Source organism: Pseudomonas sp. Y39-6 (assembly GCF_023651955.1).
GTDB lineage: Bacteria > Pseudomonadota > Gammaproteobacteria > Pseudomonadales > Pseudomonadaceae > Aquipseudomonas > Aquipseudomonas veronii.
The window spans coordinates 2157706-2613917 of sequence record NZ_CP069594.1; the positions used below are offsets into that span (position 1 = coordinate 2157706).

Below are 456212 nucleotides of genomic sequence, written 5' to 3' on the forward strand. Positions count from 1 at the left end.
TCAGGATCGGAATGTCCGACTCGGCGCGTAGCCAGCGGCACAGTGACAGGCCGTCTTCGCCCGGCAGCATCAGGTCGAGCACCACCACATCAAAGGTTTCGGCTTGCATCGCCACGCGCATCGCGGTGCCGTCGGTGACGCCGGTGGCGAGAATATTGAAGCGCGCCAGGTAGTCGATCAGCAGTTCGCGGATCGGCACATCGTCGTCGACAATCAGCGCGCGGGTGTTCCAGCGCTTTTCATCGGCGCTCACCGCGTTTTTTTGCTCGTCGTTCAGCGGGACGGAAGTATGCATAGTGCGATCATCTGCCTGGTGGTAGCGGTCAGCATAGGCGCCCAGCCCCATGGCTGGTAGTGCTGGTCGGTGGGTCGTGCGGGCGAGGCTAGCGGTAGGGCGTGTTGAGGGCATGTCGTGAATGTATCTGCTTTGATACAAATGGCCGAAAGGTCCGCCTGAGTGCGCTTGGTCAGTATTTACCGATCATCGGATCCCGCAACGGCGTCGCTTGCGCTACAATCCGCGCCGATTTCGACTTGCCTGAGAGCCCATTCCAATGTCCGTCTGCCAGACTCCTATCATCGTCGCCCTGGATTACCCCACCCGTGACGCCGCACTGAAGCTGGCTGACCAGTTGGACCCGAAGCTGTGTCGGGTCAAGGTCGGCAAGGAACTGTTCACCAGTTGCGCCGCGGACATCGTCGGCACGCTGCGTGACAAAGGTTTCGAGGTGTTCCTCGACCTGAAATTCCACGACATCCCCAACACCACCGCGATGGCGGTCAAGGCTGCCGCCGAAATGGGCGTGTGGATGGTCAATGTACACTGCTCCGGCGGCCTGCGCATGATGGCCGCCTGCCGTGAAGTGTTGGAACAGCGCAGCGGCCCTAAACCCTTGCTGATCGGTGTGACCGTGCTGACCAGCATGGAGCGCGAAGACCTGGCCGCGATCGGCCTGGATATCGAACCTCAGGAGCAAGTGCTGCGCCTGGCGGCCCTGGCGCAAAAAGCCGGCCTCGATGGCCTGGTCTGTTCGGCGCTGGAAGCCCGGGCGCTCAAGACCGCCCACCCGTCGCTGCAATTGGTCACCCCGGGGATTCGCCCGGCGGGCAGCGCCCAGGATGACCAGCGCCGTATCCTCACGCCGCGTCAGGCCCTGGACGCCGGCTCGGACTACCTGGTGATCGGCCGCCCGATCAGCCAGGCGGCGGACCCGGCCAAGGCATTGGCGGCAGTGGTCGCCGAGATCGCCTGATCGATCACCGATCAACCATGTGGGAAGGGGGCAAGCCCCCTCCCACATTGACATCTGCTGTGTATCAGCTGACTTTGAGTACCAGCTTGCCGAAGTTCTCCCCGTTGAACAGCTTCATCAGCGTCTCCGGGAACGTCTCCAGTCCTTCCACAATGTCTTCCTTGCTCTTGAGCTTGCCCTGCGCCATCCAGCCGGCCATTTCCTGCCCGGCGGCGGCAAAGTTCGCCGCGTGATCCATCACCACGAAGCCTTCCATGCGTGCGCGATTGACCAGCAATGACAGGTAGTTGGCCGGGCCTTTTACCGCGTCCTTGTTGTTGTACTGGCTGATTGCACCGCAGATCACTACGCGGGCTTTCAACGCCAGGCGGCTGAGCACGGCGTCGAGAATGTCGCCGCCGACGTTATCGAAATACACATCCACGCCCTTGGGGCACTCGCGCTTGAGCGCGGCGGGCAGATCTTCGTGTTTGTAATCGATGGCGGCGTCGAAGCCCAGTTCATCCACCAGGAACTTGCACTTGTCGGCGCCACCGGCAATGCCCACCACGCGGCAGCCTTTGATCTTGGCGATCTGCCCGGCAATGCTGCCCACCGCCCCGGCCGCGCCGGAGATCACCACGGTTTCGCCGGCCTTGGGTGCGCCAGTCTCGAGCAGGGCGAAGTAGGCGGTCATGCCGGTCATGCCCAGCGCCGACAGGTAGCGCGGCAGGGGCGCAAGCGTGGGGTCGACCTTGTAGAAACCACGCGGCTCGCCGAGGAAGTAATCCTGCACCCCCAGGGCGCCGTTCACGTAGTCCCCGACGGCGAATTTAGGGGTGTTCGAGGCGATTACCTTGCCTACGCCCAGCGCCCGCATCACTTCGCCGATGCCGACGGGCGGAATGTAGGATTTGCCCTCATTCATCCAGCCGCGCATGGCCGGGTCGAGGGACAGGTATTCGTTGCGCACCAGCACCTGCCCATCCTGTGGCGTGCCCACCGGCACTTCCTGGTAGGTGAAGGTCTCCCGCGTGGCCGCGCCGACCGGGCGTTTGGCGAGCAGGAACTGGCGGTTGGTCTGGGCAGTCATGGCAAGGACTCTTGAGAAATGAAGCCTGATTGATAGACCCATAATGGCCTGCGAGCAAGGTCGGCCGAGGGCTGCGAATGCTTGGCGATAGGCTTCGATGATAGTCAGCCGGGCGGTCTTATCATTGTGATTCATGCAGCGCTAACCGGCCTTCTGATAGTGCTGACGCGCCCGTGTCGGGCTTGGCTAGACTCGGCCCACGGCTATTTCTCCCATAGGACATCCCCCATGAGCATGACGTTTTCCGGCCAGGTTGCCCTGGTCACCGGCGCCGCCGCCGGTATTGGCCGCGCCACCGCGCTGGCGTTTGCCGCCGAAGGTTTGAAGGTAGTGGTTGCCGACCTCGACGTAGCGGGCGGCGAAGGCACTGTCGCGCTGATCCGCGAGGCCGGTGGCGAGGCGCAGTTCGTGCGCTGCAACGTCACCCTGGAAGCCGATGTGCAGCAATTGATGGCGCAGACCGTCGCCGCGTATGGCCGCCTGGACTACGCCTTTAACAACGCCGGGATCGAGATCGAGAAAGGCAAGTTGGCGGACGGCACCCTCGATGAGTTCGACGCGATCATGGGCGTCAACGTCAAGGGCGTGTGGTTGTGCATGAAGTACCAATTGCCGTTGCTGCTGGCCCAGGGCGCTGGTGCGATCGTCAACACCGCGTCGGTGGCGGGGCTGGGCGCCGCGCCGAAGATGAGCATCTATGCCGCGTCCAAGCACGCGGTGATCGGCCTGACCAAATCGGCGGCCATCGAGTACGCGAAAAAGAACATCCGCGTCAACGCGGTATGCCCGGCCGTGATCGACACCGACATGTTCCGCCGTGCCTATGAAGCTGACCCGCGCAAAGCCGAATTCGCCGCGGCCATGCACCCGGTCGGGCGCATCGGCAAGGTCGAGGAAATTGCCAGTGCGGTGTTGTACCTGTGCAGTGACGGTGCGGCGTTCACCACCGGCCACGCCCTGGCGGTGGACGGCGGCGCCACCGCGATCTAGGACTCCAAGCCGCACCTCATTCGAAAAAGTTTGAGGTGCTGTGGGGCATTTCCATAGCTGGCAAAACGCCGTGATCCAATGTGTATCAGGAGGTAAATAAGTCAATAAAATCAATACTTTAGTTACTGTTGGCGACCGGTTGGAGCGGGCTTCTGTGCTTAACTGTTTTGGGTTGAATAACAGATAGTTAAGTGAGTGGCTCATGGATTTAGGGATCGATCGACAAGCCCTTGTACCGGTGGTGCAGCAAATCGTCAGCGCGGTGGCGGAATGGATTCGCAAGAGCGGGGTCAGCCCCGGTACACGCTTGCCGTCCATCCGCCAACTGGCCCTCGACAACCTGCTCAGCCAGTCCAGCGTGATCGAGGCATTCGAGCGCATGGAGGCCCAGGGCCTGCTGACCTCGAAGCAGGGCTCCGGGTTTGTGGTGGCGCAGCCGCCGGTGGCTCAGGAACGCCACTGGTATGAAGGCGCGGAGCGAGAGTGGGGCGCTTTCACCGACAGCCCGTTGGGCGAGTTGAAACTCGGCTGCGGTTGGCTGCCGGACGCCTGGCGCGAAAGCGATGACATCAGCTACGCGATCCGCGAAGTCAGCCGCATCGATACCGGCGGCCTATTCAACTACAGCACGCCACTGGGGCTGCCGGCGCTGCGCGAGCAACTGCTCAAGCGCCTGACCCAGATTCACGTGGCCACCAGCCTCGACCGCATTCTCACCACCCATGGCGCCAGCCATGCCCAGGACCTGCTGATCCGCACCTTGCTCAAGGCCGGCGACACGGTGGTCGTGGAAACCCCCGGTTATGGCAACCTCTTTCGTCAGTTGGCCTTCCACGGCGTCACGCTGCTGGAAGTGCCGCGTACCCAGGGCGGCCCGGACGTCCCGGCGCTGGAAGCCCTGCTGCGTCGCCATCGTCCCAAGTGCCTGTTTATCAACAGCCTGTATCACAACCCCACCGGCACCAGCCTGTGCCGCAAGGTGGCCGAGCGTTTGCTGGCGCTGGCGCACAGCGAAGACTTTCTGATCATCGAAGAAGATGTCTACGCCGACCTGCAACACGCCAGTTGCACGCGGCTCTCGGCGTTGCCCCATGATGACCGGGTGATCTATGTCTCGAGTTTTTCCAAGACCCTCAGCAGTGCCCTGCGCGTCGGCTACCTCAGCGCCAGTTCGCCGATCATTGCGCAATTGGTACACCTCAAGACACTCACCGGCATCGGCACCTCGCGTTTTGCCGAAGCGGTGATGGCCACGTTGCTGGCCAACGGCACCTATCGCAAATGGGTGCAGCGCCTGCGCAAACGCCTGAACGCGCAAATGGCCGCGACCTTGCAGGTGCTGGAGGATGAGGAATGGCAGGTGTTCGCCGTGCCCGCCGGCGGCATGTTTGTCTGGGCGCGGCCTCGCATGGCCGACCGTTCACGCTTGCAGGCGTGTGCGCGGCAACTCGGCGTGTTGATGTCGCCGGGGGCGCTGTTCAGCCCCACGGGTGAACACAGCGAGTGGCAGCGCATCAATGTGGCCTATGCTGCTGATCAGCGGGCCCTGGCGTTGTTCCGCGCCACGGGGCCTGCCAGATCGACCTCGACCATTCTGAAAACGACGAGTGTGTAGCTTTTTGCCATTATTGTGGCGCCAACGACTTGTGTTCAGGGCCTTGGGGTTGCGAATCTCGCTGCTGGGAAACCGGACTTGATGGCATCCGCCATTGCAAGAGGATTCAAGTGCAATGATTTCGGCCGTGCAACGACGTTTCGCCAACCTCGGTATGGCGAAAAAACTGGGTTTGGGCTTCAGCCTGGTGCTGCTGTTGACTGCGTTGGTCGCAGCGATTGGCGTGTGGTCCCTGCAAACCGTTGGCCTGCGTTTCGAGGGCCTCAAGAGCATGTCTTCGCTCAACAGCGGGCTGCTCAAGGTGCGTTTGATCGAGCAGGACTACGCGCTGCACGCCGACCCCAAGTCCGTCGACGCCCTGCATGAGCAAGTCGACGCCTTGGCCGCCCTGGCCGCCAGCCTCAAGGCCGAGTCTGCGACCAACGTGCCGCTGATGACCGAGGTCGAACAGGCCCTGGCGGCTTACCGCAAAGCGTTCGATGAGTTCGTCGAACTGACCCAGACCAAGGACCTGGCACTGGAAATGGCCAGTTGGTCGGTGTCCAGCGTGGCCAATAACCTCGATGTGTTGCAGGCCGGCCTGGCCGACGATGGCGCCTATGGCCTCAAGGAAAGCCAGGGCAAGGAGGGCGCCGAGTTTATCGAGCAGGCGGGGCAGGTCAGCCAGGTTTCGCGGTTGATGCTGCAAGCCATGAACGAGGCCCATGTGCGCCTCGATCAGAGCCGCAAAGGGCAGGAAGACAACGCCGAACAAGGCAAGATCGAACAGGCCGAGCAGGCGCTGGCCCAGGTCGAATTACTGAAGACCTCGGTCAAGGACGCCGGTTACCAGACGGTGCTCAATGAGGTCGGCGGGCATATCGCTGCGTTCAATGAAAAGCTCGGCGAATACACCGGCCTGCTGGCCCAGGAAAAAGTGGTCTACAAACAATTGCATGATCGCGCCGACCAAGTGGTCGGCCGCGTCGACCAGGCGTATGCCGCCGAAGATCAGTCGATGCAGGCGCAGTTGAAGAAAAGCGCGCTGCTGATCATCGGCTCTTCGGCCCTGGCGCTGTTGATGGGCTTGATTGCGGCCTGGGTGATTACCCGGTTGATCGTCGCGCCGCTGCGCCGGGTGATCGCGGTGGCCCAGCAGATCGCAGCCGGCGATTTGAGTGGGCGCATGGACGTCAGCCGCCGCGATGAAATCGGCCAGTTGATGCAGGCGATGCAACAGATGGGCAGCGGCTTGAGCGATATGGTCAGCAGGCTGCAAGCGGGCATCGAGCAATTGGCCAGTTCGGCGCATTCGCTGTCCAGCGTCACCGAGCAGACCAACATCGAGGTCAGCAGCCAGAAGGAAGAAACCGAGCAGGTCGCCACGGCGATGAACCAGATGACCGCCACGGTCCACGATGTGGCGCGCAACGCCGAAGAGGCCGCACAGGCTGCGCAGACCGCCGATGACAAAGTCGACAGCGGCCAGCAGGTGGTGCGCCAGAGTTTGCAGCGCATCGAACAGCTGGCCACGTCCAGCACCAGCGCGAGCGCCAGCATCGACAGCCTCAGCAGCGAAATCCAGAACATCGGCAGCGTGTTGAGCGTGATCAAAAGCGTGGCCGAACAGACCAACCTGCTGGCGCTCAACGCAGCCATCGAGGCCGCGCGCGCCGGTGAGCAAGGCCGTGGTTTTGCGGTGGTGGCCGATGAGGTGCGGGCGCTGGCCAAGCGCACCCAGCAATCGACCGAGGAGATCGAGCGCCTGGTCGGCACCTTGCGCAGCGCCGCGCAAGCGTCGGTGCAGCAGATCCAGCAGAGCGGCGAGTTGGTGAAGCTGGCCGTCAGCGATGCGCTGGAAACCGAAAGCGCGCTGGGCAGCATTGCGGTCGCGGTGTCATTGATCCAACAAATGAATCAGCAGATTGCGGCGGCGGCCGAGCAACAGAGCTCGGTGGCCGAAGAGATCAACCGCAGCGTCACCAGCATTCGCGCGAGTGCCGATCAATCGGCGTTGAGCATGCAGGGCAATGCCGCGTCGAGTATTGCGCTGGCGCGGTTGGGCGCGGAACTCAAGGGCATGGTGGGGCACTTCCGCCTTTGATCGCCGCCGCCGGGCCGCGATCAAAGGGCCGGGGCGCGATCAGGCGTGGTTGGCGAGGAAGGTCAGCAGCGCTTCATTGACGAAGTCCGGGTTCTCGCGGCTGGAGATATGCCCGGCGTCGGGAATCAGGCTCAGGCCGCAGCCGATCAGGCTGGCCATCTGCTCGGACTCGGCGGGTGGGCGAGGCGTGTCCTGTTCGCCGCACAGCACCAGGGTGGTGTCGGCGTCCAGGCGTGACAACTGCTCCAGCACATCTGCGCGGCTGAAGATCAGCCGGCCCAGGGGCACGACGCTGTCCAGCAGGCGCGCCGTGGGGTAGCCCTGCAAGACTTTGCGGAAATCCTGGTACAGCGCCGATGCGCGGTCGATACCCGGGCGGAAAAAGATCGGCGCGACCACATCCAGCAGCGGCTCGGGGATGGCGCCGGCGTCTTCGATCATCTTGAACAGCGAAAAGTAGTGCTGGCGCGTGGCCTCGGGTTCGGCGCCGAGGTAGGTGTCCATCAGCACCAGGCTGTTGACCCGCTCGGGTGCCAGCAGGGCCAGGCGTGCGCCCCACATGCCGCCGACCGACAAACCCACCAGATTGACCTGGGCAATCTGCAACTGGTCGAGCAGTGCCAGGGCCTGGCGCGCCAGGTCGTCCAGGGAGCGCGTGTGCGCCGGCAGCGGCCCGGACTCGCCGTGGCCCCACAGTTCGGGGACGATCACGCGGTATTGCTGCGACAGCGCTTCGATCTGCGGTGCCCACATGTCGCGGTCCCACAGGTAACTCGAACCCAGCAGGACGACCGGGCCGCGGCCCTGGTCAACATAGTGCAGCGGTTGTCCATCAATCACGGCGACAGGCATAGCGGGCCTCTAACTTCACGGAGTGAGGGGGACTTTTGTACGCGAGTCGGCGGCGAGGGGATAGATGCTAAATGATGGCATGTGGCGAGGAGCGCTCGCCACATGGGGTGAGGGAGGTCAGTCGTAGATGACTTTTTTCTTCCATTCGGCATCGGTGTCGGCGACTTTCAGGCCTTCGGTCAGTTCGTTGACTTCATCTTCCGCCGGTTTGCTGTTGGTCAGCACTGTGGAGTTGGCGCGCGCCAATTGACTCTCCAGCAATTGCAGTTGCTCTCTGTAGATCGCCGGCTCAGGCTGTTTGCGCAGGTACTGCACGCCGCGCTCGAAGGCCAGGCGCGCCTGGCCCGGCTGGTTCTGTTGCAGGGCATGCTGGCCGAGGTTGTTGAAGAACTCGATGTGCAGCAGGACCAGGATGTGGCGAATCTCCCTGATCCAGTGCTTGGCTTCATTGGCCGGCAGGAAACCGTCCTGGGCGGCGCGGGTGACCTGACCGTGCAGGGCTTCGAGCAGGAAGCGCACGTCCTTGGCCTTGGCTTCGGTCTGGATCGGGCCGGGCGGGTTGTTGACCGGGATCGATTCGCCCTGGGCCACCAGCGCATTCAGTTCGGCGATCCGCGCCTTGAGCGGTGCGCTGGACTTGTTGAGGTGCAACAAGCGCTGGTTGACGTTGAGTTCCAGGCGGGTCAGCAGCAGCTTGAGTGCCGGAGTCATCAACTGGCCGGGGAAGGTCTCGGTGATTTCACCACAGCGACGCAGCCGGTCATTAAGCTCGATCACGGTGCGTTGCTTTTCCAGTTTGTTGTTTTCCACCACATGGTTCATATAGCCAATGGCGATCAGTATTGCGATCCCGGCTATTACCAGCAGGGTGATCATGAGTGGTGTCACCGGTGCGACCTCTTTATAGGGTTTGCTGTTGAGTGTAGTGACTGAGACATCTGCCGGATAGGACTGTTCGACCAGTTGCCCAGGTAGTTTCTTCTATATACGTAAGCATTCCCTGCGTAGATGCACAATGCCATCAGTTGCTGAGCGAACTATAGCGTCTTGTCGGGCGCCAGAATATAGGCGTCAAGGCGCGGACGCGCAGAATGCCCGCACGGGTCTGGAAAGGGGGGCGAAGTCATTGATTTAAATAAATTTATCCTGGGGGGTTGACGACCTTTCAATCCATCCATAGAATGCGCGCCACTTGCAGCGTAAAGCACACAGCGAAACGCGGCAGGGAGTGAATGTTGTACGTGTGTCCCCTTCGTCTAGTGGCCTAGGACACCGCCCTTTCACGGCGGTAACAGGGGTTCGAGTCCCCTAGGGGACGCCAATGCGGGAATAGCTCAGTTGGTAGAGCACGACCTTGCCAAGGTCGGGGTCGCGAGTTCGAGTCTCGTTTCCCGCTCCATTTTTAAGCAGTGTTGCCTTCGGGCGGCATTGAGTGAAACCAGGACCAAGTCTTCGGACGAGGCCTCTGGGCACTGAAATACACACCATGTGTTTCAGTAGCGTGTCCCCTTCGTCTAGTGGCCTAGGACACCGCCCTTTCACGGCGGTAACAGGGGTTCGAGTCCCCTAGGGGACGCCATTTGCGGGAATAGCTCAGTTGGTAGAGCACGACCTTGCCAAGGTCGGGGTCGCGAGTTCGAGTCTCGTTTCCCGCTCCAATTTTTGATTCGCAGTGTCCATGGGCCTGGGAGTCAGCGAAAAAAAGACGCTTCGGCGTCTTTTTTCGTTTCTGCGATAAATCAAATATTGCATCTGCTGAGGGTGGCTTGAGCGCTTCGGGCTATCCGGCACACCTCAACCGCACCTGCACAAAAAACAATGCCCTCCATAGAGGAGGGCATCGGTTTGAGGTTGGCTGCATCAGTCCCGTCAGCTAGCGTCCATGCCGTTCAATCGGACACGAGCGTGTGCGCGCAGCGTTCGGGCTTGATGGAAACGGCCTAGAGCTTTTTCGCCATGTCACGCAGCATGAACTTCTGGATCTTGCCTGTCGACGTCTTCGGCAGCTGTGTGAACACCACCGTGCGTGGCACCTTGAAGCCCGCCAGGTGTTCGCGACAGAAGCTGATGATGTCGGCTTCGCGGACGTTCTGGTGGTCGGCCTTGAGGGTGACGAAGGCGCACGGCGTTTCACCCCATTTTTCATCGGGGCGGGCGACGACCGCGGCTTCGAGGATTGCCGGGTGGCGGTACAGCACACCTTCGAGTTCGATGGTGGAGATGTTCTCGCCGCCGGAGATGATGATGTCCTTGAGCCGGTCGCGGATTTCGACATAGCCGTCAGGATGGGTCACCGCCAGGTCGCCGGTGTGGAACCAGCCGCCTTCGAACGCTTCGGCGGTTGCCGTCGGGTTCTTCAGATAGCCTTTCATCACCGTGTTGCCCCGCATGAAAATCTCACCGATGGTGTGGCCATCATGGGGGGTGGGTTCGAGGGTTTTCGGGTCGGCGACCATCACGCCTTCCAGGGTCGGGTAGCGCACGCCCTGGCGCGCCTTGATCTGGGCGCGTTCTTCCAGGGGCAGCTCATCCCATTCCGAGTGCCAGGCGCACAGGGTCACTGGGCCGTACACTTCGGTCAGGCCGTAGACGTGGATCACCTTGATGCCCATTTCTTCCACGGCGCCGATGACCTTGGCGGGTGGCGCCGCGCCGGCGACCATCGCGTTCACCGGGTGGTCGATGGCAGCCTTGGCCGAGTCGGGCATGTTCACCAGGGCGTTGAGCACGATTGGCGCGCCACACAAGTGGGTGACCTGATGCTCGCGGATCAGGTTGAGGATTCTCTGTGGGTCGACGCGGCGCAGAAACACATGGACCCCGGCCAAGGCCGTGATGATCCACGGGTAGCACCAGCCGTTGCAGTGGAACATCGGCAGCGTCCACAGGTACACCGGGTGGTTGCCGATCGCCCAGATCATTTGGTTGCCCAGGGAGTTCAGGTAGGCCCCGCGGTGGTGGTAGACCACACCCTTGGGGTTGCCGGTCGTGCCCGAGGTGTAGTTCAGCGAGATGGCTTGCCATTCGTCTGCAGGCCACTGCCAGGCGAAATCCGGATCGCCTTCGGCGAGAAACGCCTCGTAGTCCAGGTCGCTGACCGGCTGGCCTTCGCCGTATTCCGGGTCGTCGACGTCGATGACCAGCGGCGGATGGTCAAGCATGCCGATGGCCGCGTGCACCACATCGTGGAACTCACGGTCGGCGATCAGTACCTTGGCTTCGCCATGCGCGAGCATAAAGGCGATGGCCTCGGCATCCAGGCGCACGTTGAGGGCATTGAGTACCGCGCCAATCATCGGCACGCCAAAATGCGCTTCGAGCATGGCCGGGATGTTGGGCAGCATGACGGCCACGGTGTCGTTTTTGCCGATCCCGCGACCGGCCAGGGCCGAGGCCAGGCGCCGGCAACGGCTGTAGGTTTGCGCCCAGGTGGCGCGTATCGATCCGTGGATCACGGCAGGGTAATCGGGATAAACGCTGGCAGTGCGTTCAATGAAGCTTAAAGGCGAAAGAGCAATGTGATTAACGCTGGTCGGCTCGAGGCCTTGGTCGAAAATGGACATGGTGCGGATACCCGGTGGCTGATTATTAGCTCTATTGTTCGAGACGCTGGTAACGGCAGTTAAGCTGACGGTGCCGGCCTTGAGGCTTTATCGTTGGCACGCCGGTCCCTGCGGGAAAAGCTCAATGACTTCTCCGGCGGCTTTTATATACTGTCCGCGCAGATATATGGAAGTACTACCTGTGTTGTATAGTATATGTACTATATCTTGATGAAACGCTTCCGCTGACCTCGACGTTCCCCTCCCTGTATAGGTTCCATGATGATCGGCAACTCCGTGCGCTTGACAGGCGGTTCGCCGCTGCTCAGGCATGACCCGCAGCCGAGTCTGCTGCTCGATGCCCAGGCTCGGCCGCTGGAGTTCAACGCCGCGCTGCTGGCGTTGCTTGAGCAGTTGTCCCTGGTCGATTGTATGAACCTGTTGCCGATCAATTGCTTGCCGCTGGTGCAGGCGTGCCTGGGGCAGCAGCGGGCGATCGAAAACGTCGAGGCACAGTTCGCCGAGCGCATTCTGGTGTGGACGTTCATTCCCGACCCGGGTGAAAACCGCGTGCTGGCGCGCTGCCGGGAAGCCAGCGCGCAGATTGTCGCCGAGCGCGAATCCACCAAGGCGCGGCGCCTGTATCGGCTGATCATCGAAAACACCACCGACCTGATTTCCCGGCACACCCCGGATGGCGCTTTTCTCGACGCTTCACCGGCTTCCTGGGCCTTGCTGGGCTATTGGCCGGGGGAATTGCGCGGGACTCGGGCACAGCGCCTGTTCCATCGGCAGGGCTTGGCGGGGTTGGTGCGGCGCGCCCGGGAGGGCCTGGAGCAGGACGGTTATTACACCATGACCTATCGCATCCGCCATCGCCAGGGCCATTACCTGTGGTTCGAAACCGCCTGCCGGGCGATCCGCGAGACCTACACCGGCGCGGTGGTGGAGGTGGTCAGCGTGTCCCGCGACATCACTGCCAGGGTCCAGGCCGAGGAAACCACCCTGACCGAACGCGAGCTGCGCGAGGCCCAGCAACGCCATCATCAGGACGAACTGGCGCACACCGCGCGCGTGGTGACCCTGGGTGAACTGGCATCGGGTATCGCCCATGAAATGAATCAGCCGCTGGCGGCGGTGGTCAATTACGCCAACGCCAGCCAGCGTTATCTGGCCGCGATGGGCAGCGATTCGCCGGCGGCCGAACGGGTGGCTCAAGGCCTGGAACGGATCTCGGTGCATGCCAATCACGCCGCGCAAGTGATCAAGCGCTTGCGTGCGTTTCTGCGCAAGGGGCGCCGCCGCATGGAGGCGCTGAACCCCGGCGAGGTCGCCCGCGAAGCGGTGCGCCTGTGTGCCTGGGAGGCCAGCGATTGTCAGGTGACGATCGAGGATCGCCTGCCGGATAATCTGCCGCTGATTTACGCCGACCGGGTGTTGCTGGAACAGGTGCTGCTGAACCTGCTGCGCAATGCCATCGAGGCGAATCGCGAAGCCCATCCCGGCCAGCCCTCGCTCATCGTCATGAGTGCCTTGGCGCAGCGTGACGGGTGGGTGCAGATCGACGTGAGCGATCAGGGCCCCGGTGTCTCGCCGGCGCAGTTGGAACAGATATTCACGCCGTTCTATACCAGCAAGGCCAATGGCCTGGGCCTGGGCTTGTCCATGAGCCGCAGCATTATCGAAGGCTTCGGTGGCGAGTTGCAGGCCGAACCGATGCCGGTCGGGCTGCAAATGTGCTGCCGCTTGCCCACGCTCGCGCAGAGCGGCGCTCCACAATAAGAAGAGGAATCAAGCGATGGTGAGCGTGACGGAACAGGTGGTGTATGTGGTGGATGACGACCAGGGGATGCTCGACTCGACCGTCTGGTTGCTGGAGTCGGTGGGCCTCAAGGCGCTGCCGTTTACCAGTGGCCGCGAGTTTCTCGACGCCTGCGACAGCCGCCTCAACGCCTGTGTGCTGCTGGATGTACGCATGCCGGGCATGGGCGGCCTGAATGTTCAGGAGCACATGCGCAGCCGTGATTTGCACCTGCCGGTGATTTTCGTCAGCGGCCACGCCGATGTGCCGATTGTGGTCCGCGCGTTCAAGGCCGGGGCGCATGACTTTATCGAGAAGCCCTACAACGAACAGTTACTGCTGGACAGTGTCCTGCAGGCCCTGAACAAGGCCGATCATCGCCAGAGCCTCGGTGAAGGACCGGCGCGGGTACAGGCGCGGCTGCAGCAACTCACGCCACGCGAGCGCGATGTATTGCTGCCGTTGGTGCAGGGTTATACCAACCGCGAAATCGCCGAGCAGTTGGGCGTCAGCGTCAAGACCATCGATCTGTATCGCGCGCGGGTCATGAAGCGCATGGCGGCCAGCCATTTGCCGGAGCTGGTGGGGATGGCGATTGCCGCCGGCCTGGTGGACCCCCTGCAATTGCGCTGATAGGCCTCAGGCCACGGCAATCTGCAGGCTCGGCCGGTCGCTGGCCCTTGTTGCCAGCACGCGCTCGATGGCGCCGGTCAGCAGGTTTTCCAGTAACTCGGTGCGTTCGGCATCATCCAGCGCCTGCCCGGCCAGCCAGCTCGGCGCATTGTTCAGCAGCGTGGCGATCGCGTGGCCGGCCGCTTGCAGGGCGTGGACACTCAGCCGCCGCGGTCGCCCGAGCATTTGCAGCAGTCGGCGCTCGTATTGTTCGCGCAACTGCCGGACCCGTAGCTGCTGGTCTTCCGTGAGGCAGCCGCAATCACGCTCCACCAGGCGGAAGTGCCATGGCATCTCTCGATGCAAATTCAGGTGGGCGTGGATCAGCCGTTGCAGGTTGTCCTGGCGTGAGCGCGGCCGTTGCTCGACGCGCCCCAGGGTGGTCAGCAGTTCTTCGTAGAACTCTTCGATCCAATCCAGCAGCAGGTGCTGCTTGCTGGGGTAGTGGTGGTACAGCGAGCCTGGGGTCAACCCCAGGCTGCTGGCCAGCTCGCGCATGCCGACTTGACCGAAGCCTTTACTGGCGAGCAACTCCAGGGCCTTGTTGCGGTGTTCGCACAAGCGCGAGCGATACTCAGCCATAGGTATGGAAGCCGCGCCCGGTCTTGCGCCCCAGGTAACCGGCGGCCACCATTTCCTTGAGCAGCGGCGCGCTGCGGTATTTGCTGTCCTGGAAGCCCTCGTAGAACGCTTCGAGGATCGCCAGCAAGGTGTCCAGGCCGATCAGGTCGGCCAGGGCCAGCGGGCCGATCGGCTGGTTGCAGCCCAGGCACATGCCGGCGTCGATGTCTTCGGCGCTGGCCAGGCCTTCCTGGAACACCAGGATCGCTTCGTTGATCATCGGCACCAGAATCCGGTTGACCACGAAACCCGGGCGGTTGCCGGCGGTGATCGCAGTCTTGCCCAGGTGCTGCGCCAGCTCGATGGCCTGAGCGTGGGTCGTGTCGCTGGTCTGCAGGCCACGGATCACTTCGATCAGGCCCATCACCGGCACCGGGTTGAAAAAATGCAGGCCGATAAAGCGCTCCGGGGCGTTAACGCCGGCCGCCAGTTCGGTGATGGACAGCGAAGACGTATTGGAGGCAATCACGCATTGCTCATCGACATGAGCGGCGATCTGTTGCAGCACGCGCCGCTTCAGTTCGAGGTTTTCCGTGGCGGCCTCGATGACCCATTGGGCATTCGCCAGGCTGGCGTAGTCGGTGCTGGTGCGGATCTTGCCCAGCGCCGTATGCTTCTGGGGTTCGCTGAGGATGCCCTTGCTGACTTGGCGATCGAGGTTCTTGCCCACGGTGGCCAGGGCTTTTTCCAGGGCGCCGGCGGAGATGTCCAGCAAGGTCACGTTGATGCCGGCCACGGCGCAGATCTGGGCGATGCCGTTACCCATGGTGCCCGCGCCGATCACGCCGATATTCTGCAGATTCATCGTCAGTCTCTCTTCAATTGTGCGCTGCCGTCGCACGGCAGACATGCCTTGCAATACGGTCCATTGGGCGAGAGTCTAGGGCCCGACAATGTGGCGGCCTATGCCGAAACCTGTCAGTTGTATTGGCGTTTCTTACCATGTGTCCGCTACAGGAACTCAGAATGATGCCCACCCGGGAAAAGGATTCGGTTGCCGTCTACTTCGTGCAGGTCATGATCCATGCACTGCGCGATCAGCCCGAGCGGCTCGCCGCGGTGCTGTGCGAAGCGGGCATCGCGCCAGCGTTGCTGACCCAGCCCGAGGCCCGGGTGCCGGCCAGCGCGTTTGCGGCGTTATGGCTGATTCAGATCCGTGAGTTGAACGACGAGTTCTTCCGCCTGGACTCCCACGGCATGCCGCCGGGCAGTTTCGCCCTGATCTGCCGTGGCCTGATCCAGGAGCCGAACCTGGGCAAGGCGCTCACCCAGTGCCTGGCCAGTTTCGCCCTGTTCCTGCGCGACTTTCGCGGCAGCCTCAGCGTGCATGGCAAGCGCGCGGTACTCAGCCTGGAAGTTGGCGGCGGCGATGAGGACACCCGGCGTTACGGTGAGGAAACCTTCCTGGTACTGATGATCAGCCTGCTGTGCTGGCTGGGCGGACGCCGCGTGCCCATCGATCGCGCCGACTTTCGCCATGTGCGTGCGCCGCTCAGCGACGATCAATTGCTGTGGGGCTACAACCTGACGTTTGGCGCGGCCCGCACCGAAATCGAGTTCGCCAGCAGCTACCTGCGTCTGGCCGTGGTGCAGGACCTGGCGTCGCTCAAGGTGTTTCTGCGCAGCGCGCCGCAATGGCTGGTGATCCGCTTTCGCAACCAGGACGGCATGGCGACCCAGGTCTACCAACGCCTGCGTGGCAGCCACTACAGCCAGTGGCCGGCGCTGGAGGATCTGGCCGTGGATTTGCACATGAGCCCCAGCACCTTGCGCCGCCGATTGGAGCGCGAAGGTTGCTCGTTTCAGGAGATCAAGGACGAAGTGCGCCGCAGCCTGGCGCTGGAACTGCTCTGCCAGACGCGCGCCAGCATCGGTGAAATCGCCGCGCAATGCGGTTTTCAGGAACCCAGCGCATTCCATCGCGCGTTCAAGAAGTGGACCGGCGAAAGCCCGGGGCGTTACCGCGAGCGGGTCCAGGGCAAAGTGTCGCGGCCTGCGCGCCTGGACGCCTGAGTCATTTTCGGTTGAGCGCCGCGTCGCGGTAAGTCCTGGGTAACTCGCCGGTCCATTGGCGAAAGGCCCGGGTGAACGCCGAAGGGTCCGAGAACCCCAGCTGTTGCGAGGTCTGGTTGATCGACATCGACGTCTGGCTCAAGTAGTGAATGGCCATGTCGCGGCGTACCCCGTCCTTGAGTTTCTGGAACTTGCTGCCTTCGGCCAGCAGCTTGCGCCGCAGCGTTCTTTCCGTCAGGTGCAGCTCACTGGCGGTGCTCTGGATGGTGGCCTTGGCGAGATCGCTGACGTTCTCCAGGTGGTCCAGCACCCGTCGCGTGTAAACCGGGTAATAGGCGGGGCGGGTGAACCAGTCCACCGGTGCGCGCTGCAGGTGGTAGGCCAGGGTTTCCGCGGTTTGTACCAGCGGCGCGGTGAGCATCCGGGCGTCGAACACCAGGCAGGTCTCGGGTTGGTCAAAATGCGTGGGGCACGGAAACATCAAGCGGTATTCCGCTGAATGGGCAGGCTCGGGATGGTCGAACGTCACCCGCTTGAGCGTGATCCGCTGGCCGATCAGCCAACTGGGGAAACGATGCCAGAGCAAGAGTAAAAAACCCCTCAACAGGTAACCGGGGTCCAGGCTCGGGTCGCTCAAGGCCATGGAAAACATGGCCTCATCACCGACGACTTTCAGCTCCAGGTGCAGGGAGTCGTTCATCACGTTGTAGAAATGGCTGAGCTTGTAATACACCGAATGCAGGTTGTGCGAGTGGATCACTTGCTTGGCCATTATCGCGAAGCAGCCCTTCGGGCAGCGCTGTGAACCCGCGCCGAAAAACTCATCATCACTCAAGCGCCACACGGCCTGCATCAAGCGACTGAACTGGTCGGGGGTGATGCGCAGGTGCAGGTTGTCCAGGCGCTTGCGGCTGATGCCGGCTTCCTTGAGCAATACCTCTTCGTCCAGCGCGAGGCGGCGCGCAGCCGTCATCAGGATGTGGGCGAAGTACATGGAGATGGAATAACGCTCGATGCCCATCGTTCAGGAGTCCGGCAGCAGGGGAGGTTAGTTTAGCCAAAAGTGACTGTCCGTTTATGTCTGTTTTTCGACTGATTTGGTAATTGCCACGCGGGGCTGGATCGGAGGAAGCTGAATAGAGCTTTGCGCTGCTGGCTCCGTCCCTGCTTGCTACCGACCCGGGTGTTTAAGGTAATGGCCGTTTTGGTCAATTACCCGGCATGGGGTCGCGGGCGAAGGGTGTAGCGGCCTGTCTAACGAGTGAATGAGGAAAGTAACAATGAGTGGTTATGCCCATCCGTACCGCGACACCGAATTCGTGCTGGAGGAACTGGTCGGATTTGAACAGTTGTGCGCGAGCGCCCAGCTTCAGGATGTCAACAGCGAGTTGGTCAGCGCCATCTTGAGCGAGGCAGGCCGCTTGGGCTCCGGCGTGCTGGCGCCGCTCAACCGGGTCGGTGATACCCAAGGTACGCACCTGGGGGAACATGGTGTGCAAGAGGCACCGGGTTTTGCCGAGGCATATCGGCAATTCCAGGAAGGCGGCTGGCCCTCGTTGACCGCTGCGGAGCAACACGGCGGGCAGAACCTGCCGAACGTGATCGGCACGGCCGTCAATGAGATCTGGCACTCAGCCAATATGGCGTTCGCCTTGTGCCCCATGTTGACCCAAGGCGCCATCGAAGCCATCGCCCATCACGGCTCGGCCGAACTGCAAGGCGCCTACCTGGAAAAACTGGTGAGCGGCGAGTGGACCGGGACGATGAACCTGACCGAGCCGGATGCCGGCTCCGATCTGGCGGCCATCAAGAGCCGCGCCGTGCCCCAGGGCGACCACTATCTGATCACCGGGCAGAAGATTTTCATCACCTGGGGCGATCACCAGATGACCGACAACGTCGTGCATTTGGTCCTGGCACGTTTGCCGGATGCGCCGGCGGGCGTCAAAGGCATTTCGCTGTTCGTGGTGCCCAAGTTCCTGCTCGATGCCCAGGGCCAGCCGGGTGTGCGCAACCGCGTGCAGTGCATCTCCCTGGAACACAAACTGGGCATTCATGGCAGCCCGACCTGCGTGATGAATTTCGGCGATCCCGAAGGGGCCGTCGGTTATCTGCTTGGCGAGCCGCACATGGGCCTGGCCTGCATGTTCACCATGATGAACCACGCCCGCCAGAGTGTCGGCCTGCAGGGGCTGTCGATTGCCGAACGCGCTTACCAGCAGGCCCGTCAATACGCCAAGGACCGTCTGCAGGGCACGCGCAAGGATGGCAGCCGTTTCTCGATCATCCACTTTCCCGATGTGCGCCGGATGCTGTTGCAGATGAAAGCGTCCATCGAAGCGATGCGCGCGTTGTCGCTGGTGGCCGCCGCCGAAGTCGACCGTGCCGCGCATGCGCCCACGCCGGAACTGGCGCGCCATCACCAGGGGCGGGTCGATGTGTTCACCCCGATCGTCAAAGGCTGGCTGACCGAACTGGCCCAGGAGGTCACCTCCCTCGGCGTGCAAATCCACGGCGGCATGGGCTTCATCGAAGAGACCGGCGCGGCGCAGCATTATCGCGATGCGCGCATCCTGACCATTTATGAAGGCACCACCGGCATTCAGGCGCTCGACCTGGTGGGGCGCAAGACCCTGTTGAACCAAGGCGCGTTACTGAACAGCCTGCTCGAGGAAATGGATGAAACCGTCGAGCAACTGCGTCACATCGATGCCCTCGACTATCAGGCCGTGGCACTGGCCGCCGCGCTCGGCGCCGGGCGCGAGGCCTTGTCGCGGTTACTCGACAACGCCAAGCACGACGCGGATTGGGCCGGCAGTGTCAGCGTCAACTTTCTGATGCTCTTCGGCTACCTGTCGGGCGGCTGGCTCATGGCGCGTTCTGCTGTGCAGGCGCATGCGCAGTTGGAAGCCGGCACGGGCGATGCGGCCTTCCTCAAGGCCAAGGGCGTCAGCGCACGCTTCTACGCGGAGCAATTGTTGCCGCGGGTACACGCATTGTTGGCGGCGGTCAGCGCTGGGAGCGCGAGCATCATGGCGTTGGATGAAGAACAGTTCTGACAGCGCGTTGATTTTTGTGCCTAACTTTTTTGAGGTTCACCCCATGCATCACCAGCGCATCCGCCTGGATTCCTTGCACGAAAAAATCATGAGCGCGGCGCAGGCCGCCGCGTTCATTCAAGACGGCATGACCGTGGGCATGAGTGGTTTCGGTGGCGCAGGGGACGCCAAGGCCGTGCCGCTGGCGCTCATCGAACGAGCGCGGCAGGATCCGCTCAAGATCAACCTGATCACCGGCGCGAGCCTCGGTCGTGGCCTGGACGGGCAGATGGCCGAGGCCGGGCTGCTGGCGCGGCGCATGCCGTTTCAAGGCGACCCGGTGCTGCGCAAGGCGATCAACGAAGGCCGTGTGGTGTTTATCGACCAGCACCTGAGCGAAGTGGTCGAACAACTGCGTGACGGCAGCCTGCCCAATCCGGATATTGCGGTGATTGAAGCGGTGGCGATCACTGAGCAGGGCCATATCGTGCCGACGTCTTCGGTCGGCAATTCGGCCAGTTTCGCCCAGACGGCACGGCAGGTCATCGTTGAGCTGAACCTGGCCAGCAGCCCCTATTTCGAAGGGATGCATGATATTTTCCTGCCCCACGGGCGCCCTGGCCGCGGGCCGATTCCGGTCATCCGCGCGGATGATCGCATCGGCACCCAGGCCATCGAAATTGACCCTGCCAAGATCGTCGCCATCGTGCTCTGCGACACGCCGGAATCTGCGATTCCGATGCTGCCGCCCGATCATGAGACCCAGGCGATTGCCGACCATCTGGTGGCTTTTTTCGAGCAGGAAGTGGAGCACAAACGCTTGGGCAGAAGCCTGGCGCCGTTGCAGGTCGGCGTCGGCTCCATTGCCAACGCCGTCATGTGCGGGCTGATCGATGCGCCGTTCACCGACCTGGTGCAGTACTCGGAGGTGTTGCAGGATTCGACCTTCGAATTGCTCGACGCGGGCAAGCTGAAGTTTGCCTCCGGCTGTTCGATTACCTTGTCCGGCCCCTGCGGCCAGCGGGTGTTCGGCAACCTGGGAAAATACGCCGACCGCCTGGTGTTGCGGCCCCAGGAAATTTCCAATAACCCGGAAGTGATTCGACGCTTAGGCGTGATTGCCATCAACACCGCGCTGGAGTTCGACCTGTACGGAAACGTCAATTCCACCCACGTCTGTGGCACGCAGATCATGAATGGCATCGGCGGTTCGGGAGATTTCGCCCGCAACGCGCTGCTGTCGATTTTCGTGACCAAGTCGATCGCCAAGGACGGTGCGATTTCCCGCGTGGTGCCGATGGTCAGCCATGTCGACCACACCGAGCATGACGTCGATATCCTGGTGACTGAGCAAGGGCTGGCCGACCTGCGCGGCCTGGCGCCGAAAGAACGGGCCGAGTTGATCATCAACCACTGCGTGCATCCGGATTATCGCGAGGCGTTGCGCAGCTACTTCAAGGCCGCGTGCGCCAAAGGTGGGCATACGCCGCATGTGTTGAGCAAGGCCTTGAGCTGGCACATCAATCTGCAGGAAACCGGTTCGATGCAGGCGGCCGCCGTCGGCGTCTAGGGTGTCTGCGCCAACTGAAACAAGCCCGCCGTTGCGGCGGGCTCCCGCCGCATTCAGAGCTGCGGTAACTGACCGACCCGCGCCATCATTTCGGTGACGATTTGCAGGTCGAGGAGGAACTGCTCGACCGTCTTGAACTCATTGTCGGTGTGCCCGGTGTACTTCTCTTCCGGGCGTGCCAGGCCGAACTGCACGCCGTTGGGCAGTTCATGCACGGAGGTGGCGCCGGCCGAGGTGCCGAACGCGTGTTTCATGCCCAGGTTTTCCGTGGCCACCGCCAACAAGGCCTTGACCCACTCACCTTCCGGGTTGCGGTACATCGGTTCGGCGATCGAGTAGGTGAAGTTCACGTTGACCTTGGTTTTCTTGTCCCAGGCGCTGAGCTTGTCGGCAATTTGCGCTTTGAGTTTCTCCGGCGACTGACCCTTGGGCACGCGCAGGTTCACCGCCAGCTTGAAGCTCTTGTCGTCGAGGTCGACGAACGTCAGCGAGGTGGTCAGTGGGCCCATGAAGTCATCGGCGAAGCCCACGCCCAATTTGCCGCCCAGGTAATCCAGGCCCCAATTGTCGGCGGCATAACGCGCCGCGTCGGTGATGTGGTTGTGCTTGAGGGCGATCTTGCCATCGACGCTGTGGATCAGCTCCAGCATGCGCGCAACCGGGTTCACCCCGGATTCCGGTTCGGACGAATGCGCCGAGACCCCGGTGACCGTCAACTGCACCTGTTTGCCGACCACCTTGGCGCTCACCTGGAAGTCACCGCCATTGCGCTCGGCGTATTGCGTACCGGCCTCTTGCAGGCTGGCCGCCAACTCGGCGGGTTTGTCGCTGAGCAACGTGGCGACCGACGCCGAGGGAATCTGGTTGGTGGCCTTGCCGCCGGTCATGGCGATGATCTCTGCGCCTTTGCCTTCGCCTTTGCGGCGTGGGAAGGTGGCCATGATCGTGCCGTAACCTTTTTCGGCAATGACCACCGGGTAGCCGCCATCCAGCGCCAGGTTGTACGGCGGCGTCGGGTTGCGTTCGAAGTAATAGGGGATCGCGTCGCCGGAGGTTTCCTCGGTGGTGTCCACCAGCAGCTTGAACGTGCGCGCCAGCGGCAGCTTTTCTTCCTTGATCACCTTCATGGCGTACATCGCCACCACGATGCCATTTTTGTCGTCTTCAGTCCCGCGGCCGTACATGCGGTCGCCAATCAGCGTGACCTTGAACGGATCGAGCCGGGTGCCGTCTTTCAACACCCAATTTTCCGGCGTCACCGGCACCACATCCGCATGCGCGTGGATGCCCACCACTTCATCGCCGTTGCCTTCCAGGGAGATTTCGTACACGCGGTTATCGATGTTACGGAAGTTCAGGTTGAAGGCTTTCGCCAGGCCCTGCAGCTTGTCGGCGATCTTGAGGAATTGCGGGTTTTTGTACTGCGGCACGCCGTCGACGTTGAACGTCGGAATTTCCACCAGCTCGCGCAGGGTCTCGGTGGCGGCCTTGGCGTATTTCAGCCGCGCATAAATGCCCAGCAGGCGATTGATTTCGTTCTGTTGCTCGGCGCTCAGGGGGTTGTGCTCGAGAAAGGCGCTGATCGCCGGCCCCGTATCGCTGGTTTTGCCCAACTCGCCCTGGGCCAGGGTGCCGAGGAAACCGTTGAAGTCAGTGACCGAGGTTTGGCTGAAGTCCTTCAGAATCGCCGTGCTCTGCTGTGGGGTGATGTTGGCGAAAGCCGGGCTGACGAAGGTCGAGAGGCTCGCGGCGAACACGCTGGCGGCAGCCAATTGCTTGAGTGGAAAGTACATGGCGGGACGCATTCCTTTGCTGGTAGTGAGTGGGGGATTTCTGATCATTAAGTCAGAAATATTTCCACACACTACCACCACAGGGACTGAGAATGGCAGACCTTGGCGTAGGAAATTTCTCAGTCAAACGCCCCCGCGTCGAAGGGTACATCCCTGTGCGCGCGGGCGTTGAATCGTGTTCAGGTCAAGGTTGGCCAGGGTGCGGCGCAGGGTAATCGGCCGTTACGTCCAGTGCTTTGGCGTAGGGCCCATCCCACAACTGCTCATGCAATTGGCCTATACGCTTGGCCATCGCTTCGCTGTGCATGACCACCTCCAGGTTGCGCGAATTATCCAGATAACCGCCCAGCCAATTGCTGGTGCCGACCCAGGCTACTTGCCCGTCGATCTCCAGGGTCTTGCTGTGGATCACCCGTGCGTAGGGGATAAACCCTTGCTTGGCCTGGGGCAGGGTGACGATCTTGATCTGCACGTTGGGCAGCACCGCGAGGCTTTTCAAATAGGGCAGTTCCAGCGCATCGGTGTTCCAGTTGGACACCATCAGCTTGATCGACACCCCGCGTGCGGCGGCGGCACGCACCGCGTTGTCGATCACCGCATAGTAGGGCCGGGTTTTATCCGGGCCGTAGGACAGCGGCGCGTAGTCCAGCAGTTGCACGCGCACTTCGTGCTTGGCTTCGCCGAGCAGGCGCGGCAGTTCGAGTTGGGAGTCGCCCACCCCGGGCGGGTTGTAGCGTTGCGGGCTGGCCACCAGGTAATTGCCGCTGCGCGCAGGCGCCTGGCCGGCCATCGGCAGCGGTACCGGGCTGTGTGCGCTCAGCGCCGCCTGGGCTTGCCAGTCCTGATCGAAAATCGCCTGGACCTGGCCGACCACCGTGGCGTCGGTGATGCGCAGCCCGGTTTCGTGGATATGTTCCAGGGACCGCCAGTCGAAATTCTGGCTGCCGACAAACGCCTGCTGCCCATCCACCACCATGTATTTGGCGTGGATGATGCCGCCACTCAGTTGCGCGTAGGGCAGCACGCGCAAGGTCAGGTTGGGAATCGCGCGCAGGCGTTCCAGGGTGGAGGCTTCTGATAGGCGAATGCCTTTTTCCTCCAGCAGGAAGCGAATTTTCACGCCGCGTTTACCGGCGGCCTCCAGGCGCTCGATCACCCGCTCCAGTACCGAGCCTGGATGGTCGGCGGCATAAAACTGGCCGATGTCGATCGTGCTTTTGGCGCCATCGAACAGCTCGATCCATACCGGGCCCGGCTGGCGTAGATCGGCGCTCGCCAGGTCGGTATCCAGCGGCACGGTGTGTACCAGTTCAAACCCCGGAATTGAAAAGTCCGCCTGGGCCAGCGGACTGAGCAGCAAGCCGGCGAGACCGGCGATACGGCATTTCATCGATAGGGACATAGGCATCTCGTCAGGGAAAAAGACAGGGCGGGCGCCTCACGCGCCCGCCCTGACAGTCATGCCGTGCGGCTGTGCAACGAGGTCGGCACCAGGTGCGGCACTTCGCCTTGCACGCGGGCCCCGGTGGCAGCGCGGATCAGCAGGATCTTCAACTGATCGTTGATGCGTTCCAGGCTGTCCTGGAAGAAGTTGTGGAACACCACGCAGAACAGCGCGATGGCGATCCCCAGGCCCGTCGCGAACAACGCGGTGCCGATACCGCCGGAAATCTGCCCAGGGTCGGACACCCCCGCGCTGGCCAACGCCTTGAAGGTGTCGATGATGCCGAGGATGGTGCCGAGCAAGCCCAGCAACGGCGCGGCGGTGGTGATGGTTTCGATGATCCACAGGCTGCGGGCCAGTGGGGCGCGGGTGGTCAGGTACTGGGTTTCGATCACATCATCCAGGTCCTTGCGCGAACCCTGCGAGGCTTTCTGTGCCAGCACCGGCATCACCATGTTCAGCGGCAGGCTGTCGCGGCGGCTCAGGCTTTCCGGCAGGTCACGTTCGCTGTGTACGTGGGCGCCCAGCACCTCGGTCAAGGCACGGGCCTGGCGGCGCACATAGGCGAAGTAAATACCGCGCTCGATGGTGATAAAGATGGCGATGGCCATCGCGGCGTACATCACATAGAAGGTGATGTCGTGGAGCAGGTTCATGTTCATGTTCGATTACCTCGCCGTTAGAAATTGGCTTCCAGGGACACCGTCACGGTGCGTTCCAGGCCAACGATGTAGGCCGGGTCGCCGTCGCGGAAACCGCTGTAGCTGGCCGCGTTGGTCTTGGTGGTGTACACGCCGTCCAGGTACTTCTTGTCGAACAGGTTGTCGACGTTCAGGCGCAGGGTTGCGTCCTTCACCACTTTCTTGTCCACCGGCAGGTAGATACCGGCGCCGGCATTGAACACAGTGCGGCCGGAGATGGCTTCGTCGTTGGTCAGGTCACCGTAGAGCTTGCTGGTGTATTTGCCGCCGAAGGTGCCGTAGAAGCGTCCGTCGTCATACCCGATGTTGGCGGCCAGCATGTTTTTCGGCACGTTGGCGAACTGCTTGCCGCTGGTGGGCAACAGGATGGCTTTGCCCGCGTTGTACACGGTCAAGTCGTCCTGTTGCTCGGCCTTGGTATAGGTGTAGGAGGTGTAGTAGTTGAAGTGGTGGGGCAGCAGGCCGCTCCATTCCAGCTCCAGGCCGCTGTTGTTGACCGATCCGGCGTTGATGTCGGCGAAGTCGCCGTTGACGTCCTTGGACGAAACCTGGCGATCCTTGAACTGCATGTAGAACAAGGTGGCGGCCACGGTCATGTCGTCGCCGGTGAAGCGCCAGCCCAGCTCATGGTTCCAGCTGGTTTCCGGCTTGGAGTTGATCGAGTCCACGCCCTTGTCGTACAGCACGTAGTTCTGTGGGATACGCATGTTGCGCGACAGGCTGTAGAACAACTGGTCGCGTTCGTCGAGCTGGTACTTGAGGCCGGCGTTCGGCAGCAGCTTGTTGTAGGTCTGGTGACGTTTTTCCGGCTGCTCGGTGAGGCTGCCGTTGTTGGTGCCGTCGCGCTTGACGTTCATGTAGGCCAGGCCGGCCACCAGGGTCCAGTCCGGGTTGATGTACCAGGTGTCCTGGGCCCAGACTTTCTGCGCCGGCGTGACGGTGAAACGATCGCGGCCTTGCACGGTGTTGCCGTTCGCATCGACCACGGAAGTGCCGTCCGGCCAGGTATCGGTAGGCTTGCCGTTGCTCTTGAGCGCGATGAACGGTTGGGTCTGGCTTTGGCGCGCGCGCTCGTACCAGTAGCCGAATTGCAGGCTGTGATCGCCCAGGTCCCAGTTCAGTTTGGTGGTAATGCCGGGGCGCCAGGTCTGGGTGCGGGAGGGGCGGTAGTACACGCCGGTGGTCGAGGAACCGTCGGCATTGTATTGCGCGGCGGTGGGCAAGTTGCCCAGGTCGAAGACGCCGCCTGCGTTTGAGCCGCGGTTCAGCGCGTAGCTCGACGAGTTGACGCCGCTGCCGTTACCCCAGAAGTAATACGGGATCACCGACAGGGCCAGGTTGTCGGCCAGTTTGAACTGGGTATTGAGCACGCCGGTAAAGGTCTGGAACGGGTTCTGCGCGAGGGCGTAGTAGCTGTTGAGCTTGCCGTTGCTGCCGACCGTCGGTGTGGCGGGGTAGGGGTCGAACTTGCGGCCGTTCTGCTGGAACTGCGATTTGGTCAGTTGGCTGTAGCTGTTGTTGTCCTGCTCGTGGTACTTGAGGATCAGGTTGGCGGTGTTGCCGTTGCCGGCGTCGAAGAAGCTGTTCCACTCGACCTTGTCCGCACGCACGGCGCCCGAGCCGCGCCACATCTGCCCTTCGGTATGGGACGCCGACAGCCAGTTGCTCAGGCCGTTGACCTCGCCGGTGTTGAGCCGGGCAAAGGTCTTGCGGGTGGCGTTGCTGCCGATGGTCTGTTTGACGAAGGCCCCGGTTTCCTTGGTGGGGCGAATGGTCACGATACCGATGTTGCCGCCGCTGGAACCGATGTGCGGGCCGTCGGCCTCCGACGAGCCTTGGGTGACGAAAATCTGGTCGATGTTTTCCGGGTCGCCCAACAGGTTGGAGTACAGCGCGTAGTTGCCGGAGTCGTTGATCGGCATGCCGTCCACCGACATCCCCACCTGGTCGGAGTTAAGCCCGCGCATGGTGAAGCGAAAACCCGACAGGCCGGTGGCATCTTCGCTGGAGATGTTCAGGCCCGGGGTGTACTTGAGCTTGTCGATGGCGTTGCCGGTGGCGGTTTGTTTATCCAGCGCTTCCTTGGTTATCGTGGAGCGCCCCTTGATGCTTTCTTCCTGCACCATGTAACCGCCACCGGCAGTGGCCTTGCCCTGTACGCCGATGGTGCCGACGTCGCTGTCGCCGGTGTCGGCCATGACCATGCCATGCCCCATGCTCGCGGCAACGAGTGCCAGATGAATCCGTGTGAACCTCATCAGTGTCGTCCTAGTGTCGGGTGCTTATTGCACGCTGTAGTTGAAGGTGGCGGTGAAGCGCTGCTCGTTGCGCCCCCCGAAGGCTTGCTCGGGGAACGGCTTGACCTGCTTGATACGCCGCAGGCTGTTGGCGGCGGCCCGGTTGAGCAACATGCTCGAGGCCGGGGTCTGCACGCCGGAGTCGAGTACCCGACCCTGGCGGTCCACCAGCAGCCAGACCACCACGTCGCCACTTGGGCGTTCGAGGGAGGCCTGGCGTCCGGTGGGGTATTGCTTGTAAGTGTCCAGCTCGTTACGCAAACCCTTGAGGTAACCGCCCTCCAGGGCCTGACCGTCGACCTTGGGCGGTGCGGGCGTGGCCGGAGTCGGCGCAGCCTGGGCGACCGCCGCGGGCGCGGGTTTGGCCGCCACCGGGGGCGGTGTCGGCGTGGGTTTGGCGACCACGGGCTTGGGCACCGGCTTGGGCTTGGGTTCAGGTTTCGGCAACGGCTTGGGCGGTGGCGGGGGCGGTGGTGGAGGGGCCGGCTCGGCCTCTTCATCCTCGATCACCGGCGGTGGCGGTGCTTGCTCCACCACGGGTGGCGGCACCACCTCGGGCTCCGGCTCGACCAATGCCAACTCGACCGCCGACTCGTCGTACACCGGTTCGACCTTCAACGTCTGGGACTGGATACCCAGTGCAATCAGCACCAGGGCGATCAGGGCCGGGACACTGCCCAGCAGCCGACGCGCACGAAACAGGACATACATGATCAGGACTTACGCGTGGCGATGGACACGGAGGTAAAGCCACCCAGACGCAGGGTGTCCATCACCTCCACCAGGCGCGAAACCTCCACGCCCTTGTCGCTGTTGACGATGATCGTCGACTTGGTATCCGGCTTTTCAGCCGCCTTCAGCGCCGGTACCAGAGCGTCGACCGTGAGGTCCTTGCCATCCAGTTGCAACTGGCCTTCCAGGCCCAGGGTGAGGATGAATTTGTTCTGCGGCTTGAGCTGCTGCGAACTGCTGGCGCTGGGCAGTTGAGTCTTCATGCCGAGTGCCGGAATCACGTTCAGACTCACGAGTACGAAAAACACCAGGAGGAACATCATCACGTCGATCATCGGGATCAGTTCGATGTGTGCCTTGCGTTTTTTCGGTTCGTCCCAGGTTCTCATTCCGCTACCCCGTTATTGAATTAGGGGCGACACGCTAACAACGAAAAATGACCGAACGGTTAACTTTAATTTACGTTTTGACGTGTCTAGGACGTGTCTTACAGATCGGTTTCCGGTCAATTTCACGACGTAATGAAACTGAAACGCCGGGGGTACATTCTCGAAAAATTTACACCGAGAGCCGTCTTGTATGAGTCAGTCATTGCCGCATTTGTTGACTTCGCGTTTGCTGTTGCGGGCGCTGGAAAGCGACCAGGCCGCGGTACTTTCCAGCCTCGCCAACGGGCCGAAGATTGCTGACAACACGGCCAACATTCCATCGCCCTATACCCTGGAAACGGCCCGGACGTTTATTGACGGGATGCAAGACAAATACCGCGCCGGCAACCTGTTGAGCCTGGGCATGCACCTGCGCGAAACCGGCGAATTGATCGGCATCGTCAGTCTGCGTCTCAATGCGCGTCACCACTACGGGCACCTGGGCGGATGGGTGGCGGCGCACTGTCGCAACCAGGGCTATGCCGCCGAGGCAGCGCGTGCGGTGATGGACTTCGGGTTCGCCGAACTGGGCCTGTACCGAGTGGGCAGCCAATGCTTTGCCCGCAACAAGGAGTCGGCGCGGGTCATGGAGAAAATCGGCCTGCTGTACGAAGGCTGTATGCGCGCCGCGTTTCTCAAGAATGGGGTGTATGAGGACTTGCTCGGGTTTGCGACCGTGCGCAATGACTGGGAGCGCCGGGCGTGAGTCGCGCGGTTGACCATGATCGGCGCCGGGTACTGGCCGGGCTGGCGCTGGCCACCACCTTTTCGATCCTCAGCCCGTTTGCCCGCAGTGCGGGGATCGATTATCCGTTCACGTTGGGCGTGGCCTCGGGTGATCCGTTGCCGGATGGTTTCGTGATCTGGACGCGCCTGGCGCCGTTGTTCAATGCGGCGGACGGTCGCGGCGGGTTGGCGCGTGCGGTGCCGGTGCGTTGGCGGGTCGCCAGCGATGCGGGGATGACGCGCATTGTGAGGCAGGGTGAGGTGATGGCGAGTGAGCGCTTTGCCCACTCCGTGCATGTGGAGGTCGCGGGGCTGGAAGCCGGCAGGCCGTATTGGTATCAGTTCGAAGGGCTGGGGGCGCAGAGTGCGGTCGGGCAGTCGCGTACCGCGCCGGCTTTGCATGCCCTGGCGACGGCGCGCTTGGGGTTCGTGTCGTGCTCCCACTGGGAACGCGGATACTTCAGTGCCTATCGTCACCTGGCGGCGGAGCAGCCGGACCTGGTGTTTTTCCTCGGTGACTATATCTACGACAATTCCTACGCGGCCGATTCGGGAAAAGTCATTCGTTCCCACCGCAGCGGCAACGCGCTGACCCTGAGCGACTATCGCAACCGCTATGCGCTGTACAAGACCGATCCGGATCTCCAGGCCTTGCACGCGGCGGCGCCCAGCGTGGCGACCTGGGACGATCACGAGGTGCAGAACGACTATGCCAACCGCTGGTCCCAGGACCCGAAGGTTGCCGTGGCGCAGTTTCTCAAGCAGCGGGCGGCGGCGTATCAGGCCTATTACGAGCATATGCCGCTGCGCGTGAGCAGCCTGCCCAACGGGCCGGATATGCGCGTTTATCGGCGCCTGGACTACGGCCGCCTGGCACGTTTCCATGTGCTCGACGGTCGACAGTATCGCTCCGAGCAACCGTGCATTCAGGCCAACGGCAGCCATCAGGGCCACATCGCCGCCAACACCTGCAGCGACTTGCGCGACCCCGCTCGCACCATGCTCGGTTGGCAGCAGGAGGCCTGGCTGGACCAGGGGTTTGCCCAGTCGAAAGCGCAATGGAACGTGATCGCCCAGGACTTGCTGGTGGCGCCGCTGCTGCAGCGCGACCTGACCCAGCACACGCTGGGCCATTGGACCGATGGTTGGGATGGCTACATGGCGAACCGTTCACGGATGCTCGCGTCCATCGCGCGCCACCAGCTCAACAACCCGGTGTTCTGGGGCGGCGATATACATTCATTCTGGGCCACCGATTTGCATGCCGATGCCAACAACCCGGACTCGCCCGTGCTCGCCACCGAGTTCGTCGGCACCTCGGTGACCTCCGATGGGCCGCCTTACGACGCCTTCACCCAGATGCTGCCGCAGAATCCCCATGTGAAGTTTTTCGACAGCCGCCAGCGCGGGTATGTATCGGTGACGCTAGATGCCCAGCGCATGCTCACGGACTTTCGTGTGATTACCGATCCGCGTGACCCGGCCGCCACGGTGTCGACGCTCAAGTCGTTCGTGGTGGAACCGGGGCGGGCCGGGGCGATCGCGGTTTAATCCAGGCTGTAGCGTACCGACAGCGTGCCCTTTTTCTCCGCCACGGCCAGGATCGTCACCTGGCCCAATTCGCCCAACGCCTGCACATGCGTGCCACCACAGGCATACGCGGGCAACTCGCCGAAGCCGACTTCGCGGATGCCGTCTTCCAGGCGCATCTGACGCGGGTAGTCGGCGGCGATCCAGTGGTCGAGCTGTTGTTGAAGCGTGTCGGCCTCCATGGCTTGTGCGCTTTCGCCGCGGATAAAGGTGATCTTGCCTTCGCCCGGCCAGTGGTGGGCCTTGATCGGCATCCAGCCCAACGCCTCGCCGGCGTTGCCGATCAGGTGTCCGGCGGAATGCAGGCGGGTGTGCAAGGCACGGCGTGGTGCATCGACCCGTGCGTTGATCGGGCCCGGTTCTACGGGCTGGTCGAGGTAATGCACCACGCGCTCCGCCTCCTGGGTCACCCGCAGCACCCGGCTGTCGCCCAGCCAGCCGGTGTCGAATGGCTGGCCGCCGCCCTGGGGGTGGAAAATCGTCGACTGCAGCGTGACCGCAAACTGCTCTTCGTGGGCGGTGCAGCTCAGCACTTCAAGCTCGGCGGTCAGGTGGTCGTGGGTGAAAAACAGGCGCTCGGTCATCGTCTACATCCGCATCAAGGTTCTGCGGGCAGTATAAATAGTGCGCAGATGGGTGATAATCCGTTCAATTATCAATGGACTTGTGCGTCATGAGCATCAATCTTCCTTTGCCGCTGCTGGGTGAAATGGCGATTTTCGTCAAAGTGGTGGAAGCCGGCAGTTTTTCTGCGGCAGCGCGACAACTGAGCGTGTCGCCTTCGGCGGTGAGCCGCAGCATCTCGCGTCTCGAACAGGCGTTGGCCACGCGCCTGCTGCAACGCACCACGCGCAAACTGCGTTTGAGCGAGGGCGGCGAAGAGGTGTTCAAGCGTTGCCAGGAGATGGTCAACGCGGCGCGCTCGGTGATGGAAATCAGCGGCCAGTTCACCCACGAGGCCGAGGGCCTGGTGCGGGTCAGCGTGCCCAAGGCGGTGGGGCGGTTCGTGGTGCATCCGTATATGCCGGAATTTCTGCGGCGCTATCCCAAGGTCGATGTGCAACTGATCCTCGAGGACCGGCAGGTGGACCTGATCGATGACAACGTCGACCTGAGTATCCGTATCACCGACAGCCCGCCGCCGGGCCTGGTGGGGCGGCAATTACTGCCCATAGAACACGTGTTGTGCGCGACGCCGCAGTACCTCGCCGAGCATGGCACGCCGAGTCATCCCCATGATCTGCTGGCGCACAGTTGCATCTACCTGGGCGAAACCCCGGGGGACTCGCGCTGGAAGTTTCGCCGGGCGGGCAAGGCGGTCACGGTGGGCGTGCGGGGGCGGTATGCGGCGAACCACACCGGCGTGCGCCTGGATGCGGTGTTGCAGCATGTGGGGATTGGCAGCTTGCCGTATTTCACGGCGCGGCATGCGTTGGATGAGGGGCGCCTGGTGCAGGTGTTGCCTGAGTGGGATTTTATTGCGTCCTACCATGGCGAGGCCTGGCTGCTGCACTCGCCGACGCGGTACCTGCCGCCGAAGGTGCGGGTGTTCATTGATTACCTGGTGGCGTGTATGGCCACCGAGCCGACGCTGCGCCGACGGTAGTGTGGGAGGGGGCTTGCCCCCGATAGCGGTGGATCAGTCATGCATGTATTGGCTGACACACCGCCATCGGGGGCAAGCCCCCTCCCACATTGAATGATCAGTGCTTGCTCTGGTCCTGCGGCATCGCCAGCAGCTGTTTTTCCTGGTTCCAGTCGAACGGTTCGTCGTTCTGTTCGGCTTCAAAGCGACGCTCTTCCAGGGCCTGGTACAGGTCCAGTTCTTCATCGGGCATGAAGTGCAGGCAATCGCCGCCGAAGAACCACAGCAGGTCGCGTGGCACCAGATGGGCGATTTGCGGGTAACGCAGGATGACCTGGCTCATCATGTCCTGGCCCAGGTACTGGCTCTCGGTAGTGTGGGAGGGGGCTTGCCCCCGATAGCGGTGGATCAGTCATGCATGTATTGGCTGACACACCGCCATCGGGGGTAAGTCCCCTCCCACATTGAATGATCAGTGCTTGCTCTGGTCCTGCGGCATCGCCAGCAGCTGTTTTTCCTGGTTCCAGTCGAACGGTTCGTCGTTCTGTTCGGCTTCAAAGCGACGCTCTTCCAGGGCCTGGTACAGGTCCAGTTCTTCATCGGGCATGAAGTGCAGGCAATCACCGCCGAAGAACCACAGCAGGTCGCGTGGCACCAGATGGGCGATTTGCGGGTAACGCAGGATGACCTGGCTCATCATGTCCTGGCCCAGGTACTGGCTCTCGATCGGATCGATCGGCAGCAGGGCGCGCAGTTCATCGAAACGCTCCAGGAACAGCAGGTGGCTTTCCTCGGGCACCTGTTCGGCTTCGCCGACGGCAACCAGGATGCTGCGCAGGTGGTCGAGCAAGACGAGATGATCGGCAACGACGTTGGACACGAGATAAGTCCTCAAAGCAAAAACGGGCGCGAGAGTATATAGCTCAAGCGCCCGTAATTATATGGCCTGGGGGATCAGCGGACTTTACCCGCGGCCTGGGCCAGTTCTTCCTTGCTGAAATCATCCACGTCGATCACCTTGCGCCGTGCCGCTTCGGCTTCACGCAGGGTTTGCGCCTCGGCCGGTTGCAGCACCCCGGCGTGCAGTGCGGCGTCGATGGCCGGTTCGCCGGCAGCCGGTTTGACCTGGCCGCTTTTGAGGGCCGCATGCAGTTTTTTCTGCAGCGGATGGCTGGCGGCGAGCAGGTCGCAGGCATGTTGCAGGGCGCCCACCGGGTCTTGCGCCGATTGCGGGCGGTAGCAGCCAGCCAGCAGTTCTTCGAGGGTCGGATCGCCCTTGGCGCGACCGATCACCGCGGCCACTTCGGCATCCAGCGCATCGGACGGGCCGGTATGGCGACGGCCGAACGGGAACACGATGACCCGCAGCAGGCAACCGAGCAGCTTGTTCGGGAAGTTGCTCAGCAGTTCATCCAGCGCGCGTTCGGCTTCGCCCAGGCTTTCTTCCATGGCCCAGGTGAACAGCGGTTCCAGGTGGTCCGGCGAATCCAGGTCGTGATAACGCTTGAGCGCCGCCGAAGCCAGGTACATATGGCTCAGCACATCGCCCAGGCGTGCCGACAGGCGTTCGCGGCGTTTCAACTCGCCGCCCAGCAGCATCATGCTCAGGTCGGCGAGCAGGGCGAACGCCGCAGCTTGGCGGTTCAGCGCGCGGAAGTAAGCCTGGCTCAAGCGGTTGCCGGGGGCTTTTTCGAAGTGGCCGAGACCCAGGTTGAGCACCAGGGTGCTGGCGGCGTTGCTCACGGCAAAGCCGATGTGCTGCATCAGCAGGCTATCGAATTCCTTGAGCGCCTGGTCGTGGTCTTCGCGGCCGGCCAGGGCCATTTCCTTGAGTACGAAGGGGTGGCAACGGATCGCGCCCTGGCCAAAGATCATCAGGTTGCGCGACAGGATATTTGCGCCTTCCACCGTGATGAAGATCGGCGCGCCTTGCCAACTGCGGCCCAGGTAGTTGTTCGGGCCCATGATGATGCCCTTGCCGCCGTGGACATCCATGGCGTGGCTGATGCATTCGCGGCCGCGCTCGGTCAGGTGGTACTTGAGGATCGCCGACAGCACCGAAGGTTTTTCACCGAGGTCCACCGCGTTGGCGGTGAGCATGCGCGCGCTGTCCATCAGCCAGGCGTTGCCGCCGATGCGGGCGAGGGCTTCCTGGATACCTTCGAAGGCCGCCAGCGGCACGTTGAACTGCTCGCGTACCTGGGCGTATTGGCCGGTCACCAGGCTGGTGAACTTGGCTGCGCCGGTGCCGACCGCCGGCAGGGAAATCGAGCGGCCCACCGACAGGCAGTTCATCAGCATCATCCAGCCTTTGCCGAGCATGTCCTGGCCACCGATCAGGTAGTCCAGGGGGATGAACACGTCCTTGCCGGAGTTGGGCCCGTTCATGAACGCGGCGCCCAGCGGCAGGTGACGACGGCCGATGTCAACGCCCGGCGTATCGGTGGGAATCAACGCGAGGCTGATGCCCAGGTCTTCTTCTTCGCCCAGCAAGTGGTCCGGGTCATGTGCCTTGAACGCCAGGCCGAGCAGGGTCGCGACCGGGCCCAGGGTGATGTAGCGTTTTTCCCAGTTCAGGCGCAGGCCGAGGGTTTCCTCGCCTTGCCATTGACCTTTGCAGATCACCCCGGTGTCGGGCATGGCGCCGGCGTCGGAGCCGGCCAGCGGGCCGGTCAGGGCGAAGCAGGGAATATCGTCGCCACGGGCCAGGCGCGGCAGGTAGTGGTTGCGTTGTTCATCGGTGCCGTAATGCAGCAGCAGCTCGGCCGGGCCGAGGGAGTTGGGGACCATCACGGTGGACGCCAGGTCGCCGCTGCGGGTCGCGAGTTTCATTGCCACCTGGGAGTGGGCATAGGCGGAGAAGCCTTTGCCGCCGTACTCCTTGGGAATGATCAGGGCGAAGAAACCATGGGTCTTGATGTGTTCCCAGGCGGCGGGCGGCAGGTCCATGGCCTGGCCGATTTGCCAGTCGCTGACCATCGCGCACAGTTCTTCGGTCGGCCCATCGATGAACGCCTGCTCTTCTTCGGTCAGGCGTGCCTTGGGGTAGGCCAGCAACGTGTTCCAGTCGGGGCGGCCGCTGAACAGCTCGCCGTCCCACCAGACGGTGCCGGCGTCGATGGCATCGCGCTCGGTCTCGGACATTGGCGGCAAGACCTTCTGAAACCAACTGAACAGCGGCTTGGTGAAGTATTCGCGGCGCAGGTCGGGCAGCAGCAGCGGCGCGGCCACGATGGCAATCAACACCCAGCAGATCAGCAGCAGCCAACCCGGTGCGTGGCTCCAGGCGCCCATCGCCAGCAGGTATACGGCGACCACGCCGAGGGCGGGCAGGGGCGCGGTGCGGCGGTGTGCCAGGTAGGCAATGCCGACCACCAGAACCAGTATCCACAACAACATATTCAATCCTCCGTGAAACCAGGGGCGAAACCACCGTTGAGCTTAGTCGGCATCCGAGAAAGCGCGGTGATCAGGGTGTGGCGAGTTGTACTGGAAGCACCTTGGGATCACCGATCACCAGGCGCCGACATTTGGCCGAATCGTCGTTATCGCTGTGGCGGACCTGTCGTTAGACTCCAGGCTTCCCCCGGAGATCAAACCCATGGAAACGTACCTGAATCCCAGCCGCTTCATCGATAGTGACCACCCTGCGGTGGTGGAGTTCGCCGAAAAACATCGCGGTTCCAGCGCGGATTCAGGTGACCAGGCAGTCAGTCTTTATTACGCCGTGCGTGAGGCGGTGCGCTACAACCCCTATACCTTCAGCCGCGACCCCAACACCCTGAACGCCAGCTTCGCCCTGGCTGCCGGCCAGAGCTACTGCGTGCCCAAGGCCACCTTGCTCGCCGCCTGCGCACGGCACTGCGGGATTGCGGCGCGCATCGGCCTGGCGGATGTGCGCAATCACCTGTCGACGCCACGCCTGATCGCGCTGCTCAAAAGCGATGTATTCGCCATGCACGGTTATACCGAGCTGTACCTGAACGGGCGCTGGGTCAAAGCCACGCCGGCGTTCAACCAGCAATTGTGCGAGCTGTTCGATGTGCCGCCGCTGGCGTTCGATGGGATCAACGACAGTGTGTTCCACGCCTTCAATCGCCAGGGCAAGCGCTCGATGGAGTACGTGGTGGACCATGGGCAATTTGCGGATGTGCCCGAAGATTTCTTCTTTGCCCACCTGGAGAAATGTTACCCGCACCTGTTTGGCGAGCAGATGCCGAGCGTGCTGGGTGACATGCAGGACGATTTAAGCCGCCCGTGAACCGGCGTATGCTGCTGCGTTCATCAAGCCATGTTCATCAACAATAAGGCGCGGTCATGCTGAAGATCTGGGGGCGTAAAAATTCATCGAACGTCAGGAAAGTCCTGTGGTGCGCCGAGGAACTCGGCCTGGACTATGAGGCCATCGATGCGGGCGGGGCGTTTGGCGTGGTGGACACGCCGCAATACCGCGCATTGAACCCGAACGGCCGGGTGCCGATGATCGAAGACGGCGACTTCGTGCTGTGGGAATCCAACACCATCGTGCGTTACCTCTGCGCCAAGCAGGCGTCGAACTGGTACCCGAGCGACGTGAAGGCGCGGGCCAGTGCCGAAAAATGGATGGACTGGACCACCTCGACCCTCGCCGAGCCGTTCAAGGCGGTGTTCTGGGGCGTGGTACGCACCCCGGCGGAAAAACAGAACTGGGACAGCATCAACGCCGGGCGCCAGGCCTGCATCGATGCACTCGGCACCGTGGAGAAGGCGCTCGCCGAACAGCCCTACCTGTCGGGCGACGCCATCGGCATGGGCGATATCCCCTTGGGCTGCTTTGTTTACGCCTGGTTTGAAATGCCCATCGAACGCCCGGCCATGCCCCACCTGGAGGCTTGGTACCAACGCCTGCAACAGCGCCCGGCGTACCGCAAAGCGGTGATGACCGCGTTGACCTGATACTGACTATTAATACAGGTGACTGTACTTGTGCGGCGCGGGCAAGCACCATGTTTGTCATGCGCCGCCGTTGAACGATGCACGGTGTGCCCTCATCTATTGTCCCTATTCCCTTCTTTGGTGCGTATTCCGCTATGAGTTCCGCTCTGTCCATCCGGCAGCTAACCAAAACCTACGGCAACGGTTTCCAGGCCCTGAGTGGTATCGATCTGGACGTTGCCGAAGGTGATTTCTTCGCCTTGCTCGGCCCCAATGGCGCCGGCAAATCCACCACCATTGGCATTCTCTCGACCCTGGTCAACAAGACCAGCGGCACGGTGAATATCTTCGGCCATGACCTGGACAAATCCCCGGCGGCGCTCAAGCGTTGCATCGGCGTGGTGCCCCAGGAATTCAACTTCAACCAGTTCGAAAAGACCTTCGACATCGTCGTGACCCAGGCCGGCTACTACGGCATCCCGTCGAAAGTCGCCAAGGAACGCGCCGAGCAGTACCTGACCCAACTGGGCCTGTGGGACAAGCGCGACGTGCCTTCGCGTTCGCTCTCCGGCGGCATGAAGCGACGCTTGATGATCGCCCGCGCGCTGGTCCACGAACCGCGCCTGCTGATCCTCGATGAGCCCACCGCGGGGGTGGACATTGAACTGCGTCGCTCGATGTGGACCTTCCTCACCGAGCTGAACCAGAAAGGCATCACCATCATCCTCACCACCCATTACCTGGAAGAGGCTGAGCAACTGTGCCGCAACATCGGCATCATCGACCACGGCACCATTGTCGAGAACACCAGCATGCGCAACCTGCTGGGCCAGTTGCATGTGGAAACCTTCCTGCTCGACCTGAAGACCGAACGGTCGGCGCCGCCGCAATTGCTCGGCTACCCATGCCGCCTGGTGGACAGCCGCACCCTGGAAGTCCAGGTGGATAAAGCCATGGGCATCACCGCGCTGTTCGGCCAATTGGCGACCCAGCACATCGAAGTGCTGAGCCTGCGTAACAAAACCAATCGCCTTGAGGAGTTGTTCGTGTCCCTGGTGGAAAAAAACCTGGCGAAGGTGGCGGTATGAATTCTGAACTGCAACCCAACCTCATCGCCCTGCAAACCATCGTCTACCGCGAAGTGAAACGCTTTACCCGGATCTGGCCGCAGACCCTGCTGCCGCCGGCGATCACCATGGTCCTGTACTTCGTGATCTTCGGTAACCTGATCGGCCGGCAGATCGGCGGCATGGGCGGTTTCACCTACATGGAGTACATCGTGCCGGGCCTGATCATGATGTCGGTGATCACCAACTCCTACGGCAACGTGGTGTCGAGTTTCTTCGGCAGCAAGTTCCAGCGCTCCATCGAAGAACTGATGGTTTCGCCGGTGTCGCCGCACACCATTCTGATCGGCTACACCTTGGGCGGCGTGCTGCGTGGCTTGATGGTCGGCGTGATCGTGACCTTGTTGTCGTTGTTCTTCACCCAACTGCAAGTGCATCACCTCGGCATCACCCTGGTGGTGGTGGTGCTGACGGCGACGATCTTCTCGCTGCTGGGCTTCATCAACGCGGTGTTTGCCCGCAACTTCGATGACATTTCGATCATCCCGACCTTCGTGCTGACGCCGCTGACCTACCTGGGCGGGGTGTTCTACTCCATTACCTTGCTGCCGCCGTTCTGGCAGACCGTGTCGCTGGCCAACCCGGTGCTGCACATGGTCAACGCCTTCCGCTACGGCATCCTGGGCGTGTCGGATATCCGGATCAGCGTGGCGATCACCTTCATGGTCGTGGCCACGGCGGTGTTGTACATCGGTTGCGCGCGGTTGCTGGTGAGCGGGCGCGGGATGCGGACGTAACGCCGGATTACACGCCGTAAAAAATGTGGGAGCGGGCCCCGTTCCCACATTGGTTTCTGAATAACGTTTTTACCCTTGCAGCGCCAACTCGATCAGCGCGTGCAGCTCATCCACCGCCAGTGGCGCGGGGGAGAACAGAATGCGAAACACCGTCGGCGCCGCCAGCAGGTTGATCAGGCGGTCCGCGCTCGGCGGTGGCGGCGTGGCGTTCGGGTAGCGCTCGACGATCGTTTGAAGCTGCCCGCTCAGGATGCTCACGCAATACCCTGGCGTCTGGCTGGATTGCACATCGCGCATCATGTTGCGCCCCGGCTCCGAACTCATCTCATCCAGGTATTGCTCGGCCCACGCCCGCAGGTCGCCGCGCAGGCTGCCGGTGTTGGCCGGCTCGCTGTCCGGGCGCATGCGCGCCAGGGCCACATCGGCGAGCAACACCGAGAGGTCGCCCCAGCGGCGGTAGATGGTCGACGGCGTGACGCCCGCGCGCGCCGCGATCATCGGTACGGTGACGCTGGACCGCTCATGGGTTTCCAGCAGTTCGCGCACCGCCGAATGGACGGATTCTTGTACCCGGGCACTACGGCCCCCCGGGCGGAGGCCTTCTTTTATCGCCATGCCTGTGACCTTAACACAAAGAATTTGCTTTAAGCGGCGAGCAGTAGCACACTCGACAAAAGCAAAATATTAGCTTTAGCGGAGCGTGCCCATGTCCAGCCTCACTTCTCATCGTTCCAGCCTGGTGTTCCTGGCGATCACCTTGCTGACGTTCCTGGCGGCCTCCAGCGCGCCGACGCCGTTGTATCACCTGTACCAGGAGGGCCTGCATTTTTCCTCGGGCATGCTCACACTGATCTTCGGGGTCTACGCCTTGAGCTTGCTGGCCGCGCTGTTGACCGTGGGCTCGCTGTCGGATCACCTGGGGCGCAAGCCGGTGATTTTTGCCGCACTGGCCCTGAATATGCTGGCGATGCTGCTGTTTATCAATGAGAGCAGCGTGGCCTGGCTGATCGCCGCACGGACGCTGCAGGGTTTCGCCACCGGCATGGCCACCGCGGTATTGGGCGCGGCCCTGCTCGACACCGACCGCCAACAGGGGCCGCTGGTCAATAGCGTCGCGCCCTTGCTGGGCATGGCTTGTGGCGCGATGGGCAGCAGCCTGCTGGTGGAATTCGCGCCGCTGCCCACCCAGTTGATCTACTGGACACTGCTCGCGCTGATGCTCGGGCAGGCCATGTATGTGTGGCGTTTACCGGAAACCGTCAGCCGCATCCCCGGCGCGCTGGCGTCATTGCGCCCGACCCTGCACGTGCCGCCGCAAGCGCGCCGGGCGTTGTGGCTGTCGTTGCCGGTGGACGTGGCGGTGTGGGCCATGGGCGGCTTCTATTTGTCCCTGGCGCCGTCGCTGGTACGGGCGGCGACCGGCTCGACCTCCAACCTGATCGGTGGCGGCCTGGTCGCGGTGTTGACCTTGAGCGGCGCGCTGATGATTTTCAGCCTGCGCAATCGCCCGGCCCACAAGGTCCTGCGGTTGGGCGCCAGCCTGCTGGCCGTTGGCGTGGCACTGATCCTCGCGGCGGTCCACAGCGCCAGCCTGCCGCTGTTTTTCATCGCCACGTTGATCGCCGGCAGTGGTTTTGGCGCGGGCTTTCTCGGGGCCTTGCGCAGTGTGGTGCCGCTGGCCTTGCCCCATGAGCGGGCGGGGTTGATGTCGGCGTTTTACGTGCTGAGCTACCTGGCGTTCTGCCTGCCGTCTTTGCTGGCGGGCAATCTGATCCGCAGTTTTGGCCTCATCGCCACCACGGACGGCTATGGTGTCGTGCTGATCATGCTGACCCTCGGCGCCCTGGCCGGGTTGCTGCGCCAGGATGCATTGCGGGTCGGGTGCAAGGGCAGCGTCTGACGCTATATTGGTAAAATAGATAACAGTTAGAGATATTACCCGTTATATAGATATGCGCTCAGGTTCTACCATGGCCCCAACCTCCTACGAGGAAGAGGATTGCCATCATGACCTGCTCGACCACCCTGAACTACAAACCCTTCAGCCACCTGGCCCGTCCTCGGGAAGTGATCCGCCAGTTCACCCCGAACTGGTTCGCCGCCACCATGGGCACCGGGGTGTTGGCGCTGGCGCTGGCGCAACTGCCGGTCAATCTGCCCGGCATGTACGCCATCGCCGAAGGGTTGTGGCTGTTCACCATCGGCCTGTTCATCCTGTTCAGCGCCTTGTATGCGGCGCGCTGGGTGATGTTTTTCGACGAAGCGCGACGGATCTTCGGGCACTCCACGGTATCGATGTTCTTCGGCACCATTCCCATGGGCCTGGCTACGCTGCTCAACGGTTTGCTGCTGTTCGGCCTGCCGCGCTGGGGTGCTGGCGTGGTGCCGCTGGCCGAAGCGCTGTGGTGGCTGGACGTGGCGATGGCAGTGGCCTGCGGTGTGCTGATTCCGTTCATGATGTTCACGCGCCAGGAACACAGCATCGACCAGATGACCGCCGTCTGGCTGTTGCCGGTGGTCGCCGCTGAAGTCGCCGCTGCCAGCGGTGGCTTGTTGGCGACGCACCTGGCGGATGCCCACGGGCAACTGGTGATGCTGGTGACCAGCTACGTGCTGTGGGCATTTTCCCTGCCGGTGGCGTTCAGCATTCTGACCATCCTGATGCTGCGCATGGCCCTGCATAAGCTGCCCCACGCCAACATGGCCGCGTCGAGCTGGCTGGCACTTGGCCCGATCGGCACCGGCGCCCTCGGTATGCTGCTGCTGGGCGGCGATGCACCGGCGATCTTCGCCGCCAATGGCTTGCCCACTGTCGGTGAAATCGCCTACGGTCTGGGCCTGATCGCCGGGATTACCCTGTGGGGCTTCGGTTTGTGGTGGATGCTGATCGCGGTGCTGATCACCCTGCGTTACCTGCGCGCCGGTATCCCGTTCAACCTGGGCTGGTGGGGCTTCACCTTTCCGTTGGGGGTCTACGCCCTGGCCACGTTGAAGCTGGCGAATGTGTTGCACCTGGGGTTCTTCAGCGTAGTGGGCGGCATGCTGGTGCTGGCGTTGGCGCTGATGTGGCTGGTCGTCGCCAAGCGCACCGTGCAGGGGGCCTATAAAGGTGAGCTTTTTGTTTCGCCGTGTATTGCAGGATTAGGGAATAAGTAAGCGGGATTAGGTAAAGTCGTGGCCTGAAAAAAAACCAGGCCACGCAGGAACACGGACGATGAGCCACCCCTCACAATTCACCTTGCTGCGCACACGGCGCTTTCTGCCGTTCTTCATTACCCAGTTACTGGGTGCCTTCAACGACAACATCTTCAAGCAATCGCTGATCCTGGCGATTCTCTACAAGTTGAGCATCGACGGTGACCGCGCCATCTGGGTCAACCTGTGCGCTTTGTTGTTTATCCTGCCGTTCTTCCTGTTCTCGGCGCTGGCCGGGCAGTTTGGCGAGAAATTCAACAAGGACGCGTTGATCCGCGCGATCAAGGTCGGCGAGATCGTGATCATGGCCGTCGGCGCCACCGGCTTTTTGTTCAATCATCTGGAACTGATGCTGCTGGCGTTGTTTGCCATGGGTACCCATTCCGCGCTGTTCGGCCCGGTGAAGTACTCGATCATGCCTCAGGCCCTGCGCGAGGATGAGCTGGTGGGTGGCAACGGCCTGGTGGAAATGGGCACGTTCCTGGCGATCCTCGCTGGCACCATCGGCGCCGGGATCATGATGTCGTCCGCCCATTACGCGCCGGTGGTGGCGGTGGCGATTGTCGGCGTAGCGCTGCTGGGTTACCTGGCCAGCCGCGGCATTCCGCGGGCGGCGGCGTCTTCGCCGCAACTGCGGCTGGACTGGAACATCTTCAGCCAGTCCTGGGCCACCTTGCGCCTGGGCCTGGGGCAGACCCCGGCGGTGTCGCGCTCGATCGTCGGCAACTCGTGGTTCTGGTTTGTCGGCGCGATCTACCTGACGCAGATCCCGGCCTACGCCAAGGAATGGTTGTACGGCGACGAAACCGTGGTGACCCTGATCCTCACGGTGTTCTCGGTGGGCATCGCGCTGGGCTCGATGCTCTGCGAAAAACTCTCCGGGCGTAAAGTGGAAATCGGCCTGGTGCCGTTTGGCTCCTTCGGCCTGACGGTGTTCGGTCTGCTGCTGTGGTGGCATTCCGGCGGCATGCCGCAGAACGTGCAGGCTAACGACTGGCTGGCGGTGCTCGGGTACGGCCAGGCCTGGTGGGTGTTGTTCGATATCCTCGGCCTGGGTGTGTTCGGCGGCTTCTATATCGTGCCGTTGTACGCACTGATCCAGTCGCGCACCGCCGAGAACGAACGGGCGCGGGTGATCGCCGCCAACAACATCCTCAACGCGCTGTTCATGGTGGTCTCGGCGATTGTGTCGATCCTGCTGCTGAGCGTGGCCAAGCTGTCGATTCCCGAGCTGTTCCTGGTGGTGTCGCTGCTCAACGTGGCGGTCAACGCCTACATCTTCAAGATCGTCCCCGAGTTCACCATGCGTTTCATGATCTGGCTGCTCAGCCATTCCATGTACCGCGTCGAGCATCGCAACCTGGAACTGATCCCGGACGAAGGCGCGGCCTTGCTGGTGTGCAACCACGTCTCGTTCGTCGATGCGCTGTTGATTGGTGGCGCGGTGCGTCGGCCGATTCGCTTTGTCATGTACTACAAGATCTACCGCTTGCCGGTGCTCAACTTCATCTTTCGCACCGCCGGGACGATTCCGATTGCCGGGCGTAATGAAGACATCCAGATCTACGAAAAAGCCTTCACACGAATTGCGCAGTACCTGAAGGACGGCGAGTTGGTGTGCATCTTCCCGGAAGGCAAGTTGACCAGTGATGGCGAGATGAACGAGTTCCGCGGTGGTGTGACGCGCATTCTGGAAGAGACGCCGGTGCCGGTGATTCCATTGGCGTTGCAGGGCTTGTGGGGGAGTTTTTTCAGCCGCGACCCTAACAAGGGCTTCTTTCATCGCATTTGGTCGCGCGTGACACTGGTGGTCGGCCAGCCGGTAACGGCGCAGGTAGCGACACCGTCGCACTTGCAGGGTTTGGTCGGGGAACTGCGGGGGGCGGTGAAGTAGCGAGCCGGGTTTACTCGGCATGCGTGCTGCTGGCGAGCGGTGTGGCGCCAGGATGTTCCGGCGTGACGCGGCTCCTTCATGCCCAGTCCGGTAATTTTTCACTCTATTGGAGGAACGTTTTCGGTCAGCACGCCACAGAGTTATCGTCTTCCTCTGCGTATGACGGGAGCTAACGATGGACTCAACTTCTACTTCTGCTTCTGCTGCTTCACCGCAGCCGCAGCTGGCTTACTCCGGCGAAGATCAAAAAGCCAACTCGGCCTATCGCGCGGCGAGTGATCCCGTCAGACAGGCCGCCCATGCGGCTCCGATCACTGCCAATGTGCCGTTTATGTACAACAATACTCATGGGCCATCCAGGGTGGAGATTGGTTCAGTCGAGGCTGGCCCGGTGACTTATGGCAGTGACTCCGATCTCCAGCGGCGTGCAAGGCAATCTGATGCTGCGCCGGCCGATTCATACTTCCAGAGCGCGCCCAGTCGTGAACAGGTTCGCGCCAAGGCCGAGGGCCGGCAAGGCAGTATTGATTTTGGCAGCCCTTCATCACCGTCTGCGCCGACCAAGGTCGACCCGGGTCGGGGATACCATGATGGCAATGTCAGCATTACTCGCGAACGTGGCACCTCGTCTCGTGCACAACGGAACCATGAGACCCTTCGCATCAAAACCGGCAATGGTGATGATTCTATCCATATCGAAGAAAGCCGGGACGGTGGGCTCCTCGCGCAGATCAATGGGAAGTCCTACGACATTCAACATCATGAAAATCCCGCAATCAAACAGGGCGTTGTGGTCGAAACCGGCGGGGGGAATGATGGCGTCAGCATCGGTTACGGGGGGAGTCGGGAAACGTTTATCTATGCCGGCGCGGGTAACGATACGGTTTACGCCGGGTCGGGCAAGACGAATGTGTTCGGCGGGGAGGGTTCTGACGTGATTAACCTGGGCAGCGGTGAAAGCTACGCCGAAGGTAATGATGGAAATGACTTTATCACCGGGGGCAGTGGCAATGCTGTGATTTACGGTGGCAAAGGCAGCGATGAATTGCGTGCAGGCGGAGGGCCAGATACCAAAACCAACTACGTGGATGGCGGGGAGGATAACGATCTGATTTATGGCGGAAGGGGGCACAACATTCTGCATGGCGGACCGGGCGATGACCATATCGTCGGGGGAGACAGCAATACTATTTATACCGGGAGGGGGCGGGATACTGTCCAGACAACCAATGAAAATGATCGTGTCTTCGGACGGCGAGGGGTCGACGATCTGAGCCAGCTCCGTTCCCAGTCAGGCTTTCGGGAAGTCGCCCCCCTTGACGTCGGTCATCGAGGGATCAAAGTCGAAGGAAGCCCGGAGTTCCGCCAGCGTGTAAATGATGACCTTGAGTTTCTCAGAGGCTCGCCGGTGGGGCAGAGGGTGCTTGCAAAAATCGATTCGCTTGAAGCACCTGTCAAGATCCGACAAGGGGCCGATGGTAGTTTCTATGACTACAGTGATCCAGGTCTCGGAGTTACGCGCAGCGATGAAGGCCGCCGTGCTGATTATGGCGACGGTTTTGTCAAAGACGGCGTTGCGGGCATACCTGCAACAGATCCGGTCCTGACGTATCAACCTAACTTCATTGTTCCGGGGGACCAACGGCCTCCGATCATTGTTCTGCAACATGAGCTCGCCCATGCGATCAATTTTGGTGAAGGCTCTGCGCTGACAGGTACGACTTTTTCAGGCACCAAAATGGTGGGCTACGACTCAAATGGCCGACCCCGGTTTATGCCGGTGTACGAGGATAATTTTGAGCGCCAGGCGGTCGGACTCTTCACCAGCCACGCCCCCTATAAATTCGACCCGAATCTGCCGGCCTCCACCTACAACGTCTGGCCCTTCACCGAAAACGCGCTGCTCTACGAGTTTGGTTTGCCATTACGCCAGCGCTATACGTAACCATGCGTCGATCGTTGCTGCGGGGGGAATTATGTAGGTGGGGGGCGAGACTGCGTGCCGGCAGAGGCTACGCGCTGATCTTGAGCCCCACCAACCCGGCGATGATCAACGCCACACTGGCCAGCCGGAACAGCGCCATGGATTCCCCGAACAGGATAATCCCGGCGATCACCGTGCCCACTGCACCCACGCCGGTCCAGATGGCGTAGGCGGTGCCCAGCGGCAATTCCTTCATGGCCAGCCCCAGCAGGCCGAGGCTGATGGCCATGGCGGCAATCGTCAGGGCGGTGGGCAGCGGCTTGCTAAAGCCGTCGGTGTATTTCAAGCCGACGGCCCAGCCGACTTCGAACAGCCCGGCGAAAACCAGAATGATCCAGGACATGATGACCTCCCTCTATAAAAGCGGGGTCGTCCCCTGATGTGTACGCGATAGCGTCGCGGGGTCGTCCCCGCGGCGTTCGGTAGAGTGCCGAAGATTGATCAAACGATCAAGTTTTCGCAGTGGCTTCCAGGGTGCGGCGGTCTTCCTTTTCGCTCATGCGGCGGAAGTACGTCGACAGCAGCGCCCCGGAAATATTGTGCCAGACACTGAACAGCGCACTCGGCACCGCGGCCAGCGGCGAAAAATGCGCGCTGGCCAGCGCGGCACCCAGCCCGGAGTTCTGCATGCCCACTTCCAACGCCAGCGACTTGCGTTGCGCCAACGGCAGCTTGAACAGGCGGCCGGTGAAATAGCCCAGCACGTAACCGAAGCTGTTGTGCAGCATCACCACGGCCATGATCAGCAGGCCCGACTCGGCGATCTTGGCCTGGCTGGCGGCCACCACGGCGGCGACGATGATCACGATGCTCACCACCGACACCAGCGGCAGCACCTCCACCGCATGGCGGACCCGCTCGCCGAGCACACGTTGCGCCACCACGCCAAGCACGATCGGCAACAGCACCACTTGCAGGATCGACCAGAACAATTCCATGAACGACACCGGCAGCCAGGCCGAAGCCAGCAGCCAGATCAGCGCCGGGGTCAGCAGTGGCGCGAGGAGGGTGGTGACGGCGGCGATCGCCACCGACAACGCCAGGTCGCCACGGGCCAGCCAGGTCATCACGTTGGACGAGGTGCCGCTTGGGCAGCAGCCGACGAGGATCACGCCGACGGCGATTTCGGGCGGCAGGTTGAAGGCCCGGCACAGCAACCAGGCCACGCCCGGCATGATCACAAAGTGCGCGACCACGCCCAGGGCCACGCGCCACGGATGGCGGGCGACTTCGGCGAAGTCTTCGAGTTTGAGGGTCAGCCCCATGCCGAACATCACCAGGCCCAGCAGCGGGACGATGGCGCTTTTCAAGCCGATGAACCAGCCGGGTTCGACGAAGGCCAGCACAGCAAAGATCAACACCCAGTAGGCGAAGGTATTGCCGACGAAGCGACTCAAGGCGGCGAGTGCGCGCATGGGGAAGTCCTTATTATTAGGTGTACGGAAAAACCATTGTAGGAGCGAGCTTGCTCGCGAAAATCGTCAACGATGACGCGGGCATTTTGAATGCACGCGGCGCGCTCAGGTTTTTCGCGAGCAAGCTCGCTCCTACAGTAAGGCGATAGTGCGCTTAGATACCCTGTGGGGTTTCTTCGCCGCCCAGTGCTTCGATCAGCGCCGGCAGGAATTCGCCGAAGGTCAGCATCATCAGGGTAAAGCTGGCGTCCAGTTGGCCCAGGGCTTCGTCGCCACCGTCCTGTTCGGCCTGGTCCTGCAGCAGGTCTTCGAACTTCAGGCGCTTGACGGTCATCTTGTCGTCGAGCATGAAGGACAGCTTGTCCTGCCAGGCCAGCGACAGTTGGGTCACCACTTTGCCGGTGCTCAGGTGCAGCTGGATTTCTTCGCTGGTCAGGTCCTGGCGCTTGCAGCGCACGATGCCGCCGTCTTCGTGGGTGTCGCGCAGTTCGCATTCGTCGAGGACGAAGAAGTCATCGGCCGGTTTCTGGGTGGTGACCCAGTCGGTCATGACCGCGGTTGGCGCGGTTTTCACGGTGAGTGGGCGCACCGGCAGGGTGCCGATCACTTCACGCAGGGTCGACAGCAGGTCTTCGGCGCGTTTCGGGCTGGCCGAGTTGACCAGGATCAGGCCCTGTTTCGGCGCGATCGCGGCGAAGGTCGACGAACGACGGATAAACGCGCGCGGCAGGAAGGCCTGGATGATTTCATCCTTGATCTGGTCCCGTTCCTTTTTATAGACCTTGCGCATTTGCTCGGCTTCGATCTCTTCGACCTTCTCTTTCACGGCGTCACGCACCACGCTACCCGGCAGGATGCGTTCTTCCTTGCGCGCAGCGATCAGCAGGAAGTCACCGCTGACGTGGACCAGGGGAGCGTCTTCACCTTTACCGAAAGGCGCGACGAAACCGTAAGTGGTCAACTCCTGGCTTGCACAAGGGCGCGCCAGTTTGGTGGCCATTGCAGTTTCCAACGCCTCGGCATCAACAGGCAGATCTTGGGTCAGGCGATAGATAAGCAGGTTCTTGAACCACATGGGGTGAGTCTCTCCTTTATACAAAGGGGGGCATTATTGTCTTGATAGCGGCTGAGGCCAACCCTGCCTAAGCCATTGGAAGGGCTGAAAAAAAAGATTTAAGAAAGTGCTTGCCAGACCTTGGGTCGCTCCGTAGAATGCGCGCCACACCGAAACGAAGGGTGATTAGCTCAGCTGGGAGAGCATCTGCCTTACAAGCAGAGGGTCGGCGGTTCGATCCCGTCATCACCCACCATTCGCTTTATGTGTTACGCGCAGCGGTAGTTCAGTCGGTTAGAATACCGGCCTGTCACGCCGGGGGTCGCGGGTTCGAGTCCCGTCCGCTGCGCCATATTCGGTTACCTGGAACGCTGAACGCCAGGTCACCACAGAAAGCCCGCTCATTGAGCGGGCTTTTTTTTGCCTGGGATTCGGCGCCCTGGCGACGCCGCCCAACCTGCGTTCGCTGTGTGGTGAGATCGATCGGCGGTACACTTTCGCGGGCAATCTTCCGAACCAGCTTACTTCTCGCGCTTTTTCTCGCGCGGCAGGGGACACCTCGAAGGCGGCAACATACGGTGAATATCGATACCCGCATCAAATTCCGCCATCTGGTGTGCTTTCTCGAAGTGGCGCGCCAGGGCAGTCTGGCGCGCGCCTCGGAAAAATTGGCGATCAGCCAGCCGGCGCTGTCCAAGACCCTCAAAGAACTCGAAACCCTGCTGACCGCCACTTTATTCGTGCGCAGCAAAAGTGGCGCGGCGTTGACTGAAGCCGGAGTGGCTTTTTTGCGTTATGCCGGGCCGAGCGTACAAGCGCTGCGAGAAGGGGTGAATAGCCTGCGTGCCGGCGAGCACGAACCCTTCACCGCCAGGCTCGGCGTGCTGTCCACCGTGGAAAGTTTGCTGGTGCCCGAGGTCGTCTGTCGTTTGCATGCCCGACATCCCGCGTTGGTCGTGAGCGTGGTGACCGGGCCGAGCGCGTACCTGTTGTCGCAATTGCGTGTAGGGGAGTTGGACCTGGTGGTCGGACGCATGACCGATAGTCCGCAGATCCTGGGGCTGATGTTCGAGCATCTGTACAGCGAATCCATGACCCTGGTGGTGCGTAACGGCCATCCGCTATTGGCTGACCCGCAGGCGCATGAACATATCGAAAATTATCCGCTGGTGTTGCCGCTGGCGGGGACGACGATCCGCAAATACGCCGACAGCCTGTTTGTGCAGCACGGCATCAGCCCGCCGCGCCAGCGTCTGGAAACCCTGTCGTTGATCTTGAGTCGGCGTTATGTGCAGGGCAGTCAGGCGATCTGGGTCGCGCCTTTTGATGCGGTCAGGCAGGACCTGAATCGAGGTGATCTGTTTGAGTTGGAACTGGGTATTCGTGAACCCGGTGGTTCTGTGGGGCTGTGCAGCAATCCCGCGCTGACGATGTCCATGGCGGCTCAATGGTGCGTGGAGGTGTTGCGCGAGGTGGGCGAGGAATATCGCGAAGGCTGCTATCCATAACCATCTGGATATGGATAGGGTCGGTTTTTTCAGTGTTGGAGGGCGCCTGATCAGGCGAGACTGGGGCGGTGATTGCCGGTTACCCAGCGTTCACCCCTGATTTTCATCCATAACAAAAAGGAAACCGACATGTCTGATGCGGACAATAGCCGTTTCGTCATTCGTGATCGTAATTGGCACCCCAAAGCCCTGACGCCTGACTACAAAACCTCGATCCTGCGTTCCCCGCGTCAAGCCTTGGTGAGCATCCCCCTATCCCGCTCGGAAACCAGCGGCCCGGACTTTTCCCACCTGAAGATGGGGCAGCACGATAACGATCTGCTGCTGAACTTCAACCACGGGGGCTTGCCCATCGGTGAGCGCATCATCGTCGCCGGTCGGGTCTGTGACCAGTATGGCAAGCCGATTCCCCATACCCTGGTGGAGATGTGGCAAGCCAATGCCGGTGGTCGCTATCGACACAAGAAAGACAGCTATCTGGCCCCCATCGACCCTAACTTCGGCGGCGTCGGCCGTGCCTTGACCGACCGCGACGGCAACTACAGTTTCCGCACGGTCAAGCCCGGCCCGTATCCGTGGCGCAATGGTCCCAATGACTGGCGTCCGGCGCATATTCACTTCTCCATCAGTGGCCCGTCGATTGCCACGCGATTGATCACCCAGCTGTATTTCGAAGGTGACCCGCTCATCCCGATGTGCCCGATCGTCAAGTCGATCGCCAATCCGGATGCGGTGCAGAGCCTGATCGCAAGGCTTGATATGAGCATGGCCAATCCCATGGATTGCCTGGCTTATCGCTTTGATATCGTTCTGCGCGGTCAGCGCAAGACCCACTTCGAAAACCGTTGAGGAGGCACGCCCATGCCCGTTGAACTTCTGCCTGAAACCCCGTCGCAAACCGCCGGTCCTTACGTGCATATCGGCCTGGCGCTGGAGGCGGCAGGCAACCCGCCCCGCGAGCAGGAAATCTGGAACGAAATGGCCAAGCCTGGTGCGCCGGGGGAGCACATCCTGTTACTGGGCCATGTCTATGACGGCAACGGTCACCTGATCCGCGATGCGTTCCTGGAATGTTGGCAGGCTGACCACGAAGGCGTTTACGACAGCGACTACAACCTGGAAAAGCCCTTCAACGGTTTTGGCCGCACGGCGACCACGGATACTGGCGAGTGGCAGATCCATACCGTCAAGCCGGGCACCGTGAAGAACGCTGCGGGTGTGCCGATGGCGCCGCACGTCAATGTTTCGCTGTTCGCGCGGGGCATCAATATTCACTTGCAGACCCGGGTGTACTTCGACGACGAAGCCCAGGCCAATGCGATCGATCCGGTGCTGAATCTGATCGAGCAGCCTCAACGTCGGGAGACGCTGGTCGCCAAGCGTTGCACGGTTGATGGCAAGTTGGCTTATCGTTTCGATATCCGCATACAGGGCGAAGAAGAAACAGTGTTCTTCGACTTCTGACGGAGGGGGGGGCACGGCAAGCCCGCTCATTGAGCGGGTTTTTTGCGGTCTGGGCTTTGGAAAACCCGGTGCGGGGTGACCTGTTAACGAGCCATCGGGTAAACGCAATAGCGCCGCGTTTGGCCCAGAAGAAGCCCGTTTTTACCGGGGCGCGCCGCTCATTGAAAAATATTTAAAATAAATTGCATTTAAATCAACACATTGCGGATTTTTCGTATATGATGCGGCCCACACCGAAAGTGAAGGGTGATTAGCTCAGCTGGGAGAGCATCTGCCTTACAAGCAGAGGGTCGGCGGTTCGATCCCGTCATCACCCACCATTCGCTTCAAGTGTTACGCGCAGCGGTAGTTCAGTCGGTTAGAATACCGGCCTGTCACGCCGGGGGTCGCGGGTTCGAGTCCCGTCCGCTGCGCCATATTCGGTAACCTGGAACGCTGAACGCCAGGTCACCACAGAAAGCCCGCTCATCGAGCGGGCTTTTTTTGTGCCTGCCATTCAGCTCGGCGCTCCCTGTGCGGCCTCGGCGTGGAGGGGCGCGATGGGGCGTCGACCGAGGAAAATCAACACCGCCGCCGCCGTCAGCAGGGTGAAGCCCGCCAGCAGTTGCAACAAGTTGTTGAAGCCGGCGATATAGGCCGTGCGCAACACCGCCACGGGCAGGCTCGCACTGGCGTGCTGCACATTGCCCATGACCAGGCTCTGCGCAATGACGGAAACGTCCAGCGCCGTGTGCTGCGGCAGATGACGCGCAACCAGGGCGCTCAACACCGCCAGGGTAACCGCCAGCGCCACGCCCTCACTGGCCACGCGTGTGGTATTGAAAATCCCCGCCGCCATGCCCGCACGTTCTTTGGGAACCACGCTGATCGCCAGCCCGTCCATCAAGCCCCATGGCAACCCGGTGCCGATGCCGATGATCAGCATCGCGACCACTGTCTGCCACGGCTGGCCGACCTGAACCAGGCTCAGCGCATACAAGCCCGCCGCCGCGATCAGCAGGCCAATGGCGCACAGCACGCCCGCCGACAGCCAGCGCGTGAGCGTCGCCGCGAGCATCGGCACCCCCAGCATGGGCGCCGACAGTGCGAGCATCATCAAGCCTGCCTCGGACGCGCCGTGGCCTTCGACGCCGATAAAGCGCAGCGGCAGCAACACGATCAGGACGATGTAGCAGTAACAGGTGCCGATCGGCAGCAGTTGCACGCCAAGGAAGCGCGCAAAGCGAAACAGCTGCAGGTCGAGCATCGGGTGGCGGACGCGATGTTCAACGAGGATAAACACCAGCAGCAACACGGCGGCCGCCGCCAGCAGGTACCGCGTGCTCGCCGCGCCCCAACCCTGCTCCGGCGCGAGGATGACCGCTGTGGTCAAGCTCACCAGCATGGCCGAAAACGTCAGCACGCCGGCCGTGTCCAGGCGCAGTGCCCGGGGATCGCGGCTTTCCCGCAGGGTCGGCGCGGCGAGCATGAGCGAGAGGCCTGCCAGCACGGCCGTGCCGAGGAAAATCGCGCGCCAGCCCCACTGTTCGATCAGCAGCCCCGACAACAGCGGGCCAAACGCCAGCCCCGCGCCGAAGGTGGTGCCCAGCAGGCTGAAGGCGCGCGTGCGCGCATGCCCGTCAAATTCCTGGGCCAGCGCCGCACAACCGCTGGCCAGCGCGATGGCCGCCGCGACGCCCTGCAGTGCGCGCAAGGCATCCAGCCAGAGCATGCCCGGTGCCACCGTCAGCCACAGGGAGGCGCCAGTAAACAGTGCCATGCCCCATAAAAACAGGCGCTTGCGCCCATAGCGGTCGGCGAGGGTGCCGGCGGCCATCAACAAGCTGCCGAAGCTGAGCATGAACGCGTTGGTGATCCACGCCAGTTGCGTGGGGTGGGCGGCGAATGTCTGGCCGATAAATGGCGTGGCGACAGCGCCGCCGGTAAAGCTCATGGGCAACACCAACGCCGCCAGGCAAATCGCGGCCAGGATGGCATGGCGGCCCGGGGCGGGCAGGGTCTCGGTGGTGGTGTGCATGGGGGGGCATTCCGGCTGTTTTATGAAGACAAAGACTCTAGACAGGATGCAATCATCGATAAATAGCCTTACATTCCACTCATAACGGACTGAATGGATGTAATGGCGTGACGGATAATCTCAGCGGCGTGATCGCCTTCGTCAAAACGGCAGAAGCCCTCAGCTTCGTGGGGGCAGCGCGGGCACTGGGGGTTTCCGCCTCGGCGGTGGGCAAGAATGTCGCCAAACTCGAAGCCTCGCTGAATGTGCGCCTGCTGCACCGCAGCACGCGCAAAGTCGGCCTGACCGCCGAAGGTCACTTGTTCTACGAGCGCTGTCGGAAAATTCTCGACGACCTGCACGACGCCCGCGCCATGCTTTCCCATGCCATACAAGCGCCCCGTGGCAAATTGCGCGTCAGCCTGCCGACCATCGGCTACCGCTTTCTCTTTCCGCATATGCTCGCGTTCAGGCAGACCTACCCGGAGATCGAGCTGGAACTGGATTTCAACGACCACCTGGTGGATGTGATCGAGGAGGGCTTCGACGTGGTGATCCGCAGCGGCGGCCTGGCCGATTCGAGCTTGATGGCCCGCAAGCTGGGGCCGTTCAGGTTTGTGCTGTGTGCATCGCCCGCGTATCTGCGCGAGCACGGGCGGCCGGCAACCCTCGCCGATCTTGAGCGCCACCCATGCCTGCGTTATCGGTTTGCCACCACCGGCAAGATCATGGACTGGACGTTGTCCGCCAACCCCGCGATCACGGCGTTGCGCCTGCCCACGGCGCTGACGTTGAACAATATGGAAGCCATGCTCAGCGCCGCCGTCGACGGCCACGGCATTGCCTACGTGCCGGACTTTCTCGCCCGCGAAGCGCTCGCCCAAGGGCAGTTGGACACCGTGTTGGAGGGCCACTGCGAGGACGAGGGCCAGTTCTGGGCGTTGTGGCCGTCCAGTCGCCATCTCTCGCCGAAAATCCGCGTGTTCGTGGACTTCGCCGCCGCGCGCCTGTTCACAACCCGACCAACCGGTAGCCCACCTGCAACTCGGTAATGAAGTACTGCGGCTGCGCCGGGTCGGCCTCGAGTTTTTGCCGCAAATGCGCCATGTGTACACGTAGGTAGTGGGCGCGGTCGACGTAGTCCAGGCCCCACACGTCCAGCAGCAGTTGCCGGTGAGTCAGCACCCGGCTCTGGCCGCGAATCATTGCGCAGAGCAAGCGGTACTCGATGGGCGTCAGGTGGACCGGCTGGCCCGAGCGCGACACTTCATGGGTGGCCAGGTCGACCTCGATCTCGCCGAACGCCACCTTGCTGGTCGCCACCACGCTGCCGGTCTGCCCATGCCGGCGCAGTTGGGCGCGGATGCGTGCGAGCAGTTCGGGCACGCCGAACGGCTTGGTCAGGTAGTCATCGGCGCCGGCGTCCAGGGCGGCGACTTTTTCTTCTTCGCGGTCACGCGCCGACAGCACCAGGATCGGCACCGCCAGCCAGCCGCGCAGTTCGCTGATCAGTTGTTTGCCATCGCCGTCCGGCAGGCCGAGGTCGACGATCACCAGGTCCGGCTGACGGCTGGCGGCATGGATCAGCGCGCGTTTGACGCTGTCGGCCTCGAACACCTGAAAACCTTCATCTTGCAGGGCAATGCCGACAAAGCGGCGGATGTTGGCCTCGTCTTCAACAATCAGAATGCGTGCAGTGCTCATAAGGGTTCCATGACGGGCGGGGTGCCCGCCGGTAGCGTGATGATGAAATGCATGCCGCACGCGCGGCCGGGGTTGGCGTCGATGCGCCCGCCGTGGGCCTCGACGATGCGTTTGGCCAGCGCCAGGCCCAGGCCGATGCCGGCGACGGACGATTCCTGCTGGCCGCGGGTGAAGGGTTCGAACAGATTCGCCGGCGCATGGCCGGGGCCGGTGTCGCTGACCTCCAGCACAATGCCCTCGCCGACCTGGCTCGCGGCCACGCGGATAGCGGTGCCCGGCGGGGTGTACTTGGCGGCGTTGTCCAGCAGGTTGACCAGCACCCGCTCGATCAGCAGCGCGTCGACTTCAACCAGCGGCAAGTGCGCGTCGAGCGTGGTGTGGACAGGGTGCCGCGCCAACGGTTCGCGCAATTGGCGCAGGGCGCTGCCGACGATTTCTTCCAGCGAGTGCCATTGGCGGTTCAGGCGCACGCCGCGTTCTTGCATGCGTGCCATGTCCAGCAGGTTTTCGATCAGGCGCTGCATGGACGTGGCTTGTTCGTGGATGCCGTGCAGCAGATCGGTCAGCGGCCCCGGCGGGGCGTGGGGCAGGGCGGTGTCGGCGGCGCCGATCAGCGTGGTCAAGGGCGTGCGCAGGTCGTGGGAAATCGCCGCGAGCAGGGTGTTGCGCATTTTCTCGCCTTCCATCTGCACCAGGGTGCTTTGCGCCACCTCGACGAAATGCACGCGCTCCAGGGCAATCGCCAGCTGGCTCATGCAGGCTTCGAGCAGGCGGCGTTCCTGTGGGTCGTTCAGGCGCTCGCTCTGCGCCAGTTCCAGCACCAGCACGCCGCGCGCGCGCATCGGCGCTTTGAGCGGCAAGTAGCAGCCCTTGGCCGCCGACAGGGTGTCGGTGCCGTGGCCGGCGGGGTGGCCGTGGTCGTAAGCCCATTGGGCGATGCTGTCGTCGATCGGCAGCCCGCCCGCGCTGACGCTGTGTACGCCATCGGCGGCATCCGGCAGGGCCAGGCCGACCCGGGCTTCGAAGACGCCGCTGAAGGTGCGCAGCGCGACTTCGCTGATGTGCTCCACGGTCAGCGCGGCCGACAGGTCGCGGGCCAGGCGCGCCAGGGAGGTTGCGCGGCGTTCGCGCGCGGCAGCGGTGCGCGCTTCGTGGCGCAGGCGCGCGGTGAGTTGGCCGGTGATCAGGGCGATGCCGAGCATCAACGCAAAGGTGAAGAAATATTGGGTGTCGTTGACGGTGAATGAATAGCGCGGCTGTACGAAAAAGAAGTCGAAACACAGCACCGCGAGCATCGCGGCCCACACGCCGGGGCCGCGTCCATAGCGCAGCGCCACCAACACGACGGTGAGCAAAAACAGCATGACCACGTTGGCCAGGTCGAACACCTGCAAGAGCAGGGCGGCGCCGGCGCTGGCGGCGAAACAGGCGAGGCTGGCCCAGAGGTAGGCCAGTCGAGTGCCGGGCAGCGCCGCGGGTTTTTCGTGCACGACGGGCTTGCCCGGTAGCAGGCCGTGGGCAATCACGATCTGATCGATTTGCGGGTGATGGCGGCTGATCCGGTCGCTGACCGACTGATGCCAGAACCGCCACCGGCGGCGCGGATGATGGCCGAGCACCAGGCGATTGGCATTGTGCTCGCGGGCGCAGGCGACCAGGGCTTCGGCGACGTCCATGCCCGGCAGTGTGGCCGTGTCGGCGCCGAATTCGCCGGCCAGGGCCAGGGTCTTCATCGCGCTCAGGTAGCGCTGGGCGCCGCGTCCCTGGGCCGACGCGACGTGGACCACAATCCAGTCCGCTTCCAGCTTCTGCGCCAGGCGCGCCGCTTCACGCACCAGGCGTTCATCGCCAGCGTCACCGGCCACGCCGACCAGCAGCCGTTCGCGGGCCGGCCACAGGGCCTTGATCGACTGTTCGCGGCGGTACACGCGCATTTGCGTGTCGACCCGGTCGGCCGTGCGCCGCAGTGCCAGTTCGCGCAGCGCCAGCAGGTTGCCCTTGCGGAAAAAATGTTGCGACGCACGCGACGCCGCCGGGCCCAGGTACACTTTGCCGTCCTTGAGGCGTTGCAACAGATCGTCCGGCGGCAGGTCGATCACCACCACGTCGTGGGCGTTATCGAACACATGGTCGGGCACGGTTTCGCGCACGCGGATGCCGATGATCCCGCTGACCAGGTCATTCAGGCTTTCCAGGTGCTGCACGTTGAGGGTGGTCCAGACATCGATGCCGGCGCTGAGCAGCTCTTCCACGTCTTGCCAGCGTTTGGGGTGGCGCGAGCCGGGCACGTTGCTATGGGCCAGTTCATCCACCAACACCACGGCGGGATGGCGGCGCAGGGCGGCGTCGAGGTCGAATTCGCTGAGCGCGAACTCGCCATGCTGCAGCGCGGCGCGGGGCAGTTGTTCCAGGCCATGGAGCCACTCGGCGGTTTCCGCGCGGCCATGGGTTTCCACCACCCCGGCCAGTACGTCGCGGCCCAGGGCGACTTCGCGTTGCGCCGCGGCGAGCATGGCGCAGGTCTTGCCCACCCCGGCGTTGGAGCCGAAGTAGATACGCAATTTGCCGCGCAAGGCGGCCTGTTCTTCTTGTTGTACCCGCGCCAGCAGGGCGTCGGGGTCGGGGCGTGCATCGTTTAAGGCGGGCATATTCTTCCTCTAGTTGTCTGTAGGAGCGAGCTTGCTCGCGAAAAACCTGAGGGTGCCGTTGGGTGTCAGGTTTCCCGCGTTATCGTTAACGCCCTTCGCGAGCAAGCTCGCTCCTACAGTGGATGGGGCGCTATACGAGGCCCAACCCCGTCAGCAGCAGGTCGATCAGCTTGATCCCGGCAAACGGCACCAGCACCCCGCCCAGGCCGTAGATCAGCAGGTTGCGGTTGAGCAACGCCGCCGCGCCGATCGAGCGGTAGGTCACACCGCGCAGGGCCAGGGGAATCAGCGCGACAATGATCAGCGCGTTGAAAATCACCGCGCTGAGAATCGCCGAGTTGGGGCTGGCCAGGTGCATCACATTCAATGCGCCGAGCTGTGGATAGGTCGCGACAAATGCCGCCGGGATGATTGCAAAGTACTTCGCCACGTCATTCGCCACGCTGAAGGTGGTGAGGGCGCCGCGGGTCATCAGCATCTGTTTGCCGACCTCGACCACTTCGATCAGCTTGGTCGGGTTGCTGTCGAGGTCGACCATGTTGCCGGCCTCTTTGGCGGCTTGGGTGCCGCTGTTCATCGCCACCGCCACGTCGGCCTGGGCCAGCGCCGGCGCATCGTTGGTGCCGTCGCCGGTCATCGCCACGAGCTTGCCCTGGGCCTGGTAGTCGCGGATCAATTGCAGCTTGTCTTCCGGGCGGGCTTCGGCGAGGAAGTCATCCACGCCGGCCTCCACCGCAATGGCGGCAGCGGTCAGGCGGTTGTCGCCGGTGATCATCACGGTCTTGATGCCCATGCGCCGCAACTCGGCGAAGCGTTCCTTGATGCCGCCCTTGACCACGTCCTTGAGTTCGACCACGCCCAGCGCCTTGGCACCGTCGCTGACCACCAGCGGCGTGCTGCCACGCCGCGCGACTTCATCGACCTTGGCCTGCAAGCTTGTCGGAAAACTGCCGCCCAACGCCTCGATATGGCTGCGAATCGCGTCCGCCGCACCTTTGCGAATCGCCCGGCCTTCGGGCAGGTCGACCCCGCTCATGCGGGTTTGCGCGGTGAAGTGGACAAAGCTGGCGCCCAACTGGTGAATGTCCCGCGCGCGAATGTCGAACTTCTGTTTGGCCAGTACCACGATGCTGCGGCCTTCCGGGGTTTCATCGGCCAGGGACGCCAGTTGCGCGGCGTCCGCCAACTCGGCCTCTTTTATCCCCGGCGCCGGCAAAAAGCTGCTGGCCTGACGGTTGCCCAGGGTGATGGTGCCGGTTTTGTCCAGCAGCAACACGTCGATGTCGCCCGCCGCTTCGACCGCCCGCCCGGAAGTGGCGATGACATTGGCCGACATCATCCGGCTCATGCCCGCCACGCCGATGGCCGAGAGCAGGCCGCCGATGGTGGTGGGGATCAGGCACACCAGCAAGGCCACCAGCACCGTGGCGCTGACCACGCTGCCGCTGCCGCTCATGACCACGGCGAAGATCGAGTAAGGGCTCAGCGTGGCGATCACCAGCAGAAACAACAGGGTCAGGCCCACCAGCAGGATGGTCAGCGCCACTTCGTTCGGGGTCTTCTGGCGCTTGGCCGATTCGACCATCGAGATCATGCGGTCCAGAAACGACTCGCCGGGGTTGACGCTGATACGCACCACCAGCCAGTCCGACAGCACACGGGTGCCGCCGGTGACCGAGGAAAAGTCGCCGCCGGCCTCGCGAATCACCGGTGCCGATTCGCCAGTGATCGCGCTTTCGTCCACCGACGCCACGCCTTCAATCACGATGCCGTCCAGCGGCACCAGGTCGCCGGCTTCGATCAGCACCACCTGATCTTTGCGCAGCAGCGTCGCTTCCGTTGGCAGCCACGCCGCGCCGTGCTTGGGCTGTTGCAGCAACTTGGCCAGGGTCTGGCGTTTCATGCCGCGCAGGCTCGCGGCCTGGGCGCGGCTGCGTCCTTCGGCCAGGGCCTCGGCGAAGTTGGCGAACAGCACGGTGAACCACAGCCACAAGGTGATGCTGAGGATAAAGCCGCTGGGCGCTTCACCCTGGCCGCCCAGGGACTGGAACCACAGCAAGGTGGTGAGGATGCTGCCCAGGTAGACCACGAACATCACCGGGTTTTTCCATTGCGCCTGGGGCTGCAGTTTCTTCAGCGCATCCCCACACGCGGTGAGGACGATGGCGCGATCAAACAGAGGTAAACGAGCATTCTTCATGAGGGAAATCTCTTACTCACTGGCCGCAATAGGGGGCTGACGCGATGGCAGGCGGGCGTCCAGCGCAAGGTTGAGTTGCAGCACATTGACCCGTGGTTCGCCGAGCAGGCCGAGGGTGCGCGCGCTGGTGTATTGGTTGACCAGTTGCAGCAGCTCGGCTTCGGGGATCTGCCGCAGGCGCGCCACCCGTGGCAGTTGCAGCCGCGCATTGGCCAGCGAGATATGCGGGTCGAGGCCTGAAGCGGAAGCGGTGACTGCGTCCACCGGAACCAGGGCATCGGCGGCCAGGCCGTTGTCCTGGCGATAGGCGTGGGCGCGTGCGGCCACCTGGTCCACCAGCTTCTGGCTGGTCGGCCCCAGGTTGCTGGCGCCGCTGGAGCCGGCGTTGTATGGCTGCGACACGCTTTTGCTCGGGTCTTGCGGGTCGGCGCCGAGGGTCATGCTCGGGCGCCCGTGAAAGTACTCCGGCCGGGTGAAGTGCTGGCCGATCAGGGCCGAGCCCATGACCAGGCCGTCGCGTTCAATCAGCGAGCCGCGGGCCTGGAACGGGAACACCAGTTGGGCGGTCACGGTGGTGAGCGCCGGGTAGGCGAACCCCGTCAACAGCATGAAAAACACCGCCGAAACCAGCACCGGGCGCAACAGCCCTTTGAATATCGATTGAGTCGTCATCCACGTGTCCTCAGTTGTACGTCTGGCCGGACAGCAACTGCAGTTGCTCCACCAGCGGGCCGAGCGCGAGCGCCGGCAAAAAGGTCAGGCCACCGACCACCAGCACCACGAACACCACCAGCAACATGAACAGCGGGGTCGCGGTGGGAATGGTGCCGGCACCGGCAGGCACGGTTTTCTTCATTGCCAGGGAACCCGCCACGGCGAGCATCGGCAGCATGGTGAAGAAGCGCCCGATCAACATCGCCAGGCCGATGGTGGTGTTGAAAAACGGCGTGTTCGCGTTCAAGCCGGCGAAGGCCGAGCCGTTGTTGGCGGTGCCGGAGGTATAGGCGTAGAGCACCTCGCTGAAACCGTGGGGGCCGAGGTTGTTCAGGCTGGCCAGGGTGTCGGGCCACAGGGCGGCGAGGGCGGTGAAACCGAGGATGCTGATGGGGTGCGCGAGCACCGAGAGCATCACCAGTTTCATCTCCCGCGCCTCGATTTTCTTGCCGAGGAACTCGGGGCTGCGGCCGATCATCATGCCCACCAGAAACACCGTCAGCAGGGCGTACTGGATCAGGTTGATAAAGCCCACGCCGTCGCCGCCGAACACGCAGTTGAGCATCATCTGCGCCAAGGGCACGAAACCGCCCATGGGGGTCAGCGAGTCGTGCATGGTGTTGACCGAGCCGGTGGTCGCGGCGGTGGTGGTGGCGATGAACAGGCTGCTGTCGGCGATGCCGAAGCGCAGTTCCTTGCCTTCCATGTTGCCGCCGCTTTGTTCCAGCGACAGGCTCTGGTTGGCGCCGGCCTGGGTCAGCAGCGGGTTGCCGTTTTGCTCGGCGCCGTAGACCAGGGCGAGGAAGCCGATGAACATCACCAGGAAGGTGCCGAAAAACACCCAGCCCTGACGACGCTGCACCAGCATGCTGCCAAAGGTGTAGGTCAATGCCGACGGGATCAGCAACATGCTGAGGATGTGTAGGATGTTGGTCAGCGGCGTCGGGTTTTCGAACGGGTGCGCCGCGTTCATGCTGAAGAAACCGCCGCCGTTGGTGCCGATGTGCTTGATCGATTCAAAGCTGGCCACCGCGCCGACAATCAACTGCTGCTGCGCGCCTTCCAGCGTGGTGACCAGCGCCTGGGAAGCGAAGGTCTGCGGCATGCCCTGCCAGACATACACCAGCGCCATGCCCAGGCACAGCGGCAGCATTACGCGGTAGAGCGTGCGGGTGAAGTCGACCCAGAAGTTGCCGAGGTCGCCCGAGCTGGAGCGGCTCAAGCCGCGAATGAAACCGGCCGCCGCGACCACGCCGGAGGTGGCGCCGACGCACATCAGAAAGGTGATGACCGCCATCTGGCTGAAGTTCGACAGGCTCGTCTCGCCCGAGTACGCCTGCCAGTTGGTGTTGGTAATAAAGGACACCGTGGTGTTGAACGCCAGGTCCGGCGTTTGCGCGGCCAGCCCCAGCGGGTTGATCGGCATCACCGCCTGCAGGCGCAGGACCAGATAGCCCAGCAGCATCATCGCCGCGTTCGACAGCAACAGCGCCGAACCGTAGCGGGCCCAGCCCATGTTTTCCTGCGGGTCGATGCCCAGCAGGCGATAGGTACAACGTTCCGGCCAGGCATGGTAAGTCCCGGTGAACACCCGGGTCAGCCATTTGCCCATCAGTACCGCGAGTCCCGTCATCAACCCCAGGACCAGCGCAAATTCCAGCAGCGTGCTTAACATGTCGTGGCTCCGTTCAAATCTTGCCCATGGCGACAATGGCCATGGCAGTCGCAACAAAAAACACCAGGGAGAGGCCAATAAACATCAGGTCGTACATGGCGAACTCCCTAGAATTTTTCTGCGCGAATAAGTGCGTAGCCCAAGTAAGCGAACAGCCCCACGGCGCATAAGCCGCTGGCGATATAAATGAACGTGAGTGTGAGCACGGTGTAACTCCCCTGAATGAATAAGCCGCAATGGCGGACGCGGGGAGGTTAATCGCTGGGGTATCAAGCCCAGGCACTGATTAGCGGCGGCGGTATTAAGACGGTATAGAGACGAAGTTATGCGAGGCGAACGAAAAAAAGGGATAGCCCGCCGCCCGGGTATCCCTTGAAAAACTGGGGTTCTGCTGATGTTGACGCGCTGTTTATTTGGCTTTCTTTTTCTTCTCGCTGCGCGTGGCGAGGTGCTCGAAGCAAAACGCGGCGGTGCCGAAGAGTGCAATCATTGAGAGGACGACCATGCCTAAAGTTGAACTTTCCACGATGACTTCCTACGGATGTTTGGGGGTAGGAAGTGACGGTAGAACGTTCGCGCTTAGTGACTCAATAGAGGCGACGTAATCGTTATGGCGAATTGGCAATCTATACGCATTCTTTACGAAAAGCAGAACGACACAACATCTGCTTATTGTAATGAGATCTAAATGTGGGAGGCAGCAAGCCCCCTCCCACACAGCCCCAACCTTACAAATTGCGGCTATGCCGATAGTCGCTGACGGCTTCGTACACCGCTTTACGCAACCGGTTGATCCCGCCGATGGGGCGATGCGCCTCCAGCCCGAACCACGGGTTGAACGACTGGTTGTCGCACGCCAGGTTCAGCGCCGGCGTGTCGAAATCCTGGGCGGGGATCGTCACCTTGGCCACGGTTTCATAGGGCGCATCGCTTTCCTTCCATTCGATGCTGGTGTCTTCGATCGGCATGAACTTCTGCGGGTTCTGCCGCTGGATCTGCAACACGAAACACGCCGGCACGCGGTCGGTGGACAGTTGCTGGTTCAGCGCACTGCGCAGGAAGTTCGGCAGGTCCTGGTTCTGTTTGGGCGGCACGTAATCCGGGCAGCTTTGCGGGTCGGGTGCGACGCGGAACTTGGCGTTGGCCGCGCCGAACTTGTAGGGCGAGACGGAAAAGTACGTGGTCTGGGTCGGGCTGGCTGGCGCGGGGGCCAGGGTCGCCAGGGCGATGAACAGGTGGCGCACCTGCCAACTGCGCGGGTCGAGCTTGGGAAAAAATGCCAGGACCTTCTTGCCGTCTGCTTGGGCCCCGATGTTCTGCGCGTATTCGGCCACGTCGCTGACAAAGAAGTTCGGGTGGCTGAACATCACGAAGTCCTGCTCGGCCCGCGCTTGCTGGTCGGCGAGCAGCTGTTTGCCCGGCACGTCGAGCAGCTTGATGGCCATGCCGCGTGCATCGCGGATGCTGTCGAATTGCGGGTAGGCGTTGCCGTTGGACAGTCGCATCATGGCGTGCCAGGTCTTGCCCGGTTCGGCGAACACACCTTGGCGTAACGCCGGGTCGAGGTCGGCCAGCACACTGACTTCGGCCTTCACGCAACCGTGGGCCTTGGCGTGGGCGTCGCGCAGGTAGCGCGTGCCTTCGCGGTGTTGGTCAACGATACGCACTGCCGTCTGGATAATGCCTTGGGTCATTGCCGCTTCACCGGACGGGATCTGCTCATCCGGCGACACCGGACCGCTGTACTGCCAGGCGTACCAGGCGGTGGCGGCCAGCCAGCCGAGCAGGCCAAGGGCCAGCAGCCATGCCAGGGTTTTGCCGAGCACGGTGCCGAGGCGCAGCCACAGGCGCGCGAGCATGGACGGTTGCTGGTTGTGCGAGTGGATAATCATGGCAGTTGTTGCTCCAGCGGGCCGCCGAGGACTTTGAGGTATTCGAGCAGCGCCCAGCGTTCCTGGGGCAGCAGGCCGCGGCCGATGACCCCGTTGCCACGCTGGCCGGCACGGAATTCATGGCCGCTGTTGTGGTTGCCGGTGATGCGCGTATCGAACAGGAAGGCATTTTTGAACGCGTCGGTCTGAAAGCCCAGGTGGCGCGGGTCGTAGTCGAAGGTGCCTTTATAGAAGGTGGTGGCGCGCTCGTCCTGGGGCGAGAGCAACTGGTAGATCGTCGGCACCGAGCCGTTGTGCAAGAACGGTGGGGTGGCCCACACGCCGGCCAGCGGCCGCGCTTTGTAGGCGCGCAATTCGCGCACGCCGATGGGCAGGCCGTAACCGTCCAGGCGTGGGCGCTCGGCCGGGGTAACGCCGGCGGCGCGGTAGGCGTGGTCCTCAACGAAGGCGGTGACGTAGGCCAGGCCCTTGGCCACGGAGATTTTTTTCAGGTCCAGCGGTTCGGTGGGCGTGGGGTGCAACTCGACATTCAGTTTGGCCAGCTCCGCCGGGTCCCATTTCAAGGTGCTGAGGTCATAGCGCTGGTCGGCAATGTTGTTGGCGGCGCCAGGGTCGGTGCCGATGGCGTCCACCGGGAGCATCTTCAGTTGCTGTACCGGGCGGCCATTTTGCTGGGTGACGGCCGGCACATGGCAGCCGGCGCAGTTTTCGGCGAACAGTGCGCGGCCCTGGGCGGCGAGGGGCTTGTCGATGGCGCCGAACAGGTCTTCCGGCCAGGTCGGCGGCTTGAGGCGCTGCAGGGTTTCTTCGATCAGGTTCAGGTCGCGCACCCGCACGCTCGACGGGTAGCGCGCGTCGCCCTGAAGCGGTTGGCCGGCGTTGTCGAAGAAGCCCAGGGTGGCTCCCACGCCGAGGGCTTCGCCGATATTGCGCGCCATCGGTTGTTGCGCTGAACCGTTCCACTGCACCCAGTCGAACGTCCAGATATCCCACAGCTGCGGGTAGTCCACAGGCGCGTTGGCAACGCGGTAATTGTCCGGCGAAATCGCGTCGCCGAAGCTGGCGTTGGCGATGCGGCCGAAGGCATCGGTGCGCCCCGGGCCTTCTTCGGTGGGGTAGAGGCCGCGATGGGTGTCGTTCCAGGCGACTTTGAGGAACTGGTTCAGCGACTGTTTGAAGTCCTGGCGCAGCAGTTGTTCATTGTGAGTGTCGTAATCGTGGCCGAGCACCTTGCGGGCGAAGCGCTCGAATTTCCAGGGGTTGTAATACGTCGCGGCAAGGCTGGCCACCAGGGCCTGGCCGAAACTGCCGCCGCGCAAGGTCGGCACGCTGGACGGCAGCACGTGCTGGGCCGAACCGCCGTCGATGCGCAGGGCCTGGCCGTTGAAATGCAGTTCGCCGGTGTGGCAGGCGGCGCAGGTGATGTCCAGGTATTCGGTATTGTTGCCGGCATTCTTGTGCCGAGCGAAGCCGACCGGCAGGTTGCCGGGGTTTTGTGTGCTGGGCACTTGCTTGGGGTCGACCAGGAAGCCGAAGCGTGCCAGGTACTCCGGGGCGGCGAAGCGCTGTTCGGAAAACGGCAGTTCCAGCGCGGTGAACCAGTCGTAATGCAGGCCTTTTACCTGGGTGCCCTGGGGCGTGAAGTAATAGGTCTGGCGGTCGGCGGCACTCCATTGGTCCTGGTAGCGTACCTGTTCCACGGGCACGTAGTCCGGCAGCCTGGGGTTGACGGTGTAATAGAGCACCACCGCCAGGATCAGGCCCAGCAGGGCGAGAATCAGCAATAAAACACGGGAAAAAATGCGCAAGATAACTATCCTTGTCGAGTGATTGCGTTGTTATGCCACTACGCCACAGGTGCGGCAAGTGGCCATGGTCCTGCTGACAGGCAGTCCCGCGATCCGTCGCGGGCGCCCATCATGAATGAAAATGCGTTTAAACACGTGAACTTATCAGAAGTTTCCTGCTCAGATGCCGGTAGCCATTGGTCGTGGCCGCCTGATAAGCTCGCGACTTTATTCGATTGCCCTTTTGGCGCATGAACAAGGAAATAGCATGAAACAGCATCGGTTGGCGGCGGCGGTGGCCCTGGTTAGCCTGGTACTTGCGGGTTGTGATTCGCAGACCAGCGTAGAGCTGAAAACCCCGGCGCAGAAAGCTTCCTACGGTATCGGCCTGAACATGGGCAAAAGCCTTGCCCAAGAAGGCATGGATGACCTGGATTCCAAAGCGGTAGCCCAGGGCATTGAAGATGCCGTCGGCAAGAAAGAGCAGAAGCTGAAAGACGACGAACTGGTTGAAGCGTTTGCCGCACTGCAAAAGCGTGCTGAAGAACGCATGGCCAAAATGAGCGAAGAGTCGGCAGCCGCCGGCAAGAAATTCCTCGAAGACAACGCCAAGAAAGACGGTGTAGTCACCACGGCTTCCGGCCTGCAGTACAAGATCACCAAGAAAGCCGACGGCCCTCAGCCTAAGCCGACCGACGTAGTGACTGTTCACTACACCGGCAAGCTCACCAACGGCACCACCTTTGACAGCTCCGTGGATCGCGGCAGCCCGATTGACCTGCCGGTCAGCGGTGTGATTCCGGGTTGGGTCGAAGGCCTGCAACTGATGCACGTCGGCGAGAAGGTCGAGTTGTACATCCCGTCCGACCTGGCTTACGGTGCCCAGAGCCCGAGCCCGGCGATTCCGGCCAACTCCGTGCTGGTATTCGACCTGGAACTGCTGGGTATCAAGGACCCGGCCAAGGCTGAAGCTCCTGACGCACCAGCCGCCAAGAAGTAATCGGCGCCTGAACACCCAACGCCCCGTCTCGACGGGGCGTTGTTGTTTCTGCCGCACGCTTGCACACTCAAGCCTGTGCAAACCCAAACGAACGTCCGCAAGGTGCGGCAGTCTGATCAAGACTCGAGTGCAGGTAGCCGGACGCAAGCGCCAAGTCAATGAATTCTTGGGTTTTTTTGATGTGCGCAAAAAACGCCCGATCTGACTGAAGGCCTTGTAAACCGTGGCTCTCAGCGGTGAAAACCGGCTCTGTTCACAAGGTTATCCACAATTTGTGTGGATAACCTTCTCTGTCCCATGGAACTGGAGTGCCGAATGAAACCACCCTTCAATTTCGCCCGTTTTCTGCCCATGGCCGCGCGCTTGCTGGGGCGTGGGCGTTTGCCGACGCTGTTGTTCGCCGTGGCGGCCAAGGGCGCAAGCCAGGGCAACCGCCTCGGTAAGCTCAAGGATGACCTCAAGTTGCTCCAGGCCCTGTGCCTGGCCTACTGGCGGGGCGAGTACCGCGCGATCAGCCCGAAGGCGCTGGTGTCGGTCGTCGCAGGACTGATGTATTTCCTCAGTCCGATCGATGCGATACCGGACTTTATTCCCATGTTCGGCATGCTCGACGACATCGCCGTGCTGGCCTGGGTCATGAAGAGCCTGAGCGCCGAACTGAGCGCCTTTCGCGCCTGGCGTGAGGCGCAGCGTCCGGAAAAGCTCGCCGTGGTTGAGCGCCTGCCTGCGACGCCCGCGCTGCTGGCCCAGGAAAACCGGCAAAAAACCCCATGATACGGCGATCCCCCTGCGACCTTTGTGGCTGTTAGGATTACACTCCTTAGGAAAGCGCTTAAGGAAAGTGCTTACTTAGTAAGTGTTGTTATCCTACGGGGCTGTCATGGATATTCAGATAATTTCACGGGATGGCGAACCCGAATATGCGGTGTTGCCATGGGATCAGTACCAGGCGCTGCTAAAAGCCGCCGGTCAGCAGCAACCCGCACCAGCACCTTCTTCTACTGCCCACGCCGCGCCAGCCCAGGACCTGCACCCGCTTGCAGACCTGCGCGGCTTGCGCGAAGCCAAGGGCCTGGCTATTGAAGCCCTGGCCCGTACCGTGGGGATCAGCCCCTCGTACCTCGGATTGATCGAAAGTGGTGAACGCCAGCCGGATGCCGCGATCCGCCGCAGTCTGGCCTGGGAATTGGGCGTGGCAGGTTGGAGGGATGAATCTTGAGCCTACGTATCAGCCGTCAACACTGGGATGGGTTACTCCACGAACTGGACCAGGCGCGCCGCCAGCGCCACTTGCTGACTTACCGTGCGCTGCTGGAGCGCCTGCAATTTCCCACGCCGGCGATGCAGACCCTCACCGCCGCCCTGGAACATCTGGCGGCGCTGGATGCCAAGGCCGAGCAGCCGTTGCGCAGTTCCCTGGTGATCAGCCAGGGTGCCAGCCGCCTGCCGCGTACCGGTTTTTTTGAATGCGTGGAGCGCCTGGGGCGTTTTTGCGGGCCTTCCGATGGCGTGGCCGCCGCGTCCTGGCACGCTTCGGAGGTGGTGCGCGTGTTCGAATACGAGTACCCGGAATCCGCCGAGGCTTAAACCGGCAGGGGCAGCATGTCCAGGCTGTCGATCACGTGGATGCTGTAACCGGCGATGTCCTTGGCATGGTGTTTGGCCTGGGACGCCAGCTCCGCCAACTGGCTGGCATCGAGTTGTCCACAGGCCTGTGGATACAAATGCACCACGCCGATGGACAGCGACAACAGAGCATATTCCTGGCGCACACCCTGGCGGTTCAAGGCCACAAAGCAGCCGGCGTCCAGATGTTCGGCGCGATAGAAGCGTCGGCATTGGGTGTGGAAATCGTCCAGCAGTTGATTGAGCCGTTTGCGCCAATCCTGCGGCCCGAGCACCAGCAAAAAGTCATCGCCGCCGATATGCCCGACAAAGTCGCGGCTGGGGTCGACCCGGTCATTCAGGCATTGCGCCAGGCACAGCAGCACTTCATCGCCACGCCCGTAGCCATAGATGTCATTGAACGGCTTGAAGCTGTCGATATCCACGTAGCAAATCACCGACTCGCGTTGCTGCTGCAACAGTCGTGTCAGGCACTGCTGGATCGGCACGTTGCCCGGTAGCAGGGTCAACGGGTTGGCGTAGCGCGCCTGCTGGATCTTCAGCTCGGTGATCAGCTTGAGCACATCGATCACCCGGCCCAGGCCGAGGTAGTCGCCGTTCAGCGTGATGATGAAGTCTTCCTCGATGCGTTGGCGGGCGCGGCTGGTCAGCAGCCGGCTGACCTGTTGCAGGGACTGGCTCAACTCCACAGCGAGAAAATCATCGCTCATCAGGCGGCTGATCGGCTTGCGCGCGAACAGGTCGGTGGCGAAGGGTTTGAGCAGGGCGTCGGACAACGAATGGCGATGCACAATCCCGACCGGCCGGTCGCGCCCATCCAGCACCGCCAGGGAGTTGAGGTTGGCCTGGCGGCGGAAGGACTCCAGCACCTGGGCGGTGGCGGTGTCCTGATTCACTGCCGGCTGCTCGTTGAGCAGGGCGCTGAGGTCACTGCCTTCTTCGCTGAGGGCAATGTTGGCGTTATCGGGTTTGGGTAGCATCAGGCGCGCTTCCTGCGGCGGGTGTTCTTGGGGACGACAGAGCAAATAACCCTGGACCAGGTCGACCCCCATCTCGGTCAGCACCGCCAGCTCTTCCGGCAGCTCGATGCCTTCGGCAATCACCTGGGCGCGCGACGCCCGGGCGATCTGCAGGATAGAACCGACAAATTCGCGCTTGAGCGCGTCCTGGTGGATGCCGTCGATAAAGTGCCGATCGATCTTCACGTAATCCGGACGCAGTTCCGACCACAAGCGCAGGCTGGAATACCCTGCGCCCAAGTCGTCGAGTGCGATGGCGAAACCCATGTCGCGGTAGTGATGCAGGGCGGTTTGCAGCAGGTCGAAATCGTCGGTGGGCGACTGCTCGGTGAGTTCGATCACCACTTGGCTGGGGGGGATGCCGAAGTCCCGCAGCAGTTGCAGGGTGCGGCCCGGTTGGTGCGCGGTTTCCATCAGGGATTCCGGCGAGATATTGAGAAACAGCTTGCCCGGCAACTTCTGCTCGCTGAAGCGTCGGCATGCGCTTTCGCGGCAGGCTATTTCCAGTTCGCTGAGGCGCCCGGCATGGCCGGCCACGGCAAACAGGGCGACCGGGGAGTGCAGCGGGCTGTTGGACGGGCCACGGCTGAGGGCTTCGTAGCCGAGGATACGCCGCTCGGACAGACAGATGATCGGTTGGAACAGGCTGTGCAAACTGCCTTGAGCCAGGATAGAGCCCAATGCATTCAGCTGTTCGGTCATGGTCATGGCGATCTCGATCGAAAAAAAAGGACCGCAGGCGGTGAGCCGACGGTCCTTTATTTCACGACAGAATGATGTCTATATGATGACACTCTGCGGAGCGATCACATTAAATAGCCATCATTTACTGCTTGGCCACCTGTTTGGTCACTTTCAGGTAGTCCAGCAGAATCCGGCCTGTCTCGGCCAGGTAGGCGTCGTCTTCCGGCTTGGTTTTATCCGCCTCGGCTGGCAGCGCGTCTTCATCTTCTTTCTTCAGTTCCTTGAGTGGGTCTTCGCCCTTGGCCTTGCGGCGGACGTTTTCCAGCACCAGTTGCTGATTCTCGATGTCGGCGTGCTGCTTGCGACGATCCACTTCATTGAGGCTGACGGATTTTTCTTCCATCAGCTTCTTGGCCAGGGCCAGCTTGTCGCGGATGAACACGAACTCGGCATCCTTGGCGGAGCGGGTGTCGTGGTCAGCCTTCAACTGCGCCAGGAATGGCTTGAACGGGTCCGACGCGGGCTTGATCGCAGGACGGATGGTGTCCCACGGCATGGCCTCGGGCAGGGCGCTCTCGCCGATTTCCTTGGTGTCGATGATCGACGGGAAGTCGATGTCCGGCAGCACGCCCTGATGCTGGGTGCTCTGCCCGGAAACCCGGTAGAACTTGGCCAGGGTCAGTTTCAGCTCGCCATGGTTCAGCGGCTGGATGGTCTGCACGGTGCCTTTGCCGAAGGTCTGGCCGCCGATGATCAAGGCGCGGTGATAGTCCTGCATGGCGCCGGCGAAAATCTCCGAGGCCGAGGCCGACAGGCGGTTGACCAGCAACGCCATCGGGCCTTTGTAGAAGGCGCCCGGGTTCTCGTCTTCGAGCACGTCGACACGGCCGTCAGCGTTGCGCACCAACACGGTCGGACCCTTGTCGATAAACAGGCTGGTCAGCTCGGTGGCTTCCTGCAGGGAGCCGCCGCCGTTGTTGCGCAGGTCGATGACCACGCCGTCGACTTTTTCTTTCTGCAGCTCGGTCAGGATCTTCTTAACGTCGCGCGTGGTGCTCTTGTAGTCCGGATCGCCGGCCCGGAAGGCCTTGAAGTCCAGGTAGAAGGCCGGGATTTCAATTACGCCCAGCTTGTAGTCCTTGCCATCCTGCTTGAGGTTGAGGACTTTTTTCTGCACGGCCTGGTCTTCGAGCTTCACCGCTTCACGGGTGATGGACACGATCTTGCTGGTCTGGTCGTTCGGCGCATTGGTGTGCGGAATCACTTCCAGGCGCACCACGCTGCCTTTCGGCCCACGGATCAGCTTGACCACTTCGTCCAGGCGCCAGCCGACCACATCGACCATCTCTTTGTCGGCCTGGGCCACGCCGATGATCTTGTCGGCAGGGGCGACCTGCTTGGTCTTGTCTGCCGGACCGGCCGGTACCAGACGCACGATTTTCACCTGGTCATTGTCGCTTTGCAGGACGGCACCGATGCCTTCCAGCGACAGACTCATGTTGATATCGAAATTTTCCGCGTTATCCGGCGACAGATAATTGGTGTGCGGATCGTAGGACATCGCGAAGGTGTTGATGTAGGCCTGGAAGATATCTTCGGCACGGGTCTGGTCCAGACGTGCCAGCTGATTCTTGTAGCGCTTGGTCAACAGCTCTTGAATGGCCTTTGGCTCTTTGCCGGCGATCTTCAGGCGCAGCACTTCGTCCTTGACGCGTTTGCGCCACAGGTCATCCAGGGCGGCGGTGCTGGTCAGCCAAGGGGCGTCCTTGCGATCCACCAGAAGGCTTTCCTTCTCGGTGAAGTCGAACTTGTCGATGCCTTTGTCCAATTCACCCAGGGCGAAGTCCAGACGCGCTTTGACGCGGTCCAGGTAACGCTTGTAGATGGTGAACCCGGGCTGCAGGTCGCCGCTCTTGAGGAAGTCGTCGAACTGGGTCTTCCACTTGTCGAACTCAGCGATGTCGCTGGCCAGGAAGTAGCTGCGCGACGGGTCCAGCAGCTTGAGGTAGCTGTCATAGATGATCACCGAGCGAGCGTCGTCCAGCGGCGGCTTGCTGTAGTGATGACGCTTGAGCAACTCGACGACGTTAAGGCTGGCAATCACCTCATCGCGATCAGGCTGAAGATTGTCCCAGCTGTTGGCTGCGAACGTATTGGTCGACATCGACGACAAGCCGAGACCAATGAAAAGAGCTAGGGCGGTGCTTGGGAACAAATGCTTCATGCTGATTCGACGCGGGGGCAATTGATAACGCATATTAGGCCGTCTTTGAAGTCGCCGGTTCCATTTGGGCCGGTCGCATAATGCAAAAAGCCCGGCGATACAGCTACGGGCTCAGTCCAGACTCACTATGGAGGCACTGTGAAAGCATTGCAAGGCGTTGAAGGTCATGTGGAGTGGTTGGAAGAGCCAAGTCCTACATGCGATGTAGGTCAGGTTCGCATTCGGGTGGCGGCTGCGGGCCTCAATCGTGCCGATTTATTGCAGCGTGCGGGGCTGTATCCGCCGCCGCCGGGCGTCAGCAAGGTGTTGGGCCTGGAGTGTTCCGGGGTGATCAGCGAGGTCGGCGCGGGTTCGTCCTGGCAGGTCGGCGACCGCGTCTGCGCGCTGCTGGCCGGCGGCGGCATGGCCGAGGAAGTGGTGGTGGACGCCCGTCACGTGCTGCCGGTGCCGGAAGGCCTGTCGTTGATCGAAGCGGCGGCATTGCCCGAGGTGTATAGCACCGCGTGGTTGAACCTGTTCCAACTGGCGGGCGTCAAGCCCGGCGAGAAGGTGTTGCTGCATGCCGGCGCCAGTGGCGTGGGTTCGGCGGCGATCCAGTTGTGCAAGGCATTCGGCAGCCCGTGCTGGGTCAGTGTCGGCTCGGCGGATCGGTTGGCCTACTGTGAAGCCCTCGGCGCCCAGGGCGGCGTGGTCCGCACGGACGGTATCGAAGGGCTGCGGGATTTCGGGCCGTTCGACGTCATCCTCGACCCGGTCGGCGCCAGCTACGCGGCGCTGGACCTCAAGTTGCTGGCCCTGGACGGTCGTTGGGTGCTGATCGGCCTGATGGGCGGGCGCGAGGCGCAACTGGACCTGGCGCAGGTGCTGGGCAAGCGAGTGCAACTGCTGGGCTCGACCCTGCGCAGCCGTGACGATCAGTTCAAGGCCGACCTGTTCAGTGACCTGAGCCAGCATGTCTGGCCGTTGTTTGCCGAAGGCCGCTTGAGCCCGCAACTGGCCAAGACCTTCCCGATCAACGATGCCGAGGCGGCGTTTGCTGAGCTGGCGACCAACCAGATTTCCGGCAAGTTGGTGTTGGTGATCGACGACAGCCTGACCTGATCCCGAATTGGAATGTGGTCAATGTGGGAGGGGGCTTGCCCCCGATGACGGTGTGTCAGTGAAGAATATTTCATCTGATACACCGCCATCGGGGGCAAGCCCCCTCCCACATTTGGATCTTGGTCGAATCAGGCCCAGCGGTGGACCGGCCAGCCGGCTTTTTCGGCGTGCTCGCGCAATACCGGGTCGGGGTTCACCACCTGCGGGTTATCCACCTTCAGCAGCAGCGGCAGATCATTGCGCGAATCCGAATAGAAGTACGCGCCTTCCAGGGTTTCTCCTTCCTGCTCCAGCCATTCGAGCAAACGGGTGATCTTGCCTTCGCGGTAGGTCAGGACGCCGACGGTACGGCCGCTGTACACGCCGTGGCTGACATCCAGCTCGATCCCCAACACTTCGTCGATGCCGATACGCGCCGCAATCGGCGTGACCAGGTGGGTGCCCGACGCGGAAATCACCAGCACCCGGTCGCCGTTCGCGCGGTGGCGGGCGATGGTGCGGGTGGCGTCGCTGTAGATCAGCGGTTCGATCACGTCCTCGACCCAGGGCTCCACCAGGTGCTCGATCTCCTCCGGCGTGCGGCCGATCATCGGCTCCAGGCTGAAGTCCATGAACTCTTCCATGGCCAGCTTGCCCTGGCTGTAGGCGTCCATCAGTTCGTTGTTCTTGCGCATGAACGACTCGGGGTCGACCCACGCCAGGCGGCCCATCTGCTCGCTCCACAGGGTGGCGCAGTCGCCGTGGATCAGGGTGTCGTCCAAATCAAAAATTACCAATGCCATCCGTCACACTCTCTTAAAAAATCACTGCTGCTCAGGCTACTTCACACAGTGCGCTCGGGTCGATGGAAAGTGCCAGGCGCTGGCCGTCGGGGTGCAGATCGTCCGCCGAGCGGTTGAGCACGTCCACCACCAATTCCACGCCGCGCGCTTCGATACGGTAGCGAATCACGTTGCCCAGCAGGCTGTGGCTGCGCACCAGGGCGTCGAGTTCGCCGCTGCGGCTCAGTTCGATGGCTTCCGGGCGAATCGCGATGCGCCCGCTGATCGGCCGTTGCAGCAGTTGGCTGGCCTTGTCCGCGTCGAGCAGGTTGTAGTTGCCGATGAACCCGGCGGCAAACACATCCACCGGCGCGGTGTAGAGGGTTTCGGCATCGCCGCTTTGCACGATCTTGCCCTGGTTCATCAGGAAGATCCGATCGGACATGGTCAGCGCTTCTTCCTGGTCATGGGTCACGAAAATCGTGGTCAGGCCTAACTCGCGCTGGATCTGGCGGATCTGCTCGCGCAGGTGCTTGCGGATGCGCGCATCCAGCGCCGACAGCGGTTCATCCAGCAGCAACAGGCGTGGGCGGGTCACCAGGGAGCGGGCGAGGGCCACGCGCTGGCACTGGCCGCCGGACATCTGGTGCGGGTAGCGCCCGGCCAGCTCCTTGAGCTCCACCAGTTGCAGCACGTCCTGCACGCGTTTGTGGCTGTCGTCGGCGTTGACCTTTTGCATGCGCAGGCCGAAGGCGACGTTTTGTTCCACGGTCATGTTGGGGAACAGCGCATAGCTCTGGAACACCATGCCGATCTGCCGTTTCTGCGGGCTCAAGGGCACGATGTCGTGGCCGTCGAGGAGGATCTGGCCACTGTCGACCGAGGTCAGGCCGGCGATGCAGCGCAGCAAGGTGGACTTGCCGCAGCCGGACGGGCCGAGCAGGGTGACGAATTCGCCCTTGGCGATCTCGCAGTTGATGTCACTGAACACCGGGGTGCCGGCGTAGCCTTTTTGCAGGTGTTGGACGCTGACGAAGCTCATTGGCTTTTGTCCTTGTTCAAGATGTTGGCGGCCCAGGTCAGCACCAGCACAAAGAAGAAATAGGAAATGACCACGGCACTGGTGAAGTGGCCGCTGCTGTTGCGCATGTTGTTCAGGTACACCTGCAGGGTTTCGTAGCGCGTGCCGACGAGGATATTGGCGAACACGAACTCACCGAACAGGAACGAAAACGACAGCAGCAACGCCACCATCAGGCCCTTGCGCAGGTTGGGCAGCACCACCAGGATCGCTGCCTGCCAGGTGCTGGCGCCGAGCAGTTGCGCGGCGTCCATCAGGTCGCGCAGGTTGATGGCTTGCAGGTTGTTGGTGATCGCGCGGTACATGAACGGCAGCGCCACGGTGAAGTAGCAGCCGATCAGAATCCACGGCGTCCCCACCATCGCCAGCGGCCCGGAGCCATAGAGTTGCAGCAGGCCCACCGACGACACCACCGGCGGCACCGCGAACGGCAGCAGGATCAGGATGTTCATCAGCGCGTCGAGCCTGGGGAAGTGGTAATGCACCACGAACAGCAGCGGCAGGATCAGCACCACCGACAAAATCAACGCGCCCACGCACACCAGCAGGGACTGGCCGAAAGCCATCAGAAAGCGCGGGTCGCTCCACAGTTGCACGTACCACTTCACGGTAAAGCCGGCCGGCAAGATCGTCGCCGACCAGCTGCTGGCAATGGAGTAGACAAAGGTGCCGATCAGCGGCAGCACCAGGATCGCGAACAACAGGTACACCACCACCCGGTGGTAGAGAGAGGCCGGGCCGGCTTCAGCGCGAGACATGGTAGCTCCTCTTGAGCAGCAATTGATGGACCACGGTGACCACGGTCATCAGCGCCACCAGCACCACGGCCAGGGCGCTGGCCATGTTCGGGTCCAGGGAGATGTCGCCGGACACCATCGCCGCGATCCGGATCGGCAATACGTTGAAATTGCCGGTGGTCAGCGCGTAGACCGTGGCGTAGGCGCCGAGGGCGTTGGCCAGCAGGATCACGAAGGTGCCGAGCAGCGCGGGGGTCAGCACCGGCAGGCCGATGTGGCGCCAGAACTGCCAGCCGTTGGCACCCAGCAGGGCGGCGGACTCGCGCCAGTCTTCGCGCAACGCATCGAAGGCCGGGTAGAGCAGCAGCACGCCCAGCGGGATCTGGAAGTAGGTGTAGAGAATGATCAGGCCGGTCTTGGAGTACAGGTTGAAGTCCTGAATGATCCCGGCCTGCTTGAGCATGATGGTGATGCTGCCGTTGAAACCGAGCAGGATGATGAAGGCAAAGGCCAGGGGCACGCCGGCGAAGTTGCTGGTCATGTTGGCGAAGGCGGTGACGAAGTTGCGCAGCGGCGAGTCCACGCGGCGCAACGAGTAGCTGCCGAGCACCGAAATGATGATGCCGAACACGCTGGAGTAGAAGCTGATCTCCAGGCTGTACTGGATCGCCTGCAGGTAGAACTTCGAACTGAAGATTTTGCTGAAGTTGGCCAGGCCCCAGCCGAACTCTTCCGATTGCAGGCTGTTGATCATCACCCACGCCAGCGGGGCAATTTCAAACACGATGAAGAACAGCGCGAAAGGCATCAGGCACAGGATTGCCAGCCATTTGCTGCGGGTCATGGCACTCACTTCAACAGCTCCCGGCAGACAGGTTTGTCGTGGGGCACGCCCAGCAACGTGCAGACGGTGCCGCACAGCTCGGTTTGCCTGGGCGTGGCGTCGGGATCGAAGGTGAAGGCCGAGCCGATCACGAACAGCGGCACTTCGCGTTCTTCCGGCAGCAGGCCGTTGTGGGAGCGGTCGTTGTTCATGCCGTGGTCGGCGGTCACCAGCACCTGATAGCCGGCGTCGAGCCAGCCTTGCAGGTAGTCGGCCAGGAGGATGTCGGCCGAGCGTGCGCTGTTGCGGTATTGCGCGCTGTCGAGGCCGTGCTTGTGGCCGGCGTCGTCGATGTTCATCGGGTGGACGACCAGCAGGTTCGGCGCGTGTCTGCAGCGCAGGCTTTCGGCGTCGGCGAACAGGTGCGAATCCGGGTAGTGGTCCTGCCAGTAGAAGTGCCCGTGCTGGATCGCCAGGGTCTTGTCGTCGGTATGCCGGTCACGGGCGGCGATAAAGGGCGTGCGGTTATACAACTCGCTGACCCAGTGATAGGCCGCCGCCGCGGTGGTGAGACCAGCGTCGCGGGCGTAATGGAACAGGCTGCGCTGGTTGGACAGGCGCGACACATGGTTGTGGGTGATGCCGCTGTCGATCGGCGGCACGCCGGTGAAGATGCATTCGTAGAGCGGCCGGGAGAGTGACGGCAGTTCACATTCGAGTTTGTAGAGGGCTGCGCGTCCTGCGCCGACGTAGGCTTGCAGATGCCCCATGGCATGACGGGCAACCTCGAAGTTCAGGCCGTCGAGCACCACAAGGATGACGTTGTGCTTCATAGGGGGAGACGCTCCGCAACAGATGGGTTTGGATCGGGTTTGCGGTTGGGACCGGAACAAATGTGGGAGCAGGCAAGCCTGCTCCCACACTGACCGCATCTACAGCTCAGGCATTACTGCATATTGATGATGACTTCTTCCTGCCACTTCTGCGGCAGTGCCTTGGAGCTCTTCTCCCAGGCGTCGGCATCCTTGATCGGGGTGACGTGCTTGTATTGCTCGTTCGGCAGCAGCTTGTCCTGCACTTCCTTCGGCAACGTCAGGTGTTCGGCGCGAATCGGCCGCGCATTGCCCTTGGCCAGGTTGATCTGGCCGGCGTCGCTGAAGATGTATTCGCGGGCCAGTTTGGCGGCGTTCGGGTGCTTGGCGTATTTATTGATGATGGTGGTGTAGCCGGAAATCACCGAACCGTCCGATGGGATCAGCACCACGTAGTCATCCGGGTTGGCCATCTTGGCTCTGTAGCTCAAACCGTTGAAATCCCAGACTACGCCGACTTCCACTTCGCCCTTTTCCATGGTGGCGATGGTCGGGTTGGCGAGGGACAGGCGACCTTGCTTGGCGATGTCGGCGAACATCAGCAGGGCCGGCTGCAGGTTTTTCTCGTCGCCCTTGTTGGCGATGGCGGCGGCCAGCACACCGTTGGCGGCTTGGGCGGCGGTGCTCACGTCACCGATGGAGACCTTGTATTTGCCGCTCTTCAAGTCAGCCCAGCTGGTTGGTACGTCCGAGCCGTGCAGCAGCTTTTTGTTGACGATAAAGGCGATGGTGCCGGTGTAGGCCAGCGCCCAGTTGCCGTCTTTATCTTTCGCCCAATCCGGGACCTGGGCCCAGGTGCTTGGTTTGTAAGGCTGGACCACGCCCTGTTTCACCGCGATCGGGCCGAAGGCCGCGCCGACGTCGCCGATATCGGCACTGGCGTTGTCTTTCTCGGCGGCGAACTTGGCGATTTCCTGGGCCGAGCTCATGTCGGTGTCGATGTGCTTGAGGCCGTAGGTCTTGGCCAGGTCATCCCAGGTGCCTTTCCAGTTGGCCCAGTCATCGGGCATGCCGACGCTGTTGACGGCGCCTTCCGCTTTTGCGGCGGCTTCGAGCGTTTTTAGATCGGTATCAGCGGCCATGGCGGCGGTGCACATGGCAATGGTCGAGCCTAACAGTGATGCCAGGAAAAGCTGTTTCATCCGAAGCTCCTTTGGGCGTTTTCAACGCGGCGTTTTATATGAACGTTAGCGGTGGTGTTGGTCTAGGTCAGCAATACCTGAGCCAATCTAGGCGGGATGGATGACAGTTTCATGTCGATGTCGTTTTTGAAGCGCCGATGTCGCTCGGCGCAGGTTTAGCGTAGACCATGCCCAAGCGCCCGCAGGCCTTGGACTTGGCCGACGGATTGCAAGGTTTGTCACGAGGCTCGACCGGGGTTGTCATCTGTCGGTCATCTGCAATGCCTAGGCTGGCATGCAGTGATACAAGCCCATTTATTGAGCGGTTTATGCACCTGAACGGTGCTGGTCTAGTCCAGATAGGTAACGTTGATGCGTGATGAGGCAATCAAGGCGGTGACATCCATCGGCCTGGCGCTGCAAGAGCAGATCGACCATGGCCTTTTGCCGCCAGCCAGCAAACTGCCCGCCGAGCGCAAGCTCAGCGAGTTGTTTGGTACCACCCGGATTACGGTGCGGGAAGCCTTGTTACAACTGGAGGCCCAAGGCCAGATCTATCGCGAGGAGCGCCGTGGCTGGTTTGTCTCGCCGCCGCGCCTGGCCTACAACCTGATGCAGCGCAGCCACTTTCACGCAATGGTCAACGATCAGGGCCGCGTGGCGTCGACCGAGGTGATCAGCGCGCGGCTGCAACCGGCATCGGCGGCGGTGTGTGCGTGGCTGCAATTGCCGGCGCTGTCCAGCGTGATCCAGATCTGCCGCCGGCGCAGGATCGATGAGCGCCTGGTGTTGTATGTGGAGCACTACCTGAACCCGCAGTATTTCCCCGGGATTCTGGCCTGCGACCTGAACCAGTCGATGACCGAGCTGTACGCGCGCAAGTACGATTTGCACTACGGGCGGGTACGCTTCGAGATTGTGCCGACCTCACTGCCGGTGGAAGCCGCCGCCGCGTTGCGCGTGTCGGTGGGCAGCCCGGGCTTGCGTATCGCCCGGGTCAACTATGACCAGCATCAGCGTTTGATCGACTGCGACCTGGAGTTCTGGCGGCATGATGCCATCCACGTGGGCGTGGATGTCATGGGCTCAGCGTCTTGATCAGTTGATCCACATTGCTTTCCAACGCCGTCACCGGGTCGGCGCCGTCGACGTTCAAGACCAGCAGTTGCGCGCCGCCGGCCGTCACCGCGGTTTGCACCGCCGCGCTTGGCGGGCGATGGTGCAGCACCACGGCCACCTCGTGGTCCTTCAGGCGGCTGCTCAGTTGCTGTAAGGCCTCGGGCGTCCAGTCGGCATCTGGGCGTGCGTCGGTGTCGAGCACTTCCAGGTTCAAGCTGCCGAGCAGATACGCAAAGTGATCACTCAGGCTGACCACGCTCAGGTTATCCGCCTGGGCCAGCCGTGCTTCGCTGTCGGCGGTGAGCTTGAGCAGGCGCAGCTTGAGGGCGGCCAGGTTCGCGTCGATTTGCGCCTTCGCGCCCGGTGCCAGGCGGCTCAGGTCGGCGGCCATCACATCGGCCATGCGCCCCATATTGTTGCTCGATTGCCACGGCTGGCTGTTCAAGCCATCGCTGACACCCGGTTGCACCGCGATCCCCGGCAGGCCACCGTCCACCGGGCGCGCGGCGTCCACTTCGACGATGCGGATATTGCTGCGTCGCGCCACCGGGTACAGCGGGTCATCGGCCCACAGCGAACGCAAGCCGATGACGGCATCGGCATCCATCGCCAACGTGCTCAAGGCCGGCGCGCCACGGCCGGTGAAGTAGGACACCTGCCGCGAACCGGGCAGGTTGGCCGGCGCGGCGCGTTCGAGCTGTACGTCGCTGCCTTTAAGCAGCAGCTCCGCCAGGCCATAGGTAATGGGCAACGAGGCGAGGACCTTCACAGGTTTTTTCGCTTTGGTCAGCGCGGCGTGGCCCAGGCCTTGGTTGACTTTGAAACTCTTCGGATCAAAACCGTCGACGGCCAGCGCCGACGCGCTGGTCAGGCAAGCGATGGCCAAGGCCAGTGAGCGAAAGACAGGGTGCATTATCCAAGATTCCCTTTGAGGCTGGGCACGGTGCCGCGCGCGATGGCGGCGAGGGCGAAGGCGATACCGGCGACCAGGATGATCGCGGCGCCGGAGGGGATGGGCAGGTCGAAGATGATCGGCAGCAGGATGCCGCACAACGTGCTGACGGTGGCAATCGCCACGGAGACCCAGAAGAAGCCTTTGAGCGACTGGCTCAGCAAGCGTGCCGCCGCCGCCGGAATCACCAGCAGCGCGCCCACCAAGATCGCCCCGATGACCTTGACCGCTGCGACGGTGATCAATGTCACCAGGATCACGAACAGGTAATCCAGGGTCTTCACCGCCACCCCGCGTACCGCCGCCAATTGCGGGTTGAAGCTGGCGAGCATGATGCGGTTGTACAGCGGCAGGGCGAGGGCCATCACCAGCGAACCGACAATCGCCAGCACCAGCAGGTCGTTGCCATTGACCGTCAACACCGAGCCGAACAGCACGTTTTCCAGGATGTGAACGTTGATCTTGCCCGCCAGTATCAACAGCAGGCTTGCGCCCAACGCCAGGGACACCGAGAGGAACACGCCGATCAAGGTATCCGGCGCCAGGCCGGTGCGGTTGCGCAGGTAATTGAGCAGGATGCCGAACAGCAGGCAGTAGCCGAACAGCGCGCCATAGGGCCCGGTGTAGGGTTCGCCGAGCAGAATGCCCACGGCCACGCCGGTCAGCGCGGCATGGCCGACCGCTTCGGAGAAAAACGCAAAGCGTTTGACCACCACCAGCGTCCCCAGGCCGCCCAGCACCGGGCCGATCAGCAGGCCGGCGAGCAGGGCGTTGACCACAAAACCATAGGCCAGCGCCTCCGGCAGGTAACCGGAAGAGGCCCAGCCCTGGACCATCAGGCGAAACGCTTCATAACTCATGGCGCCAGGCTCCGAGGATGGGTGGAGAACAGGGTCAGCAGGCGATCCGGGGTCAGTGCCGCTTTGGGTGTGGCGTCGAACAGCACGCGGCGGTTCAGGCCGGTGACGCGGTCGGCGAGGCGGCCCACGGCGTCCAGGTCGTGCTCGATCCACAGCACGGAGATCCCGGCGCGGCGCCAGTCATCAAGCAGACGTTCGAACACCTGGATACCGGCTTCATCGAGGGCCGACATCGGCTCATCCAACACCAGCAATTGCGGGGCCGGGATCAGCCCCTGGGCGAGCAGCACGCGCTGACGTTCACCGCCCGACAACGCGCCCATGCGCCGTTTGCGTTTGTCCTGCAGGCCGACCCGCTCCAGGGCCTCGCCGATGGCGCCGGCGTAATGCCTGGACAGCCCGAGAAACGCCGGGCGCCGCTGACACATCGCCGCCATGAAGTCATCCACGGTCATCGGCAGGCCGCGGTCGAACTCCAACGCCTGGGGCACATAACCAATGGTGCCGGGCGTGTCCGGCCACGTCAGGCGCAGTTGCCCCTGGTGCGGCGTTTGCCCCAGCAGCGTTTTGATCAGCGAGCTTTTCCCGCCGCCGTTCGGGCCCACCAGTGCATGGATGCTGCCTGGCTGCACCTGGAAGCTCACGTCATCGAGGATCACGGTGCGGCCCAGGGTCAGCGACACCTTGTCGAAGTCGATCGTCGGGCCGACGCTGACCATGCTCAAGCGTTGCGCCGCCGTCATGCCCCCGACTCCTGAATCGCCCGCACCACCGTGTTGAGGTTGCCGGTCATTTCCACTTCGTACTTTTCAGCGCTGTATTCGCCGTAGGAGATATGCGACAGCGGGTACAGCCGGACCCCGGATTCACGCTGGATGGTCTCGACGTAGGTGGACGGGAAATCCATCTCCGAGAAGATCACTTTCACATCCAGGGCGCGCAATTCATCGATGGTTTTCTTCAACTGGCTCGGGCTGGGTTCGATGCCGTGGGCCGGCTCGACCACGGCGGTGACTTCCAGGCCGAACTCGCGCAGCAGGTAGTCGTAGGCTGCGTGGACCGTGGCCACGCGCAGGTCCGGGTTGGGCGCGCGGGTCAGCTTGGCCAGGGCCTCGGCGCGCATCTGCCGCAGGCGCTTGCCGTAGGCGCGGGCGTTCTGGGTGTAGGTCTTGGCGTTGTCCGGGTCGAGCTTGCCCAGTTCGCGGGCGATGTTGTTGACCTGGGCAATCGAGGCACTGATCGACAGGAAGGTGTGCGGGTTGACCACCTTGCCGGCGCCGCGCGCGGCGTTGCCGGTGGCGGCCAGCAGCGGCACGTTGGCGTTGGCTTCGATCACCGGGATGTCCGGCCGCTCGCTGGTGGCGATCATGCGGTCGGCGAAATCGTCGTGGCCGACCCCGTTGAGCACGATCACATCCAGGGTGCCGATGCGCTTGATGTCGTCGGCGCGCGGTTCGTAGGCATGTGGGTTGAAACCGGCCGGAATCAGCGGCACCACCTCGGCCTTGTCGCCGACGATGTTGGCGACGTAGCTGTAGTAAGGATGCAGGGTGATGCCGATCCGCAGGCGCTTGGCTGCCTCGGCGTTGGCCAGCGGAGCGAGCAGCAGGCTGATCAGGCTGACCAGCAGCAGGCGTACAAGGGGCGATGAAATAGACATGGGCACTCGGTCTTCTCGGTCAGTGACGGTGCTGGCGGGTCACGCCGGCGTCGAATTGCGCGACCACTTGCTGCCAGCCGGCCGCGATCAGCGCCTGGTCGGTGAGGTCGGCGGGGGCGGCCAGGTCTGGGCGGCGGTTGAGCCAGATGTCCGGCTCGGCGCCCGTTACCCGCATCAGCAGCGAGCCGCTGGTGGCCGGCGCCTGGCTCACGCCGAGGTAGGCCGACGGCGCCAGCAACTGCCAGCGATGATCGCCACGGCTGACCGAGCTGGCGTCCTGGGCAAAGGGCGCAAAGCCTTCTTCGGCCAGTTGCGCGGGCGTCGGCAGGGCGCTGTGTGCCTGCTGCAGCCAGTGGATTTCATCCAGGGTCACGCGCAGGTCGGCGTAGATGCCTTGCTCGGCGGCGCTGAGGTCGCGGCGCGCGTCCAACTGGTGGCTGGGCACGGCAACCACGGCCTGGGTTTCACCGTGCAGGGCCACCACCGTACCGGCCACCGCCAGGATGATCAGGCACAGCAGCAGGACATAGAGGGTTTCGTGCCCGGCCCCGGCTGGGCGTACCACCTGTGTCGTACTCATTGGGACGGGATATCCGCTTGGTCGATTTCAACGACGTGACCGGGGCCGGCATCGAACAGCACGTAGAACTCGGCTGAGGGCTTCTTGAAGGTCAGGGTCGAGTCCGCGCCGAGCTTGCCGGGCACGAGGATGGTTTCGTCGTAGCCGATCACATCCAGGGTCACGCCGGGGGCGCCGCTGCCGTCGGAAAAACCGCCGGTGCATTGGATCTGTTCGCCGGGGATTTCCTTGCATTCGCACATCGGGTTGTGGGCCACGGCTGTGGGACAGAAACCGGCGCACAGCAACAACGTGGCGCAGGCGCGGCTCAGGCGTATCAATGTCATGGTTTGACTCCTTGCTTGTTCAGCCAGGCAATGGTGGCAGGCGAGGCCTGGCTCAGCGCAATGGAACCCTGGTGCATCGTGCCGTCCCAGCCTTCCATGGTGACCCACAGTTCGGCGTCGGCCGGCGTGCGCTCGGGCACCGGCAGCAGCGCGCCCATGCGGTACGGCGTGCCGAAGAAGATCACCCCGGCGGCGCGCAGGCTGCGCGGTTTGCCGATACGCAGGTAGGTTGCCTTGACCTGCTCGGCGCAGTTGGCGCACAGGGCGGCATTGAAAAATTTCATCGGGCCGGCCGGGTCCGGGCGCGGGCCTTCGTTGCGGAACTCGGCGAGGGTCAGGCTCCAGGGCCCGACCTGCACCTCGCCGGCCACCCGCTCGCCGATGCCGCTGTCACCGCGAAACAGCGCGGCGTCGGCAAAGTACTTGGGCATGAAGCCCAGGGGCACCAGCAACAGCAGGACGTTAAGGTGGAACCGCCATTTCAGCCACACGGCGCGCAGTGGCGAAGGCGTTGCGGCAGCGACCTTGCTCATTGGTTGCCCTCCGTCATTTCAGCCTGCAGGGCCGCGACCGCTGCCGCCTGGCGCGGCGCCTTGTGGCTGCGCTTGAGGGCATGGAGGGTGGCCAGGGCCGTGCGTTTGGTCCAGATCAGCAGGCCGCTCAACACCATCATGCTCAACACCAGGCCGAAGAATGCCCAGATCAGCTTGATCCACAGCCCGCCAAAGTCGCCGGTGTGCAGCGGGCGCATGGACTCGGTGACGAACTCCAGCGTCGAGCGGTTGGACAGCAGGTGCGAAACCGCCACTTCGCCGGTGTAGGGGTTGATCTGCGCGGTCTGGAACATCAACGGGTACCAGCCCCGCCCGCCGATCTGCAGATGGCTGTAGGCATTGAGTGGCAGGAACACGAAGCTGGTCTCCAGCCCCGGAATCCGTTGGCTGGCGATTTCGATCGCGTCGTCCAGGGCAATCATCGGCGCCGGCACGCCGGGGGCGGACGTCGGCACGTTCTCCCGGGCGATCACCGGCACGATGGGCTCGCTGGAGATGGAAATCTGGTTATCCCCCAGGATCGCCTGAATCAGGAACCAGGTGCCGGTGATGGAAATGACCGCGATAAACCAGATCGACCAGATACCGCTCAGGCGATGGAAGTCGCCCCAGAAGATCCGCGCGCCATGGCGGATGCGCAGGGTCGGGCGCAAAAAGCCCTTCCAGAAACGCTTGTACACCACCAGCCCGGTGATCAACGACGCCAGCAACGGCAGGCCGAGCGCGGAGACCAGGTACCAGCCCCAACTGAACCCATTGGTGAATGGCACCAGCCACCAGCCGTGCAGGGCGCGGGTGAATTGTTTGAAGTCGAACGCCGGGCTGATACCCTGGATCGCCCCGGTGTAAGGGTTGACATAGACCTCCACCGAGCGCCCGTCGGGGTAGCTGAGGGTGACACTCAGGGCGAAGTGCGACTCGTCCGGGCGGATGATGGATTGCACGATCACCAGGGGCTCTGCGCGTTTGATGGCGTTGATCACCTGATCATAGCTCAGCGGTTCGGCGTCGTCCGACGGCTTGCTGGCGCGGATTTCCGGGTTGGCCAGCCAGACGATTTCCTGGCTGACCACCGCCAGGGTGCCGGTGACGCAGACGATCAGTACAAAAAACCAGATGGGTAATGCCAGCCAGCTGTGTACGAGAAACCAGAGTTTTGAGCGCGACTTCTTCGACATGTGAATGGGAGTCTTGATCGGAGGGGGGCAATGAGGGCCCGGAAAAGGCCAGTCGTAGCTTTTGCTGACGCGACAGGCTGTATCTAAGTTAAGACGGATGAGAATGAGAAATCCCTAACCCAGATATGAAAGCAAATGTTTCAGGTTCACATTCGGGGCGCTGAGGCCTCGGTGCTGGGCAGCCCCCGTCTCAAGCCGACCCTCGATCAAACAGTGGCAGCGGGCCTGCCCGCGATGGCGCTCGGTCAGGCACCGCCTGACACCCCGCCATCGCGAGCAAGCCCGGTCCCAGGCTCAGCCTTGCTTGAACAGCGCTTCGGCGCGCTGGCGGATTTGTGCTTCGTTCAGATTCTCCTTGCGGGAGGCGAGGAACCACACATGACCGAACGGATCTCTCAGCGTGGCGGAGCGGTCGCCGTAGAACTGGTCCTTGGGTTCGGAAATGGACAGGCCGCCGGCTGCGACCGCTTGTCGATACTGCGCGTCGACATCGTCCACATATAAATGCAGGCCGACGCTGGTGTGGCCATCGCGCGGGCTGCCGAAGGCCATTTCACCGCAGGGCGAGGCGAGCATGATCGCCGAGTCTCCGATACGCAGTTCAGCGTGGCCGACCTTGCCGTCGGGCATGTCCAGGCGCATGACTTGCGTGGCGTTGAAGGCTTTTTTGTAGAACTCGATGGCTTCGGCGGCTTTTTCGACGCCCAGGTAGGGCGTGATGCTGTGATAGCCCTCGGGGATTGGTTTTACGCTCATATCATTCTCCCTGAATTGTGTTTATGAAGGGACGGCCCTTTCACTATAGGCCACGCCAGCCGTGGCTTGCGGGCAACCGACGAGGTGTTGCCCAGGCAACAGTGAACAGGCAGATCGTTCCGCCATCAGTGCTGCGGCGGGCGCCAGCCGCAGCGACATCACGGGGTTCAGGGCGCGGCGCTGTCCCTGGGGTTTAAGGTGAACATTTCCCACAGGGAGCGGTTTTTCAACTGGGCTCCAACAACTGAGCCCCCGGCCCACGCTCACCGAGCAGGTCGCCCTGATTGCGCAACGGGCAGGCTTCCAGCGACAGACATCCACAGCCAATACAGCCATTGAGCTTGTCGCGCAGGAGCATCAGCTTGTTGATGCGCTCGTCCAGGTCTGCCCGCCACGATGCCGACAAACGCTGCCAATCTTTAGCCGTCGGCGTGCGTCCATCCGGCAGGGCCTGCAACGCTTCACCAATCGTCGCCAGCGGAATCCCCAGGCGCTGGGCGATCTTGATCACCACCACCCGGCGCAGTACATCGCGCGGGTAGCGCCGCTGGTTGCCGGCATTGCGATTGCTTTTGATCAGCCCCTTGGTTTCGTAGAAATGCAGGGCCGTGACCGCCACGCCGCTGCGGGCCGACAGTTGGCCAACAGTAAGCTCCTTGGTAACCATGAAAAACTCCGGATTAACCCTTGACCTTGACTTAACTAGAGGTTTTACCCTGCGTGGTATCGAATCACAAGATTCTGCCTACAGAGAAAGGGGAGTGTTCATGCAGGTATCAGAGAAGAATCGCAGTTTCACTCAATTGATCGAGTTTCAGGTCGAGCCCCAGCAACAGCTCGCCCTGGTCGCGGCATTGTCCATCCAGAGCGAGCGCCTGGCCCAAGGGCACGGCGGCTTTCTCAATGCGAGTGTGCAGGTCAGCGATGACGGGCGGCGGGTACTCAATTACCTGCAATGGCGCTCACGCGAGGACGGCGAGGCGGCCTTCCAGTGCGTTGAGCACGGCGAAGAAGATTTCTGGACACTGATACGCGCCCACCAGGCCACGGCCGTGACCTTCGGTTCGTTCCAGGTGCTGCACAGTTTCGAGCGCAGCCATGACAATGCGTTGCACTGCCGTTTAAATGGATAGGTGCAGCATGCGCTCACCCTGAACGTTTTCCCCCGGGCGGCGCTTGTTCACCGCCAGTTCGCCGATCTTGATCAGGCGCGTGCGTGTGACGTTGCGGCTCAGGCCCAGCAGGTTGGCGGTGTGGACCTGGTTGTAGTGGCTGAAGCGGTAGGCGGCACGCAGCAACGCGTCCTCGACTTTTTCATGCAGGGCACCGGCCTGTTCCTCGAACAGCTTTTGAAAGGCCCGTTCAAGCAAGGCTTCGGCACTGTTGTCGGTGCCGTGCGGGCTGTCGTCCTGACGCTCGATGCGCAGGTTCGACAGGCGTAGATCGTCGCGTTCGATCACGCCATTGCGGCAGATTAGCAAGGTGTGGTGAATCACGTTTTCCAGCTCGCGGATATTGCCTGGCCAGCTGTAGTTTTTCAGCTTGTGTTCGGCCTCGCGGCTGATGGTGACCGGGCCGTAGCCCAGGCGCTGGCTGTAGGCTTCGATGAAGTGTCGGGTCAGCGGCAGGATATCGCCGGGACGCTCGCGCAACGGGCTGAGTTCCAGGCTGACCACGTCGAGACGGTAGTAGAGGTCTTCACGGAAGTGCCCGGCGTTGATGGCTTTTTCCAGCTGCACGTTGGTCGCCGCAAGCACGCGCACATCGATGGGAATGCTCTTGCGCGAGCCCAGGCGCACTACCTCCCGCTCTTGCAGTACGCGCAATAATTTGACCTGGATCGCCATCGGCAAATCACCGATCTCATCGAGGAACAAGGTGCCGCCGTCGGCCTCTTCGAACCAGCCGGCCTTGGCGCTGAGGGCGCCGGTGAAGGCGCCTTTTTCATGGCCGAACAGCTCGGCTTCCACCAGCGATTCGGAAAACGCCCCGCAGTTCACCGCCACGAAGGGCCGGTTGCGTCGTGCGCTGAGGTTATGAATGTGGCGCGCCACCAGCTCTTTACCGGTCCCGGTTTCGCCGATGATCAACACGCTGGCTTCGCTGGGCGCCACTTGCTGGATATGGTCGAGCAGTGCCTGGGATTTCGGGTCTTCGAAGACCTGGGCCGTGGCGCGGATCGAGGTGGCGAGGGCGGGCGAGGGCGGTAAGGTTAAAAGCTGCATGGGCACCTCTTTATGAATAGAACGTAGGAGTCGGCAGGGACTGGTTCAACGCCCAGTCCCCCAGTTCGTGGAGTTTGTAGTCCACCGGGTCGTGCAGGCTTTGCGTGCGCAGGTTGCGCCAGTGCCGGTCCAGGCGCAGTGACGCATGGGTGGAGCGCGCGCCGGTGACTTCAAACAGGCGGCTGCACAACTCCAGGCCCTGGCGGCTGGCGGCGACCTTGGCGGTGGCGATGGCGATGGCCAGTTGGCCGCGTGCGTTTTCGCTGAGGTTCGGCCCCTGGGCCCAGGCTTGATCGAGCAGCGCGGCGGCGCGTTCCACCAGCAGGCGCACACCTTGCAGGGCCACCCAGAATTCGCCGTAGTGGTGCAGCACGTAAGGGTCTTGGCGCACATCCTCGGCGGTGGATTTATGCCACGCACGGGTTTCGGTGAGGGTGTAGTTGCGCGCTTCATCAAAGGCACCTTCGGCTATGCCGAGGAACATGTGCGTGAAGGTCAACTGCGCGATCAGTGGGCGCAGGCAGGCGAACGGTGTGCTCAGAGGGCCCGGGTCGAGCAGCAATTCCGACTCCTCGACGCGCACCCGTTCGAAACTGGCGCTGCCGCTGTCGGTCTGGCGCTGGCCGATATTGTTCCAGTCGTTGTGCAAGGTGATGCCGCTGCGCCCGCTGGGGATGGCGGCGATCAGCAACTTGCCGCCGGCGCTCTCATCCACCGCCGAGGCGATCAGCATTTCCGAGTCGCTGGCGCCGGAGCAGAAGCTCTTCTTGCCGGAGAACTCACGCCAACCGCCGAAATCCTTGACCTGCGTGCGCGTGTCCAGCGGGTTGAGGGCGTTGCCCCAGAACCAGTTTTTGCGTGCGGTCTGTTCGAACCACGGCTGCCATTGGTCCGGCCGCGAAAACAGGCGCACCGTAGCGAGCATCAGGTGGTGAAAACCGAAGACATGAGCGATGGAGCTGTCGACCTTGGCGAATTCACGCACGATGGCCAGGGTGTCGCTCCAGCGCGCACCAAGGCCGCCGTATTGAGTGGGAATGCTCAGGGCCAGCAGACCGCTTTGGCGCAGGGCATCCCGTTCGGTTTTTGGCGTGCCGCCGCGCTCGTCGCGTTCGACGGCGGTGAGGGCGAATTCGGCGGCGAGCTGTCTGGCGGTCTGCAAAGGTGAGGGCAGGACGCTGTGGGGGTTGGCTGTCACGCGGTGTTCCTCATAGGGCTCTAATGCCGTGTGCTGTCTATTGGGCAATGCAGATCAACGGTGCGATCTCAGCATTCTCAGGCCTTGGCCGGCAGCACATCATTGGCAATCATCTCGCCAAACGGTCCGGTGAGATTGGTGACACCGCGCCCGGCCAGGCTGGCGTAGGGTTCCGGCAATAGCGGGAACACCAACTCGGCGAAGCGATAGGCTTCTTCGAGGTGCGGGTAGCCGGAAAAGATGAAACTCTCGATGCCCAAATCCGCGTATTCCTTGATCCGCTCGGCCACTTGCCGCGGGTTGCCTACCAGCGCCGTGCCGGCACCGCCACGGACCAGGCCGACACCGGCCCACAGGTTGGGGGCGATTTCCAGGTTGTCGCGGCGCCCGTCGTGCAAGGCGGCCATGCGGCGCTGGCCTTCGGAATCAAAGCGCGAGAAGGATTTTTGCGCGGCGGCGATGGTCTCGTCGCTGATGTGTTCGATCAGTTTGTCGGCGGCTTTCCAGGCGTCTTCTTCGGTCTCGCGCACGATCACATGCAGGCGGATGCCGAACTTCACGGTCCGCCCGTGGCGCGCGGCCCGTTCACGTACATCCGCGAGCTTTTCGGCGACGGCGGCGGGTGGTTCGCCCCAGGTCAGGTACACGTCCACCTGTTCGGCGGCGAGGTCGTGGGCGGCGTCGGAGGAACCGCCGAAGTACAGCGGCGGGTAAGGCTTCTGCACCGGTGGGTAAAGTGCCTTGGCATTCTGCACACGCAGGTGTTTGCCTTCGAAGTCCACCGATTCGCCCTGCAATACGCGGCGCCAGATCTTGAGGAATTCGTCGGAGACTTCATAGCGTTCGCGGTGGTCGAGGAAGCTGCCGTCGCCGCGGTTTTCGTCGGGGTCGCCGCCGGTCACGACGTTGATCAGCAGGCGGCCGTTGGACAGGCGATCCAGGGTCGCCGCCATGCGCGCCGACACTGTGGGCGAGATGATGCCAGGGCGAATTGCCACCAGGTAGCGCAAGCGTTCTGTCAGCGGCACCAGCGCCGAGGCGATTACCCAGGAGTCTTCGCACGAACGCCCGGTAGGAATCAACACGCCGTAGTAGCCAAGGCTGTCAGCGGCCTGGGCGACTTGCTTCAGATAATTGAGGGTGACCGGACGGGCACCTTGGGTGGTGCCCAGGTAATGACCGTCGCCATGAGTGGGCAGAAACCAGAAAACATCCATGACGAATCCTTAAGCGATTTTCAACAGTGAGGGGGCGTGCGCGGCGAACAAAGGGGCTGCGCGTTCTGCCGCAAGGCGAATACGGCCTTTCAAGGCTTCGTTGGTGATTTGGTAATCGGTGAAATCGGCTTCGGTGGCATATACGCCGATCGGCAAGGTCAGGGCCTGGAAGAAGCTGAACAGCGGGCGCAACTGGTGATCGAGTACCAGCGCGTGACGTTCGCTGCCGCCGGTGGCGGCCAGCAGCACAGGGGTGTCGATCAGCGAGTTGAGGCCAACCAGGTCGAACAGATGCTTGAGCAGGCCTGGATAAGAACCGCGATAGACCGGTGCGGCGACGATCAGCAAGTCGGCCTGTTCGATGGCCAACAGTTGGGATTCGACCTCGGCCGGCAACTCATCGCGCGACAGTGCGCCGCCCAGTGGCCGGGCGATATCACCGAGTTCGATCAGGGTCGTCTGGATCGGCAACAACGTTGCCAGTTCGGCCAGCACGGCCTGGGTCAACACCAGGGTACGGGACGGGCGCCAGGTTCCGCCGGAGAGGGCAACGACATTCAGGGGACGGGTCATGAACAGTTCCTTTTTCAACAGTGGCATAGCAGGGGAAGTGAGCCGGTCTGAGCAAGAGCTGTACCAACGGCTGCAGGCCTTGATCCGCCTGGGCTGCGGGCTCACTGCTGAAAAACGTTGCTGTTGTCTGCCTGGTGTTTTGTTGAATGGCTGTTGCCTGCGCAACAGTTGCCTGGCGAACAGTGTCGAATTCGCGTGGAGCCATTTATAGAGGGTTATGTTTATTCCGTAAATGAACGTATTTCCATATTTATAGATCTTAAAGGAATATAAGGGTGGCGCTGATGAGGGTGTGGCGACGGGTGATAGCGACTATCACGGATGGTGATTTTTCACTGTCCAGGGTCGGGAGTAGCCTGTGTTCATTGACTTGAGACCTTCTTCGCAGAGCCGTCGCCATGAACCGATTTTTTGCTGTTTCCTTATTACTCGTCACTTCTGTCGTTGCCGGTTGTGCGACCCATCCTTCTCCTGAATTGCGCCCTTACACGGCGCAAGAAACCCGGGAACTGGCGCTGGAGGCGTTGAGCCGTCGCGGCTTGTCGTTTGACGAATATCAACGCCAGCGGGCTGCCCTGACCGGTCAGGCACAACAACCTTTCAGTTTTGCTCACCAGGGCGAAATGAACGCCGAACGTAATGTGACCCTGCATGGCCGCCCCAGTTGAGCCGGTGCTCAGTGGCAAAAAGCCCGAGGTTTCTCAAGAAGCCTCGGGCTTTTTGTTTGCCATGGCGCTATGTCAGCCTGTTAAGCTGAATTTCAGGAGCGTTCCTACGCACATTTACGTCAAGTGGTCCTTTTTTAATGGCATTCGATCGGGTAAACCTGACGACCTCTGTTCCGGTCGATGCCCCTGAGACGTTGCTCTCGGGAACCTGCTCTGCGAGTCCCTAAGGTTATGAATAAACGTCCGTTGTATTTCGACTACGCCGCCACCACCCCGGTGGACGAGCGGGTCATCCAGGTGATGGTCGAGTGTCTGGGCTTGCACGCCAATTTCGGTAACCCTGCGTCCAGTTCCCACGCCTTCGGCCAAGCGGCCCGGCAAACGGTTGAACAGGCGCGTCGCCAGGTGGCCGAGTTGGTCGGTGCCGAGCCGGAGCAGATCGTCTGGACGTCCGGCGCGACGGAGTCCAACAACCTCGCGATCAAGGGGGTGACTCAAGCGCGGGGCTTGGCGGGTGGGCATATCATCACCAGCCAGATCGAGCACAAGGCTACGCTGGACACCGCGCGGCAGATGCAGGAGGCCGGAGTGGCGGTGACCTACCTGGCGCCGGACGCCGATGGGTTGATCAGTGCCGAGGCGGTGAGTGAAGCACTGCGTGAGGACACCTTCCTGGTATCGCTGATGTTGGTGAACAACGAGTTGGGCACCCTCAACGACATCCTCGCCATTGGCGCGCGGGTGCGTGAACACGGCGCGTTGTTGCATGTGGACGCGGCACAGGGTGCGGGCAAGGTGGCGATCGACCTCGCGCAATGGCCGGTGGATTTGATGTCGTTTTCCGCGCACAAGGTGTATGGCCCCAAGGGGATCGGCGCGCTGTATGTCGGGCCGCGGGCGCAGCGGAAGGTGTTGGCGCAGATTCACGGCGGTGGCCACGAGGGCGGCTTGCGCTCCGGTACACTGGCAACCCACCAGATTGCGGGCATGGGCGCGGCGTTCGCCTTGGCGGCGCAGGCGTTCAGTGAAGAGCAGGCGGCGATCGTGGCCTTGCGCCAGCGTTTGCTCGATCAACTGGCGTCGGTCGCCGGTGTGCGTCTCAATGGCAGCGCCACCCAGCGCATTCCCCACACCCTCAGCCTCACCTTCGGTGAAGGCGAGTTCAACGCCGCGGCCTTGAGTGCGGGCATTGCTTTTTCCGCCACCTCGGCCTGCAATTCGGCGAGCAATGCGCCCTCCCATGTGCTGCTGGCGCTGGGGCATGATGCCCGCAGCGCCGGTCGAACCATTCGCTTGAGCCTGGGGCGGTTCACCACCGAGCAGGATATCGACCAGGCCGTGCAGTTGATCAAGGCCGCCCTTGCCAGTGCGCCGGCGTTCTGGGCGGTCTGATTCTTCATTCGTAATCCATAACAATTATTCGTGGTTAGCAGGAGACACAATGAGTACGCAGCCTTTGACCCATGGAACGGTTCCCCAGCGCCTGGCGCATACCCGTGAATTGATGCGCCGCGAAGGCATTCATGCCTTGCTGGTGCCGTCCGCTGACCCGCACCTGTCCGAATACTTGCCGGGCTACTGGCAGGGGCGTCAATGGTTGTCGGGCTTCCACGGCTCGGTGGGGACGCTGATCGTCACCGCGGATTTCGCCGGTGTCTGGGCCGACAGCCGCTACTGGGAACAAGCGACCAAGGAACTCAAGGGCAGCGGTATCGAGTTGGTGAAGCTGCAGCCGGGGCAACCTGGCCCGCTGGAGTGGCTGGCCGAACAGACGCCGCAGGGCGCCGTGGTGGCGGTCGACGGTGCGGTAATGGCCGTGGCGTCGGCGCGTACCTTGGGCGGTAAACTGGCGGAGCGCGGTGCTCGCCTGCGTACCGATATCGACCTGTTGAATGAAGTCTGGAGCGACCGCCCGGCGTTGCCGAATCAGCCGATCTATCAGCACCTGCCACCGCAGGCCACCGTCAGCCGTGGCGAAAAACTCGCTGCACTGCGCGCCAGCTTGAAAGAAAAGGGCGCCGACTGGCACTTCATCGCCACCCTGGATGACATCGCCTGGTTGTTTAACCTGCGCGGTGCCGATGTATCGTTCAACCCGGTGTTTGTGTCCTTCGCCCTGATCAATGCGCAACAGGCCACGCTGTTTGTGGCGCTGAGCAAAGTCGATGCCGCGCTGCGGGCGGTGCTTGAGCAGGATGGCGTGACCTTGCGCGATTACAGCGAAGTCGCCGATGCCCTGCGCGCGGTGCCATCGGGCGCGAGTGTGCAGGTTGATCCGGCACGCGTGACCGCCGGTTTGCTGGAACACCTGGACGCCAGCGTCAAGCTGGTGGAAGGGCTGAACCCGACGACGCTTGCCAAATCCCGCAAGAGCCTGGCCGACGCGGAACATATCCGCCTGGCCATGGAGCAGGATGGCGCGGCCTTGTGCGAATTCTTCGCCTGGCTGGAGAGTGCGCTGGGCCGTGAACGCATCACTGAACTGACCATCGACGAACACCTGACTGCCGCACGTACCCGCCGTCCCGGTTATGTGTCGCTGAGTTTCAACACCATCGCTGCGTTCAATGCCAATGGCGCGATGCCGCATTACCACGCCACCGAAGAAGAGCATGCGCTGATCGAAGGCGATGGCCTGCTGCTGATCGACTCGGGTGGCCAGTACTTGGGCGGTACTACCGATATCACGCGGATGGTGCCTATCGGAGCGCCGAGTGATGAACAGAAGCGTGATTGCACCCGCGTGCTCAAGGGGGTGATCGCCCTGTCCCGTGCTCATTTTCCCAAGGGCATTATGTCGCCACTGCTCGATGCCATCGCGCGCGCGCCGATCTGGGCCGAAGGTGTGGACTACGGCCATGGCACGGGGCACGGTGTAGGTTATTTCCTCAATGTGCATGAAGGTCCGCAGGTCATCGCCTACCAGGCCGCTACTGCGCCGCAAACCGCGATGCAGCCGGGCATGATCACCTCCATTGAACCGGGTACTTACCGTCCGGGGCGTTGGGGCGTGCGTATCGAGAACCTGGTGTTGAATCGCGAAGCGGGCAAGACCGAGTTCGGTGAGTTCCTCGAGTTCGAAACCCTGACCTTGTGCCCGATCGACACCCGTTGTCTGGAGCCGTCGTTGCTGACGGCGGAGGAGCGCCAGTGGCTCAATGCGTACCATGCCGAGGTGTGTCAGCGTTTGAGCCCATTGCTCAGTGGCGCTGCGCTGGAGTGGTTGCAGGTACGCACCGCGGCTATTTGATCGGTCGCTGCTCGGCAAGTGCCGCTTGCGATTTACGCGCAGGCGGCCGGTCGCAGCGTCGCGAAGGGCTGCGCGGGGTCGAGGCGTTCGGTGGGCGCTGCGGAGCAGTCGGAAGTGGACTGCTCGGGCCGCTATTTACAGATGACGATCATGCTCCGGCTGGTGTAACCAGCAGGGTTGAGGCCGAAGGGGTAGTCCCCAGGCTCCTCGGAGTTGTCACCGGACTTGGCGATAACCCGGTAGCCCTTGGCGCCGCATGAGTTGACTGCACTGATGTAGCACTGGTCCCAGGAGGAGGACAGCCCGGAACAGTTGATATGCAACCCTTTTTTGCCCCGTTTCACTTCTGTCTTGGTGGTCGCGGCACAGCCAGCAATGGCCACGACCATTAACAGTATCAAAATTCGCTTCATTCCCATCCTTAATAGCCGCTTCGAAAAAATTGCCTGAAGCTGGCTTTACTCGCTCTCGATTGTAGCGTTCGCGCTGTCCTTGTCGAAACTCTCCATGAATGACATTTGTTTGCGGCCTAAACATGGCCCAAATGAGCGGCAAATACCAGAGTTACCGTCAAAGATGATTAATCGGCTGGTACTAGAGGTTTGGCCTCGTTTCGCATGGTCAGCGTGGCGCCAACGGAGGCCAGGATAATGCAGGAGATGGCCAGCCACTGTGCGAGCGACAAATGCTCCTGCAGGAAGAACAGGCCCGAGAGCGCGCCGAATGCGGGCTCAATGCTCATCAAGGTGCCGAAAGTACGGGCGGGCAGGCGAGTCAGCGCGACCATCTCCAGGGTGTAGGGGAGCGCCGTGGACAGGATGGCGACGCCGATGGCAACTGGAATCAGCGCAGGCGTCAGCAATGCCGCGCCCGCATGAACGATGCCGATCGGTGCGACGAACAAGGCGGCGATCATGACGCCGAGGGCAGCAGTTTGCACGCCGTTGTCATTCCCTGCCTTTTGGCCGAACAGAATGTAGAGCGCCCAGCAAACACCTGCGCCTAGTGCATAAGCCGCACCGACCAGGTCGATCCCCGTGCTGGCTTCTCCCGTGGGGATCAACAGCAGAAGACCGACAACCGCGAGGGCGATCCACAGAAAGTCCACCGCGCGGCGCGATGCATAGAGGGCGACGGCGAGCGGCCCGGTGAACTCCAGGGCTACCGCAATACCAAGAGGGACTGTGCGCAGCGACATATAGAAGAGGAAGTTCATGCCGCCTAACGCCATTCCGTAAACAATCACGGTGCGCAGGGATTTGGCCGTCAGCGTGGCCCGCCATGGGCGCAATATCAGCAACATGATGATGCTGGCGAAAATCAGGCGCAGCGTGGTGGTGCCTTGAGCGCCGACGATAGGGAACATGGTCTTGGCCAGCGAAGCGCCGGACTGGATGGAAGCCATGGCGATCAACAGCAGGCCGACAGGAAACAGTGCCGAGGCCAGGCTGCGAGGGGAGGTGGTCATTGGGGTGTTCGTCCGAGGTCATATTTGAGTAGCAAAGAGCCCTATGATGCTTAAGTGTGTGTCGCTGAGCAATATATTGCTCAATTATCGGTTTTCTACCTTCTATATAGAGTGGATTTGGAGGTTTTCCGCTGTTTGATAGAAAAACCAAATTAAAGGTTGACGGCAAATCCTGGACGTCTATAATTCGCCCCACTTCCGGCGCAGTCGAAACTGAAAACTCCTTGGTAAACAAAGAGTTACGCAAGATCCGACAGCGACCTGCTTCAGTTCATCGAAGCCTGGAAGGAGTTGGTAGAGCAGGGTTGTTTGGCTCTATTAACGTTTCGATCTTCTCGGTCGAAAGCGGAGAAAAAGAGGTGTTGACAGCAGCGTGTAACGCTGTAGAATTCGCCTCCCGCTAACGAGAGATCGGAAGCGCAAGTGGTTGAAGTTACAAAGGAAACTTTGAAAACTTCTGAAAATAATCACTTGACAGCAAATGAGGCTGCTGTAGAATGCGCGCCTCGGTTGAGACGAAAGATCTTAACCAACCGCTCTTTAACAACTGAATCAAGCAATTCGTGTGGGTGCTTGTGGAGTCAGACTGATAGTCAACAAGATTATCAGCATCACAAGTTACTCCGCGAGAAATCAAAGATGTAACCAACGATTGCTGAGCCAAGTTTAGGGTTTCTTAAAAACCCAAAGATGTTTGAACTGAAGAGTTTGATCATGGCTCAGATTGAACGCTGGCGGCAGGCCTAACACATGCAAGTCGAGCGGTAGAGAGAAGCTTGCTTCTCTTGAGAGCGGCGGACGGGTGAGTAATGCCTAGGAATCTGCCTGGTAGTGGGGGATAACGTTCGGAAACGGACGCTAATACCGCATACGTCCTACGGGAGAAAGCAGGGGACCTTCGGGCCTTGCGCTATCAGATGAGCCTAGGTCGGATTAGCTAGTTGGTGAGGTAATGGCTCACCAAGGCGACGATCCGTAACTGGTCTGAGAGGATGATCAGTCACACTGGAACTGAGACACGGTCCAGACTCCTACGGGAGGCAGCAGTGGGGAATATTGGACAATGGGCGAAAGCCTGATCCAGCCATGCCGCGTGTGTGAAGAAGGTCTTCGGATTGTAAAGCACTTTAAGTTGGGAGGAAGGGCAGTTACCTAATACGTGATTGTTTTGACGTTACCGACAGAATAAGCACCGGCTAACTCTGTGCCAGCAGCCGCGGTAATACAGAGGGTGCAAGCGTTAATCGGAATTACTGGGCGTAAAGCGCGCGTAGGTGGTTAGTTAAGTTGGATGTGAAATCCCCGGGCTCAACCTGGGAACTGCATTCAAAACTGACTGACTAGAGTATGGTAGAGGGTGGTGGAATTTCCTGTGTAGCGGTGAAATGCGTAGATATAGGAAGGAACACCAGTGGCGAAGGCGACCACCTGGACTGATACTGACACTGAGGTGCGAAAGCGTGGGGAGCAAACAGGATTAGATACCCTGGTAGTCCACGCCGTAAACGATGTCAACTAGCCGTTGGGAGCCTTGAGCTCTTAGTGGCGCAGCTAACGCATTAAGTTGACCGCCTGGGGAGTACGGCCGCAAGGTTAAAACTCAAATGAATTGACGGGGGCCCGCACAAGCGGTGGAGCATGTGGTTTAATTCGAAGCAACGCGAAGAACCTTACCAGGCCTTGACATCCAATGAACTTTCTAGAGATAGATTGGTGCCTTCGGGAACATTGAGACAGGTGCTGCATGGCTGTCGTCAGCTCGTGTCGTGAGATGTTGGGTTAAGTCCCGTAACGAGCGCAACCCTTGTCCTTAGTTACCAGCACGTAATGGTGGGCACTCTAAGGAGACTGCCGGTGACAAACCGGAGGAAGGTGGGGATGACGTCAAGTCATCATGGCCCTTACGGCCTGGGCTACACACGTGCTACAATGGTCGGTACAGAGGGTTGCCAAGCCGCGAGGTGGAGCTAATCCCAGAAAACCGATCGTAGTCCGGATCGCAGTCTGCAACTCGACTGCGTGAAGTCGGAATCGCTAGTAATCGCGAATCAGAATGTCGCGGTGAATACGTTCCCGGGCCTTGTACACACCGCCCGTCACACCATGGGAGTGGGTTGCACCAGAAGTAGCTAGTCTAACCTTCGGGGGGACGGTTACCACGGTGTGATTCATGACTGGGGTGAAGTCGTAACAAGGTAGCCGTAGGGGAACCTGCGGCTGGATCACCTCCTTAATCGACGACATCAGCTGCTCCATAAGTTCCCACACGAATTGCTTGATTCATTGAAGAAGACGATAAGAAGCAGCCCGAAATTGGGTCTGTAGCTCAGTTGGTTAGAGCGCACCCCTGATAAGGGTGAGGTCGGCAGTTCGAATCTGCCCAGACCCACCAATTTTGTGTGGGAACCTGTAGAAATACGGGGCCATAGCTCAGCTGGGAGAGCGCCTGCCTTGCACGCAGGAGGTCAACGGTTCGATCCCGTTTGGCTCCACCACTACTGCTTCTGAAGTTTGAAAGCTTAGAAATGAGCATTCCATCGTGATGATGGTGAATGTTGATTTCTAGTCTTTGATTAGATCGTTCTTTAAAAATTTGGGTATGTGATAGAAAGATAGACTGAACGTTACTTTCACTGGTAACGGATCAGGCTAAGGTAAAATTTGTGAGTTCTCTTAATTGAGAAATTCGAATTTTCGGCGAATGTCGTCTTCACAGTATAACCAGATTGCTTGGGGTTATATGGTCAAGTGAAGAAGCGCATACGGTGGATGCCTTGGCAGTCAGAGGCGATGAAAGACGTGGTAGCCTGCGAAAAGCTTCGGGGAGTCGGCAAACAGACTTTGATCCGGAGATCTCTGAATGGGGGAACCCAGCCATCATAAGATGGTTACCTTACACTGAATACATAGGTGTAAGGGGCGAACCAGGGGAACTGAAACATCTAAGTACCCTGAGGAAAAGAAATCAACCGAGATTCCCTTAGTAGTGGCGAGCGAACGGGGACTAGCCCTTAAGTGGCTTTGAGATTAGCGGAACGCTCTGGAAAGTGCGGCCATAGTGGGTGATAGCCCTGTACGCGAAAATCTCTTAGTCATGAAATCGAGTAGGACGGAGCACGAGAAACTTTGTCTGAATATGGGGGGACCATCCTCCAAGGCTAAATACTACTGACTGACCGATAGTGAACTAGTACCGTGAGGGAAAGGCGAAAAGAACCCCGGAGAGGGGAGTGAAATAGATCCTGAAACCGTATGCGTACAAGCAGTGGGAGCCTACTTTGTTAGGTGACTGCGTACCTTTTGTATAATGGGTCAGCGACTTATTTTCAGTGGCGAGCTTAACCGAATAGGGGAGGCGTAGCGAAAGCGAGTCTTAATAGGGCGTCTAGTCGCTGGGAATAGACCCGAAACCGGGCGATCTATCCATGGGCAGGTTGAAGGTTGGGTAACACTAACTGGAGGACCGAACCGACTACCGTTGAAAAGTTAGCGGATGACCTGTGGATCGGAGTGAAAGGCTAATCAAGCTCGGAGATAGCTGGTTCTCCTCGAAAGCTATTTAGGTAGCGCCTCATGTATCACTGTAGGGGGTAGAGCACTGTTTCGGCTAGGGGGTCATCCCGACTTACCAAACCGATGCAAACTCCGAATACCTACAAGTGCCGAGCATGGGAGACACACGGCGGGTGCTAACGTCCGTCGTGAAAAGGGAAACAACCCAGACCGTCAGCTAAGGTCCCAAAGTTATGGTTAAGTGGGAAACGATGTGGGAAGGCTTAGACAGCTAGGAGGTTGGCTTAGAAGCAGCCACCCTTTAAAGAAAGCGTAATAGCTCACTAGTCGAGTCGGCCTGCGCGGAAGATGTAACGGGGCTCAAACCATACACCGAAGCTACGGGTATCACGTAAGTGATGCGGTAGAGGAGCGTTCTGTAAGCCTGTGAAGGTGAGTTGAGAAGCTTGCTGGAGGTATCAGAAGTGCGAATGCTGACATGAGTAACGATAATGGGTGTGAAAAACACCCACGCCGAAAGACCAAGGTTTCCTGCGCAACGTTAATCGACGCAGGGTTAGTCGGTCCCTAAGGCGAGGCTGAAAAGCGTAGTCGATGGAAAACAGGTTAATATTCCTGTACTTCTGGTTATTGCGATGGAGGGACGGAGAAGGCTAGGCCAGCTTGGCGTTGGTTGTCCAAGTTTAAGGTGGTAGGCTGGAATCTTAGGTAAATCCGGGATTCTAAGGCCGAGAGCTGATGACGAGTCATCTTTTAGATGACGAAGTGGTTGATGCCATGCTTCCAAGAAAAGCTTCTAAGCTTCAGGTAACCAGGAACCGTACCCCAAACCGACACAGGTGGTTGGGTAGAGAATACCAAGGCGCTTGAGAGAACTCGGGTGAAGGAACTAGGCAAAATGGCACCGTAACTTCGGGAGAAGGTGCGCCGGTGAGGGTGAAGGACTTGCTCCGTAAGCTCATGCCGGTCGAAGATACCAGGCCGCTGCGACTGTTTATTAAAAACACAGCACTCTGCAAACACGAAAGTGGACGTATAGGGTGTGACGCCTGCCCGGTGCCGGAAGGTTAATTGATGGGGTTAGCTAACGCGAAGCTCTTGATCGAAGCCCCGGTAAACGGCGGCCGTAACTATAACGGTCCTAAGGTAGCGAAATTCCTTGTCGGGTAAGTTCCGACCTGCACGAATGGCGTAACGATGGCGGCGCTGTCTCCACCCGAGACTCAGTGAAATTGAAATCGCTGTGAAGATGCAGTGTATCCGCGGCTAGACGGAAAGACCCCGTGAACCTTTACTATAGCTTTGCACTGGACTTTGAATTTGCTTGTGTAGGATAGGTGGGAGGCTTTGAAGCGTGGACGCCAGTTCGCGTGGAGCCAACCTTGAAATACCACCCTGGCAACTTTGAGGTTCTAACTCAGGTCCGTTATCCGGATCGAGGACAGTGTATGGTGGGTAGTTTGACTGGGGCGGTCTCCTCCTAAAGAGTAACGGAGGAGTACGAAGGTGCGCTCAGACCGGTCGGAAATCGGTCGTAGAGTATAAAGGCAAAAGCGCGCTTGACTGCGAGACAGACACGTCGAGCAGGTACGAAAGTAGGTCTTAGTGATCCGGTGGTTCTGTATGGAAGGGCCATCGCTCAACGGATAAAAGGTACTCCGGGGATAACAGGCTGATACCGCCCAAGAGTTCATATCGACGGCGGTGTTTGGCACCTCGATGTCGGCTCATCACATCCTGGGGCTGAAGCCGGTCCCAAGGGTATGGCTGTTCGCCATTTAAAGTGGTACGCGAGCTGGGTTTAGAACGTCGTGAGACAGTTCGGTCCCTATCTGCCGTGGACGTTTGAGATTTGAGAGGGGCTGCTCCTAGTACGAGAGGACCGGAGTGGACGAACCTCTGGTGTTCCGGTTGTCACGCCAGTGGCATTGCCGGGTAGCTATGTTCGGAATAGATAACCGCTGAAAGCATCTAAGCGGGAAACTAGCCTCAAGATGAGATCTCACTGGGACCTTGAGTCCCCTGAAGGGCCGTCGAAGACTACGACGTTGATAGGTTGGGTGTGTAAGCGCTGTGAGGCGTTGAGCTAACCAATACTAATTGCCCGTGAGGCTTGACCATATAACACCCAAGCAATTTGCGAACTCGAAAGAGACCAGATTGCGGTGTGTGAAGACGAAACGAACCGAAAGTTCGACTCTTACAAAACACCGAAAACTATCACATACCCAATTTGCTGAAGCGAGGCCAACAGGCCACGACTCAGTACCCGAATTTCTTGACGACCATAGAGCATTGGAACCACCTGATCCCATCCCGAACTCAGCAGTGAAACGATGCATCGCCGATGGTAGTGTGGGGTTTCCCCATGTGAGAGTAGGTCATCGTCAAGATTAAATTCCAGAACCCCTGTTTGCTCACGCAGACAGGGGTTTTGTTTTGGGCGATCGGAAAGGGCGCCTCATTGCGGTGGTCTTCACTGCTTCCTTGGCAGTGTCTACTAAAGGCTTTTGTATCGCTCTCCTCAAGCTGCAAGATCGTACAAGAGCGCTCGACCCTTCCTTCGATAGTCTGACAACTCTCACCTACCAGAGGATCTGTCATGACTCAGCAGCACCCAGCACAACCTGTCAATCTCGCGCAAAAGGCTTCGCTCATCAGTGAACAGTGGAGCCCGAGAGTCGTCGCCGAGATGAACGACTACCAGTTCAAGGTTGTACGCATCGAAGGCGAGTTCATCTGGCACTCACATCCAGAAACCGACGAGGCGTTTTTCGTGCTTGAAGGGACACTGCGCATCGACCTTCCGGACGGTCCCGTGTATGTGGCACCGGGTGAGCTGTATGTCGTTCCTCGCGGAATAGAGCATCGGACGGCCGCCGAAGGCGAAGCCAAATTGATGATGATCGAACCACGCGGCATCTTGAACACCGGCCATGAAGGAGGAGACCGCACCGCCATGAACGACCTGTGGATCTGAAATCCCCCTGCTGTTCGAGGCCACCGTTGCCATCTGGTAGCAGTAGCCTCATCCCCTGATGCTCGGTGCCGTCTGACTCAACGGCACCACACGGCTCTTCCCAGGTACCGTTGGGGAAATCGATGCAAAGTGTTTCTGCATTTTTGTTATGGTGCAGCACATTTTCACAAGGATTGAGCTTTTATCCGCAGGACGCGGCGTCGACCTTTTTCAACGAGATGCTGTAGAAATGCCTCAACCAATCCCGATCAAAGACCACGAAAACGAAAACCGCCTGGTCAACAAGCGCCTGCTCGCCTGCGCCTTGTTGGTGATCGGCATCACCTGCGCCCTGGTGGGCCGCCTGTATTTCCTGCAGGTCGTGCAATTCGAGTATCACTCGACGATTTCTGAAAACAACCGTGTCCACGTACTGCCCATCACACCGACTCGCGGCTTGATCTATGACCGCAATGGCGTCGTGCTGGCCGACAACCGTCCAAGCTACAACCTGACCATCACCCGCGAGCGCACCACCGACCTCAAGGGCGAACTGGACGCGATCGTCAGCCTGCTGCACCTGCCGGCAGAAGACCGTGCCGTATTCGACAAGGCGCTGAAGCAGGCGCGGCATCCTTTTGTTCCGGTTACGTTGTTTTATGAGCTGACCGAAGAACAGATCGCCGAACTCGCCGTCAACGAATTCCGCCTGCCCGGTGTAGACGTCGAACCGCAATTCGTCCGCCACTACCCCCTGGGCGCGCATTTCGCTCACTCCATCGGTTACGTTGGCCGCATCAACGAAAAAGAATCCAAGGCCCTCGACTCGGTGGAGTACCGCGGCACGCAGTCCATCGGCAAGACCGGCATCGAGCGCTTCTACGAGTCAGAACTGCATGGCCATGTCGGTTATGAAGAAGTCGAGACCAATGCGCAGGGGCGCGTACTGCGTGTGCTCAAGCATACCGATCCGATCCCCGGCAAAAACATCGTGCTGAGCCTCGATGTCAAACTCCAGGAAGCGGCGGAAGAAGCGCTGGGCGATCGTCGTGGCTCCGTGGTAGCCCTCGACCCGCAAACTGGCGAAGTACTGGCGATGGTCAGCAAACCCAGCTTCGACCCCAACCTGTTCGTCACGGGCATCAGCTTCAAGGAATACGCCGCCTTGCATGATTCCATCGACCGGCCGCTGTTCAACCGCGTCCTGCGCGGTCTCTATGCGCCGGGTTCGACGATCAAGCCGGAAGTGGCCATCGCGGGTCTCGACAGCGGGGTAGTGACGGCCCAGACCCGCGTGTTCGACCCCGGTTACTACCAATTGCCTGACTTTGACCACAAATACCGCAACTGGAACCACAGCGGCGACGGTTGGGTGGATATGGACGCCGCCATCATGCGCTCCAACGACACCTATTTTTACGACTTGGCCCACAAGCTCGGCATCGACCGCCTGCACGACTACCTGGCCGAGTTCGGCCTCGGCCAGAAAGTCTCCCTGGACATGTTCGAAGAGTCGGCCGGCCTGATGCCGTCCCAGGCCTGGAAGCGCGCAACCCGGCGTCAGCCCTGGTTCCCGGGCGAAACGGTGATCCTTGGCATCGGCCAGGGTTATATGCAAGTCACGCCGCTGCAACTGGCCCAGGCCACTGCGTTGATTGCCAACAAAGGCGTGTGGAATCGGCCGCACCTGGCCAAGACCATCAACGGCGTGGCGCCGGTGGACGAGCACCCGATGCCCAACGTGGTCCTCAAGAACCCGCGTGACTGGGAGCAGGTCAACCACGGGATGCAACTGGTGATGCACGACCCGCGCGGGATCGCCCGGGCGGCCGCGCAAGGCGCGCAATACCGCATCGCCGGCAAGAGTGGTACCGCGCAGGTGGTGGCGATCAAACAGGGCGAGCGCTACAACCGCGACAAAACCCAGGAGCGCCACCGTGACAACGCGCTGTTTGTCGGGTTTGCGCCAGCGGAGCACCCCCAGATCGTGATTTCGGTGATGATCGAAAACGGCGAGGCCGGTGGCCGCGTCGCAGGCCCGGTGGTGCGCCAGATCATGGACGCCTGGCTGCTCGACCACGAAGGCCACTTGAAGCCGCAATATGCGACGCCGAGCAAAGCCCCCGGCGACCCCCACGTCTGACTCATACCTGCCATTCGTCCCACTGCTGCACGCCCTCATGCGCCAGCCACGGCACATCGTGGGCCGTCCAGATATGCGCGGTGGGCCTGATGCCCGGATCATCGTCCAGCGTCGCCACCCGCACAATCACATGGGGCTGATGCCCGCGCTCGGCCATCAGGTGTGAGCCACAGCGCGAGCAGAAGCGCCTGAATTTGCCTGGCGAGGATTCGAAGGCCGCCAACAGTTCTTCGCCCTGGGTCCAGCGAAAGTGCTCACGCATTACGCCGGCGGTGCTCACAAACGCTGCCGCATGCACCTTGCGACAGCTGTCGCAGTGGCAGTGGCTGATGGGCATGTCCAGGCTGTCCACCTGGTAGCGCACGGCTTTACAGAAGCAACTTCCATTCAACGGGTCAGTCATAACCTAAGGGCCTGGACAACAATGGGGGCATCATCATCGCGCAGAACCCAAGGTTGCGCATTAGTCGATGTCGCCTACTGTCAATGGAGGAGGTGACGTATGCACGTATCAGATCGTATAGAACGGAAAGTCCTACTGAACGCTCCACGCAAAAAAGTGTGGGAGGCACTCACCGATGCCGAGCAATTCGGCCGCTGGTTTGGCATCGCCCTCAAGGGCAAGACCTTTGTCGCCGGGGAAACGATCGAAGCGCCGATCACTTACCCAGGTTACGAACACGTGATCTGGAAAGCCAAGATCGAACGCATCCTGCCGCAGACGCGGTTTTCTTTCTCGTGGCACCCCTTCGCCGTCGAAAAGGGCTTCGACTACGACAAGGAAACACCGACGCTGGTGGAGTTCACCGTTGAAGACCGCGCCCCGGGCATTCTGCTGCGGGTCGTTGAATCCGGCTTCGACGCAGTGCCCGAAGCCCGCCGCCTGAAAGCCTTCAAAATGAATTCCCGCGGCTGGGACGAGCAAATGCGCAATATCGAAGGCTACCTGAGCCACTTCCACCAAGGCATCGCCTGAGGCGATTGCGCTCTGTGCGCGTTAACGTGCTGCGTTTGGCCGGATGCCGGGTAGAATCACGCCCTGAACGTGATTCCTGAGGTGCGGCACGGTGGATTTACAGCAGGGTTTTGTCCTGACCCGGCATTGGCGTGACACCCCGGCGGGGACGCAGGTCAGCTTCTGGCTGGCCACCGACCAGGGGCCGCGGCTTATTCGCCTCCCCGTGCAAAGCTCGGTGATATTCATCCCCGAAGCCCATCGCAAGCCGCTGGATTGGCTGCTCAAAGACGAGCGCGATATCGAATTGCGCCCGCTGGAGCTGTGCGATTTCCATCACCGCAAGGTATTAGGCCTCTACACCCGCCAGCATCGGCAACTGATGGACCTGGAAAAGCGCCTGCGCGCCGCCGGTGTCGATGTCTACGAAGGTGACGTGCGCCCGCCCGAGCGCTACATGATGGAGCGTTTCATCACCGCCCCCGTGTGGTTCGACGGCACGCCCGACGCCAGCGGCGCGCTGCTCGAAGCGCAGATGAAACCCGCCCCCGACTACCGTCCGCAGCTCAAACTGGTGTCCCTGGACATCGAGACCACCGCTCAGGGCGATCTGTATTCCATCGCCCTCGAAGGCTGCGGCGAGCGCCAGGTGTATATGCTCGGCCCGCCGAACAAGAGCGACGCGGTGGACTTCAAGCTCGACTACTGCGACACCCGCGGCCAATTGCTCGAACGCCTCAACCAATGGCTGGCCACCCATGACCCCGATGCGATCATCGGCTGGAATGTGGTGCAGTTCGACCTGCGCGTGCTCCACGAACATGCCCAGCGCCTCAACGTGCCGCTCCTGCTCGGCCGCGGCGAAGAGCCCATGACCTGGCGCGAACACGGCAGCCGCAATCATTACTTCGCGGCCGCGGCGGGGCGGTTGATCATCGACGGTATCGAAGCGCTGCGCTCGGCCACCTGGAGTTTTGAATCCTTCAGCCTGGAAAACGTCGCGCAAACCCTGCTCGGCGAAGGCAAGGACATCTCCACGCCGTACCAGCGCATGGACGAGATCAACCGCATGTTCGCCGAGGACAAGCCGGCCCTGGCGCGTTACAACCTCAAGGACTGCGAACTGGTCACGCGGATTTTCGCCAAGACCGAGCTGCTCAAGTTCCTGCTCGAACGCGCCAGCGTCACTGGCTTGCCAGCCGACCGCAACGGTGGCTCCGTGGCCGCATTTACCCACCTGTACATGCCGCTGATGCACCGCCAGGGCTTCGTCGCGCCGAACCTGGGCGACAAACCGCCCCAGGCCAGCCCCGGCGGGTTTGTCATGGATTCACGCCCCGGCCTCTACGAATCGGTGTTGGTGCTGGACTACAAAAGCCTCTACCCGTCGATCATCCGCAGCTTCCTGATCGACCCTGTAGGCCTGGTCGAAGGCCTCAAGCACCCCGATGACAGTGCGTCGGTGGAAGGCTTTCGCGGCGCACGGTTTTCCCGCACCCGGCACTGCCTGCCCGCCATCGTCGCGCGCATCTCCGAAGGCCGCGAAGAGGCCAAGCGCGAACACAACGCACCGTTGTCCCAAGCGCTGAAAATCATCATGAACGCCTTCTACGGCGTGCTCGGCTCCAGCGGTTGCCGCTTCTTCGATACGCGCCTGGCGTCCTCGATCACCCTGCGCGGCCATCAGATCATGCGCCAGACCCGCGAACTGGTCGAAGCCCAGGGGTATGAAGTGATCTACGGCGACACCGACTCGACCTTCGTCTGGCTCGGCAGCGCGCATTCCCAGGAGGACGCCCGCCGCATCGGCCAGGCGCTGGTGCAGCACGTCAACGATTGGTGGCGCGCGCATTTGCACAACGCATTCGGCCTGCACAGCGCGCTGGAGTTGCAATACGAAACCCACTTCACGCGCTTCCTCATGCCGACCATTCGCGGCGCCGAGGAGGGCAGCAAGAAGCGGTACGCCGGGTTGGTGGTGCGCGGCGATGGCAGCGAAGAGATGGTCTACAAGGGCCTGGAAACCGTGCGCAGCGACTGGTCGCCCCTGGCCCGGCAATTCCAGCAGGAACTCTACCAGCGCATCTTCCACCGCCAGCCCCATCAGGATTACGTGCGCGACTACGTGCGGCGCACCTTGAGCGGCGAATTCGACGAGTTGCTGATCTACCGCAAGCGCCTGCGCCGCCGGTTGGACGACTACGAGCGCAACGTCCCGCCCCACGTGCGCGCCGCGCGCCTGGCCGACGACTACAACGACCGCATGAACCGCCCGCGTCAGTACCAGCGCGGCGGATGGATCAGCTACGTGATCACCGTCAACGGCCCGGAGCCGCTGGAAGTGCGCCAGGCCCCGATCGACTACGACCACTACGTCACGCGGCAATTGCAGCCGGTGGCCGATGCGATTCTGCCGTTTGTGAATGACGACTTCGGCACCCTGGTCGGCGGGCAAATGGGCCTGTTCTGAAGTACTTGCCTCGCGTGGCTAAGCGGCTACGCTGTTGGCGTGCTCGGCAACTGCTACATGACATTCAGGAGGAACCCCCATGTACACGCTCTACGGCACCGACGACTCCGGCTCATGCATGATTGAAATTGCCCTGCCGCGTTGCGCGGTGCCGTGGCATCGGGTGGACGCCAGTTCCTGGCAGGACGGCGAAGGCAGTGCAGCGCTCGCACGGATCAACCCGCTCAAACAGATCCCCACGTTGGTGACGCCCGACGGCCAGGTGCTGACGGAAAGCGCGGCGATCCTGATCCACCTGGGCCTGGAATTCCCGGCCGCCAACCTACTCGCCGGCAACCGCGGCCAGATCCTCCGCGGCCTGGTGTACATCGCCGCCAATTGCTACTCGGCGATCGGCATCATCGACTACCCGCAACGCTGGCTGGGCAACGCCGATGAGGCGGCGCAAGCGCAATTGATCAGCGGCACGCGCGACTACCTGCACCAGGCCTGGAGGGTGTTCGCCGATCAGTTTGCCGACCAATTGTTCGCCCCCGACCAACAGCCGAATGCCCTGGGCATCATGGCGGCGGCGGTGTCGCGCTGGGATGCGGCGCGAGAGGCGTTGCAAGACTCGCGGCCGGCGTTCGCCCAGACCCTGGCCCGGGTGGACGCCGACCCGCTCGTCGCGCCGGTGTTCGCTCGGCATTGGCCGCAGCAATGACAGTGCCGCGCCCTATCGCCTGGCACGTCACGCGCTGGTGCGACGACCCCTATAGCCAAGGTGCCTACAGCGCAATGTTGCCGGGAGGCGATGTCAGCCTGCGGCGCCTGCTCTCGACGCCGATTGATAATCGTCTGTTCCTCGCTGGGGAAGCCTTCAACCACGATCATTGCGCCATGACCCACAGCGCTTGGGACAGTGGCATCCGCGCGGCGAATGCGGTGGCCGGCACCCGCGCCCGCAGGGTCATCGTTATCGGTGCCGGGTTTGCCGGCCTGAGTGCCGCACGTGCGTTGCAGGCGCAGGGTTTGGAGGTGCGCGTACTCGAGGCGCGCAACCGCATCGGCGGGCGCGTGAACAGTGTGGCCCTGGGTGACCATACGGTGGATGCGGGGGCCGCCTGGTTGCAGCACTATGCCCTCAACCCGTTGGCCCGACGAGCCGAGCAGTTGGGCCTGGAGCGACGGCCTACCGATTTCTCGCAACCATTGGCTGCCGCGTGGGATGGCCCCGTACCGGACATCAATGGCGCGTATGAACGCTTGAAACAGGCCATTGATCGTCATCAACCCTTGGCGCAGGGCATCGATCAATACCTTGCAACCCTCAATGCCCCCGAACGCCGCGCTGCCCGCTATGCCATCGACGCTAACCTGATCCTCGAAGCCGGGTTGCCCCTGGACCAGTTGTCGACGCATACGCTCGACGAGGAGGGCGTTGGCCACGGCGACCAGTTTCTGCCTCAAGGCTATCGGCAATTACTGGAAGACGCCGCCAGCGGCCTGAATATCCACCTCAATCACCCCGTGCAGCACGTTGCCTGGGACGAGCACGGCGTGTGGGTCGATGGCCTCAATGCAGATGCCTGCATCTGTACGGTGCCGATACCGGTACTCAAACACCTGCACTTTACGCCAGGCTTGCCGACGGCTTACCGAGAGGCCCTGGCGTTTTTCACCATGGGCCGCCTGGAAAAGGTCGTGCTGCAATTCGACCAGCGCTGGTGGCCGGTTTCCCGCGATGGTTATCTGCGTTGGTACGATCGCCCTGCCAATTGGGGGGAGTGGCTGGATTTGACCGATGCCGTGGGTGCGCCGCTGATTGTCGGGTTGATCGCCGGTGATGCGGTGGACCGGCACTATCGAGGCAAGCCTGACGAGCAGATCGCACTGCAAGCCTGCGAAAAACTTGCGGCCTGGGCCTGCGCAATCAAAGGAAACAATGACTGCTAGCACTCGTCCCCCCTTGCGTAGCCGGCGTCCTGACCTACGCTTTCTCAAGGCGGTGTAGGAATCATCCTTGAATTTGGCTGTCGCAGACATGAAACTCAAGAACCCTGCATGGAATTCAAAGGAGGTACGCATGCTCATCCGGTCGCTGACCCTGGCTACCTTGATGGCTTTTACGGGGCCGTTGTTGGCTGCTGATGATATCAACCCGCTCAAGCAGGATTTGGGCAAGGCCCGGCCGCTGGTGGTGGTGGAGCTTGATTCCGGCAATGACACATTGGCCAAGCTCAAGAAACAGCTGGACGAGCCTGCCACCAAGCAGTCCTTTGAAGAGCGCGGCATGGTGTTGTACACCGTGAAGTTCGGCAGCATCGGTGCCGAAGGGGAGAAGTTCGCCAAGGACCCCAAGGACAACAAGAAGCTTGCCCCACCTGAAACCAACGCGCTGATCCGCGCCCTCAAATTAGGCGCCGGCAGCGGCACCAAAGTGATTCTGGTCGGCAAGGACGGCGAGAAGAAAGTCGAGAAGACCGTGCCGCCGGATACCCTCAACTTAAGCGAGTTTTTCAGCGCCATCGACCAGATGCCGATGGCCGAGAAAGAAGCGGCTGCCGTTGCGGAACCCGAACCTGTCGCCCCCGCGCCAGGCAAGAACGCCAAGCCCGCCAAACCGGCGAAGCCCGGCAGCAAACCGGCCCCTCAGCCATTGGATGACTGAGGCTTATCCTTCGGCGGGCGCGCGCCCATAGATATCGTCGAAGCGCACAATGTCGTCTTCGCCCAGGTACTCGCCGCTCTGCACCTCGATCATCACCAGCTCGATGCTGCCGGGGTTGGTCAGGCGGTGTTTGTGCCCGGCCGGAATGTAGGTGGACTCGTTGGCGTTGATCAGCAATTCCCGCTCGCCATTGGTGATCTGCGCGGTACCGCTGACCACCACCCAGTGTTCGCTGCGGTGGTGATGCATCTGCAGCGACAGTGACGCCAGCGGCTTGACCACAATGCGCTTGATCTTGAAGCGCGCACTTTCCTCCAGCACCGTGTAGGTGCCCCATGGCCGCGTCACCGTGCGGTGCAGGTTGTACGCCGGATGGTTCTGGCGCTTGAGCTCGGCCACGATGTGGCGCACATCCTGGCTGCGGTGGGCATCGGCGATCAGCAGGGCGTCGGCGGTGTCGACGATGATCAGGTCGCGCACGCCCACCACGCCCAATACCCGCCTGGGCGAGTCGATGTAGCAGTTGTGGACGTCATGCAGAATCGCTTCGCCATTGACCTGATTGCCCTGGGCATCGCTGGGGGTGAGCTGGCGCAGGGTTTCCCAGGAGCCGATATCGCTCCAGCCGATATCGCAGGGCACCACGGCCACCTGCGTGGACTTCTCCATCAGCGCCACGTCGATGGACAGGTCCGGCGCGCCGCCGAAGCCATCGGCATCCAGTTCGCGCTGGCGCGAGGTCGTATTCTGCAGGCTCTGGCTGTGCGCCAGCGCGGCCTTGGCGGCCGCCAGCACCTGCGGGGCGTGGGTGGTCAGCTCGTTCACCAGGGTGCTGGCCTTGAAGCAGAATATGCCGGCGTTCCACAGGTGCTGGCCGCCGTCGAGGTAGCCTTGCGCGGTGGCCAGGTCGGGTTTTTCGACAAAGCGTTTGACCCGGTTTCCCGCACTCAACGCGGCGCCTTGTTCGATGTAGCCGAAGCCGGTTTCCGGGCGATCAGGCTCAATACCGAAGGTCACCAGGTAGCCGGCTGCGGCCAGCTCGCGGGCCTGGCTCACGGCCGCGGCGAACGCGCTTTCATTGAGGATCAAGTGGTCGGCGGGCATCACCAGCAACGGTGCGTCGTCGCCGAAGTGCTCCAGCACATGCAGCGCCGCCACCGCTATCGCCGCTGCCGTGTTGCGGCCGAAGGGCTCCAGCAACAAGTCCAGGGGCAGGCGGGCTGTGTTCACCAGGCGATAGTCATCCAGCGTGCGAAACAGCAGGTCACGGTTGGTGACCGTCAGCACGTTTTCCACCCCGGGCAGGCGGCTGGCGCGCAGGAAGGTTTTCTGCAGCAGGCTCTGGCCATCGCGCATACGCATGAACGGCTTGGGCATGTTTTGCCGGGAAACTGGCCACAGTCGGGTACCCGAACCGCCGGAAATGATGCAGGGAATTAATCCGTCGTGGGTATTCATCAATAAACTTCTTGGGGGGGGGAAAGGGCAGCCCGCGCTTCGGAATCGAGCTTCGTCGCAATCGCGCTGCCCCGTATCATCGGCGACCCGCCGCGCAGCGGCAACTGCGACGCGTATCAACCCAGGCGCGCTGCCGCCCGCGCAGTGATTTCTGCGCGGACCTTGCGTGACTCTGCCGTGCGTTTGTTGGCCTCTTCCAGCACGGCCTTCGGCGCGGTATCCGGCCGGCCGGCATTGAACGGTGGCGCCGGGGCGTATTCGATCTGCAACTGCACCAATTGCGCTGTTGCTTCGTCGTACAGCTCAGCGGCCAGGGTCAGGGCGAAGTCGATCCCCGCAGTGATCCCGCCGCCGGTGAGCAGGTTGCCGTCACGCACCACGCGCGCCTGAACCGGAATGGCGCCGAGCGGGGCGAGCAGGTCGTGGTAGGCCCAATGGGTGGTGGCCTTGCGCCCGCGCAGCAAACCGGCCGCACCGAGCACCAGCGAACCGGTGCATACCGAGGTGATATAGCGCGCGGTGAGCGCCTGGACCCTGAGGAAGTCGAGGGTCTGCGGGTCTTCCATCAACGGGCCGACGCCGCTGCCGCCAGGGACGCAGAGCACATCCAGGTGTGGGCAATCGGCGTAGGTCATGGTCGGCGTGAACACCAGCCCGGTGCTGGAGGTGACCGGCGAAAGGTCTTTCCACACCAGGTGCAACTTCACATCCGGTAGTGAGCCCAAGACGTCATAGGGGCCGGTGAGGTCCAGTTGCTGGATGCCGGGGAACAACAGAAAGCCGATCTGCAAGGTCATGAATGAAGCTCCGATAAGGGGTGGACGGTTTCACTCTAGAGGCCTAGGCTTTGGCGAATACGCCATTGAACCCACGAATCACGCCAAACATGCCGCGCATCATTCATGTACTCGCTTTTGATAATGCCCAAGTGCTCGACGTGACCGGGCCCTTGCAGGTGTTCGCCTCGGCCAACGACCTTGCGCGCCAGCGCGGTGCGCCGTTGCCCTACGCGGTTTCGGTGATCGCCGCCCAGGCGGCGCCGGTGATGACCTCCGCCGGCCTGGCGCTGGTGGCCGAGCCGTTGCCCGCCGTCGACACGCCTTGCGACACCCTGCTCATCGCCGGCGGCTGGGGTGTCTACGGCGCCGCCGAAGACCTGGCGCTGGTGGACTGGGTGCGCGAAAAAGCCCGGCACACCCGGCGCATGGCCTCGGTGTGTACCGGGGCTTTTCTGCTGGCGGCCAGTGGCTTGCTCGACGGCTGTCGCGTGGCGACGCACTGGACACGCTGTGAAGAGCTGGCGCGCAAGTTCCCGGCGCTGACGGTGGAGGCCAACCCGATTTTCATCCAGCAGGGCACCGTGTGGACCTCGGCCGGTGTGACTGCCGGGATCGACTTGTGCCTGGCCTTGGTGGAACAAGACCTGGGCCGCGCCGTGGCCCTGGAAGTCGCGCGGCACCTGGTGGTTTTCCTCAAACGCCCCGGTGGCCAATCGCAGTTCAGCGTGACCTTGTCATTGCAAAAAGGCGACAGCCGCTTTGCCGAGTTGCACGCGTGGATCGCGGAGCACCTGACCCTCGACCTGACCCTCGCCACCCTGGCCGCCCAGGCCGGCATGAGCGAGCGCAGCTTCGTGCGTCACTACCGCGCCGAAACCGGCCAGACCCCCGCGCGCGCGGTCGAACTGATCCGCGTCGAAACCGCCCGCCGGCAATTGGCGGACAGCAGCACATCGATCAAACGCATCGCCGTGCAGTGCGGGTTCGGTTGTGAAGAGACCTTGCGGCGCAGCTTCCTGCGGGTCTTGTCAGTCACGCCGCAGGCTTATCGCGAGCGCTTTTCGCCAGCGGCCTAGGCGAGCAATTCCAGGAGTGCCTCAAGGGTCGCTTGCGGCGCTTCCTGAGGGATATTGTGGCCGACGCCGGGCAACACCTGCCGCCGATAGAAGCCGCTGAAGTGCTGCGCGTCGTCATCCTCCAGCGGCGGCGGGCCCACGCCATCATCGGCGCCGCACAGCGAAATCGTCGGCACCGTGATCGGCGGTTGCAGCGCCAGCGCCTGTTCGATGGGCGCCAGTGCGGGATCGCCCGGTGCATACATGAAGCGGTGACGGTAGGAATGAATCACCACGTCGACAAAGTCCGGGTTATCGAACGATGGCGCGCTCTGGCCATAGAGGCTGGGGCCTGCCGCCCAGGAGGGCGACCACAGTGACCACAGCAATTGGCAAAACGCCCGGCGATTGGCGGTCAACCCATCCACGCCACGCTGGGTGTGGAAATAGTACTGGTACCACAACCGATGCTCCGTCTCTGGCGGCCTGGGCTCGAGCGACTTGGCAATGTCCTGGATGTTGTAGCCGTCCCCGCTCACCAACCCGCGCACGCGCTCCGGCCACAGTGCCGCGACAATACAGGCGGCACGCCCACCCCAGTCGTAGCCCGCCAGGGTGGCCCGCGGGATACACAGCGCATCCATGAACTCCAGCAGGTCCTTGGCCAACGCGGCCTGTTGCCCGGAGCGCATCACCTGCGCGTTGATAAACCGCGTCGGGCCATAACCACGCAGGTACGGCACCCACACCCGACAACCGCGCTCGGCCAGGGCCGGGGCGATATCGTCATAGCTGCGAGGGTCGTAGGGGAAACCGTGCAGCAGGATCACCGGTTCACCGTCGACGGGGCCGTGGGCTTCATACGCCACATCGAGCATCGAGGTGCGTACATAAAACAGCGCAGGGGCGATGGGCATGATGGGCTCCTATCGGTTGGGCGATGACTGCCGATGACACTACCGCCGATCCATTAACGCCACAAGGCTGAGAGCGTCGAGGGCCAAGAGTGTCCGGCGTTCAGGTTGCCCGACCCACCGTCATCGCGGCCTCGCTGACCCTCGACGAGTAGCGTTCAAGGCTGCCACACCGTCTTCGCGCCGCTCAACTTGCGGTCCAGAAACGTTGCCGCGCTGATCAGTGCCAAATGGCTCAACGCCTGCGGCGTATTGCCCAGGTGGCGCGCCTGGTTGTCGAACTCTTCGGCGTACAACCCCAGCGGGTTGGCGTAGCGCAGCAACTGCTCAAACTCCAGATGCGCCTTTTCGACCTGCCCGGCGCGGGCCAGGCATTCGACGTACCAGAACGAGCAGGCGGCAAACGCGCCTTCGGTGCCTGACAGGCCGTCGATCCGGCTGTCGTCGTTGCGATAGCGATAGACCATACCGTCGCGCACCAGGCTTTTCTGGATCGCTGCCAGCGTCGAGAGCCAGCGCGGGTCGGTGGCGGCGACGAAGCGCACCAGCGGCATGAGCAGCATCGAGCCGTCCAGCGCGGTGCTGCCGGTATGCTGCACAAAGTGCCCGCGTTCTTCGTTCCAGAAATTGCCCCAGATATCCGCGTAGATCGCCTGGCGCGTCTGGTCCCAGCGCGCGAACGGCGCCGGCAGCGAGCGTTTGGACGCCAGGCGGATCGCACGGTCCAGCGCCACCCAGCACATCAGCCGCGAGTGCAGGAAGTGGTGCTGCTCGCCACGCATTTCCCAGATACCCACGTCTTTGCGGTTCCAGATATCACAGACCTGATCCGCGAGTTCGACCGTGTGTTTCCAGCCGTCGTGGGAAATGGCTTCGCCGTATTTGTTGACCAGATAAATCGCGTCCATCAACTCGCCGTAGATGTCCAGTTGGACCTGGTCGAACGCCTCATTGCCGATACGCACCGGCGTCGCGCCGCCATGCCCGCGCAAGTGCGTCAGCTGAGTTTCGGGCAGTTGCTGGCGGCCATCGATGCCATACAGGATGTTGATCTTGACGGGCTGGTCGCTGCAGTCGCTGACCCGCCCTCTGAGCCAACGCATGTAGTGGTTGGCTTCGTCGACAAACCCCAGGCGCATGAACGCGTAGACCGTGAACGAGGCGTCACGGATCCAGGTGTAACGGTAGTCCCAGTTGCGCTCGCCGCCGGGCGATTCGGGCAGGCCGAAGGTGGCGGCGGCGATGATTGCGCCATGTTTGCGCGAGGTCAAAAGCTTCAAGGCCAGGGCCGAGCGGTTGACCATTTCGCGCCAGCGCCCGCGGTAGTTCGATTGCGCAATCCAGCCGCGCCAGAACGCCACGGTGTGCGTCAACGCCAGGTCGGTGCAGCTGCTGTCGACGCGCGGGTCGTCCTGCCCGCCGAGGACGAATTCGGCGCCTTCCTCCTGGGCCAGGACGAAGCTGGCCACTGCGGCGTTGTCTTCGACCTGCAGTGCGTGGCTGCTCGACAAGCGCAGAGCGGGCTGGCCGTGGGCGGCGAAACACACCGTGCCGTTGTCGAGGCTGGCGTGGGTGGGCGCGCGCGCATAGTCATGACGCACGGCGCAGCGCAGGTGGATCGTCACCTGGCCGCTGACCGCACGCACGCGGCGAATCAACAGGGGCAGGTCGTCCTCCTCACCGATGGTCAACAGGTCAGTGATTTCCACCACGGCGTCATCGCTGAGCCAGCGGGTCTGCAGCACGTTGGTGTCGGGCAGGTAGATCTGTTCGCGGCGGGCGTTGGGCAGGTCTGGCGTGAGCTGGAAAATGCCGGCGTCGGGCGTGTCGAGCAGCGCGCAGAAGATCGACGGGCTGTCGAATTCCGGCCAGCAGAAAAAGTCGACGCTGCCCTTGTCGTTCACCAGGGCGGCGCTGCGCATGTCGCCGATGATGCCGTGGGCGTCGATGGCGCTCTGTGGCTCGTGCTTGAAATCAACCATTGCCGCCGCCGGTCACCAGGGCTACTTGTTGCTGCCGCGAGAGATGCATCCGTTACCCACCGTTGAGTTGCGTTCAGTTAGCTGACTGGCGGGGCAGGGCACAAGTTCACCGAAAAACACCACAACTTGGCTGGCGCTCGCGGTAAATGACACACCGCTCGCCAGCAGAACCCATTCACTTCTCCCATTGCTCAAGCAGAATCGAAACAAATTTCTCCGCCGCTGGGGATAACGAGGCTCCACGACGGTAAACCAGTCCCAATGAACGGTTCACAATGGGCTCTATCAACGGGATGCTGACCAACGTCGGATGATCCACGGCAGGCATCGCCAGGCTCGGCACGGCCGAGACGCCGAGGCCGGCTTCCACCAGGCCCAGCGACGTCGAAAGGTGTTGCACCTCATAGAACCACTGCGGGCGCCAGCTCAAGCCCGATAACGCATGATCGAGCAACATCCGGTTGCCGCTCAGGCGTCCGACGCCGATCAAGCGGTAGTTGCTGAGTTCAGACCAGGTCACCGCGCTACGTTCCGCCAGTTCATGATCGCGTCGACATGCCAATACAAAAGGCTCGTCGACCAATGGCACAAATTCTATGTCGGGGTGCTGGCCGCTCATCATGTTGATGCCGAAGTCGGCTTCTCCGCGCAGCACGGCCTCCAGGCCTTCGTTGGCGCTGAGATCGAGCAGGCGGATACGGATTTGCGGATAGCGCTCGTTATAGAGGCGGATGACCGAAGGCAGGAAGTAGAAAGCTGCGGTCGGGATGCAGGCAAGGGTGACCCGTCCGCTCTGTCGCTCTGCCAGCTCTCGGATGTTGAGTATCGAGTCGTCGAAGTCGTCCAGTAGGCGGCGTGCCTTGGGTAGAAAGTCCCGACCAACGCTCGTGAGACTCACCCTTCTGGTGGTGCGATCGAGAAGGGCTGTTCCCAAGCCTTCCTCCAGTTTTTTCATCCTCCGGCTCAGCGCCGGCTGGGACAGGTGCAATGCATCGGCAGCCTCGTGGAAGCTCCCGAGTTCGGCGATTTTAACGAACGATCGTATGTCATTTAGCTCATATTGCATTTTTTATAACTCGATGGAGGAGGGCGGCGGCGTTCAATCATCCTAGGTTTGTCATTCGTTAAACGCAATAATCAGGCTGATATTTGCATTGGAAACATTTTTTAAAGCCTGCGACTCTTGCCTCAAGAGCATTAATCAACCCGATTGATCAATAAGAGTCAGTGGTCATGCAACGAATTCCTTGTGTGCTTATGCGCGGCGGTACGTCCAAGGGGCCAGTATTTCTCGCCTGGGACCTGCCTGATGCGATCGAACAGCGTGATGAGCTGCTGCTCAACCTGATGGGCTCCGGCCATGAGCTGGAAATTGACGGCATTGGCGGTGGGAGCCCGCAAACCAGCAAGGTCGCCATCGTCAGCCCATCGCTGCACCCGGACGCGGATGTCGACTATTTGTTCGTGCAGGTCATGGTTTCCCAGCGTCGAGTCGATACCGCGCCCAATTGCGGCAATATGCTTTGCGCCGTTGGCCCGTTTGCGGTCGAGCAGGGGCTGGTCAAGGCGTCTAAAGGCCTGACGCGTGTGCGTATTCGCAACCTCAACACGGGGACGTTTGTGAACGCAGACGTACACACTCCCGAGGGGACCGTCAGCTACGAAGGCGACACCGCCATTGATGGCGTGCCGGGGACTGCCGCTCCCGTGCAACTGACCTTCCTGGATGCCGCGGGCAGCAAAACCGGTAAGCTGTTCCCGACGGGGCAGACTCAGGACCTGATCGACGGTGTCCCGATGACCTGCATCGACATGGCGATGCCGATGATGATCATCGAGGCTGGCCAATTGGGTAAACGTGGGGACGAAAGCCCTGCTGAACTGGATGCCGACAAAGCCTTCCTGGGGCGCCTGGAGTCTCTGCGGCTGCAAGCCGGCCTGGCCATGGGGTTGGGCGACGTCAGTGATAAAGTGATCCCCAAGCCCGTACTGGTGTCGCCGGCCAAGGCGGGCGGCACCTTTCAGGTGCGCTATTTCATGCCGCACAACTGCCACCGGGCACTGGCGATTACCGGCTCTATCGGCTTGGCCACTGCTTGTGTCAGTGAAGGCAGCGTGATTGCTCAATTGCTTGGCGGGGTGAGTGAGCCGCGCTTGAAACACGTTCGAATTGAACATCCCAGTGGCGCAATAGACGTTGTACTGTCCTACACCGGTGCTCAGGGTGAGACAATTCGCGCTTCGGTAGTGCGAACATCGCGCAGGCTGTTCTCCGGTTATGTCTACGCCGCGGCTTCCCAACGACTTGCCGGATAACGTCCTTTAGTCATTGTCGTTTCTGCATCAGCACAATTCTAAAAATGGGTGATGCCATGAAGTTTGTAAAATCGCTCTACGTCCAGATTCTCTTCGCCGTGCTGTTGGGCGTGCTGGTCGGGCATTTCTGGTCAGAACAGGCCATAGCCTTGAAGCCGCTGGGTGATGCCTTCATCAAGCTGATCAAGATGATGATCGCTCCCGTGGTGTTCTGCACCATCGTCACCGGTATCGCCGGCATGAGCGACAAGCGCTCCCTCGGGCGTTTGTTGAGCAAGACCCTGTTGCTGTTCCTGGGCCTGACCGTGATCAGTCTGATCATCGGCCTGGTGGCGGTCTATCTGTTCAAGCCCGGTGTGGGCATGAACATCGACCCTACCCAATTGAGCACCAAGGGGCTGTCGCACTACACCGATTCTGCGGCGAAGCTGGGCGTGGTCGAGTTTTTCATGCACATCATCCCCGACACGTTCATCGGTGCTTTCAATAAAGGTGAGGTGCTGCCGGTTCTATTCATTGCGGTGCTGTGCGGGTTTGCGCTTTCGGCCATTGGCGAGCGCGGCAAGCCGCTACTGGATGTACTGGAGTCCGCTTCGCACATGGTCTTCAAGATCTTCTCCTACCTGATGCGCTTTGCGCCGATCGGTGCCTTTGGGGCCTTGGCGTTCACGGTCGGGCAGTACGGCATTACCTCGTTGGGCTCGTTGGCCAAGCTGATCATGACGCTGTACATCGCCTGCGCATTCTTCGTGTTTGTGGTGCTGGGGAGTATTTGCCGCGCGCATGGCTTCAGTCTGTGGAAGTTGCTGCGCTACTTGCGCGAAGAATTCCTGGTGGTCCTCGGCACGTCGTCCACCGAGCCGGTAATGCCGCGGATGTTGGAAAAACTCCAGGCCCTGGGTTGCAACAAAGGCGTGGTCGGGCTGGTGCTGCCCACGGGTTACTCGTTCAACCTCGACGGTACGGCGATCTACCTCTCGCTGGCGGCGGTGTTCATTGCCCAGGCCTGCAACATCGACCTGAGCCTGACCCAGACCGTGACCATGCTGGCAATCATGCTGCTGTCCTCGAAAGGCGCCGCCGGTGTCACCGGCTCCGGTTTTGTCGCACTGGCGTCAACGTTGACGGTCATTCACGACATTCCCTTGGCCGGCCTTGCCCTGCTGATCGGTATCGACCGCTTCATGTCGGAAGCCCGGGCCTTGACCAGCCTGGCCAGTAATGCGGTGGCGACCGTGGTGATGTCCCTCTCGGAAAATGCCTGCGATCGCGAAGTACTGATGCGGACGCTGGACGGCAAACCTTCCCCCATTGCCATCTCGGCCCAGGCCCAGAACCCGGACTGGGATGGTGTGACGGTCACGGACCGCGTCTGACCGGTCGCGGCTGCGCCCAGACACCTTAAACACCTCAAATAAACACTCCCCGCCAGGCACAACTGGCGGGCGCGGACTCGTGCGCCTGTGCGTCGGCCCCGTTACTTATAAGAACAAGAGAACTGACTTATGCTCGCATTGCTTGGCTTGGCCATGGTGGTGGTTTTCACCTTCCTGATAATGACTAAACGGCTGTCGCCGATTGTCGCCCTGACGCTGGTTCCGATAGTGTTTGCCGTGATTGGCGGCTTCGGCGGCACTACAGGCAAGATGATGCTCGACGGCTTGAAAATGGTCGCACCGTCGGCCGCGCTCCTGCTGTTTGCGATCCTGTTTTTCGGCTTGATGATCGACGCCGGCCTGTTTGACCCGCTGATTCGCAAGATCCTCAAGCGCGTCAACGGCGACCCGATGAAAATCGCTGTCGGCACCGCGTTGCTTTCGCTGGTGGTGGCATTGGACGGTGACGGCACCACCACCTACATGATCACCTGCGCAGCCATGCTTCCGCTGTATAAGCGCATCGGCATGAACCCGATGATTCTGGCGACCATTTCCATGCTTTCGCTGAGCATCATGAGCGGCATGACCCCCTGGGGAGGGCCCGCGACCCGCGCGATTGCGGCACTGGGCCTGGATGCCGGGGCCTACTTCGTACCCTTGCTGCCGACCATGATCGGCGGCGCGATGTGGGTGGTGTTCACCGCGTTCCTGCTGGGCCGCGCCGAGCGCAAGCGCATCGGTAACATTCAACTGGAGAGCGGCGGCGGTAACTGCTACATCAACGCAATACTCGAGGACACGCCGCACAAGCGCCCGAAACTGGCCTACGTCAACCTGCTGCTGGTCATCGCGGTGATGGTCGCGCTGGTGATGGGGATCATGCATTCCGCGATCCTGTTCCTGATCGGGTTCGTCCTGGCGCTGATGATCAACTATCCGCAACTGGACATTCAGAAGGAACGCATCCTTGCCCATTCGGGCAACGCCATGACGGTCGTATTGTTGGTGTTTGCCGCGGGCATCTTTGCCGGGATTTTCTCTGGCACGAAGATGGTCGATTCTCTCGCGCAGACACTGGTTGACTGGATTCCGCCGTCCTGGGGGCACCTGTTCCCGCTGGTCGTGGCCGTTACCAGCATGCCGCTGACGTTCGTCCTGTCCAACGATGCCTACTACTTCGGCGTGGTGCCTATCCTGGCCAACGCCGCCGCGGCCTACGGCATTGATCCGCTGGAGATCGCCCGCGCATCGATTCTGGGGCAACCGGTGCATCTGATGAGCCCGTTGGTCGCCTCGACCCTGTTGTTGGTCGGGATGGTCGATCGCGACATCGGCGATTTCCAGAAAGCCACCGTCAAGTGGGCCGTGCTCACCTCATTGGTCATCACGGTGCTGGCTTTGTTGACCGGGGCGATCAGTCTCTTCACCTGATTCAACCCAACCTCCTGTTTTTCACCGACGCGCCTCACCCGCGAGGCGCGCGATTTCCTGCACGCCAAATAACAACAATGAGTAGTTTGCTATGAACACTGTACATACCCAACGGGTGCTGTTTTCACTGCTTGGTTTGTTGCCGCTGGCCAGTGCCAGCGCCGAAGGATTTATCGATGACAGCAAGCTCAAGCTGCAATTGCGCAATGTCTATTTCAATGAAAACTTTCGCGACGAGCATGGCTTGAGTGCCCGATCGGCCAGGACCGCCAAGAGCGAACGCACCGAATGGGCCCAGGGATTCCTGCTGGATTACCAGTCGGGATTCACCCCAGGCACCGTTGGGTTTGGGGTGGATGCCCTGGGCCTGCTCGGGGTCAAGCTCGACTCTGGACGTGGCCGCAGCGGTACAGGCTTGTTGCCGGTTCACGCTGACGGGCGTGCGGCCGACGAGTTCGCCAGCCTGGGCATGACCGCCAAGGCCCGACTGGCCAAGACCACGCTCAAATACGGGACCTTGCTGCCCAAGACACCGGTACTGATCTACAACGATGCGCGTCTGATGCCGCAAACCTACCAAGGCGCACAGATCAACAGCCTCGACATCGAGAACCTCAGCCTCACCGGGGGCCACCTCGATCGATTCAAGCTGCGTGACTCCACCGACAGCATGCCGATTGTGCCCGACGGCTATAGCGGCGCTGAATCCGGGGACTTCAGTTATGCCGGCGGAGAATACAAGCTGGGGAAAAACATTCGCCTGAGTTACTTCTACGGCGAACTGGAGAACTTCTACCGGCAGCATTTTGCCGGCATCCAGCACGATCTACCCTTGGGCGGCGGCGTGCTGAGCAGTGATTTGCGCTACTTCAACAGTGTCGATAGCGGCTCTGCCTACGGCGGCAAGATCGATAACAACATGCTCAGTGGGCAACTGTCCTACGCCATTGCCGGGCATACCTTCGGTGGCGGGTATCAGACCCTCAGCGGGGATGCCGGGTTGCCATACATCAGTGGCGCGACCGTCTATTCGTTCAGTAACGCCGGTATCGGTAAGTTCATCGAAGAAGACGAGAAGACCTGGATGCTCAACTACGGCTTCAACTTCGCCGCCCTGGGTGTCCCTGGCCTGACCTTTTCCACGCGTTACCTGAGCGGTAACGACGGTAAGTCCAACACCACGGTCAAGGAATGGGAACGCGATGCCGAACTGGCCTACGTGGTGCAGCAAGGCACCTTCAAAGGCCTGGGAGTGAAGCTGCGCAATTACGTCTACCGCTCGGATTTCTCCCGTGGTCGTGACAGTAATCGGATCTACTTCACCTACGACATCGCGCTCTGGTGATCCACTGCTCGCGGCCACGCGACATTCGCGGGCCGCTTTTGCATCGGCGGCTTCATAGGATCGGGGTGAAGGAATCAAATAATGTCGTTCAAAACCAAAATACTGTTGCTGACCTTATTGCCGGTGCTGTTGTTTGCGCTGGTTTTAGGGTTGAGCGCGCGCAGCACGTTGCAGGCCCAGGCCGAGCAGGAGGTCGCACAGACCCGCGAGCGGCTGCTCGAGGAAAGCCGCACCCGACTCAAGGATTACGCGAGCATCGCTCAGACGTCCATCACCGAACTGTATGAGCGGGCGGCTGCCGGGGACCTTTCCGGGCGAGCCTTGGCAATCAGCCGACTGTCCAGCGTGAAGTATGGCGATGACGGGTATTTCATCGGCTATGACAGTCAGGTCGTGCGCCTGTTTCGCGGTGACAGCAGCGAAGGCGTCGGCACCAACATGAGTGATCGCAAAGACATCAACGGGAAGTACCTGAACCGCGAGATGGTCGAAGCGGCCAAAAACCAAACGCACTTCGTTACCTATTCGGGTGGGGTCGTCAACACCGATAAGGTGGTGCCCAAGCTCGCTTACAGTTTCTATTTGCCCAAGTGGGACATGGTTGTCGTCACCGCGGTCAATCTGGACAGCATTGAAACCCAGGTCGCCAACGTGCGGGCCGATGTCGAGCTGCGCATACACCACTTGATGCTCAGCATTGCGCTTATCGCTGCCGCGCTGATCGGCATCATCGGGGCACTCGCGCTTCTGCTGGTCAAGCGCAGCTTACGGCCCTTGACCTTGATCCGCACTCACCTCGATGAAATCGCCGCGGGCGAGGGGGATCTGACGCGGCGGCTGCCGCTTGTGAGTCGCGACGAACTGGGGCAACTGGCCGGTTCGTTCAATGCCTTTATCGAAAAGATTCACAGCCTGGTCAGCCAGATCGTCGCGATGAGCGAACAGTTGACCGGGTCTGTCAGCCATGTGGCCGAGCAGAGCCGGCAGATTGACCGGGCCATGGAGCGGCAGCGCCTGGAAACCGACCAAGTGGCTGCGGCGATAAACCAGATGTCATCGGCGGCGCAGGAAGTCTCGGCCAGCGCGCACAATGCGGCAAACGCAGCGGTCGAGACCGACAGGCAGTCCCGTCACGCCAGGCAGATCGTCAACGGCAGTATTGCGCGCATTCAGGCACTGACGGTCGAGCTGGATGAGAGTGGCCTGTCGATGCAGAATCTGCAAAACGACGTGACGTCTATCGTCACCGTGCTGGACGTCATTCGCTCGATTGCCGAACAGACCAACCTTTTAGCCCTCAATGCAGCCATCGAAGCCGCGCGTGCCGGTGCGGCCGGGCGCGGGTTTGCCGTGGTTGCCGATGAAGTGAGGGCGTTAGCCAGTCGCACTCAGCGCAGTACCCAGGAAATCCAAGCGATGGTCGAGCGTCTGGAGAGCGCTACCGGCGGGGTGGTCACGGCCATGCACCAATCCACCGAAGCCGCCCAGGGCGCTAACGCCGAGGCCGACCAGGCGGGTGAGTTTCTGGGCAACACGGTCGAGCTGATCGCCACGATCAATGCAATGAACGCGCAAATCGCAAGTGCCGCGGAGGAGCAAACCGCGGTGGCTGAAGAGATCAACCGCGGAGTGCATCAGATCGCACGCGCCATCGACGCGGTTGCCAACCAGACGCAACAGGGCGTCCAGACCGTCGATGAGTTGTATGCGATCGGCAGCCGCCTGCAAGGCTTGCTGGGGCAATTCAGAATCTGAGGCCTCCCTGCAGGGGACGATAGGGTGGCCTGCATCGACATCATGCGTGATCACTTTCTCACGCAATAATGAAAATCATGAAAAAAGGCCCTTCTCTTAAGAAAAATCACGCTTGTGTGAATTTCTATAAATTCATTTTTATCAAATACTTATATTACTTTGTAATGATATTTAATTGCTTAGCCAAAAAATTGGCTTGTAGCATGTTGTAAAAGTTTCATGTTTGACAAATTGACGCCAATACATTGTCAGAATAGCATTCCCGGAAATGATGGCTCTTAGCCATCCTTCATTGGGGTGTTTATGTACGGCTCAAAACTCAGGATGAGTGCCTTTGGGGTGCTGGCGTTGGCGGGGGTTGCTGCCTCATTCATGGCTGAAGCTGCATCCAATCCCGGCGACACCGACCTGATTCGCGACCGTCAGGACCGCCTCCTCGAAGAACAACGCCAGCGCCTCGACCAACTCAAGGAATTACCCGGCAAAACCCCATCACCGGTGGCGCCTGAAGCCCCGGTTGACAGTCGTTGTTTCCTAATCAAGACCATCGAACTCACGGGGGCAGACGCGCTTTCCGCTAGCGAACGCGAACGCCTGCTGGCACCCTATATTGGCCAATGCCTGGGCGTAGCGCAGCTCAATGCTCTGCTTAAAGTCATCACCGAGCGCTACATCGAAAAAGGCCTGGTCACCAGCCGTGCCTATTTGCCGCAACAGGATCTGTCCAGCGGCATCTTGAAGGTCCAAGTGGTGGAAGGCCGGCTCGAAGGCTTGAAGGGCGCCGATGGCAGTGGCTTTTCCGAGCGCCAGTTGGCCCAGGTGTTTCCGGGCAGGTCGGGGGAGTTGCTCAACCTGCGGGAAATCGAGCAGATGGTTGATCAGCTCAACCGCCTGCCATCGAACCAGGCGCAGATGGAACTGGCGCCGGGCAAGGAAGTTGGCGGCAGCGAAGTATTGGTCAAGAACACCCCGCAAAAGCCCTGGCGTGCCGGTTTGTCCTACGGCAACGACGGCCAGCGCAGCACCGGTCGCCAACAGGCGGGTACGAGCTTGGACTGGGACAACCCGCTGGGGCTGTCCGATCAACTCTCCCTGCGCGCCGGGCACGATGTGGTCAGTGATACCAGTAAGAATTCGCGTAACGCGATGCTCAATTACAACCTGCCGTTCGGTTGGTGGAACCTCACCTACAGCTACAACGAAAGTGAATACCGCTCCCTGGCCCAAGCCAACGGTTTCAGCTTCAAGCAAAGCGGCGACAGCCAGAACCACCAACTACGTCTTGAGCGTGTGATCTATCGCGATGCCGTGAGCAAAACCTCGCTGAGCAGTGGCGTGTCGTACCTCAGCACCCACAACTACATCGAAGACAGCAAGCTGGCGCTGAGCAGCAACCGCATCAGCGAAGCCCAGTTCGGCATCAACCATGGCCGGCGCATCGGCGGGGGTTTTCTCAACGTCGACCTGGGCATGCAAGACGGTATCGGCGCCTTCGATGCCCAAAGCAATCGTGACGTCAAAGCCGGCCAGCCCGACGCGCGCTACCGCAAATACACCGCCACCCTCAGCTATTTGCAGCCGTTCAAGCTGGGCGATGAGTCATTCAGTTTCAGCAGCCTGATGACCGGGCAACACAGTGAAGACGTGCTGTTCAGCCCACAACGCACCAGCCTTGGCGGTCTGTCGTCGATTCGCGGCTACCAGGACCAGTCCCTCACCGGTGACAGCGGTGGTTACTGGCGCAACGACCTGCGCTGGACACGCCCGGTGACCTGGAACTGGATGCACACCGTGTTTGCCGAGTACGGCAGCAGCATTGGCTATGACCAGGGCGTGATCAGCCACGGGCGGTACAACCCTGACCAGCACGGGCGCATGACCAGTGACGCGCTGGAGTTGTTTGCCCGCGGCCCCAACGTGGCCGCCACCGTGACCTTTGCGCACTCCCTGGAACGACCCGACGCGATCACCGAGCGTGAGGCGCCGATCTATTTCCGTCTGGATTTCTTCCTCTAACTTTTTCGCCTTTGTGCATCGAGACTTGACATGGACGTCCGCCAATTCGCCTTTCTTGCGCGCCAACCTTCTGCGGCCCTGAAAAACCGCACGTCGTTTCTGGGGCTGCCCAAGCGCGGGTTGGCGCTCATCCTGGTTAACGCCATGTTCTGGCAACCGTTGCTGGCACAGGCGGATGGCATCGTCGTCAATGCCCCCGGCACCACACTGGCGCAAGCGGGCAACGGCGTCCCCATCGTCAACATCGCGGCGCCGAATGCGGCGGGCTTGTCCCATAACCAGTTCCATGACTACAACGTCGGCGCGCAGGGCCTGATCCTCAACAACGCCACGGATCGCACCCAAAGTACGCAACTGGGCGGGATCATTGTCGGCAACCCCAATTTCACCGGGCAGGCCGCCAGCACCATCCTCAACGAAGTCAACGGCGGCAGCCCCAGCCAGTTGCGCGGCTACACCGAAGTGGCGGGGCAGGCGGCCCATGTGATTGTCGCCAACCCTTACGGTGTGAGCTGCAATGGCTGCGGCTTTATCAACACGCCGCAGGTGACGCTGACCACCGGCCAGGCCGTGATTGAAAACGGCAAGGTCAGCCGCTACCAGGTGGACCAGGGCAGTGTGTCGGTTGACGGCGACGGATTGAACGCGAGCAACGTGGGCCAGTTCGAAATCATCACCCGCGCCGCGCACATCAATGCGCAGATTCAGGCGCAAAAGCTGACCGTTGTTGCCGGTCGCAATGACGTGGACGCCAGCACCTTGAATGCCGCCGCACGGGCTGCGGACGGCAGTGCTGCACCGGCACTGGCTATCGATTCGTCGGCGCTGGGCGGGATGTACGCCGGCACGATCAGGCTGGTGGGCACTGAGGCGGGCGTGGGGGTAAAACTTGCCGGCAACATGGTGGCCGGTGGTGATATCCGGATCGACGCCAACGGGCACCTGAACCTGGGGCAAACCTCTGCCGGCAATGCATTGAATGTGACCGCCCAAAGCCTGGAAACCCAAGGCGCGGTATATGCCGGTACGGATCTGGCGATCAAGGCCCAGGGCGACCTGAGCAACACCAACAACCTGGCAGCCCGTGACAGCATCACGCTGGACAGCGGCGCTCGCCTGAGCAACAGCGGCATTATTGAAGCGGGCGTCAATGCCGACAACAGCCGCAATGCCAACGGCGATGTGCGCCTGACCGCGCAAACCCTCGACAACACCGGTAACACCATCATCGCCAGCCGTGACCTGACGGTGAATGCGGCTGCGCTGGTCAATCAGCACGGCACCCTCAGCGCCGGGCGTCAGGCGCAGGTCAGTGCCGATCAAGTCGATAACACGAATCAGGGTCGGATAATCAGCGCCGGCAGCCTGGGGCTGACGGCCAGCCAGTTGCTCAACAACACTGGTGGGCTGTTGAGCGGCACCGGCAATCTCAACGGCACGGTGGGCCAACTGCTCAACAACGCAGGCGAGCTGTCGAGTGTTGGCCAGGTCAGCTTGCAGGTTGCGTCTCTGGATAACGTTGCCGGCCTGGTGTCGGCCGGGCAGGCGTTGAGCCTCAACGCCAGCGGCGCGCTGAATAATCAGGGCGGGCGGATAGCGGCGGGGCAGGCGGTGCAACTCACCGCAGGCGCACTGGACAACAGCCAAAAGGGCGCGCTTACCAGCCAAGGCACGCTTGACCTTGCAAGCGGCCCGGTCAACAACAGTGCCGGCGGCCAAATCTCCAGTACCCAGGGGCTGCACGCAAACCTGGGTAGCCTTGACCAGCATGACGGCGGCCGTTTCTACAGCACCGCCGACATGAGCCTGAACCTCAACAGCGGCCTGCTGGACAACCGCAACGGGCTGCTCAACGCAAGCGGCCAGTTGACCCTCAAGGGTCTCAACACCGTTAACAACCATCAGGGCGAAATTTCCAGTGCACACGGCTTTTCGCTCGCCGCCAATAGCCTGGATAACGGCGCGGGCAAGCTGCTCAGCGATCAGGCCCTGACAGTGCAGATCGCTCAAGTGCTGAACAACGGTGCCGGGGTGATTTCTGCCAACGGTTTACAGGTCGCCGTCGGCAGCCTGGACAATACCGCCGGCCGGGTAGCCAGCCAGTCCGATGTGAGCCTTGACCTCAATCGTGGCCAACTCACCAACCTGGGCGGCGTGATCAACGCGCCGGGGCAGTTGCTGCTCAGTCATTTGAACGGCGTCGATAATCGCAACGGCGAGATCTCCAGTACCACCAGTTTCAGCCTGCTGGCCGACAACCTCGACAACAGCAACGGCAAACTCCTTAGCGCACAGGCGTTGACAGTGCACATTGCCCAGGCCCTGGAAAACGCCAAGGGGCTGGTGTCCGCACAGGCGCTGGAGGTGCATGGCGCCAGCCTCGGCAACGTCGGCGGCACCCTCAGTGCCACGGGCGGCTTGGCCGTGCAGGTCGACGGTGGGCTGGATAACCGCAACGGGCAGATCCTCGCGCACACGGCTTCGGTCACTGTGGGCGCCTTGGATAACCGTCAGGGCCAGGTGCAGGGTGACGCAAACCTGAGCCTTGTCGGCGCTGGAGCCATCGATAATCGCCAGGGCACCCTGGCGACCGGCCAGGCGTTCGACTTGAGCGCGGCGAGCCTGGATAACACCAATGGCAGCCTGACCAGCAACGGCCAACTGACGGCACAGATCGCCGGGCAACTGCTCAACCAGACTGGCCTGTTCGCCGCTACCGGCGACCTGCAACTGAGCGCCGCCAGCCTGGACAACCGGAGCCTGGGCCGCATCATCGGCAAGGCCAACAGCCGCCTTGCCGTCGGCCAGTTGGACAACCGCGGCGGCGAAGTCTCCAGCGTTAACGACCTGAGCGTGACCGGTACCGGCGTCGACAACAGCCAGGGCGGTCACCTGCTGGCCGGCGGCGCGCTGCAACTGACGCTTGATCGCCTCGATAACCAGCTCAAGGGCATCCTCAGCGGGCAGCACACCGTCAGCATCAACGCGGGCAGCCTGGACAACAGTGGCCAGGGCAGCGTGTATGCCAAAGACGACCTGTCATTGCTGCTGCGCAATCAGTTCAATAACGGGCAGGGCGTGGTACGCAGCGACAGCCGCTTCAGCGCGCAAATGGGCAACCTGATCAACGATGGCGGGCGCATCAGCAGTGCCGGGCCATGGGCGCTCACCAGCCAGAGTGCGGTCAGCAACAAGGGCGGCGAACTGCTCAGCGCCGCCGGTTTGATGCTGACCAGCGCCAGTCTGGATAACAGTGTTGCCGGTCACCTTATCGGGGACGGCGCGGTGCGCGTCGTCACCGGTGCGTTGAACAACCAGGGCGGGCAGCTGACCAGCGCCGATCGCCTCGACCTCAGCGCCGCACAGGTGGACAACAGCGGCGCCGGCCGCATCGCCAGCACTCAGGCGCTGAACGCCAGCGTTACCGGCCTGGACCAACACGCTGGCGGCCAGTTGTACAGCACCGCCAGCCTGACTCTGGACCTGAACCACGGGCTATTGAACAACGCCGGTGGCCTGATCCACGCCCCGGGCGCGTTGCTGCTGAACCATCTCGACAATGTGGATAACAGCGGCGGCGAAATCTCCAGCGCGCAGGCCTTTACCTTCGCCGCGCAGAACCTCGACAACAGCGCCGGCAAGCTGATCAGCGACCAGGCGCTGACCCTCACGGTCGCGCAGCTGCTGACCAACCTCAACGGTGAAATTTCGGCGGCTGGGCTCAAGGCGCAAGCGGGCACACTGGATAACACTCACGGCTTGCTGAGCAGTTCAACGGACCTGGGATTGACCGTGGCCGGCAACCTTGTCAACGACAACGGCGAGGTATCGAGCGCCGGTGCCAGCGTGGTCAATGCCGCGACGCTGAGCAATAAGCGCGGGCAAATGCTGGGCGATAACAGCCTTGACCTGAACGTCAGCGGGGCACTGGGTAACAATGGCGGCACTCTCGGCGCCGGCCAACGCTTGCAGGTCAAATCCGCCAGCCTCGACAACAGCCAGTCCGGCAGCCTTGTCAGCGACGGCAGCTTGAGTGCGACCGTTGACGGCCTGCTCGACAACCATGCGCAAGGCAGCGTGCAGGCCAAGGGCGCGGTGGACATCCAGTCCGCCAGCCTGGACAACCGCACCGGGGCGATTCGCACCAACGGGAATCTGAACCTGCACACGGGCCAGGTGGACAACCGCCAGGGCGTGATCAACAGCAAGCAGGCACTGGGCTTCGTGGGTCAGTCGCTGAATAACAGTAACGGCTTGACCAGCGCCACCGGCCCGGTGCAGTTGGCGTTCGATACCGTCAGCAACGACAAGGGACGTATCGCCAGCCAGGGCGATCTCGACGCAACTCTGGGAGCGCTGACTCAACAGGGTGGTGAGCTGGTGGCCCAGGGCAACCTGACGCTGAATGCCAACACCCTCGACAACCGCAACGGTGGGCTGGTTGCGGCTACAAAAGCGCTGAAACTCAGTATCGACAGCGTCGACAACCGCGTGGGGGAAATTTCCAGTCAGCAAAGTGTCTCGCTGAGCGGCCAATACCTGGATAACAGCGGCGGCAAGTTGCTCGCTGCAACTGCACTGGAACTGGCCGTTGCCCAGGTGATCAACCAGGCCAAAGGGCTGGTGTTCGCTCAAGACGCGCACCTGGTGGGCACGCGCCTGGACAACACCCAAGGCAGCGTGGCGGCCCAGCACTCGCTGGCCATTCAACTGGCTCCGGCCATGTTGCCGGGCGCCAGCCTGATCAACGCCGGCGGCACCCTCAGCAGCGAAGGCGGCCTGACGCTGCTCGGCCAACGCCTCGACAACACCGGCGGCAAGGTGTCCAGCGCCGGCCTGCTGAGCGTGACCAGCGCTGGCGACCTGTTGAACCTGGGCGGCACCTTCGACTCGGCGCAAGGCCTGGCACTTTCCAGTGCCAGCCTCGACAACAGCCAGCAAGGCCTGATCAAAAGTGACGGTGCCTCCCGCATCACCACCGGCCAGTTCAACAACGCCACGGGCGGGCAGCTCACCAGCACCGGCAAGCTCGACCTCACCGCGGCCCAGGTCAACAACGGCGGGCGTATCGCCAGCGCCGATGTGTTGAGCGCGAACGTCACCGGGCTGACCCAACAGAACGGCCAATTGTTCAGCAACACCCAACTGAACCTGAACCTCAACGGCGGCGACTTGAGCAACAGCGGCTTGATCAATGCGCCAATCCTGCTGCTGAGCAATCTGGGCAACCTCAGTAACCAGGGCGGCGAAATCTCCAGCCAGAATGCGTTTTCGCTGGCTGCGCGCAGCCTGGACAACAGCAACGGCAAACTCATCAGCAATCAGGCCCTGACCCTCACTGCGGACCAGCAACTGGGTAACGTCAACGGCCATATCAGCGCCGTGGGTTTCACTGCGCGCAGCACGCAGCTGGATAACACCGACGGCATCATCAGCAGCCATGATGGCGTGGACATCAGTGCCCGTGACCTGCTCACCAACCTGCGCGGCAGTCTGGTCGGTGACGGCTCGCTGCTGCTGACCACCGCCAGCCTGGACAACCGCGCGGGGCAGGTCGCAGGCAAGGCTGACACAACGCTCAATGCCGGCGTGATCAACAACCAGAAAGGCCAGGTGATCAGCACCGATACCTTGCACCTGCGCGGTGCCAGCCTGGATAACCGCACCGGCCTGGTCGGCGCGACCAACGCGTTGAAACTGGATGTGGGCAGTGTCGACAACCGCGCGGGCGAGTTAAACGGCAGCGCCGATGTCAGCGTCAACGGTCAACAGCTGGACAACAGCGATGGCGGCAAGCTGTTCGCCGCCAACGCCCTGAGCCTTGTCGTCGACCAGTTGCTGAACCGTACCCTCGGCCAGCTCAACGGCCAACGTGTGACCCTCACCGGCTCAACGCTGGACAACAGCGGCGGCAAGGTTTTCAGCCAGCAACCGCTGGTGCTGAACCTCACCGGTGATGTGAACAACACCCAAGGCCTGTTGAGCAGCGAAAGCCAACTGACCCTCAATGCTGCCAACCTCATCAATGCCCAGGGCAGCGTTTCCAGCGCGCAAGACCTCACGCTGGGCCTCAGCGGCCAGGTCAACAACCTTGGCGGCGAACTGGTGACCGACGGCGCCCTGAACCTGCACAGTGCCGGGCTGGGTAACGGGCAAGGCAACATCAGCGGCAAAGGCGCGGTGGCGCTGGTCACGGGTGACCTGACAAACCAGAGCGGCAGCATCAGCAGCGGCGACACCCTGAACCTCACCGCAGGCCAACTGAGCAACGGCGGCAGCATTGGCAGTCACAACGCGCTGACCGCCAGCGTGACCGGCCTGGACCAGCAAGGCGGCAAGCTGTTCAGCAACGGCGCCTTGACGCTCGATGTCAACAACGGCCTGTTGAGCAATACCGACGGCTTGATCAATTCGGCAGGCCTGCTGCAACTGAACCACCTCACAGACGTCACTAACCACAACGGTGAAATCTCCAGCGGCCAGGCGTTCACACTTGTCGCGCAGAACCTCGACAACAGCAACGGTAAGCTGCTGAGTAACCAATGGCTGACCCTGCGCGTCAACCAGACCCTGAGCAACATCAAGGGCCTGATCGGCGCTGCCAGCCTCGACGCCCACGCCGCCTCGGTGGACAACAGCAACGGCACCCTGAACAGTCGGGGTGACCTGCAACTGACCAGTGATGGCCTGCTGAACAACACTGGCCTTGGCTTGATCCACAGCCAGGGCAACCTGAACCTCACGGCTGGCAGCCTGAATACTGGCAGCGGCGGTGAAGTGTCAGCGCTGGGCACTCTGGACCTGAGCACCAGCGCGTTGACCTCGGCGAACGGCAGGGTGACAGGTGAGCAACGCGTCACGCTGGACCTGAACAATGGTGACCTGGATAACCACGGCGGCCTGATCCTCGGCAAAGGCCCGCTGGCTATCAACCACCTGCGTGACCTCAACAACCAAGGGGGTGAAGTCTCCAGCCGGCAGAACCTGGTACTGGCCGCGCGTGCGCTGGACAACAGCGCCGGCAAGCTGATCAGCAGCCAGGCATTGACCCTGGGCGCCGCCAACCTGATCAATGCCAACGGCCTGGTGTCGGGCTGGCAGAGCCTCGGTTTTGCTGGCGGCAGCCTCGATAACCGCAACAACGGCACGTTTTCCAGCCGCAGCGGTGCGATGGCGGTGAACCTCACGGGGGCGCTGCTCAACAGTGGCGCCGGGGCGCTGGTCAGCCAGGGCCGCCTGGATATCAGTGCGGCCAGCCTCGACAACAGCGGCGGCGGGATTCTGTCCAGCGCCGCGGGGCAGGGCCTGACAGTCAGCGGCCTGCTCAACAACAGCGGCGGCGGTTTGATCGACAGTGGCGCGACCCTGGACGTGCAGGCGGCGACCCTGAGCAACGACGCCGGTGCGCTCAACGCGCAGCAAGCGCTGGCGGTCAATGCCAATGACCTGGGCAATGCGGCTGGCACCTTGGCCAGCAACGGCGCGATGACCCTGAACCTGCTGGGCAACCTCACCAACACCAACGGCAAACTGGCCAGCGCAGGCCCGTTGCTGTTGCAGCGCGCCGCCCAGGTCAACAATCAGGGTGGGCAGATTGTCAGCCAGAACCTGCTGAGCCTGTTTGCCGGTGCGATCGACAACAGCCAGCACGGCACCCTCGCAGGCACCGGCAGCGTGGCGATCAACGCCAGTGGCGCAGTGCAAAACAATGCCGACGGTTTGATCTACAGCCAGGGCGCCGACGTGCAATTGCGGGCCGCCGGGCTCGCCAACAGCCGCGGCGTGGTGCAGGGCCAGAACGGCCTGACCCTGAACATCAGCGGCGACGTGGATAACCAGAGCGGCAAACTGATTGCCCAAACCGGTGACCTGACGCTCAACGCCAACAACCTCGACAACCGTGGCGGCACATTCGCCAGCCTCAACGGTGCGTTGCAGGCCCAAATAGTGGGTGTGCTGCGCAACGGCTATGACCTGAACAACAACCGCCAGGGCGGCACGGTGCAGGGGCAGCGCCTCAACCTGCAGGCGGCGATGTTTGATAACTACGGCGGGCGCGTTTCCGCCCAGGGCGGCGATGCGCTCGTCACCACCGGCAATTTCGACAACCGCAACGGCGGGCTCTACGCGACGGGCCTGGTGAGCGTCAGCGGCAACGACTTTGATAACAGTGGCGATAACGACGGCCAGATCGCCGGCCAACAGATCGACCTGAGCCTGCGCGGCGCGCTGAATAACCGCCTGGGCGTCGTCGAAAGCCAATCCACCCTCAAGGTCAGCGCCGCCAGCCTCGACAACGGCAACGGCCGCTTGCGCGCCCTGGGTAATGCGGGCACCACCGAGTTCGCCATCGGCGGCCTGCTGGATAACACCAACGGTGTGCTCGAAACCGCCAACAGCAACCTGATACTGGGGGCCGGCAGCCTGCAGAACGTCGGCGGTAGCGTGCTGCACGTCGGCAATGGCAACTTCACGATCGCGCCGAGCAACCTCAACAGCGTGGGTGGCAGCCTGGTGACGCGTGGTGGCCTGACCATCGCCCAGGACACCTGGACCAACAGCAGCGTGATCCAGGCCGGGCGCCTGACGGTCAACGTCAATACCCTCAACCAGACCGCCGACGGCCAATTACTGGCAAGCAGTGCGTTGACCGGTACCGGTGAAAACTGGTCCACCAATGGCTTGATCGCCAGTGATGGCAGTCTCGACTTGCACCTGGGCGGCACGCTCAACGGCGCAGGGCGCATCACCAGTCAGGGCGACCTCAGTCTGAGCGCCGCGCAATTGAACCTGAGCAACACCGCCAGCGTGGCCGGCGGCGGCCTGACCAGCGCCAACATCACGGGCACCCTGAACAACGCCGGGCGGCTGACGTCCGCCAACGACCTGATCATCAATGCCGGCGCGATAAACAACACGGCAACCCTTGGCAGTGCTCAGAAGCTCACCGCCACCTCCGGCGCACTGCTCAATGACCATGGTCTGATTTTCAGCGGTGGCGACATGAGCCTGCGCGTCGACACGCTGACCAACAGCTACGCCGACGTCTACAGCCTGGGCAACCTGAGCATCGACCGCGACGGGCAGGGCGGCCTTGCCACGCAGATACTCAACAGTTCATCGAGCCTGCAAAGCGACGGCAATATGAGCCTTGCCGCCAGCACGATCCAGAACGTGCGTGCGGTGCTGACCACCAGCGCAGGCGGCATCTACACCGCCTCCATCACTGAATTCCCGTGCATCGAAGGTCCGAACTACGCGGGTGATTGCAGCGGCAAACAGAACCACTTGTGGCAAATCGATCAACGCGAAAAACTCGAAGTGACGGCCTCCAGCGCCGCCTCGAGCATCACCGCCGGGCAAAACCTCAGTATTGCCGGCGGCGATGTGGTCAATGCCAGTAGCACCATTGGCGCGGGTGGCAACCTCGGCGTTGTTGCCAACAACCTGACTAATAGTGGCGTTGAAACCGGCGAAACCGACACCTGGCGCCTGTTCGTGTCCGAGCGTACCCGGCATCCCGAGATGTGGTACGACGCGGCCGCCGCGTTCAATAACCGTTACTCCGTCGGCGGCGCTGCCTACAACGCCAGTGACCTGAGCGGCCTGGCCGGTGCCATGGCCGGGTTTATCGGTATCACCGAGGCTGAGCGCACGGTATTGCGTCGAGTCACCCAGATCAGTGCCGGTGACCAGACCTACGCGGGTGTGATTCAGGCGGGTGGCGCGGTTAACGTCAAGGCCCAGGCCAATATCGACAACAGCGTGGTACGCCCAGGCTTTACCTATGTAGGCGCAGGCGCCAAGACCGGCACCGGTGCGGCGGGTGCCAGCGGTGCGGGCACCTTCTCCACGCGCATTACCGTCAACGGGCAACTGCCGCCCGACCTGGCCCAACGGCAGATCAACCCCCTGACCTTGCCGGGCTTCAGCCTGCCCACCGGGCAAAACGGCCTGTTCCGCCTGAGCGGGCAGGGCAGCAGTGCCCCGGCGCAGGGTAACAATGCGCCGGGCTGGTCGGTGAGTGGCGCCAGTCTGCAACTTGACCAACATCAGATCACCACGCCCACTCATCAGGGCCGGGTGATACAGATAAATGCCCCGACTCAGGACGCCGCCGGCAGCCCTCAACTGAACTTGGCTACCCGCCAGGCCAGCGGCATCGGCGCCAGCAGCAGCGGTGTGGGGACCATTGGCGATGGCGGCGGCGCCAGCATCCAAACCCCTGGCCGCAGCAGCGCCGCCGATGCCAGCCAAGTAGTCGCAATCGGCACACAGAACGCCGGCGGTGGCGCGGCATCGTCTGCGGTCGTTGCATCCCACCCGAACCTGGACCTGCCGGCGCAAGCCACTGACCACGGCAGCACCGTGGTCGTGAACGCTCCGTCGATTCCCGGTGTGACCCCAGTGGCCCCGGCCGCAACCACCGGCGACAAACCGTCCCCGGTGGCCAGCCAGAGCATTGCCCGTGTGCAGGGCCTGCCGGGCACGCAGCCCGTGTCGCAGCCGCAGAAATACCTGATCGAAACCAACCCGGTGCTCACCGACCTCAAGCAGTTCATGAGCTCGGACTATCTACTCTCCGGCCTCGGCTACAACCCTGACGACAGCGCCAAGCGCCTCGGCGACGGCCTCTATGAGCAACGTCTGGTCGAACAAGCCGTGGTGGCCCGCACCGGCCAACGCTTCATCGACGGCCAGAACACCGACTCGGGCATGCTCAAGTACCTGATGGACAACGCCATCAGGAGCAAACAGCAACTCGGCCTGAGCGTGGGTGTGAGCCTCACCTCAGCCCAAGTCGCGGCGCTGACCCACGACATCGTCTGGCTTGAAGAAGAGCAAGTAAACGGCGAAAACGTCCTGGTACCCGTGGTGTACCTGGCCCAGGCGAATAACCGCCTGGCCCCGGACGGCGCGTTGATCGCCGGTAACGACGTCAACCTGATCGCCGGCCAGAACCTGGACAACGTCGGCACCTTGCGGGCTAGCAATAACCTGTCGGCCCAGGCCGGCAACGACCTGACCAACAGCGGCCTGATCCAGGCCGGTAACCGCCTCAATCTGCTGGCCGGTAACACCATCGTCAACACCGCCGGCGGCATCATCGCCGGTCGCGACGTGAACCTGACCGTCACCCAAGGCGACATCCTCAACGAGCGCAGCGTCACCAGCCACGACAGCAGCAGCGGCTACCGCACCGAGCACACCGACTCCGTGGACAGTGCAGCGCGCATCGAAGCTGCGAACAACCTGAGCCTGCAAGCCGGCCGCGACGTAAACAGCGTGGGCGGCGTGATGAGCAGCGGCGCCGACACCACGCTCAACGCCGGGCGCGACGTCAACCTGATCTCTGCCGAAGGGACCAACAGCAATACGGTGAGCGGGCTGTTCAAGAACAGCAGCGTGACCCAGTACGGCAGCCGCGTGGATGCCGGCGGTGATTTAAAGGTACAGGCGGGCCGGGACATCAGCGCGGTGGCGAGTGAGATCGATGCCAAGCGTGATGTGACGATGTCGGCGGTGGGCGATTTGTCACTGTCGTCGGCAGCAGACGAGTCCCATGCCTCGTTTACGTCGAAGAAGGTCAAGAGCAAAGAGGACCATGTGAGCCAGGTCTCCACCACGGTTAAAGCCGGTGGTGACGTGGCGCTGAGCGCCGGACAGGACCTGGCGTTGACGGCGAGCCGGGTGACGGCGGGGGATGAGGCGTATTTGTATGCGGGGAACACACTGGACCTGAATGCCGCACAGGACAGCGATTATTCTCTGTATGACATGAAGAAAAAGGGCTCCTTTGGCAGCCTGAAGAGCCGGCATGATGAGGTTACCGACGTCAAATACGTCGGCAGCGAAATCCAAACCGGTGGCGCCTTGGCTCTGGTCAGTGGGGGCGACCAGGTCTATCAGGGCGCCAAACTTCATAGTGGCGGTGACCTGTCATTGGGCAGTGGTGGCAACATCACCTTTGAGGCGGTTAAAGACCTGCACGACGAGAGCCATACCAAAAGCGACAACAACGCGTTCTGGGTCTCGGCCAAAGGTAAAGGCACCACCGACGAGACCTTGCGCCAGAGTGAGCTGACCGCGCAGGGGCAGATGACCATAAAGGCCGTCAACGGCCTGCATATTGACCTCAAGCAGATCGACCAAAACACAGTTTCGCAATCCATTGATGCGATGGTCCAGGCCGATCCGAGTCTGGCCTGGTTAAAAGACGCTGAAAAACGCGGGGACGTGGACTGGCGACAGGTCAAGGAAATCCACGAATCCTTCAAGTACAACACCTCGGGTCTCGGACCCGCATCGAAGGTGATTATCGCGATTCTCATGTCAGCGGTTCTTGGTCCGGCGGGGCTAGGGCTGGGTGGCATAGAGGGGGCGGCAGAGATCAGCTTGGCCACGACGGCTGTGACCAGCCTCATCGATGAGAAAGGCAATCTGGGCAGTGCACTGAAGGACACCTTCAGTTCGGGCAGTTTGAAAAACGCGGCAGTCGCGGGCCTTACCGCCGGGGTATTGAATTATGCCGACAGCAACTGGTTCGGAAATGCAGGGGGTTCCTCCGTCCCTAGCGCCGGACCGCTTCAAAACGCCAATTACTCAAGTGACATGCTCAGTTGGAGTAACGCTGAGCAAGCCTTGCTGCGCAGTGGCGCGCATGCCTTGATCAACAGCGGGATTTCCACTGCAATCAACGGTGGAAGTTTTGGCAAAAATCTGGGTGGCGCGGCCCTGGGCGAGGCCATAAATCTTGGCGCGGCAGCCGGTAATAAAGCCATCGGCGATGTAACGAATGACATCGCGAGCAAACTGGTCATGCACGCGTTGCTTGGTGGTTTGCTATCAAAAGCAGCAGGTCAAGACTTTGCCAGTGGTGTCGTCGCAGGAGGGGTGGCCGAAGGCGTGACGCCGCTGGTCAATGCTGCGTTGTCCAACTACGTCAGCAAGATTTTTGACGCGAATAACCTGAGCGTCCAGGGCAGCCAGGCCAAAATTACCACGGCGCAATTGATCGGTTTGATTTCGGGGGCCATGGCTGGCGGTGATCCTAATATTGGCAGCCTGATCGGTGGAGCGTCGGAGAAGTACAACAGTCAAGGGCACCCACCTATTGATCCTACAGCACTGTTTGGCGATGACGACTCGCCCCAGCAAAATGAATTGACGCCGCTGGCTAAGGCTCAGGCGCAATTGTCGCTGGCAATCTTGAGTGTGATAGCGCCGGAGTTTTTTGCGGAAGGCATGCTTGCCAAGATTGGCGCAATGTTCAGTAAGGCAGAGGAGGGCGTCGGTGCTGGGGCCACGGCTTCCGGTGGTGGAGTGGTTGGTGATATCGTTGATGCGGGGGCAGGTGCGGGTAAGACCGCATTGGAAGAGGTAGGTGAAAGTGCCGGTGCAAAAGAATCCGCGCCTTCGAAAACGGCGGTTCAAGAACTTGAGGTCGACGCCTATAAAAACCTTAAGGCAAGAGAGGTTGTTGGAGATGGTCTAGAACACGACCATATCCCTTCATTTGCTGCGTTGCGCACAGCAAAGGAAGCAGAGTTGGGCCGCCCCCTTACTGAGTTGGAGACCAAGACTCTCTACCAAAACTCTACTGCTGTAGAGGTTCCACGAGATGTACATATTGCAGGTCCGACGTATGGCGGGAAAAATACTCCTGCTCAGATTCAGCAAGATGCTGCGGATCTGTGCGGTGCAGTTTGTCGTGACACAGAAGCTTTGCGGGCAAATCTGAACAGTAGAGGTTATGATTCGAAGTTAGTAGATGAAACTGTTCAAAAAATAGTGGAAAGAAATCGCAATGCGGGGGTTATTAAATAATGAACACTTGGTCGGATTTTGTTCGGGCTCTTGGTCAAGATGAAAGCGGGGGAATAGTCACCGACTTATGTCGAAGAGTCGGAGAGTTGCCAGCCGTTTCGGAAACCCCGGATAACTATAATGACCCGGAAGGTAAGACAAGATTCTATAAGTTTATTAAATCTGGCATAGAGATTGGGTTTCGTTCGGGAAAATTAAATCACATTCATTTTTTTGTGCAGCCTCACGAAGGTTATTCGGCATATAAGGAAGATGTGCGTGGTCGTATAGCTCAAGCATGGCGTGTTGAAGATGTTATTGCAGAGCTAGGCTCGCCTAGCAAAGAGGCGCCAGGTAGAGTCGATATGTTAATCGGCTATGTACAGCAGTGGCTGAAGTATGAGTTTAAGACGTACGCTCTACGCATGGAATTTTCGGAAGATGGAAGCTTGTGGAAAGCGACGCTAATATCAAATTGATCGCTTTAAGCGTAGCAATGGATTAGATGTTTGTGTGATTTTTAGATGGTGCAAAAGAGGCAGGTGCGGCTGGGAAGGTAGTAGACGATATTCCGGCAACATCTCCACTTGCTCGGGATGGTTTGCGCGAAGACTTAGCGGCACAAGCCGGTATTCCTCGAGATATTGCTGGAAATCCTTCCAGTGTTTGGGGGAAATCAATAGATGATATTAAACAGTCGCTCACCATGGATGGCGCAACACTTACACCTAAAGTGAGAGCCAGTTCATCTGGTAATGCCCAGGTCTATACGGTCGAAGGTAGCACTACAGGGATTAAAGAAATTCAGTATAGTCCATCTACTATTGGGGATGATGTTTTGTCAACTCACAAAGGTGAGTACTACAAGCTTACTTATGCTGATGGGAGCAAAGTTAAGGTTGTTGATCCTGTGGCTTACAGACCGACTTTTAGTAGCGGGAGCCCTATTTATGATGCTAATACAAAGTATTTAAACCCTCAGGGGCAGAAAGTGGTATTTAACTCCTCCACCAACACGTGGGTGCCAGAATGACGTCATCTAACGATTTTTCAATATCTTGGGTGGCACCAATCGTGCCATCCGTCTCTCTTGCAGGTATACCGCTGGATGTGAGCGCGGAAGTGCTGGAACGTGTGCTGCTTAAGTATTTGGTTGATGCGTCCAGTCTATTGTACAAGTTTGAAAATTCGCCGGACCTTCTATTGAGAACGCATGGTCTGGATGAGCTTGGAAATGGAGGCTACTCTTTTTCGCTATTTAATGATGCAATTATTAATGGTCTGCTAAAAGGAACTCCAGCTCTATCAATAATGGTTAGAGCGGGAAAGGTTTATGCTGTTAAGGTTTACGATTTTAGCTTTTCTGGGGAGTTTGCACGGGAGTTTGTTTATAAGGGGTTTTTGCCGGCTGGTATTGGCTTGGGTAGTTTGGTTTCGGATCTATTGCCATTTACATCTTTAGAGTTTGATAGTGCTGAAGAGTGGTTCTATACCGATCAAAGCTATGGTGGACTTGAAGTTACCGGCTGGGGGGTTCCTCTAGAAGATCATCCTGATCAAGTTGTTACTGCTTTATGTGTGATATCAGGAGCGATTGCTTAAGTCTAAGGGATCCCTCAGGGTCTGACCCCTATTTCCCCTGGGTAAAACGGCGCTGAAGGACGGTGCCGAGCTTGGTGAGCAGATCGCAGAGCTGGATGCGAAGACGGCGAAGAACTGGAGTACCGACGGCGGTCAAGGTGATTGGGAGGCGACGCAGCTTCCAGATCGGCCGGTAATTCCGAAGCGTGATCCGATCGTTTCGGGTATCCCTGCCATTGGTGAGCTATCTGGTGTCGAGCCAACCGCAGGAGGTTTTGTCAGTTCAGCCAAACTGAATGCGGGAGGGTATGCTATTACCGATCTCACTCCAGCAGAAAAAGCGCTGGCGCAGCAGGTTACAGATGGGCTCGACAAGTCAGGTGCTCTGACCGAAGAACTGGTGGAATCCGTATCACAACGGCAAGGTCTTAAATCTTTAGAGGGTGGCAAGTACGGAAGTAATAACGGATTTGATCATGTGTATATGAGTGCTGATGGTAAATCGGTAATTGTCTTGGATTCGAAACAAATAACTGGGGGGGGTTCGTTTTCTCGTGATGCTAACGAAGTTGTTCAAATGTCTGACTCGTGGGTAGAGAAGGTGCTCGGACGTCTGGATAAAAGCTCCGAGGCTTATAAAGCGGTAGACAAGGCGCGTGAAAATGGTAGTTTAATAAAGGGTGTAGCGGGTGTTGATCGCAGTTCAGGTCAACTAATAATTGCTAAGTTGAAGTGAGAGTGATCAAGTGATTTCTTGGAGTCGATACGGCAAGCTCGAAATTAACGCGACATCTAGAATTGAACACGTAAAAAGCCACCTAGATGGCGGATTTAACTTGGCTGGCTACATTGTCAATATAAATACTGGGCAAGGTGATCCTGTCGCTTGTTTGGATCGCTTGTCTTCTCATGCGTATGCTCAAGCTATAGATGAGTGGTTTGGCAATTCATCATTGGAAAAAATGAAAGCTTGGTTTTTTATAGCAGACAGTCTTCGCCAGTATCGGTATTCACTGAAAACCGACAAAATGAACTTCATGTTGAAGACATTTGATTTTTTGGCTAGCTTGGTTTCTGATAATGAATCCCTGATTAGTTGGTTCTGTAATAACGACGACATCGTTGATACTAAAAGAATTCAGGCCACTACTACCGCAGATTTTGTAGCCTATCAAATTAGATTGGCTGTTAAAGGAGACTTTACTCAGTTGCGCGACCGTTGTGCCAGGATGATTGCGCACCCACCTTCAGGACCGAAGAAGAGATTTATGCTGGACAATGAGTTCTTCATTGCGCTGGCAGAGGGCGATAAATCAAAAATGGAATCTGTTTTGCGCGAGCTGACAACACCAGTCTCAATAAAGAGAAGGTTTGATAGTGAGAACGGTTATTCTGAAGGTCTGATTTCAACTTTTGGTGTCATCTACGCAAAAATTGCCTGGAGACATGGTTATGAAGTCGTCGTCGATACACCATACATCCCATCAGAGTGGTTACCTGTGAAACCCCTAGCTCATTATGATGCTCATTATGAGTTTTTAAAGAGAGAAGTTTGATGGGATATGAATGGATAAAAGGGGACAGAGTCTGAGGAATCCCCACAAACCTACTCCAGTCTCTGAGATTGCCGGCGCACTTCATCGCGCAGCAATAGCTCCATATCCGCCAATTTCGAGCAGGACAATCCGGTGGTGGAGCATCTCAAGTATTCGAGGCCGAGACGCCAGAGTGAGAGCACCAGTTTATGCCTGATGCTGTTGCTCTGGAAGTGACGTGACCGACCTGTCGTTCGAGCAGAGGTTATCCATACATGGAGACCTCAATAAAAATAGGTGCTCACGTGACGAATGTCCTACGACACGGCGCCAGGTCCTATGTGCGCAAGCCGATGGCCATGAAACGCTGATGGTAGAAACGAAAAAATGCGCCCTTCGCGTATATGGGTAAAGCAGATCCGGTCACCACTTCGCCTTTTCAGGCTTCGGCCCGCCTTGCGCGAGCACCCTTTCGGGCCAGGGGACGTTCAAATCTCAACCGGTTAGTCGTCCCCTTTTTTCATTAAAGGCTAAACAATGATTATGCGTTTAGAAATGGTTGAAAAAAGCCTTGTGGAAAAGCTGAAAGTGGCTAGTAAAGAGCAGCGGAGAAGTGCGGTTAAAGTTGCTTGTGAACTTGCTTTTCAGACAAGCTCAGTAGGCGTGCCTGTTGTTGCAGAGTCCCTTGCGCAACTACGATTTGGTAATAAGCTTACGACTGAGCAACTCTCTGAGCTAGATGCTTTGGCTGAAAAGTTAGATGAGCAATATTTTGATTTGCAAGACAGTCTGGATGAGGGGCAGGAATTAGGTATGGAGGCCCTTCAGCTGTTTAGTCAAGCGCGGGCTGTATCGGCGCTGTCCTTAGCTGGTGGAGAAGATTCGCTTATGGCAACGACCGAAGCAATATACGAGGCATCATCAGCCGTTGATGATGGAAGTTGTATTTTTAAAGCCGTACTTTCAATCTTGTCAGAGTCTTAAACGGGAGATTTTTTGCTTCAGCTGATACCCGGCGCATGCTTGCGCCGGCACTTTCAGTGATTGTTGAGCCCTATATGCCCCCTTGTTGTACCCATGGAGAAGAGGACAGATTTATTTATAGTGAACTGATCGCACGCGCCATCGACGCGGTTGCCAACCAGACGCAGCAGGGCGTCCAGACCGTCGACGAGTTGTATGCGATCGGCAGTCGCCCGCAAGGCTTGCTGGGGCAATTCAAAATCTGAGGCTGCCCTGCAGGGATACCGCGCTTATCAGGCGTTGACCGTCACCGCGTTTTGCTTGCGATACAAGATCGTCGTCGCCGTGAACCCGCACAACGCCGCAAACATCAGCCAGTAGGCCGGTGATGCCTTATCGCCGGTTACTTGCACCAAAAGGGTGGATACGGCGGGTGTAAAGCCGCCAAACACTGCAGTCGCCAAGCTGAACGCCAGGGAGAACCCGACGACCCTGACGTTCTGTGGCATCACCTCAGTCAGCGCGGCAACCATTGCGCCGTTGTAAATGCCAAAGAAGAACGAGAAGTACAGCAGCACGCTGAGGAGTCGTTCGAAGCTGGCCGCGGCGGCCAGCCAATGCATGGCGGGGTAAGCGGTGCATAGGCACAACAAAGAGATCGCCAGCAATAACGGGCGCCGGCCGATACGGTCGGAGAGTGTGCCGCCGATGGGCAACCAAATGAAGTTGCTCAGGCCGACGAAGAGCGTGACCACCAGGCTGTCGGTGGTGCTCAGGTTCAGTACGGAACGGCCGAAAGTCGGGGTGTAGACGGTGATCAGGTAGAACGTGGTGGTGGTCATCGACGCCAACAGACCGCCAGCCAGTACCGTGCGCCAGTTGTCGCGCATTGAGCGGAACACTTCATTGGCCGTTGGGTGATGCTTGCGTGCTTTGAACGCCTCGGTTTCCTGCAACGAACGGCGAATGATGAAGATGAACGGGATGATCACGCAGCCGATAAAGAACGGGATGCGCCAGCCCCAGGCAGCTACCTCGGCGGCTGCCATGGACGCGTTGATCGTGTAACCCAGCGCTGCCGCAAGAATGATCGCCACTTGTTGGCTGGCCGATTGCCAACTGGTGTAGAACCCGCAGCGGCCCGGCGTGGCGATTTCAGCCAGGTACACCGAAACGCCCCCCATCTCCGCCCCGGCGGAGAAGCCCTGCAACAGTCGTCCCATCAACACCAATACCGGTGCTGCCACTCCGATGCTGGCGTAGCCGGGCACGAGTGCAATCAATACCGTCCCGGCCGCCATGATCGACAGCGTTACGATCAGGCCCTTGCGCCGTCCCACCTTGTCGATGTACGCCCCCAGCACGATAGCGCCCAGCGGACGCATCAGGAACCCGGAGCCGAATACGGCGAAGGTCATCATCAGCGAAGCGAAGTCGCTGGTGGTAGGAAAGAACGTCTGGGAGATGTAGGTCGCGTAGAACCCGAACAGAAAGAAGTCGAACTGTTCGAGAAAGTTGCCGCTGGTGACCCGCAGGATGGCGCCCAGTTTCGAACCCTTGGACGGGGTGTTTTGTGTTGTTGTTTTCATTATGGCTACCGTGGTGATCAATCTTGTTTTTGGAATGACGGTCTTGACGATCAGTCGCTTGCGGCGTTGATGGGGTTGGGTTGACGTTTTTCGATGGAGTATTTGAGCAGCGCGGCGCTGCGGAAGATGCCGTGGGCGAATTTGCTGTAGGGCATGGTCAGGAAAAAAGCCATGACCAGGCCGAGATGGATCGCCAGCAACAGGCCCAGGGCCATGCTTTCGCGAAACGCCAGGAGTGCCAGGCCGCTGGCGCTGACGAGAAACAGCAGCGCGATGAAGCCGCGATCCATGGGTTTCTGCTGTTCATCGCCGTGTTCGGCGTTGCGCCGCAGGTTCAACCACAAGAGCCCCGCCGGGCCGACCAGCAACCCGAACCCGCCGACGATGCCGAGCATCACCGGCACGCTCAAGACGGGGTAGGGCGCCGACCAGCCCAGCAGGAAATGGTAGAGCGTGGCCACGCCGGTGGCGGCGAAGCACAGCATGAAGCCGTAGAAGGTGAAGTGATGGAAGCGCCGCCGCCACAAGGTGAATCGATCATCGGCGTTATTGCAGCCCTCGCCGTGGCCACCATCCAGGTACTTGAGCGTGGCCACATTGGCGCTCGCTTCCAGGGCCGCCGATGTTGTTTGCTCGCGGGAGGCCTCGACCGGCGAGACATTGCGCCAAAAGCGCCGCACGCCGATCGCCAACGCAAGCACCGCGAAACCAAACACTGCGCCGAACATCAGGGCCAGGGTGTTATGCGGGAAGATCCCGTAGAAATTCCCCCCGGGCATTGCCGTGAACAGATTGCCCATCATCATCAACGTCAGGCAGAGGAACAGCGCCAGCCCCGCGCCGGATGCCAGCGCCAGGGTCAGCCCGTTGCGCCGGTATAACGTGCCCATCGCCTGCGGCCAGGCGTACTCGGCATACGTGTCGAGGCGGACTTTGGCCATGGCCTTGGGCACATTGATCGCAAATTCATGCGGTGCGGCGTACTGGCAGGCATGCAGGCACGCGCCGCAGTTATGGCAAAGGTTCGCCAGGTAATGGATGTCCGCCTGAGAAAATTCCAGGCGTCGGGTCATGGCCGGGAATACCGCGCAGAAGCCCTCGCAATAACGGCAGGCATTGCAGACCGTCATTTGTCGCTGGACTTCGCTTTCATCAAGGTTGAGGACGGGAATCAGCGTGCCCGGCGCCTTGGGATCAAACAGCTGCATGTTGCGGCTCCTGGGATGAACGGGTGATGAAACCGGCCGCGGCGGCGGCTTGCACGCCGGCAATGCGACCGAATGCGGTGCCGATGGCCATGCCGATGCCGGCGGTGTAGCCCTTGCCCAATACGTTGCCAGCCATCATTTCTCCGGCGACGAACAGGTTCGGGCTCGCCTGGCCATTGAAGCGAACGGCGGCGGTAGCGTCGGTGGCGAGGCCTAAATAGGTGAAGGTCACGCCCGGCTTGAGCGGGTAGGCGCAGAAGGGGGGCTTGACCAATGGGCGGGCCCAATGGGTTTTGGCGGGCGTCAAACCTTCGGTGCGGCAATCGTCCAGGGCGGTGTGGTCGAACGTACCGACGCGGCAGGCCGCGTTGTAGGCCTGGATGGTGCTGACAAATGGCGCCACCGGGAGCTTCAGCTGGCGCGCCAGGTCTTCCAGTGAGTTGGCTTTGGTGCCCGGAAACACCGGCGGCATGAACCGACCGATGGCCTGTTGGTCGATGATCGAATAGGCCTGTTGACCGGGCTGCCCCGCGACCAGGCGCCCCCAGATCGCATAGCGCTTGGGCCAGAAATCCTCGCCCTCGTCATAGAAGCGCTCGCCGTCGCGATTGACCACCACGCCCAGCGATACACAATCGATACGCGTGCAGATGCCGCCGTCATACAACGGTGCGCGGGCGTCGATGGCCACCATGTGCGCCTGGGTCGGGTCGCCGATAAAATCGGCGCCCAGTTGCTGCATGCGCCGCAGCAGTACGCCGGTATTGAAGCGCGTGCCGCGAATCAGAAAGTTATCCGAAGGCCACTCGCCACGCTCGTTTTGCCCCCACGCTTCACGCAGCCATTCGCGGTTGGATTCGAACCCGCCCGCCGCCAGCACGCACGTCCTGGCCTGGATCCGTTCGGCGGGCAGACGTTGCCCTTCGGCATCGCGCGCGCTCAGGTGGGCCGCGACAAATGTTCCCCCGTTCAATTCGATGTCGGTCACTTGCGCGTTGTAGCGGATGTTCACGCCCAACCGCTCGGCGCTGCGGTAATACGCATTCACCAACGCCTTACCGCCGCCCATGAAAAACGCGTTGGTGCGCGCGACATGCAGCGCGCCGGACAACGACGGCTGAAAATGCACGCCATGGGCGCGCATCCAGTCACGGCAGTTCGATGAGGCGCGGATGACCAGACGAGCGAGCTTCTCGTTGGTCATCCCGCCGGTGACTTTCAGCAGATCCTGCCAATACTCCTCTTCGGGGTAGGCCTCGACCAATACATCCTGGGGCGCGTCGTGCATGCAGCGCAGGTTGCGGGTGTGTTGCGAGTTGCCGCCGCGCCAGGCTTTGGGCGCGCCTTCAAGCAACATCACGCTGGCGCCGGCCTCTCGGGCCATTAACGCCGCGCACAAGGCGGCATTGCCGCCGCCAATGACTAATACGTCGATCATCATCACTCCTCGATCGCGAGGAGGCGTGAACGAAGGGCTCCTCGCGAGTGGCGAGACCTTAGGGCAGCGAGCGTTGGGTCGAAAGGCGCGTTAGTGGTTGGGGTGTTTAGTTTTCGTAAAGGCTTTGCGGGTTGCCGCTGGCCCTGAAGCGCGGGCGAGGGCGGCTGGAGATCAGGGCGTGATGTCTTCGATCCACGAGGCGCCCGGCCATTGATGATCGATCACCAACTGCCGCGCCACATCGGTGATGACCAGCCGCGCCGCGAGTGCCGCGGGCGCCAGCTCATCATCCGGCAGTGTCGCCAACAGGTTTCGCCGGCCGACATGAGCATCGGCGATTTCCACCACCGAAAGCCCCGACTCGCCTTTAAGCGCCACCGCCGCGCCGGGCTGGATGGTGGCGGCGTGGCCGGCGCGTACAGCGTTCATCAACACGGCCAGGCCATCCACCTCCATGATGATGTTGGGCGTCAACCCCGACCGCTCGAACGCCGCCATCAGCGTTGAGCGCAAACCGTGTTGCGCACTCGGCATCACCAGTGGCAGTTGCCCCAGGTCCGCCATTTGCACAGAGCTTCCTTGCGGGGCATCCGGCAAGTGTGGCGAGCAGATGACAAACAGTTTCTCGTCAAGCAGCGGCGTCACGCTCCAGCGCTTGCCCCCTTCAAGTTGAAACAAAATGGCCAGATCGATCTGGCGGGCATTGAGTTGCGTGGCCAGATGCCCGGACAGCATCTCGATCAGGTGCAACTGAATATCCGGATACCGCGCGCGCATCGCATTGATCAAGGGCAGGGCAAGCACCGTGGCCGTGGTGGGCGGCAAGCCCACGGTGACATACCCGCTCATCCGCCCACGGTGTGCCGCCAGGATCGCATTCTCGGCTTGCCTCAAGCACAACTGCGCATGGTGCAGGAACGCCATGCCGGCCGGGGTCGGTGTGACGCCGGTGGTCGTGCGGTTCAGCAGGCGGGTCGAGAGTTCGCTTTCGAGTTTGGCGATCTGCTGGCTCAGCGCCGACACGCCCACGTCCAGCTCAAGGGCTGCGCGGCCCAGGCTGCCGTGTTCGACAATGTTGACGAAATAGCGCAGTTGTCTTAATTCCAAGCGTTACTGCTCCACTTCAAATGAGTACCTGCCTGTGTAACGGTGGGTCGGGGAACGTCAGCCACCACGCACCGAGCGGGCGAGGCGGCGCGTGGTCAGCCTGAGAGGTAACGCGTCGGCCGTCAACTTCCAGCGTTGGGTTCGCTGCTGGCCGGCGTTGTTGGCGTGCGCCAATTCATAACATGCGGCGCAGCACGTCGCTACGAGGGTCTTTGTCGTAGAAGCGGTGCTTGAGCGCACCGGCGATGTGCAACAGGATCAGCCCGAGCAAGGTATACGCAAGTACCTTGTGCAGCCACTGGAAGACGACGAACCAGTCGTCATTTTTCGCCAGCAGCTCCGGCAGGTTGATCCCGAAAAAGAACACCCCGTCGCTCATCGTGTAGGTGCTCGACATCGAGTAACCCATCAGCGGCACGATCACGAGCAGCGCATACATCACGCGTTGCGCCAGTCTCGACACAAACCGCTCATGCTTCGCCAGCGTTCCCGGCGGCTGTGGCAGCCTGGGGCTGTGCAACCGCAGGGCGATCTGAACCAGCACCACCAGGAACGTCAGCACCCCGAAGGACTTGTGCCAGGGGTAATAGAGCTCGAACTTGCTTGCCACTTCGTCAGGCATGCCGGTCATATGCCAGCCGGCCCAGAGCAGGCCGGCGACGAGTGCGGCGCGCAGCCAATGCAACATGCGCAGGGACGTCGGATACCGATCGGTGCTCTGTTCGTCAGTCGGGTTCATCGTGGTCTCTCCATGGGTATCAAAGGCCTCAGCGGCGGCGGGGCGGTCAGGCCCGGTTTTTTTCAGGTGGGCAGCAGCACGGTGATGACCTTCTCCTCGGTGTAGGCCATCGCGCCGCCGAAACCGCCCTCGCGTCCGATGCCACTGGTCTTGACACCGCCCCAGGGCAGGTTGGCATCCAGCGGGCTCCAGCAGTTGACACCCACGGCGCCGACCTTCACCGCCGCGGCCACGCGATGCGCGCGCGCCAGGTCGGTGGTCCACACCGTGGCGGCCAGGCCGTAGGTGGAATCGTTGGCCAGTGCGACAGCCTCGTCTTCGCTGTCGAACGTGATCACGGTGCCGACGGGGCCGAAGATTTCGTCGCGGGCGATCGCCATCTCGTTGTTGGCGTTGGCGAAGATCGTCGGCCGGACAAACCAGCCGCGCTCAGGCGTCGAAACGCCACCGGCCAGCAGAGACGCGCCTTGTTCGATGCCCAGTTGGATGTAGCGGTTGACGCGATCGAATTGCGCTTTCTTGGCCACCGGGCCCATCTGTACGCCGGGTTCCCGAGGGTCGCCGACCTTGACCGCTCGCGCCGCCTCGGCCAGCGCTGCGGCGAAACGCTCGGCAATGCCGCGCTGCACCAAAATGCGCGAGCCGGCGGCACAGACCTGGCCCTGGTTGGCGAACAACCCGAGGGCACAACCGCGCAGCGCGTCGTCAAAGGGTGCGTCGTCGAAGACGATCTGCGGGCTCTTGCCGCCCAGCTCCAATGCCACGTGCTTGAACAACACGCCCGCGGTGCGCTGGATCTCGCGTCCCGCCTCGGGGCTGCCGGTGAAGCTGATCTTGGCGACGTGCGGGTGTTCGCACAACGCACGGCCCACCTCGGCGCCGTAGCCGGTGACCACGTTGATCACGCCATCGGGGAAACCCGCTTCCTGAGCCAGCGCGGCCAGGTGCAGGGCGGACTGCGGCGTTTCTTCCGAAGGCTTGATGACCACGGTGCAGCCGGCGGCGAGCAACGCCGCGAGTTTCCAGACGGTGATCATCAGCGGCGAGTTCCAGGGCACGATCGCACCGACTACGCCCACCGGCTCGCGGACCGTGTACGAGAGCGTCTTGGTGCCGAAGTAGCCGCCAGTGGGAATGGTGCGCCCCTCCAACTGGTTGGCCCAGCCGGCGGCGGCACGCAGGTTGGCGACCGCGTTGGGGACGTCCAGCCGGCGCGGTTCGAGCGGCGAACGGCCGATGGCGTCGGCGTCCAGGTCGGCCAGCACGTCGGTGTCACGCTCTACCAGGTCTGCCAGTTTCACCAGCAGCCGCCCACGCTGGGCGCCATCGAGCTGGCGCCAGGCGCCATGTTCGAGTTGGCGCTGCGCGGCGGCTACGGCGCGATCCACGTCTTCGGCCGTGCCGCGTGCGCAACTGCCGTACACCTGTTCTGTCACGGGGTTGACCAGGGCAATGCGCCGGCCGTCGGAGGCTTCGACGCCAGTGCCGGCGATGAAGTGATTCAAATGTTCAGTCATGTTTGAGGCCTAAGTGATGGAGGACCGGTGTGAACCGCTCAAGCCTTGAAGGAGGCCAGTGCCTCGCGGGGCATCCGCGCAGTGCAAGGATTCAGGTATGCCGATCATCCCTATGGCGCGCCGCTTGCCGTTAGCCCGAATTGGCACTTGAGACGGCTGCCGTGAGCGCGCCGCCCCGCGAATTGAGGCGTGCACAAAGGAATGTGCAGGTTTTGCGCTATGTGCGAATATCGCCGGGAAGAATGCTCAAAAAAAAAGAATATTGGCAGAGGCTTTCGGCACCATGAAAAACCCGCTCATCAGCCACTTTCAAGACATCCATGTGCATGCGGCCACCATCGAGGAATGGAGCCAGGACTACAGTCAATTAACCGCGGGTTCGGCTGAGAGTTCGCTCATGCAACTGTCGACTGCCGGTTGCCATGTGTTTCGCGAGCAGATCAACCAGCGCGTCGTGCAACACGGCGCGGCGCCGCGAGGCAAGATGTGTTTTGCGGTGCCGATCACCGTGCCGGGTTCGGTTCGGATGCAGGGGCGGGAGGTGGACGACAGCAGCCTGTTCTTCCTTCACGGTGGCGAGGAGTTCATGTTCCATATGCCGATGGGCATGGAGTTGTTGTCCATCACGTTCGAGCGTGAATTGTTCGAGCAGGCACTGGCGCAAACGGCGTCGGCGAAGGAGGTCGGCCAGTTGCTGCGTCAGCCGGTGATCAGGGTGTCCACGCAGCGCGTTGCCGGCGCTCGTCGGCGCTTGCTGGCGATGTTCTCCCAGGCCCTGATGCACGAAGCGCTCGACAGCACGCGAGACCGCGAGCGGGAGCAGGCGTTGGAACAGGCCATGCTTGGCGAGCTGCTGCAACTCTTGACCGACCCGGCCTGTGACAAGCAGCAACGCAGCCCAAGTTCCACGGGCAGTTTCATCGTCGAGAAATGCCACCGTCTGGCGACGGCGCAGTTGAACAGCGTGCCCAGCGTGAACGACTTGTGCCAGCGCCTGCAAGTCAGTCGGCGCACCGTGCAGAACAGCTTTCGCGCGGTCGCCGAGACCACGCCCCTGAACTACCTGCGCTCCGTGAGGCTCAACGGTGTGCGCCGGACCTTGATGTCCACCCGCGCGTCGGAGCTCTCGATCGGCGATATCGCTGCCCAATGGGGCTTCTATCACCTCAGCCATTTCGCCGCGGAGTACCACGCGCTGTTCGCCGAGTTGCCGTCGCACACCGCACGTGCCGCCATCGCCGTCTGCGCGCGGGCCTGACGATCCAGTTGTTACGGTGCTGCCGATCTGCTCACGGATAGTGCATGGACTGTCCTCTTTAGTAGCACATCGTCTGGACGGGATCGGATGGGCGACTGCGAAGTATCCGACGACTACATCTAAATCAATCACTTAAGTCGACAGGCCAGAACCTGGCACGCCTCGTGCATTTTTGAATTTATGGATAATTGGATACAAAAATGCAAAGGTACCGCCGAATGCAATTTGCCCCCGCTTACGTTGACCGTCAGCCCCTGACTGCCGAGGAAGAGGCCTACAACTTCCTGCTCAATGCCATTTGCGGCGGCCGCTACCGCAAGGGCGACCGCCTGATTGCCGAAGACATCGCCAGTGAAATCGGTATGAGCCGCATGCCGGTGCGTGAAGCGTTCCGCCGCCTGGATGCCCAGGGCCTGGTGACCTTGCGCCCCAACCGCGGCGCCATCGTCGGCGGCCTGGATATCGATGAGCTGCACGAAGTCTTCGAGATGCGCAGCGCCCTCGAAGGCCTGGCGGTGCGTGTTGCGGTCGGTCGTATCGGCGAGCGCCAACTGGCGGCCCTGGAGCGCTTGCTGGACGAAATGGACGACTACCGCGACGAAAGCGCCGTGTGGGTCAGCCGGCACCGCGCGTTCCATGAATACCTGTGCAGCCTCAGCGGCCGGCCGCGGCTGATGAAGCAGATTTCGGCGTTGTACTCACTGGTCGAGGCGCCCATGCGCTTGTGGTTGCAACACGGTGAGAAACCCCTCAGCGCGCGCCAGGAACACGCGGTGATCCTCGACGCCATCCGTGCCGGTGACGCGGCGCGCGCCGAAGCCGTGGTGCGCGAGCACATCGAAGGCACCGTGCCGGCGCTGATTCAATTCCTGCAATCGGAACAATAGAAGCGGGCCCAAGCCCGCCTGTGTGTTGACGTTGAGTCCTGCCCCCGTTATTCAACGAACTGGAGTGTCTGGTCATGCATAAACGCCGCGCCTTGCTGGTGGCTCTCTCTCTCGGCCTCTGTACCCCATGGGCCTTCGCTGCGCCCCAGGTGCCGGAGCGTCTGCAGAAAGTCGATAAGCTCATCTACTGCTCGGGGATGGATTCACCGCCCCTGGTGTCCTTCGACGAAACCCAGAAACCGCGCGGGCTCACCGTCGACCTCGGCGTGGAAATCGCCAAGCGCCTGGGCGACAAACAGGTGCAATGGCGGGTGATTCCGTTCTCCGGGCTGGTGCCGGCGTTGCTCGCCCAGCAGTGCGACATGATTGTCGATCAACTGTTCGACAAGCCCGAACGGCGACAGGTGATCGACATCGTCAACTACATGTATTCCAGCCAGTCGGTGGTGGTGCCCAAGGGCAACCCCAAGGGCATCAAGACCCTGGATGACCTGTCCGCGCACAAAGTGGCAGTGCTCAACGGTTCCACCATCAAGACCCTGTTGGACACCCACAACGACAGCCTGACCAAGGCCGGCAAGCCACCGATGAAGCTGGTGGTCTACAACACCGACACCGACGCGTTCCAGGCCCTGCGCATCAGCCAGGTCGACGCCTACGGCACCACCGTGGAAACCTCCGGTTACTACGCGGCCATGGCCCCGGACCTGTTCCAGGAAGGCGTGCCGGCGTTCAGTCGCATCCTCACTGGCCTGGGCATGCGCAAGGACGACCCGCAACTGACCGCCGCCGTGCAGCAGATCATCAGCGACATGCGCAGCGATGGCAGCTACGTGCGGTTGCTGGACAAATGGCATGTCAGCAGCGACACACTCGACTGAGGCAAACCTGCGATGAATTTCAATTGGGATGTGTTCTGGCAGTACCTGCTACAGCCCAGCGGGGTGTACCTCACCGGGCTCTGGTTGACCTGCCTGATCAGCGTGCTGGCGATGCTGCTCGGCTGCGTACTGGGGCTGGCGGCGGCGCTGTTGCGCTTGTCGAAGAACCCGCTGTTGCACCTGCCGGTGCGCTTTTATGTGTGGTTGATGCGCGGTACGCCGTTGCTGGTGCAGATCGTGTTTCTGTACACCGCATTGGCGGCGGGCGGGATTTTCCGCTTCGAGGACATCGAGCTGTTCGGCCTGATCGTGCCCGGCAATATCCAGGCGGCCATCATCGCCCTGGGCCTCAACGAAGGCGCGTACATGGCCGAGATCATCCGTGCCGGTATCGGCGCGGTGGACAAGGGCCAATACGAAGCCGGGCGTTCCCTGGGCATGGGCTTCGCCAAGCTAATGCGGCGCATCGTGCTGCCCCAGGCCTTCCGGGTGATCGTGCCGCCGCTGGGCAATGAGTTCAACGTGATGCTCAAGAACACCACCCTGGTCAGCGTGATCGGTGTGCAGGAGCTGCTGCTCAGTACGCAGATGATCACCTCGGCGACCTTCCGCGTATTTGAGCTGTACCTGGTGGTCGCCCTCTACTTCTTGACGCTGACGACACTGTGGGGCTTTTTCCAACGCTGGCTGGAGACGCGCTTCAGCCAGTCCGACCGGCCCACCGCGCCGCCGACGGCGTCCAGCCGCCTGTTCGGGCGCAGCACCCTGAAACTGCTGAGGGGACGTTAACCATGGCGCACCAAAGTGAAGAACTGATCATCGAAGCGCTGGATATCCACAAGTCGTTCGGTACATTGCCGATTCTCAAGGGCATCTCGCTGCAAGTACGCCGTGGCGAAGTGGTGGTGCTGATCGGCGCCTCCGGCTCCGGCAAGACCACCTTTATCCGCTGCATCAACCTGCTGGAAGACATCCAGGGCGGGCGCATCCGCGTCAACGGTCGCGCCATGGGTTATCGCGAGCGCAGCGACGGCAGCCTGGTGCGCGATTCAGAGCGCAACATCGCCCGTCAGCGCCGCGACATCGGCATGGTGTTCCAGCGTTTCAACCTGTTCCCGCACATGACCGCGTTGGAAAACATCATCGAAGCGCCGATCCAGGTGCTCGGCACGCCGCGTGCGCAAGCGCTGGAACAGGCCCGTGGCCTGCTGGCGCGGGTCGGCCTGGCGGACAAGGCCAGCCATTACCCGTCGATGCTCTCCGGCGGCCAGCAGCAACGGGTGGCGATCGCCCGCGCGCTGGCGATGAAGCCCCAGGCGATGCTGTTCGACGAACCCACCAGCGCCCTCGACCCGGAAACCGTCGGCGAAGTGCTGCAGGTGATGAAGGAACTGGCCGAGGAGGGCATGACCATGGTGGTGGTCACCCATGAGATGGGCTTCGCCCGTGAAGTGGCCGACCGCGTGGTGGTGCTCGACCAGGGCGAACTGATCGAGCAGGGCCCGCCGGAACAGATCTTCAGCCACCCCAGCCATCCGCGTACCCGAGCCTTTCTCAGCCGCGTGTTATGACTTTTTTTGAAGAGCCTTTGCCATGTTGAAATTTTCTGCTCACGAGTACCCTTATCCGTCGCAACGCCAAAGCGTCTTCGCCCGTCGCGGCATGGTCGCGGCGTCCCAACCGCTGGCCGCCCAGGCCGGGATCGAGATCATGCAAAAGGGCGGTAATGCCATCGATGCCGCCATCGCCACGGCGGCGGCGCTCACCGTGGTGGAACCCACCGGCTGCGGCCTGGGCGGCGATGCCTTTGCCCTGGTGTGGTGCAAGGGCCAGTTGCACGGCCTGAACGGCAACGGCCACGCGCCGGCCGCCTTGAACATCGAGGCGGTCAAGGCGGCGGGCCATGAGCGGATGCCGCTGTACGGCTGGACACCGGTCACCGTGCCCGGTTGTCCATCGGCCTGGGCGGAGCTGTCGCAACGCTTCGGCAAGTTGCCCTTTGCCGAACTGCTGCAACCGGCGATCAGCCTGGCGCGCGACGGTTTCCCCGTGTCGCCGGTGGTCGCCCATCAATGGCAGATCGCCCTGAATGAATTCAGCCCCCATCGCGACGCGGTGCTGGACGCCTGGTTCGACACGTTCCTGATCGACGGGCGCGCACCACAGGCCGGGCAGATCTTCCGCAACCCGGCCCAGGCCCACACGCTGGAAGAACTCGCCGCGACCCGCTGCGAAAGCCTCTATCGCGGCGCCTTGGCCGAGCGCCTTGACGCGCACTCCCGCGCCAGCGGCGGTTACCTGCGCGCCAGCGACCTCAAGGATTACCGCGCGCAGTGGGTGGCGCCGATCCATATCAATTATCGCGGCGTGGACGTCTGGGAAATTCCGCCGAGCGGGCAGGGGCTGGTAGCGTTGATGACGCTGAAGATCCTTGAAGGCTTCAGCTTCGATCACCGCGACAGCCAACAGACCTGGCACCGTCAGTTGGAAGCGATGAAGCTCGCCTACAGCGACGGCCTGCACTACATCACCGACCCCCAGCATATGCGTGTGGCGGTGGCCGATCTGCTGAGCGACGCCTACAGCACGCGCCGCCGCAGCCAGATCGGTGAACAGGCGCAGCCGCCCGCGCCCGGCGACCCCCACGCCAGCGGCACGGTATACCTGGCCACGGCGGACGCCGAAGGCAATATGGTTTCGTTCATCCAGAGTAACTACCACGGCTTCGGCTCCGGCGTGGTGCTGCCCGACAGCGGCATCGCCCTGCAGAATCGCGGGCAGGAATTCAGCCTCGATCCGGCCCACGCCAACAGCCTGGCCGCGGGCAAGAAAACCTTCCACACCATCATCCCGGGCTTTCTCACCAAGGACGGCCAGGCTCTCGGACCGTTCGGCGTGATGGGCGGCTACATGCAGCCCCAGGGCCATGTGCAGATGGTGATGAACCTGGTGGACTTCGGCCTCAACCCCCAGGCGGCCCTGGACGCACCGCGCTGGCAATGGCTGGGCGACATGAAGGTCGGCATCGAACACGGCGCTTCGCGGGACTTGGTCAATGCATTGGCGCGGCGCGGGCATAAGGTGCAGACCGACAGCGACCTGACCGACTACGGGCGTGGGCAGATCATTCTGCGCGACCCGGTCAGCGGCGTGCTGTGCGGGGGGACCGAGCCGCGGACGGATTCGCATATCGCCGTGTGGTGAGCCGCTGATCGAGCCCAAGGGCGCGGTTTCACTGCGCCTGCCGGCTCAGCTTGACCAGCAGTGCGGCCATCAACAGCAGTATCGCCATCGTCACCAGCACGACCACGAAGCCTGCATCAAACGCCGAACGGGCGAACGCCGTCAGCATGGCGGCGCCCTCGGGTGACAAGGTCTCTGCGACTTTCAGCGCGTCGTCGAGGCTCTCGAATGTCATGGGGTTTCGGCTCAGCCATGACGGGATCATCAAGCCTGTCGAGTACGCGTAGATCGCTGACAAGAGGCTGCCTGCCAGTGTCACGCCCACCGCACCGCCCAGTTCGAACGAGACTTCCTCAAGGGAGGCGGCCATGCCGGCCTTGTCGGCGGGTACGCTGAGCATGATAGTGCTCGACGCCGCAGTCAGTGCCGCCCCCATGGTCAGGCCCAGCAGCGCCAGGCTGACGATTTGCAGCGGCACTGCGGCGTTGTACAGCGACACATAGGCCAGCATCGCGGCGGCTGACAGCAGCAATGTCCAGAACAGCATGCGTTGGTTGCCCAGGCGCGGCAGGTAGTAGCCGGCAAGCGGGCCGGCGACGAAGGAACCCAGTGGCAGCGGCAGGATGAACAGCGCCGCGTCCAGCGGCGACAGGCCCAGCACCAGCTGCAGGCGCTGGCTGAACACCAGTTCCATGCCAATCAAGGCTGCGGCGGACACGAGCGCTGCAATCACGGCATTTCTGAATCCGGGCGTGCTGAACAACGACAGATCGAGCATCGGTTGCGTCGCTCGGCGTTGGCGCCGAATGAACAGTGTGAGGCAGAGCGCACCGAGCACGACCGCCACCAGCATGGCGTCGAAGGAGGGCACCCGTTTGCCGAGTTCCTTGACGGCATACGCCATGCTGATCAACCCGATCATCACCTGCAGCGAACCCAGCCAATCCCAACGTCGTTCGGGGTTTCCCGGGTGGTCGGGGATCAACAGCACGCCGACGAGCAACGCCAGCAGCACAATCGGCACGTTGATCAGAAACACCGAGCCCCACCAGAAATGCTCCAGCAACAGGCCACCCACCACCGGCCCGAACGCCGCGCCCCCCGAGGCCACCGAGGCCCAGATCCCGAACGCCATGGCCTGTTCGCGCTCGTCGGTGAACGTCAACCGGACCAGGGCCAATGTGGCGGGCATCATCATCGCTGCGCCGACCGCCAGGAACCCCCGCGCGCCGATCAATACGCTGGCCGAAGGCGAGAAGGCTGCGATCAGCGAGCACAGCCCAAATACACTCAACCCCCCGATAAATAGCCGTTTATGCCCCAGGCGGTCGCCGAGCGTGCCCATGCCCAGCAACAGCCCGGCGGCGATCAGCGCATAGATATTGATGATCCACAGTTTCTGCGACGCCGTCGCACCGAGCTCGCGCGTCAGTGTCGGCAACGCGGTGTACAGCACGGTCATGTCAATCACGATGAGCAGCAATGCGCTGGAAATAATGGCCAGGATCAACCAGCGTCGCGAAGCGGTCATGGGCAGGGCTCGATGGGTAAGGTGTCGAAGGCCGGCCACTGTAGCTCAGTTGCGCTGCATTGCCCCTCACACACGGAAATGGCCCACCAGGTTCTGCTGATGGTTGGCCATTTCATGCAGTGAGTCACTGGCCCTGGAGGCCTCGTTCATGCGCGTGGTGAGTGTTTCGCTGATGCCACGGATGTCACTGACACGCTGGCTGATATCGTCCACGACGGTGCTTTGTTCCAGGGCGGCGCTGGCGATCTGTTGGTTCATCTGCTCGATCACGTCCACGGCCTGGGAGATGTTCTGCAGCGCCGCACGCGTCTGTTGCACCTGGATCACGCTGCTGCCGGCTTGTTCGCGACTCAGTTGAGTGCTGTGTACCACCTCCTGGCTCAGCTGTTGCAACCTCTCGATCACGTTGCGCACCTGCTCGACCGAACTCTGGGTGTTGCTGGCCAGGTGCCTGACTTCATCGGCCACCACCGCAAAACCGCGCCCTTGTTCGCCCGCTCTGGCCGCTTCGATGGCCGCGTTCAAGGCCAGCAGGTTGGTCTGTTGAGCGAGGGTGCAGATCACGTCCAGCACCTGGCTGATCTGGCTGCTGCTGTCGGCGAGGGCGTGTACCTGCTTGAGTGTGGCGTCCAGGCGCTGGTCGAGGTGTTCGATGTTGTGTACGGCGCTGGCGAAGACGGCCTGACCGGAGCGGCTCGCGCTTTCCGCGGCGCTCGCGGCGTCGGCGGCAGAGTGCGAGTGGCGCGCCACTTCCTGGGCACTGGCGCTCATTTCATGCAGCGCAGTCGCCGCCAGTTCCACTTCACGGTACTGGCGCTGCATGCCTGCGCTGACCTCCCGGGCAATGCCCGAGGACGTGTCGGCACTGGTGCGCGTGTCCCACGAGGCGGATTGGATGTCGCGGATGATCGGCTGCAATTTGTCCAGGAAACGGTTGAAACCGTTGCTCAGTGCGCCCAGCTCATCGTGGCGAGCCACCGGCAGGCGTTGGGTGAGATCACCGTCGCCATCGACAATCGCATCGAGCAGGCTGGCCACCTTCAGCAGCGGGCGCGTCACGCCGTAGGCCGCCAGCCAGATCAGCAGCATGCCCAGGCAACTGGCGAGCAAACCGAGGCCCAGGTTGAGCCAATTGGCCTGGCGGCGTTGGGCATCCAGTTCGCTCTGCATCTGCCGAACGGGGGCCTGCGCCACGGCTTGCGGCACCTTCAACTGCAACGTCCACGGTGGGCTGCCCGCCACGGTCTGGACGGACTGACTGATGTCGATGCTGGCGCCCGAGACCTCGCCACTGCGCCCGGCCACCTGGCCCGAGTTTGCGACTATGCTGACTGCGCTGGCGCCCTGGTACAGATCCTGGCGCAGGTTGGCCGCGAGTTTCTGCAGGGTGTCGAGGCCGATGTCCATGCCGACCACGCCGATCGTCGTGCCGTTGGCGATCAGTGGAATCGAAATGCTGCTCATCAGGACTTTGCGGCCCTCCACCTCGCTTTCATAGGGCGCCACCACACAGGTGCGGCCCTGGGCCTGCGGGCAGACGTACCAGGCGTTTTCCGGCTCACTGCCCGCCGGCGCATGGTTGGCGGTGATTTGCGGCTCGGTGAGTACTTCCTGGACCAACTGCCCCGGTTGGCTCTGCGACCAATACAGCGCGAACCGGCCTGTTTCGTTGCCTGCCAACGCACGTTGCGCGGTGAACTGCGCGTCGGCACCTGCCAGCGCATCGGGCAGCAACACCACGTACAGGCCGAGCACTTTGTCGCGCTTGAGCAGTGTCTGGCGAGTAATGTTCACCAGTGTCTCGCGCAGTTGTGTCGCCGAGAGGTGGCCATTGAGGGTTTGTTCGCGCAGTTGCAGGACCTGTTGCGCGAAGCCTTCGCCATACAGCGCCGTCTCATTGAAAAACCGCGCAACCTGCTGACCGTGGGCAACCGCCTGGGCCTGCAAGTGCTCCGTGGCCGCTTGCGCCAGCAACTGAGTGCTGCGTGCCTTGAGCAGTTCTGCACTTTGTTGATTCTGGTACAGCGAGGCGCCGGTCAATGCGGCGACAACGGCCAGCAGGCACAGCCCGCTCAGGAGTGTGATGCGCCATTGAATAGTCAGGTGAGCAAAAGGCATGGCTGGGAGTTCCTGCGCGTGAGGGCTCTATGGGCTGTAATAGCCTGGTGGGCGCCGTCGTTTCTTATTGTTGCTAGCCGACATCCGGGCATAGCACGGCGACCCTAGAGTGCAGGGATGAACATCCGGAGGGTTATCCCAAATCGGCGGGGAACGGTGCTGGACGCTGAACTGTTTTGGGGCGGTGCAGGCGATGCTACCGATTTGGGATAGCGAGGGGTTTGTAGGGGGGCATAGGATCGAATACAGCGTGCAAGCCAAAAAATAAAAGCGCTACCCGGTGCCGATAGAGCCTTGATCGGAGCCACCCCACAGCGACTGCCTCATACAATAAGGTCAATAACATGAGTGTATCTATTCAGGTCAACAGCTCCACGGAGTTGAAGCGAGGCGCCCTGGGTGTCGGCTTCATCATCTTTTTCGTGGTTTCGGCGGCGAGTCCGCTCAGTGTCATCGCCGGCGGTTTTCCGATTGGCATCATGCTGGGTAACGGTGCCGGCACCCCGGCGTTGCTGCTTCTCGCCTTGCTGGTGCTATTGGCGTTCTCGGTGGGTTACACCACCATGTCCCGGCACCTCACCAACGCTGGCGGTTTCTATGCCTTCACCTCGCGTGGCCTGGGCGGTTTGGCCGGGGGCTCGGCGGCGGTGTTGGCGATGTTTGCCTATAACATTCTCCAGATCGCCCTGTATGGCATGTTCGGCGGCGTGGTCAGCGGCACCATGGAGAGCGTGGTTGGCCTGGTGTTGCCGTGGTGGTCGTATTCGCTGATGGCGATGGCCAGTATTGCGGTCCTCGGTTATCGCAAGATTGATCTGTCGGCCCGGGTATTGTCGGTCGTGGTGATCGCCGAGTACCTGGCGATCCTCACCCTCGACTTCGCCATTCTCAAGAGCGGTGGCGACAGCGGCGTCAATCTCGACGCATTCAGCAGCCAGCATGTGTTCAGCGGTACGCCGTCGATCGGCCTGCTGTTCTGCTTCGCCGCCTTCATCGGCTTCGAGGCCACGACGATCTACGGCGAGGAAGCGAAAAACCCGCAGCGCACCATTCCGATTGCCACCTACTGTTCGGTGCTGTTGATCGGTGGGTTCTATGCGCTGTCGGTCTGGGCGATGGTGGTGGGCGTGGGCGCGGACAAGATCGTGCCGATGCTGCAGGCATTACAGGACCCCACGACCTTTATCTACGGCATGTCCGATCACTTCGTCGGGCCTTACCTGACCCAGATCATCCGCGTGCTGTTCATGGTCAGTATCTACGCCGGGTTGTTGGCATTCCATAACGCCGCCGCGCGCTACTTCTACGCGATCGGCCGCGACGGCCTGCTGCACAGTCTGCTGGGCACCACGCACCGCGTGCATCAGAGCCCGCATATGGGCTCGGCCTTGCAGAGCCTGATCGCGGCAGTGGTGGTGCTGATCTTCGCCGCCTTGGATGCGGACCCGATCCTGCAACTGTTCGCCTGGTTCTCCAACCTCGCCACCCTGTGCGTGATTTTGTTGATGGCGATGACCTCGGTCGCGGTGTGTGTGTATTTTCACCGGCATCCGGAGCTCAACGTCAGCGTTTTGCGCGGGCGCATTCTGCCGGGGATCTCCTGCCTGGCATTACTGATGGTGCTGGTACTGGCGGTGGCGCATTTCGATGTGCTCACGGGCGCCAGCAAGCTGTTGTCGTACAGCCTGTGCGCCGTCATCCCCCTGGCCCTGCTCGGCGGCATCTTTCTCGCCGCGCGCTTGCGCAAGGTATCGCCCCAGCGGTTCCTGGCGTTGGGCAGCCACAAGCTCTAAGGCATCAACCCGGTACAACTCTACTGCGAACTGTGCGCTTGTCGGTGTCCGACAAGGCGTGCCTGCGTTAAAGGAAAATTGCACATGCACCATTACACGATGCTGATCAACGGGGTTCAGGTTGCCGGTGAAAACGGGCAGTTTGACGTGATCAACCCAGCCACCGGCACCGCATTCGCACAGTGCCCGGCCGGTTCCCTGGCGCAACTGGACCAGGCGGTGGCGGCTGCCCAGGCGGCCTTCAAGACGTGGCGGCACAGCACTCACGCGCTGCGTTGCGAGCGCCTGCTGGCGATTGCCGAGGCGATCGAACAGGATGCCGACGCCCTGGCCCGGTTGATCGTTCTCGAACAGGGCAAACCGCTGGAGCTGGCGTTGTCCGAAGTCATGGGCGCCGCCGCGTGGACCCGCTATGCCGCCGCGCAACAGATCCCCGTGGAACTGGTGGAAGAAACCCCCACCCAGCGTGTCGAGTTGCACCGCAAGCCGCTGGGCGTGGTGGCTTCCATCACACCGTGGAACTGGCCGGTGATGATTGCCGTGTGGCACATCATGCCGGCGTTGCGTGCCGGCAATTGCGTGATCAGCAAACCCTCGAGCCTGACGCCATTGAGCACCTTGCGCCTGGTGGACATCATCGCTCGGCATCTGCCCCACGGGGTGATCAATTGCGTGACCGGTGAGCAAGGTTTCGGCAGCGCGATCACCTCCCACCCCGGTATCCAGAAGATCGTCTTCACCGGCTCGACCGCCACCGGGCAAAGCGTGATGCGCGGCGCTGCCGGCAACCTCAAGCGATTGACCCTCGAACTGGGCGGCAACGATGCCGCCATCGTACTGCCGGGCACGCCGGTGGAAGAGGTCGCCGAAGCGATTTTCCAGGCAGCGTTCCTCAACATGGGCCAGACCTGTGCGGCCCTCAAGCGTTTGTACGTTCATGAGTCCCAGTACTCGGCGTTTGCCGATGCATTGACGCGCATCGCCGCACGCCAGGTCGTCGGTGACGGCCTGGCGCCGGGGGTCACGTTTGGTCCGGTGCAGAACCTGGAGCAACTGCAACTGGTCGAGGCACTGGTCGCCGATGCGCGCGAACACGGCGCGCGGGTTCTGTGCGGCGGCGCACGCCTGGAGCGTCCGGGGTTCTTTTATCCACCCACGCTGGTCGCCGATGTCACGGACGGCCAGCGGCTGGTCGACGAGGAGCAGTTTGGCCCGGTGTTGCCGTTGATCGCCTATCAGGATGTGGAAGACGTGCTGCGTCGCGCGAATGCGGGCGACATGGGCTTGGGCGGCTCGGTCTGGGGGCCGGACGTCGAACAGGCGACGGCCTTGGCCAGCCGTCTGGAAAGCGGCGTGGCATGGGTCAACTGCCATGCCCGCATCCAGCCGAACACGCCGTTCGGCGGCAGCAAGATGTCCGGGTTCGGTGTCGAGTTCGGCCTTGAAGGGCTGCTGGAATTCACCGGGCAACAGCTGTTGTTTGTCCACAACCGTGACGCTGAGTAAGGGCCTGAGCCATGTACGAAAAATACAAAACTGCGCAGAAGAAATTCTGGCATCCGATGAGTTCCAGCGCCCCGGCGCAGCGTGCCAAGACCTTGATCATTGCCCGTGGCGACGGCAACTACATCACCGACATCGACGGCCAGCGCATGCTCGACGGCGTGGGCGGCCTGTGGAACGTCAACATCGGGCACAACCGTGCGTCGGTCAAGGCCGCGATTGCCGCGCAACTCGACGAACTGGCGTATTACCAGACCTTCGACGGCATTGCCCATCCGCGGGTGTTCGACCTGGCCGAGCGGCTGACGTCGATGTTCGCCCAGGAGCAGATGACGCGTGTGCTGTTCAGTTCCGGTGGCTCCGATGCGGTGGAGACCGCACTGAAAATGGCCCGCCAGTACTGGATCGCCAGCGGCGAGCCGGGGCGCACGCGCTTTTTGTCCCTGCGCAACGGTTATCACGGCGTACACATGGGCGGCACGTCAGTGGGCGGCAATGGGGTTTATCACTACAACCACGGGCCGTTGTTGGCCGGATGCCATTTGCTCGACACCCCATGGTTGTATCGCAACCCTTGGGACTGCCGGGACCCGCAAGCGCTGACCGCACACTGCATTCGCCAGCTTGAAGATCAGATCGCCTTGCTGGGCGCGCAGACCATCGCCGCGTTGATCGCGGAACCGGTGCAAGGCGCCGGTGGCGTGATCGTGCCGCCGGACGACTACTGGAAGCGCCTGCGTGAGGTGTGCGACCGCCACGGCATTCTGTTGATCGCCGACGAAGTGGTCACCGGTTTCGGTCGCTCGGGCTGCATGCTCGGCAGCCGCGGCTGGGGTGTCGCGCCGGACATGCTGTGCCTGGCCAAAGGCATCACCGCCGGTTATATCCCGCTGGGCGCAACGATGTTCAATCAGCGCATCGTCGACGCGATTGAGCACGGCGAAGGCTTCAGCAACGTGATCATGCACGGCTACACCTACAGCGGGCATCCGACCGCCTGCGCGGCCGCCCTGGCGGTGCTGGATATCGTCGAAGCCGAGGACCTGCCGGGCAACGCCGCCAAGGTCGGCGGGCAATTGCTCGAACAGCTGCAAGCACTGACCGAGCGTTACGCCGTGGTCGGTGAAGTGCGCGGCAAGGGCCTGATGATTGCCCTCGACCTGGTGGCGGACAAAACCACCCGCGAACCGCTGAACCCGGCGGCCGGGCAGCCTTTGCGGATCGCTGACGCGGCACGCCGCGCCGGGGTGCTGGTGCGGCCGATCGGCAACAAAATCGTTCTTTCGCCACCGCTGACCCTCACGGGCGGGGAGGCCGAATTGATCGTCGCGGCGCTGGACACCGCGCTCGCCGCTTGCGGCTAGCCCTTGCGAGCCTGGCGCAGCGCGGCTGCGCCAGTGTTATGCGAATACCTAAGACAGCCTTTGAAGGTGCACCTCAAGGAGTTTCAACCATGCGGTATCCATCCCCTCCCTTTCGCCGCGGCACCCTGGCTGCCACATTGGCGCTTTGCGCCGTCGGCCAGGCCCATGCCTATGAGGTTTACAGCGACGAGAGCCGGCATCTCAACGCCGATATGACCGCCGTATTCGGTCAGTTCAACAGTCGCAAAAACTATGACGGCGCCCCGGGCGGTTCGACCTGGCGCGAAGGCTTCATCAAATACGGCTTGAGCGGCGACCAGGCCCTGGCAGGCAAAGGCACGGCCTATGGCGCGTTCGCGCTGGTCAGTTCCGCGACCTGGGGCGACGGTGATCCGGCCGGCAATACCCTCGGCACCGAACACACCACGAAAATTGAAGACGCTTACCTCGGTTGGCGTTCCGGCGACCTGTTTCCGGCACTGGGCAAGGACGGTGTGGATATTTCCGGTGGGCGCCAGGTGGTCAAGATCGGTCGTGGTTTCCTGATCAACGACGACGGGCCGAACCTGGGCAAGGGCCCGGCGGATGGCGCGCTGAACCGTGGTGGGGCCTTTTACCTGGCGGCGCGGCATGCCTTCGATCAAACCGCGGTCCTGCGCCTGGGCGGGCAGGAGGGCGTGCATGGCAGCGTGTTGTGGCTCAAGTCCGACAACCGCGCCCAGGCGGAAACCGAACTGGCCGCCGGCACCCTGGATTACACCGCCAAGCCCGGCACTCTGGGGTTGACCTGGGTGCATGGCATCGATGTGAACGAGCGCTGGGCCAGCGATTTTCAGCGCCAGCGCAAGGGTATGAACGTCTACAGCGTGCGCGGCGAAGGCGATGCCGGGCTGCCGAACGTCAGCCTGGCATTCGAGTATGCCTGGCAGGACAAAGACGACGGGCCTGAAAAAGCCTGGTACGGCGAAGCCGGCTACACCTTTGCCGACATCGCCTGGGCGCCGAAGCTGACCTATCGCTATACCCGTTATTCGCAGAAGTGGGATTCGCTGTTTACCGGGCTCAGCACGGGTTACGGCACCTGGTTCCAGGGCGAGGTGGCCTCCAACTATGCCGGCCCGTTCAACAGCAACACCGGTATCCATCACGTCGGTCTCAAGGCAACGCCATTGGAGAACCTGACGGTCGGCGCGCTGTACTTTGACTTCGACACGTTGCGCAAAAACAATGCGCTGAACCTCGATGCGCGGGAGCTGGACGTCTACGTCGAGTGGGCCGTCAACCCGCACCTGATCGTCACGCCGCTGATCGGCCTCTACAAGCCGAAGCAGGACTCCACCAGCGGCGGCAACCAGACGGTCGGCAATGGCACCAACCTGTACAGCCAATTCACGGTCGCGGTGCCGTTCTGAGGTTGACGGCCGTCGCGTTCCTGACCCTCAGGACGCGGGGGCGCTCGGTGGGTTGCGCATGTTTTCGGCAATTCGCCGTGTGGTGTCCATCACCATTTCGATCACGGTTTCCTGACGCAGCAGCTTGAAGCTCTGGCTGCTGCCGACGGCGGACAGACTGCCGACCACCTCGTCCATATCCGGCCGGATGATGGGCGCGGCGATGCCGGTCAGGCCCAGGTTGAGTTCGTCGTGGGTCAGGCAGTAGCCGTCCTTGCGGATCTTTTTCGCGGCCTTGGAGAAGCTGGCCCAGTCGTATGGGCTGTCCGGGTCGTTGGCCATGTGTTCTTCGAACAGGCGTTGCAAGCGTCGACCTTTCTGAAAGGCGATCAGCACCTTGGATTGCGCGCCGCGAAAAAACGGCAGCGGGTGTCCGCGGCCAAAGGAGAAGTGGTAGGTGTCGCTGGGTTCGGCGATGTAGGTGTTGATGATGCGCCCGTCATAAAAAACGCTGGCGAACACGGCCAGGCCGGTCTGGGCGGACAGTTCGTGCATCAGCTCGCGCCCGGCGAGGAGGATGGGGTCGTACTGGCGCATCATCCAGTCCAGTTCGATCACGCGCGGCCCCAGGCCGTAGCTGCCGGCATCCACGCGGGTCAGCAGGCCGGCGTCACACAGGTCCTTGACGTAGCGATACACGGTGGCGCGCGACAGGCCCATGCGCTCGGCGATGGTGTCCGGATCGATCTTCAACGTCTGCGGACCGAACAGGTCCAGGACACTCAACAACTTGCTCAGACTGCTCATTTCGTTCCTAGAAAAGGGGATGGCACGCGGGTGAGCACTATAGGCACGCCCGCCCGCGCTGAAAAGACGGCCGGCCCGATGGGGGGCCGTCACGCCACACTATCGCAGTTAAGCGAAAAAGCAATCGTCGCAGCACTTTTCATAACCGATTAATTGGCATTTATCTCATAAGTAGAGACAAATGGTAAAAAACAGCTTGTTTGATGTGGTTTTATGTGTGATAAATCTCATCAAAGAAGATGCTCAAGCGAGAGGGCTGATAATGAATGGTGCGCAACTGATAGTGAATGCGGCAGCGGCAAGCGGTATCGAGTACTGCTTCGCCAACCCGGGAACCACGGAGATCCCGCTGGTGGCGGCCATGGCCAGCGCGCCCGCCCTCAAGCCGGTGTTGTCGTTGTTCGAAGGCGTCTGTACCGGAGCGGCGGACGGTTACGGCCGCGTCGCCGGCAAGCCCGCGATGACGCTGACTCACCTGGGCCCGGGGTTTGCCAATGGCATCGCCAACCTGCACAACGCGCGGCGCGCCAACACGCCTATCGTCAATGTGATCGGTGACCACGCCTCATGGCACGTCAACTACGACCCGCCCCTGGCCAGCGATATCCAGGCCCTGGCCGGCACCGTGTCCGGCTGGGTTCGCACATCGCGCACCGCCTCGGCGATCGGTGAGGACCTGCAGGAAGCCGTGCGTGCCGCCTGGCAAGCCAAGGGCCAGATCGCCAGTCTGATCCTGCCGATGGACCTGCAAGCCGCCGCGGTGACGCACAACGGTGTGTTCACGCGGATGCAGGCGCCGATCCGCCGCTTTGCCGGCGACCGTATCGAAGCGGTCGCGCAGGCCTTGCGTGATGGTCAGCGGCTGGTCTTCATCGTCGGTGATCAAGGCTTGTCGGTTGCCGGCCTGGAAGCGGCAGGGCGTCTGGCGCAATTGCCCGGTGTGCGGCTGTTCGCCGAAACCTTTCCCCGGCTCAGCTACCGGGGCGGCGGTCTGCCGGACCTGGACCGCCTGCCGTACTTCCCGGAAGTGGCCATCGAGATCCTCGAGCAGTACGACAAGGTGGTCTGTGCCGGTGTCCCGGAACCCATCAGTTACTTCGGCTACGAAGGTATTCCGTCGCGGCTGGCCGAACGTGAGCGCTTGCTGTCGCTGGCCGACGTCGGCGACGACGTGGCCGGGGCGTTGACCGCGCTGGCCGACGCGCTGAATGCACCGGCTTATGTGCCGACCCCGCGGGGGATCGAGCTGCCGCCAGGCGAGGCCGCGTTGACGCCGCAGTCGGTCGGCCAAGTGTTGGCCGCAGCGCTGCCGGACGACTGCATTGTCTCGGTCGAAGGGGGCACTTGCGGCTATCCGTTTTTCACCGCCTCCGCCAGTGCGGCGCGGCACCGTGTGTTGACCAACACCGGCGGCGCGATTGGCCAGGGCATTCCGGTCGGGTTCGGCGCCGCGCTGGCGGAGCCCGGTACCCGGGTGTTTTGCCTGCAATCGGACGGCAGCGCGCAGTACACCATTCAAACCCTGTGGAGCATCGCCCGCGAGCAATTGCCGGTGGTGATCCTGATCGCCGCCAACCACCGCTACGCGATCCTGCAGAACGAACTGCGCCGTTTCGGCATGACCGAACTCGACCCGCAAGCCCTCAGCCTGACCGTGCTGGACCGTCCACGGATCGACTGGAAAGCCCTGGCCACCGGCTACGGCGTGCCGGCCCGTACCGTACACACCAATGCCGAACTGCAACGGGCGCTGGCCAATGCCGCCGCCGATGCGGGCCCTTGCCTGATCGAAATGGCACTGTGAAGGAGTCGATGATGAATCAGCTTGACGTGTTACCCGCCGTCCAGGCGTTCCTGTCTCAACCCGGCCGTCTGTTCATCGGCGGTACCTGGCAGGACGCGGCCAGCGGTCGCCGGTTTGCCGTGGAGAACCCCGCCACGGAAGAAACACTCACGGAAGTCGCGCGCAGCGACGAACGCGATGTGGATGCCGCCGTAGCCGCCGCCCGCGCCGCATTCACGGGGGCTTGGGCGCAGCAGTCACCGGCCCAGCGCGGCGTGTTGCTGTTTCGCCTGGCGGACTTGCTCGACCAGCACCGCGAAGAGCTGGCGCAACTGATCACCCTGGAAAACGGCAAGCCGATTACCAACGCACGCGCCGAGGCGGCCAGCGCGGCCAGCATCCTTCGTTACTTCGCCGGTTGGCCGACCAAGATCGAAGGCAGCACGCTGCCGGTATCGCCGGCCAGCGGCGCACCGATGCTCAACTACACGTTGCGCGAGCCGGTGGGCGTCTGCGCCTTGATCGTGCCGTGGAACTTCCCGTTGAACATGTGCGTGTGGAAGCTCGGCCCGGCGCTGGCCACCGGCTGTGTGGCGGTGCTCAAGCCCGCCGAGCAGACGCCGCTGGTGGCGATCCGGCTGGTGCAGTTGATCGAGGCGGCGGGCTTCCCGCCGGGTGTGGTCAACCTGATCACCGGCTTGGGCGCCGAGACCGGCGCACCGCTGGCGCAGCATCCTGACGTGGACAAGATCGCCTTCACCGGTTCGACCCAGGTCGGGCGGCTGATCGCCCAGGCGGCCACCGGCAACATGAAGAAGGTCTCGCTGGAGCTGGGCGGCAAATCACCGAACATCATCTTGCCCGACGCCGACATCGTGCGCGCCGCCAAGGGCGCCGCCGATGGGATTTTCTACAACCAGGGCCAGGTGTGTACGGCGGCATCGCGCCTGTACGTACACGCCAGCGTGCTGGATCAGGTGCTTGAAGAACTGCAGCGCCACGCTGCCGCCCATGTCCTCGGCAACGGCCTGGACCCGGCCAACAGCATGGGCCCGCTGGTGTCCGCGCGGCAGCTGGATACGGTCAAGGGCTACCTGCAGCGCGGCCAGGAGGAGGGCGCCGAACTGATTTGCGGCGGCGGCCGCCCCGAGCACCTGGAACGCGGGCACTTCATCCAGCCGAGCGTGTTCCTCGATCGTGCCGAGCGTGCCTGCGTGGCCCGCGAAGAGATCTTCGGCCCGGTGCTCACCGTCATGAGCTGGACCGACGTCGATGACCTGGTGTTGCGCGCCAACGACTCGCCCTATGGCCTGGCCGCCGGCCTGTGGACCCGCGACTTGCGCTCGGCGCACCGCCTGGCGGCGCAGCTCCAGGCCGGTTCGGTGTGGATCAACTGTTGGAACGTGGTCGATGCGGCTTCGCCGTTCGGCGGCTACAAGCAATCCGGCTGGGGCCGGGAAATGGGCAAGAACGTTATCGACGCCTACACCGAGACCAAAAGTGTGTTTGTCGATCTCGGCTGAACAGAATAATCACAAGAGGAACTGCTATGGATCTGGAATTGAAAGGCCGCGTGGCAATCGTCACCGGAGGTGGCATGGGCATCGGCAAGGAAGTTGCGCGCTTTCTGTCCGAAGAAGGCTGCAAGGTGGTGATCTGTGCGCGGCGCATGGCGTTTCTCCAACTGGCCGCCGAAGAGATCAGCGCGCAGACCGGCAACGAAGTACTGCCGCTGTTCTGCGACACCAACGATATGTCGGCCGTGTCGGAAATGGTCGCCGCCGCGCACAAGCACTTCGGCCGCATCGACATCCTGGTCAACGGTGCCGCGGCGCCGTCGGGCGTGGTGCGCAATGACATCGAGCATGCCGGCGACGACGAGTTGCTGTCGGACCTCAACACCAAAGTGATCGGCTACTTCCGCTGTGCCAAGGCCGTGACCCCGCACATGAAGGCGGGCGGTTTCGGTCGCATCATCAACATCGGCGGCCTCACCGGGCGCAGCAGCAAAGTCCTCTCGGGGATGCGCAACCTGGCGATCGCGCACATGACCAAAACCCTCTCCGACCAGTTGGGCGCGTTCGGCATCACGGTCAACCTGATCCACCCGGGCGTGGTCGACACCCCGCACATCCGCGAGCTGTACGAGCGCGAAGGGATCAAGCAGGGCAAGACCCCGGAGCAGGTCGAGCAGGGCTACATCGACGCAACGCCGATTCGCCGCACGCTGGCGCCCATTGAAATGGGCTGGCTGATCGGCTTCCTGGCGTCCCCCAAGGCTGGCGCGGTGACCGGTGAATCCATCGGCATCGACGGCGGCCTGACCCGTGGCATCTTCATCTGAGGAGTAACTGCGATGAGTAACGGAACCCTATTAGTCGCCACCGTCGGCCAGGCCGTGATCCGTAGCGCCGACGATGGCCGCAGTTGGCATCGTCTCGGCCTCGGGCAGGATCTGGAGTTCGATGCGATCACCCGTTCGCTGAGCTTTCACCCCGGCACGCCGGACGTGATTTATGCCGGCACCGACATTGGTTTGTGCGTCAGCCACGACACCGGCGGCCATTGGCAGCAGGTCGACACGCCGTTCAACGGGCAGACCGTGTGGAAGGTGGCGGTCGACCCGCAGGATGCTCTGCGGATATTCGTCGGCACCGGTGCGCCTTCGCGCGCCGAGCTGTGGCGCACCCTGGACGGCGGCCTGAGCTGGGATCGCGCGCCGGTGGAAATCCCGGAGTTCTGTGATGGCGTCAGTCGTCCACGGTTGCTGGCCTTCGCCTACGACCCCACCGACCGCAACCAGGTGTGGTTCGGCCTCGAGGAGGGCGGGTTGTTCCATTCGCGTAACGGCGGCGAAAGCTGGATGCGCGTCGATGATCGGCTGCTGTGGGACTTCAACTCGGACATCCACAACATCCTGGTCCTGCCCAATCACGGTGAGAAAGTCATCGTGGTGGTTTGCGTCAATGCGGTTTACCGCAGCCTCGATGAAGGGCTGACCTGGACCGGCATCGTCGCCCGCGAAGCGTTTGGCCTGTACTACGCGCGCGCCATGAGTGCGCCATTGGGCACGCAGGATACGCTGTACCTGAGCATCTCCGACGGCACGCCGGGCACCACCAGCAAGATCCTGGTCTCCCATGATGCCGCGCTCAGTTGGCAGGTGTTGCCGCTGCCGCAACAGCCCAATTCCTGTGTGTGGGCTATTGCCTTCAACCCGGCGAACCCTCGGCAAATCGTCGCGGGCACCAAGTACGGCCATTTGTTCACCTCCGAGAACGGCGGTGACGGCTGGCAGAAGCAGTGGCGCGAATTCAGTGAGATCGCTGACGTGCTGTGGACCCCCGCCGTGGCGCAGATCAAGGCGGGGCATCAATCCATCGTCAAGAAAAACTGAGGTAGTGCGTGATGAAAGTCGAAGTCCTTCGTACTCACTTATCGCTATGGGTGAGTGATCCAGATGTGTCAGCACTTTGGTACGCCGACATCCTGGGTATGCACGAAAGTGCCCGTGGCGAGAGCTGGGTGATGATGGCGTTTGGCACCAAGCACCACGACATTGCGTTGATTCGTGCCGAACCCGGCGCCCATCAGGGCGGGTTGGGGTTGCAGCACTACGGATTGGAAATCGCCGGCGACATGACCACCCTGCGCCAGCTCTACGGCATGTTGCTGAGCAAAGGCGTCGAGGTGGTGAAAATCACCGATCACGAAATCGGCCATGGCGTGTATTTCCACGATCCGGATTGTAATCGCATGGAATTCTTTCTCGAGACCGAGCACGACGACGCACTTGGCAAGGCCCGCTTCAAGGCCGCCGGCGCGCCGAGCCGGAACTTTAAACTCGACCCACTTTGAATAGAGGCAGCTCTGATGAAAACCGCGAATTTCGCCAGCTATCACATCCGTAAATGGTACAGCTTCATTGAAGAAACCCTGGCCAACGAAACCGGCCAGTTGGCCGATGGCGAACCTGTGTACAAATACGCCATCGCTGCAGTGATTGCCAACCCCTATGCCGGCCGCTTCAGCCAGACGCTGGATGCATTGGTGGACGACTCGCCGTTGCTGGGCGAAGAGTTCGGCCGGCGCATCAACGCACTGGCCGGCGAGCACGAGATTGTCAGCTACGGCAAGGCTATCCTGGTGGGCACCGAGGGCGAGTACGAGCACGGCAACGCGTTCCTGACCAACCCTGCCGCCGATCCGATCCGTGTCGCGCTGGGCGGTGGCAAATCCTGGGTGCCGTCCACCGGCAAACGTGGCGGTCCGGGTTCGACCATTGACGTGCCATTGGCTCACAAGGATGCGCTGTATGTGCGCTCCCATTACGACAGCATGTCGCTGATGTTCGGTGACGGTCCTTCGCCGGACGAGATCGTTGTGATCTGGGCCTTCGCCACGCGCGGACGCCTGCATGCACGGCTCGGCGGTTTGCAGGCGGCGGATGTGCAAGGTCTCGACGGGCTGCACTGAGCCCGGGCGCAAGGCCTTGCGTGGCATCCGATCAAAACCACAACAAGAAAGCGGTGACTAGCGATGAAGCAGGACAAAACCCAGGTGGTCATTGTCGGCGGCGGCCCGAACGGGATCACCGCCGCACACTATATGGGGATGTACGGTATCGACTGCGTCGTCCTTGAACTGGCCGACGGCATCCTGCCTTATCCCCGCGCAGTTGGCATGGATGATGAAGCGCTGCGCGTGCTGCAGGGGATCGGCATTGCCGAGCTGGCCGCACGTGACATGATCTGCGATGTACCGCTGCGCTATTACAACGCGCGTGGCGTGTGTTTCGCCGAGGTCAAGCCGAGCGTCGCGCAGTACGGTTGGCCGATGCGGAACATCTTCATGCAGCAATTGCTCGAAGGCACCCTGCGCGAACATCTCGTGCAGCACGCCAGCGTCCAATTGCGCCAGGGCCATGAACTGCTCGAACTGGAGCAGGACGAGCAGGGCGTGACCTTGCAGGTGCGCGATGCCCACGGCGAGCTCTACCAATTGCAGGCCGACTATGTGATTGGCGCCGACGGCGGGCGTTCCACCGTGCGCAAACAGTTGGGCGTCGAACTGCTCGGGCTCACGCATCCGCGCAAATGGGTGGTGGTCGATACGGCCAACGACACCCTGGATGCGCCGTACACCGCCCTGCATGCCGATCCGCAACGGCCCTTCGTGTGCATCTACCTGCCTTATCAGCAGCGGCGCTGGGAGTTCATGCTGCTGGAGGGCGAAGACGAAGCGAAGATGTGCGACGAGGCGACGATTCGTGAACTGATCCGCGGCCATATCGGCGCGGCCGTGGATCAGTTGAACGTCATCCGAATCCGCGCTTACACCCACCACTCCCGTGTTGCGGCGCGGTTTGTCCAGGGGCGGGTCGCGCTGGTCGGCGATGCGGCGCATATTTCGCCGCCCTGGGCCGGGCAGGGGCTCAATTCCGGCTTGCGCGACGTGGCCAACGTGGCCTGGAAACTGGCGGCGATCATTCAGGGCCGCGCGGCGCCGTCGATCCTCGCCAGCTACGACCAGGAACGCCGCGGCCACGCCACCGAGCTGGTGGCGCTGGCCGACAACATGGGCGCCGTGCTGGGGTTGACCAACCCGCTGATGGCTGGCGTGCGCGACTGGCTGTTCCAGGCGGTCAACAGTGTCGACAACCTGCGCTCGCACCTCTTGGAATTCAAGTTCAAACCCAAGGCCACCATCACCCAAGGCCTGGTCTATCACGAGCGTGCCGAGCTGCGCGAAGACGATCTGGTCGGGCAACTGTTCGTGCAGCCTTATATCGAAGATGCCCAGGGCCAACGTCGGCGCCTCGACGACATGCTGGGCAACTCGTATGCCGTGCTGGGTTACCGCACCAATCCCCGGGCGCCACTGAGCGAGGACATGGCCGCGTATTGGGCGCGTTGGAACACGTGCTTTATCCAGGTCAACCGTTCGCGCAGCGGCGTGGGGCGCAACCAACCGCTGACGGCGATGGACGCGATCAGTGTGGAGGACGTGGATAACCGGCTGGGCGAGTGGTTCTCCAAGGTGCGTGACTGCATCGTCGTGGTGCGTCCGGACCGCTTTGTCGCGGCCATTACCACCCCAGAGCGGCTGGACGGTGTATTGCGCAAGCTGGCGGAGCAACTGTCATGAGCACGCCCGACGATGTACTCGGCCAACTGCGCCAAGCGAGGCTCAGCGCTCATGCCATTGCACCTTTGGCACCGCAGGCGCTGGACCGGCAGCAAGGCTACGCGCTGTTGCGCCAGACCCTGGAGCGATGCGTGGCCGCCGGGGAGAAACCGAGCGGCTGGAAGGTCGCTTTCGCCGGCCGAGCCGCGCAAGCACGCTTTGCTCTCGACGAACCGGTGTACGGCGGCCTCACGGATGCGATGCAGGTTGAGCCGGGGAGTGCGGTGCCGTTGGCGCGGCTGATCCAGCCCAAGCTGGAGGTCGAACTGGCGTTCGTCTTCGGGCACGCGCTGGCGCCGGGGGACTACCGCGACCAGGACATTCTGACGGCCATCGCCGAGGTGGCGCCCGCGTTCGAAATCGCCGACTGCCGGTGGCAAGGCTGGCGTTTCGGGCTTGGCGCCTTCCTCGCCGATAACGCGGCGGCGGGGCTTTACTGTGTGGGGCCGAGGTCGCCGTTCGAGCCGCAACAGCATGCCTGCGTGCCCTATCGTCTGGAGCACGAAGGGGGTCACCTGGGCAGCGGCGATACGCAGGCTCGGGAAGACAACCCGCTGTTCAATCTGTGCTGGTTGGTGCGCCGGCTCCTGGCGGACGGTCACCGTATCGAGGCTGGGCAGGTGGTGCTGTCGGGCGCGTTGCTGGCACCGATCGATATACAGCCGGGAACCTATCGTCTGCAGATGCTTGGCACGGAACTGGCTTTGGTTTTCCAGGCGGACACTGTGCCCGTGTGAATGCCAGCTGCCGTCAGGGATGACTGAGCCCCCTTCAGGCCAATGACCAGACACAGGCCGCCGAGGAACGACGAATATGCTCGCTGAAGTCCGAACCTTCAATGATCCTCAACAGCACGCCGGCTCGATCCAGGGCTGGCAGCAGATCTACGACCAACTGGGCCGTGGCTGTCTCACCAGTGAACTGCGCCAGTTGTCCTGCGATCGCTTCCAGATTTTCCAGGAGGTGCTGGACAAGCGAGTGGTGCAGCATGGTTCCTCGCCCAAAGGCCGGTTGTGCGCCGCCATGTCATTGGGCAGCTCGCCGGTGGTGCAAGGGCAGCAAGTGGACGCGCAGAGCGTGGTGCTGCTGCGCGATTCGGAGGAGTTCGTATTGCATGCTCCGGAAGGCACGCATTTTTTCGCGATCAACGTTGACGCGGTACGCTTTGCCAAACTGGCGGCTTTCGAATTATCCGGCGAGCAGCTTAAACGCCTGACCACTGTGTCTCAGCTGCGTGTGGATGAGGCGTTACTGCTGCGTATACACCAGCGTATTCACCCGTTGTTTCGTCACCTTTTGGAACATACCGACGCGATCAGCGCCGTTTCGGAAAAGATCCTGGAAGATGAGCTGCTCGGCACCTTCCTGGACCTGTTCACCCATGCCAGCGACGAGGTGCGTTGCCGGCGCGGCAATTTCGCCGTCAGTGCCTACCTGGTCCGGCGTTGCCAGGAGTTGATCGTTGCCAGCGGCGATACTCCATTGAGCATCCTCGATCTGTGCGAGCAATTGCGCGTCAGCCGCAGGACCCTGCAGAACAGTTTTCAGGCGGTGACCGGCCTGCGCCCGGTCGAGTACCTGCGCAATCTGCGCCTCAACGCGGTCCGGCGGCGGTTGATCGCGACCGCGGCCAGCGAGAAAAACGTCGGTGAGGTCGCCGTGGCCATGGGCTTTTTTCACCTGAGTCACTTCGCGGCGCATTACCGCGAATTGTTTGGCGAGTCGCCCTCGGAAACGCGCAGGGCCGAGCGCTGATGCGCGATCAGTCCGCCGCTTCGCCAAGCCCGGGGTTCACGCGCTTGCCGATGTCCTTGAGCCGCGCCAGTTGGTCGATCATCGAGGGGGCTTCATCCAGGCAACTGACGAAAGTCCACAGGTAAGTCATCACCGCATAGATATGCCCGGCTTTTACGGCCGGCGACAATGCCAGTTGCGTGATGGCAACCACAAACAGCAGCGCCGCCAGGATGCCAATGAACAGGAAGGCGATGGCCTCACGGTCCGACAAGCGGATGCGCAGTCGCGACAGCAGGTGATAATGACGGTGCAGGGTATGCGCGCCGACGGCTTCCACCATGCCGATTTCCTTTTCCAGGCGATTGTTCAAGCGCTCATGCAAGCGCTGGTTACGCCGGGCGAAGCCGGGCATCACGGTGACGCACAGCAGCAGCGCGAGCAGGCATGCCACGCCAACCCATGGCTCGATCACCAGCAACATGCCGGCCGCGCCAATGATCGAGACCAGCGCGGTGGCGATGATCGGCACGTGCTTCTCGAAAAAGTCGACAAAGTCCCGCGCCAGCACCACCCGCGCCGCCGCCTTGGACGTGCTCTGGCGTTCCAGGCGCTGATTGAGGATCACCGGCACCGCAAGATCGGCGTAGATGCGCGTAAAGGTGCGCGTATCCAGCGCGCGCCGCGCCGCCCCCACCACCCAGAACCCCAGCACCACGCCGGCATAGAGCAATGCGCTGGCGGCATCGCCACGGATGATTGAGTCCACGGCAAACCCGGCAAACAGCGGGTAGGCGAGCAGCAGTGCATTTTCCAGCGCCACCAGCGACAAGGTCGCGAACAGCTTGCCGGGGTAGGCCCTGGCAATGGCCTTGAGGGTCTGGCTGGCGGATTGCTGACCGAGCTTTTTGCTTTCTTCGAGCACAATCCTAGGGGTTACGGACGGCATGGGCCACCTGTCGAGCGCATCATGGGAGGATAGATACCGCGGGCGACGCCGAGCAGATAGCGCGCCTCCTCGGTCATCAATAACAAATTGATCTGCACTTCTTCGATAACGATTTCCAGGGCGATCAATATGCAAATGGCCGGCGCTGTAATCAGCCAGTGACAATAAGACTGTGTGATCAACGACGCGCACACACCAATCAACCACAACGCCAATACGCAATGCGGCGCGTACTTCTGCAGGGGAATCCAGAAGCGCTGCAACTTTCGCAGTTTGAGTGTGTAGAGCGTCAGTGACGCTTCCAGCTGTTTGGAGTCAACAAGGGGGCGAGCGGAATGCAGAGTCGGCATAACAATTGTCCGCGTAAAACATTGAACGTCATTTGCCAGGTGTTGCTTCATTGTCCCGGCGCCCGTGGCCTGGAAGGGTTTGATTGAACCAGGCAAGATTGATTGCTGTGACTTCGACCCATTCGCCCTGAGTTGGCATCCTTTCGCAGCTCTTGAACGCGATACAACGTCCTTGTGAGTTCAATAAGGCAAAGTGGCGATATTTCGTGGCTCTATTAACTATAAAAATAGAGAGGCGCATGCCATCACCTTTGTCGGTTTGAATATTCAAGCGGGTTTGGCGTTATATGCAGTTACACCTCAGTAGACTCCGTGTAGGTATCCAGGCTTTGCGTTGTTGTTGGCCAACTGAGTTCAAACACGGTGCCGCCATTAATCGATGTCCGACAGCTCACCGTGCCGCCATGGGCGATGGCAATCGCGCGCACCACGGCCAGGCCCAGCCCGCTGCCTCCCTGGGCACGGGAGCGAGAACTTTCGCCGCGCTGGAACGCATCGAAAATATGCGTCGCGAACGCATCGTCCACCCCCGGCCCCTCATCCGTGACTCTCAGGAAGTTGCGCGAGCGTTGGCTGCCGAGTTGCACCCAGACGTTGCCCGGCGTCGCATGCCGGCGGATGTTGTCCAGCAGCGCCAGCAACGCCTGGCGAATCCGCGCGCGGTCACAGCGTATCGGGCCTTTGAGCAGGTCCAGGTGCAGCACGAAGCCGGCGCTGCGCAGGCTCGATTCGAACAACCGTGCTTCGGCTTCCAGGTCGGCGGCCAGGTCGGCGTAGTCGGGTTCGAGCTTGAGGTAGCCGCTGTCTCCCAGGCCGACCACGCGCAGGTCTTCAACCAGGCGCGTCAACCCTTCCACTTGCGTCAGCAGGCTGTAGAACTGCGCGGTGTCCGGTTCGAACACACCTTCGGCCAGCCCCTGCAGGCGGCCGCGCAAGATGGTCAGCGGCGTGCGCAACTCATGGGCGATCGCTGCGTTCCAGAACGCCTGTTCTTCGGCCATGCGTTTCAATCGGTTGGCCATGCTGTTGAAGTCATCCACTAATAAGGCGGCTTCGCCCAAGGATTGATCCGGCGCCACTGCGCGGGCATCCAGGTCGCCATCGGCCAGCCTGCGCAGGCTGGCCGCCACCGAGTTCAAGGGCATCAGAATGCGCCGGGACAACTTGATCGCCGCTGCGACGCCGACGCCCAGGCTGACGCAGGTGATCAGGCTCATCCAGGCCCACTCCATGCCGCTGGGCAGCCACTCATCCATTTCCGCGTCGCTCAGCGGAGCAAACGACCACAGCAACCCATAAAAGACATAGGTCCCGACAATCGCCAGGGTTATCACACACAGGACCACGGCCGACATCGACAGGATAATCTGCCGACTCAAGCTGTTGGCGCCTTTCATGGCAGGCTCCCGAACCGGTAGCCGACCCCGCGGATGCTGGCCGGTACGCCTTGCAGTCCGAGGTCCTCGATTTTCCTGCGCAATTTGCTGATATGGCTGTCGACCGTGCGCTCCAGGCTGTCGCTCTCGGGCGAGCAGAGGGCCAGCAACTCGGCGCGGCTGAACACGCGCCGGGGCGCCTTTGCCAATTGCGCGAGTAACTTGAATTCGGTCACGGTCAGGTTCAATGGGTGTTTCTGCCCATCGATGCTGACGCTCACGTCATGGTTGTCGATGTCGATTTCGAAGGCGTCCACGCGCAGCACGCTGCGCCCCGTCAAATAGCCATTGTCGATGCAGCGGCGCAGCACCGCCTGGGTTCTGGCGACGACCTCGGCCGGGTTGAACGGCTTGACGATGTAATCGTCGGCGCCAATACGCAGCCCCATGAGTTTGTCCACGTCCTGGTCCTGTGCGGTCAGCATGATGACCGGCGTGTTGCCGCGGTGACGAACCTCCGCCAATACCATCCAGCCATCCAGTTTCGGCATCAGTACATCGAGCAGCACCAGGTCGGGCTTGAGCGTTTGATGCAGTTCGAGTGCGCGACGGCCATCCTGCGCATGCGCGGTTTGAAAGCCGGCGCGTTTGAGATAGGCCGTGAGGATGTCGGCGATTTCCGGTTCGTCTTCGGCGATCAGGATCAGTGCCTGATTAGCGGTTGATGCAACGAGTGATTCGGTCATGTTCTGCTCGGTCGATGTGCCCTGTGCTACCGGGCCATGCTGCAACGGCGCGCGGTTTTCTGGCAACGGGTTGGATGATGCACGGCAAGCATGCACTTTCAGCGTAGGTTTTATGGAGAAATGATGGAGACGCAGGTTTATTTTTCGTCGCGCGGAGGAGGGGGGTGAACGCTGCCTGATGCGGCGCGTTCAGGCGAAGCTGATGCGGTCGCTGTAGGCGTTCTGCACAATCTTGCGCTGGTAGTCACAGGGCGTCGTACTGACCAGCTTCTTGAAGTCGCGCAGGAAGTGTGACTGATCGGAGAAGCCCAGGTCCAGCGCCAGTTCCGAGAAGGATACATCGTGCTGGGTGTTCAATGTTTCCAGGGCCGCCTGGCAGCGAATGATGCGACAAAAGATCTTCGGCGACATGCCGGTGTCCTGGCTGAACTGGCGATGGATGGTGCGGCTGGTGTAGCCGCTGAGGTCTTCAAGCTGCTGAATGCGCAGGTCACCGCGATGCACCAGGGCCTGTTGAATCACCATCGCCGTCAGTTTCGAGGTCCTGCCCATCAGGCGCGGGGCCAGGTAGTCATTGAACAGCCTCATCTGCTCTTCCAGCCGTGGGGTTTGCACGATGTTCTCGAACATGCGCTGGGCAAACCCCGAGACCTTGAGCAGATCCAGCTCCTGTTCGGTCAGGTCCGCGGCCAGCACATTGATGAAGCCTGGAATGACCCCCGGTGAAAAGCGCACGCCAAAGTAGTGATGATGCTGGTGCAGCTCGACGCGCTGCGCCTCCAGCGGTGTGCCGCAGATCCGCACGGTGGGACGTGTGGCATCGCAGTCGAAAACGATGTCCACGCAGCCATCCGGCACCGCCAGCACGTCGGTCGATTGGGCGACATCGAAGGCATAGAAATGCGAGATCGCCGGGTGTTCGGAAGGCATCACCGAATACCGCGATGAGTTGAGTACGAACCAGGGCTGTTCGTAGGCGGTTGGGTGCCGCGGCCTCGGCGCACACAGGTTGACCATGACGGAACCTTCGATTGGCAATATGCGCGAATATTCAGGCATTTATCGCGCCAACTCAGGTGCCCGCGGCAAGCGCCGATGTCCGAAATTTACAATACCGCCGATAAGCCCAGCCCGATACTCGGACTCGACAGCGTGGGAGCCGCGCCTACCGCAGCGATATCACCTTCAGCCCGAGAATAATTATGTCCACGACTACAAAAATAGACTTCATCTACCTGTCCGAGCAGGACATGATCCGCGCTGGCGTCACCGACATGCTTGCCTGTGTCGACACCATGGAAGAGATGTTCGGCCTGCTGTATATCGGCGACTACCGCATGGCGGGCCCGAACAACGATTCCCACGGCGCGATGGTAATTTTCCCCAAGGAATCACCATTCCCGAACATGCCCAAACCCACCGCTGACCGACGCATGATGGCGATGCCGGCCTACCTGGGCGGCAACTTCTGCACCGCCGGCGTGAAGTGGTACGGCTCCAACATCGCCAACCGCGACAAAGGCCTGCCGCGCTCGATCCTGATGTTCACGCTCAACGACCCCGACACGGGCGCACCGCTGGCGCACATGTCGGCCAACCTGCTGTCGGCGTATCGCACCGGCGCGATTCCCGGCGTGGGCGCGCGCCACCTGGCCCGCAAGGATGCCAAAGTCGTCGGCCTGCTGGGCCCGGGGGTGATGGGCAAGACCACGCTGGCCGCTTTCATCGCGGTGTGCCCGCAGATCGATACCTTGAAGATCAAGGGACGCGGCGAGAAAAGCCTCAACGATTTTATTGCCTGGGTAAAGCAAACCTACCCACAGGTGACCACGATAAAAGTCGTCGACACCCTCGAAGATGTGGTCCGCGACGCCGACCTTGTTACTTATTGTAGCTCCGGTGAGGTCGGCGACCCCTCGAACTACCCAATCGTTAAGCGTGAGTGGGTCAAACCGGGCGCCTTCATGGCGATGCCGGCGTCCTGCTCCTTGGATGAAGGCATGGAGAGCTCCGAGGTGCGCAAGGTGCTGGATAACACCGGCCTCTATGAAGCCTGGTTCGAAGAGTTGCCCAAGCCCGCGCACCACTGTGTGCCGGTGATCGGTGTGCGGTTCATGGACATGATCGCCGAAGGCAAGATGCAGCGCGACGAGCTCGAAGACATCGGCAAGATCGTTGCCGGCGATGCCCAGGGCCGCCGGAACGACGAAGAGATCATCATCATGTCGGTGGGCGGCATGCCCGTGGAAGACGTGGCCTGGGGCACGGTGGTGTATCGCAATGCCATCGCAAAAGGCATCGGCGTGAAACTGAATCTGTGGGAAACCCCCGCGTTGCGCTAAGCCACCCTTATCCATCTGAAGAGGCAACGACATGACCAAAATCATCAAGCTCAAGACCGGTTCCCCGTTTGAAGACCAAGCCAGCTATTCACGCCTGGTGGTGGTGGACAACTGGATCTATGTCTCCAATACCGCAGGCCGCAACCCTCAAACCAAGTTGATCCCCGAGGACATCCTCGAACAGACGCATCAGGTATTCGCCAACATCGAAACGGCCCTCGCCGCCGTCGACGCCAGCCTGGCCGATGTGGTGTGCTCGCGGGTGTTCATCCAGGACCCCAAGGACGTTCCGGCGGTCATGGGTCTGATCGGCGAGAAGTTTCGCGGTGTCGATCCGGCCAGTACCGTGACCTGCCCGCCGTTGGGCTCGACGGTCTACAAGGTGGAACTGGAAGTGACGGCCTATCGCAACGCCTCCAAGGCGCAGGTCGAAGTCATCCGCCTGTCGCAATGACCGCTACGCGGCCGTGCGCTTGCGCGGCCGACCTCAATCGCTCACAGAGTCTTGATCATGGCCCCGACTATAGCGCCCGTGAACACGTCAACCACGTTCCCCTTCGCGACGTCCGTCGTCATCATTGGCGGCGGGATTATCGGCTTGACGGCTGCGCTGACATTGGCCGAACGCAATATCGCGGTGGTGGTGCTGGAAAAAGGCCGTATCGCCGGCGAACAGTCCTCACGCAACCTCGGCTGGGTACGCAAGACCAGCCGGCACGCCGCCGATATCCCCTTGGCCCTCGCCGCAGATCGCTTGTGGGCGCAGATGCCTGAGCGGGTCGGCGCCGACGTCGGGTATCGGCAAGAGGGCATCATGTTCCTGGGCCGCAACGAGGCGCAGATGGCGATGCATGAAAGCTGGCTGAAATCGGTCGAACATCTGTCCCTCGACTCGCGGTTGCTGAGCCCGCGCGAGATCGCGCAACGGGTGCCGGGCGGCGTGGCTGACTGGGCCGGCGGTATCTTTACGCCATCCGATGCGCGGGCCGAGCCGACCCTGGCCAGCAGTGCGATCGCCAAGGCGGCCATGGCCAAGGGCGTGGTGATCATCGAGCAGTGTGCGGTGCGTACACTGCAGATGTCCGCCGGGAAGGTCAGTGGGGTGGTCACTGAAAAGGGTGAGATTCGCTGCGATCAGGTATTGCTGGCCGGGGGGATGTGGTCGCGGCGCTTTTTGGGCAACCTCGGCGTGGCGTTGCCGACCTTGGCCTTGACCTGTTCGGTGCTGCGCACACATCCGATGGACGGGCCTACGGAAATCGCCGTGGGCGCACCGGACTTTTCCTTTCGCAAGCATAAGGACGGCGGTTTCATCATTACCCAACGCGGCAAATTGGACGCCTACCTGACCCTCGATCACCTGTTGCTCGCCAAGCAATACATGCCGCAGTTTCGCGCGCAGCGCAGCGTGTTGAACGTGTCGCTGGGCAAGTATTTCTTTAACGACCTGGCGCTGGCCCGGCGTTGGTCGGCCGACAGTGTCAGCCCGTTCGAACGGGTACGGGTGCAGGACCCGGCCGCCAACCCGCGGCTCAACAACGATGCGATGAACAACCTCAAGGCCGCCTGGCCGGTATTCGAGCAGGCGCGGATCGCCCAGGCCTGGGCGGGCACCATCGACGTGACGCCGGACTCGAACCCGGTGATTGGGCCGGTCGCGCAAATTCCCGGGTTGACCGTCGCCACCGGTTTCTCGGGGCACGGTTTCGGTACCTCGCCGGCGGCCGGCCATCTGGCGGCGGATATCGTCAGCGGGGATACCCCGATCATCGATCCGAGCCCGTATCGTTTCGATCGTTTCTAAGCCGGCCCAAGCCCAGCCTTTATGGAGCACAACGATGTCGCCTGCCAGCTGTTTTTTTACTAATCGCACAGGCTTGCGCCTGCATTTTCTGCAATGGGGCGAGCCGAGCGGCGTGCCTCTGGTTCTGCTGCACGGCTTGCGGGCCTATGCGCAGACCTGGGAGTCGCTGGTGCAGGCGTTGGGCTCCGGTTACTGCGTTTACGCCCTGGACCAGCGCGGTCGCGGGTTGAGCGATTGGGCCACGCCGAGCAGCTACCACACGCAATCTTATGTGGAGGATGTGGAGGACTTCGTCGCCCACCTCGGTTTGCAACGCTTCGTGTTGCTGGGGCATTCGCTGGGTGGCGCCAATGCCCTTGAATATGCACGGCAAAACCCAGGGCGTTTGCACGGGCTGATCATCGAAGACATCGGTCCCGGCTCTTCGAGCCAGGGCGACGGCGCGGCGCGTATTCGCCGTGAAATGAGCCAGACGCCGTTGCACTTCGACAGCTGGGCGAGCGCCCGCGCTTTCTGGCAGGCGTCGCGCCCGGGTTTGTCAGAGCAGGGCCTCGCTTCCAGGCTGGCGCATTCGATGAAAGCGCACGAAGGGCTGATCAGCTGGCGGCACGATCAGCAAGGCATCGCCGAGGCGCGCCTGAGCATCGAGCCGACCGACCTGTGGCCGGCGGTGCGGGCCTTGGACTGCCCGACGCTGTTCATTCGTGGCGGGCGTTCGGACTTCCTGCCCACCGCGACGCTGCAGGCGATGCGTGACAGCAATCGGCAGGTGCAGACGGTGGAAGTCGCGCACGCCAGTCACTATGTCCACGACGATCAGGGCGAGACGTTCAACCGGCTGGTCGCTGACTTTCTCGCCAGCCTCACGACTCCCAGCCCATGAAGGCAAGCGCGCGCCGGCACTGACGTTTACGCCGCATCGAGACTGGCGCGGATCTTGTCCGCCAGCGCCAGCAACGGCGCGGCATACTGCGCGACCACCGCTTCGATCGGCTGCGGGGTCGACACGCTGATATTCAAAATGTGGTCCTGATAATTGCGTATGCCGAGTGGAGTCGAAATAGCCACCACCTCGGCCTGCCAGGACGCCGCGCAATACCCGCGAAGGCGGATGCTTTCATCGGCCTCGGCGATCTCGGCCGCCAACCCCTCCCATCTGGCGTCGCAGCGCCTGGCCTTGAACAGCGCCAGCAGCGCTTGCTGTTTCTGCGTTGGAATCGTCGCCAGGTAAGCGCGTCCCAGCGAGGTGAACTCCATGGGTACCCGTTGCCCGGTTTGTACGGTGCGTGGCGTGTTCTTGCGACTCAGGCGGATCGACTCCAGGTAAATCATTTCATCGCGGTCGGCGGCGGCCAACCCGACATTCACCCGGAGTGCATGAGCCGCCTCGCGCATCAGTGGCGCAGCGCGCTGAATCAGTGAACTGCTGTTGTACATGGCGTTGCCCAAGCAAAGCGTGGCGGGCGCGAGGCGATAGGCGCTGCGCTGGCCGTCGTACACCAGCATCCCGCTGTGAATCAGCGTCTGGGTCAAGCGACTGATGGTCGACTTGGACAAACCCGTGCGCTCGCTGATATCGCCATTCCCCAGGTACTCGGTGCCCGCGCGAAAGGCCCGCAGAATCTCGAGGCCCCGCTCAAGCGAGCGGTTGAGGGGCGCCTTGCCCGCACCGGGTCTGTCCAGGCCGTCATCCTCTCTCATCGTGTTCCACCCAGTGGAATTGGCGGATTGTTAATCATGGGGAGCTCCATAGACTCGGATCAGCGCAAGGCCTTTCAGTTTGGGCCGCTGCCATGCCAACAACAAGAGAGAGATTCCCCATGACGATGTTGCAAAGTGTTACTTCGCCGATCCACATGACCGTTGATGACGACGGTATCGCCGTGCTCACGCTCAACCGCCCCGAGGCGCGTAATGCGATCAGCGACGAGATGCGCAGCCAGATGATCGAGCTGCTGGAGGAGGTCGCCGCGAACCGCGCGATTCGCGCACTCATCATCACCGGCACCGGCAAGGGTTTCTGCGCCGGAGGCGACATCAAAGGCATGGAAAAGCGCATGAGTGCGCCGGCGGGCGAGGTGGCCTACAACGGTTGGAAGCGCCAGCAGCGCGTGCATCATGCGGTGTCCCTGTTGCTCAACCTGCCCAAGCCGACGCTCGCCGCGGTCAACGGCGCCGCCACGGGCCTGGGGTGCGACCTGGCGTTGAGCTGCGATTTCGTGGTGTCCTCGCGGCAAGCCAGTTATGCGATGAGCTACATCGCACGGGGCCTGATTCCCGACGGCGGTGGCTTGTATCTGCTGCCGCGTCGCGTCGGGCTGCCCAAGGCCAAGGAGCTGATCTATACCGGGCGCACCGTGCAGCCTGAAGAAGGTTTGGCGATCGGCCTGGTGGACCGGCTGGTGGAGCATGACGACCTGCTTGTGGAGGCCCGGCGCTGGGCCCTTGAGTTATCCGCCGGCTCGGCCACTGCGCTGGCCTTGAGCAAATCCATCCTGAACAACAGCTTCGAACTCACCCAGGCCCAGGTATTGGCGATGGGCAGCCAGGCCCAGGGCATCTGCTACACCTCCGCCGAGCACCAGGCATCGGTCGCCGCTTTTCTGGCGGCCAAGGCGAAGAGGGGGTGAGCATGGACAGCATTTCCCGCCTGATGAACCCGCGCAGTGTCGCCGTGATCGGCGCCTCCGGGGACGCGCAAAAAACCTCCGGCAGGCCCATCGCGTTCTTGCGTAAACATGGCTTCGCCGGCCGCTTGTACCCGGTCAATCCACGCTACGCCGAGATCGATGGGTTGACGTGCTATCCCAACATCGCCGCATTGCCGGAAGTGCCGGACGCCGCCATCATCCTGCTCGGCCCCGAACGCGCCAACCAGGCCGTGGCCGAATTGGCGGCCATGGGCACGCCGGCGGCCATCGTGCTTGCCGGTGGTTATGGCGAAGCCGGCGAGGAGGGCATCGCGCGCCAGCAAGCCTTGCAAGCCGCGCGAGGCAACATGCGCGTGCTGGGGCCGAACACCATCGGCCTGATCAACCTCACTCAAGGCATCACCCTGTCCGCCAGCGGCGCACTTGATCAGGAGGCGTTGCGGGCCGGCAATATCGCGGTGATTTCGCAAAGTGGCGGGATTCTCGGCTCTATCCTGTCCCGTGGCGCAGCTGCCGGCATCGGCTTTTCAAAGCTGGTGGCAACCAGCAACGAGGTCGATCTGGACGTCGCCGATTTCGTCGATTACCTGGTGGATGACGCGGCAACCGACGTTATCGCCCTGTATCTGGAAGGGCTTCGCGACACGGCCAAGTTCAGCCGTGCCGCGCTCAAGGCGCGCGCTGCCGGCAAACCCATCGTCGTCTTCAAGGTCGGACGTTCCGAGGCCGGTGCCCGCTCGGCGGCGTCCCACACCGGCGCCCTGGCCGGTGCCGACGCGCTCTACGATGTCTACTTCAAACAATTGGGCATTGTTCGCGCCCAGACCTTTGCCGACTTGCTCGACCTGCCTTTCGCACTGGCCAGCCGGCGCACGATGGCGGGCAATCGTGTGGCGATTCTGACCTCCACAGGCGGCGCCGGCACGCTGATCGCAGATGCCCTGGGCGCCAGCGGGTTCGACACCCCACCGCCGGGCGACGCCACCGCCGCGCGTTTGCGCGATCTCGACATCGGCGACCAGGCCGTGCTGGATCGCAACCCCATCGACCTGACGCTGGCCGGCCTGCAGCCGCATATCATGCAGCAGGCCATGTGCATCCTGCTGGAAAGCACGGACTACGACGCGGTCATCAGCGTGGTGGGGTCGTCCGGCGTCGCCCGCCCGACATTGATGGCGGATGCAATCCGCGACAGTCAGCGCGACAGCTGCAAGCCGGTCCTCGCCTATGTCAGTCCTTATGCACCGCAAGCCTTGCTGCGCATCAACAGCAACCAAGGCATCGCCTTTACCGCGCCTGAGGCGTGTGCCAGTGCGTTGCTGGCCTTGAAAGGCCACAGCGCTGTCGAGCCGTGCGCGGCGCCGACGCAAGCGCGCAATCAAGCCATGACCGCGACGGAAGTTGAGCAATTGCCGAGCGGCACCCTGGATGAACGGCACAGCAAGGCGCTGTTCAGCCGCTTTGGCGTGCCGGTCACCCGCGAACGGGCGGTTGAGCATACGAGCCAGGCAATAGACGCCGCTCGTGCGCTCGGCCCCAAGGTTGTGCTGAAGGTGCTCTCCGAGCGCATTCCCCACAAAACCGAAGTGGGCGGCGTCGCGCTCGGTCTTACCGAACACACCATTGGCCAGGCGCTGGAACACATGCGCGGCGTGGTTGCGGACAAGGTGGGTTTTGTCCCCGAGCGCTTTCTGGTTCAGGAGATGGTCAGCGGCGGCCACGAGCTGATCCTGGGCTTCCATCGAGACCCGCAACTGGGGCCTGCGTTGCTACTGGGGATGGGCGGTGTCAGCGCCGAACTGCTGCGGGACACCAGCATGAGGCTGCTGCCGATCAGCCGCAACGACGCGCAGGCAATGCTCAGAGAACTGAAAACCTTTGCCCTGCTCGACGGCTATCGCGGCGCCCCCAAGGCGGATATCGGTGCGCTTGTCGACTGCATCATGGCCTTCGCCGATATGGCAACGACCTTGGGCACCAAGCTCCACGAAGCCGAAATCAACCCCTTGCGCGTGTTCGCGCAAGGGCAGGGTGTCAGGGCGGTGGATGGCCTGGCACTGCTGGCGTGAGGCAGCACCTGTTCCACTCTGTGGAATAGGTGGATTGACCCTCACAGCCCCGGTTTCATAATCAAGACAGCTTCATCAACGACTCATAAAAACAAGTAGGTCGCTATGAACGTACTCAACTGCACATCGAACCAACGGCTCCCTCTGGGCAACCTGCATTTTCAGAGAAGGAGCCCATCATGCCTGTCGCATTAAAAGCCATCACCACGCCAGCTGGCGCGGAACGGGATGAGCGCGCGTCGGCGCTGATCCAATTTATCGGTGTTTCCAAATCCTTCACGGTCAAGGGCGTGGCCAAACAGGCATCCCACAGCATCAACCTGTCGATCGAGAAGGGTGAAGTGGTCACCGTGGTCGGGCCATCGGGGTGTGGTAAATCCACACTGCTGAACATGGTCGCGGGGCTGTTCGCGCCCACCGAAGGGCAGGTGGTCTACAACGGCAAAGCCGTATGCGGGGTCAATGGCCGTACCGGCTACATGACCCAGAGCGACCACTTGCTGCCCTGGCGCGATGTGGTCGGCAACATTGCCGTGCCCCTGGAAATCCAAGGCATGCCCAAGGTGCAACGGCGCGAGCGAATTCAGGAACTGATCAAACTGGTCGGTCTTGAAGGCTTCGAAAAATCCTACCCCAGCCAACTGTCCGGCGGCATGCGCAAACGTGCGGCGCTGGCCCGCCTGCTCGCCTATGACCCGGAAACGCTGCTGATGGACGAGCCTTTCGCGGCATTGGATGCGCAACTGCGCATGCGTATGCAGACCGAGCTGATTCGGCTCAGCCGGCGCTTGAACAAGACCGTGATCTTCGTGACTCACGACTTGGATGAAGCCGTCGCCCTGGGGGATCGCTGCCTGATCTTCGCCGGCCGGCCCGGCACCATTGTCAAGGACGTGCCGATCCCGCTGGGCGAGGAGCGCAACATTCTCCAACTGCGCAAGGACCCCAGGTACCACCAGCTTTGCGGCGACTTGTGGGACTTCATGACCCCGTCTTTGAACGATGCAGCGGAGGGTAACCGAGCATGAATATATTCCTTGGACGTCTGGCGATCTTCATCACACTGTTCGCCACGTGGGAGCTGTCATCGGGGCCGTTGATCGATCCCTTTTTCGTCAGTTCTCCCAGTGAAATCGCCGGCAAGTTCTACGAGCTGGTGATCAGCGGAAGGCTGTTTTCCCATGGTGGGATCACGGTGGTGGAAACCCTTGCCGGCTTCGTGCTCGGGGCGACGGTCGGGATCGGGGTGGGCTTGCTGTTGGGCCGTAACGAATTGCTGGCCAAGCTGCTCGATCCGATCCTCGTGTCGATCTATAGCTTGCCGAAAGTGGCCCTGGCCCCGCTGTTCATCATGTGGTTCGGCATCGGGATCGAGATGAAGATCATCCTGACCGCCACCATCGTGTTCTTCCTTGTCTTCCTCAACACCTACAGCGGCGTGCGAGCGGTCGACCGCGAGCAGCTGGAGATCCTGCGCTTGATGGGCGCACGCGAGCATCACTTGATCACCAAGGTGGTGTTCCCTTCGGCCATCCAATGGGTATTCACCGGGCTCAAGCTCTCGGTGCCTTACGCGCTGATCGGGGCCATCGTCGGCGAAATCATGGCGTCCAATCGCGGGCTCGGCTATCTGCTGCAAGATGCCGCGGGGCAGTTGGACACCGCTGGGGTGTTCGCCGCGTTGGTCGCCATCATCGCTCTGGCGCTGCTGCTGCAAGCGATCGTGCGTATGGTCGAGACACGCCTGATGCCATGGAAAAAAGATCTGGGTGATCGTGAAGCTTCGGTTTGACCTGTTCATAACTCACAAGAAAATACAGGTGTACGCATGTCTATTAAAAAACTGATCGCAAAGGCGGGCCTTGTCGCTTCGTTGCTGGCTGGCGCCACTGGCGCTTATGCGCAGGATATAAAAGTTGCCCTGGGCACCGATGGGTTCGTGCATATGCCGCTGTTCGTGGCGGTGGATGGCGGCTATTTCAAGAAGCAGGGGATGAATGTCGAACTCGTCAAGTTCAAGGGCGGCGGTGCCGCGACCTCGGGCCTGGCCAGTCGAACCGTCGAGTTCTGTTCCTGTGCGATCCAGAACTCGATCAACGCGAAATTGAAGGGCGCCGACTTGACCCTGCTGGGCCGGCTGGTGGGGCAGTACGCAAGCAACGTGGTGATCAGCCAGAAGAAAGCCGACCAACTGGGCCTGACCGCGCAAACGCCGATGGAGCAGCGGCTGAAAGCGATGAAGGGCTTGAAGATTGCGGTCAGCGGCGCGGGCGGCAGTGCTGATTTCCTGGTGCGGTTTCTCGGTGAAAAAGGCGGCCTTTCGGCAGAAAAGGACTTCACGTTGTTATACCTGAACAGTGCCAGCGCCATTCTGACGGCATTCGCCCAGGAACGTATCGACGGGTTCGCACTGTCCTCTCCGACCTCGGACAGCGCCATTATCGAACACAAAGGTTTCACCCTGTTGGATATGGCCGAAGGGCAGGTCAAGGAGCTTGATGGTTATCCCTCCATCGCCTTGAGTGCGCGCAAGCAATGGGCCGATGAAAACCCGCAGACGGTGAAGACATTCCTGGACGCGCTGGCGCAAGCGACGACGCTGATCAACGAGCACCCTGAGCAGGCCATGAAACTGGTGCGCGCGCGCTTTGAAGGCACGCCGGATAACGTGTACGCGGCGGCCTGGGCCTCCAACAAACACTCATTTCCTCAAACGCCTTATCTGAGCGAGGAAGACGTCGCCCGGGCGATTGCGTTTCTCGGCAAAGTCCAAGGTCAATCGATTCCCGGCAAGGCCGGCGACTACATGACCGCGATGCACTGACACCCCCTCTCACCTGATGGATGTAGCGGCCCACCGATCTCGAACGAGCGCGGTGTGGCTGCGTACCGCCCGGATTTTCTCATGAATAATAAAAAAACAAGCATATCGTGGGGCGTGATGGTTGCCGTCGGGCCCTGCCTGGCCACCGCCCAGGCAGCCGACTTCTTTGCCGACTCCAAGGTCGACCTGGAAATGCGCAACTTCTACATGAACCGCGATTTTCGCGACGGCAGCGGCCCATCAAAACGCGATGAATGGGCGCAGGGCTTCATTCTGCGCGCACAGTCGGGTTACACGCCCGGCGTCGTCGGGTTTGGCCTGGATGCGATCGCCATGGTGGGCCTGAAACTCGATTCGAGTCCGGATCGAACCGGCACGGGGTTACTGCCGGTTCGCGATGACGGCAGCGCCCCGGGCGAGTATTCCAAGGCCGGGTTGACCGCGAAAATGCGCGTGTCCAAAACCGAACTGAAGGTCGGCACCTTGATGCCCAAGCTGCCGACGCTGCAAGCGAACTTCGGACGCTTGCTCCCGCAAACGTTTCGCGGAGGCATGATCGAGTCCCGGGAGTGGAATGGCCTGGAGCTGATCGGGGGGCACCTTGATCAGGTCACCGATCGCGATGTCACCGGTGCGCGAGGGTTGTCGATCAATAACAAGAATCGCCGCTTTTCCGGCGCGCTTGACGGCGGCAACTTCGAGTTGGCGGGTGCCGCTTACCGCTGGAAGCATTTCCAGCTGACCTATCAGCTCGGACGACTGGAGGATGTCTATCAGCAGCACTATCTCGGTTTCAACAGTACCCACGACGTCGGTGAGGGTAAGTTCAAGGCGGATCTGCGCCTGTTTGTCAGCGACGATCAGGGGCAAGCGCGCGCCGGGCAGGTGGACAATCGTGCGTTCAGCGGGCTGGCTACCTATGAATGGCGGGGCAACGCATTCAGCCTGGGGTATCAAGCCATGCACGGGGATTCGGCGTTTCCCTACGTCGACGGTACCGACCCTTACCTGGTCAACTTCGTGCAGGTGGGCGACTTTGCCGAGAAGGGCGAACGCTCATGGCAAGTGCGTTATGCGCGCGATCTGGCGTCGTGGGGCTTGCCGGGGATGACCTTCATGACCCGTTACATCAAGGGCTCCGACGCAGAGCTGCGCACGACCGACTCCGGCCGCGAGCGTGAGCTGGATGTCGAACTGCAGTATCGGGTGCAGAGCGGGCCGCTCAAGGCCTTGGACATACGCCTGCGCAACGCGGTGTACCGCTCGGACTTCTCCCGTAATGCCAACGACACGCGGGTGATCCTCAGCTATCCCATTTCCTTCCTGTGACCCTTCCGCCTGGTGACGAAGGATCGTTACCAGGCGACGGTCGCATCACTCAGGTAACGCTCATGGAATCCTTGGTCAGTTTGAATTCAGCTGATGGCATTGGTGTCATCGTCATCCATAACCCGCCGGTGAACGCGTTGTCCCAAGGCGTCCGGCAACAACTGTCGGACGCCTTGGCACAGGCTCAGGCCGACCCCACGGTGCGCGCCATCGTCCTCGCCTGCCAGGGCACGACGTTTGTGGCCGGAGCCGATCTCAAGGAGTTCGACCAGCCGTTGATGGCGCCGCACCTTCCGGACGTTCTGAACACCATTGAAAACAGCCCCAAACCGGTGATTGCTGCGCTTCACGGCTCCGTGCTCGGCGGGGGGCTGGAGCTGGCGTTGGCGTGTCATCTGCGGGTCGCGGATGCGTCTGCGGTGCTTGGTCTGCCCGAGGTCAGCCTGGGCTTGATCCCCGGTGCCGGCGGCACGCAGCGCTTGATTCGCCTGTGTGGCGCGTTGATCGCCGTCGACCTGGTCATTGCCGGGCAGCGTCTGACGGCGGCGCAGGCACACGCAGCCGGGCTGATCGATCACTGCGTGGCGACCGACGTCCACGTCGCAGCGATTGAGTACGCACGGCGCTTCAGTGTGGCCCAACCCTTCTGGCGGCGAACGCGAGATCGGCTGATTGCCGAACATGACGCCGCTGAATTCGAGGCGAAAGTCGCCGGCGTCATGAAAAAAATGCGCGGGCAACAAGCGCCCCTGGCTGCCCTCGAGGCGATCAAGGCCGCCCTGACCGTGCCGTTTGACGAAGGCATGGCCGTGGAGCGCAGGCTGTTTATCGAGCGCCGACAATCGGCCCAGGCCAAGGCGTTACGGCATCTGTTTTTCACTGAGCGCGCCTTGGCCAGCCGCACGCGTCAGCTCGCTGCCAATGGCCACGCGCCCTCGATTCAAAAGGTCGCGGTGATTGGCTCAGGCACCATGGGCGCCGGGATTGCCATCTGCATCGCCAATGCAGGCCTCGTTGTAAGCCTGATCGACGTGCAGGATGCCGCGTTGCAACGCGGTGTGAAAAACATCGACGACTATTACCGGGACGCGCTGCTCAAAGGGCGGCTCGATGCCCAGGCTGCGCAACACTGCCGGGCCTTGATTCGGCCGTCGACCTCAATGGACGCGGTGGCGGACGCCGACCTGGTCATCGAAGCGGTGTTTGAAGACCTGCAGGTAAAACGTGCGGTGTTTCAACAACTGGACAGGTTGTGTCAGCCGCACGCCATTCTGGCGACCAACACGTCCTACTTGGACATCGAAGCCATCGCCGATGGCGTCAGCCGTCCACAGCAGGTCCTGGGCATGCATTTCTTCAGCCCCGCGCCGGTGATGAAACTGCTGGAGGTGGTGCGTACCACCCAGACCGACCGGGCAGTGCTGGCGGCGGTGCTGGCTTTGGCGCAGCGGCTCGGCAAGGTTGCGGTAACGGTCGGGGTGTGTGACGGTTTTGTGGGCAATCGGCTGTTGGCGGCGCGGGAGCGGGAAGCTATGTTCCTGTTGGAGGAGGGCGCGCCCCCCGAGGATGTCGACCGTGTGATGCGTGCCTTCGGCTTCCCCATCGGCCCCTTTGAACTGCGTGATCTGGCCGGCGTGGATGTTGCCTGGCGCAACCGCCAGGGGCGCCTTTCTCGGTTGAACGAGCGTGAGCGGCGCTGCGATTGGGTCGATAAACTGTACGCCGCCGACCGTCTTGGCCAAAAAGCCGGTGTTGGGTTTTATCGATACGCGCCAGGCAGCCGCCAGGCCGTGCCGGACCCCTGGTTGACCGAGGTGTTGGACCAGCACCGGCAGCAATGGCACATCACGCCGCGGAACATCACCGATCAGGAAATCGAAGAGCGCTGTTTGTTTGCAATGATCAACGAGGCCGCCTGGCTGATCGACAACGATATCGTGGCGCACCCTGGCGATATCGATCTGGTGTGGATTCATGGATATGGCTTTCCGCGCTACAAGGGCGGGTTGACTTACCATGCCGACCAGAGGGGGCTGGGCTATGTGGCAAAAGCGCTGACGCGCTATAACCCTGAAGCTGGAAAGGCACTCTTGGCGTTCATGACGCGCCGCAAAACCTTCCACGCTCATTGACGATCGGCCCCGGCGGGTTGTTGAGCCCGCCGGGGCATTGCGTCAGGCTTCTTTGATCACATGCCTCAGAATCAACGTCAGGACCGTCGCGACACACAGCATCGCGGCCATTGCGATAAGGCCGGCGTTGAATGAGTGGGTGAGGTCTTTGAGCCAGCCGACCGCGTAAGGACCGACCAACCCCCCGAGGCTACCCACGGCGTTGATGAACGCAATGCCACCGGCCGCGGCTTGCTTGCTCAGAAACGTCGCGGGGATGCTGTAGAAGCACGTGCGGACCGAACTCAACCCGATCAACGCCACCGTGAGGCCAATCAGTGCCGGAATCAGGTCGCTGTAGACCACCGAGAAAATAAACCCGGCCGCTCCGGTGGCGCAGGTAATGGCCAGGTGGAGCACATACCGCCTTTTGCGCGCGAGCACCTTCGCCCACACGAGCATCGCGACACTGGCAATCAGATACGGTATCGCCGACACCCAGCCGATCTGAGTCGTCGTCAGCGCATGGCTTTTGAGGATTTGCGGCAACCATACGCCAATGCCCAGGATGCCGATGATGTAGCTGAACAGAATCGCGGCGAGCAGCCATACCCTGACGTCGTTGATGGACTGTCGAAAGCTGTGCGCGCCCTTTGACTCATGTTCCGCGTCGAGTGCCGACTGCAACGCTTGACGCTCGTGCACAGTCAGCCACTTGGCGTCTGCGGGCCTGTCGGCCAGGCACTTCAAGCACAGTACGCCGAGCACACATGCCGGAAGGCCTTGTAGCACCAACAGCCACTGCCAGCCCCGGTACCCCCAAAGACCATCCATCGAGAGCATGGCGGCAGAGAGCGGCCCACCGAGGACGGAAGAGACGGGGATGGCAAACAGAAACCAGGCCATGACCCGCGTCCGGTATTGGATCGGAAACCACAGCGACAAGAAGAAAATGACGCCAGGAAAGAACCCGGCTTCTGCGATACCGGCCAGCAGGCGGATGAAGGCGTAACTGAGCGGCCCTTGGGCCAGCGCGGTGGAGGCGGAGAACAGCCCCCAGGTAATCATGATTCTTGCGAGCCATCGCCGCGCACCGAAGCGGTACAGCGCCAGATTGCTGGGTACCTCGAACAAGCAATAGCCCACATAAAAAATGCCGGCTGCAAAACCGAACTGGGAAGCAGTGAGCCCCAAATCTTCATTCATTGTCAGTGAAGCAAAGCCGACGTTAGTTCTGTCGAGATAATTAAAGAAATACGCGATGGCGAGCAGTGGGATTAACCTTATCGCGGCTTTACGGCAGGCACTCGATTCCAGCGCCTCCTGTCTTGTTACTTCGCCTGCTGTGAGTATGTTCATGCGCGTCCATTATTGTTGTAGTGAGGAACCTGGAAGCATAGGGGCGCGCTTCTTATCCTCGCCAACACCTTTTAACCATAGGTCGCTATAACCACAGGGCATGGGGCCGTGGCAGTGTTTGCGGGGATTCCTGCCATGCCCGACAGGCATCGAAAACCATGACGCATCAGCATTGGTTATTTTCTTGAAAGTGCATAAACCTGATGGCTCACACCCATCGGTTTGGCGTGCCAAACAATAATAAAAGGCTCATGTAATGCAATACACTAAGATGATTAAATCTCTCATAGTGGCAGGGCTAGTTGCCTATAGCTTGCCGGGACATACCGACGACATGGTCAGAACAATTGTTGCCGAGAAAGGCAATGTACACATTGAGGCGCTGGATCAGGGCAAGGGGCATGTCATCGTGATCCTGCCTTCAAAAGGCCGTGGCGCGAACGACTATGACGAAGTGGCCCGTTACCTGGTAGGTGACGGCTATCGCGTGATCCGTCCGGAGCCTCGCGGTGTCAAGGGCAGCAAGGCGCCCATGGATACGCCGACGCTGCACGATTTTGCGGCCGACGTCGCCTTGGTGATGGATAAAGCCAGCACCGGGCCTGCGGTAGTGGTCGGGCATGCCTGGGGAAGCCAGCCTGCGCGTGTGCTGGCGGTCGATCGTCCAGATCTGGTCAAGGGGATCGTATTGGCCGCCGCGTCGATTGGTAAGTTGCCTGCCGGTTCATCTGAAAAGCCCTACGGCCGCATGCTCGAAGCGATCAAAGGCGCGGGCAATTACGCGTTACCCGAAGCCCAGCGAATCAGCTATCTGAAGGAAGCGTTCTTCGCCCCCGGCAACGATCCGCGCGCCTGGCTGAGCGGATGGTACGACAAGACCCACCAGGCTCAAGACCATGCACGGGACAGCACACCCGTGGATCTTTATTGGTCAGCCGGCGCAACCGTGCCGATTCTCGACCTGCAAGGGCAGCATGACGCCGTCGTTATCCCGAACATTCTTAAATCCATGCTCGGCGATCGGGTCGAACATAAAACCATTGCCAACGCCGGACATGCCATGGCCCCCGAGCAGCCGCGTGAAATGGCGAGTGCCATCGCCGATTTCGCTAAACGCGTGTATGCGGACAAGTGATCGGCGTCTGTCGCCGATTTGATTGACGGGCGGTGCATGCGTTGGCCGTGGCCTGACGGAAAAATGCTCCGGACCTTTCGGTTCGGAGCATTCCTCATCTGTTGCGCGGCGTGTATTGCGCGCTACATCTTGCGGGCGTACTGGGCCTTGGCAAACGCAGCGATGGCATCCGCCATCGCTTTGGGTTGCTCAGGCGCCATGGCGTGTCCGGCATCTTTCAAGACCACGACCTGGACCCGGTCACCGAGCATGCTTTTGAGCACGCCGGAGAAGCGCCGCGGGGCAACCGTGTCCGCTTCACCTTGCAGATCGAGAATCGGGGCACTGCCGGCGGCGAAGTAGTCGTCTACCGGTGTGGTGTTGCGTGCATGGGACTCGGCATCGTGGGTGGCCTGGTGCCAACCGCCCAGCCACACAGTAGGATCGTTGCCGGGGGCAAAGAAGGCCTTGCGCAGGTAGATCAGGCGTTGCTCTTCGGGCAGCGACAGGTCGCCGGCACCATCGATGGCCTGCCGCATCTCGGCATTGATCGGTTTTTCCGTCGAGCCCGGCGGCACTTTGCCGGCAGACGCTGCGGCCATCACTACACCGCGGACAAGGTCAGGGCGATCGGCGGCGAGCATGCGCGCGGCGAAGTTGCCCCAGGCGTGACCGACCACCACGACAGGGCCTGTGTTTTCATGTTCGACGACTGCTGCGACGTCCCGGGCAAAGTCGTGTACCGACAGGTTTTCCATCGGCCCTTTGCTTTGCCCTATGCCACGCGGCTCGGGCCTGAGGACGCGGAACCCATCCACCTGAAGATAATGGGCGACCTGGTCATAATCGCGAGCCGAACGCCCCAATGAAGGGAGCATCACGATCACCGGCCCTTTCCCTTGCGAGCTGACCTCGATTTGCACGTTGTCATAGTTGACCAGCGTTTGCTTGATCGGTGTGCCAGCAGCCATCGCAACGGCGCAAGTGAGGCCAAAGGTGGCGCCGAGCAGAATACGCGAGAGGGTTTTCATTATTTGCGCTCCTGTGCCGTTGGATTGTTGGCCGGTTCGAGGCCGCTTTCGGTCAGCAGATGACGTGCGGCCGGGCTGTTGAGGAAGGCAATGAACTCACGGGCAGGTTGTGTATGAGGCGTCTCGCGGGCGACTGTCGCGCAGAACCGGCTGATTTTCTGTACCTCTTCGGGAAGCGGGCCCAGGTAGTCGACGCCGGGGGTGACCTTCAACTCGCTGATTTGCTGCATGCCGATGTCCGCATCGCCTCTGGCCAGCGCCGTGCCCACCAGTTCCTTGCCGGCGATCTCAACGGTTTTACCTTTGATCTTGTCGCTGATGCCCAACCGCTGGAACAGCTCGGTACGGATATACACGCCGCTGGCACCTTGGGAGTAAGCGATCTTGTCGGCATTGAGCAACGCCGAGGTGAGCGCGGCGACGCTTGATACGTCCGGCTTGGGTTTGCCGTGAGGCACCCCGACACCGATGCGCGAGTCGGCGATCTCGCGGCGGGTGGTCATATCAAACGCGCCGGTGGGCGAGAGCAGTTCCAGGGTTTCATCCGCCATGATCGCCAGGTCCATCGGCTCTTTATGCCTGATGCGTTCTGGAATGGATTCGGGCGATGTGCCCATTGAAGGTCCCCAACTGAAACTCAGGGTATTGCCACTGGCTTTTTCGTAGGCCGGCTGAAGGTGTTCCATGGCACCCCGCAGTGCGCCACTGGCAATGATCTTCAGTTCAGCGGCTTGGCTCAATTGAGAAAAACCGAGCAGGCTGACCAAACCGGTGGACAGCAGTATCGGAGCAGATCTTGTTTTTTTCATGGTGCTGCCTTCTTCAATGGGCGCCTGTTTCAAGCGCCGCGAGTGTTGACGAATAACGAGTACAACGATGTGGTCGACGCCATCAGCAGACGATTCCCGCGTGGGCCGCCGAAGCACAGGTTGGCGCAACGCTCCGGCAGGTCGATGTGACCAATCGCGGTGCCATCAGGGGCGAAGATGCGTACACCGTCCAGTCCGGGCTCAGGCGTGGCCCAGCCGCACCAGAGGTTACCGTCCACATCCACGCGTATCCCGTCGGGCAACCCGCTGCCGGCATCGATCAGCTCACGCCGATGACTGACTTGGCCTTGCTCATCGACGCTGTAGGCGACGATGCGCCGAGGGCGAGCCCTGGACTCAACCAGGTAGAGGGTCTTTTCATCCGGGGAGAAGGCCAGGCCGTTCGGGCCGTCGAGGTCTTCGGCCACGCAGTGCAGGCTGCCGTCCGCATCGAGGCGATAGAGGTTGGCCGGCAGTTGCGCGGTGCCTTGCCGGCCCATGTAGTCGCTGATCAGGCCGAACGGCGGGTCGGTGAACCAGACACTGTCGTCCGACTTCACCACGATGTCATTCGGCGAATTCAGCGGTTTTCCTGCAAAGCTGTCGGCCAGCACGCTGATGCTGCCGTCGTATTCGGTGCGGGTGACGCGCCGGCCGCCATGTTCGCAAACGAGCAGGCGTCCTTGACGGTCGCGCGTCATGCCATTGGCCTGATTCGAGGGCTGGCGAAAGACACTCAAGCCGCCGGTGGTCTCGTCCCAACGCATGATGCGATCGTTCGGCAGATCGGTGAACAGCAGGAAGCGCGCGTCGGCGAACCAGGCGGGGCCTTCCGCCCAGCGCAGGCCTGTACCGAGACGCTCAACCTTGGCATGGGCAAGGCGGTAGTGCGCAAATCGAGGGTCCAATTCGCGAACGCTCGGGTCGGGCACGCGGGAGCTGGGAACCCAGGTAATTTCGTTCATCGTTTGATCTCCTGAATGGACGCACATCAGGCGTAAAGGCGCGCCGGGTTGTCGACCAGCACCGCCTGCTGCAAGGCGGGGCTGTCGCACACCTGGCGAATGAAGGCGAGAAGCTGGGCATCGTCAGGTATCGGCCCTTTGATATTCGGGTGCGGCCAGTCCGATCCCCAGATGGCGCGCTCGGGGGCGCACTCCAGTAACGCGCGAACCTGATCCAGCGCCTGCGGCCAAGGGCCGGGCTGACCCTGCATGGCACGATCGATGCCCGACAGTTTGATCCAGCGATTCGCGTGGCCCAGTTCCGCCCGCAGTTCGTCCATCAACCGCGGATCAACCGGCTGGGTGAGGTCCGGGCGCGCCATATGATCAATCACCAGTGGCGTCTTCAGGTCGCGCCAGGTGTGGAGGAATGGCAACAGCGTCGGCAACTCCCCGTGCACCAGCACGTGCCACCCCAGCGGAGCGACGCGCTCGGCCAATGCGCGCAGCTTTTGTGGGTCGCGGGCCCCCGGCAGATGGCCCATCAAGTTGAAGCGGATACCGCGCAGGCCGCCGTCGTGCAGAGCCTGCAACTGATCGTCGGTGGTGGTTTCATCAATGATGCCGACACCGCGATAATGCCCGTTGCTGCTGGCTATCGCCTCCAGAATGGCGCTGTGGTCGGTGCCATAGGGCGCAGCCTGCACCAGCACGCCGTGACTGATACCCAGTCGACGATGCATGCCCAGCAGTTCGCTGAAAGGCGCAGGCTCAGGCGTATAGGCCGCGTTGGCCGGAAGAGGGAAACGCGCCCACGGGCCATAGATATGGGTGTGACAATCCCAGGCACCTGTAGCGCTGGATGAAATCGACATGCTGGCTCCGAAAGTCTGCCCCGATACGCCGCCTGCCAGACCGATACCGGCGGCAGCTATCATGGTGTGTTTGATGAACAGACGACGTGACGTCTGAACGCAGGAAAAGTCGTCCATGTTCGGCCCTGGTTGGGTAGGCGGGCAGGGCTGCGCTTTGCACAGCCCTTTGGAATGAGTCAGTCGCAGCGTGCGGTCATGCCGCCATCGACGATGATTTCCGTGGCGGTGACGAAGCGTGATTCGTCACTGGCCAGATACAGCGCTGCAAACGCCGTATCGCGGCCATCGCCCATGAACCCGAGTGGAATGCGTGCCACACGCGAATCGAGCAGTTTGCTCACATCGCCGCCCGTGCGTTGCCCGGCCAGGCGCACTTCGACCATCGGCGTATGCAACTGCCCCGGAACCACCGTATTTACGCGGATGCCCTTGGGGGCGTATTCGACGGCGGTGACGCGAGACAGTTGAATGACGCCGGCTTTGCTGGCGGCGTAAGCCACTTGTGCCGAGCCCGTCCAGCGCGTGCCGGACGTCGAGGCGGTGTTGATGATCGAACCGCCGCCCTGTGCTTCCATCAGTGGCAGCACATGCTTGCAGGTCAGGTAGACGCTTCTGAGGTTCAGGGCGATCTGCGCATCGAACTTGTCTTCGGCCAATGCCACAGCGCCGCCCGCGGCGGAACCGCCGACGTTGTTGACGAGAATATCGACCTGGCCGTAAGCCGCTTTGCACGCGGCGACCATCGAGGCGACCGCCTGACTGTCGGTGACATCGCAGGCGAATGGGGTGACCTCACCGCCGGCTTCACGGATGCGTTCGAGGGTTTCCTCCATGGCGCCCAGGTCGCGATCGACCGCGAACACCTTCGCCCCGGCCATGGCGAATATCACCGCGACCGCGCGGCCATTACCCCAGCCACTGCCGACACAGCCGGCGCCGGTGACGATAGCGACTTTGCCCTTGAGGCGATCGCTTTTTGGGAGAGTATCAGTCATGCAAGTATCCTCAGTTCAATGTAGTCGGCAGTTCGGCAGTGGCGCCCGCAGGTGGCGGAACTTCGAACACCTTGATGGTCATGGAAATCAGGGTGTAGTAACCCGCGATGCCGACCAGATCGACGGCCGCATCGGTACCCATCTGTTCGACGAATTCGGCGTAGAGGCCATCGCCGATAGCGCGTTGGGCGTGCAGTTCGCGAATGAAGCGGTAGACCAGGGCTTCATCGGCGTTTTCGAACGCCGGCTCGCGGTCATCCCGAATCGCTTCGATGATGTGTGGCGCCAGCCCGGCCTTCAGTGCGAAAGGCTTGTGCGCCGCCCACTCGTATTCGGCGAGCCAGTGCCGGCCCATCAACAGAATGGCCAGCTCCGACAGGCGCGGGTCCAGGCAGGTGTCATAGCGGCAGTAGCGGCCCAGTGCCTGGGCGCACTCGGCCAGCGCTGGCCGATGCAGCCAGATCGCCAGAGGGCCGCGCACGCCTTGGCGAGGGCCATTGGCGATGCGCTCGTAAACCGGGCGCTGCGCGTCGCTGAGGTGGTTCGGGTCGATAGGCTTTAAACGATTCATGGAGCTTTCCTGTCAGGGACGCGGTGACTGAATAGACGGTTTGTGCGCGGGCGCGATGGCCGCCTCGGCTGACGGGCTTTCGACCGGTGGGCGCAGCAGGCTTCGGCTCGGCTTGCGGCCGGTTGCCCGCTCGAAAGCGTCGGGGTCGAATGCGCCTTCCCAGCGCGCGATGGCAAACACCGCGACGGTGTTGCCGACGATATTGGTCAGGGCGGTAGCGGTGGCCATGATCCGGTCAATGCCGAACAGCAACCCCAGGCCACTCAGCGGAAGGGTTTGTACCGATTGCAACGTCGCGGCCAGCTTGATGAAGGCACCGCCTGCAACGGTGGTACCGCCTTTGGAGGTGATACTCAGGATCGCCAGCAGACCCAGTTGCTGCACCAGGGAGAAAGGCGTGTCGGTCGCTTGTGCGATGAACCCGATCGCAACCGCCATGTAGATGGCAGTTCCATCAAGGTTGAAGCTGTAGCCGGCGGGCAGTACAAAACCGACGACCACTTCGTCACAACCGCTGCGTTGCAGCTTTTCGATCAGGCGTGGGAATACCACTTCGCCGGACGCCGTGCCGAACACCAGCAGGATCTCATCGCGAATCAGGCGCAGCACAGTGCCGAAGGGCAGGCCGATAGACCAACTGATCGAGCCCAGAATGCCGAAGACGAAGATCAGTGAAGCGGCGTAGTAAACCGCGATCAACTTGAGCAGATAGAGCAGGGTGTCGCCACCGTAACTGCCGATGGCCGCAGCCATGGCGCCGAACGCGCCCAGAGGGGCCAGCTTCATGATGAAGCCGAGCATTTTGAAGAGGATGCTCTGCGCCTCGCCAAGGGCTTTGACGGCGACCGAATCAGGGCCGCAGACGCGGTTGATGGCGATACCGGCCAATACCGAGATGATCAGTACCTGGATGATGTCGCCCTTGGCGAAAGCATCGACCAGTGTGTGGGGAATGAGCCCCAGCAGGTAGTTGATCATCGACACACTGCCCGCCGCGGAGGTGGCCTTGATCGCTTCACTGGATTCATTCAGGCTCGTCGCATGCAGGCCCACGCCCGGTTCAACGACGTTGACCAGAATGAAACCAATGAGCATCGCGACGGTGCTGACCACTTCAAAATAGACTAGCGACTTGATACCGAGTCGGCCGAGTTTGCGCATGTCCTGAACATGGGTAAGGCCATGAACCAGGGTGACGAAAACGATCGGCGCCAGCATCATTTTCAGCAGCGCGATGAATGCTTGTCCGAGGGGCTTCATGGCGACCGCCCATTGCGGTGCGGCGAAACCGAGGATGACGGCAGCAACAAGTGCTATCAGCACCTGTACGTGGAGTTTCTTCAACTGATTCATGGCATTTCCTGGCCCGAGAATGGGCATCATTATTCTTGTGGTAACACGTCCCTTGACGGGCAAGCTGGGCCTTCAGCTATCAGCGATGAGCATAGAAAAAACTAAAGCTAGGCACAAAAACCTTATTTTGATACAAAGCTATGCCATTACGGCATGGTGATAACGATGGATATTCGGGAACTACGCTCCTTCGTAAAAGTGGCCCAGTGCGGAGGTTTCAGCCGTGCGGCCAAAGAGCTCTTCATTGCTCAGCCGGCTCTGAGTCGGCAGATCGCCAAGCTTGAAGAGCAGCTTCAGGTGGCACTGTTCATTCGTCACGGAAGGGGGGTGGAGCTGACTGCCGCCGGGGCGCGTCTGCTGGAGCGGGCGGATGTAATGCTGCGTTACATGGAGGACACCGCTGACCATGTCCGAAACAGTGCGTTTGAAGAACGCGGCCATTTGGCGATCGGGTTGCCTCCTGCGATCGGGACCATTGTGGGGCCGCAATTGATCCGTCGTTTTCACGAACGCTGGCCGAAGGCGTCGCTGCACGCGCTGGAAGGGTTGAGCACGTCGTTGCAGGAGTGGCTGCTGGATGGCCGAATCCAGGTAGCCGTGGTGTACAACCAGCCTCTGCTCGAGGCCTTTGATGTCAAACCCATTTTCAGTGAGCGCATGGTGCTGGTCGGGCCTCCAGGGGAAGCGCCGAGATCGGTGCGTATTACCGGCCTGGCTGATTTCCCGCTGATCCTTCCGGGCCTGCCGCACAGTAACCGTCGCTTGATCGAGCAGGTTGCCGCGCAGAATGGACTGCGGCTGAACGTCATATTCGAAGTGGACAGCGTGAGCTTGACCAAGCGTCTGGTCGCCGAAGGCATGGGGTACTCCATTCTTGCTCACGCAGCCGTTCAGGAAGATATCGCGAAGGGGCTGTTGGTCGGTCACACCATCGAACGACCGGGCATCCGATCCACGGTTTCGTTGACGACACTCAAAGACCGTAGAAGCAGCCGCCTGGCGTTGAGTTGGGAAAAGATTCTGTTGGAGACGTTGGAAGAGCTGGTGACGGTCGGCGCGTGGAAGGACGCGACTCTCTGGCTGGGGCTGGAAAGCACAAAAACCTAGGGTGCCCGGCATGGCAAAGGCGAACCACTCCAGCGAGTGGTTTTTTTTTGCCTGGATTTTTACGCGGTTGATACAAAGCTGATACGCGAAAAACAGTTAATGAGAATCCATGTCATACGCGAATGGTTTGGTATATCATGCGCCGCGAATTCCTGGCAGGTTTGCCTGCGCGTCGGCTCATCCATGAGGTCCAACATCCATGCGTCACACCCTGATTTCCCTCTGCGTGCTTCAGGCGTTTACTCCTTTTGCCTGGGCACAGGTTGCCGCCTCTGAACAACCCAGCCTCGAGTTGCAGGCGACCACGGTCACCGGCGAAATGGACTACGAGACGGCTCAAGGGCCGGTCAAGGGCTACCGCGCAACACGTTCAGCCAGTGCGACCCGTACCGACACTTCGATTCATGAAACGCCGCAGTCCATCAGCGTAGTGCCCAAGGACGTGGTCGAGGACATTGGTGCGACTCGCCTGCAGGAGGCCCTGGACTACGCGGGCGGCGTCGGCCGGGCGAACAACTTCGGCGGGCAAGGGCTTACCAGCTTCACCGTGCGAGGCTTTACCACTGCCGAGTTCTACCGCAACGGTTTCCCGATCAACCGCGGCTACCCGAGCATGCCCGACGCCAACAGCATCGAGCGCCTTGAAGTGCTGCGCGGGCCGGCGACCATGCTGTATGGCCGTGGCGATCCCGGTGGCACCTTCAACGTGGTATCCAAGCAGCCGCTGGCCGAGCCCACGGTCACGCTGGGTAGCCAATTGAATGATCAGGGCATGAAGCGCGGCACCCTCGATGCGTCCGGCCCGCTGGATGAGCAAGGCGCGCTGGCCTATCGTCTGAACGTGGTGGGCGAGGGCGGCGACACCTTCCGCGACCATGTCTCGAGCGAACGCTACGGCGTGACCCCGGTGTTGACCTGGCAGGCCAATGACGCCACCAAGGTGATCTTCGAAGGCGACTTCATGCGTAACAATCGCCCGCTGGATCGCGGCCTGACACGCTTCGCCAACCAGCGTGGGACGCCGTCCCGTGACACCTTCTGGGGTGAGAAGTACGCCGGCGACCTGCACAACGATAACAACATGGCCCAGTTGCGCTTCGAACATCTGCTCAACGACAACTGGACCCTGGGCGGTGGTTTCCAGTGGCTGGACGGGACGATGAAGGGCAATGGTGTCGAGGCCAACGGCGCGACCAGCCTGGATGCCGATGGCCGCACACTTCAGCGCAACTTCAACTACCGCAAGCTGGAATGGACCGACAAGGACTACCAACTCAACCTGACCGGGCACTTTTCCACCGGCGGCTTTGATCACACCTTGCTCACTGGCATCGAATACGAAGACTACGACTACAAGTCGATCATCCAGCGTTCCAGCGCCGTGGCGGGGACCTTTCCGATCGATATCTACAACCCGGTCTACGGCCAGCCTCGTCCGGCGCTGACCCGCACGCCGACGCACGATAAAGAAAACCTCAAGACCTACGCGGCCTTCGTTCAGGACCAGGTGGCACTGACCGAGCGCTTGAAAGTCCTCGCCGGTGCGCGCTTCGAGCGCTTCGAGCACGATTACGAGTCCTACGTACCCGGTGTCAGAAGCTGGAACGCCGCCGACAACGCCGTCACCCCGCGCGTCGGCGTGATGTATGACCTCACCGACACCGTCGCGCTCTACGCGGATGCCGCGCGCTCGTTCAAGCCCAACACTGGCGCCAGTCGTCAGGGCGGTGGGTTCGATCCGGAGAAGGGCAAGTCCTACGAGATGGGCGTGAAGTGGGAAGCGCTTGACCGACAGCTGAGCGTCGATGCGGCGATCTACCAGATCGAGAAGAAAAATGTCCAGGGTGTCGACCCTTTGAACTCCGACTTCAATGTCGCGACGGGCCAGGTCCGCAGCCGCGGCTTTGATCTGAACGTGGCCGGCAACCTGACGCCCGAGTGGCGGATGATCGGCGGCTATGCCTATGTGGATGCCGCCGTCACCAAGGACACCACTGTCCGTACCGGAACGCGTTTGGCCAACATTCCGCGCAATAGCTTCAGCCTGCTCAACGTGTATGAGTTCCAGGACGGCGCGCTCAAAGGCTTGGGCCTCGGCGCCGGTGGCAAATACGTGGCCGAGCGTGCCGGGCAGACGGCCAACAACACGTTCGCGATGGACGCCTACACGGTCGTCGACCTGCTCGGTTACTACAAGGTCAACGAAAAGGTCAGGCTCAACCTGGACGTGAAGAACCTGTTCAATCGCGAGTACGAAGAGGGCTCGTTCTTGAACTTCTACGCCTACCCTGGCGAGCCGCGCACGGTGCAAGTGGGTATTTCCTACACTCTGTAGCGCGGTCAGCGCCCGGCGCGATGTGCCTCGTCGCTTGATCCGGTGGTATGCCGGGCGAAGGTCACGCAGCCACACTTTTTGGCGGCCTGTAGGGAAACCCCTACAGGCTCCGAAAATCCCTCGCGCAATATCAGGATTGGATGATGGCTCTTTGCTAGATGTCGGGTTAGAGTGATTAAAAGGTTCTTGCGAATCTTCGTTTCTGCGACCCCTCCCGAGGCTGCAGGACACTTCATAATGTGGAGTGCATCATGAAAGTCCTAATCGCTGATGACTCATCCATGTCCCGCAAGCTGGTCTTGCGTTCCCTGCCAGAATCACTGACCGAAGATGTTCGCCAGGCCTGTAACGGTGCCGAGGTGATGGAGGCGTATCACGCCGGTTTGGTGGACCTGCTTTTTCTCGACCTGACCATGCCGGTCATGGATGGCTTCCAGACCCTTGAGGCGCTCAAGCGCGAGGACGCGAATGTGGTTGTCGTGGTGATCAGCGCCGACATCCAGCCGCTGGCCAGGCAGCGCGTATCCGATCTGGGCGCTGCTGCATTCGTCGCCAAGCCGGTTACGGCGCAAGCTGTACTCAATGCCTTGCACGTCATAGGGGTACTTTGATGGAAACCTTGGCCGCGCTAACCGAAGACCAACGTGACGCCTTGCAGGAATTGATGAACATTGCCATGGGGCAGGCCGCCGAACGACTGGCCCGGCTGACCAACACCATGGTTACGCTTTCGGTTCCTTTCATTCACCCACTGATCCGGGAGCAGGACAACCTGTTGATTCCGGACCATCTTCGTCGAAGCTCCATGATCGTCACCCGCCAGTCGTTCCTGGGGGAGTTACGCGGAGAGGTGTTCGTTTGCTTTGGTTCCATGGGGGCCGACAAGCTCGCCGAATTGCTCGGCTATAGCGACGGCGGCCCTGCGCAGCAGGAAGAACTGATGCTGGATGTCACCAACATCCTGTCCGGCGCCTGCATCAGTGGCCTGGCCAAGCAGGTGGCGATACAAGTGAGTTATGACGCGCCGTCGATTCTGGTCCACAGAGAAGAGTCCGCGAACGCACTGAATGAATTGAACCTGAACGAACACCTGGCGATGGTGTTGGAAATCCGTTTCGAGGTGCAGGCTCATCAATTCTCCTGCGACCTGCTGATCTGTATTACCGAACGTACAGCAGGCGTTGTGGTCCGGGCCATCGATCGCTTGCTCTATGAGCTTTGAAGGGGCGTCTTCATGACAGACAACAAGGCAATTTCCCGGGAAACCCTTGAGTCGATGCTCAAGGCCATCAACATGGGCGTGCTGCTGGTCGATCATGACTGCAAAGTGCTGTTCTCCAACCACTTCATGTCCATCAACAGCGGCCGCAGCGCCGAAGAGCTCGTCGGTCGCACGCTGTTCGAAGTGTTTCCGGAACTGCCCGAGGTCTGGACCCGGCAGAAGATCAACAGCGTCGTCACGCTGCAGAACTTTGCGTTCACCTCCTGGCAGCAACGGCCGCATCTGTTCAACTTCGAAAGCACCCGGCCGATCAGTGGCTTGGTCGGGCACATGTATCAGAACTGCACGTTCTTCCCGGTGCAGGACGCCGATGGCGGCAGTCTGGGGGTGGGCCTGGCGATAAGCGATACGACCGACACCGCTGCCCGCCAACTCGAACTGACGCACCTCAACGAGTTGCTGGAAGAGGAAAAGAGCGCCCAGGCGCTGCTGATCGCACGGCTCGAGGAGGCTCAGGCGCAGTTGCTGCAGTCCGAGAAAATGGCTGCGATAGGCCAGCTTGCGGCGGGCGTGGCCCACGAGATCAATAACCCGATCGGCTTTGTGTGCTCCAACGTCAACAGCCTGCGGCGTTACCTGGTGGATCTTTTCGCATTGCTCGACGCCTACGAACAGGCCAGTGACGAAAAACATGCGCAGGCTCATCCCGAGCTTGCGGCCATGCGGGACAAGGCGGATTACGACTTCATGCGGCAGGACATCGACGAGCTGATCGTCGAGTCGGTCGAGGGGCTGGACCGGGTCACTCGTATCGTCAAGGACCTGCGCGAGTTCTCCCATGTCGACAGCTACGAATGGCAGTTGGCCGATCTGCACAAGGGGCTGGATAGCACCCTCAACGTTATCTGGAACGAGATCAAGTTCAAGGCTCAGGTGATCAAGCGCTACGGCGATATCGAGCCTATCGAGTGCATGGGCTCGCAGATCAATCAGGTGTTCTTGAATCTGCTCATCAATGCGAGCCATGCCGTGGGCGTTGATGGCGAAATCATCATCAACAGTGGCAGGGAAGACGGCGGTGTGTTCGTCGAGGTCGTCGACAACGGTCACGGCATCCCGCTGGACATCCAGAACCGGATATTCGAACCGTTCTTCACCACCAAGCCGGTAGGCATGGGCTCGGGCCTGGGCCTGTCGCTGTCGTACAGCATCATCGTCAAGCACCACGGAAGACTCACCGTCGAAAGTGAACCGGGCCGGGGCAGTTGCTTCCGTGCGTGGCTCCCGTTACGTCAGCCCCAGGTACAGGCCCACGCTACCTCTGCCGTTGAAGGATGCTGAGCATGAACACCACCGAGTTGAGCGAAAAACGCTACACCGTCATGCTGGTGGACGACGAAGAAAGTATCCTCAACAGCCTGCGCCGCTTGCTGCGTGGCAAGCCTTACGATTTGCTGCTGGCCACCAGTGGCGCGCAGGCGCTGAACCTTTTCGAACTGCACCCCATAGACCTGATCGTCTGCGACGCGCGCATGCCGTTCATGGACGGCCCGACCCTGCTCCGTGAGGTGCATAAGCGCGATCCGCACTGCATGAATATCCTGCTGACCGGTTATGCCGACATGAGCATGATCACGCAGGCACTCAGCGATGGGTACATTTTCCGCTACATCAGCAAACCCTGGAAGGATGAAGAGCTTCAGCTCACCCTCGATGAGGCTTTGGAAATGCAATGTGTGCTGCGTGAACGTGACAACCCGAAGAAGCTCGTCAGCGAATAGTGGCTCGACAGCTTCGGCGCCTCACGGTTTTTGATAAATCGAAGGCGCCACTAGCTTGAACGCATCGCTGACGCCGTTCAGGCTTTCCGAATGACTGATCATGAAATAGCCGCCACGTCGCAGGAATGGGAGCAGGCGACTGACCACTTTTCGCTTGGTCTCCTGATCAAAGTAAATCATCACGTTGCGCAGGAAAATCACATCGAATTCGCCCAGTTGGGGCAGGGTTTCGATCAGGTTGACTTGCACGAAACTGACCCGCTGGCGCAGGGATTTATCGATCAGGAAGGTGCCTTCCTGCTGGCCGATGCCCTTGAGGCAGTATCGACTGAGCAAGGACTGCGGCAGCCTGTTGGCGCGTTCCATCGGGTAATGCCCGTTCCGGGCCTTGGCCAGTACCTGGGTGCTGATGTCCGATCCGATGACCTCCCAGGGCGTGCTGCGCAGGGTTTCGGCCAGGGTCATGGCCAGGCTGTAAGGTTCTTCGCCCGAGGAGCTGGCCGCGCTCCACACCCTGAAGGTCTTGCCTGGCGACGCGAAGGGCAATACCCGTTCGCGCAGGAACTCGAAGTGCTTGGGTTCACGAAAGAAATACGTTTCGTTGGTGGTCAACAGGTCCAGGGCGAACTGCAGTTCGTCGGGGTTCTCCTTGCCCATTATCATTTTGAAATACGCGCCGTAGCTCTCCAGTTCATGGAACTGCAGGCGCTTGAACAGACGCCCGGCAACCAGGGCTTTTTTCATGGGTGACAAGTGGATGCCCGCTGCACCATAGAGCCAGGACTGGAACTGGGTGAATTCACGATCTTCAAGATTGATCTGTTTCAATCCGAACTCCTTGTTCGTGACTTACAGCTCCTGGAGGCTGGGGCTGTCACCGGCGTCCGCCAGTTGAGACATTTCATCCATCGACAACACCTTGTCCACCTGCAAGACGATGACGAACGTGCCGGCGACCTTGGCCATGCCGCTGATGAAGTCAGGGCGAATGCGCGCGCCAAAGCTGGGGGCCGGCTTGATCTCGTCCGCCGGAATTTCCAGTACCTCTGACACACTGTCCACCAGAAGCCCGATATCCTGGGCCTGGTGGTCCTCGCTGCTGGCTTCGAGGATCACCACACAGCTGCGTCGAGAGACCTTCGTGCAGGGCTGCCCGAACCGTGCCTTGAGGTCCAGCACCGGCACCACGGCACCTCGCAGGTTAAGCACGCCGCGCACGAAGTCGGGCATCATCGGCACCGGAGTCACGTGTCCGTACTCGATGATTTCCTTGATGCCCTGGATATCGATGGCGAACATTTCGCCGCCCAGCAGGAGCGTCAGGTACTGCGCCTCCTGCTTTTGAATCGCCGTCGTCTGTCGGGTATCGGTTAACGCGCCCATGTCGCTCTCCTGCATGAAAAAAGCACCGCGTCCGGTTTGCGCTTAGAACCGCGTGAACTCGCTTTCGTCGGGGCCTGCGCTCTTGAGGAAGGTTTTCTGCGAGACCACTCGCGGTGCCCGCGCCACCGCACGCGATACGCTGCTTGCCTGGCTGGATTTGCCCAGTGTGACGTTCGATGCCTGATCGCTTGCGTCCAGCCTGAAAAAACTCATGGCCTGCTGCAACTGTTCGGCCTGGGTACTCATTTCTTCGGCGGTGGAAGCGAGCTCTTCGCTGCTGGAGGCATTTTGCTGAGTGACCTGGTTGAGTTGGTTCATCGCCGAATTGATCTGCGCCACGCCGGCTGCCTGTTCTTCGGAGGCGGCCGTGATTTCCTGGACCAGATCGGAGGTCTTGTTGATCGACGGCAGCATCTCGCCAAGCAGATGGCCGGCCCGTTCGGCCATTTCGACACTGCTGGTGGACAGTTCGCCTATTTCCAGAGCCGCCACCTGGCTGCGCTCCGCCAGTTTGCGCACTTCGGCCGCCACCACCGCGAAGCCCTTGCCATGTTCGCCGGCTCGCGCCGCTTCAATGGCGGCGTTCAAGGCCAGCAAGTTGGTCTGGTAGGCAATGTCATCGATGATGCTGATGCGTTGCGCGATTTTTTTCATCGCCTGCACCGTCTGCTGAACAGAGTCGCCGCCGTCTCCTGCTTCCTTGGCCGCCTTGCTGGCCATGCCGTCGGTTATCTTGGCGTTCTCGGTGTTCTGGTTAATGCTGGCACTCATTTGTTCGATGGACGCACTGGTTTCTTCGACGCTTGCGGCTTGTTGGCTGGTGGTCTGGCTGATGGCCTGGGCGGTAGCGCTGACTTCCTCCGACGCGCTGGCCAGACCGTCGGCGGCATTGCGCACCTCACCGATAATCTGCGAAAGCTTGCCAATCATGGCCTGCATCGCCGTGAGCACACGCCCGGTTTCGTCCTTGGAACCACCTTCGATCTTCACGGCCAGGTTACCTTCGGCCAGTTGGCTGGCCACATCCACGGCCCTTTTCAGCGGGGTGGAAATGATGCGTGAAATAAACAACGCCAGCGCGATACCCACCAGCAAAGCCACGAGTACCGCGGCGATGATGGACAGTCGCGCATTGGCGTAGATTTCGTTACCGCGTTGATTGGCTGCCGTGGCTCCGGCGTCGTTGAGGTCGATGAGTTTTACCAGGTCGCTGGAGATCTGTTCGAAGTCCCGTTTCGAATCCCCTTTGAGAATGACACTGGTCTGTTCCTTCAAACCCTGCCGCGACTCGGCCAACAGGTTCTTGCTGGTGTTGAGGTAGCTGTTCCAGCTGGTCTTGAGCGTATCGAACAACGCCTGTTCCGCCGGGCTTGAGATCAGCTCTTTTTCATAGCGCGCCATGCGGGTCTCGACTTCCTTGCGGGCATCGACGATCTCCTGTTCATATTGCGCCTGTTCCGTCGGGCTGTCGGCCATCAGATAGCGCAGTTCCTTGACCCGATAGTTGGCGACAAAAAAACGAATGCCGGAGACAACCCGCACCGAAGGCAACCAGTTGTCGCGCATCTCAGCGGCAGTTTCGTTAACCAGGCCCAACTGGATGATGGCGAACACGCCCGTCATGGCCGTCAGCACCAACACCAGCAAGAACGAAGTGATGAGCTTGGTAGCTATCCTTAAATCGTAGAACCATTTCATTGAAAGGCCTCTCCATGTGCGGTGCGGTTGGCTGAATTGCCGGGTTTGCTATCGTTCGAGGAATAAACAGCGGTTTGCCCAGGCGTTTGCTGGGCGCGTTGTCTGGTTGTCGGTGCGCCAGCCGCTCAATAGCAGGGCGCACGCGCCACAGGCAGCGGGTACGAGCGATAAGCGGAAAAAAGTGCGAGCCTGAGGAAGCGGCTGCAAGTTGCCGTATGACGACATAGGTTCCTCCCTGAATCAGTAAATAGCGATCCTTCTCACATCAGCCTATCGGCTCGGGCCAAGATCAACTTGAGCGCAGAACAGGTCAGTCGTCGGTCAGCGGTAAAATAATTCGGTTTTACCGGGGCGGTAAGTAAGGGCTGTAATAAAAAACGGCCCGGCAGCGGTGATTTATATAATCGGTAGACGACTGACGGAGGCGTGGCGTTATATAAATAGCGCGCAATCGCCGCGTGCGATTCCTTCAACGTCATGATTGCCTCCTAGTTTCTTTGTCCTATCCAGGTTTCTAAGGCCTTGGAACTCATAGGTTTTTCTATCAAGTAACGCTGCAGAACTTCTTGGTTTTCTACACCTTCTGCAACGACTCGGTAGCCGATATTTTGAAGTTATGCAGAATACGCTCGCAAATTTGCTCAGGGCCCGGCTCATTCATTGAGAATCAAGCCGAATCGCGTCGGACTGATTTTATAAAGCAAGCAATTATTGGGTAGCAGTTTTGTAGGCGCGACGTTATCGCCAGGATCAAGTCTTGTGCACAGATATAACCCGGTGCCTTGACTATATCGTTGAGGACTTTCGGCGTAATGACGTCGACTGCGTCAATCTCGCATGCGCTGTTTACCCGGACCGTTTGATGTATATCTTCCTCAAACCTCAATCGATTAAACAACCCGGTGGGTTGGTCTACGAAGTTACGAGCGCGCATGTTGCGGATACGCATCATGACCCGTTCAGCGAAGCCATTGAGCATGCCTCTGTCCAACTCGCTCATGGGCGCGCACGTGACAGTTTTTAGCCTTTCAGCTTCATTCGACGGAATAGGAGCGCCTTCGCCCATGATGACCCTCGCAATTGCTTGGTTCTACCTACAAGGTATCAGGTGATGATGTCATTATGATATCATTTTTTCGTTCGCTGCAACGCTCAGCGGTCTGCGCCTCGGCGTTGCGGGTGGGCATAGACAAGAGGTGATGCAAAACCCGCGACGGCCCACAAGTATTGACTTGGATCAGCTCCTGTAGCGCCTTCTCTTCTATCGTGCTGCAGCTCTTTGAAGCCTGATATTGGGCTACAGTTCGAGCAAAGGATTGAGTCGTGGGTCTGAAGGCGCTTTAACGCGAGATAGACAAGTTGGCGGTGAGGGGCCGTGCTCTCGTAAAAAGGTCAATGTTCAGGCGTTTCCGATTTCCAGCGCTGCGTAGAAGGTTGCTAGGCGTTTTACCCGCCTTGCAAATATCGTTAAGTCCGTTCAACGACCGAGGGCACAGGGATGATGGCTCGCGACGCACAGGCAGTGGCTGACGACGATACGTTGCGAACCCTCGAGAGTGTGCTCGGCTGTCTGTCCATTGCGGTTGTGGCGCTGGACCGCGCCGCTCGGGTTGTCGCCGGCAATCCCGCGTTCGCCCAACTGCAAGTTCAAAATGGCGTTTCTCCGGCAGCGGGCGGCGAGTTCATCGCCCTCCTGCGGCCCGAAGACCATGGGCTGTTTTATGCCGCGCTGGAAACGGCCGCAGGGAACACGCGGGCTGGTTTCGCGGCATTGAGCAGAGGGGCGTGCGGGTTGGACGTCTCCCTGACGCTGTGGCGCGATGCGTATTTTATTGTCGAGGTCGTTGCCCGCCAGGGCGCGTCGGCCCCGTCATCCGAAACCGAAAGCTACGCGCAGATCCCGCTCAGGTCGATTTTCGATTCCTCCGGTACCGGCCTGGCGCTGGTGTCGCTGGACGGTCATTGGCTACGGGCCAATGGCGTCATCTGCAGGTTGCTTGGGTATAGCGAAGCGCAGTTGCAAACCACCACATTCATGGCACTGACCCACCCCGAGGACCGCGAGGTCGGCAAGCAGTTGATCGACGAACTCAAGCGCGGTGCAAGGTCGGGCGCGACGTTGCATAAACGCTATATCCATCGCGACGGGCGGGTGGTGTGGGCGCGGTTGACCGTGGGAATGGTGCGGGACGATCAGGGGCAGCCGCTCTGCTTTGTGTCCCAACTGGAGGACATCACCGAGAACTGGCAGCTGCGCGAAACGCTGGTGGGCAGCGAACTCAAATTTCTCACCCTCGCGGAAAGTTCACCCAACATCATCGTGCGCTACAACCGCAACCTGTTGCGCACTTACGTCAACCCGGCCTTTTTGCGCTTGACCGGCATGTCTTATGACGAGTCGATAGGCGTGAGCCCCGACGAGGACGCGGGTGACTATATCAACCAGCTGCGCCATGTCGTTGCGACGGGCGAAACCGCGCAATTCCTCGACAGTTGGACCTTCGCGGACAGTACCGAGTTGGTCAGTTGTGCGGTCAGCCTGACGGCCGAGCGCAGCCCGACAGGCGAGGTGATCGGCGTGTTGGCGCTGGCCCACGACATTACCGAGTTGTGCAAACAACAGGTCCTGGAAGACGCGCGCTTGGGGATTTTCGAAAAAATGGCGACGGGCGCGCCCCTGGAAGAAACACTCGGGCTCCTGGTGGACTATCTGCAATTGGCCTTGCCCCATCGGTCCTGCCGGGTGCAGTTGGTAGCGCCGCTCGGCACCGGCGCGGTGATGAATACGGCGTCTGCCGTAGGCTGGTCCGAGCCGATCGTGGACAAACAAGGCCACGTGCTCGGCACTTTCGAGTTGTCCCAGGCCTCCGGCACCGGGCCGGATGAGAGCGACATCCTGCGCGTGCGCCAGACCTGTCATATTGCGGCGATCGCGATCGAACGCTGGCAGTCAGAGTCGTTGCTCCGCGAGCGCGAGCGTCGTTACCGTGACATTTTCGACCATACCCTGGACATGCTTTGCCTGCTGGAAATGACGGCGGTCGGTTGCCTGCGTTGTGTCGAGGTCAACCCGGCGTTGTTGCGCGCGCTGGGCAAACCGCATGCCGACGTTATCGGTGAGCCGCTGGAGTTGATCTTTGGTCGATTGGGCGCGCAAAAGATCCAGGCGCTTTGTGAGCAATGCACAAGCGCCGGGCGGGTGGTTGAGTCGGATGAGGGCATGGTGCTTCGCAACGAAGTCCGTCAACTGCACTTTACGCTGGTGCCGGTGGCGGATTCAGGGCGTGTGGCGGCGCGGATATTGGTGATCAGCCGCGACATTACCCTGTTGATCAGGGCCCGGCAGAAAGAACTCGGACGCCAGCACGACATCAGCGCACTGGTCGAAAACAGCCCGGACGCTATCGCTCGGTTGAGTGCTCATGGCGAAGTGCTCTACGTCAATGCGCAGTTGCGAAGATGGGTGGGCGGGGCCTGGCCGGAACTGATGGGCATGCCCATGGACGCGGTGGCGCCGCTGAACCACCAGTCTCAGCTGTTTCGCGAATTGGTGGCCCAAGTGATTCAGGAAAATAAAGCGACGGAGCAGGAGTTTCTGCTCTCGGGGTTGAAGAGCGCACCCAAAGTGGTACTGATCCACTTTGTTCCAGAGGTCGACGGCCAGCGGGTCGTGAGCGTGTTGGCGGTGGGGCGCGATATTTCCAGGCTGCGGGCTGCCGAGCGGCGCCTGGCCAACTCCAATGCACAATTGCGCGATCTGTCGACCCGTCGCGAAACGGCGCGGGAAGAGGAGCGCAAACTGATCGCCAGGGAGATCCATGATGAGCTGGGCCAGCACTTGACGGCACTGCGCATGGGGATATCACTGTTGAGGTTTCAATTCGGCGCCTCGACACCCGAGCTGACCCCGCAGGTCGAGCGGCTGATGGTGCTGACCGACAAGACGATCCAGGTCGTGCGTGATGTCTCCACCAGCCTGCGACCGTCCGCGTTAAACCTGGGGCTGGTTTCCGGTCTTGAGTGGCTGACCACCGAGTTCGTCACCTTGACCCGGGTTCCCTGTGTGTTACACCTGCCGTCGATTCCCCTGACGCTCCCCGATACCCATGTCACCGCCGCGTTTCGCATCGTGCAGGAGTCGTTGACCAATATCGCGCGTTACGCCGAAGCGACACAGGTCAGCGTCACCCTGAGCCCGCAGGAAACCAACTGGCTGCTGGAGGTCCAGGATAACGGCAAGGGGTTTGACCCCGACGCCGTCACCCGGCAGACCCTGGGGTTGGCCGGGATGCGTGAGCGTGGCCTGATGTTGGGCGGCAAAGTGATTGTTTTCAGCCATCCCGGACAGGGCACAACAGTCCAGGCATTCATTCCGATGCACAAGGATACGTATTAATGATTCGCATGCTGATCGCCGATGACCACACCATCATGCGCGAAGGGCTCAAGCAGTTGTTCATGCTGGTCGCCGATGTCCAGGTGGTGGCCGAAGCCGAGAGTGGCACGCAAGTGATCGAGCTGTTGCGCCAGGTCGAGATCGACCTGCTGCTGCTCGATATGAACATGCCGGGTATCAGCGGCGAAATCCTGATCGCCCGCCTGCATACCCAGTACCCGGAGCTGCCGATCCTGGTGTTGAGCATGCATAACGAAATCCACATTGCGCAACGCGCACTGCGCGCCGGTGCGCTCGGCTACCTCACCAAGGACCGCGACCCCGAGACCCTGTTGGTTGCCATGCGACGAGTGGCCAGCGGCCAACGTTACCTGGACCCGGCGCTGGCAGAGCAGATTGCCCTGCAAAGCAGTGGCCTGAAGCAACAGACCTACGTTGAAAGCCTGTCCGATCGCGAGTTTCAGATTCTGCGCTTGCTGGCTCATGGCATGAGCGTCAACCAGATCGCCGAGCAGTTGGTCATCAGCAACAAGACGGTCAGCACCCACAAGACCCGGCTCATGGAAAAGATGGGGTTCGGCTCTACGGCGGACATTGTGCGCTTCGCCATGACCTTGGGTATTTCGTGAACAACCCCCTTGTGTAGGGATTTTCCTACCTTGGTTGCCGGTATCCCTACCCTGGAATAGGGATGGTCCGATGGCCGTGGTGCCATTATTGGGCCAGTATCCCTCTCAAGCAATCGAACTGCCGATCAACCGGCGACGAGATGCTTCGATTGGGAGACAGACCGTGAGCGAACAGACCACACCCCCCTCGGCTGCTTTGATAGTGTTTCCGGTCGCCTTGGCCGGTCTGCTCGGAGGCCTTGCGGTTGCCTACAGCAATGACTTCAGCGCATGGGCTGTGGCGGCAGGGGGCGCGTTGTTGGTGCTGTGCGTTGGCTTGGGCCTTTGGGCAAACAGATGCTTCCAGGCGCATTGCAACAGCCTGCAACGCCAGCTCGATCAGCCGCCCGAGGTCTCGGCGACATTGGCCGTCGATAACGGCCTGGCAGACGTGTGCCTCAGCGTGCTTCCCGTTTGGTCCAGGCAGATCGAAGCCGCGCGCCTGATCAGCGAAACGTCCATCCTCAAGCTCAGCGAACGCTTTGGCACGCTGTCATCGAACATCAGCCACAGCGTGGCCAGCAACGGCGGGCAAGATGCTTCCCAGCAATTGGTCGACTTGCTGGAAGTCGGCCAGCGCGACCTCAATTCCATCGTGCTGGCTCTGCGCTCCGCGCTCTCCAATAAAGAGAGCGAACTCAAAGAAGTCCTGCAGCTCTCCGGCTTCACCGAACAACTTCAGCAGATGGCCAAGTTTGTCGGTGACATCGCCAGTCAAACCAACCTGCTTGCCCTCAACGCCGCCATCGAGGCCGCGCGCGCCGGTGAGGCGGGGCGAGGTTTTGCGGTGGTCGCCGATGAAGTGCGCAAGCTGTCGAGTATGTCCGGCGAGACCGGGCGCAAGATCAGTGAAACCGTGAATACCGTCAATGCGGCCATTGCCCGCACAGTGCAAATGTCCCGCCACCACGCTGAACAAGACACTTTGACCCTCGCGGATTCGGAGCGTGTGGTCTCGCAGGTCATCGAACATTTTCGCGGTACCGCCCAGACCCTCGTGCGCAACAGCCATGACCTGCAACAGCAGAGCGCCAACGTCGCCGACGAGATTGCCCAGGTGCTGGTCGCCTTGCAGTTCCAGGACCGCGTCAGCCAGATGTTGACGCTGATTACCCGCGACCTGGACAAGCTCCAGCAGCAATTGGACGAGCGCCAGGCATCGAGCCTGAGCGGGCATACCCTCAGCCCGATGGTCAGTGATCGTTGGCTGCAAGAGCTTTCAACGGCCTACACCATGCCGGAGCAACACGCTATCCATGGCGGTAACACGCACGCCAAGTCCGATGACAGCGAAATCACCTTTTTCTAGAGGAGCTTTTCCGATGAGCAAAACCATTCTGATCGTCGACGACTCCGCCTCCATTCGGCAGGTGGTCAGCATCACTCTCAAAGGCGCGGGTTATGACGTGATCGAAGGCTGTGATGGCAAAGATGCGCTGAGCAAACTGGACGGACGCAAAATCCACCTGATTGTCAGCGACGTGAACATGCCCAACATGGACGGCTTCAGCTTCGTCAAGGCGGCCAAGCTATTGCCGGCCTACAAGTTCACGCCGGTCATCATGCTGACCACCGAGGCCAGTGATGCGATGAAGCAGCAAGGCCAGGCCTCCGGTGCCAAGGCGTGGATGGTCAAGCCCTTTCAGCCGGCGCAAATGCTCACTGCCGTCTCCAAGTTGATCCTGCCATAGCAATGACCAGCGACCGCTGGCCAGGAGGTTTCCATGAAAAGCACCGTACCGATGCTACGTCGAATCCAGGTCATGGAAGGCCCCCTGACGATCTACACCGCCACTGAACAAAAAGACCTGTTGTTGTCGTTGTTTCCGCTGGCGCATGAGGTTGAGTTGGACTTGTCCAATGTCGACGAACTGGACAGCGCCGGTCTGCAATTGTTGATCCTCATCAAACGCGAGTCGCTCAAGGACGGAACGCAGCTGTTGCTGAGCAACCCGAGCGCGACCGTAATCGAAGCAATACGGCTCAGCGGTCTTGACGACTACTTCGCCAATCCGCTTTTCGCCCAGTCGCTTGGAGCATGATCGTATGGCCCAGCCCATGAACATGGATGACGTGCTGCAGACTTTCATTGCCGAGAGTCGCGAGCTCCTGCTGCAAATGGAAGACGCACTGCTGCAGATCGAGAGGTCGCCGCAGGACCTCGACACCATCAACGGCTTGTTCCGCGTGGCCCACACCATCAAAGGCTCGGCCGGCTTGTTTGGCTTGATGCCCATCGTTGAGTTCACCCATGTCGCCGAAAGCGTCCTGGACCGGGTCCGCAGCCTGGAAGTGCGCGTCGACGAGGCATTGAGTGCGTTGTTTCTCGATGCCCGTGACCATATCGGCCAGTTGATCGACCTGCTGGCCGAGGATGGCAACCTTGACCGATTGGACGAACCGCTGCGGGTCCAGGGCCAATGCCTGGGCGAGCGGCTCGCGCAGTACCTGGAAGGCTCGGTGCCGAGTGCTTCGCCCGCTCCAGCCACGTTGCCGGCGGACGAGCCGGGCGCAAGTCCCGGCCACTGGCACTTGTCCCTGCGCTTTGGTCCGGATGTATTGCGCAACGGCATGGACCCGCTGGCGTTCCTGCGTTACCTGAGCACGTTGGGGCAGTTGCTGCATACCGTCACACTGTGCGAGGGGTTGCCGCCGTTTGCGTCGATGGACCCGGAAACCAACTACCTGGGCTTTGAACTCGCGCTGCTCAGCGATGCCTCGCGGGAGGTCATCGACGGGGCCTTTGATTTTGTGCGCGATGACGCGCTCGTCCAGATCCTTGCACCGCAAGCCTCTGTCCAAGCCTGTCGCGCGCATCTCGACGGATTGCCGGAAGACAATGCCGTGCTGCTTGAGCTGCTGGTGCGTTGCGGCACATTGACGGAGTCCCAGGCCCTGCTCGTCACCCAGGAGGGTGAGCAAGCTCCGGTCGAGATGCGCGGCGAGCTGGACGCACCACCCGATTCAGTCGCGCCGTTGATCAAGGCCGGCAAGGGCGCGGCGAGCAACGAAGGCAACCTGATCCGCGTCGATGCCGCCAAGCTGGACCAACTGATCAACCTGGTTGGCGAGCTGATCATCGCCGGCGCCGGAGCCAACCTGGTGGCAGTGCGTAGCGGGATTGGCGAGATGATCGAAGCCACCAGCCTGTTATCGCGCTTGGTGGAAGAGGTGCGTGACTCGGCACTGACCCTGCGCATGGTGCAGATCGGCGCGACATTCACGCGCTTCCAGCGGGTGGTGCGCGACGTTTCCAAGGAACTGGGCAAGGACATCGTGCTGCAGATCGGCGGTGGCGAGACCGAGTTGGACAAGACCGTCGTCGAACGTATCGGCGACCCGTTGACGCACTTGGTGCGCAACGCGATGGACCATGGCATCGAGGCCGTGTCGACGCGCCTTCAACGGGGCAAGCCGGCCCAGGGCACGGTACGCCTGAATGCCTACCACGAGTCCGGCAGTATCGTGATCGAAGTGTCGGACGACGGCGGTGGCCTGGCCAAGGACAAAATCCTGGCCAAGGCCCGCGAGCGTGGCCTGGTGGGGGACGGCCAGCTACCGGCGGATAAAGACATCCTGAACTTGATTTTCGAGCCGGGCTTCTCCACCGCCGACCAGGTCAGCAACCTGTCCGGCCGCGGGGTGGGCATGGATGTGGTCAAGCGCAATATCACCGCGTTGCGCGGCAGCGTGAGCCTCGAGAGCGAAGAAGGGCAGGGCACAACGGTACGGATTCGTCTGCCGCTGACCCTGGCAATCATCGACGGCTTTCTGATCGGGGTGGGCAAGGCTTCTTATGTCATCCCGCTGAACATGGTGGAGGAGTGCATCGAGCTGGCGCCTGGACAGGGCGCAGACACCGGCTACCTGGACCTGCGTGGAGATGTGCTGCCGATCCTGCGCCTGCGGGACATGTTCGATGTGCAAGAACCTCGAGGCAGTCGAGAAAACGTGGTCGTCGTGCAATACGCCGGCCTGCGTGCTGGCTTGGTGGTCGATCGCTTGCAGGGGGAGTTTCAAACCGTGATCAAGCCATTGGGCAAAGTGTTTGGTGAGGCCCATGGGCTCGGCGGGTTCACCATCCTTGGCAGTGGAGCCGTCGCCCTGATTCTGGATATACCCAATTTGTTAGGACACGTTGCCAAGGACGCCACCCACCGTTCGATCCCAAGTCCGTTATCGACTTAATGAGCGTCATCAGGAGTTCCTCGCCATGACCGTTATCAGAAATATCATGCTGTTGGTTTTCACCGCAGTGCTCGGCGTTGTCGTGTTGGGTGGTACCAGCCTTTACCTGGCCGGTGAAATCAATACGAGCGCCAGTTATGCCAACGTCAATACCGTGCCCAGCTTGCTGGAAATCGACCGTGCGGCGGCTGCGTTCACCGACCTTCACGCCTTGGAATGGCAACGTCTGAACGATTCCGAAAAAAACTTCGTGTCCAGCTATGCGCAGAACGTGGCACAGAACTTCAGCGCGATTGGCAAAGCCCTGGATCACTATGAGGCCGCATTGGTCTCCGACGACCATGACGCAGCACTGTTGAAGCAGTTACGTGGCCGCTTGGGTGAATTCGCGACCCTGCAGGCGCATTTCGACAAGTTCATCGACGACGGTGACCAAGCCTCGGCCCGCGCATTGATCGAGGCCAGCCAGCCATTGCAGAGCGCGGTGCTGACGACGATCGGTGAGCTGCGCGAATACAACCTGGAACTGGGGCGCAAGGGCCAATTGGTTGCCACCGCCACTGAGAAGAATGCCCGCTCCCTCATCCTGCTGGTCAGCGCGCTGACATTTTTAGCCACGGCGTTGGTGGGCGCACTTCTGGGGCGCAACCTGATGCGCCAACTCGGCGGCGAACCGGTGGCCGTGCGCGCTTTCGCCGCTCGCTTGTCAGCGGGGGAGCTGGATGCCAAAGCCACGCTCAAGCCCGGTGACACCACGAGCTTGATGGCGTCCATGCAACAACTGGGCGCGAGCCTGCATGGGCTGGTCGCGGAGATAAACCGCATGTCCAGTGAACACGACAAGGGCGACATCGATGCACAGATCGATGCTGGCCGCTTTCATGGCAGTTACCGCTCCATGGCCCAGGGCATCAACGAGATGGTCAACGGCCATATCAGCGTGAAGAAAAAAGCCATGGCCTGCATCCGCGCCTTTGGTGAAGGTGATCTGTCGGCGTCGCTGGAAAAATTCCCGGGCAAAAAAGCCTTTATCAATGAAAACATCGAGCTGCTGCGCAGCAATGTGCTGGCGTTGATCCATGAGATGCAGCACATGTCCAGCGAGCATGAAAAAGGCGACATTGACGTCATGATCGACGTCGATCGCTTCTCGGGTTCGTACCGCGATATCGGTCAGGGCATCAATCAGATGGTCAGTGGCCATATCAGCGTGAAGAAAAAAGCCATGGCCTGTATCCGCGCGTTCGGCGAAGGCAATCTGTCGGCACCGCTTGAACAATTCCCCGGCAAAAAAGCCTTTATCAACGAGAACATCGAGCAACTGCGGGCCAATATCCTGGCGCTCGTCGAAGACACCAGCCAGATCAGCGACAGCGCGCTGATCGGCAAACTCGATACCCGGCCTGACGCCGCTCGGCATCAAGGTGATTTCCGCCGCATCATCCTGGGGATCAACGGTTCGCTGGATGCGATCATCGTGCCGATTACTGAAGCCATGGATGTCTTGTCGGCGATGTCCAATGGCGACCTGACCCGGACCATCAACGGCGACTATCAAGGCAAGTTCCTGGAACTGAAAAACTCGGTCAACGGCACCGTGGAAAAACTCTCGGAAATCATCGGCGAAGTGCGCGGCTCAGCCGATTCGCTGTCCAGTGCTTCCGAGGAGATCTCCGCCACTGCGCAAAGCATGGCGCAGTCGGCGTCCGAACAGGCCGCGTCGGTGGAACAGACCTCGGCATCGATGGAGCAAATGTCGGCGTCCATTGCTCAAAATACCGAAAATGCCAAGGTGACCGACGGCATGGCGGGTAAAGCCAACAAGGAAGCCTCGGAAGGCGGTCGCGCCGTGAAGGACACGGTGGCGGCGATGAAGACCATCGCTGAGAAAATCGGCATCGTCGACTCCATCGCTTACCAGACCAACCTGTTGGCGCTCAACGCGGCGATCGAAGCGGCGCGTGCCGGCGAGCACGGCAAAGGCTTCGCGGTGGTGGCGGCCGAAGTGCGCAAACTGGCCGAGCGCAGCCAGATCGCGGCGCAGGAAATCAGTGAAGTGGCCAAGAACAGCGTGGCCTTGGCGGAACGGGCGGGCAACCTGCTTGACGAGATTGTGCCCTCGATCGCCAAGACCTCTGATCTGGTGCAGGAAATCGCGGCCGCCTCGGAAGAGCAATCCATCGGCTCTGAGCAAATCAACAGCGCGATGTCGCAGATGAGCCAACTGACCCAGCAAAACGCTTCGGCCTCCGAAGAGCTGGCGGCGACGGCCGAGGAAATGAGCGGCCAGGCCGAGCAGTTGCAGGAACTCATGGGCTTTTTCAGCGTACAGAGCAAGCGCGCCGGGCGGACCGCCTCGATGCCCGTGATCAATCGCGCGGCATCCACGTTCGACCAGGATAGCCGTGCGGTGGAGAGCGGTTTCGTCCGCTTCGGGAGCTGACCCATGAGCGCCACAGCCGTTATGCCGAGCACTTTGGAGTCAGCGCCGCAGGTCGATGAGCCCTTGCAGTACCTGACCTTCTTGGCTGACCAGCAGATGTATGCGGTCAATACACTGAACGTTCGCGAAATCATCGAATACAACCAGGTGACCACGGTGCCGATGATGCCGACATTCCTGCGCGGGGTGATCAACCTGCGCGGTTCAGTGGTGCCGTTAGTGGACCTCAAGGCACGGTTTGGCAAGGGTGTGACGGTGCTGGGCAGCCGAACGTGCATCGTCATTCTTGAAGCGGCGAAGGAGGGCGAGTCCCAGGTGCTGGGGGTGGTGGTGGACTCGGTCAGCGAAGTGATTGAGATCCTCGATATCGATATCAAGCCCGCGCCGGCCTTTGGTAACCCTATCCGTACCGACTTCATCCGGGGGATGACCAAGGTGCGAGGTGCGTTTGTCACGCTGCTGCAAATCGAGCAGGTGTTGTGTGTCGATGAGATGGCCGGCTTGATGCGAGCTTGACGTGTACGACCGCGCCTCCCGGCGCGGCCGCAAAGTAATCGATGCGAGGTGAGTCATGGCGTTATCCATCGCAAGTCCAGGGAAAGCCACGGTCTCGAGCCCTAGCCAATACCTCACCTTCGAGTTGGGGGATGAGATGTTCGCCGTCGGCACGCTCAACGTGCGAGAGATCATCGAATACGGACCGATCACCAGCGTGCCGTTGTTGCCGCCCAGCATCCGCGGCGTGATCAATCTGCGCGGCGCGGCGGTTCCTGTGCTGGACCTGGGTGTGCGCTTTCGCGGCGAGCGCACGGTGCAGACCTCGAGGACCTGCTTTGTGATCCTTGAGGTACAGGCCAATGCCGGGGGCAAGCCGGTGGGCATCATTGTGGATGCGGTCAGCGAGGTCCTTGAAATCGCCGATCAGGATATCGAACCGTCCTTGAATTTCGGGACCGATGTCAGAGCGGACTTCCTGTTGGGCATCGGCAAATTGGAGAGCGGTTTTGTGTTGTTGCTGGATATCGGTCGTGTGTTGTCCCTGGAACAGGTCGATGTGCTGGCAACCCTTGATCCCTTGCTGCCTTCAACTGCCTGATTGTTTTTTGGGAGTGTCCTCATGAACGTGATTCTCTCCGATGCGGAGTTCCTGCAGTTTCGCACTCTCATTCATCAAATCGCCGGCATCAGCCTGTCGGATGCCAAAAAACAGTTGGTGAGCGCTCGGCTCGCCAAGCGCCTGCAAGTGTTCAAGCTCAATACCTACGGCGCGTACTACAAAGTGCTGATGAAGGACGCGACGGAACTACAAGTGGCGGTCGATATGCTGACCACCAACGAAACCTACTTCTTCCGCGAGCCCAAGCATTTTGATTTCCTGCGCGATGTCGCACTGCCCGAACTGCGTGGCAGCGGGCCTTTGCGTGTATGGAGCGGCGCCTGCTCGAGCGGTGAAGAGCCCTACACCCTGGCCATGGTCCTGGCGGACAGCCTCGGCGGCCGGCCCTGGGAAATCGTCGCATCGGATATCAGCAGCCGGGTACTGGAAACGGCCCGCCAGGGGCGCTACCCCCTCGAAGGCACGCGCGGCATTCCCCAAGCGTTGCTCAACAAATATTGCCTCAAGGGCGTCGGCGCCAACCACGGTTGCTTCATGGTCGAACCGGCGCTGGCGTCGAGGATCGATTTCCAGGCCATCAACTTGAACAATCCGCTGCCGAAACTGGGAATGTTTGACGTGATCTTCCTGCGCAACGTGATGATCTATTTTGACAGCGAGACCAAAGTGCAAGTGGTCAAGCGCCTGGTCAGCCACCTCAAGCCCGGCGGCTATTTCCTGGTCAGCCATTCGGAAAGTCTCAATGGCGTGACCGATGAACTGCGACTGGTCAAGCCTTCGATCTATCGGAGGCCACATGCCTGACACCCCACCGTCCCGCGAGGTGTACCTGAATCCCGGCGAGTGGTTTTTCGGTTCAGGCGCCATTCGGCTGCGCACCGTGCTGGGCTCATGCGTTGCATTGGTGGTCTGGCATCCGCGGCGCTTGTTGGGCGGCATGTGCCACTACCTGTTGCCCCGGCGCGCAGTGAAGAGATCGGCTGCACTGGATGGTCGCTACGGCGATGAGGCGCTCCAATTGCTGCTCGGCCGAATGCACGCGATCAAGGTGCCGCCGACGGAGTTCAGAATCAGCGTGTATGGCGGCGGGGATATGTTTCCGGGGCTGGCGCGTTCGGACAATCACTACGTTGGCCAGCGCAATGTCGAGCAAGCCAGGCACCTGCTCGATTCGCATCAGTTGCGGTGTCACAACTTTCATGTGGAAGGCGTGGGTTATCGAACCGTGGTGTTCGATCTGGCCAATGGCAACATCGAACTCAACTACCTGGCCCTGCATTGGCCACTCAGCAGCCCTCATGGAGAGCGTGCGATATGAGCCTTATCAAAGTACTGATCATTGACGACTCCGCGGTGGTTCGCCAGGTGCTGACGGCGACCCTTGGGCAAGACCCGGCCATTGAAGTGATCGGCGCGGCGGCGGACCCGGTGTTCGCCATGGACAAGATGAACAAGCAATGGCCGGACGTCATCGTGCTGGACGTCGAGATGCCGCGGATGGATGGCATTACGTTCCTCAAGAAACTGATGGCCGAACATCCGACGCCAGTGGTCATCTGCTCCACGCTGACCGAGAAGGGCGCGGCCACCACCATGCAAGCGCTGGCGGCCGGTGCGGTGAGTATCGTGACCAAGCCACAACTCAATTTGCGTCAGTTCCTGACCGACAGTTCCGATGAATTGGCCGGTGCCGTCAAGGCCGCAGCCCGGGCCAACATGAAGCGCATGGTGCCTTCCAGCGAGCGAGCCCCGGTCAAGCTGACTGCCGACGTCATACTGCCGGCGAGCACGCAGGCCATGGCGCGCACCACCGAAAACATCGTCGCCATTGGTACGTCCACCGGCGGCACGCAAGCCCTGGAGCTGGTGCTGACTGCCTTGCCCAGGGTGTGCCCGGGAATCGTGATCGTGCAGCACATGCCGGAACACTTCACCGCGGCATTTGCCGAGCGGCTCAACCGCCTGTGCGAGATCGAAGTCAGGGAGGCGAAAAATGGCGATCGCGTCATTCCCGGTTGTGCGTTGATTGCTCCCGGCGGCAGGCACATGTTGCTCAAGCGCAGCGGCGCCCAATACCTGGTTGAAATCGTTGACGGGCCCCCTGTCAGCCGGCACCGCCCTTCGGTGGACGTGCTGTTTCGTTCGGTCGCCCGCAGCGCCGGCGGCAACGCGCTGGGCATCATCATGACGGGCATGGGGGACGATGGCGCTCGCGGGTTGAAGGAGATGCACGACAACGGCGCGCTGACGCTGGGCCAGAATGAAGAGTCGTGCGTGGTGTACGGCATGCCTAAGGAGGCCTTCAAGCTCGGTGCGGTGGAGCGCGAGTTGCCGCTCGAACAAATTCCAGCCGCGATTCTGCAGTCCATGCACCTGCGCCGCTGACGGTTGATGCTGGTGAACCGAGGTTTTTTGCGCGCCTGGGTCGGGTTGGGCGGCGAGGGGGCTGGCTGCGCCGAAACGGCTTGGGAAGGTGATGAGTTCCGTATCTCAGCAGATGCTCTTCCTACCTGGGCGCTGGAAACTTTCAGCGCGATCAGGAACCGACTCCCACAGTTCTGCCACACAGGATAAGCCTGCTTCCGCTGGTTTGCTTGACGATTTGTCGATCGTCGGGGCGCCTGGAGCGCTGAGGCAAGGCGTCTGATCAAACCGAACTGGAGAACTAAATGTCGGCATCAGTATTCATGCAGTCTGTCGCTCACTCCTCTGATGACAAGTCTTTCAGAGACCCCATGTCCATTGCCGAGCGGTCTATGAGCTCATCGGCCAGCCAGAGCCTGTTCTGGGATTCGTATCACTTCGGCTCAGCATTCGGCAGCACGTCGTCGCGCCCGTACTTCGGCCACGGTCATTATCACTCGGGGCCGCCGCAACGTCCGCTGCCCGATAATGTGCGCCCGAACCCCGGCCCACCGCCGCGCCCAACCCCCGAGCGGCCGGACCCGCATTACTCCAAGCAAAGCAATCAGCAACTGGCCCAGGCGCTGCTGAGCAATTACGGCGCGTTCAGGGAAGGGCATTTTTCGCGGCAAGTCACCCTCGAAAGCCTGAAAAAAATGGCCGAGCGACCGTTGACCGGCAACCCGCAGATGGACGCCAATATCCGCCTGGCGAAGGAACTGCTGCGGCGTCCCGAGCTGGTACGCGCGCTCGATCGAAACATGAGCACCGGTGCTTCGGATGGCCGCTTGTCCAGGGACGATATTATGAGCGTCATCGGTTCCGATAACCCCTTTAAACTCAAAGACGACAAACAGCTGATCAAGGAAATGCTCGGCCATTTCCAACAGTTGAAGGGCAACGGTCGGGGCGACAGCATCAAGCTCGACAAGCTCAAAGAGTTTGCGGCGCAAGCGTTGACGGGCAACCCCTTCACTGACCATCTCATCCAATTGGCCAAGGAAGTCATGGCCCGTTCGATTCTGCAGGGGCGGATGGACAATGTTGACGAGTGGCAGCGCGACGGCAAGATTTCGCGACGCGAACTGCTGAAACTGCTGCGTTAACTCTGGCACAGCCGAATGCCGCGTCACTCGCGGCATAGGTTGGCAAGCGTAGTGAGCAGGAAGCACCACTTCAGCCAGGGAGGAAGGGTTTTACCACGAAGAGATTGCCATCGGCCGTTGAATGGCTGCCGGTGTCTTCACCTACCGAATCAGGTCTGGACTATGAATTCGACATCCTTTGAATCTCAGCCCTCCCAGTACACGGTTGCGAGCCTGGCGATGCCTGCACGGGAAGCAGGCCTCCCAAGCACATCCCGTTCGCAGGCACTCAACCTCATGTCTTCGCCGAAGTTCAGCTTCAGGGCGCCCACCGCCGAAGACTTCGATAAAGGTTCTCGAACATTCACGGAGGAACCGTTGTCCAGCCCTGTGTTTTCCACGCTCGCCGGGTTATGGCACAAGTTGTCTTGCCGTCTGGCCAATGACACCGAGCAGCATCTGGGCTAACCACTGAACCGTTCTGCCAGGCACAGCGCTGCGGGCGGGAAACGATAAGGCAGGGAAGAAACGATCAGGCGTACATGAGCTACTTGAAGGATTCAGGCCGCTCATGTCCTTTGCTCATACCCGCAGTATTTTGCCGCTGACCGCCACCGCTGCGAGCAATCCCCCGATCAACAGGAAGGCAGTCGCCAGGCTGCTGCCATGGGCAATGAAACCGATCACCGCGGGCCCCGCGAGAATACCGGCATAGCCGAGGGTGGTGATGGCCGGCACGGCGATGTGTTCCGGCATGACGGTCTGCTTGCCGACAGCGGTGTAGAGCACCGGGACGATATTTGAGCATCCGGCGCCGACCAGCGCATAGCCCAGCAGGGACATGGCCCAGGCCGGTGACAGGGTCGCGAGGAAGATCCCGGCCGCCGCCAGCGCCCCGCCGGTGACGATCTCCCGGGCAGCCCCCAGTCGACGGACAATCCGGTCGCCGGTCAGGCGCCCGGCGGTCATGGTCAGGGCAAAGGCCGCATAACCCAGGCCGGCGTAGGCTTCATCCAGGCCGCGTTCGGCGCTGAGGAACACCGCGCTCCAGTCGAGCACGGCGCCTTCGGCCAAAAACACGATGAAACACAAGCCGCCGATAAACAGCACCACGCCGTGGGGAATGGCAAACGGCGGCCCGGCGCTTTCACTGCCGTAGGGCAACCAGTGGGGGGCGGCCTTGAACAGCGCCAGCGCCATGATGACGATCACCACCAGGGTCGCCTGCAGCGGCGAAAACCCCAGCCCCAGCAACCCGGAGACCCCCGCTGCGCCGACGATGCCGCCCAGGCTGAACAACCCATGGAAGCCCGACATCATGGTTTTGCCGCTGGCGCGCTCGACGATCACCGCTTGCAGGTTGACCGTGGAGTCGACCGTACCCAGGCCCGCGCCGAACAGGAACAGACCAGCCATCAGCAACGGGATCGAACTGACCGTGGCGAGCATGGGCAACGCCAGGCAGATCAGGACCGTCCCGGCGCTCAGTACGCGCCGGCAACCATAGCGCGAGGCCAGTGCGCCGGCCACCGGCATGGCGATGATCGAGCCGCCCCCCAGGCACAGCAGCAACAGGCCTAGGGTGCCCTCGTTGAGTTCGGCGCGGGCCTTGGCATACGGCACCAACGGCGCCCAGGCGGCGATGCCGAAGCCGGCGATGAAGAAGGCGATGCGCGTCGACATTTGCTCCAGCCGCCCGGGAACCACGGGCGCTGGGGTGGGGATGGCAGTCATGGAGAATCCTTGGTTTTGCGTTCAACGAACGATGTCCGGCGCGACATCCTTACACATCAAGCCTGATCGAGCGAGCCAGGTTCACGCGGCGTTCGCGCTGGCGACGGGTTTTATTTTCGCCAGCACGGAACGCTCTGGACACTGGCTGCCACCTAGAGGACATCGACGTGTAGGAGGTGGTCTGGAAGGTGCGTAATCCCCGTGAGAATTGCTGAACCCCAGGCTTCCTGCGGCGGATGACGCACCTTCCAGACCACTTCCCACGCGCCGACCGTTCTGTAATACGCTGCTGCTTCTGTGTGCAGACGATTGGACGGACGAAGCGATGAAGGACTTTCAGCCAGGCGACCCCATGACCCGGTTCTACGATGCCCGCGGCAATATCTATGGGGTGGTCAGCCCGGCCTGTTTGCGTCGCCACGGGGTCGAGGTGCCCGACACTGCGGCCCTCGCGGCGAGCCGGCGCGACGCTTGGGCACTGCCGGCTATTGCCGCCGAATGTGGCTGGGGGCCTTCGCCGCGTCCGGCTGGCGCCAAGGCGCACCGTTGTGATGGGTTGTTGGTCGGGCCGTTCCAGGCGGCGCCGCCGTTCGACCTGTTGATCGTCAACACTGACGGCTCCCTTGCGGAGCGCAGTGGCAATGGCCTGACCATCTTTGCCCAGGCGCTGAGCGATCAGGGCTTGATGACGCAGGGCTGCGAGCTGCGGGTGCATCACGATAAACAGGATGCGAAGTCGCCGCTGGCCACCTATGTCGAACCGGCACTGCACGAGCAGGTGCGTGGGTTCTGGCTGGCGTTGGGGCAGCCGGCGTTCGGCCCGCTGGCGGTCGGCGCGGACCTGCCTGGCGCCGAAGAGGGGGCGTTCAGCCATGTGTCCGCGCTGGCGGCGATCAACCCGGCATGGACGCGCAGCCAGTTTGTGCGGGTGGGCAACCCCCATTGCGTGACGTTGGTGTACCAGGCCGCTGCGCTGCCGGACAATCTGCCGATGCACCAGAGCGCACTGTTCGAGCCCTTGCAGGCGATTGCATTTGCGCCACCTGCCGGGCGTGGCCAGCCCTGTGTGGCCGGGGTCAACTTGCAATGGGCTGCCCAGGCGTCCGGCAATCGAGTGCTTGCGCGGGTGTTCGAGCGGGGAGAGGGGCCGACGGCGTCCTCCGGGACCAGCGCCTGTGCCGTGGCGTGCGCCGCGTGGCGCGCCGGTTGGGTCGCGGGCGGGGAGGTCGCGGTGGTGATGCCGGGCGGTACGGTGCCGGTTCGGTTGCAGATTCAGGATGCGACAGTGCTGAGCGTCAGCCTGTTCGGGGCTGCGCGGCCGCAGCTCGATGCAGGGCCGCGCGGCTGATCGCGTCGAGTCGTATCAGCGGCTGTCCATGGAACCCCGCGTGCTACAAAAACGTCACCTGCGCCGGCTGGCGCTTCATCAACACCTTGCCGTTGCGGATCGAGTACAGCGCCAGGCCCTGGCTGCGAATCACCTCGTAGTCGCTGTCGGCCGAGAGGATCAACAGGTTGGCCGGCCGGCCGGGTTCAAGCCCATAGCGATCGCCGAGGGCCATGGCCTTGGCACTGTTGTCCGTGACCAGGTCCAGGGCGTTTTGCAGGTTGCGGTAGCCGAGCATGTGGCAGATGTGCAACCCGGCTTCGAGCACCCGCAGGATGTTGCCGTTGCCCAGGGGGTACCAGGGATCGACGATGGAGTCCTGGCCGAAGCACACGTTCATGCCGGCTTCCAGCAGTTCGTTGACGCGGGTGACGCCGCGCCGTTTCGGGAAACTGTCGAAGCGCCCTTGCAGATGAATGCTTTCGGTGGGGCAGGAGACGAAGCTGATACCGGAATGCCCGAGCAGGCGGAACAGTTTGGCGCAGTAGGCGTTGTCGTAGGAACCCATGGCCGTGGTGTGGCTGGCGGTGACGCGGGCGCCCATGTCGCGGCTGCGCGCTTCTTCGGCGAGCACTTCGAGGAAACGCGAGTGCGGGTCGTCGGTTTCGTCGCAATGCACGTCGACCAGGCAGCCGCTGCGTTCGGCCAGGTCCATCAGGAACTTCACCGAACTCACGCCCTGGTCGCGGGTGTATTCAAAGTGGGGGATGCCGCCGATCACGTCGGCGCCCAGGCGGACGGCTTCTTCCATCAGCTCGCGGCCGTTGCGGTACGACTCGATGCCCTCCTGGGGAAAGGCGACGATTTGCAGGTCGATCAGGTGCGCAGTGTCCTCGCGCACTTCGAGCATGGCTTTGAGCGCGGTGAGGTCCGGGTCGGTGACGTCGACGTGGGTACGCACATGCTGGATACCGTGGGCGGCGAGGGCCTGGATGGTTTTCCTGGCGCGGGCCTTGGTGTCTTCGTGGGTGATGGTGGCTTTGCGTTCGCCCCAGCACTCGATCCCTTCGAACAGGGTGCCGCTCATGTTCCAGCGCGGCTCGCCGGCGGTGAGGGTGGCGTCGAGGTGGATGTGCGGTTCGACGAAGGGCGGTATCACCAGGTTGCCGGCCGCGTCGAGGTCGTCGGGCCCCGCCGTGGGGGCTGTGGTTTGCGGCGTGATGCTGGCGATCCGGCCGTGTTCCAGGTGCAGATCATGCAGGCCTTCACGGTTGCGCAGGCGGGCGTTGATGATGTGCATGGGCAAGTTCCTCTTGGCTAAAAACAATCAGGCAGACAGCCGCCAGATCATCAGCGCGATGCCGATGTCCAGGCGGTCATACGAATTATCCAGCCTCAGCCCGCACAGGGCTTCGATGCGCTGGACGCGGTGCGTCAGGGTATTGCGGTGGACGGCCAGGCGCTGCGCGGCGGCCACAAGGTTACCATTCTCGTGGAACCAGGCTTCGAGGGTCGGCAGCAGGCTTGGGCCATGGTGCAGGTCGTGGCGCAGCAACGGGCCCAGGCGGTCATTGAGAAACTGGTCGAGCAGCGCACGATCGCGCACGCCGCTGAGCAGCTTCAATACGCCGAGTTCGTCATACACGCAGAGCCCGGCGCGTTCGCTGAAGCGCCGCGCGGCGGCCAACGCCTGGCGCGCTTCATCCTGCGCCTGGGCCAGGCGCGCCGGCGGGTGGGCGGCGGCGCTCAGGCCGATGAACAGTTTCAGCGGCGCCAGACGCAGGTTCAGCGGCTTCAACCAATTGGCCAGTTGTTCCCGGTTAGCCAGCGCCGCGACGGCATCGGCGGCCGGCAGCAGCAACGTCCATTGGCCGGCGCGCCCGAGTACCGGCACCGCGGCCGACAACTGCCGCAAGCGCCGGGTAATGCTGTCGTGTTGCCGCGCCAACTGCGCTTCCATCTGCGCGGCCTCACCCTGGGCAAATAACGCGTCGCTGCCCTCCAACTGCAACTGCACGATTTGCCAATGGCCGGCCAGGGGCATGCCCAACTGGGCGGCGCGGTGCAGCAGCAGATCCAACGATTGATAGTCACCGGCCAGCAACCGCTCCAGCACATCGTGCCGCGAGCGGCCCAATTGCTCCGACTGGATCAACGCCGAACCGATCGCCTGGGTCACCAGCACCATTTTCAGTGAGTAAGGCTGTTCGATCAGCGGCATGTCGGCGGCTTCGGCGGCGTCCAGCAAGCGCTGGGGAATCGCCTGGATGTAGGCCGGCCCGGTGAGAATCACCAACCCGGCCACCTGACGCAGGCAGGCTTCCTCCAGCAGTTGCAGCAAATTCGCTTCGTCCCGTGGGTGATTGATACCGGTGACGAACACCAGTTCGCCCCCCAGCACCCACTCGGCGATGCCGCTGTTCTCTGCGACATACGGCCAGCGCACGGCATTCTCCAGGCCCGCCGCCCCGGCGCGCAGGCACAGGGAATCCAGCCCCGGCAGGGCGAGCACATCGGCGATGGTCAGGCTCATGCCTGTGCGTCAGCCAACGGTGCCCGCACGCGCAGTACGGCGCTGAGTAGCATGTAGGTCAGCGACGCGGCGACGATCCCCACCAACGGCGCCACCCAGGGCGAATTGAACGCCAGTACGGTGCCCACGGCGTAGGCGGTCAGCCCCGGCCAGTTGAACGCCGGCAGGCGCGCATCGGCCAGGCGCGGATAGCGGCCGCGGTAGCGATAGAAAAAGTCCGCCATGATCACCCCGCCAATCGGTGGAATCACCGTGCCCAGCAGGATCAGGTACGGCACCAGCATGTCGTACATGCCGAGCAGCGCCAGCAGCGTGCCGATCACCGCACCTGCCAGGGTCACCGTCTTGCGGCGGCGGGTGCGCAGCAGGTTGCAACCGGCCACGGCGAAGTTGTAGATGGTGTTGTCCTGCGTGCTCCAGATATTGAGCAGCAACATCGCCATCGCGGCCGTGGCAAAGCCTTGCAGCAGCAACACCTCCACCACGTCGGGCTGTTGATAGACGATGGCGCCATAAGCCCCGATCAGCACCATCAAGCCATTGCCGACAAAGAAACCGATCAGGCTGGCGAGCACCGCGACCTTGGCCGAGCGCGAAAAGCGCGTCCAGTTGGTGGCCTGGGTCGCGCCGCTGACAAAGGTGCCGAACACCAGGGTGATCGCCGTCGACAAGTCCAGTTCCGACGTCGGCACCACCGCCAGCAAGCCTTGCAGCCCGCCGACTTTCACCGTGGCGACCCACATCGACAGGCACAACAGAATGCCCATGGCCGGCACCGCGATGTAGGACAGAATCTCCAACCCGCGATAGCCCACGTAGGCCGTGGCGCAGAACAGCAGGCCAAACAGCACCATCAGCACCAGCACGCTGCCCTGGCTCAGCTCGAAATATTTGCCCAGCACCACGGCGGCGGTGGCGGTGCCCCAGGCGTACCAGCCGATCTGGGTGAAACCGAGGATCAAATCACTGAGCTTGCTGCCGACTTCGCCAAAACAGAAGCGCCCCATCAGCACCGAGTTCAGGCCGCTCTTGAACGCGATGTAACCCAAGCCTGCGGCATAAATGCCCAACAGCAGGTTACCCAAGGCCACGACGCCGAGCATGTCGACGAAACTGAACGCCACGCCCAGCTTGCCGCCGGCAAACATGGTCGCGGTGAAAAAGGTGAAGCCCAGCAGCACCATGGCGGTGGACGCCAGGCCCTTGCGTGCGTGCATCGGGACTTCGCTGAGGGGGTAATCGTTGCCCGGTTCTTGCTGCGTCATGTGCCTTGCTCCCTGAATGAGTGACGCAGGCCTATTGCACCGCGCGTGCCAATTGAGCAGCAGTGACGGGCGCACGGTGGGTGTTGTGCAGTATGCACAGGATTTATCGCCAGACAGGCGCGGAACGCGGGCGGGAGTGGTCGCGGTGCCCAATCGGGCACGAAAGCGGTGCAGCGGTGATACAAATTGGATCAGTCGAACAGCGTCAGCGTGGTTTCGCCGCGATGAAACGCAAAGGCCGCCTCGAGATCGCTTTCGATGGTGCGCCCACGGGACAGCGGCGGCAGGTCGTCGAGGGTGAAAAAGCCCACCTCGGTGGTTTCGAACCCGGCCGTCGGCGCCAGTTGGTCGACCCGTTCACACAGGAAATACAGCTTGTAGAAGTCCCGCACATCCGGGCGATACAAGCCCTTGGCCTTGTGCGTGACGCTGTAGAGCGCCCGCGCCGTCACGGTCAGCCCGGCTTCCTCGCGGATCTCCTTGACGATGTTTTCTGCGGCCGACAGACCGATATCGGCATAGCCCCCCGGCAGCGCCCAGCAACCATCGGTCGCCTCGCGTACCAGCAGAATGCGCTCGCCGTCGATCACCGCGCCGCGGACATCGATCATTGGCGTCGAATAGCGCTGGGCGAAATCCGGGACCAGCCCGCTGATGCGCTCCAGCGGCACATTGCCCAATTGCGCGAGCATGCTGTGGGCGATCTCGGCAATTTCTTCCAGGCGCTCGCGTTCGAAGTCGTCGGTGCAAAAATGCAGCCCCGTGGAAGCCAATGCCTGCAAGCGTTTGGCCTGGGCCAGCCAGGTGTTTTCCATGGGGCGCTCCCGCAGGGCGTTGACGTGAGGGTTACTCGCCGCGATAGATGCAGCCGCTGGTGCAGGTTTCATGGATGCGAATCGCGCTGAGTTCCGGCAGCAGGGGTTTCAATTCGGTCCAGATCCATTTGGCCAGTACTTCGCTGGTGGGGTTTTCCAGGCCGGGGATGTCGTTCAGGTAGTTGTGGTCGAGGCGTTCATAGAGCGGCTTGAAAATCGCCTTGATCTCCGAGAAGTCGCGAATCCAGCCGGTATGGGGGTCCAGGTCGCCGCTCAGGTGGATCGCCACCTTGAACGAATGCCCATGCAGGCGCCCGCATTTGTGGCCGTCTGGCACGTGGGGCAGGCGGTGGGCGGATTCGAATGTAAATTCCTTGAAGATTTCCACAGTATTTTTCAGCTCGGTCAGGTTTCTGGCAGGCGGCGAGTTTAACAGTTACATCGCGCCTCGCGCATACCGCTGGGTCAAAGCGCCTGCAAGCGCTCGCCCAGGCCACCCTGGTCGGCCAGGTGCAGAAACTCATCGCCCAGGCGCCGGCTCTCGCTCATTGCGGTTTGCCAGTATTTGTTGCGACTCGCGTCATCGCCCAGAAAGCGCTTGAAGTCGCTGCGGTCCGGCAGTTTGCCGTGGGGCAGGCGGGCCAGGTAGTCCTTCGACGGCGCCAGCAGCAACACGTCCTGCAAGCCTTGTTGATTGCTGCGTCGCCACGGCAGGCCCTTGTCGAACCAGCCGGGGATGACGCGGTCGGTGAAGTGCGGGTACAGCACGATGTCATCGCCGTGGTAGGGCAGGTCGAGGTGGTAATCCAGCAGGCCGCCGTCGCGGTAGGTGCCCGCGCCAGCGCCCGGCAGGTCGCGCACGCCTTGCATCACCATGGGGATCGAGCCGGACGCCAGCAGCGCCTGGCGCAGGTTGCCCAGGTTCAGGTCGAGGAAGCGCGACGGAAAATCCCGCAGCGCATGCACTGGCGGCGCCTGGCGTGGGTCATGGATGATCAGCCGCTCGAAATGCCGCGACAGCCGCGCACGGCCGCGCAGGTTGTCGGCAATCACCGACGACAGGCCCAGGCCCAGCCGCCCGCGGTGGTCATCGGCGAGCAGGCCGTGGCTCTTGACCACCATGATGTTCAGCCGATAGTCGGCGTTGTCCAGTACCCGCGCATCGCGCCCGGCCAGCAGGTCGTCGAGCATGCGCCGGCAGCTCTGGCTGACCTCGGCCATGGTCACGCCTTTGGCGAAGCGTTGTTCGTTGTACAGGCGGCCGAGGTCGAGCAGGCCTTGCACCGGGTCGGGCAGGCAGGCGCTGGCAAACCGCCAGGAACCGATGGAGGCACCGATCAGCGCACGTTCGCGTGGCGCGCGGGGCAGCCACTCGCCGAACAGCGCCAGGTCCAGGCCCTGGATGCCCAAGGCCTTGGGCCCGCCTGCCGCACCGGGAAGGATACCGACATCGGCAGGCTTGAGGCCTTGCTCGCGAATGCGCGCAAAGGCGCGTTTGCCGGCCTTGAGGGTCAGGGCGGGAAACTTGATGTGGATGGCTGTCATACCGGTCTCTGTTGAAGCGAGCGGGGCAGTATAGAAAATCTCGCCGGGTGAAGGAAAATGCGGGTGACGCGAATTGCCATGGTGGCAATTCAGTTTCAGTTAAGTTGCCGCGGATACGCTGGCGGGTGTAGGACAAATATCGTGAAACGGAGACTCAGCATGAAGCGTCTCACAATGCTGGTCGCCGCCGGGTGCGCGGCCTCTTTGGCGGCACAGGCCCTGGCAGCCGACCCCGACAAGTCACTCCGCGGGCCCGGCACTGTTACTATTGTCGCCTTCGATCAGCTGGACGCCACGGCCCTGGCCTTGCATCCCGGTTCGACCCTGCTGGACACCGACCTGGACGAGGTCTACGGCAAGTACCTCTACGAGGTCGAACTGGAGGATGTCGACGGCATCGAATGGGAGGTTGAATTGGACGCGCTCACCGGGCATGTGCTCAAGAATCATCAGGATACGTAATGAAGGTATATCGACGCGCCGCTGGCTGGGCGGGGCTGGTGCTCCTGGCGTTTTGCTCAAGCCTGTCAGCCCGCGACCTCAACCAGGACGAAGCCTTGGCACTGCGCCAGCAGGGGGTGATCCTGCCGCTCGAGCAACTGTTGCAGCAGGCCATGGCGCGCCACCCCGGCTCGCGGCTGCTGGAGGCCGAGCTTGAGAAAAAGGACGAGCAATATGCCTATGAAGTGGAACTGGTGACGACCGACGGTGTGGTGCGCGAGATCAAACTCGACGCCACCAGCGGTGCGCTGATCAAAGACGAGGAAGACTGATGCGCCTGCTGTTGGTGGAAGACAACGTACCGCTGGCCGATGAACTGCTGGCCGGCCTGCAGCGCCAGGGCTATGCCGTCGATTGGCTGGCCGATGGGCGCGATGCCGCGTACCAGGGCCGCAGCGAACCCTATGACTTGATCATCCTCGACCTCGGCCTGCCCGGCTTGCCCGGGCTCGAGGTGTTGGCGCAATGGCGCGCGGCCGCGCTGGCCACCCCGGTGCTGATCCTCACCGCGCGCGATTCCTGGGCCGAGCGCATCGAAGGGCTCAAGGCCGGCGCCGACGATTACCTGAGCAAACCGTTTCACCCCGAAGAACTGCACCTGCGTGTCCAGGCGCTGTTGCGCCGTTCCCATGGCCAGGCCAACCAGCCGACCTTGCAAGCGGCCGGCCTGCACCTGGATGAAGGGCGCCAATGCGTGCTGCGCGACGGCGACGAAATCCAGCTGACCGCCGCCGAGTTTCGCTTGCTGCGCTATTTCATGTTGCACCCGCAACAGATCCTGTCGAAAAGCCATCTGGCCGAGCATTTATATGACGGTGAGACCGAGCGCGATTCGAATGTGCTCGAAGTCCACGTCAACCACCTGCGCCGCAAATTGGGCCGCAGCGTGATCGAAACCCGGCGCGGCCAGGGTTACCGGTTCGGCGCCAGTCCTGCATGAAGTCGATCCAGCGGCACCTGAGCCTGGGGCTGATCAGCGTGATGGTGGTGGTCGGCGTGGTGCTGGCGCAAACCAGCCTGTGGTTGTTCGAAGCCGGTTTGCAGCGCTATTTGGAGGCCGGCCTGCGCAATGACAGCGAGAACCTGCTGGTGGCGCTGGTGCGCGGGCCGAATGGCGTGCAACTCGACGAGCAACGCCTGGCGCCGGCCTATCAGCGGCCGTTCTCGGGGCATTATTTCCGTATCGATTTCGCCGACATCCACTGGCGCTCCCGCTCGTTGTGGGACCAGGAGCTGCCACGCCTGCCCGCGGCCGGGCTCAAGGGCAATCTGCAGCTGGGGCCGGAAGGCCAGCAACTGTTGGTACTGCGCTCGGACTACAAGCGCTTCGGCCAATTGATTTCCATCAGCGTGGCCCAGGACTACACGCCCGTGCGCGAAAGCTTTCGGCTGATGCGTCAGATCGGCCTGGTGCTGGGGGTGGCGGCCCTGTTGCTGGTGTTGATCCTGCAACGGGTCACGGTCCGTCGCGCCTTGCGCCCGCTGGAAGTTGCGCGCAACCAGATCGCCCAGCTGCAACAGGGCCAGCGCTCGCAACTCGACACCCAGGTGCCGCAGGAGCTGGAACCGCTGGTGGCGCAGATCAACCACCTGCTGGCTCACACTGAAGACAGCCTCAAGCGTTCACGCAATGCCCTGGGCAACCTCGGCCACGCGCTGAAAACCCCGCTGTCGGTGCTGTTGAGCGCGGCGTCGAGCGAAGCGCTCAAGGATCAGCCGCGCTTGCGCACGCTGCTGCGCGAACAGCTTGAACAGGTGCAACAGCGCCTCGACCGCGAACTCAACCGCGCACGCCTGGCCGGCGACACCCTGCCGGGCGCCTTGTTTGATTGCGCGAACGAACTGCCGGGCCTGCTGGCGACCCTGAACATGGTCCACGGCGACCACCTGGACTTGAGCCACCACGCCGTCCCTGGCCTGCAATTGCCCTGGGACCGCGAAGACCTGCTGGAGCTGCTCGGCAACCTGCTGGACAACGCCTGCAAATGGGCGGATGCGCAGGTGCGCCTGAGCATCGGCGAGACGCCGCACAGTTACCTGCTGGCGGTGGAAGACGACGGCCCCGGCATTCCCGAAGCCCAACACGACCGGGTGTTCAGCCGTGGTACGCGCCTGGACGAGCAGACCGACGGCCATGGCCTGGGCCTGGGAATCGTGCGCGATATCGTCGAGGTGTGGGGCGGGGTGTTGCAGTTGCAGGAAAGCCAACTGGGCGGGCTCAAGGTGCTGATCGAACTGCCCAAACGCTGAGGTCGTTCAAAAATGGGGGGAGGGGGCTTACCCCGGTACAGACCGGAGACATCCTTTACGTTTGAAACCGGAGACATCGTTTACATGTATTAATCATGGCCTGGCGATGACCAGCCGATCAAAAGTGTGGGAGGGGGCTTGCCCCCGATAGCGGTGAATCAGTCGATGTAGCCTTTGACTGACCCACTGCAATCGGGGGCAAGCCCCCTCCCACATTGGATTTCCTTCAGAGTTGGTGTCGGTCACTCACACCTGGAAATGATCCATCAACCCCTGTTGCTGATTGGCCAGGTGGTTCAACGCCTGGCTGACGCGCGCCGATTCGTTGGCCTGTTCCGACAGCGACTCGGTGACATCGCGGATTGTCGCCACGTTGCTGTTGATCTCCTCGGCCACTGCGCTTTGCTCTTCGGCGGCGCTGGCGATCTGTAGGTTCATGTCGCTGATCACTGTGACCGCGGCGCCGATCTGGCGCAGGGCGGTGACCGCCTCGCCGACTTGTTCGACGCTGCTCTGGGCCTGGCGATAGCTGTTGCCCATGGCGCCGACCACATCGGTGGTGCCGCTTTGCAGTTGCTCGATCACCAGGCGGGTTTCTTCCACCGACTCCTGGGTACGACGCGCCAGGTTGCGCACTTCGTCGGCGACCACGGCAAACCCACGGCCGGCCTCACCGGCCCGGGCCGCTTCGATGGCGGCGTTGAGGGCCAGCAGGTTGGTCTGCTCGGCGATGCCGCGAATCACTTCGAGCACCGAGCCGATCTGTGCACTGTTGGTCGCGAGGCCTTCAACCTGGGTCATGGCGGTGCTCATGTCCGCCGCCAGATGGCCGATGTTGGTGGTGGTGCGGTCGATCACCTGCAGGCCGTCACGGGTGGCCTGGTCGGCATCGCGCGCGGCTTGGGCGGCCTGGGCCGCACTGCGGGCGACGTCCTGGGCGGTGGCGCTCATTTCATGGGAGGCGGTGGCCACCTGGTCGACCTGGCGGTATTGCTGCTCCATGCCAGCGCTGGTTTCGCTGGCGATCGCGGCGGATTGGTCGGCGGTGCCGCGGGCGTCCTGCACCGAGCGTTTGACCTCGGCGATGATCGGCTGCAGTTTGTCGAGGAAGCGGTTGAACCAGCCGGCCAGTTGCCCCAGCTCGTCCTGTTTGGCGTAGTCCAGGCGGCGGGTCAGGTCGCCTTCGCCGCTGGCGATGTCTTCGAGCATGTGCGCCACGCTCAGGATCGGCCGGGTCACGCTGCGCGCCATCAGCCACACCAGTCCCAGGCCGATCACGGCGGCGAGCAGGCCCAGGCTCAACTCGAGCAGGGTGCCACGGGCGTTGTCGGCGTCCAGTTGCGCCTTGAGCGCTTCGGCCGGGCCTACCAGGATTTTTTCCGGCACATCCAGCAACACGCCCCACGGCTTGCCGCCGGGGATCGGCGTGAACGGTGCCAGGACCTTGAGTCGATGGTCGGCGCGCAGGCTGCTGATCCGCGTACTGCCGGCCAGGGCGCTGAGCAATTGCGCGCCGCTGGCGGTGTCGACCTGGTCCAGGCGCTGGCTGAGCTTGCTCGCATCCGGGCTGTAGCCGGCCAGCAAGCCGGTGGCGCTGAGAATGCTGACCTGGGTCTGGCCGTCATACAGCGTGTGGCTCGCCTGCTGGCTCACCGCCTGCAGGCTGTTGAGGTTGATGTCCACCGACAGCGAGGCGATGACTTTGCCATTCACTATCAGCGGGAACACGAGGCTGGTCATCAGTACGTTTTGGCCGTCGATGACATAGAAGTACGGTTCGATCACACACGGTTTGAGGGTGGTGCGCGGGCAGGTGAACCAGGCGTTGGCCTTTTCTCCACTCGGGCCGATGCTGGTGTCGGACATGTCGCTTTCGGGCAGCGACATGGCGGTGAGTTTGCCGGGCGTCGGCTGTGACCAGTAGAGGGCGAATCGGCCTTTGTCGTTGCTGCCCAGCTCTGGCTGGTTGACGAACAGCTCATCCTTGCCGTCCAGGGCATTGGCTTCGAACACCAGGGACAAGCCGAGCAGGTCGGGGTTGGCCTGCAAGGCGGCCTTGACCTGGCGGGTCAAGTCTTCACGGGTGTCGAAGGCGTCAAGGAAGCGCTTTTCTGCCTGTTCGCGCAGGAACAGCACCTGGCGGGAAAACCCGTGACCGTATTGATAGGCATCCATGAACTGCTGGCGGATGCCCAGCGCCTGCGCTTCGCCCTGGGCTTCGATACGCGCCTGGGCCGCTTCGTCGAGCATGTGCATGCTGGAGGCTTTGACCTGCTGCGAACTCTGTTCCATGCGATACAGCGACAGACCCACCAGCAGGGTCACGATCCCCAGCAGGCAGAGGCCGGCGAGCAGGGTGATTTTCCATTGAATGGACAGCTGTCTGAGGGACATCGCGGAGCATCCTTTACCTGAAAACATAGAGAGCCTTTATATCGGCGGCTGTATTTTTTTCTTTATTCAAACGTTCAATTTAAATTTGAAAGCGACGTCGTTTTTTGACATGCGACCGCGCCTGCTGCAAAGTGCGCGCCCTCTAATAAGACCTCCTTCCAGCCTGCACACCGGCAGTCATGCCGGTGCGGGCATGCCTGTATTTTGTTTTTTGCTTGAGGTAACCATGATTAACGCAGTCATCGCCGCGGTCGGCACCATGCTGGTGCTCAGCTTGTCCCGCGTGCATGTGGTCATCGCCATCATCGTCGGCGCCCTGGTGGGCGGGCTGACCGGTGGCCTGGGCATCGACGCCACGCTCCAGGCCTTCAACGGTGGGCTGGGTGGTGGCGCGACAGTGGCTTTGTCCTACGCATTGCTCGGCGCTTTCGCGGTGGCGATTGCCAAGTCCGGCCTGGCCCATGCCCTGGCGGACAAGGCGCTGCTGCTGGTCGATCGCCAGGAAGCCAGCGGCGGCAGCCATGTCAAATGGCTACTGATCGGCCTGCTGTGGGTGGTGGCGATCGCCTCGCAAAACATCCTGCCGATTCATATCGCGTTTATCCCGCTGCTGGTGCCGCCGTTGCTGTACGTGCTGACCAAACTGCAACTGGACCGTCGCCTGATCGCCTGCGTGATGACCTTCGGTTTGATCACGCCCTACATGTTCCTGCCGGTGGGCTTCGGCAACATCTTTCTCAACCAGATCCTGCTGGCCAACGTGGCCAAGAGCGGCGTGGATATCAGCCAGGTCAATGTGACCCACGCCATGGGCCTGCCGGCGCTGGGCATGGTGGTCGGCCTGCTGGTGGCGGTGTTTGTCAGCTACCGTAAAAAGCGCGTGTACGACCTGGAGAAAATCGAGCGGGTCGAACAGGTCGCGGTGCAATACAACCCATTGACCCTGCTGGTGGCCGGCCTGGCGATCGCCTCGGCGTTCATCATTCAGTTGTGGTTGGACTCGATGATCATCGGCGCCCTGGCCGGGTTTTTGATTTTCTCGGTATCGGGCATTGTGCGCTGGCGCGAGACCGACGACCTGTTCACCGAAGGCATGAAGATGATGGCGATGATCGGTTTCATCATGATTGCCGCTTCAGGCTTCGCCGAAGTGCTCAAGGCCACCGGTGACGTGCGCTCGCTGGTGGAAACGTCGGCGGCGTTCATCGGCCATAGCCGTGGGATCGGGGCGTTGCTGATGTTGCTGGTGGGGCTGCTGGTGACCATGGGCATCGGTTCGTCGTTTTCCACGGTGCCGATCCTGGCCGCGATTTTCGTGCCGCTGTGTGTGCAACTGGGCTTCAGCCCGCTGGCCATTGTGTGCATCGTCGGCACGGCCGGCGCCTTGGGCGATGCCGGTTCGCCAGCGTCGGACTCGACCCTGGGCCCGACCTCCGGCCTGAATATCGACGGCCAGCACCACCATATCTGGGACACCGTGGTGCCGACGTTCCTGCATTACAACATCCCGCTGCTGGTGTTCGGCTGGGTGGCGGCGATGACGCTCTGACGGGGTCGTCCTACAGAATCTGCGCAACTGGCCGTTAACCTCTTAAGCCGCCACTAATAAGAGAGAAAAGCCATGCGTCTGAGCCTGAAGGTCAAAGTCCTGTGCCTGGCCATAGTGCCGGTGCTGCTGTTTGCGTTGGTGATCAGCCTGACCACGGTGTGGATCCTCAAGGGGCAAGCGCGCAACGAGGTGGATGAGACCCGCCAGCACTTGCTCGACGCCGCCAAGGCCACTCTGCAGAGTTATGTGGAAGTGGCCATGACCACCATCAAGCCGCTCTACGACGCCGCCGCCCCGGGCGATACGGCGGCGCGTGCCGAGGTGGTCAAGCTGCTGTCCAATACCAGCTACGGCAAGGATGGCTACTTCTTCGGCTACGACTCCGAAACCATCCGCCTGTTCAAGGGCAACAGCCCGGACGGCGTGGGCAAGAGCTTCAAGGACAACCGCGACCCGAATGGCGTCTACGTCAACCGCGACCTGGTCAAGGTCGGCAAGGACGGCACCCACTACCTGCAATACAGCTCGACCCAGCCCGGCCAGACCGAACTGGTGCCCAAGCTTGGCTACACCGAATACCTGCCCAAGTGGGACATGGTATTCGGCACCTCGGTCAACCTGGATGGCATCGATGCCCAGGTGGCGGTGGTCGAGGCCAAGGTCAAGAAACGCATGGAGGGCGTATTGCTGAGTATCTTCGGCGTGGCCGTGCTGGTGCTGCTGGTGATTGCGGCGGCGGGCATGATCCTGGCCAATACCATCCTGCGTCCGCTGCACCTGATGAAAGCCAACCTCGACGATATCGCTGCCGGTGAGGGCGACCTGACGCGGCGCCTGGCTATCACCAGCCAGGACGAACTGGGCGATCTGGCCGGGGCCTTCAACCGGTTTGTCGAAAAGATCCACGGTTTGGTGCGCCAGATCACCGAAATGACCGCGCAACTCACCGGGCTGGTGGGCCAGGTGTCCGACCAGGCGCAGCGTTCGGAGCAGGCCATGGAGCGTCAGCGTCACGAGACCGACCAGGTGGCCACCGCGATCAATCAAATGTCTTCCGCCGCCCAGGAGGTTGCGCGCAGCGCCCAAGGCGCTTCCGTGGCTGCGCAACAGACCGACGCCGAGGGCCAGGCTGCCAAGCGCGTGGTGGACGGCAGCATCGCGCAGATCCATGCGCTGGTGAACGATATCCGCAGCAGCGGCGTGTCCCTCGACAGCTTGCAGCAGGATGTGTCGTCGATTGTCAGCGTGCTCGGCGTTATCCGCTCGATTGCCGAGCAGACCAACCTGTTGGCCCTTAACGCCGCGATCGAAGCGGCGCGGGCGGGGGAGGCCGGTCGCGGCTTTGCCGTGGTCGCCGACGAAGTGCGTGCCCTGGCCAGTCGTACCCAGACCAGCACCCAGGAGATCCAGGGCATGATCGATCGCCTGCAAAAAGGCACCGTCGCCGCCGTGGAGGCCATGCGCCGCTCCAGCGATGCCGGGGACGGCACCTCGGCCCAAGCCAACGAAGCCGGGGCGTCGCTGGACACCATGGCGCAGTTGATCGGCACCATCAACTCGATGAATGCGCAAATTGCCAGCGCCGCCGAAGAACAGACCGCGGTCGCCGAAGAGATCAACCGCAGCGTGCATCAGATTGCCGTGGCGGTCGACAGCGTGGCCGATGAAACCCAGTTGGGCGCCCAGACGTCGCGCAGCCTGGCCGACCTCGGCCAGCGCTTGGGCCAACTGGTGGCCCAGTTCAGGATCTGAGGGGGGTTACTCGACGTCGCGCATCAACAGGCCGAAACGCAGATCCATCTGCGCCGGCAAGGGCACATACACCGTGTGCCCATCCCCCGGCGCCACCTCGATGGCTTCGCCCTTGGCGTTGTGCAGGGTGGCCAGGTCGAAGTGAAAGTTGCCGGCGGGGGTCATCAGTTCCAGGTGATTGCCCACCGCAAAGCGGTTCTTCACCTTGACCTCCGCCAGCTCGCCCCGGCGCTCGCCGGTCAATTCGCCGACGAACTGCTGACGTTCCGACACCGAACTGCCGTTCTGGTAGTTCTGGTACTCGTCGTGTACATGGCGACGCAGGAAACCTTCGGTGTAGCCGCGTTGGGCCAGTGACTCCAGGTTGGTCATCAGGTTGCGGTCAAATTCGCGACCGGCCACGGCGTCATCGATGGCCTGGCGATACACCTGGGTGGTGCGCGCGCAGTAGAAGTGGGACTTGGTGCGGCCTTCGATCTTCAACGAATGCACGCCCATGCGGGTCAGGCGCTCCACATGCTGCACCGCGCGCAGGTCCTTGGCGTTCATGATGTAGGTGCCGTGCTCGTCTTCGAAGGCGGGCATCTGTTCATCCGGGCGGTTGGCCTCCTGCAACAGGAACACCTGATCGGTCGGCGCGCCAATGCCCAGTGTGGGTTCCGGCTGATATTCCTGGACGATATCGCCGGTGGCGTTTTCCACCGCCGGCGTGGCCTGGTATTTCCAGCGGCAGGCGTTGGTGCAGGTGCCTTGGTTGGCGTCGCGCTTGTTCATATAGCCGGAGAGCAGGCAGCGCCCGGAATAGGCCATGCACAACGCGCCATGGACAAACACTTCCAGCTCCATGGCCGGCACTTGCTCGCGGATTTCGCCGATCTCTTCCAAGGACAATTCCCGCGACAGGATCACCCGGCAGATGCCCTGCTGTTGCCAGAATTCCACACTGGCCCAGTTCACGGTATTGGCCTGCACCGACAAGTGGATGGGCATCATCGGGAAGTGGCGACGCACCAGCATGATCAGCCCGGGGTCGGACATGATCAACGCATCCGGGCCCATGGCGATCACCGGGGCCAGGTCCTTGAGGAAGGTCTTCAGCTTGGCGTTGTGCGGCGCGATGTTGACCACCACGTAGAAACGCTTGCCCAGTGCATGGGCTTCCTCGATGCCCAGGGCCAGGTTGGCGTGGTCGAATTCGTTGTTGCGCACGCGCAGGCTGTAGCGCGGCTGGCCGGCGTATACCGCATCGGCGCCGTAGGCGAAGGCGTAGCGCATGTTTTTCAGGGTGCCGGCGGGGGCGAGCAGTTCGGGTGCAAGGACGAGAGACATGGGGAGTGGGGCCCAAAAGGCCGCGAGCGTAGCCGAACGCGTATAGGGATTTATTGATCCAGGTCTACGCTTGCTGCAACAAAAAAGGCACTCCCGGGATTTGCGACGGACTAAGCACGTGGACGCAAGCGCGCGCCCGGCTTTTTGACCTGGATCGGACATGAATCAAACCAATCTGCAATTCAAGACTCTGCTGTTACTGCTGGCCCTGGTGACCGTTGCCTTTATCTGGATATTGCTGCCGTTTTACGGCGCGGTGTTCTGGGCGGTCATCCTGGGCATCATCTTTGCCCCGATGCAGCGGCGCCTGCAGGTGAAATCAGGCTGGAACCGCAACCTGACCTCCCTGGCCACCCTGACGGTGTGCCTGGTGATTGCGATTCTGCCGGTGATCATCACCAGCGCCTTGCTGGTGCAGGAGGGGGCCACGCTGTACAAAAATGTCGAAAGCGGCAAGCTGGACGTGGCCGGGTATATCGAACAGTTCAAGAACTTCCTGCCACCTTATTTTCAGCACCTTCTGGACCGCTTCGGCATGGGCAACCTGGAAAGCCTGCGCGAGAAAATCGTCAAGAGTGCGATGCAGGGCAGCCAGTTCTTCGCCAGTCAGGCGTTCAGCTTTGGCCAGGGCACGTTCGATTTCCTGGTGAGTTTTTTCATCATGCTGTATCTGCTGTTTTTCCTGCTGCGTGACGGCCCGGAGCTGGTGCGAAAAGTCCGCACGGCGGTGCCGCTGGCCGAGCCGCAAAAGCGCCGCCTGCAACTCAAGTTCAACCGCGTGGTGCGCGCCACGGTCAAGGGCAACGTGTTGGTTGCCGTGACCCAAGGCGCGTTGGGCGGTTTGATCTTCTGGTTTCTGGACATTCCCAGCGCGTTGCTCTGGGCGGTGCTGATGGCGTTTTTGTCGCTGCTGCCGGCGGTGGGCGCGGGGATCGTGTGGGGGCCGGTGGCGGCCTACTTCCTGCTGAGTGGGGCGATCTGGCAAGGCGTGGTGCTGAGCCTGTTCGGTGTGTTCGTCATCGGCCTGGTGGATAACGTGCTGCGCCCGATCCTGGTGGGCAAGGACACCAAGATGCCGGACTACCTGATTCTGATCTCGACCCTGGGCGGCCTGTCGGTGTTCGGCCTCAACGGCTTTGTGATCGGGCCGCTGGTGGCGGCGTTGTTCATGTCCAGCTGGGCGTTGTTTGTCGAAAGCAAGCCGCGGCTCAAGTTGCCGTTGCCCTAGGCCTCAGGCGCGCAGCCTGAAGGTTGCCGCTTGTTGCTCGGCAGCCGATAACGACGTGAGCGGGCCGCTGACGGGTTCGCCATCGTGCATCAGGTACCAGCAGGCGAGTACACCCAGCTTGCGCAGGGGGGCAGGAACGGCGCTGCCGATGACGGACATGATCTGAATAGTGGGCATATGGACCTCCAATCGCTATGAGGGTCACCTTACGGGGTGCCAGCGTCGAGGAAAAATCACCCGGCTTGATAGTCGACATCAACGCCAGGCGTCACTCCACCACTTGATCGAGCATGTGTACCACTTCTTGCTCATTGAGCAGGCCTTTGCGCACCAGGCTTTCGGTCAGCAGTGCGAGGAATTTTGCGCTGCGGTGGCCTTCCAGGTGCTTGAGTTCGGTCAGTGCGCTGTAGACCTTGCTGGACGTACAGAGTCCGGCTACGTGGTGTGGGTTTTGCGTGGGCATGGTCAGCCGTCCTTGTTGTTATCGGGTTCAGAGGTGGGATAGTGAAAGTGAGTCGTGACACAAACATGACAGCGCGAGACCCGGTCGGGCAAGTAGACTTTCGGCTTCGATGATGTGGGATTACGACTCGGCCATTGTCCTTATAACGACCTTGGTACGATCAATCCGCGCGAGGTGCGATAAAACGCCATGCAAAAAAAGGCCCCGCGGGTGGGCGAGGCCGGTTCAGGCAGATCGGTTCAAGCTTACCAACCGCGACCATAGTAGCCGTGGGGGTGGCCGTAATAGCCACGCGGTGGCCCGTAATACACCGGCGCCGGGCGGTAATAGACTTCTTGTTGCACATACACCGGCGGCGGTGGTGCGTAGTACACAGGCGGCGGTGCGGCGTAAACCGGTTGCGGTTGCACATACACCGGCTGCTGCACATAGACTTCACGCGGTTGGCTGGCAACCACGGAGCCTACGACGGCGGCGCCGACTAACGCACCCAAGACGGCCGGACCACCCCATCCACCACCGTGGGCGGAGGCTTGGCCTGCCATAGCGAGTGCACCGATAAGCAAGGCGATCTTGGGGATTTTACGAATCATGGTCATTCCTCGGTTAGCCCCTGCGCTTGTGGCCTGCAATCAATTGGCTCAAGTAATGTCGCGGGGATACTTTTAAGACAACGTATTTCTGAAAAACAGCACGGCCGATTGGTAAAGATTGTGTAAGGTCTGTACCGATTTGCTTACTTCAAGGAGTTACCCATGCAGATGCACCCCAACAAGGATACCCAACTGTGCATGTCACTGTCGGCGCGTCCCGGGAATTTCGGCCTGCGATTTCATAACCATTTGTATGAACAACTGGGTCTGAATTTCTACTATAAAGCCTTCAGCAGCCAGGATTTAGCCGGCGCGATCGGCGGTATCCGGGCGTTGGGGATTCGCGGTTGCGGGGTGTCGATGCCGTTCAAGGAGGCCAGTATTGCCCTGGTGGACGAACTGGACAGTTCGGTCAAAGCCATCGCGTCCCTGAACACCATCGTCAACACGGCCGGCCATCTCAAGGCCTACAACACCGACTACATCGCCATCGCGCAACTGTTGAAAAAGCATGCAGTGCCGACAGATTCGACCTTTGCCCTGCGCGGCAGCGGCGGCATGGCCAAAGCCGTGGCCAGCGCCCTGCGCGACGGCGGGTATGCCAATGGCGTGATCGTGGCGCGTAACGAAGCGGCGGGCAGGGCGCTGGCGCAGAGCCTGGGTTATCAATGGCAGGCGCAACTGGGCGATCTGCGCCCGCAGATGTTGATCAACGTCACGCCGATCGGCATGACCGGCGGGGCCGAGGCCGATCAGTTGGCTTTCGAGGCTGACGCGGTGGACCAGGCGCAGACTGTGTTCGATGTGGTGGCGATACCGGCGGAAACACCGTTGATCGTGCGCGCACGTGCCCAAGGCAAGCGCGTGATCACCGGGCTGGAAGTGATCGCGATCCAGGCGCTGGAGCAGTTTGTGTTGTACACCGGGGTGCGGCCGACCCAGGAGCAGTTCGAAAACGCCGTCGCGTTTGCGCGAGGCTGAACAGTGCGGCCAATCACCTGTAGGAGCAGGCAAGCCGGCTCCTACAGGGGGTTGAGCGTGTCAGGCCTGTTCCAGCTGTGCCAGCCGTTCTTCGAGCGCGGCAATCCGCGCTTCCAGCTCTTCGACGCGCTCGACTGAGACCCCGCCGGCCCCGCGTTCCACCGGGTTGCCGCGCGCCGCGATAATCGCCTCGATATCCGCCGGGTCGCCCAGCGCGTGGGTATAGCGATCCTCGCGTTGCCCCGCCTGGCGCGGCACCAGCACGGCCAGTCCCCGCGCAATCAGGCGTTCCAACTGGTGTACGACCTGGTCGGCGTCTTCGAAGTCATGCATGCGCCCGCTGCGGGTCAGCAGTTCGTTGACCGTCTGCGGCCCACGCAGAAACAGCAGCCCGGTCAGGATCACCTGGGCCGGCACCAATTCCAGGGCCTTGTCGACCCGGTGTTCCCAGCGGTCGGCGCGGCTGCCCATGACCAGGCGGGTGAAACCCTGGCCTTCCAGCACGCGCAGGCTTTGGCCGACCTGGCCTTGACTGAGGTTCATCACCGGCTCGCGGCTGGTCTTCTGGTTGCACGCCAGCACCAGCGCGTTGAGGGTCAGGGGGTAGGTTTCCGGGTTGGTCGCCTGTTTTTCGATCAGGCAGCCCAGGATGCGGATTTCCGTGCTGTTCAGGCGCGGCTCAGGGGTGTCGATATCGTGTTCAGCGGTCATCGCGCTTTCCCTATGCAGTGAACGCACTAGCCTAATCCCGAAAAAATAAAAGACAAGCGGCCGGCATGGCTATAATCGCAGCTGGTTCCAACCCAGCCCTTACCGATGAGACTGTCATGACTATTTCCCTGTACGCCGCTTCCGTCCCAGTCTTCAAGCAAATGCTCACCGCCCTGAGCGGTGTGCTGGACAAAGCCGAAGCCCACGCCACCGCGAAGAACATCGAACCCAACGCCTTGCTGCAAGCGCGCCTGTTCCCGGACATGTTCCAACTGGTGCGCCAGGTGCAGATCGCCGTCGACTTCGCCAAGGGCGTTTCCGCGCGCCTGGCCGAGATCGAAGTGCCGAAATACGAAGACAACGAAGTGACCTTCGCCGACCTGCAAGCGCTGATCGCCAAGGTCCTGGCGTTTATGGACAGCATCAAGCCCGAGCAAATCGACGGCAAAGAAGGCATCGAGATCATCACTCGCCCAGGCACGCCGAAAGAGAAGCGCTTCAGCGGCCAGTCCTACCTGCTGACCTACGGCCTGCCGCAGTTCTTCTTCCACGTCACCACCGCTTACGCACTGCTGCGTCACAACGGTGTGGAAGTGGGCAAGCGTGATTACATGGGCGCTTTCTGAATAACCGTGTGCTGAGCGCATAAAATAACAAAGCCCGGGGTCGTTCCGCTGTGAACGGCCCCGGGCTTTTTTGCGAGCGCTGTTTAAACCGGCTGCTCTTCCTTGCCCAGGCACGCCGCCGCAGTAAACAGCACATCGGTGGACGAGTTGAGCGCGGTTTCCGCCGAGTCCTGCAACACACCGATGATGAAACCTACGGCCACCACCTGCATGGCGATATCGCTGGAGATGCCGAACAGGCTGCACGCCAGCGGGATCAGCAGTAGCGAACCGCCGGCCACGCCCGACGCACCGCACGCGCAAATGGCGGCGACCACGCTGAGCAGCACGGCGGTGGGCAGGTCTACGATGATGCCCAGGGTGTGTACGGCGGCCAGGGTCAACACGGTGATGGTGATCGCCGCACCCGCCATGTTGATGGTGGCGCCCAGCGGGATCGACACCGAGTAGGTGTCTTCATGCAGGCCCAGGCGTTTGCTCAACGCCAGGTTCACCGGAATGTTCGCTGCCGAACTGCGGGTGAAGAATGCCGTGATGCCGCTTTCGCGCAGGCACATCAATACCAGCGGGTAGGGGTTGCGGCGCAGTTTCCAGAATACGATGGCCGGGTTGACCACCAGCGCCACGAACAGCATGCAGCCGATCAGCACCACCAACAGGTGGGCGTAGCCGAGCAGGGCGCCGAAGCCGGAGGTGGCCAGGGTCGAGGCCACCAGGCCGAAAATCCCCAGGGGCGCGAAGCGGATCACCACGCGCACGATCAAGGTCACGCCGTTGGACAGGTCATCGAGCACCGTGCGAGTGGTTTCGCCGGCATGGCGAATCGCGATGCCCATGCCGATGGCCCAGGCCAGAATGCCGATAAAGTTGGCGTTCATCAGCGCGCTCACCGGGTTGTCCACCACGCTCAGCAACAGGCTCTGCAACACCTCGCCGATGCCGCCGGGGGCGCTCACGGTGGCGTCGTGGGTGGCGAGCACCAGCGGCGAGGGAAACAGCGTGCTGGCGATCACTGCAACCACGGCGGCCGCGAAGGTGCCCAGCAGGTAGAGGAACAGGATCGGCTTGATGTGGGTTTCCTGGCCGTGTTTGTGGTTGGCGATCGACGCCATCACCAGCACGAACACCAGGATCGGCGCCACGGCCTTCAGCGCGGTGACAAACACTTTGCCAATGAAACCGGTGGCCCTGGCGGCGTCGGGCAACACGAAGGCCAGCAGAATACCGGCGATCAGGCCGATGACGATTTGCGTGACCAGGCTGACGCGCGTGAGTCGTTGGAAAAGGGAAGGGGCAGCAGTCATAAACGGTTGTCTCTGGTTTTTTTAGTAGGACGCAGCATTGCAGGTGGAGCGCGCTGTAGGAAGCGGGCGCGGAGTCTATCATGCTGTAGGAAATGTCCCTGTTGATGCGGCATTCCGTCACCCATTTGCGGCCAATTCGCACAGATCCTGTTAATATCGCCGTCTCTCATCTTTCCTCTTCGTCAGCGGGCCTCCGGGCTTTCGTTGATGTTGTCGTTTCTGGAGTTTTCATGCTGTTTCCCATCCTGCTGCTGTCGGCCGCCGGTTTTACCGTGCTGACCACAGAATTCATTATCGTCGGCCTGTTGCCGTCGATTGCCCGGGACCTGAACGTCAGCGTGTCCCAGGCCGGCCTGCTGGTGACGCTGTTTGCGTTCACCGTGGCGGCGTTCGGCCCGTTTCTCACGGCCTACTGCGCGCGGTTCCAGCGCAAGCGCCTGTTTATCACGATTTTGATCATGTTCGCCGTGGCCAATGGCGTGGCGGCGCTGGCGCCGAATATCTGGGTGATGTCCCTGGCGCGCTTGATTCCGGCGTTGGGTTTGCCGGTGTTCTGGGCGCTGGCCAGTGAAACGGCGGTGGACATCGTCGGCCCGGCATACGCCGGTCGCGCCATCGAGAAGATCGGCTTCGGGATCGTCTGCGCCACCGTCTTCGGCATTCCGGTGGGCACGTTGATTTCCGATATGTTCGGCTGGCGCAGCGCGTTTGCGGTCCTCGCGGTGATTGCCTTGGCCAAGGCGCTGCTGCTGTTTGTCTACCTGCCGGTGACACAGGCGAAGAACGCGCAGGTGACGTTGCGCTCGCAATTCAAGCTGCTGCGCAGTCCATTGATGCAGGGGCATATCCTGCTGTCGATCCTGGTCTTCAGCGGCATGTTCACCGCCTACACCTACCTTGCCGACATCCTTGAGCGCCTGGCCGGCTTCGACGGCACGCTGGTCGGCTGGTGCCTGATGGGCTTTGGCGCGGTCGGGTTGATCGGCAACTCCCTGGGCGGCCGCGCGGTGGATCGCCACCCCTTGATTGCGTCGATGGTGTTCTGCGGGTTCATGATCGGCGGCATGGTCGCGTTGGTGCCGGCGATTCACTCCACCATCGGCCTGGCGGCGGCGATGGCCGTGTGGGGCGTGACCCAGGCGGCGATGTTCCTGGTCAGCCATGTGCGGCTGATGAAGGCTGCGCCGCATGCGCCGGCGTTTGCCGCGTCGCTGAATATTGCCGGTGGAAACCTCGGTATCGGTCTCGGCGCCTTGGTCGGTGGGCATGTGATCGACACCCTCGGCCTGGCCAGCCTGGGCCTGGCCGCGTCCGGGTTCATCCTGGTGTCGATGCTGCTGGCGCTGTGGCTGATGAGCGCCAAACCGCTGCCGACTGGCGCTTGAACCCTCAGGGCAGGGCGGTGAACAGTTCTCGCCTGGCGCCTTCGGTAATCGCCACGATGCCGGGGTGCTTGACCTTGCGTTCCACCGAAATCGCATAGAACGATTCGGTCACTGCCTCGGTCTGGCCAATCAGCGCGACGCCGTACTGGCGCACCACCTCATCGGCGATCACGCTGGGGGCGATAAAGATCCCGCTGCCGGATTGGCCGAATGCCTGCATCAAGGCACTGTCGTCGAACTCGCCGATGATCTTCGGTTGGATCTGTTGCTCGGCAAACCAGCGCAGCAAGCGGCTGCGCACCACGGTCTCCGCCCCCGGAATCAATAGCGGCGCGCCCTGCAAACACTGTGGGAAAACGCCGCGGTGTCGGTCAGCCAATGCTTGGGTAGCGAAAAAACTGATGCCGCATTCACCCAACTTCTGGCTGTAGCCTTTGATGTCCAGATGCGTGGGCATGGGGCTGTCGGAAATCACCAGGTCGAGGCGCTGGATCGCCAGGTCGGCGAGCAGGCGTTCGAGTTTGTCTTCGCGGCAGGTGATGCGGATCGGCTCGCTGAGCTCCATGGTCGGCGCGATCAGCCGGTAGACGATGGATTTGGGCACCACATCCGCCACCCCGACGCGAAACAGAATCTGCTGCTCATTCGGCTGGGCGCGCAACATCGCCTCCAACTCGTTGCCGGTCTGGAACATCTGCTCGGCATAGGGCAACGCCTGGCGCCCGGCTTCGGTCAGCTCGAGCTGACGGCCGACCCGCTGAAACAGGGCGATACCGAAGGTTTGCTCGAGCAGACTGATCTGCCCGCTGATGGTCTGAGGGGTGAGGTTCAGTTGCTCACAGGCGCGCACGATGCTGCCGGTCTTGGCCACCACCCAGAAGTAATGCAATTGTCGGTAATTGAGCATGCCGGCCTACACTTCGTTAAAACCGAAGTATACGCGAGAAAAATACGAATTTTCCTGAAGTGTTCCCCTGCATAGAATGCATCGCTATCGAGGGGTCACTGTTTGGACCCAATGGTTCTAATGAGGAAAACATCATGAAACTCAATTCCCTGGGCGCGGCATCGTTGCTTGCGCTTTCATTAGTAGTGGTCAGCGGTTGTGATCAGGTCGAAAAAAGCGCACAGCAAGTGATGGGCAAGGCCAGCGAATCGGCCAAGCAAGTGATCGATGACACCCACAAGGCCGCCGAGCAGGCATTGAGTGAAGCGACCCAAGGCCTGATCAGTCCGCAGAAAAAAGACGATCAGCCGCAAAACGAGTCTGAATCGACGCGTAAAGAAGCCTAATTTCCCAGCACAACGTCAGGATTGATCTATGGACTACCTTGTACAACTGGCCGCCAGCCCCACCGCCTGGGTCGCACTGGCGACCTTGATCGTGATGGAAATCGTGCTGGGCATCGATAACCTGATCTTTATCTCGATCCTCACCAACAAATTGCCCGAGCAGCACCGGGCCAAGGCGCGGCGCATCGGCATCAGCATGGCGTTGGTGTTGCGCCTGGGCCTGTTGAGCACCATTGCGTTCATCGTGCAGTTGACCACGCCGGTGTTTGAGATCCTCGGCCAGGCGTTTTCGTGGAAGGACATGATCCTCATCGCCGGCGGCCTGTTCCTGGTCTGGAAGGCAACCACCGAGATCCATCAAAGCATGGACCCGGAGCCTGAAGAGAAGGCCAGCAGCGGCAATGCCGTGTCCATCGGCTTTGCTGCGGCCATCGGCCAGATCCTGATGCTCGACCTGGTGTTCTCCATCGACAGCATCATCACCGCCGTGGGCATGACCGAGCATTTGCCGATCATGATCGTTGCCGTGGTGACCTCGGTCATCGTGATGCTGGTGGCGGCTGAACCGCTGGCCAAGTTCATCCACGACAACCCGACCGTGGTGATGCTGGCCCTGGGCTTCCTGATCATGATCGGCATGACCCTGATCGCCGAAGGCTTCGGCGCCCATGTGCCAAAAGGCTACGTGTATGCGGCCATGGCGTTCTCGGCGGCGATCGAGTGCTTGAACATCGCCCGGCGCAACCGCCACAAGCGGTTGCTGGCCGCCCGCCAGTAATCGCAGCACCCCAAAAAAGGCCGGCTGTGCTCGTAAGAGCCCCGCCGGCTTTTTGCCGTCTGTTAGAATCCGCGCACTTGATAGCTTGAGGTCCACCATGAACGAGCCGATTCGCCTTACCCAGTACAGCCATGGCGCGGGGTGTGGCTGCAAGATTTCGCCCCAGGTATTGGAAGTGATCCTCGCCGGCAGCGGCGCACAGAACCTTGACCCCAACCTGTGGGTGGGCAACGCCTCGCGGGACGATGCGGCGGTGTACGCCATCGACGACGAGCGCGGCGTGGTCTCCACCACTGATTTTTTCATGCCGATTGTCGATGACCCGTTCGACTTCGGCCGGATCGCCGCCACCAACGCGATCAGCGATATCTACGCCATGGGCGGCGACCCGTTGATGGCCATCGCCATTCTGGGCTGGCCGGTGAATGTCCTGGCGCCTGAGGTTGCCCGCGAAGTGATCCGTGGCGGCCGCTCCGTGTGCGACGAGGCCGGCATTCCCCTGGCCGGTGGCCACTCCATCGATGCGCCGGAGCCCATCTTCGGCCTGGCCGTGACCGGCATCGTGCAAAAGCGCCATATGAAGCGCAACGACACCGCCACCGTCGGCTGCCGTTTGTACCTGACCAAGCCCCTGGGCATCGGCATCCTGACCACTGCCGAAAAGAAGGGCAAATTGCGCGAGGCGGATATCGGCCTGGCTCGTGACTGGATGTGTACCCTCAACAAGCCTGGCAGCCGCTTCGGCAAACTGGCCGGCGTCACGGCAATGACCGACGTCACCGGCTTCGGGCTTTTGGGCCACTTGGTGGAAATGGCTGACGGCAGCGGCGTGACGGCACGCATCGAATACGACAAAGTCCCACGCCTGCCCGGGATCGAGGACTACCTGGACCAGGGCTGCATGCCGGGCGGCACCTTGCGCAACTTCGACAGCTACGCGAGCAAGCTCGGGCGCCTGCAGGAGCTGCACAAGCGCGTGCTGTGTGACCCGCAGACCAGCGGCGGCCTGCTGATCGCCGTTACGCCCGCGGGCGACGCCGAGTTTCATGCGGTCGCCGGCGAACTGGGCCTGACCCTTGAGCCCATCGGTGAATTGGTTGAGCGACAGACCCACGCGGTAGAGGTGTTTTGATGGCGACTGACATCACCGACTACCGCGACATCTTCCTCAACGACCGGCCGATGATGGATACCCGCGCGCCGGTCGAGTTCGCCAAGGGCGCGTTCCCGGGCGTGGTCAACCTGCCACTGATGACCGATGACGAGCGTCAGCGGGTCGGCACTTGCTACAAACAGCAGGGCCAGCAAGCGGCTATCGTGCTCGGGCACGAACTGGTGTCCGGGGCGATCAAGGCCGGGCGTATCGAGCAATGGGCGCGGTTCGCCCAGGCCAATCCCGATGGCTACCTGTACTGCTTTCGTGGCGGGCTGCGCTCGCAGATCGTGCAGCAATGGCTGAAAACCGAAGCCGGTATCGAGTACCCCCGCGTCGGCGGCGGCTACAAAGCCATGCGTGGTTTTTTGCTGGAGACCGTCGAACAGGCGGTCGCCGAGTGTGATTTCGTGTTGCTGGGCGGCATGACCGGCACTGGCAAGACCGAAGTGCTCGGCCAACTGCGCAACGCCCTGGACCTGGAGGGCCACGCCAACCATCGCGGTTCCAGCTTCGGCAAGCGGGCCACAGTGCAACCGTCCAACATCGACTTCGAGAACCGCCTGGCGGTGGACCTGCTGAAAAAACGCGCGGGCGGCGTCGAGCAGTTTGTGGTCGAGGATGAGAGCCGCATGATCGGCAGTTGTGCGCTGCCGTTGCCGTTGCACAAGGGCATGCAGACCTTTGCGATGGTGTGGCTGGAAGACACTGTCGAAGGCCGGGTCGAACGTATCCTGCGCGATTACGTGGTCGACCTTTGCGCTGAATTCATCGCGGTATTTGGCGAAACCGGCTACGTCCTGTTTGGCGAGCGCCTGACCCAGAGCCTGGCCAATATCCACAAGCGCCTGGGCGGCGAGCGTTTCCAGCGGTTGCAGGCGATTCTGCAGGACGCCCTGGCGGAACAGACCCGCAGCGGCGCTGTGGACCTGCACCGGGTGTGGATCGAAGGGTTGCTGCGCGAGTACTACGACCCGATGTACGCCTTCCAGCGTGAAAGCAAAGGCGCGCGCATCGAGTTTGTCGGGGAGCAGGCAGCGGTGGTGGAGTATTTGCGCGAGCGTGGTGCATTGCGAGGTTGATGCCTGCCTGCAATAAGGCCCTCAACCCCGCCTGCCACTTACAGAATCGCCGCTCCAATCAAGCCGCAGACCACGCCTACCAGCATGGTCAAGCCGGCCACGGTGACCAGCACCCGCGCGTCGAAATCCTTGCGCAACATCAGCAGCGACGGCAGGCTCACGCTCGGCAGGGTCATCAACAGGGCCACGGCCGGGCCGCTGCCCATGCCCAGCGTCATCATGGTTTGTACGATAGGAATCTCCGCGGCGGTCGGAATCACGAACAGCGTGCCGACAATCGCCAGCGGCACCAGCCACAGCAGGCTGTCGGCCATCGCCCCATCCACATGAGGAAACAGCCAGACCCGCGCCGCGCCCAATACCAGCACTGCCAGGATATACACCGGGATCGTGCTCCAGAACAGTTGCCACAGGGTGCGCAACCAGCGGCTGAAAAACGGTTGCGACTCGATCACGCTGGCCTCGGCCACCGCGCCCAGCGCCGCTTCCGGCACTTGTTCCGGGCGCGCGATGCGCTGGGCCACCAGGGACACGCCCACCACCAGCACAATCCCCGCCACCAGCCTTAACGCCGTGAAGCCCCAGCCCAGCACAAACCCCATGAATACCAGGGTGGCCGGGTTCAGCACCGGGTTGGCGATCCAGAACGCCAGCGCCGCGCCCACCGACACTTGCTGCCGGCGCATGCCTGCCGCCACCGGTGCCGCGCAGCAACTGCACATCATTCCGGGCAGCGCGAACAGCCCGCCGCGCAGGGTCGAACCCAGCCCGGCACGCCCGAACAGGCGCAGCAGCCAGTCGCGGGGGATCAACACTTGCAGCAACGAGCCCAAGATCACCGCCAAAACGGCGGCTTTCCAGATCGCCAGGAAATACACCTGGGCGTAGGCCAGCGCCGCGGCCAGTGGCGAGGTTTGCTGGTCATTGAGAATCGACGCGCCGATGCTGTGGTTGTCGGCGGCGACGAACGCCTTGAAGTAGTAGGGCGACCACTTCACGTAGTAGAGGCCGATGCAGGCGACCAGCAGGAACAGCGCTGGTTTCCACCAGAACGACCAGCCCCGGTTGGGCTGGGTGGAGACGAGGTTGGACATGGTGTTGATCCGCAGATGAGTCAATAGCCGCGCATCATACGCCTCTATTGCTCAGGCTTCAGAGGTCTGCGCTGACCTGCGTCGCCGGTGGGCAGGTTTGTTCGCCGTTGTTCAGGCCCTGCTTGTAGTTGCGGCTCAGCAGCGAGGCCTTGCCGTTATGCCAGGTGAGCGTCAACACATACAACGTGTCGTAGTCATTGCCGGACCAGTCTTGGGTGATGGTGTGCTTTTCGCCCACCGCTTCGCTGGCCACCTTGTTGATCAATTCCGGCAGATAGCCGTGGGACCAGGCGGTGTAGATGATGGCGTTGTGGTACTTGTTTTCCACCAGTTCGTCGGCGAGGGCGCTGGTGTCATTCGCCGAAAACTTGATGTTCACCGGCAAGCCGAGCTTGATCGCGCTGGGGCTGATGGTCATCAGTGGGCGAATGTAGCTGTAGGAATTATCTTTTTCGCCTTCCTCGACATTGCGCGTCGGGTTGGCGGCGAAGACGAAGTTGGCCTTGCCGAACTTTTCCGGCAGTACGGTGGCCAGGTTCATCGCACGGTTCAGGCCCTGGCAATTGAGTTGGCCCAGGCCGCCGACGGGTTTTTCGCCGTGGCGCAGGAACACCAGGGTTTGCACGCCGTCCACCGATTCGGCGCGGCTGATGCGCGATTGCAGGGTCAGGTCGAGGGCGCCGCCGACCAGCAACAGCGGTAATATGATGTATGAATATCGTTTGAGGCGTTGCGCAAGGCACAGAGGCTTTATTGTCATTGGGCTCGAGTCTTCAGTGCATCGGATTAAGGCGGACAAGCCCGGCCCCAGTGACACACGCGGCGTCCTGCGGGTTCCGTGTCTTATTAACAGGGTGCCTCCATTCACCGTTCAGCGCACTTAAGAGTCCACTCGGCCACTTTGGTTCGCTCGTGGGGGAGAGTAGCGAGGGCATGTTGCGCAATGATGACCCATGCAGGATGCCGGACAGATGATTATCATGGGGGTTTCCGCCGAGGGATATCCCGATGAATTCACTCGCCGCTTTCCCGATCAACCGCAAATGGCCCGCCCAGCATCCGGAACGCCTGCAACTGTATTCGCTGCCCACGCCCAACGGGGTAAAAGTCTCGATCATGCTCGAAGAGCTGGGCCTGCCCTACGAGGCGCACAAAGTCAGCTTCGAGACCCAGGACCAGCTGTCGCCCGAGTTCCTGTCGCTGAACCCCAACAACAAGATTCCCGCGATCATCGACCCTAACGGCCCCGGCGGTCAGCCGTTGGCGCTGTTCGAGTCCGGTGCGATCCTGCTGTACCTGGCGGAAAAAACCAGCCAGTTGCTTTCCGAAGACCCGGCGACACGTTATGAAACCATTCAGTGGCTGATGTTCCAGATGTCCGGCATCGGCCCGATGTTTGGCCAGGTGGGGTTCTTCAACAAGTTCGCCGGCAAGGCCTACGAAGACAAGCGCCCGCGTGACCGCTACGTCGCCGAGTCGCGGCGCTTGCTGGAAGTCTTGGAAAAACGCCTGCTGGGCCGCACCTGGATCATGGGCGACGACTACAGCATCGCGGACATCGCGACGTTTCCGTGGATCCGTAACCTGATCGGTTTCTACGAATCCGGTGACCTGGTCGGCATCGCCGATTTCCCCAATGTGCTGCGCGCGCTGGACGGCTTTGTCGCACGTCCGGCAGTGATCCGTGGCCTGAACATTCCGAGCTGAGCCCATGCCGACTTTCGATTTCAAACAACTGGATGTCTTCAGCAGTGTGTCGCTCAAAGGCAACCCGCTGGCAGTAGTGCTGGGGGCCGACAGCCTCAGCGAGCAACAGATGGCCGACTTCGCCAAATGGACCAACCTCAGCGAAACCACGTTTTTACTCACGCCCCGCGATCCACGGGCTGACTACCGGGTAAGAATCTTCACCACCTTGCAGGAGCTACCGTTCGCCGGGCACCCGACGCTGGGCAGTTGCCATGCATGGTTGCAGGCGGGGGGCATTGCGCGAGGGGAGGAAATTATCCAGGAGTGCGAAATCGGCCTGGTGCGTATCCGTCGCCAAGGCGATGAGCTGGCGTTCATCGCGCCGCCGTTGTTGCGCTCGGGCCCGCTGGAGGCGGCGTTGCTGGAGCGCGTGCGGCTGGGGTTGGGCCTGGCGCCGGAGGCTATTGTGCGCAGTCAGTGGGTGGACAACGGCGCAGGTTGGCTGGCGGTGATGCTGGCCGACCGCCAGGCGGTGCTCGATCTGCAGCCCGATTACTCGCAGTTGCTCGGTCTGGCGGTGGGCGTGATTGCCCCCTGCGATCCCGAACGCGACGCTGTAGACACGCACTTTGAAGTGCGCGCGTTCATCGCCGGCGACGGGTCCCCGGAAGACCCGGCCACCGGCAGCTTGAATGCCGGGGTGGCCCAATGGTTGTTGGACGAAGGCCTGGCACCGAACTGTTACGTGGTCAGCCAGGGCACGGCCATGGGGCGCGCGGGGCGTATCCGCATCGAGCGCCAGGGCGATGAGATCTGGGTCGGCGGTGCTGTGGCGGTGTGCATCGAAGGGCGTCTACAGCTCTAGATCAATGCAATTGTTGTGGGCCTTGCCATAAACTATTGCCTGCCTGGCATTTGCGCTGCCGGGGTCGGGGGGCATACGCTTTCGCCCCAACGTTTTTAGCCTTATTCAGGACAGCCATGACCAGCCAGTTCCCTCAAGCCCGCCCACGCCGTCTGCGCCGCTCCCCGGAGTTGCGTAGCTTGTTCCAGGAAACCGAGTTCACCCTCAACGATCTGGTGCTGCCGATTTTCGTCGAAGAAGAAATCGACGACTTCGTACCGATCACCAGCATGCCGGGTGTGTTGCGCATCCCTGAGAAAAAGCTGGCCGGGGAAATCGAGCGCTATGCCCGCGCCGGGATCAAATCGGTGATGACCTTTGGCGTGTCCCACCACCTGGACGCCAGTGGCAGCGACACCTGGAAGGAGCGCGGCCTGGTCTCGCGCATGTCCTCGATCATCAAGGATGCCGTGCCGGAAATGATCGTGATGTCCGACACCTGTTTCTGCGAATACACCGATCATGGCCATTGCGGTGTGATGCATGGCGCCCATGTCGACAACGACGCGACCTTGGTCAACCTCGGCAAGCAAGCCGTGGCGGCGGCTCGTGCCGGTGCCGATGTGATCGCGCCGTCGGCGGCGATGGACGGCCAGGTTCAGGCGATTCGCCGGGCGTTGGATGACGCCGGTTTTACCCATATTCCGATCATGGCCTACTCCACCAAATTCGCTTCGGCCCTCTACGGCCCGTTCCGTGAAGCGGGTGGCAGCGCGCTCAAGGGAGACCGCAAAAGCTATCAGATGAACCCGATGAACCGCCGCGAAGCCGTGCGTGAATCGCTGCTGGACGAGCAGGAAGGCGCGGATGCGCTGATGGTCAAACCGGCCGGTGCCTACCTCGACATCATCCGTGACATCCGCGAAGCCTCGCGCCTGCCGGTGGCGGCGTATCAGGTCAGCGGCGAGTACGCGATGATCAAATTCGGTGCTCAGGCAGGCGCGATCGATGAGGACCGCGTGGTGCGGGAAACCCTGGGTTCGATCAAGCGCGCCGGCGCGGACCTGATCTTCACTTACTTCGCCATGGACCTGGCGCTGGCAGGGATCTAAAGCGCCCAACCTGTGGGGCGGGTAAGCCCGTCCCCCACAGTGGGTTGCAGCGTTTTTCAGCGCTGTGCGAGCGCCAGGTTCAAGCCCAACCCCGCAAAGGCCGCCGCAAAACTGCGCCGCAGCCAGTTCTGTACCCGTGGTGACTCGATCACTGCGCGGCGAAACACATTGGCCAGCAGGCCATACACCACAAACACCGCAAACGTCATGGCCATGAACACGCCGCTCAGCACCAGCATTTGCAAGGCCGGCGCCGTGCTGGCCGGTGTGACGAACTGAGGCAGGAAGGCCAGGAAGAAAATCGTCAGCTTGGGGTTGAGAATATTCAGCAAAAAACCGCGCAGCATCAGGCCCCGGGCCGTGGTTGCCGTTGGTGTGTCATTCACCGCGAAGGCCGAACGATCGCGCCAAGTGGCGTAGGCCAGGTACAGCAAGTAGGCGGCTCCGGCGAATTTCAGCGCTTCGAATGCCAATGCGCTGGTGTGCAGCAGGGCGGAAAGGCCGAGTATGGATGCCAATAAGTGCGGGATGATCCCAGCGGTACAGCCCAGCGCGGCGAACACGCTGGCGCGCTTGCCGGCCATGAGCCCCGTGGACACGGTAAAGATCACGCCGGTGCCGGGAATCAGCACAACGATCAGGCAGGTGATGAGAAAGTTCATGCTGAGCATGGCATTCAAACGCCTTGTACGAATGGTCGGTGAAAGATCCTGTCATATTCGCATTGTGTTGGCGAGGGGGCCACAGGGCGAACCCGCGTTAGACTTATCGGTCGATATTTGCATCGCCCGGCCCATCGCCCCTCAAGGAAGCCCCATGCACCTACGCCGCCTGATCCTGTGTCTCACGCCCTTGCTGGTGCTGGCCGGTTGCTCGACCACACGCGGCCCGCAACAGCCGGAGCGCAGTGAAGCTGAGGTCAAGGCGCAGATCGTGCGTTTGCTGCCCGCCAAGGTCGCCGATCGCAACGGTTGGGCCCAGGATATCTACACCGCTTTCGACACCCAGCACATCTACCCGAGTACCGAAAACATCTGCGCCGTGCTGGCGGTGACTGAGCAAGAGTCCACTTACCAGGTCGACCCACCTGTGCCGAACATGGGCAAGATCGCCCAGGATGAAATCCTGCGCCGTGCCGGTAAGGTGCATGTGCCGGCGGTGTTGGTCCGCACGGCACTGCAACTGCGTTCGCCCACTGGTAAGTCCTACGCCGATCGCTTGAATGCCGCCCGCACGGAGAAAGACTTGAGCGGGATCTTCGATGACTTCATCAGCATGGTGCCCTTGGGCAATACGCTGTTTGGCGGCTTCAACCCGGTACACACCGCCGGCCCGATGCAAGTCAGCATCGACTTTGCGCAGAAGCAGGCGCGGGGTTATCCCTACACGGTAGACGGCACGATCCGTCGGGAAGTGTTCACGCGACGTGGCGGCATGTACTTTGGCATCGCCCATTTGCTTGGTTACCCAGTGAGTTATGACCGGCCGCTGTACCGGTTTGCCGACTTCAACGCCGGTTGGTACGCCAGCCGCAACGCCGCGTTCCAGGCCGCCGTCAGCCGCGTCTCAGGCACCGAGTTGGCGCTGGACGGGGATTTGATCCGCTACGGCTCGCTGCTGCCCGGCAGCACCGAATTGGCAGTGCGTTCCCTCGGCGCCCGGCTGGACATGCGCAACCCCAGCATCCGCAGTCAGCTGGAGCAGGGCGAACAGTTGGATTTTGAGCAGACCACGCTCTACACACGCGTGTTTGCCCTGGCCGACACGGCGGCCGGCAAACCGCTGCCGCGGGCGATCCTGCCGGGCATCGTGCTCAAGAGTCCGAAGATCACCCGCAACCTGACCACTGCCTGGTTCGCCCAGCGGGTGGATGAGCGTTATCAGCGCTGTATGAAGCGCTGAGGCCGGTCCTGAGCGGGGTTGGCGAATCAGCCCCAGGCATTGCAGAGGATATGTGCGGCTGATGGTAATGGTCGCCGTGTGGGGCCTGGGGTACACCTCATGCCTGACTCCAAGGAAGACTCCGCGATGATTGCTCACGCCGTGCCCGAAGGTTTTGTCTCACTGCCGCGCAGCAGCCCGCTGCTCGACTTGTTGGGCCCGGCGTATTGCCGGGGTGAAGGTCTGCAACTGGAAATCGGCCTGCGCGCCGACAACCGTCATGCCAATGGCCGCGGCACGGTGCATGGCGGGGTGTTGGCGACTCTGGCGGATATCGGCATGGGCTACGCGATGGCGTTTTCCAGTGAGCCGCCATTGCCGTTGATTACCGCGAGCATGACTGTCGATTACCTGGGCGCGGTGCAAGTGGGGGAGTGGATCGTGGTACGACTGGAGCATCACAAGCGTGGCCGGCAAATGGCGTTTGCCACGGTGAGTCTGCAGGTGGAGGAGAAAGTCGTGGCGCGGGCGAACGCGGTGTTTGCGGTGCCGCGTGCGGACTGACAGACGAAAAAAAGCCCGGTTTTTCGTGGAACCGGGCCTTTTCGTGTGTTGCTCTTGAATCAGCTGCGCTCAAGGGCCAGGGCTACGCCTTGGCCGCCACCGATGCACAGTGTCGCCAGGCCTTTTTTGGCGTCGCGCTTGATCATTTCGTGCAGCAGGGTCACCAGTATGCGGCAGCCTGATGCGCCGATCGGGTGGCCAATGGCAATCGCGCCGCCGTTGACGTTGACTTTGTCGGCGTCCCATTCCAGCTCTTTGGCCACCGCCAGGGATTGCGCGGCAAAGGCTTCGTTGGCTTCGACCAGGTCCAGGTCGCCGACGCTCCAGCCGGCTTTGTCCAGGCAGCGGCGGGTGGCCGCGACCGGGCCGATGCCCATGATGGCCGGGTCGACGCCGGCATTGGCGTAGCTGGCGATACGCGCCAGAACGGGCAGGCCAAGGGCCTTGGCCTTGTCGGCGCTCATCAGCAGCACCGCGGCGGCGCCGTCGTTGAGGCTGGACGCGTTGCCCGCAGTGACGCTGCCGTCTTTCTTGAACGCGGGTTTGAGTTTGGCCAACGACTCGGCGGTGGTGCCGGCGCGCGGTTGTTCATCCACGGCGAAGGCCACCGGGTCGCCCTTGCGCTGCGGGATCAGAATCGGCGTGATCTCATCGGCAAAGCGGCCGGCTTCGATGGCGGCGGCGGCTTTTTGCTGGGACGCGGCGGCGAAGGCGTCCTGGGCTTCACGGCTGATGCCGTACTTGTCCACCAGGTTCTCGGCGGTGATGCCCATGTGGTAGTCGTTGAATGCATCCCACAGGCCGTCGGTGATCATGCTGTCGATCATCTTGGCGTGGCCCATGCGCAAACCGGTGCGCGCACCAGGTAATACGTAGGGGGCCAGGCTCATGTTCTCCATACCGCCGGCGATGATCACGTCGGCATCGCCACAACGGATGGCCTGGGCGCCCAGGTGCAGGGCCTTGAGGCCCGAACCGCAGACCTTGTTCAAGGTCATCGCGGGTACGGCATGGGGCAAGCCGGCGAGGATCGACGCCTGGCGCGCCGGGTTCTGGCCTGAGCCTGCGGTGAGTACGTGGCCGAGGATCACTTCATCCACCTGGGCCGGGTCGAGGCCGGTCTGCTCCAGCAGGCGACGGATTACGGCAGCGCCCAACTCCGGTGCCGGGATGCTCGCGAGCGATCCTTGAAAACTGCCTACGGCGGTACGTGTGGCAGCAACAATCACAACGTCTTGCATGGAATGTGTCCTCACTGGAATTGCATTTCTGGAACGTGGTCGGGGACGATTAGTTTACCGGCTGTCTTGCTGACAATCTCTTCAATACTGACCCCTGGGGCACGCTCCTTTAGGATAAAGGCGCCGTTGTCGATTTCCAGGTATGCAAGGTCCGTCAGCACACGCTTGATGCAGTGGGCACCGGTCAGCGGCAGGGTGCATTGGCTGAGCAATTTGGACTCACCGTCCTTGGAGGCGTGGGTCATGATCACGATGATGTTTTCCGCGCCGGCCACCAGGTCCATGGCGCCGCCCATGCCCTTGACCAGCTTGCCCGGGATCATCCACGAGGCGATGTTGCCCTGTACGTCCACTTCAAACGCGCCGAGCACGGTGAGGTCGACATGGCCGCCGCGAATCATTGCGAAGGACTCGGCGGAGGAGAAGATCGAGGCGCCGATGCGCGCGGTCACGGTTTGTTTGCCGGCGTTGATCATGTCGGCATCGATGGTGTCTTCGGTGGGAAACGGGCCCATGCCGAGCAGGCCGTTTTCCGATTGCAGCATCACTTCCATGCCTTCCGGGATGTAGTTGGCCACCAGGGTCGGAATGCCGATGCCCAGGTTGACGTAGAAACCGTCCTGCATTTCGCGGGCGACGCGTTGAGCCATTTGTTCGCGGGTGAGAGCCATTGTGCTGTTCCTCTTGTTCTCTTCGGGCTGGAGGGATTATTTGCGGACGGTGCGCTGTTCGATGCGCTTCTCGAAGGTGCCGCAGATGATCCGGTCGACGTAGATGCCAGGGGTGTGGATCTGCGACGGTTCCAGCTCGCCCGGTTCGACGATTTCCTCGACTTCGACCACGGTGATCTTGCCGGCGGTGGCGGCCAGCGGGTTGAAGTTCTGGGCGGTGTGGCGGTAGATGACGTTGCCGAAGTGGTCGGCTTTCCAGCCTTTGACGATGGCGAAGTCACCGGTGATGGATTCTTCCATCAGGTACGGGCGACCGTTGAATTCGCGGGTTTCCTTGCCTTCGGCCACCGGGGTGCCGACGCCGGTGGCGGTGAAGAAGGCCGGAATGCCAGCACCGCCGGCGCGCATTTTTTCCGCCAGGGTGCCTTGGGGGGTGAGCACCACTTCGATTTCGCCGCTGAGCAGTTGCTTCTCGAACAGGGCGTTTTCGCCCACATAAGACGCGATCACTTTGCGGATCTGCTTTTGTTCCAGCAGCACGCCCAGGCCAAAGCCGTCGACGCCGCAGTTATTGGAAACCACGGTCAGGTCGCGGGTGCCTTTGCGCTTGATCTCGGCGATGAGGTTTTCCGGAATGCCGCACAGGCCAAAGCCGCCAGCGAGTACGGTCATGCCATCTTCCAGGCCTGCGAGGGCTTCTTCATAGGACGCCACGCGTTTATCGAAACCTGCCATATGCACCTCTTTTATTGTTAGTGGGCCAGCCAATGCCTCGAGTGTTGCGCCGACGGATTGATTTGTTAAGTTGTTTTTTAAGGTTGATTGATTTAAAAAACTGCATAGTCGAGCCGTCGTCCGGAGTAATGTCATGACCGTCAAACAGATGCGTGCCTTTTTGGCTGTGGCGCAAAGCCTGAGTTTTGCCGCCGCCTGCGAGCGCCTGCACCTCTCTCAGTCGGCGCTGAGCCTGACCATCAAAGGCCTGGAAGAAGGGCTGGGCGGGCGCTTGTTCAGCCGCAATACGCGGAATGTCGCGCTGACCCCTGAAGGGGAATCCTTATTGCCGCTGGCGCGTCGGCTGATTGCCGATTGGGACAACGCCGAGGATGAACTGCGCCAGCGCTTCACCCTGCAGCGCGGGCGCGTAACGGTGGCGGCGATGCCGTCGTTTGCGGGCAACCTGCTGCCGCCGATCCTGAAGATATTCCGCGCGCGTTACCCCCATGTGAACGTGACGGTGCATGACCTGATCAACGAACAGGTGCTGGAAATGGTCCGTGATCGCCAGGTCGAGTTGGGCGTGGCGTTCGAACCGTCCGAGGGGTCGTCGCTGGCGTTTACGCCGTTATACCTGGACCGCTTCATTGCCGTGGTGCCCATGGATTCACCCTTGGCACTGCGTGCTGAAATCGACTGGAAAAGCCTGTTGGAACAACCGTTCATTGCCCTGCAACGACCCTCGACGGTACGGGTGATGCTGGAGGAGCATCTGGGTGCCTTGCAGATGAAATTGCCGGTGGCGCTGGAGAGTCATCAATTGGCGACGGTGGGCAAGATGGTTGCCAGTGGCCTGGGGGTCAGCGCCGTACCGGCATTATGTGCGCAGCAGATGCAGGAGGCGGGCGCCCATTGCATCACCTTGACCGATCCGGTGATCGAGCGGCCGATTGGTGTGTTGACCAAACCGGGGCATGAACTGTCGGCGGCGGCACAGGTGTTGTTTGATATTTTCCGCGATGAAGCAGGGAAAGGGCGTTACCCCAACTTTTGAAGTTGCATAAAAAATGTGGGAACTGGCAAGCCAGCTCCCACATTAGTTGAGAAGTACTTAGTAGTAGCGGTCGATTACTTTAACTTGCGAGTTGTCTTTGAAAGACTCCCACGCGTGGTTAAGTGTGTCGAACACTTGCTCGATGAAATTGCGATCGGCCGCCGCTTTCTTGCCGACATAACCCTGGCCACGGCGGTACATCTTCAGGCGCGCCGCCAGTTCACGGTTGTTTTTGTCGAACTCGGCTTCTTCGGTGTGGGGCGCCAGGCAGTCAATTTGGACTTTGCCCGATTTGCCAATCCACAGGATATGGTCGTCGAGTGTGTCTTTCTGCGCTGCGAACATCTCAGCCAATTCTTCGATAGTTGGTTGGTTGTTCAGATTCATGTGTAAGCCCCTTGACCAGTTGGCGATCTATCAATTGATTCGTTAAAACTGCTTAGTTGTCTCCGGTTCCGAAAACCGGGCGTCAGTGACGGTCTGCCGAATACGGGCAGGGTCTTGAACCTGATGCATGTAGTCTTGCTGATGAACTGCTACGCAATGGTTTCATAACGAAGACAAGCAGCGTTTGAGCTCCTTGTACCGAACCCTTCGGGTCGGTCAGCTTCATCAATCTGCCTTGTGGGCAGTGCACATCCGGAAGAAACAGCTCGGCGGTCAGACGAGCTTGTTCAAAACGCTTGTTACCAACGCTCCCGATCCGGGAGACGTCTAGATCATGCAAGGACAAAAAGGTTACGTCAACGGTTATGTAGTGATTATTTTTGATCACTACATAAATCGCCGTGGGGACGGGGGCATGCGAGGAGGTGTGACTTAGGCGTCATTTTTTGTGCGGTGGGTCGCTGCAGTTCGTTGGCTTGCCCGGGTCTCCCGCTGATTTTTGAGGGGCGTGCCCTGGCTATCCCAGGCGCTCTGCCAATAGCGGCAACAACCGCTCGCAGGATGCCGCGATCTTCAGTTGCAACAACTCATCCCCACGGGTCTTGCCCAGATTGATGGCAATCACCGGTTTGCCTTGCTCGACCATCGCCTTGCACAGGCGAAACGCCGAATAGGCCATCAGCGACGACCCCACCACTAACAGCCCCTCGGCGTGTTCCACCGCCGCCATCGCCCTGGCGGCGGTGGCCTGGGCAACGTTTTCGCCGAAGAACACGACGTCCGGTTTGAGCCGTTCACCGTCGCAATGGGGGCAGCGGGGCACGCGAAAACGTTGTTCAAACGCTGCGTCGAGCAGCGTATCGCCGTCGGGTGCCTGCACGGCGTCGACGCCCGCCAGGTACGGGTTCTCGGCCTCCATCAACCGTTGGATCACATCGCGTGCGCTGGGCCGATGGCAATCCAGGCATAGCACGCGATGCAAGCTGCCATGCAGCTCGATCACATCCTCACTACCGGCCTGGTCATGCAGCGTGTCGACGTTTTGTGTGATCAGCCCGCTGATACGCTGGCGATGTTGCAAGGCGGCCAGCGCCAGGTGGGCCTGGTTCGGCTGCGCAATCCGCACCCGTGGCCAGCCCAGCATCGCCCGTGCCCAATAACGGCGCCGCGCTTGCGGGGTGGCCAGGAACTCCTGGTACATCATCGGCGCCTTGCCTCGGCGCACGCCTTCGCTGTCCCGATAATCCGGGATACCTGATGACGTGCTGATCCCCGCCCCGGTCAGCACCAGAAAACGCCGTGCGGCCATGGCCCGGTGCAGGGTCTCGAGGTGGTCTTCTTGATGTTCGAGCATGTCGAGCATGGGCTCTCCTATTCGCCGCGAATGTATTGCTCCAGTTGCTTGATCAGGTTGGCTTGTTCGGCAATGGCTTCCTTGACCAGGTCACCGATGGAGAGCAGGCCCAGCAGTTTTCCGTCGACGACCACCGGTAGGTGGCGCAGGTGACTGTCGGTCATGATGTTCATGCAGGCTTCGACTGTCTTGTGGGCATCGACCGTGATGACTGGAGAGCTCATGACCTCGTGGACTTTGGTGGTGACGGAAGAAAGGCCTTTGAGTATCAGCTTCCGTGCGTAATCGCGCTCGCTGATGATGCCAACCACCTCACCCTGCTTGACGACCGGCAAGGCCCCGACATTTTTCGATGACATCACCACCAACGCTTCGAATACGGTGTGGTCCCATTCAATGGTGTGGACTTCCTGGTTTTGCTTGTCTTTGGCTTTGAGTACTTCTGAGACGGTTTTCATGGTGGCCACTCCGGTGTTGTTGTTGGGAAGTCAGCAATCCCCTACAGAATCCTAGACGGCCGGCGCCGGAGCAAGGACCAAAGCGGCGTTAAAACTGTCGAAAAACGTCATCCGCCGGATTTATTCATGGTTTACCCGGTACTTGTCGGCTTTTTCGCCCGCTTTGGGCTGGCCGCCGTCTTGCGGGGCGCGGCCGTGCGTTTCTTCTTCCACGGGGCGCCGCCGCGGCCTGCCGGGCTGGCGGGGCCGGTGATGGTCATACGCATACCGTTGCAGCGGGCCACTTGCTTGCTCATCCAGGCCGCTTGCTTGGCGACGAATTCTTCCAGGCTCATTTCGCCGCTTTGCACCATGTCCAGCGCCTGTTCCCAGATCGCCGTGGTGCCGGGGTCGGCGATAGCGCGCGGCACCGCATCGATCAGGCTGAACGCCGCCGGGGTGGCCGAGAGGGCCTTGCCGTTCTTCACCAGGTAGCCTCGGTCCAGCAGGCCCTGGATGATCCCGGCGCGGGTGGCTTCGGTGCCGATGCCGGTGGTGTCCTTGAGCTTTTGCTTGAGCAACGGGTCTTCCACCAGCTTGGCGACGTTTTTCATCGCCTTGATCAGGTCACCCTCGGTGAAGGGTTTGGGCGGCTGGGTCCACAGGTCCTTGAGGTTGACCTTGGCAACGGCGTAATCCTGGCCCTGCACCAGCGCCGGCAGGGCTTGCGGCACTGGCGCCTCACGGCCTTTGGCGGGTGCAAGGGCTTCGGGCAGCGCGCGTTTCCAGCCCGGCTCGATGACGACTTTGCCCACCGCGCGCAGCGCTTGGCCGGCACAGTCGAAATCCGCCTGGGTGCGGTCGTATTCATGGTTGGGCAGAAACTGCGCCAGGTAGCGCGCGCGAATCAGTGTGTAGACCGCCCGATGCTTGCCGGTGAGCTGCCCGGCATCCTTGCCGGCGCCGGTGGGAATGATGCCGTGGTGGGCGCTGACCTTGGCGTCGTTCCACGCCCGCGAGCGGCGCTGGGGATCGAGATGCGGCATCAGTTCGTTGACGGCCGCGTCGGCCCGGCCCAGGGCGGCAAGGATCTTCGCCGCGTCGCCATGCTGACTCAATGGCAGGTAGCCGCAATCGCTGCGCGGGTAGGTGATGGCCTTGTGGGTTTCGTACAGCGATTGGGCGATGTCCAGGGTTTCCTGGGCGCCGAGACCGAGCTTCTTCGAGCAGATTTCCTGCAACGTCCCCAGGTCGAAGGGCAGGGGCGCGACCTCGCGCATGCGTTCGGTGCGCAACTTCACCAGCCGCGCACTGGCGGCGTGGGTCATGGCGTCGGCGGCGTCCCGGGCGAGTTGCGGGTTGAGGCAGCGGCCTTGATCGTCACAGGCATCGTCGACGGCGCGCCATTGAGCGGTGAAGGTCATGTGCGCGTGGCGCAGGTCGACATCGATGGCCCAGTAGGCCACCGGTACGAAATCGGCGATGCTGCGGTCGCGGTCGACCACCAGGCGCAGGGTCGGGGTCTGCACCCGGCCCACCGGCAGCACGCCTTGGTAACCGGATTGGCGGCCGAGCAAGGTAAACAGGCGGCTCATGTTCATGCCGATCAGCCAGTCGGCGCGGGAACGGCCGAGGGCCGAGTGGTACAGGCTGAAGGTCTCGGCGCCGGGTTTGAGCGCGGCCAGGGCCTTGCGGATGGAGGCGTCGTCCAGCGCCGACAGCCACAGGCGTTGGATCGGTCCGCGATAGCGGCAATGTTCCACCAGCTCGCGGGCGATCATTTCGCCCTCGCGGTCGGCGTCGGTGGCGATCACCAGTTCCAAGGCTTCCCCCAGCAGGCGCTTGACCGCCTTGAACTGGGCGGCGGTCTTGGGCTTGACGCGCATCTTCCATTTGTCCGGGACGATCGGCAGGTCGGCGAGCACCCAGCGCTTGTACTTGGCGTCGTAGGCGTCGGGCGGGGCGGTTTCCAGCAGGTGGCCGATGCACCAGGTGACGGTCACCCCGTTGCCCAGCCAGCAACCGTCGCCACGGCGCGTGGCGCCGAGCACGGCCGCAATATCCTTGGCCTGGGAGGGTTTTTCACAGAGGAACAGCCGCATGGTCATCACATCAGATCGGGTTGATGCCTTGCAGGATGCGTAGTCCGAGGGATTTGAGCAACCATTATCTGTATGGATGTACAGCAATTTGTGTGGCGCCGCAGAGCAGATGTGGGAGGGGGCTTGCTCCCTCCCACAGGGGACCTGCGGTGTTCAGGTGGTCGGGTCAGTTGTTGTCGATATCCACATGCCGCGTTTCCTTGAGGCAGAACATCCCGACAACCAGGCTCACCCCGGTCACGACCACCGGATACCACAAGCCATAGAAGATATCGCCGGTGTACACCACCAGGGCAAACGACACGGTCGGCAGGAAGCCGCCAAACCAGCCGTTGCCGATGTGATAGGGCAGGGACATCGAGGTGTAGCGGATGCGTGTCGGGAACAGTTCCACCATCAACGCCGCCAGCGGGCCGTAGCACATGGCCGCGATCAGGATCAGCACCACGATCAGCACCACCACCATCACCTTGTTGACCTGCGCCACATCCGCCGATGTCGGGTAGCCGGCCAGGGTCACGGCGGCGCGCAGGGCCGACTCGTCAAAGCCATCGATGTGCACGTCGCCCACACTCACCTGCACCGGGCTGCCCGCAGGGGCGGCGGCGCTGCTGTAGGGCAGGCCTTGCTTGACCAGGAAGGTCTTGACCTTGTCGCAGGGGCTGTCAAAACGCGCCTTGCCCACCGGGTCGAACTGGAAGGTGCAGGTGGCCGGGTCGGCCAGCACGGTGATCGGCGCCTGGCGACTGGCCTGGTCCATCGCCGGGTTGGTGTAGTGCGCCAGGCCCTTGAAGATCGGGAAGTACAGCGCGGTCGCCAGCAGCAGGCCGAGCATCAGCACCGGTTTGCGCCCGATCTTGTCCGACAGCCAGCCGAAGAAGATAAAGAACGGTGCGCCAATCACCACGCTGATGATCAGCAGCATATTGGCCAGGGCCGGGTCCATCTTCAGGAACTGCGTGAGGAAGAACAGCACATAGAACTGCGCCGCGTAAAAGGTCACCGCTTGCCCGCCGTTGATGCTGAACAGCGCAATCAGCACCACCTTGAGGTTTTCCCACTTGCCGAAGGACTCGCGGATCGGCGCCTTGCTGGCCTTGCCTTCCTCCTTCATTTTCAGGAACGCCGGCGATTCATGCAGGCTCATGCGGATCCAGGTGGAAATGCCCAGCAGCACGATGGAAAACAGGAACGGAATGCGCCAGCCCCACACTTCGAACTGATCGCCAGTGAAGTAGCGGCAGGCCAGCACCACCAGCAATGACAACAGCAGCCCCAGGGTGGCGGTGGATTGAATCCAGCTGGTGTGCAGGCCGCGCTTGCCGGCGGGGGCGTGTTCGGCGACATAGGTCGCCGCGCCGCCGTACTCGCCGCCCAACGCCAGGCCTTGCAGCATGCGCAGGGCGATCAGGATGACCGGCGCGGCAATGCCGATGCTGGCATACGTCGGCAGCAGGCCGACACAGAACGTCGCCACACCCATCAGGATAATGGTCACGAGGAAGGTGTACTTGCGCCCGATCATGTCGCCCAGGCGGCCAAACACCAGCGCGCCGAACGGGCGCACCACAAAGCCGGCCGCGAAGGCCATCAAGGCAAAGATAAACGCCGTGGTGTCGTTGACCCCGGCAAAGAACTGTTTGCTGATCACCGCCGCGAGGGCGCCATAGAGGAAGAAGTCATACCACTCGAATACCGTCCCCAGGGACGAGGCGAAGATGACTTTTCTCGATTCGCTGACGGTGCTCGTGCTGACCGCCGAGCCCAGGGTTTGAGCATGTTCTGACATCGGGTATCCCTCACAGTGATTATTTATTGTTGTTCCACTGTCGGCGCCAACCTCAGCGCCGGTCTGTTTTCCGTTCCTCTGTAGGCGCGCGCTTGCTCGCGAAAATCGCCAACGATTACGCGGGAAATCTGGATGAACGCGGCGCCTTTGTGTTTTTCGCGGGCAAGCTCGCTCCTACAGTGTTCGGTGAAAGGATCAGTTGCGCGGCTTTCTCCGCGATCATCAGCGTCGGTGAGCAGGTATTGCCGGATGTGATGCGGGGCATGATCGAGGCATCGGCGATGCGCAGCCCCGGCACGCCATGCACCCGCAACTGCGCGTCGACCACCGCGTCCTGGTCACTGCCCATGCGGCAGGTGCCCACCGGATGGAAGATCGTCGTGCCGATGCGCGCCGCGGCTTCGTGCAGTTGCTCTTCGGTTTGCAGCGCATCGCCGGGCAAGTATTCCACCGGTTTGAACGGGCTCAGGGCCGGCGCGGCGACGATCCGTCGAGTCAGGCGAATCGCGTCGGCGGCCACCCGCAGGTCTTGCGGATGGCTGAGGTAATTGGGCTGGATCAACGGCGCATCCGCCGGGTTGGCCGAGCGAATATCGATACGCCCGCGGCTTTGCGGGCGCAGGTCACAGACCGACGCGGTAAACGCCGGGAACGCGTGCAACGGCTCGCCGAAGCGCTCCAGGGACAGCGGCTGCACATGGTATTCAAGGTTGGCCGAGGTTTGTTCCGGGCCCGAGCGGGCAAACGCACCGAGCTGGCTGGGCGCCATCGACAGCGGGCCGCTGCGGTCATACAGGTAACGCAGGCCCATGCCCATTTTGCCCCACACGCTGCCCGCGATCTGGTTCAGGGTGCGCGCGTTTTCCAGCTTGTAGATCAGCCGCAGTTGCAGGTGGTCCTGCAGGTTGCCGCCAACCCCCGGCAGTTCATGCAACACATTGATGCCGAGCGGCTTGAGCACGTTGGCGGGGCCAATCCCCGAACGCTGCAAAATGCCGGGCGAACCCACGGCGCCAGCACACAACACGATTTCCTTACGGGCCTTCCAACGGAGCGACTGGCCGTGCTGACGCCCGACCACTGCCGATGCGCGGCCGTTTTCCAGCAACACGCGGTCGACTTCGACTTCGGTCAAGACCGTCAGGTTCGGCCGTTGGCGGATCGGTTTGAGGAACGCCTTGGCCGCATTCCAGCGGACGCCGGCCTTCTGGTTGACCTGGAAGTAACCGCAGCCTTCGTTATCGCCCTGGTTGAAGTCGCTGACGTTGGCGATGCCGCTTTGCGCCGCGGCCTCGCGAAAGGCATCCAGGATCGGCCAATGCAATCGCTGTTGCTCGACGCGCCACTCACCGCCGTCGCCGTGAAATGCCGAACCGCCGGCAAAATGGTTCTCGCTGTGCTTGAACAGCGGCAGCACGTCTTCCCACGCCCAGCCCGGGTTGCCTGCCGCCGCCCAGCCGTCGTAGTCCTGAGCCTGGCCGCGCATGTAGATCATGCCGTTGATCGACGAACAACCGCCGAGCACCTTGCCCCGCGGGTAACTCAGGGCGCGGCCTTGCAGGCCGGCCTGGGCTTCGGTCTTGAAGCACCAGTCGGTGCGTGGGTTGCCGATGCAGAACAGGTAGCCGACGGGGATGTGAATCCAGGGGTAATTGTCGCGACCACCGGCTTCAAGCAACAGCACACGGTGGGCGGGGTTGGCGGACAGTCGATTGGCCAGCAGGCAGCCTGCGGGGCCGGCGCCTACGACGATGTAATCGTATTCAGCAGTTGCAGTGGGCATCTGAGGTCTCGCTTGTTTTTCTTATTGGCTCCATCCTAGTTGTTAGTTTTCGTCTTAAAAATGTTAGTTTTTACCCAGTGGCTGTGCGTTTTTAAACAGTGCGGCCCAGGCTCACGGATTGGAGGCGCTATGTTCGACTGGAATGACCTACGGTTTTTTCTCGAGTTGCAGCGCAGCGGCCGCCTGCTCACCGCCGCGCAACGCCTGAAAACCACCCACGCCACCGTGGCGCGGCATATCGAGGCGATCGAGAAAAGCCTCGGCACCGCGTTGTTCGTGCAGCACGCCCACGGCTATGAGTTGACGCCGTCCGGCGAGGCCCTGCTCAAACACGCCGAAGCCATGGAAAACGTCGCGCTGCTGGCCGAAGACGAACTGACCCACACCGCCGCGCCCCTGGGCAAGATCCGCCTGGGCGTGGCCGAAGGGCTGGGGGTGATGTTCCTCGCCAGCCGCATGGGCGGGCTGTTCGAGCGCTATCCGGGGTTGGAAGTGGAGCTGGTGGCCGTGCCGCGTTTCGTCAGTATCCTCAACCGCGAAGCCGAAATCAGCATCCACCTCGAACGTCCCAGCGTCGATCAACTGGTCACGCGCAAACTCACCGACTACCGCCTGGCGCTCTATGCCAGCCGCGCGTATCTGGCGCGCACCCCGCCGATTGAAAAACGCGAAGACCTCGCCGCCCATGCCTGGATCGATTACGTCGACGATCTGCTGTTCAGCCAGGAACTGAAACTGCTTAGCAGCTTCTGCCGCAACCCCAAAGTGGTGTTCCACAGCACCAGCGTGATCGCCCAGCACCAGGCGGCGCGTTCCGGGCTGGGGATTGCGGTGTTGCCGTGCTTCATGGCGGCCGGTGATCCGGACCTGGTGGCGTTGTTGCCGGGGGAGGGGATTCAGCGCAGCTATTGGATCAGCTCGCGCCGGGAACTGCACAAGTCAGTGCGGCTGCGGGTGTTGTGGGATTACGTGGTGGAGTTGTGCGCGCGGGAGCAGGCACTGTTGCTCGGCGGGTCCACCTGAAGAACCTGGATCAAAAATGTGGGAGGGGGCTTGCCCCCTCCCACACTTTTGACCGGATTCAGCTTCCAAGATCAGGTTGGCTATAAGGCCAAGCAAGAGCAAGAGCAGAGCAAAAGCAGCTCAGGGTCTATCTGATCTATGGGGATCCAAATGTGGGAGGGGGCTTGCCCCCGATAGCAGTGTGTCAGCCAAAACATGCATGACTGAAGCAGCGCTATCGGGGGCAAGCCCCCTCCCACATTTTTGACCGGATTCAGCTTCCAAGATCAGGTCGGCTATAAGGCCAAGCAAGAGCAAGAACAGAGCAAAAGCAGCTCAGGGTCTATCTGATCTATGGGGATCCAAATGTGGGAGGGGGCAAGCCCCCTCCCACATTTTTGACCGGATTCAGCTTCCAAGATCAGGTCGGCTATAAGGCCAAGCAAGAGCAAGAGCAGAGCAAAAGCAGATCAGGGTCTATCTGATCTATGGAGATCCAAATGTGGGAGGGGGCTTGCCCCCGATAGCAGTGTGTCAGCCAAAACATGCATGACTGATTCACCGCTATCGGGGGCAAGCCCCCTCCCACATTGGATCTGTGGTGTTGCTTGAACTGAGTCAATCGCGCAAGACGAATTCCGCGCTGCCCAGCCGTTCTCCATTCACCAGCACATGCACCGCGTGCTTGCCCGGGTAGTGCTTGCGCGTGGTCAGTTCACGGATATGTTGTTCGCGGCTGATGTGCTGCTGCTCGCCTGCGCCAAGGGTAAAGGCCTTTAGCTTGAACACTTTGGCCGCACGGTGGCCGGCGCTTTTTACGTAGTCGATGGCGTAGTCCACCACCAGTTTTTGTGGTGCGGCGGCGGTGGATTCGAGGCTGAAGGTCAGGTTGATCCGCTCCCCCAGTGTGATCACCGCCGGCGTGACGCGCAGGTGATGAATCTTGACCTCGGCCTTGGCTCCCGCGCCGATGATCGTCAGCGCGCGGGTGTTGCCCTGCTTGATCAGGCTGCGCAGTGCATGGCGGGCGATCCAGGCGGTGTGCGGGTTATCCAGCGACCAGCCTTCGATCAGGCTGAGGACCCAATCGGGGTGGTCCTTGGTGATGTCGTTGAGGTGGTTGGCCACAGACTTGCGCACGTAGAGGCTGCTGTCGGCCTTGAGGTTGTCGAGGATCGACGCGCACAGCCCGGGGGTGGCCTGCACGTCGGCCAGGCGGAATGACCACGGCAGGCGCGGTCGCGAGCCTTCGCTGGCGAGGCGGCGCACGTGTTCGTTGTCATCCAGCGACCACTGTTGCATCACCGCCAGGGTGCGTTGGAAGTCGTGCAGCAAGAAGTGCCGGATCGCGAATTCGGCGGAGCCAAAGGTGGTGAAATATTTGAGCGCGGCCATGGAGCGCTCGAAGTCATCCCGGCCATGACTCGCCACGTAGTGCGGCAGGAACAGGCTGACAAAGCCGCTGTTCAAGCGCGGCGCGAGGGCATAGAGCAGCGTGAGAGTCTGTGGGTAATCCAGCGGGATCACCGCATGCAGGCTGTCGCTGACCCGCGCCACGCGCTGCATCACCGACAACTCGGCCAGCCCGGCCTTGGCGTGCTGGAGAAAGCCCTGGGCGTCGAACGCCGGGTACACCGCCGTCATCTCGGTGGCGATGTGTTGCAGGCGTTCGGCGTTGAAGATTTCCTTGAGGGCCGGGGCGCTTTGGTCGGTCATCGGTGATTCCATGGGGGGTTAGAGAAACCAGCGGTATTCCCGCGTGTTGATCTCCTGCTGAAACGCCAAGTGGTCCTGGCGTTTGTTCTCGCAGTACACGTCGACAAATTCCGCGCCCAGCTTATCGCGCAATACCGCTTGATGTTGCATGGCGCGCACGGCCTCGAGCATTTCCAGGGGGAAGTCGGTGCCGCTGTTGCGGTCGTCGTTCAGTGGGGCGATGGGTTCGCGCTTGGCGTCAAGCCCATGCTCCAACCCCACCAGAATCGCCGCCAACACCAGGTACGGGTTGGCATCGGCGCTGGCCAGGCGGTGTTCGATACGCAGGTTGCGCGGGTCGGACTCGGGGATGCGTACGCACGCATCGCGGTCTTCGAAGCCCCAGCTGGCACGGGTGGCGGCGTTGACCGTACCGCCCAGGCGGCGGAAGGCGTTGTGGTTCGGCGAGAAGATCGGCATGCAGTGCGGCAGCAACTCCAGGCAGCCGGCCACGGCGTGGCGCAGGGGTTGCTGTTGATGGGCCGCGAGTATGTTGTTGCCGGCGCCGTCGTACAGGCTGACATGCACGTGCATGCCGCTGCCGGGGAATTGCAGGTAGGGCTTGGCCATGAAGCTGGCGCGGTAGCCGTGCTTGAGCGCCACGCCGCGGGTGCTGCGGCAGAACAGGGCGGCCCAGTCGGCAGCGCGCAGGCCATCGTCCAAGTGGCCGAAGTTGATCTCGAACTGGCCGGGGCCGAGTTCTGCGGTGATCACCGTGATGTCGATGCCTTGGTCCTTGGCGGTTTGCGCCATATCGTCGAGCACCTCGCTGAAGCGCGACAGTCGCTCGATATGCAGGTTGGGCTGGTCGTCGGCGTCGTTACTCAGCGGGTCGCGGGCGAATTGCGGCAGGCCGTTGTCGAGCTGCTTGTCGAACAGGTAAAACTCCAGTTCAAAGGCCACCACCGGGTGAATGCCTTTGTGGTGCAGGCGTTCCAGGACCTTGGCCAATACTTCCCGCGGTTCGAATTCGATCGGCGCTTGCGTACCGTCCGAGGTGATCAGCATCTGGCCCAGCGGCTGCGACTCCCAGCTCACCGGCTTGAGCGTGCCCGGCACCAGGCGGCGGTTGGCGTCGGGGTCGCCGTCGTTGAAGCAGTAATCACCGATCTTGAACAACCCGCCCTGAACCCCCAGCAGCACGGCGTTCTGCGGCAGCTTCAAGGGGCCGCCGGCGGCGACTTTTTCCAGCATCTCCACCGGGTAGCGCTTGCCGTAGAAATGCCCGGGGATGTCCAGGGCGATCAGGTCGACATAACGCACGTCGGGGTGGTTCTGGCGAAAGCTCCGTACTTCGGCCAGCAGCGTGGAGGAATGGCTTTTCACGGGTGTAGCTCCTAGTTGTAAACCCACAGCACGCGGGCGGGCAGTTCGGTCAGGTTGGCGTAGCGGCAACGGGCGAAACTGGCCAGGTGGAAGCTGTCGCCTTGGTGCAGGGTGACCGAGTCGGCTTCCCCTTCCACCCACAGCGTCAACTCCCCCTCCAGCACAAACCCGGCCTGCTCGGCGCGGTCGCTCATGGTCTGCTCACCGCTATTGGCTCCGGGGGCCAGCAGGCTGTCGAGCATCGAAAACGCACCGTTCATGTTGGGGGAGACCAGGATGTCGGTGATGCCATTGGCGTAATACACCGTGCGCCGCTCGTTGGGACGCGTCACCCAGTTGATGGCCTTGGGTTTGCTCAGGCTGTAGAAATAGGTGGTGGGCACGTCAAGGGCGTGGCTGATCGCGGTCAGGTCCGCCACGGTCGGGCGTGACAGGCCTCGTTCGACCTGAGACAGGAAACCCACCGAACGCTCGATCTTTTGCGCCAATTGCGCGAGGGTGAGTTTCTTGTACTTGCGTAGGTCGTGGATCAGGATCGCCAGGGCTTCGAGTTCTTCTTGTTGGTTCATGAAATTTATTTCGTTAAATTTCATGAAAAATTACAGGATAAATTTCACGAGGGCAATAGGTTTGTGCTGCTCAAAACCACTAACGGCACCATCCTCGAGATCACCCCGGTCAAGCGATAACCCGCTGGCAACGCCTGCTTTTTTCGGGTTCCTGAGGTAAGGTGACCGGCTGCAATGGCCGCGTTACCTTCATGGAATGAGAGCAGGATGCTTGCCACCTTAAGACACTACCCCCGCACAGTGAAGCTGTTGCTGTCCGCCACGTTGATGTTGACGCTGGCCAAGGCGATCACCTTTCCGTACCTGGTTATCTACCTCACCCGGCACTTTGCCCTGGACATCACCCAGGTCGGCCTGGTGATCGGCAGTTCGCTGATCCTCGGTTCGTTGCTCAGCGTGTATGGCGGGTTTCTCGTCGATCGCATCAGCAGCTATCGGTTACTGCTGGGCTTGAGTGCGCTGTTTGTCGTGGGCTTTATCGGTACGGTGCTCGCGCAGACTATCTGGGCGTTCTATGGCTGCCTGATCCTGATCAACCTGGCTTACGCGGTCATCGATATTGCGATCAAAGCCGGCTTTGCCAGCCTGTTGCCGGAAGACGCGCGCAGTGAGGTGTTTTCCATCAAGTACACCCTGACCAATATCGGCTATGCGGTGGGGCCGTTCTTTGGTGCGATGGTGGCCAGGCTGGATATCAGCTTGCCGTTTATGCTGTCGGCGCTGTTGGGGGCGGGTTTTTTCCTGCTGTACTGGCGCTGGGGTGATCGTGCGCTGGCCACTGTCGATGCCACGCAAAAGCCGGTGTCGTTCCTGGCTGTCGGCCGCGTGCTGTTGAAGGATCGGCGCCTGGTGTGCTTCACCGTTGGCGGCGTGCTCAGTGCGGTGGTGTTCGGCCAGTTCACGGCTTACCTGTCGCAATACCTGGTGACCACCACCACTGCTGAATACACCTACAAGGTCATCAGCGCGGTGCTTACGACGAACGCCGTGTTGGTGATTGCCTTGCAATACGTGATCGGTCGGCGCATCTCGCACCGTTACCTGAGCCAATGGCTGATCTTCGGCTTGAGCATGTTCATGCTGGGGTTGATCGGCTTTGCGCTGTCCACCAGCGTACTGTGGTGGGTGCTGGCGATGGCGGTGTTTACCGTGGGGGAAATCGTCGTGTTCCCGGCCGAGTACATGTTTATCGACCGCATTGCCCCGGACCACCTGCGCGGCATGTATTACGGCGCGCAAAACCTGTCCAACCTCGGCGCCGCGCTGGGGCCGGTGCTGTGCGGGTTGGTGTTGGCCAGCCTGCCGGCGCATTACATGTTCTACATGCTGGGGGCGTTTATCGTCGGTGGCGGGGTGTTCTATTTCATGGGGGCGAGGCTGAAGGCAAGTCATCCAGAGTGAGTTTGCCCAGGTGGTTGCTGTGCAGCTCGTAGCGTAATTCTTCGACCATCTTGTCCACTTCTTGCGGGGTCTGCAGCCGATTGGTGCTGATCCCGGTGACCACCAGGTCGACCCGGCCGGTTTCGGCGTCGAAGACTTTGAGGGTCAGCGACGCGTCCCGGCACAGGGTGAATTCGCACGTCAGCGGCGACAGGCCTTCTTCGATGCAATTTCGCAATTGAGACAGGGTAAACATGCTAATTCCTTCCGGGTGTGGAATACGACGACACAGGATCGAAAGCCTGTGCCCACCCCAGGAAGGTTAAGCATTACACCTAGGCGCAATAAGGCGAATTCGCACTAGCCGCACTAGTGCATTTGTACTTTCAGCGCTTGTTTTTCAGACGCAGTTCACCGGCGAACAGCCCGCGCTCACGGGCCCAGACGATCGCTGCACTACGGCTATGCACCCCCAGTTTGGAATACACCGTGGCCACATGGTTACGCACCGTGTTGGGCGCCAGCTTCAGGCGCGAGGCGATCTCTTTGTCGGCCAGGCCTTCGCAAATCAAACCCAGCACATCGCGCTCGCGGGTGGTGAGATCGGTGAAGGCAATGCCCGGCACATTGGGTCGGTTGGCGCCTTTGGCGTTGGCCAGCTTTTCGATCAGGGTCTGGCTGAACCAGGAGGCGTCCTGCATCACTTCTTCGATGGCCGCCACCAGCTCCAGCTCCGAGCGTTTGCGTTCGGTGATGTTCATCAGCACCAGCAGGTAGCAGGGCACGTCCTGGATGCTCACGGTATCGGCGGACACCACGCAGTCGATCACCTCAGCGCCTTTCTTGCGCACCTTCAGATCCAGCCCGTCGAGGTTGCCGGCTTTTTCCAGAGTGGCGAACAACTGCGCGCAGGCTTGGGCGCTGTCGATGAAGTCGATGTCTTCGATGGCTTTGCCGATCAGTTCTTCACTGGTGTAGCCGGTAATGCTCATGAAGGCTTCGTTGATATCCACCACCTGACGGTTGTCGGCGTTGCACACCAGGGTTGGCACCGGCGTCAGGCGGAACGACTTGGCGAAGCGCTCCTCACTCTGGCGCAAGGCGATTTCTGCCTTGCGCCGCGGTTCCAGGTCGGTGAAGGAAAACAACATGCAGTCTTCCTCGTTCATGTCCAACGGCTGGCCGGCCACGATCACCAACTTGCTGCCGCCCTCGGGCAATCGCAATTCGGCCTGCATCTGCGGGATGGTCGCGCCTTCGGCCAGGCGCTGGATGGCCAGGTCCTTGCGCTCGGCGTGTTCCAGCACGTCCAGTTCATACACCGAGCGGCCGATCACTTGGTCGCGGTTATAGCCAGTCATCTCCAGAAAGCCCTGGTTGACCTTGATATAGCGCAGGTCGCTGAGGCGGCAGATCACGGCGGGCGCGGGGTTGGCGTTGAAGGTTTTTTCGAAGCGCTGCTCGGCACTCGCCCATTCGGTGGCGTCGCTGAGGATCAACACCAAAAGCTCCGGTTCGCCGCGTGAATCGGTCAGCACCAGGCTGCGCAGGCGATGGACCCAACTGCGCTCGTCGTCGCCGGTGGGGCTGACTTCCACGATCACGTCGCTGAACGCTTCGCCGGCCGCCACCCGGCTGAGCGGGTAGTTGTCCGGCAACAGCGGGTGGTTATTGCGATAGCGCAAGGCGAACCGCTCGGCATAGGCCTGATTGTTGGCGCCCAGGTGTTCGACCGCGCTGACCCCGTGCATGGTCAGCGCGGCCTCGTTGGCCCAGAGGATGGTCTGGTCTAGCTCGGCCAAAATCACCCCGTCGGACAACCCGGAGATGATCTGCTGCAATTGGCGGCGGTTGGTTTCTTTGGCGAGGACGTCCTGGCTCATGGTTTCTCCTGGGAATGGGCGCATGCGAGTTACGACACCCAGGCTGCGCGATAGTGCAGCGCAACTGCCCCGTGCGATCTGGCGCACGCTGCTGTTGCGCACGGCGCTGAGCGTTTCCTTTCTTCACCTGCCGCGTTGAATGGGTAAAATGCCGGCTTTTTACGCGTATCCCGCAAAGGTGCATCTTGAACGCAGGCAAAGCTGTCGGCTTGTTATTACTCACTTCGCTGCTGGCGGCCTGCGGCACCTCGCCACCCCGCACGCCCAACGACCTCTGCGGCATCTTTCGCGAAAAGGCCGACTGGTACGACGCCGCCCAAGTCACCCAAAAGCGCTGGGGCGTGCCGATCCAGTTGCCGTTCGCCATCATGTACCAGGAATCGGCCTTCCGGCAGGACGCCAAGGCTCCGCGTAACTACCTGTTGTGGATCATCCCCTGGGGCCGCGTCTCCACCGCCGCCGGCTATGCCCAGGCCAAGGATGAAGTGTGGAACGACTACCGCAAAAGCACCGGCCGCAGCGGCGCCAGCCGTCAGGACTTCGACGACGCCATCGACTTCGTCGGTTGGTACATGGACAAGACCTACACCATCAACGGCGTTTACAAGTACGACGCCTACGGCCAATACCTGAATTACCACGAAGGCTGGGGCGGCTATCGCCAGCGCACCTACGCCAGCAAAGCCTGGCTACCCCCCGTGGCCAGCAAAGTGCAGGCTCGCTCGCAGCTGTATGCGCAGCAATATGCGGGTTGCAAGAATGATTTGGGGCGTGGGTTCTGGAGCCGGTTTTGGCATTGGTTGTGAGGCCGCTCGTGCTCAACGCGGCAATGCTCGATGCTGCATATAGCCCAGCATCTGATCGTACAGGTCAACCCGCCGATCCCTTTGCAGATCATTGAGGCTGTTCCAGATGGGCGCACTGCGCGCGCTGCTCAGGTCGATATCGGCGAACAGGATTTCCTGGCGATTGGCCGACGCCACCTTGCCGATAGGCCACCCATTGGTCCCGGCAATCAGCGAACACCCCAGGTAACGGGCATCGCGCTCTTCGCCGATTCGACTGGCGGCGGCAATAAACACGTTATTGACGTGTGCTGCCGTCATCGTCAGGTAGGACGCCATGCACCGCCCGGCGTCGTCGAACAGCGGGGGCGGCGTCCAGACCCAGTTGTTCAGGCTGCAAATGATATCGGCACCCTGCTGGCTGAGAATGCGCGGGACTTCGGGAAACCAGATGTCCCAACAGATCAGCATGCCGATCCGCCCGATCGGTGTCTCGAAGACTGGAAATCCCGTGTTTCCCGGGGTGAACCACAGCTTCTCCAGGTTCCATAGATGGGCCTTGCGGTACTTGCCGATAAAACCGTCCGGGCCGAGCAGCACCGCTGTATTGAATAATTGCGCTCCGTCGATTTCGTTCAGGCCCGCCGCCAGATAGACCTGGTACCGGCCGGCAAAGTCGATCCATGCCCGCAGACTCGGACCGTCTGGCACCGCTTCGGCGTGATCGAACGCATCTTTGCGGCTGGAAAAGAAGTAACCGCAGTTGGAAAGCTCCGGCAGCACGATCAGATTGGCGCCGCCGTTCGCTGCCGCGGCTGCCAGCTCCAGGCTACGTCGCAGGTTTGCGGTACGGTGGTCCACACCGACCTGGGGATCGAATTGCACAACAGAAACACGTACAGGGCTTGTGGCTTGGTTCATTGTGGGTGATCTCTTTGGATGGTTACCGCCGAAGTGGCTGGCGCTCCATAAGAGGTGATCTGACGGGCGGGAGAAAATCGGGCGCTTCCGGTTGAGGTGTCAGTGGGCTCTTGATAGTTCGCTGCCCCTATTCGTGGAGAGAGGTCAGGTCTTTCGGTCCCAGCGAAATTGGATCGACATGCACTAGCATTGGTTGTGAGAACGACACCCGGCGACTGGTACAGACCTGTGAACTCTGACAGTAGGCAGGATGCAGTGAGCTTCTTAAGCTGTTGCGTGTGCCCTCACGCATTGTTGAAGAAGGAAACTGACAATGAAAAAGTCTGAATTTAGCGCTTACCTTGATAAAGAGATTAATACTGCCCAGGGCCGTATCTCATCCAAGGACAGCAAGTCCGATAAGGTCGATTCGGGCCGGGTGGAGTTTTTGACAGCGTTGAAGGATGTTGTCGATGGGAAGCCCCAGCCTAAAAATGTGGGCGTTGTCGGCGCAGTCAATGACGTGTTGCAGACACTAGGTCTGCTCTCTCGCGACAAAACCTTACTATCCGGCCTTGAGCTTTGAGGCGGTGATTGCTTTTGTTGTGGTGAGGCAATCGTCCCTCCTCACAACGCGTGCCGCCGGTTCAGCTCGGCAGCATGCACTCCAGCGATCAATTCACCGCCCCCTCGATTATGTTCACCGAGTACGATCTCGAAATAGCGCCTGTGCGCCAGGTGCTGCCCAGCCGGCGGAAACGCCCCGCAGGTTAAAGAGAAATGTCATTGAGCCGACGCTTCCTACACTTGCCAAACCCACCCAATTCTGGGAAAACCCCAGCCTTTGCGCAGTCAACGAGAGCCCCCCATGAGCGACGAACAACTCCAGATCACCGACATCCGCCCCGGCACCGGCAAGGCCGTGGTCAAGGGCGCGTTGATCACCACTCAATACACCGGCACCCTGGAAGATGGCACGGTGTTCGATTCGTCGTGGGAAAGGGGCAAGCCGTTTCAGTGTGTGATTGGAACGGGCCGGGTGATCAAGGGCTGGGACCAGGGGTTGATGGGCATGCAAGTCGGCGGTGTACGCACATTGTTCGTACCGGCGCACCTGGCGTATGGCGAACGTTCGATGGGCGCGCATATCAAGCCGAACAGCCCTTTGCGCTTTGAAATTGAATTGCTGGAAGTACTGACGCGTGATGATTGAGGGCGGCGGTTACACGCCGACCTCGAAGCATGGGCCGTCACGCAGGGTGCCGAGTGGCCGCGCCTGACGGTGGTGGTCGGTAATCGCAAGGCCGAGCGTTTGTGGCCGAAACTGGGGTATGTGCCGGTGCGTATTCGCGAGGGGATCAGGATGGGGCGACAGCTGAATACGGTGTCGACTCAGGTCAAGGCGCTGGTGGGTGGGCAGGTGGATGATTACCTGATACGGGTGCCGCGAGATCGACCTGTTGCACCTTAGCTGCGGATAGACACATTCAACCTGTGGGAGGGGCGGTGCGACGACTCGACTTGCTCCCGCTGGCGGTGGGGCAGTTAGCTTATCTCTAGCTGCACCATCGCCATCGGGAGCAAGCTCCCTCCCACATTTAAGCCTTGGAGGGCTTCAAGATAGGGGTTCCTGAACCCATCCTGAAGAATCCTCTTATTCATCATGCAGGTACTTTCCTACGGTTTACTCTCCTGTAATCGGGGCGTAAGCTTCGCGCGTTTTCATCAATAGCGGAGACCCTCAGTGGGTACTTGTTCAAGTGACAGTCGTCGGCCGGTTTCGGTAACCGGCACAGACTTGGCAAGGTAACGCGCATTCTTCCGATGCCGTTGTCTCGCCAAACAGCGAGAAGCGGCATCCCGGCAGCGACCAGTTCTGGCGCCTGCCTCGATCCACTCTCATCGACGCTGACCAGCACCTGACTCACCTCAGGTTGCTACGGACGCGCCTGCCTTTTTGCGGCGGGCGGGCCAGGCTGGCTGTGCCTTTTTGATCGGGCGCGGCGCAGTTGGCCGTACCTGCACGACGGTTTCCTCGCGCAGGAGTAACACCATGAACTTCACTCTGTTGAAAGAGTTCTTTGCCGGCTTCCTGCGGACCCGGCATATCGCTCGGCATTTCCGTCGCCTGGCACTGCTCGACAGCGTCACCGACGCCAGCGTCAGCCGCGAAGTCCCGCCGAGCCTGGCGCAAACCCTGGTGGCTGCGGCCAACAGCGGCGCGGAACAGTTGCTGGGCACCCTGGGCAGTCACGCCGAAGGCTTGGACGCCCAGGACGCCGACGCGTTGCGGGAGCAATACGGCCTCAATGAAGTCGAACACGAACAGCCGCTGCCCTGGTGGGTCCACCTGTGGCATTGCTACAAGAACCCCTTCAACCTGCTGCTGACCTTGCTGGCGGTGATCTCCTGGCTGACCGAAGACATGAAGGCCGCCACGGTGATTTTTTCCATGGTGGTGCTGTCGACCCTGCTGCGTTTCTGGCAGGAGGCCAAGTCGAACAAGGCTGCCGACGCACTCAAGGACATGGTGAGCAATACCGCGACGGTGTTGCGCCGCGAGGCGGCCAAACCCATCGAGCTGCCGATCAAGCAACTGGTGCCGGGCGACCTGATCGTGCTGTCGGCCGGCGACATGATCCCCGCCGACTGCCGCGTGCTCAATGCCAAGGACCTGTTCGTCAGCCAGGCGGCGATGACCGGCGAATCGATGCCGGTGGAGAAGTTTGCCCAGCAGAAGGATGCCAAGACGCGGAACCCGCTGGACCTGGAGAACATCCTGTTCATGGGGACCAACGTGGTGTCCGGCGCGGCGACGGCGGTGATTCTGACCACCGGCAACAGCACCTATTTCGGCGCGTTGGCCCAGCGCGTCACCGCCACGGATCGCGCGACCACCTCGTTCCAGCAGGGCGTCAACAAAGTCAGTTGGCTGCTGATCCGCTTCATGTTCGTGATGGCGCCGCTGGTGTTGTTCATCAACGGTTTCACCAAGGGCGACTGGACCGAAGCGCTGCTGTTCGCGCTGTCGATTGCCGTGGGCCTGACCCCGGAAATGCTGCCGATGATCGTCACCTCGACGTTGGCCAAGGGCGCGGTGTTTCTGTCGCGCAAGAAGGTCATCGTCAAGCGCCTGGACGCGATCCAGAACTTCGGCGCCATGGACGTACTGTGTACGGACAAAACCGGCACGCTGACCCAGGACAAGATTTTCCTGGCGCGCCATGTGGACGTGTGGGGCGAAGAGTCCGACGACGTGCTGGAAATGGCCTACCTCAACAGTTACTACCAGACCGGTCTGAAAAATCTGTTGGACGTGGCGGTGCTGGAACACGTGGAGGTGCATCGCGAGCTGAAAGTCGCCACCGCGTTCCAGAAGGTCGATGAGATCCCGTTCGACTTCAACCGGCGCCGGATGTCGGTGGTGGTGGCCGAGCAAGGCCAGCCGCACCTGTTGATCTGCAAAGGCGCGGTGGAAGAGATTCTGTCGGTGTGCAACCGGGTGCGCCACGGTGACTCCAACGAAGCGCTGACCGATGAGTTGCTGGCGCGCATCCGCCAAGTGACCGCGGCATTCAACGAAGAAGGCTTGCGGGTGGTCGCGGTCGCCGCGCAGCCGATGTCAGCGGGGCGCGATACCTACAACCTGGCGGATGAAAAAAACCTGACGTTGATCGGTTATGTGGCCTTCCTCGATCCGCCCAAGGAAAGCACCGCGCCTGCCCTCAAGGCCCTCAAAGCCCACGGCGTGGCCGTCAAAGTGCTGACGGGCGATAACGAACTGGTCACCGCCAAGATCTGCCGCGAAGTGGGCCTGGAGCAGCAAGGCCTGCTGATGGGCAACGACATCGAGGACATGACCGACGCCGAACTGGCCAAGGCCGTGGAAACCACCAACGTATTCGCCAGGCTGACGCCGTCGCACAAGGAACGCATCGTGCGCCTGCTCAAGGCCAACGGCCATGTGGTGGGCTTCATGGGCGATGGAATCAACGACGCACCGGCGCTGCGCACGGCCGATATCGGTATTTCGGTGGACAGCGCGGTGGACATCGCCAAGGAAGCGGCTGACATCATCCTGCTGGAAAAGAGCCTGATGATCCTGGAGGAGGGCGTGCTCGAAGGCCGGCGCACCTTCGCCAACATGCTCAAGTACATCAAGATGACCGCCAGCTCCAACTTCGGCAACGTGTTTTCGGTGTTGGTCGCCAGTGCGTTCATTCCGTTCCTGCCGATGCTGCCCATGCATTTGCTGGTGCAGAACCTGCTGTACGACATTTCGCAGATCGCGATTCCATTCGATAACGTCGATGAAGAAATGCTCGCCAAGCCGCAACGCTGGCAACCGGGGGATGTGGGCCGTTTCATGCTGTTTTTCGGGCCGATCAGTTCGATCTTTGACATCACCACGTTCGCACTCATGTGGTATGTGTTCGATGCCAACACCCCGGACCACCAGACCCTGTTCCAGTCGGGTTGGTTCGTGGTGGGGTTGCTGACCCAGACGCTGATCGTACATATGATCCGCACCCCGAAAATCCCGTTCCTGCAAAGCCGTGCGGCAATGCCGCTGATGGTGATGACGGGGGTGATCATGGCCGTGGGGATTTTCCTGCCGATGGGGCCGCTGGCGCACTACTTCAAACTGCAGGCGTTGCCGTCGCTGTACTTTGTGTTCCTGCCCGTGATTCTGTTGGGGTACATGGCGTTGACCCAAGCGGTGAAGGGCTACTACATCCGTAAGTTTGGCTGGCAATAACAGTTGTATCGAACGCCCCTGGGCCCGGTGGGAGCCGGGCCTGCCCGCGATGGCAGTGGGGCTGCCGCCGCATTCATGGAGTTTTTATGCAGGCAATCAACAACATCAACCTCGATTCCCTGATCGATACCGTGGTCAGCCTGACCGCCGCGTTTATCCTCGGCGGCTTGATCGGCTTCGAGCGCCAGTACCGCCAGCGCACGGCGGGCTTGCGCACCAACGTGCTGGTCGCAGTGGGCGCGGCGATTTTCGTCGACATGGCCAACCGCCTGGGCGGTGCAGACGGTGCTGTGCGGGTGGTCGCCTATGTGGTGTCGGGCATCGGCTTTCTGGGGGCCGGCGTGATCATGCGCGAAGAAGGCAACGTGCGCGGGCTCAACACCGCCGCCACCCTCTGGGCCTCGGCCGCGGTGGGCGCCTGTGCCGGTGCCGACCTGATCCTCGAAGCGCTGCTGGGCACGCTGTTCGTACTGGCGGCCAATACGCTGCTGCGGCCGATCGTCAATAACATCAACCGCCAGCCGCTGGATGTGGTGTCGGCGGAGGTGACCAACATCCTCTATGTGATTGCACGGCGTAGCCAGCAACAGGCGGTCATGGTGTTGCTGGAAGCCGAGCTGGCACGTTGCAACTACCCCGCCAGCGATGTCGATGTGCGCCCGTTTGGCAGCGAAGAAGTGGAGATCGAGGCGACCCTGGCGGCCACTTCCGTGGACGGTGATGAACTGGACGCCCTGGTGACGCGCATTTCCATGTCGAGCCTGGTGGTGCAGGCTTTCTGGAGCCCAAGTACCACCGACTGATCCACCCTGGTCAAGCCTAGGCATACCCAGGATTGGCTATGCTTTTGTAAGGAAAAGTCCTACACGCAGTCAGGATTATCCCTTCGTAAGAAACATCACCCCATTGCTAAGGTTGATCGCTGCGGCTGGCCGGCAGCAATGATACGGCTTCATATGTTCGTGGTGATTTTCAAGGGAAGGGACCAGGCACCCGTCTGTTGGCGCTCTGAGGGACTGTACCGTTCGTCGGGACTGTCAATTCTCACAGGTGGCTGGGTCCCGTGTGATGTGTCAGCGTACTTTGTCCTCTCAGGGGTGTTTTATGAGCAAAGCGTTAGTAGTGGATGACCACCCGTTTATTCGTGCCACTGTCAAATTTCTGTTGAAACAGGAAGGTTTTACTGAAATTGATGAAGCGGGTAATGGCGCGGATGCCGTGCAGAAGGCCAGAGAAGGGCGCCCGGACCTGGTGATTCTCGACCTGGCGATGCCCAAGTTGGGTGGCCTGGAGGTCATCAGTCGGATCAAGGCCTTGGGCCTGCCGTGCAAGATCCTGGTGCTCACGTCCTACTTGGCGGTGTTTTTTTCGACCCGGTGCATGCGGGCCGGTGCCATGGGGTTTGTCGCCAAGACCGGCGAGTTGGACGAGCTGCAAAAAGCAATCAAGGCTGTGATGTGCAACTACAGCTGCTTTCCCAGCCTGCCCACCAGTTCGGTGCGCCGCGATGATTTGCAGACCTCCGAGCACGAGTTGGTGGAAGCTCTTTCGGACCGCGAGTTGACGGTGCTGCAGAAGCTGGCCCTGGGCCTGGGCAACAAGGAAATCGCCGAGGACATGCTGCTGAGCCACAAGACCATCAGCACGTACAAAACCCGCCTGAAGGAGAAGTTGCGCATGTCCTCCGTCGTGCATTTATCCAAGTTCGCCCAGCGCAATCACTTGATCTGAAATGACTGCCACTGCGTTCAGGCGGCTCGCCGCTATCTTGTTGATGGGCCTGTTGCCCATGCTCGCAGTGGCCGTCGATCAGCCACACGCGCTGCGCCTGTTGGGGCACTCTCAGCTCGAAAACCCCCGCCTGATACTGGATGAAACCGACTGGCGCTGGCTACGTGAGCGGCGCACGTTGGTGATGGGGGTGTCGGCGCCGGATTACGCGCCATTCGACCTGAGCAACAACAACGACGAGCTTGAGGGCATTACCGCCGATTATGCGGCGCTGGTGGCGCAGGCGTTGAATATCATCATCGAGGTGCGACGCTACGACACCCGCGATGAAGTGATTGAAGCGCTCAAGCAGGGCGCGGTGGATTTCGTTGGCTCGGCCAACGGCTATGAAGCCGCAGACCCTGAGTTGGAGCTGTCACGCTCTTACGCCAACGATCAACCCACCCTGGTCACCCGCATCGGAGACACCCAGGCCCTGAGCGCGGACTTGGCCGGCAAACGCGTGGCCATGCTGTATCACTACATGCAGCCCGATGCCGTGCAGCGGTTCTACCCCCACGCGCAGTTGCAACTGTTTGCCTCGACCTTCGAAGCCATCGGTGCGGTGGCGTTCGGCCGGGCCGATGCGTACCTGGGCGATGCCATCAGCACCCGGTACCTGATCAACAAGAACCACCTCAATAACGTGCGCGTGGCGGATTTTTCCGGCCTGGAGGTCAACCCTTTCGGGTTTGCGTTCACCAAGGACAATATTCGCCTGCGCAATATCATCAACGCCGCGTTGGCCATCGTGCCGGTCAACCAGCAGATGGATATTCTGCGCCGCTGGAGTGCTGGTGGCAGCGGTTTCATGGAAGCCGAACGGCTGCGCCTGAGTGACAGCGAGCAGCGCTGGCTGGAGAAACACCCGCGGGTGAAAGTGGCGGTGCTCGACAAGTTCGTGCCATTGTCGTTTTTCAATGAGCAAGGGCAATTCGAAGGGCTGAGCGCGGAAGTGCTGGCGCGGATCAGCTTGCGCACGGGCCTGAAGTTCGATGTGGTGAAGGGCAGTTCGTTGCCTCGACAAATCGATGAGGTCAATGCTGGCCAGGCAGACATGCTGGCGGTGATTACCCCCAGCGTCGAGCGGACCGAGAAGTTGCGCTTCACCCGGCCTTACCTGTCCAACCCGTATGTGCTGGTGGTGCGCGCCGAAGACGAGCGGCTGGTTACCCTGGAGGACTTGCCCGGAAAGCGCCTGGCGTTCATTCGCAGCAACAGCCTGGGTGAGCAAATCGCGCGGGATTACCCCGGTATTGAGTTTATCGACAGCGCAAACCCCGAAGCCGCCATGGAGTTGGTGGCCAATGGCGGGGCCGATGCGACTGTTATTTCGCTCATCAGTGCGCGCTACATGATCGCGCGTCATTACCGCGACCGCTTGCGTATGACCAGCACCGTCGGCACGGAGCCGGCGCGGATCACGTTTGGCGTCAACCGCAGCCAACTGGAGTTGTATTCGATCCTCGACAAGGCATTGTTGAGCATCACACCTGAGGAGCTGGATGAACTGACCAATCACTGGCGCAGCGAGATCATCATTGAAGACAGCTACTGGCTGCGCCATCGCAACGCAATCATCCAGGGTTTCAGTCTCGCCGCGGTGCTGTTGTTGATCACCCTGTGCTGGGCCTTTTACCTGCGCAGCCTGATTCGCAAGCGCGCCCAGGCCGAGCGGGCGTTGAGCGATCAGATGCGCTTTATGAGCGTGTTGATCGACGGCACGCCTCACCCGATTTACGTGCGCGATCGCCAGGGGCGGTTGATGGCCTGCAACAATGCCTACCTCGACGTGTTCGGTTTCAAGCTCGAAGACGTGATCGGCAAGACCGTGGTGGAAACCGACACCGGTAACCCGCCGCAAGCCCAGTCGTACCATGACGACTACCTGAAGTTGATGGCGCGGGGCGAGCCGCAGATTCATGACCGGATCCTCAGGGTGCCGGGCGGCGAAGTCCTCACGATTTACCATTGGATGCTGCCGTACCGCGACGGCGACGAGAAGGTCGTGGGCATGATTGCCGGCTGGGTGGATGTGAGTGAGCGCCACCGCTTGCTAGGCCAGTTGCAGGAAGCCAAGGACGATGCCGACGCCGCCAACCGCGCCAAGACGACGTTCCTGGCCACCATGAGCCACGAGATCCGGACGCCGATGAACGCGGTGATCGGCATGATCGAGCTGGCGCTCAAAAGCGCCGAGCAAGGTCGGGCGGATCGCGATGCGCTGGAAGTGGCGTCGGTGGCCTCGCGCGGCATGCTGGAATTGATCGGCGACATCCTGGACATCGCCCGGATCGAATCCGGCCACCTGTCCCTGGCCCAGGAGCCCGCCAACCTGCGTGAGCTGCTGGCCTCGGTGGTGCGGGTTTTCGAAGGCCTCGCGCGGGCCAAAGGGCTGGCGCTGCGCGTGACGCTCGATCCGGCGCTCGATCGCCCGGTGCTGATCGACCCGCTGCGCTTCAAGCAGGTGGTTTCGAACCTGCTCAGCAATGCCATCAAGTTCACCAGCAAAGGCCAGGTGCAATTGGGCGCCCAGGGCGATGTCGCCGAGGATCAACTATGGCTCAGGTTGTGGGTGCAAGACACCGGTATGGGCATCAGTGCTCAGGACCAGCAGCGGCTGTTCAACCCGTTCAGCCAGGGCAGCAACGCTGAACAATCGGCGCGCAGCGGTTCCGGCCTGGGGTTGGTGATCAGTCGCAGTCTGTGCGAAATGATGGGCGGTCAGTTGCACCTGAGCAGCGTGTTGGGGCAGGGCACCCGGGTGGACGTGAGTGTGGCGCTGAGCCTGGCGGCCGCGCTGCCGGTGCCGGCTTCGGCGCCTGCTCCGCACAGCCCACCGACACGCGCGTTGAGTATCCTGGTGGTGGATGACTACCCGGCCAACCGTTTGCTGCTGGCCCGGCAGTTGAGCTTCCTGGGGCATCGCATTACCACGGCCGAGGACGGTGTGCAGGGGCTTGCGCTGTGGCAGGCCGGGCACTTTGATGGCGTGATCACCGATTGCAATATGCCTCTGAAGGACGGTTACACATTGGCGCGGGATATTCGTACTCAAGAGCACGAGCGAGGCCTGGTGCCGTGCCTGCTGCTGGGGTTTACCGCCAATGCCCAACCCGAAGAAGCCGAGCGCTGTCGCCAGGCGGGCATGGACGGGTGCCTGTTCAAGCCCACCGGGCTCGAAGACTTGCGATCGGCCCTGGCGCCGCGCATGGCGAGCCTATGCGAGCCGCAAGCCGAACCGGCGTTCGATCTGGGAGCGCTGATCATGCTGACGGGGGACGATCATGCCGCGCTCAACGAATTGTTGATGCCGCTGCTCGACAGTCTGGAAGCCGATCAACGGCTATTGCCGTCATTGCGACGTCAGGCCGACTTTGCCCAGTTGCATGACCTGGCACACCGCGCCAAAGGCGGCGCGCGGATGGTCAAGGCGCACGCGCTGATCGCTTGTTGCGAAACCTTGGAGGCCGTGTGCGAACGGCAGGACCTCCAGGCGTTGGGGGCAGCGGTTGAGGACGTCGAGCAGGCGATCGATGATTTGCATCACAGCTTGAGCGTTTATTGCAATCAACCTTGACGCGGTTGGGTGGTTATTCGGTGGATTTGGGACAACTCCTACATGAAGGGGGAACATGCCTGATTTTGTCTGCGGGATATGTCTGGAAAATGGGCTGCTCTCACTCAACGAGCACAGCCTGCCAGGGGTTTGCCATGCCGAACAAAGCACTGACCATCCTGATTGCCGATGAACAGCACCTGCAACGGTTGTATATCGAAAAAATGCTCAACCGGTTGGGGTATCACCGGATTGTGCCGGTGCAAACCTTTGAAGAGGTCCAGATCCTCACGGCGATCCCGGCCAAACCCTTTGATGTGCTGATCGTCAATGCAGGCTTGGCGGCCCACGCCGGTGGGCCGCAGGCCCAGGTACGCCACGTGCTGGTCTACGATCACCTGGACCTGGGCGTACCCGCAGGCTTGACACCGCAGGTACTGGTCCGCTTGCCCGGCGTACCGGATAACATCAACCTTGAGCACTTCATGGACATCATCGACCCACCCGAGGCCGCCGCGGGCCTGCGGGTATTGCCCTGGCTGCGGGAATTATCGCGCACGCCGGTGGCCGGGGTTTAGTTCCGCGTCGGCGCGATGCCATTGGGGCTGTCAGGTGCAGCTTGTCGGCAGCGCTCAAGGTCAGTTACAGGGCCTTGAGGTTGCTCTCCAGGTTGGCGGCCGTCCGGCTTGCCCGCGCTTTGCAGGCAAGCCGGTGTCCATTGCTCAGCCGATGGCGTGTTCGCGCAAGCGTTGAGCTGCGCTGCGCAACAGCTGCTCGGTGCTGTCCCAACCTAGGCAACCGTCGGTCACCGACACGCCGTATTTCATCGCCGGGCCCAATGGTTGGCAGCCTTCGAACACGTGGCTTTCGAGCATCATGCCGATCAGCGAAGTGTCGCCCTGCAGGCGTTGCTCCAGCACTTCATTGAACACTGCCGGCTGACGCAGCGGGTCTTTGCCACTGTTGGCATGGCTGCAATCGACCATGATCCGCGCGGTCACCTTGGACTTGGCCAGGTCCTGTTTCACCTGGGCCACGCTCTGCGCATCGTAGTTCGGCCCACGGTGACCGCCGCGCAACACCAGGTGGGTGTCGGGGTTGCCCGGGGTCTGGATGATCGCCGGGTGGCCCTGGCTGTCGACGCCGAAGTGCCGGTGCGGGTGGGACGCCGAGCGCATCGCATCGCAGGCAATGGCGACGCCGCCGTCGGTGCCGTTCTTGAAGCCGACGGGCATGCCCAGGCCGCTGGCCATTTCGCGGTGGATCTGCGACTCGGTGGTGCGTGCGCCGATGGCGACCCAACTGAGCAGGTCGTCGAAGTAGCCGGCGGCCATCGGTTGCAGCAACTCGGTGGCGACCGGCAGGCCCAGGCGCAGCATCTCACGCATCAGTTCGCGGGACAGGCTGAGGCCGGCGGCCATGTCATCGCTGCCATCCAGGTGCGGGTCGTAGGCCAGGCCTTTCCAGCCAATGGTGGTGCGCGGTTTTTCGACGTAGGCGCGGATTACCAGCAGCATCTGGTCGCTGACGTCCAACGCCAGTTTCTTCAGGTTGCGTGCGTATTCCATGGCCGATTCCGGGTCGTGGATCGAACACGGACCGACGATCACCAGCAAACGTGAATCTTCGCCATTGAGAATGGCGCGCACGGCTTGGCGATGGGCGTGGATTTGCTCATTGAGGAATGGGCTGAGAGGTAACTGGTGCTTGAGTTCAAGGGAACTGGGCAAGCGCAGGGTCAGCGCTTCATTGGCGCTGGTCAGGGCAGAAACGGGCAGAGCGGCGACGGAGGAGTTCATCTTCAAGGCTTCCTGGGCAAGCGGCGGGCGATTCCCGCACGCTCTGCCCTACTGGGGTGTTCGACAATTGGCCGTAGTGGCTACGTGTGTTGGCTTGCCACCGATAGGTGACCGATCGGAGGCGGCAGGCTGTCCCGAGCGGAGCTTGCTAAATCGCCATGCAGTGCTGGTGTCGTAGCGGTAATAGGTGGCGTAGTTCATGTCGTGATTCCTTTAAATGGTCTTGATCAAACAAAGTGTTCAGGGCTGAAAAAACAAAACCCCCGATCGGGGAGCCGACCGGGGGTTAGATTTCTCTGGTAGGCGACCCCTTGAGCAGTGGGCGCCGATTTCAGGTATCAGGCGCGCCAGTGGCTAAACCAATACCCAAAATAAAAGCTGACCAGTGCGCTCAAACCGTTCACACGGGTAGCCGATACCGAGCGCGAGGCGCTGGCAGCAGGGCAAACCTGGGTGTGGGTGAGTTGCAACATGGTGGCTCTCCAAATGATGGTGGCAGCTTACTAGAGGCGCACGGGTGGATTCAATCGGTAATTTCTATTGCGTGGAGGTACTTACGACTATGGGGTGAGTGTCGATATGCTGGTGGCCACTCAATAATGCTTGCCGGGACGCAACCATGACTGCCTTGACCCTTGCCGCTGCTCAATCCGTTTCCATCGCCGGCGACGTACCGGCCAATATCCTGCGGCACCTGGCGTTCATGCGCGCCGCGGCTGAGCAGGGCGTGCAAGTGCTGGTGTTTCCGGAGCTGTCGTTGAGCGGGTATGAACCGTCCTTGGCGGCTGAGCTGGCAATCGCCCCCGAGGACGCGCTGTTGACGCCGCTGCGCGAGATGGCGCGGGAGCTGCGCTTGACGGCGGTGGTGGGCATGCCGATCCGCTTGGCGCCAGGGGCGGGCGTGTCGATCGCCGCGTTGGTGCTGGGAGCAGACGGTTCGCTTGCGGTTTACACCAAGCAGCATCTGCATCCCGGCGAAGAGGTGGCGTTTGTCGCGGGGCAGGGCGGTGACGTGCTTGAGTGGCGGGATGATCGGATCGCGCTGGCGGTCTGCGCCGACTTTTCCCACGCCAGCCATGCACGTCAGGCTGCGCAAGCGGGCGCCACTGTATACGCCGCCGGCGTGCTGATCAGTGAAGGCGGCTACGCAACGGACAGTGCGTTGCTCCAGAGCTACGCCGCCGAGCATGGCCTGGTGGTATTGATGGCCAATCACGGTGGCCCCTCGGGCGGCTGGGCGTGCGCGGGGCGCAGTGCTATCTGGGGCGCCGATGGGCAGGTGCTTGCCGCCGCGCCGGGGGTGGGCGACGCGCTGGTCATTGCCCATCGCGATGGCGGGCGCTGGACCGGTCAAGCGGTAGCACTGTGGGCTGAAGGGGCGCGATGACATGACGTTTCACCTGCGCGCGGCGACTGACCAGGACCGCTCATTTGCCCGGACGCTGACCTACGAAGCCATGCGCGGCTACTACGCGCAATACCGTTTGCTGTGGTCCAACGATGGTTTCGACGTGGCCTGGGCGGGGCGCGAGAATTGGCTGATCTGCAGCGACGATACCGTGGTGGGCTTTATCAGCCTGAGTCGCGACAGCCAGGCGCTGTACATTCGCGAGTTGCATATTCTCGAACCGTTCCGTGGCCGTGGAGCAGGCAGCTGGGTACTGGAGCAAATGGCACTCAAAGCGTGCGGTCAAGGTCGCGGTCTTTTACGGTTGACCGTGTTTAAAACCAATCCGGCAAAAAGGCTTTATCAGCGCAAGGGCTTGCAAGTTGCGGGTGAGGAAGCGTGCTTTTGGTGCATGGAACGCGATTGTCGGCCCATGTCCGCAGACTAATAAGTGACTCATTTGCGCAAAACAGGCACAACGGCTTAATAAGCGCATACTGAACCTAGGGCAATATTTCTTGTTCCTGCCTCAGAGGCTCATTCTCGGCAAGGATGATGCCTTCTTTCATGCCCAGAAGGACCGCTACCTTATGGGCCTCTCCCCGCCGTCCTTTCTTGCGCCCAGCGAGCACCTGATACGTGGTTGCCGGGTCGACACCGTGTTCCCGGGCGAACGCTTGAACCGACTTACCTTGGTGTTCAAGCCAAGCCTTGGCTTGTGCAGCAGTACGAATTCCGGGCATAGTTCAAAACCGTTCAAGTTTGTGTAACCAAGGGATCAGCGTATCACCTCTTGGGGTGTGCCAATTTAGGATCATACATCCAAATGAGTGGAATCGGTTTGCGTCTAAGGCAGGAAAGAGAGCGGCTTGGGTTGTCGCAAAAAGTGTTTGGTGAAATTGGAGGCGTTGAAGCGAACGCACAAGGCAAATACGAAAACGGCGGGCGGGCGCCGAAGGCCGATTATTTATCGCGTGTGGCCGAAAGAGGCGTGGATCTTCTGTACGTATTAACAGGCGCTCCCACGCCGGCGCAAATGGATAACTTGAGTCAGATCGAAGAAAAGGTGCTGGGCAACTATCGGGCGATGTTCAAAGAGGACCAGGATGCGATCCACCGATTGACCTCAACCTTGGCTGAACATTCGTCAATGTTGATAATGAATGGTAAATCCAAGCTGTAGCCCGGGATTCCTGACCTTTCCCCCAGGAAATAGCGTTGCGCGTCGTTCGACGGGCGCGCTTCCCGGCGTCAAGCGCTATATATATGACACTTGCAACTAGGTCTGCGCCTTGGTTTTTTGCTAAGGTGTTCAGCAACCTATAAGACCATATCGCGAGGTGTCTGCTTGATTAGGGTGCTAGTAGTCGATGACCATGATCTCGTTCGTACAGGCATTACACGAATGCTGGCTGACATCGATGGCCTGCAAGTAGTCGGCCAGGCTGAATCGGGTGAAGAGTCCCTGATCAAGGCCCGGGAGTTGAAACCCGATGTGGTGTTGATGGACGTCAAGATGCCTGGGATCGGCGGCCTTGGCGCCACTACCAAATTGTTGCGCAGCCACCCGGACATCAAAGTCGTGGTGGTCACCGTGTGCGAAGAAGACCCGTTTCCTACACGTCTGCTGCAGGCGGGGGCGGCGGGATACCTGACCAAGGGCGCAGGCCTGGCGGAGATGGTACAAGCCATTCGCCTGGTATTTGCCGGCCAGCGCTACATCAGCCCGCAGATCGCGCAGCAGTTGGCGATCAAGTCCTTCCAGCCCACCAGCGATTCGCCGTTTGACGTGCTGTCGGAGCGTGAAATCCAGATCGCCTTGATGATTGTCGGCTGCCAGAAGGTGCAGGCCATCTCCGACAAGCTGTGCCTGTCCCCCAAGACCGTCAACACCTACCGCTATCGCATTTTCGAGAAGCTCGCCATCAGCAGTGATGTTGAATTGACCCTGCTCGCGGTGCGCCACGGCATGGTGGACGCCAGCGCCTGACATGACCACACCGTTTGATCCGAGTGCCTTTCTCTCGACCTGCAGCGGCCGCCCCGGCGTGTACCGCATGTTCGACAGCGAGGCGCGCCTGCTGTATGTGGGCAAAGCCAAGAACCTGAAAAACCGCCTGGCGAGCTACTTCCGCAAGACCGGCCTCGCGCCGAAAACCGCGGCCCTGGTGGCGCGTATCGCCCAGGTCGAAACCACCATCACCGCCAACGAAACCGAGGCGCTGCTGCTTGAGCAGACGCTGATCAAGGAATGGCGGCCGCCTTACAACATCCTGCTGCGTGACGATAAATCCTACCCCTACGTGTTTTTATCTGACGGCGACTTCCCACGCCTGAGTATTCATCGGGGCGCGAAGAAGCAGAAGGGCAAATACTTCGGACCTTACCCCAGCGCCGGTGCGATCCGCGAAAGCCTGAGCCTGCTGCAAAAGACCTTTTTCGTGCGGCAGTGCGAAGACAGCTTCTACAAGAACCGCACCCGGCCGTGCCTGCAATATCAGATCAAGCGTTGCAAGGCACCCTGTGTCGGCCTGGTTGAACCGGCGGAGTACGCCGAGGATGTGCGCCATTCGGTGATGTTCCTCGAAGGGCGCAGCAACGCCCTCACCGACGAACTCTCCGGCGCCATGGAACAAGCCGCGAGCACCCTGGATTTCGAGCGAGCCGCCGAGTTGCGCGACCAGATCTCGCTGCTGCGGCGTGTGCAGGACCAGCAAAGCATGGAAGGCGGAACCGGCGACGTCGATGTGATCGCCGCGTTCGTCAACCCGGGTGGGGCCTGTGTCCACCTGATCAGTGTGCGTGGCGGTCGGGTGTTGGGCAGCAAGAACTTCTTCCCGCAGACCGGGATCGACGAGGAGGTCGCTGAAGTCATGGCCGCGTTCCTGGGCCAGTATTACGTCAGCAGCCCCGAGCGCGACTTGCCGTCGGAACTGATCGTCAACGTGGTGCATGAAGACTTCCCGACGTTGATCGAGGCCATCCACGCGTTGCGTGGCCGTGAACTGGACATCAGCCACCGCGTGCGCGGCACGCGGGCGCGCTGGCAGCAACTGGCCGTGACCAACGCCGAGCAGGCCCTGAGCGCACGCCTGGCGAATCGACAGCACGTGGCCGCGCGCTTCGAGGCCCTGGCCGAAGTCCTCAACCTGGACGAACCGCCCCAGCGCCTGGAGTGTTACGACATCAGCCACTCCAGTGGCGAAGCCACGGTGGCGTCCTGCGTGGTGTTCGGGCCGGAGGGGCCGATCAAGTCCGATTACCGGCGCTACAACATCGAAGGCGTCACCGCCGGCGACGACTACGCCGCCATGCACCAGGCCTTGACGCGCCGCTTCAGCAAATTGAAGGAGGGGGAGGGCAAGCTCCCCGATATCCTGCTGGTGGACGGCGGCAAGGGCCAGCTGTCCATGGCTCGCGACGTGCTCAACGAACTGGCGGTGCCCGACCTGATCCTGCTCGGCGTGGCCAAGGGCGCCACGCGCAAGGCCGGCTTCGAGACGTTGTACTTGAATGATGCCGCCCATGAGTTCACGTTGAAGGGCGACTCGCCTGCGCTGCACCTGATCCAACAGATCCGCGACGAAGCCCACCGTTTCGCCATTACCGGCCATCGCGCCCGTCGCGGCAAAACCCGGCGAACCTCAACCCTGGAAGGCGTGGCCGGAGTAGGCCCGACACGCCGACGCGACCTGCTTAAACATTTTGGTGGCTTGCAAGAGCTCTCCCGTGCCAGCATTGACGAAATAGCCAAAGCACCCGGTATCAGTAAAAAGCTCGCTGAGTTGATTTATGCAAATCTACACAGCGAGTAGAATGCCTTCTCACCTCGTAGCCAGTTGTGCCGATGAATATCCCTAATCTGATCACCGTTCTACGCGTCCTGCTTATTCCGATTTTCATTTTGTTGTTCTATTTGCCTTACGAATGGAGCTACATGGCCTCCAGTTCGGTGTTCGCCGTTGCGGCCGCCACCGATTGGCTCGACGGCTACCTGGCCCGGCGCCTGGAACAGAGCACGCCGTTCGGCGCGTTCCTCGACCCGGTGGCCGACAAATTGATGGTGGCCGTGGCCCTGGTGCTGCTGGTGCAGGAACACGGCAACCTGTGGCTGACCTTGCCGGCTGCGGTGATCATCGGCCGCGAGATCGTCGTTTCGGCCCTGCGCGAATGGATGGCCGAAATCGGCGCCCGCGCCCACGTCGCCGTGTCGAACATGGGCAAATGGAAAACCGCCGCGCAAATGCTCGCGTTGGTGATCCTGCTGGCCAACCCGTCGGACTTTTCCTTCTGGGTCTTGCTGGGCTACGCCTTGCTGCTCATCGCTGCCGGCCTGACGCTGTGGTCCATGCTCCAGTATTTACGCGCTGCCTGGCCTCATCTGCGCACCACGGTTGAAAAAAAATAAAACTTTTTTGAATCAAGGGGTTGACGGGTGCTGAGGATTCTATAGAATGCGCCTCACCAAGACGCGGGAATAGCTCAGTTGGTAGAGCACGACCTTGCCAAGGTCGGGGTCGCGAGTTCGAGTCTCGTTTCCCGCTCCAAATATTGCGCTACAGAGTTCCACTGAATTCTGTAAGTGATTGAAATCAGGGCCTTTAGGCCCTTTTTTCGTTCCAGCGGGAACCACTGAAATCCAGCTCCATCCAGTGCTTTTAAGTCCCGATTTAAGTCCCGAATGAGGATCTTGGATTTGGATGTGCACTGAATCGGTTTTTTGCTGGAGCAGCTTGGATAGCGAAACGAGCATCTGGCCCTGACTCTGTTCAGGAGCTCGCTATGGCACTCTCAGATACCACCGTTCGGCAAGCCCGAATCACCGGCAATGACTACACGATAGGCGACACGGATGGGCTCGCGCTCAACGTGACCGCACGCGGCGGGAAAATCTGGCGTTTCAGATATTACTGGGCGGGCGTGCAGAAGCGCATGTCCCTCGGTAGTTATCCGCAAATCAGCCTTAAAGAAGCCCGTGCCCGACGTGACGAAGCGCGTGCCTTGGTCGCCCAAGGCATCAATCCCTATGAGCACCGTAAGCAGCAGCGTCGTGCTGTTCGTTTTGCGGCGGAGCATACCTTCGAGGCCGTGTTCAATCAGTGGGTGGAGTTCCGCAGGCTGAGCCTGAAGGAAGGACGCCAGAGCACGCTCTCGCAGATCTTGAGAATTTTCAATAAAGACGTCCTGCCCAGCCTTGGCGGGCGGTCTATCTACGATATCAATCGTCACGATCTGCTGGATTTGTTGGGCAGGATCGAACAGCGCAAGGCCTTAACGACAGCCGAGAAATGTCGGACCTGGTTCAACCAGTTGTTCCGCTATGCGTTGGTGAAAATCGAGGGGCTGGAACACAACCCAGCTTCAGACCTCGACGTTGTCGCACTCCCCAAACCGCCTGTTACGCACAACCCATTTCTTCGTATGGACGAGCTTCCGGGATTGATGGCTGCTCTTCGAAATTACGGTGGCGCCAACCAAACTCGGCTTGGCCTTCGGTTGTTGCTGCTGACCGGTGTCCGCACGGGCGAATTGCGGTTGGCGACGCCCGACCAGTTCGATCTGGAGAAGCGTTTGTGGGTCATACCGGCGGAGGTGGTGAAGCAGCTCCAGTTAGCGATGCGAAAGCCGAGTAAGCAGATCCAAAACGTACCGCCCTACATCGTGCCGCTGTCGGTGCAGGCGCTCGAGATCGTGCGTCACTTGCTGGACCAGGTTGTTCCGGCACAGCGCTACTTGTTTGCGCATCGAAGCGACCTGAGCAAGCGTATCAGTGAGAACACGCTGAATGGCGCGTTACGTCGGATGGGGTACGCAGATCAACTCACTGGTCATGGGATGAGGGCGACGATCTCGACGGCGCTGAACGAGATCGGATACCCGAAGGTTTGGGTGGATGCTCAGCTTTCTCATGCTGATCCAGATAAGGTGAGTGCGGCCTACAATCACGCGGAATACGTGGAGCAGCGCCGGACGATGATGCAGGATTGGGCGAACCGCCTGGATCTGTGGGGGCAGGGCCAGCTGAAAGCGGCAAGCTCTCCGCTTACCATCCGTTTGGAAGGGGCCGCTTCGCTGCCATCGCTTGAAAACGCGAGCGCAGATTCCATTCAGTTCAACGGCACCTTTCCAGCGACAACCGTCTCGGTGCCCAAGGCTTCGGTTAGCAACGAACCAGCTCTTATCGTGTCGCACCAGTCGCCTGTCGTACCTCATTCGGTCCCGACTGAAAAGCCGCATCAATCTCGCGTGTCTGACATCCAGCGCGTACGCGCCGAGATGCTAGCCATTTTTGAAGCTCCGAATAATTTACCGCTGCTTGTCTTCGCCAAATTGGCAGGCAAATCTAGAGATCAGATCAATCGCGATATCAAGGCTCGGCGCCTGCTGTCGCTGAGCCTGGGGAATCGCGGTCAGCGCATTCCCGATTGGCAGCTTGATCCACTGCGGCACAAGTTGGTACTTGCTGCGTTAGCGCGGTTTCCGGATGTCGATGCCTGGAGGCTTTATCGGGCGGTCTGTGAGCCCCACGAGCGACTGAAGGGGCGTTCGCCAATCGATGTGCTCACTCCGGAGAACTTCGACATGACTGCGCGGATCGTTTGCAGCGCCCTGAGCCCAAGCTGAGTTGCTGTCCTAGCGCGGTGACAATGGGTGTCACCGCTTGCTTGAGTACTGCTTGGCAAGGAACTGTAGTCGAGGCCTGCCGGCGGTGTTATGCGTCTCGTCGACCTGATCCCCTTGCAATACCGCGTGCTGGTCGCCGGCCTTTTACTGCTCGCTTTGGTCGCTACTTCGGCGGCCATCGCCTGGACGGTCCAAGGCTGGCGATACGGTCAGCAGCTGGAAAAACAAGCCCGGCTCCACACCGAAACCCTCAACCAGATCACCCTGGCCTCGGCCGCGCTGCAGCGCGCCGAGCAGGACAAGCGCCTGACCCTGGAACAGCAGCTGGCCGCCAAAGACCAAACCCACTATCGAGCCCTAACCGATGCCCAACGTGATCAGGATCGCCTGCGTGATCGCCTCGCTACTGCTGATGTCCGGCTGTCAGTCCTACTCGACGCCACCGATTCCACCAACGGCTGTGCAGTGCCAGCCACCACCAGCGCCGGCGGCGTGGTTCATGGAGCCACACGCGCCCGACTTGACCCGGCGCATGCTCAACGAATTATCGGCATCACCGATGTCGGCGACCGGGGGCTGATAGCCCTGGCGGCCTGCCAGGCCTACGCCAAAGAAGTTTCAACACCGAAGTGAAAAGGAGCGACCGGGCCGGATGCGCCAACATCCGGTCCGGTCGCCGTCCCTGCAGATGTCCCTGCAAGTCCAGCCAAGGCTCCTGCTCCGTGCACAAAGCGCGGCGAGTCTAGCACCTGTTTATCCATACAGTAATGTCTTGCTTTCAATGAGTTCACCCATCATCCCTTGGATGGGCGGCAAACGCCGCCTAGCCGACCGCCTCATTCCGCTTTTTCCGCCTCACGAATGCTATGTCGAAGTCTTCGCCAGCGGTGCCGCGCTTTACTTCATGCGACCCCAGGCCGCTCCGGTTGAAGTCCTGAACGACATCAACGGCGACTTGGTAACGCTCTATCGTGTCGTGCAGAACCACCTGGAAGAATTCGTGCGCCAGTTCAAATGGGCGCTCAGCTCCCGCCAGGTGTTTGAATGGCAGAAAATGACCCGTCCCGAAACCCTCACCGACATCCAGCGCGCCGCCCGATTCTTCTACCTGCAGCACCATGCCTTCGCCGGCAAGGTCAGCGGACAGACGTTTGGCACCGCGACCACTGGCCCGGCCATCAACCTGCTGCGGATCGAGGAGAACCTCTCGGCCGCATGGCAGCGACTGTCCGGCACCTACGTCGAAAATCCCCCCTGGCTTGATTGTGCTGAGCGCTACGACCGCGCTCATACGTTCCACTACATGGACCCACCGTACTGGCAGACCGCTGGATATGGCGTGGACTTCCCGTTCGAGAATTACGAGCGGATGGCTGACTTTATGCGTCGCTGCAAGGGCAAGGTCATGGTCAGCATCAACGACCACCCGGACATCCGTCGCGTGTTTGAAGGCTTTCACTTCGAGACGTTGGACATTCGGTACAGCAACACGAACCAGCGAAAGGGCACGGCCGAGGTCAGCGGCGAACTGGTGATCATGAACTGGGAGCCGGAAGCGTTAGGAGGCCTGTTCTAGCCATTCGTTTTGGCTCTGCTACAGTGACGACGCTGTAAGGAAAAAATGGGACCTTTAACTCTCACAAGGATAAATGGATATGACTTCTGCAGTTGTTACCTCAAACGATTTCCTAGTTGTCATGCAAGAGCGGTGCACACGGGCAAAAAGTTACATCGAGAACGCGTCCCAGAATCCCTCCGCTCCGTTAGTGGAGTCTCTCGCTGTACGTGAAGAGTCGGGATCGCTTCCGGTAGCGAACAGCGATGCGCTCGGTGATGCTTTGCAGCAAATCAAGGCGGTAGCCAATGCTGGCGCCACCCACACCGCTAAGGAAACTCTGAAAAAGACTTCCAAATCTGGTGAGATACGGCTGTCCCACGAACTGAACGGTTGAGCCCCGATGAAGCAAATGTCTTTCGCTGATGCCGAGTACGCAGGCAAACGTAAGCAGACCCGCCGTGAGCGTTTCCTGATTGAGATGGATCAGGTCGTGCCCTGGAAAGGCCTGATTGCGTTGATCGAGCCGCATTATCCGAAGGGTGAAGGCGGTCGTCCGGCGTATCCGTTGATGGCCATGCTGCGGGTTCATCTGATGCAAAACTGGTTCGGCTACAGCGATCCGGCGATGGAAGAGTCCCTCTACGAAACCACGATTCTGCGCCAGTTTGCCGGGCTGCATTTGGATCGGATTCCGGATGAAACCACGATCCTCAACTTCCGCCGGCTGTTGGAAAAACATGAGCTGGCCGGTGGGATTTTGCAGGTCATCAACGGCTATTTGGGCGACCGAGGTTTGCTGCTGCGTCAGGGAACTGTGGTCGATGCGACGATCATTCATGCGCCCAGTTCGACCAAGAACAAGGACGGTAAACGCGACCCCGAAATGCACCAGACAAAGAAAGGAAATCAGTACTATTTCGGGATGAAATCGCACATCGGTGTCGATGTTGAATCCGGTCTGGTACATAGCGTGGTGGGCACGGCGGCGAATGTGGCGGACGTGACTCAGGTCGATCAGTTGCTGCATGGCGAGGAAACTTACGTCTCTGGCGATGCCGGTTACACCGGCGTGGAGAAGCGTGCGGAGCATCAACATCGCCAGATGATCTGGTCGATCGCAGCGCGCCCCAGCAGCTATAAGAAGCATGCAAAAAAGAGCCTGATCGGTCGCATGCGCCGCAAAATCGAATACGCGAAAGCTCAAGTCCGGGCCAAGGTTGAGCATCCATTCAGGGTGATCAAGCGCCAGTTTGGTTATACGAAAGTCCGCTTCCGAGGCTTGGTGAAAAACACCGCGCAGCAGACCACACTGTTTGCCTTATCGAACCTGTGGATGATGCGAAAACGACTGTTGAATGCAGGCGAGGTGCGCCTGTGATGTGGACAATGAGCCCTGAAAAGGTGCTATTCCGCAAAAAACAGTGAACTGACAGGAGGAAAGGTCTGATTTTCGATTAAGTCGGTGTTTTTTGAACCTCAGACAGCGAGGCCGTTAAAAACGGCTGCTTACTTCAGACCTTCCCTAACCAAGCTCAGAATGAGATTAGCACCAGCGTCTCTAATTTTATGCAGAGTGCGAAAGATGGTAGTGCTGTTGAGAAATTTAGGGAAAGCATGAGGAGAAGCGGACAAACTGCCAAAGTTAACGCGAATCAGGCAATCGATAAAGCCTACGATACAGCTATAGAGCTTGTCTCTAACATGAGTCCTTCAGACCAAAATGCTGTCGTTAATCTTATGGATAACATTGGAGGAGTCCTTTCGAATATTTATTCGAAAATCAATAGTTTCATATTAAACGCAATCGAGACGTTACAAAGTTGGATTAATAACGCGTTCGAAGCTATTAAGGCATTATTTTCACAAATAGCGGCGTATATCAAAAGCGTACTGTAATTTGGGCTAGAGCCGTTCTATCGAAGCTTAGTTTTCTTCTGAGCGCCAGGGAAGCAGCAATTGTGCTCCCTGGTTTTTCACGTTCCCCACCTCTTTGCCTACGGTATACCATTCGAAGTGGGCTTCCGACCGGGAACGGTCTCTTGCAATTTCCTCTGCTTGCCTTGCGCTGAGATCTGGATCAAGCCAATCCCGCGCTTGTTCAGGTGATAACACCAGAGGTCTGCGATCATGGATATCCACCATGCCCTGTTCGCAAGACGAGGTAATGATCACGAAGCCGTCGCCGTCGCGCTCGTCGAGACCTGGACTGGCCTGTGCGAGCGCCCCGTAGAACATCGGCTTCTGACTTTTCAGGCGAATGAAATACGGCTGCTTTTTCTTTGGATCATTTGGGTCTTTAACCCACTCATACCAGCCCTCGCTGGGCACCAGTGCGCGCCCGGCCGGCCAAAGCTGTTTGAAAAACTTTCCCGTCGTAACGGTCTCGATCCTGGCATTGATAGGGTCCGGACGCTTCCCCTTCGCCCAGAAGGGCGCCCATCCCCACCTCACTGGCGTGACATGAACGCCTGCCTCTGTGCTGTGCAGGATCTGCACGCGGGTCGTCGGAGCCACGTTGTACCGGCTGATCGGCTCCGCGTCGTACCCGCCGAACAATGGCAGCTGGAGGCCTAGCTCCTCCATAAACACCGCCATCCCCTCGTACTGCACGAATCTCCCGCACATGAGCTGTCCCGCCTGTCAGATTTTTCCTATACAGAATTGACCGCGAACCTTGTACAAAGTTAACTGTATGTTCGTACAGTATTTTTGGATCGGTGCGTCATGAGCTTTTCAATTCTAGGCCCTATTGCTGAGGGTGGCTTGAAGCTGCCCCTGTGTTCGTTTCGAGTGCCTGCCGGGTTTCCGTCCCCGGCGACCGTTTTATAATGGGGAACATATGTCGACTATGAAAGCTCAAGGCTTGAGTGGTGGTTGTATGCAGCGCTCATATGTTTAGATGTGTAAATTTAAGTCAATAAATGTCTAGTCAACATATTTCGGTAGGTTTGCTCTGATCAGAAACTTGTCTATTGTTCAAACCTAAAACCGGCTTGCAGGACGCGACTTGGCTGATGATTTTCTAACGGTTGAGCTTGGTACAAAACTAGAGATTGGAAATTGCATGCTAATTGACCACCACATTTGCATTCGATTTGACCACCTTCAGCTGATTAGTTTTGATCTATAAGAAAACGTCATGGCAACACAATCCGCCCAGTTGTCGCCTAAGCTCTGCTACCAATACATACGCATTGAAGGGATTGCGCATAGGGGCTCATCATCAAATGGCCTGCTAGCCTTTACGCCTCTATAACGATGGCACATTACGGAAATTGGCAATGGCGATAGACCAAACGAAGAGGTTGATCAGCACTCGCAGCGAGGAAAACGCCAACCAGTTGCTGAGGGCAGGATGGACGCTGTTGTTGGTGGCTGATCGTAAAGAAGGAAAGCACCAGTGGCTGGTCTATCAGCTAGCGTGGCAGCGCGAAAGTGACCCCGTTGAGATCACCTTCACTGGTGTAGAGCCGGGGCCAGACCCGTTTTAAACTCACGGAGCGTCGTTGCTATCTGCGGCATTAATCTCTCGATTTATCGTTTAAAAAAATTATTTGCACGGCAGTTGACCACTACACCCCCCACTGCACCGGTATCTGCTCAGACGTTTCCGTCGTCCAGCACTTCAAGTGCTCAAGTCGAATGCAGCCTTGTTGATGCTGATAGTGCCTGCCGCTTGGCTGACTGTCACCTTGGTGATGGGGGGCAGGCGCTATTGGTGCTGGCGCGATAGGGGCGTGCAGATCATGAGGTGCTAGTCCTGTATGAGGACTGGAAACTGCAATGCCAGGCCGCCGGCATCATCCGGAAGCGGTTCAAGGAAGTGCGTGATGCTTTGGTCAATCGAGGATCGGCCAAGAGTATCCGATCGAAGTGCGGCCACACAGTGCTGGTGGCAGCTGTCAGTGCCAAACGAATGCTGATGCGCTACAACAATACATAGAACTCTGGGGTCCTCACAGGAAGCGAGCGAATGTGAATGAAATACAAACTCTGCGTCGTCAGGTTGGTTCGGTTCGCATCCGCTTCGCTCATCATAGTAGCCCCGGTGCAGTCGCAGAGGATCTCGAACCCAGGTCCTACGCCAATACGCCGGTCGGTATCAATTTCCTGCTCATGGGCTACAGCGATCTCAACGGCAGCGTGACGGCCCACCCCTCAATCCCGCTCCAAGATGCCAAGCTCAATATAAAGACTGTCGTGCTTGCTTTTGCCAAATCTCTGGACGTCTGGGGCCGCTCCGGGAAGTTCGATATCGTGGTGCCTGAGGCAAGATTGACGGGCTCTGCTCGCCGGTGAACCCAAGGATCGTAATGTTACAGGGTTGATCGATCCAAGATTCCGCTTCTCGGTCAACTTATATGGCGCCCCGGCGATGTCCCTGACGGAGTTCCCCAGCTATCAACAGGATGTGATAATCGGCGCCAGCCTGGCGATCACGGCGCCGCTCGGCCAATACGACGCTAGCAGGCTGGTAAATCTCGGCAACAATCGCTGGTCATTCAAGCCTGAACTTGGGTGTTTGCGCCGATGCCGAATTGACCCACGTGCCGAGATTTTACTGAGCCCCTCTGAATTCTTGCGAACCAATGCCAGTGCTGCATTTCGTTAGATTGGACTTGGGTCAGTCTTTAGTCGGCGCGTGGATCAATTCGGCATCGGCGCCAACACCATCTTGCTCTGGAACAGCGCCATGGGCATGGCGCGCAGTCTTTGGCAGAGACGCAGACGAACCTGGCCGTAAGCGAACGGGAGCGTGCCCTGCTGACGGAACATTTAACCCGAGCTAAACCCAACTGACCGAGTTGACCACAGACAAGCAGCTCCTCCTGCAAGATAACGCGGTGCTCTCCAGTCAACTTTCGGAGTCAAAGGCCAAGTGAGAGATATGCCTAGATAAGGGGGGTCATTCGATTCGTCAATAACCTACTGTTATTTATTAATTTCTTATTTTTTACGGTCAAAAATAATTGGTGATGAGCTCCTCAGGAAGCCCGCCGTTGAACTCTTTCAAGATCGCTATTTGTCAACAGCCCTCGTCGGCTATGCATTAAACCGGACTCGGTATCGACGCCAATGTGCGCTTTCATCCCGAAGAAATACATATTCTCCTTCTTCATCTGATGCCTTTCCGGATCGCGCTTGCCGTCCTTGTTCTTGGTCGAGCTCGGGCTCGGGCTCGGGCATGACTGATCGTCGCATCGACCACGGTGCCTTGGCGCCGTATCAAGCCACGATCGTCCAGATAACCGTTGATGATCTGCAAAATCCTGCCCGCCAGTTCATGTTTTTCTAGCAGGCGGCGGAAGTTCAGGATCGTGGTTTCATCGGGAATTCGATCCAGATGTAGGCCGGAAAACTGGCGCAGGATCGTGGTCTCATACAGTGCCTCTTCCATCGCCGGATCGCTGGAGCCGAACCAGTTCGGCATCAGATGAACCCGCAGCATCGCCATCAACGGATACGCTGGATGACCGACTTCGCCCTTCGGATAATGCGGTTCGATCAAGGCAATCAAGCCCTTCTAGGTCACGACCTGATCCATTTCAATCAGGAAGCGCTCGCGGCGGGTCTGCTTACGTTTGCCGGCGTACTAGGCATCAGCGAAGGACATCTGTTTCATGGGGTAAAACCGTCATGTTCGTTATTTCACCAGAGCTGGAAGTCTTTTTCAGAGTTCTCTTAAGTATGCCATTAACGGAGCAAAGACCTTGCCTGACAGACATGTAATGTTAACGGCAGCTTTCTGACAGGTATCATTAGCTACTATCTAGTCACCAGTGAATTAGAGCTCGTAGAATCATGAAAACATTGAATGCAGTCATCGCTATTTCGATATTGGTAGTTTCATCCTTTGCCATGGCTGAAGGCGGAGGAGATCGTGTTTATGGTCGGATGATGCAAGAAAATCAACAGGCGATGGAGCAATACGCTCTCAAAAATAGTAAAGCCATACCTGAGATTGTTCATTATGAATATGGTATGAACCTGGATGTTCAGAAGGTAGTTAGTGTCACCCAAGCCAACAAATCCTGTGACGTTGCGCCTTCGCGCATGACCTATGAGGACTCTGCTGGCAAACTCAATACCTTGGAGTACATAGTTATGGGTACCAAATGCCAGCACGGAGGCTAGTCCAAAGGAGCCATGTCTGCGTCATATTATTTGGTTTGATTGTTTAATCGCGCTTACGGCTAGCTGACATAAAAGTAATTTTCAGGCCGCACTTGAGTTATCTTTTGTATGGAGTCATGTCTGCCGGCGCGTAGAAGAAACTCTCACGTGCCGGAGGGTTTTTATAACGATAAAATATTTCATAAAGAAACTCTGCCAAGCTATAGCCTGGAGTGTTACATGAATAATAAAAACTTTTATGGTCTTCCCCTCATTGCCCTTGGCATGAGTATGGGGCAGTTTGCAGTGGCCGTTGAGCAAAAACCAGAGGGGTTCATTGAAGGGAGCAACTTTAACATTCTCAACCGCAATCTCTACTTCAATCGCGACTTTCGCAACGGTCAGTCCAGTCGAACTATCTTTGCATATTGTGTTGAAAGTAGAGCTTTTCGTCGCCATACCGAGATGCCACGATCTTGGAATTTAGAACCAGCTGGCCTAAAAGTTTAGCCTGCTCGACCGTCTCGCCTTTATCCAAGGCGTAAACGTCGTACAGCACCTCTCCGACAGGGAAGTCAGTCAGCTTTATCCGAAAGTCATCCTGCATTGTCACCCCGTTGAAGCGAGCAACAGCTGCCGGCCGTGGCTTAAAAATAAGTTGATAAGGCGCCCTTGGCGCAGCCACTTTAGAGCCATCGATGTTAATGCCGGCCAGGTGCTCAACGGTCAAGTGACCAGGATCTGAATCTCTAGCCCCAAAACGTATGGCTGCCCATTCAAAGAAACCGGCTAGTAAGCGCGTCGCAAAAGAGGTTGCGGGTGGAATGATGTTGCTGAAAGTCTTTTCGAAGAAGTTGTATCCCTCTTGGCCGTCGATGGAGTTCATAACCTGTAGATTGACCGACGGGTGATTATCGTCAATGAAAAACTTCAAAGCTAAGGCCGGCACAGAGTGCGTATCCGTCGGCTTAGTCGCCACCGAAAGACGGCCGGTCACGCAGTCGGCGCCACTTTGGAAGATGCCGGTATAGCGACTCGCCACTCCACGGTTTGCCACAAACCGGAAGCGCGCCTCTGCACCAAATGCATGCACCAATTTGCGCCGCCCTTGCTCCAGCTCATCGCCTTGCGCAGTCAGCGACTTAACCGTAAAACTCGGCATTGCCAAGGTTAAGGTATCGCCGATGCCTGGCGCAGTCAGCGCTGGGAGTTCAGAGCCGTAGAGGGAAGGCACAATCTTGTTTTTCCAGATGAAGTCCTCCTTTTGACACGCCGATTGAGGTCGCGCTACGGCATCCCCAGTGATTGATAATGGCTGAACGCTGGGGGGTTGGCAGCCCGTCGTCGTGAATACAAAAAAGGCGGATAAGAGCGTACTTGCTTTGATCAACGGCATCGTCTGACTCCGAGTATTCCCTACCGATGTATGCACAATAACCACGATCTCCGTATAGCGCGGCAGATTGGGGTCTTCGGTTCTGCTTCATCGAGCAGCGCCGGTACCTCGGCCCCTCGATATAGCCGTATACGGTGCCATCGCGCCGCCAGCCACCTGACGCTTGATCTCGAGAAAGTCTGCTCCGGCACGGTAAGCGCTCGTAGCCGACCCGCGGCGAAGGCTGTGGCTGTGCTCATCTCCCGTAGCCTTGCCTCTCAGGCTCGTGTCGCCTGGGTGGTATTAACGCTATCCCCATGCAGCGCAGCATTACCGACTAAATCCCTACTGCTAATGAGCAGAAATAAAGGTCGCTGCTCAGTCCGAGCTGCCTCTCACCAGCACGTAATGTCGTGGGCTGCTATCAGTGTATGGCCGAAGCAGACCGTTCTTCGAGATTAACTTATCAGCGATAGTTGTCCTTGAGGGCGTTGTGTATCGCGGTCGCCGCAGTCGCCGCATGGGCGACTCCAACACTCATCTGATTGAGCGCGTTGACTACATCGCCCGCCGCGTACAACCCTAGGACTGACGTGCGCTGGTCGGTGTCCACCACCAACTCGCCATCGCTCTCAAAAGTTACGCCGAGGCTTTTGGCCAATTCGGTCCGTGCGTTGGAGCCAAGCATCGGGTATAGGGTGTCGAAACTGAGTTCGTCGCCGTTAGCCAAGCGTAGCGCCACACGATGCCCTTTGATCTTGCGGATTTGCTCGATCGGTTCCTCGATGAGACGGACGCCTGCCTGTGCAATTTTGAGACGTTCGTCGTTGTCTAGTTCTCTGCCGCCCGGTTGCACAATAAGTGTGAGCTGGCGGGTGTAGGTACGGAGAAATAGCGCATGCTTGAAACCTTCCTCGGCGGAGGCGAGAAGAGCAATGTCCTGGTCGATGACATCGTATCCGTCGCAAATCGGGCACCAACGCACATAGCCACCGAGAGTGGCCTCACGTAGATTGGGTATCTCAGGAGGCTTATCAATAACGCCGGTGGCAAGAATCACAGTTGACGCAACAACGCGGTCATCGTCGATGTCGGCGATGAAGTCGTCTCCTCGCTTTGATAGTGCTTTCACGGTGGCTCGTCGGACATAAACATTGTAGCGCTCTGCCTGATTGCGCAGCCGAGCCAACAACTCGGCGCCCGAAACACCTTGAGGAAAACCGGGATAGTTGTGCGTGATCGGGATCAGCTCCGCACGGCTCTGGCCGGCATCAACCAGGAGAACCTGTCGGCGATAGCGCGCCAAATAGATAGCCGCCGTCAGCCCGGCAGGGCCTGCACCGACGATAAGGCAATCCACCACATGATATTGAGCCTGCTTGCTTGTCATCCGGCTTTCCTTCTATTGCCGACGCTGCCGGAGCCAGAGTCATTTGGCAGTGAATTGAGGCGCCCAGTTCTAACTCCAAAAACTACTGTTTCAGGCGGTCAGACCACCGGCCAACTTGGTATCTATCATTCATTTACCGAGCTGAAACGCTGTCTAAGTCACTGCGTAGCGTTGTCCGAAACTGATAATTAACGGTGTTGGCCTCGGCAGACGCAAGCATCTCGCCGTCTCGCGCCACGACCACGAACGGGTCGCCGGACGACTGTAAAACCGTCGTTTCCGGCAACCGATTAGTCATTTTTGACCGCGTACGATCACTTTGGCGTAAGCGCAGCCTCGGTCCCTCTAAAGTTGGCCATTTTCGAGACGCCCAGCCAGCGTACTTGCGCGGCGCCCCGATCAGACCGTATCTGGCGGTACCAAAGCGCGGAGCGGTCATATCCAACACATTGCACGGGGTATAATCGCTCCGCCGACCACGCGGCTCATCCGCGCCACGAGCAGGACAATACCGGCCATCATGCAGTTATCGAAATTAGCTCGAACAGAACGCTTTGGCCCATGTTCTGGTCTCGCAATGTCTCTACTGCTCTCAAACGATTTTGCTTCTCAACGCGCAGTGACAGAGGAAGAAGATCATCTCGGACTCAAATAGTGCCTTTGCTTGCAGGTCTTTGGCCTATCTCGAATGGTTTTGGAAATCCATGGACCAAGCGCAGCATAGTTTTCGTCCAGTACCAGTTCACCGTGATATGCGCCGGCAGCGAATTACCGTCCAAACCGGCGCGGTTATTTCCTTCAAAGATACGGCGCACAGATCGACTTCGGCATCACCATAGTCATGGCTTTTTATTCGCTTTAATCCACTGATCGAATACGGCGATTTCCTTCTTCTGTGCGGCAATTATGTCCTTGGCCATACGGAGCATCTCTGGATTTTTTCCGTTCTGGAGTTCGGCTTGCGCCATCTCGACTGCCATTTGGTGGTGCATGCGCATGTTGGCCGCGAAGTCATAATCCACGTCACCAGTCATGGACATGCCGCCCATTTGTTTCATCATCTTCGAATGATCCTTCTGCTCGGAAGGCATCTGCATCGCTTCGCTTTTCGTGGGTTCTGCGGCATTAGTCCACGTCGGCGCTGCTGCCATTACCGCGACAGCCATCGCTACCACCCTCATCGACAAAGTGAACCGGCTAGAGCTGTTGTGCTTGATATGCTGTGACATTGTGAATCTCCTATTAGCGCCGAAGGGTTGGCACATGCATGCCATGGCCCCCGAACACGGAAATTGCTATTTCTGTACTGCATGGGGCTTGACTAACTCTGTTCGCCAGCCATTTTTCGGCAGATCTCTGCGCATTCACGGCAGGCCCTGACGCAATCTTCCATACCACCGACCTGTTCGCAGCTCTTCACGCAAGCATCACAGATCTCGGCGCAAACCCCACAAACGTGGTGGTGAAAGGTGGAACCACTCAACAAGAAATTGGCCGACGTCTGACAGATCTCGGCGCAGTTGATCATTAGGCGAAAATGTTCGGCCTCAAGGTGTTTACCCCCCGCCTCAAGGCAATGGGTCATCGCTGTATTCAGACAGGTTTTGTGGCAGTCGCTACACGCCTCAACGCAAGGCCGCAGGTATTGGTGAGTGTTTCTGTGAGAGGTAACCGGGGTGTCGCTCATAGCTATGTTCTCCATTGCATCCAAGGAAAGACAACACTAGCAGTGGTGCTGAGACCAGCGGCATTCGATAATTTCTATTAAAAACAACTGATCATTTCAGACTGATCGCGGATGAGTGATACTGCAGACAAGCACCAAGCGTAACGCGAGCAAGATGCTGTTAAATAGCATTCAAGTAAGTGCATACCCAAGGGCCAAGGGCTCATATTTCACCCTAGACCACGCTCGGCGGACAGTCGACTGAAATTAAAATTACATTTCTGTCAGCTCTTGGTTGGTTAACACTTCGTTGCGAATTGAGTTTAGTACCGAACGTCACCTAATAACGGTCGAAACACAAATTATAGGCGCGCTGTTAAGCATGCCATTAATTGAGTAAAGACCTTGCCTGACAGATATGTAATGTTAACGGCAGCTTTCTGACAGGTATCATTAGCTACTCTCTAACCATCAGTGAATTAGAGTTAGGAGAGGGTCATGAAATCATTGAAGGCAGTCATCGCTATTGCGGTATTGGCAGTTTCGTCCTTTGCCATAGCTGAGGGTGGAGGGGATCGCGTCTTTGGTCGGATGATGCAAGAAAATCAGCAGGCGATGGAGCAATATGCCATCAAAAATGGTAAGGCCATACCTGAGGTTGTTCATTACCAGTATGGTTTGAACCTTGATATCGCAAAAGTTATCAGTATGACCCCAACCACAGGATCTAGATACTGTGGGTTGGCCCCTTCGCGTATGACCTACGAAGACTCGAGTGGCAAGTTGAATACCCTCGAGTACCAAGTGCTGGTCAGTAATTGCCCTCATGGTGGCTGATCGCTTACGGTCCAAGTGCATTAGAGAAACTAAGGTTTATTTATGGAGCACCAAGTGGATAATTACATTCCGCTGACAAAAAAGTAATTTTTAGGTCATGCTAGCGTTATTTTAGATGTGAAACTATGCTGCTGCACGCAGGGTGTTCACCTGCATGCTTATAATCATAAATATTTCACATTAAAACTCTGCCAAGCAAAAGCCTGGGGTATTACATGAATAATAATAATAACTTTTATGGTCTTTCCCTCATTGCCCTTGGCATGAGTCTGGGGCAGGTTGCAGTGGCCGTTGAGCAAAAGCCAGAGGGGTTCATTGAGGGGAGCAGTTTTAACATTCTCAACCGAAATCTCTACTTCAATCGCGACTTTCGCAACGGTCAGTCCAGTCGAACGGGGAACGGTTACTCCGAAGAGTGGGCTCACGGAATTATCGGACGTTTTGAGTCAGGCTTCACACAGGGCACTGTGGGCTTCGGCATTGATGCATTCGCAATGCAGGGGATCAAGCTTGACTCGGGTGATGGCCGTTCTGGAGCCGGTGGCACAGTAGACATCATGCCCTACAACAGCAAGGGTCAGCCTGAGGATACCTATTCAAAAGTCGGTGGAGCAGCCAAGCTTCGCTTGCTAGATACGGTCGTCAAGGTTGGGGACGTATTTCCTTCCACGCCTGTTGTGGCGTATGGGGACTCACGACTGCTGCCTGAGAGCTTTCGTGGCGCCACGTTTGCCAACACCAGCATTGAAGGCCTGACCTTGCAGGGTGGTCGCCTGCATGCGATGAGCCAACCGAATTCAAGCAGCATGCGCGATGGTTTCGCTACGTTCTATGCAGGATCTGTAGACGCGCCTTGGATCGCCTACTTGGGTGGCGATTACACCGTTAACGAACATATCGGTGTGAGTCTCTATACCAGCCGCTTCAAAGATGTGTGGAACCAGTATTACGCTGGCACCACGTTAAGCTACCCACTTTCCGAGACTGTCGCGCTGATTGGTGGCCTGAACTACTACCGAGCAGTCGACGAGGGAAAAAAACTGCTGGGCAGCTTCGATAACAACATCTGGAGCGGTAAGACCGGTATCCAGTTTGGTGCCCACACGCTGACCGTTGGCTACCAGCGCAGCAATGGGGATGACGATTTTGATTACCTGCGCCAATCTGATTCTATTTTCCTGGATAACTCTATCCAATACAGCGACTTCAACTCCCCGAAAGAGCAATCCTTGCAGCTACGCTATGACTTGAATATGCAGTCCTTTGGCATTCCTGGCCTGAGCTTCATGACTCGTTACGCGAAGGGCTGGGATGCTGACTACTCGAATGCGAACAGCGTCTATATGCGCCGAGGAGCTGATGGCGCTCCACTGCAGGACCAGAAGCGTTGGGAGCGAGACATCGAGGCTAAGTACATCATTCAAGCCGGCTCCCTGAAAGACATGTCCTTCCGTGTGCGCCAAGCGACGACTCGGGCTACCGCCTTCGAATCAGATTTGGATGAGATTCGTCTGATTGTGGAGTACCCGCTGCAAATTCTCTAAATCGAGCATTAGCTACCTAGCTCACCAGGTACAACCCGTCTCTTTGTTACTCCTTTGGTTGGGAGGCGGCTTAGGCGCCCTTGTGGCGCCTTTTTTTATGGTGCGCCAGGCATGGCGCGTTGCGCGCAAGCGCAACCAGTTTGGCTGTGGTGGCCACACTGGTGACTTGGAGGTGAAAGTCCTCTACACACCCGGCAAGGGGAAGTGTTAGCCAGAGGCAAGGGTGTCGCGGGTGACCGCGAATCTGAAGGAAGCCCGAGGCAAAATGCTGGCCTGACGAACAGGAAGCGGATTAGGCGGCACAGCGGGGTAAGGTAGCCATAATTGCCCAAGCCCAATACTTGCACGGAGCGCTGTGACGTAAATCCGACAGGCATAAGCAGGAAGGTCGCGCGAATTACCCTGGGAGATCTGTTTAGCCTGCCATGTGCTACCGGCATCGCGAGATGACGGGATGGGCGACAGAAGTCAACAGAGGCCGTAGTAGCTGCTCGAAACCGGAGCAATGAAGGGCTGAACCTGCCATGAGTGGATAGTCGGGTGTGATCTCTGCAGAGCGTAAAGCAGAAACTCCGCGTAGCGGGGGTCGAGACCATCAGGAGGTAGGAGCCGGAAGCTCCGAGGGCCGGTCTGGGCGCTTAGATACCGCAGGCGACACATCAACGGAACCAAACTCGCTGACGCTGTTTGTCAGTAGGCAGGAAGCGTTGTGCACCAGCCGATCCAAAATGGCATCGGCCAAGGTCGGATCGACGATAAGCTCATGCCATTTGTCCACCGGCATAGAGCGGTCATCCAGCAACTCCAGCATGTCGCGCCGTTGCTCGGCGGTAAGCGGCACAAGCCCCCAGTCGAGGATCAGCAGATCGGTCTTGGCGTAGCTGTCCATCAGTTTCGCGAAGAGGTCTTCCAGCAGGTGTGGCAGGCGCAGGTAGCGCACTCTGTAGCCGTTGTACCCACGCCCTTGGAGTCGCCATGATCAGGTTCAGCCCAACGCACTGCCACCAGCGTCGATCTCTATCAGCCGTGTTTTGACGCAGTTCCGATAGAGTTCGATCACCGATTGATTATAAAGGTCGCCCCCTGCCAGACCAAAAAATCAGACTGCTGGATGACGTTGCACAAACAATCATGGGGCGTGCAGTGGCGGACACAATCACTTCATGGCCTGCTTCCTTCCGAGGGTATGGATTCAACCGCGAGGCGTCGTCGGCGCATCAATCGGTAAGCTGCCGGGATGACAAATAGGGACAGTAAGGGCGCGGTAACCATACCACCGACCATGGGCGCAGCGATGCGGCTCATTATTTCGCTACCGGAACCGCTGCCCAATAGGATCGGTAATAGGCCAGCAATGATGACCGCCACCGTCATGGCCTTGGGTCGAACCCGCTGCACGGCTCCTTCGCTAATTGCTGCTATTAGCCCTCGCTCGGTACTGTCGCCGGCCTCTACACGTTCGGCCCAGGCGTTTTTCAAGTAGAGCAGCATGATCACGCCGAATTCGGCAGACACACCCGCCAGAGCAATGAATCCGACGCCGGTAGCCACCGACAGGCTAAAGCCGAGTAGGTAGAGGAACCATGCCCCACCAGTAAGGGCGAACGGCAAGGTGGCCATGATCAGCAAAGCCTCGTCGAATCGGGAAAACGTCAGGTACAGCAGCACGAAAATGATCATCAGCGTGGCCGGCACTACCAGCTTGAGCCGTGCGTTGGCTCGTTCAAGAAACTCGAACTGCCCCGAGTAACTCAGGCTCATGCCTGGCTGCAGCTTGACCTGCTCATTGACAACACGACGCAGATCGGCAACCACTGAGGCAATGTCCCGGCCACGTACGTCGATATACACCCACCCGGAAGGTCGGGCGTTCTCGCTCTTGAGCATCGGCGGGCCTTCACTGACCTTGACCTTCGCCACCGTGCCAAGGGTGATCTGGCTCCCTAGCGGAGTGTAGATCGGCAGTTGCTCTAGGGCGCCAAGCGAATCACGCCACTCTCGGGGATAGCGCACATTGATCGGAAAACGGGCGAGCCCTTCAATGGTCTCGCCAACATTCTCACCACCAATAGCACCGGCGACGATCGACTGCACATCAGCGATATTCAACCCGTAGCGGGCAGCGGCTTTGCGGTCGATATCCACATCGATGTAGCGGCCGCCCGTCAATCGTTCAGCCAGAGCCGAACTGACCCCGGGCACGTTTTTGGCTACGCGCTCGACCGCCTGAGTCGCCGCGTCGATTTCCGTCAAGTTTGTGCCGGCAATTTTCACTCCAATCGGACTCTTGATCCCAGTGGCGAGCATGTCCATGCGGTTGCGGATCGGTGGTATCCAAATATTAGTCAGCCCAGGGACGCGCACCACTCGATCCAACTCTTCCACCAATTTTTCCTGGGTCATACCAGGACGCCACTGTTCGCGTGGTTTGAACTGGATAGTGGTCTCGAACATCTCCAGCGGCGCCGGGTCGGTAGCGGTTTCGGCACGACCAGCCTTACCAAAAACGTGTTCGACTTCGGGTACCGTCTTGATCAAGCGGTCGGTCTGTTGCAGCAGCTGCGCCGCTTTCTGTGCCGACAACCCCGGCAGAGCCGAAGGCATATAGAGCAAATCGCCCTCGTCCATTGCAGGAAGGAACTCGCCACCCAAACGAGAGATCGGCCACAACGCGCTGAGGAAAACCATTAACGCGATTAATAGGGTGACTTTGGGTCGATGTAACACCGCATCAAGGGCCGGCTGATAGATCCTGATCAACCAGCGGTTTAGCGGGTTCTGGTCCTCTTTGGGGATCCGACCACGAATCCAGTAACCCATCAGTACCGGCACCAGGGTTACCGAGAGTCCGGCCGCCGCCGCCATGGCATAGGTCTTGGTGAAGGCCAATGGACCAAACAGACGACCCTCTTGAGCCTCCAGGGTGAACACCGGGATGAACGATAGGGTGATGATCAGCAGGCAGAAAAACAGCGCCGGCCCCACCTCCGCCGCCGCTTCGGTTATCACATGCCAGTGACGTTCGCCCTTCAACTCCTCCCCAGGATGGGCCACATGCCAAGCCTCGATCTTCTTGTGAGCGTTCTCGATCATTACCACGGCGGCGTCGACCATGGCGCCGATGGCAATAGCAATCCCGCCAAGGGACATGATGTTGGCGTTGATTCCTTGATGCCGCATGACGATGAAGGCAATGAGCACCCCCACCGGCAAAGAGATAATGGCCACTAGGGATGAACGTAGGTGCCAGAGAAATATCCCACAGACCAACGCGACGACCATGAACTCCTCAAGCAGTTTGTAGCTGAGGTTTTCCACTGCGCGGTCGATCAGTTTGCTGCGGTCGTAGGTGGTGACGATTTCCACCCCGGCCGGCAGACTGCTTTTCAGGTCGTCCAGTTTGGCCTTGACCGCCGCAATGGTTTCGCGAGCGTTCTTGCCGCTGCGCAGAATCACCACGCCGCCGACGGTTTCGCCTTCGCCGTCGAGTTCAGTGATGCCGCGGCGCATCTCCGGCCCCAGCTGGATCGTCGCCACGTCGCCTAGGGACACTGGCACCCCGCCAGCACCGAGCTTGAGCGGAATGGCACGAAAGTCATTCAGCGTCTTCAGGTATCCGGAGGCGCGCACCATGAACTCGGTCTCCGCCATCTCCAGCAACGCACCACCGGTTTCCTGATTGGCCTTGCCAATAGCGTCGGTTACCTCAGCCTGAGTGATACCGAGGCTGGCCAGCTTGAGTGGATCGAGTTGGACCTGATACTGCTTGACCATGCCACCCACGGTGGCCACCTCCGCAACGTTGGGCAGGGTCTTGAGTTCGAACTTGAGGAACCAGTCCTGCAAGGCGCGCAGTTGCGCCAGGTCGTGTCCGCCACTGCGGTCCACTAGTGCGTACTGATAGATCCAGCCCACGCCTGTGGCGTCTGGCCCCAAGGACGGTTTGGCGGAAGTCGGCAGTCGGCTTTGGACCTGACTCAAGTATTCCAGCACCCGGGAGCGGGCCCAATACAAATCGGTACCGTCTTCGAACAGCACGTAAACGAAGCTGTCGCCGAAAAAGGAATAGCCGCGTACGGTCTTGGCCCCTGGCACCGAGAGCATGGTGGTGGCCAACGGGTAGGTCACCTGGTTCTCAACGATCTGCGGCGCTTGTCCCGCATAAGGGGTGCGGATGATTACCTGAGCATCGGAGAGATCCGGAAGTGCATCGATCGGCGTGCTCTGAACCGACCAGACGCCCCAGACCGTGACGAAGATCGTCGCCAGCAGCACTAGAAATCGGTTGGCCACTGACCAGCGAATCAGGGCGGCGATCATGGCTGACCCCTTAGTTTTTCCAGGCGTTCAATGCGTAAACCATCATCGGTTTGGCTAACCGATACCCTAACCTTGTCTCCCGTCTTGAGACCTTGAACGAGAGCAGGGTCAGTCAATGGGAAGGTCATGGTCATACCAGGCATGCCCAGCGTCTTGAACGGACCAAGGGCGATTGTTACGTCTTGGTTATTGATCTCGACGATCTGCCCATCCGCCTCATGAAAGCTGGAGGCTGCTGCGCTGGGTGGTGACATTTCCAGCGTGCTCGCAACAATGCCCTTGAGACTGGCCTCAGAGTCGAGCAGGAACTGTCCAGAGCTGACTACCTGCTGACCTTCTTCCAACCCCTTCAATACCACCGTTTTGCCTTCGTTTTCCTGCCCGAGTTGCACTTCTAGGGGGCGGTAGCGACCCGCGTCTTCGGCGAGCATCACCAGGACGCGTCGGCCGGTGCGAATGATTGCCTCGCTCGGCACCCACAGCACGCTTTGTTCGGTAGAGCGTTTTAGGTGCACCTGGGCCGTCATGCCCGGCCTGAGTCGCCCATCAGGGTTGGGCAGTTCGACCCGGACACGCACAGTTCGGCTGTCGGGGTTGGTTTCGGGCAGAATCGCACTGACTGTGCCCTTGAGCACTGTTCCCGGAAAGGCTGGCAAACGTGCTTCTACCGCTTGCCCCATGATGATCGATCCAGTCTCCGACTCTGGTACGGCCACTGCCAGCCAGACGCTGCTCAATCCATTGACTCGAGCCAGAGTCTCGCCGGCCGCCACGGTCATACCCGAGCGTACATCCAACTCTTGCAGTACACCGCTAATGGGGCTGGTGAGCGTCAGGACCGGCTGGGTCTTGCCGCTTCGCTCCACTTGAGCAATCAGCGGTGCTGGCATCCCGGTCAAGCGCAAGCGCTGGCGTGCTGCCGCCAGCAAGTCGGCATCGCCACTGCGTTTGAGTGCGAGAAACTCTTCCTGAGCAGCGGCCCATTCCGGTACCAGGATATCGGCCAAAGCCGCATGGGCTTTGAGCACATCGCCTGGAGCACGGGCGTACACTCGCTCCACAAAGCCAGCAGTACGCGATTGAATCACTGCAACATCCCGCTCGTTGAATGCCAACACACCGACCACGTCCAAGTTGGAAGTAAGCACGCCGCGAGTGACTGTGGCCACTCGCAAACCGAGATTCTGGGTCAGGCTGGGGTCGATACTGATGGCCGCACTGTCCGCTGCAGCATCCGCGTAGCGGGGCTTCAACTCCATATCCATAAAGGGAGACTTGCCTGGTTTATCGAACTTCTGCTGCGGGGACATCGGGTCGTACCAATACAGTACTTTGCGTTCGTCTTGGGCTTTAGGGGCCTGTTCGGCTGCGCTATCAGGCATGCGCTGTTGAGCGAACCAGTAACCGCCGGCAGCGCCCAAGGTAATCGAGAGACCTGCCAGCAAAGCCCCTTTCCAGATTCGAGTACTCATTGATTGGTGTCCCCATAGGCGAAATACAGGCGAGCACTGGTGAGGGCTCGCTGTTCTTCGAAGTCGATCTGTTTGAGGCGGGCCTCGATGAGTTCACGTCGGGCAGTGATGACAGGTGCCAGGTCGCTTTTACCGGCCCGGTAGCTGGCCATGGTCATCCCGACTTTTTCCTTGGCCAGGGGTAACAGACTGTCCTGGCTGCGGTACACGGCACGGTTCAGACGCTCGTATTCGGCCAGATCGTCCTCCAGTTGCTGGGTGTGTTCACGTACGAGAGCTTCGCGCTCGGCCTCCAACTGATTCAGTTCAGCGTGTTTGGCGGCGATCTTCGGGTTCTGTCGGGACTCGGGGAACAGTGGCAAGTCGAACGTGAACTGCACGCTGACCATGTCGCCGAACTGACGGTTGCGGCGCTGGTAATCAAGCTCCCAACTCCAGTCGGACTGCTTTTCGGACTCTGCTTCACGGACCTTGGCCTGCGCTTCGCGAGTCATTGGCGCGTATGCCGCCAATGCGGGGTGATATTGCAGCTTATGGGAATAACCTGAGGTATCGATGGGCCACTCGGGCAAGCTGCCGACGGGCTGGTCATTGGCCGCTGGGCCAATCCAGCGTTTGAGGGCCGCTCGGGCTTGCGCACGCAGGCGAATTAACTCGTCCTGTTGTTCCGCCAACTGAGCCGCCTCCTGTTTCGGCGTTACTGCATCGGCAGGTTGGGCACGACCACCGGCGATCTGCGCCCGGACGGTATCGGCCAACAGACGGTTCTCCCGGTAAAAATCCTGAAACAGCACCTCTTTACGCTCGACGGAGTAGCTGCTGATCCAGGCCAATGCCGTGGCCTGACGAACGTTCAGCCGCTCGACACGGCCTTCGGCCGCGGCTCGATCTACGGCCGCCTCGGCAACTTCGATACGCGCCCTACGCTTGTCACGATTGGGCACCTCCTGCATGACGCCGACCATCTGCATGGTCATACCGTCCTGCTCGAGGCGCCAGCGGTCAGGGCCACCGATGGGATAGTCTTGTATGCCCAGCAGGAGCTTCGGGTCGGGTAGTTCTCCAGCTGGAATGGCGGCGCTGCTGGCCGCTTGCAGTTTGGCCGCTTGGGCGGTCAGCGATGGTGCATTGTTTTCAGCCAACCGTAAGGCTTCGTCGAGTGTCAGGGGTGCAGCAAGGCTTGGCAATGCCAGCACGCTTGCCGCCAGGGCAGCCACGAGGGGCCAACCGGTGCAGTAGCACTTGGGATTCATGTTCACGATTCCTGTGATGATCCACTGCGCGTGTCTTGGGCTCGCGCGCAGATATGCCATCCCGCGCCAGGGCGGGATGAGGCTCAGTGGGGTACAGGAATCAAGCGCGAGGCGGTCGCCACACCCCGGAGGGAGCCTGAGTAGACAGGGAGTCGCTGAAGATTGTTAGTATTTGCGGACTGGACAAACGGGTGGCAGGTTTCCCCAACAACACTTGTAGCAGACTGGCGCTCCTGCATTCCTGACCAGGTTTGCAGGGTTTGCCATGATCGGCGGAGCTGCTCATATCACCGCAACAGTCCTGGTTCATATCATCCATCATGGTCATACCCGTCGTGTTCGTCGGGCAAGGTTCTGTCGGTGACTGAATGCCCGCCATCCCGCTCAGGGGAAGCGCCAAGCTGATCAGAAAAATGAGGAACAACCGCAGATAGCGTTTCATGCGAGGAAGTTTAGTCGCTGGCGACGGGCGATACCATTACGAATCTGTCAGGTAGAACCAGCAGCAACGGCGCTCCTTAATTTAGCGGCCTGTCTATACGCATGCTGATAGGTCAGGCTTCGTAAATGATTGTCTCGTGAGTCGGTAATGCCACGATAAGGATCACCGAAATGGGTAGAACCAGTGGACCGTGCCGAGAACAGCGCTCAACAACAGATAGATACCCGCCAAACACCTACTATCCTACCGCCTATAAGTTTGTTGAGCAGATAGCTCAATATGAGCTCGCCGCAACAGAATCACTGGACGCTGTAGATACACTTGCGGACGACAGCCAAGGAAACTGGAATATGTCCGAGACAATAGCTACACATAGCATTCCCCGTACGGTCTGGGCGCTAGGTTTCGTCAGCCTGTTCATGGACTTTTCTTCAGAAATGGTTCATAGCTTGCTGCCTATCTTTCTGGTGGGCACTCTAGGCATCAGCATAATCACTCTGGGTCTGATCGAGGGCATTGCGGAGGCGACGGCCCTGATAGTGAAAGTGTTTTCAGGGGCGATCAGCGACTACGTCGGTCGTCTCAAGGGCTTGCTGCTGGTTGGCTAGGGTCTTGCGGCACTCACCAAGCCGCTCTTTCCATTGGCTCACTCTGCAGAAATGGTGTTCACCGCACGCTTTCTGGATCGGATCGGCAAAGGTATTCGCGGCGCTCCACGTGATGCCCTGGTCGCTGATGTATCGCCACCGCATATCCGTCGCTTGCTTCGTCTTACGTCAATCCATGGATACGATAGGGGCCTTCCTCGGGCCAGCAGTAGCCATCCGCCTGATGTATGCTTTCAGTGAAAACATTCCACTGGTGTTATGGATCGCGGTGATACCGGCGTTGGTAGCGGTCAGTCTGATTTTTATTGGCGTCGATGAGTCCGAACACGAGCATTCAGCTCAGCGCTTTCGTTCACCCTGGCACGTTTTAGTGAGGCCTTCCTGGGCTTGCGCGCTCAGCAAGCAGGGTTGTCTGCAACCTGGGTGCCGATAGTAATGGTGGTGATGGCCTTGTTCTACACGCTCTCGGCCTACCCTGTGGGGAAGCTCTCTGACCGTGTAAGTCGCACAAGTCTCCTCAGGGTCGGGTTGATATTGCTGATCTTGTCCGATCTGGTTCTAGCCAGTGCCGAGTCCGTCTCAATGTTGATACTCGGCGTCGCCCTATGGGGACTTCATATGGGATTTAGTCAGGGGCTACTGGCTGCGCTTGTCGCTGACACGACACCGGCAGAATTGAAAGGAACCGCTTTCGGGATTTTCAACCTGGTGAGTGGTGTATCCATGTTGCTGGCAAGCGGGATTGCGGGGTTATTTTGGCAAACGTATGGCTCAGCAATGACATTTTATGCCGGCGCGGTTTTTTCTGCGATAGCGCTCATACTGCTGATAGCACAACGTAGCAAGAGCACACATCGCTTGCATGATCACGGGCAGTGATCATGCAAGAATCAAGGAAAGTTTGAAACTTAGTTTGCCATGTACTCGGCAATCACTTGGTCAGTACCTGCTTTGCTCAGGCCGATGACCTGATAAACATCCTGCTTCCCACCGACCTCCATGCCAGGCGAGCCTGCCGGCATGCCCGGCACAGCTATCCCGATAAGGTCGTCGCGTTTGCTCAAAGCAACTATTTGCTCGGCAGGCACGTGGCCTTCAACAAACTTGCCGTTGATCACCGCGGTGTGGCATGACGAGAGACGCGGAGCAACACCCAGGCCCTGCTTGACCGCGCTCATGTTGGTTTCTACATGATCAACGACGGTGAAGCCGTTAGCTTCAAGGTGCTGCATCCACTTCTTGCAGCATCCACAGTTAGCGTCACGATGGACGTCGATCGTCATCGATTCTGCTGCATGACCAGCGGAACTGATAAACAGAGCCGCGAATGCAGCGAGGCGAAGTGCCCGGCCAGGACGAAGAAAGTTATTTCGCATGGGTATGCTCCTTCCCATCAGCATGGGTATGAGTTTTTGGCTGATCCGCAGGAGCATCTGCACCCTCAGTATGAGCATGCTCAGTACTTTCATCCTGAGAGGGTGCTGCGTCTTCATCATGAAGATGCGCACTATTTTTGTCGTCATGATGATCGTCGGACTCAGCTACTTCTTCAGCGCCGCCTGCATCATGATGTCCAGCGGCAGCCTCTTTTTGACCGTCATGCTGTCCTTCATGGTTATGCATTTTGGTCTCGCCGCCACCGTGTTGGTGGCCATCGCTGCTTGCTGTCAGGGCCTTATATTGCTCTGCATCCAAGGCGGGAAGCTGCTGAAGAAAAGCAACCATCCCCCAGATGTAGGGGTCGGCCATGCTTTTGCCCCAGGCTGGCATGCCTGTGGACTTGATACCGTGCTTGATGATCCAGAAGGCGGCAGCTGGATTTCCATCAACGCCCAGTTTTGAAAGATTTGGAGGTGCCGGGTAAAGGCTTTTACTCAACTCGGTTCCAGCGACACTCGGAGCGAGGTGGCAGCCAATGCACATTGAGTTGTAATTGCCTGCACCTGCACGAATGAGAGCTTCATCGCTTAGGCTCTGTACGTAAACCCAAGAAATACGATTTTCTGTAAAATACACCGCCATTAAAGCCAGGAGGCCAAGATGGCAAAGCGGTATGAACTCCCCGACGCAGCCTGGGATCTGGTTGCAGATATCTTCACCAAAAATCAGCGCACCGGGCGCCCTCGGGCCGATGATCGCCTGATGCTAAACGGTATTCTCTGGGTGCTTTGCTCTGGCGCAGCCTGGCGAGACATGCCCGAACGATTCGGCCCTTGGTCAACGATCTATCAACGGTTCCGAGGATGGCGTGATTGCGGAGCTTTTGATCAGATGCTCAAGCGTCTTCATATCCGATTGAATGAGCAGGGTTTGATTGACTTGGAAACATGGATGATCGACTCCACTGCCGTACGAGCAACCCGGGCCTCATCAGGTGCCGGGAAAAAAGGGGATTTGAAGAACCGCAAGACCACGCGCTCGGGCGCAGCCGGGGTGGCCTGACGACCAAGATTCACATGCTGTGCGACGCCAATGGTGTGCCTCTGCGTTTCCTGTTGTCAGGCGGACAAGCCAGCGATATAGCCTATGCCCAACCGCTACTCGATCAGGCTTGCATACCCAGCCTGCGCGGTCGCCCACGCAAGCGTTGCCGCTGGTTGCTGGCTGACAAGGGTTACGACGCTGAAGCGCTGCGCCAGTATTGTGATCGTTATCGCATGCAGCCAGTCATTCCGTTGCGAAGCATGAAGCGCAAAACCAAGCCAGGATTGCCTCGACTTTTTGATCGCCCCAAATATCGGCAGCGCAACATCATCGAACGCATGTTTGGCTGGCTGAAGGAGAACCGTCGCATCGTGACGCGCTTCGACAAGCTCGCAACAAGTTTTGCGGCGATGGTCTCATTGGCCTGCGCTATGCGGTGCTTGCGACAATACTTTACGTACAGAGCCTAGGTCGGGGACTTTAATGTCGCGTGAACGCACTGCAATCGAGCGATCCCGAGCAGTGGACAGAAGTGCGTAAACGGGATCGGAGTGGGGTTCATCGGCCCCAACGTTGAACACACCAAAATGCACGACGCCGGCCCCCATGATGACTGCAACCACACCGGCAGCAGCCAACGTTTTTATTGTTCTTTTCATATAAGGTTCTCAAAACCACATCCGAATACCTACGACAAATCGCGCCTCGTTCGTATCCTCTCCTTCATCGCTAGCGAGGTCTGCGGTCTTGCCATAGGAGCGACTCCAGGTAACGCCGATGTAGGGGGCAAACTCGCGGACAAGCTCGTAGCGCAACCGCAAACCTACTTCGGTATTGGCCAAACCAGAACCAATGCCGCGTTGCGGGTCGTTTTTCCCGTAAAAATTCATTTCGGCTGTGGGCTGCAAGATCAAGCGATTGGTAAGCAGAATGTCGTAATCGCCCTCTAACCGAGCCGCGGTCTGCCCGTTCTCACCAATGAATGCGGTGGCTTCCGCTTCAAAGTTGTAGAGAGCCATCCCTTGGATACCCAAAGCGCCCCAAGTCTGTGGCGAGCCTGGTTTAAAATCTTGACGCACCCCGGTAACAACGTCCCACCACGGACTGATCGAGTGCCCCCACAGTGCTGTGAGTTCGGCGCTCTCGGTTACACCGTTGGTACGTTCACCTTCCGAACGCAGCCACAGACGATCAACGTCCCCACCGATCCATCCCGTAGCGTCCCAGCTCAGGGCACTGCCGTTGTCAGCGTCCTGATACTCGAACTGATCGAGGAGAAAGAACGTGTTGAGGCTTTTGTCAGAGAGGCCATGACCAGCCACCGGAGGAAAGGCGGCTTCACGATCAGCGTCGGTCAGTACCGGAATAGGGGTTCGGCTCGTGGTAGTCGCCCTTGCATCCATACTCATTTTGCTGTGGTCCATGCCTTCCATCTGGCCTTGATCCATTTGCCCATGATTCATTTTGCTATGGTCCATCGGCTTTTCTTGGCCTTGGCCCATGTTCATTTTACTGTGGTCCATAGGCTCCATCGAACCATGATCCATCTTGGAATGGTCCATCTGGCTGTCTTTGGCGGGGATCGACTTTTGAACCCCCGAGGGTTTCGAGTCCGAACTCGAGGGCATGGTCATCGACGGATCCATTGCCTCAGCGGCGTTCGCCAAGCCAAAAAAAGCGGGGCTGATGGAGACGGTCAGTGCCAGCAGGGTTGGGCGTAAAAAATTACTGGTCATGATCTCAATCCGCTTTTTTAGTTTTTTGGTCATGATCCATCGACTCATCGCTCATTTTGCTGTGATCCATCGAGCCATGGTCCATGGAACTGTGATCGGTTTTGGATTCATTGGTCTTGGGTTTTTGGGTTGACTCTGGCTTGTCCGTTGATGATGCAGGAGTTGGATGGGAATGATCGCCACCGCTTTCTCCTGCCAGTGCAACGGGCACTCCCCCTAATAGGCCAATGACGAGGGCGCAACCGATCAGCGACTTACGATTCAGATATGTGTTCATAACCCGTCTCCTTTACTCATCAACCCGTACTTCACGGAACATGCCCATTTCCATATGGAATAGCAGGTGGCAGTGATAGGCCCAGCGACCCAACGCATCAGCGGTGACTCGATAGCTGCGTTTGGTTCCTGGTGGCATGTCGATCGTGTGTTTGCGCACCATGAATTTCCCGTTCTCATCCTCAAGGTCACTCCACATACCGTGGAGGTGGATGGGGTGAGTCATCATGGTGTCGTTCACCAGCGTAATGCGCAGACGCTCGCCATACTTGAGGCGCAATGGTTCGGCGTCAGAGAATTTGATGCCGTTGAATGACCAGGCGAACTTTTCCATATGACCGGTCAGGTGCAGCTCAATGGTGCGATTGGGCTCGCGGCCATCCGGATCCTGGAAAGTGCTCTTAAGGTCAGAGTAGGTAAGCACGCGACGGCCATTGTTGCGCAAGCCAATACCCGGATCGTTGAGCTTCGGCGTAGGGGTCATGGCTTGCATGTCAACCAGGGGGTTATTGGTTTCGGAGGCGGGGTGAGTCTGCATCTCTCCGCCCATGCCGCCCATGCCGCCCATACCTGCCATACCGGACATGTCACCCTGGTCCATACCTGCCATATTGCTGTGGTCCATACCGGTCATATTGGACATGTCATCCTGGCCCATGCCGGTCATTTTGCTGTGATCCATGCCGGCCATACCGGACATGCCACCTTGCTTCGTAGCGCCGCCATCCATGCCCGCCATGCTGCCATGGTCCATACCGGCCATACCGCCCATCCCCATGTCATCCATGGTCACAAGAGGGCGAGGATCAATCGCCGGTATCGGCGCCTTCAATCCTTCGCGCACGGCCAAGGTTCCGCGCGCATAACCGGTTCGATCCATGGACTGGGCAAAAATGGTATACGCCTCTTGACTGGCAGGCTCGACGATCACGTCATAGGTCTCTGCCACGGCGATGCGGAATTCGTCGACGCTGACCGGGTTGACGTGCTGGCCGTCGGCGGCCACAACGGTCATTTTCAAGCCTGGGATACGGACGTCGAAATAGCTCATACCCGAGCCGTTAATGAAGCGTAGGCGCAGCTTCTCTCCCGGCTTAAAAATACCTGTCCAGTTACCGTTGGGGGCCTGGCCGTTCATGAGGTAGGTGTAAGTATCCCCACTGACGTCCGCGAGATCGGTGGGGTTCATTTTCATTTCGGCCCACATCTTCCGATCCGCCACTGTCGCGGACCAGCCTTTCTCGCTGACATCGTCGATGAAGTCGCCCACGGTACGCTTGTGGTGGTTGTAGTAGTCCGATTGTTTCTTGAGCTTGGCCATGACGCGAGCAGGATCTTCATCGGTCCAGTCGGTCAGCATCACCACGTAATCGCGGTCGTACTGAAAAGGCTCCGGCTCTTTTGAATCGATCACGATGGGGCCATATACGCCAGCTTGTTCCTGAAAGCCCGAGTGGCTGTGGTACCAGTACGTACCGTTCTGATGCACCTTGAATTTATACTCGTACATGCCATCGGGGGCGATGCCGTGGAAACTCAAGCCCGGCACTCCATCCATGTTGGCCGGCAAGATGATCCCGTGCCAATGGATTGAAGTGTCCTGATCCAGGCGGTTTTTTACCCGCAGCGTGACCGTTTCCCCTTCGCGCCAGCGCAGCAATGGTCCCGGCAAGGAGCCATTGATGGTCATGGCCGTGCGTGGCGAGCCGGTGATGTTTACCGGGGTTTCACCAATAAACAGATCAAATTCGTTGCCGGTGAGTACGCTCGGCAGACCAGGACTGGTCACTGCCCATACAGGAGTGCGCCAAAGGCCAAAGCCGCCGAGAATGCCACCAGCGGCCAAGCCTTTAACGAATGTCCGCCTAGAGGTTTTGGAATGCATGCCGTTTATATCCAGTCAGTCGAAAGGGAAACCGTGTGAAACACGCTGTGGATTATGCTTATAGGTTAGCGGGCTCTCAGGAGCTCGTCTCGAATCTCTATGAACCTTGCCCGCCGCCGCAAAGGACTAAACTCATAGGGCAGGCGAGCTCAGAAATTGCCACATTTTAACCACCGAGGTGATTACATTTCTGTCAGCTTGGGAGTGCATCGAGCCGTTCAATATTTGGCTTGGTCGACAGCGTTGGCTTTGCTCTCGGCTACTGGGGGTTGAGTGCCTTGCTTTTGGGCAATTTGGTACGCGTCCATTGACCTCTTCATTGCAGCCTCCATGCGCGCGAACGTCCGGTCACCGCCACCTTCGGCCATCGCCAGAGAAGAGACGGTCAAAGCGGCTATGACAAACAGGGTTTTAATGGATTTCATGGGGGTATCCTCGAATAAGTTTTGGTCATCCCGTTGAATCCACATTGAAAAATGATTCTTGGGGGCTGAGCTCAAGGCTCGATATAACTTTAGGACTCATCCCCTGTCAGAAACCTTAGGTGAATATTACAGTTGTGTCAGGCTGCCACTTTTCTATTGAATAGCAGGCGGATTAATTCGTAAGCTCTCACTCATCCAAGTAACACTGCATCGTATTTAACCGATTAAAATTTATATATGACAATTTTGTAAGCTTCCTGTCATTTTTAAAGAGATTCGACGGTTTTTGAACAGCTGAACAGGATCTGAAATTCGCCGACGCTGATGCATTGTATTTAACCTTGAGTGTTCGATATGCGTATTGCGTCGGGACTGGTAATTCCACAAAGGTGATTAGACGTGAGTATTAATTTTGAAAAAGCCGTTGGTTCTGCGGAAAGAGCGTTAATTTATCGCAGCCAAAGAGCGGAGGTGCTGAGCAATAATATAGCTAACGCCGATACGCCAAATTTCAAGGCCCGCGACTTGGACTTTCCTGCCTTGCTTGCAAGCCAGTCAAAGCGAATGACGGATGCTCAGTTTTCTTTACAAACAACAAACCTAAAGCACATTGCTGGGAACGGATCAGCAGCCGAAATTGATGAGAGAGCTTTACTTTACAGAATTCCAAATCAACCGTCCCTGGACCAAAATACCGTGGATCAGCAAGTCGAGCTTGCGAAGTATACGGAAAATGAAATTCATTTCGAGGCAGCGTTCACCCGACTCAATGGTTCATTTAAAGGCCTGATTAAGGCTCTTCGTGGGGAGTAATTGCCAAAAAACAAGTACTTGCACTATAGAACAGGCCGGTTATCTCTGCCCTGGTTGCCCTAAAGTCAATGTCAGCAGACTTCGACCCATTGCCTACCACATTGTGCTCATTGAACCATTGAGGCGGGCTGGATAGGTGCTGAAGCTATTACTCCAGGAAAGCGCTAAGAAGACTTTGATCAGCTTATCTCGGCCCTGGGCTCATATCTGAAATGAGCCCAGGGAGAGCCTGTATATGGGAGCGTTAAAGCTGGAGCGGATCAGCACCATCAGGCGCTGATTTTGGAAGGAAAACCCAATGTTTCCACAGCTGCGCGGACTCGCTCAGGGTTTTCGCTACTTTCAACGTTGACCTTGCCGGCAGCACGATCCACCAAAACCCTTGCCTCGCTATCCAACGCGTGAATAGCTTTGGTGATTTTGCTAATGCAGCTGCCGCAACCAATGCCGGACACATCTAAGACGAACATAGTTATTCCTCTCGTATTGAGCGGCTTCTTTAGCCGCAAACACAGCATAAACGTTGACATGATGGCAAGGTCAAGTCTTGCCTGCACCCTGGTTTGGGGAGATCGCAAAAAAAGGAGTTCCGCACACTAAGCGACAACCGACCGGCTTCAGCCTTTGTGACACGGCCTATGTCCGGTTGGAGCAGGGGTCATGCCGAGATAAGGGAAAATTAGGACATTTGCTTCGCATGCGGTTGTTCTATAAAGGCTTGCGTGCAATCCACCTCAAGTCCTCCTGAATGGCTGGCGACTTCGGACAATCCGCGCACGCCTATCGCGTTGTCTGGGGTGCATAGAGAAAACGGAAAAAATCGTACGATAAGCCCCTGCTGACAGTCTGTAAGCCCTTGCGTTGTGCAGTCTGTGTCCGAATGGAGTACGCCTCAACCCGGCGTCAGGCCGGACGACGGAGGTACGTCAAGGTAGGGTCTATTTCGGCTTTTCCTGACGTTTCCCTACAAACCTCTATGAGCTCAACCTGACAGGCCACCGCCTCGGGTTGTTTGGTTGTCATAGGACTTCTCAAAACTTGAAGAAGTGGCGGGCTGTCGCTATTAGTTAAGGTTCACTCAACACAAGGACGCGAAGATGATCCAGAGATTCGTTGTTGTTCCTGCGATCCCCACCGAAACAGGATCGGTTCGCAATGGAGCTCGCTTTCACTCCACTACAGTTCCGGCTGGTTTTGATATTTATGACAATCAAGGTAAGCAGCGATTGCAGTTCACCTACTCGACACGGATAGAAGCAGATGCGGAATGCGAAAGACTGAACATGGAGTGCGATCAAACCACCATAACAACACCTACCCGCATCAGCTCACCATGATCTGTACGAACGCAATTTACTGGTCATCTGTTCAGCGATGCGGACTGAAAACAAAAAAACCGTCATGACTGACGGGATTTTTGTTGATGGGAGCTGATCCTTCAGCTCCCATCATTGTAGTTAAGAAATGAGGAGGCATGCGTTTTGAGATCCCTGTTGGTCGGCCTGACGCCGGGTTGAGGCGTACTTCAACCGGACGCAACAGTGCCGAACAATGCTTGCAGCAGAGCAGCATGGCTTAGCGTACAAACATCTCCGTTTTCTGCGATTACCCCCTTCGGCCTGACCCTCCACACTTGAAGCATCGCTTTCCAGCAAGGCACTGCGGGCGGCCTCTCCGTCATACGACGCTTGCATAGGGGTACTAGGTATGCCTATCATGCGACTTGCATAGGTAGGAGGGGTATACCATGGGTCACACAGCTTCAAACAAAGACGCTCTTCTCAAACGAGTTAAACGCATCGCAGGACAAATCCAGGCAGTTGAACGTGCTTTGGAATCGGATCTCGATTGCGCAAAAACATTGCATCTTGTCGCCGCCACACGCGGGGCCATCAATGGATTAATGGACGAAATTATTGAGGACCACGCCAGGGAGCATGTAGCGAACCCAGCGCTCAGCGATGAAGAGCGCAACAAGGGTGTCGAAGAACTTATTGAAGCCATTCGCCGCTATTCAAAGTGAAGAAACCAGGTACAAGTTCATGAGTAGCAGCACCAATATCGAAATTAATCACATACACGACCACGTATTCCTTGGGTCAGCGCACGAAGAAAATGCCAAACGTACCCTTTGGGTCGTGGCGCTTACGGTGGTGATGATGGTTGGCGAAATCACCGCCGGTTATATCACTGGCTCGATGGCTTTACTTGCCGATGGTTTTCACATGGCGACCCATGCGGGCGCTTTGGGCATCGCAGCGGCTGCTTACGGATACGCAAAACGCCACGCGTCCAGTAATCGTTACAGCTTCGGTACCGGTAAGGTTGGAGATCTGGGTGGGTTTGCATCGGCGCTCATACTCGGCATGGTGTCCCTGGTAATCGGCGTAGAGTCAGTAATGCGCCTCCTCCAGCCAACGGAGGTTCAATTCGGGACCGCTACGCTCATTGCGATTGTTGGCTTGATCGTAAACATTGTGAGCGCGCTTCTGCTTGGCCACGGCCACAGTCATGATCATGATCATGGACATCACGGGGATAACAACCTGAAATCAGCGTACGTCCATGTAATAGCGGACGCACTGACCTCCGTGCTGGCAATTGCTGCATTGCTCGCTGGCCGGTATCTCGGGTGGGTATGGCTGGATCCGGTAATGGGTATTGTTGGTGCCATCGTTATCGCGCGTTGGGCGTGGAGCTTGATGGGTGTGACCTCTGCTGTACTGCTAGATCAAACTGATGAGCACGTTGCAGAGGAAATCCGTGAGCTGGTTGAGAAGCCAGGCGATGCAACCATTACAGACTTGCATGTCTGGCGGGTTGGACCAGAAGCGCATGCGGCTATCGTAAGCGTCCTTGGCGAAGCCACTGCGAACGCCGAAATCATTCGTGAACGTCTCAAGCCTGTTCACGAGGTCAGCCATCTGACTGTCGAATTTCGACCTGTCTGATTCAGTCTGATTCCTCTGGTAAGGGGCTCTAATTGAGCCCCTTCGCTAACTCGCTTTGTTGAACCCGCCCGTTGCAGGGCGCCCCCCATCTATTGCCTCCAAAGGAGCCCGCAATGCCCTTAGGCAAACGTGAACTTGCGCGGATCGAACGCGGTTTAATTGCAACTCTCACCGAAGCTTGCGAAACGGCAAAATCTGAAATCAAAGGCTTTTCCTGGCTCACCCACGAAGCTGACTTAAACGCGCTTCCTGAAACTCTAAAAGTGATCTGGGTTTTCGAAACGTTAGCAGACAAAAAGCTTGCCCAGTCTAGCGCGCAGAAGGTGCGCATCTTTGAGCTGACTGCCATGGCGCTGAACGGCGCAAACATTGATCTGCGCCCATCAGACCACAATGTACGGTTCGACTCTGAGGAGGAGTGCCAACGAAGTCATGGTGGCGATTGGCAGAAGCGGTTGGCGCAATCACGCGTGACAAAGGGTTATTGACGATGGCTAAAGAAATCGAAAGTCCATGCATTTCAGTTTGCCAGCTAAGTGGCGATCTTTGTGTGAGCTGCGGGCGAAGCAAGGAAGACATTAGGAAATGGAAACGAATGAAGCGGCCCGAAAAGATGGCTGCTGTCCAAAGGGCGAACATGCGTCTGAAAGGATTGAAGAAAACACAGGGATAGCTGGGATTGTTCCCGACATTCGATGAAAGGCTCGCTAAAAGCAGAATTCACGGATTGCCGTCAACATACAGGCCGAACAGGATGTTATGGCATAACAATTAAAATCAGTGAGTGATGCCGTCTTCGGTGTTCCACAGCACAATCGCGGCGGTTACCAGGCTGAGGCCGCTGGCCCGGTAGCGCTGTGGAACACCGTCTACCTGGAGCGCGCAACCCAAGGGCTGACTGAGGCCGGAAAGCCGACAGGATCGTCATTTCACACAAACAAAACGCAAGATTCGAATCCTTCTGAAAAAAGCTAAGTGAATCATTCAGTTACAGGTCTAATGTCCTAATTTTCCCTTATCTCGGCATGACCCCGAGCACACCTCAATCAGGCGTCACCCGTCAGGGTCGGGGATCGTACGCATGCTAGACCTTGCACTGGGTACGCAGGTAGGAGCCGCCAGCACCTTGTTTCTGGTCGCCCCCGACAATCGCCGTGATGAGGTTGCACAGCGTATGCGTCCGGCCAAGTCATCTACCCAACCCCGCAACGCTTGGACATGGTGTGCACTTAATTTAAGTGGGCACCAGTTCTAGCCTTTTAAGCGGGTATGTCATGCAGCCAACACGCCGTTCCTATTCCAAATCCTTCAAGGCCCAGGTCATTCAAGAGTGTGCCCAACCCGGCGCTTCGATTGCCGGCGTCGCCCTCAGCCATAGCCTCAACGCCAACCTCGTCCACAAATGGATTCGAGTGCACGCGCACAAAAGCTCAGCGCTTCAACCAGCATTTATCCCATTGCCCATGCAGATAACGGCACACCCACCTTCATCGAATATCAGCATTGAGATTCTGCACCCACGCGGCACCGTCAAAGTGAACTGGCCGACCGATAGTGCTGCTGCCTGCGCCGCTTTCCTTCGAGACGTGTTGCGATGATCCGTATCGACGCCATTTGGCTCGCCACCGAGCCCATGGACATGCGCGCCGGTACCGAGACTGCGCTGGCCAGGGTGATCGAGGTCTTCGGTGCGGCGAAGCCGCACTGTGCTTATCTGTTTGCCAATCGCCGCGCGACTCGGATGAAAGTGTTGGTACATGATGGGATCGGCGTTTGGCTGGCTGCACGTCGCTTGAACCAAGGCAAGTTTCACTGGCCAGGCCTTCGACAAGGCAGCGAAATGCAGTTGGATACTGAGCAACTTCAGGCCTTGGTGCTCGGCCTACCTTGGCAACGTGTTGGCGTCGGCGGTGTAATTACACTGCTTTAAAAAACTTTAATTAGCGTCTTGGTTTGCTGTCGCAGGCGGTCTGCTTTGGTAAAATCCACGGCATGACTTCCTCGCCCAATCTCGATCAAATGACTCCCGACCAACTGCGTGCATTCGCTGCGCAGTTGCTGTCGCAAGTGGAGACCATGGGCAAGACGGTAGAGACCATGGGCAGAACGGTCGAAACCATGGGCAAGAAGATCAACCGCGATCAAACGGTGATCGAAAAGCTGACCCACGAGATCGCACAGCTCAAGCGTTTGAAGTTTGCCAAGCGTAGCGAGCAGATGAATCCTCAGCAGGCCAGCCTGCTGGATGACCTGATCGATACCGATATCGCGGCGATTGAGGCCGAGCTTCAGGCCTTGCAAATCGCGCCAGCGACAACTGAGAAAAAGCAAAAGCCCAAGCGCACTGCGTTGCCGGCAGAATTCCCACGCACCTTGATCCATCACGAACCGGACAACACTCACTGCCCATGCGGCTGTGCGCTTAAACGCATCGGTGAAGATGTCAGCGAAAAGCTGGACTACACGCCGGGCGTGTTTACCGTTGAGCGCCATGTTCGTGGCAAGTGGATTTGTGATGACTGTGAAACGCTGATCCAGGCGCCGGTACCTGCGCAAGTTATCGACAAGGGCATCCCGACTGCCGGATTACTTGCCCACGTCATGATCGCGAAGTTCGCTGATCATCTTCCGCTTTACCGTCAGGAATCGATTTTTGGTCGAGCTGGCTTGTCGATTCCACGCTCCACTTTGGCTCAATGGGTCGGCGTTACGGGCGTGCAGTTGCAGCCACTGGTCGATGCCCTGCGTGACGTAGTGATCGGGCAGCAGGTCGTGCACGCGGATGAAACACCCGTACAGATGCTCGCTCCGGGCACGAAGAAAACCCACCGCTCTTATGTTTGGGCTTACGCCACCAGCCAGTTCTGCGAAACAGCCGCTGTCGTCTACGACTTCAGCCCCAGCCGCGCCGGTGAGCATGCTCGCAACTTCCTGCAAGGCTGGAAAGGCAAGTTGGTCTGCGATGATTTTGGCGGTTACAAGGCCAGCTTCGAACTCGGCGTGACCGAGATCGGCTGCATGGCCCACGCCCGGCGCAAGTTTTTCGAATTGCATGCCACCAACAAGAGCCAGCTCGCCGAGCAGGCCCTGCGTTACATCCAGTTGTTGTACGAAATCGAGAGCGAAGTGCGTGACCTGGAGTCGGAATTACGGCGCCGAATACGGCAAGAAAAAGCCGCGCCAGTGATGGATAGGCTGCATGCCTGGATGATCGCCCAGCGTGATCTTGTGCCCGAAGGTTCAGCCATCAGCAGAGCATTTGATTACAGCCTCAAACGCTGGGCAGCGCTGTCGCGCTACCTCAATGACGGGGCCGTACCTATTGATAATAATTGGGCGGAAGTGCGACACGAAGTCGCTTAATGAAGTTGTTCCCCCTTGGTGGGAACCACCCGTGTCACCGGGTGAATCTAGAAGGCTGAATCAAGAGCGCCTTCGACAATGTTACGAGGCGCCGCAAGGTGCGGGGTACCAATCGTGAGAGGCGTACCCTTCTGGCAGCCATGGCCGGACAAGTGCTAGATAGTTGGTATGGTGAACACACGTGAATCTGCGCAACGATCGTTAAATTAAGCGAGCGGAAATGGCTTACACGCTCGAACCAAAATGGTAATGGAGGTGGGAACTGCGTCTTTCTACTACGCATTCGTGACCCACATGCCTCCCGGTCGATAGCAGGCACCTAACCCGACGCACTTCAGTAAGCGGAACGTGGAAATCCCGTATCGCTCCCGTCAGGGAAAGCCGTTTGTAAAAATTGCCCATGGCGGTGCGGGCGAAGGAACGAGGAAAAAGCGAACGCCGTCCTGTAATGGGTTGGATAGAGGTTGAAACATCACTTCACGCGAAAGCGGGCAGACGTCCTCATGGTCTCTCTTCACACGAGAGTAGGTAGAACCCTTTCAACGGAAGGAGAGCAAATGAACGCAGCAGCATTGGCGTGTGCACCTTCCGGCACGTCGTGGGACAGCATCGATTGGATCGCCGTACAACGTCGTGTCAGAGGGCTGCAAGCGCGTATTGTGAAGGCTGTACAAGATGGCAGACATAACAAGGTGAAAGCCCTGCAATGGCTGCTGACTCACTCGTTCAGTGGCAAGGCATTTGCTGTGAAACGGGTGTCTGAAAACAAAGGCAAAAATACCCCCGGCGTGGACAAGGTTACTTGGAATACGCCTAGGGCCAAGCTCGGCGCGATAGAGTCGTTGACGCGGCGAGGTTACTCGCCGCTCCCGCTTCGGAGAGTGCTTATTCCGAAGAAAAACGGCAAAACGAGACCTCTTGGAATTCCCGCGATGAAATGCCGGGCCATGCAGGCGCTTCATCTGCTGGCTCTGGAACCGATAGCGGAAACTACCGGCGACCCGAACTCTTATGGGTTCAGGCCGGAACGCTCAACTGCGGATGCCGTCGCACAGTGCTTTGGTGTGCTGTCACGAAAAGCAAACGCGGAATGGGTGTTAGAGGGCGACATTCAAGGCTGTTTCGACAATATCAGCCATGACTGGTTGATCGCCAACATTCCCATGGACAAGGCGATTTTGCAGAAATGGCTCCGGGCTGGTTATGTCTACCAAAAGCAGCTATTCCCCAGCCACGCCGGAACCCCGCAGGGAGGCATCATATCCCCGGGGTTGGCGAACATGACGCTGGATGGGTTGGAAGCGATGCTGGCGAAGAGATTTCCCAACGCGAAGTGGACAGCCCGAAAAATGCGCGTGGTGCGTTATGCAGATGATTTCATCATCACTGGTTGTTCGAAAGAATGGCTGGAGAATGAAGTCAGGCCCGCCGTGGTTGAATTTCTGGCAGAGCGTGGACTTGTCCTCTCTCCGGAAAAAACCAAGATAACGCACATAGGGGACGGGTTCGACTTCCTCGGATGGAACCTGCGCAAGTACAACGGCAAGCTCCTGATCAAGCCGTCCAAGGCGAACATCGGGGCTCTACTTGCCAAGCTGCGAGAGTTGATCAAGACCAACAAAACGATACGACAGGCTAACTTGATAGGTTTGCTCAACCCGGTTCTACGGGGCTGGGCGAACTATCACAGTCATGTCGTCGCCAAGAAGGTCTTCAACCAGGTGGACAGCGCAGTGTGGGAAATGCTCTGGCGATGGGCGGTACGTCGCCACCCTCGCAAGACACGCCGATGGGTGAAGGATCGGTATTTCAAAGTACAAGGGGCGCGCCGTTGGGTGTTCTCGTGTACTGAAAAATCCGCCGATGGTCGGAAGCGTCAGTACACGCTAGTAGACGCCTCAGACACACCGATTGTGCGACATATCAAGATTAAGGCTGCTGCCAACCCTCACGACCCTGCATGGGATGAGTACTTCGAGTCCCGCTGGGGCAAGAAGATGCTCACTTCCGTTAAAGGTCGAGCCAAGCTGTATCGGGTATGGGTGCAACAGGGCGGCAGGTGCTGCGCCTGCTTCAAGCCGGTGACCAAAGACACACCGTGGCACAGTCGCCATATTGTGAAGCTAGGTCATGGCGGGACGGACGCTGCGGCTAATCTTGAGATTTACCACCTGCGTTGCCCACGAGATGTGCAATTTGCCAATGTCGACGATGTATAACCGGGTGCCCAATGGCGCCTTAGCAGAGGCTTGAGCCGTGTGCTGGGAAACTCGCATGCACGGTTCTTAGGGGGTTGGACGCGGGCAACCGCGTCTGACTACCCGACAACCAGATCCGACCATGGGCCCTTGGACGCAAGAACTGGCTCTTCGCCGGGTCGTTACGCAGCGGAAAAAGGGCGGCGGCGATCATGAGCTTGATCCAGTCTGCGCGGCTGAATGGCCATGATCCGTACGCCTATCTAAAGGATGTTCTCACGCGTCTACCGACGCAGCGGGCGAGTGAAATCGAGCAGCTGCTTCCGCATAAGTGGCAGCCGGTTTAATCACGCAAGACGTGTTGCCCGGACGCATACTGCACAGCAACTCAAGAGACCCGTTTTCTCGCGAGTATCCGAGCTGGGCATCCGATATCTTCCCTACAACCAACTTAAAGAGCATAGGGAAACGATTGGGCGATTCGGCCCCAGTATCAAACCGTTAATGGAGATTTCCCAGCTGCTCTAACTTTTCCTGGTCGAGGCTTGCCGGACTGCTTTAAAGCCGGAAATACCAATGTGAAAGGCGTTTCGCCATCCTTTTGGCTGCACATCCGGACTTGTCCGCCATGGGACAACATGATGAAACACACAATGGCCAGGCCGAGCTCGGTACCGCCCACCGGAGCGCGCACGGCCGGAATCAACGCGGTAAAAGCGATCAAGGACCCGCTCCAGATGGGCCGGGGCGACTCACCCAAGTTGGTCACCGCCAAGGTAACGTTTGGGCCTTCTGCAGCGATGGCTAAGGTGACCGTTGAATTGAAAGCGGCATGACGGACAGCGTTAGACACCAGATTGGTGATTGCACGCTGCACCAGCAAACGACCTCCCAAGATTTTTGCATCTCCGGTCACTTCCCAAACGATGCCCTTGCCTTCAGCGATCAGAGATAAATAGTCAGTTACCCGATTCACTTCGTGAGCGATCGCTATGTGTCGAACATGACGAGGTTCTGAAACAGCAGGCTAAACGCCTGCTCGCAGGCGTCGTTGCAGGCTTCGCGGATTTTTTCCAGGGCTTGGGTCTCGCTCCCTGGGCTGCACGCGACGGTCAAACCGTCAAGGCGTCACGCTGATGCCGTTGGGGGCCTTGCCGACCGGTACGGTCTTCGTGACCTTGCGGTCCTTCACGTCGAGCACGGAGACCGAGTTGGCGTAGGTGTTGGTAACGTATGCGTACCGTCCGTCACGGTCGACGACCACGCCATGAGCACCGGCGCCAGTCACGACTGTCTTGGCGACCTTGAAACTCTCCAGGTCGATCAGGCTGACGGTTTTGCCAGGCTTCTTCGGCGTGCCCTGGTTGGCCACCAGCAGCGTGCGCGAATCCGGCGTGACGTACAGCTGGATAGGCACCGTTCCGACGGCAACCTTGCGAATCACCTGGCGCGTGGCCGGGTCTATCACGGCGACGGCGTTTTCTTCCGACAGCGACACCAAGACAAGACGACCGTCCGGCGTGAAGCCGACTTGAGCCGGACCCTTGCCTACCTGCACCTGCGCGATCTCCTTTTGGCTGGCGGTATCAATGACCGACACCGTGCCGCCCTTGAGGTTGGCGACGTAGGCCTGCTTGCCGTCCGGACTGATGCGAAGACCGTGGGGGAACTTACCGACAGGAATCGTGGCGACAACACGCTGCTCCGATGTGTCAATCACACTCACCATGTCGTCGCCGCCGTTGGTGACGTAGGCAAGGCGGCCATCTGGCGACACCACCACATGGGCCGGGTGCATGCCGACCGGCACCTTGGCGATTACCGCGTCACTACTGGTATCAATGGCCCAAACGGCTCCTACCGTCGCCATCGTGCTGTGTTCACCTTTGGCCATTTCCTTATGCGCAGAGCCAGCCGCCTGATCAGGCTCGCCGTTATTGGTCACCCATACGACCTTTCCGTCAGGCGATACCTGCACGTTGTGCGGTGTCTTGCCGACGCGCACGCTTGCCAGTGTCTTGAACGACGCGGCATCGAGCACGCTGACCGTGTCAGCGCCCTCATTGGCCACATACACCTTGTCAGCGGCCCATGTAGTGCCGGACCAGGCCAGCAGCCCGACCTGTATTGCCGTTAAAAACCACTTACCTTTACTTGTCATCATGATTAATCCTTATTGAGAAAATAAAACTTCTATCGTCAGGCCTCAGCCTGCGGCGGCCCGTCTTGGATGCCATTACCGGCCACGTCGCCTCGAATCTTGTGATTCACCTCCTTAACCGTGACAGCCGCCGCCGTCGATACCACCAAAACAGCGGAGTCATACGCGTCTGTTTCGCAGCCGCAAAGCGTTGCCGATCACCGACACCGAACTCAAGCTCATGGCCAGCGCGGCAATCAGCGGCGACAGCAGCCAGCCGGTCAGCGGATACAGCACGCCGGCCGCAATCGGGATGCCCAGCGCGTTGTACAAAAAGGCAAACATCAGGTTTTGCTTCATGTTGCCCACCGTGGCTTCCGACAATGCGCGCGCAATCGCAATCCCGCGTAGATCGCCCTTGACCAGCGTGATCTGGGCGCTGTTCATCGCCACGTCGGTTCCGGTGCCCATGGCCACGCCGACATCGGCCTTGGCCAGCGCCGGCGCGTCGTTGATGCCATCGCCCGCCATGGCCACCACGCGGCCTTCCTTTTGCAACCTTTCCACCAGCAGCAGCTTGTCGGCCGGCTTGACCTCGCCATGCACCTCGTCGATGCCCAGGCGGGCTGCAACAGCCTTGGCCGTGGTCAGGCCGTCGCCGGTCGCCATCACGATGCGCAGCCCCGAAGCCTTGAGCGTCGCCAAGGCTTCCGGCGTGCTGGCTTTGATCGGGTCGGACACGGCCAGCAGGCCCATAAGTTGGCCATCGACTGCCAGGTGCATCACACTGGCGCCTTCTGCACGCAAGGCCTCGGCCTGCGGCACCAGGGCAGCGACCGAGACGCCGATCTGCTCCATCAGCGTGGTGTTGCCCAGCGCCAGTTGACGCCCTGCCACCTGCCCACGCACGCCGATGCCCGAGCCGGACTCGAAATTCTCGGGCTTGTCGAACAGCATGCCGCGCTCGCGGGCGGCGCGCACGATGGTTTCGGCCAGCGGGTGCTCGCTGCCCTGGTCCAGGCTGGCGGCCAGGCGCAGCACCTCGTCGGCATCAAAGCCGGGCGCAGGCACGGCGCGCTCGAACGTCGGACGCCCCTCGGTCAGGGTGCCGGTCTTGTCGATGATGAGGGTGTCGATTTTGCGCATGTTTTCGATCGCTGCAGCATCACGGAACAGCACGCCGTGCGTTGCACCGCGACCGGTGGCGACCATGATGGACATCGGCGTGGCCAGGCCCAGCGCGCAGGGGCAGGCAATGATCAGCACCGACACCGCGTTGATCAGGCCGAACACCCAGCGCGGCTCGGGACCGAACAGGCCCCAGCCGAGGAAGGCCAGCAGGGCGATCCCCATCACGGTGACGACAAAGTAGCCCGCCACGACGTCGGCCATGCGCTGCATCGGCGCACGGGAACGCTGGGCCTGCGCCACCATTTGCACGATCTGGGCCAGCATTGTGGTCGCGCCTACATGTTCAGAGCGCATCACCAGTGCGCCGCTGGTGTTGAGCGTGGCGCCGATCACTTTGTCGCCCACGCGCTTGGTGACCGGTATCGGCTCGCCCGTGAGCATGGATTCATCGACCGAGCTGCCGCCTTCAGTCACCACGCCGTCCACTGGCACCTTCTCCCCAGGGCGAACGCGCAGTAAGTCGCCCACATGTACATGGTTCAGCGGGATATCCTCTTCGGTGCCGTCCTCCCGGATGCGGCGGGCGGTCTTGGGCGCCAGGCCCAGCAGCGACTTGATGGCCGCCGAGGTCTGCGACCGGGCCTTGAGTTCGAGCACCTGGCCCAGCAACGTGAGCGAGATGATCACGGCGGCCGCTTCAAAGTACACAGCGACGCGGCCCATGGAGATGAACGAGGCCGGGAACACCTGCGGCGTGACCGTGGCGACCACGCTATAGACGAAAGCCGCACCGGTGCCCAGACTAATCAAGGTCCACATGTTCGGACTGAGGTTCTCCACGGACTGCCACCCGCGCGTAAAGAACGGCCATCCGGCCCATAGGACGATGGGGATCGACAGCACCAGTTCGACCCAGCTCTGCACGGTCATGTCCATCCACTGGAAACGGTGGCCGAACATGGCGAGAACAAAGACCATGCCTGTCAGCGGCAAGGTCCACCAGAAGCGGCGCTGAAAATCGCGCAATTCGGGGTTCTCATCGTCGTCGAGTTCCGGCAGCAAGGGCTCCAGCGACATGCCGCATTTGGGGCAGTTGCCCGGATGGTCCTGACGTATCTCGGGGTGCATCGGGCAGGTGTAGATGGTGCCGACGGCCGCTGGCGCGGTCTCCGCCGGTGGTGCCGGCGTGAGGTATTGCAGCGGATTTGCCGCAAACTTGCCCTGACACTTGGCGCTGCAGAAGTAATAAGGCCGGCCCTCGTGCGTTAACTTGTGAACAGACTGCTCCGTGACGGTCATGCCGCACACCAGATCACGTAGACCTTCACCTTGGGGGTTTAATGGATGGGAGTGACTATGGTCGTGGTGGCTCGTGTTGGTGGCCATGATTATTTTCCGTCCTCATTCTTGTTGGTTTCTGCCTGATCAGCATTTCGACCATGCCCTCCATGGCCATGTCCAAAAAAATGCATCAAAGGACAGATCAACAGGATCAGATAGGGTAAATAAGGCGAAACATGGCTGAAGTGCTCCCGAACCAGGTAAAAGACACCAATCGCAACCAGCATGATCAGTACAACGCCCGTTTTGCTCCTCCAGAAAGACGAAGGAGCGTTTTCAACCGAATGATGATGGTTAGTCATGATGTAGTCCCCACTGTCCTCGCAAAAGTTGCGGTGACGTCTGCGACTGAGAGTAGTCAACGCTCGCTTTGAGGCGGTGATATCGATCAAGCCACGTTTACTTCACTTCAAACTGACCAACCATTCCTGATTGGTAATGACCAGGTACGTTGCAGGCAAACTCCAGCCCCGTGCTCTTGGCGAACGTCCAGATGAGCTCTTTGGTTGCGCCAGGTTCGATCAAGACGCTGTTCGGATCGTTGTGCTCCATCCCGACCATCTTCATTTCCCCCATGCTATGCCCCATATTGCTCATGGCTTGCCCGGACCCAATAGGCGTGAGCGTGCCGTTCTGGAACATGGCTGCCATCTCTTTTTGGTGAGCAGCATGTGCAGCTGCGTTACCAATATTGAATTCATGCAGCAGCGAACCTTCGTTGCGCAGGACGAATCGAACCGTCTCTCCGGGTTTGACATTGATGTTTTTGGACGCGAAGAAAATGTCGCCCATTTTCACCTCAACGGTGCGGGTAACCTCGGCAGCGGTTCCAGGTTGACCAATGTCATCTTTGCCATGCCCCACACTAGCCATGGCTGTAGCACCGAAAAATAGAGCCATTGTCGCGATAACAGGGGTAAAAAATTTAGCGTTCATAGTGACCTCAAGGATGAGCGAGAAAAACACTCGCTATATTAAAGTGACTGAGCTACCAGTTAACTGACCTGAGCACTACATTTCTGTCAGTTTTTAAAATAAACAACGGCGTCTAAGCGACGTCGTTTGTAATCGCAATTAATTGCGAAAAGCCTTGAAAGCAGGATATTTACTGATGGTTTTCTGAAAGCATTAGTTTGTGTTCGCGTTGCATTTGGTTCAAAACGTCATCGACGATTTTGTCGTGCTTCTCCATCCAGGCGAGATGCTGTTGGGGCGACATTGATGCATCGGGATGGTCTTGATGGAGTTGGCTCATGATCTCGCCAAGCATTTTCATGTGCTCTGCCATGTGCACATGGCGTTGGCCTGCAGGGGCTTTTTCGGCTTGAATCAGAACGGTTTCCGCTTTATTACGCATACTTTCCATGCGCTCCATCACTCGGTCTCCGCCGCCCTCAGCCCATGCCGAGGCCGAGAGCAGGATCGAGCCAGCCAGAAACACGGTTTTGAGATAGCTCATGGGGCAGCTCCTTGATAGGAATGGTGTCCGACTCCTGAGGGTTTTTCTCTCTGGAGAGTCGGATGAGCACTTGACGGTGTTCATGGGCAAACCCTAGACAACGCTTGCTGACATCAACCTGAAGCCAGAATTACATTTCTGTCAGTTTCTGGTTGGCTGAGCTAATTCGTTGCAAACTCAGCCCCATCATCACTTTGAGAGCCACTCCCATGAGACTGTTGGTTGCGGAAGACGAACCGAAAATAGGTATCTACTTGCAACAGGGCCTTACTGAGGCTGGGTTCAACGTTGATCGTTTCACCAATGGTACTGAGGCCCTGCAACACGCCTTGAGCGAAGCGTATGACCTGCTGATTCTGGACGTCATGATGCCCGGTCTGGATGGGTGGGAAGTGCTTCAGAAGGTGCGTTTGGCAGGGAAAGATGTACCGGTGTTATTTCTGACTGCGCGAGACCGTGTTGAAGATCGCGTTAAGGGGCTTGAGCTCGGAGCGGATGATTACCTGATCAAGCCCTTCGCATTTTCTGAATTGCTGGCCCGCGTCAGAACACTGCTGCGTCGCGGTAATGGCGCACCCTCGCCAACCAATTTGAAACTGGCCGACCTAGAGGTTGACCTGCTCAAACGCAGGGCCATTCGGGGGGGGAAACGCATAGGCCTGACGGCCAAAGAGTTTGCGCTGCTGGAGTTGCTGCTCCGTCGCCGGGGCGAAGTGCTGCCGAAGTCGCTCATCGCCTCGCAAGTTTGGGACATGAATTTCGACAGCGATACCAACGTAATCGAGGTTGCGGTGCGCAGGCTCAGGGCGAAGATTGATGACAGCTTTGAGGTCAAGCTGATCCACACCGCACGTGGTATGGGCTACATGCTTGATGCACCGGATTCGGAGTCAAAATGAACCGTCTGTCCCTGACTACACGCATGAGTCTGATGTTCATGCTTGCGGTAACAGCTGTGCTCACCGTCGCCGGAGTCAGCTTTAACCACCTCAGCCAGCATCATTTCAAAATGTTGGATCAAGAGGCTCTAAACGAAAAACTCCACTCGACCCAGAGAATCCTGGGGGAGCTGAAGAGCACCGATCAATTCGGCGAGTTAAAGCCCGAGTTACAGGCTCTGCTCGGGGCTCACCGTAATTTGACAGCCGTCATCCTAGGCGATGACGGGAGGCTACTTTTCGCTGACCCAGGGCCAGTCAATGTTCCGGAGGAGTTCCTCACGACCACCAACAATAATTTTTGGGAATGGCAGAACCAAGAGCAGATGTTCCGTGGTTTGACTGCTCAAGCGATGGTGACCGGTCGGGACAAGCCGCTGACCGTGATCTTGGTTTTTGATGTTACTGAGCACATGTTTTTCTTCGAGACGCTCCAGCGATGGTTCTGGATAGGGCTGGTGATCAGCGCGCTCGTCAGTGTGGGGCTGGGTTGGTTGGTTGCCCGCAGTGGCATGCGTCCGATTCGGCAGGTGACCATGGTCGCTGCGTCGATGTCGGCCAAATCACTTAAAGAGCGCATTCCATTAGCGTCTGTTCCAAAAGAGCTTCAACAGATGGTGTCGTCGTTCAACGCGATGTTGTCACGTCTGGATGATGCTTTTGTCCGGTTATCAAATTTCTCTGCGGACATTGCTCACGAACTGCGCACACCGGTCAGTAATCTGATGATCCATACCGAAGTGGTGCTCTCTAGAAAAAGGGATATTGAGGACTACGAAGACAATCTGTATTCGAATCTGGATGACTTGAAGCGTATGTCTCGGATGATCGACGACATGCTCTTTCTGGCTAAATCTGACAACGGCCTGATCCCCCATGAGAACAAACCGATAGACCTATTGGAGGTCGTGGAGAAACTGCTCGAATACTACCGCCTGCTGGCAGATGAGCGCGGCATCAACCTGACGGTTTCAGGGGGAGGGAGTGTTCGGGGCGACGTACTAATGCTGCACAGAGCTGTCTCGAATCTGCTTTCTAATGCGCTGCGGTACACCCCGGAGGGGAGGACCATCAATGTCGATATCCAACAGAGAAATACCTCGACATTTGTGGTCGTGGAAAATCCAGGAGAAACCATTGCACCCGAGCACCTTGAAAAGCTCTTCGATCGATTTTATCGCGCGGATCCGGCACGGCGTGAAGGGAGCCCCAGCAATGCTGGACTGGGGCTCTCAATTACGCGGTCGATCGTAGAAGCCCATGAAGGCAAGATCTGGTGTACCTCATCCAATCGAAAAACAGCCTTCCATATGGAATTTCCTAATGCCGGATCGAAACGGGCCTAGCCTCGCTGAGGCGCCGTCTTGGAGCAAGGGGCGCGGCCTTTGCTCCAAGACGGATTGACCGACAGGCTTCAGAGAGAAAGCCAATGTAGTGCACATCGGGAAAATAAAAAGCCACGACGACAACCCTCAATTATGGACCAGAGGGCATGCGTAAAGCTTACTGAAATGTAATCGAATGGTCGGCAGTCATGTGGCATCGTGTCCTAGCTCTATAACGCGGATCATTCTGATCCAGAACCTGGGTTAAGTACGCGGCATACGCTTGGTATTTGCCTGTGGTTTTAATCGGAATTGAGAAGTAAAAACTAGATCTCCCCAACCCAACCTCGAACCAACAGCTTATGCTGTGAGGAGTCTTGCATGTCATTCTTTAAAACTACTACCGTAGCTGTTGCACTTACCGTCGGTTTGCTCGTGAGCGCTATCGCCCAGGCGCATCCAAAACTGGTGTCTTCTACCCCAGTGGAAGGCTCGACGTCTGCGGCACCTTCCAAGATCGAGCTGCACTTCTCGGAGAACCTCACGACTCAGTTCTCGGGAGCGAAACTGATCATGACTGACATGCCGGGTATGCCGAATTCACCTATGGGTGTTAAGGCTGGTGTCGCCGGCGGCGACGATCCGAAAATGATGGTTATCACGCCCGCCGCTCCGCTAACCACAGGTACTTATAAGGTCGAATGGCGGGCAGTCTCTTCCGACACTCATCCCATTACCGGCAATTTTTCTTTTAAAGTGAAATGATCCATGAGCGACTCAATCAACATCGCCGTTCGTTTCGCTCTTTATATGGACCTCATGCTGCTGTTTGGATTGGCCATTTTTGGTTTGTATAGCCTACGGGGGAAAGAGCGAGTGTCCGGCGCTGTCTTAAACTTTGAGTCGCTCCTTTTCGGCACCGCAGTTGTTGGTGTACTTCTGTCTCTTGCCGCTATGTTGTTACTTGCGAAAGCAATGAGCGGCGTTTCAGAATTTATGGAGCTTCACCATCACATCTTCGAAATGGTTCTAACTGGTACCGACGTCGGGCTCACCTGGATGGTCCGAATAGCAGCCCTGGTGCTGGCAGGTATCGCCATCACACTTAACAAGCGCCTCCCAACCCTCAGTCTTTGGGCGGTTACCGTCTTCGGTGCTATTGCTCTCGCTACCCTAGCGTGGACAGGGCATGGCGCAATGGACGAAGGCAATCGTCGTTATATACATTTCATTAGCGATATTCTTCACCTTCTGGCAGCCGGCGGTTGGATGGGAGCTCTGGCCGCATTCGCTTTACTGAATCGCCCCTAGTTTCGTAGACACCTCCAAGCCTTAAAATGAGGCCCATTAGGAGGTGCCATGAGCAACCAGCGTTATCCCGAAGAATTCAAAATCCAGGCGGTCAAGCAAGTGACCGAAAAGCAGCTTCCTGTCTCGGAGGTGGCTGCACGATTGGGTGTGTCTGTGCACAGCCTCTATGCCTGGGTTAAGCGCTACACCAAGCCTCAGGAACAGCGCGTTGAGGAGGATGATCAGAGCGCTGAGGTTCGTCGTCTACGTGCCGAGCTGAAACGGGTGACGGAGGAGCGAGACATCTTAAAAAAGGCCGCCGCGTACTTTGCCAAGGAGTGCGGCTGAAGTACGCCTTTATTAAGCAGCAAGCGGGTCATTACGCGATTCGACGGCTTTGCCTGACGCTCAAGGTTCATCCCAGCGGCTACTACGCGTGGCTATCAGAACCAAAATCTGCGCGAGCCAAGGACGATCAGCGACTGCTTGGATTGATCAAACACTCCTGGCTGGAAAGCGGTGGCGTTTATGGCTATCGAAAGATCCATGATGACCTGCGAGAGGTTGGTGAGAGCTGTGGCCGTCACCGGGTGGCTAGGTTGATGCGCCTTGAAGGTTTACGTTCTCAGACTGGGTATCGACGGAGGCCTGGAAAATACGGCGGTAAGCCAGCCGTTGCCTCACCGAACTTACTGAAGCGCCAATTCGATGTCAGAGAACCCAACAAAGTTTGGGTCACAGACATTACCTACATCCGAACATATGAAGGCTGGCTGTATTTGGCCGTGGTGCTCGATCTGTTTTCACGCCAGATCATTGGTTGGTCAATGAAGTCGCAGATGACCAGCGACGTAGCCATTGATGCACTGCTGATGGCGGTTTGGAGACGTAAGCCGAAGCAAGAGGTGATGATCCACTCGGATCAAGGCAGTCAGTACAGCAGCTCAGACTGGCGAAGCTTCTTGAAAGCTAACAACCTGGTAGCCAGCATGAGTCGTCGAGGTAATTGCCACGACAACGCTGTGGCGGAGAGCTTTTTCCAGTTGCTGAAGCGGGAACGGATCAAGCGTAAAATCTACACTACACGCCAGGATGCTCGAGATGATGTGTTCGATTACATCGAGATGTTTTACAACCCAAAACGACGCCACAGTTTCAACAATCAGCTGTCACCGGTAGAGTTTGAAAAGCGTTACGCAGCGAGCCTTGAGAGTGTCTAGAAAGCCCGGGGCGATTCATACTGCTGCGTGCGAAAAGACTAAATGGCGGACAAGAAATACGGGTTCTCTCCCGAGTCCTGACTGGGTTTGAATCAGCTGGCGCGCTAATTGTTGTGACTTTAAGCATTACTGGCGTAGTGAATTATCTCTTTATCGTGGGCCCAACCCTGGACGAAGTGATGATGACTACTTATGGCACTCTGCTATTTTTGAAAGTCTTGCTCTTCGCAGGGATGATTATATTAGCGACGCTAAATCGATTCCATTTGAGTCCACTGTTAGAACGCTCAATCAAGGAAGGGGACCATGCCGTCGCCGTCAATGCTTTACGACGTAGTATGATCCTTGAATTCTCCGTTGCAGTAGTCATAGTATGCCTTGTTGAATCGCCCCGGGCTTTCTAGACACTCTCAAGGCTCGCTGCGTAACGCTTTTCAAACTCTACCGGTGACAGCTGATTGTTGAAACTGTGGCGTCGTTTTGGGTTGTAAAACATCTCGATGTAATCGAACACATCATCTCGAGCATCCTGGCGTGTAGTGTAGATTTTACGCTTGATCCGTTCCCGCTTCAGCAACTGGAAAAAGCTCTCCGCCACAGCGTTGTCGTGGCAATTACCTCGACGACTCATGCTGGCTACCAGGTTGTTAGCTTTCAAGAAGCTTCGCCAGTCTGAGCTGCTGTACTGACTGCCTTGATCCGAGTGGATCATCACCTCTTGCTTCGGCTTACGTCTCCAAACCGCCATCAGCAGTGCATCAATGGCTACGTCGCTGGTCATCTGCGACTTCATTGACCAACCAATGATCTGGCGTGAAAACAGATCGAGCACCACGGCCAAATACAGCCAGCCTTCATATGTTCGGATGTAGGTAATGTCTGTGACCCAAACTTTGTTGGGTTCTCTGACATCGAATTGGCGCTTCAGTAAGTTCGGTGAGGCAACGGCTGGCTTACCGCCGTATTTTCCAGGCCTCCGTCGATACCCAGTCTGAGAACGTAAACCTTCAAGGCGCATCAACCTAGCCACCCGGTGACGGCCACAGCTCTCACCAACCTCTCGCAGGTCATCATGGATCTTTCGATAGCCATAAACGCCACCGCTTTCCAGCCAGGAGTGTTTGATCAATCCAAGCAGTCGCTGATCGTCCTTGGCTCGCGCAGATTTTGGTTCTGATAGCCACGCGTAGTAGCCGCTGGGATGAACCTTGAGCGTCAGGCAAAGCCGTCGAATCGCGTAATGACCCGCTTGCTGCTTAATAAAGGCGTACTTCAGCCGCACTCCTTGGCAAAGTACGCGGCGGCCTTTTTTAAGATGTCTCGCTCCTCCGTCACCCGTTTCAGCTCGGCACGTAGACGACGAACCTCAGCGCTCTGATCATCCTCCTCAACGCGCTGTTCCTGAGGCTTGGTGTAGCGCTTAACCCAGGCATAGAGGCTGTGCACAGACACACCCAATCGTGCAGCCACCTCCGAGACAGGAAGCTGCTTTTCGGTCACTTGCTTGACCGCCTGGATTTTGAATTCTTCGGGATAACGCTGGTTGCTCATGGCACCTCCTAATGGGCCTCATTTTAAGGCTTGGAGGTGTCTACGAAACTAGGGGCGATTCATGTCGCTTGGCTAGGAACCCTGAGCCCGGGGATGGATATGAGCACGGTGCAGCATTAATAATCCGCATAATGTCCACAGCTACCTGGAGCGCCTACGCTCCAAACGCAAATTTTGTGAGCGTTGAGCCAAACGTCCATGTTGTCGTAACGCTACGGTTCTCAAGCCACAACTCGTTTGTCACCAGCATGTTGACTCCGGGGGGTAAAATCCGCACCCTTGCCGCTAATAGTCAGGAGCAAGTGCTACCAAAGGAGCCAAGTGTTTAGAGCCTGTTTGCAAGCAAAAACATAAGGCAGAAATATCCCCTTGAAGGGCGATCGCCTTCTCCCAAATACTGTCAACATCAGCGGTAGCTACGGCGAGAGGGGAGCCTTCCAATATCGTCATGGCCATGGCATGTAGATGTAAAAAGTCGTCCTTAATGCAGCCGATCCCACCAATTTCAGCAAGACAGGCATCTAGCCGGTCCACCAAGTTAAGTAATTGAGAGATGTCGTAGCTCGCGCGCAGAGAATCGAGTGCCTTGGCATCGACGTCCCCATAGGGTGTCACTCGAAACGAAACCGGCGGGATGTGCATTAGTTCGCCTCCTCAACTTTGCTATTGGGCATCTGTTTCGCACGCATTGGAGCTCAGACTCTGAGAGCGAATAGCTCTGATGAAGCTCTTTCGACGACAGATTCGCCGGCAGCTTCGGATAGGCTGTCCGCTCCAGAGAGGCCATGGAGTTCGTCCCTCAAGGAAAAGCAAAACCTTCAGCATAGACGGCTAAACTTGGGACGAGGAAAGGAAACGCAGAAAAAATTTAAATCATAGCAATATCATAATATTACAGAGCGAATGTCCTGATTTTCCTTTATCTCGGCATAACCCCGTGGAGAGATGATCTGAGCCGTGCAACCGGGTCGGAAACAAGAAGTCCTCACTGCGGAGGAGGGCCTGATGCATCCAAGCCTCCAGAACCGTTCGGGTTTGCTCAGTGATTTCAAACTGGACTGGGTGCTGAGTTTTCTGCTGCATCACGATGGCCCGTGACGACACATGTTCCCCATGGGCTATGTCTCGTACTCGCAGCTTGGTTAAGTCACAGGCGCGCAGCTTGCTGTCGATGGCCAAGTTGAAGAGGGCCAGATCCCGTGTCTTCTCCGCGAGCTGGAGCCTGCCAGATATCTCTGACTCGGAGCGGGGCTTTCTGCCCGACAAGCTTACCCTTGTTCCAAGGCTGATGGCTGTATGGTAACCGTCCGGCCAGCACCCTCTCCTGACAGCCCTCCAAATTAGCCAAGATAGTGGACACCATTTTTTAGTGGACACTATCTTGGATACCGTTGCCCTAGCCCGTCGAACCGGCCGCCGCCCCAACTTCCCGCTGGCGTTCAAACGCCAAGTCGTCGAGGCGACCCTCCAGCCTGGCGCCTCCGTGTCGTTGATCGCTCGTGAGCATGACGTCAATGCCCCGCTCAGCATGCAGGGTTAGCTCCATCAAGGCGGCCTCTAGAGCTAGTTGATTGGCATAAATCCTCTCGATGAGGTCGGGTAAAGAGTAATCACCAGACATTGCGTCGACATCTCCAAAGGAAAATACAAGCATAGTAACGGCCTGCTATCTTGCCAGGCGATACTCCAATTTTGCTGAAAATTGCTTCACTAGCTCAGTGGGCCATGGCCTACGCCTACTGATCTTGAGCTTGAAAGAGTCAGAGATTGAAGGTATTGGTGATGGGATTTCATAAAGTAAGGACACTTAACCATGAGCTATTTTCGCTGCCCTGTCTTTGCAGCCATGACGCTCGCTTCTGTCACGCTGGCTGGATGCGTAACCGCCCCGACATGGTTGAATAAAGGACCAGCAGAAATTGTCACTGGGAAAGGCCTAATTTCCTGTTACACGGACGCAAACATCATCGACGGAGAGAGGATGGAGGGCACGATCTGTGCCACTCCTGAGTCGGGTTTCTTCGGTGGCGGAGAGCCTGAAATTTACTTTGGGCCCTGGAACCGGAAATTCATGAAGGAGCCGGTGAGCAAGACGACAGCGGGTGTGCAGCGGGAGTATGAAGGAAAGAAGGTGTTTCTACAGTGTGACTCTGTCCTTGCTCGTGATAACAAAACTGAAATAGGTCGAGCTTGTAAGGTCACGATCAATGACCAGCAACTGGTTAGCGCCAATGTGGTTTTCAAATTTTGACGGTCGTTGGTGTCAAGTCAGTTCAAGGGAGGCGCGGCCATGAGAGAGAAGTTTGATGAGCAAACCATATTAGATGCGGCTAGAGAGTGGGCTTCACGAACTGGAAGGGATGAAGCAACTGCTGTCAGCAGCGCTTCTGAAACGGTGGCAGCACTGAAGGCTAAATTACCGCAGCACGAGTTTGAAGCCGTCTTGGAGAATCTTCTTCACCAATACGAAGACGACGGTAGCTAAGGCGATACAACTCAACTGGTAGAGGCGAGACCGCTAAAAATTTGCTACAGCCAGGGTCTGAAAGGTGCCTAAACGCAGCGGGAGCGGTGGAGCTCGGGTTTAATCCGTCCAATCCATCATTGGACGCAAAGCCCGCTAGGACGGATAACGGGGCGATGAAGCAGCGAGGGTTCTCCAGGGTCCAACTCTGCGTTTCGGACCCATCAATGGGCACAGGATGTTTAGCTTTTTTCGATTTTAAGAAAGGGATTGTCGGGTGGAATTAATTCAAAAAGTAGCCTTGGTTCCTCAATCAGATATCCCTTGAGGTTGGTTTTCTTCCTTGGACCTTGTACGTGGCATGTCCAGATGTTCAGACCGTTGTCTCGTTTCTTGTGAACTCTCAGTTTTTCGAACTGCTTTTGCACCCTACGCCATTCTTCAATCTCCCCATCTGAATCCTGCGAAGCGCCCGGAAACTCCTGCGCGTAGCGTTGGAAGAGACCAGGCGTGACCAGAAATACGCTGCCACCCACCGTGTGTATTTTGGCCTTGCTGTCGTTGATGATCAGCTTGTGGCTGAGAATGCCTTCCTTGACCCAATTCAGAAATGTCTGGCCTGGGCTATCCGATTGAAGCGTCGAAGTTTCGACAGTACTTTCTGACAGTGCGTCGCTGGCCTCAGGCTCTTCCAATTCGAACATGTCCAGCAGCGCGCCGAGGTAGTCGGCATCCTCTACCATCCGGGTATCCGGCAGCGGTTGACTTTGACCTGATCCTGCACCGCCTGTCTCGAGCGCTGGTGTTGGTACCGGGGTGTCAGTTGAGTGGTCATGGGTCGCAATGCTCACCGTTCCGCTGAAAGCCTCGGGCCGGTCTTCGTTTTCCCAAATCAGCGCCGGTTGAAGGCGCAGAAAGGTAAAGCTCTGCTGCCAGTTTCCCTGAACCACTAGCGCAGTCCAGATGGCTTTGCCTTCCGGCGTGGACTCAACCAATCCATGCGATTGCAACTCGTCGAACACCGCGAGGTTGGACGAGGGAATGCCCTCAATTGATTGCGACAGCAAATAGGCTCGCAACTTGTCCGTGACCGTCTTGCTGACCAGCCACAGTGCGTCCTGGGTCAGCCATCCCGCGGCACCCGGCTGGTTGAGTTTCAGCTCGCGCTGAACCAGATGACGCAGTCCGCTGATCAAGTGATGTTGCAGCGAATGGATCGGCGCTTGCAGCGCCTTGCTCGGGTTACCACCGATGTTCTGTGCGGTGGAAACACGGTCTGCCTGCATCACCAGCTCCCCCAGCACGCCGGCACGTTCATACTGACCTGCTAGGACATACAGCAGGTTGGCCCAGAGCGATGGAAATCCACTGAGCCAATCGAGGATTGAGCGGTCGAGAATCTGGGTGTAGAGCAAGCCTGCGGCCGCGCCGTGCAAGTGGTAGTCGCGCCCCTTGAAATAGCGGAAACGATACGGCTGGTCCAGGGAACCCTGCCAAGGATGCCAGATGCGGCCATCCTGGCGTTCGACCAGCAGGTCCACGGCGATCTTACCGATGTCATGGAGCAATGCTCCATAGGCAATGCCAGCTGACCAGGCATCGGTCTGGGCGGCTTGGTCTTCAGGTGCGGCGCCGGTGGGAAGCAGATACGACTGACGCAATTTCAAACTACAAGCGACCAGCTCCAACCCATGGTCGAGCATGCCGCCGAGATAAGCATGGTGGTGCGTCTCGCTGGCTGGAAGCTGCTGGACCAGCTCGGCGTATCGATGGATCGGATTTAAATAGAGCTGGCTGAATTGCGGATGGGAGAGGGCGGTGTACTGCCAAATGCGATCAAGCAACTGGCGGCGATGCTCGGCTGCTAACAAGCTCTGGGACGATTCGATGGGCAGGTACCCATCGGCGACGTTTACGGTTGGTGGCGGAGGAGGCTTTTGCCTTTTGTGCCGAAACAGACTGAGCATCATGGTCCTCCCGGGAACTGGCAGAGTCAGTGGCCTTTTAGCCTTTTCGGATAGGGCTCTTACCCTTGACTCCCCATTCCCTTCCAACCCTTGCCGGTCCTTTTGACGCGTTTCCCTTTGTGCGGTAATCGGAATATCGATTTGTCCTGGTGCCGTTTTGTTGGATGCGCGTGCTGGTACGAAAAAGGAAAGTGTCGGTACACTGCGGTGCGAATTTTATCGGGTCTTGCCATGAACCTCACTGACGCCACGCTCATACTGCTGCTCGCGGCACGTATCCATGGAACAGACGAAGCTGTCAGGGCCTCGGCGAAGAGCGTGGTCAAGAAGTTACCGCGCAGCAAACGTGATCTGATCTACAAGGTGATAGACAGCCGAAGTCCGCTCGAGCTGGTGGATTTTCTGGCGCAGAGTCTGGATGAGTGATAGCTCGATGTAGGAGTCTGGCTATCTATTATTTTTTACGTGAGACGCCCGTGGCGCGATGCCGTCTGTTTTCTAGAAACAGAAAAAAGGGCTCAACTCACGTTGGGCCCTATGACGCGTTTGCAGCAGTGAGGTAACGATCAAGCTCCATCGTTCATGCAGAGTGAGTCATCCAAGACCGCTTGCTTCAGTTGCTGCTCCAGATTGAGCACATATTCCGAGGCGCTGCGGGCCTGACCACTGGCGCGAAAGATTGCGCGCTTGTCAGCCTTGAGCAGGCTGAGCCAGAAGTCGATGTAGCCCTCGTGCCTCAGCTCTCCCTGAATGCCGGCATAAGCACATAAAAAAGCCGCACCCATTTCGGCGATCAACTCTTCAAATGCATAGCCTGGCGAGCCGAATGGGCAAGGTGAGGTCACGCCTTCGCGCTGCAATCGAGCGTGATGCCCGGTCCAGTGCGTCAGCTCGTGAAGTGCAGTGGCGTAGTATCCACCTTGATCGTGGAATTGCGATTTTGTCGGCAGTTGGATGAGATCCCTGATCGGGTGGTAAAAGGCTTCGTCGGCAAATCGATGAATGATGTTTGCGCCCGAAAGTAACAACAGATTTTCCGCAGCGCCGTTGGTGAAGAAGGGATCGCTCGGTTCCGTCTCGAGCACGGTTTCGTTGAGCGTTTCGAGCCCTTCCGTTTGCTCGATGTTGAACAGAAAATGCGTCCTTAGAATGCCAAAGTGAGCGACCTTGGGCTGACCGTTTTCATCGAGTACGGGTTGGCCTGATTCGGTCTGTTCTTCGCGTTCCATCGGTTTGTAGAGCACTGCCAGGGTGCTGTGCTCACCCTTACGGATGTGCCCGCCGGCTTTTTTGGCTTGGTTGAAGGTGAGCCAACGATCTTGAGTAAACCCCTGCAACCTGGCCTCGGCCCACAGCAACGGTAAATTGATGCCCGAATAGGGACGCTGTGTGATGGCGTTGACGGGATAGGGCTGGTGCTGAGCGACGTCAGTTAAGCCACTTGAGGACCAGGGTTTGATCCATGGGGCTACGCCTTGGTCTAACGCGTCAACAATTTTGTCAGTCACGTCTTGATAGATATTACGCATGGCATTTTCCTCGAGAGAACACGGAGGAACGCCTTGCCCGTCGGGGAGGGATCCCCGGTGGGTGTTGGTTGGATTGGTGCAGGGCTGCGTATAGCCTGAGTTGGATCAGTGGCCGGGTATGGCCGTTTGCGTTCAGCGTTGCTGCTCTTCCGCAAGCGCTATCAATAAGACGTTAGGCTGGTCTGATGCCTGAAGCAGGCTGAGGCTCAGTCGCAGCAATGGTTCATGATCTGCATCACTCGCTGAGACGAACTTGGCTACCTCAAACACCACGTAGGGCGCGTTTGGATCGGCCAGGTGAGCTTCGAAGGCTGCGCGTACGACGTTGCTCAGCCTATCGAGCTGCAGTTTTTCAGGATGATTTGAACCATCGGGCAATACTACGTGTTGCCACGCTTCTGGAGTGAACACAACGGGCAAGCGCAGAGTGTTCAGTGCTTCGCTTGTGAGTGAGTCGGACATGATGTGCCTCCGTTGAAAGCGCGAAGAAACCTGTCCCATAGGGGAAAGTCCCCGCGGTGGGTTGAAGAAAAACAAGAGGGGGTTAGGACGAGCCGAGCTCGAAAGACGCTAGGTAGAGCAGTAGGCGTTCATCACAGTGAAACGTGATCGTGCGAGCCACCGAACGCTAATCGCACTTGGGGGGGAACCATCACCGGAGTGACGTAGCTTTGAAGGCTCTGGCTACCTGGGAAGGTGCTGTCGATACAGCGATCCGTACCCTCTATGTAGCTGGATGATATGGATGGGTCAACGGTCTTAGAGGCGTTGCTGCACGAGGTGCGTCTTCTGTCTTCCAGAGAAGGTTTTTCGACCGAGCAAGCTGATAAACGGTTAAGCATGGGCGGTTTTCAGTAGTAGTCTGTAATCTCGATTACTACAGGAACACGCTCAGAAGAGGGCGCAACCATGCCGGTTCAGCAGCCAGTTCAAATTTCCCGCGCGCACCGCTGGGCTTATGCATGTGGTATGTCGGCAAAATGTGGTTATCGCAAGTTGAAAGGATTTGAATCCCGCGTAGCTAAACGTGCGGCGGCGACAGGTATGCCTGCGGGTGGGCTATTGGTTCGCGGGACCTTTCTAATTACTAAGCTGGCACTCCTCCTTGGCTTGCTCTTTATCGGTTTCTGGTTGGTCGCTTCTGTCGTAACGATGATTGCTGTGATTGGTCTCCTGTTGTCCAAGGCTGCCATTGATGCAGATCTTAAAGAGGCGGAAACCGGGCCAGACTATCTCGGTGCCGACCTCTACATCGGTGACTTCGACGACAACGGGCATTATATCGGCGACAGCAAGTCATCTAATTGAGCGCTGAGCAGCCCCCATTATTTGATCCGTACCTTTGCTTGCTGAATCACTTGCGGCTTTGCTGCCATTGGCCAGCATGCCTTGTATCCCGTTCCCTACTGCATATCCCGTCCAGCTCATGGCTCCAAGGAACAGCATCGGCAGTACGATGAACATCGCCCCCATCACATATTCAATCACCTGCGCCGTCACGGTTCCATCCATAAATCCGGATGTGGGTAGGGACAACAGCATCTGATTGGAGGCCGACACTTGGTTGTACAAGGTGTCGAGCATGCTGGAGTCGACCCAGCGGGCCAACTCCCACCAGAAGGTCAGCATGTGCAGTGTGAACAGCGCGAACGTCACTGTCATGACAGTCTTCAACTGGTAGGTACTGACCAGCAGGATCAGCGGCAAGCTGATGATGACGCCCATGATCAGGAAAGCCTGCACCATCGGCAGGGCAGCGCGTAGTGCATTCATCGCCGGGAAGTTACTGAAGGAACCGAGAGCCAGCCCAGTGTTGGTGGCCAGGTTATTGAGCCCCTGATTGATCGACCCACCGCGAGCACTGGAGCCATAGTCCTGGTACACCTGTCCTGGCGACATGGACATAGATTGCTGGCGCGGGCTGACCAGTTCGCGCAGGGTGGCGTCCTCAATCTCGTTACTCGAACGGCCAGTCAACCAACCTTTTAGCTGAGTCAGCAGCGAAGGGTCGACTTGCTCGATCAAGCGCTCGCGCAACCCGACACCATTGTCACTCCACCACTGTTTGCAAGTGGGGTAGCCCGCGCCATTCTCCAGCCGTGGCAAGGAAACATCGCGGGTTTCATCGTAGGGCCAACTGACTCGCGGTGTCCGTGAGCGATCGGTGTCGTAGTAGCCCGGAGTGTCGAGAAAATAGCTTGAGCCGATCCAGGACGCATCATGACTTTGCGCTTTATCCAACTGCGAGCGATTGGTGAATAGCCGAGAACGGGAATAGCCGTAGCAGTCACGAGTGAAGTCGGCGACCTCCTGCAGCAGGACCTGACTGTCGATACGCGAACTGTCGATCTCCATGCGCATCTGCCGGATGTCCGGTGCGCAGGGAATGGAGGCGGTGGCCGCTGCGGTCACTCCTTTACTCAAGGCGTGCACCAGAAACCACCAGATTGGCACGTTGGCAGAGCGTTCTCCGATGGTGTTGAAAGTGGTACCCCAGGCGGTTTCCGCTGGTTTGGCCACGCTGACACCGCAGCGTTGGCTCGCTGCATCGTCGAACGCCATTGAAGCGAGGTTTAGCGGAAAGACCGGCGCGCAGCCGAACAATACGACAATGTAGGCCAGCCAAAGCCGGTTCTCGATTCGAGGTACCGAGAGCAATCCTTTGTTGCCTTCATCCGCGCCTTGCTGACGGGCCGACAACCATTCTTGCAAGATGATTGCACCAAAGGGGGCGGCGAACAGGCCAGTATCGGACAGGACGTTCCAGATACCGTTGTTGATGATCCATGCCAGCAGGGAGAGGTAAAACTCCAGGTAGCTGTTGGTGCTCATGAGCATAGTGATGACCTCACAATCGGGTGAGCTCGAAGCAGATAGAAAGCACGAGCCCCAATACTCCGATGCGTTTCACACGCTGTTGATCTTGTGGTCGATTTCGGTAGCGCCTGAGTAGGTCCCACCAGAGTGTGAAGAGGACGCTGTAGAGCAAGGCACGCCACCACCACAGATAATGCCTCGCGGATTCCAGTGCGTCCTGCCAGACCTCGAAGCTACCCAGCGCAGTGCTGCCGATCCAGGCGACCAGTGCGGCGGCCAGGATCATTCCTGCGGCGACCCCGAAACTTGAAAGCAAAGTGAATAGCTGCGGGCGTTTCATCGCTCACTTGCGCCTGGTGTCAGCGTCGTTGAGTCGGCCGGGCTCGGGGTCGCCTTGCTCGACAGTGCGCGAAGCATCGGCACCACCGGCATGCCGATCAAGCACCAGGCTGGCGGTGTTGGTGGCCAGCATCTGCCGGACCTGCAACTCGGTCTGCAGCAGGCGTATTTCGCGCTCCAGAACGTCGATGTTTTTCGTCAAGGCGGTCTGAGCCGGCTCAGCGGAAGCGATGTTCGGTTCGTGGCTGCCTGCCAGCAGCGTGCGCAATAGCAGGAGCGCTTTGTCGAGCACGCTGGACAGGGCCGTCTCACTGGCCAGGCGCCGCGCTAGGAGTTCCTGATCAGGATCGTCGCGCAGGGCTTCGATCACACCACGGGTCACTGGCAGCATCGGGCTGGAGGCTTTGGCCAGGTTGTCCGGAGTAGGTGGCAGGGAGCCTGACAGCAGCTCTTGCAGGGACTTGAGGCGTTCGTTGTAGGCCTCCTGGATCAGCGGCGTCAACCCACTGCCCGCGGTCGCCCGCAGGGTTTCGCAGGTGTCGCAGGTCGCGACTTCGGTCTCACCCAACACTCGAACAGCCCATTCGGACTCCTCTTGGGGTGAGGTCCATGCCTGGCAAATAGCGCCGCCCAGGCAATCACTGCTACTGATCGAGGCGCTGTCATCCACCGACCGGTTATGCAGCAGGTTGTAGCCCGCGTGCACCACATCGGAGGTTGCCCGGATGGGTGTTTGTCCGCTACCTCCAGCCTTCTGCCCGCCAACCCAGGACACCCCATTGTTGCCGTTATGGGCCTCGGTGTTTTTCACCGCGGCCACCGCATCACCGCCGGTTTGCTCCAGGTTGCCCTGCATCTCCTGGTTCTTGGCCAGCGCGCCCCAGCCGGCTTGACCGACCTTGTCCGCCATTTTTTCGGCCATGGCCTGGCAAGTCAGTTTGGAGCGGTCGAAGTCGATACGCCCCTGCATCACCCCGTTACTCAGTAACTCATAGAGACCGGGGTTGGCGCGCTGGATGATCAACGCCGGCAGCGACATCACGGCTTGGGTCGCGTTCTGCACGATGCTGCCCATGATCTGCTGGAAGCCTTCGGTGGCGCCGTTCAGCTGGTTTTGCAGGGTGTTGGTGAGGCTCATGTTTCCACACATCATGTTCGCTCGCCATGAAGCGCCGATACCGAGCCCGTTGGGGCGATAGAGCGAACTTGGTGGGCCCGCTGCCGAGCCGCCACCGATGGTATACATCACCCGGTCGTCGAGCACTTCGCCTTGAGTGCCCAGGCGGTAATCGCCTTCGGCGGCGTGGGCATGCATGGCAATGCCGAGCAGTCCGCAGAGCAATAGACTCACCAGGCTCAACCATGATCGCGCGAGAAACCGGCTCATGAAGCACCACCTTCGAAGTCGATGCTGAACAGGAAGGTCTGTCCCTCACGCTTGCAGCAGTTATAGGGACGCCACAGCGACCAGGCGTAGCCGCCATCCGCACTCTGCACCGGATCGCTGGGGAAGATGGCACATGTGGGTTGAACCAGAGGGGAGAGCAATTGCCATTTGTGGGTCGAAGCGTCGTTTTCAACGATTGGGCCAGGCGGCCAATAACCATCGCGTGGTACGGGTGTGAGCGGGACATACACGTGCGGTTGCCAGTTGCGGGTAATGACGTCACCCGCTCGCTGCGCCATCACCGCGGCGGCTTTGAAGTCGTCGGGTTGTACCAGAAATCCTTGCCGGGGATAGACGTTGCCCCACATGTTTCCCGCGATCTGATGACCGATTTCACGGACCCCCGGTATCAGCGACTCGGGGTAAAGGCTTTCCGGGATGCCATGACGCCAGGCCAGTGAGTCCAAAGTGCTCAGGTAGTAAGGCATGAACGCCGTGGCGCCGCTGGCGCAGGCGTAGCCGGATTGCGAGGCCAGTTGTGTGGCGGCCCAGCCACCTGGATGACCGATGGCATCAACGTTTTTGAAACGAGGCAGATTATCGCGCAGGGTGTTTGGCGTGATCAGGTTACCGCCTCCTTCCGCACCACTGATAGGAGAGGATAGGGCGGCCATCTCGGTCCAAGGATTGGCACCGGTGGTGGCATAGCTCGACACCACCAGCTCAGGAATGAAGTGACGAACCTTAGTTGAGGTTTTCACGGTGCAGCCGAAGGGGGTGCAGAGCAACCAGAAACAGATGCCGACGACCCTATACTCAAGACAGTCCGGAGAAAGCACCGAGGCGGTAATGTTGCCGGTATCCAGCGCTACGCTTAACCCAGATGCCAGCAGAATGCTCATCACCAAAGGATGTAGCTTCTGGGGCGAAATGTGTGGGCAGGCAACAAACATGATCCAGGCTCTGGGTGTATGGCCTGGACAGGTTCAATGATCGAAAGGAGGGTGTCAGTGAGAAAGCCGAACGCAGGATTGTCGGTTTACAGCGACCTTCTAGATCAGTAGATGGTCATTCAGCGCTCAGCGTACGAGCAAGCGCGTCAGACTCGATGAGTAACTGATCCGTTTTGATCTCGAAAATGTTGGCGAGTTTGCAGAGGACCAATAACGACGGGTTGCCTACCCCTCGTTCGATTTGACTCACGTAGGTACGATCCACCTCGGCCATGAGCGCCAATTGCTCCTGGGTAAGGTTCTTCACGCGTCGCATAGAGCGGATGTTTTCCGCGAGTTGCAGACGGAGCTGTTCGTAGTCTTGAGTCATGCGCGCAAACTGCGCCTTGAGGGACTCTCAATCCACGGGATATAGTCTACATGAGCCTATTCGGGCGCTTTTTTGATGCTTTAAGCGAAGTGCCAGTTTTGTTTCTATGCTGCTTCGAACAGACCCAGCATTAATAATTAAATCGAAAGCTAAGGTGTCTATGGACGAAAATTACGTTTCAATTCCGGCGGCGGACGGCTGCCCGAGTCTTTTGACGCCGTGGGGCAGCGAATTCGCGCCTATGATCGAACGTGGCGTGCAATGCGCCCAGGTCTGGCTCAATACACCTGGTGACGTACCGCTGTGGTGGGAACTGGCGCAGGCACGTAAGACTTTTCCGGCAGGAGAATCTCAGGATGCTTTCGAAGCAGGATTTTTATTGAGAATTCAGCAACGGCTTCAAGGCGTTTCACCGTAGCCGTGCGGCTCCAACCCTGACGATATGGCCTACACGGGAAAATTTACTGGAAGGTATGGTTCCAGGCTCCATTCCTCTAGAATGGAGATCTGACAGAAGTGGCGTTGGTCTGTGATAAACAGATTTACGTAGCTAGGATTCTGATAAGTGCAGATTCTGCACGCTCTGAGAACGTGGAGCGCGATATGAAAGCCGACCAAGTGTTGAGTGATGATCTGGTGAGCCGACTGGAGGGTAAAATCCCAGCCATGGCTGAAGGTGCGATCAATACGGCCTATATCAACGCGCTGGCGGCCGGACTCAGCGTGATGGAAGTCATGGACGGCATGCTCGTTGAGACGACTGCTGATGGTAAGTACAAGGTTATTCGAGTGGCCAAGCCCAAGCATAAAGTGACCTTGGGTGGCATTATCAAGGTGCGTCACTGCTCATGACAGTTCCTCGGCTGAGGATGTTTGCCGGTCCTAACGGTTCCGGCAAAAGCACGATGAAGAGTGCCGTCCCTTCCCACCTGATCGGCATCTATATCAACCCGGATGAAATCGAAAAGGCTGCCAAAGAGGGCGGGCGTCTGGAATTCAGCGATTTTCAGCTTGAAGCCGAAGGTGATGAGGTTCTCGGTTTTATCAAGGCGCATCGCCTGATCTGGTCGGCCCAGCTTGATGAAGAGGCGGCCAAAATAGACTTCAGCAGCAACGGCCTGAATTTTCAGACCGTGGCAATGAATTCCTATTTTGCTTCCGTGCTCTCTGATTTCATCCGGCACAAGCTCCTCGAAGCCCAATTGTCGTTCACCTTCGAAACGGTGATGTCTAGCGAGGACAAAATCGCTTTTATGCTCAAGGCAAGAGCGTCGGGATATCGCACCTACCTCTATTTTGTCGCCACTGAAGACCCGGATATCAATATCAATAGGGTCAAGAACCGTGTTGCAGCCGGCGGGCATCCAGTGCCGACCGAAAAAATTGTCCAGCGCTACGGTCGTTGCCTGAACCTGTTACCAGCTGCCATTGCAGCCTCTAACCGGGCCTATATCTTTGATAACTCCGGCGCGGACCTGGTGCTGCTCGCTGAAGTAACGGACGGGACAGACCTTGAGTTTAGGGCTGATGAGGTCCCTGACTGGTTCATGCAAGCCTACGTGGAGAAGGTGTTCAAGGATTTGCTACCGGGTTGATCGAAACTAAATATGCGCCGTTTCACTTACTCTTTATTCCTCGCATCTCATCGATCCGTTCAGCTACCCGGTAAGCCGCCTCCAATTCCGAGCAGCCGTTCTCTTGCATCAATGTCCAGCGCTCGGCTTTTTCCTCGGGCTCCGTCATGGCCAGGGCGAGATAAAGACTGGGCGGCACGGCCCGAAACAGCGTTTCGAGCTTCTTCGAGAGCACGACTCCCTCAGTGTATTTTCCGGGCTCCTTACTGGCGGAGAGCAGCAAGGCTTTCTGTGCCGGCGTGAGTTTCTTGAACCGTGCGATTTCTTCGATTTCCGCGGGCGGCATGTTCAAGCAAATCCACCATTCGATCATGTTGAGCATGGTCTGCGCGGCGGTGGGGAAGTCGGCAAGGTTTTGCGTTGCCAGCCAGAACCAGGCACCGAGCTTGCGCCACATCTTCGTTCCCTTGACCACAAACGGCGCCAGCAGCGGGTTTTTGGTGACGATATGGCCTTCGTCGGTGACCATGATGATTGGTCGGCCCAAGTACTGGTCGCGCTCGGCAAGGTTGTTCACGGTGTTCATCAGGCTGATGTAGCTGATGGACATCTGGGCTTCGTAGCCTTCGCGAGCGTAAGTCGCGAGATCGACAATGGTCACATCGCTCTCGGGCCAAGGCGTGCCCTCGCGATCGAACAGTTCACCCTCGAAACCTTGGCAAAACAGGTCGATGGACTCACCCATTTCCTGGGCACGCTCGCGACGCTTCTTCGGCAAGTGTGTGTCAGCGGCGACGCGCAGCAAGGCGTCGCGCACGTTACGGGCCAGTACCTGGCGACACGCCGCGACGCACGTTTGCGCCGCATCGAGAATGCACTCGCGAATCAGGCTGCGATCGGCTCGACTCAGGCGGGCTTCTTCCTTGGCCTCGCCGCCGGTGATCATCAGCCGAGCGGTAATTTCCAATTCCCCGAGAACATCGCGCTGGTCTTCGCGGCTGGTTACCACCTCATCGTCCAGCTCATCGACAGACAGACTCGCTACCTGATCCGGCTGCTCGACCAGGCGCCAAGCGTCGGCGAACGGTGCGAGACTGACCGAGGCGCCAGGTTTCAATTGGACCTTGTTGACCGACAGGCCTTGCGTTGCGAAGTAGTCACCTTGTAAACCGAATGAGTTGCCGGCTTCGACGATAAACAGGCGAGGGCGGTACACCGCCATGACCTGCATCAGTAGGGTGACCAGGGTGGCCGACTTGCCCGCGCCGGTGGGGCCGAACAACAGCAAATGGCCGTTCATGGCCCGGTCCAGACGTGACAGCGGATCAAAGCTCAACGGCGAGCCACCACGATTGAACAGGGTGATACCCGGGTGGCCGGTGCCGGTGCTGCGACCCCATACCGGGGCGAGGTTTGCCAGGTGCTGGGCGAACATCAGGCGTGTGTACCAGTTGCGCGTGTCGTGGGCCGGGTTGTAAGCCATCGGTAACCAGCGCAGGTAGCTGTTGCAGGCGGCGACCTCATCGCTTTCGCGCACCGGTTGCAGCCCCGCGCCCAACAGCGCGTTAGCCAGGCCGACCGAGCGTTGGTGCAGTTGCTGTTCATCGTGACCGCGCACATAGAACGCCAGGGTGCCGCGGTACAGCTTGTGCTGGCGACCGATGATCGCACGAGCCTCTTCGACATCCTGACGGGTCTGGGTCGAAGCCAGGTTTTCACCGATGGCTTTGCGCGCCAATCGGTTTAACTGGTCTTCGAGCACATCCTGCGGCTTGACCACCAAGGTCAGACTCATCACCGTGCCTTCGGGTAACTGGTCGAACAGGGCATTGACTGCATCACCCTTACGGGTTTCTCCGGTGAGTTGACCAATCGACGGTGCCCGTCGCAGTTTGTCCACCACCATGACCCGATGGGGTTGCCCATCGAAGTACCAGAGTCCTCGTTGCACATCCGAACACGGTTCGTTGAAGAACAACCGTTCAGCGAAGTCGTGATCGAAGGGCAATTCCAGCGACTCGCCACCAGTAGGCTCCGGATAGGCAACACGTTTGTAAAAGTCCTCGGGCGCTTCATCGGTGAGCCTAGGCGCCGGATTGAACCAGGGTAATAACCAGGCATACAAACCGTGGCCATCAACTGGTACTGATTGCACGCCGCACGCCTGCAACGAAGCCGCAATACGTTCGCAAGCCTGCTGCAGGGATTGCACAGGGGTGAGTCCCGTCTCGTCGGCGCCAGACTCGAGCCAGCGATAGACCACCAGGCGCACCCGGCGGTTATTGCCGCGCCAAGGCAGGTGCGTCACCACCTTATCCTCGAACAGCCCGCTGGGCTTGGTGATGGCCTTTAGATGACGGCGGCTGAGTTCCAAATACGCTTCGGTGAAGACCGTGCCCCGTGCGCTGTCCTGAATATAATCCGTGAGCTGTGTCAGGTAGGGGGTGAAGTCGTTGTCGTCCTGGCAGAAAAACTGCGCCACCCAAGGCGATTGATCCAGCTCATCAAAACTGTCCTGTAGGGCATCCTCAAGGGCATCGCGGGCGGCCATCAACCAATCGGGTTCGCGCCCTTCGGTGCCGATGGGCAGTAACTCGAACACCGCGCCCACCGAGCGGTTGTCATCGAGCAGAAAACACTGCTCGGTGTCGAGGTATTCGACCCACGGCAGGTGATCGGTGAAGCTGGGGTTGTGCGCATAGAGTGCAGCTTCATCGGCCAAGGTGGCGCGAGGGCGCAATGGATGGCGCCAGGCTTTCCACGCAGGAGTGCGGTCACCCGCATCGCCGGTACGCACTACAAGTCTTCCTGACGTTCACCGGGTAATGCGTACTGCACACGTTGGTAGAACGGAAAGACGGTTGAGTAACCCGGCACCGGTGCCTGCTCGGTACCACTCAAGTGCGGATACACGTAAAGCACCAGATCGGGATTGGGCAGACGAGGGAACAGGTTGCGGATCTCATTCGCCGCTGTGCGAGTGTATGGTTCCTGGAGAGCCGCGGAGACATCTGACTGAGCCAGCGGGCGGCGTAACTGTTGTCGAGCATCCAGCAGTTGTTGCTGAGTGCCTTGCGAACCGGCGCCGTTCCAGATGTCCAGCATGGTTTGCTCGCCATGGGGCAGCAGCGTCTCCTTGTCGGTGGAGCACCCCGCCAGGACTAAGCAAAGCACGCTAATCCAGGTCAGGCAGAGAAGCATGGTCTTTTTCATGGCGAACGCTCCGGCCCTTGGGCTCGTAGTCGATGGTGATCTCATGGTCGAGGTGTAGCGCGACTTGGGCGGCCGGTGGCACGTACACGGCAGCAAAGGCCTCTCCATACAGTTTGTTGATCCACTCGCGGATGTCGCTGACCCCACCACTGAGAACTGAATTCAGTGCGCTGTTGCCTGTGCTGTTGGTAACCCCGAGCGTACTGCCGCCCGAACTGATCACGCTGCTGTTGTTCTGCTCATTCCCGAGCAGGGCAGCGACACCTGCGCCAGCCGCCGTGATGAGACTTTGGCTGCTGAGGTATTGCTGGGCGTTCGAGCGGCGCTCGCCGGCAATGCAAGGAATGCCATACGGATCGGACAGGTAACCGAGCCCGCCACGGATCTTGTCGGTGTTCGAGCTCTGAGTGGTGGAGGCATTGCGGCTGGCTACCGCTTTCGGTTGAGGCACCGTACGGATGGTGCCATCGGTAAACACAAAGGTGATCGACTCGACCTGTCCGCGAACGCAAGACAGGGTCCAGTCACCGGACGCCGTGCCGCTCATCACGGCACCCGCGACGTCCGGCAGGTCTATGCCGTTGGCGGTCAAGTTCTCCGGGCCGACCAGTACTTTGAAGGGATAGGGATCATTCACAGTGCCGTCTACTGGGACTCGGCCGATCAGCGCGGTCATGGCGACCGAGCCCATCAATGTGGCGCTTTCGGGAATGGTGTAGACCGGCTTCGCGCCTTCAGTACGATCAGCGGATCGTGTCAGGTCACGTTCACCCTGGGTGACTGCACGTAGCTGTTTTTGGCTGCGATCAATCGCGTTATCTTTCAAGCCCTCCAGGGAGTTGAAGGCGGTAGGCAGACTCAGTGCGGAGGAGGTCTTGGTTTTGCCTCGGGCGTCGGTGGACAGAGCATCCGAGGGTTCAATCCACTGCAGCGCATCATTGGCAGAATGCTGCCCGTCGAACTGAGCCCCATCGCCCGGCTCAAGCCCCAATCCAACCGGCATATCCTTGCCTTTGCCGGTCAGCCCCGACAGCTGTTCCTGCAATTGCGTCAGCAGACCACGGGCCTGGCGACTGTCTTGTTCCGCTTTGAGTCGGGCCTCGTTGGCTTGTCGGCGGCCTTCGTCGACCTGTTGGGTTACGCTGCCGAGCGCGGTCTGGATGCGCGAATCGACACTATTTTCCCGCTCACGAAGGCGGTTGTTCTCCGTCTGCAGCGAATCGTTGTGTTTTTTCAGGCCGAGCATGTCGCTGCGCATGGCCTTCACCTGGCCGACCAAGGTGGCAACCGTGTCGCGTGGGGTATCACCCGCAATACCGAGCGACTTGGCCTGCTCGGCGGATAACTGGAGGTTGTCCTGAGCAGGCGGACTGTCTGACGAAGGCGAGGTACCACCCGCAACCCAAGTTTTCAGGATGATGAACACCACGCCTAGCAGCACAGCCGGTACCAACCATTTGAGCAAGGCGTTAGCTTTCATCGTCAGCACCTCGTGCAACGGGCGGGAGCGGCACGGCGTGTTCGAGGCCGGCACCGTGGGTGACGAGGTAGGCAACCGTGGTGTCTTCAGGGCTGCCGACAGGCCCGAGGAAAGCATGCTGGAAGGACGCGGCGAACAACTTTGCCTGAAGCTGACGCGGATCGAGTTGCACCGTCACTGATCCAAGGTTGCGTAACTTCACCGCCGTCACCCAGTAATCACCTAGTCGCCAGGCGGCGATGGGCGTGCTGGACACGTTTTCGGTCGGCAGCAGGGTCGGTAGTTCGGTGCGCCGCTTGAGGGGGGCGCGGCGTACGCCGGGTAGGGATTCTACGGTGCGCAGCGGCGCGTACAGGCTTTGCGCGGCGTAGCGCGTCAACGCGACAGGGATCGGCGTACGTTCTGGAACAGGGGCGGTGCTGGATTCCGTCTCGGTAGTCTGCACCGGAGCATTCTTGATAATACGCACGGGTTCCAGCGGTTGGTCGCCAGGCGTGGCTGCAATGTCCAATAGGATGATCTCGCCCGTCGCGACCGATTGCAGTTGTAACCGGGTAGGTGCAATGGCTTCTGACGCGCGCAGGTACAGCGTGCCGCCGGTAGATTGCACGCGCAGCTTGCCGGTCAGAGTTGAGGGGACGCCGACTCGGACATCCTCATCGACAAAGACCACCCGCTCCTGATTGATAACCAGCGGGACCGCGAGGGGCAGGCGTTCCCAGTGCATCAACTCGACGGCCTGCGCTGCAACTCCCCACAGCATCAGTGCGGCGGTGAGTCCCAGAGTAAAAATCCGCGTCATGGCTCACCTCCAGGCAGAGCGATTTTTTGCGGTGTGCCCTGATAACAATCCAGTGCCAGCCCCCACTTGTTTTGTTCGGGGTCCAGATCAAAACGCACCACGCGTAAGGGATAACGCACCACCACCCGTTTCACCGGTTCGGCCGCGTAGTACTCATCGGCGTTGAGGTCGAGGGTGACCAGCCAGCTATCGCGATCGAGTTGCTTGACCCTGAATTCCGGATCTTCGCTGTAGCCTCGGCCCAGAATTTCGTAGACACCACGTACCCGCTGGCGCAGTTCGCCAGCAGCCTTGCGGTACTCGTAGTCGCCGTCGAGGAAGGCTTTGCAGGCGGGTGTCAGGTAGGACTGCAAGCTGTAGATAGCGCGGCGGTAATCCTGTTCGCCATCCGAAGGCCAGCGGTTGAGTTGACCAAAGATATAGAGGGCAAAGGCATAGACGTTCTCTGAGGGGATATCCCACCACTTGCGAGTGCTACCCGAGCGCAGATCCGGGGGGACATGCACGGTCAGATCGGTCGGTGCCGAGCGCCAGCCGTACCAGAGTCCGGCACAGACCAGAGCAAGGATCACTACCGCCAGACGCAGGCTGAAGATATGGGCCTGTTGGGCATCCACCTTGTTCCGAAATCGGCTCATGGCTGCCACCGGGACAGGGCAGGGCGCAGTCGACGCGAACGGCGAACCGTCCAGGCGCCGGAATGCAGAATCAAACTTCCTCGCTTCAGGCGCCAACGGCTGACCAGTATCCATTCGAGTTTGCGGTACAACCAGGTCTCGGGACGGGCCCGTTTGGCCCGACGCAGTAGTGTGCCACCAGCCAATAACACCACCGCCATGCTTACGATCATGCTGGTCGGTGCTACGGCAATGGAGGCGTTAGCGATCGCTAGCGGAACGCCCAGTAGCAGGCCGACAAGTGCGCCGACACCGAGCGCCACCCACATCTCATCATTGGTCAAACCGCGCAGTACGGTAGGATCGCGATTGAGTCGCTCCGGCAGAAAGACCACGGTGCCGTCGGCAAGAAGTTCGATTGTGTCGTTCATGCCGACCTCACAGAATCGCGGCAGCCTTGGTCAGGAACCAGATGATGATCACCACCAGTAGGGCGCCGATACCAACCACGGCACCGAGGTCTTTCCAAGTCTTTCGCTGGTTCTGTACGTCGGCATAGACGGTCAGGGAGTGCCAGGCCACGCCTAGAAAAGCGAGCAAAGCGATCAGCAGGCCGAGCAGGATGCCGCCGTCGTAGGCGTAGTTTTTGATCGTCTCGATCAACCCAGAACCTTCGCCACGCGAAGGGGCTTCCATGGTCGGGAGTTCGGCAAAAGCCAAGCTTGGACCGAGCACCAGCAGCAGTCCGATCAAGCGTTGGCTGGCACGATCACTTAGGTTGTTTTTCAGGGGGACAAGGCACTTGAGCATGACGGCGATCTCCTGGTTTAGGAAAGGGTGAAGAACATCAGAACCAACAGCGCGAGCAACACGCGTGCAGTGCTGCCACCGAAGGCGCCGAAGCGCACACTGCCTGTCGCCCATCCCCGGTAAGCCGTCCAGATCACCCAGGCACACCACAGCAAAGCCAGAACGAGGACCATGGACAGCCACAGTGTCGAACTGCTCTGCGGTGAGAAACCGGATGCGTTTTGGAACGCTGAGTTCTGAGCGTCAGTCATCCTCATGGCGACGGCTTCGCGGACGGAGTGTCGAGGCGGTAATCACCTACCAATTCAATGGGGTCGCGGGGCTGAGCGCGCGAAGGGGACAGGTAGTCCTGTACTCCATGGCGGATGCGCTGGATGTCCTGAGTCAGCCGGGGATAGTCGAAACGATAGCGTTCGTCTGGTTCAGACCTGTTGGTTGTCTCGGCTCGTGCCGCTAGTCGTTCTATAGTGTCGAGTTGCTGCTGGACTAGGCTGAGCTGTTCCTGCTCATGAGCAGATGCGGCATAACTGCTGCCATCGACGATAGCAAGCGAGAACAGTAACAAGCAGCGAAAGGGGGTAGTTGGCATGATGCTGGCCCATATGGATCTGGGAACAGAATCAAGTCAGAGGTCGAATTGTTCATTAAGAAACTTGAGGTGTGATGAATCGTTTTTCTGAGGAAGGACTGGGGATATTTACTTCACAGCTGATGTGGACCTTCGATCGTCGGCGGCGAGTGTGTTGGCTGCCATCGGAGACGTTAAGACGGTGCAGAACTACTCTTGGGCGTGGCTGTATCGACCACTGCAGGCCGCTTCTAGATGGTGATTTGAGATTCCGGCGCGCTTTCGCACTTGAGATGGCATAGTGATGTCGGTGATCCTATTTATTTGTCTGCATTGATATGGCAAATCTGGAGTATATGGATGGCGCTTTTTTCACAGGATCAGCTTGAGGCAATTGCAGGAGCGTTAGGCGACACCAGCGCAGGACTTACCGGATCTGAAATTTAGTTTCTTCTAGCCACTGCTAAAATGATAGATCCGGGACCGATCACAAAACGCACGCGCATCTACAACGCTTTTGCCGATAGCCAAAATACCAAAAGGAATCGTACCCACGTTTTGGAGTTCATTCGCCAAGCGATGAAGCCTGCCCGCTATAGCCGCGATCCTGAGCGCTATGAGCCGATGCGTGCCCTGCTTAACCTGGTCCTAGCATTTTCAGGGCTTTTCGTCGATCAAGGAGGTAACCTCTCCAAGCCGAAACTGCACAGACGTTGCCTGAAGCTAGACGTCGGGCCATGGAACTGAGGGCAGATCTGGAAGGACGTGGCGTTCATCCAGACGTCCTCAGATTTTGCCGAGCAGAGTTATTGGCTGATAACTATTTCCATGCAGTCCAAGAAGCAGTCAAGAGTGTCGCCGATAAGATGAGGTCGCGCGCAGGCGTAAGAGATGATGGAGCAACCTTGGTCGATCGTGTCCTCGCGGGGCATCCCCCGCTTTTGTCCATAAATGCGCTCAAGACCGTGAGTGAGCGCAGCGAGCAAAGCGGGTTCGCCAACTTAATACGCGGGACATTCGGGATGTTTCGCAACCCCACCGCTCATGAAGCAAGAATTTCGTGGGAAATGTCGAAAGAAGATGCAGAAGATATCTTAACAATCGTTTCGCTGATTCATCGGAGGCTTGATAAAGCTCGCACTCTTTGACGGGGCAGGTACCTCCAAGCCTCGCCTTGAACGACGGGCTGACCTGCTCGATGCCCTGGCCTATGGCAATATCAAGCTCAAGACTCGCGGCGACATGCACGGTTTAGTGTTTTATTTGGGCAGCAAGTTGACGGAATCAAAGGAAAAAGGCATGAAAAATGTTCTGCTGGTCGGTTGCACCTACGGAGGGGACCCGATTCCTGACACGACGATTGATGTGCTGGGGTTATGCCGAGCAAGCATCGACAAGAGCCGTTCGGCCTACGCGCTATACGAATATGACGTGATCATAATCAACCCTCAGAGCTACTCACATTTTATGTTTGGAGTAGCTACGCCCCATTCGGAGTCGAATAGCGAGCTGTGGGACCTCAAGGCGGAGGATAACCGGTTCGACCTGGATACTGCTTACGACCAATATGATCGCACTCAGGAGTTGTCTGCCGCATTGGAACAAGGTACTCGTGTTATTTGGCTGATGGCCCGAGAAAAACATATTAAATTCTTTGGCCGGCGTAGTATTTACTCGGGCTATGCCAACGATGTAGCTAAAATGGTTGCTGACTCTAGTATTCTTTACGAGAAGAAGTCTCGGAGGCTTACAACCACAGACGAGGTTGGAGAGTTTCTACCTTATTTCGACAGGTTGAAAAGTGACGGATGGGGCATTTGCCTTGATACACATGGCTCCCACATTGATTCGTTCGCTAACACACCTGAAGGCTACACTTTAGGCGGGAAGGTGGTAGTCGGTTCGTCTCAAGCTTGGATGTTGACCCCACCCACAAGTCAAGAAGCTACGGATGTGTTGGTACGTTGCGCGCTCGGCCTCGACCCTACGTCCGTTCCGCGTAGCGCTTATCATGGGGTTTTTCTAAGTCATACCAGCGCGGACAAGCCCTTCGTGCGCAACTTGAAAGCACGGTTAGAGGCTCAAGGGGTTAGGGATGTTTGGCTGGATGAGGCCGAGATCCTGGTTGGAGATTCTTTAACCAAAAAAATTGACGAAGGCTTAAGAAAGACCAAATACATCTGTGTTGTGCTGTCTGCCAAATCGGTCAAGTCACCGTGGGTCGAGAGAGAGCTGGAGATAGCCATCCATCGAGAAATTTCGACTGGAGAGGTCGTAGTGCTTCCGCTTTTGTACGAACAGTGTGATCTCCCATTATTTCTAGTGGGAAAACTGTATGCCGATTTCACTTCTCCCGACTCTTACGATGAGGGCGTAGGAAAATTGTTGCGACGCCTTAAAGTTTCATAGTTGACGGCCAACCATGGAAGGTCGTCACGGGTAGTAACTGACTGTCGATGGAAATCTTGCAGCACCATAAACCCGCTAAGTGCTGGCTTGCACCAGTAGAGGCGCACCCGGGTTGGCCTTGGCGTTATGGAGGAACGACGGAAAGGAACCCCACCCATGAGCGCCGTGGATTCATGTGAACCGGCGCCGGAACTGTGATCGAACCGCTAGCAGTCACCCTGGATGCGTTCAACCTGGCGATCTCAATGCTTTCCGTCAGGCGGTGCATGCTGAGCAGTAAGCCTGAGGGTTGAGCGGGAATTCAGCCAGCGGAACACTGCGAGGCGCAGTGTAGCAAGGCCCTAAGGGCGGTGGTCGCCCTGGCTGAGTCTCTGAGCGAGCTGGCTGGCGCTGAGTCGCCAGTCCGATACTGCAACCTTGCGGCAAGTGCACACGATCAAATCAAACGACTGCTCAAAGACGCGGATCGCCTGAACTTCTGGTGGGCGCATTATTGGTATATGGGGGAGCGCACATCAGATGGACTATGGAGATTCTTGGATGCTGAAAAGTATCGGTAACGCCTGCACAGGGGCAAGTCTGCGTGAAGCTTTAAATGAGCTACAGGTAGGTCAGCCGGTTTTTCGCGGTGAAATGGACGATGCTGAGACCTGGGAAGGTTGAGTGTCATCACTACCAAATCAATCGCGGAAAAAGCTTAACTAGTACTAGAGATGCTTTTTGAACGTCGTCGCTGTGATCGCTACCGTTGTCCCAAGTATTACTGCGCAAGGCAATAGAATAGCCATAGGATTGAGCGTAAAGGGCAGGGACAGGTAAATGATCCAGGGTACGAACAGTAGCGGTACCACTGCACGTTTAGCACGATGATAGACAAAGCTGCTTTCTCGCCCTGCTCCAAATTTCCGTAGGTCGCGGCGCATCAAGCCATCGACAAAACCGGTGAACGAGGCCAACAAAAACAGTGGTGTGGCCAGGACGAGAATGGTCAGGCGCACCACAAAGGTAAAGGTCACATACACCGCCGCCAGCACGAAGTCCTCAATGCTCACGTAGAGCTGATTGGCCCAACTCCAGAAGCCGTTACTCTGGCTCGACGCGCGTGCCTGCTGGGCAAAATCCGCAAAGCCACTCTTGACCAGCAACCACTGATTGAGGATGTCCAGCCACCGGATAATCGTCTTTTCAGGTTGTCGAAGAATGAGTGAAGCTTTGAAGTGCTCGCTGAGCCATCCCAATTCGCTATTCAACATGGCTTGGCTGTGCCGCCAACCCTGATCGCCCCAGAACAGCAGCAAACCGGCGAACTCGATAAGGATTGAAAACAGCAACGAGGCGATCAGCATACCGATAATGCGTAAGACCAAGCCAATCGCCGAGACGATCAATCCCGGACGCTGGATCGGTTGTGGCGGCGTGTTCTGTACGGAAGTCGCCATCCTTTACTCCATTGTGCACCGTTAAGTTGATGCTGCCACGGCGCTCGCCGAATACGCGTTTGCTGAATCGAAACCTGTGGTGGGTCGGGCTAACCCACCTGATCCAGATCGAAGTTTGTTGTAGGGCCGCCACCGCTTGCGCTCCACCATTGCCCTGCCTGTTCGTTATAGGTGGCCCGCATCCGCTGGGTAAGCTCCTGCAGGTCCTTGGGCATCGCCTCGTCGTTGGAGGGTTTTGGCAACGGCATGCGGACTTTCCAGAGCTGGCCACCGGCCTGGAAGGAGAACATTTGCCCCTTCGGCAAACTGACGATATGCGCTGGCTCGATCAGCGGCACACTAGTGCTGCTGACGCGGTCCTGAGAGGAGGAAGTGAAGTCCGTATTGGCTTCAGGATCGGAGGTGTCGGTGGCACCCGATACCAGGGTTCTGGTCAGCACGTTGACCTTGGGCAACTGCTGGGTGAGCAGCTCCGCAGTGGCGGTCTCGCGTACGCGGAGCATCTGCAAGGTGTTGAAGTTGCCAATCACCTGGCCGGCCTTGGCGCGGTTTCCGATTCGCGCTTCGATATCGCTGAGTGTCTGGGTGTAGGCGGTTACCTGGATGCCGGCGCCACCGCCCTTGTTGATCAGCGGGATGAACTCATCGCCCATCAATTCGTTGAACTCATCAGCGTGCAGGTTGATCGGCAGCTTGCCAGCGTTGCTACCCGATGGCGGCAGGCCATGGTCAATGCCATGTTTGTAGATGTGTCCCGCCACCGAGACCAAGTCGGCGAACATGGAATTGCCCACAGCGGCGGCCACCTCGGCATCGGTCAGCGCATCGAGGCCGACATAAACGATGCCGCGCTTTCGGATGATCTGCATCCAGTCGAAGATCGGCCTCGGGTCATCTAAATCGGTGTAGTTGGGAGCCAGTAACTGGGCGGTCTTGCCGGTGGTGAGTTTCTCCAGCAGCGGCAGTAGCGAGGCAACGATTTTGTCGAAGTAAGTACGGTCGTAGCGTACCGCCGAACGCAGCCCGTCCATTACGGGATCAAATACCCGCTTCACCGCCAGGTACTGCTCGATGGCCACCACGCGCTTTTCGCGTCCGATCATATGCCGGGGGATGTTCTTCTCGGTGAGTTTGCCTTCGAGCTGGACGATCACCTCCCACGCCTTAGGGTCGGTCTTGGCGAAAAACTGCTGGGCGTACTCGATGAACAGCGCGTCGATGTTGACCACATGTCGCTGGATTTGCAGGTAGTCCGGACGTCGGCCCAACTCGATCAGGGCGCGGGCGATGATGTTGACGAAACGCCAGGCGAACTCGCGAAACGCCGCCGAGTTACCTTCACCACTGAGCTGCCCGGCGATGCGCGACGCTACTTCCGAGATGCGCCCGAAACGTCCCACGGCGTTGTAGCGGGCGGAGATCTCCGGCCAACCCAGATGGAACACATAAAACTCTTTCTCCCGACCGGCACGTTTGGCTTCGACGTACATGCGCTTGAGCAAATCGGCATCGCCCTTCGGATCGAAGACGATCACTACCTCGTGTTTAACGCGATGGATGTCTTGGGTGATGTACACCTCGGCGAGCCGCGTCTTGCCAACACGGGTCGTGCCCAGCACGAGGGTATGCCCGACTCGTTCACCCAGCGGCAGACTGACTTCCGTTTCGTCGGGCTCAACCCCATGCAACAGCGGTGAGCCACCGACTGGGGGTAAAGGGCGCAGCGGATTAAAGGCGCTGTCCCAGGCCGTGACAAGGGCCAGTGTCGAGAGCGGAAACGGTGCATGTTCTAGGCGACGTTCGACTCCACGTGCCAGGCGGTAACGGGTCGGTTGGTCGACGTAGTGAGCGACGGCCGGATCCTGGGCCTCGACCAAGCGCTGGGTATGCAGGCGGGTCCAGCGAAAGCCGCGGCCCATGAACAGACGTTTGCAGCTCACCGGAATCTGCCGGCTGGTCAGCTCGTAGCGAGGCAGCCGGCGGATATTGCGCCGATAGCGCAACACCTCCCAGGCTTGTCGGAGGCGGATCAAACCGAACAGGGCATAGGCCAGAGCCGCAATCAGACCAATCTCGGGTGACAGCGCCACGGCCCAGGGCGAATGCACGCATAACACCGCCGCGGCGACGCAGATCGCCACGGTATACAGCTCGATTGCGGGCCGGAGTTTGGACTCCATCGCATGCTCGGCCATGACCCAGACTCACTGTTCCAGTGAGATGGCTGTGATTAAGACAGGGTAGTGCTCAATTTTCAGACGAGAGGCGATGTCGTTGCCGTTGACCGGCAGGATGGTGATGCCCGGCGCGGCTGCTCGAATTCGGGCCAGGGCTTCAGTATCGGTCACTTCGACGGCGAGGCCGGCCGCCCCCATTTCTTCCAGTTCAGTCGCACGCTGATGCAGCCAAGCCAACGATTGGGGATCCTCCCCGACCAGGAAAAATGGCTGCAAGCCCGGCATGTCCAGGGTGCGAGTTGTGATTTGGCCTGGGCTCAAGTGAGAGCTGCGCACGGGCAGTATCCAGGTTTCATCGGCAAATGCAGATAGGTCTGCATGTATGGCCCGAGCAGGCTGGGTCTTGTTGTTTATTGGCGGCCTGACAGCTTCAAACTGGGGGCGGGTGAAACCGCCAGGCTGAACTTCTGCAAACGACAGTCCCGGCTGGGCGAACGCTGCCAAGAGCATGGCGAAGTTATACGCACTGGGAATTCGCTTCATGGTGGTGTGCCCTCTTTAGAGGAAACCTGCAATCGTTCGAGTTGTCGGGAAAAACCGGCGCGGTAACGCACGGCCGGCGTTCCTCCTGCCGGGCGGTGATATCGGCCAGCAGCTGACACCCAATCACCGGTGACGGCGTGATGCTCTTGCAGCAGCGCGGCAGTTACGGCCAGATTGCGGTAGGGTTCGAGGGCTTCGCAGGGACTGGAAAAATGCTGTCCGTGATAACCCAGGTTGATTTGCCCAAGCCCGGCATCGACCCGCTTGGCGTCATACCGAGCAAGTGCCTGAAGCAAGGCGTGACAGGCGATCTGACGATTGGCGAAACGGTAAGGGGTACCGGCAATATTCAGCGTCCAGGGCCAGGGCAGCAGTCGACCACGAAGGCGGGCACCACTCTCCTGCAGGGCAATCGCGAACAAGACCGTAGGAGGGATATTGGCGTCATGCGCCGCCAGTTGATAAGCCGGAGGCGGAAGTTCGTCAGCCTGGACGACGAGGACTGTCAGCAGGGGCACAAAGGCAATCAATCGAGTCGCTGCCATTGTCCGTTCACCTGCTGAAATGTGACGGGTAACGGTCTCGGGGCTCCCAGGCTGAACCAGCGCCCGCGATCATGGTTCAGGGTGATTTGCCGGTGTTGGACCTTGTTCGCATCAATGCCTGCTTGCCGGGCCCAGCCGCGGACATGTTCATCCTCACCTTGGCTGCCCACCAGGTAGATATCGAGCGCTGTATCACTGCTTTGCAGACGCTGCGCTTCAGCGGTGCACGCAGGGCAATGGTCTTCGACAAACAGCGCTTGGCGCGGCTCTACCGGTGAGCTAGCAGCGGGCGGGGATGCCATACCCTGAATCGGCAACAGTCCAGGAAACAGCTTGGCCCAAGCTGCGGTGTAGGCGTTTTGGTAAGCCAACTCGCGCTCGGCACGTTTGGCTTCCAGCGCTACCTGCAATTCGGCATAGCGCTGACGCTCTTGGTCGTTCTCTGCTTCGACGCCGAGTGCAGTCAGCGGATCGAGATTCGGGCTCCAGTAACCACGCGGGCCGGCTTGGATCTGTTCGAAGCGTGTCCACTCCTGCTCCGTCAGACCCCAGCTTGCCGCCTGTTCAAAGTGCGAACGCTCCAGCGGAGCAGACTGCGTGTCCTGGGTCCGTGACGGTGTCGTGACGGGGTTGCCCAGCGCAGCGCCCGTGCTCAGCAATGAAATGAAACAGACGATGGGGCTCAGCGGAGCTCTGTTCATGATCGCTTCTCAAGGGAGGTGCACGGTCTGGTCTGGGTGAGCGGTCACCGCGAAGATAGCCGCGTTCGGCTCCAGCACCTTCAGTTGCCATGTGCCGAACTGCTCGCCGTTGTGCAGCAGCTGGATATCATTGAGCGAGCGACTGTCAGGAGGTGCGACCGCCAGAAAGCGCTCGCCACCGCGGTACTCGACGCTCGACACTGAAAATGGCGGCAGGAGCGGGGCAGGCTTGGGCTGAGCGGTTTTTTTCGGCTTGGCCGAGGACGGCGTCGGTGGTGGGAGTGGTGGCAGGCTTTTGAGGTCCAGGAGTTGCTGCTCGACGTGCTCAAGTCGCGCGTGTAGCGCGATCATGTCGGTTTCGGTGGCACGGTCTGCCAGACCGTCGCGTAGCTCCTGTATCTCTTGCGCCCATTGATCCAACATCGGATCGAGGGTATTGGCCTGTTGCTCACCGGTATCGACCATCTGCTTCAGGTCTTTCAGTGCGTACTGCAGCTTCTCCTGTGCATCCAAGAGGGTGCTTGAATCACGTTGCAGGGTATCCAGGGTCTGTAGGCGTTGGGCGTTCGCATTTTCCAGCTCGGTCACGCGTTGATACTGGTTATACAAACCACCACTCAGCCCGGAGACCGCCAGGCAAAGTGAGCCGACAATGAGGGTTTGAAACGTCGAGGCTTTCATGGGCGTGCCTCCGACTGATGGGCCGCGCTGGGTGCGAGCCGCACGACGGCAGCATCATTTTTTAGCCGTTCGAAGCAGACCGAACGGCTGACCTCATCGACCGTGAGTTGCCAGGCGGGGCCAGCCAGTACTTGTAGCGCGTTGCGAAGTGAGATCGGGCCGAGCCGGTAATGGGCGGCGGGCAGAGGCCGGGTAAACAGTACTTTTACTGGTTCGGCAGCAGGGCAGAGCGAATAACCTGAGCGCTGCAGCACGTAGTGCATCGCTTCCTGTACCGAAGGATTCAGGTTGGACGGAATGCTCACGTCAACGATTTGAGCGAGAAGATCACGTTGTTCCGTGGTGGGCTTGGTGCTGACCAGCGTATAGCGGCCATAGCGGAGCTCTGACGGATGGCTTTCGTGGGCCGGGCTCCTCGATAACTGGGGCCGATTGGAGCTATCGTCAATCTCTAGATGAGTCGGCAATGGGTTTGGGACTTGCGCGGCGCAGGCACTCAACAAACCCAGCAGGCAGACAGGCGTGAAAAAACGCTCCATGGAAAAAACCTCATGTCAGATTCAGTGCAGAACCTGACATGAGGTGAAGGAGCGATTCAGTGAGTAAGTTGATTCAAGACGGGTCGTGTTTAAGTTGAACGCGTTGCTATTCGTCATAAATGGCGAGCCCATCCAAGACGGCAGCGTCGGGGTCGAAAATCAACAACCTCACATCCGCCAATGCCGCCAGATACAGTACGTTGACCAGGGCTTCCGGTGTGCCAGCGTCGAGCTGCTCCTGCCTCAGCGATGTGTAAGGACTGCCCTCAATCTTCATCAGGTTTTCGTCGGTCCAGGGCGTGCCGATCAGCTTACACCCGAGGCCATTGCAGTCTCTCAGGGCGAAGGGTTCATACAGCAGTCCGGTTGCTCCAGCGTTGAAACGGCCAGCCCGGTATTCCAAGTAGCGCAATGCCTCTTCGGTGAGGTGTGCGGTGCTGATCTCCCAGGCTCGACTGTAGTGTCCTGTGTCGAAGCTCAAACGATGGACCATGGCTTGGGCTTCTTTCAGGGAGTAGAGGTCACCGACGTGATGTCGCTCATCGAGCATTTCGCCAGTCACGGCATAGACTACTTGCCGCACCAGCCCGGTGGACTGGAAACATTCTTCCAATTCATCCGGAATGGATTGGCCTTCGCTGATCAAGGCGGCGTCGTCATTGAACACGCAGGGAAACAGTTCTAACGCATCGTCGAGTAGATGAGCTTGTGAGTCGTGTATGGAGCGAAAGCAGGGAGGGCAGTCGTTTGCGTAGGTGATCAGTATTAGCCGTTCGATAGATAGATTGTCATAGCCGCGGACGAATGGGTTTGAGGCCCCCAGCATGTCTGGGGTTTGGGTAGTGGAGTTCATGAGTATTCTCCAGGATGAAAATGAACAAGGCGCCCGAAGGCGCCTGTAAGGGTTAAAGCCAACCGTATTCGGCAAGAGAAAGTGGGCGACCTTCACCCACGATGAAGTGATCCAGTACGTGAACCTCGATCAAGACCAAGGCCTCCTTCAACCGTGTGGTCAAGACGCGGTCTGCCTGGCTGGGTTCCGTACAACCCGAGGGGTGGTTGTGGACAAAAATGGCGGCTGCTGCGTTATGTGCGAGGGAGCGCTTGACGACTTGGCGCGGGTAAACACTGGCGCCATCGATGCTCCCGTGAAAGAGGATCTCGAATGCCAGAACGCGATGGCGAGCATCGAGAAAAATCACACCGAAAACTTCATGCTCTTGTTGCGCAAGATGAAGTTTCAGATATGAGGCCACGGCGTCAGGTGACGTCAGGTTAGGGCCGCGGGTGAACAGCCGACGATCCAGGATACGCAGCGCTTCATCAATCAGCTGGTTTTCCTGGGCGATACGATCAGCCTCAACATCCGAGGCTTCAATCAGGGTGAGCTGGGTGTTCATGAGGTACCTCCGAAGGGAACAATCCGGGGTACACACCCCAGGGGAGTGGTGTCCCCGAGGTGGCTATAGAGTCACGGGCATCGCCCGATGACGCGCTGTTTACAGCCGAGTGAATCGATGGCGTTGTCCGTGCAGGTGTGAATCGCAACCGTCGCAGGGCGATGGGGAGAAGGTTCTTATGCCACGGCCAGTTTCGGGATCGAAGTCGGCACTGATGGGCATTAGCCGAACCAGTCCATGATGGAGACCGATGATGCGTTCCTCGATCTCATCCGTCGTGTAGTAGAGCGATAACGTGCTGTAGTCCTCGTAAGCCGCAGCGAACAGGCAGTCGTCGCAAAGCCAGAAGGATTCCATATGGGTTCTCCTGTGCTGACTGAAGAAAAGGCGCTCAATTGAGCGCCTTGATGTAAACGTTGTGGATCGTTCAGGCGGACTGAACAGTACGTGTGGCAACACGGCGGGCCGCGCGGGGAGTGGGTGGAGATTCAGGCTCAATCCAGGACTCTGTTGGGTTGTCGGTATCCTCAGCTTCGGCATCAGCCGATGGTGGGGATGGCTCACCGTCTGGCGCTTGCTCAGCAGGTGCTGTTGCCTCCTGCCTGGCAGGCGCTTTGTATTCGAACGTGCCGTTGACCTTGATCCAGTCGATGTACAGCAGACGACCTTTCAGGCTGGCGCCCGGTTGACCTTGTTTAGCGCCTTTCTCATAGAGAAATGGATCGATCCACAGGTCGCCGATACGGAACGACAGCAAAACCTTTTTCTCGGCTTTGACGGCGTCCATATAGAGACGAATCAAGCGCTCAGCTTCGCCCCCAGCGACTTTACAGTCGAAGCGGGTGTACTCGACTGCATCAGTGGCGCCGTGCAGAGCCGCGATATCGCAGGCCATGAACGGCTGGCCGCGGCGGACTTGTACTTCGCGGACACGGTTGAGGTAGCCGATACCGACGGTGTGCAGGTTGAAGTAAGTGGTCGCTTCTTGGGATTGGTTGGCGTGGGCCATGGTGGTTCTCCTTTCAAGGGAAAACGGCGACGCACAGCCCCGGCGGGGAAGTGAGCCCCCGTCAGGGTGGGTAAGATGAAGGCGAGCGATGAAAGACTCGTCAGCGGCAAGCCGATGACCAGCAGATCGATGCGCCTGGAGAATAGCGGTGCAGCCGAGGAGAAATCCGCAGCAGGTCTGCGGACCTAGGGTAGTGGGCATTCATCACCGCTGAAGCGGTAATCGTGCGAGCCTCCGAATGCTGATCGCACTTGGGTAAACCACCACAAGCGTGGCGTAGCCTTGAAGGTTCAAGCTACCTGGGCTGGGCTGTCAACGACAGCGAACCACGCCCTTTGTATAAGCCTGCCACAGGAGAGCGTCAAGACGCCGAAAGCTGATTTTTTATAGCCGGAATACAGTGGACATTATTGGACTGAAAAAAATGAAGAGCGGGCCTGGCGGGGTGCCAGGCGAGGAATAGAAAAGCCACCTTAGGCGGTCTGACGCAGTCGACAAGCTCCTCGCAAAACTTGTTTTAACTCCGCGGTGATTCGCCAACCGACCCTTGTCGTGGCCTGGGTCGGAACATGCTGGCACGCATCCGCGCACAAAGGGTGCCCAGTGTTTCCCCGGCGGGCTCCGGGACTGAATGCGATCGCCGTAGCGGATGACCGCTGCTGCCTGACAGAGGCAACAGTGGTCATCCGCCACATTGATCCGGCCGAGCACAAAGCGGGAATGAAATTCCGCAGAAGAGAAGGCTCCGAACTCTAAGAGTCCGACCGAGCTACCCGGAGCGAATCGGTCTTGGGTCGCCGTAAGCGATGATCCTGAGGCACTACAGCAGAGCGGGTGTGACGACGTCAAGCCAGTGGGCGAAGCGGTTATTTGCTACTGAGATGAGCGGCCAGCTGTTCGACGGTCGTCAGGATAAAGGCACGGTCGCTTTCTTGAAGGCCGCTCAGCAGGCCCGCGATCATCTGGCCCTGGTCGTTGGGGCGACTGCTCGACTCCGTCAGCAGTTCATCCATCCGGCAGTCGAAGATGTCCGCCAGTTGCATCAGCTTGACCACGGAAAGCTCCACCACACCCCGCTCAAGGCGCGAAATGGCTTCGCTGCCGATCCCCAGGCGTTCAGCCACCTCTTCCTGGGTCAGATTACGCTGAGTGCGGTGCTTCGCGATCATGCGCCCAATTTGGGCTTGGGTTGGATGTTTATGTGCCAAGTGATGAGCTCTCCAATTCAACCCGAATGGTTGAGCAAAGACCCATTGACATGAACATCCTTAACGGTTGAGTATCGACTTAGAAGGTTGTTATATTGACTGAAATAGCTGTTTGTCGCGACGTGACATCTACTCCTCCAGGAATTAGAGGTCGAAGTGACCAGCGAGACTGAGCGGTCTGATAGGGCCAAAGGGAGGAAGGTTGAGCATGGATGAGCAGCGCGAGAACGTCATGGACCTGATCTGGGATCGAACACTGGAACTGTTCATCAAGATCCATGACTGCCCTGATAATCCCGAACATCTCGATAGCCTTGTTCATTGGCTAAACAAAGATCCTGCTCACCTGAAAGCGTTCAACGAACTGGGGCAGATATGGATCGCGACAGGCATCGCCTTGGCCCGTGAAATCGGACAACCGCTAGACGACTTGGAGAAGGATCAGACGCCGTTGATGATGCACTGACAACTCCCCGAGGTTCATGTGAGCGCCAATAGTGCCTCATGGACGACGTATACCCTTGCTGATCGGCACAGTACCTTTGCAGTCCGGGTAGTGGGAACATGACCAGAACGGTCCTGATTTTCCCTTCCGCCTGAGCATTGAGGCGTTGCAAATGGGGCAGACAGGTCCGGCTTCGGCCGGTACCGACAAGGTAAGCGCTCCGCAGTTTGCGATCAGCTGCGTAATCCAGTGCGCCTGCTTAGCAACGAATGCATCCAAGGTCAGACGTCCCGCTTCGATTTCGTCTAGAGCTTGCTCCCAGATTGCTGTCATACCTGGATCCGCGACTGCAGCGGGTACCGCTTCGATCAGGGTATGGGCCGCTGCGGAGGCCATCAAGGTTCGTTTTTTCTTCAACAAATAACCGCGATCAATCAAGCCCTTGATGATGCCGGCTCGCGTGGCTTCGGTGCCGATACCAGTGGTGTCCCGAAGTTTCTGTTTCAGACGCGGGTCGTTGACCAGCTTGGCGACGTTTTTCATCGCCTTGATCAGATCGCCCTCGGTGAGTGGTTTGGGCGCAGCGGTGCGCATGGACTTGAGTTCGACGTCATCCACTGCACACTCCGTACTCTGTTGTAGGACGGGCAACACCTGGGACTTTTGACTGGGTTCATCGTCTTCGGCGTTGTCGGAGAGTAAGCCTTTCCAGCCATGGACGAGGATTTGTTTGCCAACAGCAGTCAAACGCTCGGCGCCGCACTCCAATTCGACCTCGGTTCGATCAAACTCGTGATGCGGCAGAAATTGCGCTAGGTAGTGGCTACGAATCAATTCGTAGACTTGGCGCTCTTGTTCGGACATCCGCGCAAGATTCGCCGGCTCGGTGGTGGGGATGATGGCGTGGTGCGCGGTGACCTTGGCATCGTTCCATACTCGTGAGCGCAATGATCGATCGATGCTTCCGAGCGCTGGGCGTACCGCGGGATCCATTTTGAGCAAGGCATCGAATACCGCGGCGACCTCGTTGAACATGCTCTCTGGCAAATAACGGCAGTCGCTGCGCGGATAGCTGGTGGCTTTGTAGGTTTCATATAAGGCTTGGGCGATATTCAGCGTTTCCTGAGCGCCGAGTCCCAACTTGCATGAACAGACTTCTTGCAGTGTGCTCAGGTCGAAAGGCAGGGGTGGCGCTTCGCGCAAATGCTCAGTCTGCAGCGAGACTACGGTGGCGGTCTTGCTGCTAGAAATCGCTTGGACGGTCTGGCTGGCAAGCGCCTGCTGCAGGCAGCGACCGGCTTCGTCACGTCCTGAGCTTGGCGGTATCCACGACGCGATAAAGGATCGCCCCATTGAAGACAGGTGCACCTCCACCACCCAGTACGGCACAGAGACGAAGCTGGCAATCGCGCGGTCTCGTTCAACCACCAAGCGCAAAGTGGGCGTTTGAACGCGTCCAACCGACAGCACGCCGTCATAGCCCGCCCGCCGTCCTTGTAGGGTAAACAAACGACTGAGATTCATACCAATCAGCCAATCGGCGCGGCTACGGGCGAGGGCGGAGTGATAGAGCGGGAAGGTCTCCTGACTAGACTTCAGCGAGGACAGTGCTTTGCGAATCGACGCCTCGTTGAGTGCGGATAACCAGAGGCGCTCAACAGAACCACGATAGTTGCAGAGCTCTAATAACTCGCGGGCAATCATTTCACCTTCGCGATCGGCGTCGGTGGCGATGACGACGGTGGTAGCTTCGTTGAGCAGCTGTTTGATGATTTTGAACTGCGCGACAGTTTTGGGTTTGACCTCAACCCTCCACTGCGCGGGAATGATCGGTAAATGATCCAACGACCAGGTTTTGTACTGATCGCCATAGGCTTCAGGTGGGGCCGTTTCCAGCAGGTGACCGATACACCAGGTGACGGTTGTCTCGGGACCGATCAAGCAACCATCGCCACGTCGGCTGGCTCCGAGAACCTTGGCGATATCACGACCTTGGGAGGGTTTCTCGCAGAGAAAGAGACGCATAGAACTGCTCCGGGTTGAGTTCGGAGCAGCGTTGTTGGAAACCGCAGTGGCGAGCTATGAGAAACCTGAATGGCAGGTTCCTCATATTAGTCGGTGAGGGCGGTCTTGATCGGGGCCGAGGCTGCTACTTCCTTGTCGCGTGGATGACAGTGCTTCACGAGCGGCGAGTAGTGGCAGACCAGAAGCTTCGCGCAATGGCGCAATATTTATGCCTCAAGTCAGTCATGCTAATGGTGGCTGCCCTTTGCGCTTTTTGGACTTCGATGCGGGCGAGCTTGCCTGGTCTGGAGCCTGCCCGACGTGAGCCGCAGGTGAGGTTGATTCACTGGAGCGCTCCCGCATGAGCACGTTCTGCACGCGATGAGGCAGGATGCCGACACGACGCGCCTCGATCTTGAAGGTCACCCGCGCATTGTCTTCGCTGTCCTCCCACTCATCGCGCACGGTGCGGCCTTCGACCAACACGCGCATACCTTTCTGGTACAGCGTGCTCCAGTGTTCAGCCTCGCGGTGCCAGAGCTCGACCGGCGCCCAATAGCCGCCTCGATCCTCATAGCTGCCATCGCGTGGCACGGGGTTGTCGAAGTACACATTCAGGCGTAGCAAACGCCGTGGCTCGTCATTGCCTGACGCGAACTCCTGGAACTCTGGCGCACTGCCGATGTTGCCTTCGCCGACGAAAAAAGTACTCATCGTGATATCTCCGCTGCTGGTATGAACTGGCGCAGCAGCCGTTCGGCACTGGCCATTTTGATCGCGCAGGTTGAAGCCTGACGGTAGAGCGAATGCACCACACTCATCTGCAAGTTCAGTGCAATGCGCTCGCATTCGAAACGGTACAATCCCTCGCGTACGACTTGCGGCAAGGCCATGTTGGAGACCTGGCGTTCCCAGACCGCAACCCCCATACGAGCGAAGTCTCGGGTGCGCCAACGCAAAAAGCTGCTGCCTGCACTGGTGTTCTGCAGCACCAATCGAATATCCAGCAGTGAGTAGGGGGGCTGTCCGGCCCGCTGCACCATAGCCTCCATCAGGCGACATAACTGCGCCTCGATTTCCCTCGCCACCTGCGCCAGGTGCTCCAACTCCCCCTTACCCTTAAAAGGTTTTAAAAGGCCTTTTAGGGAGGCAGCGTGTTCGAGTTTTCGATAGGCATCCTGTGTCAATGGGCCGGAAAACGTTGGATGAGCTGAGTCCATAGGATTCATGCTTCGTTCTCCGGGTTGTCCACTGTCGCAAATGGCTCTCCCGCATCGTCAGCCGACGCATTAGCGTCATCTACTACCGCAGCGCTGCGGCGAATGATCGGCGGCGCAAACTGAGAACGGCGATGACCCTCGAGAATGTCCATCGGAGGCAGCCCATACTTCTCCACGGCTGCTAGAGCGCGAGCATTATTTGCGGCCATATCATCGCGTGTAACGCCGGCATGTCGATAACGTTGTGCCTGGCCGAACAGGCTGCGTAGCAGATGGGCTCCATCGTCGATCCAGGCTTCCATGTCTCTTCGGCCGATCAAGGCGGTGTGATGCGCCAATAGGGTATGGCGTACCAGGATGTCGTAGTCGGTCAGTAGGTAGACCGCCAGAAAGCCCAGTTGACTGCTGATGTACAGCGGCAACGTAACGGGATGGATGTTGAGGTTGTCGCTCATGTCGATCTGGCGCGGCAGGTCCTGCCTGATCCGATCCAACTGTTGGGTTAGTTCCTGCATCCCTGCTTTGGCCTGCATCAGTTTTTCTTCCAGTTGCACAATGGCCCAGTCGGCATAGGGGTCGTTGTGGGCTGCGGTTTGTTTGATCAGGTTGGTGACACTGATGTAACCCGCCATGCCCATGATCGAGTGAACACCTTCACGAGCGTTTCGACCTTGCCAGATTCGGGCGGCGTGGTGGGTGTGCAGTGTCAGGGTGATGCTGCTGCGCAATGAACCTAGGTTGAGCTGATAGTGATCGGCCACGGTGTAGTCCTCGCATAGGCTTGGACGGAGACGTTGCGACAGATGAAGGTCAAGGACAGTCGAAAAGCTGAATGCGGTATGTTCGGTTTGGTTTGAGATGGCTGAATTTCGAGACGCTCGACAATGATGCCAGTGGCATCAAATCTACTGACGTCCAGGGCGTTTGCTACGCAGCTGGCGCAGTTCATCCAGGCACGCCTGGGCGAGGGCAGCGGCGGGTTCGCCCTTTTTCCTAAGTTGGCGCGGGCGAGAGGGTGGCGGCTCTGTCATGGGTAACGATTCAGCCTGACCTGCCCAAGGGCGGAAATCGCCTTTCAGCGCCCGCTGGATCAGGCCCATCAGATACGCCGCGGGTTTGCGGACGCTTCCTGCCGCACATCGCGCGCCCGCTTCGTTGAGCACCACCTGCCGATCTGCTGGTTTCAGCTTGTTCAGCGTCACGGTGACGGCCTGCCGCTCGCTCGGACTCAGGTGCAGCGGATCGGGCCAGTGCAGGTTATCCACTGCTGGGGTCGCGCGCGGTACAGTACATATACTTTCTTTTAATACAGTACAGGCGGCATTCGGATTCCGAACGGTGCCGGAAACATTGGCGTTCGGACCCAGTTCGGATTCCGAACTAGGCCCCGCACGATTCCGAACGAGGTGGTCGCCACCCAGTTCGGAATCATGTAACGGTTCATCGGACGCCTTATCCAATCCTTTCTTTGTCCAATGGTCGCTCCAACTGTCGAGCCGGGTGGGGAGCCGACCCAAATCGATATCAGTATCCTGACGAATTTCTTCCAAAACATGCTGAGCGACAATTCGCACAGCCTTGGTTGCATGATCGAGGGCGTGTCCGACTAGCTCCAGGTAATCCTGATCCAGCTCCATGGCTTCGGCGGGCGTTAACGGTTCATCGTGCAGGACGTACAGAGAACCTTGTAAGCGCCCGCTGAGATGATCACGGCCACGACTCACCAAACTGAGCCAGCGGGTCAGCCTGAGCATCGTCAAGACGCGAGCGATGGTTTCACGGGAGGCTGACCCACCGTAGGGTACGCTCGACAGGTAAGGTTGCAGATCTTCATAGCGCGGTGTGACCACGCCCTGGCCTTGCAGCATCAGTCGAAATACTTGCCATGCATTACGCTCCAATGGCGTCAGCCGACAATCCAGCAGCAAGCGACGCGGCACGACTTCGTGTGGTTGGCCGCTGAACAGAAAGCCAGCCTGCAGGGCCTGGTTGGAGGGTGGTTCCGTGGTAGGGCGTGCGGGCCAGCGTTCACTCAACTGCTGGGTGCATTGCTTCAGAACACGCTGCCAGCGACTGGGAGGGACGGTGTTCATGTTCCGTTGCTGTAATGGTCGATCTGCTGCCAAACGATGGTCAAGCTGATCTGTTGCTCCTCTGCCAACATCATCATGGCGTCGAGCTGATCCTCAGCACCGTCCTCAGCGCGTAGTTGGCACCAACGCTGCCAGAGCGCATTTTCCTGCGCTTCGCTCAAGTTCTGAGGGCGGCCCTTACGGGTTTCTATCTTGAGCAGACGTCGGCGCAGGGCGGTTTCCGAATGCGCCAAGCCGAAGTACTGATACATGATGGTACTGCTGGCACCGAGCTTGAGCGCTCGGTTGATCAGGCGCTCGTTCTGTTCGTCACGTTCGGCTTGGTCGATCAACCGATGCAACACCTGCGAATCAATCTTGACCTCAACCCAGGGGACGGTGGCATGGGCCAGGCGTGACAACGTGGTCGGTGGTAATGATTGCAGCAGGTAGATGTCCTCTTCACCCAGTCCGAGTGCTTTGCAGCGCTGCAGATTACCCAGGCGCAACTCGTGAAGGACCTGAGTCAACATGGCCTGGTTGAGCACATTGAAGGACAGGTTCATGGCTCCTCCCTTGGTGAGCTGCCTTCAGCGGTAAGCGTTAAGTCGATCAAGCGGCGGGCTAGGCGAATGAGGCGATACAGTTTGATTAGCAGACCGTCGGGCAGGCGCTCCAGTCCTACGTCCACGGCGGGACGATCTGTCAACGGGAGTTGATAGACCCCCAACAACAGCTGCCCGAACAGAGCTGAGGGCAATTGCTTGCGATCCTCCCAATTCACTTCGTCTTGGGCACGCAGCAGGGCCAAGAGCAACAGGTGAACGCCGGCCGCACGAGGGGCTGCAAGATCAAGATGCTCGATGCTGAGGGCGAAACCCAGGCCGTGCTTTTGGTCGATGATGCTCTCGGGATGTCCGGCATAGGCCGCCATTTCCCGAGCCAAGCCGGCAATGGCTAAACGCAGTTGTTCGGGGGTATCCAGTGTTGGTGCGATGATCCATACGTCGTCGATCGGACAGGTTGCAACGGTTTTTGTTGGTTCGGAGGCAGTGGCGCGATCAATCTGTCCGCGGATCTGCTGGACACGTGACGGAGGGCTGACTGCTGATACGACATTCGTTACGGGCAGCGTGAGCTCTTCCTTTCGCTCTGTTTCGGTCTGCGTCCAGGTTTCAGCTGATTTGGAATGCGGCTCGGAGGGGGGAGGTTCGGCCGCGGGCTCATCGACGCTCGGCAGAAGGTTGTTCTCCGAGGGCGTGACGACAAAGCCGGGCGTCTGAATAACCCGTTGGGTATCGCCCAGCTCCAGGGCCAACATGCGGTAGGACTGTCCGAGTAAGTGACTCATGCGTTCGAGCAGTTCATCCTGGACTCGCTCAAGGTCGAAGGACTCTGGGTCGGCATCAAATTGCCCTAAGGTGTCGAGCCAAAGCTCGGGAAAAGCGATGGCGTCGGTTGGATAACGATTCCAGGTTCGTTCAGCCTGGCTACGCAGACCAATCAGGCGTTCAATTTTTGGTTTCCCCAGCCCGGCATATAGGGTCTGTGGAATGGCGGGCAATAAATGCTCAAGGGTGTCGAGCATCCGGCTGATGTGCGACTGGGAAATCGGATAGCCTCCAGCGGCAAGACGTCGTGCCAACTCACGTTGCGAGAGTGTTGCTCCATCTGATTCGAGCATGGTCTTGAGTTTGGTCACTGCCAGAGCACGTTCGATGAAGGTGAGCTGGCCGTGCAGATCGCTTTCGGCAAGATGGCCGAGTAGGGCGCTGATTTCATCGGTCCAGGGTCGGAACAGGCAATGGATGCGGAAGAATCGCTCGTCGCGGGTTTCGTGCCACAGCTCGCCAAGAATTGCCAAGCGCGTATTACCGCCGTTGCGGATGATGAAATGGGTTTCACCCGGGCGGCGGGTAATCGGCGGCGGTTGATCCAGCCCGCGCTCACGGATTGAGGCTTTGATATCGTCATAAAGCGGGTTACGGATGAAGCGAGGGTTGTGTTCGTAGGGCCGCAACTGCTCCAGAGTGACCAGCATAGGTGTATCAGTGAGTGGATCGGACAACCGCTCCAGTTCTGGACCCCGAGGAAAATGATCCTGGTGCAGTTTGTCGGTGATTTCCTCCTGAGTTAGCTTCTTCATTGACGCCACCTCAATTAACGCCGGGTGCGCAAATGGTCACCCACCTCGAACCTGACGACCTCGGCAGTGCCCGAGCCTTCGAAATAACGAGACAGTTCCGTAAGGAACCACCCCATGGCTGAGCGCCCACCCTGCAGGCGAAAGACTACGGTGCAATACTCGTCGCAACGCGGGTGGTGTGGTTGAGTAGAGCGTGGAACGATGATGGGCAGTTGGTCCAACATCAGAAGACTCCTAGCCAACGACTGTTGGCCTTAAGGGTGATCAAACCCAATGATTGGGTGAGAAATGCTGGCTTGGGGGATTCGTCTCATTGATCCTCCGCGCGCCTGCTGACCGTAGAGATCGCTTCGCGCCATTCCGGAAATAACTCAATGGCCAGCGCCTGCATGGATTCCAGCGCTGATGGCGAGCCTCGTTTACGTGACCGACGTGTTTCGATTCGGTGGACAGGTAGGCCGAGGGAGGCGGCATTGACATACGCGACTCGATCGGGAATTACGGTATTTAGGATCAAGATGCGCGTAGCACCCGCGAAGGTCTCGCGCAGGTCACGTATGATCATCCGGGTGTCCACCCGAATGCCGGTCACCTGATTCAGCAGTAATCGCAAAGGAGGTGGAGTAATGCCCAGGTGACGGAACGATTCGAGTTCACTGAGCAGCTTCAAGGTGCCCCGGTGCAGTTCTCGAGCAGCGAGCATTTCAGGTGTGATGGGCGATACAGCGAGATCGGATGCCAGTAGCGCCATCTCCAACTGCACGCTACGTGCACCCTGGGTGTCGATCAAAAGCAGGTCATAACGGGAGCGGAAATTGTCCAGCAGATTGCGCAGCCGTAATCGTCCGTCGGGGGCATGCAGTAGCAAGGAACTCAGTCGGGATTGATCGTCATTGGATAAGATCACATCGAGCCCAGTGATCACTGTCCTAGAGATGATCTGCGCAGGAGTTGTAAGGTTAAGTGCGATGAACTCATACGCACCAGCAGCCGCTTTCTGGCTCAAAGCATAATAGCTTGAGAGGGTGGGCTGGCTATCCAGGTCGAGCAGCAGGACGCGTATGCCAGCATCCGCGAGCAGACCTCCGAGATTGGCGGCTACTGTGGTTTTGCCGACTCCACCTTTGGTGGACACCACCGATACCACATGCATGGCATCAGGACTGTTGGCCTAAGCGCTCAACGACCCACTGCTCGATCTCCAGCGAGTCCCAGCCTACTGAGCGCAGTCCAATGCGCTTAGCCTGAGGAAATTTTCCTTCCTTCATCAAGTTGTAGATGTGAGCCCGTTTGAAGCCGGTTTTTCGTTCGACTTCTTCGCGCCGCATGATGTGGCGTTCGGGTGATGGCTGAGGCTGAGATGTGTCGGTGGTTGTTTTGGATTGCATGGTCGTCATTCCTTGGAGCCTGATAGCGCCAATTGGTAAGAGACCTGAATTCAAAAACAGAAAAGTCCGACAGTCATTGCACTGCAATCGTACCTATTGCAGTGCAATGACTGTCGGACTTATGTTCGGGAAAGGCTCCGCCGGGCGGCGGCGAATTTCTCGTCGAGAGAGCGTTTGCTCAAACCTCGCGTGCCTTCATAGTGCGCAGTTATTGAGTCAACGATAGCGGCTTGGCTATCGAATACGGAATTGGGTTTTCCAGCTGGTGAAGATCCGAGGAGGGTCTCGAGTAAGGCGCCGATTACATGCAGATATCCAGTTTCGCTGCGCTGGGTGAGCTTACCTTGTGCTTTACCGAGTGCACGTAAGCTTTCCCGTTCCAAACCGATAGCTTTGAGTTCTTCAATGAGCTCGCGAAGGGCTGCATCACTCGCTTTGAGCTTCACCTCCAACGCCTCTCGGTCCGCTCGCAACGTCAGGTACGTACCAATGCTAATTTGTTCATTCTCGGCGGGCAGTTTTCCAAATAGGAACGCCGGACGCTGATCTGGATAATGATGAAACATCCACCATTTCAGGTCTGTATGCCTGACTGTGAGCAGCCGGCAGTTGATCGGCGTATCAGGGGCTACCGTTACGCCAAAATAACCAAACGGGAGCTCATGGTTGCGCACTGCATCGAAGATTTTTTCGGTGTTGGCGTGAAGGCATGGCCAATGAGGGAAGGCCGTGGACAATGCTGCCGGACAATCGTTGGCGAACTCAAGAATTTGAGACTCATGAGCCATCAGATTGCACCAACGGATAGCTACATCGATGGGGCGGTAGAATATTTTTGCGTGCGGATCGAAGCTGTGAGGGGTATACATATTGGCAGCCTCATGCCTGAGGGAATAGATCCGCTAGATATTTAGAGGTTTATTGGCCTTAGCTTCCGTGCGGTAACTATTCCTGAATAGATAAGTAAATCTGCAAGATGACGTCCTGTTCTGATGCTGTGTGAAAAATGGCGTTGTATGCTCATCATCCTGCCTTTGCTCATGCCTGTTGAGCTTTTCGCGGTTGTGAAACCGTTTTCCGGATCGTCACGTTGCCACTCTTTGAATAGGTCCCGCTTTCCTAGGGCGTTCGAAGATTCATCGTGAGGTTGAACTCCATCAAATTGGTTAATATCTCGCGCCCCCCAACACCCTAACCAGCGCAACGCATGGTAGCTTTTGGTAGCGCCTCCAACGCAAAAAACGTTCTTCTTCATTTTATTTACGCGAGCTTGTCATACAATCATACTACCAGCATGGTCGGTACCGTCATAGGTACTAGCATCGCTGCTACAGGTCGCTCTGGGATGTTCGTTTTAGAAAGCGTGCGATCCAGCATTACAAACACCAACGCGCTTTGGGAATACATTATGAAAGTTCACCGCCAGGCGGCTTCATTGCGGCATCAGGTGCAGGATGCCCTACGCAACGAAATCATTTCCGGTCGATTCAAGCCAGGCGACCGCCTTGTGGAACAACAGCTCTACACGGCCCTGGACGTCAGTCGCACGTCATTGCGCGAAGCGCTGCGCCAGTTGGAAGCGGAAGGTTTGGTGGAGCAGGTCCCGCATCGCGGGGCCTATGTCGCTTCGGTGAATGCCAAGGACGCGATCCAGATCTACGACGTACGCGGCGCCCTGGAAGTGCTGGCCGTGCGCAATTTCGTTCGCCATGCCACTGACGAAGACGTTGCCGAACTGGCCGCGGTCTTCGACGAGTTCGTTCAGCAATCCCATACCGCCCGGCGTGACGGCACGACGTTGCTGGACATCAAGCAACGCTTCTATCACGTGCTGCTCGACATCGAGCAGAGCGCCGTGGTCGGTGGCATGCTGGAGCAGCTCAACAATCGCGTCAGCCTGTTGCGGGCGCTGTCCCTCGGGCGTGAAGGACGCATGGTGCACACCTTGGCAGAGCTCAAGGAAATCGTGCGTATGATTCAGTTGCGCGATGAGACCGGTGCTTGTGCGGCGGCGTTGCTGCACGTGGAAAATGCCTCGCAAAACGTCCTGGAGTTGCTGGAGCAGGGCAGTTCGACCCCGGTCACCTGAAGCCTGTCGATCCACTGAGAGTCAGGCCGCCGCTGACGATCGTCAGACGGCGCCTGTCCTTCACTGTTCCCTTAACGCAGCGCCGAATACGCGGTGGGTGCCAGAAACTGGTTCTCGATCCGCTCGACGATGATGGCCTGCGCTTCACTTTCGGCGCGCTTGGCGATCCATTCCGGGTCCGCCTGGAACGCATTCCATTTCGCCTCGCGCTCGGCGAGGCTCGCCCATTTGAGCATGTAGCTTAACGACTGATTGGTCGGGCCGGCCAGTGTCGTCCAGAAGCCCAACTGCTCGATTCCATACTTTTCGAAGAACCCCAACGTGGTCTTGGCAAAGCGCTCGTGCAACGCGGGAAGGCGACCCGGTGCGCAGTGATAAATACGCAATTCAACAATCATGTGAATCTCCTGGGGAAGGTGCCGATCAAAAAAATAGGCCGATTAGCCTATTGACCGATTGTATGACAGTCCTATAGTTTTAGTCCAACTGCGGGCCTGCCTCGAAACAGCTTTTACGCTGTCGACCGCCGCCAACGCATGACCCGACAAGAAAACAATAGGGCTTGGACATGACTCAATCGCAACGAATCGGCTTCATCGGGCTTGGCATGATGGGGGTTCCAATGGCGACCTGCCTTTCAAAGGCAGGCTATGAACTCTTCCTCGCTGACGCGGATGAAGGGCGCCTGGCGCAAACCCTGGCGATGCTCGAAGCCACGGGCCTCGATGCCGGCAACGCGCGGTCCCTTGATGTACTGATCACTATGTTGCCGAACTCCGCCATCGTCGAAAGCGTGCTGCTGGGCAGTGAAGGGGCTGACGGTTGGGCCGCGTCGCTACGGCCAGGCGCCGTGGTGATCGACATGAGTTCCTCGGAGCCGGCGCGCTCCCGTGAGCTGGCGCTGAAACTGAAAGCCTTCGACCTCGATTACCTGGATGCGCCGGTTTCCGGCGGCGTCAAACGGGCGGTGGACGGCACGCTGGCCATCCTGGTGGGTGGCGATGCGGCGGTGATGCAGGGTTGTCATTTGTTGCTTGAAGCCATGGGCAAGAACATTCTGCACATCGGCACTGCGGGGGCTGGTCATGCGGCCAAAGCCTTGAATAACTACGTGTCGGCGGCCGGGCTGATGGCTACCGTCGAAGCCCTGCATGTGGCCAAGCGGTTCGGGATCGACCCTGGCGTGATGGTCGACGTGCTCAACGCCTCCAGTGGGCGTAGCAACACCTCGGAAAACAAAGCCCGGCAATTCATGCTCAGCGGTTCGTACGCTTCCGGTTTCTCGATGCAACTGATGAACAAGGACCTGAAGATTGCCCAAGGGCTGTCCGACGCACTGGGTTACCCAATGCGCTTGGGCAAAACCGCTACGGCGCTGTGGGATGACGTATCCAAGCAAGCGACGCCAACCACCGACCACACCGAAATGTACAGATTGCTGGTCGCCAGCGACGGCGAATAACACCTCGCCCGTGTTGACGAAAACAGCGATCCATCATTGCGTAATGGAGTGAATCGAATGTCTCGTGCAGCCAGTTTTTACATCGGTGGAGAGTGGGTGGAACCGTCATCGCCCACATGGTTCGACGTCATCGATCCTGCGACCGAAACCGTTGTCGACCGCTTGGCATTGGGCAATGCCAACGACGTTGATCGGGCAGTGGCGGCGGCCCGTGCCGCGTTACCCGATTACGCGGGGCGCGGTGTCGCCGAACGTATCGCCTTGCTCGAACGCATCGTGGCTATTTACGAGCGTCGTCAGGAAGAATTCGCCGAAGCAATGCGCGTGGAAATGGGCTCGCCGATCACCTTCGCTCGTAAAGGTCAGGTGCCCCGTGGTCCGCTGCATCTCAATCAACTGATCGAGGTACTCAAGCGCTTTCGGTTTGAGGAACCGCAAGGCACTACCTTGTTGCGCTTCGAACCGATCGGGGTCTGTGGGCTGATCACACCCTGGAACTGGCCGATCAATCAGATCGTGGTGAAAATCGCCCCCGCATTGGCGGCCGGTTGCACCATGGTGCTCAAGCCGAGCGAATATTCCCCGCTCAGTGCGCTGCTGTTCGCCGAAGTGCTGGATGAGGCCGGCGTGCCCGCGGGCGTGTTCAATCTGGTCAACGGCGACGGGCCTGGTGTAGGCGCGGCCATCGCTGCGCATCCGGGTATCGACATGCTGTCGTTCACCGGCTCGACACGGGCGGGTGTGCTGGTGGCGAAGTCCGCTGCAGAGACGGTCAAGCGGGTGGCGCAGGAGCTTGGCGGCAAGTCCGCCAATATCCTGCTCGACGACGTCGACCTGCAAGACGCCGTGACCCGAGGTGTCGCCGCCTGTTTCACCAACAGCGGCCAGTCCTGCTCTATTCCGACGCGGATGCTGATTCCCCGGGCATTGATGGCCGATGCCATCCAGATCGCCAGACGTGCAGCCCAGGCCTTCAGTGTCGGCCCCACTTCCGAGGAGTCGACTCAACTGGGGCCGGTGGTCAATCAGGCGCAATTCAAACGCGTGCAGGCACTGATTCAAACCGGCCTCGATGAGGGCGCACAACTGGTGACCGGCGGGCCGGGTCTGCCGGAGGGAATCACCCGCGGCTATTACATCAAGCCCACCGTGTTCGCGGATGTCACGCCGCAAATGACCATCGCGCAGGAAGAGATTTTTGGTCCCGTGCTGTCGATGATGGCGTATGACACGGAAGCCGAGGCGATCGCGATGGCCAATGGCACGAACTACGGTCTCGCGGCCTATGTGCAGTCTGCTGATCTGGAACGAGCCCGTCAGGTGGCGCGCGCCCTGCAGGCGGGCAGCGTCCATTTGAATTATCCGCCCGCCGATTTCGCCGCACCGTTCGGTGGCTATAAACAGTCCGGCAACGGTCGGGAATGGGGTGAATACGGACTGCGCGAATACCTCGAGGTCAAATCCATGGTCGGCTACGCCGGCGGCTAATGTGCATGGCGGCGACCTTTTTGGCGCGGATCAATCCGCGTCAAAAAAATTTACCAGTTTTGATTGTATGACAATAATTCGATACTACGAAAACACGCTGGAGAGAGAACAATGGAAGATAACGAACGCTTTACCAAAGGCTTTGAGAATCGTAAGGAAGTCTTGGGCGAAAGCCACGTGGAGAAATCCTGGGCGGCGGCTGACGACTTCAACCGCCCCATGCAAAAGCTCGTCACCGAGTATTGCTGGGGCGAGATTTGGGGCGATTCAACGCTCCCGTTCAAGACGCGCAGCATTATCAACCTGGCGCTGTTAACGGCCATGAGTCAACACCATGAACTCGCTGTTCATGTGAAAGGCGCACTCAAGAACGGGGTTTCCAAGGAGGAAATACGCGCGGTATTGATGCAGGCGTCCGTGTATTGCGGTGTGCCGGTGGGGCTTGCGGCCTTCCGGATCGCCTCTGACACGATCAAGGCCTATGAGCAGGCCGAGAAGCACTGATCCTGACCCTGTTCGATACGACGCTTAACGTCTCAACAATAATTATAAGGAAACGTCATGGCTACCTATGCACCCGTCCGACCCGTCGAGTCGGAGCAGTCGATTGAGAAGAAGAGAAAAAACGCGATCAAGGGTGCGTTTTTCTCTGAGTACATCGACATGTTCGATATCTACCTGCCTGTGGTCGTTCTCGCGCCGGTATTGTTCTTTTTCCAGCCGACGAACCTGTCGCCCGGCATGGAGGCCATTCTTGCTTCACTGGTGTTTATCACCACGCTGCTGGGGCGTCCTATCGGTGCCCTGTTGTTCGGCATGATCGCCGATACGACAGGGCGCCGGATGGCATCAATCTATTCGGTGACCGGTTTTGGTGTGGTCACGCTGTTGATCGCGCTGCTGCCTGGCTACGACAGCATCGGCATCTGGTCTTACTTGCTCCTGGTGTTGCTACGGTTCATCGACGGGATTTTTCTCGGCGGCGGTTACACCGGGGCGATGCCGCTGGCCATCGAGTATTCGAAAAAGCACCAGCGCGGTTTTGTCGGCGGACTGATCATTGCCGGCTTCCCGCTCGCCTACGTCAGCATCAACCTGGTGGCGATGCTGATGTTCGCGTTGTTCCCGCTGGCCGGCATCGACTCGCCGTACGTGCAATGGGGCTGGCGCATTCCCTTCGTGGTCGGCGCGCTGCTGGCCGGGGTGCTGGCGTTGTATTACGTGTTCGCCGTGTCCGAATCCGAAATCTGGGAAGTGGACGCCAGCAAGCCGAAAGACAAGTTGCCATTGACCGATCTGCTGCGTGGCAAAAGCGGCCGCAACCTGTTGCAAGTGCTGATCATGATGACCGGTTTCTGGCTGACGCAGAACATCATCACGATCTTCCTGCCGACCGGGCTGCTGGTGAAAACCCTGCATTTGTCGGGCTTTGAAGTCACGGCCACGCTGCTGATTTCCTACTCCGTGTTGTTCTTCAGCTACATCGCCTCCGGCATGTTGGGGCAGAAGTTCGGCCGCCGCCGCTTCTTCCTGATCCTGGGGCCGACCATTGCGATTTTTGGCGCGGCAATCATGTACGTGCTGGCGAATGTGCCGGGGCTGTCCTTGCCGCTGATCATGTTCCTGGTGTGCCTGTTGTCGGTGGTGGTGACCGCGCCGTGGGGCGTGATCGTGACCTACATCAACGAGCGTTTCGTGACGGATGTGCGGGCCACAGGCTTCGGTGTCGGCTTCAGCCTGTCGGTGATTATTCCTTCCTTCTACGCCTTCTACATGAACGCACTCGGCCTGGTCATGCCTTTCACTGTCACGCCAGCGGTCCTGCTGTTCATCGGCGGAATCATCGGCACGCTGGGCGCGTTCATGGGGCCGGAAACCAAAGACGTGGATTTCTGACGGGTATCACCCCGTCGTTTTGAACAGAGGAGAACCGCCGTGAGCAACAAAACAATTGGCTTTGTCGGACTCGGCAACATGGGCGGCAGAATGACGCGCTGCCTCGTCGACTCAGGCTTGACCGTACTCGGTTACGACCCGCAACCGCAGCGAGTACACGCCGCTGGGGCGCAACTGGCCGCCTCGATCCGCGAGATCGCGGACAAGGCCGACGTCATTCTGTTGTCGCTGCCGGACAGCAAAGTGGTTGAAATGGTGGTGGAGGGCGTCGACGGCCTGCTGCAGCATTGCCGTGAAGGCCAGACGATCATTGACCTGAGTACTGCCGCCGCCAGTTCGACGATCCGCTTGAACGGCTTGTTCGCCCAACGCGGCGTGCAGTATGTCGACGCCGGGATTTCCGGCGGTGCCGCGGCCGCGCAGAAGGGCACGTTGACGCTGATGGTGGGCGGTGACGTGTCCACCATCGAGGCGCTTGACTGGGTGTTCAAACCCATCGCCAGCAAGGTGTTCAACATGGGCGAAAGCGGCAGTGGGCACACCACCAAGCTGCTCAACAACTTCCTTAATGCGGTCAGCCTGGCCGCGACGGCCGAAGTGATGGTCGCGGGCAAGAAAGCCGGGCTCGACCTTCATCGCCTGCTGGACGTGCTCAACAGCAGCAGCGGCGTCAACTTCGCCACACAGAACCGCTTTCCCTACATCGTCGATGGCAACTACCTGGAAGGCGGCCTGACCGGCAAGTTGATGAGCAAGGACGTTGTGCTCTACATCGAGCGCGCCCGCGAACTGGGGGTCGCCTCGCTCAATGCGTCCGGGCCGCTGGCGAGTTTCGGTTTGCAGGTGGCGTTGGGGTACGGCGATCAGATCAGCAACAAGGTCGTGGATGCCATCGGCGATATGTCCGGCGGTATCCGGCTTCACGAGGAATCAACAGGAGGCAAGGCATGAAGGTTATTCACGGTAACGCCAGTGGCGCCGTTTCAGAGCAACGCTCATCGACATTCACTGGGGTGGTCTGGGCCGATCCGGTGATGCCAACCACTGACGGTGTCACGATCAACAACGTGTCGTTCACGCCGGGCGCACGCACCTTCTGGCACAGCCATGAGCAGGGCCAGGTGCTCTACGTCAGCGCCGGCAGCGGCTGGATCTGCATTGAAGGCCGTGAGCCGGAAGTCATTCGCCAGGGCGACACGGTGTGGATCGGTCCGCACGAACGCCATTGGCACGGCGCCAATACCACCCACTTCATGGTTCATCTGGCGACCTCCATCGGTAAAACCGTCTGGGAGGAAGCGGTCTCGGACCAGGACTATTTGCGCGCAGTTCGGTGACCGCTCAATAGCTCGATACCCCGGTGGGCGACGCCGTTTGCTGGGGTCCCTTGATGAAGGAAAGACGATGATGCTCACGCAAAAACAGCAGCACGTAAAACAGGCTTTCATTGATGCGGGCGGTGCCTGGAGCCCGGCCTGGGACAGTGTCCTGCGCCTGGATGCCGGTTTTCTCGAAGCGTACTCGGGGTTTGCCGCGGTCCCGTGGAAAAAGAACCACCTGGAGAACAAGGTCAAATCCTTCATCGCCATTGCCGCCGATGCCGCGGCCACGCATTTGTATGCGCCCGGCGTTCAGGAGCATTTGCGCGCGGCGATCAAGCATGGCGCCACCGCTGAAGAATTGATGGAAGTGCTGGAGTTGATCAGCACCGTCGGCATCCATGCCTCCAACGTCGGCGTGCCGGTGCTGCTGGAAGTGCTGGAGGAAGAAGGCCTGCGCAACGGTTCGACGCCACTGGATGCCCGGCGCGAAGCGCTCAAGGACAGCTTCGTGAAAAACCGTGGCTATTGGCATGCGTCCTGGGAAGGTTTGCTGGAACTCGATCCGGAACTGTTCGAAGCCTACGTCGATTTTTCTTCGGTGCCGTGGCGCACCGGCGTCCTGCCGCCAAAAATCAAGGAGCTGATCTATTGCGCGTTCGATGCCGCCGCCACGCACCTCTATGTACCGGGCTTGAAACTGCACATGCGCAACGCCCTGGGCTATGGCGCGACGGCCGAGGAAATCATGGAAATGCTGGAGATCGTCAGTGTCATCGGCATCCACGGTGCGTTGCTGGCAGCGCCAATGCTCGAACAGGCGCTTGGCGAGACACGGTAACTATCAAACAACCCTATAAAAACAAGAGCGTGGCACACCCATGCGTTCTTCTCCTCAGGAGTCAGCTATGAACACCCTATCAGCGGCGACCGTGAAGCCCGACTGGACCGATCCCGAAATCATCATCGTGCGTTACGGCACCCGCCAGACGAGCAAAAGCGAGTGCTATTACAACTTCCGTGCCTACAAAGAGCCGGATGCCGAAATCACCATGGATTACTTCTTCTGGATCTTTCGCAACGCCGACCAGACCATCGTCATCGACACCGGGTTCAGCCCCGAAGCCGCGATTGCCCGTCGTCGTCAGCCGGTGGTAGCGCCGGCCGATGCACTGGCGCGCCTGGGCATCGATCCGGCCGAGGTCAAGCTGTTGGTGTTGACCCACGCTCACTACGATCACGCCGGCAATCTCGGTCTGTACCCCAACGCGAAAATCGTCATGTCGCGCAAAGAGTTCGACTTCTGGTCGACGGACATGGGCAAGCGTCCACAGTACGCCCACCACATCGACCCTCTGGATATCCAGTTCATCCAGACGCTTGCCGACGCCGGTCGCATCACCTTGCTCGACGAGCCTCGTAACACCCTGATCCCGGGCATCGAGCTCTATGAGATCGGCGGTCATACCCCCGGCCAGTTGGCCGTCGTGGTGCAAATGCCGGACGGGCCGGTGATCCTCGCGTCGGACGCCATTCACTACTACGAAGAACTGGAACAGGACCGTCCTTTCGCCGTGCTCGATAGCCTGGCCGACATGTACCAGGGCTATGCGCAAATCCGCGAATGGTTGCACGAGCAACCCGGCACGGTGGTCATTCCCGGGCATGACCCTGACGTCATGAACCGTTTTGCACCGGTGGACCCTAACGATCCTTCGTTTGCAGTGCGTATCGGCTCAGCCGGGGCGCAGGCATGAAAGGTAAAACGGCGCTGATCACCGGTTCGTCGAACGGACTCGGCCTGGCGATGGCCCGAGGCCTGGCCGCTGCTGGTTGCAACCTGGTGCTGCATGGCCTCGAGTCGCCGCAGGACATGACATCGACTTGCCAGGCCATGGAGCGCGAGCATGGCGTAGCCGTCTGCTACGTGCGTGCCGATTTGACCGCGTCCGACGCCGTCGACGTGCTGATTGGCGATGCGCAGGCGCGCATGGGCGGCATTGATGTGCTGATCAATAACGCCGTGATCCGGCACTTTGCATCCATTGAAGATTTTCCGGGTGAGCGTTGGGATCAGGCGTTGGCGGTCAATCTCACCGCCGCCTTTCGTGCCATCCAGATGACCTTGCCGGGCATGCGTGCGCGGGGCTGGGGACGGATCATCAACATGTCCTCCGCCTATGGCTCGCGGGCGATTGCCAACCGTATCGATTACGTGACCACCAAAACCGCCTTGCTCGGGTTGACCCGTGCGGTGGCGGTGGAAACCCAGGGGCAGGGCATTACCTGTAACGCGGTGTGCCCCGGTTCAGTGCTGACCCCCAATATCGAAAGCCGTCTCACGGCTTTGATGGCGGACAAGCAACTGGACCGTGACACCGCCACCCGCGAATTCTTGCAGGGCAAGCAGGGCACCGGACGGTTTGTCGAGGCGGCGCACGTGGCGGATCTGGTGGTGTTCCTGTGCAGCGCCTCGGGCACCCCTATCACCGGCGCGACCCTGCCGGTGGACGACGGTTGGCTGGCGAACTGAATCGCGCGACGACAGCACAACGCCGGGCCAACATTGAAGGAGACAAGCATGACCAGAGGCGAAGTTCGCCCCGAGATTTATCGCGGCACCGAGGTACCGCCGTTGACGCGACAACTGGCCGGGTTCATCGAGCGTACCCAGTGGATCGACGTGCCCGAGGCCGTGCGGTATAAGGCCAAGCGAGCGCTGGTGAATTATTTTGCGGTCTGTCTGGCGGGGTGCAATGACCCCGATGTCGGCAAAGCGATCTCGCTGTTCGAGGGTTTTCGCTCGGGGCAGCAAGCGCGACTGGTCGGACGTGCGCAGCGCACGGACATGCTGCATGCCGCCTCGCTGAACGCCATGAGCGCGAATGTCTACGACTTCGACGACACCCATATTCCGACGATCATTCATCCGACCGCGCCGGTGGCCGCCGCGCTGTTTGCGTTGGCCGAGACGACGCCAGTGTCCGGTGAACAACTGCTGCTGGCGTTTGTTCTGGGGGTTGAAGTCGAGTGTCGCCTGGGCATGGCCGTTTTTCCGGATCACTACCAGCGTGGCTGGCATATCACCTCCACCTGCGGCGTTTTTGGCGCAGCGGCCGCGTCGGCAAAACTGCTGGGCCTGGACGTGCAACAACACCTGTGGGCGCTGGGTAATGCGAGTGCCCAGTCCTCGGGTCTGGTGGAAACGCTGGGCAGTGCGGCAAAGAGCATCGGTGTCGGCAATTCGGCGCGTAACGGGCTGCTTTCGGCGCTACTGGCTCAGCAAGGTTTTGCCGGCCCCGAGCGACCGATCGAGGGCGAGCGCGGCTTCCTTCGGGTCATGGGCGAACGCCCGGATTTTCTCCAGGTCAGCGAGGGGTTGGGCGAGCGTTGGGCGTTGTCGGCCAACACCTACAAACCGTATCCCTGTGGTGTGGTGTTGAACCCGGTGATTGAGGCGTGCCTGGCGCTTTATCAAGACCGCGCATGGTCGATAGATGACGTCGTGCGCGTCGAGTTGACTGGCCACCCACTGCTGCGCGAGCGCACGGATCGGCCCGACATCCGCAGCGGCCGGGAGTCGCAGGTCAGCGCCCAGCATGCGGTCGCCGTTGCCTTGTCGACGGGGGAGGCCAGCCTCGCGCAATTCAGCGATTTGGCGGTGGCCGACCCGGCGTTACGGGCACTGTATCCCAAGTTGGTGTTCATCGATGACGCGGGTTACGCGGTGGAAGCGGCGCAGGTGCGGATCCTGCTGCAATCCGGCCAGACGCTGTCGCGCAAGGTCTCGGTTTCCCGAGGCAGCCTAGCCGCACCGCTCAGCGATCTTGACCTTGAACGCAAATTGCGCGAACTCGCTGAATACGGTGGTTCGGGCTGCGCGGTTGAACCGTTGATTGATGCGCTGTGGTCACTGGATCAGGCGTCGGATGCGAGCGTTGTGATGCAACTCGCCACCGGCAGCTGAATGTCGATCGCTGCGGCCACAGGCCACTCTGGCCAAGGGCGCGGCGCAATGGTTTGAAATTTCGGGAGCGGACATGACAGACAATAGATTGCTTGGATTTATCGGGGTCGGGGTCATGGGTCGTCCCATGGCTCGACGTTTGATCGAGCAGGGCCACGCATTGGTGATTTTCGATACCGATGCGCAGGCGCTGGACGAACTGTCGGCATTGGGCGCACGGGTTGCGCAAAGCGTCCTGGAGGTCGCGAACAGTGCGGAAATCATCTTCACCAGTTTGCCGACCCCGGCGATTTTCAAAGCCGTGGCCTTAGGCGCAAAGGGCATCGTCGAGGGCTCCGCGGTGCGGATTCTGGTCGACCTGTCGACGGTCGGCTCGCGTGCGGAGCAGGAGGTCGCCGCCGGTCTTCTCGCTCGGGGCATCGAAACCGTCGATGCACCGGTCAGCGGCGGCGCCGCGGGCGCGCAGAAAGGCACGTTGGCCATGATGGTCGCGGGCAAGCCTGACGCCATCGCCCAGGTGCGCGAGCTGTTCGATGTGTTCGGCAAGGTGTTCGTGGTGGGCGAGCAGGCCGGGCAAGGGCAGTTGCTCAAGCTGCTCAACAACATGCTTTCGACCACGGCCTTCGCCATCACCGCCGAGGCGTTCGTCGCCGGGGTGAAGGGCGGACTCGACCCCGAAGTGATGATGTCGGTGATCAATGCCGGCAGCGGCAAGAACGGCGCGACCCTGGATAAATTCCCCAAACACGTGCTGCCGCGCACCTTCGATTTTGGCTTTCCCATTGGCAGCGTCTGCAAGGACATCGGCCTGGCGGTCGATGAGTGCCAGGCGCTGGGCGTGCCGATGTGGGTGGGCAGCAGTTTGCGTCAGATGTGGAATGTCGCGGCGCTGCACGACGGCGGCAAGCGCGACCTGACCGAGCTGGTGCTCGACATCGAGGCGTGGGCGGGCCCGTAGCAAGGGGCGCCTATCGCCCAAAAAACCTGTAGCAAACCCTGCAACCGCGGCTCTCTTCAGGAGAGCCGTAGGGCGAAGCAGTGCCTGACGATTCACTCATAATAAAAACGCATCTCGGGAGTACACATGAAAAACAACAATAAATCGCTGTCCGCCTCCATCGCACTGGCCGGTCTGACCATGGGCGTGACCCTGAGTCAGGCCGCCCACGCGGCCTTTCTGGAGGACAGTAAAGCCAGTGTTTCCGCACGCAATTTCTACTACGACAACGACAACCGCGAAGGCGGTGCCGACCAGCGCGAATGGGCGCAAGGTTTCAGGCTGGACTATTTGTCCGGCTTCACCGAGGGGGCTGTCGGTTTCGGCCTGGACGTTCAGGCGCTGGTCGGCATTCACCTGGATGGCGGTAAAGGTCTTCATCCCGATAACAACAGCTTCACCCCCAGCGACAGCGACGGTTCGGCCGTGGATCAGTGGAGCCGCCTGGGCGCCACCGCCAAGGCGCGCTTCTCCAGGACCGAAGCACGTTACGGCAGCACCCTGGCGCCCAATCTGCCGATTCTGGTGGCCAACGATGCGCGTGTGTTGCCGCAAACGTTCGAGGGCGGCATGATCACCTCGAAGGAAATCGACAACTTCACCTTTATCGCCGGGCAACTTGAACATGCAACGGGCCGCGCTTCGAGTAACCGCACCGGCCTGTCCGTGGCGGGCGGCACCGAGGACAGCAACCAGTTCCGTTTCGGCGGCGTCGACTGGAACGTCACCAAAGACCTGACGTTGCAGTACTACTATTCGAACCTCGAAGACTTCTACAAGCAGCACTTTCTCGGCCTGGTTCACGTGTTGCCCATCGGCGATGACCAGTCCTTCAAAACCGACCTGCGCTATTTCGACAGCCGCTCCGACGGCGCCAATGGCATGGCCGGCTACTTGTTCAATAACAATGGTGGTTACGCTAGAACGCCCGGCGAGGTCGACAACAAGACCTGGTCAGCGATGTTCACTTACACGCTGGGTGGCAACGCGCTGATGCTCGGCCATCAGCGGGTCTCCGACGACGGTGGTTTTGTCTGGGTGAACCAGGGCAACCTGGCGAATGAAGGCGCGGGTGGTGCCAGTTTTTATCTCTTCACCGACAGCGTGATCAACCAGTTCGCGCGCGCGGGTGAGAACACCACGTTCGGTCAGTATTCCTATGACTTCGCGGCAATGGGCGTGCCGGGCCTGAAGGCTTCCGTCGCTTATCTGCATGGCGATGACATCAAGTCCGTGGCGGCCGGTGGCGCTGATCAGACGGAATGGGAAACCGACATGCGGGTCGACTACGTCATCCAGACTGGCGCGCTTAAGGGCTTCGGCACGACAGTGCGTCATGGCACCTATCGCGGTGGCGGCACCAACATCCCCGACCAGGATCAGACCCGACTGATCTTCAACTACACCTATAACTTCCTGTAACGCTTTCTTCGATTTCCAGAACGCAGTCAGCAAACCCTAACGATTGACTACCTTCGCCGCTCTTTTGCAGAGCGGCTCTTCCTCAATTGTTTACTGTGCATTAACAACGTTTCAAAAAATGCAGAGAGTCATGACCCAACGAATCCGAATTTATCAACAAGGATCCCAACGCGGTTCTTCAATATGAAACCTTCACGCTTGAGGAGCCTATCCATGGGCCGGTGCTTTTACTGCATGAAGCGATCGGTGTGAATTTCGTCGATACGATGTTAAGGGATGGCACATTTAAAGTCCCGCTGCCGTTTAGCATGAGGGTGGAGGCCGCTGGCATTGTCGAGGCATTAGGCCCCAATTTTCCAAACCTAAAAGTCGGTGATCGCGTCGGTCATTTCTCTGCCTTCGGTGCATATGCCGAACGCTGGGTAATAGACGCTAACGCGCTGATCAAACTCCCCGATAATATGTCCAGCGAGAAAGCTGCTGGGGTTCTATCTAAGGGGTTGACCTCCTCAGCGCTGCTCAAGCAGGTCCATGCGGTTTGGGCGAGTGAGGCTGTCGTTGTGCATGGTGCTTCGGGGGCACGCTTTGCCCCACTGGGCAAAGTCACTGGGCGCCAGTGTAATCGCTACCGCAGGTTCGGCAAGCAAGGAAACTTTTGTTGGGCACTGGTCGCCAAGGGCATAGACCCGCGTGCCCATCGGCACCTGGAGGGTAATGCCAGGCGCTTGGCCACGGCAAACGCCTAAGCAACGGTTGTTTAGCATTGAAAGTGGTACGCAACGTTGAGTATCGTGTATCTGGTCGTAGGTCTCGATAGTCCGGCCGGACCCAGAGCCTTCCGCTTTAATTGGCCGTGAGGGCCTCAGGTTGAGATGTAAAGGGGGGCAGCTTCGTTGCTCGTGGCTGGTTAAGCCGTTGGGCCAAGTCGGTGATCAGTCATTAGGCAAATGCAACAGCACTTCCATGGAGTCATGAAGGAGTCGGATGACCTCGATCACGTCGCCGTCTGCCACACGATAGAACAAGATATGGCGTGGACTTTTGACCGTCTCATGGGCGTGTTTGGCCTGTTGGCGTGAATAGATGAAGTGATAACTGCGAAGGCCCGGTGCAAGCTCATCGCGGTCGTGGCTGCCAACCCGATAAGGCGCGCCGGCAATCGCTTGCAGCGACCCGAGGATCAGCGCTTGATAGCGCCGGCGTGCTTGATCGCCGGACTGCGTCTGAGAGACCCTGAGGATGTCGACAATGTCGGCGCGCGCCGCGTTGGTATCCGATACTGCGGCACTCAGTGTTTCTCGCGTGCGGGGAGGGTGGCCTCCAGGTTCACGTCCTCGAGGTAGTGCTCCAGATCCCCTTCGTCCAACTGAGTAGAGGTAGCGGGAAATTACAAAAAAATGCTGTTTGTCCTGAAGATCGTTCAAGGCGAATAGTTTAGGTCGGGGGGGAAGTAAGTAGTTACATATGTTTGGATTTTTTAAGAAGAAGCGTTTAGGTCCAAGTGAACCTGCTAAGGACTCTCTTTTTCGCGCCGTTCAGATGCTCGAATTTGGTCTTATGACTTGCAGAAGCAGTCCTGGTTATAAGTCTAAGCTCGGTAGTGATTTTGTGCGGGGCTATTTTCTTGGCTTTTTGGATGCATCATTGCGCAGTACTCACAAATACCAGTGAGAAATGATGAGGAGTTTTTGAATGTATGCTCTACGGACATGACTGTTTGTTGAGCGCAGATGTGAAGTCCACTACTGAGTATCTTCGCTCGTCGATGCACTTACAAAATATCGAAGGTTTCCGAGAAGGACAATGAACAGGTGGCAAAGAATATTTTGAATTTTTAAACGGGCAGATAAAGTCGCCCTACGTGCTTGCTCGCGTGTTTCATAACCTTTAAATCTAAAGTTGCGGCCTCCCGCTGCGTACGTGTGGTGGTCGCATGCTACCAATCTAAATATGAGTTTGAAGGTTTCAAAAGGTCATTTTCAAATGGCCTATTTATTGTTCTAAGTTCTTCCGGAACATGCTCATGACACTATAGGGGGCGATATTCATAGCTTCTCCATAGATGTCAAAGGTGTAAATAGTCTTGTCATATTTTGTTTGTGCTAGGTTTTAAGTGCGCTGCTTGCTGTTATCAATATTGATTTTATTTTTGAGAGAAGCGTTGTCGCGCGGTAATGTGAGCGGCTCTGTCGTAAGATGATTGGATTCGACCACTGCCTCTGAATGGTTTTGCAGTTCTTTGTTTATCTCCGCTGCCACATATAATTCGACATTTAGAATTCCAGATCTCTCCTGATCCCGCACAATATTACTCGCGCTTTAGGTTTGCCTGCTGCGATTTTTATTAGGCCTTTCACTCAGATGTAGGACGAGTCAGCATAATCAGTGCGCGAATGACGGTGATGCAGTTTTAGAAAGGTGTGTGGGGCTAAGGGCGCGACTTTTTAGTTGCTCTACTTGAATGTCGCGGTTTACTGCTGTTTTTGTAGTTGGTGTTAACTAAATAATTGATCCCAGTCTGAAGCTGTGCTTGGCGGAAGCTTTTTGAGCGAGGAGTGAGACAAAAGGGCGAGGGTAATTACCTCGCCCCCGCTCAGTCAATCGCCTCAGCGAAACTTAACCTGCCTTTATAAGGCTTAACACCAGTTCTCTTTGTTGGGTCCGCTGATCAGTGACCCTGGGCTCTCAGCTTAGCCAAGCCCTGTTTGATATGTCCGGCGTTCTCGCCGATCGTGTGAAGTGCCCCTCGGACGTTGGCGCCAATATCTGTTGCACTTTGGTTTTCTACCTTCAAGGTCAGTTCCATCACCGCAGCCTCCAAGGCGAGCTGATTTTGATATAGCCGCTCAAGAACATCAGAAAGTGAATATTCGCTGGGCATCGTTTTGGCTCCAATCAAGGACTCAAGAGCGTAGCAGCGGAAGGGGTGGAAACAAAGGGCGGTTGAATAAGCGAGCGCTACGCGATGCTCGCGCTCTGCGTGATATCGCCAGGGCGCTGGTCGCGAAGGGTATCGATCCCCGCGATCAGCGGCGCCTTGAGCGCAATGCCAAGCTTTTGAACCTGCAAAACACCTCCTGAGCGTCGTTTTAGCGTTGATGTGCTGCAGATCCTCGGCTTTTGGGAGAGGGGCGCGGCACCACCCGAAGATGTTGCCGTCGTGCGATGGGGTTCAAGCAATGCTGAATCGGGTTATGCCAACACCGTCGGTCTACCGTCGCCGGGCTTGAGAGCGATCGCGTGCAACACATCTGAATGCTAACTTTGTGCCCATAGACTCACGCCTCTACGCCATTGCACTGACCGGCGGCACGGCGTGCTCCCTTAAGCCTATCTATGCATCGGGATGAGTGGAGGGCCGGAGAGGGGAATTCTGCCGTCCAGGTTAGCCAGCCACTACATAACGCCCCGACTGGCTAATCGAAAGGTTCGCTGGACGTTCCGTACTCCGTACACGCAAGTTTGCCCTTCGCTGGCTGAGGCGTTATCGCCCTCTATTTCCGTCGACCCTATCAGACGAAGTAGGTTTCGAAATCCTTTTGCTTGTTGCTCCGGAGAGCGTGCGCCATCGACTATGTTGCCCATCGGTCGGGCTGGGCGACAAAGGCTTGGTGTGCATTCGAATTCGGAGGAACCTAACCCGTTTTTCCTAAAATCAATTTAGACAAAGGGGGTAGAGAAGTGAAGCGTAGCTGCTGGATCTGTTGGGGCGATGTATATCGAAAAGGAGACAGCCGCCCAGCTTCTACCGACAGCTGGAGACAACAGCGATTGCTTTCGCTCGGGATCTAGTTTTGCTTCCCTTTGTGGCGTCAGCCCCGTCCAGACACCTTCAGGACAGTTCAGTCGCCATCGCTTAAATCGAGGCGGTGACCGTGCTGCCAATAGCACCTTGCACTGATATCGATGGAGGGGATTCATTCTCACAAAAGACTATTGGCTCCCGACCACTTTGATTACCAACCTTTCACCCCACTCATGTCAGGCAGCTTATGAGCAATGCCCTTGTGGCAATCGATGCAGGTTGCCTCGCCATTGGCCAGTGAGGTCGAGTGCATGCTCGAGGCGCGCTTGCTTTGCCGGGTGAAGTCCATGAATTCGAAGTTGTGACAATTGCGGCATTCTCGCGAGTCGTTGGCCTTGAGTCGGGCCCATTCGTGCTCGGCCAGTTCACGTCGCAGGGCGAGGAATTTGTCGCGGGTGTCGATGGTGCCGAAAATCTTGCCCCAGACCTCCTTGGAAGCCTGCATCTTGCGCGCGATCTTATGGGTCCACTCGTGTGGCACGTGACAGTCCGGACAACTGGCGCGTACGCCGGAGCGGTTGGTGTAGTGGATCGTGTCCTTGAGCTCGACAAACACGTTGTCACGCATTTCATGGCAGGACACGCAGAACGTCTCGGTATTGGTCGCCTCCAGGGCAGTGTTGAAGCCGCCCCAGAAAACGATACCGGCGATAAAGCCCCCAAGCGTCAGGAAACCCAGGCTGTAATACAGGCTCGGACGACGCAGGACGCCCCAGTAGTCCTTGAGCAAGGCGAACAGTGCTTTCATGTTGCCTCCTCAAGGTTTCTTCGTGGCGTTGGCGTTGTCTTGCAGCAGTTTGTCGATTGTCTCGAAATTGTTTCCCACCAAAGGCTTCACGTCCGCCTGCGGTACATGGCACTGGTTGCAGAAGTACCGACGTGGTGAGACGGCCGCCAGCGCTTGGCCATCGCGGTCCATGTAGTGGGTGATGCTGATCATCGTTGCCTGGGTCCGTGCGCTGTTGGCACGGCTGTGACAGGACAGGCACTTGTTGCCGTTCGCGTCGACCTGATAGCCACGGATGGTGTGGGGAATGGTCGGCGGCTGGTCCGGGTAATTACGCTCGCGTTTGAGGTCTTTGTTTTCTTCATCGGTAATGGGCGGGGCGGGCATGTTCTGGGACAGAGTGCCGCCGGGGCGACGCCCATCCGGAGCTGGCGCGTCGAGCGGGTAGTTGATTTCAGCCGCGATCACCACGCCAATCGCGGCAAGCAGAAACAAGGGCAGCATTCGAAAAAGCATCAGGGTTCTCCTCAGGCCACGCTGACCAACTCGATGCGTATCGCGCACTTTTTGTAGTCGGTTTGCTTGGAGATCGGGTCGGTGGCATCGAGCGTGACCTTGTTGATCAGCTTGTTGGCGTCGAAAAACGGCACAAATACCAATCCTTGAGGCGGCTTGTTGCGCCCGCGGGTTTCGATGCGCGCACGGATCTCACCGCGTCGGCTGATCAGCTTCACTTCACTGCCGCGCCGTGCTTTCAAGGCCTTGGCATCCTCGGGATGCATGTACACCAGCGCATCCGGCACGGCTTTGTAGAGTTCTTCGACTCGCTGGGTCATGCTGCCCGTGTGCCAGTGTTCAAGAACGCGCCCGGTGCTCAGCCAGAACGGGTAGTCCGCATCCGGTGCCTCGGCCGGCGGTTCGTAGGGGAGGGCGAAAATGATCGCCTTCTTGTCCGGATAGCCATAGAACTGCACCTCGCTGCCTTTCTCCACATAGGGGTCCAGCCCCTCGCGATAACGCCAGCGGGTTTCCTTGCCATCCACCACCGGCCAGCGCAGGCCCCGTTCACTGTGGTAACGGTCAAACGCGGCAAGGTCATGTCCATGGCCGCGACCGAATTGGGCGTACTCCTCGAATAGCCCCTTCTGCGGGTAAAACCCAAAGGCCTTGGCTTCATCGTTTTTGTAGCCGGCTTCCAACTGCTCGACGGGGAACTGGTCCACCTGGCCATTTTTGAACAGTACCTCGAAGAGGGTCTTGCCCTTGAGCTCAGGTGCCTTGGCGAGCAATTCGGCGGGCCAGGTTTCATCGGTGGTGAAGCGCTTGGAAAATTCCATCAACTGCCACAGGTCCGACCGGGCGTCTCCCGGTGCCGTCACCAACTGATGCCAGAATTGCGTGCGTCGTTCAGCGTTACCGAAGGCGCCTTCCTTCTCCACCCACATGGCGCTGGGCAGAATCAGGTCGGCGGCCTGGGCGGAAACGGTGGGATAGACGTCGGAGACAATCATGAAATTGTCCGGGTTGCGCCAACCCGGCAGGACTTCCTGCATGATGTTCGGTCCGGCCTGCATGTTGTTGCTGGCCTGGGTCCAGCACACGTTGAGCACACCGTCCTTGAGCATGCGGCTCTGTTCCACCGCGTGGAAGCCGGGCTTTTCCTGGATGGTGCCGGCGGGCAGCTTCCAGATTTTCTCGGCGGTGGCGCGGTGCTTGGGATTGGTGACCACTAGGTCGGCCGGCAGTCGGTGGGAAAAAGTCCCCACTTCACGTGCCGTGCCACAGGCCGACGGTTGACCGGTCAACGAGAAGGGGCTGTTGCCCGGCTCACTGATCTTGCCGGTAAGCAGGTGGATGTTGTAGATCAGGTTGTTGGCCCAGACGCCACGCGTGTGCTGGTTGAACCCCATGGTCCAGAACGACACGACTTTACGCTTGGGGTCGGCATACAACTGGGCCAGGCTTTTCAGTCGCTCAGGCGCAACCCCCGTCTCCCTGGCGGTTCGCTCCAGCGTATAAGGCTTGACGAAGGCGGCATACGCCTCGAAGTCAATATCCGTCCATGTGTTGGCCTTGCCGGCATTCTTCGCGCTGGTTTCCCGTGGGTCGTCAGGACGCAGGCCGTATCCGATGTCGTCGGCACCCCGGGCAAAGCGGGTGTGCTTGCTGATGAAATCCTGGTTCACCGCGCCGCTTTCAATGATGTGGTTGGCGATGTAGTTAAGAATCAGCAGGTCGGTTTGCGGCTTGAACACCATGGGGATGTCGGCCAACTCGAAACTGCGATGTTCGAAGGTGGACAGCACCGCCACTTTCACATGGGGCTGGCTCAGGCGGCGATCGGTCACCCGGCTCCAGAGCACCGGGTGCATCTCGGCCATGTTCGAGCCCCAGAGCACGAAGGCATCGGTGGCTTCGATGTCGTCATAACAACCCATGGGTTCATCGGCGCCAAAGGTGCGCATGAAACCCATCACCGCCGAGGCCATGCAATGGCGGGCGTTGGGGTCGATGTTGTTGGTACGAAAGCCGGCCTTCATCAGTTTGTTGGCGGCGTAGCCTTCCCAAACCGTCCACTGTCCGGAGCCGAACATACCGACCGATTCCGGCCCCTTGCTTTTCAGGGCCTGCTTGAACTTCAGCTCCATGATGTCGAAGGCTTGCTCCCAACTGACCGGCTGGAATTCACCCTGCTTGTCGTACAGACCGTTCTTCATGCGCAACAACGGCTGGGTCAGGCGATCGACGCCATACATGATCTTTGAAAGAAAATAGCCTTTCACGCAGTTGAGCCCACGATTGACTTCGGCCTTCACGTCGCCATGGGTGGCGACCACCCGGTTATCCCGGGTCGCGACCATCACGCTGCACCCGGTGCCACAGAACCGGCAAGGCGCCTTGTTCCAGTCCAGGGTGACCATGTCCGCTTCGGTCACCAGGTTGCTGGCAGAGGTTACGATCGGCAGGCCCGCAGCGGCGGCTGCAATGGCGGCGGCCTGGGTCTTGACGAATGCACGGCGGGTCATGCTCATTCGATGTCTCCTTCGGGCTCGAGGAGTTCGTGATAGATCAACGCCGCGTTGAGTACGCCGGGCAGGTTGTTGATCTGGTCGATGCGTTGCAGGATCTGGTCTTCATGCACGGCTTCAAGCACTACCACCAGTTTTCCGGCGGCACTTTCCTGATGCAGCTCCAGGCCATCGAGCAGGCGCAGGTTGGCCTTGACCGCGTCGAACATCTCCGGTCGGGCAAGTACGACAAGACTGGCGATATGCAGGGTTTCGTCCATGAACGGGCTCCAATAGCCTCAAGAAAAAGCCACCGGTCAGTGGGGAGGGCCAGGAGGGCCATACAGCATCTGGAAAAACCAGACGAGGAAACCGTAGCCGCCGACGATGGCGACCGACAGCAGCGGAAAGAGGAACACGACAAGGAAGAGGAACAGCCGGGTTTCCTTGCGGCGATCAGATTTGCGTTCTTCAGCCAACGACATTGGGGCTTCTCCAGCCGAACCTGAATTTATACTAGGACAGAAAAATCAAACTGGCCTATTTGTCCAGTTTTTATGACGAGCGGCTATGTCCCATATGAGTCCAACAGCGGCAAGTCCTGTTCTTCATCTACTATTTATTTTCTAGGGAGAGGGAGCTTGCTCCCGGTTCCGCAGCGACGTCCTATCGCTGCGCTTGAGTTAGAAAATAGTAAAGATCAGTATTCACCAACGAGCTGGGTACATAAGAATATCAAGTCATTTTGAAACGACTCACCATGACTTGTTGGTGTTCTGCCAACCTCGCTAGCTCCCGGCTAGTCGCTGCTGTTTGATCAGCTCCGGCGCTGACCTGAATGGCGACATCGTTGATTTCCATAACATTTCGGTTGATATCTTCCGCAACGGCACTTTGCTCCTCGGCAGCGGTGGCGATCTGCATGTTGCGGTCGCTGATGCTCGAAACGCCCACGGCAATCTCCGCCAGTAGTTCCCCCGCGCACTCGATATTGGAGGCACCAGTGCGCGTCTTGCTCAAGGTTTCCTGCATCGAACTGGTGGCGCGATCCGAGCCAGCCTGCAGTTTGGTGATCATGTCTTGGATGTTTCCAGTGGACTCTTGGGTTCTTTGAGCAAGCGTACGCACTTCAGTCGCGACCACCGCGAAACCACGTCCATGGTCGCCGGCCCGCGCAGCTTCGATGGCTGCGTTCAGAGCCAGCAGGTTAGTCTGTTCGGCGATGCCACGGATAACGTCTAGCACAGTGGAAATCGAATCACTTTCATTTTTCAGCTCGCCAATGATGGCGGCGGTTTGATCCGCTTGCTCGGACAGGTCTTGGATGACACGGACGGTCGCCTCGATTTCTTTTCTGCCTTTTTCGGTGCTTTGGCTCACCTGTTGTGATAGGGCTGCCGCATCGCCGGTGCTCTGCGCAACATCACGAACCGTAGCGCTCATCTCATTGATGGCCGTGACCACCAGTTCCGTTCCCTGGCGTTGGCGTTCAAGGCTCTGGCTGGTCTGAAATGTGACAGCCGAAGACTCTTCTGCTGCAGTGGCCACTTGCGCGGTCGCGGTTCCAATTTCTTGAATAATTTGACTGAGCTCGGTGGCCGTGCGATTTAGGTTGTTGGCAATTGTGCCGAACTCATCCCGCCCCTCATAAGTGGCGCGGCTGGTGAGGTCTCTTTCGGAAAGAGCGATCAGCACGTTATTGACTTCGCCTACTGCTGCCCTAATGTTACGGATGATGCAGTACGACAGCAGGGTCACTGCCGCCACTGCACCGCCAACCGAGCCTAGGACAACCCATAACACGAAATATGCGTGGTCGTGCGCCTGATTGGCCAACTTGCGTATGTGCAGGCTGAGCGCATTTTCGACGTCACTCATCTGGTCTATTCTGGCTGTCGATAGCTTAAACCAAGACTCGGCTGGGACGTCGAGCGAGTGGCCCATGGGCGTTTCGAAAATCAGTCGCTGAAGCCTAGCCACTTCCATAGCGTCGGCTGCCGCCATCTTATCGTCCAGTTGACGGACGTAGGCCTCATCGGCACTGCCGCGAAAGCCCTCAGCATAAGCTGAAAATTCGCCGAGGTTTCGGCTGAAGGTTGAGAGCAGTTCTGAATCTACACGGTTCTGGTTGAACACCACCCCCAATGTCGCGCGCTCCCGGCCGGCTCGCTCTTTCATCTCGATGAACTGGTTGAGTGAGGAAAGGCTTCGCGCCAACTCTGGCTTTTCCACACTGCGTTGAAGTGCATGAGTGTAGGCGATCAAGGACTTAATGATTTTTGTGAACCGAGCGCCCGATTCTCGGTTGCTAACCGCCAGCGCATCAATCTGACCGCGAGTGGCCTGCAAAGAATCCAGCGCCGCAATGGCTTGGCGGACTTGATCATTGTCCAGCGTAGGTAGACGGTGAGTTGCATTAATGGCTTCGTCTGTCTGCTGTCTCAACGCATGTAACGCGTCGCGCATAGACGTTCCCTTACTGGCCAGGAAAACGCCACTCGCACCGCGCTCACGCTGCAAAACCGTGATCAACTGGCTAAACGTCTGTGCAGCGGTACTAGCCTCCTGCGTCTGCTCCATTTCTCGAAGCGTGTGATAGCTCTCGATGACTTGCAGAGTTGCGAGCCAAAGGAATCCGATCAATGGGAATACCAAAATCAGGATCAACTTAAAGCTCAATGAAATGTTTCTGAGCACGATTAATTTCCTTCTCATTCGCATCAGTGTGTTGCGAGGTTGGGGAGAAACTCTGCAGTCATGCTTATAGGGGATGCATGTGAACAGGAGAGACGGCGATGAGGCTGCCGCACGCAGGTATGCTGATTTGCTGCTCTGTTTATCGGTCAGATTCTTATCGCCTTGAGTCGTTTCAGTGGGAAGAACCTGTCCAATCGATCAAATCTGACAAGTGGCTTTCGTCAGCTACGAACACTCGGTGCTTCAGGGATCCAGTAACAGTGCCCCAGCACAGTCCCAACATTAGCAGCGACTCGTGGTGATGCGGGCGGCTTGCCTAACTATGCGACAAGCCCCATGTCGGTTCTGTCTCCTGACGTTTTTCCGGATATACAAAACGTCGTCATCCCATCATAAGCACCGTCTAGCTGTCCGGAGTGGACACTTCCCTACTGTTTGTCCACGGGTGGAGGGAACTGATGCGGCGTGGATTTGGGTCTTCTTGATGCTTGATTGCGGCGATCCGGCACGCCATATATCGCGCCCAAAACTACTCCTTTCCTGACGTAGATGGTCTCGCGCTTTTCGTGAATACGAAGGCTACTAAGACTTGCACTCCGCTTTTTCGGGCGGACAAGCAGCCTCGTATTTCGCTTAGTACCTATCCTGAAATTGGTCTTGGGATGCACCCGTTCTGTGTGATGTTGCCAGGGTGCTGATCGTTAGGCTCCTGGTCATGAAAAATGCCTAAAAAGCGGTTGCTCAGCATTGAAAGTGGTATGCAAGTTGAGCATATTGTTTCTGGTTGCGGGCCTCAAACATCCGGTCGGACCCAGAACCTCCCGCTTCAATTGACTGCCCCGTCGACTGACAGCTAGGCGCTCAGGTTCAGATGTAGAGGGGGCTGACTTTCGCTGTTCATGGCCAGTTAACCCCTTGAGCCAGGTCCGTGTTCAGTCGTTGGTCAGGTGCAGTTGCACTTCTAGGGCGTCATGCAGGAGTCGGACGACTTCGATCACGTCGTCGTTTGCCACACGATAGAACTCGTTATGGCGTGGGCACTTGACCGTCCCACACCATTTACCTGATGTTGATGATTCTGTTCAGATCGTCGGCAGGCGCTCCCCGGCGGAACTCACTACCAGCGCCTCAAACATTCGCGGCTGGCAACGATGTCGGACTGCGCATTGCCGCACTCGAACCGGAACGCTACACCGGGGCAGGGTTCGCCATAAGCCACGCCAGCACCTTACGATGCGCGAAGTGAGCAGTCATAGTCTGCTATTGTTGATTTCCGATGGCAAACCTAATGATATCGATCAGCATAAGGGTCGTTATGGTGTAGAAGACATGAGCCAGGCCGTAACCGAAGCCAAGCTCCAAGGCATCTATTCCTTCTGTTTTGACTATCGATCGACAGGCGGGCAGCAAGCTATCTCCTAGCGGTATTCGGCGCGCGTCAGTACGCCTTTGCCCAGACCCCAGTTGTTGCTCGGCGTGTTGCTGAAAATGGTTCAAAAAGCTGGTGATGGCTTTAACTTCCACAATTCACCTTCTCTTTGGAGAACCCTTCTATGCCTAAAAACAAGACCCCATCGTCGGTTGTTGCACAACAACTTCAGATGACGCTTTCGAGATGGGACACTGAAGACACATCAAAAGCTTTTCCCACCCAAGGCACTCATGAGCTTCCCGAATTATCAAATACCGAGTTGGTTCACCTTCGTGTTCGTGTGATTGCTCTGGAAAATCTGGTTATCGCGTTGCTCGCCCAAGGGACGGATCAACAGCTTACGGTCGCCCGGGAAATGGCTGGCTACATTAGGCCTAGACCGGGTTTTACCCAGCACCCTTTGACGATTCATGCCGCATCCCAAATGGTCAACAGCGTCGACCGTGCAGTGAGATTTCGAAAGCTGTCGGAAATATGAGCACTGAGCGGCCTGGCCTGTGCGACAAAGCTTGCCCTGCATTCAAAGATTAGGTTTAGAAGCTATTGTGTGCGTCACCAATGGAATCAGGAAAAGGCGCAGTCATGAAGTCATCTCCCCACTGACGGGAAACTCAGTCATGAGCCGAAAATCGCCTGCCATGAAAAAACCTTGGCGGGCGTCTCTCGTTCACGCTGATACCAGTCGTTTGATCCAGTCCAGCAGCACACTGGGTAGCAACTCGGGTCTGTGCAACAAGGCATATTGCCGCGAGCCGAATACCGCTGGCAGGTAGTTCGCCGCCTGGCGATCGATAGTCAAACAGAAGGGATAGATGCCTTGGAGCTTGGCTTCGGTTACGGCCTGACGCATGTCTTCGACGCCGTAGCGGCCTTCATACTGGTCAACATCGTTGGGCTTGCCATCGGAGATCAGCAATAACAGACGGTGCGTGGCAGCTTCGCGCATCAGCAACGTGCTGGCGTGGCGCAGGGCGGCGCCGGCCCGGGTGTAGCGTTCCGGTTCGAGAGCCGCGATGCGCCGACCGACTTCAAGGCTGTAAAGCTCATCGAAGGCTTTCAGAGTTCGGATCGTGACCCGCTGCGGCCCTTCGCCGGAAAACGCCATCACACTATAGGGCTCGCCCAGGCTCTCTAGCGCCAGGCAGACCAGCAGCAACGCTTCGCGCTCGACATCAATGACCCGACGATGGCAGGACAGCCAGCTGTCGGTGGAACCGCTGACGTCGATCAGCAACATGATCGCCATGTCGCGACGGCCACGACGCTGGGTCTGATACAGCGCCTGCGGCATGCTCAGGCCAGCGCGGGCCTCGGCGCAAGCGTCGATATACGCTTCCAGATCGATTTCGTCGCCGTCCCATTGTTTGCGTAGCCTGACGCGTTGGGCCCGCAGACTTTCGAATTGCCGACGGATGGCATCCAGCACCGGACGATGAGCATCAAGGGTTCGCTCGACCCATTGCTGCGGGCCTTCCCGAACAGGACACAGTTGCAGGGTCGCCCCCGGATCACGGTACACCTGGTGGTGATAATCCCATTCGGGATAGCTGATCGCGTGGGTTGCGAGGTCCTGTGCACGGTGCTGAAATCGAGTCCGTGGCGGGTCGAGGGACAGCAGCACTTCTTTCGGGCGACCTGCCGTCACCACCAGCCGGGCTTCGTTGAGTTCGGACAAAGACTCAGCGAAATCAGCCGCAGGGGTATCGGTATCCCGGTCGGTCGGGCGCTGCATGCCCATGGGGTCTTCGGCTTTTTCCAGCGGTTCGGCGGGTTGCACCATCCATAGGCCTTGTTCCTGATCGTCGTCCTCATCGGCACAGGCCTCGCGCGCAGTGGGCTGACGTGTGAGGCGGGCACTGCGTGGCAGGGCATCGTCGGTGTCGACTTCACCGGGCGGGGGCGAGACTTCCTGACCCGCCGACGGCTCGCGCAGGTCGCCGGTCCAGGCATCAAGGAGAAGCCTGTCTGCGCCGAGCCCGTGAGATTCTTCGCAGAGGAGGAGACGTTGCGCGAGTGCTTCCGACAGTTGCAGCGAATCGGCGGTGTGGGTGGGGGTCGCCAACTCTTCCAGAGGCGCGCCGCATTCATTGTTCAGCAGTAAACGCAGGAAGTTTTCCAGGGGTTGTCGCTGGCTGGGAAAGGTGTGAAGCGGCGGGCGGGTCGCCAGGGCATGCTGGCGCAAGTCATGGATCGAGGGCGCCAATCCCGGCAACAGGCGTATCAAATCCGCATCAGCCGCCCAAGCTTCGAGAAGTAGATAGACGCTGCGCTGCATCGGGTTGTCGAGGGCTGACAGGGCGTTTGCACTGCCTCGTTGGGCGCGCATCGCTTGTTGCAAGGCCAGGGCTCTATAACGCTTCAGGGTGGGCGGATTCTCGCTGCTTCCCAAATCCTGCGGTAGCCATATAGTCACGCCATCGGTCGCTGGGACGGCGCTTTGCTGACACGGCTTTTCGTGACGCACAAAAAGTTTCTTCAACAGCGTAGGGGGCGAGGGCGGTTGCGCGACGCGCAGCGAATAGTGGGTGTTGAACACTGCCTTGATCAGCAAGTCGAGGTGTTGTGCGACATCCCCGAGGGTGACGATTTTTTCAGTTTCCGAGGGGGGGCGGTGACGACGCCACAATGCCTGTGCATACACCGTCGCGTGGCGTGCAACATCGGTAATGAGGTCCTCGGCTTCGGCCATTTAGATAAATGTCAGGTCGACAAGGTCGCGCATGGCAGCGACCAGTACCGCGTCGTCGGACAGCGGCGAGATCAACGCGACCCGACAGGCGATGGGCGCAGCAATGCCGCTGGTAATCAGTCGCGCAGTGGCAATCAACAGACGGGTACTGGGGACTTCCGCCAGGCCCCGGTCCTGCAGGGCGCGTAGTCGCTGGGCGAGGGTGACCAGCGCGTGGGCGATGGCGTAGTCGGTTCCACCTTCATGGATGACAATGGCGATTTCGCGCTCGGCCGGCGGGAAATCGAAATCCAGCGCCACAAAGCGCTGTCGAGTGCTCGGCTTCAAATCCTTGAGTATTCGTTGGTAGCCGGGGTTGTAGGACACCACCAATTGAAAGTGTGGCGAGGCTTCAACGATTTCGCCGATTTTGTCCAGGGGTAGAATGCGTCGGTGGTCGGTCAGCGGGTGCAGGACGACAATGGTGTCTTGCCGCGCTTCGACCACCTCATCCAGGTAACAGATAGCGCCTTCGCGCACCGCCCGGGTCAGCGGGCCTTCCGTCCAGTGGGTACCTTGGTGACCGATCAGGAAGCGCCCGACCAGGTCGCTGGCACTCAAGTCGTCATGGCAGGAAATAGTGATCAGCGGGCGCTTGAGACGCCAGGCCATGTGTTCGACAAAACGGGTCTTGCCACACCCGGTGGGTCCTTTGAGCATGACAGCCAGCTGCTGTGCATGGCATTGATCGAAGATCGCCACCTCGTCGCCGCTGGGCTGGTAATAGGGTTCACCTTGCTGCGGCGTGGATTCTGCGGCCGACAGGTTCTGCTGCATTCGCGAACGATCCATTACAACGCTGCGCCCGACGCACGAGGCACCAGAACCGGATCGGCTTCATCGACATTGAATTGCGGCGCATGGCGGAAAAAATCGAAGATAAACAGCCCGACACCCAGGCTGAACATCGACGCCGTCGCCACCAGCATCAGGAAATGCACCTGAATCTTCAACTGCACATCCAGATAGCCCATGCCGAGAATGCGTTCCAGGTACACCTGAGCAATGCCCGCAGTGGCAAATGACAGGGTCATGCCGAACATCCCTCCCAACTGCAGCCAAAATGCCCAATAACCGATACTGCTTTCTTCCGAGGGACGACGGGTCATGCCTGGAAGTGCGTAGGTGATCATCGCCAGGACTATCATGGCATAGGCCCCATAGAAGGCCGCATGGCCGTGCATTGCGGTAATCAGGGTGCCATGGGTCCATTTGTTGACGTCGGGGAAGGTATGAGCCAGACCGAGGAGGCCAGCGCCAAACATGGTGAACAGGGCGCTGCCCATGGTCCAGTGCAAGGCCAGTTTGTTGGGATGAGAGAGGCCGGAGCGGCGCATGGCGTTGTAGGCGTAGATCGCCATACCGACCAGCGCCATAGGCTCAAGTGCACTGAAGAAACCGCCCAATGGAAGCCAGTAATGGGGGACGCCGATCCAGTAATAATGGTGGGCGGTGCCAAGGATACCGGCAATGAAAACCAGGCCGACAATCACGTACAGCCACTTCTCCATGACCTCGCGATCAGCACCGGACAGTCTGATCAGCAGATAGGCCAGAAAGCCGCCCTGGATCATTTCCCAGACACCTTCGACCCACAGGTGAATCGTCCACCAGCGGTAGTAGATCGATACCACGTAGTTTTCATAGTGCAGCAGCGCCGGCAGATAAAGCACGGCGGCACTGGCCAGCCCCAACAAAAGAACGCCTTCGGTGGCAGTGAAGCGCCCGGCTTTCTTGATGGTCATGCCGATGTTGTAGAGAAACATCAGCATGCAGATCACGATCACGATCTTGTGCGGCAGCGGTTGTTCGAGCAATTTGTTCCCGGTGCCATAACCGAACAGATAGCCCAGCACGGCGGTGACGCCCATGGCCGTCCACAACCCGAGCTGGATATACGCCAGTTTGGTGCTGTGCAACTCGCCACGGGACTCGTCCGGCACCATCCAGTAGGTTGCCCCCATGAACCCGGTCAGCACCCAGACGATCAACAGATTGGTGTGTATCGCCTTGGTGACATCAAAGGGCAACACGTCCAGCAGGGGATCCGGTCCGAGGTATTTGGCCGCCGAGAGCAAGCCGAATACCAGTTGCAGACCGAATAGCGCCATGGCGACGGCGAAGTACCAGTAAGCGACGGATTGAGATCTGTAACGCATGGTCATCCCCTTTGATTACTGGAACGACGCCAGATAGGCGACCAGTTGATCGATCTGTTCGGGTGTTAGCGATTTGGCGAAGGTGTCCGGCATGAAGGACATGCCATTGGCGGAATACATGTCGCCCGGATGCAGGTAGGCGCTTGGCGTGACGATGGACTCGCGGATGAAGCCTTCGACGTCCTTGGCCTTGCCCTTGTAGTCGGGCGAGGCAATGACCTGTTTGGCCCGAGCAGCCAACCCGGCCAGTGTCGGTCCGGCGAGATTGACCCCCGGTGCAATCGAATGACAAGCGCTGCATACCGGCGTGGCAGTGGTTCGAAACAGCGCCTCGCCCAAGGCGATAGGGTCTTCCTTGCCGGACACCGGGCGTGCGGCTGGTGGCTGGTTGCCACTGGCGACGTTCTGTTGCGCAACGGTGAGGTCCATGCCGGGAATCGACGTGCCGGTGACCAGGATCGGCCGCGGTGGCCAGCCTTGATTGTCGACCTTGCTCACCCAATCCATAAAGGCGATCAACGCCGCGATTTCTTCGTCGTTGAGTTCTAGGTTCGGCATCAACCGGCGATGACGTTGCTCGTCATAAAATTTTGAGGGGTCTTTGAGGAACGCGGTGAGATATGGGGTGCCGCGCTGCTGGGTGATTTTCGTAAGGTCTGGAGCGTAATACGCGCCTTCACCAAACAACGTATGGCAATTGATGCAATTGTATTCATGCCATACATCCTTGCCGCGAGTGACTTCTGGCGTGATCTGTTGAGCGTTGGTCAATTTTGGAAACTGCCGGTGACTATCAACCGTCATGCCGAGAAACACAACGGCGGCGATGGCCGTCGATATCAGCGCGAACGAGCGTGTCTGGCGTTTGTTCATTGCGAACTCCCTAGACGCCGATACCCGTCCAATAGGTGATGCCGATAACGCTGGCATAAACGACCGCGCTGACCATCAGCACGAGCACGGCATAGCTGACTATCTTCAAAGCTTTTTGCACGGCTGTCTCCCGAGTAGAAAGTGCAGTTGTAACATTCCCGGAAAAGCGCTTTGTCGGTTGGGTATTAATCAACAGGAGGAGCGTTAGGCGCATGCACAGCAGATTTACGCTCAGCCGACCTCGACTTCTGCTGCATTGACGAGTTGTACGAGGTCAGGATTCGACTAGCCTAGAACAGCTACTAGTTATTACCGATACCAAGCGCTGCATATTTGCTTGCGATGGACCAGGTAGTGAAAATGAATGTTTTTAAGGGTAGTGGACTTCGTATGGCTGTCAAGAAATTTAATAACTTTTAACCATTCGTGGTCCCGGTCGCACAGAAGAAATTTAAACAATCGGGGGGGAGCAAATGATCAGCGTAACTCTATTGAGGGCGGAGGCGCATGGTATTCAGTCATGAGCAACAGTATGATGGCGTTATGATATTTTGTGGCCGATGTCTGGTCTCTTTCATGACAATGGCTCCAGGGAACGCTACACCCGGGCAGGGGTCACCAGTAGTTACGCCAGCACCTTGCTAATGCGCGAGCCAGTAGTGGCCGCCTACTAGTGTCGATTTCGGAGTAAACCTACGATTTCGACAAGTCTAAAGGTCGTTATGGCATAAAAGACGTACGCAGGCAGTCACAGAAGCTAAATGAGGAAGTATTTACCCCTTCAGTCTACCGTCGACCTTCCAAGCTGAAAACTTCTACCTGCCGTATTCGGCGCACTTCATTAGGCTTTGTTGCCCGAGTCAGAACTGTTGCCTAAAGTAGCTGGAGCGGATCAAAAAGCCGATCAGAGAACACTCATACCTCAAGACAAGACCGACTCGTCGGTGGTTACACAAGAACTCAGGATGGCGTTTTAGAACTGGAATGCCAAAGACGCAGCAAAAGCGTTCCCAACCAGGGGGTTATGAGATTCCTGAACTGCCGGATACTGGGTGGGTTCATCTTCGGGTTCGTGTGATTGCTCTGGAAAATCTGGTTGTTGTTTTGTTCGCCCGAGGGACGGACAACAGCCTACCGTCGCGCGCGAAATGACTGGTTACATTACGCCAAAGACCGGCGTTACCCTTCACCCTGACGATTCAGGCTAGCCCCCAAATGGGCAGCAGCTTTGGCTGTGCAGTTAAATTCGAACGTTGTTCGGTATGTGAGTGCGTCGTTAGTTTCCATGCAACAAAAAATACCTCATGGTCAGCGCGCATGGCTTCGGTCTGGTTTCTTTACGAACATCATCGACTATGATCTTAGGCTGGCTAAGAGCTGTTTTCTAATCGTCAGATGGGTCTTGATTCGGTATCTTAGGCACAAGCGCTTTTAATCCACGAAATGTCTTGGGCGCGGTAAGTCAAGCGGCTTATGGCTCGGAGGAGCGGGCTACAAGCCGGAGGTGTTTTTCGCCTTAGTCAAAAAAGCGATAAGCGTTATTCGAATTTGTTCTTGATTTTAATGTTCACGTGTTGCCATACAGAAGCGGTCGCTGAGTGTTATGAGTGCTTTTTTTGACGGAGCACCTGTAGCATCGGTAACCCGCTGTATCATAAATGGTTTTATATTTGTGAATGGCGGCCCTCAAGATCTCTAGCTTGTAAAGCTGCAAACTTGTAATGTTCATGTATCTAGTCTAGGGTCAATCAGGGTTAGAGTGGAAGAGCTCGGTTGTAAAGCGTGTTTTTTTACTTAAGTAAACTGGATGGCGCAATTTTCACATGGAAAATTATAAAAAATCCAATCCACAATATATTCTATTTTTCAGCCGCTTGGCGCTATTCGTGGGCGTATTGCTAGTCATTAGTTTTGTTACTTTGCAAGCAAAGGATTACGGTGGGATAGAGCAGCAGCGCATCAGCAAAGTGTTTGCAGGTAATGTAGATATTTCCGCGCCGGTGGATGAGTTTAAGGTGCGCGTCGTAAAGTCTGAAGGAAAAATCAAAGGTTACGTATTCCAAAGCCAAGATGTCGTAGATATACCCGCATATTCGGGTAAGCCCATTAATATGCAGGTCATTCTTGACACTCAAGGCGTAATACTGGATGCATATGTTTTGGAACACCATGAGCCAATTTTATTAATCGGAATTCCCGTGGCGAAGCTCCACGCATTTGACGATAAATACAAGGGCATCAAAGCTGATCGACGGGTAGTCGTGGGTCGTTCCAGCGATCCAGAGACGGTGACAGTTGACGGGATTGCTGGAGCCACAGTAACCGCCATGGTGGTGAATGAAATCATCATGCGCGCGGCACATAAAGTGGCGATGTCGTTGAAACTGATCGAGGACAACAGCGGTGTTAAGCAGAAACCTGCTGCCGTGCGTGAAGATTTTTTTGAGCCTGCCACCTGGGAGCAACTGACCGGCAATGGCGCAATCCGCCGGTTGAGCCTTACCCGCGGACAAGTCGACGCTGCGTTCAAGGGTACTGAGGCCGAGGGGGTTGACAATGCGCCGCCCGGACAGGAAGACGATACTTTCATTGAACTGTACACCGCTGATCTAAACCCGCCCGCCATTGGACGAAACCTGCTGGGCGATAATCAATATCGCTTCTTGATGCAGGACCTCAAGCCAGGTGAGCACGCCATCGTAGTGCTGGGTCGTGGCCTCTATTCCTACAAGGGCTCCGGTTATGTGCGAGGAGGAATTTTCGATAGGGTGCAATTGCGTCAGTTCGGCAACATCATCAGCTTTCGCGACATGGACCATCAACGTTTGTCCGACGTTTTCGCAACGGGCATGCCCGAGTTCAATGAAATGTCCATTTTCATTGTTCGTGAACCCGTCCGGTTCGATCCAGGATCGCCCTGGACCTTGGAGTTGCTAGTGCGTCGTCAGACCGGCGCTGTCGGTGGCACTTTCAGCAGCTTCGAGCTGCCTTACCAATTGCCTGAACAATACCTTTTGCGTCCGCCACCCACCGCTCAAGAGCTGGAAGCCATCGAGGTTGCCAATAGACCGACATGGGTCAATATCTGGTATCAGAAAGCCTTTCAGATCGGGGTTCTGTGCACGGCACTGGCTGTCTTGATGATTATCTTGTTCCTGCAAGACACCTTCACCAAATACCCGCGTTTTCTCCACTGGTTACGTCGGGCTTACCTGATGTTCACCGTCGTGTTCATCGGCTGGTACGCGCTGGGGCAGATTTCTGTGGTTAATGTACTGACCTTCGCCCATGCTCTGTTCGATAACTTCCGTTGGGAATTGTTTCTTACCGACCCGATTGTGTTCATTCTTTGGACGTTCACCGCCGCCAGTATTCTGCTGTGGGGAAGAGGAGTTTTCTGTGGTTGGTTGTGTCCCTTCGGCGCGTTGCAAGAGTTGATCAACGAAGCCTCCCGCAAGCTGAAGATTCCCCAATATGAGCTGCCTTTTGCATTACATGAGCGCCTATGGGCGGTGAAGTACATCGTTTTGTTAGTGCTGTTCGGCATCTCGCTTGAGTCGATGACTACTGCCGAGCAATTTGCTGAGGTGGAGCCGTTCAAGACCGCCATCACCCTAAAGTTCGACCGCCAATGGTGGTTTGTGGCTTACGCAGTGGGGCTGCTGATCATCAACATTTTTACCCGCAAGATCTATTGCCGCTACGTCTGCCCGTTGGGCGCTGCATTGGCCATTCCTAGCAAGCTGCGTCTGTTCGACTGGCTTAAACGACGCAAGGAATGCGGCTCGCCCTGCCAACTATGCGCCAAGGAATGTGAAATCCAGGCGATTCACCCGAACGGTCATATCAACGTCAACGAGTGTCATTACTGTCTGGATTGCCAGATGACTTACCACAACGAAAACAAATGCCCGCCGTTGGTGCTCAAGAATAAGCGCAAGACGCGGGACAAACCGGCGCCGGTGCCAGAACACACTGAGTTGATTCCGGTGGTGCAGGTATTCAAGCCATGAATATCTAAGCTGGACGAAACATTGCGATTCTTGTTTTTTCACCCGCATCCAATGGAGCAGCAACCATGACTGACAACAAAACGAATGCTGATCATGAACCTAAGGAGGCAACGCAGGAATTTAAATCGCCCGGCCTTAGCCGTCGCGGTTTTCTCGGTACCAGTGCGCTTGCCAGCGCTTCGCTAGCCGGTGCATCGGCACTTGGCAGCGTGGTCTTCACCCGCGAATCCTGGGCGGCTGCGGCTAAGGATGCGAAATCGAAAATTCACGTGGCGCCGGGTGAACTGGACCAGTATTACGGTTTCTGGAGCGGCGGCCATCAGGGCGAAGTGCGGATCATGGGGGTTCCATCGATGCGCGAGTTGTTACGCATACCGGTATTCAACGTCGACTCTGCCACCGGTTGGGGGCTGACCAACGAAAGCAAGCGGATACTGGGTGATAGCGCAAGATTCATGAATGGCGATTGCCACCATCCACACTTGTCCATGACTGACGGTAAGTACGACGGCAAGTACCTGTTCATCAATGACAAGGCCAACTCCCGGATCGCGCGCATTCGCCTAGACATTATGAAGTGCGACAAGATGCTTACTGTGCCCAACGTACAGGCGATCCATGGCCTACGGCTGCAAAAGGTGCCCCATACTCAGTATGTGTTCGCCAACGCTGAGTTCGTTATTCCGCATCCCAACGACGGTAGCACCTTCGACTTGCAGGATAAGAACAGCTTCACAATGTTCAACGCTGTCGATGCCGAGAAAATGGAGATGGCCTTCCAGGTGATCGTCGACGGCAACCTGGACAACACCGACGCTGACTACACCGGCAAATACGCCGCCAGCACCTGCTACAACTCCGAGAAGGCCTACGACCTGGGCGGTATGATGCGCAACGAGCGCGACTGGGTGGTGGTGTTCAACATCCCTCGCATCGAAGCGGCGATCAAGGCCGGCAAGTTCATCACCCTGGACGGTTCTAAGGTCCCTGTGGTCGATGGGCGCAAAAGCGACGGCAAGGATTCTGAATTTACCCGCTATATCCCTGTGCCGAAAAATCCTCATGGGCTCAATACCTCGCCTGACGGCAAATATTTCATCGCCAACGGCAAGCTCTCGCCTACATGCACAATCATTGCAACTGCCAAGCTCGACGATTTATTTGATAACAAGCTCAAAGACCCACGGGACGTGGTAGTCGGTGAGCCTGAACTGGGACTGGGGCCGTTGCACACCACCTTCGACGGCCGCGGTAACGCCTATACCACCTTGTTTATCGATAGCCAGGTAGTGAAATGGAACATGGAAGAGGCGATCCGCGCCTACAAGGGCGAGAAGGTCAACTACATCAAGCAGAAACTCGATGTGCAGTACCAACCCGGGCACAACCATGCGTCACTGACCGAAACCCGTGATGCCGACGGCCAGTGGCTGGTGGTGCTCAGCAAGTTTTCCAAGGATCGCTTCCTGTCGACCGGTCCGCTGCACCCGGAAAACGACCAGTTGATCGATATTTCCGGCGAGGAGATGAAGCTGGTGCACGACGGCCCGGCCTTCGCCGAACCACATGACTGCGTCATGGCCCGTAGAGACCAGATCAGGACAAAAAAGATCTGGGACCGCAACGATCCGTTTTTTGCAGAAACCGTGGCTATCGCTGCGAAGGACGGAATTAAACTGGAGACTGATAACAAGGTTGTCCGAGAGGGCACGAAAGTTCGTGTCTATATGACTTCTATGGCCCCTGCCTATGGAATGCAAGAATTTACCGTAAAACAAGGCGATGAGGTTACTGTGACGATAACTAATGTCGATAAGATTGAGGATGTCTCTCACGGCTTTGTCATGACTAATCATGGTGTAAGTATGGAGATTAGCCCGCAACAAACATCCTCGATAACTTTCATTGCTGACAAGCCCGGTCTGCATTGGTACTACTGCAGTTGGTTCTGTCATGCACTGCACATGGAAATGGTTGGGCGTATGAAAGTCGAGCGAGTTTAACGGGCCCCCGCGCTGCCAAGAAGGAAAATGCAGTGTCTAGGCATCTCTCGTTCAAGAAGCGATGGGCGTTAACTCTATTTTCATTGATGTTAACGTCCCTCGCATATTCGTCGCCTCGGCCCATCACTGAATTGTTAATGCATGCAGAGGGCGCCAACCGCTGGAGACTTCCTTTAGGAGAGTACAAAGGCCAATTTACTATTGAGCAATCTATGCAGATAGTTTGTGATAAAGGTGCGGTCTTTGACGCTGAAGGTGCTGGGAACGTGCTTTTTATCAGTGCGCCCGATGTGCGCGTCGAAGGCTGTACTTTGCTCAACTGGGGGCGCGACATGACAGCGATGAACGCTGCGATTTTCATCGACCCTCAAGCGACAGGTGCGATGATACGCAACAATACAATGAACGGGCCGGGATTTGGTATATGGGTGGATAGGGCACATGACGTCAGCCTGATTGACAACGATATTGAAGGCGACCCGAGCATTCGCTCCCAAGACCGCGGCAATGGGATTCATCTGTATGCCGTGCACGGCGCCAAGGTTATCGGTAATCACGTGCGACAGACCCGGGACGGGATCTACATCGATACCTCGAACGGCAACCTGCTGCAGGGCAATACTTTGGAAGACCTGCGCTATGGCGTGCACTACATGTACGCCAACGACAACCAGTTGCTCGGCAACACCACCCGCCGGACACGCACCGGTTATGCCTTGATGCAGAGCCGCAAGCTGATGGTGATTGGTAACCGTTCCGAGCAGGACGAGAACTATGGCATCCTGATGAACTACATCACCTATTCCGAGTTGCGCGACAACTTCGTCAGCGACGTGCGCAGCGGCTCCGCCGACGGCGGTATGGTCAGCGGTGCCGAGGGCAAGGCGCTGTTCATCTACAACTCGCTGTTCAATGTCATCGAACACAACCATTTCGAGCGCAGCGCCGTGGGTATTCACCTCACTGCTGGCTCCGAAGACAACCGTATTGCCGACAACGCCTTCGTCGACAACCAGCAGCAGGTCAAATACGTCGCCACCCGCACGCAGGAGTGGTCGGCCGACGGTCACGGTAATTACTGGAGTGATTACCTGGGCTGGGATCGCAATAACGATGGGATTGGCGACGTGATCTATGAGCCCAATGACAATGTTGACCGCCTGCTCTGGTTGTACCCGCAGGTCCGTCTGTTGATGAATAGCCCGAGCATTCAACTACTGCGCTGGGTGCAGCAAAGTTTCCCGGTGACCAAGTCGCCGGGGGTCAAGGACAGCTATCCGTTGATGAATCTTCCGACCATGCCCCAGACACAGCAGCCGAACTTATGAACGCAGTCGACATTGAAGGGGTCAGCCAGCGCTACGGCAGCATGACCGTGCTGCGCGACTTGACCCTGAGCCTGGGCGAAGGTGAGGTGCTGGGCTTGTTCGGCCATAACGGAGCCGGCAAGACCACGGTGATGAAGCTGATCCTGGGACTGCTCAAGGCCAGTACCGGTCAGGTGCATGTACTCGGTTGCCGCCCTGCACAAGCCGAGGTGCGTCGCCAGTTGGGGTACCTGCCGGAAAATGTGACGTTCTACCCACAACTCAGTGGTCGCGAGACCCTGCGCTATTTCGCCCGCCTCAAAGGCGCCGCGTTGACACAAGTGGACGAGCTACTGGAGCAGGTCGGTCTCGCCGACGCCGCAGACCGGCGGGTGAAAACCTACTCCAAAGGCATGCGCCAGCGTCTGGGGCTCGCCCAGGCGGTGCTCGGTGAACCTCGCCTGTTGCTGTTGGACGAACCCACGGTGGGTCTTGACCCTATCGCCACCCAAGAACTTTACGTGTTGATCGACCGTCTGCGTCAGCGGGGCGCCAGCATCATCCTCTGTTCCCATGTGTTGGCGGGGGTCGAAGCGCATATCAATCGTGCGGCCATCCTGGCCAATGGCTGCTTGCGGGCGATCGGCAGTCTGGCCAGCCTGCGTGAGGAGGCTGACTTGCCGGCGCGTATTCGCGTCAGTGGGCTGGCCCAACGCGAGCAGTGGCTGCAGCGGTGGAAGGCCGCTGGACACATCGCTAGTGCGATGGAGGGCAACGGAGTCGAGGTGATGGCGATCAACGGTCACAAAGTCGATCTGCTGCGCCAGTTGTTTCACGAGGACCCACCGCAGGATATCGACATCCTACAACCGTCCCTTGAGGACCTTTACGGCTATTACATGAGTCATGCAAGCGCCGCCACTGAAGGCACTCATTCATGACGCAGATTTGGAGTATCGCCGCCAAGGAGTTCAGCGACGGCCTGCGTAACCGCTGGCTGCTGGCAATCAGTCTGTTGTTCGCCGTTCTGGCGGTGGGAATCGCCTGGCTTGGCGCGGCGGCATCCGGGCAAGTGGGTTTCACCTCGATCCCGGCGACCATCGCCAGCCTCGCCAGCCTGGCGACGTTTCTGATGCCACTGATAGCGCTACTGCTGGCCTACGATGCCATCGTCGGGGAGGAGGAGGGCGGCACGCTGATGCTGCTGTTGACCTACCCGTTGGGTCGTGGCCAGATCCTGTTGGGCAAGTTTGTCGGTCATGGACTGATTCTGGCCTTGGCCACCTTGATTGGATTTGGTTGCGCCGCGGTGGCCATCGCCTTGCTGGTCGATGACGTCGAGTTGGGGCTGCTGCTCTGGGCGTTCGGTCGCTTCATGGTGTCTTCCACGCTGCTGGGTTGGGTCTTCCTGGCGCTGGCTTATGTCTTGAGCAGCAAGGCCGGCGAGAAATCCAGCGCCGCCGGGATGGCGTTGGGCGTGTGGTTTCTCTTCGTATTGGTATTCGACCTGGCGCTGTTGGCGTTGCTGGTGCTCAGCAAGGGCCGGTTCAACCCGGACCTCTTACCGTGGCTTCTGCTGCTCAACCCGACTGATATCTATCGCCTGATCAATCTCTCTGGTTTCGAGGGCAGCGGTAATGCCATCGGCCTCATGGCATTGAGCAGTGATTTACCGGTGTCGATTTCGCTGCTCTGGCTATGCCTGCTGCTCTGGGTTGGCGCTTTGCTGTTGTTGGCTTATTGGATGTTTCGCCGTCGGCTGACTTGATTCATTACGCTCGAGGCTATTGCGATGAACACTCTGTACCTGATCGGAGCCCGTGCCCTGGTCATCATTATCTGTTTGGGGTTGGCGGCTTGTAATGATCGCGCAGAAGAAAAGCAAACCCTTGCGCCGGTGGCTTTCCATCAGAGCGACGAGTGTCATGTCTGCGGCATGGTGATCGCCGACTTCCCGGGCCCCAAGGGTGAAGTCGTGGCAAAAGGTTCAGTCAAGAAGTTCTGTTCCACCGCAGAAATGCTTGGCTGGTGGCTTCAGCCAGAGAATCACCTCACTGAGGCGAAACTGTATGTGCACGACATGGGCAAAAGTACTTGGGAGAAGCCCGACGACCATTACTTGATCGATGCCACCCAAGCCTACTATGTCGTCGGGACCCGGCTCAAAGGTTCCATGGGTGTGGTCCTGGCGTCATTTTCCGAGGAGGCCGCCGCGCGCAAGCTGGCCAGCGATCAGGATGGCAGAGTATTGCGATTTGAAGACATCGATTTAACGCTTTTACAGCAAACGCCTGCGCTGTAACTGAGCCGCTTCCCTGAGTAGGGCTGTCTGAGGAACTTACCGAACCGACTCGCAGAAGAGAGCTGGACCCACTTCTGCGATTTTATTGGCGGTCGGATTGCGGTACCTTGCTTTAGCAAAAATTATTTGAGCGTCAAGATCCAGTCTGCCAACGTTTTCGCTTCTTCGTCGGTTACTTGGTTGGCCGGCATTGGCGCGGCGCCCCATTTTCCAGAGCTACCTTCCTTGATGCTTTTTACCAGGGTGGCCGAGGCATCAGCTTGTCCGGCATATTTAGCTGCGATCTCCTTATAACTAGGACCGACTAGTCTCGCTTCGATCATGTGGCAGCCTACGCAGGGTTTGCTCTTGAACAGTGCTTCGCCATCAACGGCTTGGGCTGGTTGAAGGTTCAGCAAAGTGCCAAGGATAAAAAGATGCATAAGTTTTTTCTTCATTTTTTATTTCCTCATCTGGGTGTGCTTTGCTAGTACCGCTTGTCAGTAATCTGTATCGTTTTAATCAATCAATACAGCATCCGCGCGGGTCAGCTTCGGATGCAGTGGAAAGTGTAGTTGAGGCTCCGAGATTTTCAATAAACTTCTGTAGGGATTTCTGAGTATCTCGACTGAGGCATTCACTTTTATGGTGGGATCGCTGCAGTTGGTCGTTCAGATATGTGACATTTTAGCGAAGCTCGATGTTCGGTACGATTTGTTAGTTTTGTCAATGTCTCCCAAAATCATCATCCAGGATCAAGGTTTTTTGCCGAAAATATAATTATAATTCAGTGGGTTGGATGCTAGCGTAACTCAAATTTCGCTTCGGATTTTGTGCTGAAAGTTTGTGGTTGTTCAAAGGGTTGGAATCAATGGCGTATGGTATAAATTTAAATTTTGCAGCCGTCGGTTATTTTAAGGAGCTAAAATTCAGGCGAGCGCAGGGTGTTGAATTCAATGGCTGGTGTAATGACAGGAGTGATCAATTGCCGATAGGAGTTCGCCCATTGAACCCAACTGTTTTTTCACACCGTCTGAATTAGCTGAAGGAAAGATGCATGGTGGTGGCATGCGCTAGGCTCAATTAGCCGAGATGATCTGTTGTTTTTTTTGAAGCCGATCTGGTGATTGCAGACCGGCATCGATAAGCTGGGAAAGAACAAAAACACTCAGTGCGATTGGTTGGCCTGACAACTAAAGTTGCCGCAACAATGCAAAAGCCTGCTTCATTTGATCTTCACTAACGACGAACGCCCGCAGCCCCCCTGCCATGTCAAGCCCCTTGGCTACCAAGCCCTGTGACTCAAGGCTGATCTGCCATTGCAAGTCCTTACGGCTGGTCTCTCCGGCCAGGTGCAGCGGCATTTCCGGGGTCTTGATCTTTATCAGCATCGCCGGAAGCTTCACTTGCTCGTTGCCGCCGAGTGCGTTACGCGCCAAGGTCATGGCGCTTAATTGAATAGGTTGCAGAAACGGCAATAGCTTGCCCTGGATTTGCGCGCAATCGCCAATGGCGAATATGTGTGGATCAGATGTACGCATGCAATCATCAACGTCAATCCCACGATCCACCCGCAGTCCAGCCTGCGTTGCTATTGTCGTATTGGGCTTCAACCCGACAGAGGCAATGATCACATCGGTGGTAATTTGCCGGCGATTGGATAGGGTTGCCAACAGGCTATCGTCTTTCTTTTCAATGGATTCTAAAGACTGGTTGAATACCATTTCCACGCCCATCTGGCATAACCGGTGCTGCAGGCGGCTACTCACCTCGACAGGCAACAACGACGCTAACAGGCTGCAGGCTTGATCCACCAGTGTCACCAGCTTTCCGGCCCGATTCATATCCATGGCCAGTTCACTGCCAATTAAGCCTGCCCCTAATATCAACACGCGTTGCGCCGCTCTCAGAGCATGTTGCGCATGACGGTATTCTTGTTGACTGTTCAGTGTCGCCATCCATTCGTGCCCGGGAATCGCGGGAACTATGGCTTGTGCGCCCATGGCAAGAATCAGTTTGTCGTAGCTAATGGTTTCGTTACCCACGCTAATACGCTTGTTCAGGCGATCAATTGCAGTCAGATGGCGATCAGCATTAAGGGTCAGCCCATACATGTCGGCAAAGTCCACCGCAGATTGGCGAGTCATGTCGTCCGCGGTCTGATTAAGACTGATGACGTGACTCAGGTCAGGCTTGTTGTACTCGTCGCAACTGTCTGCGGCGAGCAACCGAATGGGCACCGCTGCATCGAGCTTGCGCAAGTTCTTGACGACCTGACGAGCTGCGAAGCCAGAGCCTACAATGACAATTTCCTTGTTCATTTCGCCTCCGCAGCAAGCTCATCGAACACCGATTTGCCCATTGAGCATTCAGGGCACAGGAAGTAATCAGGAACGTCACACCAGGCGGTACCGGGCTGCACGTCTTGCATAGGTTCGCCAATCGCAGGGTCGTAACACCATTGACAGACACTGCACCGCATGCGCGGGCCGCTGTCCGAAATCGCTTCTACCGGGGCAGTTGCCGTGACTGCGGGGCTCGTGAGACATGCGTGTGTAGGTGGATTCAACGCCCATTGCATGGCTATTTCGCGCCCATGGGCGCGGCAAACCTCAAGCGAGTCACCGTCCGGTCGCCACTTGGCTTTGAGCGCCAACGTGGTTTCAAAACCCGCATCCATCAAGCGCGTCTGAATACGGTCTACCGCTCCGCCATTCCAGCCGTAACTGCCAAACGCCGAAGCCTTTTTATTACGAAAACGCAGCCCGGTTATTTCTTCCAGGAGGGCGGCTACCTTTGGCATCATGACGTTGTTCATGGTGGATGAGCCGACCAAAACGCCTTTTGAACGGAATACATTGGTCAAGATTTCATTTTTGTCGTGGCGCGAGACGTTGAAGATCTTCACCGCTACACCTGGATCGACTTCGTAAATGCCTTGTGCGATGGCGTCTGCCATCATGCGTGTATTGTTCGACATGGTGTCGTAGAACAGCGTGATGCGGTCTTCTTGATAATCCGCCGCCCATTCCAAGTAGCGGTGCACAATCTGCGTCGGATTATCTCGCCATACCACGCCATGAGCAGTGGCAATCATATCGACCGGCAGATTAAAACCGAGGATCTCGGTAATTTTGGGAATGACCAAGCGACTGAATGGCGTGAGAATGTTGGCGTAGTAGCGTTGGCATTGTTCGAACAGTTCATTTTGATCCACTTCATCATTGAACAGGTGTTCGTCGCAGTAATGTTGGCCAAAGGCGTCGTTGCTAAACAGTACGGCATCACCAGTCAAGTACGTCATCATGCTGTCCGGCCAATGCAGCATTGGTGTTTCCACGAAAATCAGCTGTTTGCCATTGCCGATATCCAAGGTATCGCCGGTATGTACGACGTTGAAATTCCACTCTGGATGATGGTGATGACCGTTGATCGAGTCCACGCCATTGGCGGTGCAATAGATCGGCGTATGGGGTATCAGTGCCATCAACTCTGTCAGCGCTCCCGCGTGGTCCTCCTCCGCATGATTGATGATAATGTAGTCCAGCGTGTTCAAGTCTATTTCCATCGCCAGGTTCTGTATGAATTCCCGGCTGAACCTATGATCGACGGTATCAATCAGTACGGTCTTTTCTTCCCGGATCAGGTAGCTGTTGTAACTGCTACCTCGATGGCATTTGTATTCTGTGCCGTGAAAGTCGCGCACTTCCCAATCGCGCTGGCCGACCCAATGAATGTTGTTTTTTACGTGAATAGACATGTCCTTACCTCGGTATCGAAATGAAGTTCTATACCGGAGGAGGGCAACGTTCGTGCCATGTCTTAACCTATTGATTTATAAGTAAAAAATAAACTATGCTTGTCTTTATGACAAAGTCCAATTACTGTCCATATGACTAATTTATTGTCAAAGTGACAAAGCCATGAGTCTCTCCGTTGAATCCCTCACAGGCATTGCTATCCAGCTGCAAAGCGGTATGTCTCATCAGGACCGCTTTCAACGTCTGATCAATACCTTGCGCCAGTTGCTGGGTTGCGACGCCTCTGCCTTGTTGCGTTATGAACAGCGACAGTTTCGTCCGCTGGCGATTGACGGTTTGGCGCCAGATGTACTGGGGCGCCGCTTCAGTCTTGACGCACACCCGCGACTGGAAGCCATCGCTCGTGCCGGTGACGTGGTGCGCTTTCCGGCAGAGAGTCACTTGCCCGACCCCTATGACGGACTGATACCAAACCAGCAAGATCTCAAAGTGCATGCCTGCATTGGGTTGCCTTTATTCGCGGACCAGACATTGATTGGAGCGCTGACGATAGATGGCATGGACCCGTCGCAATTCGATCACTTCAGCGACGAAGAGCTGCGGTTGGTAGGAGCCCTCGCTTCTGCTGCATTGACCAATGCGTTGTTGGTGGAACAACTGGAAAGCCAGACCATTACTCCTCCCTCCGTCAGTAGCATCCCGGCGGGTAAGCCCTGTACCGAAATGGTAGGGCTCAGCGACGCAATGCAACAGTTGAAAAGAGAGATCGAGATGGTGGCGGGTTCCGACCTGAACGTTTTGATCACTGGGGAAACCGGAGTCGGTAAGGAATTGGTGGCCAAGGCCATACATGAAGGTTCATCCCGCTCTGGTAAGCCAGTCGTCTATCTGAACTGCGCTGCGCTGCCGGAGTCAGTCGCCGAGAGTGAGTTGTTCGGCCATGTAAAAGGGGCGTTCACAGGCGCTATCCATCATCGCACCGGTAAGTTCGAAATGGCTGATAACGGCACATTGTTTCTCGACGAAATCGGTGAGCTGTCGCTGAATCTGCAAGCGAAACTGTTGCGGGTATTGCAATACGGTGATCTGCAACGGGTCGGTGATGATAACGTCCTGCGGGTCAACGTACGGGTGCTTGCCGCGACCAATCGAGATCTGAAGCAGGAGGTGTTTAACAATCGGTTCCGTGCGGACCTGTTCCATCGTTTAAGCGTATTTCCTGTCCATGTACCACCACTGCGTGAGCGTGAGCAGGACATCACGTTGCTAGCTGGCTTCTTCTGTGAGCAAAGCCGGGAGCGCATGGGGTTGAAACGGGTGGCTTTGGCTGCCAATTGTCTGTCGTGGCTCAAAAAGTACACGTGGCCAGGAAATGTGCGCGAACTAGAGCACGCGATTTATCGAGCGACAATCATTGCTCGAGCAACCCAGCAAAGTGACGAACTGCTGCTTGAATCACAGCATTTCAATCAAGTGCTCGAGCAGGTCGACATGCCGCCTGTTGCGCTGGACGTTCCCTTCCTCAAAGTGGGCCAGGGACTGCGGGATGCGACGGATGACTTCCATCGTCAGCTGATTGAAAACACGTTGAAAAAGTGCATGAGGAACTGGTCTGCTTGTGCTCGAATGCTGGATTTAGACGTGGCCAACTTGCACCGACTGGCGAAGCGGCTTGGTTTGAAATAGTAATCCCTGCCGGTCTGGGCTATCCAGCCAGAACCCAGCGCTGATTGAAGGGGCGGCTGCAGGTCAATGATGTTGCCGCTGACCCAAAATTTTTTTCAGTAGTCCCCCCCTCATAAAGCTGGGCCCAATACAAATCTCCACCAGCCGACCGGTCACCCCGCAAGAGCCCAGTTACTTCAAGCAGTCGGGCGAATTTGGCAGCGCTCACGATCATCAATGCGTTATTTAGATCTTCTGACCTGCTGCTGTGACATCGTCCAGGGCGCGCCCAATAAATAGTCATATTGACTAAGCCTTTGTCATTGTGACTAATTTTTGGTTGGGTCATGATGACTATTTCTATTCTAACTATTTGATATGTAACAATAAAATTATTGGCCCGCTTTGTGTATTAAGTAATGCAATTAACGTCAATATGAAAGGGCAATGTTATGACTCGTTCAATCGCGCTTGGTTTTACCATGTACCTAATGCTGGTTCCGTTGTGCCAAGCAGACCAGGTAATCCGTGAAGTTCCCGACACAACCGCCGGCAAAGGCTTCGGCGCCTTGACGGGACTGATGGTTGGAGCGGCAGGTGGCCCGATAGGTATATTAGTCGGCGCAGCCGGCGGTTTTTTTGCAGGCAGCGCGTTGCAGGCAGGGATTGGAAAGTCTGAAACCGCTTATGAAGTGAAAAACGCGCAAGGCGAAATAAGTACAGTGCGCTCACCCAATGCGAGTTTTGCAGTGGGGCAACAGGTAACGCGTAAAGGTGCTCGTTTGGTGGCATCCGACGAGTAAGAAAAGCTTAAACAGTTTCAGGTGATAAACTAACTCCTTTTAGACCCGCTTGCGGGTCTTTTTTTGGTGCGCCCAGCATGGGCGCAATCTTGTGGGTGAAAGTCCCGCCGTAAGCTGACCACAGCGAATGAAGTGAAGCGCAACTGCATGAGGGCGACCGAGTGTGGGGAGGAAGCGTGGAGCGAAGCCGTGAGCCGATGAACAAGAACCGGATATAAGGCGAAGCCGACCAGGGTGAGCGGGCGATGTCACCGCGCAACCCCGGCACTGATGAACTGGTGGCTTTCGGCGGTTACGACGCCACTTACAACGTCGCCAGTCGCGGCAACTTGTACGTGGCGGATGTGAGCTACGACGTTGGCGGCAAGTACCTGTTCGATCAGATCAGCGGTGTACAGCTGTACGCCAACTACAGTGCCTTCGATAAATCCGCAGACGATTTCAAGACCTCGCAACGGATGATTTTCGGCACCTCGTTCTCCCTCAGCAAACTGTGGATCGCCACGGAATGGTTGTACGGCAAGAATGATCCGGTCATCGGTGGCAGCAGCCTTACCCAGAGTCTGGGGGCTGGTGGTAGTGATCAGTGGGAAAACCAGTTGTATATGAATATCGGCTATTACTTCTGAGTTGGATTTTCTGGGCAACAGCCCTGACTCTTGTTCCCAAGCAGCCTCGCTCCCACTAGTTGAACGCATAAACTGCGGGAGCGAGCCCGCTCGCGAATGTCCAAAACAACATTTGCATCTGCCTCATGAAGCGATTGGCTAAAGAGAACGGATGATGGGTGACATAGACGCACTGAAACATTCTACGGATGCTCGCGTAGACCCGATGGCAGAGCTGGGAATCATGCCTCTGGTCCTTGATACCCCTCCAAAACAAGTCCAGAATCAAGTCTTTCCCTGCTTCGGCAAGAAAAGAAACCCTTTAGATTTCAATGGGTCGGACGCCAGATACGAGTCTCGTTTCCCGCTCCAAACATAGCGCTACAGAGTTCCACTGAATTCTGTCAGCGATCGAAACAAGGACCTTCGGGTCCTTTTTTCGTTCCGGCGGGAACCGCTGACATCCAGCACCGTCCAGTGCTTTTAAGTCCCGATTTAAGTCCCGAATGAGGATCTTGGATTTGGATATGCACTGAATCGGTTTTTTGCTGGAGCAGCTTGGATAGCGAGACGAGCATCCGCTCCTGAGTCTGTTCAGGCGCTCGCTATGGCACTCTCGGATAC

The 456212-nt window shown here is 59.7% G+C and carries 406 protein-coding genes, 11 tRNA genes, 3 rRNA genes and 22 pseudogenes (2 of these 442 only partly in view); 230 read left to right on the forward strand and 212 right to left on the reverse strand.

Features of this window, described 5'->3' with window-relative positions; all coding sequences use genetic code 11:
* Nucleotides 1–295: the start of a response regulator gene (locus JN756_RS09925; protein ID WP_046385333.1), read on the reverse strand. It extends 467 nt beyond the left edge of the window; the window shows 295 of its 762 coding nt (coding positions 1–295); it begins with the start codon at nucleotides 293–295; the stop codon falls past the left edge of the window.
* Nucleotides 296–554: 259 nt separating this feature from the next.
* On the opposite strand from JN756_RS09925, the gene pyrF reads away from it, so the two are divergent.
* A complete protein-coding gene (gene pyrF / locus JN756_RS09930) occupies nucleotides 555–1253 on the forward strand; it encodes an orotidine-5'-phosphate decarboxylase (RefSeq protein WP_017846795.1) in 699 nt (232 codons plus the stop codon).
* Nucleotides 1254–1317: 64 nt separating this feature from the next.
* Here pyrF and JN756_RS09935 read toward each other — a convergent pair whose 3' ends face one another.
* Nucleotides 1318–2325, reverse strand: a complete 1008-nt coding sequence (locus JN756_RS09935; RefSeq protein ID WP_046384181.1) for an NADP-dependent oxidoreductase — start codon at nucleotides 2323–2325, stop codon at nucleotides 1318–1320.
* A gap of 228 nt (nucleotides 2326–2553) precedes the next feature.
* Here JN756_RS09935 and JN756_RS09940 point away from each other — a divergent pair, with 228 nt between their 5' ends.
* The 4 genes and pseudogenes from JN756_RS09940 (at nucleotide 2554) to JN756_RS32350 (ending at nucleotide 7013) form a co-directional block, all read left to right on the forward strand.
* The gene (locus JN756_RS09940; protein WP_057003697.1) at nucleotides 2554–3315 is read left to right on the forward strand and encodes an SDR family oxidoreductase; all 762 of its coding nucleotides are present in this window, start codon (nucleotides 2554–2556) and stop codon (nucleotides 3313–3315) included.
* Nucleotides 3316–3517: 202 nt separating this feature from the next.
* Complete coding sequence (locus JN756_RS09945; RefSeq protein WP_201022064.1) at nucleotides 3518–4930, forward strand: aminotransferase-like domain-containing protein; 1413 nt, start codon at nucleotides 3518–3520, stop codon at nucleotides 4928–4930.
* A gap of 1060 nt (nucleotides 4931–5990) precedes the next feature.
* Nucleotides 5991–6152: pseudogene (locus JN756_RS32345) on the forward strand (HAMP domain-containing protein); the annotation flags it as partial.
* Between the two features lie 18 nt (nucleotides 6153–6170).
* The gene (locus JN756_RS32350) at nucleotides 6171–7013 is read left to right on the forward strand and encodes a methyl-accepting chemotaxis protein (RefSeq protein WP_371928132.1); all 843 of its coding nucleotides are present in this window, start codon (nucleotides 6171–6173) and stop codon (nucleotides 7011–7013) included.
* Nucleotides 7014–7052: 39 nt separating this feature from the next.
* Here JN756_RS32350 and JN756_RS09955 read toward each other — a convergent pair whose 3' ends face one another.
* Complete coding sequence (locus JN756_RS09955) at nucleotides 7053–7865, reverse strand: alpha/beta fold hydrolase (RefSeq protein ID WP_201022065.1); 813 nt, start codon at nucleotides 7863–7865, stop codon at nucleotides 7053–7055.
* Between the two features lie 117 nt (nucleotides 7866–7982).
* Entirely contained in the window at nucleotides 7983–8753 is a 771-nt protein-coding gene (locus tag JN756_RS09960; RefSeq protein WP_046384177.1) for a hypothetical protein, read from the reverse strand.
* A gap of 357 nt (nucleotides 8754–9110) precedes the next feature.
* Here JN756_RS09960 and JN756_RS09965 point away from each other — a divergent pair.
* The 4 genes from JN756_RS09965 (at nucleotide 9111) to JN756_RS09980 (ending at nucleotide 9523) form a co-directional block, all read left to right on the forward strand.
* Nucleotides 9111–9186 (forward strand) — tRNA-Glu (locus JN756_RS09965).
* Nucleotides 9187–9188: 2 nt separating this feature from the next.
* Nucleotides 9189–9264: transfer RNA gene (locus tag JN756_RS09970), tRNA-Gly, on the forward strand.
* A 104-nt stretch (nucleotides 9265–9368) separates the two neighbouring features.
* Nucleotides 9369–9444 (forward strand) — tRNA-Glu (locus tag JN756_RS09975).
* A 3-nt stretch (nucleotides 9445–9447) separates the two neighbouring features.
* Nucleotides 9448–9523: transfer RNA gene (locus JN756_RS09980), tRNA-Gly, on the forward strand.
* A 282-nt stretch (nucleotides 9524–9805) separates the two neighbouring features.
* Here the strand turns inward: JN756_RS09980 and JN756_RS09985 are convergent.
* Nucleotides 9806–11428: an acyl-CoA synthetase gene (locus JN756_RS09985; protein ID WP_017846813.1), complete on the reverse strand. Its 1623-nt coding sequence runs from the start codon at nucleotides 11426–11428 to the stop codon at nucleotides 9806–9808.
* Nucleotides 11429–11689: 261 nt separating this feature from the next.
* Here JN756_RS09985 and JN756_RS09990 point away from each other — a divergent pair, with 261 nt between their 5' ends.
* Nucleotides 11690–13189: a PAS domain-containing sensor histidine kinase gene (locus JN756_RS09990; RefSeq protein WP_108524435.1), complete on the forward strand. Its 1500-nt coding sequence runs from the start codon at nucleotides 11690–11692 to the stop codon at nucleotides 13187–13189.
* 16 nt (nucleotides 13190–13205) lie between these two features.
* Nucleotides 13206–13841, forward strand: coding sequence for a response regulator transcription factor (locus tag JN756_RS09995; protein ID WP_201022066.1), 636 nt, complete (start codon nucleotides 13206–13208; stop codon nucleotides 13839–13841).
* A gap of 6 nt (nucleotides 13842–13847) precedes the next feature.
* Here JN756_RS09995 and JN756_RS10000 read toward each other — a convergent pair whose 3' ends face one another.
* Nucleotides 13848–14462: a TetR/AcrR family transcriptional regulator gene (locus JN756_RS10000; RefSeq protein WP_017846816.1), complete on the reverse strand. Its 615-nt coding sequence runs from the start codon at nucleotides 14460–14462 to the stop codon at nucleotides 13848–13850.
* Nucleotides 14455–15306 carry a 3-hydroxybutyryl-CoA dehydrogenase gene (locus tag JN756_RS10005; protein ID WP_017846817.1) on the reverse strand — a complete coding sequence of 284 codons (852 nt, stop codon included), beginning with the start codon at nucleotides 15304–15306 and terminating at the stop codon, nucleotides 14455–14457. The genes JN756_RS10000 and JN756_RS10005 overlap by 8 nt, the downstream gene beginning before the upstream one ends.
* A 161-nt stretch (nucleotides 15307–15467) precedes the next feature.
* On the opposite strand from JN756_RS10005, the gene JN756_RS10010 reads away from it, so the two are divergent.
* Nucleotides 15468–16514 (forward strand): AraC family transcriptional regulator, encoded by a 1047-nt coding sequence (locus tag JN756_RS10010; protein WP_046384175.1) that lies wholly within the window; start codon nucleotides 15468–15470, stop codon nucleotides 16512–16514.
* 1 nt (nucleotide 16515) lies between these two features.
* Here JN756_RS10010 and JN756_RS10015 read toward each other — a convergent pair whose 3' ends face one another.
* On the reverse strand, nucleotides 16516–17535 hold the full coding sequence (locus tag JN756_RS10015) for an AraC family transcriptional regulator (RefSeq protein ID WP_046384174.1): 1020 nt from the start codon (nucleotides 17533–17535) through the stop codon (nucleotides 16516–16518).
* A gap of 259 nt (nucleotides 17536–17794) precedes the next feature.
* Between JN756_RS10015 and JN756_RS10020 the strand changes: the two genes are divergently transcribed.
* Both JN756_RS10020 and scpC read left to right on the forward strand, forming a co-directional pair.
* A complete protein-coding gene (locus JN756_RS10020) occupies nucleotides 17795–19573 on the forward strand; it encodes an acyl-CoA dehydrogenase family protein (protein WP_201022067.1) in 1779 nt (592 codons plus the stop codon).
* A gap of 43 nt (nucleotides 19574–19616) precedes the next feature.
* Nucleotides 19617–21122: a succinyl-CoA:acetate CoA-transferase ScpC gene (gene scpC, locus JN756_RS10025; protein WP_057005314.1), complete on the forward strand. Its 1506-nt coding sequence runs from the start codon at nucleotides 19617–19619 to the stop codon at nucleotides 21120–21122.
* A gap of 53 nt (nucleotides 21123–21175) precedes the next feature.
* On the opposite strand, the gene JN756_RS10030 is transcribed toward scpC, so the two are convergent.
* The 6 genes from JN756_RS10030 to JN756_RS10055 form a co-directional block, all read right to left on the reverse strand.
* Nucleotides 21176–22915: a dipeptidase gene (locus JN756_RS10030; RefSeq protein ID WP_201022068.1), complete on the reverse strand. Its 1740-nt coding sequence runs from the start codon at nucleotides 22913–22915 to the stop codon at nucleotides 21176–21178.
* A gap of 184 nt (nucleotides 22916–23099) precedes the next feature.
* Nucleotides 23100–24317 carry a phospholipase D-like domain-containing protein gene (locus JN756_RS10035; protein WP_201022069.1) on the reverse strand — a complete coding sequence of 406 codons (1218 nt, stop codon included), beginning with the start codon at nucleotides 24315–24317 and terminating at the stop codon, nucleotides 23100–23102.
* Nucleotides 24318–24373: 56 nt separating this feature from the next.
* Complete coding sequence (locus JN756_RS10040) at nucleotides 24374–25021, reverse strand: MotA/TolQ/ExbB proton channel family protein (RefSeq protein WP_046384169.1); 648 nt, start codon at nucleotides 25019–25021, stop codon at nucleotides 24374–24376.
* Nucleotides 25022–25038: 17 nt separating this feature from the next.
* The gene (locus JN756_RS10045) at nucleotides 25039–27318 is read right to left on the reverse strand and encodes a TonB-dependent receptor (protein WP_046384168.1); all 2280 of its coding nucleotides are present in this window, start codon (nucleotides 27316–27318) and stop codon (nucleotides 25039–25041) included.
* Between the two features lie 24 nt (nucleotides 27319–27342).
* The gene (locus JN756_RS10050) at nucleotides 27343–28068 is read right to left on the reverse strand and encodes an energy transducer TonB family protein (protein ID WP_201022070.1); all 726 of its coding nucleotides are present in this window, start codon (nucleotides 28066–28068) and stop codon (nucleotides 27343–27345) included.
* Nucleotides 28069–28070: 2 nt separating this feature from the next.
* Nucleotides 28071–28478 carry an ExbD/TolR family protein gene (locus tag JN756_RS10055; RefSeq protein WP_005786670.1) on the reverse strand — a complete coding sequence of 136 codons (408 nt, stop codon included), beginning with the start codon at nucleotides 28476–28478 and terminating at the stop codon, nucleotides 28071–28073.
* 190 nt (nucleotides 28479–28668) lie between these two features.
* On the opposite strand from JN756_RS10055, the gene JN756_RS10060 reads away from it, so the two are divergent.
* Nucleotides 28669–29223 carry a GNAT family N-acetyltransferase gene (locus JN756_RS10060; RefSeq protein ID WP_079443194.1) on the forward strand — a complete coding sequence of 185 codons (555 nt, stop codon included), beginning with the start codon at nucleotides 28669–28671 and terminating at the stop codon, nucleotides 29221–29223.
* Complete coding sequence (locus tag JN756_RS10065; RefSeq protein WP_201022071.1) at nucleotides 29220–30794, forward strand: alkaline phosphatase D family protein; 1575 nt, start codon at nucleotides 29220–29222, stop codon at nucleotides 30792–30794. Before JN756_RS10060 ends, JN756_RS10065 begins: the two co-directional genes overlap by 4 nt.
* Here JN756_RS10065 and JN756_RS10070 read toward each other — a convergent pair.
* On the reverse strand, nucleotides 30791–31417 hold the full coding sequence (locus JN756_RS10070; protein WP_057005309.1) for an alanyl-tRNA editing protein: 627 nt from the start codon (nucleotides 31415–31417) through the stop codon (nucleotides 30791–30793). The genes JN756_RS10065 and JN756_RS10070 overlap by 4 nt on opposite strands.
* Before the next feature lie 89 nt (nucleotides 31418–31506).
* Here JN756_RS10070 and JN756_RS10075 point away from each other — a divergent pair, with 89 nt between their 5' ends.
* The gene (locus tag JN756_RS10075; protein ID WP_046384163.1) at nucleotides 31507–32439 is read left to right on the forward strand and encodes a LysR family transcriptional regulator; all 933 of its coding nucleotides are present in this window, start codon (nucleotides 31507–31509) and stop codon (nucleotides 32437–32439) included.
* A 97-nt stretch (nucleotides 32440–32536) separates the two neighbouring features.
* On the opposite strand, the pseudogene JN756_RS10080 reads toward JN756_RS10075, so the two are convergent.
* From JN756_RS10080 to JN756_RS10090, 3 genes and pseudogenes are all read right to left on the reverse strand, one after another.
* Nucleotides 32537–32803, reverse strand: a pseudogene (locus JN756_RS10080) (PA2817 family protein); the annotation flags it as partial.
* An 87-nt stretch (nucleotides 32804–32890) separates the two neighbouring features.
* Complete coding sequence (locus tag JN756_RS10085) at nucleotides 32891–33298, reverse strand: PA2817 family protein (protein WP_017846829.1); 408 nt, start codon at nucleotides 33296–33298, stop codon at nucleotides 32891–32893.
* Between the two features lie 74 nt (nucleotides 33299–33372).
* Nucleotides 33373–35817, reverse strand: coding sequence for an acyl-CoA dehydrogenase (locus tag JN756_RS10090; protein WP_201022072.1), 2445 nt, complete (start codon nucleotides 35815–35817; stop codon nucleotides 33373–33375).
* Between the two features lie 202 nt (nucleotides 35818–36019).
* On the opposite strand from JN756_RS10090, the gene JN756_RS10095 reads away from it, so the two are divergent.
* The 4 genes from JN756_RS10095 to JN756_RS10110 all read left to right on the forward strand — a co-directional run bounded on the left by JN756_RS10095 (nucleotide 36020) and on the right by JN756_RS10110 (nucleotide 39196).
* Nucleotides 36020–36679 (forward strand): transglutaminase-like domain-containing protein, encoded by a 660-nt coding sequence (locus JN756_RS10095; RefSeq protein WP_046491106.1) that lies wholly within the window; start codon nucleotides 36020–36022, stop codon nucleotides 36677–36679.
* Between the two features lie 56 nt (nucleotides 36680–36735).
* On the forward strand, nucleotides 36736–37353 hold the full coding sequence (locus tag JN756_RS10100) for a glutathione S-transferase family protein (protein WP_017846832.1): 618 nt from the start codon (nucleotides 36736–36738) through the stop codon (nucleotides 37351–37353).
* 134 nt (nucleotides 37354–37487) lie between these two features.
* A complete protein-coding gene (locus JN756_RS10105) occupies nucleotides 37488–38420 on the forward strand; it encodes an ABC transporter ATP-binding protein (RefSeq protein WP_017846833.1) in 933 nt (310 codons plus the stop codon).
* Nucleotides 38417–39196 carry an ABC transporter permease gene (locus JN756_RS10110; RefSeq protein ID WP_017846834.1) on the forward strand — a complete coding sequence of 260 codons (780 nt, stop codon included), beginning with the start codon at nucleotides 38417–38419 and terminating at the stop codon, nucleotides 39194–39196. Before JN756_RS10105 ends, JN756_RS10110 begins: the two co-directional genes overlap by 4 nt.
* A 69-nt stretch (nucleotides 39197–39265) precedes the next feature.
* Here JN756_RS10110 and JN756_RS10115 read toward each other — a convergent pair whose 3' ends face one another.
* A complete protein-coding gene (locus JN756_RS10115) occupies nucleotides 39266–39811 on the reverse strand; it encodes a TetR/AcrR family transcriptional regulator (RefSeq protein WP_177030702.1) in 546 nt (181 codons plus the stop codon).
* 91 nt (nucleotides 39812–39902) lie between these two features.
* Between JN756_RS10115 and JN756_RS10120 the strand changes: the two genes are divergently transcribed.
* The 4 genes from JN756_RS10120 to JN756_RS10135 all read left to right on the forward strand — a co-directional run bounded on the left by JN756_RS10120 (nucleotide 39903) and on the right by JN756_RS10135 (nucleotide 46230).
* Nucleotides 39903–41096: an MFS transporter gene (locus JN756_RS10120; RefSeq protein ID WP_046384159.1), complete on the forward strand. Its 1194-nt coding sequence runs from the start codon at nucleotides 39903–39905 to the stop codon at nucleotides 41094–41096.
* A gap of 107 nt (nucleotides 41097–41203) precedes the next feature.
* Nucleotides 41204–42352 (forward strand): TDT family transporter, encoded by a 1149-nt coding sequence (locus JN756_RS10125; RefSeq protein WP_057005847.1) that lies wholly within the window; start codon nucleotides 41204–41206, stop codon nucleotides 42350–42352.
* 58 nt (nucleotides 42353–42410) lie between these two features.
* Nucleotides 42411–44285 carry an MFS transporter gene (locus JN756_RS10130; protein ID WP_057005846.1) on the forward strand — a complete coding sequence of 625 codons (1875 nt, stop codon included), beginning with the start codon at nucleotides 42411–42413 and terminating at the stop codon, nucleotides 44283–44285.
* Nucleotides 44286–44460: 175 nt separating this feature from the next.
* Complete coding sequence (locus tag JN756_RS10135) at nucleotides 44461–46230, forward strand: M91 family zinc metallopeptidase (RefSeq protein ID WP_201022073.1); 1770 nt, start codon at nucleotides 44461–44463, stop codon at nucleotides 46228–46230.
* Nucleotides 46231–46297: 67 nt separating this feature from the next.
* Here the strand turns inward: JN756_RS10135 and sugE are convergent, their stop codons facing one another.
* The 3 genes from sugE to rdgC form a co-directional block, all read right to left on the reverse strand.
* Nucleotides 46298–46612 (reverse strand): quaternary ammonium compound efflux SMR transporter SugE, encoded by a 315-nt coding sequence (gene sugE / locus JN756_RS10140; protein WP_017846842.1) that lies wholly within the window; start codon nucleotides 46610–46612, stop codon nucleotides 46298–46300.
* Nucleotides 46613–46718: 106 nt separating this feature from the next.
* On the reverse strand, nucleotides 46719–47684 hold the full coding sequence (locus JN756_RS10145; RefSeq protein WP_017846843.1) for a bile acid:sodium symporter family protein: 966 nt from the start codon (nucleotides 47682–47684) through the stop codon (nucleotides 46719–46721).
* A gap of 154 nt (nucleotides 47685–47838) precedes the next feature.
* Nucleotides 47839–48759, reverse strand: coding sequence for a recombination-associated protein RdgC (gene rdgC, locus JN756_RS10150; RefSeq protein ID WP_017846844.1), 921 nt, complete (start codon nucleotides 48757–48759; stop codon nucleotides 47839–47841).
* A 159-nt stretch (nucleotides 48760–48918) separates the two neighbouring features.
* On the opposite strand from rdgC, the gene JN756_RS10155 reads away from it, so the two are divergent.
* From JN756_RS10155 to JN756_RS10185, 7 genes are all read left to right on the forward strand, one after another.
* A tRNA-Val gene (locus tag JN756_RS10155) sits at nucleotides 48919–48994 on the forward strand.
* 19 nt (nucleotides 48995–49013) lie between these two features.
* Nucleotides 49014–49090: transfer RNA gene (locus JN756_RS10160), tRNA-Asp, on the forward strand.
* Between the two features lie 226 nt (nucleotides 49091–49316).
* A complete protein-coding gene (pcaQ, locus tag JN756_RS10165; protein ID WP_017846845.1) occupies nucleotides 49317–50246 on the forward strand; it encodes a pca operon transcription factor PcaQ in 930 nt (309 codons plus the stop codon).
* A 129-nt stretch (nucleotides 50247–50375) separates the two neighbouring features.
* Nucleotides 50376–51095: a protocatechuate 3,4-dioxygenase subunit beta gene (gene pcaH / locus JN756_RS10170; protein WP_017846846.1), complete on the forward strand. Its 720-nt coding sequence runs from the start codon at nucleotides 50376–50378 to the stop codon at nucleotides 51093–51095.
* Nucleotides 51096–51107: 12 nt separating this feature from the next.
* A complete protein-coding gene (gene pcaG, locus JN756_RS10175; protein ID WP_046384155.1) occupies nucleotides 51108–51710 on the forward strand; it encodes a protocatechuate 3,4-dioxygenase subunit alpha in 603 nt (200 codons plus the stop codon).
* Between the two features lie 244 nt (nucleotides 51711–51954).
* Nucleotides 51955–52030, forward strand: a tRNA-Val gene (locus JN756_RS10180).
* A gap of 19 nt (nucleotides 52031–52049) precedes the next feature.
* Nucleotides 52050–52126, forward strand: a tRNA-Asp gene (locus tag JN756_RS10185).
* A gap of 80 nt (nucleotides 52127–52206) precedes the next feature.
* Here the strand turns inward: JN756_RS10185 and JN756_RS10190 are convergent.
* Nucleotides 52207–53727 (reverse strand): MFS transporter, encoded by a 1521-nt coding sequence (locus JN756_RS10190; protein WP_108524446.1) that lies wholly within the window; start codon nucleotides 53725–53727, stop codon nucleotides 52207–52209.
* A 107-nt stretch (nucleotides 53728–53834) separates the two neighbouring features.
* Between JN756_RS10190 and JN756_RS10195 the strand changes: the two genes are divergently transcribed.
* The gene (locus JN756_RS10195; protein ID WP_169885617.1) at nucleotides 53835–54758 is read left to right on the forward strand and encodes a LysR family transcriptional regulator; all 924 of its coding nucleotides are present in this window, start codon (nucleotides 53835–53837) and stop codon (nucleotides 54756–54758) included.
* Here JN756_RS10195 and JN756_RS10200 read toward each other — a convergent pair.
* From JN756_RS10200 to JN756_RS10240, 8 genes are all read right to left on the reverse strand, one after another.
* Nucleotides 54718–55410, reverse strand: a complete 693-nt coding sequence (locus tag JN756_RS10200; RefSeq protein ID WP_046384152.1) for a response regulator — start codon at nucleotides 55408–55410, stop codon at nucleotides 54718–54720. The two genes, JN756_RS10195 and JN756_RS10200, sit on opposite strands and share 41 nt — an antisense overlap.
* On the reverse strand, nucleotides 55407–58058 hold the full coding sequence (locus JN756_RS10205) for a DUF4118 domain-containing protein (protein WP_201022074.1): 2652 nt from the start codon (nucleotides 58056–58058) through the stop codon (nucleotides 55407–55409). Before JN756_RS10205 ends, JN756_RS10200 begins: the two co-directional genes overlap by 4 nt.
* A 130-nt stretch (nucleotides 58059–58188) precedes the next feature.
* Nucleotides 58189–60258 carry a potassium-transporting ATPase subunit KdpB gene (gene kdpB, locus JN756_RS10215; protein WP_108524447.1) on the reverse strand — a complete coding sequence of 690 codons (2070 nt, stop codon included), beginning with the start codon at nucleotides 60256–60258 and terminating at the stop codon, nucleotides 58189–58191.
* A 12-nt stretch (nucleotides 60259–60270) separates the two neighbouring features.
* Entirely contained in the window at nucleotides 60271–60930 is a 660-nt protein-coding gene (gene kdpC / locus JN756_RS10220) for a K(+)-transporting ATPase subunit C (protein WP_046384149.1), read from the reverse strand.
* Between the two features lie 10 nt (nucleotides 60931–60940).
* Complete coding sequence (kdpA, locus tag JN756_RS10225; RefSeq protein WP_046384148.1) at nucleotides 60941–62647, reverse strand: potassium-transporting ATPase subunit KdpA; 1707 nt, start codon at nucleotides 62645–62647, stop codon at nucleotides 60941–60943.
* Between the two features lie 107 nt (nucleotides 62648–62754).
* Nucleotides 62755–62853: a K(+)-transporting ATPase subunit F gene (kdpF, locus tag JN756_RS32085; protein ID WP_074851717.1), complete on the reverse strand. Its 99-nt coding sequence runs from the start codon at nucleotides 62851–62853 to the stop codon at nucleotides 62755–62757.
* 522 nt (nucleotides 62854–63375) lie between these two features.
* A complete protein-coding gene (locus tag JN756_RS10235; protein WP_407691837.1) occupies nucleotides 63376–64506 on the reverse strand; it encodes a catalase family protein in 1131 nt (376 codons plus the stop codon).
* 29 nt (nucleotides 64507–64535) lie between these two features.
* Nucleotides 64536–66347 carry a di-heme-cytochrome C peroxidase gene (locus JN756_RS10240; protein ID WP_108524449.1) on the reverse strand — a complete coding sequence of 604 codons (1812 nt, stop codon included), beginning with the start codon at nucleotides 66345–66347 and terminating at the stop codon, nucleotides 64536–64538.
* A gap of 247 nt (nucleotides 66348–66594) precedes the next feature.
* Here JN756_RS10240 and bamJ point away from each other — a divergent pair, with 247 nt between their 5' ends.
* From bamJ to JN756_RS10260, 4 genes are all read left to right on the forward strand, one after another.
* Nucleotides 66595–67326 carry a BamJ family beta-barrel-assembly machinery protein gene (gene bamJ / locus JN756_RS10245; protein WP_017846882.1) on the forward strand — a complete coding sequence of 244 codons (732 nt, stop codon included), beginning with the start codon at nucleotides 66595–66597 and terminating at the stop codon, nucleotides 67324–67326.
* Between the two features lie 315 nt (nucleotides 67327–67641).
* Complete coding sequence (locus tag JN756_RS10250) at nucleotides 67642–68100, forward strand: YkvA family protein (RefSeq protein ID WP_017846883.1); 459 nt, start codon at nucleotides 67642–67644, stop codon at nucleotides 68098–68100.
* 106 nt (nucleotides 68101–68206) lie between these two features.
* Entirely contained in the window at nucleotides 68207–68545 is a 339-nt protein-coding gene (locus JN756_RS10255; protein ID WP_046385332.1) for a helix-turn-helix domain-containing protein, read from the forward strand.
* A complete protein-coding gene (locus JN756_RS10260; RefSeq protein WP_017846885.1) occupies nucleotides 68542–68913 on the forward strand; it encodes a hypothetical protein in 372 nt (123 codons plus the stop codon). Before JN756_RS10255 ends, JN756_RS10260 begins: the two co-directional genes overlap by 4 nt.
* On the opposite strand, the gene JN756_RS10265 is transcribed toward JN756_RS10260, so the two are convergent.
* Nucleotides 68910–70679, reverse strand: a complete 1770-nt coding sequence (locus tag JN756_RS10265) for a bifunctional diguanylate cyclase/phosphodiesterase (protein WP_057005839.1) — start codon at nucleotides 70677–70679, stop codon at nucleotides 68910–68912. The genes JN756_RS10260 and JN756_RS10265 overlap by 4 nt on opposite strands.
* 118 nt (nucleotides 70680–70797) lie before the next feature.
* A complete protein-coding gene (locus tag JN756_RS10270) occupies nucleotides 70798–72879 on the reverse strand; it encodes a carboxy terminal-processing peptidase (RefSeq protein ID WP_169850794.1) in 2082 nt (693 codons plus the stop codon).
* Between the two features lie 138 nt (nucleotides 72880–73017).
* Between JN756_RS10270 and JN756_RS10275 the strand changes: the two genes are divergently transcribed.
* The gene (locus tag JN756_RS10275; protein ID WP_026140008.1) at nucleotides 73018–73980 is read left to right on the forward strand and encodes a zinc-binding dehydrogenase; all 963 of its coding nucleotides are present in this window, start codon (nucleotides 73018–73020) and stop codon (nucleotides 73978–73980) included.
* Nucleotides 73981–74108: 128 nt separating this feature from the next.
* On the opposite strand, the gene JN756_RS10280 is transcribed toward JN756_RS10275, so the two are convergent.
* The 6 genes from JN756_RS10280 to JN756_RS10305 form a co-directional block, all read right to left on the reverse strand.
* Nucleotides 74109–74762, reverse strand: coding sequence for an HAD family hydrolase (locus JN756_RS10280; RefSeq protein ID WP_017846889.1), 654 nt, complete (start codon nucleotides 74760–74762; stop codon nucleotides 74109–74111).
* A gap of 31 nt (nucleotides 74763–74793) precedes the next feature.
* The gene (locus JN756_RS10285) at nucleotides 74794–75783 is read right to left on the reverse strand and encodes an ABC transporter ATP-binding protein (RefSeq protein ID WP_057005837.1); all 990 of its coding nucleotides are present in this window, start codon (nucleotides 75781–75783) and stop codon (nucleotides 74794–74796) included.
* Nucleotides 75780–76580, reverse strand: a complete 801-nt coding sequence (locus JN756_RS10290; RefSeq protein WP_017846891.1) for an ABC transporter permease — start codon at nucleotides 76578–76580, stop codon at nucleotides 75780–75782. Before JN756_RS10290 ends, JN756_RS10285 begins: the two co-directional genes overlap by 4 nt.
* A complete protein-coding gene (locus tag JN756_RS10295) occupies nucleotides 76567–77403 on the reverse strand; it encodes an ABC transporter permease (protein WP_164887057.1) in 837 nt (278 codons plus the stop codon). The genes JN756_RS10290 and JN756_RS10295 overlap by 14 nt, the downstream gene beginning before the upstream one ends.
* 5 nt (nucleotides 77404–77408) lie before the next feature.
* Nucleotides 77409–78215, reverse strand: a complete 807-nt coding sequence (locus JN756_RS10300) for an alkaline phosphatase family protein (protein ID WP_046384142.1) — start codon at nucleotides 78213–78215, stop codon at nucleotides 77409–77411.
* Nucleotides 78216–78328: 113 nt separating this feature from the next.
* A complete protein-coding gene (locus JN756_RS10305; RefSeq protein ID WP_046491055.1) occupies nucleotides 78329–79396 on the reverse strand; it encodes an ABC transporter substrate-binding protein in 1068 nt (355 codons plus the stop codon).
* Nucleotides 79397–79747: 351 nt separating this feature from the next.
* On the opposite strand from JN756_RS10305, the gene JN756_RS10310 reads away from it, so the two are divergent.
* Nucleotides 79748–80473, forward strand: a complete 726-nt coding sequence (locus JN756_RS10310) for a UTRA domain-containing protein (protein ID WP_017846895.1) — start codon at nucleotides 79748–79750, stop codon at nucleotides 80471–80473.
* Here JN756_RS10310 and JN756_RS10315 read toward each other — a convergent pair.
* The 10 genes from JN756_RS10315 to soxR form a co-directional block, all read right to left on the reverse strand.
* Nucleotides 80454–81407: a metal ABC transporter solute-binding protein, Zn/Mn family gene (locus JN756_RS10315; RefSeq protein ID WP_057005835.1), complete on the reverse strand. Its 954-nt coding sequence runs from the start codon at nucleotides 81405–81407 to the stop codon at nucleotides 80454–80456. The two genes, JN756_RS10310 and JN756_RS10315, sit on opposite strands and share 20 nt — an antisense overlap.
* Nucleotides 81407–82306, reverse strand: coding sequence for a metal ABC transporter permease (locus tag JN756_RS10320; RefSeq protein ID WP_017846897.1), 900 nt, complete (start codon nucleotides 82304–82306; stop codon nucleotides 81407–81409). Before JN756_RS10320 ends, JN756_RS10315 begins: the two co-directional genes overlap by 1 nt.
* The gene (locus tag JN756_RS10325; protein WP_201022075.1) at nucleotides 82303–83049 is read right to left on the reverse strand and encodes a metal ABC transporter ATP-binding protein; all 747 of its coding nucleotides are present in this window, start codon (nucleotides 83047–83049) and stop codon (nucleotides 82303–82305) included. Before JN756_RS10325 ends, JN756_RS10320 begins: the two co-directional genes overlap by 4 nt.
* Entirely contained in the window at nucleotides 83046–83966 is a 921-nt protein-coding gene (locus tag JN756_RS10330) for a metal ABC transporter substrate-binding protein (protein ID WP_017846899.1), read from the reverse strand. The genes JN756_RS10325 and JN756_RS10330 overlap by 4 nt, the downstream gene beginning before the upstream one ends.
* A 19-nt stretch (nucleotides 83967–83985) precedes the next feature.
* Nucleotides 83986–84546: a DUF6162 family protein gene (locus tag JN756_RS10335; RefSeq protein WP_026140009.1), complete on the reverse strand. Its 561-nt coding sequence runs from the start codon at nucleotides 84544–84546 to the stop codon at nucleotides 83986–83988.
* On the reverse strand, nucleotides 84543–84872 hold the full coding sequence (locus tag JN756_RS10340) for a hypothetical protein (RefSeq protein ID WP_017846901.1): 330 nt from the start codon (nucleotides 84870–84872) through the stop codon (nucleotides 84543–84545). Before JN756_RS10340 ends, JN756_RS10335 begins: the two co-directional genes overlap by 4 nt.
* Nucleotides 84869–85405 (reverse strand): PA2404 family protein, encoded by a 537-nt coding sequence (locus tag JN756_RS10345; RefSeq protein WP_017846902.1) that lies wholly within the window; start codon nucleotides 85403–85405, stop codon nucleotides 84869–84871. The genes JN756_RS10340 and JN756_RS10345 overlap by 4 nt, the downstream gene beginning before the upstream one ends.
* Nucleotides 85402–86604, reverse strand: a complete 1203-nt coding sequence (locus JN756_RS10350; RefSeq protein WP_057005831.1) for a PepSY-associated TM helix domain-containing protein — start codon at nucleotides 86602–86604, stop codon at nucleotides 85402–85404. The genes JN756_RS10345 and JN756_RS10350 overlap by 4 nt, the downstream gene beginning before the upstream one ends.
* A 294-nt stretch (nucleotides 86605–86898) precedes the next feature.
* Nucleotides 86899–87360 (reverse strand): VOC family protein, encoded by a 462-nt coding sequence (locus JN756_RS10355; protein WP_017846904.1) that lies wholly within the window; start codon nucleotides 87358–87360, stop codon nucleotides 86899–86901.
* A gap of 226 nt (nucleotides 87361–87586) precedes the next feature.
* On the reverse strand, nucleotides 87587–88027 hold the full coding sequence (gene soxR / locus JN756_RS10360) for a redox-sensitive transcriptional activator SoxR (RefSeq protein WP_017846905.1): 441 nt from the start codon (nucleotides 88025–88027) through the stop codon (nucleotides 87587–87589).
* Between the two features lie 100 nt (nucleotides 88028–88127).
* Here soxR and JN756_RS10365 point away from each other — a divergent pair, with 100 nt between their 5' ends.
* Nucleotides 88128–88493, forward strand: coding sequence for an antibiotic biosynthesis monooxygenase (locus JN756_RS10365; RefSeq protein WP_017846906.1), 366 nt, complete (start codon nucleotides 88128–88130; stop codon nucleotides 88491–88493).
* On the opposite strand, the gene JN756_RS10370 is transcribed toward JN756_RS10365, so the two are convergent.
* The 4 genes from JN756_RS10370 to msuE form a co-directional block, all read right to left on the reverse strand.
* A complete protein-coding gene (locus tag JN756_RS10370) occupies nucleotides 88482–89585 on the reverse strand; it encodes a sigma-54 interaction domain-containing protein (protein WP_046384135.1) in 1104 nt (367 codons plus the stop codon). The two genes, JN756_RS10365 and JN756_RS10370, sit on opposite strands and share 12 nt — an antisense overlap.
* A gap of 10 nt (nucleotides 89586–89595) precedes the next feature.
* Nucleotides 89596–90783, reverse strand: a complete 1188-nt coding sequence (locus JN756_RS10375) for an acyl-CoA dehydrogenase family protein (protein ID WP_201022076.1) — start codon at nucleotides 90781–90783, stop codon at nucleotides 89596–89598.
* Between the two features lie 77 nt (nucleotides 90784–90860).
* Nucleotides 90861–92000, reverse strand: a complete 1140-nt coding sequence (gene ssuD / locus JN756_RS10380; RefSeq protein WP_046384133.1) for an FMNH2-dependent alkanesulfonate monooxygenase — start codon at nucleotides 91998–92000, stop codon at nucleotides 90861–90863.
* Nucleotides 92001–92009: 9 nt separating this feature from the next.
* The gene (gene msuE / locus JN756_RS10385) at nucleotides 92010–92573 is read right to left on the reverse strand and encodes an FMN reductase (protein ID WP_057005851.1); all 564 of its coding nucleotides are present in this window, start codon (nucleotides 92571–92573) and stop codon (nucleotides 92010–92012) included.
* Nucleotides 92574–92971: 398 nt separating this feature from the next.
* Between msuE and JN756_RS10390 the strand changes: the two genes are divergently transcribed.
* The 3 genes from JN756_RS10390 (at nucleotide 92972) to JN756_RS10400 (ending at nucleotide 96491) form a co-directional block, all read left to right on the forward strand.
* On the forward strand, nucleotides 92972–93241 hold the full coding sequence (locus JN756_RS10390) for a hypothetical protein (protein ID WP_046384132.1): 270 nt from the start codon (nucleotides 92972–92974) through the stop codon (nucleotides 93239–93241).
* Nucleotides 93242–93472: 231 nt separating this feature from the next.
* Entirely contained in the window at nucleotides 93473–94633 is a 1161-nt protein-coding gene (locus JN756_RS10395; protein ID WP_169881520.1) for a cysteine desulfurase family protein, read from the forward strand.
* 49 nt (nucleotides 94634–94682) lie between these two features.
* Nucleotides 94683–96491, forward strand: coding sequence for an aminopeptidase P family protein (locus tag JN756_RS10400; protein WP_017846913.1), 1809 nt, complete (start codon nucleotides 94683–94685; stop codon nucleotides 96489–96491).
* Nucleotides 96492–96622: 131 nt separating this feature from the next.
* Here JN756_RS10400 and JN756_RS10405 read toward each other — a convergent pair whose 3' ends face one another.
* Entirely contained in the window at nucleotides 96623–96904 is a 282-nt protein-coding gene (locus JN756_RS10405; RefSeq protein ID WP_046384130.1) for a hypothetical protein, read from the reverse strand.
* Between the two features lie 167 nt (nucleotides 96905–97071).
* On the reverse strand, nucleotides 97072–97959 hold the full coding sequence (rhtA, locus tag JN756_RS10410; protein WP_057005828.1) for a threonine/homoserine exporter RhtA: 888 nt from the start codon (nucleotides 97957–97959) through the stop codon (nucleotides 97072–97074).
* Nucleotides 97960–98655: 696 nt separating this feature from the next.
* Here rhtA and JN756_RS10415 point away from each other — a divergent pair.
* From JN756_RS10415 to mrdA, 7 genes are all read left to right on the forward strand, one after another.
* Nucleotides 98656–100192: ribosomal RNA gene (locus tag JN756_RS10415) — 16S ribosomal RNA — on the forward strand.
* A gap of 82 nt (nucleotides 100193–100274) precedes the next feature.
* Nucleotides 100275–100351 (forward strand) — tRNA-Ile (locus JN756_RS10420).
* A gap of 27 nt (nucleotides 100352–100378) precedes the next feature.
* Nucleotides 100379–100454: transfer RNA gene (locus JN756_RS10425), tRNA-Ala, on the forward strand.
* Between the two features lie 247 nt (nucleotides 100455–100701).
* Nucleotides 100702–103593 (forward strand): 23S ribosomal RNA (locus JN756_RS10430).
* Nucleotides 103594–103749: 156 nt separating this feature from the next.
* Nucleotides 103750–103865, forward strand: a 5S ribosomal RNA gene (rrf, locus tag JN756_RS10435).
* The 16S, 23S and 5S rRNA genes sit together here with 2 tRNA genes alongside, the layout of an rRNA operon.
* A gap of 209 nt (nucleotides 103866–104074) precedes the next feature.
* Entirely contained in the window at nucleotides 104075–104452 is a 378-nt protein-coding gene (locus JN756_RS10440; RefSeq protein WP_046384128.1) for a cupin domain-containing protein, read from the forward strand.
* Between the two features lie 229 nt (nucleotides 104453–104681).
* On the forward strand, nucleotides 104682–106574 hold the full coding sequence (gene mrdA, locus JN756_RS10445; RefSeq protein ID WP_079443257.1) for a penicillin-binding protein 2: 1893 nt from the start codon (nucleotides 104682–104684) through the stop codon (nucleotides 106572–106574).
* A gap of 1 nt (nucleotide 106575) precedes the next feature.
* Here the strand turns inward: mrdA and JN756_RS10450 are convergent, their stop codons facing one another.
* Entirely contained in the window at nucleotides 106576–106977 is a 402-nt protein-coding gene (locus JN756_RS10450; protein WP_169881468.1) for a GFA family protein, read from the reverse strand.
* 99 nt (nucleotides 106978–107076) lie between these two features.
* On the opposite strand from JN756_RS10450, the gene JN756_RS10455 reads away from it, so the two are divergent.
* From JN756_RS10455 to JN756_RS10475, 5 genes are all read left to right on the forward strand, one after another.
* Entirely contained in the window at nucleotides 107077–107550 is a 474-nt protein-coding gene (locus tag JN756_RS10455; protein WP_046384125.1) for an SRPBCC family protein, read from the forward strand.
* Between the two features lie 91 nt (nucleotides 107551–107641).
* Complete coding sequence (locus JN756_RS10460; RefSeq protein ID WP_201022077.1) at nucleotides 107642–109999, forward strand: DNA polymerase II; 2358 nt, start codon at nucleotides 107642–107644, stop codon at nucleotides 109997–109999.
* Nucleotides 110000–110078: 79 nt separating this feature from the next.
* The gene (locus JN756_RS10465; RefSeq protein ID WP_046384123.1) at nucleotides 110079–110702 is read left to right on the forward strand and encodes a glutathione S-transferase family protein; all 624 of its coding nucleotides are present in this window, start codon (nucleotides 110079–110081) and stop codon (nucleotides 110700–110702) included.
* Nucleotides 110699–111934, forward strand: coding sequence for a flavin monoamine oxidase family protein (locus tag JN756_RS10470; protein ID WP_046384122.1), 1236 nt, complete (start codon nucleotides 110699–110701; stop codon nucleotides 111932–111934). Before JN756_RS10465 ends, JN756_RS10470 begins: the two co-directional genes overlap by 4 nt.
* A gap of 130 nt (nucleotides 111935–112064) precedes the next feature.
* Entirely contained in the window at nucleotides 112065–112649 is a 585-nt protein-coding gene (locus JN756_RS10475; RefSeq protein WP_046384121.1) for a DUF4174 domain-containing protein, read from the forward strand.
* Nucleotides 112650–112652: 3 nt separating this feature from the next.
* Here JN756_RS10475 and JN756_RS10480 read toward each other — a convergent pair whose 3' ends face one another.
* Together JN756_RS10480 and inhA are read right to left on the reverse strand one after the other, a co-directional pair.
* Nucleotides 112653–114107, reverse strand: coding sequence for a mannose-1-phosphate guanylyltransferase/mannose-6-phosphate isomerase (locus JN756_RS10480; RefSeq protein ID WP_201022078.1), 1455 nt, complete (start codon nucleotides 114105–114107; stop codon nucleotides 112653–112655).
* A gap of 116 nt (nucleotides 114108–114223) precedes the next feature.
* On the reverse strand, nucleotides 114224–114904 hold the full coding sequence (gene inhA / locus JN756_RS10485) for an isonitrile hydratase (protein WP_126588504.1): 681 nt from the start codon (nucleotides 114902–114904) through the stop codon (nucleotides 114224–114226).
* Between the two features lie 89 nt (nucleotides 114905–114993).
* Between inhA and JN756_RS10490 the strand changes: the two genes are divergently transcribed.
* On the forward strand, nucleotides 114994–115962 hold the full coding sequence (locus JN756_RS10490) for a GlxA family transcriptional regulator (RefSeq protein ID WP_017846926.1): 969 nt from the start codon (nucleotides 114994–114996) through the stop codon (nucleotides 115960–115962).
* On the opposite strand, the gene JN756_RS10495 is transcribed toward JN756_RS10490, so the two are convergent.
* The 3 genes from JN756_RS10495 to JN756_RS10505 all read right to left on the reverse strand — a co-directional run bounded on the left by JN756_RS10495 (nucleotide 115959) and on the right by JN756_RS10505 (nucleotide 119903).
* Nucleotides 115959–116858 (reverse strand): alpha/beta fold hydrolase, encoded by a 900-nt coding sequence (locus JN756_RS10495; RefSeq protein ID WP_126588502.1) that lies wholly within the window; start codon nucleotides 116856–116858, stop codon nucleotides 115959–115961. The two genes, JN756_RS10490 and JN756_RS10495, sit on opposite strands and share 4 nt — an antisense overlap.
* Before the next feature lie 155 nt (nucleotides 116859–117013).
* Nucleotides 117014–118837, reverse strand: a complete 1824-nt coding sequence (locus JN756_RS10500; RefSeq protein WP_201022079.1) for a glycoside hydrolase family 15 protein — start codon at nucleotides 118835–118837, stop codon at nucleotides 117014–117016.
* A gap of 175 nt (nucleotides 118838–119012) precedes the next feature.
* Nucleotides 119013–119903, reverse strand: a complete 891-nt coding sequence (locus tag JN756_RS10505) for a LysR family transcriptional regulator (protein WP_017846929.1) — start codon at nucleotides 119901–119903, stop codon at nucleotides 119013–119015.
* 167 nt (nucleotides 119904–120070) lie between these two features.
* Here JN756_RS10505 and JN756_RS10510 point away from each other — a divergent pair, with 167 nt between their 5' ends.
* The 14 genes from JN756_RS10510 to JN756_RS10580 all read left to right on the forward strand — a co-directional run bounded on the left by JN756_RS10510 (nucleotide 120071) and on the right by JN756_RS10580 (nucleotide 147230).
* The gene (locus JN756_RS10510; RefSeq protein ID WP_128192053.1) at nucleotides 120071–121153 is read left to right on the forward strand and encodes a 4-oxalomesaconate tautomerase; all 1083 of its coding nucleotides are present in this window, start codon (nucleotides 120071–120073) and stop codon (nucleotides 121151–121153) included.
* A 44-nt stretch (nucleotides 121154–121197) separates the two neighbouring features.
* Nucleotides 121198–122529: a dicarboxylate/amino acid:cation symporter gene (locus JN756_RS10515; RefSeq protein ID WP_128192052.1), complete on the forward strand. Its 1332-nt coding sequence runs from the start codon at nucleotides 121198–121200 to the stop codon at nucleotides 122527–122529.
* Nucleotides 122530–122658: 129 nt separating this feature from the next.
* Entirely contained in the window at nucleotides 122659–123963 is a 1305-nt protein-coding gene (locus tag JN756_RS10520) for a CitMHS family transporter (RefSeq protein ID WP_046384113.1), read from the forward strand.
* 91 nt (nucleotides 123964–124054) lie between these two features.
* Nucleotides 124055–125308, forward strand: coding sequence for an OprD family porin (locus JN756_RS10525; RefSeq protein ID WP_201022080.1), 1254 nt, complete (start codon nucleotides 124055–124057; stop codon nucleotides 125306–125308).
* An 81-nt stretch (nucleotides 125309–125389) separates the two neighbouring features.
* Complete coding sequence (locus JN756_RS10530; RefSeq protein ID WP_201022081.1) at nucleotides 125390–127063, forward strand: methyl-accepting chemotaxis protein; 1674 nt, start codon at nucleotides 125390–125392, stop codon at nucleotides 127061–127063.
* 324 nt (nucleotides 127064–127387) lie between these two features.
* Nucleotides 127388–129079, forward strand: coding sequence for a ShlB/FhaC/HecB family hemolysin secretion/activation protein (locus tag JN756_RS10535; protein WP_201022082.1), 1692 nt, complete (start codon nucleotides 127388–127390; stop codon nucleotides 129077–129079).
* 30 nt (nucleotides 129080–129109) lie between these two features.
* Complete coding sequence (locus JN756_RS10540; protein WP_236255097.1) at nucleotides 129110–142906, forward strand: two-partner secretion domain-containing protein; 13797 nt, start codon at nucleotides 129110–129112, stop codon at nucleotides 142904–142906.
* Nucleotides 142906–143364 (forward strand): DUF6392 family protein, encoded by a 459-nt coding sequence (locus JN756_RS10545; protein ID WP_201022083.1) that lies wholly within the window; start codon nucleotides 142906–142908, stop codon nucleotides 143362–143364. Before JN756_RS10540 ends, JN756_RS10545 begins: the two co-directional genes overlap by 1 nt.
* A 122-nt stretch (nucleotides 143365–143486) precedes the next feature.
* The gene (locus JN756_RS10550; protein ID WP_201022084.1) at nucleotides 143487–143918 is read left to right on the forward strand and encodes a hypothetical protein; all 432 of its coding nucleotides are present in this window, start codon (nucleotides 143487–143489) and stop codon (nucleotides 143916–143918) included.
* The gene (locus tag JN756_RS10555) at nucleotides 143915–144487 is read left to right on the forward strand and encodes a hypothetical protein (RefSeq protein WP_232566452.1); all 573 of its coding nucleotides are present in this window, start codon (nucleotides 143915–143917) and stop codon (nucleotides 144485–144487) included. The genes JN756_RS10550 and JN756_RS10555 overlap by 4 nt, the downstream gene beginning before the upstream one ends.
* Nucleotides 144488–144866: 379 nt before the next feature.
* Nucleotides 144867–145202 (forward strand): hypothetical protein, encoded by a 336-nt coding sequence (locus JN756_RS10560; RefSeq protein ID WP_201022085.1) that lies wholly within the window; start codon nucleotides 144867–144869, stop codon nucleotides 145200–145202.
* Between the two features lie 100 nt (nucleotides 145203–145302).
* Nucleotides 145303–146022 (forward strand): Imm49 family immunity protein, encoded by a 720-nt coding sequence (locus JN756_RS10565; RefSeq protein ID WP_236255098.1) that lies wholly within the window; start codon nucleotides 145303–145305, stop codon nucleotides 146020–146022.
* Nucleotides 146023–146538: 516 nt separating this feature from the next.
* Nucleotides 146539–146985 carry a hypothetical protein gene (locus tag JN756_RS10575; RefSeq protein WP_177030034.1) on the forward strand — a complete coding sequence of 149 codons (447 nt, stop codon included), beginning with the start codon at nucleotides 146539–146541 and terminating at the stop codon, nucleotides 146983–146985.
* A 35-nt stretch (nucleotides 146986–147020) separates the two neighbouring features.
* Entirely contained in the window at nucleotides 147021–147230 is a 210-nt protein-coding gene (locus JN756_RS10580; protein ID WP_177030033.1) for a hypothetical protein, read from the forward strand.
* A gap of 27 nt (nucleotides 147231–147257) precedes the next feature.
* On the opposite strand, the gene JN756_RS10585 is transcribed toward JN756_RS10580, so the two are convergent.
* The 6 genes from JN756_RS10585 to JN756_RS10610 form a co-directional block, all read right to left on the reverse strand.
* The gene (locus JN756_RS10585) at nucleotides 147258–148553 is read right to left on the reverse strand and encodes an MFS transporter (protein ID WP_134939790.1); all 1296 of its coding nucleotides are present in this window, start codon (nucleotides 148551–148553) and stop codon (nucleotides 147258–147260) included.
* A gap of 50 nt (nucleotides 148554–148603) precedes the next feature.
* Nucleotides 148604–149761: a tricarballylate utilization 4Fe-4S protein TcuB gene (gene tcuB, locus JN756_RS10590; protein WP_017846941.1), complete on the reverse strand. Its 1158-nt coding sequence runs from the start codon at nucleotides 149759–149761 to the stop codon at nucleotides 148604–148606.
* Nucleotides 149748–151199 (reverse strand): FAD-dependent tricarballylate dehydrogenase TcuA, encoded by a 1452-nt coding sequence (gene tcuA, locus JN756_RS10595; RefSeq protein WP_017846942.1) that lies wholly within the window; start codon nucleotides 151197–151199, stop codon nucleotides 149748–149750. Before tcuA ends, tcuB begins: the two co-directional genes overlap by 14 nt.
* Nucleotides 151200–151370: 171 nt before the next feature.
* The gene (locus tag JN756_RS10600; RefSeq protein ID WP_017846943.1) at nucleotides 151371–152306 is read right to left on the reverse strand and encodes a LysR family transcriptional regulator; all 936 of its coding nucleotides are present in this window, start codon (nucleotides 152304–152306) and stop codon (nucleotides 151371–151373) included.
* A 175-nt stretch (nucleotides 152307–152481) separates the two neighbouring features.
* Nucleotides 152482–153045 carry a cytochrome b gene (locus tag JN756_RS10605; RefSeq protein WP_046384104.1) on the reverse strand — a complete coding sequence of 188 codons (564 nt, stop codon included), beginning with the start codon at nucleotides 153043–153045 and terminating at the stop codon, nucleotides 152482–152484.
* Between the two features lie 62 nt (nucleotides 153046–153107).
* On the reverse strand, nucleotides 153108–154562 hold the full coding sequence (locus tag JN756_RS10610) for an aldehyde dehydrogenase family protein (protein WP_057004871.1): 1455 nt from the start codon (nucleotides 154560–154562) through the stop codon (nucleotides 153108–153110).
* Nucleotides 154563–154845: 283 nt separating this feature from the next.
* On the opposite strand from JN756_RS10610, the gene JN756_RS10615 reads away from it, so the two are divergent.
* From JN756_RS10615 to JN756_RS10640, 6 genes are all read left to right on the forward strand, one after another.
* Nucleotides 154846–155820, forward strand: a complete 975-nt coding sequence (locus JN756_RS10615; RefSeq protein WP_046384102.1) for a helix-turn-helix domain-containing protein — start codon at nucleotides 154846–154848, stop codon at nucleotides 155818–155820.
* A gap of 218 nt (nucleotides 155821–156038) precedes the next feature.
* Entirely contained in the window at nucleotides 156039–156707 is a 669-nt protein-coding gene (locus JN756_RS10620; protein ID WP_046384101.1) for a GntR family transcriptional regulator, read from the forward strand.
* Between the two features lie 74 nt (nucleotides 156708–156781).
* Nucleotides 156782–157588, forward strand: coding sequence for an ABC transporter substrate-binding protein (locus tag JN756_RS10625; protein ID WP_201022087.1), 807 nt, complete (start codon nucleotides 156782–156784; stop codon nucleotides 157586–157588).
* Nucleotides 157589–157600: 12 nt separating this feature from the next.
* Nucleotides 157601–158377 (forward strand): amino acid ABC transporter permease, encoded by a 777-nt coding sequence (locus tag JN756_RS10630; RefSeq protein WP_046384099.1) that lies wholly within the window; start codon nucleotides 157601–157603, stop codon nucleotides 158375–158377.
* A gap of 2 nt (nucleotides 158378–158379) precedes the next feature.
* Nucleotides 158380–159159, forward strand: a complete 780-nt coding sequence (locus JN756_RS10635; RefSeq protein WP_046384098.1) for an amino acid ABC transporter ATP-binding protein — start codon at nucleotides 158380–158382, stop codon at nucleotides 159157–159159.
* 22 nt (nucleotides 159160–159181) lie between these two features.
* Nucleotides 159182–160792 carry a gamma-glutamyltransferase family protein gene (locus JN756_RS10640; protein ID WP_201022088.1) on the forward strand — a complete coding sequence of 537 codons (1611 nt, stop codon included), beginning with the start codon at nucleotides 159182–159184 and terminating at the stop codon, nucleotides 160790–160792.
* A gap of 28 nt (nucleotides 160793–160820) precedes the next feature.
* Here the strand turns inward: JN756_RS10640 and JN756_RS10645 are convergent, their stop codons facing one another.
* From JN756_RS10645 to JN756_RS32360, 3 genes and pseudogenes are all read right to left on the reverse strand, one after another.
* A complete protein-coding gene (locus JN756_RS10645; protein ID WP_201022089.1) occupies nucleotides 160821–162302 on the reverse strand; it encodes an MFS transporter in 1482 nt (493 codons plus the stop codon).
* 66 nt (nucleotides 162303–162368) lie between these two features.
* The gene (locus JN756_RS32355; RefSeq protein ID WP_370737511.1) at nucleotides 162369–163124 is read right to left on the reverse strand and encodes a methyl-accepting chemotaxis protein; all 756 of its coding nucleotides are present in this window, start codon (nucleotides 163122–163124) and stop codon (nucleotides 162369–162371) included.
* Nucleotides 163125–163226: 102 nt separating this feature from the next.
* Nucleotides 163227–164420: pseudogene (locus JN756_RS32360) on the reverse strand (HAMP domain-containing protein); the annotation flags it as partial.
* 344 nt (nucleotides 164421–164764) lie between these two features.
* Between JN756_RS32360 and JN756_RS10655 the strand changes: the two are divergent.
* From JN756_RS10655 to JN756_RS10670, 4 genes are all read left to right on the forward strand, one after another.
* Entirely contained in the window at nucleotides 164765–166213 is a 1449-nt protein-coding gene (locus JN756_RS10655) for an APC family permease (RefSeq protein ID WP_046384094.1), read from the forward strand.
* An 84-nt stretch (nucleotides 166214–166297) separates the two neighbouring features.
* On the forward strand, nucleotides 166298–167719 hold the full coding sequence (locus JN756_RS10660; protein ID WP_046384093.1) for an aldehyde dehydrogenase family protein: 1422 nt from the start codon (nucleotides 166298–166300) through the stop codon (nucleotides 167717–167719).
* Nucleotides 167720–167730: 11 nt separating this feature from the next.
* Nucleotides 167731–169080: an aminotransferase class III-fold pyridoxal phosphate-dependent enzyme gene (locus tag JN756_RS10665; protein WP_046384092.1), complete on the forward strand. Its 1350-nt coding sequence runs from the start codon at nucleotides 167731–167733 to the stop codon at nucleotides 169078–169080.
* A gap of 89 nt (nucleotides 169081–169169) precedes the next feature.
* A complete protein-coding gene (locus JN756_RS10670) occupies nucleotides 169170–170492 on the forward strand; it encodes an alginate export family protein (RefSeq protein WP_174630465.1) in 1323 nt (440 codons plus the stop codon).
* 27 nt (nucleotides 170493–170519) lie between these two features.
* Here JN756_RS10670 and JN756_RS10675 read toward each other — a convergent pair whose 3' ends face one another.
* Nucleotides 170520–171278 (reverse strand): IclR family transcriptional regulator, encoded by a 759-nt coding sequence (locus JN756_RS10675; RefSeq protein ID WP_046384091.1) that lies wholly within the window; start codon nucleotides 171276–171278, stop codon nucleotides 170520–170522.
* Between the two features lie 262 nt (nucleotides 171279–171540).
* Here JN756_RS10675 and JN756_RS10680 point away from each other — a divergent pair, with 262 nt between their 5' ends.
* The 9 genes from JN756_RS10680 to JN756_RS10720 all read left to right on the forward strand — a co-directional run bounded on the left by JN756_RS10680 (nucleotide 171541) and on the right by JN756_RS10720 (nucleotide 181002).
* Nucleotides 171541–173082, forward strand: a complete 1542-nt coding sequence (locus JN756_RS10680; RefSeq protein ID WP_046384090.1) for an acetolactate synthase large subunit — start codon at nucleotides 171541–171543, stop codon at nucleotides 173080–173082.
* Nucleotides 173083–173093: 11 nt separating this feature from the next.
* Nucleotides 173094–174584: an aldehyde dehydrogenase family protein gene (locus tag JN756_RS10685; RefSeq protein WP_201022091.1), complete on the forward strand. Its 1491-nt coding sequence runs from the start codon at nucleotides 173094–173096 to the stop codon at nucleotides 174582–174584.
* 26 nt (nucleotides 174585–174610) lie between these two features.
* A complete protein-coding gene (locus JN756_RS10690; protein WP_017846967.1) occupies nucleotides 174611–175405 on the forward strand; it encodes an SDR family NAD(P)-dependent oxidoreductase in 795 nt (264 codons plus the stop codon).
* Nucleotides 175406–175417: 12 nt separating this feature from the next.
* Nucleotides 175418–176458, forward strand: a complete 1041-nt coding sequence (locus tag JN756_RS10695; RefSeq protein ID WP_046384088.1) for a WD40/YVTN/BNR-like repeat-containing protein — start codon at nucleotides 175418–175420, stop codon at nucleotides 176456–176458.
* A gap of 11 nt (nucleotides 176459–176469) precedes the next feature.
* Nucleotides 176470–176919, forward strand: coding sequence for a VOC family protein (locus tag JN756_RS10700; protein ID WP_046384087.1), 450 nt, complete (start codon nucleotides 176470–176472; stop codon nucleotides 176917–176919).
* Nucleotides 176920–176934: 15 nt separating this feature from the next.
* Complete coding sequence (locus JN756_RS10705; RefSeq protein ID WP_046384086.1) at nucleotides 176935–177537, forward strand: amino acid synthesis family protein; 603 nt, start codon at nucleotides 176935–176937, stop codon at nucleotides 177535–177537.
* Between the two features lie 63 nt (nucleotides 177538–177600).
* A complete protein-coding gene (locus JN756_RS10710; RefSeq protein ID WP_057004880.1) occupies nucleotides 177601–179208 on the forward strand; it encodes a bifunctional 3-(3-hydroxy-phenyl)propionate/3-hydroxycinnamic acid hydroxylase in 1608 nt (535 codons plus the stop codon).
* On the forward strand, nucleotides 179205–179984 hold the full coding sequence (locus JN756_RS10715; RefSeq protein ID WP_201022092.1) for a 2-keto-4-pentenoate hydratase: 780 nt from the start codon (nucleotides 179205–179207) through the stop codon (nucleotides 179982–179984). The genes JN756_RS10710 and JN756_RS10715 overlap by 4 nt, the downstream gene beginning before the upstream one ends.
* Before the next feature lie 76 nt (nucleotides 179985–180060).
* Nucleotides 180061–181002 carry a helix-turn-helix domain-containing protein gene (locus tag JN756_RS10720; RefSeq protein WP_046384083.1) on the forward strand — a complete coding sequence of 314 codons (942 nt, stop codon included), beginning with the start codon at nucleotides 180061–180063 and terminating at the stop codon, nucleotides 181000–181002.
* 7 nt (nucleotides 181003–181009) lie between these two features.
* Here the strand turns inward: JN756_RS10720 and JN756_RS10725 are convergent, their stop codons facing one another.
* The 5 genes from JN756_RS10725 to JN756_RS10745 all read right to left on the reverse strand — a co-directional run bounded on the left by JN756_RS10725 (nucleotide 181010) and on the right by JN756_RS10745 (nucleotide 185419).
* Nucleotides 181010–181930 (reverse strand): ABC transporter six-transmembrane domain-containing protein, encoded by a 921-nt coding sequence (locus JN756_RS10725; RefSeq protein ID WP_046384082.1) that lies wholly within the window; start codon nucleotides 181928–181930, stop codon nucleotides 181010–181012.
* Nucleotides 181918–182280: a hypothetical protein gene (locus JN756_RS10730; protein ID WP_046384081.1), complete on the reverse strand. Its 363-nt coding sequence runs from the start codon at nucleotides 182278–182280 to the stop codon at nucleotides 181918–181920. The genes JN756_RS10725 and JN756_RS10730 overlap by 13 nt, the downstream gene beginning before the upstream one ends.
* A gap of 293 nt (nucleotides 182281–182573) precedes the next feature.
* Nucleotides 182574–183677 carry an ATP-binding protein gene (locus tag JN756_RS10735; RefSeq protein ID WP_046384080.1) on the reverse strand — a complete coding sequence of 368 codons (1104 nt, stop codon included), beginning with the start codon at nucleotides 183675–183677 and terminating at the stop codon, nucleotides 182574–182576.
* Nucleotides 183674–184402: a response regulator gene (locus tag JN756_RS10740; RefSeq protein ID WP_046384079.1), complete on the reverse strand. Its 729-nt coding sequence runs from the start codon at nucleotides 184400–184402 to the stop codon at nucleotides 183674–183676. The genes JN756_RS10735 and JN756_RS10740 overlap by 4 nt, the downstream gene beginning before the upstream one ends.
* 189 nt (nucleotides 184403–184591) lie before the next feature.
* A complete protein-coding gene (locus tag JN756_RS10745; protein ID WP_026140022.1) occupies nucleotides 184592–185419 on the reverse strand; it encodes an AraC family transcriptional regulator in 828 nt (275 codons plus the stop codon).
* Between the two features lie 185 nt (nucleotides 185420–185604).
* Between JN756_RS10745 and JN756_RS10750 the strand changes: the two genes are divergently transcribed.
* From JN756_RS10750 to JN756_RS10765, 4 genes are read left to right on the forward strand one after another with little or no spacing between them, the layout of a single operon-like run.
* The gene (locus JN756_RS10750) at nucleotides 185605–186744 is read left to right on the forward strand and encodes an ornithine cyclodeaminase family protein (protein ID WP_026140023.1); all 1140 of its coding nucleotides are present in this window, start codon (nucleotides 185605–185607) and stop codon (nucleotides 186742–186744) included.
* 31 nt (nucleotides 186745–186775) lie between these two features.
* Nucleotides 186776–187198, forward strand: coding sequence for a RidA family protein (locus tag JN756_RS10755; protein WP_017846980.1), 423 nt, complete (start codon nucleotides 186776–186778; stop codon nucleotides 187196–187198).
* A 57-nt stretch (nucleotides 187199–187255) separates the two neighbouring features.
* Nucleotides 187256–188548, forward strand: coding sequence for an NAD(P)/FAD-dependent oxidoreductase (locus JN756_RS10760; protein WP_126588488.1), 1293 nt, complete (start codon nucleotides 187256–187258; stop codon nucleotides 188546–188548).
* Between the two features lie 34 nt (nucleotides 188549–188582).
* The gene (locus JN756_RS10765) at nucleotides 188583–189431 is read left to right on the forward strand and encodes an alpha/beta fold hydrolase (protein ID WP_128192038.1); all 849 of its coding nucleotides are present in this window, start codon (nucleotides 188583–188585) and stop codon (nucleotides 189429–189431) included.
* Between the two features lie 26 nt (nucleotides 189432–189457).
* Here JN756_RS10765 and JN756_RS10770 read toward each other — a convergent pair whose 3' ends face one another.
* Nucleotides 189458–190249, reverse strand: a complete 792-nt coding sequence (locus JN756_RS10770) for an IclR family transcriptional regulator (RefSeq protein WP_046384076.1) — start codon at nucleotides 190247–190249, stop codon at nucleotides 189458–189460.
* A gap of 119 nt (nucleotides 190250–190368) precedes the next feature.
* Here JN756_RS10770 and JN756_RS10775 point away from each other — a divergent pair, with 119 nt between their 5' ends.
* The 7 genes from JN756_RS10775 (at nucleotide 190369) to JN756_RS10805 (ending at nucleotide 199553) form a co-directional block, all read left to right on the forward strand.
* The gene (locus tag JN756_RS10775) at nucleotides 190369–191178 is read left to right on the forward strand and encodes an enoyl-CoA hydratase/isomerase family protein (protein WP_177030025.1); all 810 of its coding nucleotides are present in this window, start codon (nucleotides 190369–190371) and stop codon (nucleotides 191176–191178) included.
* A gap of 2 nt (nucleotides 191179–191180) precedes the next feature.
* Entirely contained in the window at nucleotides 191181–193268 is a 2088-nt protein-coding gene (locus JN756_RS10780) for an acetate--CoA ligase family protein (protein WP_046384074.1), read from the forward strand.
* A 179-nt stretch (nucleotides 193269–193447) separates the two neighbouring features.
* Nucleotides 193448–194296 carry an ABC transporter ATP-binding protein gene (locus tag JN756_RS10785; protein WP_108525689.1) on the forward strand — a complete coding sequence of 283 codons (849 nt, stop codon included), beginning with the start codon at nucleotides 193448–193450 and terminating at the stop codon, nucleotides 194294–194296.
* Nucleotides 194293–195060: an ABC transporter permease gene (locus tag JN756_RS10790; protein ID WP_046384073.1), complete on the forward strand. Its 768-nt coding sequence runs from the start codon at nucleotides 194293–194295 to the stop codon at nucleotides 195058–195060. Before JN756_RS10785 ends, JN756_RS10790 begins: the two co-directional genes overlap by 4 nt.
* A gap of 36 nt (nucleotides 195061–195096) precedes the next feature.
* A complete protein-coding gene (locus tag JN756_RS10795; RefSeq protein WP_046384072.1) occupies nucleotides 195097–196092 on the forward strand; it encodes an ABC transporter substrate-binding protein in 996 nt (331 codons plus the stop codon).
* 81 nt (nucleotides 196093–196173) lie between these two features.
* Entirely contained in the window at nucleotides 196174–197421 is a 1248-nt protein-coding gene (locus JN756_RS10800; RefSeq protein WP_201022094.1) for an OprD family porin, read from the forward strand.
* Between the two features lie 62 nt (nucleotides 197422–197483).
* Complete coding sequence (locus JN756_RS10805) at nucleotides 197484–199553, forward strand: 3-hydroxyacyl-CoA dehydrogenase NAD-binding domain-containing protein (protein WP_201022095.1); 2070 nt, start codon at nucleotides 197484–197486, stop codon at nucleotides 199551–199553.
* Between the two features lie 42 nt (nucleotides 199554–199595).
* Here JN756_RS10805 and JN756_RS10810 read toward each other — a convergent pair whose 3' ends face one another.
* Nucleotides 199596–200891: an MFS transporter gene (locus tag JN756_RS10810; protein ID WP_046384070.1), complete on the reverse strand. Its 1296-nt coding sequence runs from the start codon at nucleotides 200889–200891 to the stop codon at nucleotides 199596–199598.
* Between the two features lie 256 nt (nucleotides 200892–201147).
* On the opposite strand from JN756_RS10810, the gene JN756_RS10815 reads away from it, so the two are divergent.
* On the forward strand, nucleotides 201148–202026 hold the full coding sequence (locus tag JN756_RS10815; RefSeq protein WP_108525683.1) for an alpha/beta fold hydrolase: 879 nt from the start codon (nucleotides 201148–201150) through the stop codon (nucleotides 202024–202026).
* A gap of 122 nt (nucleotides 202027–202148) precedes the next feature.
* Here the strand turns inward: JN756_RS10815 and JN756_RS10820 are convergent, their stop codons facing one another.
* The 7 genes from JN756_RS10820 to JN756_RS10850 all read right to left on the reverse strand — a co-directional run bounded on the left by JN756_RS10820 (nucleotide 202149) and on the right by JN756_RS10850 (nucleotide 208583).
* On the reverse strand, nucleotides 202149–203036 hold the full coding sequence (locus tag JN756_RS10820; RefSeq protein ID WP_046384068.1) for an alpha/beta fold hydrolase: 888 nt from the start codon (nucleotides 203034–203036) through the stop codon (nucleotides 202149–202151).
* Nucleotides 203036–203845, reverse strand: a complete 810-nt coding sequence (locus JN756_RS10825; RefSeq protein WP_046384067.1) for a molybdate ABC transporter substrate-binding protein — start codon at nucleotides 203843–203845, stop codon at nucleotides 203036–203038. The genes JN756_RS10820 and JN756_RS10825 overlap by 1 nt, the downstream gene beginning before the upstream one ends.
* A 29-nt stretch (nucleotides 203846–203874) precedes the next feature.
* Nucleotides 203875–204810, reverse strand: a complete 936-nt coding sequence (locus tag JN756_RS10830; protein ID WP_128192036.1) for an SMP-30/gluconolactonase/LRE family protein — start codon at nucleotides 204808–204810, stop codon at nucleotides 203875–203877.
* 26 nt (nucleotides 204811–204836) lie between these two features.
* Entirely contained in the window at nucleotides 204837–205664 is an 828-nt protein-coding gene (locus JN756_RS10835; RefSeq protein WP_108525679.1) for an amidohydrolase family protein, read from the reverse strand.
* Between the two features lie 176 nt (nucleotides 205665–205840).
* Complete coding sequence (locus tag JN756_RS10840) at nucleotides 205841–206659, reverse strand: SDR family NAD(P)-dependent oxidoreductase (RefSeq protein WP_046384064.1); 819 nt, start codon at nucleotides 206657–206659, stop codon at nucleotides 205841–205843.
* 10 nt (nucleotides 206660–206669) lie between these two features.
* A complete protein-coding gene (locus JN756_RS10845) occupies nucleotides 206670–207230 on the reverse strand; it encodes a carboxymuconolactone decarboxylase family protein (RefSeq protein ID WP_046384063.1) in 561 nt (186 codons plus the stop codon).
* A gap of 12 nt (nucleotides 207231–207242) precedes the next feature.
* A complete protein-coding gene (locus tag JN756_RS10850) occupies nucleotides 207243–208583 on the reverse strand; it encodes a cation:dicarboxylate symporter family transporter (protein ID WP_046384062.1) in 1341 nt (446 codons plus the stop codon).
* 165 nt (nucleotides 208584–208748) lie between these two features.
* On the opposite strand from JN756_RS10850, the gene JN756_RS10855 reads away from it, so the two are divergent.
* The 6 genes and pseudogenes from JN756_RS10855 to JN756_RS10880 all read left to right on the forward strand — a co-directional run.
* Complete coding sequence (locus tag JN756_RS10855) at nucleotides 208749–209690, forward strand: LysR family transcriptional regulator (protein ID WP_046384061.1); 942 nt, start codon at nucleotides 208749–208751, stop codon at nucleotides 209688–209690.
* Between the two features lie 199 nt (nucleotides 209691–209889).
* Entirely contained in the window at nucleotides 209890–212025 is a 2136-nt protein-coding gene (locus JN756_RS10860) for a TonB-dependent siderophore receptor (RefSeq protein WP_169881449.1), read from the forward strand.
* Nucleotides 212026–212276: 251 nt separating this feature from the next.
* Entirely contained in the window at nucleotides 212277–212636 is a 360-nt protein-coding gene (locus tag JN756_RS10865) for a response regulator (protein ID WP_017846984.1), read from the forward strand.
* Nucleotides 212636–213247 (forward strand): chemotaxis protein CheC, encoded by a 612-nt coding sequence (locus JN756_RS10870; RefSeq protein ID WP_046384059.1) that lies wholly within the window; start codon nucleotides 212636–212638, stop codon nucleotides 213245–213247. Before JN756_RS10865 ends, JN756_RS10870 begins: the two co-directional genes overlap by 1 nt.
* Before the next feature lie 12 nt (nucleotides 213248–213259).
* Nucleotides 213260–214588 carry an ATP-binding protein gene (locus tag JN756_RS10875; RefSeq protein WP_017846986.1) on the forward strand — a complete coding sequence of 443 codons (1329 nt, stop codon included), beginning with the start codon at nucleotides 213260–213262 and terminating at the stop codon, nucleotides 214586–214588.
* Between the two features lie 2 nt (nucleotides 214589–214590).
* Nucleotides 214591–215016, forward strand: a pseudogene (locus JN756_RS10880) (response regulator); the annotation flags it as partial.
* 33 nt (nucleotides 215017–215049) lie between these two features.
* Here JN756_RS10880 and JN756_RS10885 read toward each other — a convergent pair.
* The 4 genes from JN756_RS10885 to JN756_RS10900 all read right to left on the reverse strand — a co-directional run bounded on the left by JN756_RS10885 (nucleotide 215050) and on the right by JN756_RS10900 (nucleotide 218588).
* Nucleotides 215050–215856 (reverse strand): CheR family methyltransferase, encoded by an 807-nt coding sequence (locus tag JN756_RS10885; RefSeq protein ID WP_017846988.1) that lies wholly within the window; start codon nucleotides 215854–215856, stop codon nucleotides 215050–215052.
* 21 nt (nucleotides 215857–215877) lie between these two features.
* Nucleotides 215878–216411, reverse strand: a complete 534-nt coding sequence (locus JN756_RS10890) for a chemotaxis protein CheW (RefSeq protein ID WP_057004888.1) — start codon at nucleotides 216409–216411, stop codon at nucleotides 215878–215880.
* Between the two features lie 42 nt (nucleotides 216412–216453).
* Nucleotides 216454–218109 (reverse strand): methyl-accepting chemotaxis protein, encoded by a 1656-nt coding sequence (locus JN756_RS10895; protein WP_201022096.1) that lies wholly within the window; start codon nucleotides 218107–218109, stop codon nucleotides 216454–216456.
* A gap of 260 nt (nucleotides 218110–218369) precedes the next feature.
* Nucleotides 218370–218588 (reverse strand): hypothetical protein, encoded by a 219-nt coding sequence (locus JN756_RS10900; protein ID WP_132849952.1) that lies wholly within the window; start codon nucleotides 218586–218588, stop codon nucleotides 218370–218372.
* 1019 nt (nucleotides 218589–219607) lie between these two features.
* Here JN756_RS10900 and JN756_RS10905 point away from each other — a divergent pair.
* From JN756_RS10905 to JN756_RS10975, 15 genes and pseudogenes are all read left to right on the forward strand, one after another.
* Complete coding sequence (locus tag JN756_RS10905; RefSeq protein WP_108525669.1) at nucleotides 219608–222505, forward strand: PAS domain-containing sensor histidine kinase; 2898 nt, start codon at nucleotides 219608–219610, stop codon at nucleotides 222503–222505.
* On the forward strand, nucleotides 222505–223134 hold the full coding sequence (locus JN756_RS10910; protein ID WP_017846992.1) for a response regulator: 630 nt from the start codon (nucleotides 222505–222507) through the stop codon (nucleotides 223132–223134). The genes JN756_RS10905 and JN756_RS10910 overlap by 1 nt, the downstream gene beginning before the upstream one ends.
* A gap of 70 nt (nucleotides 223135–223204) precedes the next feature.
* The gene (locus JN756_RS10915) at nucleotides 223205–224482 is read left to right on the forward strand and encodes a methyl-accepting chemotaxis protein (protein WP_371928145.1); all 1278 of its coding nucleotides are present in this window, start codon (nucleotides 223205–223207) and stop codon (nucleotides 224480–224482) included.
* A 13-nt stretch (nucleotides 224483–224495) separates the two neighbouring features.
* Nucleotides 224496–224864: a response regulator gene (locus JN756_RS10920; RefSeq protein WP_017846994.1), complete on the forward strand. Its 369-nt coding sequence runs from the start codon at nucleotides 224496–224498 to the stop codon at nucleotides 224862–224864.
* Nucleotides 224865–224897: 33 nt separating this feature from the next.
* Nucleotides 224898–225215, forward strand: a complete 318-nt coding sequence (locus JN756_RS10925) for an STAS domain-containing protein (protein WP_017846995.1) — start codon at nucleotides 224898–224900, stop codon at nucleotides 225213–225215.
* Between the two features lie 4 nt (nucleotides 225216–225219).
* Entirely contained in the window at nucleotides 225220–227361 is a 2142-nt protein-coding gene (locus JN756_RS10930; protein WP_017846996.1) for a chemotaxis protein CheA, read from the forward strand.
* A 46-nt stretch (nucleotides 227362–227407) separates the two neighbouring features.
* Nucleotides 227408–228637 (forward strand): annotated as a pseudogene (locus JN756_RS10935) (MCP four helix bundle domain-containing protein); the annotation flags it as partial.
* A gap of 198 nt (nucleotides 228638–228835) precedes the next feature.
* Nucleotides 228836–229804: a methyl-accepting chemotaxis protein gene (locus JN756_RS10940; protein WP_428839092.1), complete on the forward strand. Its 969-nt coding sequence runs from the start codon at nucleotides 228836–228838 to the stop codon at nucleotides 229802–229804.
* A 3-nt stretch (nucleotides 229805–229807) separates the two neighbouring features.
* Nucleotides 229808–230320, forward strand: coding sequence for a chemotaxis protein CheW (locus JN756_RS10945; protein ID WP_227778821.1), 513 nt, complete (start codon nucleotides 229808–229810; stop codon nucleotides 230318–230320).
* A 55-nt stretch (nucleotides 230321–230375) separates the two neighbouring features.
* Entirely contained in the window at nucleotides 230376–230900 is a 525-nt protein-coding gene (locus JN756_RS10950; protein WP_026140027.1) for a chemotaxis protein CheW, read from the forward strand.
* Between the two features lie 21 nt (nucleotides 230901–230921).
* Nucleotides 230922–231725: a CheR family methyltransferase gene (locus JN756_RS10955; RefSeq protein WP_017847000.1), complete on the forward strand. Its 804-nt coding sequence runs from the start codon at nucleotides 230922–230924 to the stop codon at nucleotides 231723–231725.
* Complete coding sequence (locus JN756_RS10960) at nucleotides 231718–232239, forward strand: chemotaxis protein CheD (protein ID WP_046384050.1); 522 nt, start codon at nucleotides 231718–231720, stop codon at nucleotides 232237–232239. The genes JN756_RS10955 and JN756_RS10960 overlap by 8 nt, the downstream gene beginning before the upstream one ends.
* Nucleotides 232236–233306: a protein-glutamate methylesterase/protein-glutamine glutaminase gene (locus JN756_RS10965; protein ID WP_017847002.1), complete on the forward strand. Its 1071-nt coding sequence runs from the start codon at nucleotides 232236–232238 to the stop codon at nucleotides 233304–233306. Before JN756_RS10960 ends, JN756_RS10965 begins: the two co-directional genes overlap by 4 nt.
* A 371-nt stretch (nucleotides 233307–233677) precedes the next feature.
* Nucleotides 233678–234430: a hypothetical protein gene (locus JN756_RS10970; RefSeq protein ID WP_017847003.1), complete on the forward strand. Its 753-nt coding sequence runs from the start codon at nucleotides 233678–233680 to the stop codon at nucleotides 234428–234430.
* A 276-nt stretch (nucleotides 234431–234706) separates the two neighbouring features.
* A complete protein-coding gene (locus JN756_RS10975) occupies nucleotides 234707–234877 on the forward strand; it encodes a hypothetical protein (protein ID WP_236255099.1) in 171 nt (56 codons plus the stop codon).
* 114 nt (nucleotides 234878–234991) lie between these two features.
* Here the strand turns inward: JN756_RS10975 and JN756_RS10980 are convergent, their stop codons facing one another.
* Nucleotides 234992–236143 carry an MFS transporter gene (locus tag JN756_RS10980; RefSeq protein ID WP_201022098.1) on the reverse strand — a complete coding sequence of 384 codons (1152 nt, stop codon included), beginning with the start codon at nucleotides 236141–236143 and terminating at the stop codon, nucleotides 234992–234994.
* Between the two features lie 352 nt (nucleotides 236144–236495).
* On the opposite strand from JN756_RS10980, the gene JN756_RS10985 reads away from it, so the two are divergent.
* Complete coding sequence (locus JN756_RS10985; protein ID WP_201022099.1) at nucleotides 236496–237491, forward strand: diaminopimelate epimerase; 996 nt, start codon at nucleotides 236496–236498, stop codon at nucleotides 237489–237491.
* A gap of 43 nt (nucleotides 237492–237534) precedes the next feature.
* On the opposite strand, the gene codA is transcribed toward JN756_RS10985, so the two are convergent.
* The 6 genes from codA to JN756_RS11015 all read right to left on the reverse strand — a co-directional run bounded on the left by codA (nucleotide 237535) and on the right by JN756_RS11015 (nucleotide 243628).
* Nucleotides 237535–238770, reverse strand: coding sequence for a cytosine deaminase (gene codA, locus JN756_RS10990; RefSeq protein WP_046384046.1), 1236 nt, complete (start codon nucleotides 238768–238770; stop codon nucleotides 237535–237537).
* A gap of 27 nt (nucleotides 238771–238797) precedes the next feature.
* Nucleotides 238798–240003, reverse strand: a complete 1206-nt coding sequence (locus tag JN756_RS10995) for a PucR family transcriptional regulator (RefSeq protein WP_046384045.1) — start codon at nucleotides 240001–240003, stop codon at nucleotides 238798–238800.
* On the reverse strand, nucleotides 240000–241268 hold the full coding sequence (codB, locus tag JN756_RS11000) for a cytosine permease (protein WP_017847008.1): 1269 nt from the start codon (nucleotides 241266–241268) through the stop codon (nucleotides 240000–240002). Before codB ends, JN756_RS10995 begins: the two co-directional genes overlap by 4 nt.
* 191 nt (nucleotides 241269–241459) lie before the next feature.
* Entirely contained in the window at nucleotides 241460–242083 is a 624-nt protein-coding gene (locus tag JN756_RS11005; RefSeq protein ID WP_057004896.1) for an NUDIX hydrolase, read from the reverse strand.
* Nucleotides 242084–242114: 31 nt separating this feature from the next.
* The gene (gene queD, locus JN756_RS11010; RefSeq protein ID WP_017736453.1) at nucleotides 242115–242471 is read right to left on the reverse strand and encodes a 6-carboxytetrahydropterin synthase QueD; all 357 of its coding nucleotides are present in this window, start codon (nucleotides 242469–242471) and stop codon (nucleotides 242115–242117) included.
* Nucleotides 242472–242548: 77 nt separating this feature from the next.
* The gene (locus JN756_RS11015; RefSeq protein ID WP_201022100.1) at nucleotides 242549–243628 is read right to left on the reverse strand and encodes a patatin-like phospholipase domain-containing protein; all 1080 of its coding nucleotides are present in this window, start codon (nucleotides 243626–243628) and stop codon (nucleotides 242549–242551) included.
* A 159-nt stretch (nucleotides 243629–243787) separates the two neighbouring features.
* Here JN756_RS11015 and JN756_RS11020 point away from each other — a divergent pair, with 159 nt between their 5' ends.
* Genes JN756_RS11020 through JN756_RS11035 form a run of 4 tightly spaced genes read left to right on the forward strand, consistent with a single transcriptional unit; the run spans nucleotide 243788 to nucleotide 246379 of the window.
* Nucleotides 243788–244090: a PepSY domain-containing protein gene (locus JN756_RS11020; protein ID WP_057004898.1), complete on the forward strand. Its 303-nt coding sequence runs from the start codon at nucleotides 243788–243790 to the stop codon at nucleotides 244088–244090.
* The gene (locus tag JN756_RS11025) at nucleotides 244090–244401 is read left to right on the forward strand and encodes a PepSY domain-containing protein (protein ID WP_017847012.1); all 312 of its coding nucleotides are present in this window, start codon (nucleotides 244090–244092) and stop codon (nucleotides 244399–244401) included. Before JN756_RS11020 ends, JN756_RS11025 begins: the two co-directional genes overlap by 1 nt.
* A complete protein-coding gene (locus tag JN756_RS11030) occupies nucleotides 244401–245069 on the forward strand; it encodes a response regulator transcription factor (RefSeq protein WP_046384042.1) in 669 nt (222 codons plus the stop codon). Before JN756_RS11025 ends, JN756_RS11030 begins: the two co-directional genes overlap by 1 nt.
* Complete coding sequence (locus JN756_RS11035; protein ID WP_046384041.1) at nucleotides 245066–246379, forward strand: sensor histidine kinase; 1314 nt, start codon at nucleotides 245066–245068, stop codon at nucleotides 246377–246379. Before JN756_RS11030 ends, JN756_RS11035 begins: the two co-directional genes overlap by 4 nt.
* A 246-nt stretch (nucleotides 246380–246625) precedes the next feature.
* On the opposite strand, the gene JN756_RS32365 is transcribed toward JN756_RS11035, so the two are convergent.
* Nucleotides 246626–247381 carry a methyl-accepting chemotaxis protein gene (locus tag JN756_RS32365; RefSeq protein WP_376740623.1) on the reverse strand — a complete coding sequence of 252 codons (756 nt, stop codon included), beginning with the start codon at nucleotides 247379–247381 and terminating at the stop codon, nucleotides 246626–246628.
* A 102-nt stretch (nucleotides 247382–247483) separates the two neighbouring features.
* A pseudogene (locus JN756_RS32370) lies at nucleotides 247484–248800 on the reverse strand (PDC sensor domain-containing protein); the annotation flags it as partial.
* A gap of 202 nt (nucleotides 248801–249002) precedes the next feature.
* Here JN756_RS32370 and JN756_RS11045 point away from each other — a divergent pair.
* Nucleotides 249003–250322 (forward strand): Na+/H+ antiporter family protein, encoded by a 1320-nt coding sequence (locus tag JN756_RS11045; protein WP_164887027.1) that lies wholly within the window; start codon nucleotides 249003–249005, stop codon nucleotides 250320–250322.
* 72 nt (nucleotides 250323–250394) lie between these two features.
* Nucleotides 250395–252074: a methyl-accepting chemotaxis protein CtpM gene (ctpM, locus tag JN756_RS11050; RefSeq protein WP_108525657.1), complete on the forward strand. Its 1680-nt coding sequence runs from the start codon at nucleotides 250395–250397 to the stop codon at nucleotides 252072–252074.
* Nucleotides 252075–252080: 6 nt separating this feature from the next.
* On the opposite strand, the gene trhP is transcribed toward ctpM, so the two are convergent.
* A complete protein-coding gene (trhP, locus tag JN756_RS11055) occupies nucleotides 252081–253403 on the reverse strand; it encodes a prephenate-dependent tRNA uridine(34) hydroxylase TrhP (protein WP_046384037.1) in 1323 nt (440 codons plus the stop codon).
* A 160-nt stretch (nucleotides 253404–253563) separates the two neighbouring features.
* Here trhP and JN756_RS11060 point away from each other — a divergent pair, with 160 nt between their 5' ends.
* A complete protein-coding gene (locus JN756_RS11060; protein ID WP_017847019.1) occupies nucleotides 253564–254631 on the forward strand; it encodes an AI-2E family transporter in 1068 nt (355 codons plus the stop codon).
* 3 nt (nucleotides 254632–254634) lie between these two features.
* On the opposite strand, the gene JN756_RS11065 is transcribed toward JN756_RS11060, so the two are convergent.
* The 3 genes from JN756_RS11065 to JN756_RS11075 form a co-directional block, all read right to left on the reverse strand.
* Nucleotides 254635–254808: a hypothetical protein gene (locus JN756_RS11065; protein WP_017847020.1), complete on the reverse strand. Its 174-nt coding sequence runs from the start codon at nucleotides 254806–254808 to the stop codon at nucleotides 254635–254637.
* 91 nt (nucleotides 254809–254899) lie between these two features.
* Complete coding sequence (locus JN756_RS11070; RefSeq protein ID WP_017847021.1) at nucleotides 254900–255094, reverse strand: hypothetical protein; 195 nt, start codon at nucleotides 255092–255094, stop codon at nucleotides 254900–254902.
* A gap of 245 nt (nucleotides 255095–255339) precedes the next feature.
* A complete protein-coding gene (locus JN756_RS11075) occupies nucleotides 255340–255693 on the reverse strand; it encodes a hypothetical protein (RefSeq protein WP_046384035.1) in 354 nt (117 codons plus the stop codon).
* A gap of 156 nt (nucleotides 255694–255849) precedes the next feature.
* Between JN756_RS11075 and JN756_RS11080 the strand changes: the two genes are divergently transcribed.
* Nucleotides 255850–256668, forward strand: a complete 819-nt coding sequence (locus tag JN756_RS11080) for a shikimate 5-dehydrogenase (protein WP_017847023.1) — start codon at nucleotides 255850–255852, stop codon at nucleotides 256666–256668.
* A 60-nt stretch (nucleotides 256669–256728) separates the two neighbouring features.
* Here the strand turns inward: JN756_RS11080 and JN756_RS11085 are convergent, their stop codons facing one another.
* Nucleotides 256729–257379: a YceH family protein gene (locus JN756_RS11085; protein ID WP_079443295.1), complete on the reverse strand. Its 651-nt coding sequence runs from the start codon at nucleotides 257377–257379 to the stop codon at nucleotides 256729–256731.
* Between the two features lie 116 nt (nucleotides 257380–257495).
* On the opposite strand from JN756_RS11085, the gene JN756_RS11090 reads away from it, so the two are divergent.
* Nucleotides 257496–258005, forward strand: coding sequence for a DUF1993 domain-containing protein (locus tag JN756_RS11090; protein WP_017847025.1), 510 nt, complete (start codon nucleotides 257496–257498; stop codon nucleotides 258003–258005).
* Between the two features lie 83 nt (nucleotides 258006–258088).
* On the opposite strand, the gene sstT is transcribed toward JN756_RS11090, so the two are convergent.
* Nucleotides 258089–259309, reverse strand: coding sequence for a serine/threonine transporter SstT (gene sstT, locus JN756_RS11095; RefSeq protein ID WP_201022102.1), 1221 nt, complete (start codon nucleotides 259307–259309; stop codon nucleotides 258089–258091).
* 230 nt (nucleotides 259310–259539) lie between these two features.
* Here sstT and JN756_RS11100 point away from each other — a divergent pair, with 230 nt between their 5' ends.
* Complete coding sequence (locus tag JN756_RS11100) at nucleotides 259540–260694, forward strand: MFS transporter (protein ID WP_046483161.1); 1155 nt, start codon at nucleotides 259540–259542, stop codon at nucleotides 260692–260694.
* Nucleotides 260695–260698: 4 nt separating this feature from the next.
* Here JN756_RS11100 and nhaR read toward each other — a convergent pair whose 3' ends face one another.
* On the reverse strand, nucleotides 260699–261601 hold the full coding sequence (nhaR, locus tag JN756_RS11105) for a transcriptional activator NhaR (protein WP_017847030.1): 903 nt from the start codon (nucleotides 261599–261601) through the stop codon (nucleotides 260699–260701).
* A 134-nt stretch (nucleotides 261602–261735) separates the two neighbouring features.
* Between nhaR and JN756_RS11110 the strand changes: the two genes are divergently transcribed.
* The 4 genes from JN756_RS11110 (at nucleotide 261736) to mnmH (ending at nucleotide 265000) form a co-directional block, all read left to right on the forward strand.
* Nucleotides 261736–261987, forward strand: coding sequence for a hypothetical protein (locus JN756_RS11110; RefSeq protein WP_017847031.1), 252 nt, complete (start codon nucleotides 261736–261738; stop codon nucleotides 261985–261987).
* A 28-nt stretch (nucleotides 261988–262015) separates the two neighbouring features.
* Complete coding sequence (locus JN756_RS11115; protein ID WP_017847032.1) at nucleotides 262016–262765, forward strand: TerC family protein; 750 nt, start codon at nucleotides 262016–262018, stop codon at nucleotides 262763–262765.
* A 97-nt stretch (nucleotides 262766–262862) separates the two neighbouring features.
* Entirely contained in the window at nucleotides 262863–263897 is a 1035-nt protein-coding gene (gene selD, locus JN756_RS11120; protein WP_046384029.1) for a selenide, water dikinase SelD, read from the forward strand.
* Nucleotides 263897–265000, forward strand: coding sequence for a tRNA 2-selenouridine(34) synthase MnmH (gene mnmH, locus JN756_RS11125; protein ID WP_017847034.1), 1104 nt, complete (start codon nucleotides 263897–263899; stop codon nucleotides 264998–265000). Before selD ends, mnmH begins: the two co-directional genes overlap by 1 nt.
* Nucleotides 265001–265038: 38 nt before the next feature.
* On the opposite strand, the gene JN756_RS11130 is transcribed toward mnmH, so the two are convergent.
* Both JN756_RS11130 and JN756_RS11135 read right to left on the reverse strand, forming a co-directional pair.
* Nucleotides 265039–266094, reverse strand: a complete 1056-nt coding sequence (locus JN756_RS11130) for a permease (RefSeq protein WP_026140034.1) — start codon at nucleotides 266092–266094, stop codon at nucleotides 265039–265041.
* Nucleotides 266095–266152: 58 nt separating this feature from the next.
* On the reverse strand, nucleotides 266153–266854 hold the full coding sequence (locus tag JN756_RS11135; RefSeq protein WP_046384028.1) for a hypothetical protein: 702 nt from the start codon (nucleotides 266852–266854) through the stop codon (nucleotides 266153–266155).
* A gap of 248 nt (nucleotides 266855–267102) precedes the next feature.
* Here JN756_RS11135 and JN756_RS11140 point away from each other — a divergent pair, with 248 nt between their 5' ends.
* The 3 genes from JN756_RS11140 to hemB all read left to right on the forward strand — a co-directional run bounded on the left by JN756_RS11140 (nucleotide 267103) and on the right by hemB (nucleotide 269739).
* A complete protein-coding gene (locus tag JN756_RS11140; protein WP_017847037.1) occupies nucleotides 267103–267801 on the forward strand; it encodes a glutathione S-transferase N-terminal domain-containing protein in 699 nt (232 codons plus the stop codon).
* A 4-nt stretch (nucleotides 267802–267805) separates the two neighbouring features.
* Nucleotides 267806–268648, forward strand: a complete 843-nt coding sequence (locus tag JN756_RS11145; RefSeq protein WP_046384026.1) for a PhzF family phenazine biosynthesis protein — start codon at nucleotides 267806–267808, stop codon at nucleotides 268646–268648.
* Between the two features lie 116 nt (nucleotides 268649–268764).
* The gene (hemB, locus tag JN756_RS11150; RefSeq protein WP_017847039.1) at nucleotides 268765–269739 is read left to right on the forward strand and encodes a porphobilinogen synthase; all 975 of its coding nucleotides are present in this window, start codon (nucleotides 268765–268767) and stop codon (nucleotides 269737–269739) included.
* Nucleotides 269740–269795: 56 nt separating this feature from the next.
* Here the strand turns inward: hemB and JN756_RS11155 are convergent, their stop codons facing one another.
* Entirely contained in the window at nucleotides 269796–270410 is a 615-nt protein-coding gene (locus tag JN756_RS11155) for a LysE family translocator (protein WP_046384025.1), read from the reverse strand.
* Nucleotides 270411–270555: 145 nt separating this feature from the next.
* Here JN756_RS11155 and JN756_RS11160 point away from each other — a divergent pair, with 145 nt between their 5' ends.
* Complete coding sequence (locus JN756_RS11160; RefSeq protein ID WP_201022103.1) at nucleotides 270556–271641, forward strand: DUF1615 domain-containing protein; 1086 nt, start codon at nucleotides 270556–270558, stop codon at nucleotides 271639–271641.
* A 126-nt stretch (nucleotides 271642–271767) separates the two neighbouring features.
* Nucleotides 271768–272184, forward strand: coding sequence for a PaaI family thioesterase (locus JN756_RS11165; RefSeq protein ID WP_079443303.1), 417 nt, complete (start codon nucleotides 271768–271770; stop codon nucleotides 272182–272184).
* 59 nt (nucleotides 272185–272243) lie between these two features.
* On the opposite strand, the gene JN756_RS11170 is transcribed toward JN756_RS11165, so the two are convergent.
* The 3 genes from JN756_RS11170 to JN756_RS11180 are packed head-to-tail and all read right to left on the reverse strand — an operon-like array spanning nucleotide 272244 to nucleotide 274831.
* Nucleotides 272244–273425 (reverse strand): acetyl-CoA C-acetyltransferase, encoded by a 1182-nt coding sequence (locus JN756_RS11170; protein WP_046384023.1) that lies wholly within the window; start codon nucleotides 273423–273425, stop codon nucleotides 272244–272246.
* 11 nt (nucleotides 273426–273436) lie between these two features.
* Nucleotides 273437–274096, reverse strand: a complete 660-nt coding sequence (locus JN756_RS11175) for a CoA transferase subunit B (RefSeq protein WP_010566045.1) — start codon at nucleotides 274094–274096, stop codon at nucleotides 273437–273439.
* 36 nt (nucleotides 274097–274132) lie between these two features.
* Nucleotides 274133–274831, reverse strand: coding sequence for a CoA transferase subunit A (locus JN756_RS11180; RefSeq protein WP_017847044.1), 699 nt, complete (start codon nucleotides 274829–274831; stop codon nucleotides 274133–274135).
* 133 nt (nucleotides 274832–274964) lie between these two features.
* Between JN756_RS11180 and JN756_RS11185 the strand changes: the two genes are divergently transcribed.
* A complete protein-coding gene (locus JN756_RS11185; RefSeq protein WP_046384021.1) occupies nucleotides 274965–275867 on the forward strand; it encodes a LysR family transcriptional regulator in 903 nt (300 codons plus the stop codon).
* 57 nt (nucleotides 275868–275924) lie between these two features.
* Here JN756_RS11185 and JN756_RS11190 read toward each other — a convergent pair whose 3' ends face one another.
* The 6 genes from JN756_RS11190 to JN756_RS11215 form a co-directional block, all read right to left on the reverse strand.
* A complete protein-coding gene (locus JN756_RS11190; RefSeq protein ID WP_017847046.1) occupies nucleotides 275925–276254 on the reverse strand; it encodes a hypothetical protein in 330 nt (109 codons plus the stop codon).
* Nucleotides 276255–276771: 517 nt separating this feature from the next.
* Nucleotides 276772–277617, reverse strand: a complete 846-nt coding sequence (locus tag JN756_RS11195) for an NAD-dependent protein deacetylase (protein WP_046384020.1) — start codon at nucleotides 277615–277617, stop codon at nucleotides 276772–276774.
* 8 nt (nucleotides 277618–277625) lie between these two features.
* Nucleotides 277626–278066 (reverse strand): CBS domain-containing protein, encoded by a 441-nt coding sequence (locus JN756_RS11200; RefSeq protein ID WP_017847048.1) that lies wholly within the window; start codon nucleotides 278064–278066, stop codon nucleotides 277626–277628.
* Between the two features lie 131 nt (nucleotides 278067–278197).
* On the reverse strand, nucleotides 278198–280147 hold the full coding sequence (locus JN756_RS11205; protein WP_201022104.1) for a DNA topoisomerase III: 1950 nt from the start codon (nucleotides 280145–280147) through the stop codon (nucleotides 278198–278200).
* Nucleotides 280148–280313: 166 nt separating this feature from the next.
* Nucleotides 280314–281936: an MFS transporter gene (locus JN756_RS11210; RefSeq protein ID WP_108525649.1), complete on the reverse strand. Its 1623-nt coding sequence runs from the start codon at nucleotides 281934–281936 to the stop codon at nucleotides 280314–280316.
* A 115-nt stretch (nucleotides 281937–282051) separates the two neighbouring features.
* A complete protein-coding gene (locus tag JN756_RS11215; RefSeq protein ID WP_169881438.1) occupies nucleotides 282052–283719 on the reverse strand; it encodes a GMC family oxidoreductase in 1668 nt (555 codons plus the stop codon).
* Between the two features lie 129 nt (nucleotides 283720–283848).
* Between JN756_RS11215 and JN756_RS11220 the strand changes: the two genes are divergently transcribed.
* A complete protein-coding gene (locus tag JN756_RS11220) occupies nucleotides 283849–284742 on the forward strand; it encodes a LysR family transcriptional regulator (protein WP_017847052.1) in 894 nt (297 codons plus the stop codon).
* 597 nt (nucleotides 284743–285339) lie between these two features.
* Here JN756_RS11220 and JN756_RS11225 read toward each other — a convergent pair.
* Genes JN756_RS11225 through JN756_RS11235 form a run of 3 tightly spaced genes read right to left on the reverse strand, consistent with a single transcriptional unit; the run spans nucleotide 285340 to nucleotide 288371 of the window.
* Nucleotides 285340–286437 carry a DNA alkylation repair protein gene (locus JN756_RS11225; protein ID WP_201022105.1) on the reverse strand — a complete coding sequence of 366 codons (1098 nt, stop codon included), beginning with the start codon at nucleotides 286435–286437 and terminating at the stop codon, nucleotides 285340–285342.
* Between the two features lie 18 nt (nucleotides 286438–286455).
* Complete coding sequence (locus tag JN756_RS11230; protein WP_079443311.1) at nucleotides 286456–287802, reverse strand: glutamine synthetase family protein; 1347 nt, start codon at nucleotides 287800–287802, stop codon at nucleotides 286456–286458.
* A gap of 11 nt (nucleotides 287803–287813) precedes the next feature.
* Nucleotides 287814–288371 carry a helix-turn-helix domain-containing protein gene (locus JN756_RS11235; protein WP_017847055.1) on the reverse strand — a complete coding sequence of 186 codons (558 nt, stop codon included), beginning with the start codon at nucleotides 288369–288371 and terminating at the stop codon, nucleotides 287814–287816.
* A gap of 207 nt (nucleotides 288372–288578) precedes the next feature.
* Here JN756_RS11235 and JN756_RS11240 point away from each other — a divergent pair, with 207 nt between their 5' ends.
* The gene (locus JN756_RS11240; protein WP_201022106.1) at nucleotides 288579–289772 is read left to right on the forward strand and encodes an MFS transporter; all 1194 of its coding nucleotides are present in this window, start codon (nucleotides 288579–288581) and stop codon (nucleotides 289770–289772) included.
* Here JN756_RS11240 and JN756_RS11245 read toward each other — a convergent pair.
* Nucleotides 289735–290007 carry a DUF1652 domain-containing protein gene (locus JN756_RS11245; protein ID WP_201022107.1) on the reverse strand — a complete coding sequence of 91 codons (273 nt, stop codon included), beginning with the start codon at nucleotides 290005–290007 and terminating at the stop codon, nucleotides 289735–289737. The genes JN756_RS11240 and JN756_RS11245 overlap by 38 nt on opposite strands.
* 130 nt (nucleotides 290008–290137) lie before the next feature.
* Nucleotides 290138–291634 carry a helix-turn-helix transcriptional regulator gene (locus tag JN756_RS11250; RefSeq protein ID WP_046384013.1) on the reverse strand — a complete coding sequence of 499 codons (1497 nt, stop codon included), beginning with the start codon at nucleotides 291632–291634 and terminating at the stop codon, nucleotides 290138–290140.
* Between the two features lie 185 nt (nucleotides 291635–291819).
* Between JN756_RS11250 and JN756_RS11255 the strand changes: the two genes are divergently transcribed.
* Nucleotides 291820–292440 carry a transglycosylase SLT domain-containing protein gene (locus tag JN756_RS11255; protein ID WP_046384012.1) on the forward strand — a complete coding sequence of 207 codons (621 nt, stop codon included), beginning with the start codon at nucleotides 291820–291822 and terminating at the stop codon, nucleotides 292438–292440.
* 12 nt (nucleotides 292441–292452) lie between these two features.
* Here the strand turns inward: JN756_RS11255 and JN756_RS11260 are convergent, their stop codons facing one another.
* Nucleotides 292453–293340: a nitrilase family protein gene (locus JN756_RS11260; protein ID WP_057004913.1), complete on the reverse strand. Its 888-nt coding sequence runs from the start codon at nucleotides 293338–293340 to the stop codon at nucleotides 292453–292455.
* A gap of 313 nt (nucleotides 293341–293653) precedes the next feature.
* Between JN756_RS11260 and JN756_RS11265 the strand changes: the two genes are divergently transcribed.
* The 8 genes and pseudogenes from JN756_RS11265 (at nucleotide 293654) to JN756_RS11300 (ending at nucleotide 303985) form a co-directional block, all read left to right on the forward strand.
* Nucleotides 293654–293905 carry a hypothetical protein gene (locus tag JN756_RS11265; RefSeq protein ID WP_046384010.1) on the forward strand — a complete coding sequence of 84 codons (252 nt, stop codon included), beginning with the start codon at nucleotides 293654–293656 and terminating at the stop codon, nucleotides 293903–293905.
* A gap of 282 nt (nucleotides 293906–294187) precedes the next feature.
* Nucleotides 294188–294532, forward strand: coding sequence for an FKBP-type peptidyl-prolyl cis-trans isomerase (locus JN756_RS11270; RefSeq protein ID WP_017847066.1), 345 nt, complete (start codon nucleotides 294188–294190; stop codon nucleotides 294530–294532).
* A gap of 3 nt (nucleotides 294533–294535) precedes the next feature.
* Nucleotides 294536–294790: pseudogene (locus JN756_RS11275) on the forward strand (N-acetyltransferase); the annotation flags it as partial.
* A gap of 582 nt (nucleotides 294791–295372) precedes the next feature.
* Entirely contained in the window at nucleotides 295373–298078 is a 2706-nt protein-coding gene (gene mgtA / locus JN756_RS11280; protein WP_201022108.1) for a magnesium-translocating P-type ATPase, read from the forward strand.
* Between the two features lie 86 nt (nucleotides 298079–298164).
* Entirely contained in the window at nucleotides 298165–298881 is a 717-nt protein-coding gene (locus JN756_RS11285) for an MgtC/SapB family protein (protein WP_017847070.1), read from the forward strand.
* Between the two features lie 301 nt (nucleotides 298882–299182).
* A complete protein-coding gene (locus JN756_RS11290; RefSeq protein WP_017847071.1) occupies nucleotides 299183–299809 on the forward strand; it encodes a response regulator transcription factor in 627 nt (208 codons plus the stop codon).
* Between the two features lies 1 nt (nucleotide 299810).
* Entirely contained in the window at nucleotides 299811–303428 is a 3618-nt protein-coding gene (locus JN756_RS11295) for a transporter substrate-binding domain-containing protein (RefSeq protein WP_201022109.1), read from the forward strand.
* A gap of 134 nt (nucleotides 303429–303562) precedes the next feature.
* Complete coding sequence (locus JN756_RS11300) at nucleotides 303563–303985, forward strand: ANTAR domain-containing protein (protein ID WP_046384007.1); 423 nt, start codon at nucleotides 303563–303565, stop codon at nucleotides 303983–303985.
* A 144-nt stretch (nucleotides 303986–304129) separates the two neighbouring features.
* Here the strand turns inward: JN756_RS11300 and JN756_RS11305 are convergent, their stop codons facing one another.
* Together JN756_RS11305 and JN756_RS32090 are read right to left on the reverse strand one after the other, a co-directional pair.
* On the reverse strand, nucleotides 304130–305206 hold the full coding sequence (locus JN756_RS11305; protein ID WP_169881433.1) for a 3-deoxy-7-phosphoheptulonate synthase: 1077 nt from the start codon (nucleotides 305204–305206) through the stop codon (nucleotides 304130–304132).
* 338 nt (nucleotides 305207–305544) lie between these two features.
* A complete protein-coding gene (locus tag JN756_RS32090) occupies nucleotides 305545–305679 on the reverse strand; it encodes a hypothetical protein (protein ID WP_256350929.1) in 135 nt (44 codons plus the stop codon).
* 146 nt (nucleotides 305680–305825) lie between these two features.
* Between JN756_RS32090 and JN756_RS11310 the strand changes: the two genes are divergently transcribed.
* Nucleotides 305826–306593, forward strand: a complete 768-nt coding sequence (locus JN756_RS11310; RefSeq protein ID WP_201022110.1) for a carbon-nitrogen hydrolase family protein — start codon at nucleotides 305826–305828, stop codon at nucleotides 306591–306593.
* A 1-nt stretch (nucleotide 306594) separates the two neighbouring features.
* Entirely contained in the window at nucleotides 306595–307041 is a 447-nt protein-coding gene (locus tag JN756_RS11315) for a GNAT family N-acetyltransferase (protein WP_046384004.1), read from the forward strand.
* 55 nt (nucleotides 307042–307096) lie between these two features.
* Here JN756_RS11315 and JN756_RS11320 read toward each other — a convergent pair whose 3' ends face one another.
* On the reverse strand, nucleotides 307097–307336 hold the full coding sequence (locus JN756_RS11320; RefSeq protein WP_046384003.1) for a DNA-binding protein: 240 nt from the start codon (nucleotides 307334–307336) through the stop codon (nucleotides 307097–307099).
* A gap of 83 nt (nucleotides 307337–307419) precedes the next feature.
* Here JN756_RS11320 and JN756_RS11325 point away from each other — a divergent pair, with 83 nt between their 5' ends.
* The 10 genes from JN756_RS11325 to JN756_RS11370 all read left to right on the forward strand — a co-directional run bounded on the left by JN756_RS11325 (nucleotide 307420) and on the right by JN756_RS11370 (nucleotide 316153).
* Nucleotides 307420–307776 (forward strand): helix-turn-helix domain-containing protein, encoded by a 357-nt coding sequence (locus JN756_RS11325; protein ID WP_017847078.1) that lies wholly within the window; start codon nucleotides 307420–307422, stop codon nucleotides 307774–307776.
* Between the two features lie 165 nt (nucleotides 307777–307941).
* Nucleotides 307942–308583: a response regulator transcription factor GacA gene (gene gacA, locus JN756_RS11330; RefSeq protein WP_026140040.1), complete on the forward strand. Its 642-nt coding sequence runs from the start codon at nucleotides 307942–307944 to the stop codon at nucleotides 308581–308583.
* 1 nt (nucleotide 308584) lies between these two features.
* Nucleotides 308585–310408 carry an excinuclease ABC subunit UvrC gene (gene uvrC, locus JN756_RS11335; RefSeq protein WP_017847080.1) on the forward strand — a complete coding sequence of 608 codons (1824 nt, stop codon included), beginning with the start codon at nucleotides 308585–308587 and terminating at the stop codon, nucleotides 310406–310408.
* 32 nt (nucleotides 310409–310440) lie between these two features.
* A complete protein-coding gene (gene pgsA / locus JN756_RS11340; protein WP_017847081.1) occupies nucleotides 310441–311001 on the forward strand; it encodes a CDP-diacylglycerol--glycerol-3-phosphate 3-phosphatidyltransferase in 561 nt (186 codons plus the stop codon).
* 63 nt (nucleotides 311002–311064) lie between these two features.
* Nucleotides 311065–311140 (forward strand) — tRNA-Gly (locus tag JN756_RS11345).
* Nucleotides 311141–311375: 235 nt separating this feature from the next.
* Entirely contained in the window at nucleotides 311376–313217 is a 1842-nt protein-coding gene (locus JN756_RS11350) for a tyrosine-type recombinase/integrase (protein ID WP_115128426.1), read from the forward strand.
* A gap of 90 nt (nucleotides 313218–313307) precedes the next feature.
* Entirely contained in the window at nucleotides 313308–313850 is a 543-nt protein-coding gene (locus tag JN756_RS11355) for a lysis system i-spanin subunit Rz (RefSeq protein ID WP_092239318.1), read from the forward strand.
* Nucleotides 313851–313998: 148 nt separating this feature from the next.
* On the forward strand, nucleotides 313999–314793 hold the full coding sequence (locus JN756_RS11360; RefSeq protein ID WP_092239320.1) for a DNA adenine methylase: 795 nt from the start codon (nucleotides 313999–314001) through the stop codon (nucleotides 314791–314793).
* Nucleotides 314794–314872: 79 nt separating this feature from the next.
* Entirely contained in the window at nucleotides 314873–315169 is a 297-nt protein-coding gene (locus JN756_RS11365; RefSeq protein WP_169850844.1) for a hypothetical protein, read from the forward strand.
* A gap of 6 nt (nucleotides 315170–315175) precedes the next feature.
* Nucleotides 315176–316153, forward strand: a complete 978-nt coding sequence (locus JN756_RS11370; protein WP_033902000.1) for an IS5 family transposase — start codon at nucleotides 315176–315178, stop codon at nucleotides 316151–316153.
* Between the two features lie 545 nt (nucleotides 316154–316698).
* Here JN756_RS11370 and JN756_RS11375 read toward each other — a convergent pair.
* Nucleotides 316699–317400, reverse strand: coding sequence for an SOS response-associated peptidase family protein (locus JN756_RS11375; protein ID WP_092239324.1), 702 nt, complete (start codon nucleotides 317398–317400; stop codon nucleotides 316699–316701).
* A 99-nt stretch (nucleotides 317401–317499) separates the two neighbouring features.
* Between JN756_RS11375 and JN756_RS11380 the strand changes: the two are divergent.
* The 4 genes and pseudogenes from JN756_RS11380 to JN756_RS11395 all read left to right on the forward strand — a co-directional run.
* A pseudogene (locus JN756_RS11380) lies at nucleotides 317500–317592 on the forward strand (peptidase S24); the annotation flags it as partial.
* A gap of 464 nt (nucleotides 317593–318056) precedes the next feature.
* A complete protein-coding gene (locus JN756_RS11385; RefSeq protein WP_069553013.1) occupies nucleotides 318057–318266 on the forward strand; it encodes a hypothetical protein in 210 nt (69 codons plus the stop codon).
* A gap of 484 nt (nucleotides 318267–318750) precedes the next feature.
* Nucleotides 318751–319074 (forward strand): hypothetical protein, encoded by a 324-nt coding sequence (locus tag JN756_RS11390; protein WP_226926062.1) that lies wholly within the window; start codon nucleotides 318751–318753, stop codon nucleotides 319072–319074.
* A gap of 25 nt (nucleotides 319075–319099) precedes the next feature.
* The gene (locus tag JN756_RS11395) at nucleotides 319100–319387 is read left to right on the forward strand and encodes a transporter (protein WP_226926060.1); all 288 of its coding nucleotides are present in this window, start codon (nucleotides 319100–319102) and stop codon (nucleotides 319385–319387) included.
* A gap of 385 nt (nucleotides 319388–319772) precedes the next feature.
* Here the strand turns inward: JN756_RS11395 and JN756_RS11400 are convergent.
* Nucleotides 319773–320329 (reverse strand): annotated as a pseudogene (locus JN756_RS11400) (IS5 family transposase); the annotation flags it as partial.
* Nucleotides 320330–320577: 248 nt separating this feature from the next.
* Here JN756_RS11400 and JN756_RS11405 point away from each other — a divergent pair.
* Nucleotides 320578–320910 (forward strand): DUF2790 domain-containing protein, encoded by a 333-nt coding sequence (locus JN756_RS11405; protein ID WP_092230483.1) that lies wholly within the window; start codon nucleotides 320578–320580, stop codon nucleotides 320908–320910.
* Between the two features lie 394 nt (nucleotides 320911–321304).
* Here JN756_RS11405 and JN756_RS11415 read toward each other — a convergent pair whose 3' ends face one another.
* The 4 genes from JN756_RS11415 to JN756_RS32375 all read right to left on the reverse strand — a co-directional run bounded on the left by JN756_RS11415 (nucleotide 321305) and on the right by JN756_RS32375 (nucleotide 325356).
* Nucleotides 321305–322285: a hypothetical protein gene (locus JN756_RS11415; protein ID WP_169850849.1), complete on the reverse strand. Its 981-nt coding sequence runs from the start codon at nucleotides 322283–322285 to the stop codon at nucleotides 321305–321307.
* Nucleotides 322286–322730: 445 nt separating this feature from the next.
* A complete protein-coding gene (locus JN756_RS11420) occupies nucleotides 322731–323654 on the reverse strand; it encodes an NAD(P)/FAD-dependent oxidoreductase (RefSeq protein WP_092230476.1) in 924 nt (307 codons plus the stop codon).
* Between the two features lie 839 nt (nucleotides 323655–324493).
* Complete coding sequence (locus JN756_RS11425; protein ID WP_226926058.1) at nucleotides 324494–324883, reverse strand: DUF305 domain-containing protein; 390 nt, start codon at nucleotides 324881–324883, stop codon at nucleotides 324494–324496.
* A gap of 92 nt (nucleotides 324884–324975) precedes the next feature.
* On the reverse strand, nucleotides 324976–325356 hold the full coding sequence (locus tag JN756_RS32375; RefSeq protein ID WP_478219646.1) for a four-helix bundle copper-binding protein: 381 nt from the start codon (nucleotides 325354–325356) through the stop codon (nucleotides 324976–324978).
* 462 nt (nucleotides 325357–325818) lie between these two features.
* Between JN756_RS32375 and JN756_RS11430 the strand changes: the two genes are divergently transcribed.
* Nucleotides 325819–326157: a DUF2790 domain-containing protein gene (locus JN756_RS11430; protein WP_034114901.1), complete on the forward strand. Its 339-nt coding sequence runs from the start codon at nucleotides 325819–325821 to the stop codon at nucleotides 326155–326157.
* A gap of 215 nt (nucleotides 326158–326372) precedes the next feature.
* Entirely contained in the window at nucleotides 326373–327701 is a 1329-nt protein-coding gene (locus tag JN756_RS11435; protein ID WP_034114902.1) for an OprD family porin, read from the forward strand.
* 595 nt (nucleotides 327702–328296) lie between these two features.
* On the opposite strand, the pseudogene JN756_RS11440 reads toward JN756_RS11435, so the two are convergent.
* The 5 genes and pseudogenes from JN756_RS11440 to JN756_RS11460 form a co-directional block, all read right to left on the reverse strand.
* Nucleotides 328297–328650, reverse strand: a pseudogene (locus JN756_RS11440) (ATP-binding protein); the annotation flags it as partial.
* A 212-nt stretch (nucleotides 328651–328862) separates the two neighbouring features.
* Nucleotides 328863–332021: an efflux RND transporter permease subunit gene (locus JN756_RS11445; protein ID WP_169850850.1), complete on the reverse strand. Its 3159-nt coding sequence runs from the start codon at nucleotides 332019–332021 to the stop codon at nucleotides 328863–328865.
* Entirely contained in the window at nucleotides 332018–333493 is a 1476-nt protein-coding gene (locus JN756_RS11450; RefSeq protein WP_034114904.1) for an efflux RND transporter periplasmic adaptor subunit, read from the reverse strand. The genes JN756_RS11445 and JN756_RS11450 overlap by 4 nt, the downstream gene beginning before the upstream one ends.
* Nucleotides 333490–334746 carry a TolC family protein gene (locus tag JN756_RS11455; RefSeq protein ID WP_034114905.1) on the reverse strand — a complete coding sequence of 419 codons (1257 nt, stop codon included), beginning with the start codon at nucleotides 334744–334746 and terminating at the stop codon, nucleotides 333490–333492. Before JN756_RS11455 ends, JN756_RS11450 begins: the two co-directional genes overlap by 4 nt.
* Nucleotides 334747–334846: 100 nt before the next feature.
* Complete coding sequence (locus JN756_RS11460; RefSeq protein WP_080758782.1) at nucleotides 334847–335188, reverse strand: hypothetical protein; 342 nt, start codon at nucleotides 335186–335188, stop codon at nucleotides 334847–334849.
* Nucleotides 335189–335538: 350 nt separating this feature from the next.
* Here JN756_RS11460 and JN756_RS11465 point away from each other — a divergent pair.
* A pseudogene (locus tag JN756_RS11465) lies at nucleotides 335539–336675 on the forward strand (MFS transporter).
* Between the two features lie 29 nt (nucleotides 336676–336704).
* On the opposite strand, the gene JN756_RS11470 reads toward JN756_RS11465, so the two are convergent.
* Complete coding sequence (locus JN756_RS11470) at nucleotides 336705–337172, reverse strand: DUF411 domain-containing protein (protein ID WP_069553036.1); 468 nt, start codon at nucleotides 337170–337172, stop codon at nucleotides 336705–336707.
* Nucleotides 337162–337818 (reverse strand): c-type cytochrome, encoded by a 657-nt coding sequence (locus JN756_RS11475; RefSeq protein WP_083272243.1) that lies wholly within the window; start codon nucleotides 337816–337818, stop codon nucleotides 337162–337164. The genes JN756_RS11470 and JN756_RS11475 overlap by 11 nt, the downstream gene beginning before the upstream one ends.
* A gap of 18 nt (nucleotides 337819–337836) precedes the next feature.
* Between JN756_RS11475 and JN756_RS11480 the strand changes: the two genes are divergently transcribed.
* A protein-coding gene (locus tag JN756_RS11480) for an IS5 family transposase (protein ID WP_086005488.1) occupies nucleotides 337837–338690 on the forward strand; the annotation gives its coding sequence in 2 pieces (ribosomal slippage) (nucleotides 337837–338178 and nucleotides 338181–338690; 852 coding nt in all).
* 198 nt (nucleotides 338691–338888) lie between these two features.
* On the opposite strand, the gene JN756_RS11485 is transcribed toward JN756_RS11480, so the two are convergent.
* The 4 genes from JN756_RS11485 to JN756_RS11500 form a co-directional block, all read right to left on the reverse strand.
* The gene (locus JN756_RS11485) at nucleotides 338889–339989 is read right to left on the reverse strand and encodes a copper resistance protein B (protein WP_169850847.1); all 1101 of its coding nucleotides are present in this window, start codon (nucleotides 339987–339989) and stop codon (nucleotides 338889–338891) included.
* A complete protein-coding gene (locus tag JN756_RS11490) occupies nucleotides 339961–340233 on the reverse strand; it encodes a hypothetical protein (RefSeq protein WP_139273583.1) in 273 nt (90 codons plus the stop codon). Before JN756_RS11490 ends, JN756_RS11485 begins: the two co-directional genes overlap by 29 nt.
* 12 nt (nucleotides 340234–340245) lie before the next feature.
* Nucleotides 340246–342117, reverse strand: coding sequence for a copper resistance system multicopper oxidase (locus tag JN756_RS11495; RefSeq protein ID WP_115128420.1), 1872 nt, complete (start codon nucleotides 342115–342117; stop codon nucleotides 340246–340248).
* Nucleotides 342118–342335: 218 nt separating this feature from the next.
* The gene (locus JN756_RS11500) at nucleotides 342336–342542 is read right to left on the reverse strand and encodes a co-regulatory protein PtrA N-terminal domain-containing protein (RefSeq protein WP_034114927.1); all 207 of its coding nucleotides are present in this window, start codon (nucleotides 342540–342542) and stop codon (nucleotides 342336–342338) included.
* Nucleotides 342543–342941: 399 nt separating this feature from the next.
* On the opposite strand from JN756_RS11500, the gene flgB reads away from it, so the two are divergent.
* Entirely contained in the window at nucleotides 342942–343355 is a 414-nt protein-coding gene (gene flgB, locus JN756_RS11505) for a flagellar basal body rod protein FlgB (RefSeq protein ID WP_092237211.1), read from the forward strand.
* A gap of 269 nt (nucleotides 343356–343624) precedes the next feature.
* Here flgB and JN756_RS11510 read toward each other — a convergent pair whose 3' ends face one another.
* Nucleotides 343625–343825 (reverse strand): heavy-metal-associated domain-containing protein, encoded by a 201-nt coding sequence (locus tag JN756_RS11510; protein WP_034114911.1) that lies wholly within the window; start codon nucleotides 343823–343825, stop codon nucleotides 343625–343627.
* Nucleotides 343826–344452: 627 nt separating this feature from the next.
* Here JN756_RS11510 and JN756_RS11515 point away from each other — a divergent pair.
* From JN756_RS11515 to JN756_RS11560, 10 genes and pseudogenes are all read left to right on the forward strand, one after another.
* Nucleotides 344453–344692 (forward strand): hypothetical protein, encoded by a 240-nt coding sequence (locus tag JN756_RS11515; protein WP_092237208.1) that lies wholly within the window; start codon nucleotides 344453–344455, stop codon nucleotides 344690–344692.
* Between the two features lie 410 nt (nucleotides 344693–345102).
* Complete coding sequence (locus tag JN756_RS11520) at nucleotides 345103–345378, forward strand: metal/formaldehyde-sensitive transcriptional repressor (protein ID WP_092239330.1); 276 nt, start codon at nucleotides 345103–345105, stop codon at nucleotides 345376–345378.
* 19 nt (nucleotides 345379–345397) lie between these two features.
* A complete protein-coding gene (gene dmeF / locus JN756_RS11525; protein ID WP_092239333.1) occupies nucleotides 345398–346306 on the forward strand; it encodes a CDF family Co(II)/Ni(II) efflux transporter DmeF in 909 nt (302 codons plus the stop codon).
* Nucleotides 346307–346419: 113 nt separating this feature from the next.
* Nucleotides 346420–346794 carry a hypothetical protein gene (locus tag JN756_RS11530; protein WP_092239335.1) on the forward strand — a complete coding sequence of 125 codons (375 nt, stop codon included), beginning with the start codon at nucleotides 346420–346422 and terminating at the stop codon, nucleotides 346792–346794.
* A 2-nt stretch (nucleotides 346795–346796) separates the two neighbouring features.
* Nucleotides 346797–346979: a DUF1289 domain-containing protein gene (locus JN756_RS11535; RefSeq protein ID WP_092239337.1), complete on the forward strand. Its 183-nt coding sequence runs from the start codon at nucleotides 346797–346799 to the stop codon at nucleotides 346977–346979.
* Nucleotides 346980–347580: 601 nt separating this feature from the next.
* Nucleotides 347581–347904, forward strand: a complete 324-nt coding sequence (gene tnpA, locus JN756_RS11540) for an IS66-like element accessory protein TnpA (RefSeq protein WP_186352298.1) — start codon at nucleotides 347581–347583, stop codon at nucleotides 347902–347904.
* Nucleotides 347901–348236 carry an IS66 family insertion sequence element accessory protein TnpB gene (gene tnpB / locus JN756_RS11545; RefSeq protein WP_034139925.1) on the forward strand — a complete coding sequence of 112 codons (336 nt, stop codon included), beginning with the start codon at nucleotides 347901–347903 and terminating at the stop codon, nucleotides 348234–348236. Before tnpA ends, tnpB begins: the two co-directional genes overlap by 4 nt.
* A gap of 62 nt (nucleotides 348237–348298) precedes the next feature.
* Nucleotides 348299–349648 (forward strand): annotated as a pseudogene (gene tnpC / locus JN756_RS11550) (IS66 family transposase); the annotation flags it as partial.
* A 578-nt stretch (nucleotides 349649–350226) separates the two neighbouring features.
* Nucleotides 350227–351888: a group II intron reverse transcriptase/maturase gene (gene ltrA, locus JN756_RS11555; protein ID WP_024073359.1), complete on the forward strand. Its 1662-nt coding sequence runs from the start codon at nucleotides 350227–350229 to the stop codon at nucleotides 351886–351888.
* 104 nt (nucleotides 351889–351992) lie between these two features.
* A pseudogene (locus JN756_RS11560) lies at nucleotides 351993–352214 on the forward strand (transposase domain-containing protein); the annotation flags it as partial.
* Between the two features lie 146 nt (nucleotides 352215–352360).
* Here JN756_RS11560 and JN756_RS11565 read toward each other — a convergent pair.
* From JN756_RS11565 to JN756_RS11590, 6 genes are all read right to left on the reverse strand, one after another.
* Complete coding sequence (locus JN756_RS11565; RefSeq protein WP_169850845.1) at nucleotides 352361–352843, reverse strand: ATP-binding protein; 483 nt, start codon at nucleotides 352841–352843, stop codon at nucleotides 352361–352363.
* Nucleotides 352844–352987: 144 nt separating this feature from the next.
* The gene (locus JN756_RS11570) at nucleotides 352988–354031 is read right to left on the reverse strand and encodes a YVTN family beta-propeller repeat protein (RefSeq protein WP_092239342.1); all 1044 of its coding nucleotides are present in this window, start codon (nucleotides 354029–354031) and stop codon (nucleotides 352988–352990) included.
* Between the two features lie 156 nt (nucleotides 354032–354187).
* Entirely contained in the window at nucleotides 354188–356524 is a 2337-nt protein-coding gene (locus JN756_RS11575) for a heavy metal translocating P-type ATPase (protein ID WP_115128418.1), read from the reverse strand.
* A gap of 2 nt (nucleotides 356525–356526) precedes the next feature.
* Complete coding sequence (locus JN756_RS11580; RefSeq protein ID WP_092239429.1) at nucleotides 356527–356781, reverse strand: DUF2933 domain-containing protein; 255 nt, start codon at nucleotides 356779–356781, stop codon at nucleotides 356527–356529.
* Between the two features lie 97 nt (nucleotides 356782–356878).
* Complete coding sequence (locus tag JN756_RS11585; protein WP_092239346.1) at nucleotides 356879–357415, reverse strand: cupredoxin domain-containing protein; 537 nt, start codon at nucleotides 357413–357415, stop codon at nucleotides 356879–356881.
* Between the two features lie 169 nt (nucleotides 357416–357584).
* On the reverse strand, nucleotides 357585–357938 hold the full coding sequence (locus JN756_RS11590; protein WP_092239348.1) for a co-regulatory protein PtrA N-terminal domain-containing protein: 354 nt from the start codon (nucleotides 357936–357938) through the stop codon (nucleotides 357585–357587).
* A 209-nt stretch (nucleotides 357939–358147) separates the two neighbouring features.
* On the opposite strand from JN756_RS11590, the gene JN756_RS11595 reads away from it, so the two are divergent.
* The 6 genes and pseudogenes from JN756_RS11595 to JN756_RS11620 form a co-directional block, all read left to right on the forward strand.
* Nucleotides 358148–358837, forward strand: coding sequence for a heavy metal response regulator transcription factor (locus JN756_RS11595; protein WP_115128416.1), 690 nt, complete (start codon nucleotides 358148–358150; stop codon nucleotides 358835–358837).
* Complete coding sequence (locus tag JN756_RS11600) at nucleotides 358834–360222, forward strand: heavy metal sensor histidine kinase (protein ID WP_115128415.1); 1389 nt, start codon at nucleotides 358834–358836, stop codon at nucleotides 360220–360222. Before JN756_RS11595 ends, JN756_RS11600 begins: the two co-directional genes overlap by 4 nt.
* 360 nt (nucleotides 360223–360582) lie before the next feature.
* Nucleotides 360583–360966 carry a copper homeostasis periplasmic binding protein CopC gene (copC, locus tag JN756_RS11605; protein ID WP_048388142.1) on the forward strand — a complete coding sequence of 128 codons (384 nt, stop codon included), beginning with the start codon at nucleotides 360583–360585 and terminating at the stop codon, nucleotides 360964–360966.
* Nucleotides 360967–360969: 3 nt separating this feature from the next.
* Nucleotides 360970–361506, forward strand: a pseudogene (locus JN756_RS11610) (CopD family protein); the annotation flags it as partial.
* A 54-nt stretch (nucleotides 361507–361560) separates the two neighbouring features.
* A protein-coding gene (locus JN756_RS11615; protein WP_104502081.1) for an IS3 family transposase occupies nucleotides 361561–362711 on the forward strand; the annotation gives its coding sequence in 2 pieces (ribosomal slippage) (nucleotides 361561–361795 and nucleotides 361795–362711; 1152 coding nt in all).
* 17 nt (nucleotides 362712–362728) lie between these two features.
* Nucleotides 362729–363115, forward strand: a pseudogene (locus tag JN756_RS11620) (CopD family protein); the annotation flags it as partial.
* Here the strand turns inward: JN756_RS11620 and JN756_RS11625 are convergent.
* The 3 genes and pseudogenes from JN756_RS11625 to JN756_RS11635 all read right to left on the reverse strand — a co-directional run.
* Nucleotides 363112–364262 (reverse strand): IS3 family transposase gene (locus tag JN756_RS11625; RefSeq protein ID WP_104502081.1). Its coding sequence is split into 2 segments (ribosomal slippage): nucleotides 363112–364028 and nucleotides 364028–364262, totalling 1152 coding nucleotides; the frame shifts between segments, so codons are not numbered across the junction. The pseudogene JN756_RS11620 and the gene JN756_RS11625 overlap by 4 nt on opposite strands.
* 285 nt (nucleotides 364263–364547) lie before the next feature.
* Nucleotides 364548–364904, reverse strand: a complete 357-nt coding sequence (gene tnpC / locus JN756_RS11630) for a Tn3 family transposase post-transcriptional regulator TnpC (RefSeq protein WP_115128413.1) — start codon at nucleotides 364902–364904, stop codon at nucleotides 364548–364550.
* A gap of 294 nt (nucleotides 364905–365198) precedes the next feature.
* A pseudogene (locus tag JN756_RS11635) lies at nucleotides 365199–365577 on the reverse strand (site-specific integrase); the annotation flags it as partial.
* A gap of 54 nt (nucleotides 365578–365631) precedes the next feature.
* Here JN756_RS11635 and JN756_RS11640 point away from each other — a divergent pair.
* From JN756_RS11640 to JN756_RS11650, 3 genes are all read left to right on the forward strand, one after another.
* A complete protein-coding gene (locus JN756_RS11640; protein ID WP_169850846.1) occupies nucleotides 365632–365802 on the forward strand; it encodes a transposase in 171 nt (56 codons plus the stop codon).
* 273 nt (nucleotides 365803–366075) lie between these two features.
* Entirely contained in the window at nucleotides 366076–366513 is a 438-nt protein-coding gene (locus tag JN756_RS11645) for a hypothetical protein (RefSeq protein ID WP_169864707.1), read from the forward strand.
* 39 nt (nucleotides 366514–366552) lie between these two features.
* Entirely contained in the window at nucleotides 366553–366747 is a 195-nt protein-coding gene (locus JN756_RS11650) for a hypothetical protein (protein WP_169850788.1), read from the forward strand.
* A 221-nt stretch (nucleotides 366748–366968) separates the two neighbouring features.
* On the opposite strand, the gene mobH is transcribed toward JN756_RS11650, so the two are convergent.
* Nucleotides 366969–368693, reverse strand: coding sequence for a MobH family relaxase (gene mobH, locus JN756_RS11655; RefSeq protein WP_169850791.1), 1725 nt, complete (start codon nucleotides 368691–368693; stop codon nucleotides 366969–366971).
* A gap of 231 nt (nucleotides 368694–368924) precedes the next feature.
* Here mobH and JN756_RS11660 point away from each other — a divergent pair, with 231 nt between their 5' ends.
* The gene (locus tag JN756_RS11660) at nucleotides 368925–369119 is read left to right on the forward strand and encodes a DUF7740 domain-containing protein (protein WP_169850787.1); all 195 of its coding nucleotides are present in this window, start codon (nucleotides 368925–368927) and stop codon (nucleotides 369117–369119) included.
* 140 nt (nucleotides 369120–369259) lie between these two features.
* Here JN756_RS11660 and JN756_RS11665 read toward each other — a convergent pair whose 3' ends face one another.
* Together JN756_RS11665 and JN756_RS11670 are read right to left on the reverse strand one after the other, a co-directional pair.
* Nucleotides 369260–370222, reverse strand: a complete 963-nt coding sequence (locus JN756_RS11665; protein WP_169850786.1) for an ArdC family protein — start codon at nucleotides 370220–370222, stop codon at nucleotides 369260–369262.
* A gap of 132 nt (nucleotides 370223–370354) precedes the next feature.
* Complete coding sequence (locus tag JN756_RS11670) at nucleotides 370355–370684, reverse strand: hypothetical protein (RefSeq protein ID WP_169850785.1); 330 nt, start codon at nucleotides 370682–370684, stop codon at nucleotides 370355–370357.
* Between the two features lie 447 nt (nucleotides 370685–371131).
* Here JN756_RS11670 and JN756_RS11675 point away from each other — a divergent pair, with 447 nt between their 5' ends.
* Complete coding sequence (locus JN756_RS11675; protein ID WP_169850784.1) at nucleotides 371132–371530, forward strand: DUF3742 family protein; 399 nt, start codon at nucleotides 371132–371134, stop codon at nucleotides 371528–371530.
* Here JN756_RS11675 and JN756_RS11680 read toward each other — a convergent pair.
* From JN756_RS11680 to JN756_RS11700, 5 genes are all read right to left on the reverse strand, one after another.
* The gene (locus JN756_RS11680; RefSeq protein ID WP_169850783.1) at nucleotides 371519–373060 is read right to left on the reverse strand and encodes a conjugal transfer protein TraG N-terminal domain-containing protein; all 1542 of its coding nucleotides are present in this window, start codon (nucleotides 373058–373060) and stop codon (nucleotides 371519–371521) included. The two genes, JN756_RS11675 and JN756_RS11680, sit on opposite strands and share 12 nt — an antisense overlap.
* A 10-nt stretch (nucleotides 373061–373070) precedes the next feature.
* Nucleotides 373071–373379, reverse strand: coding sequence for a hypothetical protein (locus tag JN756_RS11685; protein WP_169850782.1), 309 nt, complete (start codon nucleotides 373377–373379; stop codon nucleotides 373071–373073).
* A gap of 3 nt (nucleotides 373380–373382) precedes the next feature.
* Nucleotides 373383–374765, reverse strand: a complete 1383-nt coding sequence (locus JN756_RS11690) for an integrating conjugative element protein (RefSeq protein ID WP_201022112.1) — start codon at nucleotides 374763–374765, stop codon at nucleotides 373383–373385.
* Nucleotides 374762–375718 (reverse strand): TIGR03756 family integrating conjugative element protein, encoded by a 957-nt coding sequence (locus tag JN756_RS11695; RefSeq protein ID WP_169850780.1) that lies wholly within the window; start codon nucleotides 375716–375718, stop codon nucleotides 374762–374764. Before JN756_RS11695 ends, JN756_RS11690 begins: the two co-directional genes overlap by 4 nt.
* 115 nt (nucleotides 375719–375833) lie before the next feature.
* The gene (locus tag JN756_RS11700) at nucleotides 375834–376088 is read right to left on the reverse strand and encodes a helix-turn-helix domain-containing protein (protein ID WP_046062023.1); all 255 of its coding nucleotides are present in this window, start codon (nucleotides 376086–376088) and stop codon (nucleotides 375834–375836) included.
* 160 nt (nucleotides 376089–376248) lie between these two features.
* On the opposite strand from JN756_RS11700, the gene JN756_RS11705 reads away from it, so the two are divergent.
* The 3 genes from JN756_RS11705 to JN756_RS11715 all read left to right on the forward strand — a co-directional run bounded on the left by JN756_RS11705 (nucleotide 376249) and on the right by JN756_RS11715 (nucleotide 377683).
* On the forward strand, nucleotides 376249–376506 hold the full coding sequence (locus tag JN756_RS11705) for a LasR-specific antiactivator QslA (protein ID WP_169850779.1): 258 nt from the start codon (nucleotides 376249–376251) through the stop codon (nucleotides 376504–376506).
* Nucleotides 376507–376691: 185 nt separating this feature from the next.
* Nucleotides 376692–376940, forward strand: coding sequence for a hypothetical protein (locus JN756_RS11710; protein WP_169850778.1), 249 nt, complete (start codon nucleotides 376692–376694; stop codon nucleotides 376938–376940).
* Nucleotides 376937–377683: an ATPase gene (locus JN756_RS11715; RefSeq protein ID WP_169850777.1), complete on the forward strand. Its 747-nt coding sequence runs from the start codon at nucleotides 376937–376939 to the stop codon at nucleotides 377681–377683. Before JN756_RS11710 ends, JN756_RS11715 begins: the two co-directional genes overlap by 4 nt.
* A gap of 22 nt (nucleotides 377684–377705) precedes the next feature.
* Here the strand turns inward: JN756_RS11715 and JN756_RS11720 are convergent, their stop codons facing one another.
* The 9 genes from JN756_RS11720 to JN756_RS11760 are packed head-to-tail and all read right to left on the reverse strand — an operon-like array spanning nucleotide 377706 to nucleotide 385173.
* Nucleotides 377706–380459, reverse strand: coding sequence for a conjugative transfer ATPase (locus JN756_RS11720; protein ID WP_169850776.1), 2754 nt, complete (start codon nucleotides 380457–380459; stop codon nucleotides 377706–377708).
* Complete coding sequence (locus JN756_RS11725) at nucleotides 380459–380875, reverse strand: TIGR03751 family conjugal transfer lipoprotein (RefSeq protein WP_169850775.1); 417 nt, start codon at nucleotides 380873–380875, stop codon at nucleotides 380459–380461. Before JN756_RS11725 ends, JN756_RS11720 begins: the two co-directional genes overlap by 1 nt.
* Nucleotides 380838–382355 (reverse strand): TIGR03752 family integrating conjugative element protein, encoded by a 1518-nt coding sequence (locus tag JN756_RS11730; protein WP_169850774.1) that lies wholly within the window; start codon nucleotides 382353–382355, stop codon nucleotides 380838–380840. The genes JN756_RS11725 and JN756_RS11730 overlap by 38 nt, the downstream gene beginning before the upstream one ends.
* Complete coding sequence (locus JN756_RS11735) at nucleotides 382345–383157, reverse strand: TIGR03749 family integrating conjugative element protein (protein ID WP_169850773.1); 813 nt, start codon at nucleotides 383155–383157, stop codon at nucleotides 382345–382347. Before JN756_RS11735 ends, JN756_RS11730 begins: the two co-directional genes overlap by 11 nt.
* Nucleotides 383154–383795, reverse strand: a complete 642-nt coding sequence (locus JN756_RS11740; RefSeq protein ID WP_169850772.1) for a PFL_4703 family integrating conjugative element protein — start codon at nucleotides 383793–383795, stop codon at nucleotides 383154–383156. The genes JN756_RS11735 and JN756_RS11740 overlap by 4 nt, the downstream gene beginning before the upstream one ends.
* Nucleotides 383792–384205 carry a TIGR03750 family conjugal transfer protein gene (locus JN756_RS11745; RefSeq protein WP_169850771.1) on the reverse strand — a complete coding sequence of 138 codons (414 nt, stop codon included), beginning with the start codon at nucleotides 384203–384205 and terminating at the stop codon, nucleotides 383792–383794. The genes JN756_RS11740 and JN756_RS11745 overlap by 4 nt, the downstream gene beginning before the upstream one ends.
* 7 nt (nucleotides 384206–384212) lie before the next feature.
* A complete protein-coding gene (locus JN756_RS11750; RefSeq protein WP_081360913.1) occupies nucleotides 384213–384584 on the reverse strand; it encodes a TIGR03745 family integrating conjugative element membrane protein in 372 nt (123 codons plus the stop codon).
* Between the two features lie 17 nt (nucleotides 384585–384601).
* Nucleotides 384602–384841, reverse strand: coding sequence for a TIGR03758 family integrating conjugative element protein (locus JN756_RS11755; protein ID WP_034113434.1), 240 nt, complete (start codon nucleotides 384839–384841; stop codon nucleotides 384602–384604).
* The gene (locus JN756_RS11760) at nucleotides 384838–385173 is read right to left on the reverse strand and encodes an integrative conjugative element protein, RAQPRD family (RefSeq protein WP_034113432.1); all 336 of its coding nucleotides are present in this window, start codon (nucleotides 385171–385173) and stop codon (nucleotides 384838–384840) included. The genes JN756_RS11755 and JN756_RS11760 overlap by 4 nt, the downstream gene beginning before the upstream one ends.
* A gap of 716 nt (nucleotides 385174–385889) precedes the next feature.
* On the opposite strand from JN756_RS11760, the gene JN756_RS11765 reads away from it, so the two are divergent.
* The 3 genes from JN756_RS11765 (at nucleotide 385890) to JN756_RS32095 (ending at nucleotide 388224) form a co-directional block, all read left to right on the forward strand.
* Nucleotides 385890–386300 (forward strand): TIGR02391 family protein, encoded by a 411-nt coding sequence (locus JN756_RS11765; RefSeq protein ID WP_201022113.1) that lies wholly within the window; start codon nucleotides 385890–385892, stop codon nucleotides 386298–386300.
* Complete coding sequence (locus JN756_RS11770; protein ID WP_201022114.1) at nucleotides 386278–387561, forward strand: toll/interleukin-1 receptor domain-containing protein; 1284 nt, start codon at nucleotides 386278–386280, stop codon at nucleotides 387559–387561. Before JN756_RS11765 ends, JN756_RS11770 begins: the two co-directional genes overlap by 23 nt.
* A gap of 540 nt (nucleotides 387562–388101) precedes the next feature.
* The gene (locus JN756_RS32095) at nucleotides 388102–388224 is read left to right on the forward strand and encodes a hypothetical protein (RefSeq protein WP_262375565.1); all 123 of its coding nucleotides are present in this window, start codon (nucleotides 388102–388104) and stop codon (nucleotides 388222–388224) included.
* A 44-nt stretch (nucleotides 388225–388268) separates the two neighbouring features.
* On the opposite strand, the gene JN756_RS11775 is transcribed toward JN756_RS32095, so the two are convergent.
* From JN756_RS11775 to JN756_RS11830, 12 genes are all read right to left on the reverse strand, one after another.
* Complete coding sequence (locus JN756_RS11775) at nucleotides 388269–389000, reverse strand: TIGR03747 family integrating conjugative element membrane protein (protein ID WP_034113424.1); 732 nt, start codon at nucleotides 388998–389000, stop codon at nucleotides 388269–388271.
* Between the two features lie 89 nt (nucleotides 389001–389089).
* Nucleotides 389090–391195 (reverse strand): type IV conjugative transfer system coupling protein TraD, encoded by a 2106-nt coding sequence (traD, locus tag JN756_RS11780; protein WP_169850770.1) that lies wholly within the window; start codon nucleotides 391193–391195, stop codon nucleotides 389090–389092.
* A gap of 9 nt (nucleotides 391196–391204) precedes the next feature.
* Nucleotides 391205–391720 (reverse strand): integrating conjugative element protein, encoded by a 516-nt coding sequence (locus tag JN756_RS11785; RefSeq protein ID WP_169850769.1) that lies wholly within the window; start codon nucleotides 391718–391720, stop codon nucleotides 391205–391207.
* A complete protein-coding gene (locus tag JN756_RS11790) occupies nucleotides 391717–392265 on the reverse strand; it encodes a lysozyme family protein (protein ID WP_169850768.1) in 549 nt (182 codons plus the stop codon). Before JN756_RS11790 ends, JN756_RS11785 begins: the two co-directional genes overlap by 4 nt.
* A complete protein-coding gene (locus JN756_RS11795) occupies nucleotides 392247–392966 on the reverse strand; it encodes a TIGR03759 family integrating conjugative element protein (RefSeq protein ID WP_169850767.1) in 720 nt (239 codons plus the stop codon). The genes JN756_RS11790 and JN756_RS11795 overlap by 19 nt, the downstream gene beginning before the upstream one ends.
* Nucleotides 392967–392975: 9 nt before the next feature.
* Nucleotides 392976–393647, reverse strand: coding sequence for a chemotaxis protein (locus JN756_RS11800; protein WP_169850766.1), 672 nt, complete (start codon nucleotides 393645–393647; stop codon nucleotides 392976–392978).
* Entirely contained in the window at nucleotides 393644–394186 is a 543-nt protein-coding gene (gene pilL2 / locus JN756_RS11805; RefSeq protein WP_169850765.1) for a PFGI-1 class ICE element type IV pilus protein PilL2, read from the reverse strand. The genes JN756_RS11800 and pilL2 overlap by 4 nt, the downstream gene beginning before the upstream one ends.
* 106 nt (nucleotides 394187–394292) lie before the next feature.
* Complete coding sequence (locus JN756_RS11810; protein ID WP_169850764.1) at nucleotides 394293–395039, reverse strand: DUF5983 family protein; 747 nt, start codon at nucleotides 395037–395039, stop codon at nucleotides 394293–394295.
* Nucleotides 395040–395091: 52 nt separating this feature from the next.
* Nucleotides 395092–395586 (reverse strand): RadC family protein, encoded by a 495-nt coding sequence (radC, locus tag JN756_RS11815; protein WP_169850763.1) that lies wholly within the window; start codon nucleotides 395584–395586, stop codon nucleotides 395092–395094.
* Between the two features lie 99 nt (nucleotides 395587–395685).
* The gene (locus tag JN756_RS11820; RefSeq protein WP_169850762.1) at nucleotides 395686–395943 is read right to left on the reverse strand and encodes a hypothetical protein; all 258 of its coding nucleotides are present in this window, start codon (nucleotides 395941–395943) and stop codon (nucleotides 395686–395688) included.
* Between the two features lie 70 nt (nucleotides 395944–396013).
* A complete protein-coding gene (locus tag JN756_RS11825; RefSeq protein ID WP_169850761.1) occupies nucleotides 396014–396595 on the reverse strand; it encodes an STY4534 family ICE replication protein in 582 nt (193 codons plus the stop codon).
* An 866-nt stretch (nucleotides 396596–397461) separates the two neighbouring features.
* Entirely contained in the window at nucleotides 397462–397803 is a 342-nt protein-coding gene (locus JN756_RS11830; RefSeq protein ID WP_027912505.1) for a helix-turn-helix domain-containing protein, read from the reverse strand.
* Between the two features lie 208 nt (nucleotides 397804–398011).
* Here JN756_RS11830 and JN756_RS11835 point away from each other — a divergent pair, with 208 nt between their 5' ends.
* The gene (locus tag JN756_RS11835) at nucleotides 398012–398269 is read left to right on the forward strand and encodes a hypothetical protein (protein WP_169850760.1); all 258 of its coding nucleotides are present in this window, start codon (nucleotides 398012–398014) and stop codon (nucleotides 398267–398269) included.
* Nucleotides 398270–398305: 36 nt separating this feature from the next.
* Here the strand turns inward: JN756_RS11835 and JN756_RS11840 are convergent, their stop codons facing one another.
* The 10 genes from JN756_RS11840 to JN756_RS11885 all read right to left on the reverse strand — a co-directional run bounded on the left by JN756_RS11840 (nucleotide 398306) and on the right by JN756_RS11885 (nucleotide 407947).
* Nucleotides 398306–400273, reverse strand: a complete 1968-nt coding sequence (locus JN756_RS11840) for a DNA topoisomerase III (RefSeq protein WP_169850759.1) — start codon at nucleotides 400271–400273, stop codon at nucleotides 398306–398308.
* A gap of 222 nt (nucleotides 400274–400495) precedes the next feature.
* Nucleotides 400496–400966: a single-stranded DNA-binding protein gene (locus tag JN756_RS11845; protein ID WP_169850758.1), complete on the reverse strand. Its 471-nt coding sequence runs from the start codon at nucleotides 400964–400966 to the stop codon at nucleotides 400496–400498.
* Nucleotides 400963–401481 (reverse strand): DUF3158 family protein, encoded by a 519-nt coding sequence (locus tag JN756_RS11850; protein ID WP_169850757.1) that lies wholly within the window; start codon nucleotides 401479–401481, stop codon nucleotides 400963–400965. Before JN756_RS11850 ends, JN756_RS11845 begins: the two co-directional genes overlap by 4 nt.
* Complete coding sequence (locus JN756_RS11855) at nucleotides 401478–402233, reverse strand: PFL_4669 family integrating conjugative element protein (protein WP_169850756.1); 756 nt, start codon at nucleotides 402231–402233, stop codon at nucleotides 401478–401480. The genes JN756_RS11850 and JN756_RS11855 overlap by 4 nt, the downstream gene beginning before the upstream one ends.
* A gap of 144 nt (nucleotides 402234–402377) precedes the next feature.
* A complete protein-coding gene (locus JN756_RS11860; protein WP_169850755.1) occupies nucleotides 402378–403565 on the reverse strand; it encodes an STY4528 family pathogenicity island replication protein in 1188 nt (395 codons plus the stop codon).
* Entirely contained in the window at nucleotides 403562–404110 is a 549-nt protein-coding gene (locus JN756_RS11865; protein WP_169850754.1) for a DUF2857 domain-containing protein, read from the reverse strand. The genes JN756_RS11860 and JN756_RS11865 overlap by 4 nt, the downstream gene beginning before the upstream one ends.
* Entirely contained in the window at nucleotides 404107–405690 is a 1584-nt protein-coding gene (locus JN756_RS11870; protein ID WP_169850753.1) for a ParB family protein, read from the reverse strand. Before JN756_RS11870 ends, JN756_RS11865 begins: the two co-directional genes overlap by 4 nt.
* A gap of 310 nt (nucleotides 405691–406000) precedes the next feature.
* A complete protein-coding gene (locus tag JN756_RS11875; RefSeq protein ID WP_169850752.1) occupies nucleotides 406001–406843 on the reverse strand; it encodes a ParA family protein in 843 nt (280 codons plus the stop codon).
* A 4-nt stretch (nucleotides 406844–406847) separates the two neighbouring features.
* Nucleotides 406848–407078, reverse strand: coding sequence for an AlpA family transcriptional regulator (locus tag JN756_RS11880; protein ID WP_169850751.1), 231 nt, complete (start codon nucleotides 407076–407078; stop codon nucleotides 406848–406850).
* Nucleotides 407079–407197: 119 nt separating this feature from the next.
* Nucleotides 407198–407947 carry a hypothetical protein gene (locus tag JN756_RS11885; RefSeq protein WP_169850750.1) on the reverse strand — a complete coding sequence of 250 codons (750 nt, stop codon included), beginning with the start codon at nucleotides 407945–407947 and terminating at the stop codon, nucleotides 407198–407200.
* A gap of 539 nt (nucleotides 407948–408486) precedes the next feature.
* Between JN756_RS11885 and JN756_RS11890 the strand changes: the two genes are divergently transcribed.
* Nucleotides 408487–409167, forward strand: a complete 681-nt coding sequence (locus JN756_RS11890; protein ID WP_169850749.1) for a GntR family transcriptional regulator — start codon at nucleotides 408487–408489, stop codon at nucleotides 409165–409167.
* A gap of 71 nt (nucleotides 409168–409238) precedes the next feature.
* On the opposite strand, the gene JN756_RS11895 is transcribed toward JN756_RS11890, so the two are convergent.
* On the reverse strand, nucleotides 409239–409565 hold the full coding sequence (locus JN756_RS11895) for an NIPSNAP family protein (protein WP_169850748.1): 327 nt from the start codon (nucleotides 409563–409565) through the stop codon (nucleotides 409239–409241).
* A 170-nt stretch (nucleotides 409566–409735) separates the two neighbouring features.
* Between JN756_RS11895 and JN756_RS11900 the strand changes: the two genes are divergently transcribed.
* The 13 genes from JN756_RS11900 (at nucleotide 409736) to JN756_RS11960 (ending at nucleotide 422464) form a co-directional block, all read left to right on the forward strand.
* On the forward strand, nucleotides 409736–410629 hold the full coding sequence (locus JN756_RS11900) for an NAD(P)-dependent oxidoreductase (RefSeq protein WP_169850747.1): 894 nt from the start codon (nucleotides 409736–409738) through the stop codon (nucleotides 410627–410629).
* 57 nt (nucleotides 410630–410686) lie between these two features.
* Complete coding sequence (locus JN756_RS11905; protein ID WP_169850746.1) at nucleotides 410687–412117, forward strand: aldehyde dehydrogenase family protein; 1431 nt, start codon at nucleotides 410687–410689, stop codon at nucleotides 412115–412117.
* A 111-nt stretch (nucleotides 412118–412228) separates the two neighbouring features.
* On the forward strand, nucleotides 412229–412621 hold the full coding sequence (locus JN756_RS11910; RefSeq protein WP_169850745.1) for a carboxymuconolactone decarboxylase family protein: 393 nt from the start codon (nucleotides 412229–412231) through the stop codon (nucleotides 412619–412621).
* A 57-nt stretch (nucleotides 412622–412678) separates the two neighbouring features.
* Entirely contained in the window at nucleotides 412679–414013 is a 1335-nt protein-coding gene (locus JN756_RS11915; RefSeq protein ID WP_169850744.1) for an MFS transporter, read from the forward strand.
* Nucleotides 414014–414052: 39 nt separating this feature from the next.
* Nucleotides 414053–414964 carry an NAD(P)-dependent oxidoreductase gene (locus JN756_RS32380; RefSeq protein ID WP_169850743.1) on the forward strand — a complete coding sequence of 304 codons (912 nt, stop codon included), beginning with the start codon at nucleotides 414053–414055 and terminating at the stop codon, nucleotides 414962–414964.
* Complete coding sequence (locus tag JN756_RS11925) at nucleotides 414961–415350, forward strand: cupin domain-containing protein (protein WP_169850742.1); 390 nt, start codon at nucleotides 414961–414963, stop codon at nucleotides 415348–415350. Before JN756_RS32380 ends, JN756_RS11925 begins: the two co-directional genes overlap by 4 nt.
* A 70-nt stretch (nucleotides 415351–415420) precedes the next feature.
* Nucleotides 415421–416173 (forward strand): carboxymuconolactone decarboxylase family protein, encoded by a 753-nt coding sequence (locus JN756_RS11930; protein ID WP_236255101.1) that lies wholly within the window; start codon nucleotides 415421–415423, stop codon nucleotides 416171–416173.
* Nucleotides 416174–416240: 67 nt separating this feature from the next.
* Nucleotides 416241–417089 (forward strand): N-acyl homoserine lactonase family protein, encoded by an 849-nt coding sequence (locus JN756_RS11935; RefSeq protein WP_169850740.1) that lies wholly within the window; start codon nucleotides 416241–416243, stop codon nucleotides 417087–417089.
* Nucleotides 417086–417865 (forward strand): SDR family NAD(P)-dependent oxidoreductase, encoded by a 780-nt coding sequence (locus JN756_RS11940; protein WP_169850739.1) that lies wholly within the window; start codon nucleotides 417086–417088, stop codon nucleotides 417863–417865. Before JN756_RS11935 ends, JN756_RS11940 begins: the two co-directional genes overlap by 4 nt.
* A 48-nt stretch (nucleotides 417866–417913) precedes the next feature.
* Nucleotides 417914–419299, forward strand: a complete 1386-nt coding sequence (locus JN756_RS11945; RefSeq protein ID WP_169850738.1) for an MmgE/PrpD family protein — start codon at nucleotides 417914–417916, stop codon at nucleotides 419297–419299.
* A 73-nt stretch (nucleotides 419300–419372) separates the two neighbouring features.
* Nucleotides 419373–420257: an NAD(P)-dependent oxidoreductase gene (locus tag JN756_RS11950; RefSeq protein WP_169850737.1), complete on the forward strand. Its 885-nt coding sequence runs from the start codon at nucleotides 419373–419375 to the stop codon at nucleotides 420255–420257.
* Between the two features lie 126 nt (nucleotides 420258–420383).
* Nucleotides 420384–421718 (forward strand): OprD family porin, encoded by a 1335-nt coding sequence (locus tag JN756_RS11955; protein WP_169850736.1) that lies wholly within the window; start codon nucleotides 420384–420386, stop codon nucleotides 421716–421718.
* 248 nt (nucleotides 421719–421966) lie between these two features.
* On the forward strand, nucleotides 421967–422464 hold the full coding sequence (locus tag JN756_RS11960; RefSeq protein ID WP_169850735.1) for an alcohol dehydrogenase catalytic domain-containing protein: 498 nt from the start codon (nucleotides 421967–421969) through the stop codon (nucleotides 422462–422464).
* Nucleotides 422465–422650: 186 nt separating this feature from the next.
* Here the strand turns inward: JN756_RS11960 and JN756_RS11965 are convergent.
* The 3 genes and pseudogenes from JN756_RS11965 to JN756_RS11975 all read right to left on the reverse strand — a co-directional run bounded on the left by JN756_RS11965 (nucleotide 422651) and on the right by JN756_RS11975 (nucleotide 424599).
* Nucleotides 422651–423006: pseudogene (locus JN756_RS11965) on the reverse strand (type II toxin-antitoxin system RelE/ParE family toxin).
* A pseudogene (locus JN756_RS11970) lies at nucleotides 423007–423090 on the reverse strand (type II toxin-antitoxin system ParD family antitoxin); the annotation flags it as partial.
* Nucleotides 423091–424386: 1296 nt separating this feature from the next.
* Complete coding sequence (locus JN756_RS11975) at nucleotides 424387–424599, reverse strand: hypothetical protein (RefSeq protein ID WP_025214377.1); 213 nt, start codon at nucleotides 424597–424599, stop codon at nucleotides 424387–424389.
* A gap of 846 nt (nucleotides 424600–425445) precedes the next feature.
* Between JN756_RS11975 and JN756_RS11980 the strand changes: the two are divergent.
* Nucleotides 425446–425616, forward strand: a pseudogene (locus JN756_RS11980) (transposase); the annotation flags it as partial.
* A 58-nt stretch (nucleotides 425617–425674) separates the two neighbouring features.
* On the opposite strand, the gene JN756_RS11985 reads toward JN756_RS11980, so the two are convergent.
* The 9 genes and pseudogenes from JN756_RS11985 to JN756_RS12015 form a co-directional block, all read right to left on the reverse strand.
* Nucleotides 425675–426271, reverse strand: coding sequence for a cytochrome c3 family protein (locus JN756_RS11985; protein ID WP_013692861.1), 597 nt, complete (start codon nucleotides 426269–426271; stop codon nucleotides 425675–425677).
* A gap of 9 nt (nucleotides 426272–426280) precedes the next feature.
* The gene (locus JN756_RS11990; protein WP_047225631.1) at nucleotides 426281–426766 is read right to left on the reverse strand and encodes a nitrate reductase cytochrome c-type subunit; all 486 of its coding nucleotides are present in this window, start codon (nucleotides 426764–426766) and stop codon (nucleotides 426281–426283) included.
* An 11-nt stretch (nucleotides 426767–426777) separates the two neighbouring features.
* Nucleotides 426778–429282, reverse strand: coding sequence for a nitrate reductase catalytic subunit NapA (napA, locus tag JN756_RS11995; RefSeq protein ID WP_013692863.1), 2505 nt, complete (start codon nucleotides 429280–429282; stop codon nucleotides 426778–426780).
* Nucleotides 429279–429539 (reverse strand): chaperone NapD, encoded by a 261-nt coding sequence (locus JN756_RS12000; protein ID WP_047225633.1) that lies wholly within the window; start codon nucleotides 429537–429539, stop codon nucleotides 429279–429281. Before JN756_RS12000 ends, napA begins: the two co-directional genes overlap by 4 nt.
* Before the next feature lie 36 nt (nucleotides 429540–429575).
* Nucleotides 429576–429743 (reverse strand): periplasmic nitrate reductase, NapE protein, encoded by a 168-nt coding sequence (gene napE, locus JN756_RS12005; protein WP_013692865.1) that lies wholly within the window; start codon nucleotides 429741–429743, stop codon nucleotides 429576–429578.
* Between the two features lie 250 nt (nucleotides 429744–429993).
* On the reverse strand, nucleotides 429994–430701 hold the full coding sequence (locus JN756_RS32385) for a methyl-accepting chemotaxis protein (RefSeq protein WP_420893660.1): 708 nt from the start codon (nucleotides 430699–430701) through the stop codon (nucleotides 429994–429996).
* 153 nt (nucleotides 430702–430854) lie between these two features.
* Nucleotides 430855–431979, reverse strand: a pseudogene (locus JN756_RS32390) (nitrate- and nitrite sensing domain-containing protein); the annotation flags it as partial.
* 908 nt (nucleotides 431980–432887) lie between these two features.
* A pseudogene (locus JN756_RS32220) lies at nucleotides 432888–433007 on the reverse strand (type II toxin-antitoxin system RelE/ParE family toxin); the annotation flags it as partial.
* 208 nt (nucleotides 433008–433215) lie between these two features.
* Nucleotides 433216–433479, reverse strand: a complete 264-nt coding sequence (locus JN756_RS12015) for a hypothetical protein (RefSeq protein ID WP_041931148.1) — start codon at nucleotides 433477–433479, stop codon at nucleotides 433216–433218.
* Nucleotides 433480–433508: 29 nt separating this feature from the next.
* Here JN756_RS12015 and JN756_RS12020 point away from each other — a divergent pair, with 29 nt between their 5' ends.
* Entirely contained in the window at nucleotides 433509–433865 is a 357-nt protein-coding gene (locus JN756_RS12020; RefSeq protein ID WP_013692868.1) for a hypothetical protein, read from the forward strand.
* Nucleotides 433866–434054: 189 nt separating this feature from the next.
* Here the strand turns inward: JN756_RS12020 and JN756_RS12025 are convergent, their stop codons facing one another.
* Genes JN756_RS12025 through JN756_RS12040 form a run of 4 tightly spaced genes read right to left on the reverse strand, consistent with a single transcriptional unit; the run spans nucleotide 434055 to nucleotide 439147 of the window.
* Entirely contained in the window at nucleotides 434055–436076 is a 2022-nt protein-coding gene (locus JN756_RS12025; protein ID WP_057447873.1) for a nitric oxide reductase activation protein NorD, read from the reverse strand.
* A complete protein-coding gene (locus JN756_RS12030) occupies nucleotides 436077–436892 on the reverse strand; it encodes a CbbQ/NirQ/NorQ/GpvN family protein (RefSeq protein ID WP_013692870.1) in 816 nt (271 codons plus the stop codon).
* A gap of 14 nt (nucleotides 436893–436906) precedes the next feature.
* Nucleotides 436907–438274 (reverse strand): cbb3-type cytochrome c oxidase subunit I, encoded by a 1368-nt coding sequence (locus tag JN756_RS12035; RefSeq protein ID WP_169865737.1) that lies wholly within the window; start codon nucleotides 438272–438274, stop codon nucleotides 436907–436909.
* 15 nt (nucleotides 438275–438289) lie between these two features.
* On the reverse strand, nucleotides 438290–439147 hold the full coding sequence (locus tag JN756_RS12040) for a c-type cytochrome (protein ID WP_013692872.1): 858 nt from the start codon (nucleotides 439145–439147) through the stop codon (nucleotides 438290–438292).
* A gap of 1823 nt (nucleotides 439148–440970) precedes the next feature.
* Here JN756_RS12040 and nosR point away from each other — a divergent pair.
* The 6 genes from nosR (at nucleotide 440971) to JN756_RS12070 (ending at nucleotide 448772) form a co-directional block, all read left to right on the forward strand.
* A complete protein-coding gene (gene nosR / locus JN756_RS12045; protein ID WP_169850842.1) occupies nucleotides 440971–443160 on the forward strand; it encodes a transcriptional regulator NosR in 2190 nt (729 codons plus the stop codon).
* A gap of 65 nt (nucleotides 443161–443225) precedes the next feature.
* Nucleotides 443226–445163: a TAT-dependent nitrous-oxide reductase gene (gene nosZ, locus JN756_RS12050; protein WP_057447876.1), complete on the forward strand. Its 1938-nt coding sequence runs from the start codon at nucleotides 443226–443228 to the stop codon at nucleotides 445161–445163.
* 86 nt (nucleotides 445164–445249) lie between these two features.
* Nucleotides 445250–446491 (forward strand): nitrous oxide reductase family maturation protein NosD, encoded by a 1242-nt coding sequence (locus tag JN756_RS12055; RefSeq protein WP_156395608.1) that lies wholly within the window; start codon nucleotides 445250–445252, stop codon nucleotides 446489–446491.
* Nucleotides 446488–447411 carry an ABC transporter ATP-binding protein gene (locus JN756_RS12060; RefSeq protein WP_013692876.1) on the forward strand — a complete coding sequence of 308 codons (924 nt, stop codon included), beginning with the start codon at nucleotides 446488–446490 and terminating at the stop codon, nucleotides 447409–447411. The genes JN756_RS12055 and JN756_RS12060 overlap by 4 nt, the downstream gene beginning before the upstream one ends.
* Nucleotides 447408–448238 (forward strand): ABC transporter permease, encoded by an 831-nt coding sequence (locus JN756_RS12065; RefSeq protein WP_057447878.1) that lies wholly within the window; start codon nucleotides 447408–447410, stop codon nucleotides 448236–448238. The genes JN756_RS12060 and JN756_RS12065 overlap by 4 nt, the downstream gene beginning before the upstream one ends.
* 24 nt (nucleotides 448239–448262) lie before the next feature.
* Nucleotides 448263–448772 (forward strand): nitrous oxide reductase accessory protein NosL, encoded by a 510-nt coding sequence (locus tag JN756_RS12070; protein ID WP_013692878.1) that lies wholly within the window; start codon nucleotides 448263–448265, stop codon nucleotides 448770–448772.
* Between the two features lie 122 nt (nucleotides 448773–448894).
* On the opposite strand, the gene JN756_RS12075 is transcribed toward JN756_RS12070, so the two are convergent.
* The 3 genes from JN756_RS12075 to norV form a co-directional block, all read right to left on the reverse strand.
* The gene (locus JN756_RS12075) at nucleotides 448895–449209 is read right to left on the reverse strand and encodes a c-type cytochrome (protein WP_013692879.1); all 315 of its coding nucleotides are present in this window, start codon (nucleotides 449207–449209) and stop codon (nucleotides 448895–448897) included.
* Between the two features lie 735 nt (nucleotides 449210–449944).
* Nucleotides 449945–451072 carry an NADH:flavorubredoxin reductase NorW gene (norW, locus tag JN756_RS12080; RefSeq protein WP_013692880.1) on the reverse strand — a complete coding sequence of 376 codons (1128 nt, stop codon included), beginning with the start codon at nucleotides 451070–451072 and terminating at the stop codon, nucleotides 449945–449947.
* Entirely contained in the window at nucleotides 451069–452511 is a 1443-nt protein-coding gene (gene norV, locus JN756_RS12085; protein ID WP_013692881.1) for an anaerobic nitric oxide reductase flavorubredoxin, read from the reverse strand. The genes norW and norV overlap by 4 nt, the downstream gene beginning before the upstream one ends.
* Nucleotides 452512–452674: 163 nt before the next feature.
* On the opposite strand from norV, the gene norR reads away from it, so the two are divergent.
* The 4 genes and pseudogenes from norR to JN756_RS12105 all read left to right on the forward strand — a co-directional run.
* Nucleotides 452675–454198, forward strand: a complete 1524-nt coding sequence (gene norR, locus JN756_RS12090) for a nitric oxide reductase transcriptional regulator NorR (RefSeq protein WP_013692882.1) — start codon at nucleotides 452675–452677, stop codon at nucleotides 454196–454198.
* A 431-nt stretch (nucleotides 454199–454629) separates the two neighbouring features.
* Nucleotides 454630–454980: a hypothetical protein gene (locus tag JN756_RS12095; RefSeq protein WP_013692885.1), complete on the forward strand. Its 351-nt coding sequence runs from the start codon at nucleotides 454630–454632 to the stop codon at nucleotides 454978–454980.
* Between the two features lie 245 nt (nucleotides 454981–455225).
* A pseudogene (locus JN756_RS12100) lies at nucleotides 455226–455609 on the forward strand (hypothetical protein); the annotation flags it as partial.
* A gap of 586 nt (nucleotides 455610–456195) precedes the next feature.
* On the forward strand, nucleotides 456196–456212 hold the start of the coding sequence (locus tag JN756_RS12105) for a tyrosine-type recombinase/integrase (protein ID WP_442962251.1). The gene runs 580 nt beyond the window's last position; only the first 17 of its 597 coding nucleotides appear in the window; its start codon is at nucleotides 456196–456198; the stop codon falls past the right edge of the window.

Bases quoted from the DNA above. Each gene is read 5' to 3' on its own strand.
- JN756_RS10945 (WP_227778821.1), top strand. From the start codon at position 229,808: ATGAGCGCCACAGCCGTTATGCCGAGCACTTTGGAGTCAGCGCCGCAG.
- JN756_RS11025 (WP_017847012.1), top strand. From the start codon at position 244,090: ATGAAGGTATATCGACGCGCCGCTGGCTGGGCGGGGCTGGTGCTCCTG.
- JN756_RS11955 (WP_169850736.1), top strand. From the start codon at position 420,384: ATGAAAAACAACAATAAATCGCTGTCCGCCTCCATCGCACTGGCCGGT.
- JN756_RS10820 (WP_046384068.1), bottom strand. From the start codon at position 203,036: ATGAAAACCCTCTCGCGTATTCTGCTCGGCGCCACCTTTGGCCTCACT.
- JN756_RS11220 (WP_017847052.1), top strand. From the start codon at position 283,849: ATGTTCGACTGGAATGACCTACGGTTTTTTCTCGAGTTGCAGCGCAGC.
- JN756_RS10705 (WP_046384086.1), top strand. From the start codon at position 176,935: ATGAAAACCGCGAATTTCGCCAGCTATCACATCCGTAAATGGTACAGC.
- JN756_RS10840 (WP_046384064.1), bottom strand. From the start codon at position 206,659: ATGACTGATACTCTCCCAAAAAGCGATCGCCTCAAGGGCAAAGTCGCT.
- JN756_RS11810 (WP_169850764.1), bottom strand. From the start codon at position 395,039: ATGAACTCCACTACCCAAACCCCAGACATGCTGGGGGCCTCAAACCCA.
- JN756_RS10505 (WP_017846929.1), bottom strand. From the start codon at position 119,903: ATGCAATATGAGCTAAATGACATACGATCGTTCGTTAAAATCGCCGAA.
- JN756_RS11515 (WP_092237208.1), top strand. From the start codon at position 344,453: ATGATCCAGAGATTCGTTGTTGTTCCTGCGATCCCCACCGAAACAGGA.
- JN756_RS11060 (WP_017847019.1), top strand. From the start codon at position 253,564: ATGAATCAAACCAATCTGCAATTCAAGACTCTGCTGTTACTGCTGGCC.
- JN756_RS10310 (WP_017846895.1), top strand. From the start codon at position 79,748: ATGCGTGATGAGGCAATCAAGGCGGTGACATCCATCGGCCTGGCGCTG.
- JN756_RS11595 (WP_115128416.1), top strand. From the start codon at position 358,148: ATGAGACTGTTGGTTGCGGAAGACGAACCGAAAATAGGTATCTACTTG.
- JN756_RS11895 (WP_169850748.1), bottom strand. From the start codon at position 409,565: ATGATTGTTGAATTGCGTATTTATCACTGCGCACCGGGTCGCCTTCCC.
- JN756_RS10780 (WP_046384074.1), top strand. From the start codon at position 191,181: ATGGACAGCATTTCCCGCCTGATGAACCCGCGCAGTGTCGCCGTGATC.
- JN756_RS11880 (WP_169850751.1), bottom strand. From the start codon at position 407,078: ATGCAATCCAAAACAACCACCGACACATCTCAGCCTCAGCCATCACCC.
- JN756_RS11950 (WP_169850737.1), top strand. From the start codon at position 419,373: ATGACAGACAATAGATTGCTTGGATTTATCGGGGTCGGGGTCATGGGT.
- JN756_RS11890 (WP_169850749.1), top strand. From the start codon at position 408,487: ATGAAAGTTCACCGCCAGGCGGCTTCATTGCGGCATCAGGTGCAGGAT.
- JN756_RS32375 (WP_478219646.1), bottom strand. From the start codon at position 325,356: ATGGAGAACATAGCTATGAGCGACACCCCGGTTACCTCTCACAGAAAC.
- JN756_RS10000 (WP_017846816.1), bottom strand. From the start codon at position 14,462: ATGGCTGAGTATCGCTCGCGCTTGTGCGAACACCGCAACAAGGCCCTG.
- ssuD (WP_046384133.1), bottom strand. From the start codon at position 92,000: ATGGATGTTTTCTGGTTTCTGCCCACTCATGGCGACGGTCATTACCTG.
- JN756_RS10970 (WP_017847003.1), top strand. From the start codon at position 233,678: ATGAGCTCATCGGCCAGCCAGAGCCTGTTCTGGGATTCGTATCACTTC.
- pcaG (WP_046384155.1), top strand. From the start codon at position 51,108: ATGCCCGTTGAACTTCTGCCTGAAACCCCGTCGCAAACCGCCGGTCCT.
- JN756_RS11500 (WP_034114927.1), bottom strand. From the start codon at position 342,542: ATGAAATCCATTAAAACCCTGTTTGTCATAGCCGCTTTGACCGTCTCT.
- JN756_RS12065 (WP_057447878.1), top strand. From the start codon at position 447,408: ATGACGCAGATTTGGAGTATCGCCGCCAAGGAGTTCAGCGACGGCCTG.
- JN756_RS10500 (WP_201022079.1), bottom strand. From the start codon at position 118,837: ATGGTTGATTTCAAGCACGAGCCACAGAGCGCCATCGACGCCCACGGC.
- pcaH (WP_017846846.1), top strand. From the start codon at position 50,376: ATGTCTGATGCGGACAATAGCCGTTTCGTCATTCGTGATCGTAATTGG.
- JN756_RS11945 (WP_169850738.1), top strand. From the start codon at position 417,914: ATGACCAGAGGCGAAGTTCGCCCCGAGATTTATCGCGGCACCGAGGTA.
- JN756_RS10690 (WP_017846967.1), top strand. From the start codon at position 174,611: ATGGATCTGGAATTGAAAGGCCGCGTGGCAATCGTCACCGGAGGTGGC.
- JN756_RS10895 (WP_201022096.1), bottom strand. From the start codon at position 218,109: ATGAAATGGTTCTACGATTTAAGGATAGCTACCAAGCTCATCACTTCG.
- JN756_RS11585 (WP_092239346.1), bottom strand. From the start codon at position 357,415: ATGAACGCTAAATTTTTTACCCCTGTTATCGCGACAATGGCTCTATTT.
- JN756_RS10830 (WP_128192036.1), bottom strand. From the start codon at position 204,810: ATGAACGAAATTACCTGGGTTCCCAGCTCCCGCGTGCCCGACCCGAGC.
- JN756_RS10265 (WP_057005839.1), bottom strand. From the start codon at position 70,679: ATGACCATGACCGAACAGCTGAATGCATTGGGCTCTATCCTGGCTCAA.
- JN756_RS10060 (WP_079443194.1), top strand. From the start codon at position 28,669: ATGAGTCAGTCATTGCCGCATTTGTTGACTTCGCGTTTGCTGTTGCGG.
- JN756_RS11030 (WP_046384042.1), top strand. From the start codon at position 244,401: ATGCGCCTGCTGTTGGTGGAAGACAACGTACCGCTGGCCGATGAACTG.
- JN756_RS11775 (WP_034113424.1), bottom strand. From the start codon at position 389,000: ATGGCGACTTCCGTACAGAACACGCCGCCACAACCGATCCAGCGTCCG.
- JN756_RS10450 (WP_169881468.1), bottom strand. From the start codon at position 106,977: ATGACTGACCCGTTGAATGGAAGTTGCTTCTGTAAAGCCGTGCGCTAC.
- JN756_RS10675 (WP_046384091.1), bottom strand. From the start codon at position 171,278: ATGAGCAGTCTGAGCAAGTTGTTGAGTGTCCTGGACCTGTTCGGTCCG.
- JN756_RS11860 (WP_169850755.1), bottom strand. From the start codon at position 403,565: ATGAACACCGTCCCTCCCAGTCGCTGGCAGCGTGTTCTGAAGCAATGC.
- JN756_RS10125 (WP_057005847.1), top strand. From the start codon at position 41,204: ATGACCTGCTCGACCACCCTGAACTACAAACCCTTCAGCCACCTGGCC.
- JN756_RS11685 (WP_169850782.1), bottom strand. From the start codon at position 373,379: ATGAAACGCCCGCAGCTATTCACTTTGCTTTCAAGTTTCGGGGTCGCC.
- JN756_RS10805 (WP_201022095.1), top strand. From the start codon at position 197,484: ATGGAATCCTTGGTCAGTTTGAATTCAGCTGATGGCATTGGTGTCATC.
- JN756_RS10815 (WP_108525683.1), top strand. From the start codon at position 201,148: ATGCAATACACTAAGATGATTAAATCTCTCATAGTGGCAGGGCTAGTT.
- mnmH (WP_017847034.1), top strand. From the start codon at position 263,897: ATGGCGACTGACATCACCGACTACCGCGACATCTTCCTCAACGACCGG.
- JN756_RS10950 (WP_026140027.1), top strand. From the start codon at position 230,376: ATGGCGTTATCCATCGCAAGTCCAGGGAAAGCCACGGTCTCGAGCCCT.
- JN756_RS11185 (WP_046384021.1), top strand. From the start codon at position 274,965: ATGACCGTCAAACAGATGCGTGCCTTTTTGGCTGTGGCGCAAAGCCTG.
- JN756_RS10640 (WP_201022088.1), top strand. From the start codon at position 159,182: ATGTTGAAATTTTCTGCTCACGAGTACCCTTATCCGTCGCAACGCCAA.
- scpC (WP_057005314.1), top strand. From the start codon at position 19,617: ATGCATCACCAGCGCATCCGCCTGGATTCCTTGCACGAAAAAATCATG.
- JN756_RS11915 (WP_169850744.1), top strand. From the start codon at position 412,679: ATGGCTACCTATGCACCCGTCCGACCCGTCGAGTCGGAGCAGTCGATT.
- JN756_RS10465 (WP_046384123.1), top strand. From the start codon at position 110,079: ATGTACACGCTCTACGGCACCGACGACTCCGGCTCATGCATGATTGAA.
- JN756_RS10350 (WP_057005831.1), bottom strand. From the start codon at position 86,604: ATGTCGAAGAAGTCGCGCTCAAAACTCTGGTTTCTCGTACACAGCTGG.
- JN756_RS10685 (WP_201022091.1), top strand. From the start codon at position 173,094: ATGAATCAGCTTGACGTGTTACCCGCCGTCCAGGCGTTCCTGTCTCAA.
- JN756_RS11740 (WP_169850772.1), bottom strand. From the start codon at position 383,795: ATGAGCCGATTTCGGAACAAGGTGGATGCCCAACAGGCCCATATCTTC.
- JN756_RS11085 (WP_079443295.1), bottom strand. From the start codon at position 257,379: ATGACCGCTGAACACGATATCGACACCCCTGAGCCGCGCCTGAACAGC.
- JN756_RS10545 (WP_201022083.1), top strand. From the start codon at position 142,906: ATGAACACTTGGTCGGATTTTGTTCGGGCTCTTGGTCAAGATGAAAGC.
- JN756_RS10700 (WP_046384087.1), top strand. From the start codon at position 176,470: ATGAAAGTCGAAGTCCTTCGTACTCACTTATCGCTATGGGTGAGTGAT.
- JN756_RS11575 (WP_115128418.1), bottom strand. From the start codon at position 356,524: ATGGCCACCAACACGAGCCACCACGACCATAGTCACTCCCATCCATTA.
- norW (WP_013692880.1), bottom strand. From the start codon at position 451,072: ATGAACAAGGAAATTGTCATTGTAGGCTCTGGCTTCGCAGCTCGTCAG.
- JN756_RS11310 (WP_201022110.1), top strand. From the start codon at position 305,826: ATGACTGCCTTGACCCTTGCCGCTGCTCAATCCGTTTCCATCGCCGGC.
- JN756_RS10390 (WP_046384132.1), top strand. From the start codon at position 92,972: ATGAACCGATTTTTTGCTGTTTCCTTATTACTCGTCACTTCTGTCGTT.
- JN756_RS10575 (WP_177030034.1), top strand. From the start codon at position 146,539: ATGATTATGCGTTTAGAAATGGTTGAAAAAAGCCTTGTGGAAAAGCTG.
- JN756_RS10610 (WP_057004871.1), bottom strand. From the start codon at position 154,562: ATGACTGAACATTTGAATCACTTCATCGCCGGCACTGGCGTCGAAGCC.
- JN756_RS10305 (WP_046491055.1), bottom strand. From the start codon at position 79,396: ATGAAACAGCTTTTCCTGGCATCACTGTTAGGCTCGACCATTGCCATG.
- nhaR (WP_017847030.1), bottom strand. From the start codon at position 261,601: ATGCTCAATTACCGACAATTGCATTACTTCTGGGTGGTGGCCAAGACC.
- JN756_RS10010 (WP_046384175.1), top strand. From the start codon at position 15,468: ATGATGCCCACCCGGGAAAAGGATTCGGTTGCCGTCTACTTCGTGCAG.
- JN756_RS11510 (WP_034114911.1), bottom strand. From the start codon at position 343,825: ATGTTCGTCTTAGATGTGTCCGGCATTGGTTGCGGCAGCTGCATTAGC.
- JN756_RS10200 (WP_046384152.1), bottom strand. From the start codon at position 55,410: ATGAGCACTGCACGCATTCTGATTGTTGAAGACGAGGCCAACATCCGC.
- JN756_RS11070 (WP_017847021.1), bottom strand. From the start codon at position 255,094: ATGCCCACGCAAAACCCACACCACGTAGCCGGACTCTGTACGTCCAGC.
- JN756_RS10680 (WP_046384090.1), top strand. From the start codon at position 171,541: ATGAATGGTGCGCAACTGATAGTGAATGCGGCAGCGGCAAGCGGTATC.
- rdgC (WP_017846844.1), bottom strand. From the start codon at position 48,759: ATGTGGTTCAAGAACCTGCTTATCTATCGCCTGACCCAAGATCTGCCT.
- JN756_RS10710 (WP_057004880.1), top strand. From the start codon at position 177,601: ATGAAGCAGGACAAAACCCAGGTGGTCATTGTCGGCGGCGGCCCGAAC.
- JN756_RS10030 (WP_201022068.1), bottom strand. From the start codon at position 22,915: ATGTACTTTCCACTCAAGCAATTGGCTGCCGCCAGCGTGTTCGCCGCG.
- JN756_RS12095 (WP_013692885.1), top strand. From the start codon at position 454,630: ATGACTCGTTCAATCGCGCTTGGTTTTACCATGTACCTAATGCTGGTT.
- JN756_RS09935 (WP_046384181.1), bottom strand. From the start codon at position 2,325: ATGACTGCCCAGACCAACCGCCAGTTCCTGCTCGCCAAACGCCCGGTC.
- JN756_RS10785 (WP_108525689.1), top strand. From the start codon at position 193,448: ATGCCTGTCGCATTAAAAGCCATCACCACGCCAGCTGGCGCGGAACGG.
- pgsA (WP_017847081.1), top strand. From the start codon at position 310,441: ATGAATATCCCTAATCTGATCACCGTTCTACGCGTCCTGCTTATTCCG.
- JN756_RS11580 (WP_092239429.1), bottom strand. From the start codon at position 356,781: ATGACTAACCATCATCATTCGGTTGAAAACGCTCCTTCGTCTTTCTGG.
- JN756_RS10975 (WP_236255099.1), top strand. From the start codon at position 234,707: ATGTCTTCGCCGAAGTTCAGCTTCAGGGCGCCCACCGCCGAAGACTTC.
- kdpA (WP_046384148.1), bottom strand. From the start codon at position 62,647: ATGTTAAGCACGCTGCTGGAATTTGCGCTGGTCCTGGGGTTGATGACG.
- JN756_RS10455 (WP_046384125.1), top strand. From the start codon at position 107,077: ATGCACGTATCAGATCGTATAGAACGGAAAGTCCTACTGAACGCTCCA.
- JN756_RS10510 (WP_128192053.1), top strand. From the start codon at position 120,071: ATGCAACGAATTCCTTGTGTGCTTATGCGCGGCGGTACGTCCAAGGGG.
- JN756_RS11075 (WP_046384035.1), bottom strand. From the start codon at position 255,693: ATGACCATGATTCGTAAAATCCCCAAGATCGCCTTGCTTATCGGTGCA.
- JN756_RS10730 (WP_046384081.1), bottom strand. From the start codon at position 182,280: ATGCCGACTCTGCATTCCGCTCGCCCCCTTGTTGACTCCAAACAGCTG.
- JN756_RS11350 (WP_115128426.1), top strand. From the start codon at position 311,376: ATGGCACTCTCAGATACCACCGTTCGGCAAGCCCGAATCACCGGCAAT.
- JN756_RS11260 (WP_057004913.1), bottom strand. From the start codon at position 293,340: ATGAACCAAGCCACAAGCCCTGTACGTGTTTCTGTTGTGCAATTCGAT.
- JN756_RS12035 (WP_169865737.1), bottom strand. From the start codon at position 438,274: ATGCGTTACAGATCTCAATCCGTCGCTTACTGGTACTTCGCCGTCGCC.
- JN756_RS09990 (WP_108524435.1), top strand. From the start codon at position 11,690: ATGATCGGCAACTCCGTGCGCTTGACAGGCGGTTCGCCGCTGCTCAGG.
- JN756_RS11100 (WP_046483161.1), top strand. From the start codon at position 259,540: ATGCTGTTTCCCATCCTGCTGCTGTCGGCCGCCGGTTTTACCGTGCTG.
- inhA (WP_126588504.1), bottom strand. From the start codon at position 114,904: ATGACCTTGCAGATCGGCTTTCTGTTGTTCCCCGGCATCCAGCAACTG.
- JN756_RS10585 (WP_134939790.1), bottom strand. From the start codon at position 148,553: ATGAAAACAACAACACAAAACACCCCGTCCAAGGGTTCGAAACTGGGC.
- JN756_RS11975 (WP_025214377.1), bottom strand. From the start codon at position 424,599: ATGCCCAGCGAATATTCACTTTCTGATGTTCTTGAGCGGCTATATCAA.
- JN756_RS10205 (WP_201022074.1), bottom strand. From the start codon at position 58,058: ATGCCCGCCTTAAACGATGCACGCCCCGACCCCGACGCCCTGCTGGCG.
- JN756_RS10190 (WP_108524446.1), bottom strand. From the start codon at position 53,727: ATGCACACCACCACCGAGACCCTGCCCGCCCCGGGCCGCCATGCCATC.
- JN756_RS10660 (WP_046384093.1), top strand. From the start codon at position 166,298: ATGCACCATTACACGATGCTGATCAACGGGGTTCAGGTTGCCGGTGAA.
- JN756_RS11215 (WP_169881438.1), bottom strand. From the start codon at position 283,719: ATGCCCACTGCAACTGCTGAATACGATTACATCGTCGTAGGCGCCGGC.
- JN756_RS11285 (WP_017847070.1), top strand. From the start codon at position 298,165: ATGCAGGCAATCAACAACATCAACCTCGATTCCCTGATCGATACCGTG.
- JN756_RS11700 (WP_046062023.1), bottom strand. From the start codon at position 376,088: ATGACTCAAGACTACGAACAGCTCCGTCTGCAACTCGCGGAAAACATC.
- JN756_RS11375 (WP_092239324.1), bottom strand. From the start codon at position 317,400: ATGTGCGGGAGATTCGTGCAGTACGAGGGGATGGCGGTGTTTATGGAG.
- JN756_RS10915 (WP_371928145.1), top strand. From the start codon at position 223,205: ATGGCCGTGGTGCCATTATTGGGCCAGTATCCCTCTCAAGCAATCGAA.
- hemB (WP_017847039.1), top strand. From the start codon at position 268,765: ATGACCAGCCAGTTCCCTCAAGCCCGCCCACGCCGTCTGCGCCGCTCC.
- JN756_RS10635 (WP_046384098.1), top strand. From the start codon at position 158,380: ATGGCGCACCAAAGTGAAGAACTGATCATCGAAGCGCTGGATATCCAC.
- JN756_RS10845 (WP_046384063.1), bottom strand. From the start codon at position 207,230: ATGAATCGTTTAAAGCCTATCGACCCGAACCACCTCAGCGACGCGCAG.
- JN756_RS11935 (WP_169850740.1), top strand. From the start codon at position 416,241: ATGAACACCCTATCAGCGGCGACCGTGAAGCCCGACTGGACCGATCCC.
- copC (WP_048388142.1), top strand. From the start codon at position 360,583: ATGTCATTCTTTAAAACTACTACCGTAGCTGTTGCACTTACCGTCGGT.
- pyrF (WP_017846795.1), top strand. From the start codon at position 555: ATGTCCGTCTGCCAGACTCCTATCATCGTCGCCCTGGATTACCCCACC.
- JN756_RS10795 (WP_046384072.1), top strand. From the start codon at position 195,097: ATGTCTATTAAAAAACTGATCGCAAAGGCGGGCCTTGTCGCTTCGTTG.
- JN756_RS10495 (WP_126588502.1), bottom strand. From the start codon at position 116,858: ATGCCCATCGCCCCTGCGCTGTTTTATGTACGCACCTCGATGCTCGAT.
- JN756_RS10405 (WP_046384130.1), bottom strand. From the start codon at position 96,904: ATGAAGCGAATTTTGATACTGTTAATGGTCGTGGCCATTGCTGGCTGT.
- JN756_RS12040 (WP_013692872.1), bottom strand. From the start codon at position 439,147: ATGAACAAACGCCAGACACGCTCGTTCGCGCTGATATCGACGGCCATC.
- JN756_RS10740 (WP_046384079.1), bottom strand. From the start codon at position 184,402: ATGACCGAATCACTCGTTGCATCAACCGCTAATCAGGCACTGATCCTG.
- ltrA (WP_024073359.1), top strand. From the start codon at position 350,227: ATGAACGCAGCAGCATTGGCGTGTGCACCTTCCGGCACGTCGTGGGAC.
- JN756_RS09995 (WP_201022066.1), top strand. From the start codon at position 13,206: ATGGTGAGCGTGACGGAACAGGTGGTGTATGTGGTGGATGACGACCAG.
- JN756_RS11180 (WP_017847044.1), bottom strand. From the start codon at position 274,831: ATGGCAGGTTTCGATAAACGCGTGGCGTCCTATGAAGAAGCCCTCGCA.
- JN756_RS10100 (WP_017846832.1), top strand. From the start codon at position 36,736: ATGCTGAAGATCTGGGGGCGTAAAAATTCATCGAACGTCAGGAAAGTC.
- JN756_RS11405 (WP_092230483.1), top strand. From the start codon at position 320,578: ATGAAAACATTGAATGCAGTCATCGCTATTTCGATATTGGTAGTTTCA.
- JN756_RS12025 (WP_057447873.1), bottom strand. From the start codon at position 436,076: ATGGCCGAAGCCGAGGACCTCATTACCGATGTTGCACGCCACGCGACG.
- JN756_RS11155 (WP_046384025.1), bottom strand. From the start codon at position 270,410: ATGCTCAGCATGAACTTTCTCATCACCTGCCTGATCGTTGTGCTGATT.
- JN756_RS11470 (WP_069553036.1), bottom strand. From the start codon at position 337,172: ATGCGAAATAACTTTCTTCGTCCTGGCCGGGCACTTCGCCTCGCTGCA.
- JN756_RS11885 (WP_169850750.1), bottom strand. From the start codon at position 407,947: ATGTATACCCCTCACAGCTTCGATCCGCACGCAAAAATATTCTACCGC.
- JN756_RS11160 (WP_201022103.1), top strand. From the start codon at position 270,556: ATGCACCTACGCCGCCTGATCCTGTGTCTCACGCCCTTGCTGGTGCTG.
- JN756_RS10665 (WP_046384092.1), top strand. From the start codon at position 167,731: ATGTACGAAAAATACAAAACTGCGCAGAAGAAATTCTGGCATCCGATG.
- JN756_RS11420 (WP_092230476.1), bottom strand. From the start codon at position 323,654: ATGACAAGCAAGCAGGCTCAATATCATGTGGTGGATTGCCTTATCGTC.
- JN756_RS10750 (WP_026140023.1), top strand. From the start codon at position 185,605: ATGTCCACGACTACAAAAATAGACTTCATCTACCTGTCCGAGCAGGAC.
- JN756_RS11080 (WP_017847023.1), top strand. From the start codon at position 255,850: ATGCAGATGCACCCCAACAAGGATACCCAACTGTGCATGTCACTGTCG.
- tnpA (WP_186352298.1), top strand. From the start codon at position 347,581: ATGCAGCCAACACGCCGTTCCTATTCCAAATCCTTCAAGGCCCAGGTC.
- JN756_RS11225 (WP_201022105.1), bottom strand. From the start codon at position 286,437: ATGACCGACCAAAGCGCCCCGGCCCTCAAGGAAATCTTCAACGCCGAA.
- JN756_RS10070 (WP_057005309.1), bottom strand. From the start codon at position 31,417: ATGACCGAGCGCCTGTTTTTCACCCACGACCACCTGACCGCCGAGCTT.
- JN756_RS10400 (WP_017846913.1), top strand. From the start codon at position 94,683: ATGAGTACGCAGCCTTTGACCCATGGAACGGTTCCCCAGCGCCTGGCG.
- JN756_RS11520 (WP_092239330.1), top strand. From the start codon at position 345,103: ATGGGTCACACAGCTTCAAACAAAGACGCTCTTCTCAAACGAGTTAAA.
- JN756_RS11730 (WP_169850774.1), bottom strand. From the start codon at position 382,355: ATGAAAGCTAACGCCTTGCTCAAATGGTTGGTACCGGCTGTGCTGCTA.
- JN756_RS10655 (WP_046384094.1), top strand. From the start codon at position 164,765: ATGAGTGTATCTATTCAGGTCAACAGCTCCACGGAGTTGAAGCGAGGC.
- JN756_RS10395 (WP_169881520.1), top strand. From the start codon at position 93,473: ATGAATAAACGTCCGTTGTATTTCGACTACGCCGCCACCACCCCGGTG.
- JN756_RS10075 (WP_046384163.1), top strand. From the start codon at position 31,507: ATGAGCATCAATCTTCCTTTGCCGCTGCTGGGTGAAATGGCGATTTTC.
- msuE (WP_057005851.1), bottom strand. From the start codon at position 92,573: ATGACCCGTCCCCTGAATGTCGTTGCCCTCTCCGGCGGAACCTGGCGC.
- JN756_RS10695 (WP_046384088.1), top strand. From the start codon at position 175,418: ATGAGTAACGGAACCCTATTAGTCGCCACCGTCGGCCAGGCCGTGATC.
- JN756_RS10020 (WP_201022067.1), top strand. From the start codon at position 17,795: ATGAGTGGTTATGCCCATCCGTACCGCGACACCGAATTCGTGCTGGAG.
- JN756_RS11245 (WP_201022107.1), bottom strand. From the start codon at position 290,007: ATGTTTACCCTGTCTCAATTGCGAAATTGCATCGAAGAAGGCCTGTCG.
- sstT (WP_201022102.1), bottom strand. From the start codon at position 259,309: ATGACTGCTGCCCCTTCCCTTTTCCAACGACTCACGCGCGTCAGCCTG.
- JN756_RS11765 (WP_201022113.1), top strand. From the start codon at position 385,890: ATGGAACTGAGGGCAGATCTGGAAGGACGTGGCGTTCATCCAGACGTC.
- JN756_RS10285 (WP_057005837.1), bottom strand. From the start codon at position 75,783: ATGAGCTTCGTCAGCGTCCAACACCTGCAAAAAGGCTACGCCGGCACC.
- JN756_RS11650 (WP_169850788.1), top strand. From the start codon at position 366,553: ATGAGAGAGAAGTTTGATGAGCAAACCATATTAGATGCGGCTAGAGAG.
- JN756_RS11485 (WP_169850847.1), bottom strand. From the start codon at position 339,989: ATGACCAAAAAACTAAAAAAGCGGATTGAGATCATGACCAGTAATTTT.
- JN756_RS11020 (WP_057004898.1), top strand. From the start codon at position 243,788: ATGAAGCGTCTCACAATGCTGGTCGCCGCCGGGTGCGCGGCCTCTTTG.
- rhtA (WP_057005828.1), bottom strand. From the start codon at position 97,959: ATGACCACCTCCCCTCGCAGCCTGGCCTCGGCACTGTTTCCTGTCGGC.
- JN756_RS11875 (WP_169850752.1), bottom strand. From the start codon at position 406,843: ATGCATGTGGTATCGGTGGTGTCCACCAAAGGTGGAGTCGGCAAAACC.
- JN756_RS10670 (WP_174630465.1), top strand. From the start codon at position 169,170: ATGCGGTATCCATCCCCTCCCTTTCGCCGCGGCACCCTGGCTGCCACA.
- JN756_RS09945 (WP_201022064.1), top strand. From the start codon at position 3,518: ATGGATTTAGGGATCGATCGACAAGCCCTTGTACCGGTGGTGCAGCAA.
- JN756_RS11725 (WP_169850775.1), bottom strand. From the start codon at position 380,875: ATGAAAAAGACCATGCTTCTCTGCCTGACCTGGATTAGCGTGCTTTGC.
- JN756_RS11825 (WP_169850761.1), bottom strand. From the start codon at position 396,595: ATGGCCCACGCCAACCAATCCCAAGAAGCGACCACTTACTTCAACCTG.
- JN756_RS10865 (WP_017846984.1), top strand. From the start codon at position 212,277: ATGAAAGTCCTAATCGCTGATGACTCATCCATGTCCCGCAAGCTGGTC.
- norV (WP_013692881.1), bottom strand. From the start codon at position 452,511: ATGTCTATTCACGTAAAAAACAACATTCATTGGGTCGGCCAGCGCGAT.
- JN756_RS10280 (WP_017846889.1), bottom strand. From the start codon at position 74,762: ATGGCATTGGTAATTTTTGATTTGGACGACACCCTGATCCACGGCGAC.
- JN756_RS12000 (WP_047225633.1), bottom strand. From the start codon at position 429,539: ATGGACGAAACCCTGCATATCGCCAGTCTTGTCGTACTTGCCCGACCG.
- JN756_RS10525 (WP_201022080.1), top strand. From the start codon at position 124,055: ATGAACACTGTACATACCCAACGGGTGCTGTTTTCACTGCTTGGTTTG.
- JN756_RS10870 (WP_046384059.1), top strand. From the start codon at position 212,636: ATGGAAACCTTGGCCGCGCTAACCGAAGACCAACGTGACGCCTTGCAG.
- JN756_RS11450 (WP_034114904.1), bottom strand. From the start codon at position 333,493: ATGAGTACTCGAATCTGGAAAGGGGCTTTGCTGGCAGGTCTCTCGATT.
- sugE (WP_017846842.1), bottom strand. From the start codon at position 46,612: ATGTCCTGGATCATTCTGGTTTTCGCCGGGCTGTTCGAAGTCGGCTGG.
- JN756_RS10480 (WP_201022078.1), bottom strand. From the start codon at position 114,107: ATGAATACCCACGACGGATTAATTCCCTGCATCATTTCCGGCGGTTCG.
- traD (WP_169850770.1), bottom strand. From the start codon at position 391,195: ATGGCCGAGCATGCGATGGAGTCCAAACTCCGGCCCGCAATCGAGCTG.
- mobH (WP_169850791.1), bottom strand. From the start codon at position 368,693: ATGCTCAGTCTGTTTCGGCACAAAAGGCAAAAGCCTCCTCCGCCACCA.
- radC (WP_169850763.1), bottom strand. From the start codon at position 395,586: ATGAACACCCAGCTCACCCTGATTGAAGCCTCGGATGTTGAGGCTGAT.
- JN756_RS11115 (WP_017847032.1), top strand. From the start codon at position 262,016: ATGGACTACCTTGTACAACTGGCCGCCAGCCCCACCGCCTGGGTCGCA.
- JN756_RS10890 (WP_057004888.1), bottom strand. From the start codon at position 216,411: ATGGGCGCGTTAACCGATACCCGACAGACGACGGCGATTCAAAAGCAG.
- JN756_RS10925 (WP_017846995.1), top strand. From the start codon at position 224,898: ATGAAAAGCACCGTACCGATGCTACGTCGAATCCAGGTCATGGAAGGC.
- JN756_RS11600 (WP_115128415.1), top strand. From the start codon at position 358,834: ATGAACCGTCTGTCCCTGACTACACGCATGAGTCTGATGTTCATGCTT.
- JN756_RS10090 (WP_201022072.1), bottom strand. From the start codon at position 35,817: ATGTTGTTGTGGATACTGGTTCTGGTGGTCGGCATTGCCTACCTGGCA.
- JN756_RS10515 (WP_128192052.1), top strand. From the start codon at position 121,198: ATGGGTGATGCCATGAAGTTTGTAAAATCGCTCTACGTCCAGATTCTC.
- JN756_RS10855 (WP_046384061.1), top strand. From the start codon at position 208,749: ATGGATATTCGGGAACTACGCTCCTTCGTAAAAGTGGCCCAGTGCGGA.
- JN756_RS11785 (WP_169850769.1), bottom strand. From the start codon at position 391,720: ATGAAGCGAATTCCCAGTGCGTATAACTTCGCCATGCTCTTGGCAGCG.
- JN756_RS11090 (WP_017847025.1), top strand. From the start codon at position 257,496: ATGACTATTTCCCTGTACGCCGCTTCCGTCCCAGTCTTCAAGCAAATG.
- JN756_RS10835 (WP_108525679.1), bottom strand. From the start codon at position 205,664: ATGTCGATTTCATCCAGCGCTACAGGTGCCTGGGATTGTCACACCCAT.
- norR (WP_013692882.1), top strand. From the start codon at position 452,675: ATGAGTCTCTCCGTTGAATCCCTCACAGGCATTGCTATCCAGCTGCAA.
- JN756_RS11305 (WP_169881433.1), bottom strand. From the start codon at position 305,206: ATGAACTCCTCCGTCGCCGCTCTGCCCGTTTCTGCCCTGACCAGCGCC.
- JN756_RS11290 (WP_017847071.1), top strand. From the start codon at position 299,183: ATGAGCAAAGCGTTAGTAGTGGATGACCACCCGTTTATTCGTGCCACT.
- JN756_RS10440 (WP_046384128.1), top strand. From the start codon at position 104,075: ATGACTCAGCAGCACCCAGCACAACCTGTCAATCTCGCGCAAAAGGCT.
- napA (WP_013692863.1), bottom strand. From the start codon at position 429,282: ATGAGCATGACCCGCCGTGCATTCGTCAAGACCCAGGCCGCCGCCATT.
- JN756_RS11200 (WP_017847048.1), bottom strand. From the start codon at position 278,066: ATGAAAACCGTCTCAGAAGTACTCAAAGCCAAAGACAAGCAAAACCAG.
- nosR (WP_169850842.1), top strand. From the start codon at position 440,971: ATGGAAAATTATAAAAAATCCAATCCACAATATATTCTATTTTTCAGC.
- JN756_RS10800 (WP_201022094.1), top strand. From the start codon at position 196,174: ATGAATAATAAAAAAACAAGCATATCGTGGGGCGTGATGGTTGCCGTC.
- JN756_RS32385 (WP_420893660.1), bottom strand. From the start codon at position 430,701: ATGAGCGCTACGGTTCGTGATGTTGCGCAGAGCACCGGCGATGCGGCA.
- JN756_RS10540 (WP_236255097.1), top strand. From the start codon at position 129,110: ATGGACGTCCGCCAATTCGCCTTTCTTGCGCGCCAACCTTCTGCGGCC.
- JN756_RS10330 (WP_017846899.1), bottom strand. From the start codon at position 83,966: ATGTCTATTTCATCGCCCCTTGTACGCCTGCTGCTGGTCAGCCTGATC.
- JN756_RS10535 (WP_201022082.1), top strand. From the start codon at position 127,388: ATGAGTGCCTTTGGGGTGCTGGCGTTGGCGGGGGTTGCTGCCTCATTC.
- bamJ (WP_017846882.1), top strand. From the start codon at position 66,595: ATGAAACAGCATCGGTTGGCGGCGGCGGTGGCCCTGGTTAGCCTGGTA.
- JN756_RS10615 (WP_046384102.1), top strand. From the start codon at position 154,846: ATGAAAAACCCGCTCATCAGCCACTTTCAAGACATCCATGTGCATGCG.
- JN756_RS10645 (WP_201022089.1), bottom strand. From the start codon at position 162,302: ATGACCGCTTCGCGACGCTGGTTGATCCTGGCCATTATTTCCAGCGCA.
- napE (WP_013692865.1), bottom strand. From the start codon at position 429,743: ATGTCGTTGGCTGAAGAACGCAAATCTGATCGCCGCAAGGAAACCCGG.
- JN756_RS11800 (WP_169850766.1), bottom strand. From the start codon at position 393,647: ATGAAAGCCTCGACGTTTCAAACCCTCATTGTCGGCTCACTTTGCCTG.
- JN756_RS11870 (WP_169850753.1), bottom strand. From the start codon at position 405,690: ATGAAGAAGCTAACTCAGGAGGAAATCACCGACAAACTGCACCAGGAT.
- JN756_RS11355 (WP_092239318.1), top strand. From the start codon at position 313,308: ATGCGTCTCGTCGACCTGATCCCCTTGCAATACCGCGTGCTGGTCGCC.
- JN756_RS10920 (WP_017846994.1), top strand. From the start codon at position 224,496: ATGAGCAAAACCATTCTGATCGTCGACGACTCCGCCTCCATTCGGCAG.
- mrdA (WP_079443257.1), top strand. From the start codon at position 104,682: ATGCCTCAACCAATCCCGATCAAAGACCACGAAAACGAAAACCGCCTG.
- JN756_RS10985 (WP_201022099.1), top strand. From the start codon at position 236,496: ATGACCCGGTTCTACGATGCCCGCGGCAATATCTATGGGGTGGTCAGC.
- JN756_RS10105 (WP_017846833.1), top strand. From the start codon at position 37,488: ATGAGTTCCGCTCTGTCCATCCGGCAGCTAACCAAAACCTACGGCAAC.
- JN756_RS11385 (WP_069553013.1), top strand. From the start codon at position 318,057: ATGGCGATAGACCAAACGAAGAGGTTGATCAGCACTCGCAGCGAGGAA.
- JN756_RS10145 (WP_017846843.1), bottom strand. From the start codon at position 47,684: ATGCGCGCACTCGCCGCCTTGAGTCGCTTCGTCGGCAATACCTTCGCC.
- tcuA (WP_017846942.1), bottom strand. From the start codon at position 151,199: ATGATCGACGTATTAGTCATTGGCGGCGGCAATGCCGCCTTGTGCGCG.
- codB (WP_017847008.1), bottom strand. From the start codon at position 241,268: ATGACGCAGCAAGAACCGGGCAACGATTACCCCCTCAGCGAAGTCCCG.
- JN756_RS10120 (WP_046384159.1), top strand. From the start codon at position 39,903: ATGTCCAGCCTCACTTCTCATCGTTCCAGCCTGGTGTTCCTGGCGATC.
- JN756_RS11205 (WP_201022104.1), bottom strand. From the start codon at position 280,147: ATGCGGCTGTTCCTCTGTGAAAAACCCTCCCAGGCCAAGGATATTGCG.
- JN756_RS10520 (WP_046384113.1), top strand. From the start codon at position 122,659: ATGCTCGCATTGCTTGGCTTGGCCATGGTGGTGGTTTTCACCTTCCTG.
- trhP (WP_046384037.1), bottom strand. From the start codon at position 253,403: ATGTCTCTCGTCCTTGCACCCGAACTGCTCGCCCCCGCCGGCACCCTG.
- JN756_RS10355 (WP_017846904.1), bottom strand. From the start codon at position 87,360: ATGAGCGTAAAACCAATCCCCGAGGGCTATCACAGCATCACGCCCTAC.
- JN756_RS10955 (WP_017847000.1), top strand. From the start codon at position 230,922: ATGAACGTGATTCTCTCCGATGCGGAGTTCCTGCAGTTTCGCACTCTC.
- JN756_RS11240 (WP_201022106.1), top strand. From the start codon at position 288,579: ATGCTTGCCACCTTAAGACACTACCCCCGCACAGTGAAGCTGTTGCTG.
- JN756_RS10910 (WP_017846992.1), top strand. From the start codon at position 222,505: ATGATTCGCATGCTGATCGCCGATGACCACACCATCATGCGCGAAGGG.
- JN756_RS11710 (WP_169850778.1), top strand. From the start codon at position 376,692: ATGAAAGCCGACCAAGTGTTGAGTGATGATCTGGTGAGCCGACTGGAG.
- JN756_RS10825 (WP_046384067.1), bottom strand. From the start codon at position 203,845: ATGAAAAAAACAAGATCTGCTCCGATACTGCTGTCCACCGGTTTGGTC.
- JN756_RS11015 (WP_201022100.1), bottom strand. From the start codon at position 243,628: ATGACAGCCATCCACATCAAGTTTCCCGCCCTGACCCTCAAGGCCGGC.
- JN756_RS09940 (WP_057003697.1), top strand. From the start codon at position 2,554: ATGAGCATGACGTTTTCCGGCCAGGTTGCCCTGGTCACCGGCGCCGCC.
- JN756_RS11715 (WP_169850777.1), top strand. From the start codon at position 376,937: ATGACAGTTCCTCGGCTGAGGATGTTTGCCGGTCCTAACGGTTCCGGC.
- JN756_RS11985 (WP_013692861.1), bottom strand. From the start codon at position 426,271: ATGAAAGCACTGTTCGCCTTGCTCAAGGACTACTGGGGCGTCCTGCGT.
- JN756_RS10725 (WP_046384082.1), bottom strand. From the start codon at position 181,930: ATGCCGTCCGTAACCCCTAGGATTGTGCTCGAAGAAAGCAAAAAGCTC.
- JN756_RS10860 (WP_169881449.1), top strand. From the start codon at position 209,890: ATGCGTCACACCCTGATTTCCCTCTGCGTGCTTCAGGCGTTTACTCCT.
- JN756_RS11820 (WP_169850762.1), bottom strand. From the start codon at position 395,943: ATGGAATCCTTCTGGCTTTGCGACGACTGCCTGTTCGCTGCGGCTTAC.
- JN756_RS11670 (WP_169850785.1), bottom strand. From the start codon at position 370,684: ATGTCCGACTCACTCACAAGCGAAGCACTGAACACTCTGCGCTTGCCC.
- JN756_RS10115 (WP_177030702.1), bottom strand. From the start codon at position 39,811: ATGGCGATAAAAGAAGGCCTCCGCCCGGGGGGCCGTAGTGCCCGGGTA.
- JN756_RS10050 (WP_201022070.1), bottom strand. From the start codon at position 28,068: ATGTATGTCCTGTTTCGTGCGCGTCGGCTGCTGGGCAGTGTCCCGGCC.
- JN756_RS12060 (WP_013692876.1), top strand. From the start codon at position 446,488: ATGAACGCAGTCGACATTGAAGGGGTCAGCCAGCGCTACGGCAGCATG.
- JN756_RS10130 (WP_057005846.1), top strand. From the start codon at position 42,411: ATGAGCCACCCCTCACAATTCACCTTGCTGCGCACACGGCGCTTTCTG.
- JN756_RS10300 (WP_046384142.1), bottom strand. From the start codon at position 78,215: ATGAAGCACAACGTCATCCTTGTGGTGCTCGACGGCCTGAACTTCGAG.
- JN756_RS10630 (WP_046384099.1), top strand. From the start codon at position 157,601: ATGAATTTCAATTGGGATGTGTTCTGGCAGTACCTGCTACAGCCCAGC.
- JN756_RS11455 (WP_034114905.1), bottom strand. From the start codon at position 334,746: ATGAATCCCAAGTGCTACTGCACCGGTTGGCCCCTCGTGGCTGCCCTG.
- JN756_RS11475 (WP_083272243.1), bottom strand. From the start codon at position 337,818: ATGGCGGTGTATTTTACAGAAAATCGTATTTCTTGGGTTTACGTACAG.
- JN756_RS11295 (WP_201022109.1), top strand. From the start codon at position 299,811: ATGACTGCCACTGCGTTCAGGCGGCTCGCCGCTATCTTGTTGATGGGC.
- JN756_RS11170 (WP_046384023.1), bottom strand. From the start codon at position 273,425: ATGCAAGACGTTGTGATTGTTGCTGCCACACGTACCGCCGTAGGCAGT.
- JN756_RS10810 (WP_046384070.1), bottom strand. From the start codon at position 200,891: ATGAACATACTCACAGCAGGCGAAGTAACAAGACAGGAGGCGCTGGAA.
- JN756_RS11755 (WP_034113434.1), bottom strand. From the start codon at position 384,841: ATGAGGATGACTGACGCTCAGAACTCAGCGTTCCAAAACGCATCCGGT.
- JN756_RS12020 (WP_013692868.1), top strand. From the start codon at position 433,509: ATGCCTAAAAACAAGACCCCATCGTCGGTTGTTGCACAACAACTTCAG.
- JN756_RS11320 (WP_046384003.1), bottom strand. From the start codon at position 307,336: ATGCCCGGAATTCGTACTGCTGCACAAGCCAAGGCTTGGCTTGAACAC.
- JN756_RS11265 (WP_046384010.1), top strand. From the start codon at position 293,654: ATGAAAAAGTCTGAATTTAGCGCTTACCTTGATAAAGAGATTAATACT.
- JN756_RS10760 (WP_126588488.1), top strand. From the start codon at position 187,256: ATGGCCCCGACTATAGCGCCCGTGAACACGTCAACCACGTTCCCCTTC.
- JN756_RS11535 (WP_092239337.1), top strand. From the start codon at position 346,797: ATGGCTAAAGAAATCGAAAGTCCATGCATTTCAGTTTGCCAGCTAAGT.
- JN756_RS10995 (WP_046384045.1), bottom strand. From the start codon at position 240,003: ATGAGCCTGACCATCGCCGATGTGCTCGCCCTGCCGGGGCTGGATTCC.
- JN756_RS10755 (WP_017846980.1), top strand. From the start codon at position 186,776: ATGACCAAAATCATCAAGCTCAAGACCGGTTCCCCGTTTGAAGACCAA.
- JN756_RS11750 (WP_081360913.1), bottom strand. From the start codon at position 384,584: ATGCTCAAGTGCCTTGTCCCCCTGAAAAACAACCTAAGTGATCGTGCC.
- JN756_RS11370 (WP_033902000.1), top strand. From the start codon at position 315,176: ATGAAGCAAATGTCTTTCGCTGATGCCGAGTACGCAGGCAAACGTAAG.
- JN756_RS11570 (WP_092239342.1), bottom strand. From the start codon at position 354,031: ATGATGACAAGTAAAGGTAAGTGGTTTTTAACGGCAATACAGGTCGGG.
- nosZ (WP_057447876.1), top strand. From the start codon at position 443,226: ATGACTGACAACAAAACGAATGCTGATCATGAACCTAAGGAGGCAACG.
- JN756_RS11135 (WP_046384028.1), bottom strand. From the start codon at position 266,854: ATGACAATAAAGCCTCTGTGCCTTGCGCAACGCCTCAAACGATATTCA.
- JN756_RS12055 (WP_156395608.1), top strand. From the start codon at position 445,250: ATGTTAACGTCCCTCGCATATTCGTCGCCTCGGCCCATCACTGAATTG.
- JN756_RS10470 (WP_046384122.1), top strand. From the start codon at position 110,699: ATGACAGTGCCGCGCCCTATCGCCTGGCACGTCACGCGCTGGTGCGAC.
- JN756_RS11140 (WP_017847037.1), top strand. From the start codon at position 267,103: ATGAATTCACTCGCCGCTTTCCCGATCAACCGCAAATGGCCCGCCCAG.
- JN756_RS12070 (WP_013692878.1), top strand. From the start codon at position 448,263: ATGAACACTCTGTACCTGATCGGAGCCCGTGCCCTGGTCATCATTATC.
- JN756_RS32090 (WP_256350929.1), bottom strand. From the start codon at position 305,679: ATGTTGCAACTCACCCACACCCAGGTTTGCCCTGCTGCCAGCGCCTCG.
- JN756_RS10320 (WP_017846897.1), bottom strand. From the start codon at position 82,306: ATGAGTTATGAAGCGTTTCGCCTGATGGTCCAGGGCTGGGCCTCTTCC.
- JN756_RS11660 (WP_169850787.1), top strand. From the start codon at position 368,925: ATGAACCTCACTGACGCCACGCTCATACTGCTGCTCGCGGCACGTATC.
- mgtA (WP_201022108.1), top strand. From the start codon at position 295,373: ATGAACTTCACTCTGTTGAAAGAGTTCTTTGCCGGCTTCCTGCGGACC.
- JN756_RS11360 (WP_092239320.1), top strand. From the start codon at position 313,999: ATGAGTTCACCCATCATCCCTTGGATGGGCGGCAAACGCCGCCTAGCC.
- JN756_RS32350 (WP_371928132.1), top strand. From the start codon at position 6,171: ATGGTCAGCAGGCTGCAAGCGGGCATCGAGCAATTGGCCAGTTCGGCG.
- JN756_RS10250 (WP_017846883.1), top strand. From the start codon at position 67,642: ATGAAACCACCCTTCAATTTCGCCCGTTTTCTGCCCATGGCCGCGCGC.
- selD (WP_046384029.1), top strand. From the start codon at position 262,863: ATGAACGAGCCGATTCGCCTTACCCAGTACAGCCATGGCGCGGGGTGT.
- tnpB (WP_034139925.1), top strand. From the start codon at position 347,901: ATGATCCGTATCGACGCCATTTGGCTCGCCACCGAGCCCATGGACATG.
- JN756_RS10930 (WP_017846996.1), top strand. From the start codon at position 225,220: ATGGCCCAGCCCATGAACATGGATGACGTGCTGCAGACTTTCATTGCC.
- JN756_RS11130 (WP_026140034.1), bottom strand. From the start codon at position 266,094: ATGTCCAACCTCGTCTCCACCCAGCCCAACCGGGGCTGGTCGTTCTGG.
- JN756_RS10235 (WP_407691837.1), bottom strand. From the start codon at position 64,506: ATGCTCGCGCGCCTGTGGCTGCGCCTCGGCACCGTGCTCGGCAAAACC.
- JN756_RS10875 (WP_017846986.1), top strand. From the start codon at position 213,260: ATGACAGACAACAAGGCAATTTCCCGGGAAACCCTTGAGTCGATGCTC.
- JN756_RS10980 (WP_201022098.1), bottom strand. From the start codon at position 236,143: ATGACTGCCATCCCCACCCCAGCGCCCGTGGTTCCCGGGCGGCTGGAG.
- JN756_RS11735 (WP_169850773.1), bottom strand. From the start codon at position 383,157: ATGACGCGGATTTTTACTCTGGGACTCACCGCCGCACTGATGCTGTGG.
- JN756_RS10775 (WP_177030025.1), top strand. From the start codon at position 190,369: ATGACGATGTTGCAAAGTGTTACTTCGCCGATCCACATGACCGTTGAT.
- JN756_RS11300 (WP_046384007.1), top strand. From the start codon at position 303,563: ATGCCGAACAAAGCACTGACCATCCTGATTGCCGATGAACAGCACCTG.
- JN756_RS10580 (WP_177030033.1), top strand. From the start codon at position 147,021: ATGCTTGCGCCGGCACTTTCAGTGATTGTTGAGCCCTATATGCCCCCT.
- JN756_RS11645 (WP_169864707.1), top strand. From the start codon at position 366,076: ATGAGCTATTTTCGCTGCCCTGTCTTTGCAGCCATGACGCTCGCTTCT.
- JN756_RS10055 (WP_005786670.1), bottom strand. From the start codon at position 28,478: ATGAGAACCTGGGACGAACCGAAAAAACGCAAGGCACACATCGAACTG.
- JN756_RS10790 (WP_046384073.1), top strand. From the start codon at position 194,293: ATGAATATATTCCTTGGACGTCTGGCGATCTTCATCACACTGTTCGCC.
- JN756_RS10620 (WP_046384101.1), top strand. From the start codon at position 156,039: ATGCAATTTGCCCCCGCTTACGTTGACCGTCAGCCCCTGACTGCCGAG.
- JN756_RS11430 (WP_034114901.1), top strand. From the start codon at position 325,819: ATGAAATCATTGAAGGCAGTCATCGCTATTGCGGTATTGGCAGTTTCG.
- JN756_RS11190 (WP_017847046.1), bottom strand. From the start codon at position 276,254: ATGAATCTGAACAACCAACCAACTATCGAAGAATTGGCTGAGATGTTC.
- JN756_RS10005 (WP_017846817.1), bottom strand. From the start codon at position 15,306: ATGAATCTGCAGAATATCGGCGTGATCGGCGCGGGCACCATGGGTAAC.
- tnpC (WP_115128413.1), bottom strand. From the start codon at position 364,904: ATGCACATCCCGCCGGTTTCGTTTCGAGTGACACCCTATGGGGACGTC.
- JN756_RS10315 (WP_057005835.1), bottom strand. From the start codon at position 81,407: ATGCACCCTGTCTTTCGCTCACTGGCCTTGGCCATCGCTTGCCTGACC.
- JN756_RS11675 (WP_169850784.1), top strand. From the start codon at position 371,132: ATGCCGGTTCAGCAGCCAGTTCAAATTTCCCGCGCGCACCGCTGGGCT.
- JN756_RS11210 (WP_108525649.1), bottom strand. From the start codon at position 281,936: ATGTCAGAACATGCTCAAACCCTGGGCTCGGCGGTCAGCACGAGCACC.
- JN756_RS11845 (WP_169850758.1), bottom strand. From the start codon at position 400,966: ATGAGTACTTTTTTCGTCGGCGAAGGCAACATCGGCAGTGCGCCAGAG.
- JN756_RS11760 (WP_034113432.1), bottom strand. From the start codon at position 385,173: ATGCCAACTACCCCCTTTCGCTGCTTGTTACTGTTCTCGCTTGCTATC.
- JN756_RS11195 (WP_046384020.1), bottom strand. From the start codon at position 277,617: ATGCTCGACATGCTCGAACATCAAGAAGACCACCTCGAGACCCTGCAC.
- JN756_RS11235 (WP_017847055.1), bottom strand. From the start codon at position 288,371: ATGAACCAACAAGAAGAACTCGAAGCCCTGGCGATCCTGATCCACGAC.
- JN756_RS32365 (WP_376740623.1), bottom strand. From the start codon at position 247,381: ATGGAGCAGCAATACCGCCAGGTCGACCAGGTGGCCACCGCCTCCCAT.
- codA (WP_046384046.1), bottom strand. From the start codon at position 238,770: ATGCACATCATCAACGCCCGCCTGCGCAACCGTGAAGGCCTGCATGAT.
- JN756_RS11425 (WP_226926058.1), bottom strand. From the start codon at position 324,883: ATGTCACAGCATATCAAGCACAACAGCTCTAGCCGGTTCACTTTGTCG.
- soxR (WP_017846905.1), bottom strand. From the start codon at position 88,027: ATGGTTACCAAGGAGCTTACTGTTGGCCAACTGTCGGCCCGCAGCGGC.
- JN756_RS11690 (WP_201022112.1), bottom strand. From the start codon at position 374,765: ATGAGCCGGTTTCTCGCGCGATCATGGTTGAGCCTGGTGAGTCTATTG.
- JN756_RS10960 (WP_046384050.1), top strand. From the start codon at position 231,718: ATGCCTGACACCCCACCGTCCCGCGAGGTGTACCTGAATCCCGGCGAG.
- JN756_RS10735 (WP_046384080.1), bottom strand. From the start codon at position 183,677: ATGAAAGGCGCCAACAGCTTGAGTCGGCAGATTATCCTGTCGATGTCG.
- JN756_RS11325 (WP_017847078.1), top strand. From the start codon at position 307,420: ATGAGTGGAATCGGTTTGCGTCTAAGGCAGGAAAGAGAGCGGCTTGGG.
- pilL2 (WP_169850765.1), bottom strand. From the start codon at position 394,186: ATGGAGCGTTTTTTCACGCCTGTCTGCCTGCTGGGTTTGTTGAGTGCC.
- JN756_RS10555 (WP_232566452.1), top strand. From the start codon at position 143,915: ATGACGTCATCTAACGATTTTTCAATATCTTGGGTGGCACCAATCGTG.
- JN756_RS11165 (WP_079443303.1), top strand. From the start codon at position 271,768: ATGATTGCTCACGCCGTGCCCGAAGGTTTTGTCTCACTGCCGCGCAGC.
- JN756_RS10340 (WP_017846901.1), bottom strand. From the start codon at position 84,872: ATGACATTGATACGCCTGAGCCGCGCCTGCGCCACGTTGTTGCTGTGC.
- JN756_RS11900 (WP_169850747.1), top strand. From the start codon at position 409,736: ATGACTCAATCGCAACGAATCGGCTTCATCGGGCTTGGCATGATGGGG.
- JN756_RS11435 (WP_034114902.1), top strand. From the start codon at position 326,373: ATGAATAATAATAATAACTTTTATGGTCTTTCCCTCATTGCCCTTGGC.
- JN756_RS10365 (WP_017846906.1), top strand. From the start codon at position 88,128: ATGCAGGTATCAGAGAAGAATCGCAGTTTCACTCAATTGATCGAGTTT.
- JN756_RS10035 (WP_201022069.1), bottom strand. From the start codon at position 24,317: ATGTCCCTATCGATGAAATGCCGTATCGCCGGTCTCGCCGGCTTGCTG.
- JN756_RS10605 (WP_046384104.1), bottom strand. From the start codon at position 153,045: ATGAACCCGACTGACGAACAGAGCACCGATCGGTATCCGACGTCCCTG.
- JN756_RS11365 (WP_169850844.1), top strand. From the start codon at position 314,873: ATGACTTCTGCAGTTGTTACCTCAAACGATTTCCTAGTTGTCATGCAA.
- JN756_RS11695 (WP_169850780.1), bottom strand. From the start codon at position 375,718: ATGTTTGTTGCCTGCCCACACATTTCGCCCCAGAAGCTACATCCTTTG.
- JN756_RS10045 (WP_046384168.1), bottom strand. From the start codon at position 27,318: ATGAGGTTCACACGGATTCATCTGGCACTCGTTGCCGCGAGCATGGGG.
- JN756_RS11490 (WP_139273583.1), bottom strand. From the start codon at position 340,233: ATGAACACATATCTGAATCGTAAGTCGCTGATCGGTTGCGCCCTCGTC.
- JN756_RS10770 (WP_046384076.1), bottom strand. From the start codon at position 190,249: ATGAGAGAGGATGACGGCCTGGACAGACCCGGTGCGGGCAAGGCGCCC.
- JN756_RS10255 (WP_046385332.1), top strand. From the start codon at position 68,207: ATGGATATTCAGATAATTTCACGGGATGGCGAACCCGAATATGCGGTG.
- JN756_RS10905 (WP_108525669.1), top strand. From the start codon at position 219,608: ATGATGGCTCGCGACGCACAGGCAGTGGCTGACGACGATACGTTGCGA.
- JN756_RS10110 (WP_017846834.1), top strand. From the start codon at position 38,417: ATGAATTCTGAACTGCAACCCAACCTCATCGCCCTGCAAACCATCGTC.
- JN756_RS11745 (WP_169850771.1), bottom strand. From the start codon at position 384,205: ATGAACGACACAATCGAACTTCTTGCCGACGGCACCGTGGTCTTTCTG.
- JN756_RS10745 (WP_026140022.1), bottom strand. From the start codon at position 185,419: ATGGTCAACCTGTGTGCGCCGAGGCCGCGGCACCCAACCGCCTACGAA.
- JN756_RS10625 (WP_201022087.1), top strand. From the start codon at position 156,782: ATGCATAAACGCCGCGCCTTGCTGGTGGCTCTCTCTCTCGGCCTCTGT.
- JN756_RS11110 (WP_017847031.1), top strand. From the start codon at position 261,736: ATGAAACTCAATTCCCTGGGCGCGGCATCGTTGCTTGCGCTTTCATTA.
- JN756_RS32095 (WP_262375565.1), top strand. From the start codon at position 388,102: ATGCTGAAAAGTATCGGTAACGCCTGCACAGGGGCAAGTCTGCGTGAA.
- JN756_RS11835 (WP_169850760.1), top strand. From the start codon at position 398,012: ATGGATGAGCAGCGCGAGAACGTCATGGACCTGATCTGGGATCGAACA.
- JN756_RS10965 (WP_017847002.1), top strand. From the start codon at position 232,236: ATGAGCCTTATCAAAGTACTGATCATTGACGACTCCGCGGTGGTTCGC.
- JN756_RS10135 (WP_201022073.1), top strand. From the start codon at position 44,461: ATGGACTCAACTTCTACTTCTGCTTCTGCTGCTTCACCGCAGCCGCAG.
- JN756_RS11005 (WP_057004896.1), bottom strand. From the start codon at position 242,083: ATGGAAAACACCTGGCTGGCCCAGGCCAAACGCTTGCAGGCATTGGCT.
- JN756_RS10335 (WP_026140009.1), bottom strand. From the start codon at position 84,546: ATGAGTACGACACAGGTGGTACGCCCAGCCGGGGCCGGGCACGAAACC.
- JN756_RS11850 (WP_169850757.1), bottom strand. From the start codon at position 401,481: ATGAATCCTATGGACTCAGCTCATCCAACGTTTTCCGGCCCATTGACA.
- JN756_RS10015 (WP_046384174.1), bottom strand. From the start codon at position 17,535: ATGGGCATCGAGCGTTATTCCATCTCCATGTACTTCGCCCACATCCTG.
- ctpM (WP_108525657.1), top strand. From the start codon at position 250,395: ATGCGTCTGAGCCTGAAGGTCAAAGTCCTGTGCCTGGCCATAGTGCCG.
- JN756_RS10040 (WP_046384169.1), bottom strand. From the start codon at position 25,021: ATGAACATGAACCTGCTCCACGACATCACCTTCTATGTGATGTACGCC.
- JN756_RS11250 (WP_046384013.1), bottom strand. From the start codon at position 291,634: ATGAGCCAGGACGTCCTCGCCAAAGAAACCAACCGCCGCCAATTGCAG.
- JN756_RS11840 (WP_169850759.1), bottom strand. From the start codon at position 400,273: ATGCGTCTCTTTCTCTGCGAGAAACCCTCCCAAGGTCGTGATATCGCC.
- JN756_RS10850 (WP_046384062.1), bottom strand. From the start codon at position 208,583: ATGAATCAGTTGAAGAAACTCCACGTACAGGTGCTGATAGCACTTGTT.
- JN756_RS09955 (WP_201022065.1), bottom strand. From the start codon at position 7,865: ATGCCTGTCGCCGTGATTGATGGACAACCGCTGCACTATGTTGACCAG.
- JN756_RS10715 (WP_201022092.1), top strand. From the start codon at position 179,205: ATGAGCACGCCCGACGATGTACTCGGCCAACTGCGCCAAGCGAGGCTC.
- JN756_RS11495 (WP_115128420.1), bottom strand. From the start codon at position 342,117: ATGCATTCCAAAACCTCTAGGCGGACATTCGTTAAAGGCTTGGCCGCT.
- JN756_RS11795 (WP_169850767.1), bottom strand. From the start codon at position 392,966: ATGAACAGAGCTCCGCTGAGCCCCATCGTCTGTTTCATTTCATTGCTG.
- JN756_RS10900 (WP_132849952.1), bottom strand. From the start codon at position 218,588: ATGACGTTGAAGGAATCGCACGCGGCGATTGCGCGCTATTTATATAAC.
- JN756_RS10720 (WP_046384083.1), top strand. From the start codon at position 180,061: ATGCTCGCTGAAGTCCGAACCTTCAATGATCCTCAACAGCACGCCGGC.
- uvrC (WP_017847080.1), top strand. From the start codon at position 308,585: ATGACCACACCGTTTGATCCGAGTGCCTTTCTCTCGACCTGCAGCGGC.
- JN756_RS11790 (WP_169850768.1), bottom strand. From the start codon at position 392,265: ATGGCAGCGACTCGATTGATTGCCTTTGTGCCCCTGCTGACAGTCCTC.
- dmeF (WP_092239333.1), top strand. From the start codon at position 345,398: ATGAGTAGCAGCACCAATATCGAAATTAATCACATACACGACCACGTA.
- JN756_RS11415 (WP_169850849.1), bottom strand. From the start codon at position 322,285: ATGCCGTTGATCAAAGCAAGTACGCTCTTATCCGCCTTTTTTGTATTC.
- JN756_RS11990 (WP_047225631.1), bottom strand. From the start codon at position 426,766: ATGCTTTTTCGAATGCTGCCCTTGTTTCTGCTTGCCGCGATTGGCGTG.
- tcuB (WP_017846941.1), bottom strand. From the start codon at position 149,761: ATGCAGCTGTTTGATCCCAAGGCGCCGGGCACGCTGATTCCCGTCCTC.
- JN756_RS10270 (WP_169850794.1), bottom strand. From the start codon at position 72,879: ATGAAGCATTTGTTCCCAAGCACCGCCCTAGCTCTTTTCATTGGTCTC.
- kdpB (WP_108524447.1), bottom strand. From the start codon at position 60,258: ATGAAGAATGCTCGTTTACCTCTGTTTGATCGCGCCATCGTCCTCACC.
- JN756_RS10370 (WP_046384135.1), bottom strand. From the start codon at position 89,585: ATGCAGCTTTTAACCTTACCGCCCTCGCCCGCCCTCGCCACCTCGATC.
- JN756_RS09985 (WP_017846813.1), bottom strand. From the start codon at position 11,428: ATGTCCATTTTCGACCAAGGCCTCGAGCCGACCAGCGTTAATCACATT.
- JN756_RS11530 (WP_092239335.1), top strand. From the start codon at position 346,420: ATGCCCTTAGGCAAACGTGAACTTGCGCGGATCGAACGCGGTTTAATT.
- JN756_RS11445 (WP_169850850.1), bottom strand. From the start codon at position 332,021: ATGATCGCCGCCCTGATTCGCTGGTCAGTGGCCAACCGATTTCTAGTG.
- JN756_RS10295 (WP_164887057.1), bottom strand. From the start codon at position 77,403: ATGACCCGCAGCAAATGGCTGGCAATCCTGTGCCTGATGCCTTTCGCG.
- JN756_RS10490 (WP_017846926.1), top strand. From the start codon at position 114,994: ATGCCGCGCATCATTCATGTACTCGCTTTTGATAATGCCCAAGTGCTC.
- JN756_RS11460 (WP_080758782.1), bottom strand. From the start codon at position 335,188: ATGAAACGCTATCTGCGGTTGTTCCTCATTTTTCTGATCAGCTTGGCG.
- kdpC (WP_046384149.1), bottom strand. From the start codon at position 60,930: ATGACGACTCAATCGATATTCAAAGGGCTGTTGCGCCCGGTGCTGGTT.
- JN756_RS10475 (WP_046384121.1), top strand. From the start codon at position 112,065: ATGCTCATCCGGTCGCTGACCCTGGCTACCTTGATGGCTTTTACGGGG.
- JN756_RS11270 (WP_017847066.1), top strand. From the start codon at position 294,188: ATGAGCGACGAACAACTCCAGATCACCGACATCCGCCCCGGCACCGGC.
- JN756_RS11910 (WP_169850745.1), top strand. From the start codon at position 412,229: ATGGAAGATAACGAACGCTTTACCAAAGGCTTTGAGAATCGTAAGGAA.
- JN756_RS11680 (WP_169850783.1), bottom strand. From the start codon at position 373,060: ATGCTCATGAGCACCAACAGCTACCTGGAGTTTTACCTCTCCCTGCTG.
- JN756_RS10095 (WP_046491106.1), top strand. From the start codon at position 36,020: ATGGAAACGTACCTGAATCCCAGCCGCTTCATCGATAGTGACCACCCT.
- JN756_RS11315 (WP_046384004.1), top strand. From the start codon at position 306,595: ATGACGTTTCACCTGCGCGCGGCGACTGACCAGGACCGCTCATTTGCC.
- JN756_RS11865 (WP_169850754.1), bottom strand. From the start codon at position 404,110: ATGAACCTGTCCTTCAATGTGCTCAACCAGGCCATGTTGACTCAGGTC.
- JN756_RS10530 (WP_201022081.1), top strand. From the start codon at position 125,390: ATGTCGTTCAAAACCAAAATACTGTTGCTGACCTTATTGCCGGTGCTG.
- JN756_RS12030 (WP_013692870.1), bottom strand. From the start codon at position 436,892: ATGCAGCAGAACCTGTCGGCCGCAGAATCCACGCCGCAGCAAGGTGAA.
- JN756_RS11145 (WP_046384026.1), top strand. From the start codon at position 267,806: ATGCCGACTTTCGATTTCAAACAACTGGATGTCTTCAGCAGTGTGTCG.
- JN756_RS11930 (WP_236255101.1), top strand. From the start codon at position 415,421: ATGCTCACGCAAAAACAGCAGCACGTAAAACAGGCTTTCATTGATGCG.
- JN756_RS11940 (WP_169850739.1), top strand. From the start codon at position 417,086: ATGAAAGGTAAAACGGCGCTGATCACCGGTTCGTCGAACGGACTCGGC.
- JN756_RS11665 (WP_169850786.1), bottom strand. From the start codon at position 370,222: ATGCGTAATATCTATCAAGACGTGACTGACAAAATTGTTGACGCGTTA.
- JN756_RS11705 (WP_169850779.1), top strand. From the start codon at position 376,249: ATGGACGAAAATTACGTTTCAATTCCGGCGGCGGACGGCTGCCCGAGT.
- JN756_RS32355 (WP_370737511.1), bottom strand. From the start codon at position 163,124: ATGCAGCGCCAGTACCGTGAAGTGGAACTGGCGGCGACTGCGCTGCAT.
- JN756_RS11175 (WP_010566045.1), bottom strand. From the start codon at position 274,096: ATGGCTCTCACCCGCGAACAAATGGCTCAACGCGTCGCCCGCGAAATG.
- JN756_RS10325 (WP_201022075.1), bottom strand. From the start codon at position 83,049: ATGACGGCGGCGCAACGCTTGAGCATGGTCAGCGTCGGCCCGACGATC.
- JN756_RS11590 (WP_092239348.1), bottom strand. From the start codon at position 357,938: ATGAGCTATCTCAAAACCGTGTTTCTGGCTGGCTCGATCCTGCTCTCG.
- JN756_RS11035 (WP_046384041.1), top strand. From the start codon at position 245,066: ATGAAGTCGATCCAGCGGCACCTGAGCCTGGGGCTGATCAGCGTGATG.
- JN756_RS11065 (WP_017847020.1), bottom strand. From the start codon at position 254,808: ATGCCCACTATTCAGATCATGTCCGTCATCGGCAGCGCCGTTCCTGCC.
- JN756_RS10290 (WP_017846891.1), bottom strand. From the start codon at position 76,580: ATGTCTCGCGCTGAAGCCGGCCCGGCCTCTCTCTACCACCGGGTGGTG.
- JN756_RS10345 (WP_017846902.1), bottom strand. From the start codon at position 85,405: ATGAGCAAGGTCGCTGCCGCAACGCCTTCGCCACTGCGCGCCGTGTGG.
- JN756_RS11925 (WP_169850742.1), top strand. From the start codon at position 414,961: ATGAAGGTTATTCACGGTAACGCCAGTGGCGCCGTTTCAGAGCAACGC.
- JN756_RS11905 (WP_169850746.1), top strand. From the start codon at position 410,687: ATGTCTCGTGCAGCCAGTTTTTACATCGGTGGAGAGTGGGTGGAACCG.
- JN756_RS10765 (WP_128192038.1), top strand. From the start codon at position 188,583: ATGTCGCCTGCCAGCTGTTTTTTTACTAATCGCACAGGCTTGCGCCTG.
- JN756_RS12075 (WP_013692879.1), bottom strand. From the start codon at position 449,209: ATGAAGAAAAAACTTATGCATCTTTTTATCCTTGGCACTTTGCTGAAC.